413 protein-coding genes, 18 tRNA genes, 1 other RNA gene, 1 pseudogene and 2 riboswitches (2 of these 435 running past the window's edge) are annotated in these 461,373 nt (G+C 31.6%); of the genes and pseudogenes, 154 read left to right on the forward strand and 279 right to left on the reverse strand.

What is annotated here, in order from left to right; translation table 11 throughout:
* Positions 1–172 carry the 5' portion of a non-hydrolyzing UDP-N-acetylglucosamine 2-epimerase gene (gene wecB / locus MSM_RS04265; RefSeq protein ID WP_011954127.1) on the reverse strand. 1,151 nt of this gene lie to the left of the window's left edge, so the window shows 172 of its 1,323 coding nt (coding positions 1–172); the start codon lies at positions 170–172; its stop codon lies off the left edge, out of view.
* Positions 173–267: 95 nt separating this feature from the next.
* On the opposite strand from wecB, the gene MSM_RS04270 reads away from it, so the two are divergent.
* Positions 268–516, forward strand: a complete 249-nt coding sequence (locus MSM_RS04270; protein ID WP_004033074.1) for a hypothetical protein — start codon at positions 268–270, stop codon at positions 514–516.
* Positions 517–622: 106 nt separating this feature from the next.
* On the opposite strand, the gene truA is transcribed toward MSM_RS04270, so the two are convergent.
* The 3 genes from truA to MSM_RS04285 form a co-directional block, all read right to left on the reverse strand.
* A complete protein-coding gene (gene truA, locus MSM_RS04275; protein WP_011954128.1) occupies positions 623–1,495 on the reverse strand; it encodes a tRNA pseudouridine(38-40) synthase TruA in 873 nt (290 codons plus the stop codon).
* Positions 1,496–1,558: 63 nt separating this feature from the next.
* Entirely contained in the window at positions 1,559–3,826 is a 2,268-nt protein-coding gene (locus MSM_RS04280; RefSeq protein ID WP_011954129.1) for an ABC transporter permease, read from the reverse strand.
* Positions 3,827–3,830: 4 nt separating this feature from the next.
* Positions 3,831–4,535: an ABC transporter ATP-binding protein gene (locus MSM_RS04285; RefSeq protein ID WP_004033071.1), complete on the reverse strand. Its 705-nt coding sequence runs from the start codon at positions 4,533–4,535 to the stop codon at positions 3,831–3,833.
* Positions 4,536–4,728: 193 nt separating this feature from the next.
* On the opposite strand from MSM_RS04285, the gene hisA reads away from it, so the two are divergent.
* From hisA to MSM_RS04315, 6 genes are all read left to right on the forward strand, one after another.
* On the forward strand, positions 4,729–5,466 hold the full coding sequence (hisA, locus tag MSM_RS04290) for a 1-(5-phosphoribosyl)-5-[(5-phosphoribosylamino)methylideneamino]imidazole-4-carboxamide isomerase (RefSeq protein ID WP_011954130.1): 738 nt from the start codon (positions 4,729–4,731) through the stop codon (positions 5,464–5,466).
* 7 nt (positions 5,467–5,473) lie between these two features.
* Positions 5,474–5,935, forward strand: a complete 462-nt coding sequence (locus tag MSM_RS04295; RefSeq protein WP_004033069.1) for an adenylyltransferase/cytidyltransferase family protein — start codon at positions 5,474–5,476, stop codon at positions 5,933–5,935.
* Between the two features lie 14 nt (positions 5,936–5,949).
* The gene (gene argC / locus MSM_RS04300) at positions 5,950–6,969 is read left to right on the forward strand and encodes an N-acetyl-gamma-glutamyl-phosphate reductase (RefSeq protein ID WP_011954131.1); all 1,020 of its coding nucleotides are present in this window, start codon (positions 5,950–5,952) and stop codon (positions 6,967–6,969) included.
* Positions 6,970–7,020: 51 nt separating this feature from the next.
* The gene (locus tag MSM_RS04305) at positions 7,021–7,515 is read left to right on the forward strand and encodes a flavodoxin family protein (RefSeq protein WP_004033067.1); all 495 of its coding nucleotides are present in this window, start codon (positions 7,021–7,023) and stop codon (positions 7,513–7,515) included.
* Between the two features lie 3 nt (positions 7,516–7,518).
* On the forward strand, positions 7,519–7,998 hold the full coding sequence (pyrI, locus tag MSM_RS04310) for an aspartate carbamoyltransferase regulatory subunit (RefSeq protein WP_004033066.1): 480 nt from the start codon (positions 7,519–7,521) through the stop codon (positions 7,996–7,998).
* 135 nt (positions 7,999–8,133) lie between these two features.
* A complete protein-coding gene (locus tag MSM_RS04315) occupies positions 8,134–8,535 on the forward strand; it encodes a pyridoxamine 5'-phosphate oxidase family protein (RefSeq protein WP_011954132.1) in 402 nt (133 codons plus the stop codon).
* 2 nt (positions 8,536–8,537) lie between these two features.
* Here MSM_RS04315 and MSM_RS04320 read toward each other — a convergent pair whose 3' ends face one another.
* Together MSM_RS04320 and MSM_RS04325 are read right to left on the reverse strand one after the other, a co-directional pair.
* Complete coding sequence (locus MSM_RS04320; RefSeq protein ID WP_011954133.1) at positions 8,538–8,915, reverse strand: winged helix-turn-helix transcriptional regulator; 378 nt, start codon at positions 8,913–8,915, stop codon at positions 8,538–8,540.
* Between the two features lie 51 nt (positions 8,916–8,966).
* Positions 8,967–10,166, reverse strand: a complete 1,200-nt coding sequence (locus MSM_RS04325) for an FAD-dependent oxidoreductase (protein ID WP_011954134.1) — start codon at positions 10,164–10,166, stop codon at positions 8,967–8,969.
* Between the two features lie 178 nt (positions 10,167–10,344).
* Between MSM_RS04325 and MSM_RS04330 the strand changes: the two genes are divergently transcribed.
* Both MSM_RS04330 and MSM_RS04335 read left to right on the forward strand, forming a co-directional pair.
* Positions 10,345–11,715, forward strand: a complete 1,371-nt coding sequence (locus tag MSM_RS04330; RefSeq protein ID WP_011954135.1) for a TldD/PmbA family protein — start codon at positions 10,345–10,347, stop codon at positions 11,713–11,715.
* A gap of 18 nt (positions 11,716–11,733) precedes the next feature.
* Positions 11,734–12,291, forward strand: a complete 558-nt coding sequence (locus tag MSM_RS04335; protein ID WP_004033063.1) for a TIGR00296 family protein — start codon at positions 11,734–11,736, stop codon at positions 12,289–12,291.
* A 565-nt stretch (positions 12,292–12,856) separates the two neighbouring features.
* Here the strand turns inward: MSM_RS04335 and MSM_RS04340 are convergent.
* Positions 12,857–13,240, reverse strand: coding sequence for a hypothetical protein (locus tag MSM_RS04340; RefSeq protein ID WP_011954136.1), 384 nt, complete (start codon positions 13,238–13,240; stop codon positions 12,857–12,859).
* 250 nt (positions 13,241–13,490) lie between these two features.
* Between MSM_RS04340 and MSM_RS04345 the strand changes: the two genes are divergently transcribed.
* Both MSM_RS04345 and MSM_RS04350 read left to right on the forward strand, forming a co-directional pair.
* Positions 13,491–14,501, forward strand: a complete 1,011-nt coding sequence (locus tag MSM_RS04345; RefSeq protein ID WP_011954137.1) for an NOG1 family protein — start codon at positions 13,491–13,493, stop codon at positions 14,499–14,501.
* A gap of 68 nt (positions 14,502–14,569) precedes the next feature.
* Positions 14,570–15,160: an Hsp20/alpha crystallin family protein gene (locus MSM_RS04350; protein ID WP_004035621.1), complete on the forward strand. Its 591-nt coding sequence runs from the start codon at positions 14,570–14,572 to the stop codon at positions 15,158–15,160.
* Positions 15,161–15,205: 45 nt separating this feature from the next.
* Here MSM_RS04350 and MSM_RS04355 read toward each other — a convergent pair whose 3' ends face one another.
* Together MSM_RS04355 and MSM_RS04360 are read right to left on the reverse strand one after the other, a co-directional pair.
* The gene (locus tag MSM_RS04355; protein WP_011953615.1) at positions 15,206–16,411 is read right to left on the reverse strand and encodes an ISNCY-like element ISM1 family transposase; all 1,206 of its coding nucleotides are present in this window, start codon (positions 16,409–16,411) and stop codon (positions 15,206–15,208) included.
* A gap of 169 nt (positions 16,412–16,580) precedes the next feature.
* The gene (locus MSM_RS04360) at positions 16,581–17,588 is read right to left on the reverse strand and encodes an SIS domain-containing protein (protein WP_011954138.1); all 1,008 of its coding nucleotides are present in this window, start codon (positions 17,586–17,588) and stop codon (positions 16,581–16,583) included.
* 114 nt (positions 17,589–17,702) lie between these two features.
* Here MSM_RS04360 and MSM_RS04365 point away from each other — a divergent pair, with 114 nt between their 5' ends.
* Positions 17,703–18,329 carry a DUF447 domain-containing protein gene (locus MSM_RS04365; protein ID WP_011954139.1) on the forward strand — a complete coding sequence of 209 codons (627 nt, stop codon included), beginning with the start codon at positions 17,703–17,705 and terminating at the stop codon, positions 18,327–18,329.
* Here MSM_RS04365 and ade read toward each other — a convergent pair.
* From ade to MSM_RS04385, 4 genes are all read right to left on the reverse strand, one after another.
* Positions 18,326–20,041, reverse strand: a complete 1,716-nt coding sequence (gene ade / locus MSM_RS04370; protein ID WP_011954140.1) for an adenine deaminase — start codon at positions 20,039–20,041, stop codon at positions 18,326–18,328. The two genes, MSM_RS04365 and ade, sit on opposite strands and share 4 nt — an antisense overlap.
* The gene (locus tag MSM_RS04375; RefSeq protein WP_011954141.1) at positions 20,042–21,265 is read right to left on the reverse strand and encodes an ornithine cyclodeaminase, nickel-pincer nucleotide-dependent; all 1,224 of its coding nucleotides are present in this window, start codon (positions 21,263–21,265) and stop codon (positions 20,042–20,044) included.
* A gap of 171 nt (positions 21,266–21,436) precedes the next feature.
* Positions 21,437–22,312 carry an agmatinase gene (speB, locus tag MSM_RS04380; RefSeq protein ID WP_011954142.1) on the reverse strand — a complete coding sequence of 292 codons (876 nt, stop codon included), beginning with the start codon at positions 22,310–22,312 and terminating at the stop codon, positions 21,437–21,439.
* A 27-nt stretch (positions 22,313–22,339) separates the two neighbouring features.
* Positions 22,340–22,729, reverse strand: a complete 390-nt coding sequence (locus MSM_RS04385) for a translation initiation factor IF-5A (RefSeq protein WP_004033052.1) — start codon at positions 22,727–22,729, stop codon at positions 22,340–22,342.
* Positions 22,730–22,902: 173 nt separating this feature from the next.
* On the opposite strand from MSM_RS04385, the gene MSM_RS04390 reads away from it, so the two are divergent.
* The 6 genes from MSM_RS04390 (at position 22,903) to MSM_RS04415 (ending at position 29,220) form a co-directional block, all read left to right on the forward strand.
* Complete coding sequence (locus MSM_RS04390; RefSeq protein WP_011954143.1) at positions 22,903–23,364, forward strand: pyruvoyl-dependent arginine decarboxylase; 462 nt, start codon at positions 22,903–22,905, stop codon at positions 23,362–23,364.
* A 3-nt stretch (positions 23,365–23,367) separates the two neighbouring features.
* Positions 23,368–25,206, forward strand: a complete 1,839-nt coding sequence (locus MSM_RS04395) for a bifunctional NADP phosphatase/NAD kinase (RefSeq protein WP_011954144.1) — start codon at positions 23,368–23,370, stop codon at positions 25,204–25,206.
* Positions 25,206–26,621, forward strand: a complete 1,416-nt coding sequence (cfbE, locus tag MSM_RS04400) for a coenzyme F430 synthase (protein ID WP_011954145.1) — start codon at positions 25,206–25,208, stop codon at positions 26,619–26,621. Before MSM_RS04395 ends, cfbE begins: the two co-directional genes overlap by 1 nt.
* A 143-nt stretch (positions 26,622–26,764) precedes the next feature.
* A complete protein-coding gene (gene hemC, locus MSM_RS04405; protein ID WP_004033048.1) occupies positions 26,765–27,634 on the forward strand; it encodes a hydroxymethylbilane synthase in 870 nt (289 codons plus the stop codon).
* Positions 27,635–27,648: 14 nt separating this feature from the next.
* Entirely contained in the window at positions 27,649–28,605 is a 957-nt protein-coding gene (locus tag MSM_RS04410; RefSeq protein WP_004033047.1) for a Gfo/Idh/MocA family protein, read from the forward strand.
* 9 nt (positions 28,606–28,614) lie between these two features.
* Complete coding sequence (locus tag MSM_RS04415) at positions 28,615–29,220, forward strand: orotate phosphoribosyltransferase-like protein (RefSeq protein ID WP_011954146.1); 606 nt, start codon at positions 28,615–28,617, stop codon at positions 29,218–29,220.
* Positions 29,221–29,289: 69 nt separating this feature from the next.
* Here the strand turns inward: MSM_RS04415 and MSM_RS04420 are convergent, their stop codons facing one another.
* From MSM_RS04420 to gdhA, 5 genes are all read right to left on the reverse strand, one after another.
* Positions 29,290–31,539, reverse strand: coding sequence for a right-handed parallel beta-helix repeat-containing protein (locus tag MSM_RS04420; protein WP_048058614.1), 2,250 nt, complete (start codon positions 31,537–31,539; stop codon positions 29,290–29,292).
* Between the two features lie 235 nt (positions 31,540–31,774).
* Complete coding sequence (locus tag MSM_RS04425) at positions 31,775–36,967, reverse strand: Ig-like domain repeat protein (protein ID WP_011954148.1); 5,193 nt, start codon at positions 36,965–36,967, stop codon at positions 31,775–31,777.
* A 397-nt stretch (positions 36,968–37,364) separates the two neighbouring features.
* Positions 37,365–37,835, reverse strand: coding sequence for a hypothetical protein (locus MSM_RS04430; protein WP_011954149.1), 471 nt, complete (start codon positions 37,833–37,835; stop codon positions 37,365–37,367).
* A 373-nt stretch (positions 37,836–38,208) separates the two neighbouring features.
* Positions 38,209–38,628, reverse strand: coding sequence for a universal stress protein (locus MSM_RS04435; RefSeq protein ID WP_004033042.1), 420 nt, complete (start codon positions 38,626–38,628; stop codon positions 38,209–38,211).
* Positions 38,629–38,893: 265 nt separating this feature from the next.
* The gene (gdhA, locus tag MSM_RS04440) at positions 38,894–40,237 is read right to left on the reverse strand and encodes an NADP-specific glutamate dehydrogenase (RefSeq protein ID WP_011954150.1); all 1,344 of its coding nucleotides are present in this window, start codon (positions 40,235–40,237) and stop codon (positions 38,894–38,896) included.
* A gap of 476 nt (positions 40,238–40,713) precedes the next feature.
* Between gdhA and MSM_RS04445 the strand changes: the two genes are divergently transcribed.
* Positions 40,714–41,001, forward strand: coding sequence for a hypothetical protein (locus MSM_RS04445; protein WP_011954151.1), 288 nt, complete (start codon positions 40,714–40,716; stop codon positions 40,999–41,001).
* A 34-nt stretch (positions 41,002–41,035) separates the two neighbouring features.
* Entirely contained in the window at positions 41,036–41,575 is a 540-nt protein-coding gene (locus tag MSM_RS04450; RefSeq protein WP_011954152.1) for a hypothetical protein, read from the forward strand.
* Between the two features lie 147 nt (positions 41,576–41,722).
* Here MSM_RS04450 and prf1 read toward each other — a convergent pair whose 3' ends face one another.
* Positions 41,723–42,961: a peptide chain release factor aRF-1 gene (gene prf1, locus MSM_RS04455; protein WP_011954153.1), complete on the reverse strand. Its 1,239-nt coding sequence runs from the start codon at positions 42,959–42,961 to the stop codon at positions 41,723–41,725.
* A 113-nt stretch (positions 42,962–43,074) separates the two neighbouring features.
* Between prf1 and MSM_RS04460 the strand changes: the two genes are divergently transcribed.
* A complete protein-coding gene (locus MSM_RS04460; protein WP_004033038.1) occupies positions 43,075–43,602 on the forward strand; it encodes a zinc ribbon domain-containing protein in 528 nt (175 codons plus the stop codon).
* Here MSM_RS04460 and rimI read toward each other — a convergent pair.
* A complete protein-coding gene (rimI, locus tag MSM_RS04465; RefSeq protein WP_004033037.1) occupies positions 43,592–44,029 on the reverse strand; it encodes a ribosomal protein S18-alanine N-acetyltransferase in 438 nt (145 codons plus the stop codon). The two genes, MSM_RS04460 and rimI, sit on opposite strands and share 11 nt — an antisense overlap.
* A gap of 76 nt (positions 44,030–44,105) precedes the next feature.
* Between rimI and MSM_RS04470 the strand changes: the two genes are divergently transcribed.
* The 3 genes from MSM_RS04470 to cobK are packed head-to-tail and all read left to right on the forward strand — an operon-like array spanning position 44,106 to position 47,751.
* The gene (locus MSM_RS04470; protein WP_004033036.1) at positions 44,106–44,492 is read left to right on the forward strand and encodes a UPF0146 family protein; all 387 of its coding nucleotides are present in this window, start codon (positions 44,106–44,108) and stop codon (positions 44,490–44,492) included.
* Between the two features lie 11 nt (positions 44,493–44,503).
* Positions 44,504–46,960, forward strand: a complete 2,457-nt coding sequence (locus tag MSM_RS04475; protein WP_011954154.1) for a calcium-translocating P-type ATPase, PMCA-type — start codon at positions 44,504–44,506, stop codon at positions 46,958–46,960.
* Positions 46,957–47,751 carry a precorrin-6A reductase gene (cobK, locus tag MSM_RS04480; RefSeq protein WP_011954155.1) on the forward strand — a complete coding sequence of 265 codons (795 nt, stop codon included), beginning with the start codon at positions 46,957–46,959 and terminating at the stop codon, positions 47,749–47,751. The genes MSM_RS04475 and cobK overlap by 4 nt, the downstream gene beginning before the upstream one ends.
* Positions 47,752–47,762: 11 nt before the next feature.
* Here the strand turns inward: cobK and MSM_RS04485 are convergent.
* From MSM_RS04485 to MSM_RS04610, 26 genes are all read right to left on the reverse strand, one after another.
* Positions 47,763–47,845 (reverse strand) — tRNA-Ser (locus MSM_RS04485).
* A gap of 55 nt (positions 47,846–47,900) precedes the next feature.
* Positions 47,901–47,983 (reverse strand) — tRNA-Ser (locus tag MSM_RS04490).
* Between the two features lie 38 nt (positions 47,984–48,021).
* A complete protein-coding gene (gene rpsJ / locus MSM_RS04495) occupies positions 48,022–48,330 on the reverse strand; it encodes a 30S ribosomal protein S10 (RefSeq protein WP_004033033.1) in 309 nt (102 codons plus the stop codon).
* A 70-nt stretch (positions 48,331–48,400) separates the two neighbouring features.
* Positions 48,401–49,642: a translation elongation factor EF-1 subunit alpha gene (gene tuf, locus MSM_RS04500; protein ID WP_048058615.1), complete on the reverse strand. Its 1,242-nt coding sequence runs from the start codon at positions 49,640–49,642 to the stop codon at positions 48,401–48,403.
* Between the two features lie 151 nt (positions 49,643–49,793).
* Positions 49,794–51,986, reverse strand: coding sequence for an elongation factor EF-2 (locus MSM_RS04505; protein ID WP_011954157.1), 2,193 nt, complete (start codon positions 51,984–51,986; stop codon positions 49,794–49,796).
* Between the two features lie 24 nt (positions 51,987–52,010).
* Positions 52,011–52,571, reverse strand: a complete 561-nt coding sequence (locus MSM_RS04510; RefSeq protein WP_004033030.1) for a 30S ribosomal protein S7 — start codon at positions 52,569–52,571, stop codon at positions 52,011–52,013.
* A gap of 13 nt (positions 52,572–52,584) precedes the next feature.
* The gene (locus tag MSM_RS04515; protein ID WP_004033029.1) at positions 52,585–53,010 is read right to left on the reverse strand and encodes a 30S ribosomal protein S12; all 426 of its coding nucleotides are present in this window, start codon (positions 53,008–53,010) and stop codon (positions 52,585–52,587) included.
* A gap of 513 nt (positions 53,011–53,523) precedes the next feature.
* Positions 53,524–55,179, reverse strand: a complete 1,656-nt coding sequence (mcrA, locus tag MSM_RS04520; RefSeq protein WP_011954158.1) for a coenzyme-B sulfoethylthiotransferase subunit alpha — start codon at positions 55,177–55,179, stop codon at positions 53,524–53,526.
* Complete coding sequence (gene mcrG, locus MSM_RS04525) at positions 55,169–55,975, reverse strand: coenzyme-B sulfoethylthiotransferase subunit gamma (protein ID WP_011954159.1); 807 nt, start codon at positions 55,973–55,975, stop codon at positions 55,169–55,171. Before mcrG (MSM_RS04525) ends, mcrA (MSM_RS04520) begins: the two co-directional genes overlap by 11 nt.
* A gap of 14 nt (positions 55,976–55,989) precedes the next feature.
* Complete coding sequence (gene mcrD, locus MSM_RS04530) at positions 55,990–56,496, reverse strand: methyl-coenzyme M reductase operon protein D (protein ID WP_011954160.1); 507 nt, start codon at positions 56,494–56,496, stop codon at positions 55,990–55,992.
* Between the two features lie 11 nt (positions 56,497–56,507).
* The gene (mcrB, locus tag MSM_RS04535; protein WP_011954161.1) at positions 56,508–57,833 is read right to left on the reverse strand and encodes a coenzyme-B sulfoethylthiotransferase subunit beta; all 1,326 of its coding nucleotides are present in this window, start codon (positions 57,831–57,833) and stop codon (positions 56,508–56,510) included.
* A 964-nt stretch (positions 57,834–58,797) separates the two neighbouring features.
* Positions 58,798–59,229: a NusA-like transcription termination signal-binding factor gene (locus MSM_RS04540; protein ID WP_011954162.1), complete on the reverse strand. Its 432-nt coding sequence runs from the start codon at positions 59,227–59,229 to the stop codon at positions 58,798–58,800.
* A 6-nt stretch (positions 59,230–59,235) separates the two neighbouring features.
* Complete coding sequence (locus MSM_RS04545; protein ID WP_004033025.1) at positions 59,236–59,535, reverse strand: 50S ribosomal protein L30e; 300 nt, start codon at positions 59,533–59,535, stop codon at positions 59,236–59,238.
* An 8-nt stretch (positions 59,536–59,543) separates the two neighbouring features.
* Positions 59,544–60,755, reverse strand: a complete 1,212-nt coding sequence (rpoA2, locus tag MSM_RS04550; protein ID WP_011954163.1) for a DNA-directed RNA polymerase subunit A'' — start codon at positions 60,753–60,755, stop codon at positions 59,544–59,546.
* A gap of 8 nt (positions 60,756–60,763) precedes the next feature.
* Complete coding sequence (locus tag MSM_RS04555; RefSeq protein ID WP_011954164.1) at positions 60,764–63,448, reverse strand: DNA-directed RNA polymerase subunit A'; 2,685 nt, start codon at positions 63,446–63,448, stop codon at positions 60,764–60,766.
* Between the two features lie 26 nt (positions 63,449–63,474).
* The gene (rpoB, locus tag MSM_RS04560; RefSeq protein ID WP_004033022.1) at positions 63,475–65,286 is read right to left on the reverse strand and encodes a DNA-directed RNA polymerase subunit B; all 1,812 of its coding nucleotides are present in this window, start codon (positions 65,284–65,286) and stop codon (positions 63,475–63,477) included.
* 12 nt (positions 65,287–65,298) lie between these two features.
* Entirely contained in the window at positions 65,299–66,843 is a 1,545-nt protein-coding gene (locus MSM_RS04565) for a DNA-directed RNA polymerase subunit B'' (protein WP_011954165.1), read from the reverse strand.
* 238 nt (positions 66,844–67,081) lie between these two features.
* A complete protein-coding gene (locus MSM_RS04570; RefSeq protein WP_004033020.1) occupies positions 67,082–67,315 on the reverse strand; it encodes a DNA-directed RNA polymerase subunit H in 234 nt (77 codons plus the stop codon).
* A gap of 46 nt (positions 67,316–67,361) precedes the next feature.
* Positions 67,362–67,435 (reverse strand) — tRNA-Lys (locus MSM_RS04575).
* Between the two features lie 25 nt (positions 67,436–67,460).
* A tRNA-Asp gene (locus MSM_RS04580) sits at positions 67,461–67,532 on the reverse strand.
* A gap of 144 nt (positions 67,533–67,676) precedes the next feature.
* A tRNA-Tyr gene (locus tag MSM_RS04585) sits at positions 67,677–67,750 on the reverse strand.
* Positions 67,751–67,759: 9 nt separating this feature from the next.
* Positions 67,760–67,834, reverse strand: a tRNA-Pro gene (locus MSM_RS04590).
* Between the two features lie 136 nt (positions 67,835–67,970).
* A tRNA-Thr gene (locus tag MSM_RS04595) sits at positions 67,971–68,044 on the reverse strand.
* Between the two features lie 113 nt (positions 68,045–68,157).
* The gene (locus tag MSM_RS04600) at positions 68,158–68,430 is read right to left on the reverse strand and encodes a hypothetical protein (protein ID WP_011954166.1); all 273 of its coding nucleotides are present in this window, start codon (positions 68,428–68,430) and stop codon (positions 68,158–68,160) included.
* A gap of 244 nt (positions 68,431–68,674) precedes the next feature.
* The gene (locus MSM_RS04605) at positions 68,675–69,325 is read right to left on the reverse strand and encodes a tetratricopeptide repeat protein (protein ID WP_011954167.1); all 651 of its coding nucleotides are present in this window, start codon (positions 69,323–69,325) and stop codon (positions 68,675–68,677) included.
* 14 nt (positions 69,326–69,339) lie between these two features.
* Complete coding sequence (locus MSM_RS04610) at positions 69,340–69,531, reverse strand: hypothetical protein (protein WP_011954168.1); 192 nt, start codon at positions 69,529–69,531, stop codon at positions 69,340–69,342.
* A gap of 408 nt (positions 69,532–69,939) precedes the next feature.
* On the opposite strand from MSM_RS04610, the gene thiM reads away from it, so the two are divergent.
* Positions 69,940–70,803, forward strand: coding sequence for a hydroxyethylthiazole kinase (gene thiM / locus MSM_RS04615; protein ID WP_011954169.1), 864 nt, complete (start codon positions 69,940–69,942; stop codon positions 70,801–70,803).
* Complete coding sequence (thiE, locus tag MSM_RS04620) at positions 70,800–71,429, forward strand: thiamine phosphate synthase (RefSeq protein WP_011954170.1); 630 nt, start codon at positions 70,800–70,802, stop codon at positions 71,427–71,429. The genes thiM and thiE overlap by 4 nt, the downstream gene beginning before the upstream one ends.
* Here the strand turns inward: thiE and MSM_RS04625 are convergent.
* Both MSM_RS04625 and tpiA read right to left on the reverse strand, forming a co-directional pair.
* On the reverse strand, positions 71,426–72,658 hold the full coding sequence (locus tag MSM_RS04625) for a phosphoglycerate kinase (RefSeq protein WP_011954171.1): 1,233 nt from the start codon (positions 72,656–72,658) through the stop codon (positions 71,426–71,428). The two genes, thiE and MSM_RS04625, sit on opposite strands and share 4 nt — an antisense overlap.
* A 45-nt stretch (positions 72,659–72,703) precedes the next feature.
* Positions 72,704–73,372 (reverse strand): triose-phosphate isomerase, encoded by a 669-nt coding sequence (gene tpiA, locus MSM_RS04630; RefSeq protein ID WP_011954172.1) that lies wholly within the window; start codon positions 73,370–73,372, stop codon positions 72,704–72,706.
* 130 nt (positions 73,373–73,502) lie between these two features.
* On the opposite strand from tpiA, the gene MSM_RS04635 reads away from it, so the two are divergent.
* The gene (locus MSM_RS04635) at positions 73,503–73,841 is read left to right on the forward strand and encodes a hypothetical protein (protein WP_048058616.1); all 339 of its coding nucleotides are present in this window, start codon (positions 73,503–73,505) and stop codon (positions 73,839–73,841) included.
* A 21-nt stretch (positions 73,842–73,862) separates the two neighbouring features.
* Here the strand turns inward: MSM_RS04635 and MSM_RS04640 are convergent, their stop codons facing one another.
* Positions 73,863–74,471: an Ig-like domain repeat protein gene (locus tag MSM_RS04640; RefSeq protein ID WP_011954174.1), complete on the reverse strand. Its 609-nt coding sequence runs from the start codon at positions 74,469–74,471 to the stop codon at positions 73,863–73,865.
* Positions 74,472–74,622: 151 nt separating this feature from the next.
* Between MSM_RS04640 and twy1 the strand changes: the two genes are divergently transcribed.
* Positions 74,623–75,537, forward strand: coding sequence for a 4-demethylwyosine synthase TYW1 (gene twy1, locus MSM_RS04645; protein ID WP_011954175.1), 915 nt, complete (start codon positions 74,623–74,625; stop codon positions 75,535–75,537).
* Here twy1 and MSM_RS04650 read toward each other — a convergent pair.
* The 6 genes from MSM_RS04650 to MSM_RS04675 are packed head-to-tail and all read right to left on the reverse strand — an operon-like array spanning position 75,512 to position 80,076.
* Positions 75,512–76,174, reverse strand: a complete 663-nt coding sequence (locus MSM_RS04650; protein WP_011954176.1) for a flavodoxin family protein — start codon at positions 76,172–76,174, stop codon at positions 75,512–75,514. The genes twy1 and MSM_RS04650 overlap by 26 nt on opposite strands.
* Positions 76,171–77,286, reverse strand: a complete 1,116-nt coding sequence (sucC, locus tag MSM_RS04655; protein ID WP_011954177.1) for an ADP-forming succinate--CoA ligase subunit beta — start codon at positions 77,284–77,286, stop codon at positions 76,171–76,173. The genes MSM_RS04650 and sucC overlap by 4 nt, the downstream gene beginning before the upstream one ends.
* 12 nt (positions 77,287–77,298) lie before the next feature.
* Positions 77,299–77,841 carry a 2-oxoacid:ferredoxin oxidoreductase subunit gamma gene (locus MSM_RS04660; protein WP_011954178.1) on the reverse strand — a complete coding sequence of 181 codons (543 nt, stop codon included), beginning with the start codon at positions 77,839–77,841 and terminating at the stop codon, positions 77,299–77,301.
* A gap of 13 nt (positions 77,842–77,854) precedes the next feature.
* Positions 77,855–78,727, reverse strand: a complete 873-nt coding sequence (locus MSM_RS04665; RefSeq protein ID WP_011954179.1) for a 2-oxoacid:ferredoxin oxidoreductase subunit beta — start codon at positions 78,725–78,727, stop codon at positions 77,855–77,857.
* Positions 78,728–79,855 carry a 2-oxoacid:acceptor oxidoreductase subunit alpha gene (locus MSM_RS04670; RefSeq protein WP_004033007.1) on the reverse strand — a complete coding sequence of 376 codons (1,128 nt, stop codon included), beginning with the start codon at positions 79,853–79,855 and terminating at the stop codon, positions 78,728–78,730.
* Between the two features lie 11 nt (positions 79,856–79,866).
* The gene (locus MSM_RS04675) at positions 79,867–80,076 is read right to left on the reverse strand and encodes a 4Fe-4S binding protein (protein ID WP_011954180.1); all 210 of its coding nucleotides are present in this window, start codon (positions 80,074–80,076) and stop codon (positions 79,867–79,869) included.
* Between the two features lie 243 nt (positions 80,077–80,319).
* On the opposite strand from MSM_RS04675, the gene MSM_RS04680 reads away from it, so the two are divergent.
* A complete protein-coding gene (locus MSM_RS04680) occupies positions 80,320–80,811 on the forward strand; it encodes a fumarate hydratase C-terminal domain-containing protein (protein WP_011954181.1) in 492 nt (163 codons plus the stop codon).
* A gap of 8 nt (positions 80,812–80,819) precedes the next feature.
* On the opposite strand, the gene MSM_RS04685 is transcribed toward MSM_RS04680, so the two are convergent.
* Complete coding sequence (locus tag MSM_RS04685; RefSeq protein ID WP_004033004.1) at positions 80,820–81,551, reverse strand: peptidylprolyl isomerase; 732 nt, start codon at positions 81,549–81,551, stop codon at positions 80,820–80,822.
* Positions 81,552–81,715: 164 nt separating this feature from the next.
* Between MSM_RS04685 and MSM_RS04690 the strand changes: the two genes are divergently transcribed.
* Positions 81,716–82,810 carry a DUF763 domain-containing protein gene (locus MSM_RS04690; protein ID WP_011954182.1) on the forward strand — a complete coding sequence of 365 codons (1,095 nt, stop codon included), beginning with the start codon at positions 81,716–81,718 and terminating at the stop codon, positions 82,808–82,810.
* A 2-nt stretch (positions 82,811–82,812) separates the two neighbouring features.
* Here the strand turns inward: MSM_RS04690 and MSM_RS04695 are convergent, their stop codons facing one another.
* From MSM_RS04695 to MSM_RS04705, 3 genes are read right to left on the reverse strand one after another with little or no spacing between them, the layout of a single operon-like run.
* Complete coding sequence (locus tag MSM_RS04695; protein ID WP_011954183.1) at positions 82,813–83,355, reverse strand: RNA methyltransferase; 543 nt, start codon at positions 83,353–83,355, stop codon at positions 82,813–82,815.
* A gap of 6 nt (positions 83,356–83,361) precedes the next feature.
* Positions 83,362–84,135 (reverse strand): adenosylcobinamide-GDP ribazoletransferase, encoded by a 774-nt coding sequence (cobS, locus tag MSM_RS04700; protein WP_011954184.1) that lies wholly within the window; start codon positions 84,133–84,135, stop codon positions 83,362–83,364.
* Between the two features lie 7 nt (positions 84,136–84,142).
* Positions 84,143–85,243 carry a phosphatidylglycerophosphatase A gene (locus MSM_RS04705; RefSeq protein WP_011954185.1) on the reverse strand — a complete coding sequence of 367 codons (1,101 nt, stop codon included), beginning with the start codon at positions 85,241–85,243 and terminating at the stop codon, positions 84,143–84,145.
* Positions 85,244–85,344: 101 nt separating this feature from the next.
* Here MSM_RS04705 and larC point away from each other — a divergent pair, with 101 nt between their 5' ends.
* From larC to MSM_RS04720, 3 genes are read left to right on the forward strand one after another with little or no spacing between them, the layout of a single operon-like run.
* Entirely contained in the window at positions 85,345–86,526 is a 1,182-nt protein-coding gene (larC, locus tag MSM_RS04710; protein ID WP_048058617.1) for a nickel pincer cofactor biosynthesis protein LarC, read from the forward strand.
* Positions 86,516–87,199: a 7-cyano-7-deazaguanine synthase QueC gene (gene queC, locus MSM_RS04715; RefSeq protein ID WP_011954187.1), complete on the forward strand. Its 684-nt coding sequence runs from the start codon at positions 86,516–86,518 to the stop codon at positions 87,197–87,199. Before larC ends, queC begins: the two co-directional genes overlap by 11 nt.
* A complete protein-coding gene (locus MSM_RS04720) occupies positions 87,192–87,683 on the forward strand; it encodes an HD domain-containing protein (protein ID WP_011954188.1) in 492 nt (163 codons plus the stop codon). Before queC ends, MSM_RS04720 begins: the two co-directional genes overlap by 8 nt.
* Here the strand turns inward: MSM_RS04720 and MSM_RS04725 are convergent.
* The 3 genes from MSM_RS04725 to MSM_RS04735 form a co-directional block, all read right to left on the reverse strand.
* The gene (locus MSM_RS04725) at positions 87,680–88,045 is read right to left on the reverse strand and encodes a hypothetical protein (RefSeq protein WP_048058618.1); all 366 of its coding nucleotides are present in this window, start codon (positions 88,043–88,045) and stop codon (positions 87,680–87,682) included. The genes MSM_RS04720 and MSM_RS04725 overlap by 4 nt on opposite strands.
* A 90-nt stretch (positions 88,046–88,135) precedes the next feature.
* Positions 88,136–89,845, reverse strand: coding sequence for a sodium-extruding oxaloacetate decarboxylase subunit alpha (oadA, locus tag MSM_RS04730; protein WP_011954190.1), 1,710 nt, complete (start codon positions 89,843–89,845; stop codon positions 88,136–88,138).
* 128 nt (positions 89,846–89,973) lie between these two features.
* Entirely contained in the window at positions 89,974–91,068 is a 1,095-nt protein-coding gene (locus tag MSM_RS04735; RefSeq protein ID WP_011954191.1) for an inositol-3-phosphate synthase, read from the reverse strand.
* A 94-nt stretch (positions 91,069–91,162) separates the two neighbouring features.
* Between MSM_RS04735 and MSM_RS04740 the strand changes: the two genes are divergently transcribed.
* The 3 genes from MSM_RS04740 (at position 91,163) to MSM_RS04750 (ending at position 95,231) form a co-directional block, all read left to right on the forward strand.
* Complete coding sequence (locus MSM_RS04740; RefSeq protein WP_004032994.1) at positions 91,163–92,014, forward strand: UbiA family prenyltransferase; 852 nt, start codon at positions 91,163–91,165, stop codon at positions 92,012–92,014.
* A 26-nt stretch (positions 92,015–92,040) separates the two neighbouring features.
* On the forward strand, positions 92,041–93,618 hold the full coding sequence (locus MSM_RS04745) for a glycosyltransferase family 39 protein (RefSeq protein WP_011954192.1): 1,578 nt from the start codon (positions 92,041–92,043) through the stop codon (positions 93,616–93,618).
* A 92-nt stretch (positions 93,619–93,710) separates the two neighbouring features.
* The gene (locus MSM_RS04750; protein ID WP_011954193.1) at positions 93,711–95,231 is read left to right on the forward strand and encodes a nuclease-related domain-containing protein; all 1,521 of its coding nucleotides are present in this window, start codon (positions 93,711–93,713) and stop codon (positions 95,229–95,231) included.
* A 56-nt stretch (positions 95,232–95,287) separates the two neighbouring features.
* Here the strand turns inward: MSM_RS04750 and MSM_RS04755 are convergent, their stop codons facing one another.
* Positions 95,288–96,955 carry a cytidylyltransferase domain-containing protein gene (locus tag MSM_RS04755; RefSeq protein WP_004032991.1) on the reverse strand — a complete coding sequence of 556 codons (1,668 nt, stop codon included), beginning with the start codon at positions 96,953–96,955 and terminating at the stop codon, positions 95,288–95,290.
* An 83-nt stretch (positions 96,956–97,038) separates the two neighbouring features.
* Between MSM_RS04755 and hypD the strand changes: the two genes are divergently transcribed.
* The 3 genes from hypD to MSM_RS04770 are packed head-to-tail and all read left to right on the forward strand — an operon-like array spanning position 97,039 to position 100,113.
* Positions 97,039–98,085 carry a hydrogenase formation protein HypD gene (gene hypD / locus MSM_RS04760; protein WP_011954194.1) on the forward strand — a complete coding sequence of 349 codons (1,047 nt, stop codon included), beginning with the start codon at positions 97,039–97,041 and terminating at the stop codon, positions 98,083–98,085.
* A 1-nt stretch (position 98,086) separates the two neighbouring features.
* On the forward strand, positions 98,087–98,791 hold the full coding sequence (locus MSM_RS04765) for a phosphoglycolate phosphatase (protein ID WP_011954195.1): 705 nt from the start codon (positions 98,087–98,089) through the stop codon (positions 98,789–98,791).
* 11 nt (positions 98,792–98,802) lie between these two features.
* Positions 98,803–100,113, forward strand: a complete 1,311-nt coding sequence (locus tag MSM_RS04770) for a TldD/PmbA family protein (RefSeq protein WP_004035710.1) — start codon at positions 98,803–98,805, stop codon at positions 100,111–100,113.
* Here the strand turns inward: MSM_RS04770 and MSM_RS04775 are convergent.
* Genes MSM_RS04775 through MSM_RS04785 form a run of 3 tightly spaced genes read right to left on the reverse strand, consistent with a single transcriptional unit; the run spans position 100,110 to position 102,092 of the window.
* Positions 100,110–100,364, reverse strand: a complete 255-nt coding sequence (locus MSM_RS04775; RefSeq protein WP_011954196.1) for a hypothetical protein — start codon at positions 100,362–100,364, stop codon at positions 100,110–100,112. The genes MSM_RS04770 and MSM_RS04775 overlap by 4 nt on opposite strands.
* An 8-nt stretch (positions 100,365–100,372) precedes the next feature.
* Positions 100,373–100,834 (reverse strand): GyrI-like domain-containing protein, encoded by a 462-nt coding sequence (locus MSM_RS04780; protein WP_011954197.1) that lies wholly within the window; start codon positions 100,832–100,834, stop codon positions 100,373–100,375.
* 28 nt (positions 100,835–100,862) lie between these two features.
* The gene (locus tag MSM_RS04785; protein ID WP_004032985.1) at positions 100,863–102,092 is read right to left on the reverse strand and encodes a molybdenum cofactor synthesis domain-containing protein; all 1,230 of its coding nucleotides are present in this window, start codon (positions 102,090–102,092) and stop codon (positions 100,863–100,865) included.
* 74 nt (positions 102,093–102,166) lie between these two features.
* On the opposite strand from MSM_RS04785, the gene eif1A reads away from it, so the two are divergent.
* Both eif1A and MSM_RS04795 read left to right on the forward strand, forming a co-directional pair.
* Complete coding sequence (gene eif1A / locus MSM_RS04790; protein ID WP_011954198.1) at positions 102,167–102,511, forward strand: translation initiation factor eIF-1A; 345 nt, start codon at positions 102,167–102,169, stop codon at positions 102,509–102,511.
* A 38-nt stretch (positions 102,512–102,549) separates the two neighbouring features.
* Positions 102,550–103,323, forward strand: coding sequence for a serine protein kinase RIO (locus tag MSM_RS04795; protein WP_011954199.1), 774 nt, complete (start codon positions 102,550–102,552; stop codon positions 103,321–103,323).
* Here the strand turns inward: MSM_RS04795 and MSM_RS04800 are convergent.
* On the reverse strand, positions 103,313–104,212 hold the full coding sequence (locus MSM_RS04800; protein ID WP_011954200.1) for a DMT family transporter: 900 nt from the start codon (positions 104,210–104,212) through the stop codon (positions 103,313–103,315). The two genes, MSM_RS04795 and MSM_RS04800, sit on opposite strands and share 11 nt — an antisense overlap.
* Positions 104,213–104,349: 137 nt before the next feature.
* On the opposite strand from MSM_RS04800, the gene MSM_RS04805 reads away from it, so the two are divergent.
* The 10 genes from MSM_RS04805 (at position 104,350) to MSM_RS04850 (ending at position 115,452) form a co-directional block, all read left to right on the forward strand.
* A complete protein-coding gene (locus tag MSM_RS04805) occupies positions 104,350–104,970 on the forward strand; it encodes a KH domain-containing protein (protein WP_004035718.1) in 621 nt (206 codons plus the stop codon).
* A gap of 302 nt (positions 104,971–105,272) precedes the next feature.
* Complete coding sequence (gene top6B / locus MSM_RS04810; RefSeq protein WP_004032980.1) at positions 105,273–106,973, forward strand: DNA topoisomerase VI subunit B; 1,701 nt, start codon at positions 105,273–105,275, stop codon at positions 106,971–106,973.
* A 13-nt stretch (positions 106,974–106,986) separates the two neighbouring features.
* Positions 106,987–108,087 carry a DNA topoisomerase IV subunit A gene (locus MSM_RS04815; RefSeq protein ID WP_004032979.1) on the forward strand — a complete coding sequence of 367 codons (1,101 nt, stop codon included), beginning with the start codon at positions 106,987–106,989 and terminating at the stop codon, positions 108,085–108,087.
* Positions 108,088–108,525: 438 nt separating this feature from the next.
* Complete coding sequence (locus tag MSM_RS04820; RefSeq protein WP_011954202.1) at positions 108,526–110,388, forward strand: Ig-like domain-containing protein; 1,863 nt, start codon at positions 108,526–108,528, stop codon at positions 110,386–110,388.
* A gap of 38 nt (positions 110,389–110,426) precedes the next feature.
* Positions 110,427–110,861 (forward strand): 1,4-beta-cellobiosidase, encoded by a 435-nt coding sequence (locus MSM_RS04825; RefSeq protein WP_011954203.1) that lies wholly within the window; start codon positions 110,427–110,429, stop codon positions 110,859–110,861.
* 130 nt (positions 110,862–110,991) lie between these two features.
* Positions 110,992–111,264: a metal-sensing transcriptional repressor gene (locus MSM_RS04830; RefSeq protein WP_048058620.1), complete on the forward strand. Its 273-nt coding sequence runs from the start codon at positions 110,992–110,994 to the stop codon at positions 111,262–111,264.
* Between the two features lie 55 nt (positions 111,265–111,319).
* Positions 111,320–113,146 carry a heavy metal translocating P-type ATPase gene (locus MSM_RS04835; protein WP_011954205.1) on the forward strand — a complete coding sequence of 609 codons (1,827 nt, stop codon included), beginning with the start codon at positions 111,320–111,322 and terminating at the stop codon, positions 113,144–113,146.
* Between the two features lie 77 nt (positions 113,147–113,223).
* The gene (locus MSM_RS04840; protein ID WP_004032974.1) at positions 113,224–113,436 is read left to right on the forward strand and encodes a heavy-metal-associated domain-containing protein; all 213 of its coding nucleotides are present in this window, start codon (positions 113,224–113,226) and stop codon (positions 113,434–113,436) included.
* A gap of 136 nt (positions 113,437–113,572) precedes the next feature.
* Positions 113,573–114,589, forward strand: coding sequence for a phosphorylating glyceraldehyde-3-phosphate dehydrogenase (locus MSM_RS04845; RefSeq protein WP_004032973.1), 1,017 nt, complete (start codon positions 113,573–113,575; stop codon positions 114,587–114,589).
* A gap of 26 nt (positions 114,590–114,615) precedes the next feature.
* Positions 114,616–115,452 (forward strand): TIM barrel protein, encoded by an 837-nt coding sequence (locus tag MSM_RS04850; RefSeq protein WP_004035733.1) that lies wholly within the window; start codon positions 114,616–114,618, stop codon positions 115,450–115,452.
* 1 nt (position 115,453) lies between these two features.
* On the opposite strand, the gene MSM_RS04855 is transcribed toward MSM_RS04850, so the two are convergent.
* Entirely contained in the window at positions 115,454–116,524 is a 1,071-nt protein-coding gene (locus MSM_RS04855; RefSeq protein ID WP_011954206.1) for a metallophosphoesterase, read from the reverse strand.
* A gap of 142 nt (positions 116,525–116,666) precedes the next feature.
* Here MSM_RS04855 and MSM_RS04860 point away from each other — a divergent pair, with 142 nt between their 5' ends.
* Positions 116,667–117,602: a 3-hydroxyacyl-CoA dehydrogenase gene (locus tag MSM_RS04860; RefSeq protein WP_048058682.1), complete on the forward strand. Its 936-nt coding sequence runs from the start codon at positions 116,667–116,669 to the stop codon at positions 117,600–117,602.
* A 215-nt stretch (positions 117,603–117,817) separates the two neighbouring features.
* Positions 117,818–118,942 (forward strand): AAA family ATPase, encoded by a 1,125-nt coding sequence (locus MSM_RS04865; protein WP_004032969.1) that lies wholly within the window; start codon positions 117,818–117,820, stop codon positions 118,940–118,942.
* Between the two features lie 13 nt (positions 118,943–118,955).
* Here the strand turns inward: MSM_RS04865 and hemA are convergent, their stop codons facing one another.
* The 15 genes from hemA to MSM_RS04940 all read right to left on the reverse strand — a co-directional run bounded on the left by hemA (position 118,956) and on the right by MSM_RS04940 (position 131,144).
* Complete coding sequence (hemA, locus tag MSM_RS04870) at positions 118,956–120,155, reverse strand: glutamyl-tRNA reductase (protein WP_011954208.1); 1,200 nt, start codon at positions 120,153–120,155, stop codon at positions 118,956–118,958.
* A complete protein-coding gene (locus MSM_RS04875; RefSeq protein WP_011954209.1) occupies positions 120,145–120,771 on the reverse strand; it encodes a precorrin-2 dehydrogenase/sirohydrochlorin ferrochelatase family protein in 627 nt (208 codons plus the stop codon). The genes hemA and MSM_RS04875 overlap by 11 nt, the downstream gene beginning before the upstream one ends.
* Before the next feature lies 1 nt (position 120,772).
* The gene (locus MSM_RS04880) at positions 120,773–121,255 is read right to left on the reverse strand and encodes a methanogenesis marker 9 domain-containing protein (protein WP_004032966.1); all 483 of its coding nucleotides are present in this window, start codon (positions 121,253–121,255) and stop codon (positions 120,773–120,775) included.
* 99 nt (positions 121,256–121,354) lie between these two features.
* Positions 121,355–121,660: a hypothetical protein gene (locus tag MSM_RS04885; protein WP_011954210.1), complete on the reverse strand. Its 306-nt coding sequence runs from the start codon at positions 121,658–121,660 to the stop codon at positions 121,355–121,357.
* A gap of 196 nt (positions 121,661–121,856) precedes the next feature.
* Positions 121,857–123,452 carry a methyl coenzyme M reductase system, component A2 gene (gene atwA, locus MSM_RS04890; protein WP_004035746.1) on the reverse strand — a complete coding sequence of 532 codons (1,596 nt, stop codon included), beginning with the start codon at positions 123,450–123,452 and terminating at the stop codon, positions 121,857–121,859.
* A 91-nt stretch (positions 123,453–123,543) separates the two neighbouring features.
* A complete protein-coding gene (locus MSM_RS04895; RefSeq protein WP_004032963.1) occupies positions 123,544–124,254 on the reverse strand; it encodes a tRNA-dihydrouridine synthase in 711 nt (236 codons plus the stop codon).
* 30 nt (positions 124,255–124,284) lie between these two features.
* On the reverse strand, positions 124,285–125,049 hold the full coding sequence (locus MSM_RS04900; protein WP_004032962.1) for a GTP cyclohydrolase III: 765 nt from the start codon (positions 125,047–125,049) through the stop codon (positions 124,285–124,287).
* Positions 125,050–125,066: 17 nt separating this feature from the next.
* Positions 125,067–125,972, reverse strand: a complete 906-nt coding sequence (cofD, locus tag MSM_RS04905; protein ID WP_011954211.1) for a 2-phospho-L-lactate transferase — start codon at positions 125,970–125,972, stop codon at positions 125,067–125,069.
* 18 nt (positions 125,973–125,990) lie between these two features.
* Positions 125,991–126,764: a coenzyme F420-0:L-glutamate ligase gene (locus MSM_RS04910; RefSeq protein WP_004032960.1), complete on the reverse strand. Its 774-nt coding sequence runs from the start codon at positions 126,762–126,764 to the stop codon at positions 125,991–125,993.
* 23 nt (positions 126,765–126,787) lie between these two features.
* Entirely contained in the window at positions 126,788–127,414 is a 627-nt protein-coding gene (locus tag MSM_RS04915; protein WP_004032959.1) for an IMP cyclohydrolase, read from the reverse strand.
* Between the two features lie 12 nt (positions 127,415–127,426).
* Positions 127,427–127,843, reverse strand: coding sequence for an ExbD/TolR family protein (locus tag MSM_RS04920; RefSeq protein WP_004032958.1), 417 nt, complete (start codon positions 127,841–127,843; stop codon positions 127,427–127,429).
* Between the two features lie 8 nt (positions 127,844–127,851).
* Positions 127,852–128,691, reverse strand: a complete 840-nt coding sequence (locus MSM_RS04925) for a MotA/TolQ/ExbB proton channel family protein (RefSeq protein ID WP_004032957.1) — start codon at positions 128,689–128,691, stop codon at positions 127,852–127,854.
* Between the two features lie 73 nt (positions 128,692–128,764).
* Complete coding sequence (gene rnhB, locus MSM_RS04930; protein WP_004032956.1) at positions 128,765–129,388, reverse strand: ribonuclease HII; 624 nt, start codon at positions 129,386–129,388, stop codon at positions 128,765–128,767.
* A gap of 44 nt (positions 129,389–129,432) precedes the next feature.
* On the reverse strand, positions 129,433–130,506 hold the full coding sequence (locus tag MSM_RS04935) for a rod shape-determining protein (RefSeq protein ID WP_004032955.1): 1,074 nt from the start codon (positions 130,504–130,506) through the stop codon (positions 129,433–129,435).
* Positions 130,507–130,508: 2 nt separating this feature from the next.
* The gene (locus tag MSM_RS04940; RefSeq protein ID WP_004032954.1) at positions 130,509–131,144 is read right to left on the reverse strand and encodes a hypothetical protein; all 636 of its coding nucleotides are present in this window, start codon (positions 131,142–131,144) and stop codon (positions 130,509–130,511) included.
* A gap of 344 nt (positions 131,145–131,488) precedes the next feature.
* Between MSM_RS04940 and MSM_RS04945 the strand changes: the two genes are divergently transcribed.
* From MSM_RS04945 to MSM_RS04960, 4 genes are read left to right on the forward strand one after another with little or no spacing between them, the layout of a single operon-like run.
* Positions 131,489–132,187: an archaetidylserine synthase gene (locus MSM_RS04945; protein WP_022531757.1), complete on the forward strand. Its 699-nt coding sequence runs from the start codon at positions 131,489–131,491 to the stop codon at positions 132,185–132,187.
* Positions 132,188–132,231: 44 nt separating this feature from the next.
* The gene (locus MSM_RS04950; RefSeq protein ID WP_011954212.1) at positions 132,232–133,404 is read left to right on the forward strand and encodes a hypothetical protein; all 1,173 of its coding nucleotides are present in this window, start codon (positions 132,232–132,234) and stop codon (positions 133,402–133,404) included.
* A 38-nt stretch (positions 133,405–133,442) separates the two neighbouring features.
* Positions 133,443–134,165, forward strand: a complete 723-nt coding sequence (locus MSM_RS04955; RefSeq protein ID WP_011954213.1) for a class E sortase — start codon at positions 133,443–133,445, stop codon at positions 134,163–134,165.
* A gap of 3 nt (positions 134,166–134,168) precedes the next feature.
* Complete coding sequence (locus tag MSM_RS04960) at positions 134,169–134,537, forward strand: dihydroneopterin aldolase family protein (RefSeq protein ID WP_004035755.1); 369 nt, start codon at positions 134,169–134,171, stop codon at positions 134,535–134,537.
* 45 nt (positions 134,538–134,582) lie between these two features.
* Here the strand turns inward: MSM_RS04960 and bsh are convergent, their stop codons facing one another.
* The 6 genes from bsh to MSM_RS04990 all read right to left on the reverse strand — a co-directional run bounded on the left by bsh (position 134,583) and on the right by MSM_RS04990 (position 142,282).
* Entirely contained in the window at positions 134,583–135,533 is a 951-nt protein-coding gene (bsh, locus tag MSM_RS04965; RefSeq protein WP_004035757.1) for a choloylglycine hydrolase, read from the reverse strand.
* Positions 135,534–135,623: 90 nt separating this feature from the next.
* Positions 135,624–136,781 (reverse strand): tyrosine decarboxylase MfnA, encoded by a 1,158-nt coding sequence (gene mfnA / locus MSM_RS04970; protein WP_011954214.1) that lies wholly within the window; start codon positions 136,779–136,781, stop codon positions 135,624–135,626.
* 51 nt (positions 136,782–136,832) lie between these two features.
* Positions 136,833–139,115 (reverse strand): phosphoenolpyruvate synthase, encoded by a 2,283-nt coding sequence (ppsA, locus tag MSM_RS04975; protein WP_011954215.1) that lies wholly within the window; start codon positions 139,113–139,115, stop codon positions 136,833–136,835.
* A gap of 192 nt (positions 139,116–139,307) precedes the next feature.
* On the reverse strand, positions 139,308–139,790 hold the full coding sequence (gene rplJ, locus MSM_RS04980) for a 50S ribosomal protein L16 (RefSeq protein WP_004032946.1): 483 nt from the start codon (positions 139,788–139,790) through the stop codon (positions 139,308–139,310).
* 188 nt (positions 139,791–139,978) lie between these two features.
* On the reverse strand, positions 139,979–140,728 hold the full coding sequence (locus MSM_RS04985; protein ID WP_011954216.1) for an ATP-binding cassette domain-containing protein: 750 nt from the start codon (positions 140,726–140,728) through the stop codon (positions 139,979–139,981).
* Between the two features lie 9 nt (positions 140,729–140,737).
* Positions 140,738–142,282 (reverse strand): ABC transporter permease/substrate-binding protein, encoded by a 1,545-nt coding sequence (locus MSM_RS04990; RefSeq protein WP_011954217.1) that lies wholly within the window; start codon positions 142,280–142,282, stop codon positions 140,738–140,740.
* A 267-nt stretch (positions 142,283–142,549) separates the two neighbouring features.
* Between MSM_RS04990 and MSM_RS04995 the strand changes: the two genes are divergently transcribed.
* Both MSM_RS04995 and MSM_RS05000 read left to right on the forward strand, forming a co-directional pair.
* On the forward strand, positions 142,550–142,783 hold the full coding sequence (locus MSM_RS04995) for a KEOPS complex subunit Pcc1 (protein ID WP_004035768.1): 234 nt from the start codon (positions 142,550–142,552) through the stop codon (positions 142,781–142,783).
* A gap of 155 nt (positions 142,784–142,938) precedes the next feature.
* Positions 142,939–144,285 carry an LIM domain-containing protein gene (locus MSM_RS05000; RefSeq protein ID WP_011954218.1) on the forward strand — a complete coding sequence of 449 codons (1,347 nt, stop codon included), beginning with the start codon at positions 142,939–142,941 and terminating at the stop codon, positions 144,283–144,285.
* Here MSM_RS05000 and MSM_RS05005 read toward each other — a convergent pair.
* The 3 genes from MSM_RS05005 to MSM_RS05015 form a co-directional block, all read right to left on the reverse strand.
* The gene (locus MSM_RS05005; protein ID WP_011954219.1) at positions 144,274–145,356 is read right to left on the reverse strand and encodes a nucleotidyltransferase family protein; all 1,083 of its coding nucleotides are present in this window, start codon (positions 145,354–145,356) and stop codon (positions 144,274–144,276) included. The genes MSM_RS05000 and MSM_RS05005 overlap by 12 nt on opposite strands.
* Positions 145,357–145,446: 90 nt before the next feature.
* Complete coding sequence (locus MSM_RS05010) at positions 145,447–148,302, reverse strand: right-handed parallel beta-helix repeat-containing protein (RefSeq protein ID WP_011954220.1); 2,856 nt, start codon at positions 148,300–148,302, stop codon at positions 145,447–145,449.
* Positions 148,303–148,522: 220 nt separating this feature from the next.
* Positions 148,523–150,913, reverse strand: a complete 2,391-nt coding sequence (locus MSM_RS05015; RefSeq protein WP_011954221.1) for a right-handed parallel beta-helix repeat-containing protein — start codon at positions 150,911–150,913, stop codon at positions 148,523–148,525.
* Between the two features lie 169 nt (positions 150,914–151,082).
* On the opposite strand from MSM_RS05015, the gene pyrC reads away from it, so the two are divergent.
* Positions 151,083–152,327 (forward strand): dihydroorotase, encoded by a 1,245-nt coding sequence (pyrC, locus tag MSM_RS05020; RefSeq protein WP_011954222.1) that lies wholly within the window; start codon positions 151,083–151,085, stop codon positions 152,325–152,327.
* Between the two features lie 45 nt (positions 152,328–152,372).
* Here the strand turns inward: pyrC and MSM_RS05025 are convergent, their stop codons facing one another.
* From MSM_RS05025 to mcrB (MSM_RS05130), 22 genes are all read right to left on the reverse strand, one after another.
* Positions 152,373–153,614, reverse strand: a complete 1,242-nt coding sequence (locus MSM_RS05025; RefSeq protein WP_011954223.1) for a 4Fe-4S binding protein — start codon at positions 153,612–153,614, stop codon at positions 152,373–152,375.
* Positions 153,615–153,630: 16 nt separating this feature from the next.
* A complete protein-coding gene (locus tag MSM_RS05030) occupies positions 153,631–155,055 on the reverse strand; it encodes a Ni/Fe hydrogenase subunit alpha (RefSeq protein ID WP_011954224.1) in 1,425 nt (474 codons plus the stop codon).
* Position 155,056: 1 nt separating this feature from the next.
* Positions 155,057–155,983, reverse strand: coding sequence for an NADH-quinone oxidoreductase subunit B family protein (locus MSM_RS05035; RefSeq protein WP_011954225.1), 927 nt, complete (start codon positions 155,981–155,983; stop codon positions 155,057–155,059).
* A 15-nt stretch (positions 155,984–155,998) separates the two neighbouring features.
* Positions 155,999–156,424 (reverse strand): hydrogenase iron-sulfur subunit, encoded by a 426-nt coding sequence (locus tag MSM_RS05040; RefSeq protein WP_004032932.1) that lies wholly within the window; start codon positions 156,422–156,424, stop codon positions 155,999–156,001.
* Between the two features lie 318 nt (positions 156,425–156,742).
* Positions 156,743–157,987: a SufB/SufD family protein gene (locus MSM_RS05045; RefSeq protein ID WP_011954226.1), complete on the reverse strand. Its 1,245-nt coding sequence runs from the start codon at positions 157,985–157,987 to the stop codon at positions 156,743–156,745.
* Positions 157,959–158,717 carry an ABC transporter ATP-binding protein gene (locus MSM_RS05050; RefSeq protein WP_011954227.1) on the reverse strand — a complete coding sequence of 253 codons (759 nt, stop codon included), beginning with the start codon at positions 158,715–158,717 and terminating at the stop codon, positions 157,959–157,961. Before MSM_RS05050 ends, MSM_RS05045 begins: the two co-directional genes overlap by 29 nt.
* 166 nt (positions 158,718–158,883) lie before the next feature.
* Positions 158,884–159,150 (reverse strand): PRC-barrel domain-containing protein, encoded by a 267-nt coding sequence (locus tag MSM_RS05055; protein ID WP_011954228.1) that lies wholly within the window; start codon positions 159,148–159,150, stop codon positions 158,884–158,886.
* Between the two features lie 61 nt (positions 159,151–159,211).
* Positions 159,212–159,829, reverse strand: a complete 618-nt coding sequence (locus tag MSM_RS05060) for a GTP--adenosylcobinamide-phosphate guanylyltransferase (RefSeq protein WP_011954229.1) — start codon at positions 159,827–159,829, stop codon at positions 159,212–159,214.
* A 21-nt stretch (positions 159,830–159,850) separates the two neighbouring features.
* On the reverse strand, positions 159,851–161,320 hold the full coding sequence (locus tag MSM_RS05065; RefSeq protein WP_011954230.1) for a methanogenesis marker 14 protein: 1,470 nt from the start codon (positions 161,318–161,320) through the stop codon (positions 159,851–159,853).
* 160 nt (positions 161,321–161,480) lie between these two features.
* Positions 161,481–162,419 (reverse strand): tetrahydromethanopterin S-methyltransferase subunit H, encoded by a 939-nt coding sequence (gene mtrH, locus MSM_RS05070; protein WP_004032926.1) that lies wholly within the window; start codon positions 162,417–162,419, stop codon positions 161,481–161,483.
* Between the two features lie 12 nt (positions 162,420–162,431).
* Positions 162,432–162,677: a tetrahydromethanopterin S-methyltransferase subunit MtrG gene (mtrG, locus tag MSM_RS05075; RefSeq protein ID WP_004032925.1), complete on the reverse strand. Its 246-nt coding sequence runs from the start codon at positions 162,675–162,677 to the stop codon at positions 162,432–162,434.
* Between the two features lie 12 nt (positions 162,678–162,689).
* Positions 162,690–162,896 carry a tetrahydromethanopterin S-methyltransferase subunit F gene (locus MSM_RS05080; protein WP_004032924.1) on the reverse strand — a complete coding sequence of 69 codons (207 nt, stop codon included), beginning with the start codon at positions 162,894–162,896 and terminating at the stop codon, positions 162,690–162,692.
* Positions 162,897–162,908: 12 nt separating this feature from the next.
* The gene (mtrA, locus tag MSM_RS05085) at positions 162,909–163,625 is read right to left on the reverse strand and encodes a tetrahydromethanopterin S-methyltransferase subunit A (RefSeq protein WP_011954231.1); all 717 of its coding nucleotides are present in this window, start codon (positions 163,623–163,625) and stop codon (positions 162,909–162,911) included.
* Complete coding sequence (locus tag MSM_RS05090) at positions 163,626–163,955, reverse strand: tetrahydromethanopterin S-methyltransferase subunit B (RefSeq protein ID WP_011954232.1); 330 nt, start codon at positions 163,953–163,955, stop codon at positions 163,626–163,628.
* Positions 163,956–163,971: 16 nt separating this feature from the next.
* The gene (gene mtrC / locus MSM_RS05095) at positions 163,972–164,784 is read right to left on the reverse strand and encodes a tetrahydromethanopterin S-methyltransferase subunit MtrC (protein WP_011954233.1); all 813 of its coding nucleotides are present in this window, start codon (positions 164,782–164,784) and stop codon (positions 163,972–163,974) included.
* A 1-nt stretch (position 164,785) separates the two neighbouring features.
* Positions 164,786–165,487 carry a tetrahydromethanopterin S-methyltransferase subunit D gene (gene mtrD / locus MSM_RS05100; RefSeq protein WP_011954234.1) on the reverse strand — a complete coding sequence of 234 codons (702 nt, stop codon included), beginning with the start codon at positions 165,485–165,487 and terminating at the stop codon, positions 164,786–164,788.
* 13 nt (positions 165,488–165,500) lie between these two features.
* Positions 165,501–166,415, reverse strand: a complete 915-nt coding sequence (mtrE, locus tag MSM_RS05105; RefSeq protein WP_004032919.1) for a tetrahydromethanopterin S-methyltransferase subunit E — start codon at positions 166,413–166,415, stop codon at positions 165,501–165,503.
* A 216-nt stretch (positions 166,416–166,631) separates the two neighbouring features.
* Positions 166,632–168,287, reverse strand: coding sequence for a coenzyme-B sulfoethylthiotransferase subunit alpha (mcrA, locus tag MSM_RS05110; RefSeq protein ID WP_011954235.1), 1,656 nt, complete (start codon positions 168,285–168,287; stop codon positions 166,632–166,634).
* A gap of 2 nt (positions 168,288–168,289) precedes the next feature.
* The gene (gene mcrG / locus MSM_RS05115) at positions 168,290–169,051 is read right to left on the reverse strand and encodes a coenzyme-B sulfoethylthiotransferase subunit gamma (RefSeq protein WP_004035804.1); all 762 of its coding nucleotides are present in this window, start codon (positions 169,049–169,051) and stop codon (positions 168,290–168,292) included.
* A 2-nt stretch (positions 169,052–169,053) separates the two neighbouring features.
* Positions 169,054–169,665 carry a methyl-coenzyme M reductase I operon protein C gene (gene mcrC, locus MSM_RS05120; RefSeq protein ID WP_004035805.1) on the reverse strand — a complete coding sequence of 204 codons (612 nt, stop codon included), beginning with the start codon at positions 169,663–169,665 and terminating at the stop codon, positions 169,054–169,056.
* Complete coding sequence (mcrD, locus tag MSM_RS05125) at positions 169,655–170,122, reverse strand: methyl-coenzyme M reductase operon protein D (RefSeq protein WP_004032915.1); 468 nt, start codon at positions 170,120–170,122, stop codon at positions 169,655–169,657. Before mcrD (MSM_RS05125) ends, mcrC begins: the two co-directional genes overlap by 11 nt.
* A gap of 28 nt (positions 170,123–170,150) precedes the next feature.
* On the reverse strand, positions 170,151–171,482 hold the full coding sequence (gene mcrB, locus MSM_RS05130) for a coenzyme-B sulfoethylthiotransferase subunit beta (protein WP_011954237.1): 1,332 nt from the start codon (positions 171,480–171,482) through the stop codon (positions 170,151–170,153).
* Positions 171,483–172,071: 589 nt separating this feature from the next.
* Here mcrB (MSM_RS05130) and mmp10 point away from each other — a divergent pair.
* Positions 172,072–173,319 carry a methyl coenzyme M reductase-arginine methyltransferase Mmp10 gene (mmp10, locus tag MSM_RS05135; protein ID WP_004035810.1) on the forward strand — a complete coding sequence of 416 codons (1,248 nt, stop codon included), beginning with the start codon at positions 172,072–172,074 and terminating at the stop codon, positions 173,317–173,319.
* Positions 173,320–173,333: 14 nt separating this feature from the next.
* Here the strand turns inward: mmp10 and MSM_RS05140 are convergent, their stop codons facing one another.
* Positions 173,334–174,254 carry a methanogenesis marker 7 protein gene (locus MSM_RS05140; RefSeq protein ID WP_011954238.1) on the reverse strand — a complete coding sequence of 307 codons (921 nt, stop codon included), beginning with the start codon at positions 174,252–174,254 and terminating at the stop codon, positions 173,334–173,336.
* Positions 174,255–174,302: 48 nt separating this feature from the next.
* On the reverse strand, positions 174,303–174,818 hold the full coding sequence (locus MSM_RS05145) for a hypothetical protein (RefSeq protein WP_011954239.1): 516 nt from the start codon (positions 174,816–174,818) through the stop codon (positions 174,303–174,305).
* 59 nt (positions 174,819–174,877) lie between these two features.
* Here MSM_RS05145 and comB point away from each other — a divergent pair, with 59 nt between their 5' ends.
* The 5 genes from comB to MSM_RS05170 all read left to right on the forward strand — a co-directional run bounded on the left by comB (position 174,878) and on the right by MSM_RS05170 (position 179,387).
* Positions 174,878–175,570, forward strand: coding sequence for a 2-phosphosulfolactate phosphatase (gene comB, locus MSM_RS05150; RefSeq protein WP_011954240.1), 693 nt, complete (start codon positions 174,878–174,880; stop codon positions 175,568–175,570).
* A 49-nt stretch (positions 175,571–175,619) separates the two neighbouring features.
* On the forward strand, positions 175,620–176,798 hold the full coding sequence (locus MSM_RS05155) for a TraB/GumN family protein (RefSeq protein WP_011954241.1): 1,179 nt from the start codon (positions 175,620–175,622) through the stop codon (positions 176,796–176,798).
* A gap of 69 nt (positions 176,799–176,867) precedes the next feature.
* Positions 176,868–177,080 (forward strand): DUF1922 domain-containing protein, encoded by a 213-nt coding sequence (locus MSM_RS05160; RefSeq protein ID WP_022531780.1) that lies wholly within the window; start codon positions 176,868–176,870, stop codon positions 177,078–177,080.
* Between the two features lie 31 nt (positions 177,081–177,111).
* A complete protein-coding gene (locus MSM_RS05165; protein WP_011954242.1) occupies positions 177,112–178,449 on the forward strand; it encodes a hemolysin family protein in 1,338 nt (445 codons plus the stop codon).
* Positions 178,446–179,387: a calcium/sodium antiporter gene (locus tag MSM_RS05170; protein ID WP_011954243.1), complete on the forward strand. Its 942-nt coding sequence runs from the start codon at positions 178,446–178,448 to the stop codon at positions 179,385–179,387. Before MSM_RS05165 ends, MSM_RS05170 begins: the two co-directional genes overlap by 4 nt.
* Here the strand turns inward: MSM_RS05170 and MSM_RS05175 are convergent.
* Positions 179,355–180,221, reverse strand: a complete 867-nt coding sequence (locus MSM_RS05175; RefSeq protein WP_004032905.1) for a TIGR00269 family protein — start codon at positions 180,219–180,221, stop codon at positions 179,355–179,357. The two genes, MSM_RS05170 and MSM_RS05175, sit on opposite strands and share 33 nt — an antisense overlap.
* Before the next feature lie 54 nt (positions 180,222–180,275).
* Here MSM_RS05175 and MSM_RS05180 point away from each other — a divergent pair, with 54 nt between their 5' ends.
* Positions 180,276–180,581 (forward strand): MTH1187 family thiamine-binding protein, encoded by a 306-nt coding sequence (locus MSM_RS05180; protein WP_011954244.1) that lies wholly within the window; start codon positions 180,276–180,278, stop codon positions 180,579–180,581.
* Between the two features lie 13 nt (positions 180,582–180,594).
* On the opposite strand, the gene MSM_RS05185 is transcribed toward MSM_RS05180, so the two are convergent.
* Positions 180,595–181,701 carry a DegT/DnrJ/EryC1/StrS family aminotransferase gene (locus tag MSM_RS05185; protein ID WP_011954245.1) on the reverse strand — a complete coding sequence of 369 codons (1,107 nt, stop codon included), beginning with the start codon at positions 181,699–181,701 and terminating at the stop codon, positions 180,595–180,597.
* A 102-nt stretch (positions 181,702–181,803) separates the two neighbouring features.
* On the opposite strand from MSM_RS05185, the gene MSM_RS05190 reads away from it, so the two are divergent.
* From MSM_RS05190 to cofG, 5 genes are all read left to right on the forward strand, one after another.
* A complete protein-coding gene (locus MSM_RS05190) occupies positions 181,804–182,970 on the forward strand; it encodes a tRNA (guanine(10)-N(2))-dimethyltransferase (protein WP_011954246.1) in 1,167 nt (388 codons plus the stop codon).
* A gap of 446 nt (positions 182,971–183,416) precedes the next feature.
* On the forward strand, positions 183,417–183,893 hold the full coding sequence (locus tag MSM_RS05195; RefSeq protein WP_011954247.1) for an Lrp/AsnC family transcriptional regulator: 477 nt from the start codon (positions 183,417–183,419) through the stop codon (positions 183,891–183,893).
* Positions 183,894–184,067: 174 nt separating this feature from the next.
* On the forward strand, positions 184,068–185,003 hold the full coding sequence (mptA, locus tag MSM_RS05200) for a GTP cyclohydrolase MptA (protein WP_004035824.1): 936 nt from the start codon (positions 184,068–184,070) through the stop codon (positions 185,001–185,003).
* 4 nt (positions 185,004–185,007) lie between these two features.
* On the forward strand, positions 185,008–185,448 hold the full coding sequence (locus tag MSM_RS05205; RefSeq protein WP_011954248.1) for a DUF2120 family protein: 441 nt from the start codon (positions 185,008–185,010) through the stop codon (positions 185,446–185,448).
* 3 nt (positions 185,449–185,451) lie between these two features.
* A complete protein-coding gene (gene cofG / locus MSM_RS05210; protein ID WP_011954249.1) occupies positions 185,452–186,534 on the forward strand; it encodes a 7,8-didemethyl-8-hydroxy-5-deazariboflavin synthase subunit CofG in 1,083 nt (360 codons plus the stop codon).
* Here cofG and MSM_RS05215 read toward each other — a convergent pair.
* The gene (locus MSM_RS05215; protein ID WP_011954250.1) at positions 186,521–187,258 is read right to left on the reverse strand and encodes a class I SAM-dependent methyltransferase; all 738 of its coding nucleotides are present in this window, start codon (positions 187,256–187,258) and stop codon (positions 186,521–186,523) included. The two genes, cofG and MSM_RS05215, sit on opposite strands and share 14 nt — an antisense overlap.
* A 208-nt stretch (positions 187,259–187,466) precedes the next feature.
* On the opposite strand from MSM_RS05215, the gene psmB reads away from it, so the two are divergent.
* The 4 genes from psmB (at position 187,467) to comC (ending at position 192,288) form a co-directional block, all read left to right on the forward strand.
* Positions 187,467–188,081: an archaeal proteasome endopeptidase complex subunit beta gene (psmB, locus tag MSM_RS05220; protein WP_011954251.1), complete on the forward strand. Its 615-nt coding sequence runs from the start codon at positions 187,467–187,469 to the stop codon at positions 188,079–188,081.
* 129 nt (positions 188,082–188,210) lie between these two features.
* A complete protein-coding gene (locus MSM_RS05225) occupies positions 188,211–190,121 on the forward strand; it encodes a beta-CASP ribonuclease aCPSF1 (RefSeq protein WP_011954252.1) in 1,911 nt (636 codons plus the stop codon).
* 91 nt (positions 190,122–190,212) lie between these two features.
* Positions 190,213–191,232, forward strand: coding sequence for a phosphoribosylformylglycinamidine cyclo-ligase (gene purM / locus MSM_RS05230; protein ID WP_011954253.1), 1,020 nt, complete (start codon positions 190,213–190,215; stop codon positions 191,230–191,232).
* 27 nt (positions 191,233–191,259) lie between these two features.
* Positions 191,260–192,288 carry an L-sulfolactate dehydrogenase gene (comC, locus tag MSM_RS05235; protein ID WP_004032893.1) on the forward strand — a complete coding sequence of 343 codons (1,029 nt, stop codon included), beginning with the start codon at positions 191,260–191,262 and terminating at the stop codon, positions 192,286–192,288.
* Between the two features lie 13 nt (positions 192,289–192,301).
* On the opposite strand, the gene MSM_RS05240 is transcribed toward comC, so the two are convergent.
* Genes MSM_RS05240 through MSM_RS05260 form a run of 5 tightly spaced genes read right to left on the reverse strand, consistent with a single transcriptional unit; the run spans position 192,302 to position 197,493 of the window.
* Positions 192,302–194,089 (reverse strand): DNA-directed DNA polymerase, encoded by a 1,788-nt coding sequence (locus MSM_RS05240; protein ID WP_004032892.1) that lies wholly within the window; start codon positions 194,087–194,089, stop codon positions 192,302–192,304.
* A gap of 3 nt (positions 194,090–194,092) precedes the next feature.
* Positions 194,093–195,139, reverse strand: a complete 1,047-nt coding sequence (locus tag MSM_RS05245) for an AI-2E family transporter (protein WP_011954254.1) — start codon at positions 195,137–195,139, stop codon at positions 194,093–194,095.
* 15 nt (positions 195,140–195,154) lie between these two features.
* Positions 195,155–195,961, reverse strand: a complete 807-nt coding sequence (locus MSM_RS05250; RefSeq protein WP_004032890.1) for a dihydroorotate dehydrogenase electron transfer subunit — start codon at positions 195,959–195,961, stop codon at positions 195,155–195,157.
* Between the two features lie 3 nt (positions 195,962–195,964).
* Complete coding sequence (locus MSM_RS05255; RefSeq protein WP_011954255.1) at positions 195,965–196,876, reverse strand: dihydroorotate dehydrogenase; 912 nt, start codon at positions 196,874–196,876, stop codon at positions 195,965–195,967.
* 59 nt (positions 196,877–196,935) lie between these two features.
* Positions 196,936–197,493 carry a GumC domain-containing protein gene (locus tag MSM_RS05260; RefSeq protein WP_019263269.1) on the reverse strand — a complete coding sequence of 186 codons (558 nt, stop codon included), beginning with the start codon at positions 197,491–197,493 and terminating at the stop codon, positions 196,936–196,938.
* 134 nt (positions 197,494–197,627) lie between these two features.
* Between MSM_RS05260 and MSM_RS05265 the strand changes: the two genes are divergently transcribed.
* Positions 197,628–198,791, forward strand: a complete 1,164-nt coding sequence (locus tag MSM_RS05265; RefSeq protein WP_011954256.1) for an NOP5/NOP56 family protein — start codon at positions 197,628–197,630, stop codon at positions 198,789–198,791.
* 3 nt (positions 198,792–198,794) lie between these two features.
* Positions 198,795–199,436, forward strand: coding sequence for a fibrillarin-like rRNA/tRNA 2'-O-methyltransferase (locus MSM_RS05270; protein WP_011954257.1), 642 nt, complete (start codon positions 198,795–198,797; stop codon positions 199,434–199,436).
* A 332-nt stretch (positions 199,437–199,768) separates the two neighbouring features.
* On the opposite strand, the gene MSM_RS05275 is transcribed toward MSM_RS05270, so the two are convergent.
* The 10 genes from MSM_RS05275 to MSM_RS05320 form a co-directional block, all read right to left on the reverse strand.
* A complete protein-coding gene (locus tag MSM_RS05275) occupies positions 199,769–200,389 on the reverse strand; it encodes a phosphopantothenoylcysteine decarboxylase domain-containing protein (protein ID WP_255359943.1) in 621 nt (206 codons plus the stop codon).
* A 27-nt stretch (positions 200,390–200,416) separates the two neighbouring features.
* The gene (locus MSM_RS05280) at positions 200,417–200,923 is read right to left on the reverse strand and encodes a flavoprotein (RefSeq protein ID WP_011954258.1); all 507 of its coding nucleotides are present in this window, start codon (positions 200,921–200,923) and stop codon (positions 200,417–200,419) included.
* A gap of 30 nt (positions 200,924–200,953) precedes the next feature.
* Positions 200,954–201,523 (reverse strand): PsbP-related protein, encoded by a 570-nt coding sequence (locus tag MSM_RS05285; RefSeq protein ID WP_004032883.1) that lies wholly within the window; start codon positions 201,521–201,523, stop codon positions 200,954–200,956.
* A gap of 21 nt (positions 201,524–201,544) precedes the next feature.
* A complete protein-coding gene (locus tag MSM_RS05290) occupies positions 201,545–202,216 on the reverse strand; it encodes a hypothetical protein (RefSeq protein WP_048058621.1) in 672 nt (223 codons plus the stop codon).
* Between the two features lie 61 nt (positions 202,217–202,277).
* On the reverse strand, positions 202,278–203,084 hold the full coding sequence (pheA, locus tag MSM_RS05295) for a prephenate dehydratase (protein WP_004032881.1): 807 nt from the start codon (positions 203,082–203,084) through the stop codon (positions 202,278–202,280).
* A gap of 92 nt (positions 203,085–203,176) precedes the next feature.
* Positions 203,177–203,995, reverse strand: coding sequence for a CBS domain-containing protein (locus MSM_RS05300; RefSeq protein ID WP_011954260.1), 819 nt, complete (start codon positions 203,993–203,995; stop codon positions 203,177–203,179).
* A gap of 82 nt (positions 203,996–204,077) precedes the next feature.
* On the reverse strand, positions 204,078–205,016 hold the full coding sequence (locus tag MSM_RS05305; RefSeq protein ID WP_011954261.1) for a CBS domain-containing protein: 939 nt from the start codon (positions 205,014–205,016) through the stop codon (positions 204,078–204,080).
* An 82-nt stretch (positions 205,017–205,098) separates the two neighbouring features.
* A complete protein-coding gene (locus MSM_RS05310; RefSeq protein ID WP_011954262.1) occupies positions 205,099–205,797 on the reverse strand; it encodes a 7-carboxy-7-deazaguanine synthase QueE in 699 nt (232 codons plus the stop codon).
* A 2-nt stretch (positions 205,798–205,799) separates the two neighbouring features.
* Positions 205,800–206,321 (reverse strand): 6-carboxytetrahydropterin synthase QueD, encoded by a 522-nt coding sequence (locus MSM_RS05315; RefSeq protein ID WP_011954263.1) that lies wholly within the window; start codon positions 206,319–206,321, stop codon positions 205,800–205,802.
* Between the two features lie 12 nt (positions 206,322–206,333).
* On the reverse strand, positions 206,334–206,927 hold the full coding sequence (locus MSM_RS05320; protein ID WP_011954264.1) for a DUF366 family protein: 594 nt from the start codon (positions 206,925–206,927) through the stop codon (positions 206,334–206,336).
* A 151-nt stretch (positions 206,928–207,078) separates the two neighbouring features.
* On the opposite strand from MSM_RS05320, the gene MSM_RS05325 reads away from it, so the two are divergent.
* Positions 207,079–208,152 (forward strand): DNA polymerase subunit beta, encoded by a 1,074-nt coding sequence (locus MSM_RS05325; protein ID WP_011954265.1) that lies wholly within the window; start codon positions 207,079–207,081, stop codon positions 208,150–208,152.
* A 139-nt stretch (positions 208,153–208,291) separates the two neighbouring features.
* The gene (locus MSM_RS05330) at positions 208,292–209,086 is read left to right on the forward strand and encodes a CRISPR-associated protein Cas4 (protein ID WP_011954266.1); all 795 of its coding nucleotides are present in this window, start codon (positions 208,292–208,294) and stop codon (positions 209,084–209,086) included.
* Here MSM_RS05330 and MSM_RS05335 read toward each other — a convergent pair.
* Genes MSM_RS05335 through MSM_RS05415 form a run of 17 tightly spaced genes read right to left on the reverse strand, consistent with a single transcriptional unit; the run spans position 209,083 to position 218,977 of the window.
* A complete protein-coding gene (locus MSM_RS05335) occupies positions 209,083–209,742 on the reverse strand; it encodes a DUF5612 domain-containing protein (protein ID WP_004032873.1) in 660 nt (219 codons plus the stop codon). The two genes, MSM_RS05330 and MSM_RS05335, sit on opposite strands and share 4 nt — an antisense overlap.
* Position 209,743: 1 nt before the next feature.
* Positions 209,744–209,998: an energy-converting hydrogenase B subunit P gene (locus tag MSM_RS05340; RefSeq protein ID WP_019262596.1), complete on the reverse strand. Its 255-nt coding sequence runs from the start codon at positions 209,996–209,998 to the stop codon at positions 209,744–209,746.
* A 9-nt stretch (positions 209,999–210,007) separates the two neighbouring features.
* Positions 210,008–211,006: a respiratory chain complex I subunit 1 family protein gene (locus MSM_RS05345; RefSeq protein WP_011954267.1), complete on the reverse strand. Its 999-nt coding sequence runs from the start codon at positions 211,004–211,006 to the stop codon at positions 210,008–210,010.
* A gap of 4 nt (positions 211,007–211,010) precedes the next feature.
* On the reverse strand, positions 211,011–212,138 hold the full coding sequence (locus MSM_RS05350) for a hydrogenase large subunit (protein WP_004032870.1): 1,128 nt from the start codon (positions 212,136–212,138) through the stop codon (positions 211,011–211,013).
* A gap of 18 nt (positions 212,139–212,156) precedes the next feature.
* Positions 212,157–212,603: an NADH-quinone oxidoreductase subunit B family protein gene (locus tag MSM_RS05355; RefSeq protein ID WP_004032869.1), complete on the reverse strand. Its 447-nt coding sequence runs from the start codon at positions 212,601–212,603 to the stop codon at positions 212,157–212,159.
* 10 nt (positions 212,604–212,613) lie between these two features.
* On the reverse strand, positions 212,614–213,099 hold the full coding sequence (locus tag MSM_RS05360) for a 4Fe-4S binding protein (protein ID WP_004032868.1): 486 nt from the start codon (positions 213,097–213,099) through the stop codon (positions 212,614–212,616).
* On the reverse strand, positions 213,100–214,515 hold the full coding sequence (locus tag MSM_RS05365; RefSeq protein ID WP_004032867.1) for a 4Fe-4S binding protein: 1,416 nt from the start codon (positions 214,513–214,515) through the stop codon (positions 213,100–213,102).
* 10 nt (positions 214,516–214,525) lie between these two features.
* Complete coding sequence (locus tag MSM_RS05370; RefSeq protein ID WP_004032866.1) at positions 214,526–214,774, reverse strand: hypothetical protein; 249 nt, start codon at positions 214,772–214,774, stop codon at positions 214,526–214,528.
* A 9-nt stretch (positions 214,775–214,783) separates the two neighbouring features.
* Positions 214,784–215,257, reverse strand: a complete 474-nt coding sequence (locus MSM_RS05375) for an MnhB domain-containing protein (RefSeq protein WP_004032865.1) — start codon at positions 215,255–215,257, stop codon at positions 214,784–214,786.
* Complete coding sequence (locus MSM_RS05380) at positions 215,254–215,532, reverse strand: energy-converting hydrogenase B, subunit H, EhbH (protein ID WP_011954268.1); 279 nt, start codon at positions 215,530–215,532, stop codon at positions 215,254–215,256. Before MSM_RS05380 ends, MSM_RS05375 begins: the two co-directional genes overlap by 4 nt.
* The gene (locus MSM_RS05385; protein WP_004032863.1) at positions 215,525–215,860 is read right to left on the reverse strand and encodes a hypothetical protein; all 336 of its coding nucleotides are present in this window, start codon (positions 215,858–215,860) and stop codon (positions 215,525–215,527) included. The genes MSM_RS05380 and MSM_RS05385 overlap by 8 nt, the downstream gene beginning before the upstream one ends.
* Positions 215,857–217,314 (reverse strand): energy conserving hydrogenase EhbF, encoded by a 1,458-nt coding sequence (ehbF, locus tag MSM_RS05390; protein WP_011954269.1) that lies wholly within the window; start codon positions 217,312–217,314, stop codon positions 215,857–215,859. The genes MSM_RS05385 and ehbF overlap by 4 nt, the downstream gene beginning before the upstream one ends.
* Entirely contained in the window at positions 217,307–217,693 is a 387-nt protein-coding gene (locus MSM_RS05395) for a cation:proton antiporter subunit C (RefSeq protein WP_004032861.1), read from the reverse strand. Before MSM_RS05395 ends, ehbF begins: the two co-directional genes overlap by 8 nt.
* Entirely contained in the window at positions 217,693–217,935 is a 243-nt protein-coding gene (locus tag MSM_RS05400) for a DUF4040 domain-containing protein (protein WP_080513221.1), read from the reverse strand. The genes MSM_RS05395 and MSM_RS05400 overlap by 1 nt, the downstream gene beginning before the upstream one ends.
* A complete protein-coding gene (locus MSM_RS05405) occupies positions 217,928–218,359 on the reverse strand; it encodes a cation:proton antiporter (RefSeq protein ID WP_004032859.1) in 432 nt (143 codons plus the stop codon). The genes MSM_RS05400 and MSM_RS05405 overlap by 8 nt, the downstream gene beginning before the upstream one ends.
* Complete coding sequence (locus MSM_RS05410) at positions 218,359–218,622, reverse strand: monovalent cation/H+ antiporter complex subunit F (RefSeq protein WP_011954271.1); 264 nt, start codon at positions 218,620–218,622, stop codon at positions 218,359–218,361. Before MSM_RS05410 ends, MSM_RS05405 begins: the two co-directional genes overlap by 1 nt.
* A 40-nt stretch (positions 218,623–218,662) precedes the next feature.
* A complete protein-coding gene (locus MSM_RS05415) occupies positions 218,663–218,977 on the reverse strand; it encodes a monovalent cation/H+ antiporter subunit E (RefSeq protein ID WP_004032857.1) in 315 nt (104 codons plus the stop codon).
* A gap of 330 nt (positions 218,978–219,307) precedes the next feature.
* Between MSM_RS05415 and MSM_RS05420 the strand changes: the two are divergent.
* Positions 219,308–220,257 (forward strand): annotated as a pseudogene (locus MSM_RS05420) (arsenic resistance protein).
* Positions 220,258–220,288: 31 nt separating this feature from the next.
* Here MSM_RS05420 and MSM_RS05425 read toward each other — a convergent pair.
* Both MSM_RS05425 and MSM_RS05430 read right to left on the reverse strand, forming a co-directional pair.
* On the reverse strand, positions 220,289–221,005 hold the full coding sequence (locus MSM_RS05425; protein ID WP_048058622.1) for a metal-dependent hydrolase: 717 nt from the start codon (positions 221,003–221,005) through the stop codon (positions 220,289–220,291).
* A 126-nt stretch (positions 221,006–221,131) separates the two neighbouring features.
* Complete coding sequence (locus tag MSM_RS05430; protein WP_011954275.1) at positions 221,132–221,884, reverse strand: succinylglutamate desuccinylase/aspartoacylase domain-containing protein; 753 nt, start codon at positions 221,882–221,884, stop codon at positions 221,132–221,134.
* Positions 221,885–221,949: 65 nt separating this feature from the next.
* Here MSM_RS05430 and MSM_RS05435 point away from each other — a divergent pair, with 65 nt between their 5' ends.
* A complete protein-coding gene (locus tag MSM_RS05435; RefSeq protein WP_011954276.1) occupies positions 221,950–223,926 on the forward strand; it encodes an IGHMBP2 family helicase in 1,977 nt (658 codons plus the stop codon).
* A 204-nt stretch (positions 223,927–224,130) separates the two neighbouring features.
* On the opposite strand, the gene MSM_RS05440 is transcribed toward MSM_RS05435, so the two are convergent.
* A complete protein-coding gene (locus MSM_RS05440; protein ID WP_011954278.1) occupies positions 224,131–224,850 on the reverse strand; it encodes a DUF4012 domain-containing protein in 720 nt (239 codons plus the stop codon).
* Positions 224,851–225,162: 312 nt separating this feature from the next.
* Between MSM_RS05440 and MSM_RS05445 the strand changes: the two genes are divergently transcribed.
* Positions 225,163–226,338 (forward strand): argininosuccinate synthase, encoded by a 1,176-nt coding sequence (locus tag MSM_RS05445; RefSeq protein ID WP_004032850.1) that lies wholly within the window; start codon positions 225,163–225,165, stop codon positions 226,336–226,338.
* 69 nt (positions 226,339–226,407) lie between these two features.
* Here the strand turns inward: MSM_RS05445 and MSM_RS05450 are convergent, their stop codons facing one another.
* Together MSM_RS05450 and MSM_RS05455 are read right to left on the reverse strand one after the other, a co-directional pair.
* On the reverse strand, positions 226,408–227,178 hold the full coding sequence (locus tag MSM_RS05450) for an MIP/aquaporin family protein (RefSeq protein WP_004035869.1): 771 nt from the start codon (positions 227,176–227,178) through the stop codon (positions 226,408–226,410).
* 14 nt (positions 227,179–227,192) lie between these two features.
* The gene (locus tag MSM_RS05455; protein ID WP_011954279.1) at positions 227,193–228,692 is read right to left on the reverse strand and encodes a DUF2193 domain-containing protein; all 1,500 of its coding nucleotides are present in this window, start codon (positions 228,690–228,692) and stop codon (positions 227,193–227,195) included.
* 120 nt (positions 228,693–228,812) lie between these two features.
* On the opposite strand from MSM_RS05455, the gene MSM_RS05460 reads away from it, so the two are divergent.
* Entirely contained in the window at positions 228,813–229,535 is a 723-nt protein-coding gene (locus MSM_RS05460) for an NAD-dependent protein deacylase (RefSeq protein ID WP_011954280.1), read from the forward strand.
* A 22-nt stretch (positions 229,536–229,557) separates the two neighbouring features.
* Here MSM_RS05460 and MSM_RS05465 read toward each other — a convergent pair whose 3' ends face one another.
* The 7 genes from MSM_RS05465 to MSM_RS05495 all read right to left on the reverse strand — a co-directional run bounded on the left by MSM_RS05465 (position 229,558) and on the right by MSM_RS05495 (position 236,357).
* The gene (locus MSM_RS05465) at positions 229,558–230,034 is read right to left on the reverse strand and encodes a hypothetical protein (protein WP_011954281.1); all 477 of its coding nucleotides are present in this window, start codon (positions 230,032–230,034) and stop codon (positions 229,558–229,560) included.
* On the reverse strand, positions 230,015–230,212 hold the full coding sequence (locus tag MSM_RS05470; RefSeq protein ID WP_011954282.1) for a hypothetical protein: 198 nt from the start codon (positions 230,210–230,212) through the stop codon (positions 230,015–230,017). The genes MSM_RS05465 and MSM_RS05470 overlap by 20 nt, the downstream gene beginning before the upstream one ends.
* 65 nt (positions 230,213–230,277) lie before the next feature.
* A complete protein-coding gene (sfsA, locus tag MSM_RS05475; protein WP_011954283.1) occupies positions 230,278–230,997 on the reverse strand; it encodes a DNA/RNA nuclease SfsA in 720 nt (239 codons plus the stop codon).
* Position 230,998: 1 nt separating this feature from the next.
* On the reverse strand, positions 230,999–232,531 hold the full coding sequence (locus MSM_RS05480) for a bifunctional ADP-dependent NAD(P)H-hydrate dehydratase/NAD(P)H-hydrate epimerase (RefSeq protein ID WP_011954284.1): 1,533 nt from the start codon (positions 232,529–232,531) through the stop codon (positions 230,999–231,001).
* A 432-nt stretch (positions 232,532–232,963) separates the two neighbouring features.
* Complete coding sequence (fhcD, locus tag MSM_RS05485) at positions 232,964–233,854, reverse strand: formylmethanofuran--tetrahydromethanopterin N-formyltransferase (protein WP_004035887.1); 891 nt, start codon at positions 233,852–233,854, stop codon at positions 232,964–232,966.
* A gap of 99 nt (positions 233,855–233,953) precedes the next feature.
* Complete coding sequence (locus MSM_RS05490) at positions 233,954–235,171, reverse strand: DDE-type integrase/transposase/recombinase (RefSeq protein ID WP_011953864.1); 1,218 nt, start codon at positions 235,169–235,171, stop codon at positions 233,954–233,956.
* A 133-nt stretch (positions 235,172–235,304) separates the two neighbouring features.
* Complete coding sequence (locus tag MSM_RS05495; RefSeq protein ID WP_011954285.1) at positions 235,305–236,357, reverse strand: UPF0104 family protein; 1,053 nt, start codon at positions 236,355–236,357, stop codon at positions 235,305–235,307.
* Between the two features lie 82 nt (positions 236,358–236,439).
* On the opposite strand from MSM_RS05495, the gene MSM_RS05500 reads away from it, so the two are divergent.
* A complete protein-coding gene (locus MSM_RS05500; protein ID WP_011954286.1) occupies positions 236,440–237,876 on the forward strand; it encodes a TrkH family potassium uptake protein in 1,437 nt (478 codons plus the stop codon).
* Between the two features lie 56 nt (positions 237,877–237,932).
* The gene (locus tag MSM_RS05505) at positions 237,933–238,583 is read left to right on the forward strand and encodes a potassium channel family protein (protein ID WP_011954287.1); all 651 of its coding nucleotides are present in this window, start codon (positions 237,933–237,935) and stop codon (positions 238,581–238,583) included.
* A gap of 1 nt (position 238,584) precedes the next feature.
* Here the strand turns inward: MSM_RS05505 and MSM_RS05510 are convergent, their stop codons facing one another.
* The 8 genes from MSM_RS05510 to MSM_RS05540 form a co-directional block, all read right to left on the reverse strand.
* Positions 238,585–239,193, reverse strand: a complete 609-nt coding sequence (locus MSM_RS05510; protein ID WP_004032840.1) for an MBL fold metallo-hydrolase — start codon at positions 239,191–239,193, stop codon at positions 238,585–238,587.
* A 48-nt stretch (positions 239,194–239,241) separates the two neighbouring features.
* Positions 239,242–239,390, reverse strand: a tRNA-Trp gene (locus MSM_RS09155).
* A 63-nt stretch (positions 239,391–239,453) separates the two neighbouring features.
* Positions 239,454–239,861, reverse strand: coding sequence for a Holliday junction resolvase Hjc (gene hjc / locus MSM_RS05515; RefSeq protein WP_004032839.1), 408 nt, complete (start codon positions 239,859–239,861; stop codon positions 239,454–239,456).
* A gap of 33 nt (positions 239,862–239,894) precedes the next feature.
* A tRNA-His gene (locus MSM_RS05520) sits at positions 239,895–239,970 on the reverse strand.
* Positions 239,971–239,998: 28 nt separating this feature from the next.
* A tRNA-Leu gene (locus tag MSM_RS05525) sits at positions 239,999–240,081 on the reverse strand.
* A 56-nt stretch (positions 240,082–240,137) separates the two neighbouring features.
* Positions 240,138–240,212 (reverse strand) — tRNA-Glu (locus tag MSM_RS05530).
* A gap of 25 nt (positions 240,213–240,237) precedes the next feature.
* Positions 240,238–240,311: transfer RNA gene (locus tag MSM_RS05535), tRNA-Ile, on the reverse strand.
* 5 nt (positions 240,312–240,316) lie between these two features.
* Positions 240,317–240,389, reverse strand: a tRNA-Asn gene (locus tag MSM_RS05540).
* Between the two features lie 201 nt (positions 240,390–240,590).
* Here MSM_RS05540 and MSM_RS05545 point away from each other — a divergent pair.
* Positions 240,591–241,580: a radical SAM protein gene (locus MSM_RS05545; RefSeq protein ID WP_011954288.1), complete on the forward strand. Its 990-nt coding sequence runs from the start codon at positions 240,591–240,593 to the stop codon at positions 241,578–241,580.
* On the opposite strand, the gene MSM_RS05550 is transcribed toward MSM_RS05545, so the two are convergent.
* Positions 241,577–241,909: a hypothetical protein gene (locus MSM_RS05550; protein ID WP_004035893.1), complete on the reverse strand. Its 333-nt coding sequence runs from the start codon at positions 241,907–241,909 to the stop codon at positions 241,577–241,579. The genes MSM_RS05545 and MSM_RS05550 overlap by 4 nt on opposite strands.
* 101 nt (positions 241,910–242,010) lie before the next feature.
* Between MSM_RS05550 and gatB the strand changes: the two genes are divergently transcribed.
* From gatB to hisE, 3 genes are read left to right on the forward strand one after another with little or no spacing between them, the layout of a single operon-like run.
* Positions 242,011–243,363: an Asp-tRNA(Asn)/Glu-tRNA(Gln) amidotransferase subunit GatB gene (gene gatB, locus MSM_RS05555; protein ID WP_004032836.1), complete on the forward strand. Its 1,353-nt coding sequence runs from the start codon at positions 242,011–242,013 to the stop codon at positions 243,361–243,363.
* A gap of 15 nt (positions 243,364–243,378) precedes the next feature.
* Positions 243,379–244,179 (forward strand): CBS domain-containing ParB/RepB/Spo0J family partition protein, encoded by an 801-nt coding sequence (locus tag MSM_RS05560; protein ID WP_004032835.1) that lies wholly within the window; start codon positions 243,379–243,381, stop codon positions 244,177–244,179.
* Positions 244,180–244,470, forward strand: coding sequence for a phosphoribosyl-ATP diphosphatase (hisE, locus tag MSM_RS05565; protein ID WP_004032834.1), 291 nt, complete (start codon positions 244,180–244,182; stop codon positions 244,468–244,470).
* A gap of 2 nt (positions 244,471–244,472) precedes the next feature.
* On the opposite strand, the gene MSM_RS05570 is transcribed toward hisE, so the two are convergent.
* Positions 244,473–245,042 carry a GNAT family N-acetyltransferase gene (locus tag MSM_RS05570; RefSeq protein WP_011954289.1) on the reverse strand — a complete coding sequence of 190 codons (570 nt, stop codon included), beginning with the start codon at positions 245,040–245,042 and terminating at the stop codon, positions 244,473–244,475.
* A gap of 1 nt (position 245,043) precedes the next feature.
* Entirely contained in the window at positions 245,044–245,805 is a 762-nt protein-coding gene (gene larB, locus MSM_RS05575; protein WP_004032832.1) for a nickel pincer cofactor biosynthesis protein LarB, read from the reverse strand.
* A 49-nt stretch (positions 245,806–245,854) separates the two neighbouring features.
* On the opposite strand from larB, the gene hypF reads away from it, so the two are divergent.
* Positions 245,855–248,107, forward strand: a complete 2,253-nt coding sequence (gene hypF / locus MSM_RS05580; RefSeq protein WP_011954290.1) for a carbamoyltransferase HypF — start codon at positions 245,855–245,857, stop codon at positions 248,105–248,107.
* Between the two features lie 38 nt (positions 248,108–248,145).
* Here the strand turns inward: hypF and MSM_RS05585 are convergent, their stop codons facing one another.
* Positions 248,146–248,730, reverse strand: a complete 585-nt coding sequence (locus tag MSM_RS05585; protein WP_011954291.1) for an ArsR/SmtB family transcription factor — start codon at positions 248,728–248,730, stop codon at positions 248,146–248,148.
* Positions 248,731–248,970: 240 nt separating this feature from the next.
* Between MSM_RS05585 and grpE the strand changes: the two genes are divergently transcribed.
* From grpE to dnaJ, 3 genes are all read left to right on the forward strand, one after another.
* Positions 248,971–249,528, forward strand: a complete 558-nt coding sequence (gene grpE / locus MSM_RS05590) for a nucleotide exchange factor GrpE (protein ID WP_004032829.1) — start codon at positions 248,971–248,973, stop codon at positions 249,526–249,528.
* Positions 249,529–249,573: 45 nt separating this feature from the next.
* Entirely contained in the window at positions 249,574–251,454 is a 1,881-nt protein-coding gene (dnaK, locus tag MSM_RS05595; RefSeq protein ID WP_011954292.1) for a molecular chaperone DnaK, read from the forward strand.
* A 144-nt stretch (positions 251,455–251,598) separates the two neighbouring features.
* Positions 251,599–252,747 (forward strand): molecular chaperone DnaJ, encoded by a 1,149-nt coding sequence (gene dnaJ, locus MSM_RS05600; RefSeq protein ID WP_011954293.1) that lies wholly within the window; start codon positions 251,599–251,601, stop codon positions 252,745–252,747.
* Between the two features lie 205 nt (positions 252,748–252,952).
* Here dnaJ and MSM_RS05605 read toward each other — a convergent pair whose 3' ends face one another.
* From MSM_RS05605 to MSM_RS05620, 4 genes are all read right to left on the reverse strand, one after another.
* Positions 252,953–258,778, reverse strand: coding sequence for an Ig-like domain-containing protein (locus MSM_RS05605; RefSeq protein ID WP_011954294.1), 5,826 nt, complete (start codon positions 258,776–258,778; stop codon positions 252,953–252,955).
* Between the two features lie 156 nt (positions 258,779–258,934).
* Positions 258,935–264,664 carry a beta strand repeat-containing protein gene (locus MSM_RS05610; protein ID WP_011954295.1) on the reverse strand — a complete coding sequence of 1,910 codons (5,730 nt, stop codon included), beginning with the start codon at positions 264,662–264,664 and terminating at the stop codon, positions 258,935–258,937.
* A gap of 130 nt (positions 264,665–264,794) precedes the next feature.
* Positions 264,795–271,100 carry an Ig-like domain-containing protein gene (locus MSM_RS05615; protein WP_011954296.1) on the reverse strand — a complete coding sequence of 2,102 codons (6,306 nt, stop codon included), beginning with the start codon at positions 271,098–271,100 and terminating at the stop codon, positions 264,795–264,797.
* 152 nt (positions 271,101–271,252) lie between these two features.
* Positions 271,253–276,892 carry a hypothetical protein gene (locus MSM_RS05620; protein WP_011954297.1) on the reverse strand — a complete coding sequence of 1,880 codons (5,640 nt, stop codon included), beginning with the start codon at positions 276,890–276,892 and terminating at the stop codon, positions 271,253–271,255.
* A 333-nt stretch (positions 276,893–277,225) separates the two neighbouring features.
* Here MSM_RS05620 and MSM_RS05625 point away from each other — a divergent pair, with 333 nt between their 5' ends.
* Positions 277,226–278,443 (forward strand): DDE-type integrase/transposase/recombinase, encoded by a 1,218-nt coding sequence (locus MSM_RS05625; RefSeq protein ID WP_011954298.1) that lies wholly within the window; start codon positions 277,226–277,228, stop codon positions 278,441–278,443.
* Between the two features lie 76 nt (positions 278,444–278,519).
* On the opposite strand, the gene MSM_RS05630 is transcribed toward MSM_RS05625, so the two are convergent.
* The 6 genes from MSM_RS05630 to MSM_RS05650 form a co-directional block, all read right to left on the reverse strand.
* Complete coding sequence (locus tag MSM_RS05630; protein ID WP_011954299.1) at positions 278,520–282,995, reverse strand: right-handed parallel beta-helix repeat-containing protein; 4,476 nt, start codon at positions 282,993–282,995, stop codon at positions 278,520–278,522.
* A gap of 146 nt (positions 282,996–283,141) precedes the next feature.
* Positions 283,142–287,905 carry a cobaltochelatase subunit CobN gene (locus tag MSM_RS05635; RefSeq protein WP_048058684.1) on the reverse strand — a complete coding sequence of 1,588 codons (4,764 nt, stop codon included), beginning with the start codon at positions 287,903–287,905 and terminating at the stop codon, positions 283,142–283,144.
* Positions 287,906–288,231: 326 nt separating this feature from the next.
* Positions 288,232–288,512: RNase P RNA component (gene rnpB / locus MSM_RS09005), an RNA gene on the reverse strand.
* 15 nt (positions 288,513–288,527) lie between these two features.
* Positions 288,528–288,602, reverse strand: a tRNA-Met gene (locus tag MSM_RS05640).
* 94 nt (positions 288,603–288,696) lie between these two features.
* On the reverse strand, positions 288,697–289,221 hold the full coding sequence (locus tag MSM_RS05645) for a hypothetical protein (protein WP_004032820.1): 525 nt from the start codon (positions 289,219–289,221) through the stop codon (positions 288,697–288,699).
* A gap of 9 nt (positions 289,222–289,230) precedes the next feature.
* A complete protein-coding gene (locus tag MSM_RS05650; RefSeq protein ID WP_011954301.1) occupies positions 289,231–289,632 on the reverse strand; it encodes a membrane protein in 402 nt (133 codons plus the stop codon).
* An 88-nt stretch (positions 289,633–289,720) separates the two neighbouring features.
* Between MSM_RS05650 and map the strand changes: the two genes are divergently transcribed.
* On the forward strand, positions 289,721–290,641 hold the full coding sequence (map, locus tag MSM_RS05655) for a type II methionyl aminopeptidase (protein WP_004035905.1): 921 nt from the start codon (positions 289,721–289,723) through the stop codon (positions 290,639–290,641).
* 25 nt (positions 290,642–290,666) lie between these two features.
* Here the strand turns inward: map and frhB are convergent, their stop codons facing one another.
* The 4 genes from frhB to frhA are packed head-to-tail and all read right to left on the reverse strand — an operon-like array spanning position 290,667 to position 294,077.
* Positions 290,667–291,524: a coenzyme F420 hydrogenase subunit beta gene (frhB, locus tag MSM_RS05660; RefSeq protein ID WP_011954302.1), complete on the reverse strand. Its 858-nt coding sequence runs from the start codon at positions 291,522–291,524 to the stop codon at positions 290,667–290,669.
* 12 nt (positions 291,525–291,536) lie between these two features.
* Positions 291,537–292,367 (reverse strand): coenzyme F420 hydrogenase subunit gamma, encoded by an 831-nt coding sequence (gene frhG, locus MSM_RS05665; protein ID WP_004032816.1) that lies wholly within the window; start codon positions 292,365–292,367, stop codon positions 291,537–291,539.
* Positions 292,367–292,840, reverse strand: coding sequence for a coenzyme F420-reducing hydrogenase, FrhD protein (gene frhD / locus MSM_RS05670; protein ID WP_004032815.1), 474 nt, complete (start codon positions 292,838–292,840; stop codon positions 292,367–292,369). Before frhD ends, frhG begins: the two co-directional genes overlap by 1 nt.
* Before the next feature lie 19 nt (positions 292,841–292,859).
* Positions 292,860–294,077 carry a coenzyme F420 hydrogenase subunit alpha gene (gene frhA, locus MSM_RS05675; RefSeq protein WP_011954303.1) on the reverse strand — a complete coding sequence of 406 codons (1,218 nt, stop codon included), beginning with the start codon at positions 294,075–294,077 and terminating at the stop codon, positions 292,860–292,862.
* Between the two features lie 269 nt (positions 294,078–294,346).
* Here frhA and MSM_RS05680 point away from each other — a divergent pair, with 269 nt between their 5' ends.
* The 6 genes from MSM_RS05680 to MSM_RS05705 all read left to right on the forward strand — a co-directional run bounded on the left by MSM_RS05680 (position 294,347) and on the right by MSM_RS05705 (position 298,313).
* Positions 294,347–294,910 (forward strand): PepSY domain-containing protein, encoded by a 564-nt coding sequence (locus tag MSM_RS05680; protein WP_011954304.1) that lies wholly within the window; start codon positions 294,347–294,349, stop codon positions 294,908–294,910.
* A 110-nt stretch (positions 294,911–295,020) separates the two neighbouring features.
* Positions 295,021–295,094: transfer RNA gene (locus tag MSM_RS05685), tRNA-Arg, on the forward strand.
* A gap of 61 nt (positions 295,095–295,155) precedes the next feature.
* Positions 295,156–295,229 (forward strand) — tRNA-Arg (locus MSM_RS05690).
* Positions 295,230–295,334: 105 nt separating this feature from the next.
* Complete coding sequence (locus MSM_RS05695; protein ID WP_004032812.1) at positions 295,335–295,691, forward strand: ArsR/SmtB family transcription factor; 357 nt, start codon at positions 295,335–295,337, stop codon at positions 295,689–295,691.
* Entirely contained in the window at positions 295,675–297,720 is a 2,046-nt protein-coding gene (locus MSM_RS05700; protein ID WP_011954305.1) for a heavy metal translocating P-type ATPase, read from the forward strand. Before MSM_RS05695 ends, MSM_RS05700 begins: the two co-directional genes overlap by 17 nt.
* 158 nt (positions 297,721–297,878) lie before the next feature.
* Positions 297,879–298,313 (forward strand): hypothetical protein, encoded by a 435-nt coding sequence (locus MSM_RS05705; RefSeq protein ID WP_004032810.1) that lies wholly within the window; start codon positions 297,879–297,881, stop codon positions 298,311–298,313.
* Positions 298,314–298,320: 7 nt separating this feature from the next.
* Here the strand turns inward: MSM_RS05705 and MSM_RS05710 are convergent, their stop codons facing one another.
* The 11 genes from MSM_RS05710 to MSM_RS05760 all read right to left on the reverse strand — a co-directional run bounded on the left by MSM_RS05710 (position 298,321) and on the right by MSM_RS05760 (position 306,563).
* Positions 298,321–299,508, reverse strand: a complete 1,188-nt coding sequence (locus MSM_RS05710; protein WP_011954306.1) for a TIGR00375 family protein — start codon at positions 299,506–299,508, stop codon at positions 298,321–298,323.
* A gap of 16 nt (positions 299,509–299,524) precedes the next feature.
* Positions 299,525–300,124 (reverse strand): DUF2112 family protein, encoded by a 600-nt coding sequence (locus MSM_RS05715; RefSeq protein ID WP_011954307.1) that lies wholly within the window; start codon positions 300,122–300,124, stop codon positions 299,525–299,527.
* Between the two features lie 65 nt (positions 300,125–300,189).
* A complete protein-coding gene (locus MSM_RS05720) occupies positions 300,190–300,960 on the reverse strand; it encodes a proteasome assembly chaperone family protein (protein ID WP_004035920.1) in 771 nt (256 codons plus the stop codon).
* Complete coding sequence (locus MSM_RS05725; protein ID WP_004035922.1) at positions 300,961–301,137, reverse strand: RNA-protein complex protein Nop10; 177 nt, start codon at positions 301,135–301,137, stop codon at positions 300,961–300,963.
* Positions 301,138–301,143: 6 nt separating this feature from the next.
* The gene (locus tag MSM_RS05730; RefSeq protein ID WP_004032805.1) at positions 301,144–301,941 is read right to left on the reverse strand and encodes a translation initiation factor IF-2 subunit alpha; all 798 of its coding nucleotides are present in this window, start codon (positions 301,939–301,941) and stop codon (positions 301,144–301,146) included.
* Positions 301,942–302,019: 78 nt separating this feature from the next.
* Positions 302,020–302,199 carry a 30S ribosomal protein S27e gene (locus MSM_RS05735; protein WP_004032804.1) on the reverse strand — a complete coding sequence of 60 codons (180 nt, stop codon included), beginning with the start codon at positions 302,197–302,199 and terminating at the stop codon, positions 302,020–302,022.
* A gap of 10 nt (positions 302,200–302,209) precedes the next feature.
* A complete protein-coding gene (locus tag MSM_RS05740; RefSeq protein WP_004032803.1) occupies positions 302,210–302,488 on the reverse strand; it encodes a 50S ribosomal protein L44e in 279 nt (92 codons plus the stop codon).
* A gap of 230 nt (positions 302,489–302,718) precedes the next feature.
* Positions 302,719–303,564 carry a DNA replication complex subunit Gins51 gene (locus tag MSM_RS05745; protein WP_004032802.1) on the reverse strand — a complete coding sequence of 282 codons (846 nt, stop codon included), beginning with the start codon at positions 303,562–303,564 and terminating at the stop codon, positions 302,719–302,721.
* 59 nt (positions 303,565–303,623) lie between these two features.
* Positions 303,624–304,358, reverse strand: coding sequence for a proliferating cell nuclear antigen (pcna) (gene pcn / locus MSM_RS05750; RefSeq protein WP_004032801.1), 735 nt, complete (start codon positions 304,356–304,358; stop codon positions 303,624–303,626).
* 127 nt (positions 304,359–304,485) lie between these two features.
* A complete protein-coding gene (locus MSM_RS05755) occupies positions 304,486–305,217 on the reverse strand; it encodes a type 1 glutamine amidotransferase (RefSeq protein ID WP_011954308.1) in 732 nt (243 codons plus the stop codon).
* Positions 305,214–306,563, reverse strand: coding sequence for a MurT ligase domain-containing protein (locus MSM_RS05760; RefSeq protein ID WP_011954309.1), 1,350 nt, complete (start codon positions 306,561–306,563; stop codon positions 305,214–305,216). The genes MSM_RS05755 and MSM_RS05760 overlap by 4 nt, the downstream gene beginning before the upstream one ends.
* 768 nt (positions 306,564–307,331) lie before the next feature.
* On the opposite strand from MSM_RS05760, the gene MSM_RS05765 reads away from it, so the two are divergent.
* A complete protein-coding gene (locus MSM_RS05765; protein WP_011954310.1) occupies positions 307,332–308,102 on the forward strand; it encodes a hypothetical protein in 771 nt (256 codons plus the stop codon).
* A gap of 519 nt (positions 308,103–308,621) precedes the next feature.
* Here MSM_RS05765 and trpA read toward each other — a convergent pair.
* From trpA to MSM_RS05815, 10 genes are all read right to left on the reverse strand, one after another.
* Positions 308,622–309,395: a tryptophan synthase subunit alpha gene (trpA, locus tag MSM_RS05770; RefSeq protein ID WP_004035944.1), complete on the reverse strand. Its 774-nt coding sequence runs from the start codon at positions 309,393–309,395 to the stop codon at positions 308,622–308,624.
* Positions 309,388–311,169: a tryptophan synthase subunit beta gene (trpB, locus tag MSM_RS05775; RefSeq protein ID WP_080513222.1), complete on the reverse strand. Its 1,782-nt coding sequence runs from the start codon at positions 311,167–311,169 to the stop codon at positions 309,388–309,390. Before trpB ends, trpA begins: the two co-directional genes overlap by 8 nt.
* The gene (trpC, locus tag MSM_RS05780; RefSeq protein WP_011954312.1) at positions 311,162–311,938 is read right to left on the reverse strand and encodes an indole-3-glycerol phosphate synthase TrpC; all 777 of its coding nucleotides are present in this window, start codon (positions 311,936–311,938) and stop codon (positions 311,162–311,164) included. Before trpC ends, trpB begins: the two co-directional genes overlap by 8 nt.
* Positions 311,939–311,942: 4 nt before the next feature.
* On the reverse strand, positions 311,943–312,950 hold the full coding sequence (gene trpD / locus MSM_RS05785; protein WP_011954313.1) for an anthranilate phosphoribosyltransferase: 1,008 nt from the start codon (positions 312,948–312,950) through the stop codon (positions 311,943–311,945).
* On the reverse strand, positions 312,951–313,532 hold the full coding sequence (locus MSM_RS05790) for an anthranilate synthase component II (protein ID WP_011954314.1): 582 nt from the start codon (positions 313,530–313,532) through the stop codon (positions 312,951–312,953). It abuts the gene before it with no gap.
* Positions 313,529–315,037 carry an anthranilate synthase component I gene (gene trpE / locus MSM_RS05795; RefSeq protein WP_011954315.1) on the reverse strand — a complete coding sequence of 503 codons (1,509 nt, stop codon included), beginning with the start codon at positions 315,035–315,037 and terminating at the stop codon, positions 313,529–313,531. Before trpE ends, MSM_RS05790 begins: the two co-directional genes overlap by 4 nt.
* 86 nt (positions 315,038–315,123) lie before the next feature.
* On the reverse strand, positions 315,124–315,522 hold the full coding sequence (locus MSM_RS05800) for a hypothetical protein (protein WP_011954316.1): 399 nt from the start codon (positions 315,520–315,522) through the stop codon (positions 315,124–315,126).
* A 46-nt stretch (positions 315,523–315,568) separates the two neighbouring features.
* Positions 315,569–316,315, reverse strand: a complete 747-nt coding sequence (locus MSM_RS05805) for a CPBP family intramembrane glutamic endopeptidase (RefSeq protein ID WP_011954317.1) — start codon at positions 316,313–316,315, stop codon at positions 315,569–315,571.
* 37 nt (positions 316,316–316,352) lie between these two features.
* Positions 316,353–317,081, reverse strand: coding sequence for a DUF4013 domain-containing protein (locus MSM_RS05810; protein ID WP_011954318.1), 729 nt, complete (start codon positions 317,079–317,081; stop codon positions 316,353–316,355).
* A 3-nt stretch (positions 317,082–317,084) separates the two neighbouring features.
* Positions 317,085–317,288: a helix-turn-helix transcriptional regulator gene (locus tag MSM_RS05815; protein ID WP_004032788.1), complete on the reverse strand. Its 204-nt coding sequence runs from the start codon at positions 317,286–317,288 to the stop codon at positions 317,085–317,087.
* Positions 317,289–317,461: 173 nt separating this feature from the next.
* Here MSM_RS05815 and purB point away from each other — a divergent pair, with 173 nt between their 5' ends.
* Both purB and MSM_RS05825 read left to right on the forward strand, forming a co-directional pair.
* The gene (purB, locus tag MSM_RS05820; RefSeq protein WP_004032787.1) at positions 317,462–318,814 is read left to right on the forward strand and encodes an adenylosuccinate lyase; all 1,353 of its coding nucleotides are present in this window, start codon (positions 317,462–317,464) and stop codon (positions 318,812–318,814) included.
* 33 nt (positions 318,815–318,847) lie between these two features.
* Positions 318,848–319,699 carry a hypothetical protein gene (locus MSM_RS05825; protein WP_011954319.1) on the forward strand — a complete coding sequence of 284 codons (852 nt, stop codon included), beginning with the start codon at positions 318,848–318,850 and terminating at the stop codon, positions 319,697–319,699.
* Between the two features lie 5 nt (positions 319,700–319,704).
* On the opposite strand, the gene MSM_RS05830 is transcribed toward MSM_RS05825, so the two are convergent.
* The 9 genes from MSM_RS05830 to cfbD form a co-directional block, all read right to left on the reverse strand.
* Positions 319,705–322,152 (reverse strand): heavy metal translocating P-type ATPase, encoded by a 2,448-nt coding sequence (locus tag MSM_RS05830; RefSeq protein WP_011954320.1) that lies wholly within the window; start codon positions 322,150–322,152, stop codon positions 319,705–319,707.
* A 122-nt stretch (positions 322,153–322,274) separates the two neighbouring features.
* Positions 322,275–323,498 (reverse strand): metal-dependent hydrolase family protein, encoded by a 1,224-nt coding sequence (locus MSM_RS05835; protein ID WP_011954321.1) that lies wholly within the window; start codon positions 323,496–323,498, stop codon positions 322,275–322,277.
* Between the two features lie 14 nt (positions 323,499–323,512).
* Positions 323,513–323,902 (reverse strand): DUF126 domain-containing protein, encoded by a 390-nt coding sequence (locus MSM_RS05840; RefSeq protein ID WP_004032782.1) that lies wholly within the window; start codon positions 323,900–323,902, stop codon positions 323,513–323,515.
* 177 nt (positions 323,903–324,079) lie between these two features.
* Positions 324,080–325,342 (reverse strand): tRNA pseudouridine(13) synthase TruD, encoded by a 1,263-nt coding sequence (gene truD, locus MSM_RS05845; protein WP_011954322.1) that lies wholly within the window; start codon positions 325,340–325,342, stop codon positions 324,080–324,082.
* A 30-nt stretch (positions 325,343–325,372) separates the two neighbouring features.
* Positions 325,373–325,446 (reverse strand) — tRNA-Arg (locus MSM_RS05850).
* Between the two features lie 77 nt (positions 325,447–325,523).
* Positions 325,524–325,955 carry a hypothetical protein gene (locus MSM_RS05855; protein WP_004032780.1) on the reverse strand — a complete coding sequence of 144 codons (432 nt, stop codon included), beginning with the start codon at positions 325,953–325,955 and terminating at the stop codon, positions 325,524–325,526.
* A 51-nt stretch (positions 325,956–326,006) separates the two neighbouring features.
* Positions 326,007–327,371 (reverse strand): AIR synthase-related protein, encoded by a 1,365-nt coding sequence (locus tag MSM_RS05860; protein ID WP_004032779.1) that lies wholly within the window; start codon positions 327,369–327,371, stop codon positions 326,007–326,009.
* Between the two features lie 15 nt (positions 327,372–327,386).
* Positions 327,387–327,983: an imidazole glycerol phosphate synthase subunit HisH gene (hisH, locus tag MSM_RS05865; protein WP_004032778.1), complete on the reverse strand. Its 597-nt coding sequence runs from the start codon at positions 327,981–327,983 to the stop codon at positions 327,387–327,389.
* 4 nt (positions 327,984–327,987) lie between these two features.
* Complete coding sequence (cfbD, locus tag MSM_RS05870; protein ID WP_011954323.1) at positions 327,988–329,055, reverse strand: Ni-sirohydrochlorin a,c-diamide reductive cyclase catalytic subunit; 1,068 nt, start codon at positions 329,053–329,055, stop codon at positions 327,988–327,990.
* Positions 329,056–329,185: 130 nt separating this feature from the next.
* Between cfbD and MSM_RS05875 the strand changes: the two genes are divergently transcribed.
* From MSM_RS05875 to MSM_RS09215, 3 genes are all read left to right on the forward strand, one after another.
* Positions 329,186–330,154 carry a hypothetical protein gene (locus MSM_RS05875; RefSeq protein WP_011954324.1) on the forward strand — a complete coding sequence of 323 codons (969 nt, stop codon included), beginning with the start codon at positions 329,186–329,188 and terminating at the stop codon, positions 330,152–330,154.
* 57 nt (positions 330,155–330,211) lie between these two features.
* Positions 330,212–330,610, forward strand: a complete 399-nt coding sequence (locus MSM_RS05880; RefSeq protein ID WP_011954325.1) for a C-GCAxxG-C-C family protein — start codon at positions 330,212–330,214, stop codon at positions 330,608–330,610.
* Between the two features lie 83 nt (positions 330,611–330,693).
* Complete coding sequence (locus MSM_RS09215; RefSeq protein WP_004032774.1) at positions 330,694–330,870, forward strand: hypothetical protein; 177 nt, start codon at positions 330,694–330,696, stop codon at positions 330,868–330,870.
* Between the two features lie 8 nt (positions 330,871–330,878).
* Here the strand turns inward: MSM_RS09215 and MSM_RS05885 are convergent, their stop codons facing one another.
* The gene (locus tag MSM_RS05885) at positions 330,879–332,069 is read right to left on the reverse strand and encodes a redox-regulated ATPase YchF (RefSeq protein WP_004032773.1); all 1,191 of its coding nucleotides are present in this window, start codon (positions 332,067–332,069) and stop codon (positions 330,879–330,881) included.
* A gap of 84 nt (positions 332,070–332,153) precedes the next feature.
* Between MSM_RS05885 and MSM_RS05890 the strand changes: the two genes are divergently transcribed.
* From MSM_RS05890 to MSM_RS05910, 5 genes are all read left to right on the forward strand, one after another.
* Positions 332,154–333,041, forward strand: a complete 888-nt coding sequence (locus tag MSM_RS05890; RefSeq protein ID WP_004032772.1) for a metallophosphoesterase — start codon at positions 332,154–332,156, stop codon at positions 333,039–333,041.
* Positions 333,042–333,047: 6 nt separating this feature from the next.
* On the forward strand, positions 333,048–335,189 hold the full coding sequence (locus MSM_RS05895) for a phage holin family protein (protein ID WP_011954326.1): 2,142 nt from the start codon (positions 333,048–333,050) through the stop codon (positions 335,187–335,189).
* A 1-nt stretch (position 335,190) separates the two neighbouring features.
* Entirely contained in the window at positions 335,191–335,829 is a 639-nt protein-coding gene (locus MSM_RS05900) for a cobalt-precorrin-7 (C(5))-methyltransferase (protein ID WP_011954327.1), read from the forward strand.
* Between the two features lie 128 nt (positions 335,830–335,957).
* The gene (locus tag MSM_RS05905) at positions 335,958–339,125 is read left to right on the forward strand and encodes a collagen binding domain-containing protein (protein WP_011954328.1); all 3,168 of its coding nucleotides are present in this window, start codon (positions 335,958–335,960) and stop codon (positions 339,123–339,125) included.
* Between the two features lie 11 nt (positions 339,126–339,136).
* On the forward strand, positions 339,137–339,355 hold the full coding sequence (locus MSM_RS05910; protein ID WP_011954329.1) for a hypothetical protein: 219 nt from the start codon (positions 339,137–339,139) through the stop codon (positions 339,353–339,355).
* 45 nt (positions 339,356–339,400) lie between these two features.
* On the opposite strand, the gene MSM_RS05915 is transcribed toward MSM_RS05910, so the two are convergent.
* On the reverse strand, positions 339,401–340,423 hold the full coding sequence (locus tag MSM_RS05915; RefSeq protein ID WP_004032765.1) for an ArsA family ATPase: 1,023 nt from the start codon (positions 340,421–340,423) through the stop codon (positions 339,401–339,403).
* A 130-nt stretch (positions 340,424–340,553) separates the two neighbouring features.
* Between MSM_RS05915 and MSM_RS05920 the strand changes: the two genes are divergently transcribed.
* On the forward strand, positions 340,554–341,354 hold the full coding sequence (locus MSM_RS05920) for an NAD+ synthase (RefSeq protein ID WP_011954330.1): 801 nt from the start codon (positions 340,554–340,556) through the stop codon (positions 341,352–341,354).
* Positions 341,354–344,209: a leucine--tRNA ligase gene (gene leuS, locus MSM_RS05925; protein WP_004035982.1), complete on the forward strand. Its 2,856-nt coding sequence runs from the start codon at positions 341,354–341,356 to the stop codon at positions 344,207–344,209. Before MSM_RS05920 ends, leuS begins: the two co-directional genes overlap by 1 nt.
* A gap of 652 nt (positions 344,210–344,861) precedes the next feature.
* Here the strand turns inward: leuS and MSM_RS05930 are convergent.
* From MSM_RS05930 to MSM_RS05940, 3 genes are read right to left on the reverse strand one after another with little or no spacing between them, the layout of a single operon-like run.
* On the reverse strand, positions 344,862–345,587 hold the full coding sequence (locus MSM_RS05930) for a tRNA (adenine-N1)-methyltransferase (RefSeq protein ID WP_011954331.1): 726 nt from the start codon (positions 345,585–345,587) through the stop codon (positions 344,862–344,864).
* 15 nt (positions 345,588–345,602) lie between these two features.
* Positions 345,603–346,562 (reverse strand): zinc metalloprotease HtpX, encoded by a 960-nt coding sequence (locus tag MSM_RS05935; protein ID WP_011954332.1) that lies wholly within the window; start codon positions 346,560–346,562, stop codon positions 345,603–345,605.
* A 55-nt stretch (positions 346,563–346,617) separates the two neighbouring features.
* On the reverse strand, positions 346,618–346,995 hold the full coding sequence (locus MSM_RS05940) for a hypothetical protein (RefSeq protein ID WP_011954333.1): 378 nt from the start codon (positions 346,993–346,995) through the stop codon (positions 346,618–346,620).
* Between the two features lie 115 nt (positions 346,996–347,110).
* Between MSM_RS05940 and MSM_RS05945 the strand changes: the two genes are divergently transcribed.
* On the forward strand, positions 347,111–348,058 hold the full coding sequence (locus MSM_RS05945) for a replication factor C small subunit (protein ID WP_011954334.1): 948 nt from the start codon (positions 347,111–347,113) through the stop codon (positions 348,056–348,058).
* A 9-nt stretch (positions 348,059–348,067) separates the two neighbouring features.
* Positions 348,068–349,546 carry a replication factor C large subunit gene (locus MSM_RS05950; RefSeq protein WP_011954335.1) on the forward strand — a complete coding sequence of 493 codons (1,479 nt, stop codon included), beginning with the start codon at positions 348,068–348,070 and terminating at the stop codon, positions 349,544–349,546.
* Here MSM_RS05950 and MSM_RS05955 read toward each other — a convergent pair.
* Both MSM_RS05955 and aroE read right to left on the reverse strand, forming a co-directional pair.
* A complete protein-coding gene (locus tag MSM_RS05955; RefSeq protein ID WP_011954336.1) occupies positions 349,532–350,215 on the reverse strand; it encodes a hypothetical protein in 684 nt (227 codons plus the stop codon). The two genes, MSM_RS05950 and MSM_RS05955, sit on opposite strands and share 15 nt — an antisense overlap.
* Positions 350,216–350,224: 9 nt before the next feature.
* Entirely contained in the window at positions 350,225–351,070 is an 846-nt protein-coding gene (gene aroE, locus MSM_RS05960) for a shikimate dehydrogenase (RefSeq protein ID WP_011954337.1), read from the reverse strand.
* A 55-nt stretch (positions 351,071–351,125) separates the two neighbouring features.
* Between aroE and MSM_RS05965 the strand changes: the two genes are divergently transcribed.
* The 5 genes from MSM_RS05965 (at position 351,126) to MSM_RS05985 (ending at position 356,356) form a co-directional block, all read left to right on the forward strand.
* Complete coding sequence (locus MSM_RS05965; protein WP_011954338.1) at positions 351,126–351,932, forward strand: CPBP family intramembrane glutamic endopeptidase; 807 nt, start codon at positions 351,126–351,128, stop codon at positions 351,930–351,932.
* Positions 351,933–352,050: 118 nt separating this feature from the next.
* Positions 352,051–353,346 (forward strand): histidine--tRNA ligase, encoded by a 1,296-nt coding sequence (gene hisS, locus MSM_RS05970; RefSeq protein ID WP_004032753.1) that lies wholly within the window; start codon positions 352,051–352,053, stop codon positions 353,344–353,346.
* Between the two features lie 3 nt (positions 353,347–353,349).
* Complete coding sequence (gene hisI, locus MSM_RS05975; protein ID WP_004032752.1) at positions 353,350–353,748, forward strand: phosphoribosyl-AMP cyclohydrolase; 399 nt, start codon at positions 353,350–353,352, stop codon at positions 353,746–353,748.
* A 1-nt stretch (position 353,749) separates the two neighbouring features.
* Positions 353,750–355,600, forward strand: a complete 1,851-nt coding sequence (locus tag MSM_RS05980) for a PINc/VapC family ATPase (protein ID WP_011954339.1) — start codon at positions 353,750–353,752, stop codon at positions 355,598–355,600.
* A 9-nt stretch (positions 355,601–355,609) separates the two neighbouring features.
* Positions 355,610–356,356, forward strand: a complete 747-nt coding sequence (locus MSM_RS05985) for a sugar phosphate isomerase/epimerase family protein (protein ID WP_004032750.1) — start codon at positions 355,610–355,612, stop codon at positions 356,354–356,356.
* Here the strand turns inward: MSM_RS05985 and MSM_RS05990 are convergent.
* Positions 356,339–356,848: a methylated-DNA--[protein]-cysteine S-methyltransferase gene (locus MSM_RS05990; protein ID WP_011954340.1), complete on the reverse strand. Its 510-nt coding sequence runs from the start codon at positions 356,846–356,848 to the stop codon at positions 356,339–356,341. The two genes, MSM_RS05985 and MSM_RS05990, sit on opposite strands and share 18 nt — an antisense overlap.
* 32 nt (positions 356,849–356,880) lie before the next feature.
* Positions 356,881–356,951: riboswitch (Fluoride riboswitch) on the forward strand.
* 26 nt (positions 356,952–356,977) lie between these two features.
* Between MSM_RS05990 and MSM_RS05995 the strand changes: the two genes are divergently transcribed.
* A complete protein-coding gene (locus tag MSM_RS05995) occupies positions 356,978–358,111 on the forward strand; it encodes a cation:proton antiporter (protein WP_011954341.1) in 1,134 nt (377 codons plus the stop codon).
* A gap of 23 nt (positions 358,112–358,134) precedes the next feature.
* Here the strand turns inward: MSM_RS05995 and MSM_RS06000 are convergent, their stop codons facing one another.
* The 9 genes from MSM_RS06000 to MSM_RS06040 all read right to left on the reverse strand — a co-directional run bounded on the left by MSM_RS06000 (position 358,135) and on the right by MSM_RS06040 (position 383,120).
* A complete protein-coding gene (locus MSM_RS06000; protein WP_004032747.1) occupies positions 358,135–360,453 on the reverse strand; it encodes a DEAD/DEAH box helicase in 2,319 nt (772 codons plus the stop codon).
* Positions 360,454–360,593: 140 nt separating this feature from the next.
* Positions 360,594–374,669, reverse strand: coding sequence for an Ig-like domain-containing protein (locus tag MSM_RS06005; protein WP_011954342.1), 14,076 nt, complete (start codon positions 374,667–374,669; stop codon positions 360,594–360,596).
* 57 nt (positions 374,670–374,726) lie between these two features.
* Positions 374,727–375,932, reverse strand: a complete 1,206-nt coding sequence (locus tag MSM_RS06010) for an ISNCY-like element ISM1 family transposase (RefSeq protein ID WP_011953615.1) — start codon at positions 375,930–375,932, stop codon at positions 374,727–374,729.
* A 526-nt stretch (positions 375,933–376,458) separates the two neighbouring features.
* Positions 376,459–377,994, reverse strand: a complete 1,536-nt coding sequence (locus MSM_RS06015) for a Mur ligase family protein (RefSeq protein WP_011954343.1) — start codon at positions 377,992–377,994, stop codon at positions 376,459–376,461.
* Positions 377,987–379,369: a Mur ligase family protein gene (locus tag MSM_RS06020; protein WP_011954344.1), complete on the reverse strand. Its 1,383-nt coding sequence runs from the start codon at positions 379,367–379,369 to the stop codon at positions 377,987–377,989. The genes MSM_RS06015 and MSM_RS06020 overlap by 8 nt, the downstream gene beginning before the upstream one ends.
* Positions 379,370–379,603: 234 nt before the next feature.
* Entirely contained in the window at positions 379,604–380,791 is a 1,188-nt protein-coding gene (locus tag MSM_RS06025; RefSeq protein WP_304439934.1) for an aconitase X catalytic domain-containing protein, read from the reverse strand.
* Position 380,792: 1 nt separating this feature from the next.
* Positions 380,793–382,127, reverse strand: a complete 1,335-nt coding sequence (locus tag MSM_RS06030) for a single-stranded-DNA-specific exonuclease RecJ (protein ID WP_011954346.1) — start codon at positions 382,125–382,127, stop codon at positions 380,793–380,795.
* The gene (locus MSM_RS06035; RefSeq protein ID WP_004032740.1) at positions 382,117–382,515 is read right to left on the reverse strand and encodes a 30S ribosomal protein S15; all 399 of its coding nucleotides are present in this window, start codon (positions 382,513–382,515) and stop codon (positions 382,117–382,119) included. The genes MSM_RS06030 and MSM_RS06035 overlap by 11 nt, the downstream gene beginning before the upstream one ends.
* A 56-nt stretch (positions 382,516–382,571) precedes the next feature.
* Positions 382,572–383,120, reverse strand: coding sequence for an XTP/dITP diphosphatase (locus tag MSM_RS06040; RefSeq protein WP_004032739.1), 549 nt, complete (start codon positions 383,118–383,120; stop codon positions 382,572–382,574).
* Between the two features lie 718 nt (positions 383,121–383,838).
* Between MSM_RS06040 and MSM_RS06045 the strand changes: the two genes are divergently transcribed.
* Complete coding sequence (locus MSM_RS06045) at positions 383,839–384,999, forward strand: AAA family ATPase (RefSeq protein WP_011954347.1); 1,161 nt, start codon at positions 383,839–383,841, stop codon at positions 384,997–384,999.
* A gap of 305 nt (positions 385,000–385,304) precedes the next feature.
* A complete protein-coding gene (locus MSM_RS06050; protein WP_011954348.1) occupies positions 385,305–386,579 on the forward strand; it encodes an ATP-binding protein in 1,275 nt (424 codons plus the stop codon).
* 304 nt (positions 386,580–386,883) lie between these two features.
* On the opposite strand, the gene MSM_RS06055 is transcribed toward MSM_RS06050, so the two are convergent.
* A complete protein-coding gene (locus tag MSM_RS06055) occupies positions 386,884–388,500 on the reverse strand; it encodes a bifunctional N(6)-L-threonylcarbamoyladenine synthase/serine/threonine protein kinase (RefSeq protein ID WP_004032737.1) in 1,617 nt (538 codons plus the stop codon).
* A 144-nt stretch (positions 388,501–388,644) separates the two neighbouring features.
* On the opposite strand from MSM_RS06055, the gene MSM_RS06060 reads away from it, so the two are divergent.
* Positions 388,645–389,106 (forward strand): hypothetical protein, encoded by a 462-nt coding sequence (locus tag MSM_RS06060; protein WP_004032736.1) that lies wholly within the window; start codon positions 388,645–388,647, stop codon positions 389,104–389,106.
* Positions 389,103–390,170: a nicotinate mononucleotide-dependent phosphoribosyltransferase CobT gene (gene cobT, locus MSM_RS06065; protein ID WP_011954349.1), complete on the forward strand. Its 1,068-nt coding sequence runs from the start codon at positions 389,103–389,105 to the stop codon at positions 390,168–390,170. The genes MSM_RS06060 and cobT overlap by 4 nt, the downstream gene beginning before the upstream one ends.
* Before the next feature lie 3 nt (positions 390,171–390,173).
* Here cobT and uppP read toward each other — a convergent pair whose 3' ends face one another.
* Positions 390,174–391,007 (reverse strand): undecaprenyl-diphosphatase UppP, encoded by an 834-nt coding sequence (gene uppP / locus MSM_RS06070; protein ID WP_011954350.1) that lies wholly within the window; start codon positions 391,005–391,007, stop codon positions 390,174–390,176.
* Between the two features lie 12 nt (positions 391,008–391,019).
* Positions 391,020–391,943: a branched-chain amino acid transaminase gene (locus MSM_RS06075; RefSeq protein WP_011954351.1), complete on the reverse strand. Its 924-nt coding sequence runs from the start codon at positions 391,941–391,943 to the stop codon at positions 391,020–391,022.
* 155 nt (positions 391,944–392,098) lie between these two features.
* Between MSM_RS06075 and MSM_RS06080 the strand changes: the two genes are divergently transcribed.
* From MSM_RS06080 to MSM_RS06090, 3 genes are all read left to right on the forward strand, one after another.
* Positions 392,099–393,241: a M48 family metallopeptidase gene (locus tag MSM_RS06080; protein WP_011954352.1), complete on the forward strand. Its 1,143-nt coding sequence runs from the start codon at positions 392,099–392,101 to the stop codon at positions 393,239–393,241.
* A gap of 59 nt (positions 393,242–393,300) precedes the next feature.
* A tRNA-Val gene (locus MSM_RS06085) sits at positions 393,301–393,372 on the forward strand.
* Between the two features lie 186 nt (positions 393,373–393,558).
* Entirely contained in the window at positions 393,559–394,386 is an 828-nt protein-coding gene (locus MSM_RS06090; protein ID WP_011954353.1) for a F420-dependent methylenetetrahydromethanopterin dehydrogenase, read from the forward strand.
* A 73-nt stretch (positions 394,387–394,459) separates the two neighbouring features.
* Here MSM_RS06090 and MSM_RS06095 read toward each other — a convergent pair whose 3' ends face one another.
* The 6 genes from MSM_RS06095 to MSM_RS06115 form a co-directional block, all read right to left on the reverse strand.
* Positions 394,460–395,095: a TMEM175 family protein gene (locus MSM_RS06095; RefSeq protein WP_011954354.1), complete on the reverse strand. Its 636-nt coding sequence runs from the start codon at positions 395,093–395,095 to the stop codon at positions 394,460–394,462.
* The gene (hisB, locus tag MSM_RS06100) at positions 395,096–395,674 is read right to left on the reverse strand and encodes an imidazoleglycerol-phosphate dehydratase HisB (RefSeq protein ID WP_011954355.1); all 579 of its coding nucleotides are present in this window, start codon (positions 395,672–395,674) and stop codon (positions 395,096–395,098) included.
* Positions 395,675–395,719: 45 nt separating this feature from the next.
* Complete coding sequence (locus MSM_RS09075; protein WP_321033095.1) at positions 395,720–395,926, reverse strand: 4Fe-4S binding protein; 207 nt, start codon at positions 395,924–395,926, stop codon at positions 395,720–395,722.
* Positions 395,927–395,936: 10 nt separating this feature from the next.
* Positions 395,937–396,629, reverse strand: a complete 693-nt coding sequence (locus tag MSM_RS06105) for a TOBE domain-containing protein (protein WP_011954356.1) — start codon at positions 396,627–396,629, stop codon at positions 395,937–395,939.
* A gap of 330 nt (positions 396,630–396,959) precedes the next feature.
* Positions 396,960–398,516 carry a flippase gene (locus MSM_RS06110; RefSeq protein ID WP_011954357.1) on the reverse strand — a complete coding sequence of 519 codons (1,557 nt, stop codon included), beginning with the start codon at positions 398,514–398,516 and terminating at the stop codon, positions 396,960–396,962.
* Between the two features lie 91 nt (positions 398,517–398,607).
* A complete protein-coding gene (locus tag MSM_RS06115; protein ID WP_011954358.1) occupies positions 398,608–399,195 on the reverse strand; it encodes a flavodoxin family protein in 588 nt (195 codons plus the stop codon).
* A gap of 168 nt (positions 399,196–399,363) precedes the next feature.
* Between MSM_RS06115 and MSM_RS06120 the strand changes: the two genes are divergently transcribed.
* Both MSM_RS06120 and MSM_RS06125 read left to right on the forward strand, forming a co-directional pair.
* Positions 399,364–400,818: an MFS transporter gene (locus MSM_RS06120; protein ID WP_011954359.1), complete on the forward strand. Its 1,455-nt coding sequence runs from the start codon at positions 399,364–399,366 to the stop codon at positions 400,816–400,818.
* A 38-nt stretch (positions 400,819–400,856) separates the two neighbouring features.
* A complete protein-coding gene (locus MSM_RS06125) occupies positions 400,857–401,642 on the forward strand; it encodes a coiled-coil domain-containing protein (RefSeq protein ID WP_004036048.1) in 786 nt (261 codons plus the stop codon).
* On the opposite strand, the gene MSM_RS06130 is transcribed toward MSM_RS06125, so the two are convergent.
* The 3 genes from MSM_RS06130 to MSM_RS06140 all read right to left on the reverse strand — a co-directional run bounded on the left by MSM_RS06130 (position 401,639) and on the right by MSM_RS06140 (position 405,553).
* Positions 401,639–401,917, reverse strand: a complete 279-nt coding sequence (locus MSM_RS06130) for a zinc ribbon domain-containing protein (protein WP_011954360.1) — start codon at positions 401,915–401,917, stop codon at positions 401,639–401,641. The genes MSM_RS06125 and MSM_RS06130 overlap by 4 nt on opposite strands.
* 50 nt (positions 401,918–401,967) lie before the next feature.
* Entirely contained in the window at positions 401,968–403,194 is a 1,227-nt protein-coding gene (locus MSM_RS06135; RefSeq protein ID WP_011954361.1) for a bifunctional 5,6,7,8-tetrahydromethanopterin hydro-lyase/3-hexulose-6-phosphate synthase, read from the reverse strand.
* Positions 403,195–403,726: 532 nt separating this feature from the next.
* The gene (locus MSM_RS06140) at positions 403,727–405,553 is read right to left on the reverse strand and encodes a threonine--tRNA ligase (RefSeq protein WP_011954362.1); all 1,827 of its coding nucleotides are present in this window, start codon (positions 405,551–405,553) and stop codon (positions 403,727–403,729) included.
* 101 nt (positions 405,554–405,654) lie between these two features.
* Here MSM_RS06140 and cfbB point away from each other — a divergent pair, with 101 nt between their 5' ends.
* Both cfbB and MSM_RS06150 read left to right on the forward strand, forming a co-directional pair.
* A complete protein-coding gene (gene cfbB, locus MSM_RS06145; RefSeq protein ID WP_011954363.1) occupies positions 405,655–407,010 on the forward strand; it encodes a Ni-sirohydrochlorin a,c-diamide synthase in 1,356 nt (451 codons plus the stop codon).
* Between the two features lie 5 nt (positions 407,011–407,015).
* Entirely contained in the window at positions 407,016–408,113 is a 1,098-nt protein-coding gene (locus tag MSM_RS06150; RefSeq protein WP_011954364.1) for an oligosaccharide repeat unit polymerase family protein, read from the forward strand.
* Here MSM_RS06150 and MSM_RS06155 read toward each other — a convergent pair.
* Positions 408,094–409,002, reverse strand: a complete 909-nt coding sequence (locus MSM_RS06155; RefSeq protein WP_011954365.1) for a restriction endonuclease — start codon at positions 409,000–409,002, stop codon at positions 408,094–408,096. The two genes, MSM_RS06150 and MSM_RS06155, sit on opposite strands and share 20 nt — an antisense overlap.
* A gap of 122 nt (positions 409,003–409,124) precedes the next feature.
* Between MSM_RS06155 and surE the strand changes: the two genes are divergently transcribed.
* On the forward strand, positions 409,125–409,901 hold the full coding sequence (gene surE, locus MSM_RS06160) for a 5'/3'-nucleotidase SurE (protein ID WP_011954366.1): 777 nt from the start codon (positions 409,125–409,127) through the stop codon (positions 409,899–409,901).
* Position 409,902: 1 nt separating this feature from the next.
* On the opposite strand, the gene MSM_RS09220 is transcribed toward surE, so the two are convergent.
* Positions 409,903–410,046, reverse strand: coding sequence for a hypothetical protein (locus MSM_RS09220; protein WP_004032715.1), 144 nt, complete (start codon positions 410,044–410,046; stop codon positions 409,903–409,905).
* 110 nt (positions 410,047–410,156) lie between these two features.
* On the opposite strand from MSM_RS09220, the gene MSM_RS06165 reads away from it, so the two are divergent.
* The gene (locus MSM_RS06165) at positions 410,157–410,354 is read left to right on the forward strand and encodes an LSM domain-containing protein (RefSeq protein WP_004032712.1); all 198 of its coding nucleotides are present in this window, start codon (positions 410,157–410,159) and stop codon (positions 410,352–410,354) included.
* Here MSM_RS06165 and MSM_RS06170 read toward each other — a convergent pair whose 3' ends face one another.
* From MSM_RS06170 to purD, 7 genes are all read right to left on the reverse strand, one after another.
* A complete protein-coding gene (locus MSM_RS06170) occupies positions 410,355–411,359 on the reverse strand; it encodes a methanogenesis marker 12 protein (protein WP_011954367.1) in 1,005 nt (334 codons plus the stop codon).
* Between the two features lie 65 nt (positions 411,360–411,424).
* Positions 411,425–412,417, reverse strand: a complete 993-nt coding sequence (ilvC, locus tag MSM_RS06175) for a ketol-acid reductoisomerase (RefSeq protein ID WP_004032710.1) — start codon at positions 412,415–412,417, stop codon at positions 411,425–411,427.
* 860 nt (positions 412,418–413,277) lie between these two features.
* Positions 413,278–413,805 carry a beta-class carbonic anhydrase gene (locus MSM_RS06180; RefSeq protein ID WP_011954368.1) on the reverse strand — a complete coding sequence of 176 codons (528 nt, stop codon included), beginning with the start codon at positions 413,803–413,805 and terminating at the stop codon, positions 413,278–413,280.
* Positions 413,802–414,293, reverse strand: a complete 492-nt coding sequence (gene ilvN / locus MSM_RS06185) for an acetolactate synthase small subunit (RefSeq protein ID WP_004032708.1) — start codon at positions 414,291–414,293, stop codon at positions 413,802–413,804. The genes MSM_RS06180 and ilvN overlap by 4 nt, the downstream gene beginning before the upstream one ends.
* Before the next feature lie 9 nt (positions 414,294–414,302).
* Entirely contained in the window at positions 414,303–415,994 is a 1,692-nt protein-coding gene (locus MSM_RS06190; RefSeq protein ID WP_004036079.1) for an acetolactate synthase large subunit, read from the reverse strand.
* Between the two features lie 111 nt (positions 415,995–416,105).
* Complete coding sequence (gene argF, locus MSM_RS06195) at positions 416,106–417,011, reverse strand: ornithine carbamoyltransferase (RefSeq protein WP_004032705.1); 906 nt, start codon at positions 417,009–417,011, stop codon at positions 416,106–416,108.
* A 225-nt stretch (positions 417,012–417,236) separates the two neighbouring features.
* Complete coding sequence (gene purD, locus MSM_RS06200) at positions 417,237–418,547, reverse strand: phosphoribosylamine--glycine ligase (RefSeq protein WP_004032704.1); 1,311 nt, start codon at positions 418,545–418,547, stop codon at positions 417,237–417,239.
* 84 nt (positions 418,548–418,631) lie between these two features.
* Here purD and MSM_RS06205 point away from each other — a divergent pair, with 84 nt between their 5' ends.
* From MSM_RS06205 to MSM_RS06215, 3 genes are all read left to right on the forward strand, one after another.
* Positions 418,632–419,993, forward strand: a complete 1,362-nt coding sequence (locus MSM_RS06205) for an MATE family efflux transporter (RefSeq protein ID WP_011954369.1) — start codon at positions 418,632–418,634, stop codon at positions 419,991–419,993.
* Between the two features lie 249 nt (positions 419,994–420,242).
* Positions 420,243–421,613, forward strand: a complete 1,371-nt coding sequence (locus MSM_RS06210; RefSeq protein ID WP_048058626.1) for an MATE family efflux transporter — start codon at positions 420,243–420,245, stop codon at positions 421,611–421,613.
* On the forward strand, positions 421,603–422,049 hold the full coding sequence (locus MSM_RS06215; RefSeq protein WP_004036094.1) for a MarR family winged helix-turn-helix transcriptional regulator: 447 nt from the start codon (positions 421,603–421,605) through the stop codon (positions 422,047–422,049). Before MSM_RS06210 ends, MSM_RS06215 begins: the two co-directional genes overlap by 11 nt.
* A 15-nt stretch (positions 422,050–422,064) precedes the next feature.
* Here MSM_RS06215 and argS read toward each other — a convergent pair whose 3' ends face one another.
* From argS to aspS, 6 genes are all read right to left on the reverse strand, one after another.
* On the reverse strand, positions 422,065–423,792 hold the full coding sequence (gene argS / locus MSM_RS06220; protein WP_011954371.1) for an arginine--tRNA ligase: 1,728 nt from the start codon (positions 423,790–423,792) through the stop codon (positions 422,065–422,067).
* 15 nt (positions 423,793–423,807) lie between these two features.
* Positions 423,808–424,230 (reverse strand): signal peptidase I, encoded by a 423-nt coding sequence (locus MSM_RS06225; protein WP_011954372.1) that lies wholly within the window; start codon positions 424,228–424,230, stop codon positions 423,808–423,810.
* Between the two features lie 137 nt (positions 424,231–424,367).
* Positions 424,368–425,639, reverse strand: coding sequence for a glutamate-1-semialdehyde 2,1-aminomutase (gene hemL / locus MSM_RS06230; RefSeq protein ID WP_011954373.1), 1,272 nt, complete (start codon positions 425,637–425,639; stop codon positions 424,368–424,370).
* Between the two features lie 9 nt (positions 425,640–425,648).
* Entirely contained in the window at positions 425,649–426,278 is a 630-nt protein-coding gene (locus MSM_RS06235; RefSeq protein WP_004036101.1) for a cobalt-precorrin-8 methylmutase, read from the reverse strand.
* A 61-nt stretch (positions 426,279–426,339) separates the two neighbouring features.
* Complete coding sequence (locus tag MSM_RS06240) at positions 426,340–427,548, reverse strand: BaiN/RdsA family NAD(P)/FAD-dependent oxidoreductase (protein WP_011954374.1); 1,209 nt, start codon at positions 427,546–427,548, stop codon at positions 426,340–426,342.
* Between the two features lie 12 nt (positions 427,549–427,560).
* Complete coding sequence (aspS, locus tag MSM_RS06245; protein WP_011954375.1) at positions 427,561–428,880, reverse strand: aspartate--tRNA(Asn) ligase; 1,320 nt, start codon at positions 428,878–428,880, stop codon at positions 427,561–427,563.
* A 360-nt stretch (positions 428,881–429,240) separates the two neighbouring features.
* On the opposite strand from aspS, the gene ilvD reads away from it, so the two are divergent.
* The 3 genes from ilvD (at position 429,241) to MSM_RS06260 (ending at position 433,359) form a co-directional block, all read left to right on the forward strand.
* A complete protein-coding gene (gene ilvD / locus MSM_RS06250) occupies positions 429,241–430,890 on the forward strand; it encodes a dihydroxy-acid dehydratase (RefSeq protein WP_011954376.1) in 1,650 nt (549 codons plus the stop codon).
* A gap of 5 nt (positions 430,891–430,895) precedes the next feature.
* Positions 430,896–432,170: a histidinol dehydrogenase gene (hisD, locus tag MSM_RS06255; RefSeq protein ID WP_011954377.1), complete on the forward strand. Its 1,275-nt coding sequence runs from the start codon at positions 430,896–430,898 to the stop codon at positions 432,168–432,170.
* Positions 432,171–432,240: 70 nt separating this feature from the next.
* Entirely contained in the window at positions 432,241–433,359 is a 1,119-nt protein-coding gene (locus MSM_RS06260; RefSeq protein ID WP_011954378.1) for a radical SAM protein, read from the forward strand.
* Here the strand turns inward: MSM_RS06260 and MSM_RS06265 are convergent.
* The 3 genes from MSM_RS06265 to MSM_RS06275 form a co-directional block, all read right to left on the reverse strand.
* Positions 433,342–434,079 (reverse strand): hypothetical protein, encoded by a 738-nt coding sequence (locus MSM_RS06265; RefSeq protein WP_011954379.1) that lies wholly within the window; start codon positions 434,077–434,079, stop codon positions 433,342–433,344. The genes MSM_RS06260 and MSM_RS06265 overlap by 18 nt on opposite strands.
* The gene (locus tag MSM_RS06270) at positions 434,080–434,856 is read right to left on the reverse strand and encodes a ParA family protein (RefSeq protein WP_011954380.1); all 777 of its coding nucleotides are present in this window, start codon (positions 434,854–434,856) and stop codon (positions 434,080–434,082) included.
* Positions 434,857–435,624: 768 nt separating this feature from the next.
* Positions 435,625–436,926, reverse strand: coding sequence for a TrpB-like pyridoxal phosphate-dependent enzyme (locus MSM_RS06275; protein ID WP_004032682.1), 1,302 nt, complete (start codon positions 436,924–436,926; stop codon positions 435,625–435,627).
* A gap of 90 nt (positions 436,927–437,016) precedes the next feature.
* Between MSM_RS06275 and MSM_RS06280 the strand changes: the two genes are divergently transcribed.
* On the forward strand, positions 437,017–438,051 hold the full coding sequence (locus tag MSM_RS06280; RefSeq protein WP_011954381.1) for a DUF1786 domain-containing protein: 1,035 nt from the start codon (positions 437,017–437,019) through the stop codon (positions 438,049–438,051).
* Position 438,052: 1 nt separating this feature from the next.
* Complete coding sequence (locus tag MSM_RS06285) at positions 438,053–438,712, forward strand: PHP domain-containing protein (protein WP_011954382.1); 660 nt, start codon at positions 438,053–438,055, stop codon at positions 438,710–438,712.
* 22 nt (positions 438,713–438,734) lie between these two features.
* Here MSM_RS06285 and albA read toward each other — a convergent pair whose 3' ends face one another.
* From albA to MSM_RS06315, 6 genes are all read right to left on the reverse strand, one after another.
* Positions 438,735–439,013: a DNA-binding protein Alba gene (gene albA / locus MSM_RS06290; protein WP_004032678.1), complete on the reverse strand. Its 279-nt coding sequence runs from the start codon at positions 439,011–439,013 to the stop codon at positions 438,735–438,737.
* A 72-nt stretch (positions 439,014–439,085) separates the two neighbouring features.
* Positions 439,086–440,621, reverse strand: a complete 1,536-nt coding sequence (locus MSM_RS06295) for a 2-isopropylmalate synthase (protein WP_004032677.1) — start codon at positions 440,619–440,621, stop codon at positions 439,086–439,088.
* Between the two features lie 57 nt (positions 440,622–440,678).
* The gene (locus MSM_RS06300; protein WP_011954383.1) at positions 440,679–441,914 is read right to left on the reverse strand and encodes a beta-alanine-activating enzyme beta-propeller domain-containing protein; all 1,236 of its coding nucleotides are present in this window, start codon (positions 441,912–441,914) and stop codon (positions 440,679–440,681) included.
* 12 nt (positions 441,915–441,926) lie between these two features.
* Positions 441,927–443,144 (reverse strand): ABC transporter permease, encoded by a 1,218-nt coding sequence (locus MSM_RS06305; protein ID WP_011954384.1) that lies wholly within the window; start codon positions 443,142–443,144, stop codon positions 441,927–441,929.
* The gene (locus MSM_RS06310) at positions 443,131–444,189 is read right to left on the reverse strand and encodes an ATP-binding cassette domain-containing protein (RefSeq protein ID WP_011954385.1); all 1,059 of its coding nucleotides are present in this window, start codon (positions 444,187–444,189) and stop codon (positions 443,131–443,133) included. The genes MSM_RS06305 and MSM_RS06310 overlap by 14 nt, the downstream gene beginning before the upstream one ends.
* Positions 444,173–444,607 carry a PadR family transcriptional regulator gene (locus MSM_RS06315; RefSeq protein WP_011954386.1) on the reverse strand — a complete coding sequence of 145 codons (435 nt, stop codon included), beginning with the start codon at positions 444,605–444,607 and terminating at the stop codon, positions 444,173–444,175. Before MSM_RS06315 ends, MSM_RS06310 begins: the two co-directional genes overlap by 17 nt.
* Before the next feature lie 104 nt (positions 444,608–444,711).
* Between MSM_RS06315 and MSM_RS06320 the strand changes: the two genes are divergently transcribed.
* Positions 444,712–445,431, forward strand: a complete 720-nt coding sequence (locus MSM_RS06320) for a sugar phosphate isomerase/epimerase family protein (protein WP_011954387.1) — start codon at positions 444,712–444,714, stop codon at positions 445,429–445,431.
* On the opposite strand, the gene MSM_RS06325 is transcribed toward MSM_RS06320, so the two are convergent.
* Positions 445,412–446,206, reverse strand: coding sequence for an HAD family hydrolase (locus tag MSM_RS06325; RefSeq protein WP_011954388.1), 795 nt, complete (start codon positions 446,204–446,206; stop codon positions 445,412–445,414). The genes MSM_RS06320 and MSM_RS06325 overlap by 20 nt on opposite strands.
* Positions 446,207–446,633: 427 nt before the next feature.
* Between MSM_RS06325 and gatA the strand changes: the two genes are divergently transcribed.
* From gatA to MSM_RS06340, 3 genes are all read left to right on the forward strand, one after another.
* Positions 446,634–448,004, forward strand: a complete 1,371-nt coding sequence (gene gatA / locus MSM_RS06330) for an Asp-tRNA(Asn)/Glu-tRNA(Gln) amidotransferase subunit GatA (RefSeq protein WP_011954389.1) — start codon at positions 446,634–446,636, stop codon at positions 448,002–448,004.
* A gap of 422 nt (positions 448,005–448,426) precedes the next feature.
* Positions 448,427–449,947 carry a nucleotide-binding protein gene (locus MSM_RS06335; RefSeq protein ID WP_011954390.1) on the forward strand — a complete coding sequence of 507 codons (1,521 nt, stop codon included), beginning with the start codon at positions 448,427–448,429 and terminating at the stop codon, positions 449,945–449,947.
* Positions 449,948–450,373, forward strand: a complete 426-nt coding sequence (locus tag MSM_RS06340) for a hypothetical protein (protein ID WP_011954391.1) — start codon at positions 449,948–449,950, stop codon at positions 450,371–450,373.
* On the opposite strand, the gene ribB is transcribed toward MSM_RS06340, so the two are convergent.
* Together ribB and MSM_RS06350 are read right to left on the reverse strand one after the other, a co-directional pair.
* Positions 450,374–451,054, reverse strand: a complete 681-nt coding sequence (gene ribB / locus MSM_RS06345) for a 3,4-dihydroxy-2-butanone-4-phosphate synthase (protein ID WP_004032665.1) — start codon at positions 451,052–451,054, stop codon at positions 450,374–450,376.
* A gap of 52 nt (positions 451,055–451,106) precedes the next feature.
* A riboswitch (FMN riboswitch) is annotated at positions 451,107–451,239 on the reverse strand.
* Between the two features lie 49 nt (positions 451,240–451,288).
* Positions 451,289–451,663: a DUF120 domain-containing protein gene (locus MSM_RS06350; RefSeq protein WP_004032664.1), complete on the reverse strand. Its 375-nt coding sequence runs from the start codon at positions 451,661–451,663 to the stop codon at positions 451,289–451,291.
* A 238-nt stretch (positions 451,664–451,901) separates the two neighbouring features.
* Here MSM_RS06350 and tfrA point away from each other — a divergent pair, with 238 nt between their 5' ends.
* Positions 451,902–453,551 carry a fumarate reductase (CoM/CoB) subunit TfrA gene (gene tfrA, locus MSM_RS06355; RefSeq protein ID WP_011954392.1) on the forward strand — a complete coding sequence of 550 codons (1,650 nt, stop codon included), beginning with the start codon at positions 451,902–451,904 and terminating at the stop codon, positions 453,549–453,551.
* A 2-nt stretch (positions 453,552–453,553) separates the two neighbouring features.
* Here tfrA and MSM_RS06360 read toward each other — a convergent pair whose 3' ends face one another.
* Together MSM_RS06360 and MSM_RS06365 are read right to left on the reverse strand one after the other, a co-directional pair.
* Complete coding sequence (locus MSM_RS06360; protein ID WP_004032662.1) at positions 453,554–454,861, reverse strand: amidohydrolase family protein; 1,308 nt, start codon at positions 454,859–454,861, stop codon at positions 453,554–453,556.
* A 41-nt stretch (positions 454,862–454,902) separates the two neighbouring features.
* Positions 454,903–455,112, reverse strand: coding sequence for a histone family protein (locus MSM_RS06365; RefSeq protein WP_004032661.1), 210 nt, complete (start codon positions 455,110–455,112; stop codon positions 454,903–454,905).
* Between the two features lie 216 nt (positions 455,113–455,328).
* Between MSM_RS06365 and hisG the strand changes: the two genes are divergently transcribed.
* Genes hisG through pyrB form a run of 3 tightly spaced genes read left to right on the forward strand, consistent with a single transcriptional unit; the run spans position 455,329 to position 457,634 of the window.
* Positions 455,329–456,189, forward strand: a complete 861-nt coding sequence (gene hisG / locus MSM_RS06370) for an ATP phosphoribosyltransferase (protein WP_048058627.1) — start codon at positions 455,329–455,331, stop codon at positions 456,187–456,189.
* Positions 456,186–456,677, forward strand: coding sequence for a flavodoxin domain-containing protein (locus MSM_RS06375; RefSeq protein WP_011954394.1), 492 nt, complete (start codon positions 456,186–456,188; stop codon positions 456,675–456,677). Before hisG ends, MSM_RS06375 begins: the two co-directional genes overlap by 4 nt.
* Positions 456,678–456,683: 6 nt before the next feature.
* A complete protein-coding gene (pyrB, locus tag MSM_RS06380; protein ID WP_011954395.1) occupies positions 456,684–457,634 on the forward strand; it encodes an aspartate carbamoyltransferase in 951 nt (316 codons plus the stop codon).
* On the opposite strand, the gene MSM_RS06385 is transcribed toward pyrB, so the two are convergent.
* Positions 457,622–458,773 (reverse strand): Cdc6/Cdc18 family protein, encoded by a 1,152-nt coding sequence (locus MSM_RS06385; protein WP_004032657.1) that lies wholly within the window; start codon positions 458,771–458,773, stop codon positions 457,622–457,624. The two genes, pyrB and MSM_RS06385, sit on opposite strands and share 13 nt — an antisense overlap.
* Positions 458,774–459,712: 939 nt before the next feature.
* Positions 459,713–460,198: a DUF2299 domain-containing protein gene (locus MSM_RS06390; RefSeq protein ID WP_004032656.1), complete on the reverse strand. Its 486-nt coding sequence runs from the start codon at positions 460,196–460,198 to the stop codon at positions 459,713–459,715.
* Positions 460,199–460,260: 62 nt separating this feature from the next.
* Here MSM_RS06390 and MSM_RS06395 point away from each other — a divergent pair, with 62 nt between their 5' ends.
* Positions 460,261–461,304, forward strand: a complete 1,044-nt coding sequence (locus MSM_RS06395) for a cobalamin biosynthesis protein (RefSeq protein ID WP_011954396.1) — start codon at positions 460,261–460,263, stop codon at positions 461,302–461,304.
* Positions 461,301–461,373, forward strand: partial view of a cobalt-precorrin 5A hydrolase gene (locus tag MSM_RS06400; RefSeq protein ID WP_011954397.1) — the beginning only. Its footprint extends 947 nt past the window's final position; only the first 73 of its 1,020 coding nucleotides appear in the window; its start codon is at positions 461,301–461,303; the stop codon falls past the right edge of the window. The genes MSM_RS06395 and MSM_RS06400 overlap by 4 nt, the downstream gene beginning before the upstream one ends.

The following is a 461,373-nucleotide window of genomic DNA, read 5'->3' on the forward strand; positions in this document are numbered from 1 at the left end:
AATCTGGAGATTTGATTTCCAAGTCTTTAAAGAAATTATCCGACATTTCTTTATCATAATGTTGGCCAGTATGAATAAGACAGGAAGTTATACCTCGCTTTTCAATTTCATCAATAATTGGAGCCATTTTAATAATTTCCGGCCTAGTTCCAAGTATAATAGCTATTTTCATTTTATCGACCTATATAAAATTAGTTAATCATGAATAATAAATGTTGGTTATTTAAATAGTATAAACTTCTACTAATACACATTGGGGTGATTATTATGACCGACCTTGATAAAGAAATTGAAGAAAAAATATACGATATATTAAAAAAATATCACAAAGACGAAGACTACAATTTAAATTATCTTATTACAGATGATATTGTAACCTTCTTTTTAAGTATAAATGAAGGTAATTTAGTTACCATGGAAGATTTATACAAAATTTCAGGGATTTTGAATGCTAAAATCAAAGACATGGTTCTTGTAAATCAAGAATACAGATTTTCATTTGAAATGGAAAAATAGAATTTGGGACATCTTATTTCCCGAATTCTTCTTTTTTATCAAAACTTATTTTTAATGCAGAATTTTTTCATAATAAACTCAAGTAACAATAAAAATTACCTGTTTTTTAGTTTATCCGTTCCAGATCTTCCAAACTTTTTATCATGGATTCCCTTATAGCATATTTTCTTTGCAAATCGCCTAGTGAATCAACTAAATTTCTTTTAAAGCGTTCACAGGCATAATCATCATAAACAAATTTAACCCCATCATATTTAATATCCATTAAAATCAGATAATCCGGATCCAAAACTTTAATATTGGCTCTAGGGTCATTCTCTGCAGGATTTAATAATTCTTCAACTTTTTCCAAAGATAACTTCCCAATAGCTACATCAACAAAAACACGCATCATTTTACGAACCATGTTCCATAAGAAGCTTTCCCCATAAATATCTACAAAAACAGGTGAAAGTGTGTCATGCAAATTTGGAAATTCCTTTTTATGATAATCATTGAGATTTGCTTTGGTGATTTTAATATCATCAATTGTTCTGGTTGTTGTTTTTTGGAATCGTTTAGTAAAATTAGTAAAATTATGAGTTCCTTTAAAAATTTCAGCTACTTCATTCAGTTTATACAAATCCAAATCAGACCTGAATAAAACATAACGATACTGTCTCATTTCAGCATACCTCGGTTTAAAACCAAATCTTACCGGAGCTTTAGCCAGTATCTGAATATCATCAGGCAAACTGTTATTGATTTCATTAACTCTAACTTCTTTTTCAGACTGGAAACTGATTACATTACCTAAACTATGAACTCCTGCATCAGTTCTGCCGGCTATTCTAAATCTGGACTTTTTTAAATCATCAATATAACCTAGTTTACGTAAATGGTAAATCAGCTCTTCTTCAACAGTTCTTAAATCAGGTTGTCTTTGAAAACCATGAAAATTAGTTCCGATATAGCCAATTTTTAAAGCTGTCCTCTTCATAATAATATATTATTATAAATATTAATTAAAATAAATTTTGCAAAAATAAAAAAAAGTAAAAGGTTATTCAACACCTTTTAATGATTCAACCATATTTAATTTTCTAATTTTTCCTGAAAACATTAAGTTAACCACTATGGATAATGAAAATGTTATTATAAAACTTAACATTAAGTTTCCAGGACTTAAGGTTATAGGAAATTGGAATGAAGGTCCTGCAGAATCCGTCATTGATTTCATTAAGAGATAACCGAATGGAATTCCCAAAACAAAACCCATTGAAGTAAACCATAAATTTTGCGTCAATAATAACTTTCTCAAATTATTTGTTTCAAATCCTATAACTTTTAAGGTAGCTATTTCCCGCTCAATTTCTGTAAATGACAACAATCCCAAATTATAAAGGACAATAACAGCCAATAATGCTGCAAAGAATATTAAAATAGATACCATTGAAAGCATTGATTCAGATATCTCATTCCAATTTGAAACAGCTGTATCTAAAGTATTTACTGCTTTGATTCCATTATAATCTGAAGTTACATTCTGAGATGTAACAATACTTGTTGGAGTATAATTCAATCCCAAATCTTCAAAATAATCAGGAGTCATTATTAATCCCTGAGATATAGGGTCTGCATGAATAGAGCTTACTTTGGTAGATACCCATTTGTCATTTCCTACAATATGCCATTTGATTGTGTCTCCTTTTTCAACACCCAAATTATCAGCCATCTTCATGGAAATGGAAACACCGTCATCAGGAATTTCTGTCGGATTTCTATGTTTATCTGTTGGAGTTACCAAACTGCTTTTATTTAAAACCAGCAGCGAACCTGAATCCCTATGGTCATTAACATCAAATTCTATTCTGCCTTCCATTAATTGAGTACCTTTAACCTCATCAGTTATGCTGTTGATTTGACTAATTGATGCATCATTATCAACAATTAATTTAGAGGAATAATGATTAATGTCTTCATATTCCCAGTCACGCAAGTCATTCATTCCGTCATACATTCCAAATGCTGAAACAAGCAGTGCAGTACATCCTGCAACACCTACAATTGTCATTAGTGACCTTGTTCTATTTCTTTTTGCATCCCTATAATTCCAGCGTGCATTAAAGCTGAATTTTTTCCATATCTTTGACTTTTCCAGCAATCCTGAAACTGCAACTTTAGGAGATTTTGGCCTGATTGAATTTGCAGGATTTTCTTTAGAAATACTTCTTGTTGCCCAGTAAGAAGCTATTAATGATACACCAACCATTAATGCTGCAACTATGACAAAACTAATACTGTATCCAACACTCCATCCAGGTAATGTATAAACAGCCTGCATTGATTCTAAAAACAATTTTGGAATAGTCAATGGCCCCAATATTAATCCCAAAATACTTCCTGCCAAAACTAGCCAGAAACCGTACGAAATATAGTGGAGCATTATAGTTCTGTCTTTAAAACCTACCGCTTTTAAAACACCAATCTGAGTTCTCTGATGATTAATTATCCTTGCCATTGTAGTTAACAGAGTTAAAACAGCAATCAATATGAAAACAACCGGGAAAATATCACCCATCATTTTATGCTGATCCAGTTCCTCATTAAATTGAGAAACACTTTGATGATCTGCCTGTTTTACAAATGAACTGTAATTTCCACCAATAACTGAATCCAAATCAGCTACATAATCATTCGGATTTCCATTAAAATCAACAAGCAATACATTATACTGTATTTGTGCTGGAAATGCCTTATAAGACAGGTAAGCATAACCTGTTTTATTGAAATCTGTAATAATTGAAGTATCTGAAGGAGTATAAACATTTTCAGGAGAATAACCAAGACCTTTAATTTCTTTATTAATGGTTAATCCATTAACTGAAAATGAAATGTTATCCCCAACATTTAAATGTTTAGCATCGGCAAAACGTTTATCTAACCACACACCATCTTCATCATCAATATCAACATCTTTTCCTTCAACAAGATAAAATTTAGAAATATCATTATTTTCTACAAAGTGCAGCGTCACATCAGGGTCATTATCAAAATCACCTACCGAATTAATAACCAGCTGTCTTTCACTGGCTGTAGTTGCACTTAGATTATCAACTTTATCTACAGTAGAATTATCCAGATGACTGCTATAAATCCATCCATCCGCTAAATTTGTAGCATCATAATAATCATTTACACTTTGCTCAAAACCAGTGTATTCCCCACCGATTCCTGCAAATACAAATACTCCTAAAAAAGCCATTAAAAAGATTGAAAGAAATTGAGATTTATGATTTTTAATATCCCTAATCATCTTTTTAGACAACATAAAATCACCATTCCAAATCAGTTACTTTTTTAGGGTTTTCATTAATTGTTATGCTTTCAATTTTACCATTTTTAATTCTTATAACCTTGTCTGCAGCTTCAGCAAGAATTGCATTATGTGTAACAATAACTACAGTGGAATTGTTGTTAACACTCATATTCTGAAGTAAATTCAAAATTGAAACACCTGTTTTAGAATCCAGTGCTCCAGTAGGTTCATCACATAAAAGCATAGACGGTTTTTTAGCAACAGCCCTAGCTATTGAAACTCTTTGTTGTTCTCCACCTGACAACTGTGAAGGAAACTGATTAGCATGCCTGTCCAATCCAACAGATGCCAGAACTTTCATTCCATCAATATCAACATCTACAATATCCTTCATAAGTTCAACATTTTCAAGAGCAGTCAAATTGGGAATTAAGTTATAAAATTGAAATATGAAACCAACGTTTTTAGCTCGGTACTTAGTCAGCTGATTGTCATTGAAGCTTTCAATATTGTTTCCATCTACAATAATTTTACCACTGGTGACAGTGTCTAAACCTCCTAAAAGGTTTAAAAGAGTTGATTTTCCAGCTCCCGAAGGACCTAAAATAACAACAAATTCACCTTCTTCAATAGTAAAATCGATATGATCAATAGCTGTTAAAATATGCTCTCCGGATTTATACTCCTTGACCACATTTTCAAATTTTACAATATCACTCATATTAAATCACTTAATAAGATATTAATTAAAATATTATATAAAAATATTATATAAATATTTAGTCATACCTAAATTTATTATTGGCAATATCATATATATTTTTTCCAAAAAAGATTTGCATTTAACAGTAACTATTAAACCATATTAATTATAAAAATATTATAAACCAAAAAATTTAGTAATGGAGTTATAAATGTCATTTAAAAAAGATGAAATGTTAATAATGCCTGCAGTTGATATTAAAAATGGCAAATGTGTACAGCTAGTCCAGGGACAACCCGGAAGTGAAATGATAGCTATTGAAAACCCTGAAAATGTTGCAAAACACTGGGAAGATTTGGGAGCTGAAAATTTACATATTATTGATTTGGACGGCACGATTGACGGAAAAACCAGCCTCGATGTAATTAAAAAAATATTAAAGGAAGTTAGTGTACCTATACAATTAGGCGGAGGCATAAGAAGCATTGATTATGCCAAAAGACTTCTCGATTTAGACATAGAAAGATTAATTATCGGAACTATGGGCATTGAACATCCTGAAACCATAACCAAACTGTCTGATGAATACGGATCAGAACGAATAATGATTTCACTTGACAGTAAAGACAACCGGGTTGTAATTAAAGGATGGCAGGAAAAGATTGATAAAAGTCCGGCAGAACTTTCAAATGAATTTAAAGAACATGGAGCTGGAAGTATTCTTTTTACCAATGTTGATGTTGAAGGTTTATTAGGAGGATTTTATACTGAGCCGGTTATTGAGCTTAAAAACTCTGTTGACTTGCCGATTGTTTATTCAGGAGGAATAACCAGTATTTCCGATGTTAAACAATTAAATGAAAGTGGTGTTGAAGGTATCGTAATTGGTTCTGCACTTTACAAAGATAAAATCGATTTAAAAGAAGCTTTAAAATACCAAAACAGGTAGTGAAATTATGAAAAAAGTAATGGCAACAGGTACATTCGATTTATTGCATCCGGGACATGGAATTTACCTTAACGAAGCTAAAAAACTTGGAGGCGAAGACGCTAAACTTTATGTAGTAATTGCTCGTGATTCAACTGTTGAAAAAAGAAAAAGATACCCCATAGTTGGAGAACAACAACGTTTAGAGTTAATAAAGATGATAAAAGGAGTGGATGAAGCTTATCTTGGTAATGAAAATGGAGACTTCCTTAAAATTGTAGAAGAAATTAATCCTGACATAATAGCTATTGGTGCTGATCAAAGACATGACATTACTAAATTACAAAAAGCTATTAACAAAAGAGGATTAAAAGCTAAAGTGGAACGTGTGAAAGCATACCACAATGCAGAATTAGACAGCAGCTGTAAAATTATTAAAAAAATAAAAAAAATGGATTTCAAAGGAAAAATAAACGATAATTGTGATTAGTGAGGTAAATAAATATGTATAATGTAGCAATAGTAGGAGCAAGCGGATATACTGGTGGAGAACTTCTCAGAATGTTATTAAATCATAGCGAAGTAGAAGTAAATAACATTACTTCAAGAAAATATGACGGAACACCTGCACATAAAATACACCCGCACATAAGAGATTCCGGATTAGTTTTCAAAAATAAACAGCCAAGTGAATTGGATGCAGATATAATATTTACAGCCACCCCTCACGGAGCATCAATGAAAATAGTTCCGGACTTGCTTGAAACCGGAACTAAAGTTATTGACTTAAGCGGAGATTACAGATACCGTGACACCAAAGTTTATGAAAAATGGTACGGATTGGAACATACCAGTGACATTAAAGGTGTTTATGGTCTTCCGGAAATTTACAGAGATGAAATTAAAAAAGCTGATTTGGTAGGAAATCCTGGATGTTTCCCAACAGGAGCAATATTATCCTCTTACCCTTTAGTAGATAATGATTTGGTTGACAGAATAGTCATTGATTCAAAAACAGGAGTTAGCGGAGCAGGAGTAAATCCTTCAAGTACCACACATTACCCAAATATTGCAGATAATGTCAATCCCTACAAAATTTCTTCACACAGACATGTTTCTGAAATTCAGCAGGAATTACATGGGTTTGAAGATGTTAAAGTTTCATTTACCCCACATTTAGTTCCAGTTATTCGAGGAATCCAAACAACAAGCCATAGCTTCTTAAGAGAAGAGCATTCAGACATTACTCCTGATGAATTAAGAAAATTCTATGAAAAAACATACGGTAAAGAATACTTCATTAAATTAATGGATGATGGAGAAATTCCTCATTTAAGTTCTGTTAGAGGATCCAATTTTGTTCATATTGGAGGATTTGAAATTGATGATACCGGAAGAATTGTAATGCTGTCCTGTATCGATAATCTTGTTAGAGGTGCATCAGGTCAAGCTATACAAAATATGAACATAATGCTTGGATTAGATGAAACAACAGGATTAAACCATTTTGGACTTAATCCATAAAATATATAACACCCTAAAACAAACAAATAAAATCAAAGAGAGGGAGATAATATGAAAACTTTAATAATTTATTATTCCCAACACGGAAGTACAGAAGTTGTAGCTAGAACACTTGCAAAAGAGTTAAAAACTGATATACTCGAGGTTACTGATTTAAAAAATAGAAGTGGATTTAAAAATAAACTAACTTCCTGTATTGACTCAATTAAAGAAACAAAAACTGAAATAGCTCCTTCTGAAGTGGATTTAACAGAATATAATTCAATCTACATAGGAACTCCAACTTGGGCAGGAAAACCAACACCTGCAATTATAACATTAATTGACAGATGCAATTTAAGAGGAAAAGACCTATACCTCTTTGCAACAATGACCGGCAGAGGGGGGCAGGCTACAGTAGACAGAATGGCTGAAAAAGTAAAAGCACGCGGAGCCAGAGTTATTGAAACATTTACATTAAACACAAAGGATAAAGATATTGAAACTTTAATCAATGATACTGAAGTAATTATTGACATATTAGACTTAAAAATGTACAGTGGGTAAATTATGAGTGTTGATAAAAAATCTGAATTAAAAATTAGAGCTATTGAAAATGGTACAGTAATTGACCATATTACTGCAAACAAGTCATTACATATCCTTAAAATACTAGGGCTTCCAGACAGTGAAACTAAAAATGTTACAGTAGCTATGAATGTTTCATCAAAAGAAATTGGTAGAAAGGACATAGTTAAAATTGAAAACAGAGAATTAAACCACGAAGAACTTGACCAAATTGCATTAATTGCACCTAAAGCCAGTGTTAACATTATCAGAGACTACAAACCAGTGAAAAAAGATAAAATTATACTGCCTAATACAATTACTGGAATTATCAAATGTACCAACTCAAAATGCATAACCAATTATGCAAATGAACCTATAGCTCCTAAATTTAATGTTATAAACAACCATCCGCCAGTTGTCAGATGCCATTACTGTGAAAAATTAATTAAAACAGAAGATATCGAAAAACAATTCGAATAATCTTCAAATTCTTTTTTTATAAGTAACCATTTGGTTACTAAGTTACCCAATAGTTACAAAAAGCTTTTAAAATACTTCAATCATAATATTAATTACATTTATTGCAATAAATAACCAAAAAAGGAAGTATATATTATGAATGATGTAATAAAATTTTTAAATGAAAATCCATTAATTTATTTAGCAACTGAAGGTTTAGACGGAAATGCAAAAGTAAGACCAATATTATATTACTTTGAAGAAAACAACAAACCTTATTTTTGTACAAGCAATAAAAAACCAATGTACAAAGAATTAGAAAAAAATCCTAACTGTGAAATTACAACAGCAACTGCTGAATTTGCATGGATCAGAATAAGTGGAAAAGTAGAGTTTACTTCAAATTTAGAACTTAAACAAAAAGTTATCGAATCAAACGAACTAGTAAAAACATTATACCAAAGTGGAGATAATCCTGAATTCGAAGTATTCACCATCTCCGGTGATGCTACAATAGCTGACTTTTCAGGAAACCCTCCAAAAAATTATAAAATTTAATTTTAAATATTAAGAGCTTGTTTAAAATTGTTTTTAATCTGATTTTTAACTTCTTCATCTTTATACTCAACAAAATCAGATTCATCTAAAATAAATACAGCAAGCTCATATATTACCCTATTTAATTTTTTTCCATACTCTGTTAAATGATATTCGCTAGAAATAGGTGTCGTATTTAAAACCTTTTTTTCAACAAGCCCGTTATTTTCTAATTCCTTAAGTCTTTGTGACAAAACTTTATTACTTAAATCAGGTTTATCTTCTTGAAACTCTTTAAATTGTTTTTTACCAAAAAACATATCCCTAATTAATTGGATAGTCCATTTTTTATTAAACAATACAACTGCTTTATCAATAGGGCATGCGCATTCAGATTTCATAATTAAAGATATTTATGTAAAATCATATAAATTTTTAGTTTATAAAAAAAATCAGCCAATTAAATAATCAGCCAATCTTTTAGATAATGCCATGATAGTTAAAATCGGAGGTTTTCCTGGAGAAATTGGTAACACACTTGCATCATCAACAAACAAACCTTTAATTTCAGTTTCCAGGTTGCTGTCTACAAATTTTCCAATAGCTGCACTGCCGCCGGGATGTGCTCCTCTGTAAACTGTAGAAGCTATTGTAGCCGGATTAACACCTGCTTTTTCCAGAATAAAACCTGCAGCAGCTGCACCTTCAGCCAAATACCTGATATCATTAATAGTGTTTATTTTAACAACATCCCCGTCATCAGTTATGTATCCTTTGCATTCATCAGATGTTTTAACCATGATACTCAATATATCTTTAGGTTCAGCATCCCCCCCTATTTTAGACGGAATGAATGATGAGTAATGAGGTGACAGAACAAAGTTTTTGCCAACAACAAGACCCGCCATCTGAACTTCAGTGTTGAAGTTAATGTCTTTTATAACTCCTCCTACTGAAACAAAGGGATCAAAGAACAGTTCTCTTCCGGCATCAATCCCTATTTTTCTTAAAATTAAAGCAGAACCAATAGCTCCGGCAGACAATACCACTGTATCAGAGTGCAATATTTCCTCTTTTCCATTTTTAATAAATTTGACTCCTTTTATCCGATTATCTTCAGTTATCAAGCCAGTGATTTCAGCTTCATCAATGAATTCTACACCATTTTCAATAGCTATGTCAACAAAGTGTTTTCCTGTCCATTTTGCATCAACAGGACATCCAAATGCACACTGACCGCACTGAATACATTTTTCTTCATAAATAGCTTTCGGCATTTTAATCGGATTTAAACCCAGCTCTTCAGCTGCATCCAAAAATAATTGTGTTCCTTTGCCTATATGAGTGTCATCCAAACCATGAACCTTAATCAGATTTTCAACATAATCATATTCTTCTGAAAGATCAATTCCATAATCATATAACTCCTCATCTAATGCCCTAACCATGTTAGCCATTGAAACCATTGTTGAACCTCCAACACATGTAGCTGTAAGCAAATCAACACTGCCATTGTATTTATCATAATAATTAAAAGCATCTTTAGAGTCAATATATTTTCCTTTTTCGATTATGGTTACTGGCACATTAGATTTAGCCAATTCCATTGCTAATATTGCTCCTCCTGCTCCAGAACCTACAATTATTACCATTTAATCACCTTATAACTTTTAAAAAAAATCTATAACATGAGTTATATTTTTTATTGTATTTAAACACAAAGGATATATTTGGAAAAAGAAATAAAAAAAGAATTCCCTTTATTACAACACATATATTAAACTTAAACTCTAAAAATAGATAATAATATATTATCATGGATATGAAACAATGAATGAAAATCTTGATTTATTTGAAAAAGTCATTAACAAAACCATTCCCAAAGTAGATTATGTGGATATCAGAGGCGGAAACGGAAATAACACCTCCATAATCATGAAAGATGGAGAAGTACAGGAAATCAACACAGGAAACTCTTTAGGTATAAGAATAAGAGTTTTAAATAATGGTGCATGGGGATTTGCTTATACAAATGATTTATCAAAATTAGATGAAATAGCACAAACTTCTATAAAGATATCAAACTCCCTTAAAGGAGATGAATCATTGTCTAAAGCAGATATAATTCAGGATAAAGTATCTACTGATGTTAAAATACCTTTCAGTGATGTTTCAATAGAAGAAAAAAAAGAAATAATGTCTGAAGCCAGCAAAGCTGCCAGTTTAAAAGAAGTAACCAGCACTACTGTTTCCTATTCCGATTCACAAAGCCAGGAAGTTATCTTAAGCAGTGAAGGTACAAGCATTGAAATGAACACAAATAGGGTTGCAATGTTTTTAAATGCTGCTGCAAGTGATGGAACCATGATGCAAATCGGACACAACAGTATTGGTGGAGTAAAAGGCTTTGAAGCTATAAATGACGAAGACATTGAAGCTTTTGGAAGAAAAATAGGTGAAAAGGCTGTAAGATTATTGAAAGCTGAAAGTGCACCTTCAGGAAGATTCCCAATTATTGCTGACCCTAATTTAACCGGAGTATTTGTTCATGAAGCATTAGGTCATGCAGTAGAAGGAGATCTGATTTTGCAAAATGATTCAATTCTTAAAGATAAATTAGGAAGCAAAATAGGTTCAGAAATAGTCAATATCTACGATGATGCAAGTTTAAAAGACGGATTCGGATATTATCCTTATGATGTGGAAGGAGTTAAAACCAAACCTAATCATCTAGTAAAAGACGGTAAATTAATATCTCTTTTAAATTCAAGAGAAACCGCATCAAAATTAAATATGAAATCTTCAGGAAATGCAAGATCAATAATAGCTGACAAACCAATTGTAAGAATGAGTAACACTTACTTAAAACCTGGAGAGATGTCTTTTGAAGAGCTGATAGAAGATATTCCTGACGGAATTTATCTTAAAGGCTCAAGAGGCGGACAAGTTGATACCGGAAAAGGAATATTCCAGTTCAATGCTGCAGAAGGATTTAAAATAGAAAACGGAGAAATAACCACTCCGTTAAGAGATGTTTCATTATCCGGAAATATATTAGAAACCCTAAAAAATGTTGACGCTATCGGCAATGACTTTGAACTAAGTGTTGGATTCTGTGGAAAAGACGGTCAGACTGCACCAGTAGGTGACGGCGGACCACATACAAGAATTTTAAATGCTTTAGTTGGCGGAAGTAGCTAATAAAGAGGTGTAATAAAAATGATAAGCCAAGAACATGGAGAATATTTGTTAAATATAGCTAAAAAAGCGGTAAAAACTTATCTTGAAACCGGCGAACAAATTCTTGTTCCTGAAGACTGTCCTGAAGAACTTAAAGAAAAATTAGGTGTTTTTGTAACTTTAAACAAAAATAATCAGTTAAGAGGATGTATCGGATATCCCGAACCTATTGAAAGTGCAATTCAGGCAACAATCAGTGTAGCAATTGCAGCGGCATCTGAAGACCCAAGATTTCCGCAGGTAATTCCTGAAGAATACGATAATCTGGAATTTGAGGTTACAGTTTTAACAAAACCCCAATTAATGGAAATTGCGCATCCAAGTGAATATCTAAACAATATCAAAATCGGCAAAGACGGATTAATGATTAAAAAAGGATATTCAAAAGGATTGCTGCTTCCTCAAGTAGCAACTGAAAATAACTTTGATGTAGAAACTTTTTTAGAACATACCTGTATGAAAGCAGGAATTAGTGCAGACAGCTATTTAGACGAAAGCTGTGATGTATACACATTCCAGGGACAAATATTTAAATAGTGATAACTTCTGGCAAGAAGTATTAAAAGCATGCAACGAAAATAAAGACAAATAATAATCTAAAGTGTTATGTGGAAATACCATTTATCCACATCAACTCTTTTAGGCTGTTTTTCATTAGCTATTTTTTCATAGCCTCCAGTGAATGCCACTACGCAGTCATCGTGAATAGCTTCATTTGGATATGCTGTTATTTTTTCTAAATCATTGATATTTCATAAATATCCGAATATTAATGAATTGCCGTTAGAAAATGTCGATTTCCATACACATTTCGAAGAATAGTTTATCTTTAGCATCTCAATGTCAAAAGCATTTTTTGTTATCTTGTCAAGATTGTCAAGTCCTGTTTTAATGTCTGTAACCTGTTGCTGAAGAATTGTATCAATAGCTATATTTATACTTCTTGATGAACATTAATGTCAGTTATTTGTCTTTGTTTATAGAGTGTATTATATTATTTATACAATATAGTCATTGTATTTTTTTTCTTCAAAATTTCATCATGAAAAATCAACATATCTTGTTAAAAATCTAATTAAAATTATTTAGAAATATGTTCAAATTATCCCGTATGTTCTAATAATAGTATATTTTCCCTAGAAAGATTTATTTTAAAATCTTCAATAAAATTAGAAATAACATACTTACTGCCATTAGTTTTATACCAAAAAATTAATTTATTTATGAATTTACTTTCAATTTCAGGTGTTGCATACACCCATAAACATTTAAAAACATTTAATGTTTTTTCTAATGAATATGATCCATAATAAACTTCAATTATTGGAATAAATTTTAATAAAAAATCTTGGACAACATTTTCATCAATCTCGCCAATGTCGATTACTTCTTTTCTAAAATACTCTGCGATAAAATAATAAAAAGGAGCCCTACACTCATAACCCTCTGTTGAAATTGGATTTAAAAATTGACAGCCATGTTTCAAGAATTTGTTTAAATTAAACTTATTTTTTAAATATGTAGGATATAAAAAATAAATATTCTTTATATACTCTATATGGAAATTATAATTTCGATATACACCTAAGCAACTGTTTATAATAATGTTTAACCAACTTTTAATTTCATGAATCTAAGACATTATCCACAAGTTTAATTAAGCATCCTAGCTAAAGAATATTATATAAATATTGAAAGAGAAGCAGTATAAGTAACTGATATTTAAAGTGATAACAATGATGATACCTACAATACCCACTCCTGATGAATTACTTGATAAAGGATTTAGCAGAGGGAAAAAGCAAGCAGATTTAATGAGAACACAGAAAATACCAAAACATCTGAAAGGAAAAAGAATTGAAGAAAGAAGAGTTATAACTTCTTGTCAGGTAATCAAAGACAAATTAAAATCCATTTTAGATAGTGTTCCGGATATAGAAGACCTTCCCCCATTTTATCAGGATTACATTGATATTACTGTTGGTGTGGATGATATGAAACAGGCTCTTGGAGGACTTAACTGGGCTTATGGTATTTTAACACAACTTGAAAAAGAATACGGAAGTAAAATCAGGAAAAATCCGTCAGAAAAGGCAACTACCCTTCAAAAACAGGCATACGGTAGAATTGCATCTGTTGTAAACAAAATCAAAAAGGATTTGGATTTTCTGGATTTTGCAAAAGCTAACTTAAGAAACATGCCTACAATTGACTTTGATGCAACAACAATTGTAATTGCTGGATTTCCAAATGTGGGAAAATCCACACTTCTTAACCAGATATCTGGAGCAGACCCCCAAATAGCCAACTATCCTTTTACAACTAAAGGTATTCAAATAGGGCATGTGGAAAGACATTGGAAAAGTATTCAAATTATTGACACTCCCGGACTTTTAGACAGACCGGTTTTAGAAATGAATGATATTGAATTAAATGCAATAGTGGCTTTGGAACATTTGGCGGATGCTATTTTATTTATTTTCGATGCATCTGAAACCTGCGGATTTGGTCTGGAAAGTCAGTACAATTTATTAAAACAGATTGAAAAAATATTTGACAACATTCCTGTAATCTACCTATTTAATAAAATGGATCTTATTGAAGACACCAGCTATGTGGAACAGTATGTTGATGAATTAGATAACTCCATTTTCATATCAGCTATTGAAGGAGAAGGTATTGATAAAATAAATAAAGTTTTAGACTCTGTTAAAAAAATAGAAAGAAATGAAGAAGAGGAATATTAAAGATACCTTTATATATTAAAAGTCCATAATAACAATTAAATTTAATTAAACATAATGGAGTCACAAATATGGTAGAGAAAGATATAATCGAAACCAAAATTAGCGAAGGCAAAGAAAAAGCTGAAGAAAAAATTGACGAACACAAAGAAAAGGCTGAAGAAAAAATCAATTACCGCAAGGAAAAATTAAACGAAAAAAGGGAACAGACAAAAAATATGGCTGGAAAAATGACAGAAGATTTATCCAGAGGCTTTGATGATCTTCAAGAAGGTATTAAATCAATCCAAAAAATAATTGATCAGAAAATTGATGATTATAAAAAAGCAACCATCCACAGCTTAGACGTTGATTTAATAGAAACTGAAGAAAAATACTACTTGAAAGTAGATGTTCCAGGTATTGAAAAAGAAGAAATTGATATTGAAGCTGGAGACAAAGACATCTCAATTGTAGCTACTTTCAAACCGTATACTGAAGAAATTGAAGAAGAAGATAAAACTGTTTTAATTTCAGATATAAAACAAGGAAAATGCAGCAAAAGCATCAGATTCAGCAACAATATTGAAATTGATAAAATCAGTGCAAAATTCAACAACGGAACAGTTTTAATAACTATTCCTAAATTAAAAACACCAAAAAATAAAATTAATGTAGAATAAATTTTCTACATATTTCTTTTTTTGAGTCTGTAAAATTTTATAGGCTTATTTGATTTTAATGTGTTTTTCAGTCCAATTTTGCATTTGATAGTCTAAAAATGTCAGGATTCCATTTTTGGTTTTGTATATTTTCTTTATTTTTTCAGGATTGGTTTGTCTGTAGTAATTTTCGACTTTATTTGATGTTTTTTCTATATTTTCATCATCAAGATATTCTACGTATCTGTGGAAGTGATTTATGATATGTTTTCTTATGAAATCTTTTAAAACAACTGGTATGGCCGTATATTTTTGTAAATATTGTTTAAATTGTTCTATTGCTTCTTTTTTTGAGTTTTGTCTGAAACAGTTTTTTAATTCTTGTGCATTTTCGTAAATATGGTCTCTTTGTTTTCCATTAATCTTGTTTCTTCTACAATATACTTTTAATTTATGGTTTATTGTTTGAAACAGATGAAATATGCACAATTGATGTTTTACTTCTATTTCATCTGCTACATTACGATACATTGGGAATAAATCGGTTGTTAGGCAAATGAATGGTTTATTTTCTGTTGATTCTAAGATAAATTTTTTCGTGTTTTTTGGTATTCTGCGACGTACTATTCGTTCTGTGACTGGAATATTGAGTATTGCATCAAATAAAGTTAATCTGTAGTGTCTAGTTCCATTAAGTCTTAAAAATTGCTCATCATATAAATAATAGCCAGAATATTCAAATTTTTCATTGCTGATGCTTTCTTCGTGATTTTTGTCAGACCAGTTCTTGATTGTTTGATGAGATATTCTGATTCCAAGGAATATTTCAAAGTATTTACTTATTTTACGAAGTGATTGGTACCCTATTTTCATTATTCCTGGAATTTTATCCATTATTTCTTGTAAAAATTGTTTATTTTCACCAATTAATGGATTATTGTATATTCCGAATTTTTTTCCACATTTTTTGCATTGATATTGCTGTTCTTTGAATTCTGTTGTTTTTCCATTAGTATTTTGTTTGTTTTTCTTTATTGTGCCTTTTTTGATTATTTTGTGGCTTCCACAAACTGGACAAATGGGATTATCATATTTAAAAGTATTATTTTCATCTAAAAATAGTTTATGATTAGTATTTTCAAAATTAGGTGTTTTATTCAATCTTTTTGAAATAATTTTTTCTTGATCAATTTTTTCATCAAAAAAATCATAAAGTTTAAGTTGTATGAAGTCTATATTACTATTGAGGGCAGATTTGTTTTGTTTGGTCATAAAATATTATTTGTCCTCACTTATTAAAGTATTTTACTATTTTTAAATCATTTATATTAAAATTAAAGAAAAATTAGAATGAAATTTCATCAAAATGAAAGTTCAACTGTAAAAAATTAAAAAACAAATAAGCCTATAAAATTTTACAGACTCCTTTTTTTAAAAAAAATTAATATCTGACTTTTCCGATATGTCTTGTAGCACCAGGATCTTCACCATTAAAATGTGCCAAATAATAAACAAACCATTCTAAAGGAACTACAAATATTAATGGAGATAATAACAGATTGATATCTGCATAATCTTCCAAATTATAAACAATAGACTTCAATTCTAAATTTTTAGAAAATTCAATAGCTTTGTCAGTTATTTCATCTGATTCAAAACCTGAACGCAGGAAAATAATTGGAACATCTTTTTCTGCACGTTCTATTAAACCGTGCCTAAATTCCGCAGAGTAAACAGGACATGCATGTTTAATTGCTCCTTCCATAAGCATAGTCATAGCTAATTTAAATGAAAGGCCGAAGTTAGGTCCGCTGCCTAAACAGTAGAAGATATCTTCATCCTTAAACTCTTCAGCTAATTTTTTATTGTCTTCTTCTGTTGTTTTTAATAATTCTTCAATAATATCAGGAATATGTTTCAAATCATCTAACAGTTCATCTGCCTTGCCATAGTTGGATCCTTTAAATAAAATCTGATAAAGACAGGCTAACTGAGTTACATATGTTTTAGTTCCAAGAATTGCTGTTTCCCTTTCACATTGTGTTATAATTGGAGTTTTAGCTTCTTTTATCATTGAACTATCAGGTTCATTAGAAATTGAAACAGTGTGAATTCCATATTCATTAGCTCTTTTAAGAGATGCTAAAGTATCTGCAGTTTCACCGGATTGTGATGTGAAAATAGCTATTGAATTTTCTCCGTCAGTTAATTTTTTATTATAATAAAATTCATAGCCTGTAAATACTTCTACACTCATATCACAGGACATTCTCAATGCATCCCTAACACTATAACATGTAGAAATAGAACTGCCACAACCAATTAAATAAATTTTATCTGCTTTTGATACAGCTTCTGAAACACTATCCATTTTAGACATTTCGCTTGCAAATGTCCTTCTAAGTGAATCAGGTTGCTCCATCATTTCATCATACATTTTATAGTTCATTGCTTAAACTCCTTAAAATTAATATATAATACTTATACTATTGTTTATTAACATATAAAAATGTTTTTTAAAAATCGATACTTTAATTAAGTAAATATTATCAAACTTATAATTATGGAAATAAATTTATCTTCAGTTGGAATGGAAAAAGGAAGACAATATGAAACAGTAATAACTACACTAAGCCCTGAGGGCAAAAGAAATGCAGCGCCAATTGGAGTTATATGTACCGGAAAAGACAGTATAATATGCCGTATATTCAAAGGAAGCACCACTTTAGAAAACATTATTTCTCAAAAAGAATTTACTGTAAATATTACTGAAAATCCACAACTTTTTACACTTTCCACAATTGATAACCTTCCAGAAACTTATTTTGATGAAAACAATTCCATTAAAAATATTGAAAGCTATTTCAAATGTGAAGTTACTGACTTGATAGAAGCTGTTAAAAGAAGCGACCCAATTAAAAGTGACTCAAAAGCCATTGTCATAAAAGCTAAAGTTACCTCACATGTAATCAATAAAAATATAAAAGCTATTAACCGTGCTATGGGGCTGCTTATAGAAACCTTAGTTAATTTTACAAGAATAGACATGGTTGATGAGAAACAGCAAGAATATTATCTCGGAAGATTTAGGGAAGCAAAAAGAGTAATAAATAAAGTCGGATCAAAAGAAGAGCAAAAAGCAATTCATGAAATAAAAAAAGAATTAATAAAAAAAGGGTATTCACCCTAATTTTTAATTACATCAATAAATTCAAAGTTTATACAGTCAAATAAACCTTTATCAGATATTTTGATAGCTGGAATTACCAAAAGAGCCATAAATGACATGGTCATAAACGGAGAATCCAGTTTGCATCCGAAATCAGCAGCTGTTTTATGCAATTTCTCTAATTTTTCAGCTACTTCATGACTGTCTTCATTAGTCATCAATCCTGCAATAGGCAATGCCAAAGAATCTTCAAAATCACCGTCAACAATAGCAAAACCGCCTTCATTATCAATTAAACAGTTGACTGCATTTGCCATGTCCTCACTATTTGTTCCTACAACTACAATATTATGGGAATCATGAGCTACAGAAGAGGCTATTGCCCCTTTTTTAAGATTGAATCCTGTTATAAATCCGTTGGCTATTGAATTTCCACCATAACGCTCAACAACAGCTATTTTTAAAATATCCTCTTCCAAATCAGGCTGTACAAATCCTTTTTTAGTTTCCAATGTTGCACTTTCAGCTTCAGTTATTAATTCCCCGTTGAAACATCGAATTACATTAACATCTGCTGAAGGTTCATCACATGAAATTTCAAAATCTTCAGATTCTTTTTTGGAAACATCAAATGTATTTTTGAATTCCGTTTCTTCCACATCAAATAAAACATTTTCACCATCAAAAACACATTTGCCTGCAACATATGTCTTTAAAATATTCAAATCATTCAGATTATCTACAACAACATAATCTGCCTGCATTCCTTTTACAATAGCACCAGTATTTAAATTATAATGTGTTGACGGATTAACTGTAACCATTTCAATAGCACTTATCGGACTGACTTCCAAATCAATGGCTTTTTTAATGGATTCATTTAAATGACCTTTAATTAAGTCAGTGGTGTGTTTGTCATCACTTACTATAAAATCAAAAATAGGAAGATGTATTCTTTTTTCCAGAACTTCATTGGGCATTTTTCCGAAACTTTCGTGATTTTTCCAGTAGTCTAACCTGTCGCTAAAATCAAAAAGAGCTTCCATATTTTTAGCAGAAGACCCCTCACGAACCATTATTTTCATACCTTTTTCTTTTTTTTCAATAGCTTCTGCAAAATTACTGCATTCATGATCAGTAGATATATGTTCAGCCATATATTTATCCAAATCTTTTCCTGAAAGCAGAGGCGCATGACCGTCTATAGGTTTTCCAAGTTCTTTTGCTTTTTCCAGTTTGGCCAAAACTTCCCCATCCCCATTTATCACACCTGGAAAATTCATCATTTCACCAAGTGCAACAGCTTCATCTTTTTTAAGAAGTTCTCCGATAGTTTCGCTGTCCAAAATAGCTCCTGATGTTTCAAAACAGGTTGCAGGAACACATGATGGAATTGAAAAATAAAAATTAAAAGGAACAGATTTTGAATTTTCAATCATGAAATCTATCCCGTCAGTACCTGCAACATTAGCTATTTCATGAGGATCACAAACAACTGAAGTAGTACCGAACCTTACAGCCAGTTTTGCAAACTGTGCAGGAGTAAGCATGGTACTTTCAATATGAATATGAGAATCAATAAATCCCGGAAGAATAATCCCTGAAATATCCAATTCACTGTCGTCATTAATGACAATTGGAACTATCTCTTTAAAAAATCCGCCTTCAACTGAAATACGTGCAGGATAAATTGAATCAGTTATAACGTCTAACATATATGCACTGAATTGCATCTAATCACTTTCATGTAGGGATTCATATAAAAGAGGTAAAAATGTACCAATATCTGTTACAATACTAACTACCTGAGCACTTCCCCTGTCAGATAATTTGGTAACAGTAGCAGGATTAATATCCACACAGATACTTTTAACTTTTGAAGGAAGTAAATTACCCATAGCTATTGAATGCAACATGGTAGCTATCATAATTACCATATCAACTTCCTGAGCCTGTTTACGCATTAATTTTTGTGACTCTGCAGTGTCAGTTATTACATCAGGCAGAGGACCGTCATCACGAATAGAACCTGCTAAAACATACGGAATGTCCTTTTTAATACATTCATACATGATTCCGCCAGTTAAGGTGCCATCTTCAACAGCCTGTTTAATTGATCCTGAACGGTTGATTTTATTAATGGCCCTCATATGATGAGTATGTCCATGAGCTATAATTTCTCCTGTTTCCACTTCAATACCTAAGGAAGTTCCAAAAATATTGCTTTCAATATCGTGAGTAGCCAGTGCATTACCTGCAAGAAGAGAATCAATATATCCTTCCCTGATTAAAGCAGCCAGATATTTGCCTGATCCTGTGTGTACAATAGCAGGACCTCCAACAATAGCTATTTTACCTCCTTTACTTTTGATTTCTTTAATTTCTTTTGCAATTCCCCTAATTAAATTCATCAAAGGTTTTTCAGAAGAAACATCACTGTTCATAAATTCAAAGGTTCCACTTTTTTCTCTGGACCTTTGAGGTGGTGTAACTTTTATTCCGTCACGACCAACAACAATCATATCTCCTGCCTTAATTTCCGCTATCGGTTTAACTGATGCACGAGAATTTTTTTCATCAACACAGATTAAACAATCCATCTCAATGTTTTCAACAACAATCCAATTACCTTTATAGAGAATGTGAGTTGTATGATTTGAAGTAGAATAAAAACCTTCCGGAGCAACTTTATCTTTTGAAGATGCAACTAATTCAACCTCTTTTAATTCAGATATTGATGCACCTAATACTGACAACTCATCTAAAATAGAATTTAAAAGGTCGATAGACTCTGCATAAACTGCCATCTTAACCTTACTAGTATCAGTTTTTCTTTTACCTACATCAAATTCTAAGAAATCAAAATCTCCACCTTTATCCATGATAATATCCAGAGCTTTTGGTAAAGTTAATGAATCAATAACATGACCAGAAAGTTCAATTGTTCTACTATTCATAATTTTTGCTCCTAATTATTAATTATTAATATTGTAATTTTACTTTAAGCTAATATTTAAATAATTCCATATTAATTTTTTATAAGAAAAGTAATAATTAACTAAAAATTTTAAAAAATAATGAACAAAAAATAATAAAAGTTAAATTAAATTAAAAGTAAAAACAATTTATCACAATAATGATAAAAAATCATAAATTATTTTTGAAGCGGAAACTGCAGTAATATCTCCCAATCTGTCACCAGCTGTTTCAACAACATCCATCCCGACAACATTTTTTAAAGATAAAGTTTGAAGCATAGCTTCTATATGGCCATACGCTATTCCGTTGGGAGTTGGGTTGCCTACAGTCGGAGCAATAGACGGATCAAAAACATCCATATCAATAGACAAATAAATTGGAGTGTCAATAATACTCAAATAATATTCTATATTATCCAGATGATGAAATACATCATTATTTTTAAATGTTGTGATATTTGACTGGTTTTTAACAAAATCTTCCTCTTCCTTTGAAGCTGACCTGATGCCAATCTGAACCAATTCCTTAACACCCATTTCATGAACCCTTTTCATGACACTGGCATGGGAATACAGCTCTCCAATAAAAGTATCTGCCAGATCCCTATGAGCATCCAAATGGACAACAGTCAGATCATCATATTTTTTAGTTAATGAATTAAGAACACCAATAGTCAAACTATGTTCTCCACCAATAGTCAGAGGTTTGATTTTTAAATCAGACAGTTCGTTAACAGTATCTTCAATTATGTCACATGTTTTTTTACAGTTTCCAAAAACAACATTTACGTCTCCGAAATCGTAAAAAATATTGTCCAATTGTGTATTAAAAATAGTATTATATTTTTCAAACCCATAGGAAGCTTCTCTAACTACTATGGGTCCAAAACGTGAACCAGGATGATAAGATGTTGTACTGTCAAACGGAACACCAATTATTCCCCAAGCACCCTCTTTAAGGTTGTTAAAATCAGTTTCTTCCTGGGAAAAAGCAAATTTCCATGGTTCATATGTGTTTAAAAGCATAATAAATCAAAAAAGAACTAAATAAAATTATTTAGTTCTCATAATTTTCATATTTCCTAAAGCTACGATGTAATCTACTTCAATACCTTCAGTGATTTGGTCTTTTAATTCTTCAGGCATAGGTAAATCTAAAGTGTCGTAGTTTTCCATATCCATTAACTGAACATTGTTACCTTGGATAGATAATACCTGACCAACCCTTTTATCGATAATTGGAATATCTACTTTGGTATCTACAGGTTTAACAATACTTCTTTTTTGGTTATCGAAAATACCTACAGCTTCTAATCTAGCTTTAGCAGCACCATGTTTACCTGGGGATGAAGTAGTTAAACTTGTGATTTTAGATGCTTCCCCACCTAATACGATATATTTACCAACTTTTAATGTTTTAATCTCTACAACTTTTGTTGACATTAATTTTCCTCCATAAATTAAAAAATAGATTTAAATAAGTAATCTATAATAAGAATTATTTTAGATTAATAATAATTCTATCCAACATTTTATATAAATTATTCGTTTTAACAAGTAGGACTTCAATAATAAATATTAAATAGAAATTACAAATTTAAAACAAAGTGATAAAAATGAAAATAGCTATTGTATCAGGAAAAGATGAGGGTCCAACAAGGTTAAATGCATTTGACAATGCACTAACTGCTGCTGGAATAGGAGACGTCAATTTAATTAAAGTATCAAGTATGCTTGGAAAAAACACTCAAGTTAAAGACCTGCCAAAACTCAAACCTGGAGCTATGGTTAATTGTGTACTTTCTTCAGTTACCTCAAGCAAGCCTGGAGATACAATAACTGCAGTTGTTGCAGTAGCTATTGGGGAAAAATTAGGCTGTGTAGTTGAAACAACTGGAACAAACAAGGACCCGCAGGATTTGATTGGTGAAGCTAACTTCATGGTAAACTACATGATGGAAAAACGTGAAGTGGAAATTAAAGATATTATAATTGAGTCCGCCAGTACAACTGTTGAAAATATAGCTTCAGTTGTAGCTTCAGTTGTTTATTTGAATGATGAAATAATTGAGGGATAAAATATGGATGCGAAAGATAAAAAAATAGCTACAGACCTTTGTTACGATATTATAAAAGAGGTAGGAAGAGCTATCAGACCATATGTCGGAAAACCTGAATCAGGAGAAAAAGTTAAAATGGGGGCTGACGGCACTCCAACATCATATATTGATGTTATAGCTGAAGATCAAGTAATTAACATTTTAAAAAATGCTCCTATACGCTCATACATCATTAGTGAAGAAATTGGAGAACTGAAAGTTGGATACGGAAAAAAAGAAAGTGTTGTTTTAACTCAGGAACTTAGAAGAACTGATTTAACTCCGGAACAAAAACCCAAATTCATATTCTTAATAGACCCTATTGACGGTACAAGCAATGCAATTAAGGAAATACCTGCATATGGAATTTCAATAGCTGTTGCAAATGTTCCTGATGGCAGATTAGCTACTTTAAATGATGTTGAATTAGGTTTTATCAGCAACTTCGGAAACGGCAATTTCTTTGAAGCTGAAAAAGGAAAAGGATGCTGGTTGAATAATGAAGAGGTGCACCCCTCAGATATTGTAAACATCAGTGATATGTCTCTTGGAGGATTTACTAAAAGCGGAACCAAAGCAGCTTCCAAATTAGTTGACAATGCAAGGCGCATGCGTGTTTTAGGTTCTGTTGTTTTGGAACTTTCATATGTAGCCAGCGGAAGATATGATGCATTTCTTGATTTGAGAGGCAGCAGAATAATAGATATTGCAGCTTCCAAATTGATTGTTGAAGAAGCCGGAGGAATCATCACCAACAAATACGGTGAAAAACTGGACAATAAATTAAGTATCTATGAAAGAACAATTGTTGTTGCAGCAAATAACAATATACTCCACAAACAGATAATCGATATCTTAAATGACAATGAAAGTGATGTTATCGGAGAAGTTGGGGTAGTAAGCCGTGTAGATGAATACCATGCAATATTATTCTCTGTAAAAATCATAGATTATCTTTTGAATAACGGTATTGATGTAGTCATTGAAAGGACACTGGCCAGAAAGCTTGAAAAACTTAAAAAAGACCCTAATTTGAAAAATATAATTAACACAACCATAAAAGAGCATCCTGAATTAAAGGACCAGTTGAAAAATTTAAACTTTAACATTGAATTTAAATTGCTCTCACAAAGTATACAAGACTTTAAAAGCGATATGGCAATTATTCTTGGTGGAGACGGAACCCTTTTAAGAACACAGACTAAAATGACTGAAGAAATACCAATATTTGGAATTAATATGGGTACAGTAGGATTTTTAACTGAAATTGAAGTTAATGAAACATTTGATTCACTTAAAAAAATATTAAAAGGAGAATATTACCTTGAAAAAAGAACAAAATTAGTTGTTTCCCATGAAAACCACCATTATTCTGCACTGAATGAAGTTGTTGTAATGACTGACGAACCTTCAAAAATGCTTCATTTCCAGGTTCAGGTAGACGGAGAAATCATTGAAGAATTCAGAGCTGACGGTCTTATCATATCAACTCCAAGCGGTTCTACAGCATATTCCATGTCTGCAGGAGGTCCGATTGTTGATCCGAATGTAGGAGGATTTATCATCATCCCAATTTGTCCGTATAAATTAGGTGTAAGGCCATTTATCGTGTCTGATGAAAGTGAAATTATTGTCAAATTACTTAAAAAAGGTAAAACCGCAGTATTTGTAATGGACGGCCAAATAAATGAGGAAGCAGAATATCAGGAAGAAATCAGATTCAAAAAATCAGACAAACACGTTTACTTCATAAGAAACTCAAATAAATGTTTCTATAAAAAAGTTAAAGACAAGTTAAATGAGGGAGGCATCAACAACTAATGAACAGCCTCGTAATTGACATGACTCACGGAGGAGTGAAAATAGCCGTCAGTCTTGCAAAAAAAGATGAAACAGTCTATGCCTATGACATTTACAACACTTTGAAAAGTGTTGATAAAAAAATGTTAGCGGTTTATAATGTTAAAATTATAGATTTGGACTATTTAAAAAACTTAAACGGAAATTTAAGAGTTATCTATCCTGTTCATTTACCTTTAACTAAAAGAGATATTGAAAAGTATAATCCCTCTTTAAATTATACTTTTTTAACCCATCACGAAATAATTAAAGAACTTCTGAAAAACTGGGGCAATGACATTCCCAAAATTGAAGTTACAGGAGTTAAAGGAAAAACCAGCTGCGTTTTTATGCTTAAAGAAATCTTAATTGATAAAAACCCACTAATTTTATCCAGCTTAGGTGCATTATTATATGAAAATGGAGTGAAAAAAACATTAAAACAAAATATATCAATTACTCCTGCAAATATTAAAGAAACAATTGACCTTGCATATAAAATAGCTAACCCTGTATGCGAAATAGCTGCAGGGAAATGCGATAGCCAAAATCTTAAAAAATATGGGTGTGCAATTTTTGAAAGTTCACTTGGAGCCAGCGGAATTGGAGATGTAGGGCTTTTGACAAACATAGTTGAAAATTATCCAATAGCTAAAAATAAAAGAACAGCCAGTGAAGCTAAAAGTCAGATATTCAATTGCAGCATCGTAGCTATCCAAAAAGAAACATTAGATGAATTCTACAAAAACATCGAACATAAAAAGATAAATACTTTTTCCCTAAATAACAATGCTGACGTAACTGTTAAAAATATAGAATATGATTTGGATAAAACACTGTTTGATATAAGTTATAACAATATAATAACTGCCAACGGTGAGGTAATCTCCGGAGAATTTAAGGTTGAAACATTTGCTCCAGGAAAACATCATGTAAAAAATGTTTTGGGAGTTATTGCAACTTGTTTATCATTAAACATTCCAAAAGAAAAAATAATCAAAGGACTGGCCAATTATAAAGGAATTAAAGGAAGAACCAATAAAAAAATCATTGAAAATTCAACAATAATAGAAGAAATCAATCCCGGAATCAATACAAAAGCTATTGAAGAGTCCATAAACATGATAAGAAATTTGGATGATTATTACATAGCCATTGGTGGAGATTACGGAATAACATGTGAAGAAATTGATGAATCTAAAGTCAGCACTTATCTGGACACTCTTGATTACAATATCATTTTAACCGGAGAAGTAGGTGAAGGAATTTTAAAAAAAATGAATAAACCGGTAAAATATTCAAAAAACTTCCAGGATGTTTATAAACAAGCTATACACAACAATAAAAACCTGCTTTTGATTTATCGCTCAGATTACAGAAAACTTAATAAAAGATAATCAAAAATGTAACATTAGTTTTACATAAAATTGAAACATTTAATAAATATTAGCTAAATATTATAATTTGTAATTTAATGATAGTTATATGTTAAAATTTATTATTAAATTAGAAATAATACTTTTAAATTGGAGATTATATTTTGAATGTTGGAACAAGAGGAAGTCAATTAGCACTTGCACAAACTAATCAAGTTTGTAAAGATTTAGCATCAATTACTAATGAAAATATTGATGTTAACATAATTAAAACAAAAGGCGACAAAATAACTAATTCTCAATTATATAACATGGATGCAAAAGGTCTTTTTACTAAAGAACTTGATAAAGCATTGCTTGAAGAAGAAATAGATTTTGCAGTACATAGTTTTAAAGATTTACCAACTGAATTAGATGAAGAACTTGAAATAGCAGCAGTTCCAAAACGTGTAGCTCCAAATGAAGTACTGATCTCTAATAAAAACTGGGATGAACTAGGCCCTAATTCCAAACTTGGAACTAGCAGCCTCAGAAGAGAAGCTTTTTGTAATTACCACAATAAATGCTTTGAACTCAAACCAATTAGAGGCAATATTGAAACCAGAATCAGCAAAGTTAACGGTAGCGATTTAGATGCAACACTTATGGCTCAGGCAGGACTAATAAGATTAAATCTTACACAACACATAAAAACAGTGTTTCCCCTAGATTATATCACACCTGCAGCAGGTCAGGGTGCATTAGCCATCATAACCCGAAAAGATTCTGATAAAAAAGAAATTATTTCTAAATTAAATGACTATCAATCCCGGCAAGAAGTATTTGCTGAAAAACAAGTGCTTGAAGAACTAGGTGTAGGTTGTCAATGGCCAATTGGTGCTATAGCCCAAATGAAGGACAAACAATTTTGTATATACTCAATCCTATTAACCAAAGAAGGAGAAGTTCTAAAAGAACATACTGAAAAAGGATCAATAAGAGATGCTGTCCAATTTGGTAAAAAAATAGGAAAAGTTTTTAAGGATTATGTTTAATTGGAGGAATAAAATTGAGAACAGTAAATGTAGGAGTTATTGGAGTAGGTGCAATGGGATACAACCATGCACGTGTATATTATAAATTAGAAGAAGCTAATTTAGTTGCTGTTAGTGATGTAAGTGAAAGAACTTTAAATAAAGTAGCTAAAAAATATGATGCAAAAGGTTTCACTGATTATGAAGATTTACTCAAAGATCCTGAAATAGAAGTAGTTAGCGTATGTGTTCCAACTACCTTCCACCATGATGTTGTAATGGAAGCTATTAAACATGGAAAACATGTATTAGTTGAAAAACCAATAGCTTTTACCCTAAAAGAAGCAGAAGATATGATTGCTGCTGCAAAAGAAGCTGGAGTTATTTTAGCAACAGGACATGTGGAAAGATTCAATCCGGCTGTTCAAAAAGCTAAAGAACTCATTGATAATGATGTTATTGGAGATATCGTATCTGCATCTGCAAAAAGAGTAGGACCATTCCCTCCAAGAATAAAAGATGTTGGAGTAACTATTGATTTAGCTATTCATGATTTGGATGTAATGAACTACTTATTTGATGAGGATGTTATTCAGGTTTACGGAACCATGAACAGTATCCTGGAAAAATGTGAATTTGAAGACCATGCTGAAATCATGATTAACTTCAAAAATGAATCTACAGGAATTCTGGAAGTAAACTGGTTAACTCCATACAAAAGGAGACAAATTGAAATTACAGGAACTGACGGAATCATTTCAGTAGACTATATCGAACAAAGCATTGACGTATACGGTAAATTCGCTCAGGATATTGATATTAAACATGAAGAACCATTAAAAGAAGAATTAAGGTCCTTTTTAAATGCAGTTGTTAATGGAACTGAACCTGAAATTACCGGTGAAGACGGTCTTAAAGCACTTAAAATGGTAATAGCTGCTACAAAATCCTCCAGAGAACATAAACCTATTAGCTTTGATGAAATTGAATAGGTGATTTTAATGAAACAAAAATTAATTAAAAAAGCTCAAGAGCTTAGACAACATGGTTTTACAACTGGTGAAATAGCTGATGAACTTAATGTAAGTATGGATACTGCCAGATGGTTAACTCTCCAAAAACCTGCTGAAGAAAAACCAGAAGCTCCTGTTGACTTTTTTATAAATTGGAAAAGTTTAGGTGGAAATTCAACCCGTTTAAGATATGTTTCCGGAGCTTTAAGTGATATGGCATTATCACATGGAGAAGCTGAAGTAATTCTTGGAATAGCTGTCAGCGGAATACCATTTGCAACTATGATGGCTGACTTTCTAGAAGACATGAGTGGAGTTGAAACTTCCCTTGCAGTATACCACCCTCACAAACACAGAAAAGAAAAAGACGACGGCGAAGGAGCTATAAGTACCAATTTCGGATCTGTTGAAGGTAAAAAAGTTGTAATTGTTGATGATGTTATAACCAGCGGTAAAACTGTAAAAGAAGTTATTCATGCAGTAAAAGACCATGGTGGAGAACCTATAGCTGTTACTGTATTAATCGACAAATCAGGACTTTCTGAAATTGAAGAAGTTCCTATCGAATCTTTAATTAAAGTAGGTAGATTATAAACCTACATTTTTACTATTTTTTATAAAAAAAGAAAAAGAATAGTCATAAAGACTAATCATAATTTTAAATTATTCTTCGTTTAATTTTCTGCGTTTGTATCCAACAAATATTAACAAAGCAACGATTATAATTAATATAATAGAAGCAATAATTGTATTCGGATTACTTTTCATTATATTTTTATCAATTTCATATGCTTTTACAGATTTGGAGTCATCACCTGCAGAACTTCCAGCACTTTTTGCATTTGATCCTGAAGAGGATTTTGTGCTACTTGCTGGAGATGGATTTCCGTCAAGGCTTGGACTGTCACTAGATGAAGTACTGCTATTTGTACGAACAGTTCCACCATATGAATTGGATCTTGAGTCTCCAGTGTCTGTATTTGAATTCAAGAAATTAATCAAAGCATCAAGTAAACTTACACCTAATTTGTTAGAATTTTTATCTGTACTACTAGTGCCGTTAGACGGATTTTTTGATCCTCCATCATCACCAGATAAATCAGGGACATCCACATAACCTGCATCACCGTCAGGTCTATCTGGAACATTTGGATTTTTATCATCACCATCGTCAGGAGTTACAATAACACTACTTCCGTCACCAGGTTTAGGAAGTAAAGGATTTCTATTAGGGAAATCAGGGAACCATGGTTTTATTTTTGAACCATCAACCTTATTTGTCAAATTGTTCACATTGGTAGGAGTCGTATAATTAAATTCAGAACCTCCGTCAACATGATTGTAAATTTCCGCATAATAATCAAATGCATTGACTACACGATTATTATAATATGAAGTATTATAAAATTTTCCTTTCGTATTGAATGCATCATAACTGGCTTTCGCATCTTTCCTAGTAGATATTAATAAATTATCAACAATAACCGAATTCTCAGCACTTATTAGAGAAATCGCATATTTTGCATCACTAGTAACTGTATTATTTTTAATTACAAATGTATGGTTACCTTTAGTTGATTGAGAATAACTTATACCGTACATATTGTCATTGTCCTTAACTTCCGCAACACTATGAACTTCAATTGTATTATTAATAATAGTATCGTTAGAATCCTGAACTTCTATACCTGCAACAAGTGCCCAGCTATCATTACCTGCCAATCCTGTCACGTTAATCTTATTATGAGCAATATACAATTGTGTATCACCATAATAATTTTGTGAATAGATTCCTATGTTTGGCCCGTTAGATATTGAATACAAATCATTATTAGTTATATTTATCTTCTTAGAAGGTCCGGTAATTTGTATAGGGTATGCAGTACCGGCAGATAACATTCCGCCAGTAGTTAAAATAGCTATATTATTAGAATCTAATGTCAAACTATTTACACGCCATACATCAATACCATAAAGATAATTATTAAGACCTGGGAAAGTTAAGAAATCTTCCATATACAAAGTATTGTTTTTAACAAGACAATCATTTGAATCGGCAATAATTATACCGTCCAATGTAGGGAAAGGACTTCCTGGCCTTTTATTAACAATACTTGCAACAATATTTCCGATAAATGTTAAATTATTACTGTACTCAATACCTACACTTGCCACATAATTAGAATTTAAATCAGCTCCAACTGCTCCGAAATTAACATCCCTCAACGGAAGCTGAGTATAAATACTGTTATTTGCAATTAATGCATTAGGACAGTTACTTACTTTTAAAGCATAATTATAGGTATTTGCCTTATAATTATGGCCTTCAAAGTTGATTATACAGTTAATAACTTCCAAACCACTAATTGGAGCAATTCTTCTTCCAACTGCAGAAATGCCGTAACCTTCACTATCACGAGGAACATTATAATTTATAACACAATCACGTATATGCGTATTATTGGCCAATGTAAGAATTGCCGCACCATCAGCATCTTTGAAATCAAAATCATTAACTAATGTGAAATTAGCTAAGGTAACATCTTTACCATTAATCAAAAATGCAACATTTTGCAAAGTAAAATTATTACCTAAAATAGTTACATTATTTGCTTCAATTTTTAAAAGACCTAAATTATCAAAGTTTTGAGTTAATACAAATTTGGTATTAGAATGCTCAACCCCCAAAGTACCGTCAACAAAATATTCATCGATGTTAAATATGGTCAAATTAACTGTATCAGAATCATTTTGATCATCAATGTCCGGATTATCAGGATCAACTGGAAAATCCGGAATATCTGGAATGTCAGGCACATCTGGAACTTCTGGTGCATCACCAACAATTATAATATTAGGCACAGTAGTATTTTCACCTAATGTTGATAAATCATTTGCAGAAACGCATCCCATAATCACGAAAAATAACATTAACAAAGATGTAATTATTATTTTTCGACTTAATTTAATCTTTTTCACCTCTTTTTAGTTTTAATAAAATCTTTTAAAACTAAAATAAGTCATTTTATAAGATTAAAAAAAACTTATTTAAAGTTCAAACTAAAAGACAATTAAGTATATGTAAAAAATAGTTTATATATTTATCCTTAAAATAAAATCAAAAGAGATTAATTGAATAATCTCTTTTTTAAAATATTCGTATTGTGTTTCCTGTTTGGAAATTGTTCCAGCAGGAAGTTATGATGTATTCTCCATGCATCAATCTAATGTTTAATTTGGCCATACCGTTATTGTCTGTGACTTTATAGTAAAATACTCCGTTTACATTAAATGATACGTTTTGGTTAGCCAGTGGTTTTCCCTGACCGTCTAATGTCTGTGCAGTAAAGCTGCTTCCGTCCAGGTATTTCATGTTCAAGTTTTTAGTAACCAATGTAGGCAATACACTGACTTTGTTTCCAATAACCAATCCGTCAAACATAGTTGTAATGATATATTCTCCAGGCCTTAGAGATATTCCCAGACTTGCAACACCATTACTGTCAGTTGTCCTGTGATAAAACACACCATTGATGTTAAAAGTCACTTCCTTATTTACAGCCAAGCTCCCATCCTTGTTATAAATGGTTGCTTCAAATCTTGAAGCATTTAAATAGTACTTGGTTAAATCCTTTTGAACAATCAATGAGTTTACAGTAATAATATTGCTTGATTGCTCACCTGTAACAAGATTTATCACAGTTATAACATACTTGCCAGGATTTAAGTTAATGCCCATCATAGCTATTCCCTTATCGTTGGTGGTTTTGGTGTAAAAGACACCATTGATATTGAACTGAACGTTTTTGTTTTTAAGGAAATTACCATGAGAATCAGTAAATATTGCATAATATTGTGTGCTGTTTCTAAACATTTTAACAACATCCAATCCTTTAACAGTTGGTTCAATAGTGACATTTGCATGCTTGGTTATTGGAGTATAGTTTAATAATCCTTTAAATTTAACAACAACAGAATATATTCCACTGTCCAGATTCAAACCCAAACTCACACTACCTTTCTCATCAGTTATCTTATCATAACTTCTTCCATTGATAATTATTTCAATTGCAGCACCACCAATAGGATTTCCCTGTTTGTCTGTTAGGGTTGCTACAAATCTGGTGCCGTCATGATAAATCATTTTAACATCAGGAGCATTTAAAATAACATTGTAATCAACAGGCAGGACTTCAAAAACACCAGTATCTACAGCTCGAGAAATTTTATCAGTTCCTTTATAAGTTGCAGAATATGTGTATTTACCAACTGAAGGTTTTTCAATGCTTCTTACACCAATTCCGTCAACTACAACGATTTTATAAAATTTAGTGTTAATTTCCAAAGTTACATTGCCTGTAATCAGCTGACCGTCCAGAGTTTTAAGAATTGCAGTAACTACCATGTCATCTTCATATACTTCAACATTTACCTTCAAAACACTTACAGTTTGATTTACTGAAATAACCATAGTTGTATTTGAGCTTAAATAGTTATTATCACCATTATATGTAGCCACAACAACATATGAACCACTATTTAAAGGTGAAATAAGCCATGACGCATTGCCTCCAACAATAGTCTTATTTCTTGGTGAATATAATCCCAAAATCCTGAAAGTAACATTTCCAGTTGCATCATCATTTACAACAGCCCAAATCCTAACATTTTTATTAAATTCTATTTCACCAGTGATAATTTCAATATTTGAATTAGCTTTGGCTACATCAAATGATTTTTCATCAGATGATTTGGAATAAACAGAATTTCCCAAATAATCTGCCCTAACACTATAAGTTCCTGCATTTAACTTATTAAAAGTAGCTATTGCTTTGCCGTTTATAATTTCTACTGTTTTAGTTAAATTTCCAAGGATAAAAGTAACATTACCCGTTGCTCCAGAGGTTACACTGGCCAGTACAGTTATATTTTCACCATAAACAGTATTGTTTACATCAATGACAGTTTCTGAAAGTGAATTTTTAATATTGAATGTCATGTCGGCAGTACTGCTGTTGTAATTAGCATCTCCAGAATACATTACTTTTAAACTATGATTTCCTAAAGTCAAATCAGGAATTGCAATTGCAGCTATTCCATTATTAAGTGTTTTTGTATATGTTGTTCCATCTACAATAAATGTAATTTCTCCTGTTGCATCATTTGGAAGAGTTACTGTAATTACTTCATCCTGTCCTGCGAGAACATCCTTAATGTCCACATCTAATTTTGGAGTGCCTTTGGATACTGTGAATGTAGCTGTTTTTGATAGTTTGGAATTATAAACAGCTTCTACAGTATAAGTACCCAGTTTTAATCCGCTCAAACTATATCTGGCATTTCCTGAGATTACATCAACAGTTTTGTTTAAATGATTTTTAATTATAAATGTAACAGTTCCGTTAATTAAAGCATTGAAATTAGCATTGATAATTGCATTTTCACCATATCCTATATCAGCTACTGTTAAATTAAAATCAAGAGGTTTGACTGTAATGGTGTTGTATACTGTTGTATAATCATATGTAGCAGATATTGTGTAATTTCCGGAAGTCAGATTGAGAGGAAGTGAAGCCTTACCTGCATTATTTGTAGTTACCTTATATGTTGTGCCGTTAACTTCAATTAAAACAATCACATAAGTAAAGGGATTTCCGTCCAGATCAGTTACTTTAACTGTGTATTTGGATCCGTCTTCTTCAACCATTATAATGTCCTCACCGGTTAAGATACATTTTGCAGATATATTTACCGTTGTATTCCATGACGCATCATCATAATAGCTATCTCCAGGATAGTATACATAAACATAATTAGTTCCTTTTGTAAAGTTAACAGAAACATTAGCTATTCCATTAACCAGCTTTGCCTGATAAAGTACATTATTTACATAAACTCCAATAAGACCAGTACAATTACCCGGGTTTGTTTTTATATTGACAATACCTGTAAGGTCATCATTTTGAATAACATCAACAGTCAAATTGCAGCTTTCTTTTAAAACCACAAATGACGTTGATGCCGTTGAACCGGCATATTTATTGTCACCAGGATAAATGACAGTTACATCATATTTTCCGCCGGTTAAATTATGGAGTGTAATCTCAGTTATTTCATCTTTTAAAAATATTTTGCTTTCAACACCATTTATAATAAGTGTTGCTTCCCCTTTAACATCTTTAGGGTTTATTTTAATAGTTATTGTTGCATTTTCACCTGCTTTAACATCACTGGCATTAACACTCAGATTTGTATCATATTTATTTACTTTCAATAATCCGCTGACTGAAGCCATTTCATAAAGCTGTTCATCAAGTTCACTGCCCCATGTTTCAATTGTAATGTTGTACACGCCAGCTCCACCATAATTTCTAATTGTAACCTGAATATCCTCCTTATTTATAACAATCATCTGTACACGTTTACCGTTAATACTTAAATATGCATAAATTTGAACTCCTTTAGGAGATGTATGTATATTGACCTTTGCAATTTCCCCAACATTAATTTCAGGAATTGAAATGTTTAAATTAATAGGGCATTTATTTACTGTGACAGTTTTATGAACAAATGATCTGAAATATTCGTCATTTCCCATATAAACAAGATTTAATGTATGATTTCCGGCAAGCAAATCAGGTATGTTAAAAGTTGCCTTACCATTGACTAAGTTTTCAGTGTATGTTTTTCCACCAATTATAAGTGAAACATTTCCTTCAGGCAAAATTGAATCTATGCCATTTACGGCTACATCAACAACAAGAGTTTCAGTATAATTGATGTCATTGACACTTACAGTCATATTTGATACAAGTTTACCTACATCAACCAATACTTTTTGAGTAAAATTCCTTAAACTGATTGAAACTTCATAACTTCCTTTCTTTTGAGTCCAGTTATAGCTTATAACAGCGCTTCCATTATCCAGTTTTTTGGTTATTGTCTGTGCAGTTCCATTAACCCATGTATTAAATGAAACATCAAAAATAGGGAATAAACTAATATCAACAGGCTTTCCACTGCTTGATTTCCAAATAGCTGAAATATCAGTTGACTCGTTTATATTAAGAGCACTGTATTCCGGAGACCCTACCAACATCAGCCAGGAATTTACTTTATCAACATTGGATTTGTTCACCGGCTTTTTATTGGATCCCCACCAATTATTGTCCAGACAAATGTTTTCACCACCGTCTGCAAAGAAATCAGCATAACTTTCAGCCAGCGGCTTGTTATTTAAAAATGCAGAATAGCTTATGTCTATTTCCCCTACAGTGTAAATATTGACAGTACCTTTATAAACAGGAATAGCACTATCTTTTATACCTCCATTATTTGCAAAAATACATCCAACAGCTTTTAAACTACCTTCATTATAAATAACACCATAAAGAGTATTGAATAAAGCTCTAGTTACAAAAGAATCCTTAATAGTAGAATTTATCATAGTACAATTTCCGGAATTAAAAAGAACTGCTCCCTTAACCTGCTGAGCAGTACTACTACCAGACATTACAACTCTGGTTAATGTTAAATTACCATTATTAGAAATTGATCCTCCGAATGCAAAGTCTCCAACATATGAACCCTTAAATGTGGAATCAAAGATTTTTAAAGTACCATTATTGTAAACATCACTTCCATGCGCAGAATTACGTGCTTCAGAAGTCATTGAATTACTGTTGAATCTGGAATTAATAATTGTCATATTACCAGAATTACTAATGGCTGCTCCGTAATTGTCCTTACTTATAGATGAAGTATGTTCAATACGGTTATTGTTAAATGCACAATTGCTAATAAAGACTGTTGCTTTTTTAACATCCAACACTGCACCATATACGCTTTTCTGGTCATAATAAAGATCCGCTTTTTTAAATGCATTAATAAAAGTTATATTGCTAATACTGACAGTTACACCATCGGAAATTGTAAAAAAATAGTTTTTGTTTAATCCGTCAAATACAGTGTTAACAGAACCTACAATATTTACAGACTTGGCTATATTAATTTTTGAATTTGCAGAACCGCTGTATGTTCCATTATCTATGTAAATCGTAGTATTGTCTTTAGCTAAATATATTGCCCAATCCAATGAGTTAGTGGCACTGCCCCATGAAGTAGCATTAGCATAGCTATTACCATTTACACTAACATAAAGACAATCGCCGTTATTTTCCTCGCCAACTGCATGGTTATTATTAATTTCACCAATTACAGGATCACCCTGAAAATCATCAAGTGTATCATTAGTTAAATCGGCAGCACTGACACTAGCCAAACCCAGCAAACTGCATAAAATCAATATTAATACAGCAGTTAACAACCTACCATGTTTCAATTTTTCAAACCTCCTTTAAAATACAATTTATTTTATATTTTATAAAATATATTTGACTAATGATAATTAAAGTTATCAAAAAATGAACAGGCATCTAAAAAAAATTATCATTAATTAAACATCATCTTTATTATATCAAATATATTAAAGAATACAATTAAAAGTTTTAGTATAAAAATATATAAAATTAACGATAAATTGAAATTATTATTTTCCAATACAGATTAATGTTTTTTTATTTTTAGATAATAATTTTGAAGATGCATTTTGTTTATATTGTTTTTTAAAAATTAGTTATTTATATTTTCAAATAACAATAAAAATTGCTTAAACTTGTTTTATGAAAAGATTATCATTTTATTTAAAAAAAGAAAAATAAGTAATGAAATTATACAGTTTAAACATTACTTGTATCAATAGATTTAATTATAATATTTACAGGATTGTCACTATTGGAAACATCCCAATCGGATGGATCATTTGCGGCACAAACAATATAACTGGAACCATCTACTTCACAAACATACCCATATATTGGCATACCGTCTTTATCATAAGCTTGCTCAAATACTTTTATATCACCGAATCCGGAAACATCTTTTTGACTTTTGAAAGTGTAACCTTTTGATTCAAGAGTTTTTTTTGCATCATCAGGACTTTTAGCATCACTAGCTAAAACAATAATTGCAAGATCATCTTTAACTAAAGCAGTATTCCCGTCACCATCATCTTGAACTGTAAAACCGTCAGGAACTGTAAAAGTTGCCCCGTCAGGTAAAGTAAGATCTTCAGCAGCCACCATACCTACAGTAATTGCAGCTACAACACACAAAAGCAATGCAACCACTATTTTTGAATTTAACTTCATTTAAATCATTATCTCCAAATTATTAAAAATAATTTACTTTTATTCTAATAAAAATGTATAAAATTCAAAAATTAAAAACATCTTTTTAAATTCATTGCATTTCCATTTTTATTGAATATCTATGTTTTAATATATTTCAAGTAAAAAACACGATTATTTCATCAATTCAGCTAAAAAAAACAGAATTTTTCAATAAATCCTTATGAAAAAGGATTATTATATAAAATTTACTGCCATTAAAAATATTAATAGTTTGGCAAAAATCAGATGGTGTTAAATATTGATTTAATCACCCTAACACCAATTATAAACATTTTCTTTAAAAAAAAGTAAAAATTTGTAAAAAATAAAAGCAGCTATGAAAAATAGCTGCTTAATGTACTAATAAAACATCTTTTTTAAAGGAGTGAATAACTTTTTCAGCTACACTTCCAATAAAGAATTTTGTAACTCTACCTTTACCAGATGATGAAATAGCTATTAATCCAACATCCTCTTCTTCTGCAACTTTAACAATAGTTTCTGCAGGAAAACCAACAAGAACTTTAGTTGTAACATTAAGATTTGGATCAAATTTAGCTTTCATTTTATCCACATTAAATTGAGCTTCATCTAAGAAAGATTGATTTAATTTATCAATATCTTCTTTACTTTGGAATTGGTGTGGAGTCAATTCAGATGCAACTGACAATATGATGATTTCACCATCTTCAGCAAGTAAATCTCCAACTTTTTCAACTTCTTTTTCTGCAGCTTCTGATCCATCAGTAGGAACTAAAATTTTTTTATACATAATTTTTCACCTCATGAAAAATGTTTAGTTCATGCATTTTTTATTTTAATTTAAACTATTTAATAAATATTATGAAAATAATTTTTAGCTATAGAAGTAATTTATTATAATAATTAAGAAAACCCGGAATTTGTACAATATCACAAATTAAAAGCTGAAAAATAAAATTTAGCCAGTCAAATAGACAAAAAACAATGTTTTTATGAAATTTTTCTTAAAAAAAAGTTAAAAGCTATAGAATTAACTATAGCCAAGTTAAATAAATCTAAACGATTCCTTGAGCATTCATTGCATCTACTACTTTTTCAAAACCAGCTATGTTTGCACCGACTACGTAATTTTTCTCAAATCCATAGGTTTTAGCTGCTTCATCAACATTAGCAAAGATGTTTTCCATAATGACTTTAAGTCTTTTATCAACTTTATCAAAGTCCCATGAGAATCTTTGAGAGTTTTGAGCCATTTCTAATGCAGAAGTAGCTACACCACCAGCATTGGAAGCTTTTCCTGGTCCAAATAATACATCATTGTCTTGTAAGTATTCAGTAGCTTCAATAGAAGTAGGCATGTTTGCACCTTCAGCAACTGCAACAACACCATTAGCTACTAACTGTTTAGCATCATCTAAAAGTAATTCGTTTTGAGTTGCACATGGAAGAGCAATATCACATTTAACAGACCATACACCTTTACCTTCGTGATATTCTGCACTTGGTCTTGCTTCAGCATATTCAGTTAGTCTTGCACGTTTTACTTCTTTTACTTCTTTTACTTCTTTTAATAATTCTACATCAATTCCTTCAGGATCATAAATCCAACCGGTAGAATCAGAACAGGTTACAGGATTACCGCCTAATTGTTGTGCTTTTTCAATAGCATAAATAGCTACATTACCTGCACCGGATACTGCAATAGTTTTTCCTTTAATATCAATGTCATTTGCTTTTAACATTGCATCAGTAAAGTATAATAATCCGTATCCTGTAGCTTCAGTTCTTGCTAATGAACCACCATAAGATAATGCTTTACCAGTTAATACTCCTTCAGATAATCCCCTAATCCTTTTGTATTGACCATATAAGAAACCAATTTCTCTACCACCAACACCAATATCTCCTGCTGGAACATCAGTGTCTGCACCAATGTATTTGAATAATTCAGTCATGAAACTTTGACAGAATGCCATGATTTCCCTGTCAGATTTTCCTTTAGGATCAAAGTCGGAACCTCCTTTACCTCCACCAATTGCAAGGCCTGTTAAGGAGTTTTTGAAAATTTGTTCAAAACCTAAGAATTTAATAATACCCACATTTACTGAAGGGTGGAAACGTAATCCACCTTTGTAAGGCCCAATTGCACTGTTGAATTGTACACGGTATCCAGTATTTACTTGTACTTGTCCATTGTCATCTACCCATGGAACACGGAATTTTAATTGTCTTTCCGGGTTAACTAACCTTTCAAGAAGTGCATTCTTTTTATATTCTTCTTCATTTGCTTCAATAACAACCCTTAAAGATTCCAATACTTCTTTTACAGCCTGATGGAATTCTGGTTCAGAAGGGTTCTGTTTTACAGTTAATTCTATTACATCATCTACGTAAGACATAATATTTCTCCTCCGTTAATTAAAATATATAATTACGGAATTTTCTAGAAATTGATTAAAAAATTCAAAAATCTATTTGAATAAATAATAATATTTTCTAAAAATTTCCAACACTTGTTCAGTGTATATCATTAAATAACATTCAGATTTTGACCTGGAATAACCAAGAATATTTAACAATATGATAATTACTATATATTTTCTATTATTAAAAACTTTCACTTTTCTAAATAAAAATAAAAAAATATTCAATACAATTAATAAATGAATTGGACAAAATTATATGTTTACAAAAAAACAGTAGGTATTTATATAGTACTTTTTACATAATAATCTACGAAAACAGGTAAAAATCATTTTTCAGTAGACAAAAAATAAAAACGATGAATGATTTTTAAAATTTTCTAAATAAATATTATAATAACTAAACAAACATACAAAATTAAATAAAAAAAATTAAAAAAGAGAGAGTTAAAATGGCTGTATACAAACCAACTGATGAAATAAAAATACCCCAATCCAAATATGATAAATTAAAAGAGGATTATTTAAAAAATCCGAAAACTGCTTATTCACTTTATGCCAAATTCAATAAGGAATATCCTATGGATAAAAAAGTATTTATTGAAATCATAGATAAAATCAGGATAGATGAAGGTGCAACTGCTTTTAACCCGATTAAAAAAACAAAAAGAGCAAATAATCCATTTAGCTATTATGATAAGCATCCTGACAGCTATATTTGTATGGAATATTCAAAATAAAACCACATAGTACCTATAATTAAATAGTGATTTTATGGTATTCATTAGATTAGGTGGTGAAAAAGTTGAAGGATTTTATTTCCATAATAACTGGAAAGTTCAAGTTGATTATGGTATGAATATGACAGAAATACCATTTTCAGATTATAATGAAATTGATGAATCATCATTACCTTCTAAAGATGTACTTTATTGTAGAGGAGGTAGATCTAGTGATTATTTTAGAATATTGAAATTATTCAAAGACGGAAAATTAATAAGTGAAGTTATAGAAAAGAATCCTAATTATGTTCCAAGAGATACTCAATTGAAAATGTTGGAAGATCATGTGATTATTGGGGAAGATGTGGAAAGAGTATTTAATTTTCCTAATGGTTATTCCGCTAAAATTGAGTATTGGATTTCACCAACAGAACGTGATTATAAACATGGATTTTACACAGCTAAATATAGAAAATTAATTTTATCGGATGATAAAGATAATATTATTTCTGATATTTTTGAAGATAATCCTAATTACCGTAGTTTTGATAAGATTTGTTGGGATTATTCTGATACTTCAGGTAGATTCTAATACCATTATTTTTTGAACATTTCCCCCACATAAACCACCATATCTAATTCATAACCATAAACTGAAGGTTCACCATGACTGATGAAGAAGACAGCTATGTTTGTATGGAATATTCAAAATAAAAACCATGATTGGAATTAAAAATATTTATCCAACATGGTATCTTAAAATCGCTGCAACTCCACCAAATGCTCTTAAGAGTTGCATACCTTCTTCAGTTTCTGTAGAAATAAGCTCAACTTCAGAATTCATTTCTTCAGCTTTTTCAACAAAATCTTCAATTAAAGTTTGTGAAGATTCTTCTTTTAAAATTTCACCACAATTGGAACATGGTTTTTCAAGTTTATCTGCTTCACTTTGAGATTTGACAGTAATTTCCTCTTCATTGCCGCAGCTAGGACATTTGAAAACTTTACGCATTGCAGTTAAATCTTCAGATAATAATAATGTGTCAACTGCACCCATAATTAAGTTAGTCCTGACTTCCCTTTCACCATAAGAAGCAAGCCCTTTATCTTTAACTAACTCATGGAGGAATTTTTGAACTACTTTTTTCTCCTGCATAACATCCAAATCATTTAAAATATCTGCAGATTTGTCTATTACTTCCCTAATACCAAATTCCCCAGTATATGAAGTATCTACAGTAGCTATGATTTTATCTTTAATTTCGTAGTTAAGATAATCACCTTTTACAAATTCTTCTTTTGTAAAACCTGGACCTCCAATAATAACTCCTTCAAGTTCTTCCAAAGCTAAGAAATCTTCATTCATGTGTTCTCCGATACGTTTTTTAAACTCATGAGCAGCCAAATCAATTACACGATCAAACCTTCTTTGTGATTGACCTCCTGCTTTGTGTTTTCCCGGAACACCACTTGTCAAATGGTTTAAAATGTTTACTTTTTTACCTCTTAAAGTAGCTATTGTAGCTTCTTTTCTGTCAATAACTGCCAAACCATAAGTTTCCCTTTCTTCAATCATATACTCAAGAGGTTCTAAGAAAAACTCATTGTTACACTGGTACCAGTAAGTTGTAATAGGTTCCGGAGGTTCAAAAACATAAGTTTCCATTTTTTCAGTTCCTGGACCTCCTCTTGGAATCATACCTACAAAAAGAACCAGTCCATTTTCAGGAGCTGCTTTAAATAATCTTATCCTTTGCATAATTACTTCAATAGCTGACTGTACATTCTTTCTTGTTTGCTTACTCTTGATGTTAGCACTTTGTCCGAGTTCATCCCTCATTTGTTTACCAACATCACTAATTTGTTTATCATGAGGAATATAAACGGAAACAAGCTCTGTACCTCTACCTTTTTTCTCTGATAACTCTTTTAAAGTTTTTTTAAATTTATATAATTCTTTTGATGATACTTCTGCCATGTTAATCCCTTAAATTAATATAATAATATATTTATGTAATTTCACCTTATAAATAATTAATGAAAGAACTTTAAATACTATAAATACTAACTATTAATAACGAAGATGATAATATGGTTTTAAGAAGATGTCCAAACTGTCGCTCAACATGTGATGACCAATACGGATTTTGTATCAAATGCGGATATGAGTTCCCGAAAATAACAGAAAGTGAAAATGCTTGTCCTTACTGTGGATTTGCAAATCCTGATGAAGCTACATTTTGTGTTAAATGTGGTACACCACTAATTTTCAAAAACCAATTAAACGGAGTTAACACAACACTAAACCCAATAGTTATCAAAAAAGAAATCAGCAAAAATTCCATGAAACAAGAGGAATATAAACCTACCAGCAAAATAATAATCATTTTAGGTTATATCTTTTCTTTACTTGGAGGACTAATTGGAGTAATACTGGCAATTTACCTTGCAACAAGAAAAGATCCTGTAGCTAAAAAACACGGATATATCCAACTAACAATTTTAGTATTATATGGAATTTTAATATTAACACTATACTTAACTGGAAATCTTGATTTGACTGCAATTGATAATGCTACCCAAATGTTAAGCAATAATTTAACCAGCATTAAACCTTAACCGGCAGATACATAACGATAGCACCATCACCGTTATTGTAATAATGTGGAACTTTTCTATCCACTTCAAAATTAAATTTTTTATAAAATTCAATAGCTCCTTCATTATTTTCATTTACTTCCAAAAGTATTTTGTTTATTTTAAATAATGACAGGACATTTATAGCTTTCAGCAGCAATTTTGTTCCTGCTTGTTTTCTTTGATAATCTTTATCAACTGCCAGAGATATGATGTGGCCTTCATTTTCATATTTTATCCAAAACAAGACATAACCTACAACATAACCATCATCTTCAGCTACTAAAAAACCTGCACCAATATCATACAACTGCTTAAACATGTTTAGCTCATAAGACTCATCAAAAGACATCTTTTCTATTTCACAAACACGTTTCAAATCATTTGGGACAAATTCTCTAATTATCATCTATAAACCTATAATTTAAATTAATCTTGAAAGATATATATCATTAGATAAATATATAATTTTTGAGGTTAGAAAAATGTGGGATGATTTCGCAGAGTTCATTTTAACACAGGCAACTGAAAATCCGACAAGAATAGTGGAAATAGCCGTCGGGAAATTTGACGGAGTATACCAATACCTAAAGAGAAACGAAAATATAGAAATTATCAAAACCGATATTTTGCCAAATGATGATGAAGTAATAAAAGATGACATTACAAATCCTAACTTGGAATTATATGAAAATGCCGATATTATATATTCCATTCGCCCACCAAGTGAATTGCAACCCCATATAGAAAGACTGTCACGAAAAGTTGACGGAACTTTTATCATAAAACCTTTGTGTAATGAAGATTTAAATATAAGTTCACACAAAGTGAAATTGAAAAATTATAAAAAAGCAAGTTTTTACATATTATAGGTGTGTCTTTAATGGAAGAATTTTTAAAAAAATACAATACTTCAGAAGAAGGGCTGAGTTCTAATGAAGTAACAAAACGCCAAAATCAAAATGGGCTGAATGAATTAAAAGAAAAAAAGAAAAAAAGTGCGGTTATGCTCTTTTTAGAACAGTTCATTGATGTTTTAATAGCTCTCCTTATTGTTGCAGCCATTGCAGCATATTTTGTTGGAGACGTTATCGACTCATGTGTAATTTTAATAGCTGTACTTTTAAATACAGTAATCGGATTCATACAGGAATACCGTTCAGAAAAAGCAATTGAAATGCTTAAAAGCGTTACAACATCATATGCAGTTGTTAAAAGAGATGGGCAGGTGCAAAAAATTGATGCAAAAGAATTAACCATCGGAGATATTGTAATTCTTGAAGAGGGAGACAAGATTCCTGCAGATTTAGTACTTATTGAAACCAACAGACTGAAAGTTGATGAATCAAATTTGACCGGAGAATCTGTACCTGTTGAAAAATCTCCAAAAGAAGAAGCATATATGGATTCAAATGTAACTTTAGGAAACGGAGTGGGAATTGTAACTGCCATAGGTATGGACACATCAATAGGAAAAATAGCTGAAGTGATTCAGGAAGAAAAGGGAGAAACTCCTCTTCAAAAGAAAATGGACAAACTTGGAAAAACACTTTCCGTAATAGCTATTATTGTTTGTGTATTTATATTCATTTTTGAATTATTCAGAGGAATTCCTATTGTTGGAACATTTTTAACAGCAGTTTCACTTGCAGTAGCTGCTATACCTGAAGGTTTGCCTGCAGTTTTAACATTGACATTAGCTTTGGGAATGCAACAACTGACCAAATCCAATGCAATTGTCCGCAGACTGCTTTCAGTAGAAACTTTAGGTTCATGTACTGTTATCTGCAGTGACAAAACAGGAACATTAACTGAAAATAAAATGACTGTCAGAGATGCATTTTTCTATAATGAAAACAAATCTTTAGAAATCAATGCACTTTGTAACAATTCCACAATCAGAGACGGCAAAACTATCGGAGATCCGACAGACGGTGCTGTTTTAAAATACAGTCAGGACAATAACTATTTTAAAGAGGATTTGCAGGAAAAATTCCCTAGAGTTGATGAAATCCCATTAGACAGCAGCCGTAAAATGATGACCACTATACATGAAAATGGTGAAAAGTATTTGGTTCTCACTAAAGGTGCTCCAGAAATCATTATCGGCAAATGTAAACACATAGATAACAATGGAAGTGTTGAAATTCTTGATGATTCTGTAAAGGAAACACTAACTGAAAAAATAAATGAAATGAGTGATAATGCATTAAGAGTTTTGGGAATTGCATATAAAAATACCGAAAATATTGGAGACAATGTAGAAAATGATTTGATATTTACAGGACTTGTCGGAATAATTGATCCTCCAAAGGAAAATGTTGACAAATCAATAGCTGCATGTAAAAAAGCTGGAATTAAAGTAAGAATGATAACAGGAGACCATCTAAAAACAGCAGCATCTATTGCCCGCGAAATTGGAATCCTGACAGACGGGAAAGTAATTGACGGTGAAACTCTGGATAAATTAAGTGATGAAGAGTACTTTGAGATGGTAGACGACATACAAGTTTATGCAAGAGTAAAACCAGAGCAGAAAATGAGAATTGTTGAAACCCTAAAGCAAAAAGGCGAAATTGTTTCAATGACAGGGGATGGAGTAAACGATGCTCCTGCACTTAAAAATGCATCTATAGGAGTGGCTATGGGATCAGGTACTGATGTTGCAAAAGAATCAGGAGATATGATTATTCAGGACGACAACTTTGAAACAATAGTAACTGCCATTCGTGAAGGGCGTAAAATATACGACAACATTAAAAGATTTGTCAAATTCCAGGTATCAACAAATGTCGGAGCTATTTTAACAATTGTCGGAACAAGTATTTTCATGCTTCCGGTGCCATTTAACCCTGTACAACTGCTTTGGATTAACATTGTAATGGACGGACCTCCTGCCCAAACTTTAGGAATGGAAGGTAGCGAAAGAAATATTATGACAAGACAGCCTGAAACAGGAGATATTCTGAATAAAAAGGTATTGATAAAAATATTTATTGCAGGTCTTGTAATGGCAATAGGTTCAATAGCGCTGTTCAGCTACAAATTGGCAATTGGCGCAAGTCAAAAGCAGGCAATGACTGTAGCATTTACCTTATTTGTAATGTACCAGTTATTCAATGCATACAATTCAAAATCAAATTCCGCCAAAAAAAGCACTTACCTTTATTTGGCCATTATAGCATGTTTCATATTGCAGGTATTGATTGTATATATACCTGAGCTGCAAATAATATTCAGAACAACCAGCATCGGACTTACAGACTGGATATTAATATTCATAATTGCAGCTACAATATTAGTGTCAAACAGAATAGCAAACAAAATTGTGGTAGAATGAAAAAACTAAACATCCTCCTTATTGGCGGAACAAAGGACGCAAGCAACATAACAAAACACATAAAGGAAAAATATGATTCATATATCCTGACTACAACAACTACAGAATACGGATCAAAATTAGCTATTGAGTCTGGAAGTGATGACACAATAGCTAAACCACTTTTAAAAGATGAATTCATAACACTTATTGAAAATAATGAATTCAATCTTTTAATTGATGCAACTCATCCTTATGCATCACACATCACCCAAACTACTGTTAGCCTATCCAAATTATTCAGCATAGCTTATATTCGCTTTGAAAGACCACCATCAAACCTTGATAATGTTGACACATCAAGAGTTCGTGAAGTAACTTCCCTTGATGAAGCAGGACAATTAATAGCTAACGAGTTTACTTCAGGAAACGTGTTGCATCTTGCAGGAGCCAATACCATGGAACCTATTTTAAAATATGTTCCTGTAAACAGGTTTTATGCAAGAATTTTAAAAGTTCCGAAATCTGTGGAAAAATGCAAAATGCTAAATCTTCCTGAGGAACATATCATACCAATGAAAGGTACATCCAGCTTAGAGGAAAACCTAAAAATAATTGAAGAAACACAAGCAAGTGTTATGATAACAAAAGAAAGTGGTGATATCGGAGGAGTAACTAATAAAATTAATGCTGCTAATTTAAAAGATATAGGTGTCATCATGTTAAAACGTCCAAAAATCAGAGATTTAAATAAAAATGACATTGTTTCTAATTTAGACGAATTAGATGAAAAAATAAATAACTGTTTTTAAATTAAAAAGAACGCCGAGACTGGGATTTGAACCCAGGCGGAGAAACTCCACAGGATTTCAAGTCCTGCGCCTTACCAGACTAGACTATCTCGGCAAAAAATACACTGTTAAAAAAATTAGAAAAAATATATAAAAAGTAAAAAAGATAACGCCGAGACTGGGATTTGAACCCAGGCGGAGAAACTCCACAGGATTTCAAGTCCTGCGCCTTACCAGACTAGACTATCTCGGCATGATAACAGAAAAAATATTTAGAAAAAATCTAAATATTTATCCTTTAAGTTCTATTTCAATACTTACATTATCCGGAACATTAACTTTCATGACTTGTCTCATAGCACGTTCGTCAGCACCAATTCCAACTAAACGTTTATGAATTCTAAGTTCCCATTTTTCCCAGGAAGCTTTTCCTTCTCCATCCGGAGATTTTCTTGTAGGTACTACTAATTTTTTAGTAGGTAATGGAATAGGACCAGACAAATCAACACCAGTTCTTTCAGCGATTTTTTTAAGTTGATCACAGACATAAGCTAATTTTTCTGGATCAGTTCCTGTAAGCTTAATTCTTGCTTGATGCATTATTATCCTCCAAAAATAAAAATAAAAAAGAAAGGAACAACCCCTTTCTTTTAATTAACTACTTACAAATCTATTTAGCTGGGGTAACGTCAATACATAATCCAGCAGCAACAGTTTGACCCATATCCCTAATAGCAAATCTACCCATTTGAGGGATTTTTTTAGCGTTTTCGATTACCATAGGTTTGGTTGGTTTAACTTTTACGAATGCTGCGTTACCAGTTTTTAAGAAGTCAGGGTTTTCTTCAGCTACTTGACCAGTTGCAGGGTCTAATTTTGCAGTTAATTCTAAGAAAGTACATGCAACTTGAGAAGTGTGACAGTGGAATACAGGAGTGTATCCAACAGTGATTACACCAGGGTGTTGTAAAACAACAATTTGTGCATCAAATTCTTTAGCTACAGCAGGAGCATCGTCTACATGACCAGCTACGTCTCCTCTCCTGATATCGTTTTTACCTACACCTCTTACATTGAATCCGATGTTGTCACCAGGTTCAGCAGTTTCAAAGGTTTCGTGGTGCATTTCGATAGATTTTACTTCTCCAGAAGCTCCAGCAGGTTCGAAGATTACGTTTTCTCCTTTTTTCATAACACCGGTTTCTACTCTTCCTACAGGTACAGTACCTACACCAGTAATGGAGTAAACATCTTGAATAGGGATCCTTAATGGTAAGGATACAGGTTTTTCAGGAGCAGCTAAATTATCTAAAGCTTGCATTAAAGTGTCACCTTTGTACCAGGAGGTGTTAGGACTTGCATCTTTAATGTTGTCTCCTTCAAATGCAGAAACAGGGATGAAAGGAACATCAGCAGGGTTGAATCCAACAGTTTTAATTAAAGCAGATACTTCGTCTTTTAATTCGTTGAATTTTGCTTCATCATAATCTACTAAATCGATTTTGTTGATTGCAACGATTAATTGGTTAATACCTAAAGTTTTGGATAAGAAAACGTGTTCTTTGGTTTGTGGCATTACACCGTCGTCTGCAGCTACTACTAATACACCAGCATCTGCTTGGGAAGCACCAGTAATCATATTTTTAACGAAGTCTCTGTGTCCAGGACAGTCTACAACAGTGTAGTCGTATTTTTTGGTGGAGAATTTTTGGTGAGCAAGGTCGATAGTTACTCCTCTTTCCCTTTCTTCTCCTAATTTATCCATAACAAATCTGAATTTGTTTTCTCCATCATCTAATTGTTGTTCAGCGATTGCACCTGCTTTTAATAACAAGTGTCCAACTAATGTGGATTTTCCGTGGTCAACGTGTCCGATAAATGCTAAATTAATATGTTCTTTAGTTTTTGCCATAATAATACCTCTTTTCGTATAAATCGAAATAACATTCATTAAGCTTATAATTTTAGCTTAATTTAAATTTTAATTATTCACATATAAATATGTAATGTTTTTTTCGTAATTTTAAATAAAAAATATAAAAAAATTAAAAATTAAATTTTAATTATCCTACATAATGTTCAGGACCATAAGGTTCTGGAGATAAGCCTTTTCTTTGCCTAATCTCTTTAACGATTTGATTTTGCATTTCACGTGGTAATCTTTCAAATCCAGACATTTCAGTAGACCATAAACATCTACCTTCAGCAGCGGATCTGATATCACCAGCAAAACCAAACATTTCAGCTACAGGAACTTTAGATTCAATAGTAGCCATGTCTCCTTCTTGACCCATGTCAACTATTTGACCTCTCCTGTTTTGGATTTCCCTGGTACATGGACCCATGTAATCTTGTGGAGTGTTAATGAACACTTTTTGCATAGGTTCAAGTAAAGTAGGACCAGCAGACATCATAGATGCATAAATTGCATTTCTAATAGCTGGCAATACTTGTGCAGGTCCTCTGTGAACTGCATCTTCGTGAAGTTTTGCATCGTGGAGTTTGAATTTTAATCCCATAGCAATTTCTTTAGCTAAAGGTCCGTCATTAAGTGCGGATTCAAATCCTTCAATTAAAAGCTCTTTTACTTCATCTAAGTATTGGATACCACGGGTAGCATTGATGAATACGCTTCTGTTGTAAACATCCCATACTTTTCTCGCTTCTTCTTTATCTAAACCGTATTCCATGAAGTCATTAGCAGATTCTTTACCTTTAACTTTACCTTCTTTAAGTTTTCCTTCTTGTAATGCTTTGAAAAGTTCATCTTCTAAAGGTTCAACAGTAATGTAGAATCTGTTATGTTTGTTTGGAGATTTACCTTCAACTTGTGGAGATAATTGAGATACGGTTTCCCTGTATACAACAATAGGTTCTGAAGTTTGGATTTCAACACCTTTATCTTTAATTCTGTAACTGATAACTTCTAAATGAAGTTCTCCCATACCTGAAACTAAATGTTCACCGGTTTCTTCGTTAATTTCAACTTTAATGGTTGGGTCTTCTTTAGCTACTTGTCTTAATACTTCAATTAATTTTGGTAAATCTTTAGTATTTTTAGCTTCTACAGCAACAGTAACTACAGGTTCAGAAATGTGGTCTAATCCTTCAAACTCTTTGATTTTGTCTTCAGGAGAACAGATAGTTTCCCCAGCGATTGCACCTTTTGCACCAGCAACATATACAATGTTACCTGCAGGTACAGCATCAGTGTTAACTCTTTCAGGTCCGAAGTATACACCTACTTGCTGAACTCTGGATTTGGAATGAGATCCAACTAAGTATACTTCTGTACCTTTTTCAATTGATCCTCCGTAAACCCTACCGGTAGCAATTTCACCAGCGTGTTTGTCTACAGATACGTTAGTAACCATTACAGCTAAAGGTCCGTCAGGACTTGTAGTAATCATACCTTGACCTGCAGGAGATTCAATGTCACCTTCCCAGATGTTAGGTACCCTGTATTCTTGAGATACTTTAGGAGAAGGCAAGTGTTCTACTACCATACCGAGTAATACTTCAGACAATGGTACTTTTTGAGCTAATTCTTTTTGTTTATCATCATTACAATAATCAATGATGTCTTTGAAGTTAACTCCAGTTTCTTGCATCATTGGAACGTTAATAGCCCAATTGTGATAAGCTGAACCGAAAGCTACACTACCATCAGTGAAATCAACAGCCCATTCTTCTTTTTTATCTTCAGGAGCCATGTTTTTGATTAATTTGTTAGCTTCCATGTAAATGTTAATGAACCTTTTTTGTAATTCTTCAGGTTCTAATTTTAACTCGTTGATTAATCTGTCAACTTTGTTAATGAACAAAACAGGTTTAACATTTTCTTTTAAAGCTTGTCTAAGTACAGTTTCAGTTTGAGGCATGATACCTTCAACAGCACAAACAACAACAACTGCACCATCTACAGCTCTCATAGCACGAGTTACGTCCCCACCAAAGTCAACGTGACCTGGAGTATCAATTAAGTTGATTAAGTATTCTTCATCTTTGTAATTGTGAACCATTGATACGTTTGCTGCATCAATAGTAATACCACGTGCTTGTTCTTGTTCATCAAAATCTAAAAACCTTTGATCACCAGCAAGTTCTTCGGAAATCATTCCTGCACCTGCTAAAAGGTTATCGGATAATGTAGTTTTACCGTGGTCAATGTGAGCACAGATACCAATATTCCTGATGGAATCTGGTTTATACATTAAATCCTTAATTTTTGCAATCATTTTCTCTCTTCTACTCAAAGAAATCACCTTATATAAATATGATTAGTGTGCTGCTTTTGCAACTCTTTCTTTTTCTTCTTTTTTCTGTAAAGCAAAACTTCTGGAATCTTCTTCAGAAGCAAGAATTAATTCATCAGCTAAACATTCAGCAACAGATTTTCTGTTTTTAAATGCTGATTGTAAAGTTCCTCTAGTTAAGAATCCTAATGAAAGATCTACTCTTCTTTGTGGAGAAATGTCCACTGCTACTTGGTATCCGATACCACCGTATTTAATACGAGTAGTTTCTTCACGAGGGGAAGTATTTTCAACTGCAGTAACTAAAACTTGAACAGGGTTCTTTTTAGTTCTTTTGTTGATAATATCCAATGCATCTTTTACAATATTGTAAGCTTTGTTTTTCTTACCTGAGTTGATGTGAGTCCTCATGATTTTATTCATTAATCTTTCAATGATAGATACTTTAGATTTTGCAAACTGTCTTTTTACATGTCTACCTGAAGTGTGAGGAACAAGAGTTTCATCTAAGCAGATGTATTTTACTAAACCTAAATCTTCGATTTTGACTTCATCGAGTTCCCATTTATCAAATAATTTACTCATAAAAATACCATCCTTATCTTACAGGTTTTTCTATTTTTCCACTTACCATCTCGGATAAAGCTACGTTGTTAACTTTAGATACTTTCCAACGAACTCCAGGAATATCTCCCATAGATCTTCCAGATGGTCCACCAATTCCTTCAATCATGACTTCATCGTGCTCATCGATAAATCCAATAGCTCCGTCACCTGGTGCGAAAGCAGTTAATTGTTTACCGTTTTTGATTAATTGAACACGAACACATTTACGTATAGCAGAGTTAGGTTGTTTTGCTTCTATCCCTACTTTTTCGATTACAATTCCTCTAGCTTGAGGAGCTCCTTCAAGAGGGTCTGCTTTAACATCTAATCTTAAAGCTTTCCTTTTGTAATCTACATCTTTCCACTTAAAATTTTGTCTATTTTTTTTAAGTTTTTTTGCAGCAAAAAGTCCTGGCATAATATTTCCTCTAAACTTTTATTAAACATATCTAAGAATCCACCGCTGCGATTTATACAGCTAAAAATAGCTAATACAATCTAAATTCAAAGATATAACTAGTTAATAATATAATAATTAATTAGACAATTAAATTATCTAAAAATGAAGATATCATGATTTTTTATTGGAAGCATAGTAAAAAGCACACACAACTATGTTCCATTAATTGTCGATATCTTATGATGATTTATCTTTTTTAACATTAATAAAGGTATCTATTTTGACTTGTTGAAAGTCAGTTTTGATTAAATAAAAAATATTTCAAAGATTTATTTGAATATTATTTGCTTTGTTTTTATTGCTTATATTAGTTTTCCTCTACATACAAAATAAACTCTATATCCTGTTTTTTAGAGCCGGTATTTTTGTTGTAACAAAAACATGAAAACCTGATTTTTCAATAGAGAATTTCAAAATTAAGATAAAGAAAAAACAATAAATTTAAAGTAAAAAAAAGAAAAAAGAAGAGAATTATTTTGCAGGAATTATAATATCCCTTTCACCGTCCGGCTCAAATTCTCTTAATGCTCCTCTTGCAATCTCTTTTCTAGGATGTTTAAAATCAAAAGATAATGCATCATCTGCAAATGCAATTTTTATTAAAGGATTAACAGAAAATGCATCTTTTCTTGCAGCATGAGGTGCCTGTGCAATACCTGCATATTCTGGCTGGTGACCTACATTCATAGCATAGTTCGGATAGTTTGGTCCTCTTAATTCATGAATTAAACCTTCATCACTTCTAATAGATAATGAATTAGCAGAACCGCACTGGTCTTGCAAGTCATATCCATAGAATCCTAATCTTGAATGTCCTTCCTTATGTAAAAGCATACTTAAATACCAGCCATTTACACCAGCATTGGAATTTGCTGTTGCAAAAGCTGTGGAACATCCTGCAGCTGCAGATATAACTGATGCCCTTTGTGAACCTCCGAAATGAGTTTCAAGAAGAGTAGGTATTTCATATTGTTCTAAACCATAAAGTGTTACTTCTGTTGAAATATCCCTTACAACATCCATAGTTTTTTCAGCCTGACATAAACCGTAGTTATCCTCAACATAATCCAAACCATAATAAACAAAGTCATCTAAAATATCATCAGTATAAGTTGCACTTGCATACTGAGTGAAACCTACACCTCCTGACATGTAAGAACCTAACCAAACCTGATCATATAGCGCAGCAGCACCTGCAATAACCTCCAATGTTACTTCAGCAGGATCATCAGAAATTCTTGAAGTTTGAATCATATCTGAAAAAGCACCAAATGAAACGCCTCCAGGCTCATTTGGTCCTCTCGCACGCCTAGCAGGTAAAAATGAAGCCATACCAATAACATCTGCATGTTTAGCAGCATAAGAAAAATCTGCAATAGCTGCTTCACCAGCACATAATTTATATGCATTAATAAAACTCATACCAATCTGCATAGCAGACCATCTGGATACAGTACCTCCGTCACATGCCCTTACAACTAATGTAGGCACTCTACTAACCTGATATGTTTTGTTTCCGAGATAATCTTTAAGCATTTGTGCCTGATCTTCCGGGAACTCTTTATTAATATCAATTAATACTCTTTTATCTATTTCATCAGCCAACTCATCATTACCTGTGAAAATTTTTGCATAACAGTCACTAACTAAACCAGGATGCACTTCAACCATATGTTCCTGAACTACTGCTCCACCAGGAAGTGCATGATTGATATTCTCCATATATTCATTGATTGTTTCAGGAGTTACTTCCACACCTAATCTTTCCTGCAAAACAGAGTGTGCAGTATCCATACCTACAATAATTGTTCTTTTAATATCGTCAACCAATTGTTGAATAGCTGCATTGTTACAAAAATGCAAATCATCGCCTTCAACATAATCATCAGTTCCGGAAATTTTATAAGTCATTAAACTTCTCTGACCTAAAGGAACACCAATATCCGGATTATAAAAAGGCATATTCCTATCTTTAGCTAATTTTTCTGCAGCATCATTAAACTCTCTTTTTCTTGGAGACTGCTTCCACCCATCAAAACAATAGAAACTGGTGTGGTTACTTTCATTATCTTCACCTTTAAATTTTTGATTTAAAGCTTTGAAGAATACTTTTTCCTCATTCTCCATCATATTCACCTAATCTCATTTTTAAATCTTTACTGAAAACTCCTAAACCATAACCGCCTTTTGTACGAGATGAATGAATAGTTTCAACAATATCAACAGCTTCATCATCTGACCTCAAACCTACATTATCTTCCCGATATATTGTTGTAATATCTTTTAAATAATCTTCTTCTAACGGAACACCAACATCTACTGCTTCATCAAGAGGTCTGCCGACTTGATCTTTAACATACATGATATGTCCGCTTTCCTCATCAAAAACATATCTTTGAAGGGCATCGAACATCAAACCATTTTCATCAAGCCTTAATGAATGGCCATGTACTGTTGCTCCCCTCATACCGGATTTTGCAGGATCAAAAATATCTGTTTCAACAAGCTCTTTAGAAATTTTTTCCAAATCCTGTTCCCTTATTTCAATTACTTGTCTTCCAGATAATGTTCCAGTATCTACACCCCTATATCTCCACATATAAGTTCTTGCTCTATCATATGGCTGTGCAGGAGCATTATACATGGAATCTGCAAATTGAATATATCTAACTCTAATACCTTGTTTTGCACCAGGAGTAGGTTCTACCATTTCTCTAATTATGTCTCCACCCATATCCATTTCATCTAACGGAGGATGAACAGTTTTATAATTTTCTCCAGGATTACGGTGTCCCAATATTCTTACTAAACCCTCATCAGACACTTCCCTTATCTTTTTAAATTTATGAGTAGGATCCATATGTTTTCTTCTATTTTCAGCTATTTTTGTTTCACCAGGAGTGAATTGTGCTTTATATGACATAATATACACCAACATTATTTAATTATACTTATTGATTCAGAACTTCTTGCACGAGAATCTATTAAACCTATATATCTTTTATCAATAAGATTTTCAAATCCAATACCATATTTGAGATAGTCAGAAATTGTTGATGTTGTTCTTGTAAAAATTCCCACTAACAAAGAATACTCGACAGACAAAGTTTCTGTTAAAATATCTTCCAACTGATTCATGAAATCATTGAATTTATCCAATTCCACAGTAATTATAATTTCTCCAACCATCACTTTTAAATCAATGCCATTTCCATTGACTAAAATACTCTTCCTATCACCGTGATTTACATCATGCCCTTTACCAGGACCATAAAAAACTTTTTTAGGCAAAGATGGTCCATGAATTAAAAATCTAACATAACCTTCTAATCCACATATTTTATTTAATAATAATTCAGTAGTTTTTGGCTTTAAAAATCTATTCGGATAAATTTTAATGTCAATGACATTAATTTCATCATGAAGTTTATCAGATTCACACATGCTTAATCACCTTATATTTTAAGTTCACCTGCGGATTTGGCTACATTAATAATAGGATTTCTAAGATTATCTATAGTACCATAAACAGTTCCAATCAATGAAGAAGTTCTTTGAACTGAAAACATTTGAGTTCCAGCATCCAAACACATAGCAGCAGATGCACATGGAATTGCACAACCTTTACTGTGTCTAGTAACAACATGGTTACCGTGGAATGTACCTGGTCCTCCACCCCCATAAATGGAATGAGAGAAGAAACTGAAACCTACACCAACACCCATAGTTCTACCAAAATCAACACTAGGAAGTCCCGTTTCATATTCCAATATATCATTATAATAAAGAACCGTGGATGCAACTGCTTGAGCAGCTCTTGCAGCACCCACATTAACAATAACCGCAGCTAATAATCCTGCAGCAGCATAAGCATTCCATAATGCCCAATCAACAGGTTCATAATTAATAAACCCAGAGTTCATTTTTCTAGATGCTTTAATGACATTATCTTCAATAGCTCGCCCAACTAGACTTTGAATAACTGTTCCTACAGTCCCTTTGACATTTTCTTTTACCAAATCAAAAACAAGATTATCTGCATTTAAACCCTGATAAGCTAAAGTCAATAAGTGCATTCTTTCAAAAGCACCTGAAGCATCACCAGTTTCAAACATTGCAGTTTGTTCCATTATAGAAGATAACGCTGCGGCATTTAAAGTATTTTTATTAGTAATTGCTACAACATGATTTGCCATGACATTTCTAAGACCATAACCTAAACCTTCCAAAAGAACCGGAGGCCCCAATAATGCACTAATATTAGCTCCCGCCAAATCAACAGTTTGAGGATATGCTCCCATGACCGCAGTTTTAATTGTAGACGCATCAAACATATTGATATCAAATGTATCAATTATTGACTGAATTGTAGCAGAACCTGAAAGCAAAGATGCAATACTGTAATCAGCAGCTACCCTTAACCTTTCATTAGGCAATTGTATTAATAATTGCTGACCGTTATTAATCAAACTAACATTAGTCGCATCATCCTCATTTACCTGGACAATTCTTTTTATTTTATCTGCAATTAATTCCGCATTTTCAACAATTGGCAAATCCAATTCCCTACCAGGAATGAAAACAGATTTACCACCCATAGCCCCTGTCCTTAATCCTTTCTCAATACTTGCTAAATTAACAGCACATGATCTTTTAATATCAAAAATCATTTTAGCAATAGCTGGATTTTTAAGTGGGCTAATTGCATCCAATGAAACTTCACTTTTTAGAAGTTTTCCATCTTGACCATACAAATCAATTTTATCATTGTAAATTTGCATTAGTAATCTCCATTTTAAATAAATTAAAATATTAAAAAAATAACAAATATGAGCTAATAAAAATTCAAAGTTTGATGATATAGAATTGTAATGTTTTTAAATGAATATATTTGTTAATTTTTTTTAATATTGCAAAATTGTAACTTGATTTTTTTAAATAAATAAAAACTTAACATGATTAAATACCAAACATGTGTTTTAAAAAAAACATAATTTATTTTATTCAAATATTATTAAATCGCGTTACATGATTATTAAGTTCTAACAATCAATTCAATATTAATAGTAATACTTATTTAAATGTTACTTTATTTTAAAAGCTCAAATTAACGTTTAAATAATTAAATAAAAGTTATTAATCATTTAAAAAAATAAAAAACAAATGACAAGTTTAAAAAATTAAAACAAAATGCATTTAATACTTATTAACAATAAAGTAATAAAAAACTAATCTGAAAAACACTATTAAAAATACATAAAATCCGAATACAACCATTAATAAAAGCCAATATAATAATTAAATACCAATTATTAAAAAAATATAAAAAATATGCAATTTAAAGCCTAGCTATACTCTTTATAGAACATATATAAAAAAATAAAAAACGTAATAATTATTAATAACAATGTAATATTTAATTGATAAAAATAAAAAATTAAACTTTATAAAAAGCCCGTTTCCAATAGTAAAATTAAAGATTATTAAAAAATATAAGTGGAAAAACAATAAAATTTAAAGAAAAATAATTTCTATGAAAAAAATATGAAATAACAAACAGTCCATTAATTAAAAATTATGGTAAGTTTTACAAAAAACAGATAAAATATTTGAAATAATGAAAATCAGACACATTTACCACAAAGTATATTCAAAAAGTGTGTGCGGGTTTAATAAAATAATGAAAAATCGAACTGGTTTTCATTTGATTATCAAAAAAGTAAAAATAAATAGCTAAATTAATAGCTATTTTAAAATAATGTTGTTTATATTGTGTTGTCTTTTTGCAATTAACTTAGCTCTTTCGATATTAACGCCGTTTTTACCAATAGCAATACGTTTGTTGGTATTATCTGCTGTAACAGTAGCTATTTTTTCACCTGATTCCTTCTGAAGTACTTTAACACCTTGTACTTCTGCAGGGGATAAAAGATTTTTAATAAATTGAATCGAATCGTCGGACAATTCAACGATTTCAATTCCTTTATCTACTGCTCTTTGAACTTTGGAAACAGTGCTTCCGCCTTTTCCAATAGCTAATCCCATATCACCGTTTTTCACGACAAATGTGACTTTACCATGTTCATCATCGATAATACAATCTTTAACCATTGCTCCAGTCATGTTTTCAAAAAGAGCTATGTATCTAATTTCATTTGCAGTGAATTTAATAGACATATGAATCTACCTCAAATCATCTAATATAGTAGAATCTCCTGGATCGTTAACGATTAATGTAGCAACTGTAAATGGTTTACCACAGACAGAACCCAATTCTACACTTGAACCTTCGTAAGTGTATGATGGGATATCTGAAAGATTTGTATAATATTCAACATCTTCAACAATATCTTTAGGAGTGTTTGCAGCAACAATTACAAGCTGACCTTTTCCTAATTTTAAAGATTGAATTGATTTTTCAGAGCCTAATGTCACATCACCAGTATCGACAGCTACCCTGATACTTCTATCTACGTCCATCATCTAGCCTCCTATTCATTTTTATTTGCCATTTTGACACCGATTGAACCGGTACCAAGAGGTATTGGTTGTCCAATAATAATATTTTCGATGATACCAGTTAAATCATCAACTTCACCACGAATACTTGCACGAAGTAAATGTTTACCAGTTTCTTCAAAAGCTGCACGAGCTAAAACGCTTGATTTTTCACCACTAATACCATGTCTACCAATGGATTTTACTTCTCCTTCAGAAGTCATAATATCTGCAACTAACATAATGTGTCTAACATCAACACTAAGACCTTGGTTTTCAAGAGTATTTCTTGCTTCGTTAATAATTGATTGACGAGCTGCTTCAATACCCAATACAGTTTCTATCTCATGAATATCATTTGTAGTAGTTCTGTATGTGTCAATACCTTCCATAGAGAGAATATCTTTAAGATTAGAACCTTCAGTGTGCATAATCCATTCTCTTTCATCTTTACGGATAATGACTTTTCCAATGTCTTTAATACCACTTATCTGTAAATCACGGAATTTGTCTGCTAAAAGACGGAGTTCCCTAATTTCACGTTTTGGCGGTTCGACAATAATCTTGAGATTATCCTTAATATCAGCTTTTTTAAAGTTTTTCTGAATTTTAGCAAGAATTTCATCAAGATCAAGTCTTTTATCTTCAATTTTTCTTTCGTCTAAAACTGCTTCAACTTTCATATCAGCATAATTTAAACTGAAATCACTGAGAACATCGTTTACAGTACTTTTACCAATTTTATTAGCTAAAGTTTTAACGAATTCTTCATTATGACGTTTTTCTTCAGTAAAATAAATATCCATTGTTGGAGTAGCTATTTTTTTTCTTGCGTCAACGATTTCAATAAGTCTTGGAAGACCTAATGTTACGTTTAATTCCATTACCCCTGCATAGTGAAAAGTACGCATAGTCATCTGAGTACCCGGTTCACCTACAGATTGTGCAGCTACTGTTCCAACAGCCTCACCAGCTTCAACATGAGCTCGTTCATAGGCAGTTTTAAGCTCTCCAATAAGCATATCTAATTCATCATCAGATAAATGCCTGTTAACATAAGCAGATGCTAAATCATCCACATATTTTTCAGGGAACTTTACACGACTTGATGGGTCAATAATTCCATTTTCAACAATTCTTGCATCAAAGTTTATTTCAGCTTTAAGTAAAGCATCTTCCACTTTTTTAATTATTGCATCATCCATAGTTACACCTATTTACCCTCTTGTTCAACACTTGAATCATAGTTTGGATTAGCATCTCCTAACCTATTTTCATCAATGATTTTATTTAAGTCAGCTGCTTTACCAAAGTCACTTTTAGCTGGATCTACTCCATCTTCACCAAACATAAGTTGGATAACCATTCCCTGATTATCAGTAACAAGTCCTGACGGTTTAACCTGTAAATCCTGAAGCGCATTTACCAGTCTTCTTTGCATATAACCGGATTGTGCTGTACGAATCGCTGTATCTACAAGACCTTCTCTTCCTCCCATAGCGTGGAAGAAGAATTCAATTGGATCCAAACCTTTTTTATAACTTGAATGTACAAATCCTTTTGCCTTTGCACCTAACTCATTTTTACGGAAATGAGGTAAAGTCCTGTCAATATAACCCCTGTGGATACGACCACCACGAACAGATTGCTGTCCTACACAGGAAGTAATCTGAGTAAGGTTCAACATAGATGCCCTAGCACCAGTACGTGCCATAACTACAGAATGGTTGTGTTCCATAGTAAGGTAGTTTTCTGCAATTTGACCAGATACGTCCCTAGCTTCCCCAAGCACTTGCATAATCTTCATTTCTAAAGTTTCTTCAAGGCTTCTACCGGGTAAAGCTTCAAGATAATCGTTTTCATATGCTTCAACTAATTTATCTACCTTATTTTCAGATTCTCTTAAATGCTCATTAATTCTTTCCTGAGCTTCTTCAGGAATTTCTTCATCATTTGTACTTGTGGTGATTCCTGTTTTCATAATTCCGCAGATAGCTAAATCAGTAGACCTGTCTAAGAATTCTCTGGCTCTAGCAGGGCCATACTCTTTAACGATTTTATCTAAAATACGTCCTGAGAAAGAACCGTAAGCTTTTTCATCAATGACACCATGTTTAAGTTCACCGTCTTCAATTACAACATAAGCATCAATGTCACAAGCTTCTTCTTTACAGACATCACATTTCTGACAAATCTCAGCTTTATAAACAAGATTCAAATCATCAGGCAGTAATAAAGAGAATAACTCTTTACCAGTCCAGTTTTTATGTTTACGTTTTAAGTGTTTAGGATCAACATTTTCATTATTGAACAAATGTGATTTTCTGATTATCTGCAGTGCCTGTTCTTCGCTAAATTCAGATCCTGGTTTTGTTAAAAGATATGCTCCGGAAATGTGGTCGTGAATAGCACCAATAATAGGTCCACCAAACCTTGGAGATAAAATATGTTCCTGTACACGCATTAAAGACTTAGCCTCAGCACGGGACTCATCAGTTTGGAAAACGTGCATGTTCATTTCGTCCCCATCGAAATCTGCATTGTAAGGAGGACATACACATAAATTAAGACGGAAAGTCTTATAAGGTAAAACTCTTACCTCATGAGCCATCATAGACATTCTGTGAAGAGAAGGCTGACGGTTGAATAAAACCATATCACCATCTTTCAGGTGTCTTTCAATAATATAACCAGGTTCTAACTTCTCTAAAATCATGTCTTTAGTTTCATCATAAACCCTGATTTTCCTTCCGTCAGTTCTTATAACATAGTTGGCTCCAGGATGAACATTAGGACCGTTTTCAATATATGTTCTCATTTCATCCATGTTCCAGTCATTTACATAAGCAGGTACAGTAACCTCTTTTGCAATCATTTCAGGAACACCAACTTCATTAATACTAATGTTTGGATCTGGTGAAATTACAGTACGGGCAGAGAAATTAACCCTTTTACCAGACAAATTACTTCTGAATCTACCTTCTTTACCTTTTAACCTTTGAGCTAAAGTTTTTAAAGGTCTTCCAGACCGGTGTCTTGCAGGAGGAACACCACTAGCTTCATTATCGAAGTAAGTAGTTACATGGTATTGCAATAACTCCCATAAATCTTCAACAATAAGTTGAGGAGCACCTGCTTCCATGTTTTCAATTAGTCTTTGATTAATACGTAAAATATCAACAAGTTTGTGAGTTAAATCATCTTCAGACCTTTCACCAGTATCTAAAGTAATAGAAGGCCTTACAGTAACTGGAGGAACAGGTAAAACAGTTAACACTAACCATTCTGGCCTAGCTACTTCAGGATTAACACCTAAAACAAAAGCATCTTCATCAGAAATCCTTTCAAGCCTTTCACGAACTTCACTAGCAGTTAATTTATAATCTTCACCTTCCATTTTTTGAACAATGGAAACCGGCTTATCAATAGTAATATCATCCTGAGCTGCTTCACAGTGAGGACAAACATCACGACGAGCTTCATTATAAATCTCTTTTAAAATCTTAGTTAAATTTTCATGATGATTTTGAGCATCTTTAATCTTTTCAGTGTATTTGAAGATTTCATCATCAGTTAATAAAACACGACCACATTCATTACATGTTGAACGTAAAATTTTGTGAATTATATCACCAAAACCAACATGAATAACAGGTCTGGCCAACTCAATACTACCGAAGTGTCCTTGACACTCTCCACCTCTGTAACCACAAGACCTACATTTTAAACTTGGATCAATAACCCCTAAATGAGGATCCATTAAACCATTTTCAATAGGATAACCATCCTCATCGTAAGTATCAGGAGTTTCAATTTTAACTACTGACATTTCACGAATATCCTCAGGAGACATAAGCCCAAAGTTAATTTGTTTGATTTTTTTTATAAATCCTTTCAAAATATTGACTCCTTCATATTATATAATTATGTTTTGTCTCCTAAAACTAATTTAGGGAAAATACATAAACTCTTAAGTTCATCTAATAATAATTTAAATGCGTATGAAATTTCTATCGGATAAGTTTCAACATCTCCACAAATTGGACAGTACTTTTTATTTTTATTCTTATCATATACTGCTAACATACCACAATTTTCACAGACAATAGCTTCATATTTGTCAGACTCATCTAAAAGTCTTTCTTTTAAGGTAAGAGCTGCACCGTGTGCAATAAGACAATCTCTTTCCATTTCTCCAAACCTTAAACCACCTTCACGAGCTCTTCCTTCAGTAGGCTGACGGGTAAGAACTTGTACAGGACCTCTTGAACGAGCATAAACTTTATCAGTAGTCATGTGGTGTAATTTTTGGTAATATGCCACACCAACAAATATTTCAGCTTCGATTCTTTCTCCGGTTACACCATTATATAATGATTCGCAACCTGCAGATTCAAATCCGTGATTTTTAAGCTGTTGTTTGATTTCTTTTTCAAGTTCTGTATTGAATGGAGTTCCGTCAACACGTTCACCTTCAAGACAGCCTGCTTTACCTGCTACCATTTCAAGCACTTGTCCTACAGACATCCTGGAAGGAATAGCGTGAGGGTTAACAATTAAATCAGGAACAACACCAGATTCTGTGAAAGGAACATCTTCAGGAGATAATATTAAACCAAGAACCCCTTTCTGACCGTGCCTTGATGCAAATTTATCCCCAAATTCAGGTTGCCTGGTATCTCTTACTCTAATTTTAGCCAATCTGCTTCCTTCAACAGTTTCAGTTAAAAGAACAGCATCAACGATACCTTTTTCACCGTGTCTTACTGTTACAGAAGTTTCCCTTCTTTTTTCAGCTACAGTTCCGAATTCGTCGATTTCTTCCAAGAATCTTGGTGGTGAAGTTTTACCGATTAATACATCACCAGATTCAACATATGATTCCGGGTTAACAACACCGTCATCATCTAAGTGCCTATAAGCATCTTCGGAACGGTAACCTTTAATGTTTTTATCAGGAACCTCAAATTTATCCTCTTGTCCACCAGGATACCTTTTTTCAGCAGTATCATAAGCTCTGAAAAATGAAGACCTAGCCAATCCTCTTTCAAGAGAACCTTTGTTAATAACCATTGCATCTTCCATGTTATATCCTTCGTAAGACATAAGAGCTACAACAAAGTTCTGACCTGATGGTCTTTTGTCATAATTAGTTGAATCAATAATACGTGTTTTTACAATAGGAGTTTGCGGGTGGTGTAATAAGTGAGCCCTTGTATCTGTACGTAATGCATAGTTAGAAACATATAATCCTAATGCTTGTTTTGTCATACCTGCTTCCATAGTATTCCTTGGTGAAGAATTGTGATCGGAAAACGGAATAATACCTGCACAAATTCCAAGCATAGTAGCCGGGTCAATTTCCAAATGAGTATGTTCCTCATTTAAATCAGCAATACTCATAGCAATATAGGAGTTTTCTTCCTCTTCAGCATCCAAGTATTCAATAAAACCATTGTCTATTAAATCATCCCATTTTAATTCGCCTTTAGCTACTTTTTCTAAATGTTTATCACTAAGAACTGGTTTACCATCTTTAACAATGATTAATGGTCTTCTTGCCCTACCTGGGTCATTGAATATATAAATCTCATTATTTTTATCATAATAAGTAATATTCATTTCATGAGAAACCTCACCATTTCTCCTTTTTTCTCTCATTTCATTGGTGAAACTTTCAGGGTCTTTACAATATCCTAAAAGTTCTCCATTAATATAAATTTTAGCACTATCCATATTATCGTTCCTTTAATCCTCTAAAACATTCATCTTTTTAATAACATCAATGATTTCTTGTTCATCAGAACCTTCAGAAATATTACACATTAAAGCTAAATTCTTTACCAGACCACAGTTAGGACCCTCTGGGGTTTCATTCGGACAAATCTTACCAAATTGTGTTGGGTGCAAATCCCTTGCTTCAAAGTGAGGTTGACTTCTTGTTAAAGGAGATACAACACGTCTTAAATGAGAAAGAGTTCCCATATAACTAGTCCTATCTAATAATTGACTTACACCTGCTCTTCCACCAACCCAGTTACCAGTTGCAATAGCATGTTTAATATTTTCAGTTAAAACATCACTACGAACTGCCTGTTTGATTGAAAGCTCTTTACCACGGGAAATACTTCTTTCAAGTTGATAACTCATATCTCTGGTTAAACTTGTAAAAGCAACTCTGAATAAATCTTCCATTAAATCTCCAGATACTCTGAGTCTTTTATTTGTGTAATGGTCCTTATCGTGAGGTTCTCTTTGTTCATCAATAACCTGAAGCAACATTTCAGTCATTTCAGCTAAATAAGTAGCTTTAGCTTCACGTCTTTCTGATTCAATACCCATGTGAGGTAATAAGTAACGGTTAATTACATCTTCAGCACGTTTAATACGGTATTCTTCAGTCATACCTTTAGCTACACGATTACCTATGTATTTAATAGCAGCCAATTGTAAATATTGTCTTCTTTCTTCTTTATCCATGCCGTCCATTTCTTTTTGATCTAATTTCAATTGAGAAAGGGATACCTGAATATCATCTGCAATAATCATTTGGAAATTTGGATCATTGGAAATTGCAGTAATAATTTCCTGACCTGTAGCCAAACCAAGAGCTCTTAATAAAATAACAAGTGGAATTTCCCCTGGAACATAAGGGAAAGAAATTCTTAAAAATACTCCGCTTTTACGTGGTTTTTTATATTCAAGAGAAATTCTTGCTCTGAAACCACTTTTAATAGAAGTTACAATAGCCTTAGCTCTTCTGTCTTCAACATCACCAATACGCTCAAGAATAATTTTATTTGGTGCAATTTCTTCCATTGTTACAACAGCTCTTTCAGAACCGTTTACAATGAAGTAACCACCTAAATCTTGAGGGTCTTCACCCTGTTCAATTAATTCTTCATCACTAAGACCATGAAGATGACAAATATCTGATTTAAGCATTACTGGCAATTCACCAATATATACTTTTTCTAAAGGATTGTCTTCTCCTTCTTCATTTAATGCCATCTCAAGATACATGTGTGCAGAATAATTTAAATTCCTAAGTCTTGCTTCAGCAGGATAAATCATACTTTTGGAACCGTCTGCTTCTTTAGTGAATGGCTTTTCAATAAAGAGTTTACCGGTTTTTAAAGTATATTTACCGTTTTCTAAAGTAATAGGTTCAGTAATATCTATGATATTTTGAATCCCACTATTTATAAAATCGTTGTATGATTTAATATGATGGTCAACTAAATCATATTTATCAAAAAATGCATCAACTAATTTCCAGTTATTCTCTGTCATGGACTTCCTCCAGCATTCTATAAAACACCTTAAAAATAATTAACTAAATAAAAATAAGATTAGGAAACCTAATTAAAATTCTTCATTTGATTATTATTCTTAATTTACTCCTAACTATCTCCATTAAGATAATTCCTCTCAAACTAAGTTCAAATTTATTATAATGAATTTCCAAAAAACAATAAAAAAATACAGAAATAAACTTATTATACTAAATTTTACTATTCTAACATTATAACTAACTTTTTACAATACGATAAGTAACAAAAGTACCTGCAGTATCACTTTCACGAGTAATTCTTAAAATATCATTTTCTTTAGCATCAATATCTTTTACAACAGGATCATCAACTTTAATTCTAGGAAGATTTTCAATATCATAGTCAGCACTATTTTTTAAATCTTCAATTTCAGAATCAGTCATTATTTCATGCTTAGGTACAAGCATATGTTCTTGAATATTAATTGTCAATATATAATTCCTCCAGCTAGAAAAGTTAAAATATAAAATTAGAAAACGGGCCCGACGGGAATTGAACCCGCGGCCGCTTGGTTAAAAGCCAAGCGCTCTGCCAGACTGAGCTACGGGCCCTCACATACAACATTTAAATATTAAGCGCCTTGGCCGGGATTTGAACCCGAGTCGCGGGCTCGACAGGCCCACATGATAGCCCCTACACCACCAAGGCAGGAAATACTTAAAATACAGTATAGCTAATCAAACAGTATTAACCATACACCATTAATTACTATATTTAACATCATATATAAAGGTTTCGGAAAAATTAATTTTCCATAACCACAAATATAATCAATTTAATAAAGTAATCAAATCCCGCCTGCCGGACTTGAACCAGCAACATTTGGATCTACAGTCCAACGCTCTGCCAAATTGAGCTAAGGCGGGACATAAAAATGGGACCGCCCGGATTTGAACCGGAGTCTCAGGCTCCCAAAGCCCAAAGGATCGACCAAGCTACCCTACGGTCCCACTAATACAGACATGATGCATAACAATACATCATACATTACCTATTTTATACCTCATAGTATATAAATGTTATGGATTACATGATTTTAAAAAAAAATGCAACCATAATATGTGTACTAAAAAACACAAAATAGAAAGCCCCGAACGGGAATTGAACCCGCGACCACGAGATTACAAGTCTCGCGCTCCACCAGACTGAGCTATCGAGGCAGGATGAAATTAAGATAACAAATAAACTTTTGTATAAACTTATTTAAATACTTTTCTAATACTTAATTAAGACTCTTTCAAAATAACATACAAAAATTATAGATAATGAAAATTCATATAGGGAAAAAAATATTTTTCAAAATACTAAAAAATACAAATACCCACGGAAGTAACCCCATATAATTATTTGTATATCCTTTTACAAATAAAAAATAAATCCAACATACCACTAAAACAACAATAAGAACCATAGCAAAAACACAACAATTAAAACCCAATTCATACCATCCGAAATAATGACAACGATTAATAACGTATTCAATACAAATTTCCAATAAAACACCAACATAACACAACATAGTTACAATTAACTCTTTAGACTCCATTAAAATCCACTCCCCCACAATTTAATTCACAAATCTTAAAAAAATATCCATTTATAATAACAGAAAATTGCTAAGAACCATATAACATATATGCAACACATTAACTCAAATTTTAACCTAAATAACAACCAAATATAAACCCATTAAACTGCACCAACAATATATACTGATTATAAACTAAACAAATTACTAAAATAATTTAAATCTCCATCTATTTAAGTATTCCAATAAAAAAATATTAACATCATTCACATCCACGATTCCATTTAATAAATTTTCTAAAATAAACCATGCGCTCATTATATGCAAGCTCTTTCAATTTATAATGTGCCCTATAACCTCCAACATTAAAAGGTCGTGAAACTTTAACATGGCCATCATGTATTAAATAGAAAGGATATCCCTTAAAACGCATCATCATAGCTACTTTGCCATGCATAACCCATTTAGGTGTAGGATTTTTTAAAATATCTTCATTTAAAGACATGCGTGCAGAATAATACCTGCCCAAATTATAAAATGCCTCAAACCTTTTTAAATAAAGCCAATCATTATTATCTCCCCCATCAATTGCTTTATCAAAATATACAATGGCTTTTTCATAATCTTTTAAATCAAAATATATCAATCCCAAATTAACCAAAAATCCAGAAAAACTAGGATAAACCTGAAAACCTTTATTAAAATAATTTATTGCTTTTTTATAATTTTTATTATTTTTAGCTTTAATCCCTATTGAAAAGAAATAACGGCCAAATATTAATTTATAAAATGAAAGAAAAAAATTACTAACCATACCTACCAATGCAATCACATAATAATCTGAAACAAAACAATATACAGTTACAATAACACAAAATCCATTCACCAACAAAATAATTACATCTTTATCCATCCAAACACCATAAATTAAATTACATGAGAATATTCTAAATTTAAATACTGAAGAATTAAATATAAATATAATTCTAAATGTACAAAAAACAATTTATTTATAAAAATTAAAGGTAAAGGAAGACCAACAACCACTTGCAGTCTTATTTCACTAACAGTAGTATCTTTAATTGGAGTAGATAATATTTCTTTCAAACTTTTAGACATTTCAATACTCCCCATTATTAATTATATTGTTAAACTAATATTAAATACATTATTTTTCAGTAATAACAATTTATTTACAATAAAAATTTTATATTTATATTAATTTAAAAGTTAAATAACTACAATTACAAATTTCCTACACCATATAAAACATTTTAATAATATTAAATACAAAATAAATCTCAAATTATGCTGGAAATAAAATAAAAACTTTAAAAAAATAGTTGCTGTAGAAAATTAGCTGTAAAAAAATTAGAAAAAATCAAAAAATCATGAAATTAAACAAAGAAGGTTTAAAAATAATATCAACTGTTCAATTAAAAATAAAAAATCACTAGCTAAATTAAAATTAATTCAAAAAATATTTACATCAAATATTAAATACTAAAAGATTTATAATTATAAATCATGACAAATAAAGAAAAATTACTTCAAAAAATACCAGAATTATTAAATGAAGTAAAAAGTAAAAACCCTTTAACTCACTGTATAACTAATTTTGTAACTGTAAATGATTGTGCAAATGCAGTATTGGCTATTGGTGCTTCCCCAATTATGTCTGAAGATATTGAAGAAGTAGCAGAAGTTGTTTCAATAGCTGATGCTTTAGTAATAAACATTGGAAAATTAAGTCATGAGCAAGTTGAAGCTATGAAAATCAGTTCTGCTCAAGCAAATAAAATAAACACTCCAGTTATTCTTGATCCTGTCGGAGTAGGAATAAGCCAATTAAGAAATAAAGTAACTTTAGAAATTATTGAAAATTATAAATTAGCTGCAATCCGAGGAAACATAACTGAAATAAAAACAATAGCTAAATTAACCGGAATAATTTCCGAATCAAATACTGCAAAAGGTGTAGACGTATCTGAAAGTGACATCATAACCCAAGACAATTTAAATGAAAATGCAGATGTTATTTCAAAACTTGCAGCTAAATTAGATACTGTAATATTAGCCAGCGGACCAATAGACATATTATCCGACGGTGAAACTACAATAGCTATTGACAATGGTGATGAAATGATGCCCTACATTACAGGCAGCGGATGTATGTTGTCATCAATTGTAGGAAGCTGTATTGGAGCAACCAACCCTCTTGAAGGAACAATGGTTGCAGCATTATTAATGACAATAGCCGGTGAAAAGGCAAGATCTAAAGTAGATTCTGAAAATGCAGGAACCGGAAGCTTCAGAGCATATTTAATTGACTATTTGTATAAATTAGATGGTCAAACTTTAATTAACAAAAGCAACATTGAGATATTATGAATAACTTAGACTTGTCACTTTATCTTGTAACCAACAACAGCGAAGATGAAGAAAAATTTTTAAACATTATAGAAGAGTCCCTAAAAGGTGGAGTTAGTGTAGTTCAGCTTAGAGAAAAAAAAGCTGAAACATTAGACTTCTATAATCTGGCCTTGAAAGTTAAGGAAATTACACAAAAATATAATGTGCCTCTAATAATCAACGACAGAATTGATATTGCACTAGCTATTGATGCTGACGGCGTGCATGTTGGGCAAAGCGACATGCCTGCAAAAACAGCAAGGTCAATGATTGGTGAAGATAAAATTTTAGGAGTATCTGCTGCAAATATCAAAGAAGCAAAAAAAGCTCAGAGGGAGAGTGCAGATTACATTGGTGTTGGTGCAGTTTATCCGACAAATACAAAAGACGATGCAACATCAGTACCTAAAAAAGAGTTAAAAGAAATAGTAAAATCTGTTGATATTCCAGTTGTAGCTATTGGAGGAATCACTCAGGAAAATGCACATGAATTAAATGATTGCGGAATTGATGGATTATCTGTTGTTAGTGCAATCATGGAAGCTAAAAACCCAAAAATAGCTAGTGAAAATTTATTAAAAGAATTTAAAGCGAAAAATAGTTAATTTTTACTATTTTTTGCTGAATCCCTTAATGCCTGAACGGCAGCCAGTTTTTTACCTGCAAGCATACTGATGCAAGCTCCGCCACCACTACTTAAATGACTCATTTGATCTTCATAACCTAAAGCTGAAGTAGCCGCAGCAATATGGCCTCCGCCAATCAGTGTAAATGCATTTGATTTAGCCATAGCATTAATCAAATCTTCAGTGCCCATTGCAAATTTAGGGTCTTCAAATACACCTGCAGGACCGTTTGCAAATACTGTTTTTGAATCACGAATTATTTTTGCATAATAACTGATTGTTTTTACACCAATGTCAAAAATAGATTCATTAGGAATTTCTCCACAGTCAACATCCTTTCTTTCACCATCTTTTTCAATAGCTACATCAATAGGGTATTTTACTTTATTTCCGAATTTTTCAATAAGTTCCTCAGCTTTAGAAACCATTGATTCATATCCTTTGCTTATTATGAAATTCTTGTTTACCTCACCGATATCCACACCTGCAGCCCAAAGAACAATGTTTCCTACAATACCTGTTGTTAAGATAGAATCTGCAGTACCGTTACTTAATACATTTTCCATAACATCTATTGAATCATCAGGTTTCATTCCTCCAAGCAGGAATACACAGGGATGTTCCACATTATCCAGTGCATTTTGAATTACAGTCAGTTCTTTTTCCATTACCCTGCCTGCAGCTGAAGGAGTGTTGAGAGTAAAACCTACTAAAGATGCCTGAGATCTATGAGCTGCTGCAAATGCATCATTAACAAAATAATCAATCACAGGAGACAGTTGCCTAACAAGTAATGTTTCTGCCTGAGCTTCAGCAGGTCTGGATAAAGATTCTTCAGAAAAGAACCTTACATTTTCAAGTAAAAGAATTTCATGAGGTTTTAACTGTTTAATAGCTTCTTTTGCAGCTTTTGAAAAAATAGAGTCTATGTACTTTACTCTTAAATTCAAAAGGTCAGATAATGCATTAGCATGCTGGGACAAATCTGTGAAATCTTTTTTACCCGGACGGCTTTGATGAGCAAGCAATACAACTTTAGCTCCTTTATTAGACAATTCTTTAATTGTTTTAGCATGTAATTTTAATCTTGTATCATCCAATATGATTCCAGAACTAGGATCAACCGGAGAATTAATATCAATTCTAACCAGCACAGTTTTATTTTCAACATCAAAGTCATCAATTGTATTAAATTTATCAGCCATCATTTCACTCAAAATATTAAATATAGATATTTATAAAAATACAAGTTTTTATAATTTACTAACCAAATCAAGTAAAGCTTCTTTAGGATTTTTAGCCTTAACAATACCTGAAGCTAATAAAACTCCATCTGCACCTAAATCCATTGCGGCTTTCATATCATCACCAGTTGATATTCCTGCACCGCATAAGACTTTGATTTTTTTGTTGATTGATTTAACTCCTTTAACAGAGTCTTCAACAACTTCAGGCTGTGCCTGAGATACTGGAATACCTGTACCAATAAGTTCCGGAGGTTCTACAGCTACTGCATCGGGACTGAAAGTAGCTATTGCTTTACTAGTTGCAATATTGTTTGTACAAACACAGGATTCAATATCATTTTGCTTACACAATTGTATAACTTCATCAATATCAGCCAGTTTCATTCTATTTTCAGAGTGGTTAATTAAACTACCGCTTATACCTGCTTCAATTAAAGTTTCAATTAAATTAGAACCTGTATGTCCTCCAGGAGTAATTGGATCAATGTGCTGTGCAAAAATAGGTAAAGAAATTTGATCCTGAATCCTATAAATATCTGCCGCTTGTGGAGCTGCAACCATAGTTATACCAGATTCTTCAGAAGCACTTTTTAATGCACGAGCTAACTCCAATGCATTTTCCCCGCTAGATTCCAAATAAGTTTTATAATTTAATATTACAATTGGCGTATTCATAAATAATTCCCCAAATCATTGATTTAATTAATATTTTTGATTTGAAATAATTTAAATTTAACCAAAATACTTTTGGATAATATCCAAATATACACAAAATATATATGTTTTCCAAGATAAAATGAAACACATGAACAAAGCAGCCAAACTTTGTATAGTTTTAGCTGCAATTATATGCTTATTCAGCATTACAGCTTACGAATCAAACACCCCAACTAAAGAGGAGACTTTAAATTCAAGTGATGAATATCTCCCACCTACAACCAACATCAGCGACAGCTATCTAAACAGCAGTGCTGATAAAAAAGAAAATAACCACCATACCCCAAGTCCAATACACCACACTACAACCAGCTATTCTTATGACTACGACAACTCATATGATGATGCCATAGGTGATGATTACTACTACGATGATGCATACTATGATGACAGGTACGGAGACAGCTGGGAATATTATGACGAATAGCAGCTCAAATTATTGAGACTGCTAAATAGGATGTCCACTATATGTTCTTCCATCACCCCTATCTTCCCATACATGTTTTCCATTATACATTATTCCATTATCCCCTCTTTCACCGAATCTCTCAAATAATTCGCCGTCAGACATTTCAGGATATTTGGCTTTTAATTGTTCACAGGACAAATGATCATCTTCATAATAAGAAGATGATTTTTGATTAGATGTATCTTTAAATCCATTATTTCCATCTTGAACTACATTACTAATAACACTTACATTTTGAGTTACATTAGTACTTTTATAGTTCCCATCCCCATCAAAAACACAATTAATAGAATAATTACCAACACCACTTATATTAAAACTAATTAACCCTTCATTATCAGTAATATATTTAAAATTAGATTTTAATCCTTTTTCATCAGTTAAAGTTACATTAACTGTTTTATTAGATATTCCAAGACCATTTTCATCAGTTAGCTTAACCGTACAATTATCTCCATCATATAAAGTTGCATTACTTGTAATTGTTAATGATGATTCTTCCTGCGGATTTATAAAAACAAAAGCAGAAACAATAACTGCTAAAATTAGTATAACTGCACAAACAAGAACTAAAATTTTATTATCCATAATAAATAATATGGTTAAATAATTATTAAAACATAACTTTTTTCAAACAATACTTTTTGATATACATGAATTAAAAAGTTAGTCAACAAACAAAATATTAAATTAGTATAATACCCTAAATAAATTCATAGCATTAAGGATTTTTAAAAATATGTCATTAAATAAAAAACAAGTAGAAAAATTAGAGTCAAGCGGATACAGATTTGTTGGCAGCCACAATCATGCAGCTGCTAAAATATGTCACTGGACCAAACAAAGTATCTTAGATAAGGGAGTTTGTTATAAAGAGAAATTTTATGGTATTGAAAGTCACAGATGTCTTCAAATGGCTCCTGCAGTACCTAACTGTCAGCAAAAATGTGAGTTTTGCTGGAGAGATTTGTCATATACCCAAACCCAATGGGAAGGAGAATACGATGATCCGAAAACCATAATTGATGAAGCTGTTAAAGCTCAAAATAATTTACTTTGCGGTTTTTTTGGAAATGATAAAGCAAATAAAGAAAAATTAGAAGAATCCAAAACTCCTACAAATGCAGCTATTTCACTGGCTGGAGAACCGATGTTATATCCTGAAATTGATGAATTAATAGCTGAATTTAATCGCCGTAATTTCACAACATTTGTTGTCAGCAATGGTCAGTGCGTAGACAAATTAAAAAACTTAGAAAATGAACCTTACCAGCTGTATCTTTCCTTAGATGCTCCTACAAAGAAAATATATAATGATGTTTGCCGACCTCAAATTAGTGAAGGCTGGGATAATTTAAACCAATCACTTGATACACTAGCTAGTTTTAACTCCCGTACATGCATAAGAACAACATGCGTTAAGGGAAGAAATATGACTAATCCTGAAAAGTATGCTGAACTGATTAAAAAAGCCAGCCCAGATTTTGTAGAAATAAAAGCATACATGTGTGTGGGATCATCAAGACACAGATTAACCCCTGACAATATGCCAACATTTGATGAAGTCAAAAGTTTTGCCCAAAAAATAGGAGAAAATTGCGGTAAAAAAATAGTTAACGAATCTGAAGTCAGCCGCGTTGTTTTGCTTCAATAGCTATTTTTTCTCCTAATTTAAATGCATTTTCCAAATCAATCGGAAACTGCATTTTACGTGTTTTTAATTTTTCATCTTCAGTAAAAAGATCCATTTTATACTTTGAATAATCAAACTGATAGGTGTCGTAGGAATAAAGATGAAACGGTTTTGTAAACATCTTTTCCAAAACAAATTCATTTTTATCGAATAAATCATGGTAGCCAAATTGTCTTGCAGTTTCCTCATCAAGATTCATAGTGTAAATACATCCAATAGCCATCTTTTTTGGAGCTAAGCTAGTCATATCCTCATCATAAACAAAGAATGGAAAGATAAAACGCTCTAAAAAGCACCTCATTACCCCACTTACATCACCAAAGTAAACTGGAGATCCCAGTATTACACCGTCTGCCTGAACAATTTCTTCCAAAATTGGTTTAAAGTCATCTTTATAAACACATTTTCCATAATGACGACCATTAATCTTTTTACATGCAAAACAGCTTTTGCAGCCATTAAAAGGAACATCATATAAATTAACTGATTCAATTTCAGCATCACTGCAAACTGATTTTATTCCTTCCAAAGCTTTTTCTAAAAGCTGAGCAGTATTTCCATCTTTTCTGTGACTACCATTTATGGCAAAAAATTTCATTCTTCAGCCTTAATTTTATTACAAAGCTCAACAGCTTTTTTAGCTGCTTTTTCCATTGAAATTTCATATGGAATTCCTGCTTCTTCAAGTATTCTTTGACCTTCTTCCTCATTAGTACCGGTTAACCTAATTACAATTGATACTAAGCTTTTGGATTCCTTAATAGCATCAACAACACCATGAGCAACATCATCTGCTTTAGTAATTCCTCCTAAAACATTTAAAAATACTACTTTAACTGGTTCATAATTTAGTACTATGTTAAGGGATTTTTTAATACTTTCTTCTGAAGCTCCCCCACCGATATCTAAGAAAGTAGCAGGTTCTCCACCGTGGAATTTAATCATGTCCATACCTGTCAATGTTAAACCTGCACCATTACCGATAACTGCAATATCCCCATCTAATTTAACGAAATCTACTGCTTTTTTCTTATAACGTGCAAGTTTTACCAAATCAGGATGTCTGTATAATGAGTCATTTTCCACAACGAATTTTGCATCAGCAGCTATTAATCCTTCGTCAGTCAATACCAATGGATTGATTTCAGCGGTTTCTGCATCATATTTCTCAAATAATTTATATAATTTGTATATTACATCACCCATCGGAGATATTAACTCTGATGGAACACCCATTTTACGAGCTATTTCACGGGATTCATATGGTAAAAATTCAATTAAAGGATTTGGATGATATTTAATTATCTTTTCAGGATTTGTTTTAGCTAAATTTTCAATTTCAACCCCACCTTCATTACTTACCATAATAACCGGTTTTTTATTGGCTCTGTCAATGGATATACTTAAGAAAAATTCTTTAATAATGTTTGCTTTTTTCTCAATTAAAAGCTGATGTACTCTTTCACCATTAATTGTATTACCAATCAATGAATCAGCAACTTTGTATGCTTCACCAGAGTTATCTGCAAATTTAATACCTCCGGCTTTACCTCTACCACCAACTAATACTTGAGATTTTATTGCAACAGGTACACCCATATCTGATGCAATAGATGTTGCTTCTTCAGCAGAATTGGCAACATGCCCTTCTAAAATTGGAATTCCTTCCTCGTTAAAAATTCTTTTTGCCATATATTCGAAAAATTTCATTATAACACCTAATTAGAAATTATATCCTGCTTCAAAAGCAGCTATGTTTTTATCTTCAGTTCCTGCAGGAACACTAGCTTTAATTGATTCAATAGCCGCATCTTTAGATATAACTCCTGTAATTTTTGTAATAGCTCCAACCATAACAATATTAGCTACAATTTTAAGACCAATATCATCCATTGCGGTTTTGGTTGCCGGAGCATTATAAACTTTAATATTATGTTCATCAATAAAATCCTGAACATCTTCGATAGTTGTTGTTCCAGGATCAACAATTAAAATTCCATTATCCTTTAAATCAACAATATATTTAAGTAATGCTTCATGAGACATTGCTACTAAAATATCAGGACTTTGAACTTTAGGATAATCAATTTTTTCATCACTAATAACAACTTCACATTTGGAAGCTCCCCCACGAGCTTCAGGACCATAAGACTGGGTTTGAACTGCTTCATTTTTATCAAAAAGACAAGCAGCTTTTCCTAAAATAATTCCTGCAAGAATTACTCCTTGTCCTCCAAACCCGCCGATTCTTAATTCTTTTCTCATATTATCCTCCAGTTTATAAATCTGATTCATATGCAGAATTAACAAGAGTTCTGCTACCTGATTTGTCTTCGCTTAATTTTTCAATATTTTCACTAAATTCCGGTCTTGATTTATTGGCAAATTCACCAGTGACAATTTTTCCGATTAATTCATCATCACTCATACCTTCAGCATCTTCTTTTGACAATGTATTTATTTTCATAGTTACTGCCATAGCTGTTGGGGTTTTGAGATTGTTTTTACGACCATAATAAGTTGGACATTGGGAAACAACTTCAATAAATGAAAATCCTGGATTTTTTAGAGCTGTTTTAATAGAATCTACCAGTTCATCAACCTGAACAGTTGTCCATCTTGCTGCATAAGTTGCACCAGCAGCTGCAACAAGTTCTGCTAATTTAAATGGATAATCACCATTTCCATAAGGTGCAGTTGTTCCAAAACTGCCTTTTGGAGAAGTTGGACTAATCTGACCACCAGTCATTCCATAAATATTGTTGTTAATACAAATAACAGTTAAATTAATGTTTCTTCTAGCTGCATGGATTAAATGATTACCTCCAATGGAAGCGGCATCACCGTCTCCGGTAAATACAACAATATCCAAATCAGAGTTGGACACTTTTAAACCAGTTGCAAAACTAAGTGCTCTTCCGTGAGTTGTGTGTAATGAATCACATTTAACATAACCCGGAACTCTTGAAGAACATCCAATACCTGAAACCATAGCTATATTATCAAAATCCATTTCAGCTTCTTCCATTCCTTTGAAAAAAGCATTCATAATACTACCATTTCCACAACCCGGACAAAAGATATGAGGAAGCCTGTCTTCTCTCATATAAGGAATAAATTTGTTTCCATTAGGATCTTTTTCGACTGACATTTAGTTTCCTCCAATCTCTTCAATTTTTGATAAAATTTCTTCAGGAGTTGGCAATAATCCTCCAATAACACCTAAAAGATGAGTATTAGCTGTAGCGTTAACTGCCCTATCTACTTCATAATACATTTGACCTAAATTCATTTCAACAACTAAAACATCATTTGCATTTTTAGTTAATTGTTTTATTTGTTCATCTGGGAACGGCCATGGAGTATCAATTTTAATATAACCTACTTTTTTGCCATTAGCTCTGGCTTCTTTAGTAGCAGTTATAACAGACCTAACCGGAGCACCATAAGATACTATAACAATATCTGCATCTTCACAATTTTCAGTCTGGATAGAACAAATTTTATCTTTATTTTTTAACACTTTATTGCATAAACGTTTAACAAGAGTTTGATGAGTTTCCGGAGAGTTAGTATCCGGATAACCTCTTTCATCATGAGTTAAACCTGTTACATGTATATTGAAACCTGCTCCAAAAGAAGGCATCGGATTAACACTTTCTGAATTTTTAAATGGCAGGAAGTCATCTTTATCTTCAGGCATTTCTCTGGAAATAACTTCAATATCATCTTCAACAACGATTTTTTCCCTCATGTGTCCAATAACTTCATCAGCTAAAACAAATACTGGAGTTCTGTACTGTTCAGCTAAGTTAAAAGCTTTTATAGTGAAATCAAAAAATTCCTGAACACTGGATGGAGATAAAGCTATCGGTTCATAGTCTCCGTGAGATCCCCAACGGGCCTGCATCATATCAGCCTGAGCAGCCATTGTTGGCTGACCAGTAGATGGAGAACCTCTTTGAACATTAACAATAACAATTGGAGTCTCTGAAATAAATGCATAACCTATATTTTCCTGCATTAAAGAAATACCCGGTCCTGAAGTTGCAGTCATAGATTTGGATCCTCCCCATGAACCACCAATAATAGCGCCTGCTGATGCAATTTCATCTTCCATTTGAACAAAAGCTCCCCCGACTTTTGGAAGTTCACGAGCTAAAGTTTCAGCTACTTCAGTAGATGGAGTAATAGGATAACCTGCAAAAAATCTGCAACCTGCCTTCAATGCACCTTTTGCACATGCTTCATTTCCTTGAATAAAAAATTCTTCTGACATGATAAATCCTCCTATTCACCCTCTAAATCATTTACTGTGATAGCCTGATCAGGACAAGCTATTTCACATTTACCACATTTGTCACACCTATCTCCAAAATTAACATACGGCAATTGTACGCTTTTTTTATTAGGTTCAGAAGATATTGCGTAAACATTCTGCGGACACATATATAAACAAAGGTGACACCCTTTGCATAAATTTTCGTCAATAATAATCATTCACAATCTCCTAAAAAATTATAATAAATTAAAATAGATTATGTATTATATATGTTTTAATACATTTAAAAAGTTTATTATAAATCATGATAATTTATAGGAAAATAAAAAATAAAAGTATACAGTAAAAACAGATTAATAATTAAACAAACAAGTGTTAATTAAGAAATTTTAAAGTAAAATTTGAACAAAAACAAAATTTAAAAGCATTAACTTGTTTAAAATTATAAAATTGTGAGAAATATGAAAAAAATAAAAACACCGATAAGCGATGAAGAAATAAGTGAACTTCAAATTGGAGACAAAATTTTACTCTCCGGAGTAATGTATACCGGAAGGGATGCTGCACTGCCGCAACTTGTAGAACTGATAAAAAAAGGAAAAACTCCCATCAATACAAATGGAATAGCTATAATGCATACTGCAGTTAGTGATGCCGGAATAGCTCCAACAACAAGCAATAAAGAAGAAATAGAATCCACAATTCCTTTTTTAAGTGAAAATGGTGTTAAAATCCATATCGGCAAAGGAATGTTAAATGACGAAACAAAAAAAGCTTTAAATAAAAACAATTCCATTTTCGTAATAACTCCACCTGTAGCCGCACTGCTTACAAACAATGTTTTAGAAAAAGAGTGTGTTGCTTTTGAAAATGAAGGCATTGAAGCTTTATATAAATTAAAAGTAGAAAATATCCCTGGAATAGTAGCTATTGCCCATGGAAAAAGTATTTAGAAGAAGAATTATTCTTCTGCTTCTTCTTCATCTTCTTCTTGTTTTTTCTCGAAGGAATCAACAAAGTTGACTTTTTCAAAGTCCATGTTTTCCCAGATGTCTTTAGCTATTCTGAATCTAGCAAAGGTTACATCCATGTAAGATTTTTGATCGAATTTAGCAACATCATCTAAAGTTATGTTTACAACATCCCCGTCAATATCAATTACGGTTTTGTTAATATCCATATTAGGAGCTGCGTAATGTAACTCAATCATACTTTTAATTTTGTCTTCGTCATTGTCAATGATTTCAGTAACATCAACATCAAAAATTAAATCTTTACCTGCTAATTCATGGTTGAAGTCCACTTTTACTCTTCCACCGTTAACAGTTAAGATTTTACCAGTGCTTCCTTCAGAAGTAATTTTCATACCCGGTACAGGAGTCATACCTTGTCTTTTGAATTCTTTCATTGGGATTAATTGAATTAATTGTTTGTTTCTAGGTCCGAAAGCATTTTCACTATCAATTTCGATAGTTTTGGAATCGCCTGCTTCTAATCCAACAATAGCTTCTTCAATAGCAGGTAATAAATGATTTCCACCTACAATAATTGGAATAGGTTTGTATTCTTTGTTTTCATCAAATAAACCTGCTTCTTTAGCTACATCTTCAAAAGTAGTATCAAATATTTCATCGTTTTCTTTAATTTTTCCAGTAAAATTTAATCTTACAAAATCTCCGTTATTAATAGCCATAATAAACGCTCCTAAATAAATTTTAATGTGTAAACTATGTTAACATTATAACATTTATTAATTTTATAAATAATAGTTTATTAATGTTTTCATGAATCATTAACATTACTTAACAACTGCTCTTATAAAACTTATTAATACACTTAAAATTAAAAATATAAATTATGCAAAAAAAGGGATCTGTCAATTTACCACTTCACGGAGGCCATCCGCCAAAATGGCTGTTTTCAAGAATGGTGAAACTGTCCTGTGCAATTACAGAAGTTATTCTTGATGAATACGGACCTCACGAGTTTTTAAATAGAATATCAAATCCATACTGGTTTCAGTCATTTTCCTGCGTATTAGGCTTTGACTGGCACTCCTCAGGAACAACTACAACAACTCTCGGAGCTCTAAAACAATCTATTAAACCCGAAGAACATGGATTATATCTTAGCGGAGGCAAAGGAGAAAAATCCCGTAAAACTCCAGAAGGAATACAACGAGCCGGAGAAATATTCAATTTAAAAACAAAAACTGTCGAAGAAATGGTAAAAGGAAGCAAATTATCTGCCAAAGTAGATAACTCCTGCATTCAAGACGGATACACCCTATACCAGCATAATTTTTTCATTACAGAAAAAGGAGACTGGGCTGTTGTTCAACAAGGATTAAACACCGAAAACAAATATGCCAGACGTTATCACTGGATGAGCGATACTGCAATCGATTTTTTGGAAGATCCCCATAGTGCAATTTCATGTGACGTTAAAAATCCTGAATCACTAAACATGACTGACAAGAAAAGTAAGGAAGCTCAAAATATCAGTGTTGACTTAATTAATGATAATCCTGAGCATTTGCGTAGCTATTTTAAAAGAAAAGATAATCAGATGCTATTAACAGATTTTACAATGCCCTCCCACCATCCGGTTTTAGATATGGATATTTCAGATAAGGAATTTGAAGTTCTTAAAAATGCCTGGGAAATACAGCCAGAAAACTATGAGGAATTAATTTTACTTAAAGGAATTGGTCCCAAAAAAATAAGAGCACTGGCTTTAATATCTGATTTGGTTTTTGGAGAAAGCGCAAGCTGGGAAGATCCTGTAAAATATAGCTTTACCCACGGTGGAAAAGACGGATTTCCATACCCCGTTGATAAAAAAGTTTATGACAATTCAATAAACACAATGAGAGATGCTATTGACCAAGCCAAATTAAAAAAAGATGAAAAAATTAAAGCCATCAAAAGGTTAGATGACTTTATTAGCTAATATTATCTGTTTTCATCATGAATATTAACATTTTTACCATGCGCTGTTGGAATAACTTCAAATACAGGATTTTCAAACTCCAAATCAAATTCCTTACCGTCCATAAGCAAATGCTGGAAAACAGCAAGAGAAGAAACTTCAGAGTGAGGTTGTGTAGTTACTGAAACATTCCAATCGGCACTTTTATATACTTTTCCAGGAACTTTAGCCCCACCAACAACAATCAAAATGTCAGCACTGGATTTCTGAACTTCACTAACAATTTCATGAGCCTGAGAGCCATACATTGTTAAGTGAACTACTTTTCCACCATTGTCTTTCCATTTGTTAATAACACCCATATAATTTTTAGCATATTCAATTTCAAAATTTCCTCCCCACCTATCAGCAGTGTCTCTAACATTTTCCATAAGTTTATGGTCTTCTTCACCACTTAAATAGATTTTACTAGCTCCAAAAGCTCTAGAAGTCAAACATACATGAGTGGTTATACGTGTATCTCTTCCAATTCTATGGTCCAATCTTAAAACATTTACATTCATCATATCACTTCATAAAAAGAACAAAGCCACTGACATAAATAACAATGCCATCAGCCTTCCAACTTCATTAGACATTCCCAAAACATCACCATTAGCTATAACAAAATTGCGTTTAGCAATAAATGCTATTAAAGCTCCTGCAACAATAGCTCCAGCCAAACCTATAACTCCAACAACATCACCAACCAAATAAGCAATAACTGCTACAATAACTGTAGAAAGTATATAATTCAATATATTGGTTGAATAAATAAAGTAACATCCAATACCCTGATCCGAAGGAGTTGAAAGCAAAGCTGTTGTTAAAATTGAAGATTTAGATACCATTTCACAAATGATTATTGCAGCTATACATTCATAATCCAAAACATTGTAAAGTCCTGCGATTGTTAAAATAGCTACTAAAAATAAAGTTGCAACTCCACCAGCACCTACTGATGAATCTTTCATTACACTTATTTTTCTTTGGGGGTCACCATGAACCATGACTCCATCTGCCATGTCCATTACACCATCCAAATGATTATATCCTGTTATTAACATTAAAAATGCATAAATAAGTGCTGCTGTGAAAAATGGATTTAAATGCAACACATCTGCACAAACTATTCCAAACACAGCTGCTAAAATACCTACAACTAAATGAATGAAAGGCCAGCACCAAACCAACCTTGTCATATATTCTATTGAAGTATACTGTTTAACTGGAATAATAGTTGAAAAAGACAAAAGTCCTAACAGAGATTTGATTGGTGAAAATCTTTCATGTTCATTATTTTCCATATTTTATCTACTCCTCAAAAATTTTTGACATACATCCCGCAATTAAACCGGCAAATATGTCATCTACCATAGGTCCTAAACCACCAATAATTCCAGGTTTTGCTTCATCATAGCGTTTAAAGTTAAATGTTGCTTTAGTTCCCGCAATCTGATTAGAAATAGCTAATCCCAACACTTCATCAGTGTAGAGATATGCCGGATCATCACTTACATCAACTTCCCTTATTCTTCCACCGGTAAAATCAGCTTCCGTCCTGATAGCTGCCATCAACAAAGCAATAACATTAATATCACATAATGATTTTAAGATTTGTGCCTCAAGTTTTTCTGAAATTTCTTCAGTAACTTCCACACCTGCAACAAGTGCCAATCCTGCTTCCACCAAATCCCCTAACAAAATACCTTCAGATACAAAGTAATCCAATATTCCAAAAGACAATTCAAGCTTTTCTATTGCGTCTTCACAGCTGATTATAACTGCTTCCTCAATTGAAGTAGCCAACTCTTCAAAAATCAGCTGGTCATCTTCATATTGATTATTTATAATATCCACACTGTTTTCATCAATTAAGCTAGTTTGAGCCACATTACAAAGCACTGCCAGAAAATCATTTTTATTTAAAATATTTTCTATATGTAACGGTAGGCAAAGACCACGTAAAAACTCTGCTTTAGCTTTAACAACAGTTTTATAAATTTTTAACAACATTCCAGGAGATAAAGTTTTATTAATATATAAAACATGATTTATATCAATTCTGGCATCTGCGAAACCTTTAGGAGAATTGGCTACTTTAAGATTTTCAGTGAAATCTTCAATAACCACATCATTAGCCATAAAAGTAAATAATGTTAAATCCCCATAAGTATTTGAAAAATAATCAATTGAATTAACTGCCTGTGCAATATATGATCCTTCAGAATGGTTGAAAGCTTCTGCTTTTTTAGCAGTTTTCTCAAAATCATCTTTACTTTTTAAAATATTGACATTTTCAACAATGTCAATACCATCACTAACAGTAAAGTCGCTAAATGCTAGAAAATAATCAGAATTATTAATACATATCCCATAATCTTTAGTGATAATATTCAAATTAGTATTTTCCATGATTTAACCTGTTATTATTTATATGTAGTATATGGTATATAGTAATTCTTAATATAAATTTTTTAATAATGAAAATAAATAAGAAATATAGGGGAAAAATCATGACACTTATTATCGACCCACAAACCGGAGGAATAGCTGGAAATATGATTATAGGTGCTTTAGTTGATTTGGGAGCCAATCCTAAAGAACTTAAAGAAATTATGGAATCAGTTACCTCCCAATTTGGAAAAGTGAAAGTGAGCTTTAATAAAGTAAACAAATGCGGAATTGATTCAACTTACTGTAATGTAGAATTACTAAGTGAAAATAAACACATCCACTATAAAGATTTAATATCCAAAATTGACAATTTGGAACTGGATGAAAAAGTAAAGGAAACTTCTAAAAATATTTTTAAAAGAATAGCTATTGCAGAATCAAAAGTTCATGGTGAAAGCTTAGATGAAATTCATTTTCATGAAGTTGGATCAAGTGATGCAGTAGCAGATGTTATCGGATCAGTTTATGGATTCTACAGTTTAAATTTAGACAAAGAAGAAGTAATCGGACTGCCTGTAGCTTTAGGCGGTGGCCGAATTAAAACAACACACGGAATATTGCCTGTTCCAGCACCTGCAGTGCTGGAAATTCTAAAAGATATAAACTGTATCGGAGGACCTGTTGAGAGTGAACTGGCTACACCTACAGGCTGTGCAATTTATGCTGAACTATGCAGTGAATTTAAAAAATTTATTCCACAATGTAAAACCTCAAAAATAGCTTATGGTGCAGGAAAAAAAGATTTTGATTTCCCTAATGTATTAAGAATAATTAAAACTAAAGAAATAACTGAAAGCGATAGGATAGATGTTATTGAAACAAATATTGACCATTTAACCGGTGAAGAAATAGGTTATTTATTTGACAAATTACTTGACGAAGGAGCCTCTGACGTGTCAGTTACTCCAATTATAATGAAGAAAAACAGACAGGGAAGCCTTTTAAAAGTAATAGCTAACCGCAGCAAAAGAAATCATTTAATTGATGTGATGTTTAAAGAAATAGGTACATTAGGTATTAGAATATCTCCAAATTTACATAGAGGAATAGCTAAAAGAGAATTCATTAAAAAATCCGTTGAAATTAACGGAAACATCTTTGATGTAACCTTTAAGGTTGCATATGTAAACGGAGAAATTATTTCCGGCAGACCGGAGTATGAAGATTTGTTAAAAATAGCCAATAAAACAGATATACCTTTAATAGAAGTAAAAAAAATAGTAGGGAATTATGATGACTAAAAAAGCAATAACAGTTTTATCTGGAGGACTGGACTCCTGTGTAGCAACATGTGTTTATGCCGAAGACTATGAAATTCATGGAATAACTTTCAATTACGGTCAGAAAAGTTTTAAACAGGAATTGAAAGCATCCGAAGAAATCTGTAAAAAAATGGGTTTTACCCACGAAGTTATTGACTTGCCTTGGCTTAATAAAATAAGCAATTCATCACTTACAAGTGATAATGAAATTCCAACTTTAACCCATGAAGAATTGGATGATTTAGACATATGTGAAGACACAGCAAGCAGCGTTTGGGTTCCGGGAAGAAATATTGTATTTACATCCATAGCCACATCATATGCTGAAAGTATAGGTGCTGAAATAATAATTGTTGGATGGGACAAAGAAGAAGCTGCAACATTTCCAGACAACTCCAAAGAATTTTTAGAAAGTTTCAACAATATGCTAAATGTGGGATCACCGCAAAATATTGAAATTAAAGCACCTGCCATTGACTTGAACAAAGATGAAATTGTAAAACTAGGAGATGAAATTAAAGCTCCTATGGAATTAAGTTATTCCTGCTATACAGGACATGAAAAACATTGCGGTGTTTGTGAAAGCTGCATGAGAAGAAAAAGAGCTTTTAAGTTAGCCGACGTTAAAGATCCAAGTGAGTACAATGAATAGAATAGCACCATTAATTCAAAAAATGATTGCATATAATCATGGAGATGCAAAAAGAATAAGCCATGCACTTAAAGTCCACAATTATGCAAAAACAATAGCTATTTTGGAAAAAGTTAATGAATATGATTTATTTAATTTGGAAAGTGCTGCTATTTTACATGATATTGGAATTAAAGTTTGTGAGAAAAAATATAATTCAACTGAAGGAAAATTACAGGAAAAAGAAGGGCATGCAGTTGCAAGAGAAATATTGGAAAACCTGGATTATAAAAACATCAATAGGATACTGTTTTTAATAGGACACCACCACACATACATTAATGTTTCAGGGCTAGATTACCAAATACTAATTGAAGCTGACTTATTAGTTAATTTTGAAGAAGAAAACACTTCCAAGGAAGATATAAAAAAGGTTTATGAAAATATTTTTAAAACAAAAACAGGAAAAGAATTTTGCAGAGAGATATTTGATATTTCTCCCTAAATTGTATGGATGTCGAAAGTAAATCCGTCTGGCTTTTGAGGAAGTTTTGTAGTGGTATTCACACTAAAATCTTTAAAACTGTCACCAGTTACTACTGTATCATTAGTTCCAATTAATTTACCGTCCTTATAGAATGCCAATGTAACTTTTAAAACATCATAGCTTCCGCCATCATTGGAAGCAAAATTCTGAAACACACTGCATTCCTGTGTTGTATCATTCCAATCTATTTGAGAATCTCCAACAAGGTTAAAATTACCATTAATTATTATTTTATCATTATCATAATTTATAATTGCAAATACTGCAACAATTAAAATTACGGCAGCTATTGCAATTCCCACAATTAACCTCTTATCCAAAACACATCATCAAATAAGATTATTTCTCATTAAGTATATAAATATTCTTATTTAGTGAACTTATAAAAGAAAAAAAATTAAATGGTTATCCTATTCAATAACCATTAGAATATCACCGGAATTAACTGCATCTCCAGCTTCTACAAAGATTTCTTTTACAACACCGTCTTCTTCAGCCTGAATATCATTTTCCATTTTCATAGCTTCAATGACCGCCACAGTTGATCCTTTAGTTACTTTATCCCCAACATTTACGGTAAGTTTAATAACCATACCCTGCATAGTTGAAATTAATCCACCTTCAACAGGAGTGAATGGTCCTTTTTCAGTTTCTTCAACTTCCATAAATCCGGTAGGCATGATTTTAACTTCATATACGTCTCCGTCAACTTCAACATTATATTGAGTTGGAATTCCAATTTCATTATCGCTTGGAAGAGCAACACTTTTAAGTTCTTCTTCAACTGCTTCTCCTTTAAGGAATTTTGGAGCGATTGATGGATATAAGGCATAAGTAAGTGCATCTTCATCAGATTTGACAAAACCTTTTTGTTCCCCTTCTGTTTTATATTTGTCAAATTCATCTTCAAGTAAATCTGCAGGCCTGCAGGTAATAACTTCTTCATCACCAATAATTTTATTAGCTATTTTAGCATTAACTGGTGCAGGAGGTTTACCATAGAAACCTTTCATATATTCTTTTACTTCATTGGAAACTGTTTTGTACCTTTCTCCACCTAATACATTCATTACAGCCTGGATACCTACAATTTGACTAGTTGGAGTTACAAGAGGTGGGTAACCCATGTCTTTTCTTACACGAGGCATTTCATCAAGTACATCATTATATCTATCTAAAGCATTTTGTTCTTTAAGCTGTGAAATTAAGTTTGAAAGCATTCCTCCAGGGATTTGATACATTAAAACATCAGTATCAATACTTTCAGCAATAGGATCAATTAAAGCCAAATATTTTTCTTTAATTTGATCAAAGTATTTCTTAATAGCGGTTAATGATTTTAAATCCAATTCAGTATCATAAGGAGTTCCCTGTAATGCAGCAACCATACTTTCAGTAGGCGGCTGGCTTGTTCCTCCGGAAAGTGGGGAAATAGCTGTGTCTAAAACATCTACACCTGCCTGACAAGCTGCATAATAACTGATTTGAGTCATTCCACTAGTACAGTGACAATGCAAATCAACCAATAAATCAGTTTCTTCTTTTAATCTGCTTACTAATTCATAAGCTGCTGAAGGAGTTATTAAACCAGCCATATCTTTAATAGATACTGAATCACAGTCAAGAGCTTCAAGTTCTTTAGCTAAATCCACAAAATCATCTAAAGTATGAACAGGACTTAAAGTATAACTTATAGTCCCTTGTACATGAGCTCCTTGATCTTTAGCAACTTTAATTGTTTGTTTCATGTTACGAACATCATTTAAAGCATCAAAAACTCTAAATATGTCAACACCATTTTCATAGGATTTTTCTACAAATTTTGTAACAATGTCATCAGGATAATGTTTATATCCTACTAAATTTTGTCCCCTAATTAACATCTGAATTGGAGTTTTAGTAAATTCAGATTTTAAGCTTCTTAACCTTTCCCATGGGTCTTCGTTTAAATATCTTATACATGTATCAAAAGTAGCTCCACCCCATGCTTCAACAGAGAAAAAACCTATTTTATCCATTTCTTCAGCAATAGGAATCATATCCCTGGTTCTCATCCTAGTTGCAAGTAAGGATTGGTGAGCATCACGAAGTGCAGTTTCGGTAAATCTTACTTTAGTCATAGATTAACACCTCTCATTAATTGTTTTTTATAAATCGATAAGTAGAATAAATTATACCAAATATTATATATTATTTTAACTAGTATTAATATGTTTGTTTAAAAATATAAAAAAAAGAAAATGAAAAATTATCTTTCCAAATCGCCAGAAATAAATTTTTCAACATTTTCATAAGCTTCATCATCAGTAACTTGGACTGGAGGATGTTTCATTACATAAGAAGAAATTGAAGTTAACTGACCGCCAATACCCCTTTCTAAACCAAGCTTACAGCATCTAACAGCATCAATAACACATCCTGCAGAGTTTGGAGAGTCTTCAACACTTAATCTAAGTTCAATATTCATTGGAACATCACCAAAAGTACGACCTTCCATCCTAAGGAAACATAACTTGTTATCATCCTGCCATGGAACATAATCACTAGGCCCAATATGAATATCCCTGTCATCCATTCTTTCAGCTACAACAGCCTGGACAGCTTCAGTTTTAGATTCTTTTTTAGAGTCTAATCTGTCCCTGTTAAGCATGTTTAAAAAGTCAGTGTTTCCGCCTGTGTTAATCTGATAAGTCCTGTCCAGCTTAACTCCTCTATCTTTAAATAAATTAGCTAATGTTCTGTGAGTTATTGTAGCTCCAATTTGTGCCTTAATATCATCCCCAACAATAGGAATTCCTTTTTGTCTGAATTTAGCATCCCACTCACTATCACTTACAATAAAAACAGGCATACAATTCACATAAGCAATTCCCGCATCAAGAGCACATTGTGCATAGAACCTTGCTGCCTTTTCAGATCCAACTGGCAAATAATTCACTAAAATTTCAGCACCGCTTTTCTTTAAAACTTCAACAACATCAACTGGTTCTTCATCACTAACAACAAAAGTGTAATCATCGTCATAATTAGACATATGTGGTGCAACACCATCCAAAACATGCCCCATACTTACGCAAACATCATATTTTGGGATTTCTTCTTGAAAAATAGTTGTACAATTTGGTTTTGCAAAAATAGCTTCATCAATGCTCTTACCTACTTTTCTAGCATCAATATCAAAAGCTGCAACAACATCAATATCTGAAGGTGAATATCCTCCGATATCCCAATGCATCAATCCTATTGCATCATCAGGATTTTTTCCATCATAATAATGTATTCCTTGAATAAGGGAACTTGCACAATTCCCCATTCCCACAATTGCTATTTTAATTTTATTCACAATAACACCAGCCTATTTTAATTAACCATAAATATTAATATAGTTATTTTACCTTAATATAGTTTATAAAAGTATTTATTAAAGAGGAAAAATTATGAATCCATATGTTGAAATAATCCGCCCAGGAAATGTAATAATGGCAATAATAGCAGTTATTTTAGTAGCTATTCTTGCAAAAAGTGTTGATATTCCCATAATATTAGCCATGTTAGCTGTATTTTTTGCTATGAGTGCTGGAAATGTAATTAACGATTATTTTGACTATAAAATAGATTTAATCAACAAACCTCAAAGACCCATCCCTTCAGGAAGAATTTCACTTGACAATGCAAAAAACTATGCATATCTTTTATTTATTCTTGCGGCAATTGTTGGGTTTTTAATATCCTGTTTGGTAGACACATGGATTCCCTGCACAATAGTAATCTTTTCAGACATTATACTTTACCTCTATGCATATAAATTAAAATCCACACCACTAATAGGTAATTTAACTGTCGGATTCATGACAGGATTATGCTTTATATTTGCAGGATACACCTTTAATGAAGGATTGATAATTTATGAATCATATTTGCTTGCATTTTTCGCACTGATAATGACTACTGCCCGTGAAATAACAAAAGATATTGAAGATATGGAAGGGGACATGGCAGAAGGAGCCAAAACATTTCCAATATTATACGGTCCAAAAATATCTGCAATTATTGCAATTAGCCTAATAATCATCGATTGTGCATTATGTCCTCTGCTCTATATTTATCATATTTTTAACATCAATTATCTGATTGTTGTAAGTATAGCTGTGTTAATATTCCTTTATGGAGCTGTATTACTTAGAAATCAGGATTCAAAAACAGCAAATAAAGTTTCAAAATACTTAAAAACCGGAATGCTAATTGCATTTATTGCATTTGCTATTGGAACATTTACAATAACTTTTTAAAAAATAAATTATAAAAAAATTATTTAATGATTTTTAATGATTTAAATTTAAAAAGTAATGATGCTAAGTTTATATTAGTCGTCCTTATAATCAGTTCATTATTAGTTGCTTATTACATCCAGTTTACAGAATCAATCGGAATATACTGTTCTGATGTTTTTGTTTACTTGTTAAATGCACTGTATTACTCCGGAGCCAATATAAACTCAACATCAACGATTTATTTATATCCTTTAATCTCATTTATAACTTCATTATTATTTGATTTGGGATTTAAAAGCGAACTTTCTATTTATTTAGTTACTGGTGTATTCGCAATACTTGGAAATATCGGATTTTATATTTTGCTTAGAACCAGATTTGATGAAGTATTGAGTTTAACTGGAACTATAATGTATGCTACTTTTGCACTTAATTTAGCATGGTTAGCTAATGGAACTTTGGATATACCTGCGGTGGCTGTAACCATATGGTGTGTTCTTATCTCATATATGGCTATTAAATTAAATCCAAAATATTATGCAATAGCTATGCCTCTTTTTGTAATCTGTTTATTTACAAGATACACAGCAGGACTAATTCTACCGGTTTTAATATTATACTATGTTTATGAAAAAGGATTTAAAATAACTCCTGAAGACAAACCATACATCATTAAAGGAATCCTGTACTCTATAGGTATTTTTGCCATTGTTTTAATCATATTAACTGTAATGAGTAATTTTGAATTACCGTTAATTCATGAAACTGCAATAAGAGTAGAAGGAAAACGCGGAATGACTGTAAATCAAGCATACAATCCAGATATGAAATATTACTTTACCAATTTCCCAGAATTCATTTCTGCTTCAAAAACAACCTTTGTAAATGCTACCCCACTACTTGAAAATTCAACAGTACTTTCATGGATAAGTCTTGGACTATTAGCTGTTGGAACTGTTCTTGGAGCAATGAAAATAAGAATCAAACGCAATAAAGAAAGTATTGGAGCAGCAATTGCATTTTTAATATCTGTTGCAATATTTACCCAGGTCAGTTCCATTGTTACAATAATAATTACATTTATCGGCCTTTATTTAATTGGTAAAGACTCCCAACATAAAGAATACCTTGCAATGTTAGGCTGGATACTGTCATTTTACATATTTTTTACTTATTTCAATATCCGAGTTAACAGATATATTATTCCAGCAATTCCTCCAATCATATACTTCATTATGCTAAGTATCGAATTGATTCATGAAAAAATTAAAATCAACAAAAATATAATTCCACTGATTTTAATTATAATGTTTGTAATTCAAGGATTCACATTTACATCAACTTACGAAGACATTCCAAATTTCAAAGCTCCCGAAGAAATATCTAATTACATAATCCAAAATAACCCTGATTATGAAAATCAATCAATTGGAGTTTATAATTTAAGACCTTACAGCTGGTATTTACAAACAGACGTTGAAGGAATTCCAACAGGCAATACTACATACATAGATCAATCCAATGTAACGTATTACATTTCCAACAAAGAACTAAGCAATTTAACTAATTATACTCAAATAAAAAACATAGATAACCTATATTTATATGAAAAAAATAAGTAATATCCACTACAAAATGTGAAATATTAGAAACATATATAATAAAACAGTTATAAAAATTAACACATAAAATAAGGCAAACTAAAGAGGGTAATATGAAAGTTGTATGCTGTAAGAACTGTGGTGCTAAATACCAACTCGATGATGATGATGACATAAGTGCATTCGAGTGTTCTTCATGCTCAGGAGATTTAGAAGTTGTTGAAAATTATTCTGATGACGACAATTCCTCAAAATCTACAATTATAACTTCACAAAAGTATGATGATTCATATATCGTCCAATGTAGCGAATGTGGATTAAAATATAAACTAAATAAAAATGATAACATACTTGATTATGAATGTGATAGTTGTGGCGGACCTTTAAGATATTTAGACGAAAATATGAACCAAGAAGTAGACCGATATCTTGAAGAGAGAAAAAATGAAGCTCCTGAAACAGTTTATGAAGAAACCGACAGCGCTGATGAATATACATCTACTGAAAAGAATACAATAACACCTATACATTCTGTTACACATAGAATAGAAAATTTTTTCTCAGAAGATCATATGCAAAAAATTGCAGATGAAGAACTGGAAAAACAATTGGAACATCAACCTGCTCCAAGAACTGCAAGAACTACAATTCCACAAGCAGTACTGTCCAAGTTTGGAAAAGAATTTTCCATACCTAAATCAAATGATTATAATGTTTTGAAAAAATATCTAAAAGATGAATTTTTCAAAGGAATGGAATCATATTATGCAGACATTCCGGAAACTGAAAAATCACATAAGTTTTTAGAAAAAATAGGTGACAAATTAGCAATAAAGGAACCAAGCACTAACATCACATCTGTAAATGATGAAAACACTCAAATAAACGAAATTAAGAATTATAGTAACACAAACAACATCATTATTGCAATTGGAGCTATAATCTTCGTTTTAAGTATTGTAGAAATATTAACTATTGATAGCGGATTTGGTATATTTACCTTGTTAATTGGTGTATTAGTATTATGTTACGGAATATATAAAACTAGAGACACCAAAGAAACAGAAACAAGAACTAGAATTATCAGAGAACATTTATTAACTCTTCCAGAGGAGTATTATGTTTTCTACAATGTAAAAATACCTGCATCATCTACAGGTATAAACCATGTAGTTATAGGACCTTCAGGAATTTATGCACTTATTTCACAAAAATACAAAGCAAAAAATAAATTAGAATCAGAAAATGAAAATTTAAATTTAATTGATTCTATTGAAAATGATGACAAAATAGAAGAAATTAACTCCCATTACGGCAGACGTTTTAAGTATACAACTAAACAGGCAAAATTCTCACAGGACAATAAAATAAAACAAAAATCATTAATATTAGGTGAAAACCTGATTAATTTCCTTAATGAAAACAATATAAGGCATTGTTTTGTTGAGCCTTTAGTTGGTTTCATAAATCATGAAGTTGTTGTAATAAACACTCCATTAACTGATGAAGATTTATTTATGGAAGAACTGCTGTATAAAATTGAATACGGCCCTACCAAATTAAATTCTGAAACAATAGACAAATGTGCAGTTTTACTTAACAAATATTCTGCAGACTGTTCTTCAGAATTTTAACTTTTTTTATTTTTTAAATTAAATACTGTTTTTTAAAAAAAAGAATTGTAAAGAATTTATTTAGCATTATCCAAATTAAATTCCCTATACTTAGACTTAACAACACTCCAACATTCTTCAAAACCATGTTTTAAATCAATTTCCAACATTTTGTTATTCATTGCCTGTCTAAGTTCAAAATCATTAGCCACAATATTAAACTGTTCTATAATGTCTTCCTGAGTCAAATAAGATCCAAGACCCATATTTACAAATCCGTGTTCAGGACTTCCAAATAGATTTTTCTCTTCTCTTTCATCCTTACATATAACAATACATGGAACACCTAAAGAACAGACCTGATACATGATTCTTCCCCCAGAAGTGAAAATAACATCTGCAGAAATCATGAAGTCACTGATAGAATTTACTGTTGTATAAAACTGAACATTTTGCATAAGCTCATATTTAGCTGACAATTCTTCAAAATTTTCATGTCCTGAACCTAAAATAACATTGATTCTGCCAGAAAACCCACTAGCTAAAAGAGCATCCAAAACTTTTTGAGACAAGTTAAGTGTATCATTTGGAGCAAAATCAATCAAAACAGTTTTAACATCATTTGTAATTATTTTTGGCTGATGCAAATAAAATTCATCTTTTAAAATGTAATATTCATGCCCCACAAAGAATTTTTCATCACCTTCATGTTCATATAATGAATCAAATACCAGATCCGCAAGATCTGAACCGCTTCCAAAATCTTCAAAATTAATTATATAATAACCCTTATTTGTCAAATCGACCATATACTCATAAGAAGTATTACCCACATCATTAATAATAATCTTCGGATCAAACTGTTCAAATAAACCAAGCAACTCAGATTTACCTCCATATGTTTGATATTTGTAATTATACCCTTCAATAATGTCAATTCCCAACTGATGGGTTCTATTAATAAAGAATACTACGTCATGGAATACAAGTTTTGATGCCATTGACAAACAGCGGTACATATGACCTGTTCCAATCTGGTCATAAGCATCAACAACAAAAGCTATTTTTATTTTATTAAGATAATTATTTGCAATCCACCAGTCTTCATAAGTATTTATTTCAACACTTTCTTCACGAGAAATCTCAATCAGGTCTATATTCAAACCTAAACGAGATGTTTCAGTTACAAAATTACGGCGAGTAGCTAATATACCTCCGGTTTCTTTAAAAGTTTTAGGAAGCAAATCCCTATATAATCTTTCAGAATAAAATGGAAAATACCTTCCATTTTCATCATCGAATCCCCACCTCAGATTCTTATCATCAACAACAGAAATTACACTATCAATATTAAAATCAGCGAATTTTTCAATAGCTTTATCTAATGTTTCAGTTTTTAGTAACGGAGAAGAAGGTTGAATTGTAATTACAATATCATATTCGTCAAAAGCCTGTTTTTCTTTTTGTAACATTGCATCATAAATAACAGTATCCAATAATGTTTCATCAGTAGCTAATTCTACAGGACGCTTCACAACACTAGTACCATACTTTTCAACAATCGATGCAATTTCAGAATCCTCAGTAGACACCACTACATCATCAACATATTTTGACGATTTAGCTATATCTATTGAGTAATAAATAAGAGGTTTTTCACCAAGTAAACGTAAATTTTTACGAGGAATGTTTTTTGAATAACCTCTAGCAGGAATCACCACCAATATCTTATTATTTTCAAACATATAAATCCCTAAATTACAAAATTTATTTAAACGTTACTAAATAATATAATAATACTAATATTAAATCTTTTAGGTGTTAATGAATGAAAAATATGACAAAAGAGTTGTTAGACAAAATAAATGAAATAGCTACTCCAGTAAAAATAATGCATGTTTGTGGTTCACATGAACACGCAATTATGGAAAATGGAATAAGGTCTTTACTTCCACCAGAAGTAGAAATCATTGCAGGACCCGGCTGTCCGGTATGTGTTGTACCTTCCCGTGAAATTGACGAATGTCTAGAATTAGTCGACAGGGGAGTGACAGTGACTACTTTTGGAGATATGTTGAGAGTTCCTGGTTCTGAACGTTCACTTGCAGAAGCAAAAGCAGAAGGTGGAGATGTAAGAGTAGTGTATGGAATTAATAAAGCTATTGAAATAGCTGAAAAAGAGGATAATGACGTTGTATTTATGGCTGCAGGATTTGAAACCACAGCACCAACAACTGCTGCAGAAATTTTGGCAGAACCTCCTGAAAATTTCTCAGTCTTATCCTGTCATAGATTAATCCCCCCAGCTATCGATTATTTAATAAATTCTGGGGAAACCAATCTTAATGCATTAATTGAACCTGGACATGTCTGTACAATCATAGGAACCAAGCCTTTTGAATATCTTTCAACAGACTATGGTATACCTCAGGCAGTTGCCGGATTTAATCCTTTAGACATTTTAATGTCTGTTTATATGATTTTAAGACAAATACGTGATGATACACCTAAAATAGATAACGAATACAACAGAGCAGTTAGAGACGAAGGAAATATAATAGCTCAAAAAGTTATCGATCAAGTATTTGATGTAGGTAGCAGAGAATGGAGAGGATTTCCGAAAATACCTAATTCCATTCTAGAAATTAAAGATGAATTCAGCCAGTACAATGCAAGAGCCAAATATGACATTGAAGTAAAAGATGTTAAAGAAGCTCCTAAAGGCTGTATTTGCGGACCTATTTTAAGAGGATTGGCCAGACCTGAAGACTGCAAATTATTTAGAAAATCCTGTAACCCCCTACATCCAATCGGAGCATGTATGGTCAGTAAAGAAGGAACCTGTAATATAGCCCACAGATATTCAAGGGATTAAAATGAATATAGATGCAATAGCTGTAGATATTGATGGAACAATAACTGATAATAAAAGAAGACTTTGTTACTCAGCTATGGAAGCTATACGAAAAGCAGAAGATGCAGGAGTCCCTACAATTATTGTAACTGGAAATATTGTAACTTATGCCTATGCAACATTAGTACTCCTCGGAGCTAGCGGAGGAGTAGTGGGAGAAAACGGAGGAGTAATATTTAAAGAAAATTACAATAACAACCAGATAAAAACAGTAGTTGACAGAACTTATGTAAATGCTGCTGATAAACACTTAAAAGAAAGATTAGGTTCAAAGTTTGATAAAAACATTTCAAATGACAACATGTACAGGTTGACTGAAAGTGTATTTTACAAAACCATAACTAAAAAAGAGCTGGAAGAGGGATTGAAAGGCTTTGAATACCTAGATAAAATAGAATTATACGATAGTGGATTTGCCCTACATGTCACAGACAAAAGAGTAAATAAAGGAAGTTCATTAAAGTATCTTTGTAATGAAAACGGCATCGACATGGAAAATGTAATGGCTATGGGAGACAGCGAAAATGATGAAGCATTCCTGAAAGAAGCCGGAATGAAGGTGGCTGTTGGAAATGCTGAAGATTTTCTGAAAAAAAATAGTGACTATGTTTGCAAAAATAACTATGGTGACGGCGTAAAGGAAGCTATTGAAAAATTTGTATTATAAGAGCTGATAAAATGATATATGAAATGGCTGAAAAATGTGAAAAGGAAGTTAAAAAAATCTGTGATGATTACGAGGTATACATCAGTTCTGGAAAAACAATAGAACTTGATTCTAAAAACGATGAATTGAATTTTGCAAAAGAAGAAATTACCCAAGGAATTGGAATTAGGGTACTGAAAGATAATAAAATGGGATTTGCATTTACTTCAGATATGGATAAAATTAATCAAACTGCACTTCAGGCCCTGGAAAATACTAAATTAAATAATCCTGATGAAAATTATGCATTTTCACAAAAAGAAAAAGTAAATGACATTGACAAACTCTATGATAAAAAATTTGAAAACTTGGATTTGGATGAATCCATTGATTTTTTAAATAACATCATAACAAAAGCTAATGAAACCCAATGTGATGTAACTTCAGCAGGATTTTCAGCAAGCCGCGGTGAATCACTTATCTTAAATTCAAATGGAGTTTCAATTGCCAATAAAAGTACTGGATTTGGTGCTGGATTATCTGTAAATATTGAAGCAAAAGAAAATGTAGCTACAGCATATGATTCCATTTCTTCAAGATTTTATGATTTGGATGGTGATAAATTAGCCGAAGATGTTTGTAAATTAGCTATGGATTCTGTTGATACAAAGGCTATTGAAACTAAAGATTACGATGTAGTTCTTGATTATTATGCTGCTACCGGTCTTTTATCCACTTTTTTAGAAGCATTTAACGGAGAAAATGTTCAAAGACAAAGATCAATTCTTCATGACAAAATGAACAGCGAAATTGTAAGTCCAAACCTATCAATAACAAATGATGCCACTTTAGAAAAAGGAATGTATTCTACAAAGTGTGACGGTGAAGGAACTGTATCTAAGAAAACCAAGCTTGTAGAAAATGGTGTGTTAAAATCATTCATGTATGATATTTACACTGCAAATAAAGGAAATACAACAAGTACTGGAAACGGTTACAGAAACTCATACTTATCTACACCGTCAGTCAGTCCGTCAAATATAATTCTTGATTTTGATGAAAAAATCGGGACAGATGAAATATCTGAAGGAGTTTTAACTACCAGCGTTTTAGGAGCACATACTGCAAATCCTATTTCAGGTGATTTTTCAGTAGAAGCAAGTAATGCTTTTAAAATAGAAAATGGTGAGATTAGCTATCCTATAAATAAAGCAATGATTTCAGGAAATATATTTGAAATAATGAAAAAATGTGAAGGAGTCAAATCCGAAATTAAACAATACGGACCGTTTATCCTTCCAAAAATCTTAGTCCACAACTTAAGAGTTGTTGGACAACATTAAATTTTTTTTAATTTTCGTCTGTAATTATCAATAGTGGATGAAGAAAAATCTGTTGATAAATATTTGCCCACTAACTCTTTACTTTTGTCAAAGTCTTTAATTTGAGTTTGAGAAGCTTTTTCAATTTCTTTTTCTAAATTTTTAATCCTATTATCAAATGTTCTTTCAGATTTAAGGAAATCAACATTAGTTTTACGGGAAATTCTTTTAATCTCTTCATCAATGTCTATTTCTTCATTCTTTTTAGCCATGCTATGACCTACATTTTAATGATTGGCAATCTTATTTCAGTAATATATTCTTCTTCGCTGTCTGCATTGTGAATATTTTTTACTAAAACTTCAGTAGGTGAACCAATAATATCATAATTGTTTTCTTGAGCTACTTTAACCATTGTATCATAGCTATCTAAAATATTATCAATAGAACCTTCATGAATTCCACTTAAAACGCCATGTTCAAATAAATCCGCAGTTTTAATAATATCTTTTGCTTGTGCATTACCTTCAATAGCTATACCTACATCAAATACTGCATCCCCTTGATTTACACTATGTCTTGGAGAGTAATATATTATAAAAGGTTCCCCAATTGTTTTAATTTCTTCTGTTTCAACCCAATCCATTAATTTGGAAAGCAATACTTCCAAATCAGAAATTGGACCTTTATAATTAATAACAGCTATTTTTTGATCAGGAATAATTTTATCTTGAATTTGCATTTGATTCACCTTTTTTTATTTAATATTTTTAATTTATGTTAAATAAATATACCTCAACTTCTTCTCCTTCATCAAGAAGTTCAACAGATTTTGGAACTTTAACATAACCGTCAGCAGTAGATAAAGAAAATATAGCTCCAGAGTCTTTAAATATCGGTTGGATATCTTCACCGTCAACTTTTACTAACTGATACTGCATCCTACCCACTGGAGAATGTATTCTTCTGGTTAGTTTACCTTTAACTACACTTTTTTCGAAATTTTTGTCAATACCTGCCAATTTTGTTAAAGGAGGAGCTACAAATGCATTAAATATCATTAAAGCAGATACCGGATTTCCAGGCAATCCAATAACAATTTTACCATCTACAATACCCACAATAGTAGGTTTTCCAGGCTGGACAGAAATTCCATGAATATAAACCTGACCCAGTTCATCCAAAACATGTTTCATTACATCTCCCAGACCTGCAGAAGTTCCTCCAGATCCGATTAAAATATCCACATCATCTAAAGATTCCTGAATTTTAGCTTTAAGTTGATCATAATTATCCTTAACAGTTCCTAAAAACTTAGCATCAGCTCCACAGGATATTGCATCATTTTTAATCATGTTTCCATTGACATCATAAATTTTACCGTACGGCAATTCATTGCCCTGAAGAGTAATTTCATTTCCGGTTGATATGACCCCAACAGTAGGTTTTTTATAAACTTCAATTGTTTCAAATCCCTGAGAAAGTAAAACACCAATTTTACCAGGAGTTAAAACATCACCTTTCTTTAAAATTAATTTGGATTCTTCAGTATCAGAACCTTTTTTAGCTACATCCTGAGTAGGAGTAACAGTAGTCAAGATATTAACTGCAGAATCCATTTTTTCACAGTATTCAACCATTACAACTGCATCTGCCCCTTCAGGCATAGCTGCACCAGTACTTATTTCAACACATTTGCCTTCTTCAACAATCTTATCCGTTGTTGAACCTGCCTCTAAAAAATCAATAACTTCCAAAGTCTTTGGAGACTCTTCACTAGCTCCAAAACTGTCCTGTGAAAGAATTGCAAAACCATCTTTTAAAGCTTTATCAAATGGAGGAAAATCCATCCTACTGTACACATCACCAGAAAGTACTCTGCCGTATGCATCTTCAACAGCAATCTCTTCACTTTGAAGAGTGTAATATTTATCAAATAAGTTTTGAATAATTTCTAAAGCATCTTCGGATTCTTTAATTTTTAAAAATTCAGTTCCCATATTATCCCCTTTAATGAATACATTAATATATTAATAAAAGTAATATATAAATAGTTTAATTTATCATCAACCAAATGGAAAATATAAACTATATTGATGGAGGAGAGTACTTGTCAAAACCAAATAATAACAATGACCAGCAAGAATTTAGAAGAGTAAGAACACCTAAAAAAGGGGAAATTCCAGGAGCCGTGGAACAAATCATGGGTCATGGTAAATTAAAAGTTAGATGTGCTGATGGAAATATTAGAATGACCAGAATCCCTGGAAAAATGAAAAAACGTATTTGGATTCGTGAAGGAGACATCATTCTTGTAAAACCATGGGATTTCCAATCAGATGAAAAAGCGGATGTAATCTGGAGATATACCAAAACTGAATCTAACTGGCTTGAAAGAAAAGGCTATTTAAAAATGTAAATACCCTTTTTACCCTCTTATTATTTTAACTGATTTTAATGGATTCAAAAATCAATAAAGCCGATGCAAAAGTCCAAAAAATACGAGAACGTAAAAGGCGAAAAGGTAGTGAAGATAGAAAAGTCGGAAGCGAAGTCTTCGACAAAATAACTTTAGAAACCCTATATAAATTAGCTAAACAGGATTATATTGATATTTTAAATGGTGCTATAAGTACCGGAAAAGAAGCTAATGTTTTAAAGGGAATAACTAAAGATGAAACTTATGTAGCTGTTAAAATTTACAGAATAGCTACTTCTGATTTTAAAAAAATGGATTATTATGTCCATGGCGACCCAAGATTTAATGTTAAAACTAAAAATAAAAGACAACTGATTTATGCCTGGGTAAGTAAAGAATTTAAAAACCTTAAAAGATTGTATAATGCAGGAGTTAATGTTCCTGAGCCTTACATCAGTGCAAATAATGTTTTGATAATTGAATTTATTGGAGATGAAAAAGGAAATCCTGCACAGCCCGTTAGAAATCAGCCTCCAAAAAATCCTGAAGAATTTTTCAATAAGCTTTTAGTGCAACTGAAAAAGTTCGTGCATGAAGGAAAATTGGTTCATGGAGATTTATCCAATTATAACATTCTTAATCAAAATGAAGAACCAGTTATTATTGATGTTTCACAGTCTGTCGTTTTAGACAATCCTATATCTCACGAATTGCTCCAAAGGGATATTAAAACATTAGTGAATGAATATAAAAAATTAGGTGTAAAAACAAGTTATGATGAAGTATACGAATATGTAGACTTCAAACTTTAACTTCTTCTTTTTTAGACGGTTTGCATAAAATCACCAATGCAACAATAACAATCACCAAACCGCAAAGCATTAAAACTGTTGGAATTTCAAAGTAACAAATAATACCAAATATTAATGCTGCAATAGGTTCACATCCAGACAATAATATTGATGCCACCCCTGATTCCACATAATTTAAAGCTGTTGTTAAACAAATATATGGCAAAGCAAATGAAATAAATGAATGCAATATTAAAAACAACACATTTGAAAGCTGATTAACATTAACATAATGATTTATCTGTCCAAAATTTGTAAAAGGGAGCAATAAAATTACAATCAATATTAAAGAATAAAATAAAATACAGTAAGTATGACATCCCTTATTGATTACTTTTGTTGAATCTAATGTATAAACCGCACAAAATATTGCAGCTCCAACACCGCCTAAAACACCGATTAATGAAATTGAACCTATACTGCTTTCTAAAAATCCACTAGCCAAAATACATCCTACAATTGCCAAAAACATCGACCCTATTTTTTTAACAGTTATTTTTTCACCTAATGTAAAATAAGCGCCGATTATAACAAATATCGGAGAGGTACCCAGCAATACTGCTGCAAGAGACAAATGAATTGAATTCATAGCCTCATTATAACAAAGATTTAATCCTACAATACTAATGGCTGCAATGATAAAATAAGGCAAATACTCTTTTTTGATTTTAAATAATGATTTGTCAGTCAGCAACACGCAAACAAACATTACCACAGCAGCTATTGAAAATCTTAAAAACAGCAATGTTGTTGGATCAATCCCATTTTCAGTTAAAGTTCTGACAAAAATCCCACTTGATCCAAACATTATTCCTGCTAAAGCAGGCAATAAAAAATAAATATTTTTCATAATACTTTTCCTTAATTTTTCGTACACCGATAATTTTTATCAAAACTTCTATTAAAAAGTATGTTCCATAAAAAATTTTAGAAATTATTAAATAAAACAATACAAATAATTTATATTACTTATAAAAGGTGATAAGTATGCCAGAAACAGATTATTTAAAAATACCTCAAAATAGAATTGGGGCACTAATTGGAAACAAAGGAGATGTAAAAAAATCAATTGAAAAGGCTACTGAAACAATCTTAGATATTGATAGTGAAGACGGAACTGTTTACATCACCCCACAAGAAAACATGAGCGACCCACTTGGCGTATGGAATGCAAATCACATTGTAAAAGCAGTAGCTCGTGGATTTAATCCTGAAGTTGCTCTTAAATTAGTTGATGATGATATTTATTTAGAAGTCATAAAATTGCCATTATATATTGGAAAATCTAAAAATGCACTTTCTAGATACAAAGGGAGAATAATTGGGCAAAATGGAAAAACACGTGAAATAATTATGGATATGGCTGAAGTACAAATGGCCATATACGGAAAAACTGTTTCATTAATCGGTGAAATGGATAATATCATGATAGCTAAAGAAGCTATTGAAATGATTCTAAAAGGATCAAGACACAAATCAGTTTATTCTTTTTTAGAACGTAAAAAAGATGAATTAAAACTTAAAGAATTTAAAGATCTTGTTGGAATCAAGGACGATGAAATCGAATTTAAAGACGGAATCGAATTTGATGAAGAAATGATGAAATAGTAACATTTGAAAAAAAATGTTACTTAAACTTTTTTTACAATATTTTTTAAAGCAGCGCAATATTTTGCTTTGAAGTCAAAAATTCCAAAATAAATAGCAAAATATTATATACTTTACTTAGCATATATAGATAGTGTAATGAAAATATCATGTTTTCTACAATAAATTTATTACTTTTTTATCTATAACTTAGTCAAAACAGATAGAGTACTCTAAAAATATTACTTTTAAAATGCTCTCTGACTTGATTTAAATAAAAAATAGATTCATAAATAAATTATAAAATTTTGAGGAGGAAAAATTTGTCTCAACAAGCAAATGAACTCTTTGACAATTTCCAACAATTGACACCATCAGAGTTCTTTAGAAAAAACAAGCAAATGTTAGGATTCACTGGTAAAATCCGCTCATTAACAATTGTTTTTCACGAATTGATTACAAACAGTTTTGATGCAGCTGAAGAAGCAGGTATCCTTCCAGAAATCAATATTGAATTAAAAAGAATTGACAAAGAACATTACATTCTCAGACATTCAGATAACGGTCCGGGAATTCCTGAAGACTTTGTAATGCAGGTATACTGTAGTATGTTTGCAGGGTCCAAGTTCAGAAACATCCAATCAAGAGGGCAACAAGGTTTAGGTTGTAGTGGTTGTGTGCTTTTATCACAAATGACTACTGGTGAACCTGCCCGTGTAATCTCCTGTTATCAAGAGGGAGATGACCTCAAAGGAGTTAAAATGAAATTTAAAATGGATGTTAAGAAAAATAAAGGTATGTTAATGGAAAGAGAAGATTTCCCTGCAGAACATACTGGAGTTTGTATAGAATTACAATTCAAAGATGTTTCTTACTCTATGGCAGAACAGGGTGCTTTTGAATACATCAGAAGAACCATGATTGGAAACCCTCATGCAAAAATTACATTTAGAGACCCGACAGGACACAAATACATATTCAAAAGAGCTGCAAATATTGTTCCGATACTTCCAAAAGAAGTTTTACCACATCCAAAAGGAGTTAGTGCAGATGATATCCTCTTTATGGCCAAACATACTGATAAAAGAAGATACAAAAGTATGTTAACCAGTTCACTTTCCAGAATGTCCAATAAGAGAGTAAACGAAATTGAGGAACTAACCGGTATTGATATGAATAAACGTCCAAAAGATATGACCTGGGCGGAAGCAGAAGCTATCGTAAACTGCTTCAAAAAAATGAAATTCATGGCGCCTCCAAGTAACGGACTCATACCTATCGGATCAGAACAAATTGAAAAAGGTATGAAACAAATTCTCAAACCTGAATTCATAGCCACACTTACAAGAAAACCTGTAACTTACGGAGGAGGTGTTTCTTTCATTATTGAAGCAGGAATCGCTTATGGTGGAGATTCAGGAAGAGTTGTAAATGAACAAAGAAAATCAGAGATTATGAGGTTTGCAAATAGAGTTCCATTAACCTTTGACCAAGGAAGCTGTGCAATTACAGAAGCACTGAAAAGTATTGATTGGAAACGTTATGGAATTAAAGACTTCGACAATTCCCCAGTTACTTTATTTGTAAATATTATTTCAACACAGGTCCCTTACCTTTCTACAGGAAAACAAAGTGTATCTCCAGAACCTGAAATTGTTCATGAAATAAGGCAAGCTACTATGACTTTAGCCCGTAAACTTCAAAAACACTTAAGAGCTAAAAAAGCTGCAAAAGAAAAAGCAATGCGTTCAAAAGTATTTGAAGACTACCTTCCAGTTATTATTGAAGAAGCTGCAAAATTAGGAGAAACTGCAGTACCTGAATATAATCAGGTTTTAGCTAAAGTAACTAAAAGAGCTCTTGCTGAATTACTTGGTGAAAAAGTTGAAGAAGAGGAAGAAGAAGTAGAAGAAGAAGCATTGATTATGGAAGAACTTGATGAATTTGGATATGCTGTTGATGACGACCACAGTAATCTTAAAAACATTGAAGAAGACATTCCAGAATATGAAAAAGAAGAATAAACAGGTGATTTAAATGTCTGATGAAATAAAACAAAACCCAGAAGGTAAATCACATAAAGAACTAAGAAAAGAATATACCTTCAACAAGTTAAAAGGATTAGGTCAGGAAATTATTGAAGAAATCGAAAAACAAAAAGTTCCTTCTGTAAAAGTTCCTTCACGTGGTACTTCAAATATTGTTTATGATGAAGCAAAAAGATATTATGTTTTAGGAGACAGATACGGTAGAAGATCTCTTGGTAATGTAAAACAAATCAGAAAATTAGGACAAATGGTTTATGTAGCTAATTTCTGTAAAGATTTGGTTCAAAGGGAAAAAACAGCAACAATCAGGGAAATGTATTATGTTTCCGAAGGTTGGGGAATCAGTTTTAAAACACAACAGGAATCAAACATTGTTGGAGAAGATTTAGAAGTAACCTTAGGAACAACAAGGGAAGATTTAGGATTAATGCCAGAGGAAGATGGTGCCTCAGTATATGGTGATTTAACCTTAAAAGATGGTGATGTTGAAATTAATGCTTTAAAAGCTGGAAAATCAGGGTATACTATTTCACCAACAATTGACCAAGTAGATTTCCTAGACTGTAATGTAGACAGAGTTATTGCTGTAGAAACCATGGGGATGTTCCACAGGATGGTTCAGGAAAAAGCATATGACAGATTTAATACTTTAATTGTAGGACTTAAAGGACAGGCAGCTCGTGCTACAAGAAGATTTATTAAAAGAGTAAATGAAGAGTTACATTTACCAGTTTATATCTGTAACGACGGAGACCCTTGGGGATTCCATATTGCACAGGTAATTATTTCTGGCAGTGCAAAACTAGCTCACGTTAATCATGATTTAGCTACCCCTGATGCAAAATTTATGGGAGTAACAGCTAGTGATATTATCAATTATGATTTGCCAACAGATAATCTTAAAGACGTCGACGTCATGAGATTAAAAGAGTTAGCTAAAGACCCAAGGTATAAAAGTGATTTCTGGCAAACCGAAATTAAAAAAATGCTTAAGATTGGTAAAAAAGCAGAACAGCAATCCTTCTCAAAATATGGTCTTGAATATGTAGTAGATACATATTTCCCGGAAAAATTAGAGGCTATGGAATAAATTTATTCCTTAAAATTCAAGCAAATTTTTTAATTTGCTTTTTTCTTATTTTTTTATTTTAATAATTTCATAACATAACCACTATTTTTAAAAATTATTATTCATTTAATAGATTTCATTAAATATTACTCCATTTCAATTTTTGGAAAGCCAATAACCTCAGTAACTTTATAAAACATTTATTTAACTATCATTTTAAAGTTTCATCGAAAGTTTATCATTTCACATCCTTTTTGTTTTATCTACCGTTATTTTTTATTTTTTTATTGAAAAAACAATAATATGTTTTAGATGAAACCAGAGAATATTAACCCTTAAAATAAAATATAAAAAAGTGATGAATTTCAGAAGCACATTACATCAAAAATAAACTGAAATAGTGTTATTTTTCCTAAAAAGTTTATATAATGAAGTACAAAATGATTATCGTGTTGTCATATGAAAAATTTAATATTTAAAAAACAGTTGATAATCCTAATATCAGTTTTTATATTGGTAGCAGGAATTTCTGCTGTAAGTGCAAATGAAAATACTACTGATTTACATCAAAGTATGGAAGCATATGATAATAACGTTATTAACACTGATTTAGAAGTTGATGATAATAATATTATCCAACCAAATAACACTGATGTTAAATCCAATGTTAGTATTGATATAAACAACTTTGAAATGTATTATAAAAATGGTACTAAATTAACCGGAAAATTATTAGATAACAATAGCAACCCAATAATTAACCAAACTGTTAGTATTACCATTAATGGCGTAAGCTATAATAAAATTACTGATGGCAATGGTACATTTGGAATGAATATCAATTTAGATCCGAATGTTTATAATTTCACAGTAGCATATAACGGTTCAGACATTTATAATTCCGCATTTAAAAATGCTAAAGTTACAGTTTTATCTGTTATTAAATCAAATGATTTAGTCAAGTATTATAAAAATGAATCTCAGTTTTATGCTACTTTATTAGACGAAAAAGGAAATCCAATAGCTAACAACACAGCAGTCCAATTCAATGTAAACGGTGTATTCTACACCAGATATACCAATGAAAACGGTACTGCCAAGTTAAACATCAAACTTTATCCAGAACATTATATCATTACAATTATACACCCTAAAGGTGAAAAAAAAGGATATAATATTACTGTTTTACCTACAATTATTTCAAAGGATTTGGTTAAGTATTATAAAAATGAATCTCAATTTTATGCTACTTTCTTAAATGGACAAGGAAAACCAATAGCTAACAATACTGAAGTTCACTTTAATGTAAACGGTGTTTTCTACACCAGCTATACCAATGAAAACGGAACTGCTAAGTTAAATATTAACCTTTATCCTGGAAATTATATTATAACTTCCATGCACCCTGACGGATTCCAAATGGGAGTTAATATTTTTGTAAATAAAACTTTAATCACATATGATATTAGTCAGCCATGTAATAAAACAGGTACTGCAACTTTTAATGCAGAAGTTTTAGACGGACAAGGCAGACCTCTCAGTAATGCTTCTGTAACATTCCTTATTGCAGGTAAAGTTTTAACCAAAATTACTGATGAAAAAGGTATTGCTTCTATTAATATTAAAGCATATCCAGGAGTTTATACCATTACAACAACTTACAATGGTTACTCTGTAGGAAAAACTTTAGAGATTTATAACAATGAAACAGGATTTAAAAGATATAATTTAGGTTCAAATGAAAATGGTACTGTCCATTTATACAAATCAATTGGTAATACCAGTTCAAATGTAAGAATAGCTTATATTATTGGTGTTCATATAACCGAAAATGCTGTTCACAAAGCATTATTTGATGAATTAACCAATAAATCCAGCGAATTAAATTACTGTTATGATATTTATAAAATAAATGTAGTTCCAATCGGCAAACCTATTGATGACATTAACAGGATGAGAGGGCAGCTTTTAGGACGTGATTATGTAGTTCCTGAAGCTATAAAAAACAATTATTCTCTTGTAGTTGATGTACACTCCAATCAGGGAGGAGCATATGTCATTACTAACTTTGTTTTTGCTCCTGCACAGGATAATGTATCCAAAGCTATAGCTACCAAAATAATCAATGATAATCCAGGTTTACAGGAATACTTCCCGGCTTCACAAACAAGCCCGGCATATGTAACTCTTCCTATACAAAGGTCAGGTACACCTACCATACTTTATGAAACATATAAATACGAAGATTATAATAATGTAACTGTACCGTATGTTGATTTATTGATTGAATCAGTCGATACCATATTTGATTATATATCATAAATGGGAATTTGATAATAAACTAAAAATGGAGAGATAATTTGCAGAAAAATAATATTATAATTGCAATTATTATTGTCTGTATTATTCTCGTAGGTTTAGTATTTTATGCAACAAACATGAATACTGACTCAGATAATGCAACAAAAGATGGAAATAATTCTTCAATTAATTTGACAAATAATAGTACTTTATCCAATCCAAGTTCAGATTCAGGTTCCAGTTCCGGAGGAAGCTCATCAGCTTCTGATTCAGGTTCCAGTTCATCTGGTTCCAGTTCCGGAGGAAGCTCTTCAAGTGGAAGTTCCAGCCATTCAGGCGGATCAAGTCATACTGGAGGATCAAGCCATAGCGGAGGGTCTTCAAGTGGAGGTTCCGACCATAGTGGCGGATCATCCGGAGGAAGCTCATCCGGCGGAGATTCCGGATCAGGCAGTGGATCCGGTGATGGATCAGGTATTATAGATGTAAGCTAAATGTTTACATCATTTTTTCTTTTTTTATAATTAATTTACAAACTTAAATTTCTTTTTGCAGTTTCATCAACTCAAAATATTTATATACTACAAATAATCATATACCCTACTAGGTATAGGTTGTGTTATTTTGAAAAAATGTATGGATTCTGAAAACCTCCACAGAAGATTAAAAAAAATAATAGGTCAGCTAAATGCAATTGACCGCATGATCGACGAAGATGTTCCTTGTGAAAATATTTTAATGCAAATAAATGCATCAAAATCAGCACTGCACAAAGTAGGGCATATAATTGTCGAGGGACATCTTGAACATTGTATTAAAGAAAGTATGGAAAAAGGAGACACTGATGAAGCATTGGCTGATGTATCTACAATTTTAGAATATTATTCTAGAATTTAATTTTTTTTAAAATAATTTTATACCTATAGGGGTATACCTATATCAAGGTGATTTAATGAATATTAAAAATTGGTTAAGAAAAGAGGAATTAATAGAAATAACACTAATGTTTATTTCAGCTATCACACTGATAATCAGATTTATAAAACCAAACTTATTATTCTTTGATTTATCAGGGATAGCAATCATATTGTGCGGACTGCCAATAATTAAAGAAGCAATAGAAGCACTGATACACGAAAAAGACATAAAAGCAGATTTGCTTGTTTCAATAGCCATTATATCCTCAACAATAATTGGAGAATTATTTGCTGCAGGAGTTATTGCTTTAATAATGACTATTGGCGGGTTTTTAGAAGAATATACAGTAAGCAAAACTCAAAATGAAATTAAAAATCTAATCAACATTACTCCAACAACTGCAACATTAATAAAAGACAATAATACTGAAAAAAAGATAAATGCCAAAGACATTAAAACAAATGACATTATAAAAGTTTTGCCGGGAGAAATAATTCCCGGAGACGGAATAATCATTGACGGCAATTCATCTATTAACCCGGCAGCTTTAACTGGAGAATCTCTGCCTGTTGATAAAAGTACAGGTGATGAAGTATTCAGTGGTACAATAAATTTATACGGTTCAATAATCATTAAAGCAACTAAAAATGGAGAAAACAGTTCTGTAAACCAATTAATAAAATTAATTGAATCATCAAAACCTGAAAATGCAAAAATCGTAAAAGCAGCCGACAAATGGGCAACATGGATTGTAGCAGTTGCATTTGTTTGTTCTATCGGAACATGGATTGTAACTCATGAAATTTTAAGATCAGTTACAGTACTTGTAGTATTCTGCCCATGTGCATTAGTCCTAGCTACACCCACTGCAATTATGGCAGCTATCGGAAATCTAAGCAAAAAAGGAATTCTTGTTAAGGATGGGGAGTCTCTTGAAGAACTGGCTAAAGTGAATGACTTAATTTTAGATAAAACCGGAACTTTAACATGTGGAGAACCTGAAGTAAGTGAAATAATTTCATGTAATGATAAATACTCCAAAAAAGAAATAATACACATTCTTGCATCTCTTGAAAATAAATCAGAACATCCCTTAGCTAAATCAATTGTAAAATATTATAAAAATCATGAAAATAAAACATTGAAAGAGGTAAATGACTTTGAAATTATTCCCGGAACCGGAGTTAAAGGAAAAATCAGAAATGATGAGCTAATCGCAGGAAATAGGAAAATTCTAAATAAAACATATGAAACTGAATTAGATGATGAAACAACTGCAGTATATCTTTGTAAAAATAACCAATTAATTGGAGCAGTACTGCTGTCTGATTTTTTAAGAAAAAATGCAGTTGATGTTATTCTTAATTTAAAAGCCATGAATGTTACTCCAATACTTATGAGTGGAGACAATAAAAATACCACCAGAAATATTGCTGCAAAAGCTGGAATTGACAATTATAAATATGATTGTTTACCTGAAGATAAAAGTAATTACATTAAAGAATTACAATTAAATGACAAGAAAGTAGCTATGATTGGAGATGGATTAAATGATGCACCTTCACTTAAAAAGGCCAATGTAGGAATTTCAATGGGCAGTATTGGCAGCGATATTTCAATTGAAGCATCAAATATTACTTTAATTCATGACAACATCCGCGATTTGCCCCATTTATTTAAATTATCAAGAAAGACTTTAAAGACTATCAATGTCGGCATTGCATTTGCATTGATTTTAAATCTAATCGCAACAATTTTAGCCATATTCGGCCTGTTAAATCCAATTGAAGGAGCATTTGTCCACAATATAGGTTCAGTTATTGTAATTATTTATGCATCCTCTTTATTAAAATACAAATAGATATTTTGGTATAACTAAAGTTTATATAGGATTTCTAGCCAAATAAATAATCATAAACAATAAAGGAGAATAAAATTATGGCAACTGAAGAAAAAACCATTAACGTTGTTGGAATGCATTGTCCATCTTGTGTGGCTGCTGTTGAACTTTCTATAAAAGATTTAGACGGGGTAGAAGATGCTAAAGCTGATTTGGAAAGCAACACTGCAAAAGTTACATTTGATTCAGACAAAGTATCTGATTCTGATTTAGCTGAAGCAGTCAAAGAAGCTGGATTTAAGGTAGAATAAATTATCTGCCTTTGAATCTTTTTTATTATTCTTTTTTACTAATTTTAAAATATCAAATTTTATATAATTTAACTTACAAATTTTAATCCATATAACAAATTTTTTTAAAAATTTAATATTAAAATTAGGGATTAAAATGAAATCTGTAGCTATAAACGGATATGGAACCATAGGAAAAAGAGTAGCAGATGCAGTAGCTGCTCAAGATGATATGAAAGTAATTGGTGTAAGTAAAACTAGACCTAATTACGAATCAAGAACTGCAGTTGAAGAAAAAGGTTATGATTTATACATTGGAATTCCAGAAAGAGCAGACCAGTTTAAAGAAGCAGGAATTGAAATAGCTGGAACTGTAGAAGACATGATTCAGGAAGCGGATGTTGTTGTAGACTGTACTCCAGGAACTATCGGTCCGCAAAACTTGGAAATGTATAAAAAAGCCGGAGTTAAAGCAATTTATCAAGGTGGAGAAGACCACGAATTAACTGGCCTTTCATTTAATGCTATTTCAAACTATGATGACTCATATGGTAAAGATTACACAAGAGTTGTTTCATGTAACACTACCGGACTTACACGTACATTAAGTACTATTGACCCAATTGCAGATATTAAAAAGGTTAGAGCAGTAATGGTTAGAAGAGGATCAGATCCTTCAGAAGTTAAAAAAGGACCTATCAACTCTATTGTACCAAACCCTCCAAAAGTACCTTCTCACCACGGACCTGATGTAAAAACTGTTATGGAAGGTATTGACGTGACAACAATGGCATTGCTTGTTCCTACAACTCTTATGCACCAACACAACATAATGGTTGAAATTAATAACGAAGTGGAAACCCAAGAAATTATTGATGCATTAGAAAAACGTTCCAGAGTTCTTGTTGTGGATGCTAGTGAAGGTTTAGGTTCAACTGCAGAGCTTATGGAATATGCTAAAGAACTTGGAAGAAACAGAAATGATTTATACGAAATTCCAGTTTGGAGAGAATCAATAAATGTTGTAGGTAACGAATTATACTACATGCAGGCTGTTCACCAGGAATCAGATGTTGTTCCAGAAAACATTGATGCAATTCGTGCATTACTTGAAATGGAATCAGACAATGAAAAATCAATAGCTAAAACCAACAAAGCAATGGGAATCTTATAATTTCCCACCAACACTTTTTTGATAAAATGAAACATAAAGTAATGTTTGGACCTGCAGGAAGTCCTGTCAATTATAAAGGAGCAGCCTACAAGGCACCGAAATATATTAAAGAAGAAGGTCTTGATTCTTATGAATATCAGTCACCTTACGGAGTAAGGATTGGTGAAAAATCAGCTAAAATTTTAAAAGAAGAATCTGAAAAACATGACATTCTAATTTCAATGCACGGTCCATATTACATAAATTTATGTTCTAAAGAAGAGGAAAAAATTAAAAAAAGCCTCAACCATTTAATTGCAACAGCACGTGCAGGAGAATGGATGGGTGCATACAGATTAGTGTTCCATCCAGGTTTTTATTCAAATAGAAAACCGGGAAAAGCTATGGAAATTTCCAAAAACACTATTAACCAATTATTTGAAGAGCTGGAAGCTGAAGGTATTGAAGAATTTACCTTTGCGCCAGAAACTACAGGTAAACGTTCACAGCAGGGAAATGTTTCAGAAATTATCGAATTATGTGCAAGTTTTGATCATTTTGAACCAACAGTTGATTTCGCCCATGTTCATGCACGAGGCAGAGGGTTTTTAAATAAAAAAGAAGACTATAACTGTATTTTTTCACAGCTGGAAGATAACCTAGATATTGATATCCTTCATTGCCATTTTACAACAATTGAATACGGTAACGGCGGTGAAGTAAAACACCATACACTTGCTGAAAGTAATGAATATGGACCTGACATTAAGGATTTGCTTGCAAATCTCATAGACAATGGCTGGAGAGCAAATATTATTTGTGAAACTCCCCTAAGAGATGAAGATGCTCTAAAGATGAAAGAGCTTTATGAATCTATGATTTAAACTATTTTTTTCTTAATTTTAATATAACTAATTCAGAATCAGTCCTCCACCTCATTGGAGTATCCATTGAACCTACTCCAGTAGTAACTGACAGATAACTGCCATTTTTTTCAAAAATTCCCATATTATATTTGAACATCAATTTGCAAAACCACCTCATCGGATAAAATTGCCCTCCGTGAGTATGGCCCGATAGCTGAAGATTATAACCTAAGCGAGTAAACAAATCCCAGCCATAAGGAACATGATAATTTATAATATTTACTGCATCTTCATCAGTAGCCTGTTTTAACTGTTCATTAGAGACATCTTCCTTATCTCCAAAAGTAAAAGATAATCCGAAGATATTCAATCCATTGAATTCCATTTTTTCATCATCCAAAATAATCATTCCCGCTTTTTTAGCGGCCCTGCAAACGTTTTCAATTCCAGGATAGAAATCATGATTTCCAGGTGTAAATACAATCGGCATATTTACCTTTTTAAATGCCTGAAAATCATCTTCTTTAACTACACAAGACCCGTCAGCCAAATCTCCTGAAACAATAGCTATATCACACCTATCAGACAATTCATTTAACTTATCAGCTACATGATTAATTATTTTTTTATGTCTTACAGCACCAAAATGTATATCTGACAAATGGACAATGTTAACTTCCTCTTTTAAATTATCAAATTTCAAAGTATGCTCTTTAACTACTAATTTATGAGCATGAAAATAACTGTAAACTCCCAAAATTGGCACAACAGCAAGTAAAATACATACTGCAAAAAGTGAAATGCCAATAAACTGTTTTATTGCATAAATAACAATTAAATCTATTAAAATCATCAACATTGCCCACTGCCAAATCCCGAATATTTCAGTGCAAAATCTTCCAGCAGCTGTTGATTTTTTCTCTTCAAATATCATTGGAATGCATTGCAGGCCACCTAACAATAAAGTAGCTATGAACAAATAAACATCCTTAACTCCTCCAAAAAGTAAAAAGAAATATTTCAACAGGAAAAATTCAAAAAGCATGTAAAATGGGGTTGCTATAAAAACTCTTTTTGTTCTAAAACTCATTTTTTCATCTCTAAACAGCTAATTAGTTGATTTATTTTAAAATTATTTAAATCTTTAGCCAGATTATAACGAAATTAATAAAAATAATGACTTTCTTAATTATGAAACATAGGATATTACTATGTATCCCAGAGGTGTAAAAATGAATATGAAGAAAATTGTAGTAGCAGGTGGTGGAGTATTAGGCAGTCAAATTGCTCTTCAATCTGCTTTTTGTGGCTTTGATGTAACTATATGGTTAAGAAGCGAAGGATCAATCGAAAGAGCACAACCTAAACTTTTAAGATTGAAAGAAATTTATTTAAACACTCTTGAAGCAATGAAAACAAATCCTGCAGCATACTGCAGAGGATTCAGCTGTGAAAACGAACTGTCAGCAGACAAAATCAACGAGCTTAAGCAAAAAGTTGAAGATGCATATGACAGCATAACTTTAACAACAAGCTATGAAGAAGCAGGAAATGATGCTGATTTAATTATTGAAGCTATTGCTGAAGATCCTAAACAGAAAATAGCATTTTATCAGGAATTAGCTAAACACATTCCTGAAAAAACAATTATTGCAACAAATTCCTCTACAATGCTCCCAAGTGCATTTGCCCAATACACAGGACGTCCTGAAAAGTACCTTGCACTCCATTTTGCAAATGAAATCTGGAGAAACAATACTGCAGAAATTATGGGCCATCCTGATACTGGTCAAGAATATTACGATGCAGTATGCGAATTTGCTGAAAACATTAATATGATTCCGTTAAAACTTAAAAAAGAACAACCAGGATACATTCTTAATTCCATGCTTGTTCCGTTTTTAAGTGCTGCAGAAGCATTATATGCAGATGGAGTAGCTGACTTTGAAACTATTGACAAAACATGGATGTTGGCTACAGGTGCACCATTAGGTCCATTTAGAATACTTGATGTTGTAGGTCTAACTACTGCATATAACATTGGTATGATGAATCCGAAAGCCAGCGATCCGGACACCATTGAAGGAAAAGTTGCAGCTATGCTTAAAGAAAAAATAGATGCTGGAAAAACCGGTATAAACTCCGGTGAAGGATTCTACAAATATTAAACTAAGAATTTAACCATTATTATTTTTTATGAACAGTTAAAAATCACCTTACCATCACCATAACATTTAACAACAAATGCAACAGCTATCTTAACACACAAACAACTACTTTTAAATCAGCTACCTTATTGAGGGCAAATTTATTATATTTTTATATAGTAAAACAAATAAAATACATAGGTAATAAAAAACAACTGTTGCAAGTTGGTGACTAAATGAAAACAAACAACAAAACCCAAGAGACAAAACCATCTAACCCAAAATCAAAAACCGCACAAAAAGAAAACACTCCTTTTGCTGAAAGTGTAGTTTTAAAACCTGTAGGTTATCCTTTTGATTTTGCAATGATGGAAAATAATCTTGAAATTATCGATAAAACACTCTTTGAAGAGTATGCTCGTGAACAATGGTTAGGGTTAGTTGTAAAAGAAAATTCATATCTTTTCGATCAAAAAATAATTCCTGATTACGGTTTTCAAATAGTATCTGTTAGCCCCAACAACTCAATAATCGCTGAAAACACTGAAATTAAACTTTTAGATATTGAAGAAAGAAATTTGGATACTGTCAAGCGTATTAAAACAAATGTCAAAATTTCAGATATTGTTGGTCAGGAAAATGCTAAAAATAAAACCAAAGTTCTAATCAAATATCTTGAAGAGCCTGACAAATTCGGTGAATGGGCTCCGAAAAACATTTTATTTTATGGGTTTCCAGGTACCGGTAAAACCATGCTTGTAAAGGCACTAGCCAATGAACTTGACGTTCCGCTGTATTTAATAAAAGCAACTTCATTAATTGGAGAACATGTTGGAGACAGTGCATCTAAAATACAGGAATTATTTGAAAAAGCTCAAAAAACAGCACCATCCATAATATTTATTGATGAAATTGATGCAATTGCACTTCACAGAAGCTTTCAATCACTTAGAGGAGATGTTGCCGAAATTGTAAATTCCCTTTTAACTGAAATGGATGGAATTAATGACAATAAAGCAGTAGTGACAATAGGAGCTACAAATAACCCAAATTCAATTGATTATGCTGTAAGAAGCAGATTTGAAGAAGAAATTGAATTTGTCTTACCTGATGATAACGAAAGAAAATCTATCTTTGAAAACAATCTTAAAACATTTCCACTCAAATATGATTTGAATATTGAAAAGCTAGTTAAAATCAGCAAAAATATGTCCGGAAGAGACATTAAAGAAAAGATTTTGAAAACAGCTCTTCACCATGCGATTTCACATGACAAAGAAACTGTAGATAACAAAGATGTGGAATATGCTCTAAAAGCAAGTAAAATTAAAAATAGTGAAGTAAAAGGAATGTTTGAATAAAAACCTTCTTTAATTATTTTTCTTCAAACATAAATTCAATAGCTCTGATCAATTCTTCATCATTTTCATGAGCTGCCTGTTTAATTTTTTTAGAAATATCAAAAAATATTTTGTTGACAATAGAATTTGTTAAATTATCTATTATTTTAGCATTTGCATCTACATCAGAAAGTTTGGCAATCGCCTTTTCAGTTTCTCTTTCTCGTATATTTTCCATAGATACTCTTAAATTAGCAATAATATCTTCAACACCAATTAACTTAAAGGATTCTTTAAGTAAACTGAACTCTTCATCGATGATATTTTCAGCTTCTGCAAATTCTTTTTTTCTGAGTTTAGTATTTTCATCTGCAATCTCACGCAAATCATCAATGTTAAATAATTTAACTCCCAATTCGCAGACATCTTCGCAAATATCTCTTGGATTAGCTATATCAATCATTAACAAGTCTTTAAAATCTCCATCAGTCTTTTCCAAACGTTCTTTATTTAAAATATAATGAGGAGCACCTGTTGCACTTATTATCAGGTCTGCTGTTTGGACATATTTGCCTAATTCGTTAAAAAGAACAGCATGACCGTTTAAATCATTAGCCAGTTCAACTGCAACATAATAAGTTCTGTTTGCAACAAATATTGCATTTAAATTTTTCTCAGCCAAAGCCTTAGCCACCAGCTTACCCATCTTCCCTGCACCAATAACCAAAACAGACTTGTTTTCAAGATTCCCCAAATGCTTTTCAGCCAAATCAACAGCTGCAGAACCTATGGAAATTGATCCTTTGTTAATATTGGTTTTATTTCTCACTACACGACCGACATGAATAGCTTTAGTAAAAATAGAATCCAAAATCTTTCCGCAATGACGTTCTTTAAATGCCTTTTGCTTAGCATCACTAACCTGGCCTAAAATCTGGTCTTCACCTACAATCATAGACTCCAGACCTGAAGTCATACGGAAAAGATGCTTAATAACACTGTCTCCATAATCAATAATAATGCTTTTATTTTCATGAGATAAAAGAGAATCAGAAGCATCTATATTGTCATTATGAATGTAATATTCCTTACGATTACATGTAGATATTTCCACATATTCTACAATTGAATACTTTTCCTGCAATTCCAAAAATAACTGATCCATTTCCTTTGCAATATTTTCCATAGCATCAATATTTGCAATTTTATGGTCAACTCTTAAATTAAGTATCATCAAATCCCCTTATCAAATCATCGATATACTCTTTAGCTTCATCTATTTTATGGTTATCAAGTAATCCTTTAATATTTTCATCATTGAAAATTTCATAAAGATACTGTCTTCTTTTTTTCTGGTCGGATATCCTGGATTTAAGCAATTTACGGCTGTAATCCTGAAGTTCAATTTCTAAAATATCCTCTTCAGTAATAATAGATTGAATCTTTTTTCTTAATTGGCGAGCCATTAATGGACTTTTTCCATTTGTAAAAATAGATATCTCAACATCACCAATATTAAAACTTGTAGGGACAATAATATTTCCATTATCCGGAAAATCCGCCCTATTTAATAGTTTATCCTCAGCTATTTTACTGACATAATCAGACAATTCCCTATCACCGCTGGCTATTACAACTACATCAGACCATTGAACTAAGTTAACCACATCATCAACTGAAGCCAAAACAGCTCCTTTATCGATTAATTCCTTATCTAAAACATCCCCTGCTAATTTAACATTAGCTCCATGGTCAAGAAATTTATTTGCCCTTCTTGTAGCCACTTCACCAGTACCTAATATAAATACATTTAAATTGGCTGTTTTAAGATATAGGGAAGTCCAATCCATTTTAATCAGCATTTCCTAAGGATTTAACACGTAATAATTTTACAGCCATTCTCAAATCATTATTACAATCATTTAAAACACTCATAGCTTCCATTTCACCAATATTGAAAGTTTCAGCTAATACTTTTACACTTTCATCAGGAGTAGGCTTATCAACACCAACCAATTTATCAGACAATTCTTTTTTCAAGTCCAAATATTCATCATGAGTCATACCGATATTTTTTAAAGTAATATCACGTAACGGGCATGGTTTAGACGGTTTACAACACCATACTAATGATCCAAAACAAGTCCCTGTCCCTTCACCTAATTTAGTTTCTTTTGCGAATTCAGTTTTAATATCAATATATTCTTGAGGAGTTAAGTTAACTTCGTCCAAAGCATTTAATATTGGACAAGGTTTAACTGGAGGGCAACAGAAAGCCAAACCCCTTTTATCTCCACCTCTGCAAATATGAGATGGTGCATCTTCCCAAGTCATAATAAACCTCCAAATTAATAATCATTTCCATGAAATAATTTATACATACATAATTTATTTTAGTTTATATATAATCTTTTTTATGAAAAAATAGGTTAATCAATACTCAATCGTATGACTGATACACTTAAATTCATTGCCGAAATCATCCAAATAACTTTCACCTTTAAGTAAATTGAAGTATTTTAATGTTGAAGGAGACAATTTATGAAAAACCTGATATTTAGTAAAATTATTTTCAAAATCTTCAATAATCACATCATATACTTCGGCTTTAGGAACAAAGCAGATACTGTATTTAATATTATTTGAAACAAGTAAAGTTTCTTCAAATAAAACTGAATCAGAATCATAAAGTTGTTTAATCTTTCTTTTTGAATCCTTTGTCTTTTCAATAACCGGCAATCTGTTCACCTAAAAATCCCTGTCATCAAAATTAAAAAAATAATAATATTAAACTATAAATCCCAATAAGTTTAAATTTAATGTTGCTTAAAATGCTTAGTTATATCATTAATGGAAACATATTAAACAAATCCGGCCAGTTTTAGCTGTAAAAAAAATATTTAATTTTAAGTAAAATGAAAATAAAAAAAAGGAATTAATTTTTAAACATTCCTTCTTTTTCATCTGCAGTTAACTGTTTAACTATTTCATCAGGAGTTCCTACATCAAGGATTTTTCCTCCCCTCATTAAAGCAGATCTATCACAAACATCCAATACAAAGTCCATATCGTGAGAAATAATAATAAATGTTTGTTCTAATTCTTTTCTAGCTTTTAAAATAGAATCAGTTACAATTACACGAGTAATTGGATCCATTGTACCTGTCGGTTCATCTAAAATAATTATTTTAGGCTCTTTAATAAGAACCTGTGCAAGAGCTACCCTGTGTTTTTCCCCAACACTTAATTCGTCAGGATATTTGTTAAGTAAACCTTCAGCTATATTTTCATCAAAACCAACTGTTGTCAATACATGAATAGCCTTGATTTTTGCAAATTCAGCAGGCAATTCCAAACTAATAGCATCAGTTAAGTTTCCTAAAATAGTCCTGTGAGGATATAAAGAATATTCCTGATGTAATAGTCCCATATATGGAATTACACGACCCCTGTTAAGAGGACCGCTTTTACTCATGTCAACCCATTCTTCACCAAGTTTTACTTCAATTTTACCACTACTTGGTTCAGTCAACCCAATTAACATTTTAGTAAGAGTTGTTTTTCCAGCACCACTTAAACCTACAATACCAAAGATTTCCTCTTTGTTTATGGTTAAATCAATTCCATCAACAGCTTTGACTACTCCCCTTTCAATTGAATAGTAATGTTTTTTAACATCATCCATTTGAACTTCAGGAGCACCAATTTCAGGATTTTCCACTTTTTCAGGTACCGGTACAGTTTCAAGGAAATGATTTACAACACCTTCAGGTTCTCCTTCTTCTTTGATTTCCCCATTTTCTAACCATATAACATGATCAGCCAAATCATTCATGATTTCAGGCCAGTGAGAGGTGATTAACATAGTGATTCCTTTATCTTTTACACCTTCAATTAAAGTATTATGAAGTTTTTCAGCAGTCTGAGGGTCAAGAGTACCTGTTGGTTCATCAGCTAAAAACATCATAGGTTGTTTTGCTAATTGTCTTGCAAGAACTACTCTTTGTTTTTCTCCACCACTTAAATCACGTGCAACATGAGTAATCCTGTGGTTCATCTGAACCATTTCCAGTAAGTCTAGAGCATCATAGAGATTATCTTCATAATCATTCTCATCACTCATTGCCCTCATAACATTTTCAATTACAGTTTCTTCATCATATAATGCGAAGTTACGCTGTAACATAATAGCGATTCTTCTTTTAATACTTGCGAACTCTTTTCTTTCAGCATTGAAGAAATCAATTTCTTTTGCTTCATAAGTTCCGCCACATGAACATTTTTCACCTGCATGGGACGGGGATTCAACAGCCAAACAATCTGGACAAATAGCCAAATTAAAGATAACCTGACCTGCATCAGGTTTGTAATCCAATGTACCCCTGAGCATGTTAATTAATACAGATTTTCCACTGCCACTACGTCCTAAAATACCTAAAGTTTCTCCTTCTTTGATTTTCAAATTAATATTTTTAAGAACATCGACACCATTGAATGTCTTTGTAATATTCTTAAGAGTAATAAAATCCATGAAATCACCTTTATATAATCAGTATTTATTTATCTTTTAAACCATTTATAATATTTTCTAATAATTATTGTTATATAATGGTGTTATATATTTAAAAATCAGATATATTAAAGTTTAATTTACCGGAAATAACCGCCCTAGCTATTGAAAAGCCAAAAACTCCTGTTTTAAGCATTTTTTCAATTTTTTGTTCGCTATCTATAGAATTATTTCCAATAACTTTAATATTGGTGTTAGAACAGATTTTCGCCAACAAATCATAGTCGGCATCAAAAATTCCAACTTTCATTGCATCAATATGCAGATAGTCAGCCCCTGTGTTTTCAATTAATTTAGCTATTTTTAAAGTGTCAATACCATCAACATTAGCTCGAATTTTAACTGAAACTTCACAAGAAGCATTGTCAACAACATCCCCAATATACTCAGCCAAATCATCTCTTTTCAACATATTTTGACCACAGCCAATAGCCAAAATTTCATCCTGACGACAATGACAATTAATTTCAACAATATCCAAATTGTCTATGTTACTTACTTCAATAATAGGCCTAGGAGTAGTTGATCTAACATTAGCTGAAACTTTAACATTCGGATGTTGTTTTTTAATCAGATTAACTTCTTTTTCAATATGGTTAACAATTTCATCTTGAGGAAAATGAAATTCATTTCTTCCCCTTTTAATTATTTTTTCACTAGCTTCTATTGTTTTAGCATCTAAACTGTAACCACCTAATGTAGCTGTGTCAAATCCAAATGGAATAACCTTATTTAAAAATTCAGCATCAGTTATTCCAGCCATTGGAGCTATGACTTTAATTTAGAAGCCCCCTTAATATTCTTTTTCAATAACCCATGTCCACATTCCATTATCATGATCACGGATTTCTTCAAGTCCCAAATCAGCCATATATGCAGCATCTTCCATATTGCGGCCAACACCAATACCTGCTTTAAGACCAATTCCAATTTCATCATTGATTTCAACTAAAATATCTTCAATTTCCTTTTCAGACAATCCATTACATGGAGCCATGAAGTTATCTCCACCAATGAAGAACAGTAATGCTCCTTTTTTAATTAATTTAGTCATTAAATAATGCTGTGCTTTATTAACCATGAAATTAGTGTCAAATGCAGATTCAATATCAGTCAATGTTTCTGTAACACTATTAATATCAATATGTGCTGCCTGAACCAAATTATTTTCATCTGCTGGAGCTAAACTATCAATAGCTAAAATTTCTTTTCTTTTTGAAGATTGAGCTCCACCTTCTTTTTGTAAAGCAATAGTAGCTAATTTTTGAGCTTCATGAGGAGTTTCAGCCGCCCCAACACCCATACTAATAGTAATTGGATATCTATTTCTAATAGATCTTTGAATCCTCAAGTGGTCTTCCTCATCAATACCGTTTGTAACAGCAAGTAAATTATCAAATCTAGTAAAGAAAACTAATCCTTTCTTATTTGCAAATTGCCTTTCTAAATCTGCATATAATTCTGCCTGTAAAATTTGTAAATCTGATTCATTACGTGGTCTTGGAGTTACAGTCCATGGACCATAATTATCAATTTGTATTAAAGTCATTTGTATCATTTAAGCCACCATTTTCCCTAAGAAATATCATTTAAGATTATTTTAGCTAATTTTTTCTTATCATCTAAATTTTTCATAATTGTATTTGTAACAATTACTTCACTAACAATTTTTTCTAAATCATCCTTTAAATTATTATCTTTTTTGTCAATAACAATCGTATCTAAAAAACTTTCATATAAAGAAGCAACACCTAATGATGAAACTTCAATTCCAAGTGCATCCATAAATTTACTGGCCGGACCACTTACTGAATCAGTACCAATAATTGGAGAAACTGCTATTACATGAGTATTTTCCAAAGCTTCTTTAACTCCATCTAAAGACAATATTGGAGATATTGAAGTTATCGGATTAGATGGTCCAATAATAACTGCATCAGAATTATTAATAGCATCAATAATCCCTTCCGCAGGAGTCACTTTGGAAAATTTGACATCCAAAACTTCAGGATTGCACTGATGTTTTATTAAAAAGTCATGAAATTCCAATTCACCGATGTCTGTAATGATTTTAATATCTGAATTTTCATTACTCATAGGTAAAATTTTGGAAGGGATATGCATATTATTTGCCTGAATATCAACAGCTTCAGCAAGTGAATGATTTTCCATCAATAGAGTCTTTTGTATTTTAGTAGCTCTATCAATATCTCCTATCCTAAGCAACTCCGGAGTGCCTAATTCTTCAAGCCTTTCATGAGTGATAAATGTATCATCTTTAACACCATACCAAAATTCTTCATTAATCATATCAGCCATAGTGTACAATACCGTGTCAATGTCTGCTGACACATAAACACCTGAAAAATATTCATTTTCTAAAGTATTGACAACAATAGTAATATCTTTAGGATCAATAACTTCTTTTAAACCTTGTAATAATTTTGGAGTTCCAGTTCCCCCAGACAGTACAGTAATCATATTAATTTAATCTCCAGACTAATTTCTAAATACGTCAAATTCTTTTGGTCTAAGTAATGGATTAATTCCGGTTTTCGTATCTCTTAATTTATCAAAATTATCAAATCCTCGGATAATAACCACAGGAAGACCTTCATCAGCCTGACCCATAACAAGAGAAGCTGCGGCTGCCAATTCATCACCTGTAGCTACTTCACTAGTTTGAAGCTCACGACCATACAAATCTTTTTCGCCGGCCCTTTTCCATAACGGATTGATTCCAGAACATCCAATAGCTACACCAACAGCACCATTTCTAAAAGCTCTGCCCTGAGTATCAGTAATTAAAACTGCCACTTCCTCATCAAATTCATTTTCTAAAAATTCCCTTATTTGTTTTGCAGACCTGTCAGCATCTTCAGGCATAGGAGTAGCCAATCCTTCATCAACATTGGATTCGTCAATACCTGAATTTGCACAAACAAAACCCTGTTTAGTTTCAGTAATGATAAAATCAGGACCGACAGCAACTACTTCTCTAGATTCATTTATAATAGCTTCAACCAATTTAGAATCTTTTTTGGACTGTTTAGCAATGATAATGGATTCTTCAGATGGAATTATGTCCCCCAATTTGATAACATTACCTTCTGCTTTTGAAATTAATGTTTCAGCTATTAAAATAATATCCCCATGTTTTAATAAACAACCTTGTTTTTCAATTGCATCTTTAATTATTTGACAAACATCGTCATTAGGTTCAACTAATGGAATATTGTCTAAACCAATTAATTCTATTGACATATTAATCATCTTTTAAAAAAAAATAAAAAAAATTAAGGATTGAAATTACCTATATTCCATTCCCCATCAAAAACAGCCGCACCAGCAGTTACTGCTTTTTTGTAATTGGCAAAAATACCTCCATCAAAAATAAATTTTGCAGCATCATCAGCTGTTTTTGCATCAAAATCTACAGGGTCGTAGAATTGACTTCCATATGTGGAAATAAATACGGCTTCGCCGTATGGGATTTTGTCAACCAATAATTTTTCATCATTAGCTATCCCCACATAGCAAACATAATCATCCTTTTTATTTGTAGATGTAACAACTCCTGCAATACGTGGAGTATGATAATCATCTTTTTCATAATCCAAAGTAAGCAATGAATAAGCTATTGCATCTTTAATATTCATCCCCAAAGCTATTTTATCAGCTATTACATCTGTATGTGAACCATTAGACACAATAGCCATATCTTTTACAATACGTATACAATTATATGTAATGTAAGTATTTTCAAAAATATCTTTTTCGAAACCTTCTTTCGGCACAATAGATGCCCTATTATCAAATTTTAAGCATTGCCTATTAGGAAATGATCTGCTAGACACCCTATATGCCACAAAAGGTTTACCTTCACAATTCATACCAATTGATAAAATTCTTCCCGTATACATTTTTCAACCTCTTTAAGTAGTATTTGGACTTCTGACAGCTTCTTCAGGAGACACACCTGCAGGAGTAGTTATAATAATCTCTCCAGGTTTTATTTGTATTTGCCCCTCATCGATAACATTAGCTTTAACAGCAATAGCATTATTCGATATTAAATTAGACATGTCTTTACCATCAACAACTACTTTATGCAAATTAGCTACAGGCATAATATAATACTCCGCATCACCAGAAACATCAGTCACATTCGGTTTACCAGTTCCAGAGTCAGTAGAAGATGCATCATCAGCAGACATATCTGTTGCTGAGAAATTACTAGTCACAACCAAAAAAATCATAATCGTAAATAAAATATCTATAAGTGGGACTAAGTTAATAGCAGGTTTCCTATTAAGAACCTTCTCTTTATATGATTTAACATCAATTGTCATAAAATCACTTATTGTCTTAATTTACTTTCAATTATTTCAGCATTAACATTACACTTTTCCAATATAATATTTGAAATACTTTTATCTAACATACTAGGTTTAAATGAAACCTTGATATTCGCATAAGGATCAGAAATTAGTCTAGTGTTAACAACACCTTCAGCTTCTTGAAGAGCTTCCAGGGCACATTCAACATTAGCTTCAACTCTTACTTTAACTACTGCATAACCCCAGTTGGTCATTTTAGTAGCCAATTCAATTTTATCCATTTCATTTTCAACTAAACCTTGAATATAGGTATGAAGAGGTAATAATACAATAGCTACAAATAAACCTGCAATAGTTGTTGTTAATGCCACATAAATACCCTCAGCCATAGCAGAAGGATTAGGAGTAACACCTAATGCTTTAAAGGTCATCCAGATACCAATTACAGTACCAATCAAACCTAAAAATGGAGCTAATTCAATAATAGTTTTAATTGAATTTAATCCTTTAGTCATTTTACTTACTTCAACAATGAAAATTTGTTCCATACTTTCTTCAACTTCGGTTTTATTTTTATAACCAATTTTTAAAGTTTCAGAAATGATTTTAGAAATAGGATTTTTAAAAGAATTAATTTGTTTTAATGCTTCAACTGCCCCTCCCCTTTCCATAGAAGAAGAAACAATACCTAAAATTTCAGTTGTATCCACCTTACTAATTTTCTTAAGATACACAATTTTTCTTAATGAAACAAGAAGACCATAAATACCAATGAAAAGAATTATATATGTAATAATTCCTCCCTGTGTAAATATCTCCATGAGATTTTCGAAAAATTGAGTCAGATATTCAACTATCATTTTTATCCTCAATATAATATTTTATAAAAATAATTTATTTAACCATATACTTAATAGTTTTTAAAAAAAATAGCTATTGAGAATTTTTCATTTTCTCAACAGTTGCCCATGATTTCCTTACAAAATCAGGCATTTCATCATATGTAAAATTAGTTAAAAATTTTTTAGTGATTGGGTCGGAAGGATAACCTGAACCAATTCCACCCATTTTAATATAATCTTTGTTAATTTCAGCTATATGTGCATCCCTTTCCTGTTTGGCTATAATAGATGCTGCACTAACTTCAATATAATTATCATCTGCTTTATGTTCAGCTACAACATTTACTCCAGTGTCATTTGCAAGTTTGTTTTGAAAACGTTCTGCCTTAATATCAACTGCATCAACAATAGCCTTTTCAGGATTTAAATTAGAAAGAATTTTCTCCATTCCAATTCTTTCAATTTCATTAAGGTTGATTCCGTCTGCTCTCATATTATCAATATCCTGAGCAGAAATTACTACCAAATCATATTCAAACATTTTTTTTAATTTACGGGACAGAATTGTTCTTCTATTAGGAGTCAAACGCTTAGAGTCTTTTACACCCATTCTTTCTAAAACAATATCCATTTTCTCAGGAACAATAACCCCTGCAATAACCAATGGTCCTAAAACAGATCCCCGACCTGCTTCATCAATTCCCAATACATCCATAAAAATCAGCGCAAAAAAAGTTAAAAAAGAAATAATTGAAAAAATTATTTCATAGCTCTAAGACGAACTTCAGGTTCTAATGCAAGAGGTTCTGCAGCTACAATAGCAGTACCTTTTGCTACAACAGTCATAGGATCATCAGAAACTTCAATAGGAATAGATATTTCATCGAAAACCCTTTCTTTTAATCCACGGAGTCTTGAACTTCCTCCAACTGCCACTGCATTATTATAAACACCCATCATCAATTCAGGAGATAATCTTTCTAAAATAACATTTAAACCATCTACAATTTCTTGCATAAATGGTTCTACAGCATCAGCAACTAACATTGAGTCGATGACAACTTTTTTAGGCCTGTTGGTTTCTAATGATTTACCAATAACTTCAACACTTAAGTTTTCAAGTTGTTCGCTACAGTGAATCATACCAACTTCTATTTTTGCAGATTCTGCATCATGAATACCAATAGCTACATTATATTTTTCTGCAACCAATTCAACTATTCTGTTATCAATGTCATCTCCACCGCATCTAACTGTTTCAATATCGTTAATACCACCAAGGGAAATGATAACAATATCTGTTGATCCTGCACCAATATCAATAACCATAGTTCCGTTTGGTTCAGCAATAGGTAAACCTGCACCAATAGCTGCTGCCAATCCTTCACTAATTACAAGAATGTTTTCTGCTCCAGCTTTCCTACCAATCTCTTCAGCTGCATTTTTTTCTACTTCAGAGGAATCTCCAGGAATACCAATAACGATTCTTCCAACACTTTCCCCCTCTTCTATACCAATTTGCATAGCTTTAATAAGTAAAGCTTGTGCTTGAGCTACGTTTTCAATGACTCCTTTTTTCAAAGGTCTTACAGCAAGAATATCTTCAGGAGTTCTACCAAGCATTTTTTTAGCTTCTTCCCCAACTGCTAAAACTTCAGACGGATCATCTTTTTTAACAGCAACAACTGATGGAATTTGATATAAATCAAATTTATCTCCAGATGGTTTTGCAATTACAGTGTTTAAAGTTCCTAAATCTATTCCCAAGCTGTTACTAATGATTCTAGTATCATTAACTTGTGATTCCTCTTCTTCATTTCCAAAAATATTCATGACTAATCCTCCGTTACAATATCTTTAAAATCAATGACAAATATCCTATTAGATGTAGCTATACTCTGGACTTTTTCAATATCCTCATCTTTTTCAACTGAAATCAGAATTGTTGATAATACAACATCGCTTATATTATATAATGGCTTTAAAGCAGATTTAATAAAATTTGGTAGTTTAACATTAGAATTTATATCAACATCAATAAAACCTGTAGTTTGAGATTCCTGTAAAATTGCAAATGAAACTTTAGATTTCTCAAGAACATAAACAAGATTTTTAATCATGTCCTCCGGAGCAACTAAAACCATTAAATTAGGTTCTTCAGTTAAATAATGGCGAGTTATTTGTATAAAAGCCCCACCTCTCTGATTACAAAGTCTTTTAAATTGATTAATTTTCCTTGAATTACCATATAACATGATAAAATCAAATTTTTTATTCAATCGTTTATCCTTTAATATAACATGCTCCCTAAATAGAATTTTTACAGAATGCTTAGAAGCAATTGCTTTATAGGCTATGTCATCTATTAAATTAACATTTCCTGCAGCTATACACCAAACTTTTTCATCTTGGTTTTCATTATCCGGTGTTAACCGTGCAGCTTGTCTAAGTGCTTGTATATCCTCTATCATTTAACTACTCGCATTATATTAATATTTTACTTCAACTTAAAATAAATTACAACAAAGTAATTGAATTTATTAAAGTTTAACAATTAATAATTACCCATTATTATTATATATATTTTATCTTTAAAAATATAACTTTAACCATAACAATTAGCATAAAGCATAACAATAATTAAAATCAAAAATTAATTCAAGAAATAAATAAATTTTCAAAACTCATATAAATTAGTTTATTTTACTAAAAATACCATTATTCAATCATTAAATAAGGACACAAGAAAAAATAATGAGTAAAACAAGAAAAAATTAATAACAAATGAGTTAAAAAGTATTTAATGGAGTTTTACATGAAATTAGAAAGTACAAAGATTCAAAGTTTTTTTGCAATATCTGATGGAATATCACTGATGAACATGCTATGTGGATTTATCTCAATTCTTCTTGCGATAAATCATAATTTTGAATTATCAGCAATTCTGATGATAATAGCTATCATGTTTGACTCTGTAGATGGATGGGTAGCTAGGAAAATTAATAGAAATGATAAATTAAAATTTGGGCAAAATATAGACTCCCTTTCAGACGCCATATCCTTCGGTGCGGCACCTGCAGTATTCCTCTATACTATCAGTAGTACAATACCTCATAATCTTTCAATACTTCCGGCAATCATTAGTTTATTAATTGTAGCTTGTGGTGTCTTAAGATTAACCAGATACAATGCAATAGCAGATTACATCCAAACACATGACTTTATAGGATTTCCAATTCCAGGAATAGCTATTATATTAGCTACATTCTATTTAAGCGGATTGTTCAATATTTATATTGCTTTAATATTAATGACAATAGTGTCTTTATTGATGATTAGCAATGTTACATACCCAAAATTTGACAATTTAATTATAATCGGAATTTCTGTAGTGCTAATAGTGTTAATTATACTTCCAATAAGTCTAACACTCTTCGGCATAAACATACCTGCATTGATACTATTGATATTTTCCTTATATTACCTGTTAATTAATTTAATTAAAATCAATTAAATTACCCATCTACTTTTTTAAACTAAAAGTAGGGGTATAAATCAATGATTGACCAAAAACCAAGAGATCCATTATATCCTCAAGGATTTGAGGATATAGATAACCTTAAAAACCGTCAAATACCACGACCAAAACCTAAAGAAAACGAAGATAATGATTTAAAAATATTAAAATCATTCAATCAGAAATTAGGAAAATATATTGGTCCGAAACCAAAAAATATAATTGAAAATGAAGAAAAGAAAAAAATAGGTATGATAATTACAACTTTAATTATCCTAACTTTAGTAATATCCACATATTATTTCTTAATTTATGAACCGTCACAGGAAGAGCTAAATTTAGCAAAAACAACCAAACTTAATGAACTCCACAGTCTTTATACAGGTGCACTAACAAGCTCCAGCGAAGCTATGATATTAGAAAATGAAATCAACAATGCCAGAAGCAAAAATGAAGTGGAATCAATAAATATACTGTCACCCGCAACTAAAGCCTGGAAATCATTTCATAAAAAGTCCATAAATGCAAATTTAGACCCGTACAACAGAACCATGGCAACATATACTGACAACAATACCAAAAATGCAATAATGCCTGCAAGTGAAGCTTTAACAATTGTTGATGAAAACAATGCAGAAGTTCTCTCCAAAATTAAATTTGAAAAACCGAATACAGTGTCAGTGCCTATTTTAGTTTCAAGACTGCAGGCAGGAGCCGGACTTGTAAATGTAGGAAGTGTTGTTGATATCTACACCAGCTCAAATTATACGGAAAATGGAACACCAAACAATCAAACAAATCCAGATATAAAGGGATGTACTGTAGTTTCCATAATGAGATGTGAAGAAAACGGAGAAATTGACAGTGAATACTCAAAAGCAAATACAGTTGTTCATGGAAACAACACAAATCCAAATGAAAATACACAAACCTTCAAATCCAATGTTTTAGAACTTTTAAAAGGTTCAATAATAAACGGATACAATGAAAAACAGACAGCCGAATTATTGCAGAATTACGGTATAAAATTATCCAATTATGAAAGGCAAATTAATCTTGGAGATTTAGATGCACAGTATATGTTACTTGTTGAAACCCCTCAGGATAAGGTTAATTTCTTATTGGACAATATGGATCAAATCATATTAACAATTCCAACAACAAATGCACCTTCATGGATGGTTAATGAAATAAATTCAACTTACAACAAATAGGTAAAATATTTTAAACTAAAAAATAAAAAGTTGATAACATGGACAAACCAAAAATTACAACCATAGTTGTTATAATTTGTATAATCATATTAGGATTATATGCAGCAGGAGAAGTTAATTATTACTCATCAAAAATAGCTATTGAGAAAAATATTGATTCTCCTGTTGTAAATATACCAACCATTGGAATTGAAGAGAAGATAAATAATGTATCTCTTTCACAAGGTGTTATGCATGATGCAAAATCATTTACACCGACAAATGGAGATGTTATACTGTCAGGACACAGAACTCTTCAGGGATCACCATTTTTAAGACTTAATGAGTTGAATAATGGAGATGTAATTACTTTAGAATGGCCGGGAATCGGGGAAGTAAACTATACTGTCATAAACAAGACTATAGTCGAACCAACTGCCCGCATCAATACTCAAAGTAATGGAACACACATATATCTAATTACCTGTGACCCAATCGGATCTACAGCACATAGATTAATTATTGAAGGGGAGTTAAGTGATGTTGGTCCAATAAATGATAAAATAATTCAAAATAACCCACATGAATCATATGCATTAATAATAACTACTGCATTTTTAGTTATAGGGTTAATATTCAGTTATTTCTATCCTAAGGACAATAGAATTTACATATTAGCTATAGTGCTGATTATATCAGCAATATTATTCTATTTCTACCTTTTCCCAATAGATTCTAATATAATTTATGAAAAGATATTATGGTTAAACGGAGGAATGTAAAGTATGGATGTAGATGAAAAATACTTTTCAAATATAACCTCAAGAGAAAGAGCAATATTTGAAGGTGCAATAAGTATGGGAGCACTATTTCACCAATTTGTTGGAACTCCCGTAAATAAAAGTTCTAAAAAAAGCTTAGAAACAAGTATGGAAGAATCATTAAAATTACAGCCAGCTATTGAAGATGTTGATGTTAAAATCAGATTTGATAAACTAGAAGAATCAATGAGCGACTTTGATTACACTTCTTTAACTGGAGATATGCTTGATGTTAAAATATATACAAAAGTAAAGGATGTTCAGGCTACAATAAGAATAGAATTTATTGAAGAGTTAAATTATCCTTTAATGTATGTAGAAGACATCAATTAAATTATTGCAGGTGTTGTTATACAAACAACACCCATAAACTATTTTTTAATCAACCAACTCAAAATTAATTAACTGATTGGTTTCCAAATCCTCATCATGTATATTAACAGATGTTTGAGGACCATCATATGTTTTATAATACAATATTCCCTTATCTGTATTGTAACAGTCTGAATAAATAGTATACTCAAATTTATCAGGTTCTTCCACTAACGTACATCCTTTTTGCTGTTCAACAGATGCCAGAATATGGAAAAACTGAGACACACTTTCTTTTTCAGAATCTCCGGAAACGGAATTTTCTTTAACAAAAGCTGCTTTTACAAAACGGGACTGTGAAGAAACATCCCCCGGAAGACCAATTGAACCCATTCCCCGACTATAAGTTGCCAAATCCAAATTGCCTCCAAAGGTATTTTCAGGCGTTCTGTTTGATAATGCCATATAATTATTTAAATTAAATAGCTGTTTATCAAAAGGAGGGTTGTTTGTTAAAACTCCTACAGGATTATCATAAATATCCAGTCCTTCCTCTACAACCTCTACAACAATTGAAGCATTCCTATCTGAAATAATCCAATGAAGTGGAGATGGAGGCAACTGGGCGGAAAATTTCTCATCTGAAATATTTAAGTTTTCCAATAACCTTTCGGCATCACTGATGGTTTTTGCTTGAGATAATATATATGGAATAATCTCAAAAGAAGCTATGTTAACTTTAGATTTATCTAGTGGTTTGTAGTCACAGTAATCCGGAAAGTTTAATCCCCCCATAGCTAATCCTTTCTCATTACATGCATCATAATACAAAGGATATTCATCAATACCTGCAGCTATGCCAATAATCCCATAATGATTTTCAATGTCCTCAGTATCCCTGAATATTAAAGGATAGTTTCTAGGAGTTATCGTTACTCTTTCATTATATGAAATTTCATAGTCAAAATTACGGCCAAAATAATGGCATTTTGTTAAATAATTTGCAGCAGTACACATAATTACCAAACCTCCGTTGATAATTAATTATGTATAATCCATATTTATACTTAATTATATATTCTAAAAAAAAGAGCAGAAACAAAAAAATTAATAAATTTCTGTTAAATCATCCAATAAATCAGTCAAATGCTGTTTAGTGATATGATTCATTAAAACTACACGAATAGCTATAGGACATTTAGCTACTGAAACTCTCCATCCCAAATCTTCCAGTTTATCAGCCAAATCATGAGCTTCCATATCCGGATGATTAAATGCTACAATGTTCAATTCAGGTTCTACAACAACATCATAACCTATTTTTTCCAGACCTTCTTTAAAATAATGAGTATTATCCATCAAGTTTCCTGCAAGCTTTTCATAGCCTTCGTTTCCAAGATATTTCATGATTGCATAAGTAGCTGCAGAAGCTGCTCCTGAACGAGTTCCAACAATTGTAGATTGTGTTTTAACAGTCAGATATGGAGAATCAACAGCCATCACTTCCAGATACTCTTTTTTTCTAAACAGAATTCCTCCGGCAGGAATTGGTGCCAAACCCATTTTATGAGGATCAACAGTAATTGAACATACCCCCGGTAATGAAAAATCAAAAGGCGGAAATTCATAACCAATTTTTCTTAAAAATGGTATTGAAAAACCTCCAAATGCCGCGTCAACATGGAAGTAAATATTATTTTCATAAGCTATTTCAGACAATTCTTCAATAGGATCAACCAAACCCAATTCAGTAGTTCCTGCAATAGCTACAATAGCCACAGTATTATCGGAAATATTTTCTTTAACTGAATCAACATCGATTTTGTAATTTTCATCCAGTTTAGCTTCAATAATTTTTAAATTCATCATATCTGCAGCTTTTTTAAATGAGAAATGAGCAGAATCCGGAATTATGATTTCTCCTTCTTTAATTCCCTTATATTTTCGGGCATGATTTCTTGCTGCCCTCATCGCCATGATATTAGCTTCAGTACCACCAGTTACAATATTTCCATAAGGTTCACTAATCGATAATAATTCACCAATAGATTTTATAACTTCATTTTCAATATATTTTGTTCCTTTAAAAAGACCAGGATCTCCCAAATTAGAATCTAAAAATTTACAATAAACTTCTTTAGCAAATGGATGTGCTTCTGTACACATAGAACCTAATATTCTACCATCACTATATTTATGGTCTTTTGATTGGATTTCATTTAATTCTTTAAGTATGTCTTTTTTAGATATTGGTTTATCTTCCATAGTACAACCTTATAAGGTGATATTTAAAAAAAATAAAAAAGAAAATAAAATTTATTCTTGAGATTTGCGAGCAGCATCAAGAATAATTTTTTTCTCAGCTCTAGCTACAGTTTTTCTAACTTCAGCTACAGCATCAGCATTTGAGGATACACTGGTAATTCCAAATCCTACAAGTTTTTCAACAATGTGAGGTACACTACCTGCTTGACCACAAATACTGCAAGTAACTCCAGCTTCAACACATTTTTTAATTGTTCTTTCAATTAATTTCATTACAGCAGGGTGTTCTTCAGTATAATGTTTTGCAACAAATTCGTTGTTTCTGTCTACTGCAAGAGTATATTGTGTTAAATCATTAGTTCCTAAACTTACGAAATCAACACCAATTTCAAGATAATCTTCAATAGTTAAAGCAGCTGCAGGTATTTCTACCATCATACCAAAGTCAATGTCTTTATGAGGGATTAAACCTACACTAGCACAAAGTTCTTTTGCTTGTTTAAGTTCAGCAGGACTTTGTGATAATGGAATCATGATTCCTAAGTTGGTGTAACCTTTATCATAAAGTTTTTTAATAGCTTTGAATTCACATTTAAGAATTTCAGGTTGGTCAAGTTCCCTTCTGATTCCTCTCCAACCTAACATTGGATTGTGTTCTTCAGGTTCGTTTTCTCCACCTTCCAAAGTGATGAATTCGTCAGTTGGCGCATCTAAAGTTCTGTACCATACAGGTTTTGGATAAAATGCGTCTGCCACAATCATTACATTTTCTGCAATGGTGTCGATTAATTCATCTTCCCTTCCATCAGCAATGAATTTTCCAGGGTGAATACCTGCAGTCAACATCAAATGTTCAGTTCTGAGCAATCCAACTCCATCTGCACCAGTAGCTGCTGCTCTTTGGGCTGCTTCAGGCATACTTACATTAGCTTTTACTTCAGTAACAGTTATGATTGGAGCTGCTTCAACATTAGATGTAGCTGTTTGAACTGCTTCCTCTTTGTTTTCATGAATTCCTTCATAAACCAAACCTTTTTTACCATCTAAAGTAACTCCAACATTCTCTTTTAATGTAGTTGTAGCTGAACCAGTTCCTACAACACAAGGAATTCCAAGTTCACGGGAAATGATAGATGCATGACAAGTTACTCCCCCTTCATCAGTAATGATTCCGCTAGCTCTTCTCATAGCTGGAACCATATCAGGAGTAGTCATAGTTGTAACCATAATGTCTCCATCTTTAATTTTATCCAATTCATCAATGTCTAAAATGATTTTGACTTTACCTGAAGCAGTACCTGGACTTGCTCCAAGACCTTTAACAATGACATTTTTATCACTGATAGAAGAGTCTTCACCAGCTACGCCATTGTCATCACCTAATGTAGTAATTGGCCTTGCCTGTAATAAGAATAAATTGCCTCTTTCAAAAGCCCATTCAGTATCCATTGGTTCGCCATAATGAGCTTGAATCCTTTTACCCATTTCAGTTAACTCAACAAGCTCTTCATCAGATAAAACTCTTTCGTTTCTTTTATCTTCAGGAACATCTACTCTTACACTGGTTCCGTCTTCGTCTTTTACATACATTAATTTTTTATCACTTATAGTGACACTTACAACTTCATCATTGCTTTTGTCTACAACATAATTATCAGGAGTCACGTCACCTGACACAACAGCTTCACCAAGACCCCATGATCCTTCAATTAAAGCTATTTCTTCACCGGTAGATGGGTTTACAGTAAACATTACACCTGCCTTATCTGCAATAGCCATTTTTTGAACAACAACAGCAATGTATACTTTTGAGTGATCAAAACCGTTTTCTTCCCTGTAAAAAATAGCTCTTGCTTCAAATAAAGATGCCCAACATTTTCTTATGTAATCAATTACATCTTCACTACCTGAAACATGTAAAAAAGTGTCTTGCTGACCTGCAAATGAAGCATCAGGTAAATCTTCTGCAGTAGCTGAAGAACGAATAGCTACATCAGTATCATCTTCATCAACTCTTTGGCAAAGTTGATTATAAGCTTCAATAATTAAAGTGGACATGTCTTCTGGAACTGGAGTTCCAATAATGATGGATTTAATTTCTTCAGCAGCAGCTTGAAGTTCTTTAGTATTGTTGATATCTGTTTTAGCAAGAATATCCAATACCTTACCATTAATTCCAGCATCTTCCATGAATTTTCCGTAAGTTTCGGCAGTTACTACAAAACCAGGCGGAACAGGAATGCCTGCTTGAGTCAATTCTCCTAAGTTAGCTCCTTTTCCCCCTGCAATTCCAATATCAGATTTGCCTAAATCCTCAAATTTTACAACATACATGAATTATAACCTCTTTGGTTTAAAATGAATTAATATTAATACTTGACAGCATGTTCTCAATAAATAAAAAACATCGCCAATATTATATTTAATGTATAAATTTTAACACTTAAATATTTAATCAAAAGAAGCTGTAAAAAAAGTGATTGAAAAAAATTTAAAAAAAAAATAGTAAGTAAAAATTAGTTAAATTTATAAAACTAATTCTTCGCCTTTGTCAACAACAATTCTACAGGAAACTGGTAATTTCATCCCTGCTCTTTTTAATGCTAATTTAGCATCTTCAAAGTTTTTCTTGTTGGTGTCAATGGTAATAATCCTTTGACCTGCTTTAACAATAGCTTCAACACTGATTGGTTTACCAAATGCGTTTCTCATACCACTTTGAACCCTATCTGCTCCTGCACCGGTAGCCATAGGATTTTCCCTTACAATTTGGTGAGGGTAAGTTCTTAATTTTAAGTGGTAACCTAATCTTCCAGCTTTTCTTTGCATAAGCCTGTTAGATGCAATCCTTGCTGCTTCTAAAGAGTTATGTCTAATTTGAGCAGGTTTTTTTACAGCTAAACTTACTGAAACTGGAAACTCGTCAGTTAAATTACCCATATCATATTGAACAATTCTTGAATTTGGGGTTTTTCTAATATAATCTCTTCTTGTATAAGCACGAACCATTATAATTCCTCCGAAAATAATCCAAACATCTAATTATATATGTTTGATTAAAAAATAGCTATCTATAATAAAATTATAGTGTATCTCTAAATAGCTATGTAAAAATTATATATAATCAATATATAGAATACTTAACTATTTAAACTTAGTTATTAATAAATGTTGTCCTATTTGAAAAATTAAAAAAATTATTTATTTAAAATAAATTTTGTTCTTTCCAATAATTTTTCAACAAAAGGAGTTGCCGGATGATTTAACACCTCATTTGGAGTATCAAACTGATGAACAATCCCATTTTGCATAACCAATACTTTATCAGCAAGATACAATGCTTCCCTAATATCATGAGTAACAAACATTACAGTAATTTTTGTTTTTTCATGGATTTCTTTCATTTCTTTTTGCAGCTGAGTTCTTGTTATCTCATCAACGGCACTGAAAGGCTCATCCATCAATAAAATCGCAGGTGACGCAGCAAGTGCTCTTGCAATACCTACTCTTTGCTGTTGACCTCCGGAAAGTTCATGAGGATACCTGTTTAAAATAGAAGAATCCAACCCAACAATATCCAGCCACTTATCAATAGCCTCATCAGTTTTTTCACTGTCATTTTCATGGATCAAATTAGGAACATAAGCTATATTTTCCCGAACATTCAAATGAGGAAACAACATTGTTCCCTGAATTGCATATCCGATTCTTCGCCTTAATTCAACAATATCAGATTCAGAAACATCCTTCCCATTTACAATGACACTACCTCTATCAGGAGTGATTAATCCATTAATCATTTTTAAAATAGTGGTTTTTCCACATCCTGAACCGCCAATCATCGTGACAAAATCCCCTTTTTCAACACTTAAATTGAAATTATCTATTGAAAAATCACTATCAGAATAATGTTTACTTATATCTTTAAATTCAATGATTGAACTCATATAATCACCTCATATTAAATGTTTACTTACTAAAAAGTCATGTGCTACATCTGAAGGGTCTTTTCCTTCAATATCAACTTCATAATTCATATGTTTCATATCTTCAGTTGAAATATTTCCAGTCAAATAATCAAGTGCATCAGCTACTTCAGGATGATCTATTAAAGTTTGCTGATTTATTACTGTTCCTGCATAATAAGAAGGATAGAAATCCTTATCGTCTTCCAGAACTACAATATTGGAGTTTTCCAAGCGCCCATCTGTTGTATAAACATCAATCACGTCAACCTGACCCTGTTTAACTGCATCATATTTAATGCTTACATCCAAATCCATTGTATCTTTAAAGTTCATCCCATAATCATCACAGATTGCATCATAACCGTCTTCACGTGCAAAAAAATCAGATTCTGCTCCAAATGACAATTGGTTAGAAACTTTAGCCAAATCAGAGTAAGTCTTTAAATTATATTTATCTGCAACTTCTTTTGTAACTCCGATTCCATAAGTATCTTCAAAACCGTACTTATTATACCAGGTCATATTGTAGTTATCTTCATAATATGAATTTAAATCATCAAACTGTGTTTCATCATAAGTGCTGTTTTTATGCAAAATACTTAACCAGGCTACTCCAGTATATTCAGGATACAAATCAAAATCCCCAGATTCCATACCCCTGTGAATTGTACCTGATCCACCAGCTACTCCAGAAGTAAGTTCCACATTTAAATCTGTGTGTGCTTCAATAACCTGTTTTAAAAGTTCTCCTGTAATGTATTCTTCAGTATATGATTTGCTTGCAATATGAATTGTATTTGCAGGGTTTTGCTCATATGCAACATATCCCCCAATAAGAATACAAACAATAATTATGCAAGCCCATACTTTCTTATTTTTAAAATATTTTAAGAATTTTGGCCTTTTTGCACCTGGAGCAGATATTTTTTCAAAGTATCCCAATATCAAATCAATACATATTGCTAAAACAGAAATCAGTACACTTCCTGCAACAATCAAAGGCATATTATTTGTAGTAATACCCCTGTAAATAGCTACCCCCAAACCTCCGGCACCAATAAATGATGCAATACCTGCTAAAGCAATTGTCATAACTGCCATATTACGAATTGCAGACATAATATGAGGTAAAGCCAATGGCAATTTAATTTTTAATAAAATTTGCAAATCAGTACTGCCCATTCCCTTTGCAGCTTCAATAATCCTGTCATCAATAGTTCGAATTCCAGTGTAAGTATTCCTAACCATAGGCAGCAAACCATAAATGGTTAAAGCTATAACTGCACTGGTATTGCCCACTCCGGAAACTGGAATTAAAAACCCGAATAATGCTATTGATGGAATTGTATAAATAAGATTAACAATTGCCAAAACCCATTTATTTTTCGGATACTCACTTATAAAAATACCCAAACCCAATCCAATAATTATTGCAAAAACAACAGAAATTAAAGAAATTTCCAAATGCTGAATCATTAAATCCGTAAAAAAATCACTTTGATTAACAATTAATGACCATGTTTCAGATAACATTTATTTCACCCATAATTTTCCACAATATAATCACAATTGAATAAATAGTTATTTATTTCATTATATAATTTCAAGGATTATAAAAGAAATATTGAAAATTAAATAATATTCAACAAAATTATATTATAATAATACAATGACTATAAAAATTAACAAATTAAATATGATTATTCATGTTACAATTATGACAAGGAAGTAAATAAATGTTACGATTAGCTGAAACTTACTTAAAAATATTAAATAGTTTAAAAAACATAATTTTTAAAGATGAAAATAAAAGGAAATCTGCAACTTAAATACAAAAATTCAAAGACTGCTAAAACTGTTTATGAATCTTTAGAAGTTGACAATATTGGATTTTTAGAATCAAAGTTGAAAAATAACACAATTGAATATGAATTAGACAATGATTCACTTGAAACTTTTTTATCAACAGCTGACGATTTAATAGCATCTGAAATTGTTGTAGAAAAAATTCTTGAAACAACAAAAAAAGAATGAAAAAACCATTCACCTATTTAAAAACTCAATTTATATTAGCCTATTAAACATTTTAACTATATAATAGGAACTTTTATATAAATAAAAAATATAAATATATTTTATAAATAATTTCTTGATTTATTAAATAAATACAAATTAGAGAGTGTATATTTATGGAATGTTACTATCATCCAAACAAAGAAGGTGTTAATACCTGTGCCATCTGCGGAAAATCTGTATGTGAAGAATGCAGTTTGGAAATTGCTGGCAAAATGTATTGTAAAGAATGTTTGGAAAAAATTGTAGGAATCGGATTAAATAATAAAACTGATGAAAAAAAAGAAACACAGAATACAGCTAGCGAAGAAATTACAGAAAGACCTGAACCTGTAAGGCTTGGTAAAAAAGAAGAACCAAACATATACCAAGAACCTCAAGATATTTATGAGGAATCTATTTACCAATCTCCAAAAGAAGAAAAAGCTATTTTTGCCAGTGATTTAAGTAGCAATTTAGACCAGAACAATGAAAGTATTTATGCAAGTGATTTGCAAAAAGAATCACAAGTTTATAACAATTCACCACAACAGGATTATTATCCTGAAGAAGAGGTTAGCAAAGCTATTGCAGAGGATTCCCCATACAATATAAAAGGAATGGATTATTCTAAAGAAATTAATGAAACACCAAAATCATACTTTAAAAAAGAAAGCGCACCTTATTTAGAACCGTCCAATAATATAAATCAAGATCAAAGTATAGGTCAAAATATTGTTGAAAATCAACAGCAAACATTGAGACAGCAACCACAAAGTGCTCAAAATGAATTTGACTACTATTCACAGGAACAGATAGCACCGCAGCAACAAGGACCTCAGGATTACATTTATCCAGATCATACTTACGAACCTGAAGAAACAAGTGCAAGAAAAGCTTTAGAAGAAAAATACGAAAGATATTTGGATGATTTATACTTTGATGAAACAGAAGTTCCTTTAGAAGAACAATTAGCTAAAGATGAAGCAGAATACGGTTCATTAACTAAAAAACCATATGTTCCTCCAACATCCCAACCAATAGAAGAATATACACCGCAAACAATGGAAGAACCTGCTTATGCTCCTCAGCAAATTGGAGAACAAACACACATCCCACAGGCTAATGAAGAAATGTATGGACAACAACAAAGTTACTACCAACAAGAACCCCAAATAAGGCAACCACGTAGAAGTTATGAAGAAGAACAGGAATTAGACAGACAAATACGTGAACAATTAAATATCCGTAGAGAACAGCCAAAAAAATCCAAAAAACCTATTCATAACATCAGATACGAAGATGAAAAAGAGTCTTTTGGAATTGTGGATATTATATTAACTATTATACTGATAATAGCTATAATAATCGTATTATTCTACATTGTATACCTGTTATTCTTAACTAGCAGCTACCCTACATTTTTAGATGCTATATTTGGTCTTCAAGACCCTGGAGAATTAATAGGTAATTTAATGAAATAATTCAATTTCATTATTTACTTTTTTTCTAAATTTTTCTAAAACTTCACTGTTTTTATAATCCAACACTCTAATTTTTGCAGGATAATTTTCAATATATTCTGAAATTACCTTTTTAGAAATAGGAACTTCTAAAATGCTTAGTATTCTTTCACTGAAATGTGTTGAAAAACCTCTTCCAATGACTTTTTGAACTTCATCAACATTATCAAAAGGAGCATTATTGAAAATAGTGTTGGCCAATCTTTCATTAAACATGTTTAAACTAGCTAAAGTGTCAAAATCAAAAGTATTTGCAGTATTTAAAATAGCTTCCTCATCTCTGACATTATAAATTAGATTATCATTAGCTATTTCATGTTTCAAAACTTCAATTGTTTTGTCAGGCATCATATCCTTAACTTTATCAAAGTTATTTTCAACAATAGACTGCCTAATCAGAGTTCCGCTTACACCTTCAATCCGTTTTACAAAAATGAACTTGTTTTCATAATCAAAGTTGATTTTACTTAAAGAATTTGAAAAAGAAGCTATAACATAATTATCCTCTTCAAGTTTGTCTCTCAGAAGAACTTCATTAACTGTTTTATCAATTATTTTATAAGGTTTTGGAGCTACCCAATGGCCTTTAGATATTCTATCCATTATTAAATCAAAATTTGGAACTTCTTTATAACCTCTCGGAATATAATCCGTGTTTAAAGCTTTAAACATCTTGGCCAATGACAGAGAATACTGGCCGGAGCCCATAATTCCCATAGGCGGACCTTCAACAACAATATCTGCACCTACTGAAATGGCTATTTTTGCCCTAATTTCACGTGGAAGTATATATGGAATACCTCTCCCACTTCGCTCAAAGAGCCCAGGCACAATAGCTACAAATAATGCATCAGGAACTTGTGACTTTGCAACTTTCATGCAATGAAAATGACCATTATGTAAAGGATTATACTCAGTAAAGTCAGCAACCAATTTCGTTTCAGAATTGTTGTCCAAAGTTTCGGAAGTTATATTCAAATCATTGAAAAATAATTCCTCATCACGCCTAAGAATATCTTCAGTTAATGACATGATTTATAATATGAAAGTTAAATTAAAAAAATTTTATGATTTATAATTTTAAAAAAAAAGAAAGAAAAATGAGATTTAATTAAATCCCCTTTAAGCTATTTTTATAGTGTTTCCCACTTGGAAACTGTTCCAATATGAAGTAATAATATATTGTCCAGCCATTAACCTTATATTCAATGATGCAATACCATCTTTATCAGTTACTTTGTGATAGAATACACCATTTACATTAAATGATACATTCTGATTAGCTAATGGATTGCCTTGACCGTCTAATGCTTGAGCAGTAAAACTGCTGCCGTCAAGGTATTTCATAGAGAGATCACTTGTTACTAAAGTCGGCAATACATTTACATTATTACCCATAGCCAAATCATCAACAATAGTAGTAATAATGTAATTTCCAGGTCTTAAAGCAATACCTAAACTAGCTACACCATTTTCATCAGTAGTTTTGTGATAGAATACACCGTTAATATTGAAAGTTACATTTTTATTGATAGCTAAAGTTCCATCTTTATTGTAGATAGTTGCTTCAAATCTTGATGCATTCATATAATATTTAGTTAAATCATTAGCTGCAATTAAAGATTTGACAGTTACATCAAATCCTTTTTCTTCACCAGTTATATCATTATAAGCAGTTAAAATATAAGCTCCAGGCCTCAACCTAATACCTAATTTAGCAATACCCTCAGCATCAGTAGTTTTAGTGTAGAACACCCCATTGATGTTGAATTTAACTGAAGTATTAGCTAATGCTTTTCCGGTTTTATCCAAGAATTTTGCAACAAACTCAGTGCCGTCCTTATACATTAAAACAGTATCATTAGCTAAAATAGTTGGATTGACAGTTACAGTAATGTTTTTAGAGAGCTTATCATAAATATCTGAACCATTATAAGAAACAGTTGCATTATATATTTTTGATACTAAATTAATGCCTAAAGAAGCAGTTCCATTAGCATCAGTAGTTTTCTTATATGTTTGACCGTTAATTGTAAAGTATAATGTTGCATTAGCTATAGGATTGCCTTTAATATCAGTTAAAATAGCTGCCATTCTTGTTCCATCACGATAGAACATTACAACATCAGAAATATTTAAATTAACTTTCATTGGATTAACAGCTAAATTAAATACATTATTTGAAACTTCATAAGTTTTATCTCCTGAATATGTAACATTTACTTTATAATCACCAGCAATTAAAGAGTTGATTTTTACACTAGCTACTCCATCAGTTACATTTGCTTTGTATGAATCTTTTCCAACAGTAACATTGACAACACCAGTTGCATCTTCAGGTAAAATTATAACAAGAGTTGAATTTTCACCGGCGACAACATCAGTAGTGTTTAAAGTTACATTATAATCAGAAATTTTGCCAATTGAAAAAGTTTTAGTAATGTTGGTTGCATTATATTTAGCATTGCCATTATAAATTACAGTAACCTCATAATCTCCAACACCTAAAACTCCCAAATCATAAACAATAGTTTGTGAAGCGTTGAAATTAATAGTTTCAGATTTTCCATTAAACTTAATAGTTACATTACCATTAGCATCAAATGGTAAAACATCAATTTTGATTGTAGCATTTTTATTTATGATAGCAGATATATCTGCATTGATTGAAGCACCAGCAGGAGTGTTGTTTTCTATTATTGTATCGTTGCTTTTTGAAGTAACCGCACCATTTCCATAATAGTCTTTAGAAATAATATAATTGTTAGTTATGGATGTATTGGTACCTGTAGTACCTGCAACAGATACTGCATAATTTTTACCGGAAATAATCACATTATTGTCTACAGTAATATTTTTTGCATTTGCAGCAAGTTGAATTCCATCTCCAACAGCATCAATTGTGTTATTTTCAATTATACCATATCCTTTTTTAAGTGAAATACCAATATTAGATACATTTATAGAGTTGCCTTTAACAACTATACCCCCACCAACAACATTAGTGGACACATCAATTCCTGTTTTAATATTAACAAAAGTGTTATTAATTATAACTACTTCCCCAACATCTGCCACAGCATTAACACCTACAAATGCATTAGATATGACATTACCTATAAAAGTATTCTGACCAACGAGTTTATTCTGCTTGGAATTGCCCTGCAACTTAATTGCATAACACCCCGCAGAACTTATACCAGTAGTTCCATTTATGATGTTGTTTTTAAATATGTTGAATTCACTAATACCAGCTACACTATAAGTATTGAAACCCATTCCTATAAAAATAACATTTGAAGCTTTAGAATATATTTTATTATCAGTCATATTATTATAACTTGATGAAACAATCTGTATTGGAGTTTTACCTGAAGATTGAGAAATGGTATTGTTCCTGATATTACAATAAGAAGCATTCATCATATAAATCGCCCCGTTAATTGCTGGAACAGAAGCTGCTGATGAATGAATATAAGAATTAATAACGGTTATATCTTTAGCATGCTGAATTAAAATAGGTACTAATTGTATAGCATCATTATTACTCCATTTGCCAACATTATTGTCAATAGTTAACCCATTTACAACAGAACCTTCACTTCCAGGAACAAAATTAAACCCTACATTTTTCAAGGTAATATTATCTCCCGCAGGCATGATAGTTAAATTTTTATTTATTACAAAATATTTATCAGACACATTATCAATTTTTAAAATATCTCCATTATTAAAAGGAGCCTCTTCTAATGCATCACCAGTTTCATTATCAAAATAATTTCCATAATTGTCATTTGTTATTGTGTATTCCTTTGCATTATTTGTATAAATAGGATTATCAATAATAACTGAATCAACAGGCACATCATTTACATCAATATTTGCATTGAAAGTGCTGTTAACATCATCTGCAGCACTTACTGCACCCATTGAAACAATAAACATCAAACATAAAAATATTAAATACTTAAAATTCATTAATATGTTTCCTCCATTTTATAATCTAATCAAAAATATTTGTAAATAATTAAAATATTTTTGATATATAATATATGGAAAATTAAAATATTTAAATGTTATATTTTTTAAAAAAAAAACAGGATAATTAAACAAAAATACAATATTCAAACTAGATTATATTTAAATAGCCCCATAAAAAAACAAAAAATTAAAAATAAGAGGTGAAAAACCTCAAAAATTATCTTTTATTATATCCGATAGCCAATAATGCAAATATAACTACAATAACCAAAACAATCCAAATCAGATAATTATCATCAGCAATATCTTTAGAAACATTGGATTTTTCAAGTTCATGAACTTCAGGTGAAGAAGAATCACTACTCAAACCGGATGAACTATCACCCACATTTGATTCAGATTCACTAAGGCTATTCTTAGCAGAATAATGTGATTTATCTAAACTATCACCAACATCGGAATCTCCACTGGAATCTGTAGAATTACTTTTAATATCATCTCTTGAATCATCAGTATTATCAGCAACATCAGAACCTGAACTGGTTGTGTTTTTATTAGTATCTACATTATTTGGATCTTTAACAGAATTTTTACCTTTGACATACTCATCCCATAAATTCTTAACAAAATCAAATATTTTATCTAAAAATGAGGTGCTGTCCCCAGTATATTCTTCATTAGCTGAACCATCAAAATTTTTAGAATTATAGAAGTAGCTATAATCCATTATATCGCCAGTAAAATCTTTAATCTGATTTTTAGTAAAATTCATATATTGGGTTTTGTAGTATGTTTCATTAGCTAAAATTATTAAACCATCATTATTTTCAATGATATTATGTTCAATATTAATTTTTGAAGCTCTTGACTCAAATATTGCACCGTCATTAAGGGAATTGTTTGCAAAATAATTATGATTAACTTCAACATTACCTAAAGGACCATCAACATCAGTTATACCATCAATATAATAAAATCCTCCAAACAATGAAGAAATAATTCCATTACCATGAGCAACAGTATTTTCAATGAATGCATTACCTGCAATTGTAATATTATCTCTTACCTTAATATAAATAACAGGGCCAAAACTGTCTTCAGTACCTATTTTTCTAAAAACATTTCCGGAAATATCTGTGAAATGAGAGTTTATATCAATATACCCCTTACGGGAGCTGTTATCTGAACCTCCACCATAGAAATAATTATTTTTAATATTAATATGTCTTCCAGTGTAAGTACTAATAGCATAATTTGAATTTATAAATACATTTGAAGTTATATCCACATTATTTATATGTTCTACAAAAACAGACTTCTTGGAATTGTTAAACACATTATTGCTAATAGTTAAATTGGCAGTTTTATCCTCACCAAATGAATTGAGATAATGAATTCCATTGGAATTTTCAAAATAATTATAAGAAATTGTATTATTTACACCTCCATCAATTAAAATTTCATATACTTCCCAGTAATCAGGATTTTCAAAATAACCTTTATCAGTAGCATTTTCATCCCTATAAAAAGTATTGCCTGCAATAAAAGTATTATTTCCATCCATCTTTATGGACTGTGCAAGAGATCTTGCATTATTATTAATAAAAGTATTGTTTAATATAATGCATCTTTCACCATTGTCAATATTTATAGGCGGGCAGGCTGCAGAATTATTTGAAAAGGTGTTGTTAATTATAATTACTTTATTATATGCTGCAATAGCACTGGCTATACCTTTATTGCTTAAGTATACTTTTTTAGTAACATATGAAGACAACATGGAATATATTTCATTAGAATCAAATTCATTATTTAAAAAAGCTGAAATATCTGCATTTGAGTAAACAGCCCCACCATATTTATCAGATAAATCCACATGTTTATTCATGCTGTCAGTATATCCATAAATATAATTTCCATTAAATTTAGAATTTTTAACTATTAAATTGTTTCCGGAATTATAAATAGCTCCACCATACATTTTTCCGTTTTTATACCAGTTAGTATTAAACAGATGATTTTTAACAAAAGAACAGTTGTCAACAGTTAAATTATTAGCATAATTAGCTATTGCTCCTCCCTGTAAAATACCATTTTTAATTTTTGCATAATTTCCAATGAAAGTTGAATCATGAATAGTTAAATCATCCTGAAGATTATATATAGCTCCACCACTAACTGAAGCAATATTAAATTCAAAAGTACAATTATTTAAAATCATTGTTCCATTATTATAAATAGCTCCCCCAAAAGTTGCTTTATTATTCACAAAAGTACAATTATTTAATACCAAAACACCGTTATTGTAAATAGCTCCACCTTTTACTCCATTGGCATTAGTCAGATTCAGATTAGATAAAGTTAACTTTGCATTTGAAGAAACATTGAAAATAACATTATTATTTTCCGCTGAAATAGTGGAATGATCCTTAGCAGCAATTGAAACATCATGATCAATCAAAATAGTTTCACCAACAACATAATCAGACCCATCCAATAAAACATCATCATTTAAAGTCATATTATTCAAAGAATCGGCAGCAGAAACTGAATTGACACATAAAACCAGTAACAATCCTAAAAACAAAATCTTTAATTTAAAATTCAATTCTTTTCACCTCCATTTAAATTCAATATAGTCAATAAAAATTAAAGAAAAATTGACTATTAATTAAAGTATTACAATATACAATATTTAAAACTTTTTAATAAAATATAAACAACTAAAAAGATATTAACTTAAAAAACCAAAACTAAAGTTAACAGAGGGATAAAAAATGGACACCATAATAGAAAACTGTAAGCTAATCAATAAAACAGGAAATTTCAATGTTGGAATTAAAAATGGAAAAATAGCCAAAATATCAAAAATACCATTTGAAGGCGGTAAAAAAATTGACATTAAAGGAAATTTACTTCTCCCAGGTTTTATTGACCCCCATGTTCATTTTAGAGACCCCGGACTAACACAAAAAGAAGATTTCAAAACCGGCAGTGAAAGTGCGGCTAATGGAGGATTTACAACAGTTATAGACATGCCAAATACCATCCCTAAAACAAACACCTACGATGCACTAAAAGAAAAAATAGCTATAGCTGATGAAAAAAGCATTGTAAATTACGAGCTTCAGGCAGGATGGAACACTTTAGAAGAAATGGAAAAAATAATCAGCTTAAACCCAATAGCTTTTAAAGTGTTTATGGATCTGGAAGATAATGAAACTTTAGAGCAAATATTTAAAGATTTGGGAACTTTAAAAGAAAGCACCCCATATAACGGTCTTGTAGCAGTACATTGTGAAAATAAAGCCATCATAAATGAAGAAACCAATAAATTAAAACAAAAAGAAGAAAATATCCCTCTTGACTACAGCTATGCCAGACCTGCAAAAGCAGAAGATGAATCTGTAAAACAGGCTATTGAATTAGCCCGTAAAAATAATTTAAACTTGCATATTTGTCATTTAAGCTCTAAAAAATCTCTAAATTTAGCCAGAAAAAATAATGTAAGCTATGAATTTACACCACATCATTTACTGTTAGACAACAGTGCATACAATACTTACGGCACTATGATAAAAACGAATCCTCCATTAAGAGAAGCTAAATATAAAATAAACATAAGCGATATTGATGAAAACACAATTATCGGAACTGATCATGCACCACATACATTAGAAGATAAAAATCAGGGAGTATGGAGTTCTTCACCGGGAATTCCTGCATTGGAAACTGTAGTTCCACTCTTATTGACACAGGTAAACCGAGGAAATCTTGACTTGAAACTGATTCCAAAAATATTATCCAAAAATGCTGCTAAACTTTACAATTTAAAAAATAAAGGATCAATAGCTATCGGAAAAGATGCTGATTTTACAGTTATTGATTTGAAAAAAGAAGGTAAAATCAATATTGAAAATTTCAAAACAAAAGCACAGTATTCACCATTTGACGGTCAGGAATATGCTGGAGAAGCAGTAATGACTATAATAAATGGTAAAATAGTAGCAAATAAATTATAACTAATTTTTAAAAAAAAAGAAAAATGATGAAAAGGTGTAATACACCTATACATCATATAAAGCGTGTTTAGGACATGCATCAATACATTGACCACATAAGGTACAGAATCCCATAATTGGGAATTTTTCATTACCTGTTGCATGGAGCATATTATATGGACATGCTTCGATACAGTCACCACATTCGTTACATTTGTATGGGTTAAATTCTATTCTGTCTCTGGTTACAGTTTCGCCATCAATAACTTTTTCTATTGAACCAACAGATAAAGCATCATTTGAACAAACTGCAGCACATGCTCCACATCTAATACAGCTTGCAAAAGATGGTTCAGCATCTGTTTCTTCTAATGCAGGACATAACATACCAGTTTTGGTTACTACACGAATTGCTTCAGTAGGACATTTATTAGCACATGCACCAACAAAGTCACATTTTTCAGCATCATAGCCTAATCCTTCAGTATCTGCAGGAACTCCTTCAGCCCATTCAACATCCATACTTAATGCATCAGTAGGACAGAGTTTTACACATAATTGACATGCAGCACATGCATCTGGAATTAAAACTGACAAGTTTGCAGAATTAGCTTTGATAAAGTCTCCAGGACATGCTTCAACACAAGTATTACATCCGATACATTTAGATAATTCTAAATCGAAAGCATTAATGGTTTTAGCACGTTTTGCAGGTTTTTTCTCAGCAATGAATACTGCATTCCAAGGACAAGTTTGTGAACATAAACCACATTTAATACAAACATCATCAGCTATTGAAATGGTTCCTCCAATTTCATCAAGAGTAATTGCACTAACAGGACATGGATCTACACAGGTTCCACAACCTACACAATCATTAATGTAAATAGATCCTTTACCGTCAAGGTCAATAACTTCACCTTTAGGTTCTACAATACCTGGAATACCAATTACATCAACAGGACAGATGTCTACACATTTTTGACACATTACACAGAAACCTTCAACTTCCATTAAATCGTTTCCAGTGAGTTTAATAGTGTCTTGTGGACAAGCTTCTTCACATTTACCACAGGAATTACATAAAGTAGAATTGAATACTAACCTTATTTGCTCTTCAGCACCTTCTGCAATAGAATATGTTTCTACTTTTAATGCGCCTTCAGGACAAACATCAGCACATTTTGGTTCTCCTCCACAAGTATCACAGTGAATAATGGAAGTAGGTGTTACATCAATAGCTGAGGTTGGGCAGGTACCTTCACAAGCACCGCACCTAATACAGCCATCTTCATTAAATACTATCATTATTAAAACCCCTCAATTAGAATTTTTTAATGATGTTTCCTTCACTGTCTACAATATCTACTTCAGCTAATCTCATTTGGCTATCCATAGTGTGAGTTGCACAGGATAAACATGGGTCATATGCTCTGATAACCATTTCCATTAAGTTGAATATTTTATCGTCTACTTCTACACCAGGTTTGATGTAATCTTTAGCTACTTGTTGAATACCCATTTCCATAGCTGGGTTGTTTTGGATAGTAGCTACAACAATGTTAGCTTCAGTTACTAAACCATTGTCATCACATGCGTAGTTGTGTATTAAAGTACCACGAGCAGCTTCTACAATACCTGCACCTTCACCAGCAGTTCTTTCTAATTCTTCTGGGAATTTTGGACCAGATAAATCTTGGTCTAATGCATCAGCAGCACATTCAGCAGATGCTAATAATTCAATAAGTCTTGCCCAGTGGAATAATAATGGTGCTTGTGCATATCCAAATTTGTCATGGAATTCTTCAAATGCCGCTTGTGCAAGAGGTGCTGCATCTGGCATTTTATCAGCAACGTTAATCCTGGATAATGGTGCTACTCTGTAAATACCTTCTGGGTATCCTAATTCTTTAATGTAAGGGAATTTTAACCAAGAGTAAGGTTTTACATGTTCAGCAACAACATCTTTGTATTCTAAGTTTTTGTATTCAGTGTAGATACTACCATCAACATCTTTTATTCTTACGTCACCGTTGTAAACATCCCATACACCGTCATTTACAAGACCACAGTGTCTGGTGTCACCAAAGTAACCTAAAGAATTGACTAAGTCTATTTTTTCTTCGAAAATAGGTTTAGCTAAGTCGAGAGTAGCTTGTGCTAATTCTACGTTTCTTTGAGCTCTTTGTAATAAATCTTTTTGAGTTTCATCATCTAATTCAGTTGAAATACCTCCAGGAGTAGAGGAAATTGGGTGAATTGGACGACCACCGATTTTTCTTACAATTTCTAAACCATTTCTTCTGAGTTCAATTGCTTGAAGTGCAATTTCAGGTTGATCTTTAATAATTTGGAAAACATTTCTGGTTTTTCTGGTTCCGTCAGGGATGATTAAATCAGGAGCAGCTAAGAAGTAGAAATGAAGTGCGTGGGAGTGCATGAATGAACCCCAGTTCATAATTTCTCTCATTTTATATGCTGTTGGTAAGATTTTTTCATCTTCGAAACCGAAAATTTGGTCAACTGCTTTTGCAGCTGCTAAGTGGTGTTGAACATCACAAATACCACAAATTCTTGGTACAATCCTAGCTAATTCTTCAACTGGACGACCTTGTAAGAATTTTTCGAAACCTCTGAATTCCATAACATGTAATCTTGTATCGACTACATTTCCATCATCATCGAGCTGTACAGTAATTTTAGCGTGACCTTCAATACGTGTTACAGGCTCCATAGTAAGTTTTACCATATTATTCTCCTCCTTTCTGCATTTTCATAGGGACTAAAGCAGCAGGTAATGTGTAAGTATAGAAAGTACCTACAATATCATCTAATTGATCTGCTACAGTTTCAGGATCAACAGTTTTATCTTCATCTACACCATAATCAGATGCGATAGCACTAATCATTTTTGCTCCTTGATCTAATACTTTAGAAGTAGGACCGTAACATCCTCTACATGGAATTGCAATAGAAGGACATTCTGCTCCACATAAGGAAACAGTTGCAGGACCCATACAGATTAAACCTTGGGAAATTAAACATAAATCTTTTTCAGGAGCTCCAACTTCAAATTGTCTTTTAATGAAGTCCATAGCTAAACCAGCAGGTGGTTTTTCTCTAGGACATACTTCACAAAGGTTAGTTGAAGGTAATTCGATAGTTTCTCCACGTAATAATGTTAAAACAGCTTCAGCTACAACATCAGAACGAGGTGGGCAACCTGGAATAATTAAATCAATGTCCATTGCTGAACTTAATGGTCTTACCCTGCTTTCAAGAGCTGGTACATCTTCATTAGGAATAATTCCTTCTGGGTTAACAGTAGAGCATGAATTAATGTAAGCTTCTTGTTCTAATTCATCTACAGTCCATAAGTTACCGAGTCCAGGAATTCCTCCGTAACATGAACAAGTTCCGTAAGCAATAACTAATTTAGCTTTTTCATTTAACATTTCAGCTAATTCCCTGTTTTCTTCGTTCCTAATTCCACCTTCTACGATGAGAACATCTAATTCTGGTACTTCATCGTATTTGGTATCCATAAGTACAGGGGAGAATTCAAAATCAGCTAATTCCAAAACATCTAATAAAGATTCGTGGAAATCAGCAATTGATAAGTGGCAACCGGAACATCCGCCTAACCACATAGTTCCTATTTTTACTTTATCAGCCATAATAACTCCTCCAATCTAGTTTTCAGCATCTAATTGTTCTTTCAATGGTGCAGGACCTAATTCTTTGATTCTGTTAACCATCATTTTAACAGCTTCAGAGAATTTTTCACCTTCGGATGCAGAAATCCAATCGTGGTGAACTCTTTCTTTTCCAATTCCCATATCTTCAACAAGTTTGTAGATTAATCTCATTCTACGATCTAACTTATAATTTCCAGCATCATAGTGGCAGTCACCCATGTGACATCCAGCTACAAATACACCATCAGCCCCTTCTTTAAATGCTTTTAACACAAATTGTGGGTCAATTCTTCCAGAACACATTACACGAATAACTCTAATATTCGGTGGGTATTGCATCCTTGCAGTACCTGCTGTGTCTGCTCCTCCATAGGAACACCAGTTGCAACAAAACATTACAATTTTTACATCATCAGCCATAGAGTTTATCCTCCTCTATAATATTTTTACTAATTTGAAATTATTTTCAAACCAGTGAATTCAAATTTAAAAAATTTTTTAAATTCTTCTTTAAGACAAAAAATTTAGTCATACCTTAATTTTTTACCTTAATTCACAATTTTATGTACTTAATGAGCTAGCTCAGCATAACATTAACGTACTGATTAATATATTACTATAATAATTAATATAAAGGTTACTTAGAACTTAAAGCCAAAAAGTTTATATACTATAAAACAAGATTTTTAGAAATTAATAAAAAAAGTTAAAATTTAAAAAAAAGAAAAGAAAAAGGGATTACATCCCATTTACGCTCATATCAATCATTTTTTGAGTTTCAGCAGCTAATTCATCAGGAAGTCCAGTAATATCCATACTTAAGAAACCTCTTACAATCATGGATGCTGCTTCTTCTTCAGTTATTCCTCTTGAAGTTAAATAATTGATTTCGTCTTCATCGATTTTTCCAACTGCTGCTTCGTGAGACATTTCAAGATTTGCAGAACTTGCCTCAAGTTCAGGAACAGCATAAATCATACTATCATCAGACAATACTAATCCATGACATTCCAGATGACCTTTAACTTCAGGAACAGTTCCGGCCAAATGTCCTCTAGCAAATATTTGAGATTCATCCTGAGATACTGCACGGGAAATAATTTCTCCTCTTGAACCAGGAGCATTAAGGTAAGCTCTTGATCCTACATCAATAATAGAATCTTTTTTACCTCCTTGAATACTTTGGAAAATAGCTCTTGAATTTGCACCGTCACAATAAGCAGTAGGATAGGACTGTAGAGTATTAACAGGACTGGTTAAAATATAATTATTTAAATAGGTACCGTTTTCTTCAACTTTAATTCCTGTTCTTGGACGTACTTCAACCTGCTCTGCCCAGTTATGAACCATAGTGAAAGTTATTTTAGCACCTGGTTTTACATACAATTCAGATACTCCGACATGCATTGCAGATGAAACATCTTCACCAGTTGCACAGCCTGTAATCAAATGTAATTCAGAGTTTTCTTCAGCAATGATAACATTATGTGCAGTTTGCATAATATCCTCATCACTGATAAACATACATGCTTGTACAGGGAAAACTTCCTTAGTTCCAGGTAAGGACCTTACAAAATATCCACTTTTAATTCCATCTTTTTCTTCACGTAAAGCGGTTTTAGCAGTATATTTATCTGCATCAGGTTTTACAACATTCCACATGTAATCTTTAACCCAGTGATATTTATCCAGAGCAACACCAATATTCATAACTTCAACTGAATTGGACATTGAATTATTTGTAAATATATTGGACTGATCAACTTGTAAAAATGAACCTGACCTTCCTTTTTCTTCAGTATCCACACCAACTTTCAAAAGAGTGTTTTTAGTTTTTTTAGATACATCATCTAAATCATCTAAAAGATCAATTCCATCTATAATTTCATCTGAAAAATTTTCAATTGTAACATCTACACCAATTGGAGCTTTTTTATCTTTAGCTCTTTCGGCATCATTTAATACATTGCGCACATTCAACACATCCGTTAAATCCTTCTTTCCTAATATCCTCAATAATCTCAGCAGGATTACCTGAACAAGCTATTTTACCATCCATTAAAACATGAGCTTTATCCGCACTTACAAAGTTCAAAATATAACCTAAATGAGTAATCAAAAGACCGCTTCTTTTTCTGGAATCATGCTTTATATCCTTATCAAGTAAAGTACCAATTTCACCAGCTATTAATTCCACATTTTCAATATCCACACCAGAATCCGGTTCATCAAACATGGTGAAATCAGGCATTTGAGCGAGTAATTGTAAAATTTCAGAACGTTTAATTTCTCCTCCGGAAAATCCGAAATTAACATCCCTGTCTAAAAATTCATCATTGAATTTAAGTTTTTGAGCCAATTCCAACATTCTGGCATTTAACGGTTCATTAATTTCTTGATGGGATTCTATTTTAAGTAAATCACGAACTGATACTCCACGAATAGACGGTGGAGATTGGAAGCTTACTCCAATTCCTAATTGGACACGTTCAGCTGTAGTTAAATTAGTAATATCTTCACCTTTAAATTTAATTGATCCATTAACTACATTATATTGTGGAAAACCAAGAATTGTTAAAAACAATGTACTTTTACCGGCACCATTCGGACCTAAAAGAACATGAGTCTCCCCCTCATCAATTGAAAGATTAATATCTTTCAGAACTCTTTTACCGGCCACTTCCACAGCCAAATTTTCAATTTCAAGTAACATTTTATCACCTTATTTAAAAAGACATAAATTATATAACATTATTACATTTAAATTAAGATATATAAATATGTTATAATTATAAATCCCACATCTAAATGTTTAAAAGAAGTTAATATTCAATCAATGAATAAATCAAATAAAAAAAATAGTCAAGTAACTGAAAATATTATTCAGTTACAATAATGAATTCACCGACTTTTTCTACTTTAGCAAAAGGAACTAATAATATATCTCCATTTCTTTTAGCACCTTTAACATGAATATTACGACCGCTTTCCACCCTAATAGCAATATCAACAATTTTTCCAGTTTTTTCGTTGATAATTAATTCATCCAAGACACCAAGAATACGAGCATTGTTGGTAGCTACCTGATAATTCTTAATTTCGCTCCATAACTTTTCTTCTCTTTTAGGAATTTGTTTGTTTTCCATCACATCACCTGATAAATTTTCATTAATTATATAAAATATTTTAATTTCATCATATTTAAATTTAAATAGTTTTATTAATGAAAGCCTGATAAAATTTTTCAGCAACGATACTGTCTTTAAGAGTATTAATATTTAATGCCAATTCAATTTTGGGCAAAATAAGCTGATCTTCATCCTGAATTTCATTAATACTTCTTAAAACATTCACACCAGAAGGTACCGCACCATTAAATTCATAAGAATACTTCAAATCTAATTTTTTAAAAATTTCAACCGGAACCTGTGCAGACAGTGAATCTTTACTGGATTCCAAATAGTTAGTCAGTATAAAATCAATAGTTTCACCACTGACAAACGGCAAATCAGCATTAATAAACAATAATGTGTCCTTTTTTGATTTGGACTCAAAAAGAGTTAAAATATAAGATAAATCATTTAAATAGTCAATTCCAGAAGTATTTAAAATTTGAAAATTGCCATTTAATGATTTTAAATATTTGGTTGTTTCCTGAGTATGGGGGCTTACGGCAATAACAACATCTTCAACTAATTTAGATGAAGAAATATTATCAAGAACATATTTAATTAAAGGTTTGCCATGTAATTTAAATAGAGGTTTTTCAACATCAACTTTTAGACGAGTTCCCCTACCTCCAGCCATAACAATAGCATAAATCATGACAAAAACCTTTAGAATCAATTATGCATATTTGCTGCCCTGCAATTTCATCCTCTTACCGAGAATACATTTCTGACCTTGGCAGCCTCCAATAGGTGATTTTTGAGTTCCCATAGAATTCATACAGCGAGCCATAATAGCTGAACCTAAAGCCAAACCGTCTTCAACAAATACGACCTTATCAAACTTATCCTGAACCGCTTCTAAAATAAGCTGTGGTTTACGTCCAGTAATACCTGCTCTTCCAGTAATACCTAATGCAGAACCTGGAGTAACAACATTTTCCTTAAATGCAACATCTAAAACACGTGTAACAATTTTAGTACTTACATAATCCATAGTAGACAATAATGTTGGAAGACCATCTCTGTCATAGAATTTAGCTCCAAGATCCATTAAATCTTCTAATTTATCACCATTAACACCTACATCACAACCAATTAAAGTTGTACCTGCATTTTCAGAAGCGACAGGATCTAATGGGACAGTACCAAATCTATCTACATCCATAGGAACTTTACGAATATCAATTAATTTATGAGCTTCCTCAGCATTAGCCTGAGCTTTTTTAGTATTGGCTTTTTTAATCAACTTATCAGAATACAAATCTAAAGCAGCACCATTATTTTTATCGATTTCACCAGAACCTCTAGCTAGAGAATCGCTAACTACACCAGCCAAACCTAAAAAATTACCTACAGTATTTGCATAAGGCTGATTATCATTGACAATACGGCCAGCTAATGTTGATCCGAAATCAAGAGAAATACATGGGTTTCTATAATCAACATCTGTCCATTTAGCACCTAACTTAATACCTGCAGTAACAAGTTCCCCTTCCATTTCATTTGCAACAGTTTCCTTACCTTTAGGAGGAACAACACTAACTACAGCACCGTCAAACATTACATTATTTAAAAGAGAATGTTTTTGCAATCTTTCAGGAAGTTGGGAAACACTCATAGCCGGAGACATTTTTCTTGGTGGGATGCCTGCATCCAAACAGCCGTCAGCTAATGCAATAACTAATTGGCCTGCTTCTTCAGCAGTAGCAAAACCTGCTGTTACACCAGTAGATCTAACTACAAAATCCAAATCATTATCTTTATCAACATGAGCTTTTTTTAAAGATTCCAAAACAGTATCTTTAATTAAATCAGCAACAGCTTCTTTTGAAAGTTCAATACCCCAAACAGTTTTACCAAAAACTTCTTCATTAGGTTTAGGCGGACGAATATCTCTAGTCATTTTCACTGTTTTATTGAGCAGATAACATTCACTAGTATTTAAATTAGTAGCCATAACAATACATTTGGTTGTAGTGTTACCTAACTCTACAGAAGCAGTTACATAAAAAACATCTGGCTTTTTAACAGCACCAGGACTTTGCGGTCCAGCCCTATTAGCCCTTAAAGAATCTAAATTTCCTTCATGAGACTTAGCTATTATAGGTTTAGGACCTTTATTAAAAATTTTACCTAAAAAAGACATTATTCAAACCTCAATAAACTGTATTAAAAGTTAGTTAATAATATCTTTTTATAATAATATAAATCTTATTAAATGAATTTGAAAAAAAGTGAGTAATATCTTTTTAAACTTATTAAATGAATATAAAAAAAAGTTGGAGAATAGATTAGAATAAACTAATCTATACTAATTTGTTGATTGGGTGATCTTCAACAGCTTCAGTACCGAAGTCAGCAGCTGCTTCTGCAATGAACATATCGGTTTGTGCTACAGCAGGGAATGCTATTTTAGCGTTATCGATAGGTCCAAAGAGAACGAAGTCTCCACCAGTCATAACTTGAACAATGTTTGCACCAATATCACAAACAGTGTAAGCAGTTTTGTTTCCAGCTTTTTTGTAGTCTCTTAACCAATCCCAAGCGGAAGGTACATTGTGAATACCGGAACCTACTGGGTATCCCCATTTAGCTTTTTCTGCAAAAGTGGTTTTTGCAGCAATACCTGCACCTTGTCCTAATGGAGTAACTGCAGTATCCATCATGAACTTGTCGATACCACAATCAGCAGCTACTTCAAGTAAACCTTTTTCGTAAGCTCCATCGTCTCCGTTTTCCCACATAGCCATTTTACCGTCAACGGTAGCATTCATTGGGTTGAAACCTAAGATGATAGAAGCGGAAATATCAGTTTCTGCAAGAGCATCTAATTCAGATTTATCTGCAGCCATGTTAATGGAGTTGTAAATAGCCCTTTCAGTTAAGCCAACTTCATCAGCATATTGTGCACCAGCAACTCTAGCATCACCGGAAGTAGAATCTATAAGGAATGGTTTATCACAGATGTCACCAATGTACTCGATGTATTTTACAATAGCTTCTTCAGTTTGACCGAAAACTTGTACAATACATGGGTTACCAGTTACATCAGACATTTCAACCATGTCATTAACTAAAGTTTCTGCTCTACTTTTATCAAAATCACCTGTCAATTCATCACTAATAATATTGTGTCCACCGTAGAAAATAGTACCTGCTAATACAGTAGGATATTCCCCTGGTTGACCTCCCATTTTTACACCAGCAAAGTCAAATACGACTTGCTCTTTATCAAATCTAAACATTACGCAATCCTCCTAAAACATAGTAGTTATCATAGCAAATACATTATATTTCATAGCTACTACTAAAATCATTAAACCTATTATCATACCATATAAAATACCAACATCCCTACCTGTTTGTTGGCCTAAACGTTGATAATATTCCCCCACAGTAAAATCAACTTTTTCTTCAGCATCGTTTAATTTTTCAACAATGTCTTTGAAATCATCGGGTGAAACCATTACTTGAGGTATTGAATTATTTTCTTTTTCACTCATAAATAAACACCTCTAACATCCACATAATTTTGCAATAGCTGGAATGACAACAAGTAAAAGAACTGCTAAAACAATACCAATAGCAAATCCTTTGAATCTAGTTGTGATTAAACCTGCAAAAAGTTTACCTTCCCTTGCAAGAAGTTTTGAGCTGTATTCAGCATCTTCTGAAACATCTTTAATACCACTAATATTAGGTTTATTAGAAATTTGTACCATATTCATGCCTCCTTAAAATAGTAAGAATAAAGCTCCAATTACTAAAGAGAATGCTAAACCAATCATGATTCCTTGCACTTTACCAGCATAATTACCTGCAAGGTTTCTTTGAATTGATCCTACCATATCTATTTTAGTATTGATATTTCTCATTCTTGCTTCAATTAAAGCAGTTTCTGCAGAAACAACTTTCATTTCTTCGCCGTCATCTTCTTCTCCGTCGTCACCTTCAACGGAAATTACCATAGCTTCTTCTTCAAAAGCACCAGGGTCTTTTTCAACACATTCGTTAATTTTAGCTTGAATTGCACCGACATCCTCAGTGTCAATTAAATCAATTATTTCTAATTGTTGTTGGAATCTTTCAACCCCGTCTAAAGGAACATTTTCAACAAAAGGAATTGCTCCAGTTGCTCCAATAATTTTCTTTTTATCAGGGTCAGCACCGTTTTCGTGTAATGCTTTGAAAGATTGACCTGTAATATGTCCTTGTACTTCAGCACCAGCTAAAATTAAGAAACGGATATTAGGATTAGATATAATGTTTGCAACAACTTTTTCTACACCTAAATTTTCTGTTTTACATGGACCTGCGATTGCTGCTCCAGAAAGTTCTGCTTCAATATGTGAAGCTAATGTTGTTACTGCAACAGGACTTTCAGGATCCCCTACAATGTAGTCTCCACTAATAACCGGCCAGCCAGCTGCTGGTTCTTTTTTATCAGCCATCTATAAAACCCCCAATTTAATTAAAATAGGTAAAGCTGCGAATATGATAATTATAGCCAAGACAAATCCATAAACTATGTTTGTTAACATACCAGCAGTAACATATGAACCTTCCCTTCCAGGATAAGCTCCTGCAGGACTAGTATAAGGATCTAAAGAACTGACTAATTCATCTGCAGCACCTTGAAGTTTAGTTACTTCATTGTTTATTTCATCCATAGAGAGGAGAATAACACCTTCACCTAAAGATGCACCAATAACTCCGGAAACAGGGTCAAGAGCCAAATTCATATTAGGTACAATTTGAATCATAGGTAACATTTGAGCCATACATAAAACCTTCCATTTATTCCTCTAATTTAGGCCATAATCCAGCCCATTTAACTGAAGCTGCAGCATCGCATGAAGCTTGAACAAATAATCTGAATGAAATGACCCATCCAATTAATCCAACGATAAGAACAGCAAACCATCCGAATCCGCCAGTAATACTGGATAAAAGACCAGTAATAATCATAGATAAGAATCCAGTAGATGCAGCACATTTAAGAGTCCTTACTTGATCTTCATTTGGACCTAAACATGCGTTGAATGGATGTTGAATTGCCATAGTACACATTATAAAGAATACTGCGATAAATCCTGGAGCTACAACATATTCACAAATGGAATTTGCATCAAAAGCACCAGTTACAGCAGCAGATAAACATAAAACAGATAAAGCACCTGCTCCAGCAATTTCAACAGTACATCTTACCATAATTGGGATTTTCATACCAATAATTTTAGTAGCGATTAATGCAACAACAGCACCGATAATCATTGAAAATATTAAACCAAATACAGGTCCTAGCATGTTAAATTGTGGGTATATAAGACCTACAGCAAGACCTGCTAAAGAACCGATAATACCAATAGATAATGTCATGTAACCAATAGAAGGTACACCAGTACCTAAACCGTAACTAGCTACACTACGTATAGCATTAGCTCCCCATACAGTAGCACATACTGAACCGAGACCTGCAATAACTGGACCAATAACATCATTGATACTACATAAATAAATTCCTACTAATCCACCAATAATTCCTAAAATCAATAAATGATTATTGTTTATTGAACTGACAGCACCATCAGCACTTCCACCAGCAGACATTTTAAATACCTCCAGTTAATAATACACAAAATACTCCAACTACTATAGATGCAATAGCACAAGATAATGCTCCTCTACCAATCCTTTTAAATTTAGGATCGTGCATACCTTCAATAGTACCACCAATGTTATAAGAAGCAATAACCGAATTAATAAAGAACACACCTACACCTAATATAGCAGCTAAACCTATACTAATAGCAGGGTCAGTGAAGTAAGTAGATTTTTGAACAGCAGCATCAATAGCATAGTATACTAATCCACCACCAAATCCTCCAAAGAGACCACCTATAAGACCACTAATAAAACAAGTAGTAGGTACACCGTGTCCTTCAGTACCCGGAGTTTTATACTTTTCTTGATTACGTTTGGTAATTATATCAACAGGCACTTTAGATGCTGCAGGAACAATACCTACACCATATACATATATGAAATTAGCAATGAGCATAGTAATACCCATCATAATCATAGCACCTATTGCACCACCAATACCTACTACAAACCATGGCTCACCAGTCATAGTTGCAGCAGTAATAAGACCTGTTAAACCTGCACCAGCAGCTAACATAGCGGTACCAGTACCTACACCAGTAGCGGTTGCCATAGCTGCAGGAGCTCCCCCTACAGGAATAAAGTGCACACCTGCACCAATCATAACTCCGCCTATAGCGACGAATAAAATTACAAAAATTGGATCCATAATCGAAACCTCCTTAATCTTCCTCATATGGTCCGTAACGGTTTCTTGCAAATACTTCTAATCTGTCATTCATAATAATTAATAAAATGACAATGATGAAACCAACGACTAAACCACCATAAATTCCGAATACAACAGTATTCCAAAAACTAAAGAATACTACAAGACCAAAACAGAAACCGGTTAAAGGTCCACCAAATTTAGCACAGAAGTTTACTACATCCATAGAGTTTTTTGCACCCATAGGAGCATTAGTAACAATATCTCCTTGAATAGCTACAGGAGTTCCTCCACCAAATTCGAACTTTTGATATTCACTTTCAGCACCGTAATGAACATCCCCAGTTGAAGAACCGATAGCTCCAAGAGCAATACCCCAAAGTACTGCTAAGAGTGGTAATGGGAATACATGTAATGTAGTACCGTTTAATGGGATAATCATTAAATATGAAATTCCAACAATACAAAAGCTAGTTATAAATCCGTGACCAACAATAGGTCCTAAAGATTGAGTTAACACATCCATAAATAATGGCTGTTCAAATTGAGATTGACCAACAATCCTACCCATATGGGATGTGACAGTATAAATAGCGTGAACAAAAGCAGCGACACAAGATCCCATTGCAATTGAAATAATAGGTACGAAACCTAACATAATTAATACATATGCAATAGATCCAGCAACACCACACCAAACACCATAAGCGACCGGTTCACCAGAAGCCGCTTTGTTTATCATACGGTGTAAATGTCCCATTTGCGGAGCAAGTTGAACTTGAGAGTTTGGGTTACTTTGAGAACCGATATCAGATTCTAAATCCTCAGCAGCTCCACCAATAGTTGCAACTGCACCCATTAATGCGACAACACCTAATGTTACAGGGTCCATAATTTTTTCCTCCATATTTTTTATTAAATTGATCATTTAATAAACGTGAGATATATTCAATAGAATATATGCGATAAATTGCGATTTTTATTCCATATAAAAATCAATTAAATGATACCAATAGAATTTTCTATTGATACTTAACTTTTTTTCAATATTAATATAAATGTTTTACTAAAAAATTTTAAGGTATACTTAAATTTAAGGAATAAATAGATGAAAAATCACCTATTTAACCTATTTGTTTCAAATTTATTTTGCTGGGGTGATGACAGTTCTTTCACCGGATGGTTCGAACTCTCTTAATGCACCTTTAGCAAATTCTTCACGAGGTTTACTGAAGTCGAATACTAAGTTTTTATCAGCAAATGCGATTTTAACTAATGGGTTGAAAGACCAAGCATCTCCACGAGCTGCGTGAGGAGCTTGAGCGATACCAGCGTATTCACCTTGGTGACCTACGTTCATTGCGTAGTTAGGGTAGTTTGGTCCTCTCATTTCGAGTGGTAAACCTTCATCATTTCTGATGGAGAATACGTTAGCTGCACCACATTGATCTTGTAAATCGTATCCGTAGAAACCTAATCTGGAATGTTGTTCTTTGTGTAAGTACATACCTAAGTACCATGCACTTAAACCAGTTTGAGCATTACCAGTAGCGAATGCAGTGGAACAACCAGCTGCCGCTGAAATAACAGAAGCCCTTTGAGATCCACCGAAGTGAGTTTCAAGTAAAGCTGGGTATTCTTCGTATTGTTCTAATGCGTAGAATGAAACTTCAGAACCTACATCAAGAACAGTGTCCATGTTATTAGGTGCTTCAGTTAATCCACCATATTTGTCTTCTACGTAATCTTTACCATAGTAAGTGAAGTCATCTAATACATCATCAGTATATGCTGCAGTAGCATATTGAGTGAATCCTACACCACCAGACATGTAAGAACCTAACCAAATTTGGTCGTATAATGCAGCACCTAAAGCTACTACATCTAAGGTTGAACGTACTGGGTCGTCAGCATTTACTCTGGAAGATTGACAGATATCTGCCATGAAACCAAATGGAACTCCACCTAACTCGTTTTCTGCTCTTGCTCTTCTTACAGGTAAGTAAGTACCCATGTGAATAACTTCTGCGTGTTTGGATGCGTATGCGAAGTCACCAGTAGCTCCTTCACCAGCACATTGGTTGTATGCAGAAATCATTGACATACCAATTTGCATTGCAGACCATCTTGAGGTAGTACCTCCGTCACAAACTCTTCCTACGATAGCAGGAATTCTTACAGCTTGCCATACACTTCCACCAACTTCTTCTTTTAAAGCTGCTGCTTGTTCTTCATTGAACTCTTTGTTGATGTCTAAAACGAATGCTGAATCAATTTCATCAGCTAATTCATCGTCACCAGTAAATACTTTAACATAACTGTCTTGTACTACTAATGGGTCAGTTTCTACCATGTGTTCTTGAACTACTGCTGCACCAGGCATTGCGTGGTTTACAGTTTCTAAGTATTCAGTGATTGTTTCAGGAGTTACTTCAATACCTAACCTTTTTTCAAGAACGTTGTGAGCAGTATTTAAACCTACAATTACAGTTCTTCTAATATCGTCCCAAGCTTGTTGGATAGCTGCGTTGTTAATGAAGTGTAAATCGTCACCTTCTACATAAGTATCAGTAGTAGATAATTGGTAAGACATTAAAGCCCTTTGACCTAAAGGAGTACCAATGTCTGGGTTGTACATTGGAATTCCTCTTTTTTCAGCGATTTCTTTACCTTCTTTTACGAATGCGCTTTTTCTTTCAGATTGTTTCCAACCGCCCATGTTATAGAAAGTGGTTCTTTTATCAGTTGGACCTTCACTGAATTTGTTTTTCATTGCATCTAAGAATTTTTTATCTGCCATACTTAATCCCATCCTTTAACTGGATTGAATGCACCAAATGATCTGGATACGTGAATGTTTTTTAACACTTCAACAGCTTCAGTATCATCTTTGTATGCTTCACCATCAATTCTGTAAATTGTGGTTTTTGATTTTAAGGTTTCTTCATCTAATGGTTCACCTAATACTACTGGTTCGTCTAAGTCTACACCGATTTGGTCTCTTACCATTTCAACGTTACCAGTTTCTTTGTTGAATACTTGTCTTCTAAGCATATCAAACATTAAACCATTTTCGTCTAACCTTAAAGAGTGACCGTGTACACCTGCACCTCTAATACCAGTTCTTGCAGTATCAAAGTATTCGGTTTCTAAGAGGTATTTGGAAATACGTTCAATATCTCTTTCCCTAGCTTCGATAACTTGTCTTCCGGATAAAGTACCAGTATCAATTCCTCTGAATCTGTTTAAATAAGACCTTGCTCTTAAGTAAGGTTGAGCTGGTGCGAAGTACATTGAGTCTACAAATTGGATGTATCTAATCCTGTCCCCTGCTTTTGCACCTGCAATAGGGGTAACTAATTCTCTTACAATGTCATCAGGCTCATCCATTTCATCTAATGGTGGGTGAACACTTTTGTATTCTTCACCTGGAGCTCTGTGACCTAATATTTTTACTACGTCTTCATCAGAGATTTCTCTTAACTTTTCTAACTCGTAATCTGGATTACAAAAGTTTCTTCTGTTTTGAGCAACCTGAGAAGTACCTGGATAAATTTGTGCCATAATTATGCATCTCCTAATGCTAATTTAACTTTTCTAATAATTTCATCTAATTTTTCCTGTGAGATTGTTTCTCCGCGAATAACTCCACTAACAATATCAACAATGTGTCCTTCTGTTTTAACATCCTCTTCAGATGGCATGACTTTAGAAGTTTTTACACCAATTTTGGCAAAATCTTCACAGTCAACTGGAGATTCACAAATGATAATACAAGGCTTGTTTACATTCCTTAAAATCAATCTAGCTTTGTAGATTAAATGATTTTTAACTCCTCCTAAATGAATAACAAGTAATTTAAAATTACTCATTTGTTCCACTTCCTTATCAGTGAGACCAAATAATGTACCACCAGAAGCTGGAGCATCATGAGGAACACCTGCACCTGCATTTAATACCATTGTACTAGTCAAAACATTGGATTCACGTAATCCAAAAGTGATTTCACAAACAGGTTTAGTAATATGTCTACGTCCTGGAGACATAGCAACAGCTAAAACTTCAGCCCCACATTCAGCAAATGTGCCTCTTTGTGCAAGACCTCCACCTTTGCCCATACCACCTGTTGCTCTGCAATCAACTACGTGAGTACATCTTCCAATCATTTTAAAAGTCATCCTTTCTAACAATATTTACATGATCTTCAAAACTTGAATATTGATCAGTCATTCCAATTAATTCATCAGGTAAATCTGCATCACCATATTTAATTCTATCAGAAACTGTTCTTTCCTTTCTGATGTAATTTGTTTTGTCTTGATTAATATCAAAACCAAAAGGAATATGTTTCTTGCAGATTTCTTCAATTTTTTTAACTGTAGACTCCATTGTCAATTCAACAAAAATTCTACCAGTTTTAACTTTAAGAACAACATCTTCGCCATTAATGTTAATCACTCTACGTTCTCTATATTGTGGCGGTAAAGTTTCTTCAGTTTTTGGAAATCTCGGACCATGAATTACAGTCCTTTTAACATCTTCAAGTGATTCGATGTCATTTAACAACTTTTCTGTTGTGTCACTTCCAAGCACTCGGTATGGGAATATTTCAATATCCATTTTTTTGCCGTCCATGAAAAATTAGATTTAAATATTAAATTAATTAGATGTCACCTTTAATATCATCAGCTGCTAAAGCAACATATTTGAGAGGTTCTCTAAATTCATCAACTTGACTGTATACTTCTTTAATTAAACCAGAAGTTGCTTCTGGTGAAAAGAGTTGTGTTCCTGCATCTAAGGACATAGCAGCAGCTACACAAGGGATACAGAATCCTTTACTGTGTCTGGTTACAACGTGGTTACCGTTAAAGAGACCAGGGCCTCCTCCACCGTAGATAGAGTGACTGAAGAAAGAGAATCCTACAGCTACACCTTCTGCTCTACCGTAGTCAATACTTGGTAAACCAGTAGCAAATTCAATGTTATCATTGAAGTATAATAAAGTGGATGGAATACCTTGAGCAGCACGAGCAGCACCAATGTTTACCATAACAGCAGCAGCAGCACCAGCAGCAGCATATGCGTTCCATAAAGCTGCGTCATCAGTGTTATAAATTGAGAAATCGGTTAAGTCTTTTTGAGGAGCAATAACTCCGTCAGCTTCAGCTCTAGCGATAGTTCCATTTACAACACTACCAACAGTACCTTCTTTTGCATTATCTTTTACTAAATCTAAAACCATATTGTCAGCATTCATACCTTGGTAAGCTAAACCTAATAAGTGTAATCTTTCGTATGCACCAATAGCATCACCCATTTCAAACATAGCAGTTTGTTCGAAAATAGATGCTAAAGCAGTAGCTTGGAAAGTGTTTTTTAAGGTAGCAGCAGCAAAATCATTTGCTTTAACACCTCTTAATGCATAACCTGCACCTTCGAGTTTTTGTGGAATGTCTAACATAGTAGCAATGTTGGATCCTTTGTAATCTACAGATTGTGGGCATCTACCTAATACTGCAGCTTTTACGAAGTTTGCATCATAGATACTTACGTCACATACATCAATAATAGCTTGTACTAATGAAGTTGCGGTAGATAATGGAGCAACAGAGTATTCTGCAGCAACATCAATTCTTTTAGATGGAACTTGTACTAATAATCTTTTACCTCCGGAAATAGGTTCAACTTTAGTATCATCATCTTCAGAAATTTGTATCATTTCTTTCATTTTTTCTGCAATTGCACCCGCATTTGCTACAATATCAATATCTAATTCCCTTCCTAATATTTTGGATTTGTCTCCACCGACTGAACCAGTTTTGACAGATTTTTCAAGACCTTCTAAGTTTACTGCAACAGTTCTTTTTACACCTTTAACGATGTTTTGAATAGCAGTGTTCCTGAGTGGACTTAAAGCTTCGATTGGAACATCAGATACAACTAATGAGCCTCTATCGTCGTATAAATCGACTTTATCATCAAACTTTGCCATTTTTTCCCTCCTAATTAAATAGAGTATTTAATATACCACCTATATTTGAGTGAAATTTTCACACAAAATTGGATAAAGCTATACACAATAATTTTGTAGAATAGCTAACCATATGGTATACAGTTCTTATTTTAATTAAGATATAATATAAACATTACCAATGGAATAATTTAGAAAACTTTATAAACTATAAGAGTTCCTAAAAACTTAAGAACAATAATTACAAAAGTAATACTTTAAACATAAGATATCTGAATATTTATTTCAATAATAAAGCAATTAAAAACCATATTTAAAAAAATAAACTTGATATTATTATCAAAAATTATTAGACAACTATTATTATACAATAATTACTTTAAATTCCGTGTTAAATCAAAATTTAAAAAAATATATCAAATAAAAGCTCCAATAATATAAAAATTAATAAATTTAATACAAGAAATGACAAATTTTTTAAACAAACAAACATATTTTATCAAAAATACTGTAAAATAATCAACAATTCAGAAAAATAAAATTATTATAAAAAATGGTAAAAATAATACTGAATTAGTTTATATAATACTAAAAACATAATAAAAATATTATGCAAGTTGTAGCAGATGTTGGAGGAATTCCTGGAAAAGATTGTAACGGTTTTTGTAAGTACTGTTACTTCAGAAAGGTAAAAGAAGTTAAAGCATTTGGCTGTGCTCACTGCTTACCTAATAAAATTGGCTGTGACAGATGTAGTAAGGGAATAACCGACTCACAAAGTGAATTTAGATCTCCATTTGAAGTAATTACTGAAGTTCAAAATGCTTTGATGATGCAACCTAATTTTAGAGAAAACGACATTAAAGTAAATATTAGCGGAGGAGGAGATGTTAGCTGCTATCCCTATCTTGAAAATTTAACAGCTAATTTAAATCAGTTTTCACTTAAATCCCATTTAGGTTATACCTGTGGAAAAGGCATTACTGAAAGTGAAATAGCTTCCAGATTAATTAATAATGGTGTCGATGAAGTTACATTTACTGTTTTTTCAACAGACCCTAAACTTAGGAGAGAATGGGTAAAAGACAAAAAACCTGAAGAAGCTCTAAAAGCTTGTCAAATCTTTTGTGAAAATGCTGATTTAACAGGAGCAGGAGTAATAATTCCTGGAGTTAATGACGGTGATGTACTTAGACAAACCTGCAATACCTTGGAAGAATGGGGTGCTAAAGGATTTATCTTGATGAGATTTGCAAACACCTTCAATGAGGGATTAATTTTAGGAAATGAACCTATTCTTAAAGGAATTGAATCACAGCCTGTTGAAGAATTTGGTCAGTTAGTTGAAGAAATTAATAAAGAATATAATTTCAGAGTAACAGGCACTCCATTATGTGATCCTGAAACTGGCGGCCCATTTGCAATAGCTAAAGATGAAAATGAAATATTTTTACAATTTATTAAAAAAGTGACCGGAGAAGCTACCATAATTACATCTAAAATAGCTGCACCATTTATAAGTAAAATATTTGATAAAATAGATGCAGATAATGTAAATGTAATCGGAGTTCCAAAAGAAATAGCTTGTTTAATTACAAAAGAAGACCTGGAACAAATTGATTTAAGTGAAGTGAAACAGGCAGTTATTATTCCAGGACGTGCCTTTGTTCATCAATTAGATGCTGAGAGAATTCTAAGTGCTGACGGTGTAGAACGTATTGTTGGCCGCGGCCCGGATACTTTAACAATAGATGGTGAACTCAGCTTTGATAAAACAGACGAAAATGTTATTGAAGAAGAATTAACACAATTTAATGATTTGGTTGATGCCATTAACTTCTTTGGAATGAGAATATAAAAAAAGTAGATGATTTAAGAATCATCAATAAGGGAACTTTCAGTGTGGATTTTTACTAAGATATAATCATACATGAAAGACTTTTTAATTTCAGCCAAGTCGGATAATTTTTTACCTTCTATAACTACATTTTCAATTAGTTCATGATATTTATCATAATTTAATTTTACCCTGACTCCATCAAGCTGCACTGTAATAGGTGCTGGAGATATGATATCTTCAATAGCTGGAACCTGATTTTCAATAGCATTTTTAACTACAATAGATGGTACAAGTGGCGGATCCAATGCCATTTCTCTTTTTTTATTATTTAAAATTGTTTCAATTGTATCCACTAAATTATTAAGAGCTCTTATATCTGGACCTCTTTTAAGTCTTCTTGGAATCCTGCCAAGCCCACCAACATATGCATCAGCACCTGGAAGTTCTTCAATTGGAATTTCTGGAGCTCCAGTTACAATAACAGGAACATTAATGTCATCATATAAAAAGGATTTTTCTTGAATACAATTTTTAAAACTGCCTAATGCAAAAACAGCCACATCATGTTCTTCAATTAAGCTTTTTTCTTCTTCAGTGATTCCTGAAGTTCCTTTCCCATCTCCTCTGGCCAATCCAATCATATTGTCTTTAGCACCAAATTCACGCAAATACTCAGAAATATCACATGCTGCATGAGGCAGGTGATGTCTTGCAAGTGTTGGAGATACAATAGCTATTTCAGAACCTGCCATTGGAGCTACTGTTACCTTAGCAAGCAATTCTTTAGCCTTATTTTTAATAACATCAACATCTTCTAAAGGAATAGGTAAATTTAAAACCAATTCCATTTGTAAAATGTTTTCCTGAAGGATGAAACCTCCTAAATCTTCAATAAGTTCCTTGACTTCTTCACTTTTGTGAACTCCACCAGTATATGTTAATGTTTCATACATCTAAAAAATCCCTTATATAATTTATTAAGTAAGTTTTTTACATTATTTCTATATTAACTTTTCCAAAATTTCGTATCTTTTTTCAAGTCTTACAAATGGATTTTTAGATACAAAATTGTGTGACGAAATCTCAATTAATGTTTGTGTTTCATTTTGAACTTCATCAGCCAAATAATCCGGATATACTACATAATCATAGTTTTCATCATCAATAGTAAACCCCATACTTTCAGCAGTGTCTTTTAAAAAGTTAGAATAAACTTTAATGTGAATACTGTTTTTGACATTATTATTAAGATATTTTTTAGCTAATGGATAATCATCAAAAAATGAAAGTATTTCTTCATCAGTTAAATTATTGTTAAAATCTATTTTTTTAATGCTTTCAAAAATCTGGACTGATGAATTAACTTTAAGTGGAATAGAGTCTATTTCAACCTTACTTTCAGATAATAAAATAGCCAAATCCCCATCATTCTTATTGGGGTGTTTATTAACCTTATAATTTTTTATTCCAACTAACTTTACAAGATCTTCACACATAGGTGTTGTGACAATTTTCATACTAATAATTATTATAAAAAGTAAAATTTAAAATTAATTAATTTTTATAAATATGAATCATGAAAATTACATTAAGCTTTGAAAAAACACAAACCAAAGATACATCCATAATGGTCGATGCACTTAGGGCAAGTACCACAATTACACTTGCTTTGAATAATTTTAATGAAATCATCCCATGCTTTACACCAGAAGAAGCATTTGAGTTAAAAAAAGAAATCAATGGAATAATAGCCGGAGAAAGAAGCGGAAAACGTGTTGAAGGCTTTGATGTTGGAAACTCGCCAAAAGATGTTGAAAATTATGACACTGATATTGAAACACTTATACTGACCACAAGTAATGGAACAAGAATTCTTAAAGATATGGATTCAACTGTTCTTGTAGGATCCATGGTAAATGCAAAAGCAGTTGGGTATAAAAGTGTAGAGATAGCTGAAAATGAAATTGATGTTGTAATGGCAGGATACAAAGGAAATTTTGCCCTAGAAGATTTTTTGGCAGCCGGTGAAATTCTTTACTGGATTTGCGACAGGTTAAATAATGAGTGCGAAATAAGCGATTATGCAAAAGCAGCCATCATGGCCAGCAGAGATTATGATGCTCTAAAAGAAGGATTTTATAATTGCAACTCCGGAAGAAAACTGTCCCGACTTAAATCCAAAAAAGACATCGACTGTTGCGTGTTAAAAAATATAAGTGAAAATGTGGCTATCTATGAAAATAATATATTGAAATTAATTAAAGATTAGATTTATATACAAATTGTAAAATATATATTATAACATTAAATTAACCGATGTGTTTTTTTTGAAAAGAGAATGTTTAACCATAATAGGAACTGCTCATGTATCTGCAAACAGTGTGGAAGAAGTTAAAAATACAATTTATGAGCAACATCCAGAAATAGTAGCTATTGAATTAGATAGGGGAAGGTATACTCGATTGAAAAATGAAATGATGGGTATTGAAGAAGATGACACTATTTCTGTTTCAAAAATCATCAAAGAAGAAAAAGTAGGACTATTTCTAGCTACAACAATCCTTTCATATTTCCAATCAAAAATTGGAGAGGATGTTGATGTAAAACCCGGATCAGAAATGATTGGAGCTATTGAAGCTGCTGAAGATTTGGAAATTCCAATAGCATTGATTGACAGAGAAATAAACACAACCCTGCAAAGGGCTCTTAATAAAATGGGATTTGTAGAAAAACTTAAATTTGCATTTAGTTTACTTACTTCAATTTTTTCAAGTGATGAAGAAGATGAAATTGATATTGAGGAGTTGAAAAATCCGGATAACCTTGATGAATTAATGGAATTTTTTAAAGATGAATCTCCAAAAGTATATGAAGTTTTAGTACAGGAAAGAGATGCTTATCTTGCAGGAAATATTTTAAGAATTCCTCAAGACCATGTAATAGCTGTTGTAGGTGCAGGACACAAACCTGGAATCAACAGATACTTAGACAATCCTGAAACTATTCCTCCTTTAAGCCAATTGGAAATTACTAAAGAAAAAAAAGGAATACCATGGTTTAAAATTATTTTAGCTTTAATTCCAATATTGTTTGTTGTGATATTTTTTCTGGCCTACATTAGCGGGATTAATATAACCTGGAACCTCTATGACTTTATAATTATAAGCATGATAATGGGATTTATCGGTTCTGTACTTTCCGGATCAAAAATCCAATCTGCTGTTGTTGGAGGATTAGTAGCTCCTTTGACTATTATTCACCCATTACTTGCAGCAGGATGGTTTTCAGGACTGGTTGAAGCTAAATACAGAAAAGTTAGAAAAAGAGATATGGTCAATCTTACTAAAATTGAAAGCTTAAAGGATTTGTGGCACAACAACATAGTAAGAATTTTACTTGTTGTAGTTGGGACTAATTTAGGAGTTAGCTTAGCTACACTTGTTATATTGCCTTCACAAGTCTTTATACCATTATTTATGAAAATATTTGGCGGATGAAAAATAATAATTTTTATAAAGTATACTTACATAATTATTAAATGAAAAATTTTAATGGAATTAATTACTATGTATTTCATATTTCGATGTGACTGTGGAAGAGTATTATATGCAAAAGAAGGAGTGGCTACCCGCAAGTGTGTTTGTGGAAAAACAATCAAAGTAAAACAACGCAGAATATTTAAAAAAGTAGAAACTCGTGAAGAAGCTTCCCTGGCAGTTCAAGAGATGCAGGATGAAATATATGGAAATACTGACTTTAAGAGAGCCAGTGAATTATAAACTATAAGTTTAACAAAAGGTCTGTTTAAAAATGGCTAACGTAATATTTGAAATAGTATTAATAATAATTTTAATTGTCCTTACCGGGATTTTATCGATGGCTGAATTGGCCGTTGTTTCGACAAAGAAAGCAAAATTAGAAAAACTGTTAAATGAAGGACACAAAAGTGCTCAGATAATCATTGACTTTGCAGAAGATCCAAATCAATTTTTATCTACTGTGCAAATAGGAATTACACTTATCGGTATCTTAACTGGTGCTTACGGTGGAGCTACTTTAGCTGAACCATTATCAGAAGTAATTGGTCCATATGTACCATATAGCGGAACAATAAGTATTTTAGTAGTTGTTATCATTACAACTTACTTAACTTTAGTAATTGGAGAAATTGTACCAAAAGTTATTGCTCTAAATAACCCTGAAAAAGTTTCTTTAAAATTAGCTAAAAGCATGTCTGTACTTTCAAAAGTTTGCAAACCAATTAGTGCAGTTCTTGCCAAATCAACTGATTTCGTCTTATGGACCATAGGTATGAAAAGCAAATCCGAATCAATAGTAACAGAAGAAGAAATTGAGTTATTAATTGAAGAAGGAAGAGAAGACGGAACTATTGAAAAAGAAGAAGAAGATATTATTAAAAGAGTCTTTAAACTTGATGATAAAAAAGTCGAATCTATAATGACTCCTAGAAATGAAATTATCTGGGTTGATTTAGAAGATGATAAAAGAGCTAATGAAATCAAGATTATGGAAAGTAAAAGATCCATTTTCCCGATAGCCAAAGGAGAATTAGATGATTTTATCGGAGTTGTTCAAGCAAAAGATATTTTAGCACTTTTATTTAGTGAAGAAAAATTTGACATTAATTCAATTATTAAAAAACCTTTAGTTGTTTCTGAAAATCTTGAAACATTGGAATTATTAAAAGAATTTAAAGAAAACAAAGAATATGTCCATATGGCTCTTGCTGTTGATGAATTTGGTAGTGTTGAAGGATTAATAACCTTAAACGATTTACTTGAAGGAATAGTTGGAGATATTCCGGGCATTGATGAAACTGATGACCCAATGGCTACTCAGAGATTAGACGGTACATGGTTAATTGATGGAAGATTCCAAATTGATAAATTTAAAGAACTTTTCGATTACGAAAAAGAGTTCCCTTATGAAAAAGAAGACCAATACACTACAATAGCTGGATTTATCCTAAGTTTAAGTGGTAAAATTCCTGATGAAAAAGAAATATATGACTGGGACAGATTCCACTTCGAAATTTTAGATATTGACGGGCATCAAATCGACAAAATTCTTGTAACTGATTTAGGTCCGCAAGAAGAAGAAAAAGAAACAGAAGAGGTAGAAGAATGATTGAATTATTAATACAAATTGTATTGCTTATTGTAGGATTTGCAATTTTAATAAAAGGATCAGATATTTTTGTAAGCGGATCAAGCAATATAGCTACTATTTTAAAAATCCCAACACTTATTGTGGGATTAACTATTGTAGCATTTGGTACAAGTGCTCCTGAAGCTGCAGTATCCATATCCTCATCTATTCAAGGAAGCAATGCCCTGGCTGTAAGTAATGTTATTGGAAGTAATATCTTCAATATTTTAGGAATTATTGGTATTTGTGCTCTACTTAAAGAATTAAAACTTGGAGAAAATGTACTTAACAAAGATATGCCGTTTCTTTTAATTGTTAGTCTGCTTGTTGTTGGATTTATATTACTCAGCTGGGATTTAACAAGAATTGAAGGAATTGTATTATTGATTCTTATAATCGGATATACTGCCCATTTAGTTTATACTTCTAAAAAATCAAAAGGGGCAGATTTTGTTGAAAAGCCTAAATTCGGTATTGGAAGAAGTATTGTTTATGTTGTTGTAGGGCTTGCTGCAATTATTCTTGGTGCTCAGCTTGTTGTAAACTCATCATCATATATTGCAATGGCATGTGGAATGAGTGAAACATTAGTTGGTTTAACAATTGTAGCTATCGGTACATCACTGCCTGAACTTGTAACTTCACTAACTGCTCTAAAAAGAGATGAAAATCAGTTAGTTATTGGAAATGTAATCGGATCAAACATATTCAATATCTTATTTGTACTTGGTTTAAGCAGTACCATAACTCCAATTCCTGTAAACTCAAATATGATTGTAGATTTAGGTTTAATGATAATTGTTACAATTTTATGCCTTATATTTGGTAAAACACAAAGTAAATTTGATAGAAAAGAAGGAATAATCCTATTAGGACTATTCATATTATATATGGCTTTCGTGATTTTCAGAAATTAATTTTTTTAGCTCACAGGCTTTGCAGATATCTGAAGATGTAGGTTCTCCACATAACCTGCACTCATTCAAATTAGATGGAATATCACTTTCAAAGGTTAAAATCTTTTGGAAGGATTCCATAATATTATTTTTTATTCCAGGATATATATCCTCATTATTATTTAAAAATTCCTTAATTTTAGCCCTCAGAGATAAATGAGAATAAGGACATTCATCTAAATGAATATTAATATCATTTAAAATTGCCCAGGTTCCAACTTCCTTTTCCGGAGTGTTCCACAATGGTTTAATACGTGGAATCAACTTAGGATGAATAACATCAAGTTCAGGCCCGAATTTTGAGAATTTAATTAAATCACCACGGGCAAAACTCATTAAAAAAGACTGAATTTCATCATCAAGATTATGTCCGGTAGCTATTTTATCTGCTCCAAGATCATATGCTGTTTTATTTAAAATATTTCTTCTAAAAACTCCGCAAGGAATGCATGCACTTTTAAATCCGCTATAAATGTCATCTAGTGCAAATCCCTCTTCTATTTTAAATGATTTTTGAACTAATTTGACATCTAATTTTTCTGCATTGTCAATAGCTGCATCAATACCATGCTGACGGTAACCCTCAATACCTTCATCAACACTAACAGCAACCAAATCAAAATCCAAATAATTTTGATAATTTTTTAAAGCATGCAATGTCAAAACACTGTCTTTACCTCCAGACAATGCAACAGCTATCAATTCATGTTCATTTATTAAATTATAATCATGAATTAAATTATTAATCCTTGTAAATATCTTATCATTAAATTCTTTTTTGTTTAACTGAACCATTACTAAATAAATTTATAATAAGATAAATAAATAATTTTACTAGGTGAATTAAAAATGATAACTGCAGATTTCGCAATATTACCTGTTGGAACTGAAGATACTGAATGTAAAGAATATGTAACTGCTGCTGTTCAAGCAATTAAAGATTCTGGACTTAACTATCAATTAACAGGTATGGGAACTCAAATAGAAGCTGAAAATCTTAAAGAATTATACGAAGCTATAGCTAATGCACAAGAAGCTGTATTTAAAACTGGAATCGATAGAGTTTACACTGTTATTAAAGTCGATGACAGACGTGATTTAGAAAACAGAACTTTAGATGCTAAAATTGACACAGTAAATAAAATGTTAAAATAAAAAAAGAAAAAGATTAGTTAAAGCTGTCACTAGCTTGTTTTACAGCATCAATAACTAAATCCAAATCTTCTTGTGTTAATGAAGGATGTACCGGTAAAGAAATTACATGATTTGCAGCAAGCTCTGCATCTGGTGCACTGCCTTCGATACCTAATTTTTTATAAATTGGCTGATTATATAATGGAATAGGATAATGAACCCCTGTTCCAATACCTTTTTGAGTTAAGAAATCAACCCAATCATCTCTTTTTCCTTTTTCAACAAGAATAGTATATTGATGGTAAACATGTTTAAAATCATCAGCAGAATAAGGAGTTACTACCCCATCAACATCTTTTAAACCTTCATTTAAATATTCTGCATTAGCTATTCTTTTGTCATTGAATCCGTCAATTACATTTAATTGTGCAAGACCGATAGCTGCAGAAATATCCGTCATTCTAAAATTATAACCTATTTCATCATGAGTGTATTTTATACTGGAACCATGAGCTCTAAAAATACGTGCTCTTTTAGCTAATTCCTCATCATCAGTAGTTATAATTCCGCCTTCACTGGTAGTCATGTTTTTAGTAGGATAAAAACTGAAACAACCCGCATCTCCAAGTGCACCCACATTTTTACCTTTGTACATTGCACCATGAGCCTGTGCCGCATCTTCAATAACTTTTAAACCATGTTTATCAGCGATTTCATTAATTCTATCCATGTCTGCAGATTGCCCATATAATTGAACTGGTAAAATAGCTTTTGTCTTATCAGTAATCAATGCCTCAATACTGTCTGGATCTATAGTGTATGTTTTTAAGTCAATGTCTGCAAAAACAGGAGTTGCTCCCGTATAAATAATTGAATTTCCAGTAGCTATAAATGTAAATGGAGTAGTTATCACTTCATCCCCTTTACCTATTCCTGCTGCAAGTAAAGCTACATGTAGAGCAGATGTTCCAGAATTAGTTGCAATTGCATATTTTGTTCCAATCCAAGCAGCAAATTTTTCTTCAAATTCAGTTACTTTAGGACCTTGAGCAATCATACCTGATTTTAAAACTTCTACAACATTTTTAATTTCTTCTTCTCCAATTATTGGTTTTGCAATTGGAACTTTAATATCCGCCATTTTATCACCAAATCCTAAAAATAGATTAATTTAAACTTACAATAATATTTAAATCTAATAATATTTAAAATATTACTTGATTATTTAAAAAAGTGATAAACTATGGACGAATATAAAATTAAAACAGTTGAAGAGGGATTAACAAAAATTCAATTTCCTGAATTTGATAAAATTTCATCTGATGCTCCTGTTTTTTACAATCCACATATGGAACTAAATAGAGACATTTCCATTTTAGCTCTTCAAACTTTTCAAAAACAAGAAGACAGAAATATAAACATATGTGATTTGTTCGGAGGCAGTGGAATACGCGGTGTTCGTTATAAAAATGAAATTGATGGAGTGGGACATGTTTTTATAAATGACATTAGTGAAACTGCAAATGAATATGAAAGACACAATGTTGAGTTAAACAATTTGAAAGACATTGAAATATTTCAGCATGATGCAAGTATGTTCTTAAGAATGCACAGAGGAGAATTTGATGTTATAGACATTGATCCCTTTGGAACACCTTCCCCATTTTTAGACTCTGCAGGATACTGTTCCCGCAGAAACTCATTATTATGCGTTACAGCTACTGACACATCTGCACTGTGCGGAACCTACAAAGAACCGTGTATCCGCAAATACAATGCAAAACCTTACAAAAGTGAATACTGTCATGAAACAGGTATTCGTATATTGGCAGGATTTGTAGCTCTTACACTGGCCAAATACAGCAAATCCATAGAAGTTAAATTATCCCACAGTACTGAACATTATATGAGATTATATATAGAAGTCAAAAAAGGTTCCAAAAAAAGTGATGAATGTTTAAAAAATATCGGATACCTCAGTCACTGCAAACATTGTCTGTATAGGGAAGAAAATAAAGGATTAGCTACATCTACACCAGATATTTGTCCAGAATGTGGTGAAAAATTAATTCAGGCAGGGCCATTATGGCTTGGAGAAATTCAAAACGAAGAATTTATCTCAAAGATGATTGTAGAATCTGAAAATAAAAAATTAAATACTAAAGAAGATGTTTTGAAACTATTGGAAAGCTGCCGTATAGAAGCAAAAAGTCCCGCCACATTTTATGATGTGCATAAAATCTGCAAAATCTTAAAAATCAGTGCACCAAAATTAGATTTGGTATTTGGCAACCTTGAAAAAGAAGGATTTGAAGCTGTCAAAACACATTTCAACCCTCTTGGAATAAAAACAAACGCTCCCCTAAAAAAAATTAAGGAAATCATAAAAACTTTGTCATCTTCAAATTAAACAAATATCCAAAATACACAAATAGTGAAAAAACTAGATATAGCCTATGAATTATTTAGGAACACTAAATAAATCCCTGCTTTATCTTCACTACTTTTTTTAATAAAATTGAAAAAAATTACATATCAAAATAAATATCTCTTTTTTTACCATACAATCATTCAAAAAATATTTGAAAAAATAAATAAACTACAGTATAATGCTAATGGTATATTAATTTAATAAAAACAAAAAAATAGGGATTATATTTTAATTATATTCAAAAATACATACCAAATGATTTACAATATAACTATTAATTTTTCGAATCATATTTAAAATAGTACTAAAAAAATTAAAAAATGTACGAATAGTTTATATAATATAAACATAAAAAATGTATATGCCTATATTAATTTGTTTACTTATAATCAATTAATATAATCATTTTTAGAGAGGTTATAAATATGGCTAATGAAAATAAAGACTTTATCAAATTAGATGATATTGATGTTAGCATTTTAAAAATCATTAATGAAGATGTCAGAACATCTTATAGACAAATATCCCGTAGTTTAGATGTATCTGTTGGAACTGTTCACAACCGTATCGACAAAATGGTTAAAAGCGGAGTAATCAAAAAGTTTTCACCAGTAATTGACCATGAAATATTAGGATATGTCCTTACAACTATAATTGGAGTGAGGGTTAAAGGTGGAAAACTCAAAAACTGGGAAGAAAAAACTTACTCTAATAAAAATGTAGTTGGAATATATGATGTAACCGGAGAATATGATGCTTTCTTAATAGCTAAATTCAAAGATACAAATGAATTAAATACATTTATTAAAGATTTAGTTAAAGACCCTAATATAGAAAGAACATATACTCAAACTGTATTGGATGTTATAAAAGAAGATATGGGTTCTTCAAATATATTATAATCCAAATTTTTAATTTATTAAACCAAACCATCACAACATTCATTTAACATTAATCAAGCCATATTCAATCAAATAACTTATTTTTACTTGTAAAAAATTGCCAAAAATAAGCTTAAAATATATAAGTTTCAAAAAACATAATATAAAAAATAATTATATGATAGAGGTTATTAAATGGCAGTTTGTTTACCTGACACCCAAGATGATACTCCCAGCATACCTATCAAATTAACAAGAGTAGGTGTAACCGGAGTTAAAAAATTATTGCAACTCGAAAGAAATAACAAAAGACCTATAATTTTAGTACCTACATTTGATGCATTTGTAGATTTACCAAACGATCAAAAGGGAGTGCATATGTCTAGAAACCCTGAAGCAATCAGTGAAGTATTAGACGAAGTAGCTAATGACAGTTCAGTGGAAGTAGAAACATTATGTGCTAAAATCGTAAGTAAAATGATGTCCAAACACGAATATGCAAAACGTGTTGAAATATCAATGACTACTGATTATATGTTTATGAAAGAATCACCTGTAACCAAAAATAAAACACAGGAAATGGCTAAACTTAAAGCTAAAGCTGTAGGTTACAGAGAAGACGGTGAAATTAAAATTAGAAAAAGTATTGGTGCTGAAGTTATCGGAATGACTGTTTGCCCATGTGCACAGGAATCTGTGAAAGAATCTGACAAAAACAAATTGTTGGAATTTTTAGACGAAGAAACTACACAAAAAGTATTAGATACTGTAACTTTTGCTTCCCATAATCAGAGAGGAGTTGGAACTTTATTAATCGAAGTTCCGGAAGACAGGGAAGTTAAAGGTGAAGACATCATAGAAATAATTGAAGAATCCATGAGCTCTCCTGTATGTGAATTATTAAAAAGACCTGATGAAAATGCTACAGTTTTAAATGCTCATAAAAAACCTGTTTTTGTTGAAGACTGTGTAAGAAACATGATGGAAAAAATAGCTAAAAAATATGCTGATTTTCCTGAAGACACCATAATCACTTCACGTCAAGAGAATCATGAAAGTATCCACAGACACAATGCTTTTGCAGAAAAAGTAACAACAATGGGCGAATTAAAAGAAGAGTTAAGGATATGATTAAATGCAAAAGTTTTATGAAGTAGCAGGAGAAGTGATGGGGTTTTTTGATGCATTCAAAGGATCAAGACCTGCAATTAACAATGAAAAAATCTTAATCGTCAGAGGAAGATCAAGAAAAACATTAGATATTAATGACTTTAACTCAAAGCTTGATGAAATTGGAAGCATAATAAACGGTAAAGAAATCGAATCCAATTCTGCAAAAATCGCCAAACTTTTAGAAATTGGTGATAAAAGTATACAGGAAAGCGAAGGCCAAACAGGAAATATAGACAAACATGGCTTAGAAAGAATGCAAGAAGAGCTTGAAGCCATTGGTCTTGTAGTTGAATACAAAGCTTTCGAATTACCTTGCTGTTATGCTGTAATTGCAATATGGCAGGACAAACATGGATATCCTCCATTATATGTTGAAGTAACAGTTTCAGAAAAAGAAGAATAGGTCATGCAAAGAAAAGAAAAAATTCTCCAGATATTAGAATCAACTGACAACCAAATCATTGATTTCATGAATAAAGCATCAAAATACAGGGAGAATAATCTTATTACATATTCCAAAAATATTTTCATTCCATTAACTGAAATCTGTAAAAACGATTGCGGTTACTGTAATTTTAAAAAAACTCCAGATGATCCAAGTGCAATTATTCTAAAAACAAAAGAAGAAGTATTGGCTAGTTTGAAAGAAGCTGAAAGATATGGGTGCAGTGAAGCTTTATTTACATTTGGAGAAGATGCTGATGAAGAAGAATCAGTACAGCAAAAATTAGCTGAATTCGGATATGAAAATATTGTAGATTATGTTTTTGATATCTGTAAAATGACTTTGGAAGAAACTAGCTTATTGCCTCACACAAATGGAGGTAATTTTAGCTATGAAAGTCTAAAAAAGCTAAAGGAAGTTAACGCTTCTATGGGTATGATGCTTGAAAGCACATCTGTCAGATTAATGAACACAGTAGCACACAATAAAAGCCCAGGTAAAAATCCTGAAATCAGATTAAAAACAATATCAAATGCCGGAAAACTTAAAATACCATATACAACAGGAATTTTAATTGGAATTGGTGAGACCAAAGAAGAAATAGCCGACTCATTATTAGCTATCAGGGATTTATATGATAAATACGGCCATATTCAGGAAGTAATTATTCAAAACTTCACCACCAGCCCCGGAATTGAAATGGAAAACTGGGAAGAACCTACTTTTTTAGATATGGTAAGAACAGTAATAGCAGGGAAGCTGTTATTTAGGGATACTGATGTTAGCATTCAAGTTCCGCCTAATTTAAACCATGACACTGCCCAGATATTTTTACTTTGCGGTGCAGATGATTGGGGAGGAGTTTCTCCAGTAAGTCCTGATTATGTAAATCCAACATCCCCATGGCCAACTCTAGATGAATTAAACAGACTAACACAGGATGCAGGATTTGAATTAATCGAAAGAATGTGTGTTTATGAAAAATATGTTAATGATAAATGGCTAAATGAAACACTGCTTGAAAAAATAGCTAATTTATCCTAGCATCACACACCACATGAAATACTCCCGGAGAGTATTTCTTAACCTTATTTAATTTTAAAAATTCCACCGACCTATCTCCAGCCACTTCTTTAATCCTGTTTATCGGACGGGTATCCATTAATTTTTCGGGAACTGTTTCATGATAATGAATAACTCCACCTTTGTTCAGGCTGTCAATAGCTGTCTTTAAATAATGATGCGTTGTTTTTACATAACCCATTATAATTCTATCTGCACTATACTCTGGAGTTATGTCCATGCAATCCCCAAGTAAAGGTATAATATTGTTTATTTTATTTAATTTAATATTTTCTTTCAAATAATGAAATGAATTGGGATTAATTTCAATTGAATAAACTTGTTTTGCATTGCTGTGAACTCCTATCGGAATTGAAAAATAACCTATTCCTGCAAACATATCAATAACAGTTTCATTATCTTCAACAAGTTTAGCTATTCTTATTCGCTCGTTGTTATTTCCTTTTGACCACATTACTTTTTTTAAATCCAATTTAAAAAGACATCCATTTTCCTTATTGATTGTTTCAGTATCCTCACCATACAATAATTTTATAACAGGTTCCCTTTTAGTCCCATGAATATGGTCAACTTTCATGACAGTTTTTACTTTATGTTTATCTGAAAGTTCTTTTAACTGTTTATCTGATTGTACAATGAATTTATTATCCAATATTAAAATATTGCCTATTTTTTTCCATTTCATTAACAAAGCTCCATTAAAGTATCTTAAAAAGAAAACTTTATATATGTAAATACATAATGTATTATTAGTTAGTTTATACTAATTAATTGATTCTGATTTTATAAATATTAATAATTAAAATAATTACGTGTTTATATAAGATTTATGTATAACCTACAATATAGTTGAAAAATACAAATATTTTAAATACTTACATGAGGTGTTTAACATGGATGATAAAATATTAGAAGGTACAACAACTGTAGGAATAACCTGTAAAGATGGTGTTGTATTTGCTAGCGAAAGAAGAGCTAGTATGGGAAACCTTGTAGCTCATAAAGTCGCAGAAAAAATATTTAAAATAAATGATCATATCGTAACAACCATTGCTGGTAGTGTCGGAGATGCTCAAAATTTAATGAAAATAATTGAAGCAGAAGTTTCTCTTTATCAAATGAGAAACAATGACAAAATAAGTGTAAAAGCTGCCGCATCAGTAACAGCAAACATTTTACGTTCCGGACCAATGTATGTGCAAACATTACTTGGAGGAATGGACGGAGATAAACCTTCACTATACTCCCTTGACCCTGCCGGAGGTATGATTGAAGATACATACATATCCACAGGATCAGGTTCTATTGTAGCATATGGTGTTCTCGAAGACAGATACCATGAAGAAATTACAACTGATGAAGGATTAGAAATAGCTGTAAGAGCTATCAAAGCTGCTAGCGAACGTGACACATTTTCAGGAAATGGATATTTAGTAGCTAAAGTAACTAAAGACGGCTTTGAAATGTTAGATAAGGAAAAGGTTAATGATATTGTAGCGAAAATATAAAGACTATTTTTCATAACTAACTACTTTTTATATAAATAGTGTGAATAGTTTATGAAGTTTTAACTAATTATAGCAAACAAGCTTTTTCATGAACTATATTTACACAATACTTTTTTTTGAAGGGATTATATGACTTCAGAGATTTTAGAAGATATCAAAAAAGAAATAATGGACAAGTTACCAAAAAATGCTCAGGTTTCAAAAGTTGAATTTGAAGGTCCTGAAGTGGTACTTTACACCAAAAACCCAGAAATTATAACTGACAACGGCGATCTTATACGATCATTAGCTAAAGAACTTAGAAAAAGAATCATTATCAGATCTGATAAAAGTGCATTATTAGGTCCTGAAGAAACCATTAAAAAAGTTCATGAAATAGTTCCGGAAGGAGCAGAAATTACAGACATTTACTTTGATACAGTTACCTGCGAAGTAGTTATAACTGCAAAAAAACCAGGGCTTGTTATTGGAAAATATGGTGTGACCTCCAGAACAATCGTTAAAAATACCGGATGGGCACCTAAAATTTTGAGAACACCCCCAATAAGCTCTGATGTTATTGGAAAAATCAGAACTACACTAAAAAACAGCAGCAAAGACAGGAAAAAAATGTTGCAGCGTCTCGGTAGACAGATACATCAGGGCACTAAACATCCTAATGATTGGGCCAGAGTAACCTCAATGGGCGGTTTTAAAGAAGTCGGACGTTCTTCCATGCTTTTACAAACTCCAAACAGTAGAGTATTATTGGATTGTGGTGTTAATGTAGCTGCATCTGACAACAAAAATGCATTTCCATACTTGAATGTTCCTGAATTTTCAATTGAGGAATTGGATGCAGTCATTATTTCACACGCTCACCTGGATCACTGTGGATTTGTGCCATACCTTTATCATTATGGATATGAAGGTCCTATTTACTGTACAACTCCAACAAGAGATTTGACAACACTTTTACAACTTGATCACTTGGATATTGCTCACAGAGAAGGAAATCCTTTACCATTTAATGTAAAACATGTGCAAAAAGCTATTAAACATACAATAACCTTAGATTACGGTGAAGTAACTGATATCTCACCAGATATTAGATTAACACTCCATAATGCAGGCCACATCTTAGGTTCAGCTATTTCACATATGCATATTGGTGACGGAGCTCACAATTTAGTTTATACTGGAGATTTCAAGTATGAAAGAAGCAGATTACTTGAACCTGCAACATTCAGATTCCCACGTGCTGAAACTGTAATTATGGAAAGTACCTATGGTGGCCGTGAAGACATACAGCCTTCAAGAAACTCTGCAGAAAAAGAAATGATGAAAACCATCTATAAAACTTTAAAACGTGGCGGAAAAGTTTTAGTTCCAGTATTTGCTGTAGGAAGGGCGCAGGAACTTATGGTAGTACTTGAGGAATACATGAGACATGGAATGATTGATGAAGTTCCTATTTACATTGACGGTATGATCTGGGAAGCTACAGCTATCCATACTGCAAGACCAGAATATTTAAGTAAAGACTTGAGAGATCAAATATTCCACATGGGCAGAAATCCGTTTATCTCAGATATGTTTAACAAAGTTCAAAATCTTGACCAAAGAAAAGATATTGTTGAAAGCAACAGTCCGGCAATTATTTTATCCACATCAGGTATGTTAACTAGAGGTAATTCTGTTGAATACTTCAAATGGTTATGTGAAGATGACAGAAACACATTAATATTTGTAGGATACCAATCTGAAGGTTCATTAGGTAGAAGAATCCAAAAAGGATGGAAAGAAGTGCCTCTTGAAGAAGACAATAAAACAAAAGTATTCAATGTTAAAATGGAAATTAAAACTATCAACGGATTTAGTGGACACTCCAACAGACGCCAATTAATGGATTATGTAAAAAGACTTAATCCAAGACCGGATAAAGTTATTACTTGTCATGGAGACCCTTATAAAACAACAGACTTAGCTTCATCAATACACAGAAGTTATAAAATTGAAACTAAAAGTCCTGTGAATTTAGATAGTGTAAGAATACACTAATAAATAAATACTAATTGAAATAAATATAGTAATATAATTTAAATTTTTATTGATTTTAAAAAAAATAAAAATACCACTAGGTGTTAAAAAAATGGTTACTTATTCAGAATCCGGTGTTGATATTGATCTTGAAGCAGTTACTGTTTCAAAACTTGCATCAAAACTTAAATCAACACTGGAATATAGAGATATAATAACTGATAGCGGACATTATGCTGCTTTAGTTAGATTAGGTGATAAAGCTATTGCAATGAGTACTGATGGAGTAGGTAGTAAAATTTTAATTGCTGAAATGATGAATAAATATGATACTGTTGGTATAGATTGTATAGCTATGGTTGTAAATGATATTCTTTGTGTTGGTGCTGAACCAATAGCTTTAGTAGATTATCTTGCAGTGGAACAGCCTGATCCTGAAAGAGCTGAAGAAATAGCTGAAGGTCTTGTAACAGGAGCAAAAGAATCCAGAATTTCAATAATTGGTGGGGAAACTGCCTCACTTCCAGGAATAATAAAAGACTTTGATTTAGCCGGAACAGGAATAGGTTTTGTAGATGTTGATAAAATTATTACTGGAGAAGATATTGAAGCTGGAGATGTTTTAATAGGTATTGAAAGTAATGGTATTCATTCAAACGGATACAGTTTAGCTAGAAAAGCATTGTTTGATGATGCAGGATTTTCAATTGATGACAAAATGCCTAACTGTGACACTACTATTGGAGAGGAATTAATAAGGCCAACTGAATTATATGTTAAACCAATAGTTGCTTTATTTAAAGAAGAATATGATATTCATGGATTAGCACATATAACTGGTGGAGGATTTACTAACCTTAGACGCTTGAAAAAAGGTGTCGGATATGATATTTATGACCTCCCAGAGGCTCCTGAAATATTCAAACTTATATATCAACAAAATGTTCCTCTTGAAGAAATGTATAAAGTTTTCAATATGGGAATAGGTTTTGTTGTAATTACCAATGAAAATGAAGCTGAAAAAATAATGGAAACTTTGAAAGACTACTGTAATTGCCAAATTATCGGTAAAGTAACTGATGATGAAAAAATTACCGTTAAAACTTTTGAAGGCAGTGAAGTTACATACTGATTCAATAACTATAAGGAGAGTGAAAAAATGAAAATAATGAAAGATAATGAAATAGCTCTTGTAAAAGAAATATTAAAAAAATTAGGAGCTAGTGAAGAAGACAGCGAATTGGTAGCAGAAGCTACAATTGATGCAGATTTAAAAGGATTTACTTCACATGGACTTGGTAGATTCCCACAATACTTAATTAGTATTGAATCAGGAACCATAAACTTAAAAGACAACATAACTATTGAAAAAGAAACTCCTGCTATTGCTTTAATAAACGGTAACAGCGGATTCGGACAGGCTGTTGCATACAAAGCTATGAAATTAGCTGTAAAAAAAGCTAAAGAAGTAGGTATCGGATGTGTGGGAGTACACAATTCAAACCACTTTGGAGTAACCGGATTTTACTCAGATATTGCAGTTAAAGAAGGTGTTATCGGAACTGTAATCGCAAATACTGACCCTGCAATTGCTCCATTTGGTGCAAGTGAAGCACTTATTGGAACAAACCCAATTGCTATTGGTATTCCAAGTGATTCCTACATTGCAGTAGATATGGCTACATCAGTTACTGCACGTGGAAAAATATTAGAATCAAAAAGAAAAGGATTGGAATTACCTGAAGGTTGGGCACTTGACAAAGACGGAAACCCAACAACTGATCCTGAAGCTGCTCTTGAAGGTTCAATTTTAGCATTCGGTGGATTTAAAGGATATGCATTAGCATTTATGATTGAAATTTTAACCGGACCTTTAGTAAATGCAGAATACGGAAAAGGAGTAACAGGTACAGCTTCACCAACTAAAAACTGTACAAAAGGAGATTTATACATAGCTATTGATCCAAGCAAATTCGGTTCACTAGAAGATTTCAAAGCAAAAACTACAGATTTCTGTAATCAAGCCAGAGCTGCAGGAGAAAATGTTTCAATTCCAGGAGACTTAGAAGTTAAAAAAATAGCTAATGCTGAAGCTAATGGAATGGAAATAGATGAAAAATTATACGAACAATTGAAAGAAATCTGCGACGATTTAGATATTGACTTTGATTCATATTTAGAAGAATAATATTTATTCTTCCTTATTTTTTATATTTAGCATAAAAACCATCAGTGTCTGCATATATTGCATAAAAACCATAATCTTCCGCTTTTTTCATTGCTCTTTTAATATATTGCCTACCCCATGAAGTAATAGCTTTTGCACATTCATAAGAGTACCATCTGAAGCGAGGAAAACCATAAATACCATACATAGTATTAGCTAAACGTTTTATAGCCTGCTGTTGCACATCTAAAGTCTTTTTTTCAGTTGGATCAACAGATGCTTTCATGGCTTTTTTAATTTTAAATCTTTCATTAAGAATTTTAGCTATAACTGACGGAATAAAACCTTTTGGCTCTTTTTTAAATTTTAAATCATGTTCCGGAGAAATATTGTAATCCTGTCTATTTTCAACATCTCCAATAACCAGCACGTCAGGAGAAATGTTTTTTGAAATAATTATGCTGGGATACAGACTTCTGAAATCGAACTGGACTAAATTTTCATGCAATCCAATTTCGGGTTCCTTAACATATCCTCCTTCATTGTCTTCCTCAGCAGCTCTAAGTGCAAAGTTTGAACCTCCAGGTTTATTTGGTACAATCTCATTGTCAAAATATGCTTCCTTAACTAAAAACCATTCAGCCTGTTGACCCGTAGCCATACGGCTTAAGTCAAAAAGAGGCTGACCAACAATACGAGTAAGTTCCAGGTTAAGCGGAAGTGTTTGCTGAGCGATTTTTAATGTAGATACAACATCATCTAAAGAATAATCAAACAAATCATCTAATTCAGTTGAATCACTGTCCCAGTACTCCCAGATGTGTTCTCCAGGAACATCGATTTTTTCCTCACCAAATAATTCATAGTATACTCTCTCTAAAGTATATCTCTCCAAAGTCATGTATCTTCTCATAACAAGATATAAATCAACATGAATCAGTCCTTTAAAAGAAGCTGCATTTGCAAAACCCCTTCGAATAAATTTAATATTAGAATCATCCATTCCCAAATCCAACTCCAAACCATAAAGTTTAGCTCTGTCTTTAAGATATGGAAGGTCAAAATTATCAGAATTATATCCTACAATAATATCAACATTGCTTTTTTTAACTATATCAATAAATGTTTCAATCATTTCCTTTTCAGATTCTACCTGATTAACAAAATCATCCCTATCTTCAGAATTTGTTTTGGTTGAAATAACCTGATTTATTCCAAAATTACTGGCTACTCCAATCATGATTATCTCATCAACTTCAGAATTTGGCATCCCATGAGGATTTCTAACTTCCAAATCAAAACTTAAAATTCTAAAGTCCTGCAAATCATCATTCACTCTTTCAAGAGGTTTGGTAAGTTTAATAATTTCCAAATCGTGTTTTTTAGAATCCAAATTTAAAAATGAATCAATTTTTTCCCCGCAGGCTTTAACCTCAGTCATTGGAATAACATCACGATCAATTAAATATCTTCTGTAAAATGGAATATCATGTTCCCTTATATGATCCACAGAGTCCAAATCACGTAAAGCATCCCTGTTTTTAGCTAATTCCTGAGGATTTAAAAAAGTCACTTTTAAAAATGTTTTTTCCACCTGAAAATCCTTTTTAATAACTTCTTCAATATGCACATCATCTAAAGTATCAAGAATCTGTTTTTGACACTCTTTATCATCATCTTTAGGAGCAACATACAAATAAGGCTCAAAGGTGTCATCTAACAAAACAATGTTTTTATCCTTATCTTTTGAAAATAAACGGATTACAGGCTTGTTTTCATAAGTAACATAGTCAATATCTAAAATAACAACGTTTTTTTCCATTGTTTATTCCCCTTTGCTTTTATTAAGTTCTATTCTAAAGTTATCTAAAACAGCATAAGTTATACCCAGTATTAATGGACCTAAAATAAACCCTACAATTCCGTAAACTAATGGACCTGCCAAAAACCCTATAAGTAAAATTAAAGGATGGATATCTGCATAATGACTGGATAATGCTGGCCTAATATACATATCACTTAAACTAAGGAAAAATCCAAATAAAATTACAATTACAACCCTTACATAATTTCCTGAAATCAAATCAACAATAGCCAAGGTCCAATAAATTGGCCAAGGTCCAAATATTGGAATTAACTGAAAAATACCGGTAAGCACTCCTAAAAATACTCCCTGAGAATATCCAAGTAAAGAATATCCAACAGTCGCAATAATACCAATAATTAAAGAAGTTAAAAAATGTCCATAAAATATACTTTTTAAAACCTCTTTAACGGAATTTACAGTTCTTTCAAAGAAATCTTTACTTTCCTGAGGTATGAATGATTCAACGAAATCATAACAGTTATCTCCATCACGAATAAAGTAATATATTGATGCGAATAAAATAAATAAATCTACAGAAATTGAAAGAAGTTTGCTGGCCAAGCTTACAATATAATCCAGCACCACATTTCCAATATCCTTTATAAAACCGGATAAAGATGATTTAATTGATGCAGTATCAATACCAGAGCTTATATCTGCCGGCAGGCTATTAACCATCTGATTAATTACAGTATCCAAATTTAAGTTAAAACCACTTGGATTAACTACCAACACATCAGATAAAACACCAGATATTACTGAAATAATATATGCAATTAAAATAACCAATGGAATCATAACCAAAATTACAGCCAGAAAAATAGAAACTGATCTGATTTTTATTTTAGAAGTTATTTTTCTAGCTAATGGGCGGATAGCATAAGCTAATATTGCCCCCAATATAACCATATTCAAAACCGGAGATACAATCATTAGTGATATTCCAAGCAAGAACAGTACCAGCAATACTGGAGGAGTTATATATTCTTTTAAGTCTTTTTCCATTAGAATCACATTTAATTACTGCTTTATTCCTGCAGCATTCCTTCTGTATTTACCGAACTCTGAAATTTCTTCTATTTTCTCATTTTTAAAAACAGGCCCTTCTACACAGATTCTCCATCCAGTATTATCAACACAACACTGACCACATATACCTAGAGCACATTTCATGTATCTCTCTAGAGAATATTCTGCACTTATTCCAGCATCTTCAAGTATTTCATAGATTCCTTTCATCATTATCTCAGGACCACAAACAAATGCAAAATCATAAGAGTTATCTTCAAGTAAACTTACAGTACAATCTGTTGCAAATCCTTCAAATCCAAAACTTCCATCATCAGTACACGGATGAATCTTTGCACCTGATTTTTCCAATGACTCCATAAACAGCAATTCTTCTTTTGTAACGGCTGCCGGAACTACATCAACAGCATTGCCTTTTTTAAGCAAATCACTAACTATTGCATTAATAGGAGCCATTCCAACTCCACCACCAATAGCTAAAACTTTTTTATCAGTTAAATCATTTGAAAATCCATTTCCATAGCTTCCTCGAATACCTATTTTATCTCCAACTTTTAAATCATGAAGCTGTGATGAAAATTCACCAACATTTTTAACACTAATGGCCATTCTGGAATTTTCTTTGTCAATTAAAGAAATGGACATTGGTTTTTCATTATGGAAATTCCAAACCATCACAAATTCCCCCGGAGAAGGAACACCGAACTTATCCATATCCCAATCAAAGACAAAAGTTTTAATTGTTGGAGTCTCTTCAATTATTTCATTAATTTCAACAATTTGTGGAACATCATTCATAAATTACAACTCCTCATGTGCAAGGCCAATCATTTCATCAATAGATTCATAACCTTTTTTATTCATAAATTCTTCTAAATCTTTGTTGATTTTGCCAAATACTTCTACACCCTCATCCATAATAGAAGTACCAATTTGAACTGCCCTAGCTCCAGCAAATAAAAATTCAACAACATCTTCAAAGTTTGAAATACCTCCAACACCAATAATTGGAATATCTACATTATCATAAACAGTATAAACATTACGAAGAGCTATTGGTTTTATAGCCTTACCGCTCATTCCGCCAAACTTATTTGATAAAACAGGTCTTGCAACATCAATATTGATTTTCATTCCAGGACCTAATGAATTAATTAAAGTCAATGCATCTGCTCCTGCATCCTGAGCTGCCACAGCTATTTCAACAATATCAGTAACATTTGGAGTTAGTTTAGCTATTACTGGTTTATTTGCACTATCTTTAGCAGCACTAACAATTTTATGAGTTAAATTAGCATCCTGACCTATGGATGCACCATAACCTTCCATAGCATGAGGACATGAAATATTCAACTCAATCATATCAACATAATCTTCAATTTCCAAAACTAACTTGCTAAATTCTTCAGGAGTTGCCCCGTAAATTGAAGCTATTGAAACATTTCCTTTCCTGTCAATTCTTTTAAGTTCCTCTTTAAAGTTTTCTGCACCGGGATTTGAAAGACCGATAGCATTGATAATGCCGCATTCAACACCTACAGTTGTAGGATTTGCATATCCCGGATTCGGTTCTAAAGAAAAAGATTTAGAAACAACACCTGCTGCACCGGATTTTAAAATCCAATTCATGGAAGAAGCATTACTTCCCATAACTCCTGCAGCCAACATTAAAGGATTTCTAAATTCAACTCCACAAACATTTGTCCTCAACATGATTACACCAAAAATTTTTATATGATATTAATTATGTATTATAAAACATTTATACATTTTTAATCAAGTTTTTCTTCATATTTCTTAATCAATTCACGATATTTATCATTCTGTAATTTTAAACTTATTACATTGGTTTTATTGGATTTAATAATTTCTTCTTTATCTTTTAATAAAGATTTAATGTTTTCATCCTGTTTTTCAATTATTAAATCTTTTTGAGCTAAAAGCCCCTCATAAGTTTTTGAAATTTTTCTTAATTGAACTTCCAAATTCTCAGTATTATTATGAACCTGCAACTTATAATCATCGATTAAAGTTCTTAAATATTTTATCTGGTCCTGTTTATCATCAATTATCTCCTGCTTTTCATTAAGTTTTTGTTGAAGATCATCTAACTCCTTAAACTTGGCTTTTTCATTATTAATCTCGCTGTCCACTTTAAGTTCCAGTGTTTTGATTTCATACTTTTGTTTAGTGATGTAATTTTTAAATTTGTTAATTTCCTTATCCTTAGTGGCCAACTGCATATTAAGCTCATCAATTTCTGCATTTTTTAGCTCAATTGTTTCTTTAAGGTCCTGAAATTTCTTTTTATTATAGTTTGGTTTAGTCATGATTCCCAATTCCATAAAATATTCAATTAAACTATATTTTTTAAATCAATTAAATGTTTGTAATTCTCTATATTAATATATCAGTTACAATAAATTTAGTATTAAATTAACAAATGCATTTTGAGTGAATAAATATGGAATGTTATATAACCTATTGCATTAAAGGATTTTTAGCTTTTAGTGAGGATTTTGAATTAATAACTCAAAAATTATTTCCAAAAGAGAGTATTGTAACTGCACTAATGGAAATTAAGAATAAAAAAATAGTTTCACAGGAAAAGGAAATTATTGAAGAAGTCTCAAAAGATTATGATAAAATCATTATTGAATCAAATAAACGAATCTCCGATTATTCTGGCTTAAAATCCTTTGACAAACTAGAAATTAAAACACCAAATGCCGGTGGAGAGTATTTAAGAAGTAATTTGGAAAAATTTGTTGGTGATGACTATCTTGAAGTTTATCAGCAGTTAGCTATTGCTAAAATGAAAGAAGCATCAAAATCAGAAGACAAACATCTTATCCAAGCTATAAATTCTATTGATGAAATCGATGAATCAATCAGCAAATTAATTGAACGCATTAGGGAATGGTACGCTTTGTATTTCCCGGAAATGGATGTAATTAAAAATAATGAAACATATGTTCGTTTAATAGCTGAAAATAAAACCAAAGAAAAAATCATTGAAGCAAAGCCAGACGTATTTTTAATAGATTCCGATTATGATGAAGAAATCAACCAAAGTGATTTGGACATCATGAACAATTATGCAAATTCCATTTATGAATTGCAGAAAAGCAGAAAATCTATTGAAAACTACATTGAAGATAAAATGGAATCATTAGCACCGAATTTGAAATTATTGGTTGGAGCTTCACTTGGTGCTAAACTAATATCACATGCAGGAGGGCTTAAAAGACTAGCAACATATCCTTCAAGTACTGTTCAGATAATGGGTGCTGAAAAAGCATTGTTTAGACATTTGAAAAGTGGAGACAGACCTCCAAAATATGGTTTAATCTATCAACACCCACAAATTAGAGGAGCCAAGTGGTGGAATCGTGGAAAAATCGCCAGAATGCTTGCATCCAAAATATCATTAGCATGCAGAAAAGATATTTTCACCAAAGATTTTGATCCGAATATTTATGATGAATTTATCGAAAAGGCAGAACAGATAGAAAAAGAAAATCCGTTCCCAACAAAAACTACCAAAAAACGAAAAGAAGAACACTCAAAATCTAAAAATAAACACCCAAAATCTAAAAAAAGAAGAAAAAATAAAAGGAGGAAATAAGCTATGAAAGTTTATTTGAAAGATGGACAAATAGCTACCAAAAATTTAACCCCCGGAATTTCAGTTTATGGTGAAGAGCTAATTCAGGAAAAAGAAGAATACAGAATATGGAATCCTAGACGGTCAAAATTAGCAGCAGCCTTATTAAATGGATTAGAAAATCTGGACATTTCTGAAGATGCGAAAGTCCTATACTTAGGTGCATCAACTGGAACAACAGTTTCACACATTTCAGACATAGTAACTGATGGAAGAATATATGCTGTTGAATTTTCACCAACAACAGCTAAAAAATTAGTCAGACTAGCCAGACAAAGGACTAATATTGCTCCGATTTTGGGAGATGCAACCAAACCTAAAAATTATTTGAATATAACCGAAAAAACAGACATTGTATACTGTGATGTAGCTCAACCAACACAAAGCCAACTGTTTATGAAAAACATGAACTTAATAGGGAAAGATGATGTTATAGGAGCATTAATGATTAAAGCCAGAAGTATTGATGTTGTACAAAAGCCTAAAAAGATTTTTAAAGAAGAAGAAAGAAAATTGAGAGAAAAGGGTTTTAAAATTATTGAAAAAGTAAAACTGGAACCTTACGAAAAAGACCATATTGCATTTGTAGTAGAGAAAAATTTTTAATAAAAAATATCCCCACTACACTTGTAAAACCTTAAAAAAAGGACAGACATAAAATTAAAAAAATAAGCCAAAACACCCAAAAAAGTATTACTTCGATAGCTATTTATAACATAAAATGAAATATACAATATGCTAATGCAAATAAAAAAAAGTTCATTTTAAATGCCTTTAGGGAAAAAATCACTCTATTAATCACTCAAATTGGTAATTCCTAAAGGAATGAACTTATTTTTAAAAAATACTTATTTTTACCAAATTTTCAATAAATGTTTAAAAAAAGTTATTTTAACTAAAAAATATTACTTTTTAAGGCCTAAAAATTGCACATATCCCTAAATCTTTTCCAAAATAACATCAAAAATGATATTGGCTATTTCTTTTTTTGAAGACAGCGGAACACTTACAATATCATCGTCTACAATCCAAACCTTATTATTATCTGAACCAAAATGACAATTCTCATCACTAACATCATTAGCTATTACCAAATCTGTTCCTGCATCTTTAATCTGTTGTTTTGCACTGGCTATTATGTCTTCTTTAGAAATATTAACTTCCGCCTTAAATCCAACTAAAAAAATATCCGGATTCAATTCTTTAATCTGGCGGATGATTTTAATGGTTGGTTTTAAATTTATAGACAGTGCCTTTGAAGAATCAATTTTATGAGTGTCCTTATCTTCAAATTTAAAATCAGAAACTGCAGCTGTTGAAATAAAAATATCCTGACTCGGAATTAATTTCTTAATTGCTTTATTCATTTCTCCAGCTGTTTCAACTTTAATAACATTAAATACTGAAGGGATTCTTACACTAACATTAGCTACAATTAGTGTAACATCAAATCCACGAATATAAGCCTGTTTAGCTAATTCCAAACCCATTTTTCCAGAGGATTTGTTGGTTATTCCCCTTATCGGATCAATAGGTTCATAAGTTCCACCCATACTTATTAAAACTTTTTCGTGGATAAAACCACCTCATTTATTTAAATTAATTGTTCTTAATGCTTCTAAAACTATATCTTCTTTATCTGGGAATTTTGCTTTGCCTTCATCCATTTTAGGTTTGATAAATGAAGCAGAACCCTCTTCTTTAATTTTATCAATATTGTCTTTAATAGCCTTAAACATTGAATCATGCATTGACGGAACGAACAAAATTGGAGTGTCATGTCCATATGCTGTAATCAAAAGTGTAGAGATTGGGTCATCAGCTAGCTTATATGCAAATTTGCTTATGGTATTCGCAGTAGCTGGAGCAACTAATATCAAATCCTCTTGTGAATATTTAACATGCTCAATCTTACCAGTCAACCTGGTTACCACTTCATTACCTGTTGCAAATTCCATAGCATTTGGAGTGATAATATCGCAAGCAGCTTCGCTCATAAAACATTTAACTTCCATATCATTTCTTTTAAGTTCCCTAGCTAATTTAATAGATTCAGTAGCGGCAATACTGCCAGTAACACATAATATAATCATGAAAATACCTCTAAAAAAAAATAAAAAGAATTATGCACCAATTTGCATATTTTCTAAAATATAATTAAATGAATTTAGATTTTCATTAAATTTATCAATTGGAGCACTATACAATACAACATAAGCCTGATCTCCTTTATCAAACCAAATAGCCTTATGTTCTTTAACTACTCCATCTACATCAGATGTATAAACATATTCAGTAGCATTTTTATCGTTGATTAAAACCTGACCTGATGAAGTCAAATTAAAAGATGAATCATGCTGCATTGCAGTATAAGTCTTATTTATAAATGAATCAAAACTTCCCTCAATAGGCTGTTTTTCAACATTGATGGTAACTTGCCCTACTTTAGATGAATCAATAGAGTCAGATTTTGCAAGAGCAATTACTGAAGAATTTGAAGTTGATTCAGAAAGCACCCATTCAGAAGGATATTGAACCATGACTCCCCCTTTAGAAGAACTTAACATTTTAGTAGCATTATCACCACTACTTCCTGTAAGGTCAGCTGTAGATACATTATTCATAATCAAGTATCCGAACACACAAACAATTGCTACAATTATTATAACTCCACATATAATATTTTTTTTCATAAATTCACCATTAATTAACTTCTATCCTGTCACAGTTCCTTCAACAGTTCCAGAATCTCCGGATCCAGAACTACTTCCAGAACCAGACTCTTCACCACCAGTTCCAGAATCATAACTTCCTGAACCTTGACCAGAAGATGAATCCCCACTATCGTATGAGTTATCTGAAGTATAAGTATCTCCAACTTGAACAGAATCATTATCCGTATCATTTACTTTGACTTCTTCAACCTCTGGAAATGCCGTATCCTCAACAATAGCCTGCGCATCAGTTACTGAAATGTTTCCAAAGTCAAAAGTTAAAACTCCATAACCAATACCTGCAGTAAATCCGATTACTAAAACTAAAACCGCAATTAATTTAAAAGTACCATTATCCATAGGAGGTTTTTTCTCTTTGTTAAAATCTTTATCTCCTTTTTTTGGATTGATAATATATTTTTGAACTAAATCTTGCTCCTCTTTTTTCTTCTTATTAAGTTTAGGAGGTTTAGGGTTAGTTTTTCTTTTACCAGATGGTTTACCCTGCATAGACCTAATTCTATTAGTAGCATCACGAGCATCTAATGTATTGAGCTTATCTTCATATTTAGAGCGAAAATATCTGTATTTTTCTTCAGAAATTTTGCCATGAGCATAGTCTGCATCTAAACAACGCATAACTCTTAGAAGTTTCTCCTTATCATTTGGCATGTATACCATCCCTGAATCTTATCATAATATTAGTTTATTAAACCAATAATTTAAAGTTTTTCTAAAACTCCGGGTAAGAACCTAAAACCTTTAAAAAGTAAGTAAGCCCATCCAGTTCATTTAGAATATTCTGAACAGTTTTATCTTTTCTATGACCATAAAAATCAACAAAAAACAAATATTTGCCCAAACCTTTTTTAGAAGGTCTTGATTCAATTTTTGTTAAGTTAATACTTTCTTTTTCAAAAACACCTAATATTTTATAAAGCATACCAGGTTTATCTTCATAAATAGAGAATATTATTGAAGTCTTATCCCTGCCAGTAGGCTCATGATCATTTTTCGATAAAACTACAAAACGTGTTTCGTTATTATCCAAATCCTGAATATTAGGTTTGAGGATTTCCAAGCCATAAATCTCAGCAGCTTTAGAATTTCCAATAGCTGCCTTTGTTTTATCGCCTAAAATACTTTTAGCTGCACTGGCAGTACTTACAGCATAATGGGGCTGTATTTCATTATCCCTAATAAACTCCTGACATTGAGCTATTGCCTGAGAATGAGAATATACATCAGTTATGTCATTCATAACTGTTTTAGGATTGACAATTAAATTCTGATTAATTGGAATTACCATTTCCTTAAATATTTTTAAATCAAATTTATGAGCTAAAGAATCTAGAGTAAGTCCTACCGGACCTTCAATAGAGTTTTCAATTGGCACTACTCCAAATTGACACTCCCCATTTGAAACACTTTCCATCACTGCAGGAATCGTGCAATATGGAATTAAATTTCCCTCAAGTATATAAGCTGCTTCATGAGTAAAAGTTCCTTTCGGACCTAAAAATGAAATATTATTACACATAATACTTTGTGTTATATTGCTTGACAGTTAAAAAGTTTATTGTAAAAAATAAAAAAGAAGAAATAGCTAAAATATTAGCTATTAAAATTTAATTAAGACTCTAATTTAGCTATAAGTCTTAAAATATCTGTTTGGGTTATAATACCAATTACATTATTGTCTTCAACAACAGGCAAACCATTATAACCAGTATCCATCATTGTGTTGGCCACTTCGGAAATAGATGCATTCTTTGAAATAGATAACGGATTATCAGACATGACTTCCTCAACTAAAATTTCTTTAATTTGAGTTTTTTGATATTTTTCAGGAACATTTTTTCTGAAATTGATAAATGCTTTCATAACATCTTTTGAAGTCATCATACCTACAAGTTCATCTCCATCAATAACAGGCAACCTTCCTACATGAGAATCAATCATGATTCTTCTTGCATGAACCAGTCTTTCCTGTGAAGATACTGCTTTGATATCATCAGACATTACTTCTTTAACAGTTATTTTATCAAATGCTCTACCAACTGCAAGAGTTACAAAGTCAGCTTTTGAAACTATTCCAACCATCATATCATCGTCAGATACAATAGGTACTGAACCGATACCGTTTTCCAACATTAAATTTGCAACATCTGCCAAATCCATTGTTTCAACAACAGAGATTACATCTTTAACCATAACAGATGAAATATGAAGTCTTGATGCGGGCATATTTTCATATTTTGAAGAACCTAATTTATCAGCTACATCTCTTTCTGAAATAATTCCCACTAATTCCCTTTGATGATCTTTATTAGTATTGATTACCGGCAAACGTGAAACATCATTTTTAGCCAATAATTTTAAACCATCAGAAAGTTTTTGATCCTTATCAACAGTGATTAAATCTTCAGACATCAAGTTTTTTATTTGCATATTATCATCTCCATTTAGTTACGAATAAACTATGTCATCTAAAAAAATAGGAATAAAAAGAAATACTCCTATTTTTTAAAGTTTATAATGTTTTAATTGCGTTCAATATATCTTTTTCAGTAATGATACCAATAATCTCGCTGTCTTTAGTTACAGGCACACCACCAATATTTTTCTCGGCAAATAATGCACAAATATCTCCAATTCTTTCTGTTTGAGATACAGTAATTGGATCTTCTGCCATAATATTAGAAACTATGTTCTTCAATACTTCTGAAGCAGCATTAGAATTTAAGTTATCAAATAATTCTTTTGCATTGAAATACCTAATAATATCAGTAGAAGTTACTATACCTAACAGTTTTTTACTTGCTTTAGATATGTCAGCTTCACCCCCAACAATAGGTATCCTTCTTAAACCGTTTCTAACCATTATTTTACAAGCACTTTCAATTGGAGTTCCAGGAGTGGTTGTAAATACTTTAGTAGACATGTAATCCTGTGCAACTTCTTCAGTCAATACGCCAGCTAATGATAATACAATATCCCTTTCAGTTACAATACCTGCAAGCTTATCATTAGCATCTACAAGAGGAATAGCACCAATTTGATTAGATAACATTGTTTCAATAGTATCCTTAATAGAAGATTTATCAGAAAGGCAAATTACATCACGAGTCATAATTTCTCTAATAGGTTCATTAATAGCTGCTAAAAAGTTATCTTCGTATTTTTTCTCAATAATGTTAAATTTCTTTCCTCCACCAAAGAAATCCAAAATATCCATTACTGTAACAATACCTAAAACCTTACCAGAACCCGGATCAGCTATTGGTAACCTCCTGAACTCATGTTCCATCATTACTTTAGCAGTATCTTTGATACTTTTAGTTGGAGGTATAGAAATCACGTCTTTGCTTGCAATAGCCATGATTTCTCCTTCTTTATTAGAAACTTTTGTTTCATGCTCGACTGAGCCCATCTTTATAGATTTTCTTAAAATGGATGATTTATCTTTCATTTTATCACACCTCTAGTAGTTCTAAGTGTACGCCTAACAAAAAATAATTCAATAAAATTCAAAACAAAAAAGATTTCCACATTCACTCAATATTCAATATCTTGTGTACCTGTGGAATGGTGGATACTTCAAAATATTGCCCAACAATTTCTGAAAATTCAAATAATTTAGAATTAGAATTACCCCAATCCTCTAAAGGACTAGATGGCTGGATAATTATTTGAAGTTTGTTTTTGCTTGAAATATTATTAGATAATTTTTCCATTACCTCTTGAATTAAATTTGTTTTTGTTGAAGGCAATACAACTACTTTACAATATAACATTATAGACTTCGCCATTAATAAATTTACTGATTTGATTTCATTGATAAAAATATCTTCATTAAAATCATTGTTAAAATGTTCAGGTAATTTAATATCCAATGATACAATGTCTAATTTTTCAATGAAATCAATTTTTTCAGGCAAAGTGCCGTTTGTTTCTAAAAGAATTTTCAAATCAGTCTGACGAGCAACTTCATTAATAAATTCAGGATATAAACTAGGTTCCCCACCAGTAAAAGAGATTACATGACAATCAGGAGTTCTAACATTTTCAATAGCTGCCAAAACATCATCAACTGTCATTAATTTACCTGATTTTTCAGATTTGCTATCATTAGTATCGCAATAGCTGCAGTTTAAGTTACATCCTGCAAATCTAACAAAGATTTGTCTTTGACCAATGAAAAGGCCTTCCCCCTGAAAACTTGAAAAAATTTCGATTATTGGAGCTTTCATAACTAATCATCAAGCACTTTTTTATAAATTGCTCCCTGTCCGATTCCCTCATTAACTCCAACTGCAACATATTCCAGATTATCATATTTTTCAGCTAATTTTTTAGTTAATGTTTCAGCAAAAAATTTGGACAACTCTTCAGCAGAAGAATAAGGGAGAGGTAAGAAAACACAATCTTCACCAGGAATAGAATATCCTTTTCCAGCTATTTTAAAATGAACTGTTTTTTCTTCTTTTAAATCGAAAATAGAGTCTGATTTTTTATTAAAATCTTTAATATCTATTAAATCATTGTAAACAGGAATTAATAACCTGTGGTCCAATTCATTACAAATTGCTTTAGTGTATGCTTTGACATCTTTAAAGTCCACTACAAATTCAAAATCCCCTGCACGTTCTCCTTCGATTTCCACATCTACAAAATAGGAATGTCCATGAATATAACCGCATGATTCATGTCCCGGAATAACATGAGCTGAAGAGAATCTTAAATTTGATTGTATACCGTTAATCATAATTTTCATAAAATCACCATTCTATAATAAGTTAGTTTTGCTAATATCTTTTTCAATTGTTTCTAATTCATCAATATATCTGCCAGCAACATCATTAACCAATTCAGTTAAGTTATCCTTGTTGAATATTTGATTGCCATTTTTATCTTTAATATCAAAAAGACCGATAGTTTCAACATCATCTGGAGTTCCCTTATCCTCAAGATTTAGAGCAAAATGTATTTTCATAGAACTTAAGGATGCACTAGCTATTGAAATACTTAATTTTCTATTTTCCACAAATATATCATCACCTTCTCTTTTAGAAACAATTCCCTTTTCAAAAAGAACTTCTCTAAAAATCATGACAATCAATCTTTGACGAAGGTAAGCTATTCTCATATTTGCAGGCTGGCAGTCAAAAAATTCACAAATAAAATTAATCATATAATTAGATTTGATTTCAAGTCCAACATCTGCAAAATCCTTTAAATTACCAGGAGTAATATTTACAGGACCTACCCAAGTAATAATAGATGATCCATAAATTCCAAATTCATTAAAAGCCCAGGAAGGATTAATTTGACTTCCATCATACTCGAAAATATCATCAATATGTTTATGAATAATAGTCATGATTTAATGTTAGATGCTATTTTTATATAAAAATATTGTGAAGTGCTGAAAAATAATTTCACTTTAAAAAGAAATTTAACACAACTAAAAATTAAATAGAAAATCAAGTTTAATATTAATTTCATAATAATAAAGTAAGGAAGTTATTTTTATGAAACAAGTTAGAACAAGAGATTTTATTTATACAACAGATGGATTATTCTTTGCTTCTACCAATTATGTTCATCCTGATGATAGATTTATCTCATTTTTAAGATATATTCCAGATTCAAATGGAGACAGGGAAAAAGACGGTAAAAAATACAGGAAAGTTACATCTGATGAAGCTTACAGTTATTTAAGAGAAAATCATCCGGATTATCTATATTTCTGTGACGTGACAAATGTTGAAATGATGGGTGTTCCCAAAGATAAAGTAGCTGAAATTATTAAACCTGAAGAAAGACTGGCTGAACTTAGAGATGCTTTCAATAAAGGTGAAAAGCTAAAAAATCCGGAAATAATGGCTAAACTAATGGATGTCAGTGACTTTTTCCATTATGTTGCCGGTGTGCCTTATGAAAACTTGGGAATTTCCGGATCTATCCTCCCCGGACTTCACAAAGAGGATGTGTCTGATATTGACTTTGTAATCTTCGGACTGGAAAATCATAGAAAAGCCATGAAAGCATTTAGAGAAAATAAAGGTAAAAATGTCCATATTGATGAAGTTGACAAAGATATTACAGTAAATGGAATTGTAGATGAATTTTGGGAAAAAGTCTACAACAAACGTATGAAAGATTCCAGTTTAACCATGGACGAATTCAAATGGTACGAAAACAGAAAAGGAAACAGAGGAACAATAAACGGAACTTTATTTGATATTTTATGCACTAAAAATTATGATGAAATTAGCGGCGAATGGGGAGATACTGTTTATGAACCATTAGGAATCGCTCAAATAGAATGTGATATTGTAAGTGCACTTGGCGCATTTGATAATCCTTCATTATACACCATTGAAAACTTAAAAATACTTGATGGAGTTGAAGCACCAATATCTGAAGTTGTTTCATTTACCCACACATATGCAGGAGAAGTTATTGACGGCGAACATGTCGTAGCTAAAGGAAAAGTCGAAAAAGTCATTAGTGAAGGTAAAAAAGATTCCTACAGACTTGTTATTGGAACTACCAGAGAATCCATGGACGAATATGTTAAACTCAAAGAAAGTCCTGCATGATAAAATTGTTTTAATAGCTAAATATTATTAGCTATTCTCTTTTTTTACTTATTTTTAAATAATTTAAGACATTTATAACCTCTTATTATTTATATTATCTAATTCTAATCAATAATATCGATTTTAAAGAGGTTAAAAAATGATAAATATATCATCTATAAAAATGTATATGTACTGCCCAATGAAATTATATCTAAAAACACATGTTGATATTTCTCAAAATGACGAATATCAATTATATAATGAAATTAAAAATCTCAAAATAGATATTCAGGATTTATTGCAGAAAAATATGCGCAAACTAAATAAAACTATGAATTTAAATGAAATAGAAACTGCTTTAGGTCAAAATATAGCTGCATACACCGAAAATAATATCGACACCATAAAGAATTTGAAATTAGGAATTACACAAGAGCAGACAGACGAAATAGTAGATGAAACTTATTTTAACATAAAAATATTGGCTCTCAAAGCCAAAAAGGCCATGAATATTCTGGACAAGGACGGAATGGAAATTGTCGAAATGTTTTTTCCAAATTGTATGTATTCATACCTAATGAAAGACAAACACCTTGATTTAGTAGGAATATGTGACAAAATAGAAATTATTGATGGAAAATATTATCCGATAAGTTTTAAAAGTTCAAAACCACCACTTAAAGGAACATGGGACGGTGATGCAATAGAACTAGCTGCAAATGCCATCTTAATTGAAGAAGAATTTGACACCGAAGTTTTTGTAGGATTTGTAAAATATTCAAAAATAGACGATAAACGACCGGTAATTATGGATATGAATCTTAGAAAAGGACTGTTTAGTGTATTGAATGAAGTTAAAGAAATCATAATTAATAAAAAAATTCCAAAAGTAAAAATAAATGAAAAAAAGTGTAGAAACTGCGAATATTATGCAATTTGTACAAAAGATTAATATTTAATATTCCCATGAAGCTTTTTAATGTCAAAGACTGCAGTATCAGCTATTGCCATTACAGCAAGCACTCCCGCCTGTACAGGATCAGTTATAATTAAATCTGCATGCTCCGTAACACTTCCAGGCATATTTAAGGAAATTACAATTACTCCTTTTTCCTTTTTTATTTTTTTAACAGCTTCAGATATTTCTCCACCCATTAAAGAACCTGCCAATACCAAAACATGCGCTCTTGGAAGTCTTGATACTGCATCAGTAGCTTCAGCTATATTCTCTTCACCAACAATAGGAAGCGTATCCACACTAATACGTTCTCCACGAATATTATGCCTGTCAGCTTCAGTGATTGCACCTAAAGCTACTTGAGATACCTGTGCTCCACCACCAACAATAATAATACGTTTTCCATAAATATTTGATTGTGAAGAATGAATTTCTACAGATTTAACTTCTTTAAGAGATTCCAAATCAGCTATTAATGAATCAATATCTTCCACATGTTCAAGTTCCAAATCTATTGTACCCACATTATTTTTTTCAATAAAAAGGTGAGTATAGCTAATATTAACTTCATGTGCAACTATAATTGAAGTAATATCATCCAATACTCCTTTTTTTTCGTCAGATTTAATGGTTAAACTATAATTTTCCATTTTAATTCCTTATTTTATCTAATTCAGCATGTGCTCTTTTCCACATTTTTAAATAATTATCCTCTTTTGATACAGGAATTACTTCCAGGCCTAACTCCCTATGCTCTTCAATCCAGCTTTCATCAAAAACCGGAATTTCAATTTTAATAGGTTCAGAGGTTTTATTTATAACTATAAGATTCCTATAAGGAAACTGTGTTTCTACAATATATCCCCCAAGACTTACCATATGTTTTGGCTGCATTACAAATTTCAAATAATCACCTCATAATACTCCAATTACAATAGCTAATACTCCAAGCAAAGATGTTCCAACAATAGTTGGCAATAATTGTCTGTTTGTAAATACCGGAGTGAATGCTGAAAAAATACCCATCATAAATACAAATATTAAAGCTACAACAATATTAACCAAAATTCCCCATGAAAATATATTTGGAGGTATTCCAATAAATAATACTGAAAACAGAGCACCAAGTACAAACATCAGAAATCCTCTAGTAACAAATACAACAGACCTATATTTGGCAGCATATTCCATATACGGACCTTCAATTACATCAGATTTTGCTTTAATAATTGAAAATGGATATTCATTTAACAGAATCATGTATCCCATGAAAAACACAATTGCTGCAATAGCACCTGATACAGTAAATAAAAACGGCCCGTTAGCCTGCTGATATTGAATTATATCCTGAAGGAAAATACTTCCACAGTATGTTATAGGTGCAAATACTGCCAAATACAATGGGAATGAACCATAAGTAATCATCCTTAAAGATCTTCTTGCACTTATATCTTCCATAAAAGACCTTGTAGTATTTGTATGTGCTGCTCCTTTAGCCAAATCAGGAAACGGCATCCTGACAGACATTACGGACTTGGATAATGCCCCCATCAGTACATAACATATTTCTTCAACTTTTAATAAACCTACAACAGCTATTAAACTAGCTAATGCAGGAACATAAAATGCCTGAGGAGTTAAAGCAACCAATATACACAATACTGCCATAAAACATATAATCGGCAATGCCTTATACAATTTTGGAAGAGGTGAAACCACATCAACATTTTTCTTAAATGCAAATTTAATTGGAGCCATGATTCCAGGAGAAGTTACTGGCGGTCCGATCCTTTGTTGAATTCTAGCATGAACATATTTTCGCTCAATACCTGGCAAAAATGTACTTACAATAAAACAAACAATTACTGTAGCAATTACTGCCAAAATAGAAAACATAATAGTATTTTGCATCATAATTTTATCTCCTAATTATCTCGATTGCTCTGTCAGTACAGGTAAAACACGGATCACACTGTACAATACACAACTGCGCATCAGTTATTTGATCACCGATACATGCATATTGCATTGCACCTATATTTGCCATAGAAGGTGTCCTGATAATAGAATGTCTGACTCTTCCGCTTTCTAAAGCATATGAATGATATAATGTTCCCCTTGGAACTTCAATACGGCTTTCAATAATATCTGTGTCTTTCATTTCCCAATCATGAGTTACAACCGGACCTTCAGGCAAGTTTTTAACAGCCTGACGAATGATTTTTATTGATTCAAATGATTCTAATGCCCTCATCATCAAATTAGATTTAACATCTCCATCTTCCTGAGTTATAATATTAAAATCAAACGGATCATATTCACTCATTGTTGTTCTTAAATCATATACCACACCAGTAGCTCTTAAAGACGGGCCGGAAACATCTAATTTAATAGCCTGTTTTTGAGGAAGTACACCTATTCCGGTAATCCTTGACATCAATATTGAATCAGAAGTAAATCTGTTTACAAAGTCAGTTAAGCCTTCTTCCAGTGCATCCATATCATTAGCTAATCTTTCAAGTCTTTTAGAATCCAGCTCACATCTTGGCCTAACACCACCAATAACAGAACAACCATACTGAACCCTGTTACCTCCAATCATGTTTAGAAGTTCCATTACTATTTCCCTAAGATAGAAAACTCTCATTGAAAAGGTTTCATGAGCTAAAACTTCACAACCATGAGCCAAATATAGGAAATGACTATGTAATCTTTCTAATTCCCCAACAATTATCCTAATATAACTTGCCCTTTCCGGAATTTCAATATCCAAACCCAATTCCGCAGTCCTTACAGAATTCCAAACATGAGCATTAGAACAGATTCCACATATTTTTTCAGTTAACGCATTGGCTTTTTCAACAGGGAGTCCTTCCATGATTCTTTCTACACCCCTATGGTTAACACCAATAGTTATTTCAGCTTCTTGTACAATTTCATCTTCTACAAAAAGCCTTACTCTGTATGGCTCCAATGCAGCAGGGTGAACTGTACCCATAGGAATTTCTGTTTCTATAATTTTACTATTCGGTATTTTTTCATCCATTTTTTTAAACTCCCCTTTTTAATCTGCATCCAGTAATTTTGGTAAAATTGATACAACACCAGATAAAACATCCTGAGGCCTTACAGCACAGCCAGGAACTTTTGCATCTACTGGTATAATGTTTTCAACAGGCCCTTCAATTTCTTCAGAAGGAATATCTCCATGAATATTCTTATAAACTCCACCCATTAAAGCACAGCTTCCAGCAGCTACTACCAATTTAGGTTCAGGGATAGCCTTATAAATTTCTTCCAACGGTTTTCTGTTTAATTTGGTTACAGGACCTGTAACTACTAAAACATCAGCTTCACGAGGATTCCATGTTAAGAAAACCTTATACTGTTCAGCATCGAATCTAGGTGATAATACAGAGTTAACAATCTCAATATCGCACCCATTACATCCACCAGTATAAACCAACATCAGATGTATTGCTCTTGCTCTTGAAAATGATTTAATTCCCATATAATCCCCCTTAATCCTCTCTATTTTTTAATATTGTTTTATCTGAAAGATACTGTGAAATAACTTTTAATTTATCATCAGATATTTTAACTGGCTGATTAATAAGTTCTGAAACATCCACTTCCTGATTTCCAACAGTATTTGGATGGATAGTTCCTTTTTCACCATATAATAAAAATACAGGGCAGAAATCATGACAATAATAACATACCACACATTTTAGCGAATTTAATTCAGGAACTTCTGTTTTTGTCCAGCTGTCAGTCAATTTTACCGGAGATGCTAATTTCTTCATTTCAATAGCATTGGTTGGACAAACATTGGCACAGCCTCCACAACCAATACAGGCATCTTCATCTACTTTTTTTGCCGGTTTAACAGAAAGTGTACTTATCTGTTTTCGCATTTCCATGTCAGTAACTCTATCTGCTGCGAAAAATATTCTTTTAAAGTTAGTGAATGCTCCTTCCAGTGCTATTTTAAGCATGTTTCTCATTTAGATCTCCTCTATAGAATCTTTAAAATTTCTCTCAAACATAAATGCATTTGCAGGACAGGCGTTTTTACATGCTCCACAATATTTACATTTGTCTTCATCTACTTCAAATTTGCCATTATTTTTATTAATTGCATCATATGGACAAATATCATAACACAAACCACAGTGCATACATAATTGCTGTTCAATGAAACAGAATCCATCAACAATCTCTTTTTTATGCATAGTAGTTCTTGGAATTGCATTAACTGGACAGTACACACCACAGTTTTCACATAAAATACATTTATCTAAATCAACAGAGATTGTTCCTCTATGTAGAGTAATAGCTTCCTTAGGACATACTTCACAACATATTCCACATGAAATACATTCATCAGTTATTGATCCATCCCAAGTAGCTACTTTAAACAACCTTGCATCATTTTCACAGACTTTAACACAGTTTCCACAGGATACGCAAAATCCGGCAAGTGTGTTTTGTTCTTCGCCAGTTATTTCATTAACAAGAAGCATTTCATCATCTTCTTTTAATGTAGCTACCGGACAAGAATCAATAGCTATTTTATGTGCTTTTGGTATATTTTCTCCAATATCTTCTGTTGGATCATATCTTAATTTTGAATCTTCATATCTCAAAGAATCATTTTCAGACAAACTAGCGCATAATCCGCAATTAATACAAGAGATAATTGAACCTTCCGGTTTTTGATTAATATGATTTACATTTATTTTAAACTTCCCAATAGATATTGCATTATGAGGACATGCTTTCAAACAATTTAAACAAAGTGTACATGTGCTTTTATTAACAATGTGGTTTTTATTCATTGCACCATTAGGACAGACATCACTACAAAGTCCACAATCACTGCAAATACCTTCATCCCTATCTAAAGTTACCTGGATTGTACCTGTCGGACAGTACTTTTCACATCTTCCACAATAAATACACCTGTCATAATCTGTTGTGAAATAGCTTCTGGTTACCTCTGTTGTTTCACTAGGCTTATGAGGTACTCCTTTATATGTTGGTAATGCATTGCTTAAAGATTTTATAAACTCCAACTGTTTTTCTTCAGTTAATCTAAAGCTGTCAATCCTGGAATTTGATGGGCAAGCTTCTTCACAAACTCCGCAACGTGAACAAATACCATAAACAATCCCATCTTCAATTTTAATATTATCTATAGGGCAGTTATACATACACATCCCACAGCCGCTGCATTTGGCTCTGTCTACAACATAACCCCCATAGCTATTAATGAATATTGCATTACTTGGACAATTTTTATAACATAAACCACAAGTAAGGCAACTTAAAGCTTTTCCATTAATTAAACGAATAGCTTTTGTAGGACACTGTTTAATACATTCCCCTTTTCCATCACATGTATTAGTTGATACAAACATTATAAACCCCTCAATCTCCTCTTCCGAATAATAATTTACCTACAAAAATACCAATTAATGCAAAGAAAAATCCTGAAGCTATTGGCATATCTGTGTAAAATGGAAACGGACCTAATTGCCATGCAGAAACTAAACCTACAATGAAAATTATTACAAATGATGCTAAAGTGAACTGTGTATCCATAGATTTAGTTTTAATTTGAGAACCTATAAGAACTCCAAATAAAAATCCAAATATTATCGCTCCTAAATTTAACATATGTTCACCTCAGTTTTCCTCTTCAAATTTTTTAAATCCCATGAAAGCTATAACAATTGCACTTAAACCAACAAACACTTTTAATCCAACAACTATATTTAAATACGGGACTATTCCTGCATTTGTTACATCAGGATAATGGAAAATTGTTCTTACAAATCCTGGAACTACTCCTGAAAGATCTGTTCCTACATTATACAAGAAAGCACCTGCAAAGAATAAACCTACAAGACCAAGACCAATATAAACCAAAATTCCGAAACTTTCTACAATATCTACAAAATTATGAGAAAAATTTATTGGGGATTTATCTAATCCATACACCAAAATACATAGAATAACACCTGCAGTAATCATAGCTCCACCTTGGAAACCACCTCCAGGAGTTATATGTCCTCCCAAAATAGTCATTATTCCCATACATGATACAAAAATTGCAATAGGTAAAGCTATCAACTTTAAAATCACACTATTCTGACTCATTCTTCTTTACCCCCTAATCTTCCTCTACCAAATACAAGTAAAACAACTAAACCTGCAGTCAGTAATATAATAGACTCACCTAAGGTATCATAACCTCTAAAATCAAAAATTACAACAGTAATTAAGTTTGGAGATATGCTGGTACCTAAAGCATTGTAAATATTACTTACACCAGGAACAATGACTTTATTTAAGTTAAATAATGCATCAAATAAAGATATAGAAAATAATACAGCCACTACTGATGCAACTAAAGTTTTAATACTGTTAGACAAGGTTACCACCCCAGTAAACAAATACCACAACTATTCCCAGCACCATTACTGCATAAAATATCATTTTATCCAATGAATCATCCTGCTCTATTTTAAATTTAGGAATTAATGGCATATTCTTTATTAAAACAACAAGAACAATCAAAGTAACAAGCCCTGAAAGCAATATATGAACATGTCTCAATAATAAACATGTCAACACTAATGAAACAATCAATAATATTTCAGATGTAATACTTCCAGAAACATCTGCATTAGTTACAGGACCTGGAGAAAAGAATTTTCTAAAATCCTTTACAACATTGAAAATTTGATCATAAAGTTTCATAAAATACCTCCTACAAACTCATAAATTCCATTTGTAACAAGACCTGGGCAAAGACCCAATATAATAATTAAAGCCAATAAAACAACCATTGCAAATACTGCTGATTTAGGAACCTCCTTGTCAGGGACTTCCAAACCTTTTGGTTTTGGTCTTAAAAACATTCCATAGAATGTTTTAACAAATACAACAAATGTAGCTATACTTACTATAACCGCAAGAATGGATAATTCCGGATATCCGCAACTTAATGAAGCTTGAACAAGCATTAATTTACTTTGGAATCCGCTGAATGGAGGAACACCAGCCATTGCCAAACCACCAAATAAAAGCATTAAACCAACTTTCGGATGATAAGCAAGCAATCCTCCCAATTTACGGGTGTCTTCCTCTTTAGTTACATAAGCAATAAGTCCGAATCCTATAAATAATAATGCAGTAGTAATTATTTCATTAAGTGCCTGGAAAAGACCTGCAGTAATTGCAAATTGAGTTCCAAGACCAATACCTAAACCGATAAAACCAAGCTCACCAACTGCCAAATAACCAATCATTCTTCTGAAGTCTGTTTGAGTTAAAGCCAGTGAAACACCTAGAATCATAGCCAATACTGAAAACAAAACCAATAACAGTTCAAATATTGGCAATTCATGGAATATTCTAAACATTATCAATACAATTGAAATCATTGAAATAACCGTAAATGTTTGAAGCAAAGCTGCACCATGAGGTTCTGCTTTACTGTACATTCCGGATTTTATAATATGGAACGGAGGCAAACCTGAAGCATATAACCATCCGAAGAATATTAAAGCAAATGACATTAAAAATACTGGGGAGGTATAACTTAAAGTTCCATTGTGAAGAGCCACAATTATATCAGAAATGTTAATATTACCAGTACTTGCAAGTAAGAATCCGATTCCTAAAAGCATTATCGGACTTCCAATAGATCCTAAAATCATATATTTAAGAGCCATTTCATAACTGTAATCCATAGGAGACGCAATTACAATACCTACTTGAACCAATGCAAGTATCTCAAAGAATACAAACATGTTAAATATATCATCAGTAAGCATTAATGCAGTTACAGATGCTGTACCCATGAACAATAAGAACAAATACTGTCCGGATGCTTTTTTATATTTTGACAAGTAAATAAAAGCTACTAAAAATGTTATTAAACCTACTGCAGCTATGAATATCTGTTGCAGCATGTCAAAAGCATAAGTAATAGCCGGATGATAAATTACACCAGTTGCATTATCCAACATCGGAGTATATCCTCCAAAGAAGTGCAATCCATAATTGGAAAGCAATGGAATAATCGGTAAACAGATAGCAACTACAAATGTTAATACTTTAATAGATTTATTAAATTTAGCAAAAGCATTTACAAGTATTGCACAAAGCATAGGAACTACTACCATAAGAGGAATCAAATAGTTACTCATCGTATTCCTCCTGTTTAGATGTATCAGCCAACAGTACTTTTGTACTTAAAGTTCCGTATTTCTTGTAAATAACCATTACAATAGCCAACATTACAGCCAATGTACTTGCACCGATTACAATACTGGTAAGTACCAATCCAAAAGGCAATGGATAAGCAGAGTTTACAGCAAACCATGACGGAGACATTCCAGGCATCAAAATTGGAACTACTCCTCCAGGTTTGTATCCAATAGCTATAATAAATAAATTTGCACCTTCTTCAATGAAACTAATACCAATTATTTTCTTTACAATATTATCAATGAAAATAGCTGCAAAAAGACCAACAACTACCAATGCTCCTGCAGTAAATAATGCTGCTAATTGCATATATGCCATCAGGAACCATCCCTTTGTGTTTTCTTAACAGCCAATACTAAAAATACAGGAACAATAGCTGCACCAACAATAGCTTGTGTTAAAGCAACATCCGGAGCAAGTAAAAGTTGGAAAAGCACTGCAAGAGCACCACCAGAAAATCCTGTTAAAATTGCTGCTTTTAACAAATCTTTTTGAATAAGAGCAAGAATCGCACTTAAAACTGTAATAATCATTAATATAATACTTAACATCTTATTCATCCTCACTAATCTCTAATGTAGAAATAGAAAATTTAATACTATCCTCATTACTCTCATCTGATTTATTTTCCATTTCTTTAACTTTATTTATATTATGAACAAACGGATTTTCATCGTCTGAACTTTCAACTTCCACTTCTTTATTTTTTAAATTATTTACTTTATCTTCTGAGTTATAAAAAGCATTAGCTATTGCATGTGCTGTAAATGGTGCTATAACTAAATAAATACCTGCTAAAAGATATTGTTGCAACCCAATCATTGCTATAATAAATGCAACATCAAAAACACCAACAATATGAATTCTTGCATAAATCAAATTATTCATATTTTTATCCAGGGTTAAAAATCCAATTGCAGATATTATCATTAAAATAGCTGAAATAATAAGAAGAATAGACTGAATCAACTCAACTGCAAACATTAGTCATCTCCCCCTTGTGTAACAGCAAAAGCAACAGTCCCTATAAATCCAAAAAGCACTAAAGCTAATGAAATATCTTTAAAGAATGATATGTCATACATATCCCCAACAACAAGTAAAGATAATGCAAAAGCTACAACTACAACAGAACTGCTTAAAAGCCCCATTGTTGTAGATTTATAAGCACTTGCCCTTAACGCAGCAAGCATCATTATCATTGATGCAATAACCACAAAATATTTTGAAATAAATAATATGTCCATTACTATCCCACTCAACAATTATTTAAACATATAAAGAAAACTACTCTAACATCTTCTTTATATATGGTTCAAAAGGAATAATATCTTCCTTACTTCTTGGAGAAATAGCAGCTACTTTAATAATGTTATTTTCAGAATCCAAATCAACTGACAAAGTTCCCGGAGTTAAAGAAATACTGTTAGCCAAAATTGTTTGAGAAACAGGTCTCTCTAAAACTGTCTCGATTTCTACAACTACAGGATCAATATTTTGTCTCATAATTCCATTAAACGCAACATCAAAGGTTGCTTTAAGTATTTCATAAATAAGGTCTAAGAAATAAATAATCCCATAACCTAGTCTAGTTAAAAACATTAAATAAGCTCCATTTCGTAGATTAAAAAGTCAAAATAATAAAATATAAAATTGACTACATAAACAATTATTAATTATCATGATTATTTATTATAAATGTATGCATTTAAATTTGAAGCAATAAAAAATTATTCAAATTTAAGAAAGTAATTGATAAACAAAAATTAACTATAAATTTTTCCCAAATTATTTAAAAATAATTACAATTAATCTAAAAAATTTACATCACATGCATAATCACTTAAACAAATCATAAAGCTCATTTTTAAAATAGAAAGATTTAATAACAACAAATACAAAAATTTAGATACACCTAAAAAAGTGATGTAAATGGAAATTTTAGAAAAAGCTGAACCGGCAATAATCTTTTTAGCCATTCTGTTAGGGCTTGGATTAAGTAACCTCCCTCTTTTAACATCCAATAGTGGATCTTTAATAACTTTATTTTTTTATGTTTAATGTTATATGGGCTGTTTCTGGAAGTTCCGCTTAAAGATTTAAAAAATAGCTTTAAAAATGTTAAATTCACATCCGCAAGCCTAATAATTAACTTTATCTGGACACCGCTTCTAGGATATTTTCTGGGAGTTCTATTTTTAAAAGGAAATATAGATATCTTAATCGGGTTTTTTATGCTTATACTAACCCCATGTACTGATTGGTACTTAGTATTTACAAAAATGGCAAAAGGAAATTTAAATTTGAGTTTTTCAATACTTCCAATAAATTTAATACTTCAGATTGTATTACTGCCAATATATCTAATAATCTTCTTTTCAACCAGCAATTCCATGAATTATTATGAATTAGCTTACTCAATTTTAATTGTTATTGTAATCCCCTTTATTTTAGCGCAGCTGACAAAATACATCTTAAAAAACAAAACAAAAATAAATGAAAAAATAACCCAACTTTTTTCAAAGTATCAGACAATATTTCTAGCTATTGCAGTATTTGGAATATTCAATAGCGAAGGAAGAATTGTTTTTAATAATTTAAACTCAATTTTACTAATATTCATTCCATTAATCTTGTTTTTTATCATAAATTTTATCTTAGATTTTATAGTAGCTAAAAATATGAAATTTAATTATGAAAACTATACAAGTCTGACAATGACCACTTTAGCTCGAAATTCCCCATTAGCCCTAGCTATTGCAGTAAATTCATTTCCTGAAAGTCAATTAATATTAATTGGACTGGTAATTGGACCTTTAATAGAATTACCAGTTTTATATGGAATATCAAAGCTATTATTAGCAATTAAAAAAAGATATTAAAAGAAACTAATTTAATCAAATAAATCCCACATTATGAAAAATAAATATTTGGAAAAAAGTATTGCATCAACATGATTATTTCAAACCTTCTTAAATAAATAGCTAATATGAGCAAAAGTACTATAGATAAAGTTCCAAATTGTTTATGGGACTTTTTAGAAGATAATGGGGCGAATAACTTTATTCCGGAAGGACTGAATGAATCCAGAACAATATGACTTAATAATCCTAAAAACAATCCTACAGCTATTTCAACATAATTTACAGATAGTGTTCCAAATAAAAATAAACTAATAAAAAATAATGGCAAGAATATTAAGAGCAGTTTCTTATTCAGAAATAAAAAGCTTAAAAGAGCTATCAGAATAGCCATAAACAAATAAGATGTAGGAATTATTGTTATATCCATAAGAATTTCATAGGCCCAAATAAGTATTAAAGAAACTGTCGCAGTTAATGTAAGTACACCAAAAATAGAGTGAGTGAAACTTCTGTGCTGGGAAAAATAAAAGACAGTTCCTAAAAATACTATTATTAAACCTAAATAATAAGGCAATTTTAAGATATAAAGAGATATAAACACTATCAATCCCAAAATAATCATCTTATAGACATTATCTTTTTTAAATTTATGATCAAAATCAGGAATATTAGCACCAATTACACTTAAGGCAATAATTAGAGGATTATTAAAAAACATTAAAGCCAAAATCAATGCAAATATTGTGTGTCCTTTATATGAAGACAAAAAATCACCTTAACTTTAAATTATAAGTTAATATTACAAATTAATAGCGATAGCATTTGAAAAGTATTTAAAAAAATAGTTTATTTGAAAATGAAAATAACAATCTAAATTAAAGGCACTGAATCATTATTTTTTAAAAAAAATTCCAAAATAAGATAAAAAACTTTTCATTTGCATTAAAGATTTTTCATCACTGCCTTTTCCAACTAAAGCAAATGGAGATAAAACCTCACCAGTAACTGCAGGAACTCCTTTTAAATTGCAAACATCTTCAACTGCTCCTTTGTAAATTTTTCCTGCAAATTCAAAGCTGATTACTTTACTCCCCATTTGTGCTGAAATATAATTGGCTATTAAACAGCTTTCTGGAGAAGGATTTCTGCTTGAAAATACTGATTCAAATCCAGGATTACTATTTTTAGCTGTTGAATGAAAATCACCAACAAAATTAACATCCAACTCATCAATAGCCTGCATGATTAAATTACTTAATGAATTTTTAATATGTGCTGACCTGTTTAAATCTCTTGAATTTAAAGTTCTTTCATTATTCATAGTAGCTTTTGGAGCTGCAAATGGAATAATATAAACAGTATTCTCTAATTTAGTATTGATTAATTCATTTAATAACCTTAAACTGGCCAATTGTGAAGGAAGCTCATTGCCATGAATTCCAGAAATCATTAAAATATTTACTCCACCACTTCCCAATTTAAATATAGGTGTTCCAAAAACAGCTTGTTCTAAAATAAATTGATTTAAATGAGTCAATTCTATTTTTTCAAAAAGATATTTATTTTTAGAGATGTAGCCCCCAGAATTGTTTGAAATAAAACTCATTTTCAAACCGTTAAAATCATCAAGTACTTCAAAATTCATTACTTAATATTTACTTTAAAACTTTTATTTATATTATGACACAAAGTATAATTTAAGGGATAAAATTGAAAAAATATATCAAACAGTTAATTAAGCTTATAAATTATGAAAGAGATGCCGAAATTGAATTAATGACTAATGAAATAAAAAATTTGTCTCCAAAGAAAAGAGAATCATTAGGAAGAGCCATCAATAAAGTAAAAGGAAAATATTTAGGAAAACAGTTGGGTTCTCAAATTGTACAGTTCGGAAGGTCTGAAAAAATCGAAACAGAAATCAGTGTTGGAGACATGGTTCTAATTAGTACAGGTTATCCTTTAAGAAGCGATTTAACAGGAACAGTTGTTGAAAAAGGTGCCAGATTTATTAAAGTAGCTTTTGAAAAATCAATTCCAAAATGGGCTCTTAAAAAGAAAGTCAGAATTGATTTATATGCAAATGATGTTACTTTCAGACGAATGGAAGATAACCTACTGCATTTAAACACAAAAGGGAAAAATGCTCTTGAATACTCCTTGAAAAAAAGAGACCCTAAAGAAAACAAGAAAGAAAAATATATTGATTTTATAGACAAATCCCTTAATGAGTCTCAAAAAAATGCTGTTAGAAATGCAGTAAATACTGAAAATTTCTTTTTAATACACGGTCCTTTTGGAACAGGAAAAACAAGAACATTAGTTGAGTTAATCCAACAGGAAGTAAGGCAGAACAATAAAGTCTTAGTTACAGCTGAAAGCAATAGTGCAGTTGATAACATATTAGACAGACTATCCCAAAATAAAAAATTAAAAATTACAAGATTAGGCCATCCCCAAAGAGTTTCAAAAGAAAATATCACATATTCTCTGGCTTATAAAGCTGAAAATCATCAATTGACCGGTAAAATTAATAAAAATTACAAAAGGATAGAACAAATAAGCGAAACAAGAGACCGATTCACCAAACCAACTCCTCAATATCGCAGAGGATTTAGTGATTCAGATATTCTTTATAATGCATCAAAAGGCAAAGGTGGACGTGGAATAAATTCTTCCAAAATGGAATCCATGGCTAACTGGCTTTTAGAAAATGAAAAAATTAGTGAAATTCATGACAAAATTAAAAAACTTGAAAATAAAATAGTTAAAGATATTATTAACAGCAGTGACATTATTTTATCAACCAACTCCACAGCAGCTATTGAAGAAATAGCCAGAACAAAGTTTAATGTGGTAATTGTAGATGAAGCTTCCCAGGCAACAATTCCAAGCATTTTAATTCCATTATCCAAGGCCAGAAGATTTATTCTTGCAGGTGATCATAAACAATTGCCCCCAACGATAATAAGTAAAAAAGCACATTTTCTTGAAAAAACCTTATTTGAAGAGTTAATTAAAAAATATCCCAATAAAGCAAGTTTACTGAATGTTCAGTATAGAATGAATAGCTTTTTAATGAAGTTTCCAAATTCAGAATTTTACAATGGCAATTTGAAAAGCGATTCCAGTGTTGATGATATAAATCTTGACGAAATTATTGATTCGGAAGAGTTGTCCCGTCTAAAAGAAAGTGATGTTGAAAAACAGCTGCACAACAATTTGAAACCTCTATTATTCATTGACACGTCTAATTTAAAAAACAATGAAGAAAAACATTTAAAAGATTCCAAATCCATTATCAACCAGAGCGAAGCGGCCATTGCTACTTCAATAGCTAAATTTTACCTGGGAACTGGAATTAATCCAAAGGATATTGGAATTATAAGTCCCTATGCAGATCAAGTCAATTTAATCCAGGACAAAATCCCCATTGAAGTAAAAAGTGTAGACGGTTTTCAGGGCCGTGAAAAGGAAATTATAATCATTTCAACTGTAAGAAGTAATAAAAATGGAAATATTGGATTTTTAAAAGATTTAAGAAGACTTAATGTGGCAATTACCAGAGCTAAAAGAAAATTAATAGTAATTGGCAATAAAAATACTTTAAAAGGAAATTCCACATACTCGAAATTAATTAAATTTTGTGCAAAAAATGATTTGTTGATAAATTTTAGGCATACCTAAACTTTTATATACCAGAACATACCAAGTAAATAGTAGAGAGAAAAAGTACCAACATACTTTTGAATCTCTAACTCTTAATTGGGGGGATTTTTTCTTAAATGTAAAACCCATATAACTTTTCAACCTCAATTATAAGACCCCAATTAAGAGTTCTCTTCTGTCAAACTATTTTTTATTAAACTTAACAAAGAAATTATAATATTTTTATGAAATGCTTTCAAAACCTTTTGTAGTCAGTAATTTTACAAAAGAACCACTTGGAGACATTACAATATTTCCTTTAGAATATTCTTCTAGAGCTACCTTGGTCATTGTACTTTTCTTAACTGGATCTTTAGAAGCTTCAGAAAGTGCTTTAACTAACACCATTACAGCATCACCCCTGGACATATTTCCAGTTATTCCATCATCCCTTCCATGATATCCAGAGTAATTATCATTTTGTCTTACAATATCTGTTGCACCAAGATCCGTTTCAACCCCGTCAACTTTAAGTGGCCTAATTGAATCTATAATGGCATCCAATCCGTCATCATATATAATTACTACTGCATCAGCATGCATTCCAGTATTAGCTTCTACAATTTCCTTTGCATATTCCATACCCTGTTCCGGGCCATCCCACAGACAGTCATGAAGACGCATTGGCCCTTCAAGACCACCTAAAGCTTGTTTTGTAGGATGAGTCATTCCACCAGGATATACAGGAGTATAATTAGCTATAGTTCCATTTTCCAGTTTAACCATGTATGCCATATCTACACCACCACCAGGCTGTTCATCTTTGTCACTAGCCAGGACCAATATGTTTTTATCACCTGAAGCCAGACTAGGACCTCCTAAAAAGAAACTTCCTACAAATGCAAATATCCCAATAATACATACAATAAGGATAAGTATAATCAGTTTTTTTCTTCTGTTCATATTCCCACATATCAAATATTTTTTTACATTTATTTTAACTTAATATAATAAATAATTTTTCTTTTCTTAAACATACTTTTTAATTAATGAAACAATATAATAAGACACTTCCCACATTATTTAATTAAAAAAATCAAAATAATTTTCTAAAATGGAAAAAAATTAGATTTTAAAAATATAAAACAAATTTGCAACAAACAAAGAAAAAATAAATTACAAAATTAACTGATAAATTAAAAACACTGATTTTAAATTAATATTAAATACTATTAAAAATAGAAATTAATTTATAATATTTATTATGGTGATCAAATGGACAAAGTAGTTCTTGCATTCAGTGGTGGATTAGACACTTCTGTTTGTGTTAAATTATTAGAAGAAAAATATGATGTTGAAGTTATTACTGCATGTGTAGATGTAGGACAAGGCGATGAAGAAATAGCTAAAGCTGAAAAAATGGCAAAAGAAATAGGCGGCTATAAACACTACACTATTGATGCTAAAGAAGAATTTGCAAATGAATACATAGCTAGAGGAATAAAAGCAAATGCAGAATATGAAGGATACCCATTAAGTACTGCACTTGCAAGACCTTTAATTGCTCAAAAAATTATCGATATTGCCAAAAAAGAAGGAGCAACAGCTATTGCACACGGATGTACTGGAAAAGGAAACGATCAATTCAGATTTGAAGCTGTTATTTTAGCTATGTCTGATTTAGATATTATTGCACCAATCAGAGAATTAAACTTAACAAGAACTGAAGAACAAGCTTATGCTGCTGAAAAAGGCATCAAATTAAACTCTGATAAAATTTACAGTATTGATGAAAACATTTGGGGAAGATCCATTGAGGGGGATATTTTAGAAGATCCTGCAAATGAACCTCCTGAAGAAATTTATGCATGGACTGCTTCTGCTGAAGATGCACTTGACACCCCTCAAAAAGTATCTATTGAATTTGAAGAAGGTATCCCAGTAGCTATAAATGGAGAAATGATGCCCCTTATTGACATTATTAAAGAAGCTAATAAAATTGCTGGTGAAAATGGTATTGGTAGAGTAGATACTATTGAAAACAGAATGATCGGACTTAAAAGTAGGGAAACCTATGAAGTTCCAGGTGCTAAATTACTGATTGCGGCTCACCAGGCATTAGAGGAATTAGTACTTACTACTGATGAATTAAGATTTGCAGAGTACATGAGTACACTTTATGCTGATTTAGTATACAGAGCATTATGGCAAGAACCTTTAAGAGAAGATATCGATCAAGCTATTGACCATATGCAAAGAAGAGTAAGTGGTGAAGTTACAATGAAACTCTTTAAAGGTTCCATTGCACCATTAACCAGAGAATCTCCTTTCAGCTTACACAGTATTGAACAAATTACTTTTGAAGATAAAGAAACTGATCAAAGAGAAGTTGAAGGTATGATCAAATACCACGGTTTGCAGGCTGCAAACTATCAAAAACTTAACAGATAGCTTAAACAGCTATCTTAAATTACTTTTTTTAAAAAAAAATAAAAATTAGTTACTATCAACTAATAGCAACTAATTAAATGGTCCAGGTATTTCACAAACATCATTGTCTTTAGCCAGATAAGTATATACCAATGCTGCAGCAATAGCTCCTGCAATTGGACCTATTAAATAAATTGGGAAATATATCCAAAGATTTATTCCGCCAACCAAATAATCCATCAAATAAGGAGCAAATGTACGTGCAGGATTTATAGAACCTCCAGTAAATGGTCCTAAAAAGATAATAACTGCAGTTACTGTAAAACCAATAGATAAACCTGCAAAATTAGGAGTAGCTTTTTTATCAACAGCAACACCCATTATTACAAGCACTAAAAAGAAAGTTCCAATAAATTCCGCAAATATTGTTTGTAAATAACTTACACCCATGCCAGGAGCAGTTGCACCTAAACCTCCAACAACTACTGAAGGCATTCCTAAACATAAAAATACTGCTAAACTTCCGAAACAAGCTCCGATTATCTGAGCTACAATATAATACACAGAATCTGCTAAAGAAATATTTTTACTAAGCAGCAATCCAATTGTAACTGCAGGATTTAAATGAGCTCCTGAAATTCTTCCAAAAAGATAGATACAAACCATTACAGTTAAACCAAATGCCAGTGCAATAGCTATCCAATCTCCCAAACCGCCTAAAATTCCAATGCCCACATTATTTGGATTAACTGATTCTGATATCATCAATGTGATAACTGCAGAACCTGTTCCAAAAAATACTAAGAAAAATGTTCCAAGCAATTCAGCAATGAATTTTTTTCCAATACCGCATGGCGCCATATAACACACCTACTTTATACTGCATCTTTCCACTGACAGAAATCATGTCTGAAATCAATTAATGAAGCAGACGCACAATTCTTACAACCTTTAACTGGAGATCCAGCATCTTCTTTATTAAGAGCCATGATATTTGTCATCATAGTTGCAGTTATTGGTTCACTGGTAAGCAAACAAGGATAATCTGCCAATCTCATTAAAGAAGAGAACCTTACAGAAATTGCACATGCCGGATATGCATACCTTTGAGGGTTCATAATCACTTCATTTTCTTCAACAGAATTTAAATTAACTTCAAAACCAGAAACTAATGGTTTTAATATACCTGATTCAGAAGCTCTTCCTTTTCTAGCTTTGTCTAAAAATCCCCAACCTCTGTAAATCATGTCCATAAAGTCACAGTTGTGCAGCTCTGCAGCAGCACCTCTTGTTGGAAACTGCTGAACAAAATTATGGAAACGTTTAGTCAATAAATCAACAATCATAACTGCATTGAAACCGTCTAATTCAAGAATATACTCAGTTGCACATGCTGATGAACCAGTAGCAAGTGACAATACATCAAATACGCTTTTAAAATTGTCTAAATTATCTCTTAATGATGTTTCAATAACATCTGTTGTAGCCTCAATAATTCCCATCGTCATGTCATCCTTACACATATTGAATGTTGACTGAGAAATATGATGAGCAATATCACCTACACAGTATGCAGGAACAGTTAAAATATTACCATAGTGGACATCATCTTCCATTGCTGCAATAACTGTACTTCTCATTTTTTTCTTATAGGAATTCATATATTTTCTTACATCAAAAGAAGAGTGACCTGCATTATCCATAAGCTGGCCTTGGGCTTCAATTGGGTTTTTATATATGTTTTGTAACGTAGCTATTTCTTCACTAACTGCTTCGGCAGCTGTTGAACCGCCTTCCAAAGCATTAGCAAAAGCTTCCCCAACACCATAAGAAGTATTCATACCCCATGATTTAGCAGCTAAAATAGCTTGCTTATGATTTTCAGGAATATCTGTTTCTAACAGTATTTGATTAACAACATTACTTGTACTTCCAGGAATTAAAGCAAAATCAACAACACATGTAGGACCATAAAAACCTCCATAACGTCTTATAACTTCTTTTCCAATTAATGCTTCACATGAAGCTATCTTATCTATAAATTTATCTAAGCTATCTGAAAAACCAGCATCTTCTTCAGTTAATATCTCAAGAACCGGAGGAGTTTGATAATGCTCAACAAAAGGATCATCTTCAGGTATAACAGTATCTGTAAGACTGCACAATGTATCAAAATGTGTTTTAACAGAATTTACATGTAAATCAAACACACTTTGAGCCTGATTATCAATAGCCTCCATTTTTGATGCTACTCTAACATAAGGTTCTGCATCTTTTATTTTAAAATCAGTCCCTCGTTTTTTCTTAATTGTGTCAATGTCGGCTCTTTGAGCAGCCATTGATTCATCAATCATTTTCTCAAATAACTCTCTCATTTTAACCCACTCCACAGAAAAGTTGAATTTAAAATAATTCAACTTATTTAATATATGTAATCTTTATAAATTATAAAATTAACTGAAAACTATATATTACATAGCAAATAATGCTATACTATGAACAAAATAGAAAAACTGCAAGAGATTATAGATGCTTCAGACAATATTGTATTTTTTGGAGGTGCAGGAGTATCAACTGAAAGTGGAATTCCTGATTTCAGAAGTGAATCCGGAATTTTTAAAAGCCTGGAAAAATATGGCGATACACCTGAGAGATTAGTTTCACATAGCTATTACTTAGAACATACGGATAAGTTTTTTAGCTATTATAAAGACTGTTTAATTTTTCCAGAAGCAGAGCCTAATCCTGCACATTATACTCTGGCCAGATTAGAAAAGGAAGGGAAATTAAAGGCAATAATTACACAAAATATTGATGGCCTACACCAGAAGGCAGGAAGCAAAAACGTATTGGAGCTTCACGGAATTGTTTATCGAAATTACTGTGAAATATGTAAAAAAAAATATGATCTGAACTTTATTTTAGAAAGTGAAGGTATCCCTCACTGTACCTGCGGAGGAATTATAAAACCTGATGTTGTTTTATACGAAGAAGCACTGGATATGAATATTTTAAATAAATCAGCCCAATACATTATGTCTGCAGATACTTTAATTGTTGGTGGAACATCACTTGTCGTATATCCTGCAGCAGGACTTATAAATTATTTCAAAGGCAAAAATTTAGTTTTAATTAACAAAAGCCAGACAGACTACGATAATCTAGCTACTTTAGTAATTAATGAGGCTATCAGAGAAACATTAGCTAAAATAAAGTAGAAAGTGCAGATTTTAACTACACTCACATAATATACTGCTTAACAGGTTCTTGAGTAATATTAGCTAATAAGTCATCCAGATTTATAACTGGCTGAGTTCCATTTTGAGAGGTTGTAACTGTAAACATCATATCCCCATCAAAAAACATGAATAATACTACACTTTCATTAGAATTAGTTGAGTTTACCATAGATATTTCATAACCTGTAACATTAGAATGGGTTTTTTGAATCGCAGAAGATACATCTAAACCAGGAATATCTTCACTGAATTCTTCAGACATTAAAGAAGGAATATTAGCCCATTCTTCATCAAATTCTTCTTTAGTTACATCAATAGGAACTGCACTAATCATTATCTCCCCTGTTCCAGTAGATGTAAAATTATCAAAAAAGACATCTGTTGTATATCCCTCATCATCATAATATTCTTCATCAACATAATTTTCATCAATACTTACCATTTCCCTAATCTCATCATCAGTTAAGTTTCCATACATAAAAAGTTGAGTTCAACACAAAATCGGAAGGAATATTAAAACAAGCCCCTTCAACAATAGCAGAATTATACTCTTTTGATTCATAATCAGAAGAATTAACTAACATAATTGCAGCCAATGCAACAATTAATATTACTACAACAATTCCAAGAACTATAATTATATTTTTCTTTTCCATATATATTCACCAAATTTTTTTAAAAAAAATAATATAAAATAATATATCTATTACTGTAAAATATATTATTTTCTACTTAAATCATAATCTAAAGACTTAGGAACTAATTCAATACCTTCAAGAGTATTATTGCATTTATAGACAAGTATTTCAACACCTGCATTTTCAGCTTCAACTAAAGTTTGGGAAAACTTAGGATCATTTTCCCAGTTAGGTCTGAAATCATTGCCTGCAGGATGCTGGATTAAGAAAAATACTACAGCACGATTTCCATCATTTTTAAGCTTAATTAATTCTTTTAAGTGTTTTGCTCCCCGTTCAGTTGGTGCATCCGGAAATCTTGCCTCACCGTCAACTATTAAAGTTACTCCCTTAACCTCAATATAACAGCTGTCAACTAAAAACTCCATTCCGCAGCAGTCATCTTCCTGATTAGCTAAGTATATATCAATTCTTGAATCATCAACCTGTTTTTCCCTTTGGTGATATGAATAACCCTGAAGCTCTTTTATTTTGCCATCTAATATTGCATCATACACAATACTATTGGCTTCCTGCGAGTAAAGTGACACCAGCTCCCCTTTGTTTACAACAAAATGAAGAGTGAATCTGGTTTTTCTTTTCGGATTATCAGAAGGTTTAAGATAAACTGCAGCACCATCAACCAAAAGCTCTTTACATCTTCCGGTATTAGGCACATGAGCTATTTCAATTTTTCCGTCAACTTCAACTTCAGCTATGAATCTGTTAGGCCTGTTTTTAAAAATACCTTTAACATAATCCATATTATCCCTTAATTACCTTTCCGATATGTGCAACTACATCTGTAGCTCCAAATCCATAACCTTTTTCCAGATATGCTTCATCTCCTGCAAGACCATTAATGAAAATAGCTAAAGTAGCTGCATCAAATGCATTCAAACCTTTAGATAGTAATGAAGTAGCTATTCCCGCCAATGCATCACCTGTTCCTCCAACAGTCATTCCTGGATTTCCGGATTTATTAAGTTTAAATTTATTTTTCTGAATCACCAAATCTATTGCACCTTTAACCACAACAGCACCGTTAATCTGTCTTACGACTTGCTGAAACTCTGAAATATTTTCATCAACTTCAGCAAAATCATAGCTGTCCAAATCTAATTTAATATCTTTGCCAAAAAATGACTTGAACTCAAAAATATGAGGAGTTAAAATTACATCATCCCTATTTTTAATAATTTGAGGTTTGACCTGTTTTAGAGCATCTGCATCTAAAACTAATGGTTTTTTAATTTTACTGGCCAAAATATTTAACAGTTTTCCGGTTTCATTATTGATACCTGCTCCAGGACCTAATAAAACAGCATCAACCTTTTCAGCTATTTCCAAAATTTCTCCTGCATGTTCTGTAGTTAAGTAATCTCCTTTTAGCGAATTTACAATCAAATCAGGATGTGTTGAAATGGCCAAAGCTGCAGATTCCGGAGCTGCTACATATACCAAATCTGCTCCTGCACCAATAGCTGCAAGTCCTGCAATACTCGGAGCTCCTGAATACTCTTTACTGCCACCAACAATTAAAACTTTACCGTTATTTCCTTTGTGTGATTTTAAAGATCTTTTATTAAGTTTAATCATGTCCCCATAATTTATAAAGTATTCTGCTTCAATCGGAATTCCTATATCGCAGGTTACAATTCCCCCAACTTTTTCTTCACCAGCCTTGTGAATTCCTGTTTTTACTTTATGAAAACTTACAGTATACTGGGGTTTAACTGCTACATCATGTATCTGGCCAGTTAACGGGTCAAGACCAGACGGAACATCAACACTAATTGTCAGGCCATTGGAAGTGTTTATAACTTCAATAGCTCTTTTAATGTTTTCTCTCAATTTACCATTAATGCCAGTTCCCAAAATTCCGTCTATAATGATAAACTCTGAAAAGCTGTCACTATTTGCTACTTCACAGTTATCAATATCTTCAATTGTATTTAGATTATGAACTGTCAAATGAGAAAAGCGAGGTTTCATGTTTTCAAGTATTTCATAGTTAGTTTTAGCTTCAGCTGAATGAATTCCGTTTTTATCTTTTAACATATAAATATCAACATCATATCCTCTGTTTAAAAGATATCTTGCTGCTACAAAACCGTCTCCCCCATTTCCTCCCGATCCTGTGAAAATAATTATTTTAACAGGTTTTGAAAATGTATAAACAGCTATTTTTCCAACTTCTTCTGCGAGAGATTTTCCTGCAGATTCCATTAAACAAAGTCTTGATAAACCTAAATATTCACAATTTAAATCTGTAACAGTCATATCTATAGGATCCATAAAAATCACCAATCAGATATACATTTAAAAATTGTATTTAATAATTCTTTTTAATTTTAAAATTTAAAAATAGAAGTAGTGCCCATATAAAAATGGACACATAACCAGTTTTAAAGTGTTAAAAGGTCAGATTATGGATTTTAACCAAATACAAAAAGTATGTCCAGCTAGTTAATACCTAACTGAACTCTTTTTGTATCACAAAAAACTAACCCGAGAATTTGCATCAATATTCATACCACATATCTGCAAACACAGAGCATGCAATAACACCATTACATGCTCCAAAATATCTTATATCTCATGTTAAATATATAATTTCACTTGGATTTGAAAACAATATTTCAAAGTGAGAGCAATTTTTAAAAAACGAGTAAATATTCAAGAATAAGAAAATTAAAATAAAAAAAATAGAAAAAAGGGATAATGCCCTTAGAATAAATCTTGTAAGTTGATTTTGTAAGCTCCTAAGTTTCCACCGAAGTTACCAGCATCGATTTCTAATACTCCAGGAACATTACATGCTGCTTCAATACCTGCTTTCATTGCAGCACGTACTGATTCTTCATCAATACCATCAATAACGATTTCAAATACACCATTAGCATCTTCTCTGATGTCAGAATCAACTTTGTCTTTTAAAGTTACACACATTTTTTCGTTGGTAGATGCGTTTAAGAATTTGTAATTGTTACAACCTACTTTAGAACCTGAAGCAACCATACCTCCAGGGAAAGGAGTGATTACACCTTCAACAGCTGAAATAGCATCAACAGCAGCTTCAGCAGCCATTACACCAGCCATTTGATTTTCAGCTAAGATAAAGAAGTTTCCACCAGCTACACCAGCTTTGAAACCAAAAGTAGATTCTACTAAGAAATCACCAGACATAATTGGGATAGAATGCATTTTTCTACCGTCGATTTCTAATTCATCTTCAAATCCGTCACCGAAGAATTTTAATTTGAAACCAGTTTTGAGTTCTTCATCAGCGTCATCAAGAACATTGAATGCTGCAGTAGTTGGTGCAGTTAAAATACACATACCTATTCTTTCAAGGAGTTCGTGGTCTAATTGTTTTTTAGATCCTTGACAGAGCATAATTACATAACCTGGCCTTCCGTCAGGAGTTTCAGTTGGTGGTACGTAACAGTCAATACCTGCTTCTGCAGGACATCCAATAACAGAAGTTCCGTATCCAGTAGCTTCAGTAGCTGCAATTTTAGCTAATCTTTTAGTAGCTGCTGTAACTAAAATTCTAGTTACTTTAATTCCAAAACCTTCTGCATAATTATCTTTAATTTCTACGCCATTAATTTCCATATTTTCACCAAATATTTTACAAAAAATTAATTTTTGCTATACTAAAAAATATAGAAAGTAAATAAAATAAAGTTTTCTATTTAATTATTCCAGGCTCTTTCAAAAACTTGTGTGATTTTTTTCTTTTTCATTGTTTAAATTCCAATAATTTAGTTTTAGCATGAATCTGGCTAGAAGTCCTTGTTCTATTTTCATTGTTCTTTTTATGTGTTTTGGGAATACTTTTTGGAAGATATTTTCGATTTTATTGTTTGTTGATGGGATGTTCGTGTTTTCCAGGTGTGTCGTTAATTTTTTGAAGTAAGGAATGATGAATTTCCAAAGAATTTTGTTTGTGAACTTGTTTTTTGTATATTTTTTGTTTATTAATTCGTTTCTAAGTTCTTTAGCAGTATTTAAGTCTTTTGCATCCAATATTTTATAAATGTCCTGTTTTAAACAATTTAATATGTCTTTTTCGTCTTCAGATAATGGATTTTTGTCAAAGTAATCTTTAAATCTTTTGTTTACTGCTTGTTTCACGTGAAATTTGCAGAAATGGTGTTTTACTTTTAATTTATCGATGGCTTCACGATATTCGTGTTTTAAGTCTGTGCCTATTGATATTTTTTTCTGATTTCTTAGAGATTCGTTTAAAAATTGATAAATGGTCTTAGAATCTTCTGATTCGACCAATTTGACGGAAACGATAGTATTCAATTTAACGTCGAATAAGGCTAAAATATAGTTCCATTCACCATTAATTTTAACCCAAAGACTATCAAATAAGTAATATCCAGAATAAGTCCAATTATCATAGTTAAATTGATAATTAGAGTTCAATAAGATGTTTTCAATGCTTTGATGTGAGATTTCAATGTTATGTTGTTGTTTTAAATCAAATCGTATTTTATGGAGCCCTGCTCCATAAATTTGATATAAATTCTCAATACATTCAATAACAGGCAATGTAATATTTGAATTAGAATAAACAAGAGATAATAAATCAGTATAAAAGACTTTACCGCATTTTATGCACTTATATTTTTGAATAGTGCAAATTTGTTCTCCAATTCTTAAAAAAATAAGTTTACGTTCATAAGTACCATTTTTAACAGCATTATGTGATTTACAAGATGGACAAATTGCAACTCTATTCTCAAAATGTATTTTACCTCTTTTTTCCAATCTGATAAGATTATTCTCAATATTTTCGCAACCAAATCGAGAAAGATCATCAAATTGACGGAATTCAGAAAACTCAGGAACAAAATCGAAAAGTTTAAATTGTTTTGACTCCATAAATTCATATGGAGCTTTTATTTTGATACTAGACATATTAATATATTAGCTCCACTTAATATATTAATTTTACTGCTTTTAAATTAAAAATAAAGAAAAAATAGAACGAAAAAAATTCGTGACTCAAAAACTAGTGAAAATTCAAATCACACAAGTTTTTGAAAGTGACTTATTCCAGCAGTTCATCATCAGATTCATCATCGGATTTTGAACTTAATGAAATTTTATCAAGAACTGAAGAGCCATAATGAGGTAAAATCAGCATACCAATTACAGTAGCTAACCAGAATGAAATTAACCTTTCAATAACAGTGGCAGCTGCACTTAATGAAGCAGATATTCCTGCTGTTGAGTAAAATAAAATCATTACTCCATCTACAGCTCCAAGTCCACCAGGTAACAGTGGAATCATACCTATTAATGATGCCATAATAAATACTTCACCAATAATAATCGGACTTACATGAGCTCCAAATGCTAAAAACACAACATAAACCCTTAAAATCTCAAATATCCATATGATAAATGACAAAGGCAGAGCATAATGCAAAATCCTTTTATCAGAAATTACAAGTTTCATTGTATCCTGGAACCCGCCAATTACAGTGTGTACCTTTTGTTCCAATTCATCTGAATTTTTCTTATAAAATCTTCTAATTAATCCAATAATCCAATTATCAACCTTTTTACCGAATTTTGGATTTACAGACATATATATAAGTAAAATTAAACAAGCCACAATAGCTATTACTGCAACAATCATCAATATTAAAATCCATAAATCCAGCTTAAAGTAGAAAGTGATTCCAATAATTGTCAAAATAGCCAAGAAAACAAATGGAAAAGTGTCTAAAGCTTTATCAGCTACAACAGTTGCAAAGGTCTCTTCCATCGGATATCCTTTATCTCTGGACAGGATATATGCCCTTACAGGTTCTCCACCACCTCTTCCAGCAGGAGTAATATTATTTGTAGCTAAACCAACCATAACAATAGGAAATAATTCCTTAATAGATATTTCAATACCATCCATCTTGTTAATGATTTGCCAACGCAAAGTGTATAAATAATAAGTAAAAACCTGAATTAAAACAGCTAATGCAATGAACCACAAATTAGCTATTTTTAAAGCTCCTAATATATCACCTATCCCTACAAACCAGAGCATGACTCCCAAAATAAGAAAACTGATAAATAGAAATATTAATGATTTATGTTTCATGATTTCACACAACTAATATAGAATATACTTATTTTAGATTTGCTAGTTAATATTTATATAGCTATTTATTCAAAAACATAAAATGATGAAATATATAACTAAAACAGATCTTTGCATAGTTACAAGATATTCCGGAGTAGTGATGATTTGTGTGGGATTAATGTGCTTATCCCCATTACTTATCGATTTAATCTATTTCGAATTTAACTATAGCTGTTTTATTATTCCTGGAGTTTTTTCAGTTATTTTAGGATACATATGTATGAAAACTCTTGACAAATACTCCCGCAGCAAGATGAAACTGAAACACGGAATGATGATTTCATCAATTGCCTGGATGTGGGCATGTATTGTTGGAGGAGTCGTAATCTCACTTGCAACAGGAACTGATTTTTTAAACGGTATTTTTGAAAGTACCTCAGCATTAACAGGTACCGGAATAACAATGTTTGATAATGTTGAAATATTGCCCCACAGCATATTATTTTTTAGAGCATTTGAACAATGGGTTGGAGGATTAGGAGTGGTAGTTATGGTAATCGGTGTTTTAACAAGACCAGGTACAGCAACTGCCAAATTATACCAATCTGAAGCCCGTGAAGAACGCCTGAAACCAAGTGTTAAAACCACACTTAAAAAAACCATTGAAATTTACCTGATTTATACCATAGTTGGAATTATACTATATCATTTAGCCGGAATGCCGACTTTTGATTCTATTTGTAATACCTTTTGTATGATTGCAACCGGCGGAATGAGTGTTAAAAATGCAAATATCGGATATTATCACAATGACCTGATTTATCTTATTTCAATTGTATTGATGATTTTAGGAGCTACAAGCTTTTTAGCACATTATAAAATTATCAAAACAAAAGGAAAATCATTAATTCAGGATTTACAATTTAAAACATTAATCTGTATAATCACTTTTGTTACAATAATTCTTTATCTAGCATCTCATATTGTGCCGATTGACCTTTTATTTACAGTTACCTCATCAATTACCACAACAGGAGCTAATGTCCAACTGGCTTCCACCATGGCAGGATGGCCATCATTTATATTAGTTATCCTGATGATTTTGATGTTAATGGGTGGTTCTAGCGGATCTACCGTAGGTGCAATTAAACTTTACAGAGTAATAACTTATGTTAAAGCTATTTACAGACACATAAAAGAAATCCTTTCACCAGACGGCAGAGTAATCCCTATTAAAATATCTGGAAGAAGAGTGTCCGAAAAAGAAATAGGAAAAACCGGGAACTTTATAACATTATACCTTGTCATCATTGCAATAACCTGGATTATATTTTGTTTTTATGGATATCCACCATTCGACAGTTTATTTAGTATAATATCCCTCCAAGGAAACAACGGATTGGATATTGGAGTATTGAACAATACTCTTAATCCTGTTTTAAAAATAGTATCTGTTTTAAACATGTGGGTAGGAAGACTGGAAATTTATCCTGTGCTGGTCCTATTCAGAGCTATTTTTGAAATATTTAAAAAATGAAAATATTTATAATATTCAAAAATAAATTTAATGTATTACAAAGAGGGAGAATTGAAATGTATATTATAATAATGGGTGGAGGTCGTGTAGGCCTTAACCTTGCAAATTTATTAATAGAAGATGGACACGACATCACTTTAATTGAAAGTGACGAATCATTATGCTCAGAAGTAGCTGCAGAACTTGATGCACTTGTAATATGTGGAAATGGAACTAGTTCAAAATTATTAGAAGAAACCAATATTGAAGATGCAGACTTTTTCATAGCTACAACTGGAAATGATGAAGCAAACCTATTATCCTGTATTTTAGTTAAAAAATATAATGTTCCAACAATTATTGCCAGAGTAAGTAATCCTGACCACGAAGAAGCGTTTATGGAAGTCGGAATAGACAATGTAATCAGTCCGGAAGTTACAGCTGCAGGACTTTTAGAAAAACTTGTAACAAGACCTAATGTTGCAGACCTAATTACACTTGGCGAAGGAGATGCTGAAATCTTCGATATGACCATAACCAATGACAAGGTTGTTGGAAAGAAAATGGGGGAAATATCACCAACAAAAGATTACATTATAATTGCCACATATCAAAAAGGCAAACTGGTAATACCACAAACAGATAGCGTTATAAGGCGAGGCGAAAAAGTTACTGTTCTTGTAAAAAGAGGAGCATTTAAAAAAGTAGCTAAAAAATTAGAAAAATAATTTAAAAAAGAGAATAAGACATTTCAATACTCTTTTTCCCATTATTGTCAATCATCCCATGACCAGGATAGATTGTTTTAACATCTAATTTTTTCAGTTTTTCTACAGATTTTTTCAAATCAGAAAAACTGCCTCCAATGTCAGTTCTGCCAACACCACCATGACCAAATACTGTATCTCCACTAATTAGATTTTCACCATCCCACAAACAGATAGCTCCTTTAGAATGACCTGGAGTATGAATAACTTCAAAATCCTTTATTTTATCCCCTTCTTCCAATTCAATATCCACTTTATGGCATTTAATTTCATGGCCAAAATGACTGGCTACAGTATCAGGATTATCATCTTCCATTAAAGCGATTGCATCAATTTTATGAATAGCTATTTTAGCATTAGGGAAAAAACAATTACCATTAACATGATCAAAATGACAGTGTGTGTTAACAATTAATTTAATATCTTCAGGATTGACATCATGTTCTTTAAGTTTAGAAAAAAGGTATTCTTTATTATCTCCGGCTCCAGTATCAACTAACATATCATCAATCAGATAACAGTTAGAATCTAAATTATAACCTGGAATCCATATAATATCTTTAGAATTCATAAAAATAGTATTGAAATTATAATATTTAAAAATAGTTTTTTATAAAAATGGGGTCACAGGGATTTGAACCCCGATCCTGGGATGTCTCTTGCCTCAGTACTCCAATTGATCATCACAACGGATACTGCTCAGTTACGCGTATATTTTCTTCAAAGACAACTGGAGTCCCAGATGATGCCAGGTTACACTATAACCCCAACAGATATGTCATAATAACATACTATTATTAATATGATTTAATTACTATATAAATGTTATTATCAAAATTTCATTTGCCTATCAATGCCGGTAATTTCATCAATTTCCAAAGCTTTTTCTAGGGCAAAATCTTTTTCAATTTTATAATTATCGCTTTTGGTACGTGGAGTTTTTTCAGGTTCTAAAAATAACCATTTTGTGTACTTAAATTTAACTCCAATATATGGTTTAGCACCGAATTTTTCAGAAAACTCACATAATGCATCAATTTGAGGAAAATCTATGTAAATTTTATCTTTAGTTGTAGTTTTAACTTCAATAGCTAAATATAATTTACCGTTTCCTGCTACAACATCAGGTAAAGGTTTTTTAGTTGCACCTCCAGAAGCTGGAGCTCTCATAGCTGCAAAATCTCTTTCCCAAAGTTTATGCACTAAATCTCTTTCTTCAGCAGACCCTTTTTTAGCCATAGAAATAATCTCATAAAAAATAGTTTTTAATAATGGGGCCGGGGCCGAGATTTGAACCCGAGTCACAGGATCCACAGTCCCGTAGGATGACCGCCTACCCTACCCCGGCATAAGAAATAAATAAAAAATTGTTAGAATGCGGGAGCAGGGATTTGAACCCTGGTAGACCTGCGTCAACAGGTCCTAAGCCTGTCCCCTTTGGCCTCTCGGGCACCCCCGCTTATACAAAAAGAAAGGATACATAGAAACCATTAAAAATCTTAACAAGTTTTTAAATGCTCCGGCCGGGATTCGAACCCGAGTCTTCGGCTCGAAAGGCCGAAATGATTGGCCGGACTACACCACCGGAGCAACAAATGACATAATTTAATTGAAATGGGCCCAATGGGGTTCGAACCCATGGCCTTCCGGTTATGAGCCGGACGCTCTACCTGGCTAAGCTATGGGCCCAAAAGCGCCATCGACAGGGCTCGAACCTGTGACCAATCGGTTAACAGCCGAACGCTCTACCTACTGAGCTACGATGGCATGTGAGTACCCACCAGTCTTAACCAAATAAACCCATTCAAATCAAAAGACTTCAAACAGTATTAATTAGTTTGATTTTCATACTATATAAATGTTTTGATTAAATTACATCTAAATAAAATTAGAAGCAAACTATAATATAGTTTGGATAAACTAATATATAACTTTAACTATTAATATTAAAACAAACAATAAAGAATAATGATTAAAATGGATTCTGACATATTTGATTTAATAAAAAAGGCAAATGAAACCACACTAAAAAAACATGGTAATGAAATTAGTCTTGAAAGAGCAATATTCCTTTCCTGGTGGTGCGATAAAGGAGACTGTGCTTTTTGTTACATGTCTACTCAAAAAGATAAAATTAAAGACCCCACTAAAGCTAGACGTAATGTACACAATATATATGCTGAAGCAGAAATGTGTAAACGCCTAAATTGGAATATTGAATTCCTTTCAGGCGGTTACAAGTCATTTACAACTGCAGAAATTAAAGAAATAGCAACCACCATCAAAAACATCACTGGAGACAGTGTTTGGTTAAATACAGGAATTACAGACGAGTTAGAAGAATATGGTTCAGAAATAAAAGGAATTACCGGAGCTGTTGAAGTAGCTAATCCTGAATTACATCAAAAAGTATGTCCAAGTAAATCATTAGATAAAATAAGCAATATGTTAGATGTAGCTGGAGATTTGGGATTCCAAAAAGCTATTACGGTGATTTTAGGCCTTGGAGAAACATTAGATGATGTTGATTATTTAATTGATTATATTAAAGATCACAAAATTGACAGAGTAATATTCTACTCATTAAACTCACATAAAGAAACCGCATATGCAAACAGCTCACAGCCAGCTTCACTTTATTATGCCCAGGTAGTGTCTAAAATCAGATTAACATTTCCGGACATTACAATAATATGCGGAACATGGATTGATAATCTGGCCAACATAGGTATTCTTATTTTAAGCGGAGCCAATGGAATAACCAAATTCCCATTATTTAAAATGTTTGGAACAAAATATGGAAAAAGAGTGGAAGAAGAAGTTAAATGGTCCGGACGTCAACTTAAAGGAACATTCACTGACAAAAAACAACTTGGAAATCCGGAAAGCAATGTTGATCCAGAACTAAATAAATTTATTAAAAGATATATAAAGGAATCTTTAAAAAACAAATATTAAATTTCCAATGTATTAGATTTTGTTTTAAATGAAACTCCATTAGCCCTATAAGTTAAAGAAGCACCACCAAATGTAATTTTATCCGGAATTACTGCATCATCACCAAAATCCATTTTTAAACTTTCATCAGACGGAAGTTCTACATCAAAAATAATTGATTTGACCTCACCATCTTCAAAGTTTCCAAAATCATGAGTATAACACTGGGATAGTGCCAATGCATTTTCTATTAATCCCCTAGTATTGTTTTCAACCATCCACTCAATAGTTACTTTATTGTCATTATCTTTTGACACTAATTTTTGTGTAAATAAAACTTCATCAGACATAAAAATCACAAATATTTATTAATCTATTATTATAAATACTTATATAATATAAATCTATTTTGATTTTCCAAAAAATTGGAGGAATTATTATTAGTGTCAATATGATGTGTGGACTTGAAATCCACGTACAATTAGAAACTGAATCAAAATTATTTTGTGATTGTCCAACAAATTATAAGGAAGCACCAGCAAACTCAAACATCTGTCCAGTTTGTTTAAATCAACCAGGTGCTAAACCATATCCAACAAATGAAAAAGCAATTGAAAATGCATTAATGATTTCTTTAATGCTTAACTGTAAAATCGATAAAGGTTTCACCTACTTCATGAGAAAACATTACGATTATCCTGATTTGCCTTCAGGATACCAAAGAACTTCAGTACCTATCGGTTACGAAGGAGAACTAAATGGAGTCAGAATCAGAGAAATCCATATGGAAGAAGACCCTGGCCAATACAAACCTGACAGAGGTACTGTTGATTTTAACCGTTCCGGAATTCCTTTAATTGAGATTGTTACAGAACCGGATATAAAATCTCCTGAAGAAGCAAGAACCTTCTTAAAAGAGCTCATCCGTGTATTGCAATATAGTGGAGGAGCTCGTGGAGAAGGTACTATGAGAGCTGATGTAAACATCTCTATTGAAGGTGGAAACAGAGTAGAAATGAAAAACATCAACTCCATTAAAGGAGCTTACAAAGCATTGAAATTTGAACTTGTTAGACAGAAAAACCTTATGAAAAGAGGAGTTGAAATCAAACAAGAAACACGTGCATACCTTGAATCTCAGATGATTACTGTAGGTATGAGGTTAAAAGAAGATGCTGATGATTACAGATTCATTCCAGATCCTGATTTGCCACCAATGGAAATCTCCGATGCTCAAATTGAAAATGTTTTAGAAATAATGCCTGAAGCACCGCACAATAAAGTAAGAAGATTTACTGAAGAATATGGAATTGATGCAGAATCTGCTAAAGTGTTAACTTCAGAACTTGACCTGGCTATAGCTTATGAAGCAGTAGCTAAACAAGTGGATCCTAAATTTGCTTCAATGTGGATGAGAGATGAACTTAAAAGAGTATTATCCTATAACAAACTTGATTTTGCAGATAGCGGAATATTAGTTGAAGATATTGTAGAACTTTTAGAAATGCTTCAAAATAAAGAAATAACCACCAAAGCAGGTCAAAGAATCATTGAACATATGCCAAACAATAAACAAACTCCAAAAGCAATAGCTGAAGAATTAGGTTTGCTTGGTGTTGTAAAAGATGATGAAGTGATAGCTGCAGTAAAACAGGCTATCGAAGAAAATCCAAAAGCTGTAAATGATTACTTGGAAGGACAAAAATCTTCACTTAATTTCCTTGTCGGCCAAGTTATGAGATTAACAAGAGGAAAAGCAGACCCTGGAGAAACTGTTAAAATCTTAAAAGAAAACATAGAATAAAATCGGAGGGAAACTATGGCTAAAAGTAAATCGTTGGTCAAAGATTATATGACTAAAAATGTTGTTACAGTATCACCACAAACAACAACAGAAGAAGTTATTAAATTAATGAAAGAAAGCGATCACAATAGCTATCCAGTAGTAGAAAATAACAAACTAGTGGGAATGGTAACCTCTTTTGATATTGTAGTAAAAGACTGGGCAGACCATGTCTCAGAAATAATGAGTACAAAATTAGTAGTAGCTAATGAAAACTTAAGTATAAATGATGCTTCCAGAGTTATGTTCAGAAGAGGCATCTCACGAATGCCAGTCATAAACGAAAACGGCGAAATTGTAGGAATTATTACAAACACAGATATGGTTCGTTCACATATTGAACGTTCCACCCCAAATAAAGTAGATTACTTTAAAAGTACTATGGACCAATTATATGGCATTAAAAGTACTTTAAAACATATGCAAGTTGACACTGATAAAATAAGGCCTACTCAAGACAGAGTTTATGCTGACGAACTTGAAGGAAGAACATATGAGCTTAAAATGGGATTAGCTGAACCTGCAATTGTTGTTAAAACTGGAGACAGGTGGATATTGGTAGATGGACATCACAGAACAGTAGCTGCAAAACAATTAGGCTGCAAAACAATCGATGCATATGTTATTGATTTAGGCAAAGATATCCGCTTAGGATTGGAAAAAACAGCAGATAAAGCAGGAATAAAAACATTCAATGATATTGAAATTATTGATGATGATAAACATCCATTAATAGCTATTACAGAAAGTATACAAGACAACGAGAAAAGTGATTAAATGGCATCAGAGGAAATTATTAGAGAAGTTTATAAAGTTTTAGAAGAAAGAAGGGACAATCCTATTGATTCCTACACCTCTAAAATAATGCAGGACAGTGACAAAAAAGCAGAAGATAAAATACTTGAAAAAGTAGCAGAAGAATGTGGTGAAGTATTGCTTGCTGCTAAAAATGATGAGAATTTAGTTTATGAATCTGTTGATTTAATATTCCACACTTTACTTATCCTTGTTTACAAAGGAATAGAAATAGATGAAATTTTTGAAGAATTTGCACGTAGAAGACATTGAACTTATAATTTAAGTTCCATATTATGCATTCCGCGTTCAAAACTTCCTATTTTAACTCTTTTTTTATTGAATTCTTTAAATCCTATTCTTTCATATAATGATTTGGCTCCTGTGTTTCTGAAATCGGCATCAAGAGTTACTCTTTTTAGATTATTCCATTTAGCATATCCAATTACATCATCCAAAACTTTACTGCCCAAACCTTTTCCCCTTTGGGATTCATCAATAGCTAATTCTGCAACATGAAAATCTCCTTTCTCCACATCGCATAATACAAAATAGTCTAAAATATCAACAATAAGCAATTTTAAACTGACCGTCTTTAAACTATGATAAAATGCAGGTTTTTTAGAAATCCAGAATATCAGCAAACCAATAATATTATTATCATCATCTAAAATAACTTTGGTATCCTCAAGAGATTCCTCTTTTTTTAATTGCTTTTCAATTGTTGAAATAGCTTTATCAGAATTCTTAAACAGCAAGTCAAATGTTCTAAAATCAACGTCATAGATTAATTTAGCCACTTTTCTAGTGTCATGTTTGGATGCATCAAATGTTTCATAAATCAATTTATCGACCTTTAATTATAGTTAGAGCAAATACTCCTGCACCGAACCCGTTATCAATGTTTACAACAGCTATCCCCGGAGCGCATGACTGAAGCATTGCGTTTAAAGCAACAACTCCCCCTTCACCTACACCATAACCTACAGATGTTGGAACGCCAATAACAGGAATATCAACTAAACCAGCTACAACAGAAGGCAGGGCCCCTTCCATTCCTGCACAAACAATTAATACTTCCACTCCCTCTTTAATCATGTGAGCTATTTGAGGGAACAGTCTATGAATTCCAGCTACGCCAATATCATAAGAAGTTATTGCTTCACAGCCCCCTTCTTCAACTATTACACGTGCTTCTTCTGCAATATTTATATCTGATGTTCCCGCAGTTATGATACCCACCTTACCTAAGGTTTTAGGAACTTCCCTGTTTCTGATTACCAATATCTGAGCTCTTTTATTATAGTCCAATTCAAATCCTTCCAAATCCAAATCATCTGCTAATTTTTCATATCTTTCTGAAGATAACTTGGTTACAATTAGATTTTCGGGATTTTCACTGGTGAAATAATTATTGATTATCAATAAAAGATCCCCGTAATCTTTACTTGGAGAAAAAACCGCTTCTGGAAAACCTGTTCTTGAAGAGCGTGATTTGTCAAATTTAGCAACTTCATCAAATTCTAAAATAGTATCTGCCTTTAAAAGCCTCTCGCATTCCTCAATACTAATTTCTTCATTGATTAACTTTTCAAGAATTTCTCTCATATTATCATAACTATTTTATACAATAATTATATTTAAATATATATTGACTATGATGGCAAAAAAGATTTTAACTCAGGGAATTGTTCAGGGTGTAGGATTCAGACCTTATATTTACAGACTTGCAAAAGATTTGAATTTAAACGGATATGTAAGAAATTTAGGAAATGTAGTTGAAATAATCCTTGAGGGAGACAATATTGACTTATTTATTGACAGACTGCCTAAAGAATTGCCCCCGATAGCTAAAATAGATTCTATGAAAACCGAAGACATAGCCAGAGAGGGTTTTGACGATTTTACAATAATTGAAAGTTCCGATGAGTTTTCAGGAGTATCTGTAATACCTCCGGACATAGCTATCTGCGACAGCTGTCTTGAAGAAATTAGAAATCCAAAAGACAGACGTTATAAGTATCCCTTTAATGCATGTACTGACTGCGGCCCAAGATTTACTGTTATTGACAGTGTTCCTTATGACAGAGTCAGAACTTCAATGGATGAATTTCCATTGTGCGACAGCTGTCTTGAAGAATATGGAGAACCTCTAAACAGACGTTACCATGGTGAAGCCATATGCTGCAGTGATTGCGGACCTCAAATGAAAATATACAAAGGTCCGGAAGAAATAAATAGCAACAATCCTATTAAAGTAGCTGCAGATAAACTAAAGGAAGGTAAAATCATAGCCATTAAAGGAATAGGCGGAACACACTTAGTAGTTGATGCATATAATGACAAAGCCGTCAAAGAGTTAAGAAAACGATTAAACCGTCCAAATCAGGCTTTTGCAGTTATGAGTAAAGATCTAGACAGTGTTAAAGGTTATGCCAAATTAAGTAAAAAAGAAATTGCAACCATAACCTCCAACAAAAGACCCATTGTTGTTTTAAAGAAAAATGACAATTACAATTTCCCAGAGTCATTAGCTCCAGGTTTGCACAATATCGGAGTCATGCTGCCTTACTCTCCAATGCATTACCTGCTTTTTGATGAAGGAGACATCGACACATATGTTATGACTTCAGCCAATACTCCTGGCGAACCTATGATGATTACAAATAAAGAAATTCTAAATTTAAATGGAATTTCTGATTATTCCCTAATCCATAACCGTAAAATTTTAAACAGATGCGATGATTCAGTTATCCGATTTAGAAACGATACACTTTCATTTATTCGCAGATCAAGAGGCTACACTCCAGAACCATATAAAATCAATTATGATGTAAATGATTTGAATGTACTTGCCTTAGGACCTGAACTTGATGTTACCTTTGCAATGGCTAAAGACCATATGATTTATACTTCACAGCATATTGGAAATACCAACAAATTAAAAACTTTAAAATTCATGAAAGAAGCTATTGAAAATATGAAAAGAATCACTAAAATAAACTATTTTGATGCAATTGCATGTGATTTGCACCCTCATTTCTTTACAACAAAACTAGCTCATGAATTTAGTGATGAATTTGAATGTGATGTAATAGGTGTGCAGCACCATCATGCCCATAGTATTGCACTGGCTAATGATTATGGTATCGATGAAATGATTGTAATAGCATGTGACGGAGTAGGCTATGGAAGTGATGCTACAAGCTGGGGAGGAGAAATCCTATACACCAACATTACTGACTTTGAAAGATTAGGTCATCTGCAGGCCCATAAAATGCCCGGAGGAGATATGGCCACCAAACATCCTATAAGAATGCTTTTAAGTATTATAGATGATGAAGATCTAATTAGCAAATATGTTGATTATTTCAAATACGGTGACACTGAAATTAAAAATATTTACAGACAATTGGAAGCCGGAATTAATGTTGGCCTTACAACAAGTACCGGAAGAGTATTGGACTCTGTTTCAGCAGCTCTGGAAATATGCAACACCAGAACATATGAAGGAGAATGTTCAATGAAATTGGAATCTGTTGCATATTACTCCAAAAATGACATTGAAATTCCATTTGAAATTAAAGACAACATATTAAACACCCGTGAAATCCTTCGTGAAGTTGTCAGACTATATCAAAAAGGAGAAAATAAATCAGATATTGCAAATGCCGCTCAAAAGACAATAGCAAAAGGACTGTCCCAGATAGCTATTGAAAATGCAGATAAAAAAGGAGTCAATGTTATTGGAGCTACAGGAGGAGTATTCTACAACGAAGCAATAACCGATACCTGTAAAAAGTACATTGAAGAAAACGGATACAATTTCATCCAGCATAAAAATACCTGTGCCGGAGACGGTTCTGTTTCACTAGGCCAGGCCATTGTAGCTAAAACAAAACTTAATTAAAAAAATAAAAAAAAGAATAGATACAAACAACAGCTAATTTATTTATTTTTAAGAGTTCGTTCCAAAATATATTCCGCTCTGTTTTTAAGATTTTCATATAATCTTATTTGATTCATAAGTTCTGAAATAGCTTCTGTTTGACCATTATCAATTCTTTTTTCAATATCCAATAATTTAGACCACTCATCACCAGAAGGCAATTGTGGTGTATTCAGCATATCCTCATTGAAGTTTACATTGAATGTATTCTTATTAATAGTAATATGAATATTAACTTCATGATCTAAATCATAATATTTACGCGGTCTACCTCTAAGAATCTTTTTATATGAAGAACTTAATATTCCAATGTTTTCCATAGCCCTCAGGTGTTCTATAATTGCTTTTTGACCAATATTGAGTTCATTGGAAATTTCACTTACAAACATTGGTTCTTCCCTTAAGAGATTTATGATATCCCTTCTTGTTTTACAGCCCATTACATCAAGTATATCCTCTTTGTCAATCCCATAATCTGAATCTTCATAATTACCATTTATTTCAATGATTGATACAGTATTTGGATGTGGATTGACATTTTTAGATTTGTCCTTATTTTTTTCAAATTCGTTTGTATCTTTCATAAATATAAATTATACCGAAACCTTTATATAACTTTTTGTTACTATAATAACATACGAGAAAGATAACTTTTTGTTACTTTAATATTTGGTACAAAAAACTCTTATTAATAACCCTTGTTTTTTGAACCATTTTCCTATATGTCCATAAATTCCAAAATATGCCAATATTAAGTATCAAAAATAAAAATTCTCTACACAAGGGTTATTTAAAGAGTTTTAAAAATTTGAAAAGGTGACTGAATGGCTAATGACAAAAATGAAGACCAAAAAGAAGAAGAAACTAAAACTCTTCAGGAAAAATATGATGAACTTCTTGAAGAATTAGATTCTAAAAATAAAGAATTAGCTAAAATAAATGAAGACCTTGAAAAACAAAAAGAAGAAACTCAAGAGTATATTTCACTATCTCAAAGACTTCAGGCTGATTTCGAAAACTTCAAAAAAATCAACGAGAAAAAAAGTAAAGATATCATCAAATTTGCCAATGAACCACTTATCAAAAATATCTTAGACAGTTATGAAGATTTAGAAAGAGCACTTGAAAATTCTAAAACTGAAAAAGAATTAAGAGACGGTGTTGAATTAATATATTCTAAAATTAAAGATGTTTTAACTAAAGAAGGTTTAGAAGAAATCCCTGCAAAAGGGGAAAAATTCGATCCATTTAAACATGAAGCACTTATGGTTGCAAATGATGAAAATGTGGAAAATGGATATATTATTGATGAACTGATGAAAGGATATACCTTAAAAGGTAAAGTTATCAAATACTCTAAAGTTAGAGTCTGTAAAAAATAATGTTTATTAAATTATTATACAATCAAAAAATAAAGGTGATTAATTATGTCTGATACTAAAAAAGAAAAAATTATAGGTATTGATTTAGGAACAAGTAACTCTGCAGCATCTGTACTTGTTGGAGGTAAACCAACTGTAGTACCATCTGCAGAAGGTGCAAGCCAATACGGTAAAGCATTCCCAAGTTATGTTGCATTTACTGATGACGGTCAAATGTTAGTAGGAGAACCTGCTAGAAGACAAGCTGTAACCAACCCGGAAAACACTATCAGTGCAATCAAAAGAAGTATGGGAACTGATTACAAAGTTACAATCCACGGCAAACAATATTCACCACAAGAAATCTCTGCATTCATCTTGCAAAAAATTAAAAAAGATGCAGAATCTTTCTTAGATGAAAAAGTTGAAAAAGCTGTTATTACCGTACCTGCTTACTTTGACGACAACCAAAGGACTGCAACAAAAGATGCTGGAACTATTGCAGGATTAGATGTTGTAAGACTTGTAAACGAACCTACCGCTGCAAGTTTAGCTTATGGTATCGATAAACAGGAAGATGATGATGTAAATATCATGGTATACGATTTAGGTGGAGGTACCTTAGATGTAACCATCATGGAATTCGGTGGAGGAATATTTGAAGTAAAATCCACTAGTGGGGACACCCAGTTAGGTGGTACCGATATGGATAATGTTCTTTTAAAATACTTATCTGATGAATTCGAAAAAGAAAACGGAATTAACCTTATGGATGATGATCAAGCTGTACAAAGGTTAAGAGAAGCTGCTGAAAAAGCAAAAATCGAATTATCCACTACCTTAACTACTGAAGTAAACTTACCATTCATTACAATGGGTAAAGACGGATCTCCTAAAAACTTAATCGTAAGTCTTACAAGAGCTAAATTAGAAGAATTAGTAGATGACATTGTTAAAAAATCCGGAAAACCAATGCAACAAGCATTAGATGATGCTAAAATGAGCAAATCCGACATTGATAAAATCATTCTTGTTGGTGGACCTACCAGAATGCCAATTGTACAAAAATATGTAGAAAAATTCATCGGCAAAACAATCGAACGTGGTATTGACCCTATGGAATGTGTATCAATGGGAGCAGCTATCCAAGGTGGAGTATTAGCTGGAGAAATTAAAGATTTAGTTCTTTTAGACGTAACTCCATTATCATTAGGTATTGAAACCTTAGGTGGAGTATCAACCACTTTAATTGAAAGGAACACAACAATCCCTACCAAAAAAAGCCAAATCTTCTCTACAGCTGCAGACAACCAACCATCTGTAGATATTAATGTTCTTCAAGGAGAAAGGAAAATGGCTGCAGACAACACCTCACTTGGAAGATTCCAACTTGTAGGTATCCCACCTGCACCAAGAGGAGTTCCTCAAATTGAAGTTACCTTTGATATTGATGCAAACGGTATAATCAATGTATCTGCAAAAGACAAAGGTACAGGTAAAGAACAAGCTATTACAATTACTTCTTCAACCAAATTATCTGACGAAGAAATCGAACAAAAAATTAAAGAAGCTGAAATGAATGCTGAAGCAGATAAACAAAAACAAGAAGAAATTGAAGTTAGAAACAATGCAGATTCCTTAATTTACACATCCGAAAAAGCTTTAGAAGAATTAAAAGACAAAGTAAGTGACGATGAAAAAGAAAAAGTTGAAAAACTTGTTGGTGAATTAAGAGATCTTGTAGCTGGCGATGACATTGCTGCTATTAAAGAAAAATCTGATGAATTATCTGAAGTAGTTCAAGGAATTAGTGCTAAAATCTATCAAGAAGCACAAGCTCAAGCTCAAGCACAACAACAAGCTGACCCAAATGCAGGTGCTCAATCTAATTCCTCAGATGATGATGACGGCACAATCGATGCAGATTACGAAGTAAAAGATGATTAGATTAAATAATAATTGTTTTATTATTTCCAAGTAGGTTAGATAAAAATCAGAATCAATAAAAAAACTAGCTATCAGGAAAAACATAAAACAAATTATTTATTCTATTTTCTTATTTTTTTTAAATAATACTTATAAGGTGACTAAATGGCAGAAAAGCGAGATTATTATGAAGTTCTTGGAGTTGACAAAAACGCTTCAGAAAAGGACATCAAAAAAGCTTATCGTAAACTAGCTATGAAATACCATCCAGACGTAAGTGAGGAAGAGGGAGCTGAAGAAAAATTTAAAGAAGTAAGTGAAGCTTATGCCGTCTTATCTGATGATGAAAAACGTCAAAGATATGATCAATTTGGTCATGCTGGTATGGATGGATTTAGTGCAGAAGATTTCTATCAAAATGTAAACTTCGAGGACATATTCCAGGGCTTCGACATAGGAAACATATTTGATATGTTCGGATTTGGAGGAGGTTCAAACAGAAGGGGCAGACAAGCAGGACCTCAAAGAGGATCAGACATATACACCGAAGTCAAAATAACCTTAGAAGAAGCTTTTAATGGTGTAGAAAAAGAAGTTAAAATACGAAGAAGTAAAATCTGTCCAACATGTAACGGAAATAAATCAAAACCTGGTGTTGAACCAAAAACCTGTCCAACATGTAACGGAACAGGACAAGTAAAACAGGTAAGTAACACAATACTTGGTCAAATGATGAATGTAAGACCTTGTAGGGACTGTGGCGGTACAGGTAAAATCATTACTGACCCATGTGAAGAATGTCATGGAAAAGGTAATGTTAGGGAAAGTAAAACTATTAAAATTGAAATTCCTGCAGGTGTTGATGAAGGTGACCGTTTAAGAGTATCTGGCGAAGGTAACTGTGGAGACCAACCTGGATACGAAGGAGATCTTATAGCTAGTGTTCACATTAGCAGAAATAAAGAATTCCAACGTGAAGGAGACCACCTTTACTACGAACAGCAAATAAGTTTCCCACAGGCAGCACTGGGAGATGTAATTCAAATCCCAACTATTGAAGGGAAAACTGTTGAATTTAAAGTAACTCCCGGAACTCAAAGTGGAACTGTATTTAAACTTAAAGATCAAGGAATGACTTCAGTAAGACATAAAGGTAGAGGAAATCTCTATGTTACTGTAAAAGTTGTTGTTCCTAAAAAATTAAACCACAAACAGAAAAAATTATTAAAAGAATTTGACGAAATAAGTGGAAATGAAATCCACCACGTTGAAAAAGGACTTTTTGACAAAGTCAAAGAAGTTATCAATAGTTAGTTAATTAATTTTAACTAATTATCACCTCTCTTTTTTCCTACAAAATTATTGAATTTGTAATCAATTAAATAATAATTTAAACTACTTTTTTAAAAATTTATAATGATGATTTGATTATAATACTAGCTATTATAAAAAACTAGATATTTAAATTAAATAATGTATATGTAAAAAAAGAAAAAAGTAAGAGAATTATGAATTCTCTTTAAGGACTGATTTTTATTGTGTTTCCAGTTTGGAAATCGTTCCAGTAGGAAGTTATAATGTATTCCCCGCTCATTAATCTGATTCCTAAGCTTGCAATACCGTCTTTATTAGTAACTTTGTGATAGAAGACACCGTTTACGTTAAATGATACGTTTTGGTTAGCTAATGGTTTACCTTGACCGTCTAAAGTTAAAGCAGTAAAGTTACTGCCGTCTAAATGTTTCATATTTAAATCCTTAGTTACTAAAGTTGGCAAGACACTGACTCTGTTTCCAATATCCAATCCGTCATACATTGTTGTAATAGTGTAATTTCCTGGTCTTAAAGCAATTCCTAAGCTTGCAACACCATTTTTATCAGTAGTTTTAGTATAGAATACTCCGTTGATGTTAAAGGTTACATTCTTGTTTACTGCTAAAGATCCGTCTTTGTTGTAGACAGTTGCTTCAAATCTGGAAGCATTTAAGTAGTATTTGGTTAAATCGTTTTGCATGATTAATGATTTTACAGTTATGTTAAATCCTTTTTCTTCACCGGTTAACGGGTTGTAAGCTGTTAAAATGTAATTTCCAGGTCTTAACATAATACCTAAATCAGCTACCCCGTCTTTATCAGTCTTTTTGGTGTAGAAAACACCATGAATGTTAAATTTAACTTCAATGTTAGCCAGTGCTTTTCCTGTACTGTCAGTAAACTTAGCATAGAATCTGGTAGCATTCTGATACATTTTAACTAAATCTTTACTTATAATAGTCGGATTAATAGTTACAGTAATATTCTTACTTATTTTATTATACATATCTGAGCCATTATATGAAACAGTAGCCTGATAAACATTAGATACTAAGTTAAGTCCCATTGAAGCAGTACCATTAGCATCAGTTGTTTTAGCATAAGTTTGACCATTAATAGTAAAGTACACAGTAGCATTAGCTATAGGATTGCCTAAATAATCAGTTAAAACAGCAACCATTCTGGTACCGTCTTTGTAAATCATCACAATGTCAGAAATGTTTAAATTAACTTTTTTATTAATATCTACAGTGAAATTAGTCCTGATTACCTGTTTATCATAATTACTGTCTCCAGGATAAGTAACAGTCACATTATAGTTTCCTGCAGTTAAATCTTTAATGGTTAATTTTGCAGATCCATTAACAAGAACTATATTATAAACATTTTTATCCACAGTTACAGTAATGTTTTCTTTAAGATCTTTAGGACCATTAACAGTAATTACAACATCTTCACCAGCTACACCCGCATCAATATCTACTTTTAAAGAGTCTTTAGCTTTATTAACAGTTAAAGTAGATGAATTTGTAGTTGGAACAATAACTTTTGAGTCATCGACAGAGTAAACTAAAGTGTATTTTCCAGCATTTAATTGTCCAATGACAAAACTAGCTACACCATTTTCATCAGTAACCATGTAATAAGTTTTACCATTAACTTTCAAGGTTACATTTATATTAGATAATAAATTGCCTTTAGTATCCCTTAAAGTAGCATTAGCTATTATAACTTCACCATAATCAAGAGAAATATCTTTAACATCAATAATTCCTTTTCCTAAAGAAGCACCACCATTATAAGTTACACTCTGACCGTCAACAGTAGCAGAAATAGTATAATTACCTTCTTTTGCTTCAAAACCATTAACAACATTATTAGCTATTGTACCCTTAGTCATGCTTAAAGTAGCATTTGCTGCAGACATGTTGAAGTTACGTACTGGTAAAGAACCATTATAATCAGTAAAATTGGTTCCATTAAATACTTTGAAAGCTAAAACAGCATCCTGCAATAAACCTGTTTTGTTGGTAACATCTAAAGTTAAAACCAAATAATTATCTGGAGTAGCAATCTCTTTACTTAATTCAGTTATTACACTATTATATCCAGATGAAAGACGTATAACTGCATTGTAATAAGTTGCATTATTGCTTCCCCACCAATTATTATCTAAATTAAGAGTTATATTAACACCATTAACTTTACCAACTTTTACATCACCATAAATAACAGAATTTTTAATTATAATAGCATCATTTATAGTTGAGGAAGTAACCTCCACTAAATATTCAACATTATCAAAAATACATCCGTCAAATATTCTTGTAGAGTTAATTTTTTCATAAAATATATTTACAGATAGCAAATTGGAAAATGTTGAATTATATACATAAATATCTTTAGGAGTTTGACTTCTACCTCCCCCAACAGTATTCCAACTGTTAAATCCGCCAAATACATAAGATCCCATAGTAGATGATCCATTTCCGTCAACAGTTACATTATTAAAGACTATTTTTTCAGAACTTCCAAAACCAAGACAGGTTACAGATCTATCTCCCTGATAGATATTACTTGAATTAACAAGTTCCAAAGGAGTTTTTCCAGTTACTGAAATTTTAGTGTTTTCAAGAGTTATATTACCAATTTGACCTACATTAAAAGAAGCAATAACCCTATAATCTATGTTCAAAGAAGAAGCAGATATACTGTCAATAATCTGAGAATTATTCATGTATAAATTACCCTGATTTGCAATTGTTGAAGCTCTAGTTGCATGATTTGCTACAAAAGTTGTATTATCAATTGTTAAATAACCATCATTGTAAATTGCTCCACCAGCATATGCATTTTGACGTTTTACTGGGTCTGCATGACCATTATTAAAGAAATATGAATTTTTAATAGTTAGAATACCTGCAGAGTTAATAGCTCCACCATAATTACCTTTTCCATTAATAAATTCCACTGTATCAATCAGTACATGAACATTTTTCTCAACATATAATGCAGATTGTGTATCTTTTCCAACTCTATTAATAGTCATATTAGCTATTTTAAGAGAACCTTTACCTTGTAAAGCTGTGATAAAGTATTTGGCATCAGGATTAAAAATTATTGTTTTGTTTTCTCCATCACCAACAATTGAAATATCCGTATTTACCTGAATATCCAAATCAGCATTAAGATTTCCAGTATAAGTACCTTCCAATACATGAACAGTAACTGTCCTAGATTTAGATTGAGCATATTCTAATGCATTTTTAATGGTTTTAAACGGTTTAGCTAAAGATCCATCTGCAGTACTGTCATTACCTTTAGCATCAGACACATAAACTGTGATATTATCTAAAATAGTATTAATTTTAACAGTTATAGTTCCATTTTTATATATGTAATTTTTACCATTTGCATCATAAGTTCCGCTTAAACTATATTTACCGTCTTCAAATCCGACATAATTATAAGTAGCTATGCCATTAACTACATCAGCAATTCCTGCATAATTTCCATCAATTAAAAATGTAACAGTGTTTCCACTAATAACTGCTCCACTAGGATGTGTTACTTGTGCAGTTAATTTACCTGCTAATTCTGCAACATTTAAATCATTGAAAGTAATTGTAAGTCCAGTTACATTTGCAACACCATTATTAGCAACAGGTGTGGAAATATAAATATCCTTACCTTCAGGAGCATTATTATTTTCAAATAAAGAATCATTAGAAATAGTTAAATCTGGAATATTGCTGGTTTTACCATTTGTTACAGAAAATAAATAAATAGCTCCACCCATAGTGTTAGCAGTGTTATCTTTAAAAGTAACATTGTTAAAGGTAGCTCCTGAAACAGTAGCTGCTCCACCATTAGCTCCGGAGTTATTTATAAATTTGACATTTTCAAAAGTTGCAACAGGAACAAAACTGCTACTACTTATGTAAGCATATACAGCACCACCATCACCAGCAGCACGGTTGTTTATAAAAGTATCATTTATAAATATTGTTTTTGCACCACCAGATACATAAACAGCTCCACCATTAGTTCCAGCATAATTTGAATCATAAATATTATTTATACTTATAATATTTTGGGCATAAACAGCTCCACCTTCAGCATTGCTATTTTTAGGATTAGTATTATTTATGAATTTAGAATTAGTAACAGTTAAATTGTTAGTTCCTCTTATAACTCCACCAAGAGTAGCACCTACATTATCTGCAAAATAGGAATTGTTTATTGTTGCATAACCTAACCACATATTTCCTTTATTGTTAATATAAGTTAAATTATTAAATACTAATTTTGAGTTTTGAGTATCTATATCATATAATAAATTACTATTAGATGTGGAATTTTTAATAATACAATCATTCATAGTTAATGAAGATCCGTAAATTATTCCCCAATTCCAATTAACATTAGTTGCTTTTCCATTAGTAAATGTTAAATTAGTAAGAGATACATCTAATCCTTTATCAAAATAGAAGAAATAATCTTTATCCTGACCATCAATAATTGTTTTACCATAATTTTCACCAATTAAATTTAAAACAGCTATTCTATTATATTTTAAATTAACATTGCCAGTACCTAAATAAGTACCATCCATAATATGAATAGTAATGTTGATTGATTTATCTAATCCTGCAGTTATTGCATGATTAATTGTGTTGAACGGATTATTTTTACTTCCGTCACCAGTTGTATCATTACCCTTTGTAGAAACCCAGAATTCCGCAGGGGTTCTGTCAATATTGACAGTTAATGTAGCTGGATTGAAAGTATTATTTTCTCCATTATAATTACCGTTTATTTCATGTTTACCATTGTCAAATAATTTGGAAACAGAAACTGATGCAAAACCATTATCTGAACCACTTTCACCTACTTTCATACCATCTATATTAAATTCAATATTTCTAAGAGAAGCAATAGTATTTCCTGCATCATCAGTTATAGTTGCACTTAAAGTAAAAGTAGTTTTATCAGTGAATACATTATTAAATGTAATAACAGCATTCATAAAACCATTATTATAAATTAATCCCATTTTAGAAGAAGAATTTACAAATTTATTTTGTTTTAATATATTATTCCCTTCTATATATATTACTCCATATTGAGCCCAATAACCAGTCTCTGTATTGGAATTAGTACAATTAATAAATACATTATTCATTATTTGACCATTACCGCTGGAAATTTGAAGAGCCGCATCATTGTAATTACCAACAATATCTTTAAAAGTATTTCCAGTTATTTTAGCATTTTTAGAATTGGATATGTATACAGATGCTCCGCAGGAATATCCTGTATTAGTAGCATTGTAAAAAGAAGAATTATCTATATAAACATTACCTTTATTGTTATTAAAACAAATGTCAGGACCCTGATTTGAAGCCTTGTTGTTTTTAAATACAGAATTAGTTACTTTTAAATCCATACCTTTAGAAACAATAGCTCCTTGGGAACCAGTTGCATAATTATTTTCAAATACACAATTATCAACAGTTAAGTTACCTCCACAATTAATCATACTTCCAGTACTAGCTTTTCCATTAATGAAAGAAATGTTTATCAAAGTTAAAGCAGTATCTCCACTAACAGATTTAAGAAATGAACTTACACTTTCACCATCAATAAATGTTTTATCATTCCCCTGACCAATAATAGTTAAAGAACCGCCATATTTTTCATGAGCTAAACTAATACTTAAATCAGTATTATTATCTCCAGTGAATGTTCCTTTACTTAAATAAATAACAGCATTATCAGAAGCATTAACACTTGAAATACCTTTATTTATTGTAGCATAAGGACTATTTTGACTACCAGTATTTGAATCATCCCCAGTAGTATTCACATAAATCGTTTTATCATAACTTATCCCATCATCTAAAACATGGGATGAAGCACTATCAACTGCTAACACATCAGCAGATGAATCTTCTTGTGCACTAACTGCACCAAGAGTTAAAATAGCTAGTAATAACATACTAACCAACATCATTTTATTTAATTTCATAAAATTTCACCAAAAAAATTTAAAATTATACTTAAAAAATATCAAGCATAATTAAAATATAAGTATATTTAAAATAATATTTAAAATTTATTAAAATAAATTGCTTTTGAAATATGTTAAAAAAAGAAAAAAAAGTAAGAGAATTATGAATTCTCTTTAAGGACTTATTTTTATTGTGTTTCCTGTTTGGAAGTCATTCCAGTAGGAAGTTATGATGTATTCGCCACTCATTAATCTGATTCCTAAGCTTGCAATACCGTCTTTATTAGTAACTTTGTGATAGAAAACACCATTTACGTTAAATGATACATTTTGGTTAGCTAATGGCTTACCTTGACCATCTAAAGTTAAAGCAGTAAAATTGCTGCCGTCTAAGTGTTTCATGGAGAGATCTTTTGTTACTAAAGTTGGCATGACAGTGACTTTGTTTCCAATGTCTAATCCATCATACATTGTTGTAATGATATAGTTTCCTGGTCTTAAAGCTATTCCTAAGCTTGCAACACCGTTTTTATCAGTGGTTTTAGTGTAGAATACACCGTTGATGTTAAAGGTTACATTCTTGTTTACTGCTAAAGATCCGTCTTTATTGTAGACAGTTGCTTCAAATCTGGAAGCATTTAAGTAATATTTGGTTAAGTCATTTTGCATGATTAATGATTTTACGGTTATGTTAAATCCTTTTTCTTCACCGGTTAACGGGTTGTAAGCAGTTAAAATATAAGATCCCGGTCTTAACATAATACCCAAATCAGCTACACCGTCTTTATCAGTCTTTTTGGTGTAGAAAACACCATGAATGTTAAATTTAACTTCAGTGTTAGCTAATGCTTTTCCTGTGCTGTCAGTGAATTTAGCATAGAATCTGGTAGCATTCTGATACATTTTAACCAAATCTTTACTTATAATAGTCGGATTAATAGTTACAGTAATATTCTTACTTATTTTATTATACATATCTGAACCATTATATGAAACAGTAGCCTGATAAACATTAGATACTAAGTTAAGTCCCATTGAAGCAGTACCGTTAGCATCAGTTGTTTTAGCATAAGTTTGACCATTAATAGTAAAGTACACAGTTGCATTAGCTATAGGATTACCTAAATAATCAGTTAAAACAGCAACCATTCTGGTACCGTCTTTGTAAATCATCACAATGTCAGAAATGTTTAAATTAACTTTTTTATTAATATCTACAGTGAAATTAGTCCTGATTACTTGTTTTTCATAGTTTTTATCACCAGAATAAGTAACAGTCACATTATAGTTTCCTGCAACTAAATCTTTAATGGTTAATTTTGCAGATCCATTAACAAGAACTACATTATAAGATTTGCCATTTACCAATACAGTTACATTGCCTGTTGCATCTTTAGGACCAACAACATTAATTACACTATCCTCACCAGCAACACTAGCATTAACATCTACTTTCAAGGAATCTTTAGCTTTATTAACAGTTAAAGTTGAAGAATTAGTTACATCAGAAATAACTTTACTGCCACTTACAGAGTAAACTAAAGTGTATTTTCCGGCATTTAACTGTCCAATTACAAAACTGACAGTACCATTTTCATCAGTAACTAAAGTATAAGTTTTACCGTTGACTTTCAAGGTCACATTAACATTAGCTAATGGATTATCTTTAGCATCCATTAAAGTAGCATTAGCAATTACAACATCACCATAATCAGCAACAACATCATTAACTTCAATAATACCTTTACCAATACTTGCAACACCATTATAAGTTACACTCTGACCGTCAACAGTAGCAGAAATAGTATAATTACCTTCTTTAGCTTCAAAACCATTAACAACATTATTAGCTATTGTACCATTAGCAATACTCAAAGTACCATTAACCATAGACATATTGAAATTACGTAATGGTAAAGAACCATTATAATCAGTTAAATTAGTTCCATTAAAGACTTTAAATGCTAAAACAGCACCCTGCAACAAACCGGTGTTATTAGTAACATCTAAAGTTAAAACCAACCATGTATCAGGAGTCATATTAACAAGGGTTCTGTTTGCATCAACAACAGTAAATACTGGTTGAGTATTGTTACCCCACCAATTGTTATTTAAATCAATGATTCCAGTAGTTGGACTGCCTAAATTAGTCCATGAAACAGCATTTGGATTTACAATATAACAATTAGTAATGTTAAGTATGCCAAATGCATTAGTTGTTAAAACTTTACCTTTAATATCAATAATACAATTATTTAAAGATACATTACCAGATCTGTTTAAATTAGGTCTAAAACCAACATTGTTAATGTTATTGATGTTTATAAAAGTACAATTATCAAATTTAATAATATTTTGCCAGTTATACTCTGCAGAAGAACCATAATATGATCCAAATATATCTCCAGCAGCTATTGATTCATTGTATCTGAAAATACATCCATATGATTCAACTCTATTTAAACCAGCTAAATATATGTAACCTTTTTTATTTTGAATATCTGTTCTTCCAGCATCAGTTGAAGTTCTTCCAAGGTCTTGAATTGTAGTATTAATTAAAGTTATACCAGCATCAATTCCTACAATGTTTCCATAGTGAGATCCACTCCACCAGTAAGCTTCTTCAACTAATGAATTCTGTAAAGTCATGTCTTTAATTACAAAAATATTTGATCCCCTGTATGCATAATTTGCAAAGAAGTAAGAATTATTAACTATTAAAGTACCATTGTTAGTTAATCCTCCACCATATGATGAAAAACCATTTCTTACAAATGAACAGTTGTTAATAATCATATTTCCAGAGTTTAATACTGCTCCCCCAAGAGTTCCTTTATTATTTTCAAAGTAAATATTATTTAAATGAACATTTGAACCTGGCAAAGCAATAATAGGAGAATGAATATTTTTTACATTTTGATATGGATATACTGCACTAGCATCTGCTTTAGAACCATTAACCATACTCATATTTTCAATAGTAATTATATTACTGCCTTTAGCTATTGTAAAGAAATCATTAGTTTGATTACCGCATAAAATAGTTTTATTAACTCCAGCACCAGTAATTGTTACGCTTACAGTAGATGAAAGCTCAATATTTGTATTACCTTCACCTGAATAAATACCTTCCAAAACATGAATAAATAACACATAACTTTGAGAATATCCGTAGTTTAATGCTTTTTTAATTGTTTTAAATGGTTTAGCTAAGCTGCCATCACCATTTACATCATCACCTAATTTATCAGAAACATAAACAGTTACATTATTTTTTAATGGTTTTAAAGCTACTTTAACAGTTCCATTAATGATTTTATCACTTGCATCTGCAAATACATAATCACCAGACAAAGTATAAGTTCCATTTTTAAATCCAAGATAATCTAGTGATGCAATACCATTAACAACCTCAGAAGTTCCCATATAAGTACCATTCAAATAGAACTTAACAGAACCTCCACCAATTACAGCACCAGAAATATGAGATACAGACATAGACACAGTATCTGCTAAAAATTGAGTAGTTAAATTATTGAAAGTTATAGTAAGATTAGTTAACTTAGCATCAACATATTGCTTATTGTCAGAATGTTCTATGTAAATATCCTTACCATTAATTACAGCTGTGTTATCTTTGAAAATACAGCCAGTTAATGTAATATTAGAATCTACAGAATAATAATCAGAAGTATGATGAGGAGCTAAGTAAATTGCACCACCATAATTTGCAGAATTGTTTATAAAAGTACAATCAACAATAGAACCCATAACAGTTTGAATTGCTCCACCTTTATCACCAAAACAATCAATAAAAGTAGAATTAATCACATCACAAAGCATTTTATAATTATTATAAGTATTTGAAAATCCTATAAATGCAGTTCCATTATTTTTCTTGAAATAATCATTTTTAGATAAAATAAAAGAAAGTAATGAACCAGTGTTATTTATAAACTTATTATTAATAGAAATACCTTGCTGAGTAGCCCTAACTAAACCAAAATTATTTTCAAATACAGAATTAGTTATATTAATATAACCTCCTTCAAGGAAATAAAGATTATATGCATTATTTATTTTATTATTAGCTAAATAAGATTTATCAATAGATGAAACACCAGTAATCATACCTGTATTATTGCAAAATGTCAAATTATCAATAGTAGAACTTCCATCTATAATCTTACCACCATAAGTGTTAACATTGTCAGAAATTATACAATCTTCAATAACAGAAGGTGCATTAGTAGTTATTAATGAATATAATCCACTAATATATTTTGTTATTGAACCGTTTTTATAAGTTAAATTTTTTAATACGACATTTGTGTAACTACCAGTTTTTAAAAACCAATTTCTATTTTGACCATCAATTAATACTTTATTATATCCTTCACCTACCAAAGTTAAGTTACCAAGGTTAGAAAAAGTTAAATTAGTATTATTAACTCCACTATAAGTTCCACTATTTATATGGATAGTTGGATATAAAGATTTTCCAAAACCGTAGTTTATAGCATAACCAATGGTTTTAAACGGATTAAGTTTAGAACCGTCACCAGTTAAATCATCACCATTTACACCATCAACCCATAAATCAATAGGAGTTTGATCAATATTAACAGATAAAATACCCGGAGTCATAGAAACATTATTACTGCCCCAAGTACCATTAATAACTAAATCACCATTAGGAACTAACTTAGTTAGAGATAAAACAGCTAAACCATTAGTAACTGCTGCTTGACCTACCTGTTCACCATTAATATAAAAAGTAACACCATTATATGCCTGAGTTTGACCTGAAACATTGTTTCCATCTACATCAGTTACTCTACATGAAACTTTAAAAGTAGGAGAAGTTGTAGAATTATTTAAAAAAGTAATAATTACATTCATACTTCCACCATTAAATATTTGACCTTTACTTGCAGAAGTAGAATTAACAAAAGCATTACCTTTAACAAAATTCTTACCATTAATATTAATTACAGCACTACTTTGCCCTTTATTGTTACAGTTGATAAAAGTATTGTTTACAATAATACCATTTCCATTATATCCGGAATTAGCATATAATGCAGCATCATATGCATTACCTGAAGTGGATATATTAACAAACCTATTATTCTTAATTATAGTACTATTATATACATTAATATATGCACCTGCACCAGTACAATAAGTGCTTCTAGCAATAGAATTTTCAAATACACAATTCATAAGTTGTGCATTTTGCATACTACTTGCAAAAATTGATCCTCCATAACTATTAACACTATTATTCCTAAAAATAGAATTAGTTACTTTAAAATCATTAGATTGTTGATAAATTGCACCACCATTATAACCTGTTGCATAATTATCCTCAAACAAACAATTATCAATAGTTAAAACAGCATTACTTGTAATAGCACCACCAGTATTGGATTTACCATTAATAAATGCAATATTTTTAAAAACAATTATAGAATCCCCACTCATTGACTTAAAAATAGGAGCCATCTGTTCCCCATCAATAAATGTCTTATCATATCCTCGACCAATAAAAGTCAAAGATCCATTATAATTTTTATGAGCCAAATTAATACTTAAATCAGTATTATTATCCCCAGTGAATGTTCCTTCACTTAAATAAATAACTGCATTATCAGAAGCATTGACACTTGAAATACCCTTATTTATTGTAGCATAAGGACTAGTTTGACTACCAGAATTTGAATCATCACCAGTAGTATTCACATAAATCGTCTTATCATAACTTATCCCATCACCAACATGAGATGAAGCACTATCAACTGCCAAAACATCAGCAGAAGAACCCTCCTGAGCACTAACAGCACCAAGAGTCAAAATAGCCAGTAATAAAATACCAACTAACATCACTTTATTTAATCTCATTAAAATTTCACCAAAAAAATTTAAAATTATACTTAAAAAACATCAAGTATAATTAAAAAATAACTATATTTAATCTCATATTTAATAGTTATCTTGAAAATTAAAAAAATAATAAAATGTGAATAAATTATTATAATTTGTTCACTAAAATAGTATTAGAAGTAGCATAACTACCATAGACAGATGTAATAATGTATTTACCAGCCATCAAATTAATATTTAAGCTGGCAACACCATTAACATCAGTAATCTTGTTATAAAATACTCCATTAATGTTGAAAGTCACAGTCTCATTAGCTAATGCACGACCAGTACCGTCAACTAAACGAGCCTTAAACTGACTGCCATCCCTATAATTCATAGTCAGATCACTACCTTCCAAAGTAGGTAAAACAGTTACTTTTTTACCAACTTGAAGACCGTCAGGATGAATAGCTGTTAAAATATATTCCCCAGGATTTAAATTAATATTTAACTTAGCTACACCATCCCCACCAGTTTCACGAGTATATAAAACACCATTAATGTTAAACTTAACTTTAGCATTAGCTAATGGATTACCCTGACCGTCTAAAAATTTAGCATAGAACTGAGAGTCATTGCGATAATATTTGACCAAATCGTTAGCTTCTACTGTTGGCAGAACTGTAACATTAAATGACATTAATAAACCATCATAAGGATTATGTACTGTTAAAACATACTTTCCAGCCCATAATTTAATACCTAATGTAGCTATACCATCATCATTAGTTTTGCGAACATAGAATACACCATTAATATTCATTGACACGTTAGTATTAGCTATTGGATTACCTGCACCATCAATTACTTTAACATGGAACTGAGACTCATTAAGATAATATTTAACCAGATTGTCCCCCAATATTGTCGGTAAAACTTTCACAATAGCTTTTGCAAATGCATTGTCTGATTCAGTAGGACCATAATATGCACATAACACTTCATATTCGCCAGGTCTAAGGTTAATATTCATAGTTGCCCAACCATTTTCATCAGTTGTGCGATTATAAGTTTTTCCATTAATAGTTATAGCTATTGTACGATTTACCAATGGATTTGAATAGGAATCCAATAATTGTACATAAAATTGTGTTCCATTACGATAATTTTTAGTGCAGTTTAAGGCAAACAGATATGTTGAATTTCCTGAAACAACCAAAGTAGTTTTTACAGATGATTTTTTATAGGTATCGTCACCGCCAAAAGTTGCCTTAATATCATAGAATCCGGGAGATAAAACAGTATCCAAAAATGCCTTACCTTCAGAATCTGTAATAGCATAATAACTTTGATTACCAACTGCAAATTTAATTTCCTTGCCTTTGATATATGTTCCGTTTTCATCAATTAAAACAACATAGTAATTACTGCTACCACTTAATTCAGAATCTCCAGCAATTAAAACTGTTTTAGTAGTATTGCCTACAGACTCCACATTCACATAGTTAACTCCATAACTTCCAAGATAGGAATTACTGCCTAAATAATAAGTGGAAATAATATATCTGCCATAATCTAAATCAAAGCTAAATATTACCTTACCATCTTTTGCAGTTACTCCTTTGTAAGATCCGACAAAATCACCATCAATTGTAGAAATATTAGCTAAAATAGTAGCATAATTAATAGGATTACCTAAAACATCACTTAAAACAACAGTGAAATTCATAGACTCATTATCATAACCATTAACATCACCAGATTCAATGTTAGTAGAAGTCCTGTTAGAATCAACCACCAATATATAAGATGAACCGGATGATGGAATATAATTTGGATTATCTATATGATAACTAATCAGATACTTACCAACACCAAGACTTAAGAGTAAACGAGCTACACCATCATTATTTGTAGTGGCTGTGTAGTTTGTTCCATTTATATCAATCATGATTTGCATATTTTTAACAGCTGCATTCCTGCTATCAAGTAGTTTTATCACATAATACTTAGCTTCACCAACATTCATAATAACGTCAGATGCAAGAATTGTAGTCGGCATACGATAAACAGACACGGTACTTGAATTTTTAGCAAACAAACCATAATATGGGTTAGTGTATTGGTAAGTAATATTATAAATACCAGGATTTAAAGTAATCTGCAAACGGCCATACCCATAAATGTCAGTAACAACATTGTAAGTTTGCTGCCAATCACCGGAAGAAATTGTAACAGCAATATTCTTACCATACAAACTATATGCATTAGTATCATTGAAAGAAATTACAAAATACCTATTTTCACCATAATACTGAACAAAATCACTTGCATTAATAGAAACCTGACCAGGTGCAGTTTGACTATCAACAACAATAGTAGCAGCACCAGTTGAATCAATATACCATATATCACCATCAAAATCAAAAGTAGCTAAATAAGTACCTTCACCTTGAGCAATACGGAAAGTTACTTCTCCATTACCATCAGTTACACCAGTATAAGTTTTTAATAAAACTCCTTTGTACAGATTTAACTTTATAGTTGCATTAGTTACTCTGTGACCAAACATATCAGTTAAAACAACAGTATAAACACCATTTAATGGAATTTTACTATAGTGGAAACCTGAAATAACTGTTAAAACCTTATTAACAGTAATAGTTCCACTGCCTTTTGCAGAACCGTAAACATCATCACCTGCATAGCTGGCAGTTATCTGATAAGTACCCGGAAGATAATTAATAGTTAATCTGGCTACTCCATCATCACCAGTTTGCAAAGTAAAAGTATCAGACAAATTGCCCTGAGTTATAACAACCTTAATATACTCTCCTCTAATTAATGTACCGTGTTCATCCCTTAAAGTGATATTATACTCATTTCCAACACCATAGAAAACAACATCAGGCACTTCAATTGTTGAATTAACAGGACGGATTTCAACATAAGATACAGAAGAGCTTGGCAGATACCAGCCGTCACCTTTATACTCACATTTAATAGTATATTTTCCAACATCCAAACTTAATAGTGCATCAGCACGCCCAGTAGAATCAGTAGTAATAACAGCAGCCCTTGTTCCTCCTTTAGAATCAATAATAGTGATTGTTATACTTTGATTAACAATTCCTACCTGTCCATTTGTTAAAACTGCATAAAAATTAACATTTTTACCATAAAAAGTGTAATTATAACTAATCAAATAAGTAACAGATGGACTAATAGTAATCTGAGCAGATTTATTACACCCTTCAAAATAACCATTACCATCATAATAAACAGATATGTTATATACCCCTACAGGATAAGTCAACTCAAACTTGGCATAGCCTTTTTCATCAGTTACTAAAGTGAAGTACTCTTTTTCACCATTTGGAGTTGTAATAACAACAGTTAAAGCCTGATTGAAAATTCTATGACCGTTTACATTAATTAAAGTAATTTCATAATTATTATTGTTTCCATAAACTACTACATCATCCATTATTAACTGAGTGTTATTATTTCTAAGTGTTAAGTCTAAAAGTTGATTATCAATCCTTGCATAAACATTAAAGTCAGCAGTAGTTTCATTTTGAACAACATATGCATCAGCTTTATTATTTACAAGAGAAGTGTTAAGTGGAGATATTATTCCATAATCTGATGAGAAATAAACATCTCTAGTTGGAAGAACCTTATCCAAACTACTAATATTTCCATTATTATCAATTAATTTATTTAAAGCAGCAATAATATGAGTGTTTGTAACAGCATCTAAAGACATGATTACCCAATTATCAAGAGTTAAAGATCCGATATGTACAAAAATCCTATTACCATCAGGTTTTTGATTAGAACCCCACCAGTTACTTGAATAATCAACTTCACCGTCATAAACAAAAATATCATTACCTCCGTAAGTAGCAGAATTATTCAAAAATACAGAATAATGAACAATCTTAGTACCTGCAAGAGCACCACCATAAGCAGCTTTATTTTCAATAAAAACAGAATAATAAACTTCATTAGCAGTAGCTATTCCCCTATATGAATAGGTAGAATCCAGATTACCTATACCGGAATTGTCATTTTTATAGAAATAAGAATTATTGATTAAATCAGCACTTACATAACAAACAGTATTGGAATCAAAGAAAGAATTATTTACAACAGCCCCTTCAATTAACCTACCATTATTTTTAATAAAAGAACAATTGTTTACTTCTCCATGACAGGTTCCATAAACACTGCGTCCTAATCCAAGTCCTATGCGATTACTTGCATAATAATCACCAGGTATGAAATTATTCTCTACAAAAGAACAATTAGTAATGTATGCAAATACAGTACTTTTAGATAAATCCCCAACTATATTTTTACCTAATGAAGATGAAGAAGAATAAATAGTAGGATTTAAATTAACAATACCTACAGTATTGCTTCTAAATACTGAATTGGAAATAGAAATATAATTCCAGACAGGGAAACAAACATTGTATGCTTCCATACCCCTATAAGTGTAAATATTGCTGCATTTTTCAGCAGATATATTATTAATAGTAATATTGGCTCCGCCTCTAATTAATGGACCTACAATGTTTTTAAAAGTGATGTTGTCCACATATACATTACCGTTATTTTGAACACCATTACTTGTTGAAACAATACCAACAGAACGGATATCATAGAAATTGGAATTTAAAACTGTTAAATTTCCTCCTTTAACAATAATCAATTCATTAGAATACTGTTTTAAATTAACTGTAAAATTTAAATTTTTAAGAGTCAAACTACCCCATTCTTTAACTATGAATATATTACGGTCATTTTCCCTACTTAAAATTACATTACCAACACCAACAACAGATAAATTTTTAACAATTTCCAAATTTGAATTCCAATTATTTGTATAAGTGCCGTTTAACAAATAAATAGTATTTCCATTTAATGCTTTAGCTATTGTATGATCCAAAGTTTTATAGGGATTATCATGACTTCCATCACCAAACCCGTTGTGTCCTGTTGGTGAAACATACCAATCATAATCAGTTAATCCTGTACCGACAATAAGTCTTAATCTTTGAGAATTAATTACAGCATAAACAATTGAACTTTCATTATTGTTTCTTAAATAATTAGAAAATGTACCATTAACTAAAGTTCCACTACTATAATCAAATTTACCATTTTGAGACTCGAATTTAACACTCATTTGAGGAAGTAAAGAAGGATTATCCAAATATTTCATGGAATCCCCATCAGTATATTTATTTAAAGTTGCCCTAAACTCCGCATTAGTACCTACTTTAATCGGAGACTCATCACATTCAAAAGTCATTACAACCCAATATTTAGTGTCTGATTTAACATACTTAAGAGAAGGTCCTTTATTTACCCCCCACCAATTATAATTTGCTGAAACATTATTTGCATAAGCACCATTACCATAAATTTCGCCTAATACCACAGAATAAGTTATATTAAGATTAGAATTAGCAATATTAATACTGCTATCAAAATATGATGATTTAATAGTTGCATCAGAATTAAATAGAGAAGACAAACCTGAATAACCGGAAGTTCTAAAGTACACATCACTTATATTAACTACAGAGTTTTCTGCTCTAAAACCCGCATCAGCAGTTGTATTTTTAACTACCAATGTACCATTATTACATGCTAATTGCCCTACTTTTGAGTTAATAACAGTCATGGTAATGCTTTTAAAAATATCAACATCAAAATTAGGGTTTGAAGAAATTCCAAAAGTTTGAGAATTATTCACAAATAAATTATGAAAATTATAAATTGCAGGATTCTTATTTGAATAGCTTATAATCAATTTACTATTAACAACACTACAGTCTCCCAAATTAAAAATCATATCCGCATAATTAGAACCAACACAATTAGAAAATTTAGAATCATAAACTTTTAAGTCGCCTTCATTGTAAATAACTCCCATAAAAGAATTAATATTCTTAAATTCCACATTTGACAATGTTAAAAATCCTTTATTGTAAATAACACCATAATAACTAGAATATTCAGTTGTTTTTCCATTGACAAAGTTAATATTTTCCAAAATTAATGATTTGGACTCGAAAATATTAAAAAATGTACTTTGTCCATTACCATTAACTGTTACATTGCCCGTTAATGATTTAATTACCAAATTTTTATTTATTTCAATGTTTAAATCACCTGGACTGCTATAAATTCCATCCATAAGAATAACAGTAGAATTATCACTAGCCATATTAACTGCTTCACCAATTGAAGAATATGGTTTATCCTGACTACCATCAGGTACTATAGATAAATTTGCAGAAGGATTTACATAAACATTGTTATCCCCATTATCTCCAATAATAGAGTCTGTATCATAGTTATTTTCAACAATTACATTATCATCAACATTAGTACTGTTAAAATCATCACTAGCACTAGCTAAACTTATTGAAGACAATATAATCAAAAATAACATGAATATAAATGCATTCTTTTTAACAAAAATAATTAACACCTCTTAATTAAATTATACTTGGTTATAAATCAACCATAATATTATTATTTTTAATAAAAAGAAGTATAAAAAACTTTCTAAAATATTAGAAAAAAGAAAAAAAGAAGGTTTAATTATTCATTTTCCCTATCTTTTCTGCGTTTATAACCTATAAACAGACAGATTATAAGAATAATGATTAAACCAATAAATGTAAATATTGTGTTTGGATTGTCTAATTGCTTAGTTACATCCTCTTCATCAATCTCATATGCTTTAACATCATCACTGCTGGAACTGGATGAACTAGACTCTCCAGCATCAGATGAACTAGATCCGCCAGCACTAGCTGAAGAAGCTGCATTTGCAGTCAAACCTACAGTAAGTAAGTTTTCATTAGCATTACCACCATCTATTTGGCTTAAACTATTAGCATTAGAACTGCCATTAACTCCCTGATTTGAAGTAGGATTTCCACCTTGAGCAGGTCCACCATTAGGACCATATTGGCCACCACCGCCAGGACCTAAATTACTTCCAGGACCAGGAATTCCACCACCAGGACCGGAAGGACCAGGACCGGTATTTCCACCAGGTTTACCTTGGCCTCCAATTTGAGGACCAGTATGCCAAATAGGATTTGTCTTAGTAATCACTGTAGGGCCGGAAGCAGGCTTATCATTACCTCCCGGAGTAACAGTTCCATTTCCATTTGGCTTGTCTGGTACTACAGTAGGAGCCCAATTAATAATTGACCTGACTAATGGCTTAAATACAATTTTATCACCTAAATTAAAAGGAGAATCATCTGGGACTCCTTTTTTACCATTAGATTCCCAGTAATTATACCTTGCATCAACATATAAATGTGAACTGTCATATACACTGAAACTTTCAGCTTTAGGTGCTTTGTTATTTACAATATTAGAATTATGTATAACCATATTAGCAGATCCTAAATAAAATGCCCCACCTGATTCCAAACCAAGATTATTAGAGATAGTTGAATTAAAGATATTCAAATTATTCTGAGTGTGGCCATAGTAAACATATGAACCGTAACTGATAGCTCCACCATAACTTGCAGAATTATTGCTTATAATTGTATTAGTAATTAGGAAGTTATTAGATATGTCTAAAGCACCGCCTTTACTTCCTGCACGATTATCAGTAATTATACAACCATCAATACGTCCATCATTTGCCTGAACAGATAATGCTCCACCATTAACTACTGCCTTATTATAACGGACAATAGAATCTTTAAGAGTGAATTTATCAAATGTTCCATAAATTGCTCCACCATCACCATAATTCCTATAAACATAAGAATTCAAGTTAGAATTATTACCTTCAATAGTGGAATTAGCCACATTATTTGTAAAAGAACAATTAGTTAAGTTCAATGAAGCTTTTGGTTTATATGTTGAATATTCACCATAATTTGAAATAGTTCCAATAGCTCCTCCTTTATAAGCATTATTATGATCAAATATTGAATTAGCAACTTCTAAAACAGTATTTTTGTTAAATATTGCTCCACCAGTACCTAAAGGAACTTCACATACTGATCTGTGTTCATAACGAACACCTTCATCAATAGACCATCCGGTAGAATACCTTTCAAGCATACAATGATCCAAATTAAGAACTGCAACATTCATGTAAAATACAGTATTATTAATTGTAAAAGATTTAGATGAATCTGTGTAAATAGCCCCACCATGAACACCTTTATTATCACGAATTACTGATGAAAGAATAGTAGTTTTACCAAAGTCCGCTATAGCTCCACCTCTATGAGCATAATTTCCAGATAATTCAGTTAAATTAATAACTAAATTACCGTAATTTAATATAGCTCCACCTAATCCAGTATTTTTACAGTCAACAGTATACCAGTACTCCTTGCCTCTGTCATCTACAGTTTTATTTATGAAATCAGGATTACTATTATCAAAATAAGCAGAAGAGTTGCAAATTATTGAATTATTAATGTATAAAGTACCATTATTAACAAATAATGAACCTCCATTAACATTATGTCCATTAGATACAATTAATCCATTTATTGTTAAAGTACCATTAGTTAAAATAGTAAATAACTGACTATTATTTGCATCAATAAATACTTTACCCGGATTAATAGCTAAAATAGTAATATTTTTATCAATAACAAGATTAGAATCATTAAATGTTCCATCAAGCAAGTAAATTACACAATGATTTAAAGATTTACCTAAAGCAAAAGCCAGAGAAGCATAAGGACGCTCTTTACTACCATCACCTGCAGTATCACTACCGCCAATTGCAACATAAAGTGCAAATGGAGTATTATCTATAACCAAATCATGCAATGCATAAACAGCTGCATTTGCACGTTTAGATCCATTACCACTAATAAGATAATTGTTTATAACTTTATTAAACAAATTCTCATTAGTTATAATCATAACTGCATAATCATCTCCTTTCAATGAATAAGAAAATATGTTATTATGAGCTACAGTATTACTTACTGATTTGCCAGTAAAGAAGACAGCTGATTGATTAGTAACGCTTGAATTTCCAGTAATGATTATATCATTGTATTTTATTGAATCATATGCAGAATTATAAGCATAATATCCAAATATGGAAAAGCCACTAATAGTTAAATTATTATGATTAAAGTTAGTATATCCAGAATCAACAGAATAAACAACCTTATCAGCTATTCCTGACATATTATTATAAGCAATTTCATTATCTTTAGAATTTTTAATAATTACAACATTTTCAAGATTGCTGAAAGTCATATTATTAGAAATTATATGATTTGAAGAAGTATCAAGTAATTTAATCATTACATTACTTTTTCCACCAGATAAACTATTATTAATTACATAATTACCCATACCGCCAACAACAATTACACTAGAGTTTGTTAAATTATTATTTTTAATATAAACTTTAGAAACATTGTTTAATGTTAATGTAGAGTTAATTAAAGTTAAATTAGTAATATTAACTGATGAAGCACCACTATTAAGAATCAGGTTAACAATTGAACTTACATTTTCTTTATAATATGTGATATTAACTGGAATATCAATACTTAAAGTTTGACCTTTAGTTAAATTATTAAGTAGCAACACATCATTGTTTTTAATAATTTTAGAGTTTATAGTATCATTAAAGTATATTCCGCAATTATTATCATCAATAACATAATAAGTAACACCTAACTCAACAATAGAAGTATTATTCTCAACAAATATTGGATTTGTTACATTAGCATAAATTAAATTACCAGTAATATTTGTATTATTTGTAAATTTAATTAATCCAATAGCCCCTTGTCCAATACCTAATATATCATGAATTTCAGTAATTTTAGATAAATTACCACCAAAGATATTGAAAGTGTTGTTTATAATAGAAATGTTGTCTGACATATATGTGCCAATACCATAAACACCGTTAGAATTACCATAAAGATAATTATTCACAAAAGTGACATTATAATTTTTATGCAACTCGATGAGATATGCCATATCCTTAGAATGAATAACAATATTATTATTAGAAATATTCAAATCATGGGGACTGCCAATAACATTACAGCTTGCTATACCGTAAGCTGCACCATCAGAAATAATGTTAATATTATTTCCCATAATTTCACTTTCAGTTAAAACATCAGCATAAATAGCTTCAGTTACACCAGTACCAATCATGATAATAGTATTTCCGGAAATTCTAAATCCTGAAGACATTACTTTATTATAAGTTAATCTTATAGGATTATAAGCAGGCATACTAATACCATAAGCATAAGCAGCTTTTGAATTAATATAAATATTATTATTTTTTAGAATTATGCCATTGCATACATCAACAACTGAAATAGCTGAATTAGCAGGACTTTTATCCTTCAACATTAATGTAATATTATTGTTAGATAACGAAACATCATCTACACCATTTAAGACTATAGCTTCTTTATTCATATTATAGAAATTAAAATCACGAATTAATGATCCGCTAGCATCTCCACTTAATGAAATAGTAACATTAAATAAAAGATTGCTTTGTTTATTACTAATAATATTGATTTTTTCTGTTATGAATACATCCTTGTTAGATAAGAATGTAAAGAAGATTACTTTAGTCTTATTTGCTTCAAAAGTATAATTCAAATAACCTCTTTCATCAAAGTATTTGTAGAAATTGTCATCATTAATAACTAAAGCTGTTGCATCATAAATAACCCCATTAATCATGTTGTCAGAGTTATTGTCTGCAAGTTCATCAGTAATCTCTTTGTAGATACCAACACTAGCATTAGTTTCAATTACATTACCTGATATGGTAGTTTTATAGATTAAACCTTTAATAGAAATACCATAACTTTCACTGCGAATAACATTGTTTAAAATATTATTATAATAATATCTCATGACATTTGATGTGGAAGTTACAGATATACCTACAGCATGAGTATCAACCATATTATTTGAAATAGTATTGTTACATCCAATAAATGTAATAGCATTATCATGATTAACTTTAATTTTATTATCATGAACATAAGAACAATTATCAGTGATACTAATACCTACACCATAATTCTTAATATTAACAGTATTGTTAAAAGCTTCAGTATAATTACTTAAACCGATAGCACAATAAATATCTGTAAATGTTACATTATTATGTGCAACAATAGCAGAATATCCTTTTTCACCATTAACTAAAATACCATTACCCTGACTAGTTCCAGTTACGTTATTATAGGTAACAGATATATTCTTACCCATTGCAGAAACTGAAATACTGCTTTCTATAATAGTATTATTATATACTGTAGCATTATCTGAATATAAGCTAATACCATAACTGCCACGAATAATAGTATTATTAGCAATAGTTGTGTTGATATGGTTTTCATAAACCAACTGTAACACAATAGACATTGCTCCATTACAAAATGCTTTAAGGTAATTATCTGAAATAACGTTACCTAAACATAACGGTGATCCACCATAATCTGCATGTCCAAAGGGATTAAAGTAAATCAGATTACTAACTATCAAATCATTATAATCCAGAGTTTCCAATTTATTTTTAGAAATTATATTATAATGACATTGACCCATAACCATTACACAGGTAATGTAAGTACTCATATCATTACCAATAATTCTATTATAGCTAGACCATCCCATAGGCATTGCATAAACACCTGCAGCATTAGCTATTCTAATTGTATTGTTAACAATTGTATTATTGTTAGATTTAGTTATCCAAATACCATGTAACTGACCTACATATATTCCATTAATAGATAATGCACCTTTAGTATTGTTAATTGTAAGTCCTGAAACTGTAGATCCATCACTACCTTTAACTAAATGAATAAATCCATTTGAAATTTTAGAAGTATTATCTAAAGGCATTAAAGTTAACTGACGATCAATAACAAAACCTCTATCAGATATATTGCCTATTTTTAAAGTATCTCCAGCTACAATTCCTGATTCATTTTTGATTTGACCATTGAATTTGTAGAAATAATTATCATAATTATTTTGAGTAATTTCAATAGTTTTGCCGCCAATAATTGGGCTTAAAACAATATCCTGATTACCAATATCCAAATTATTAGATTCATGGTTAATAATTACGTTGTCATTCTGTTCCAAAACAATTGTAGAATTATCAGTATCATCTATTGCACTAACTGCACTTAATGATAAAATAAAACAACAAATCATTACCAAAATCAACATACCCTGTTTTTTAATATTTTCACCTCCCTTTAAATTAATTAAATAAAATTATAGTCCAACAAAATAGAATAAAAATATTATTAAATTGACTATGTTATAAATATCTGACATGATATATATTTAAATTTTTATACAATTTTTAAAAAGCATATCTGAATAAAAACAAATAATATAAAAATTTGATGAAAAGTTAATTAAACGTCACTTTCAAAAACTTGTGTGATTTGAATTTTCACTAGTTTTTGAGTCACGAATTTTTTTCGTTCTATTTTTTCTTTATTTTTAATTTAAAAGCAGTAAAATTAATATATTAAGTGGAGCTAATATATTAATATGTCTAGTATCAAAATAAAAGCTCCATATGAATTTATGGAGTCAAAACAATTTAAACTTTTCGATTTTGTTCCTGAGTTTTCTGAATTCCGTCAATTTGATGATCTTTATCGATTTGGTTGCGAAAATATTGAGAATAATCTTATCAGATTGGAAAAAAGAGGTAAAATACATTTTGAGAATAGAGTTGCAATTTGTCCATCTTGTAAATCACATAATGCTGTTAAAAATGGTACTTATGAACGTAAACTTATTTTTTTAAGAATTGGAGAACAAATTTGCACTATTCAAAAATATAAGTGCATAAAATGCGGTAAAGTCTTTTATACTGATTTATTATCTCTTGTTTATTCTAATTCAAATATTACATTGCCTGTTATTGAATGTATTGAGAATTTATATCAAATTTATGGAGCAGGGCTCCATAAAATACGATTTGATTTAAAACAACAACATAACATTGAAATCTCACATCAAAGCATTGAAAACATCTTATTGAACTCTAATTATCAATTTAACTATGATAATTGGACTTATTCTAGATATTACTTATTTGATAGTCTTTGGGTTAAAATTAATGGTGAATGGAACTATATTTTAGCCTTATTCGACGTTAAATTGAATACTCTCGTTTCCGTTAAATTGGTCGAATCAGAAGATTCTAAGACCATTTATCAATTTTTAAACGAATCTCTAAGAAATCAGAAAAAAATATCAATAGGCACAGACTTAAAACACGAATATCGTGAAGCCATCGATAAATTAAAAGTAAAACACCATTTCTGCAAATTTCACGTGAAACAAGCAGTAAACAAAAGATTTAAAGATTACTTTGACAAAAATCCATTATCTGAAGACGAAAAAGACATATTAAATTGTTTAAAACAGGACATTTATAAAATATTGGATGCAAAAGACTTAAATACTGCTAAAGAACTTAGAAACGAATTAATAAACAAAAAATATACAAAAAACAAGTTCACAAACAAAATTCTTTGGAAATTCATCATTCCTTACTTCAAAAAATTAACGACACACCTGGAAAACACGAACATCCCATCAACAAACAATAAAATCGAAAATATCTTCCAAAAAGTATTCCCAAAACACATAAAAAGAACAATGAAAATAGAACAAGGACTTCTAGCCAGATTCATGCTAAAACTAAATTATTGGAATTTAAACAATGAAAAAGAAAAAAATCACACAAGTTTTTGAAAGAGCCAATTAAACAATTAAAAAATATTAATAATATTCAAAAAAAGAAAAAAGTAAGTAAATAAAAGTTATTTACTTATTGTCTAATAGTAATAGTGTTTCCAATTTGTAAATTCTCCCAGATAGAAGTAATAATATATTTACCGGACAATAATCTGATACCTAAAGAAGCAATACCATTACTGTCAGTTACTTTATTATAGAATACACCATTAACATTAAATGTTATATTTTGATTTGCATAAGGTTTACCTTGACCGTCAATTAATGTAGCTGTGAATTTGCTGCCGTCATTATATTTCATGTCTAAATTATCAGTAAACATTACATTTTTAACTGTAATTTTATTGGAAACCATACAGTCTTTGTATATTGCAGTAACAATATAGTCTCCCGGAAGTAAACCAATTCCTAAAGTAGCTACACCATTTGCATCAGTTGTTTTAGTGTAGAATACACCGTTGATATTAAATGTTACTTTTTCACCAGCTCCTGCAACACTACCATCCTGTTTAATTACTTTAACTGAATATGCAGATGCATTTTTAAAGTATTTTACAAGATCATGGTTCTCAGTAAGTAAAGATAAAACTGTAACTGTGTTACCTTTCTGTTCTCCATTAGGACCAACAGCTGTAATAATGTATTTGCCAGGATATAACTGAATATTTAAACCAGCAGTACCGACTGCATTGGTTTTTTTAGTATACCATACACCATTAATATTAAATTTAACTTCAGTATTTTTTAATAAATTACCATGCCCATCATAGAATACAGCATAATATTGAGTGTCGTTTCTAAACATTTTAGTAACATCCCTACTTGAAATAGTAGATTTTATTAAAACATTTACTTCAGCATCACTGCCCCACTGTTTAGCATTGGAATCAAATTTGATGTAAACTGAATATTCACCAGCTACTAAATTAAGACCCATTGAGAATTTACCATCTTTATCAGTGGTTTTAGTGTAAGTTACACCATTAATAGTTATTTTTACATCAGCTCCAGCAATTGCATTACCGTTTAAATCTTTAAGAGTTCCTTCTAAACGGGTTCCGTTTTTATAATACATTACAACATCTTTAGCTGAAATTACAGTATAAACCATATCTCCGATAGTTAATTTTGAAGTAGCAGAACTGCCTAAGTAGTAATTATTTTCACTAGCATTGGCAGATATTGGATGTGATCCTGTGAAAGATTTAGGTATTTCATAAACAAATTTAGCTATTCCGTTTTCATCACTTACAGCTTTTCCAGCATATCTTCCATCAGTGAAGAATTCAACAGTAATTCCACTTACGCCATTGCCTAAAACATTTTTAACAGTAGCTGTGAAATAAACTTTATTACCTGCTTTTCCAATTACTTCATCTACTTTAATGTTTAATTTTCCTTTAGTTACAATTAAATTAGCAGTTGCATTAACTGATTTATAATTAACTTTAGATAAAACAGCAGTAATTGAGTAATATCCAGGAACATAGGACTCATTTAATTGATATTTTAAAGTAGCGACACCATCATTGAAAACAGCACTTCCAATTTTTACACCGTTTATGTAGAATGCTGCTTGAGCTGCAAGACCACCGGTGTATGGAAGTTTAGCAGTTATTTTAATGGTTGCATTGTCTAAATAAGATACAGTTACATCTGCAAATACAACATTTTCAAAGATATATTTGTAATTATTGTTGACAATATTGTTTTTACTATTATTTACACCGTCATTTCCACTGCCTTCTTTTCCAACCAAGTAATTGTTAGTAATAGTATTGTTAACAGATTTAGTATCTAAATCTACAGGATAACCTACATTAGATACAATTTCATTATTATCTATTATATTACCAGTTGAAATAGCTACAAAACGAATTCCTGCATTTCCTTCTTTAATTGAATCATAATTTTTAAATGAAATTGCTTTACCATTACCATTGGAAGTTATTTTATTATTGGAAATAACATTATTACTTGATGCATAACCTGCAAATCCATAAACCATATTTCCAGTTCCAGAAATAATATTTCCGGAAATTTTATTGTTGTTGGAAGAATAAGCTTCCATTCCATAAATAACTTCTGCAGCTGCATTAACTTTATTGTTTACAATAGTGGAAGATTGAGATAATTCTAAAGTAATACCATAATTTACATTATCTGCTGAAATTTTTACATCATTATCTTTAATTAAATTATTTTTTGAATTATAACCTGCTATAATACCTGTTGCAAAATAATTTCCGATAACTTCCACATTATTGTCAACGAATTTATTATTTGAAGAATATTTAGAAGATCCTGAACCGGTTTCAGATCCAATTACGCCCATACCATATAAATAATTGTCTTTTCCTTCAACATGAATATTGTTTCCAGAAATAATATTGTTACTTGAATCAAAGTAGAAATCAATACCTACTAATGAATTAGTGGAAAAATTACCATTAACAGTAGCTCTAGGTTGATTTACTAAAGATTTAACAGTTACATTATTGTTTAATACTTCATTGTCAGAAGAATAAATCATTAAAATACCATAGGTTCTGAAAATTTCTTTAACATCATTTTTACCGTCAATACATTTTGAAGCTTCATATAAATGTAATTCACCAGTTCCTAAAGTATTAATTACGTTTCCAGAAATAGCACAATTTTCTGCACCATATCCGAGAACTGTGTAAGTTAAATAATTACCGTGAGAGTAAAGAGTGTTATTTACCACTTCAACATTACCTGATCTGTAAATATAAATAGCATATGCTGCATTCGGATCAACAACACTAATATTATTGTTTAATATCATTACCTGATTAGTATCAACTACATTAACTCCCCATCTATTTAAAGAAGAAGAGTTTTTATTAATGATAGTTACATTTTCAATCCATACATGATTTGTAGTTACTTTAAACATTGAATCAGTAAAAACAGCATTTTTACCAAGGATTTTAATACCTTCAGTAATAAGCATTATTTTATTGTTAAAGTTTCCAACAAAGTTTAAAGTATCTCTCATTTTAATAGCTGAATTTAAATTACCGTTTTCATCAAAGAAACTAGAATAATTACTTTCCGTAACTGTGTAAATTGTACCATTAAAAACATACACCGGTTTTGATGGATCTACAGCTCCTTCAGGAGTTAATATTAAAGAACCATGACATTTGTTGTTTGAAATTGTGTAAGTATCTTTATCTGCTTCAGCAGCATCAATTGCATATTTATTAGTGGTAGTTATGTCATTACCTGTAATAACAATATTTGCAGGGAATTTAGTGCTGGACACTTTTTTAAGTAAAACACCAACACCAGTATTGGAAACTATATTATTATTTGTAACAGTTAAATAATCATATTTACCCATTTGAAAAATACCTGCAGAAGTATTGGTAGTTACATTATTATTTTTAATTGAAATATAATTACCTTCTGCCTGAATTCCATAACCGTTACCATGAATGTCAACAACATTATCAGTTACATTGGAATAATCTCCTGCAAGAATTCCAGCACCCATAAGTAATGCATTTTGAATTATATTATTGGAAACTAAAGAGGAATTACCTACAGCAATTGCATAGTCCCCACCTACAGTTTCATTAGTGTTGAAATCTTTACCTGTAGCATTGATAATTTTATTATCAGTTACAATAGTACCTACACCAGTAGAAGAAATGGATCTGTAATTACCGATGATAGTATTGGAACTTGCATTGTTATAATTTCCCATAAGCTGGATAGCATAATTCCAGGAAGTTGGAAGAACAGTTGCTTTTATAGTATTGTTGAAAATAACATTATAATTAGATATAGCTCCAACAAAAGCTCCCCCACCATAACTGGACAAATAAATTCCATTTGCATCATCAGTGTATAAATAATTATCAGCTATGTAATTGTAATGAGCACCACCAAGTACAATTAAAGAAGTAGACCTGGAACCATGCCCATAAGTTGCTCCATAAGTAGCTAATACATTGTTTGTAATATTATTATAACTAGAACCCGGATTTAAAGCAATAGGGAAAGAACTTGGACCGGAATTGTTTATTTTATTATTGAAAATATTACATTTGGTAGCCTCATTAAGGAATATTCCCTGAATATCAGTACCTTTATTTGCAATATTTAAGTTAGATACGCTACTTCCAGAGGATTCTTTTAAAAGAACCACAGTACAATCCTGCATTTTATTAGTTGATGTACCTACAACATTTAAAGGTTTATTTAAAATAAATTTTTTATCACTGAAAGTTCCATCCAAACTCATAGTATCTCCAGAATTAACAGAAGATGATTTGAGAGTACCATTCTCGTCAAAATAAGTACCATAATTAGATGAACTTACTGTATGAGACGCAGGTGCAGCTATAACACCACTATCAGAATAGTAATTATAACTAACTGGCTCATAAGATACCATACTATCTGAAATTATATTATCATCAACTGTTGCATTAACATCTTCAGCAGCACTAACTGCTCCGAGAGATACAAAAATCAATAATAATAAAATTAAAGAAAATTTAATATTTTTTACCATTTTATATCACATCATTAATTATATTAAATATAATTTAAGCAAAGTTCAATAAAGTATACCTTGCAAAAAATACATTATAATTAAAGTTATGGTAAGGGAAAATATTTAAAAATTACTATAAAAAAAGAAATTAAATGAAGAATGATTTAATAATCATCTTCATCGTTTTCGTGTTTGTTTCTAGCATACCCGACGACAAATATTGCAATCAAACAGATTACTGCAATAATAAGTACAACAGGAGTACTTGATTGACCAGCTGCAGATTTAGATGCAGAACTTTTAGAAATTTCATGAGCAGTAGCTCCAGATTGACCTTTAGATGAATCTGATTGTGAAGAAGCATCTTTAGATTGAGGTGATGCAATTTTTGCATCAGCCGGATCAACAGAAGTATCTAATCCCGCCGCAGTTGCCCCACCAGCTTCACCACTGCCACTTTGATCATTATTAGTAGTTCCATTTACCAAGACTTGGTCATTATTATTATCATCAGTATCTGAAGTATCTCCATTTGAATCATCAGGATTAGAACTATCAGAGCTACTGTCATCTTTGTAAAGAGGATCAGTTAATGTAGCTTGAGCCAATATTTGAGAATACTTAGCTTTATCAGCAGAAGATAATGAACTAGACTGTATAAGTTTCATGTTGAAATCCAAATTCTTACATGTGTGGTGACAACAAGCAACACCATACTGAATAGCCATTTGAATCATATTATCTGCTAATTTAGTCACCATGTCTGGACTAGCATCCCATTTACCTTGATAATTTAAATACATCATCCATGCAGCCATAGATTGCCAAGCAGCTGCTTGAGCAACATTACCTACACCACTTGCAAGACCCAAATAAGTATTAGCTATTTCATTACCTAATTGAGTGTTTAAATTCTTATTAGCTACAATCAAACCACCATATAAATTTTGCATTTGAGCAGCATAGGATAATGAACCTGCACGTGTACTGAATAATGCATTATAATATAATGGATTTAATATTTTACTACGAATTTCAAATTCAAGCTCTTCATCGTAAGTTCTACTAATATAGTCATTTTTATTCCTTATATCTACAAATGCAGTGTCAGGTTTAGCACCTAACTGTTTAGCTGCATTGTATAAACCACCAAACCAATCATAGTAATCATCAGAATCGAAGAATCTCCAAGTACTATCAAAGTTTTGAGTAATCAAATCAACTTTACCAAGCAAGTATTCATAGTTTTTCCTTTCGTTGTTAATTACGATATTACCATGTTCATCAAGAGTCCAGGAATAAGATACTCTGCTAAGATAAATATCCGCTAAATCCGAATTAATTGTAGTGATATTCCAGTTTGCAGTATTTGGTATAAGAGAATTCATACCAGTACCTTCCAAAACAGCACCAGGAAGACCAAATAACCTATCAGTCATCGGATTTTCAGCATAATGCTTTTTCAGGAAGTTGTTTGAAACATCATCATCAGTGGAATTTAAAGCTAAACTAACAGCTGTTAACATTAATTTAATCCAATTAGTATTACTTGTAACCATACTTGCAAATACATCAACTCTAGGTCTGTTTACCACTGAACCATTACTTAATTTTACAGTTAAATTATTAATTGGAATTAACTCAACACCAGTAATGTCTCCAGATCTGGACCATGTCGGTTTACAGCCGAGGAAATACATAAATTCTGCAACACCAATACCTTCAGTCCTTAATATTTCAGTACCCCACAATATTAAAGCAGTAAGTTCAGGCCAGCTTCCATGTTCTTCATAATAATTTGCAAGAAGCAAATCTACAACATTTACTGCAGACTCATAAGCTGCTTTAGAAGGCATTTTTGAAGCATCAGAACTGTGACCAATATGTCCGGTAGGTATTGAATCACTATAAGCAGGATCTGCAAACAAACCTGCAGTAGTATAACTACCAGATAATGCTGCTAACAATGCATTCCATTCATTATTGTTTTGTATTTGAGAAATTACTTTTGAAGCAAATACTAATGATTCATATAAGCCAGAAGATTTGTTATAAACTTTAAACTCATCCATTTCAGCTAATTTATCAACACTAGCTGTACCATTTACAAGATTTTCAACAAATGACCTGAACCAGTTAATTACAACTAATTTTTGACCTTCATACTGACGGTCACCTTTAATATCATCATAGTAATCCTTATTTTTTAATTCTGGATAAATATGATGCAATATTTGAGTATATACATCAGTTCTTGAAGTTGTTATTGTAATAACTTCTTCAACAAGTTCAGTTCCATTTAAAACTTTACCAAGAGTATGTAAACCGAAAGTATTGAAATCTTCTGCCATACTATCCAAGTAATTATGTAATCCTTCAAGCCAATCATCAAATTTTTGACCATCAGCAGGTTTGTCAAAACCTAAAGTAGGAGCTAATTCTAAAATTAACTTTTTATAAGCCTCTGCATTAGCTGAAACATTATTTTTTACTTGTTCATTATAGTGGTCGATGTAATTGGATAATGTAGTATAATTACCATATAACTCTGAAATTACCATTGCAGGAGTCATATGAGTGATCATCATAGAACCTATCCTATCTCTAGCTACCATAGCTTCCCCAGGGTTTGATACAATATATGGATATATAGTAGGAGTTAATGTTAACTCAAATGTCCAGTCACCTTCATGAACACCAATATTTCTACCAGGTAACCACTCTACAGTACCGTGAGTACCTAAATTAATAATTGCATCACAACCAATAGTCTTATCTAACCATTTATAAAAGGTAACATATTGCTGATGAGGCGGCAATGTCAAATCGTGATAATTTTGAATCTCCTCCCAACCTCTACTTGGTTGGAAAGTGATGAATACCTTACCAAACCACATTCCTGGAATTACAATATATGTCTTATTATATACCATTATTTCTCCAAGACCTGCACCCCAACGGTCAACCATTTGCTTATACAATGTTTGATTCATATCTTTAGTCAAGTTATAAAACTCATCTAATGTAATCAACTGATGATGTTCCATTAACTGATTCCAATATTTTTCAACATACTGATTTAACAAACCTTGAGCCCAGGTACCTTTGTTACCCATTTCAATTATTAAATCAGACAAATCATCAACAGACGGAATGTCGGACTTATCCATTCCAATATCATATCCCGCATCAGCTAAATGCTCAAGTATATCATGAGCACTTTGGAAAACATCTAAATAAGATGCACCAATTTCTGCTTTACCCGGCGGATAATTGTACAAAACAACTGACACAACTTTGGAAGAATTATCCATATCTTTTAAATCTGCCCATCCAGTAGTCATTTTGACCATTTTTTCTATACCTGACTGCACAACATGTACTTTACCCATATTATCTTTATATGATAAAATAACAGGACCAAAGACTCCTTCAAAGCTAGGAATAGAAACTGAAAATGTCCACTCCATTTGAGCACCAAGCTCACTGTCAAAACTGGTTTGAGAAATATCCACCAAACCTTTAACAACAGTTAAATTAATTTTAACCAAATCATCTTCAGCAGATCCTTTACCATAATCTAGAGACCAGCTGTATAATGAAGCTATAGCTGATATACCAATTTGAGAAGTTTGAGTAAGAGTTAATAAAATTGAAGACATTGATGGAGTAATACCTGTTTTAAATATATTAAAAGCAGATCTACCATTTGCTTCATAAGTTCTAATCAAAGCATCCACAACACTTCCACCACAGTAGTAAGAAGCAATAGCTATGAATTTGGTTTCAGGATTTTTCATATTCATATATTTGTTTTCAAATTGTCTGAACAATTCTGCAGGATTCAATTCAGTTTTCATCCACTGCTCATATTCTCCAGTCATCCAATTTAAACTTCCCTTTTTATCATCATTATATCCAGGATGTGATAGAATCCACTGATTAATTTCACTGGCTTTTGGAACTACAGAAAACATTCCAAAATCCGGATGGTAAATACCGCATTCAGGACTTAATTGGGGAGCCCCACCTTCCTGAAGTGTAGGATTTGTGTATTTTTGAGGATTAATTAAATAATAAACATATTTCAAGTAATTTTCCATGTTTGATTTTAAAACATCAGAATTATTAATATCCTGAGCCTGGAAATAAGAACCTATATATGTATTTTCAACAGTATTGTAAGAATTATCTGCTGCACTTGCTCCTACAAAATGAATACCTATATTCTTAATTATTTCATCATTATAAACACCAAAAGTATAAGCAACATTATATTTTGCATTAGCTGGTGAAGAGCTTAACAAATTCTTTAACACCTGAGAAGTAAAAAGACTATATGAACCTTCAGCAAACATATCAACATGCACGAAGTTAGCATACTCTAATAACCATTCTCTAGTCTTGTCATAGTCAGTTGTACTTATATATGCAACCCTTTTAGATAAACTCATTAAATAGTCTACTTTTTCTGAGTGTGATTCATAAGATACTAAAAGCATAATATCTGGAACAAACATGTAATTAACTAAAACAGAAGAATGACTTCCAAGATTTACATTTTCTGTGTGAGTCTCATAAGTAGAATAGCTAAGTTGAACTTTATAATTGCCAGCAGCTAAATTACCAATTGAATAAGCACCCCCAGCACCAGTTTTACCAGCAAATACTAGATTATTTGATGAATCCAAAACTGTAATATTAACACCTGCCAAATCCACTCCGTCTTCAACCCAGGTTTTTGTAGTTGGATTATAAGAATCCTTAGTATGAATATCAATACTACTGTCTCCAGCATTAGCAGAAATTACATCAGTATAATAAATATTGCTAACTTCATCTACACTAACACCTATAACATCCCCTAGAACATCATTACTAACTATTGTTTCGTTGTTAGAAACATCCTGCGCAGATACTATGCCCATTGTCATAATAAACATTAATAATAGACAAAAAATAATAAATGCACTTTTATTTAACCTTTTAATCTTTTCACCCCCTGTTCCAATTAATTATTTTAAAAGTATAGCAATATTATTATAAATTACTATAATTGTAAATAATACTTTACAATATATAAAACTTGCTAAAGTTTTGAATAACTAAAAAACAATAAAATGAAAATTAATTTATAAATTATCTTAAAGATTATTAAAAAATGTTAATAATTCATACATAAAATAAAAAATAGCTAAAAAAAGATTAAATCAAATTTCATCCAAATAAAAAAAACTAAAAATAAATATTAATGGCATGTTAAGAGTAACCCACCTTCTGTTTAACAGCATTCATCTTAGCGAACTACTTTTGCCTCTTACAGTAGTCATCAGCATTTTTTGTTCTTGCATCCTATGGAATGGCCGTTTCACCGATTCTTTCAATGTCCTCAATTAAATATCATAGTCAACCATTAAAAGACGTGTCGTTTCTGCTCCAGAGTCATACCTCTCAGTATACGTTTTTCAACGCCATAGTCTGTAACGATGGGCGGAGTTTCCTTAGTTAAAAAACCAACAGCTGTCTTTAACTTGCCATATTTATAAAAAGTAGCAGGGCCTAGATTTGAACTAGGGATCTCGGGGTTATGAGCCCCGCGGGATCACCAGACTACCCCACCCTGCTATACGAATAAAAAGATAGTAATTTAAAACTACAATATATAATATATGAAACACACTATATAAATGTTTCTATAAAAATAAAATGAAGATAATTATTAATTATCCTCTAAACTTTTAATTCTTTTATCAATTTCTTCTAATTTTTCCTCAGTCTCTTTTTGGAAAGCTTTAGAAGATTTTTTGAATTTTTTAAAGCTTTTTTCTAAATCATCAACAGATTGAGTGGTTTTATCAAATCTGTCTTCAAGGTCTTTTAAATCATTAGTAGTAGCTAAAGACCAGCTTTGAATTAATTCTTCGCTTTTTTCATCTAAAAAAGCATCGATTTTATTAGAAAAAGCATCAGTATTTAATCCAGACATATCAATATCACTTAATTTAATTTTAATTCTTTTACTCATTGATTCTTCTTTAGACTCTTCAACTGTGTCTTTTTCTCTAGACAAATCATCATAGTCAGAATCATTTTGCAATATTTCACCCATATGCGGATCTGCAGTAGCTGGAACATAATTACGTAATTTCTGAACAGATGCGGGATTATTTTGTAAATAGTAATAAACTAAAACTAAAATAGCTACTATTAAAATTACAATTGCAACAACATCAATAGGACCCATAATATCACCTTATTGTTTTTTGAGTTTAGCTTCTTTAGCTTCGATTTCTTTAAGCATTTTTTCTAATTTTTTCTGTTCAGTCTGTGCTTCTAGGCGAGCTAAACGTTCATTAATTTCACTGTGCAAGTAACCAACTTCACTTCTTACTTGTGTTGTTGATTGTCTTATAGCTGAAAGGCTGTCTTGTTGCTCTTGAGGTAATGGAATTGGATTATCCATTAAACGTTTAGATTCAATATCTTTTTCAATCATTGACATCTTCTTAAGTTCTATTTCTTTTTCAAGAAGTACTATAGAAGTTTTAGATTTAGCAACACTCTTCCATTGAACAGCAACAATAATCACAACAAAAGCTATTATAACCAATATAATCAAAATAAAAAGTTGGTCAGGTATTGTTGGAATATCCATAATTGCCTCCATATTAATTTAGTATATTAATAATTAATATAAAATAAAGTATATAAATATTATTATAATTAAAAAAAGGTTTGTTAAGATGATTGATTCTTATTTAAAAGCAGGTAAAATTCTTTCCCAAATAAGAAAAGAAGCCTCAAAAATGATTAAAGAAGGAACATTAGTACTCGATTTAGTTGAATTTGTAGAAAATGAAACCATTAAACAGGGAGCAGGAATTTCATTTCCATGCAATGTATCAATAAATGAAGTAGCTGCACATTATACTTCTCCATTAAACGATGAAACAATGATTTATGCTGGAGATTTAGTTAAATTAGACTTAGGTACAGAAATTGACGGTTATATTGCAGATTCAGCTATTACAGTAATGGCACCTGGGAAAAATTTAGATGAACGTTTTACCCAGGACGAAATAAATTTAAGGCAGGATATTATTGAAGCATCTGCAGCAGGACTGGATGCAGCCATAAGTACTGTTAGAGCAGGAGTAACTGTAGGAGAAATTGGTGCTGCTGTTGAAGAAGCCATAAACGAATATAAATTAAATCCAATAGCTAATCTTACAGGACACAGCCTAGAACAATACAATCTGCATGCAGGGATTTCAGTTCCGAATATAGACAACCATGATGAAACTGTCCTTGAAGAGGGTCAGGCAGTAGCTATTGAACCATTTGCAACTGACGGAATTGGATTCGTAAATGATGCTCCTGGAACATACATTTATTCTTTTTTAGCTAACAAACCATTTAGATTAAAACACACTAAAAACGTATTAACTAATATTAAACATAACTACCCTTATTTACCATTTTCCGGAAGATGGTTAACAAAAGAATTTAAAGAAAACAGACTGAACGTGTCTTTAAAACAATTATCAGAAGCAATGGCAATTTATCCATACCATCCACTTAAAGAAAAAACAGGATGTCTTGTAAGTCAAAAAGAACACACAGTAATTGTTGAAAAAGAAGGCTGTACAGTTACAACCTTATAAAAAAAATAAAAAATAAAAAGAAGATTTAGTAATAAGTAGGAGTCATAACTCCCATTTTTGCTCTTCTTTCTATTTCTTTTTTACCTTTGTCTTTTTTACCTTTAGCTAATTTTTCAAGTAAACCAAGACCAGGTTTTACATCATCCATAGGTTTTGTTTCAATTAAACCAGCATCCACTGCAGCTGAGAAAATATCTGCTCCAGCATCAGTTCTGGTTAATACAGTAGACCATCCGTCAGGAGCACCAACAGATCCGGTTGAAATATCTGCAAATTCACAGACATAATCATTACAGATATTACATCCTGCTTGTTCATATCCGTGAGTAGCTTTAATCGGAATACCTTGAGGTTCATCACTGCCTTCAGTGTATATCCAGAATTTTCCTTTTCCAATATCCATTTTTGTTACTTTATCCAAATCAACATCCATTAAACCTTTAGTAAAAGTATCTAATGAAGCCATTGGGAAGTTTTCCATACAAAAGATACCGACTAATAATTTAATTTTATCAGCGATGAATCTTGTAGAGAATGGATATGCCTGCATTTTTCTAATACCTTGCATTTGACAAGGAGTAACAACAGTTCCGATTGATTCAATACCATGTTGACGTGCTGCTTCTTTTATTCCCCATACATTAGGAGACATTGAATATTTAGTTCCAGCAGCTGAAAGAATTTCATCAGCGGTAGTAGCTATTTCTGGAATAGGAACCCAGTCATCACCTGGGTCTCCAGCTACAACAGCACCTTCAATAATATTATTTTCTAATGCATAAATAAGTAATGCAGAAGCAATACCACCGTCTTGAGCTACTTCCTGAATTCTTTTATCAGTGGATCTAGCTGCTACAGCTTCTTTGTAAGTACCTAATACCATAATCAACTCCTCCTAAAGTCCTGTATCCTTTTTAATTTGTGTTAAAGGTAACCATGATCTTGGACACATTGTGTAACAAGAACCACATTTAATACATCTGTCAGTATTAATAGTTGGTCTGCCTTCAACCATATCTATAGCTCTAGTTTGACATGCAAGAGCACAACTTCCACAACCACTACATAATCCTTGACGGATAATGTTGTTTAATAAATCACAACCGCATGCATTAGAACAAGCTGCTAAATCAAGTGCAGGTTGTAAGTATTCCATATCTCCATTACATAATGCTACAACAGTTTTTGCAATCATTTCAGGAGCTACTGGACAACCTGGAAGTGCTACATCCACTTTTACTAATGAGCTGATTGGTAAGAAAGATTCATGTTTAGGTTGAGCTTGTTGTCCACCACGAGCATAAGTTGTGAAACAACCGTTTAAAGCACAAGAACCAAATGCACAAATTAATGCAGATTTTTCTCTAGCTTCTAAAAGTTCGTGTACACTGTGTTCATCTTGTAAACATACAGAACCTTCAATTAAACATAAGTCCATTTCTGGCATTTCCCATAAGTCAACTAAAGTTTGACCATATACAATATCTACCATCTCTGTAAGTACAACATCTAAAATGTCATAGTTTTCAGTTAAGGACATACCATCTCCAGTACAACCACTTAAGTGAATGTAACCTATACGTGGTTTGTTGGTTGCTGTTTCTTGTTTGGTTTCTGCTACAGGAGCTGCTGTTTCTTCAACTTCAGGAGCAGATTCTATTTTTTGTTTGGTTTCTGCTTTAGGTTTTTCAGAACCACCAAAAGCTTTTCTAATTTTATCAAACATTATTTTACCCCGATTTCTTTTAAAATAATATCCATAGCTTCAGGAATTGCCTTTTCAACAGGTTCAGTTAAACCCATTTCAACATCAGGAGAGGAAATCTCTTGAGGTTTGCATCCAACAATAATCACCTCACAATCTTTAGCAAGCTCGTGAAGAGGCTCTTCAACAGGCCAGGAATGAACATTTTCATATTTTCCTCTAGGCATGTCATAAGGGCTAAATATTTTAACAGTCCCTGGTTCTGCATCAAACTCAACAACATCAATTACAATAACTTTTTTCCAATATTCATCAGGAAGAGAAAAAATAAAGTGTGTTGCTCCGGTTCCAGCATCAATAAACATAACTTCGTCAGGCATCTCTTTGTCTTCGAAATATTCTTCTAATTTATGAATAACAAATGGTCCAAAACCATCATCTTTAAATAAAATATTTCCGCATCCCACTACGATTGTCTCTGCATGATAAGGCATATAATTTCCTCCTAGCTCCTTATATTCTCACCATATCGTTTTTAAGTATACTTTTATCCTCATCATCAACTACCATTACGTGAGTTGCACATGATAAACATGGGTCGTAAGCTCTGATAACATCTGCACCATATTTATGATGGAAACCTTCAGTAGCTGGTCCCATTGTTGGAATATTCCAAGTAGTTGGTACAATAGCTGAATAGAATTGGATTTTACTATCTTTAACATTAGCCATGTGTACATTAGTACCCCTAGGTCCTTCAATTACACCAATACCTAATTTACCAGTTCCTCTGTCATCATAATCTGCTCTAGCTGGAGCGGAAGTATCAATTTGTTCAAGAAGATCAATAGTTAAATTATAATTATTTAACATTTCTTCAGCTCTAGCTACATGTTGAGCAACTACACCTTTATCTTTAAATCCGTTGAATTTATCCATTCTTGCCCTAGGACCTGTTTCAACGTTTTTACCATTGATTAAAGGAATGGTGGTACATGCTTTTTTACCTATTTCCGGATCATCATACCAAGCTTCAGGTAAAACTTCTGAGAAATTATCATAATCAAATTCATCGAGATTACCGTATGATGCACTAGATGCTAAAAGTGGTGCATCTACAACTCCTAAACCTTCAGGAAGTTCTCTTGCAGCAATGAAAGATTTCATTAATTCCACATGTTTTTCCATATCCGGTTTAAAAGCTTTTAACCTATCAATCAATTTATCTTTTGTAGCTGAAGTAATGTTTCTAGCCATACCACCTACTCTAATATCAGATGGGTGAATACCTTCACCAGCAAGCATATCAACTACATACTGTACATTTTTCCTAACAGCAGATACACTTTTAACTGCAGTAGTGAAATCTTCTTCAGGTACAAAGTCAGGTGCAATTAAAAAATGGTGAATTGCAGCACTGTTAACACCATGTGCAGCTAAAGTAGCCTGTCTTAATAATTTTCCTGCTTTAGGAACTTCGATATCTAATGAATGGTCGATAGCTTCTACAGAAGCTAAAGTATGTGGTATTGGGCAGACACCACAAATCCTTTGACATAAAACAGGAGCTGTTTCAGGATTTTTACCTGCAACCATTTTTTCTAAACCCCTAACTGGAGTGATACTTAAATATCTACCTTTTGTAACAATCCCTTCATCATCGACTTCCATGACAAGTTCGGCATGGCCCTCTTGACGAGATGTTGGGGATATAACTATTCTGTCTTTCAAATGTGTCACCTCTCTTTTCAAAAAAAATTAGAAACTAACATTTAATATTTATAACCAATATTCTATATATAATATAGTTTAAATTACAAATAGAAAACTATAAATAATATAATATTAATTTTATTAACTAATCTACGATAATTAATACATGGATTAAATTTATAAGTTAAATTAACCTAATATAATATTATTGTAAAAAAATAGTACATACAATGTACTATTAATCAAAATTTAATTACAATTTTATTAATTAAAATGGAGGTAATACCTTGGATAAATCAAATATAATAATTTCTATCATAATTGTTATATGTATTGCTGCTGGAGTTGCCGCTTATGGAATAACCAATAGTGAAAATCCAATTTTCAGTAATTTAAATAGTTTAGACTCTGGTAGTGGTGATTCTGGCAACGGTATTGGAAACAACACAACACACCATGATTCCCCAAGTACCAGCAGTCATGGAAGTGGAGGAACTGGAGCAGGAAGTGGAAGTGGAGTTAGTTCAGGTTCCGGCTCAGGCTCAGGTTCTGGATCAGGTTCCGGCTCAGGTTCTGGATCAGGTTCCGGCTCAGGTTCTGGATCAGGTTCCGGCTCAGGCTCAGGTTCTGGATCCGGAGGTGGTAACCCTCATACCCCAACTACAAAAATAACTCAAAGTGAAGCAAGAGACATAGCTAATCAGCATATTGAGCAATCTGGATGGTATGCAGGAACCCCAGTATTATCTGCAGACAGAACTCTTTGGTATGTTCCGATTTATGATCAAAACGGTAACACTGTAGATAGTATGGCAGTGAATGCCAATACTGCTGAGGTTACTAAAAATTAAATTATTCTTTTTATTTTATTTTTTAAAAATTTTCAAATTTAAAATAATAATTTCCAATATAGTTAACTATAAATACTAAAACATACAAAATTTAGTATTGTTGTATATAAGGGCCCGTAGCCTAGCTGGATAGGGCGTCGGACTTCTAATCCGAAGACCCCGGGTTCAAATCCCGGCGGGTCCGTATTTCTTATAAAATCTTTTTTTAAAAATACAAAATTTATTAACAAATATTATTTTAACATGGGCTTGTAGCCTAGTCTGGAAGGGCGTAAGACTCCTAATCTTAAGATCGAGGGTTCAAATCCCTCCAAGTCCGTATTTTTTTACTAATTTTACTAAACCTTAGCGATAGCTTTCTTTAAAAAAAATAACTTTGAGACAAAGAAAAACTTTATATATGTTCATATGAATATATGTTCATATGAGTTCAAATGATGTATGTGAAATCAAAAGTATCAGAACAGATATTGTTGATGATATTGCTCACAAGATGAAAGATGATGACATTATTCAGAAAACATGTAATCTCTTTAAAATATTAGGAGATGCAAACAGAGTAAAAATTATTTTAGCTCTCCAATATGGGGAATTATGTGTTTGTGAACTATCATTACTTCTTGATATGAGCCAATCCAGTATATCACATCAATTAAGACATTTAAGAAATAGTAACATTGTTAAATTTAGAAAAGAAAACAAACAAATATTCTATTCTTTAATTGATGAAGAGATACTCAATATCCTTGAAGAAGGCGAAGAATATGCAAACCAATCATAGTGCACATAAGCATGACAATTTAGAAGAACATCATCATCACCATGATGAAGATGATTGCTGCGGACACAACCACCACGAGGAACACCACCATGAACATCACCATCACGATGATGATGACTGCTGTGGACATGATCATGGTTCTGGATGTGCTTGTGAAGCAGATTTATTAGAAAATATTGATAAAGAAGTAGATGTAGAACAGTCTAAAAAGCCATTGGGAATATTCGCAGTAGGAATAATCCTTTTAGCATTTGGATATGGTCTAGAAATATTTAATGTTGTTAATCCTGTTGTAAGTCAAGTAATCTTCTTAATAGCTGTAATCTACGTAGGAAGACATATAATAACAGACGGAATTGTACATTTATTTGAAGGTAAAGTTAAAATTGAATTATTAATTACAATAGCTACTTTTGGAGCATTCCTTCTCCAGTCTGGAGAAGAAGGTGCAATGTTAATGATTCTTTTCTATTTAGGAGAATATTTGGAACATTACTCATTAAACAAATCTAAAAGCTCATTAATAGAACTTGTTAAATTAACACCCGATACAGCCATGGTAAAACATGGTGACCACGAACACGAAAAAGCAGTATCTGATATTATAATCGGAGACATTGTTGTTGTAAGACCTGGAGATAAAATACCTGTTGATGGAATTATTGTTGAAGGGACAACCTCTGTTAATCAGGCTTCAATTACCGGTGAGAGTTTGGCTGTAAGTAAAAGTATTGGGGATGAAGTATATGCATCTACAATAAATGAAGAAGGATATATCGAAATTGAAGTAAACAAGGACAACAACGATACAATATTTGCTAAAATTATTGAATTGATTAAAAATTCCGAACAAAACAAGGCACATATCGATGTATTTATTGACAGATTTGCTGAATACTACACTCCAATTGTTGTAGTACTGGCTATTTTAGTAGCTATATTGCCTCCAATATTATATGGAGCTTCAATAACTGACTGGACTTACAGAGCATTGACACTTTTAGTTATCTCCTGTCCATGTGCTTTAGTAATATCCACCCCAGTATCCATAGTATCAGCTATTACCAAAGGTACTAAAAACGGTATTATTATTAAAGGTGGAGAATATATTGAAGAATTAGCCAGAATTAAAGAAGTTTTATTTGATAAAACAGGTACTTTAACTGAAGGTAAACTTGAAATAAATGAAGTTCAGGCATGCGACGGATATGATAAAGCAGAAATACTTAAAATAGCCTGCTCCATCGAATCCAAATCCAAACATCCTATTGCACATACATTTGTCCAATATAAAAAAGACCACAGCCTAGAATTGGAAGAAGTGGAAAACTTTGAATCAATAGCTGGAAAAGGTTTAAAAGGAGACATCAACGGACAAACTTACTTTATAGGTAACAAAACTTTATTCAGTCAGGATATAAATCTTGAAAACAATAAAATGAGCACCACAGCAATCATCGGAACTGAAAATGAAATTTATGGTTTGATTACCCTAAAAGATAAAATCAGAGACGAAACTCCATCTACAATAGCCAGTCTCAATGCTAAAGGAATCAAAACAACCATGATTACAGGAGACAATGAGGCAACTGCCAAATTAGTGGCCGATGAAATCGGATTAAGTAATTACTATGCAGATTTACTTCCTCAGGATAAAGTCAATATAGTATCCAATGCCGTTTCCAAACATCATGATGTAGCTATGGTCGGTGATGGAGTAAATGATACTCCTTCTCTTGCCCGTGCAAATGTAGGAATAGCTATGGGTCTTGAAGGTGCAGATGTAGCTATTGAAACAGCAGACATTGTGTTGCTTGAAGACAAGTTATCCAAAATTAATTTACTTGTTGATTTAGCCAAAAAAACAATGGGTAAAATCAAATTCAATGTTGCTTTCTGTTTAAGTGTAAAAGTAATATTAATGATACTCGGTATCGCAGGATACATCAGCTTATGGGAAGCAGTTCTTATTGGAGATATGGGAATTACTTTACTTGTAGTAGGTAATTCATTGTTACTTGCAAAATAGATTGGTCAAATTATCTATTTTTTCTTATTTTTTTATTGATTTCATTTTAAAATATTGTTTTAAGAATTAAAAATTGTTTTTATAAAAAACTATCTATTTTAAATAATTTACAAAGTAAACTAAACTTGCAAATTAATTATTTAAAAAGTGATAAATTTATGAAAATAGAAATCCTAATGCTGCTGGAATCTGAAATGAAAGGCAATAATCCAACAATCTTAAATGAAAATGAATATGAAATCGAAGAAATTGAATTATTTGATGAAGATGATGATTTTTCATCTGAATCATCTGCTAATAAATTCAAAATTGTTGAAATGGATGATTGCTACATTATGTGCAAAACACCAAATTCTCCATTAACATATAATGAAAAAAGAGAATTTATGGCCGGATTGATTCTTTACGACAACACTAAAGAGAAAAAATCCAAAACAACACATTTTTGCGTTCTGACAGAAGCTGAAAAATCAAAATTAGTTACATACAAAGCTAATGAAAATGCAGTATATTATGTTGAAATTGTTGGACTAAAAGGCCTGAAGTGTAAAAAAGAGTTAAAAAGTATTAAAAAATACTTAAATGAACTTTAGCTATTTTTTAAAAGTTATCTAAAGTAGTTAAAGTTTCAGCTTCTCTTTTTTCTAATTTTTTATCAAAAGAAATTTCACCGTATTTTCCTCCGCCTCCTGGAGTAATGTGTATGGTTTTATTCCTAAAAGCCTCAATAGCCGGAGAAATTGACGGATCTGTTTTAGCTATCTCTTCTATAGATGCATTAACCAATATATCAATTTCAGTTCCAAAGTTATCTATCAGATTTTGCCATTTTCTCTGAACTGTTTTTGTTGTAACTCCCTTGTCATAAACTGTTGATATTAATTCAGCCAGAGGCATTAAATGAACATATTTAGGTCTGAAATCAGGATGTTTCGGTTCATCATAATCAGCTATTTCACTTATTCTGAAATCAACCCCTTTTTTAATTGTTCCCCCACAGCTGCATTTCATCTTATTTTCCTTAGCTATTAACGGATCAACTAATTTGTAGCATTTGGTACATGCAGTCATATGATATTTACCAAGATTTGGCACCAACCCATAATTTGCTTTAATATCTTTGTTTTTTATTGCTTTTTTTATTGATGAGTATGACATATCTTCAAGCTCAATTTGATTAAACTCCCTACCTAATCTGTGTGGCCACGGAGAGTGTGCATCAGAATTTGTAAGAAACGGGAAATCCTTAAGTTCAGCTACAGTATCTGCCATAAATGTATCTGCAGACAATCCAAGCTCTACAAAATCAGGAGCCTTGCCATAGCAATCATAAATACTGTCAAAAGATTTATACATTCCTGTCCATGGAGTAAAAGCATGAGCCGGTCCAATTAAACAATCATACTCTTTAACCATTTCTAAAAGTTCTGCTCCAGAATACTTTGTCCTAGGTCTCCCGTCACTTTCCTTATTTTTAGAAACCAGTTTTTCAGACAGTTCCCTTGCAGTACCAATATCCGGAATTATTATCAAATGATGAATCCTGTTTTTTCCTTCAACTTCTGTTGTTAGAACAAAATCCATATCATCTGCAGTGTAAATTCCATCTCCCTTACAAGTTGTACTTTCCTCAATAATGTTTAACCAGCCCGGATGAAATGCATCTCCAGTTCCCAAAAGTTGCAATCCCTTAAGTTTTGATTTAGGAGCCATATTTTTTATTAGCATGTCTTTAGATGAAGCCATTGAAAAACAGCTGTGAACATGAAAATCAGCATTAACTAACATGGATAATAATTAGCTATTAATAATATATTAAATCATCTAATATTTTCTTAAACTCTTTGTAATCCAGACTTCCTTCATGTTTTTTTAAATCAGCATCCAGATTATCTTCATTAACTATTCCATTAATTGAAGTTAAATTTTTTAAAAAATCATTAGCTCTATCAATTACATTAATCAAATCATTTCTGGTTGTTGGATAAGCCAATTCCAAAATAGGTACTTTTTTATCTTTAATCAAAGCCATTACCAATTTACGTTCATTAGAACATCCAGAACCTCCAAATAAAATCAATTCATTTAATACATCATACATTTTTTTATAATGATCAGGTCTTTTTCCAATGACAATAAACGCATCTGCCAATTCCAAAACCCTGGAAAATAATGTTAAACGACCTTTGATTCCTGAAGGCAATTCATTTGAAAAATAAGAACTGCCCAGTAAAATATTATCCCTATTTAAAGTATATGGAGCCTGAGTATCATCACATTTTCCACCGGAAACATCCATATTATTATACTTTGAGAAATTTGTTGGTGATATATATTCATGACCGTTCTTTTCAATTAATGGAACTACAATCATAGCAGCATCTGGAATAACAGCTACTTTCATGATTAATACCCCCTCATTTTATTAAAACAGCCAAATCTTAAAAAAAAGTAAAAAAAATGATATATTTATCCAATATATCTTAAATCATCACTACTGCTAGCATTAGCTTTGTTAATGATGTCTTGTTCCATTTGTTGAGCTTTAGCCAACATTTCTTTAGTTTCTTCAGCTCTTTCTTCCAATTTATCAGTATCAATTTCAAAATTAAGTAAAACAGCCAATTTATTTAAAATAGCTTCAGCTGACTGCGCATCAATGAAATATCCTGGAGTCTGACCCATTAAGCAGATACCATTCATTTCCTGACGAAGACCTAAACCTAAAAACAAACCGGAAGCTCCAACAATTCCACCGTCATTAGATCTTATTTCAACTTCCGCTTCTTTTAAAAGTTCTATGTTTTCTTCATCAGTAGCTGCTCCAAAAATCTTAGATTCTTCAACAGGTTGACCAGTAGCCATTCCACCTAATGTAAATATTTTACTAGCTCCTTTACCCTTAACAAAGTTTAATATATCCTGACATACACCATATTGACCTTCAGGAGATAAAGCTTGAGTGTTTCCAACAAGAATAATGATATCCAAATTGTCTTCTCCAACATTTTTAACATAATATAATTCATTAATCATGTTTTCAATTAATCCTTCTTCCCCAACAAAAACTTGAGGAGGAAAACTTGGAGAATAAATTTCTGCAAATTTAGTAGCATTAAATTCATCAATCATGTGATCTGCAGCTAATTTACCTACATGACCAATACCTGGCAATGCTTCTATAAAAACAGGATTGTTTAATTCAACATCCTCTAAAACAGTAATTTGTGTGATTTCCATCTAATCATCCTTTTTATTCATAGCTTCTTTTTTTAATATTCGGCGATATTTTCCGTATTTATCCTCAATAGAAAATTTGGGAGGATAAATAACTTTAAGCTCACCGCCACATTGAGGGCAAGCATCCTCCATTGTATAAATTTTACAATCAGGACATTTGTTCATTTTCATATTCATAAAAATCTAGCTATCCAACTCTCTTAAGAAAGAACCATTTCCTTCAGAAGCTTCAACTATTTCAATACATCTGTCAGCTGCTGCTTTAAGAGCTTTTTCAGCCAAAATGTAATCAGTGGATTTTACAGTTATCCTATATCTTGGTGCACCAACACATTGAACCTTGATTTCTTCCTCTTCGTCACCATTATCTTCAGCTGCTTTAAGAGCTTCAATAATGACATCAACACCATCCGGGACGAAAGTTTCAATATCAACATACCCGCTGATATGAACTTCAGGAGGAGTAATATTTTTATTAGCTATTTCAGTTATAGCATCAGCCCACTCTTGAGATATACCTTCATCAGTAAGAGATTTTGCACCATCATCAGCTGCTGTTTCAAAAGCACCGTAAACATCACCGAAAATATCCATTAGCTCATAACCTACTTCATCGTAAGCATCATTTAAAGATTTGCCTAATGATTTAGCAGATAATTCCAGGAATTTTTCAGCTTTTTGTTCAATTTTCCAATGCTGGATTTTTTTAGTTCTTTGATCTTCCCTAATTCTTTTTAAAGAAGCATCTACATGTCCTTTTTTAGGATTTACTCTAAGAACACGGCAAACTATTTTTTGATTTTCTCTTACATGGTCTCTGATATTTTTTACCCAACCAGAAGATACCTCAGAAATGTGAATAAAAGCTTCTTTACCATGGTATTCTTCTAATTTTGCGAAAGCCCCATAGTTAAGAACTTTATAAACAGTACCAATAATAAGTTCTCCTTCGTCAGGCCATTCTTGATTTTTCCTTACCATATAATCACCAAAAATAAAATAAAAATTTAAAAAAAAATAGAAAAAATAATAAGCTAGATTAAAAAATTTCGATTGAATCTAGTTTAAAACTTTATCAATATGTGCCATAATTTTAGCTTTAGCACCACGAGATTTGACAAGTGTTTTACCACAAATGATACATTTTACATCTGATGCAGCACGATCAAAGATGATTTGTTCATTGTCACAATCTAAACATTTTACTTTTAAAAAGTTTCCTCTACCTTTACTAACCATGTTAACCACCTTATTTAGCTACAAATTCTGCTTTACCAGTTCTGAATGATTTTTTAATTTGAGATTTTCCACATTCTTTACATTTAAGTCTTAAATCTAATTTTTTAACTGGTTTGTTTCCGGCAGGTAAAGGCCTTGGGTAACCTCTATATCCAGCAGTTACACGTCTGAATTGTCTTTGTCCCCATTTTAACTCACTAGCTTTTCTTTTTTTCGCAGTATGTACTTCATGCATTGTGTGTTTTTTACAATGTGGACAGTAAGTTCTTTTTTCTTTTGGTATTTTCATATTTCCACCATTAAATTTTACACTAAAAAGTGTCCGATTAATTAAATTATTATAAATCTATATGAGAATTTTATCCAGTCTGAAAAATATCAAAGATCTAGAGGATTAAAACTTTATTGTAACATACTCCGTTTACACAAAGCAGAAATCCAAATTATATAAAAAATATAATTTCTTATTATCACAAATAGATACGGTTTGTATTTATATTCTTTACAATATTTAAAGGTTTAGATTTTAACAAAACGGGCTTTATGATTTTTAACAAAAATTTTAGCATTGATTTTAGGTAAAACTACCAGATCTTGTGGTCTGAAGGGACCATAAACTCTTTCATCAACTCCAACAATAGAATCAACATCATCAAATACAAGCATTGTAACTAGTTCTGAATCTTTAGCTATTTTTATAGATTCCAAGTCAACAAATTCATCATTATCTCTTGCTAACTCAGATATATCATCTTCAACTTTAGCAGGTTTAATATTTGACTTTTGAATTTGTTTTTCAATCGGCTCTGCCTTTTCATCAGTAATTACTTTCGCTTTGGAAATTTCATCGATTCTATTTAAAACCGCATCATCCTGAGAACTTTCAACTCCATTATCTAAAGTAGTGCTTTGAGGTTTAGGAGTTTCTTTAATAGGAGCTTTGGTTTCATTTGGAATATCTTCTTCAGAAGATAGTTTTTCAAGTGAAATGCTTTTTCTATGATTTGTTAAAGTATCAATTAAAGAAAAGTAAAATTTTTCTTCCTCGGGAGTTAAATTAAGAGGTGTTGTGTCAATTAAATCAAATTGCGGTTTGCCTGCAAATAAATGGTAAGACCTGTGAATATTAACAACCGCTGCATCAGTAATTTTGTGTTCACGTCTTTCACAAATTTCAGTAGCTATTCTTTGAGTATCTTTTAGCAGATACTGTTCTGCAGCAAATGGATCATTGCCTATATGGGTTCTTAACTCATCCAAATATTTATGAATATCCTTATAAAAAGAGTCTTCTACACGGGCCAATGTACCGTTACTACGCTCTTTTTTTTGAATTTTACGTAATTGTTGAAAGAATTGATCCACTTAATACCATCTCTGAGGAGTTTAATATAAAAATAAAAAAAAGTTTATAGATGAAATAATTATTCATCTGATTCTAATCTTGGAGCAAGTAAGAAACTAAGTTTACCATCACCAGTAACCATATTGAGAGTTAATTTTAATGGCATGTCAGTACCTAAACCGATTTCAGCTTCTTCAGAGAATTTGTCTGCTTTAAGCATTTCCCTAATTTTGTCCAGTGAGAATAAAGATTTTTCCTGAGTGTTGATATTTTCACCATGAAGGTATTTGACACTTGCATCACCAAATTCACCATCAGCAGATGCTCTAAAGTAATCTTCATCAACTTGAAGAGCTATTTTATCTGAGAAAATATCAATATCGTTAATTGCATCCTTTAAAATTCCAAAGTGAACTTTGAAAGATGCAGGATGTTCAAGTTCTGGAGGAGTAGGATTATCATATTCAATATCAATCAATCTTATTTTGAAAGTTCTTGTAGCATCCCCTTCAAAAGTAATTATGAAATTACCTTCATCTAAAGACATGATAACTCTATCTTGAGATTTTGCACGTTTAAGAACACTCATGAATTCCCCAGTATCGATATTAATCTTTTCAGGAACATCACAAACATACTCATCAAATAAACTTGCTTTTAATTCTAAATGTACGAATGTTATATGACTACGGTCTAAGGCATCTAACCTCATACCTTCACTATCAGTTTGGATTTGTACTTCATCAACAATAGATGAAATAGCATCAAAACTGGTTTTTAATATACTAGAATCACTTAATTCCGCTTTGAACATATATAATCCTCTAATAAGAATTTATTAATTATTAATTAGATAATTATATTTTTATCTTTATTACTTATAAAACATTAGGTCAGTATTTAAAAAACCACAGCAATTCTAAAAAAGAGGATTAAACAGATTATTTCAATCTGTTAACCATAACATCATGTGCTTTAAATTCAATTTCATCATCTAACTCTTCAATTGAATCTACATTATACTTATTCTTCATAGCATTCAATATTAAATAGTCCGCAATGTGAGGGTTTTTTGGTAGAAAAGGACCGTGCAAATATGTTCCAATAAAGTTTTTATAAATCATTCCTTCCTCACCGTCTTCATCATTATTGCCATGCCCTGCTATAACATTACCTAAGGTTTTATAATTATGAAATGTCCTTCCACCATGATTTTCAAATCCCACAACTTCTTTTGGGGCCAAACCTAAATTATTTTCTATTAAAATATTGCCGATTAACCTATTTTCCTGACTTACCGTTTTAATATCAAATATTTCAAGACAAGAGACATTATCCCCATTAACATCATAATATTCATGCCCAAACATCTGATAGCTGCCACAGACAGTTAATATGACTCCGTCATTTTCCACATAATTTTCCAGGTCATTTCTTTGTTTTAAAAGGTCATTGGAAACAATACTTTGAGTTCTGTCAGAACCTCCTCCAATTAAAATTAAGTCAATATCCTCATAATCAAAATCCATATCATGATTTAGAGAGTAACTTTTTTGATTAACCTTGATTCCTCTCCATTCACATCTTTTTTTAATGCATTTTAAATTACCAATGTCCCCATAGATATTTAAAATATCGGAATACATATCAACAATGTTCAATTCAAAACTCATGCTTTTTCCCCTTTAAGTTTCATAAGTACTTTTCTAGCTTCAGGCATTGCCGTGAATGTTCCAATAATATATGCCTTATCATTTTCAGCTACAATTTCTTCTACACACCCAACAACATCGCTTTGATCTTTTGAATGGCAAATTTCGATTTTTGATGTTGGAAAATCTGCATATTTTAATCTTAAAGCTACTTCTTCAGCTCTTGTTCCAACACAGTAAAATTTATCAATGTTTGGAGTGGCAGCTATTTCCTTAAAGTATGCATCCCAAATCCATGAAATATCTTTACCGTCAGGAGCATAATCATTTAAAATAAACATGAATGATTTCTTATCTTCATCAAATTTTATAGTTGAGAAAACTTCACTTAAACCAACAGGATTCTTAGATAAAACCAAAACAACATCACAGCCGTTTACAGATATCCTTTCCATTCTTCCAAGTTTATATTCAAAATTTTCAATTTGCTGTTTTATTAAATCATAACTGAAACCGTTTTCCCTTGCAAGAGCAATAGCTGCAAGAGCATTGGAAACATTGTAGATTCCAAGTAAATTTAAGTTGATTTTAGCTGATTCCTTTTTATCTTTAACTGTAAACTCATATCCTCCGTTTTTGAAGGTAACCTCATCAATCACATAATCTGCTTCATGGTTTTTAGCCCCGCATTTGGAACATGAAAATTTACCATGATTTCCATAATTTATATATTCATAATCTAATTTATGTCCACATACCTGGCAGAAGACTGATTCTTCAACATTTGCACTATCTTTACTGAAAGGATTTTTCTTTAAGCTATAGTACACTTTTGGTTGGTCAGAGTCTTGAAAATAAAGAGAAATCGGACTGTCTGCATCTAAAATAAGTGTGGAATTATGTCTTTTGCTTGATTTTTGAACTAAATTAATTGTGTTTTCCACTTCACCGTATCTGTCTAACTGATCTCTAAAAAAATTAGTTATAATTATGTAATCACTTGGCAAATATCTGGTAACATTAGGCATGGAGCCTTCATCTACTTCAAATATTCCCCAGTTATAATGATCTCGATGGTTTTGAATAAAAGAGCTAGTAACTCCTGTAATCATATTAGAACCATTTAAATTAGATACAATATCATAATCTTTACCTTTAAAAATGTGATTTGCTAAATTGTTTGTAGTTGTTTTTCCGTTTGTTCCTGTAATAAGCGCTATTTTATCACATTTTTTTGCAAAATCATTTAAAATATCTGGTTTAACAGCAAGGGCTATTTTTCCAGTTAAAGATGTTCCTTTTCTGCCTGCCATTTGAACAACTTTATTTCCAATCATACCCGCCAATATTGCTATTTTTGACCTCATTTCTAATCACAACATATAGGTAAGTTGTTATTTAATATGCCTCATATAAGAGTATTAAATTATTCTCTAAATTTATACATTAAATAGGCATCATATTTATATTTTTGCTAAAAAAACACAGCAAATATGCATAAATAGTGATGAATATATAACTATTTTAAAAAATATTTGTTTAAATATTATTTTTATAGTGCCCTTTTACAATAATTAATCAATTCAAAATAACTGTTTTTTAATTAATTATACTTTGGTTTAGATAATTTCATCAACTAATTTTTAATTTTTTGAGCTGTATTAACTATTATCAACATTTATTTAATAAAATTTTATAAATTAGATTTTCATTATAAATCAATGATTTATTATTTACAAAACTGTGTAAAATTTTAATTTTATTAAACAATTAAACTATAAAATTAGCACCAGTTTTACTTTTCAAAGATTCAATGTTCACTTTCAAACAATTTACTCAATTAACATTCCATTTTATAATTTATTCAGAAATAATTATCATTGTTATTAAGTTAAACTGATTTTTTTATATTTTTAAATAAAAATAATATATTTCAAAGAGTTAAATGCAAATTAAAATGATTATATACTAAATTAAACATAATTACAAAATGAAAAAATATAATAGAGGAGCAAATTTTTCATGAAATTTAAAAATAGTTATATGGAAAATTTTCTAAAATTCTTCATTTGCATATTAGTATTTACTAAAAACTGCATCTAACAAAGTAGCAGATAATATTGGAGAGAAGAATAATGGTTAGATTTATAAAAACTTTCATATATCATCATTCTATTGATTTGTTAACTGATAAAGAAAGGAAAATAAATGTTATATTTCAAATTATTATTGTAACATTTTTTTACATTTTCCTTTCAACTATTATGACTTTTAAACAGAATTATGAATTTTTTATTCCCATATTTGTAATTGGAATCAGTTTTTGTATACCTGAATTTATATTTAAAATATTTCTAAAAAAAATAGACAAATATTACAATGTATACGATAAAATCAGACCCGACAAATTTTCATTTGATGGATATGCATTAGAAAACCTAATAAGAGGAATTAGTGTTTCTTCATCATTTTTAATCTTTTTTATAGCAATAAAAGCAACATTACCTGGATTTTGTGTAGCTTTTTCCATGATTTACACAGTAACATTCATATTCCTCCGAAGAAAAAAATACTGGGAGATGTTTGAACCCAGATTTGAAGAAGATCCAGACCCAGTGAAATTACGAAAATTTATCAATATATTGTCAGGTGAAGGAGGAGTAATCTGTGGATGTGCTTCAGTTGGAGCATGTTTTTATCTAATTGCTAATAGTTTTAATGGAACTGATCCCATACCAGTAACTACTTTGATAATTGTAACAATAATTGCATTTATTTTATTTTCAATGTCATTATGTATTGATTTATGGAATAAAATACTTCCCTGGGACTTAACAGAATTTGAAATTACTGTACTGTTGCAAATGGTATTTGTATTGGAGTTACATTACTATTGGAATGGTTAGTGACTGGTGTTTGGTTAGTTTAATGAATAATTGTTTTTATTGTATTAGTCATTATTAAGAAATAATTTATTAATAAGTTGAGTTTTCTTAATTAACTGTTATTTAGATTGATAAATGAATTATGAAATTATAGGATTTAAATTTAAAAAATATTGTTTAAGAAGTATTTTAGGGAGTTCTTTGATTATGAAATGAATCCAAATATAATATTTGGTTTTATAACTATCTTTTTTTCTTTATTTTTTGCTCTTTAAAAAATTGGTGTGATTTTATAAATAATGGAGTCTGTAAAATTTTATAGGCTTATTTGAGTTTAATGTGTTTTCAGTCAAAATATAAAATATTATTGTATACAACTATGAATTTAAACAGCACATATAATTGTAAAATTGATTCATATGTTTCCTACCTACAAAAAATTAATGATAATGAAAAAGATGTGATGGTGGTGTGTAACACCTGCTGTTGATACAATAAAATGTATACGATATTATTTTTGTAATTTCAGGTTTATCCTTTTTATTCATTGCAGGCTGTTTTCATAGCTGACACATATTCTTTTAATGGTTCTGCTGCATTTTCACCATGCTCCTCAATGATTTTTACAATAGCACTTCCCACAATAACTCCATCAGCTATTTTCCCAATGTTAGAAGCCTGTTCAGGTGTGTTAATACCAAATCCAACAGCTAATGGCAAGTCACTGACTGCACGAATATCATCTAAAATAGATTTCAGGTCCGTTTTTATTTCACTGCGCATTCCAGTAACTCCCAAAGAAGAAACAACATAAATAAAACCTGTTGCATCACTGGCTATTTTTTGAATCCTTTCCTTTGAAGTTGGAGCAATCAGAGAAATGACATCAACATCATTAGATAATGCAATGTCTTTGATTTCACCTTTTTCTTCATAAGGCAGGTCAGGTGATATAATTCCATCGATTCCAAGTTCACCGCATTTTTTAAAGAATTTTTCATAACCATAAAAGAAAACAGGGTTAATGTAAGTTAAAAATACTAATGGAACATCTGTTTTTTGGCGAACTTTCCTGACTATTTCAAATACATCGTCAGTTGTTGTATTATGGCCTAATGCCCTTATATTTGCATCCTGAATTACAACTCCTTCAGCCATAGGATCTGAAAACGGAATTCCAATTTCTATTAAATCGCAACCTGCTTCTTCCATTGCCAAAATATATTCTACTGTTTTTTCAATTGTCGGATCTCCTGCAGTTAAAAATCCGATAAATGCCTTACCGTCCTTAAATGCATTTGCTATTTTACTCATTTAACTCAACTCCCCTATATTTTGCAATTGATGCTACATCTTTGTCTCCCCTTCCAGAAAGACAAACCATGATAATTTCGTCTTTATCCATTTTTGGAGCTATTTTCATTGCATGTGCTACTGCATGAGCACTTTCAATAGCCGGAATGATTCCTTCCATTTTTGACAAGTATTCAAAAGCATTGACTGCTTCTTCATCTGTAACAGGAACATACTCTGCTCTTTTAATATCTCTTAAATATGCATGTTCAGGTCCTACTCCAGGATAATCCAGACCTGCTGAGACAGAATAGACTTCAGATATCTGCCCATATTCTCCCTGATTAAATATTGATTTCATTCCGTGAAATATTCCGATTTGCCCATTAGTTAAAGCTGCTGCATTATAAGGAGTATCTACTCCTTTTCCTCCTGCTTCACATCCAATTAATTTAACATCCGCATCATCTATGAAATTGTAAAATGCTCCCATTGCATTACTTCCACCACCAACACATGCTAAAACTGCATCCGGAAGTTTTCCTTCTTTTTCCAAAAATTGTTCACGAGCTTCAGCACTTATTACTGCTTGGAAGTCTCTAACCATCATTGGAAAAGGATGCGGCCCCATTGTTGAACCTATTACATAATTTGTATCATGAACTCTCCCAATCCAATCTCTAAATGCATCATTAACTGCATCCTTTAGTGTTTTTGTTCCTGATTTTACCGGATGAACTTTTGCTCCAAGCAATTCCATCCTATAAACATTTAAAGCCTGACGTTTGGTATCTAACTCACCCATGTACACTTCACATTCCATATCCAGAAGTGCTGCTGCTGTTGCTGTAGCTACCCCATGTTGGCCTGCTCCAGTTTCAGCTATTACTCTTGTTTTTCCCATTTTTTTAGCCAGTAAAACCTGACCAAGCACATTGTTGATTTTATGAGCTCCAGTGTGATTTAAATCTTCACGCTTTAAATAAATCTTAGCTCCTCCCAAATCTTCAGTCATTCTTTTTGCATAGTATAATAAAGAAGGTCTGCCAGCATATTCTTTTAAAAGTGTATTTAATTCTTCTACAAATTCAGAATCATTCATATAGTGATAATACTGTTCTTCCAAGTAAATCAATTCATTCATTAAAGTTTCAGAGATATATTGTCCTCCATATTCCCCGTATCTTCCATTATTCATGTTTTTAGCCTCCATGACTTTTTTTATTTTATTTTCATCTTTAAATCCGTCACTTTCAACACCGCTGCTTAAATCAATTGCATATGGCTTAAATTCTCCAATAGCCTGAGTGATGTTTTTGCTATTTAATCCTCCTGCCAAAAAGAATTCTTTTTTCAAGTCTTTTCTAATCAAATGCCAGTCAAAGGTTTTCCCCGATCCTTTTCCACTGTCAAGCAACAAATAATCAGCTAATGAATCATCATATTTAGACAAATCCGTATTTTCAGATACTTCAATAGCTTTAATAATCTTTAACTTATAATCTGTTTTTTCTTTCAAAGTTTTAATATAATCTTCGCTTTCCATTCCATGAAGCTGTGCCACATCAATTATACCATCATTGTATAATTTTAGGATTTCATCAGTGCCTGCATCTACAAAAACACCAACACTTTGAATATCTTCGCAGAGTTTTTCCTTCATTTGTTTTGCAAGATCATAATTTACTTTTCTTTTGCTCTCAGCAAATACAAAACCTGCATAATCTATTTTATACCTGTTTGCAAGTTCAATATCCTCCAGTCTTTTAAGTCCGCAGATTTTAATTTTAACCATTCTTCAACTCCCGAATCATCACCTTTTTGTCTGGTGATTTCATTAAAGTTTCACCTATTAAAACTGCATCAACATTATTTTCTTTTAATCTGGCAATATCTTCTTTTGTTTTAATACCACTTTCAGAAATAAATATAATATCTTCATCTACACATCTACGTAGACGAATACTATTTTCAATATCTACACTGAAATCTTTTAAATTTCTATTGTTTACACCGACAATATCTGCACCTGCATCAATTGCCCTTTTAATTTCATTTTCATCATGAGCTTCAACAATAGCAGACATTCCCAAAACACGAGTTATAGTCAAATACTGTTCCAATTGTTCATCAGACAAAATAGCTGCAATCAGCAATACTGCAGATGCTCCAAGTAATTTAGCTTCATAAATCATGTACTCATCAACAACAAAATCCTTTCTGAGTACTGGAATTTTAACATTTTTAGCTATTTTCTTTAAATAATCATCAGAACCCTGAAAAAAGTAAGGTTCTGTTAAAACTGAAATAGCTGATGCGCCTGCAGCTTCATACTCTTTTGCAATGTTTACATAATCAAAATTTTCAGCTATTAAACCTTTAGAAGGTGATGCCTTTTTAACCTCTGCAATAATTGCAATATCATCACTGCTTAAAGCTTTTTTAAAAGGATAATTGAATTTGACATCAATATTGAGTATTTTATATTTGAGTCTGTCTAATGAATTAACCTTTTTATTTTCAGATACTCTTTCTTTTGTTTTTTCAACTATTTTATCTAACATGAAATCAACTGTTTGTATATTCGATGAATTTTTCAAGCTGTTTTTTAGCCCTGCCAGAATCAATAATTTCACTGGCTAATCTAACACCATCTTCTATAGAATCTGCTTTTCCTGCAACATATAAAGCAGCTGCAGAGTTTAAAACTACGGCATTTCTTTTAGGTCCTTTTTGGCCATTTAAAATAGATAATGTAATTTCTGCATTTTCCCTAGGATTTCCACCTACAAGGTCTTCTTTAGAACATCTCTCCATTCCAAAATCTTCAGGAGCTATTTCATAACATTTTAACCTGCCGTCCCTAAGTTCACAAACAGATGTTTTGTCACTAACTGAAATTTCATCCAATCCGTCCTGACCGTATACTGATAATGCAGACTTAACTCCTACGTTTTTAAGCACTTCACAAAGAGGTTTCACAAGTGATTCATCATAAACCCCCAAAACCTGCATTGTAGCACCTGCAGGATTTGTCAGAGGCCCCAGAATATTGAAAATTGTTCTTATAGATAATTCTTTTCTGACTCCAGCTACAAATTTCATGGCCAAATGATAATTTTGAGCAAATAAAAAGCACAGATTAATCTCTTTTAATATTTTCAAGCTTTTTTCCGGTTCAATATAAATATTTACACCTAAAGCTTCCAAAACATCTGCCGCCCCACATTTGCTTGATGCTGATCTGTTTCCATGTTTGGCTACCGGAACTCCTGCTGCAGAAATTACAATTGAAGATGTTGTTGATATGTTGAAAGTGTTGGATCCGTCTCCACCAGTTCCAACTATTTCCAAGACTTCTTCATCATTTAGTAATTTAACACAATGAGCCCTCATGGCTTTTGTAGAAGCTGTGATTTCTTCAATTGTTTCACCTTTCATTGACAGTGCAGTTAAATAAGCACTCATCTGAACCTCACTAGATTCTCCGGACATTATTTCATCCATTGCCCCATAAGCTTCCTTCGCATTTAAGTCATTTCCATTTACAACTTTTAAAATAGCTTCCTTAATCATTTAATTATCCTCCTTAATTTTGTTTATGAAATTTTCAATTATTGTAATTCCGTCAGGTGTTAATATTGATTCCGGATGAAATTGAAGACCGTAAACATTATATTTTTTATGTTTAATCGCCATTATTTCTCCGTTGTCTGCTGTTTTTGAAATTATTTTTAAATCTTTAGGCAAAGTATTTTCAACCAAACTTAAAGAATGATATCTTCCAACAGCAATCTCATCATTTAAACCTTTAAAAATAGGGTCTTTATTTAATTTAGCTGTTGATGATTTTCCATGCATTAATTTGCTGGCATAAGATATTTTACCTCCAAATGCATCACATATTGCCTGATGTCCAAGACAAACTCCCAAAATTGGTATTTTATCATAAAATTTCCTAACAACATCAACACAGATTCCCGCATCTTCAGGCCTTCCAGGACCTGGAGATAAAATAATAGCTTCAGGATTTAAATCTTTAATTTCATCAGCAGTGATTTTATCATTTCTATAAACTTCAATATCCCTATTTACCTGTCCGATTAATTGATATAAATTATATGAAAAGCTATCATAGTTATCTATTAATAAAATCATAAAATTCCCCCGTCAGCTATTTTTAAAGCATCAATAACTGCTGCTGCTTTATTTAAACACTCGTCAAATTCATTATCCGGAACACTGTCAGCTACAATTCCTGCACCTGACCTTATGAAAACTTTATTATTACGTGCAAAAGCAATCCTGATTGATATGCAGGTGTCTACATTGCCACTTAAATCAATATATCCAATAGCTCCACCATAAATCCCTCTTTTATTATTTTCAAGTTCATTAATAATTTCACATGCTCTTATTTTTGGAGCTCCGGACAGTGTTCCTGCAGGAAGTATGGAATCAATAGCCGCAAGTGAATCCAGATCTTTTCTTAAAGTTCCAGTTACTGTTGAACCAATATGCATTACATGAGAAAACCTCTCAATTGACAGGTATTTATCAACATTGACAGATCCTATTTCAGATATTTTTCCAATATCATTACGTCCCAGGTCTACAAGCATATTATGTTCAGCCAATTCTTTTTCATCACTTAAAAGCTCTTTTTCAAGGGCCAAATCTTCACTTTCCGTTTTTCCTCTAGGTCTTGTTCCCGCTAGTGGAAAAGTGTATAATTTTCTATTGTTTAATTTAACCAGGGTTTCAGGTGAAGCACCGGCTATTTCAATGTCATTACTTGAAAAATAAAACATATAGGGTGAAGGATTTGTAGTTCTCAAGACCCTGTATGTATCAAACAAGCTTCCTGAAATATCTGCTTCAATCCTGTTTGACAGTACAACCTGAAAAATATCCCCCTCTTTAATGTAATCTTTAGCCTTATTAACCATTTGACAATATTTTTCACGTGAAAATACTGGTTTGAAATCAGATTTTAATGTCAGAGGTTCTATTTTTGCTTTTTTTCCTGTTTTAATTAATCTGGCTATTTTTTCCAAATCATCACAGGCTTTCTTATAGTTTTCATCCAAATTGTCTGTTTTCATATTTGCAATCAAAACAATTTTTTGTCTGAAATTATCAAATGCAACAACCTTATCAAACAACATCAAATCAATGTCTTTAAATTGATCCTGATTTTCAGCATCGAGGTTTAGGGAAGGTTCTGCATATTTAATATAATCATAAGCAAAATATCCCACAAATCCTCCAGTAAATGGAGGCAAATTAGTTAATTTTGGAGATTTGTTTTGTCTGACCAAATCTTTAATAACTTCACCAGGATTGTTTGTTTCAATAATTACCTTATCATCATCTGTTAATTTGGAACTGTCTTCAAATTTGCTGTCTCCCTTAATTTGAACACATCCATTTTGACAGGTAAACTCTAAAAGCGGATCAAATCCTAAAAAGGTGTATCTTCCCCATTTTTGTGAATCTTCAACACTTTCCAGCATATAACAATGTTTACTGATTTCTTTTAAAATCCTTAATACTTCTATTGGAGTAGCCATATCTGAGTATAACTCATAAGCTACTGGAATTCTTTTATATTCTTTATTTTTTGCAATTTCTTTTACTTCTTCCAAACTTGGGGAAAACATTTTAATCACTATAATATAATTAGAATAATGTACTATTTAAATCCTTGTTGTACTTTTTTGTACATTTTAAAATATTTGAAAAAAAATTATAATTTGTCCTGTTCTTTACTGAAATCAATGACAATTTTTTTAATTTGCCTGCTTTCCAAATAAGGAAGATTTTCAGTAAGTTCCTTTTCCAAATTACGATTTATTTCCATCCTTTTTTGAATATATTCTTCACCGTCATACTGGCTAGAATACTGTTTATTTAAATTAGAATATTTGGTTATTAAAGGCTGAATAACCCTTTCAATGTCCTCATTTAACTTATCATTAATGAATTTTTGCTTTTTAACATCCGCCAAATATCCTATTAATGTTATAAGAAATCCTAAAATAACAACAGTCAGTGCAGAAACCAGATATTTGTAAGAATCAATAAACATTACACACAAAGATAATCCCACAACGATTATTGCAATTCCTATCTTTTTAGTATCCATATCAAAAACACCTAATTTATAATTAATTTTCAGCATATATAAAATATTATTTTTTATCTAAAAATTTCCACTCAATCTTTAAAGAGTTCAATATCAAATATAAAGATATAATAGCTAAAACTGTAATTGTAATCATTATTAAATCATTGTTAAAAAGTATTGCATCCTTGTCCAAATAAAATAAAGCTTCTGCAAAGAAATTGTTCATAATATGTGCAGCAACAGGAACCAGAATGTTGTCTGTTTTGATATACAAAATACACATACATAATCCGAAGACAAATGCTGAAACAATACTTCCATATCCGTGAAGAACACCGAAACACAATGAAGATATTAAAATAGCCACATTAACAGGGACAACCAATTTCAATCTGTTTAAAATAATTCCCCTGAAAATTATTTCTTCAGAAATTGGAGAAATTAAAACAGTTCCAATTAGGCCACCAATAAAAGCCAGATTTTTTAAACTTGGAATTAAGTTAAAACTTAAAAAACTTTCAATATTTATGCTGTTGGCCAAATACAACATTCCATATGAAAAAAAGACATTTACAATAACAATTAAAAACACATATCGAAATTCAATTTTAGAAAAGATATTCTGATTAGTTTCAGCCGAATATTTCCTTGATTTAATCAGAATATAAGCAATAATAACTGCATACATCCATTCCATATCTACATTAAATCCATAAAAACTAGCTACCATATATACTGAATAAAAACACAAAATTATAATTAACAGTTCAATTAAAGTAGTGCATTTAATTGCCTTATTAAATGATGGCATAATAACGAAATCCTAAAATAAAAAAAGAGGTGAAAAATCACCTAATATTATAAAGTAAACCTTGACAACGGCTTTGGAATATCTGCAAGTAAGGCATTACAATAAATGTTATTACAAAATTAATAATTAAAGTTGATACAACACCGGTTGCAGTAGCTACACCCATTATAGGAACTGCAGAAACAGTAGCAAATCCTAAAATCATTAAAACTGCTAAAACTATACTTACAACAACACAAATAATTACACTAACAAGTATTATCATTCCAATATATGTTGTAAAACATCTTGACCAACCGATAGACTTAGCAATATTTGTTATCTCTTTTACATCAAATGCAGCTTTCATTGATCCGTCATTTGTAGCCATATGAGAAATAGCTAAAAATGAATACAATGCAAATACCAATAAAATAACAATCCCTACTATAAATCCAACAATAGTTAAAGAAATATTATTGGCTTGGCCACAGCCCCATAGAATACCTAAAAATACAATAATTGGAATAATTAAATAACCCACATACACAACAAAACATTTAATTCCTTCAACCAGCATCAAAGTCCAGTCTTCAAACTCAGGAAGTTCATCATTACCATTAATCATTCCTTCAGTAGCTATTTTAATAATTCTATAATTATAACCTAAAATGAAGAACATAGGAATGATTAAAAAACCAAATAAGTAAAACACTCCTAAAATCAAGAGATTTTTTACATTTTTAGATGCATATTCAAAGGAATCTTTATAAATATCTAATATCATCTCTCACTCACCATCATCAATGATGAAAACATCCTCAATGTTTTCTTTATCTAAAATCTTAGTTATTCTAAAGGCTAAAAGTAAAGAAGGATTATACCTAGCATTTTCCAATGCATTGATTGTTTGTCTTGTGACACCAGTCAAATCTGCCAATTTTTGTTGGCTTAATCCCTTTTCATTACGAAATTCTTTAATTTTAGTTTCCAAAAAATCACCTAAGTTTTTTTATACTTAGTAAAAAATAATTTACTAATATATATTAGTATTCTATATTATAAATTTAACCACCAACCGGCATCAGAAAATGGTTAATTAAGAATAATATAAAATACTAAAAAAATCAATATATAATATTATTAAATAAACTGAGATGATATAAAATGGCTATACATCCAATCGAATACAGATATGGTACTCCCGAAATGAAATCCATTTGGGAAACTGAAAACAAATTACAAAGAAAACTAGATGTGGAATCTGCTCTAGCTCAGGCAGAAGGAAAACTTGGTATAATTCCTCAGGAAGTGGCAGATGAAATAGCAGCTAAAGCTAATACCAAATATGTTAAATTAGAAAGAGTAGATGAAATTGAAGCTCAAACCAAACATGACATTGCTGCATTAGTTAAAGCTATTGGAGAAGTTTGTGATAATGACGCCGGAGAATATGTCCACTTCGGAGCTACTTCCAATGATGTTGTAGACAGTTCAAATTCTTTACTTTTAAATGATTCAATTGAAGTTTTAAAAGAAAAAGTAGAAAGATTAACTAAAATAATGCTTGATTTAACTAAAGAAAATATCGATAAAGTTTGTATTGGTCGTACTCATGGTCAACATGCACTTCCTACTACATACGGTATGAAATTTGGTATTTGGGCTGATGAACTTCACAGACAATATGAAAGATTAGAAAATGCTCAAAAAAATGTTTGTGTAGCTATGATGGACGGTGCAGTTGGTACCACAGCAGCTCTTGGTGAAGACGGATGGAAAATCCACAAAGAAGTAGCTAATATATTGGGATTGCCTGCAGCTACAATTACTAACCAGGTTGTTCAAAGAGACAACCATGTGGAATTTATTTCAACATTAGCTAATATTGCAAGTACTTTAGATAAAATTGCTCTGGAAATCAGAAGCTTACAAAGAACTGAACTTATGGAACTTGGGGAATACTTTGATCCTGAAAAACAGGTGGGCAGCAGCACAATGCCTCATAAAATGAACCCAATTACAGCAGAACGTATTTGTGGTGTTGCAAGAATTGTAAAATCTTTTGTAAATGCTGCACTTGACAACAATCCGCTCTGGCATGAAAGAGACTTAACCAATTCCTCCTGTGAAAGAATAATGTTTCCGGAAAGCTGTATTTTAACTGATTACATCCTCAGTTTAACTATTAAATTAATGAGCAATTTAGTATTCTATGATGAAAATATTGAAAGAAATTTAAACTTAACTAATGGATTAATCATGGCTGAAAGATTAATGGCTGAACTTACAAGAAGCGGAATGGGAAAACAAACCGCATACGGAATTGTAAGGAGAAATGCTATTAAAGCTAATAAAGAAGGCGGTCTTTTAGGAGAACTTATCCTAGAAGAGGAAGATGTTCAAAAATACTTAACTCCTGAAGATGTTGAAAAAATTATGAATCCTCATACTTACATAGGTTCATCTAAAACCATTATTAATGAATTACTTGAACAATCTAAAGAATGGTTTAAATAGAACATATACATAATAAGTAATGAGGTGAAAAATATGAGTGATGTAAAAATCTTAAAATCTATTGATATAACATCCTACACCATTATGGGAACTGGAATTGGAGTATTATTCTCAGTTTTATTCTCCATAATTCTACTGATAGCTATAGGCATATTAAACGCTCAAAGTATTGGAGTAGTAGCTTATATTATCCCAACAATAATCGTTGGAACCATAATGTGTTCTATATATAATAGATTTGCAGAAGGATATCTTTACAATTGGTTAACAAAAAGAATGAATCCAATTACTTTTGAATTAAACGATGAAAAAGAGATTACTAAAATTTCAACTGTGCCAACCGCACTTATTGCATCAATTATAACAACAATTCTTGTTATTTTACTTTGTGCAATAACTATATTCATTGCTCCAATTATCATATCAGCAATAGTTCAAACTTTAATGTTTAGTGGACAAACTGTAATGGCATTTGCACTTTACCAAGTTGCAGCAATGATAATGCAGCCATCATTTATTGCAATGTCCATAATCGGATCATTCATCATAACTTTTGTATTTACCTTAATTGCTACATACATCTATAATTTACTTGGAAGTAAAGGCAAAGGAATTATCCTTGATTTATCCAAAGACGGTGCCATGACCTCTTTAAATTCTATTGACCCAGTAAGTTTAATTATTGTATTAACAGTAATCAGCCTAATATTCAACATTATTTTAGCTATCATTACTTTAATTAGTGGTGGAAATGCTTACCAAGCATTAGGTAATATTGTTGGTGGATTAATAAATGGAGTTATAGGTGGAGGTCTTTTAGCTATATTCTATAATTTTTTAGCTACAAAACTTGGAAAATTAAAAATAGAGTTAATTGACAATTAAATCAATTAACTTTTTGTTTCTTTTTTTATTGCAGGAACATATCCTTTAAGAGCAAGTGACAGGGATATGACTGTTACTGAACTTAATGCCATTGCAAGAGCAGACCATTCAGGCATGAACATTATTCCAAAACCGGCATAAAGCGCTCCTGCTGCAAGTGGAATCAGTATAACATTATATGCAAATGCCCAGAATAAATTTTCTTTAATTCTAGTCATTACCTTTTTAGAAAACTGCACAGCAGCAACTACATTTTCCAAATCACCTTCCATTACAACAATATCACCACTTTCCATAGCAATATCTGTTCCGTTACCCATAGCTACACCAATATTAGCCTGTGTAAGTGCAGGTGCATCATTAATACCGTCTCCAACAAATAAAACTGTCTTGTCTTCTTTTTGAAGATTTTTAACAATATCCAATTTGTTTTCAGGTAAAACTCCGGCACATACATTATCAATACCTACTGCACTGGCTACAGTTGATGCTGTTTTTTTGTTATCTCCTGTAAGCATATATGTTTCAATGCCCATTTTATGCAATTCTTCAATAGTTCTTTTAGAATTAGCTTTGATTTTATCAGATAAACTTAAAATACCTTTAATTTCCCTATCAACACCTATTAAAATTATAGTTTTACTAAGGTCCTCCAGTCTTCCATACTCTTCCAAAACACTTTGAGGAATTTCAATATCCTGAGATTCTAAAAGCTTTTTATTTCCTGCTAAAATATCTTTATCATTAACCTGAGCTTTTAAACCTTTACCCGTTATATTTTCAAATGATGAAGTTCGAATAAGTTCCAGATTCATATCACTGGCTTTTCTGACAATTGCCTTAGCTATTGGATGATTGGAATTTTTCTCTACACTGGCTGCAAGTTCAACCAATTCATTTTCACTAATTCCATAACATATAACATCATCCACTTCAGGCTGACCTTCAGTTATAGTTCCAGTTTTATCAAATGCTGCAACATCAATTTTACCTGCATTTTCTAAAGTATCTCCATTTTTAATAAGAATACCAAATTCTGCAGCCCTACCAACACCTACAGTTACTGCTGTCGGAGTAGCCAGACCTAATGCACATGGACAGGCCACAACTAAAATTGAAATTAAAGTTGTAAGTGCAAACAACAAAGTAGAGTCAAATACAAAGTACCACAGCAGGAATACAACAACAGCTATTGTTAAAATTGTGGGTATGAAATAGCTAACTGCAGTGTTAGCTAATTTTTGAACCGGAGGTCTGGAACTTTGAGCTTTTTCAACTAAACGGATAATATTTGACAATACAGTTTTGCTGCCAATTTTTTTAGCTTTAATGTGTAAAACACCATCCTGATTAATAGTGCCTGCAAATACTTCTTCACCATCTCTTTTAGCTTTGGGAATTGGTTCACCATTAATCATTGATTCGTCAACATAAGAATGTCCGCCGATTACTTCACCATCTACAGGTATTTTATCTCCCGGACGAACAAGTAAAATATCGCCAATTTGGATTTCTTTAATATTCACCTCTTTTTGAGACACTATATTCCCATTACTGTCAAGTTCTATTAAAGTAGCTGCTGTTGGCTGAAGACCAATAAGTTCTCGAATTGAATCAGAAGTTTTCTTTTTAGCTTTTGCTTCCAAATATCTGCCAATAAGTAAAAATGATGGAAGCATAATAGCTGTTTCATAAAACATAAATGAATGATCAAGAACTATGTTAAATGTTCCCAAAATACTTGATATGTATGCAACAGTTATACCCATCGAATACATCACATCCATGTTTAAATTCTTATGAACAAGACCGTTGAATCCTGCTTTAAGTGTAGGTAAAGATACATAAAGAAATGGAAGAATACTTATGATTAACGAAGTTATTCCCATAGACAATCCAAACGGATGCCAGTGAATATACATTAAAGCCATTAAAACAGCTGATGCTGCAAAACCAACTATAATCCTATTTCTTTTATCTTTTAAATCATTTTTATAAATTTCATCTTCATTTATTTCAAGTTGCCCATCAATTCCAAGTACTTCAAATCCCAAAGAATTAATAACTTCTTCCATGTCTTTGACAGTTACTTTTGTTTTATCATAATTGATACGTGCTGTTTGTGAAGTTAAATCTGCCTTAACATCAAAAATGCCGTCTAAACGTATTAAAAAGTTTTCAACATTCATGACACAGGAAGCACAATGCATTCCGTTAAGTTTAAGAGTAACCTCATCTGTGTGAAGTTCAAATCCCAAATTTTTAACTAATGTTTCAATTTCATCAAATGGGAGCTTTTTTGGATTGACAGTTAAATGTAATTTATTTGAAGCCAAATCTGCATCTACTGATTCCACTCCTTCAACCTTTTCAAAAGTTTTATTTAAACTTAAAACACAGGAAGCACAATGCATACCTTCAATAGGCAAATCCATTTCTTTAAGTTTTGCCATTATATCACAACCAAATTTTAATAGATTATTTTCAGATTAAAATTAATAATCACACATATATAAATTGTATACTTCTTAAATAAAAATTTATGTATACCTAAAAAAAGTTTAAAAAAAGAAAATTAAATGTTTTTAACAAGACATCCATTCTGAATAACCTTTAATATATTGTCATTGTCAGCTAAAATACTTACATCATCTAAAGGATTGCCATTGACTAAAATTAAATCAGCTATTTTATTTTCACTAACTGAACCTAATGAATCTTTTTTACCTATAAATTCAGCAGCATTTATTGTCCCGCTAGCTATAGCTTCATCATTACTCATTCCAGTATCTGTTAAATGAATCAACTCTTCCAGATTATGACCATGGGCAATTACTCCACTATCAGTTCCCATTAACAAATCCACCCCTTCTTCATAAGCAACAGATATGTTTTCCTTGTGAACTTTAACTATTTCTTTTAATTTGGCTGTTTTTTCAGCTGCATAATTATCCCATGCAGGAAATCCGCTATGATATAAAAAATCATGAACAAGCATTGTCGGAACTAATTTTACATTATTTTCAGCCATTTTATGAGATGTTTTTTTATCAATGAATGTTCCGTGTTCTATTGAATCAAAACCTGCATCAACACAGTTATTGATTCCTTTCAGACTGTGACAGTGAGCTGAAACCTTTAAATCATTAACATGAGCTTCCTCAACTATTGTTTTAAGTTCTTCAACATTGAACTGAGGATAATCTGGAGATGTGTTTGTTGTTAAGACTCCCCCACTAGCCATTACTTTAATAAAGTCTGCTCCTGCTCTTTTTATTTCACGGGTCTTTTTTAAAACTTCAAGAGGCCCGTCACACCTTCCTTTAGGAAATCCCGGATAAACTATTTCCATATCAAAACCAGAAGGTAAAAATAAATCAAAATGTCCTCCTGTTGATACTAAAGGAGTAACTGAAATTTCCATTTTAGGAGCTATAAATAAACCTTTTTTTTGAGCTATTTTAACTCCGATATCTGCAGGGCCACAGTCTTTAATTGTTGTAACACCTGCATCAACTGTCTGTTTTCCATGTTTAATTGCATTGTAAAAATGTAGTGCTAAAGGATTTGCCATGTTTTCTTCTTTGTGAAAGCCATTAGCCATAATATGTGCATGACAATCTATAAACCCAGGCATTAGATAATTATCCTGCCCATCAATGATTTTAACATTGTTTTTAGTAGAAACTTTCTTTCTAGATATTTGTTTAATGTGTTTATCTTCAATTAAAACATTGCATGAAGTTTGAATTTCTTCATTCGGATTTAAAATGTTTACATTTTTAATTAAAGTTTCCATAATAACCACATTATTTATAAAATAGCTATTTTACCATTATCCCCATCAACTTCAACTAAAACACCATTTTTCAGTTCATCAGTATCTTCCGGAGAGTCGACCATAGGTATATCAGACATTATAGCACCAGTAGCAATAATCGGTTCTGCATTTAAACATATAATAGCTTTAGGTGCAGTATTATTCTTTTTCATTTGAAATATAACATAAGAACCAACAGTTGAACCTTTTCCACCAGGAATGAATAAAACTTTGTCCTTAATGGATTGACCTTTAAGTTCATGATTTGGATCAATTACAATGCCTGTTTTAGGATCCACACCTCCCAAAAAACTAATTGGCTCACTGCTTACTATTAATTCTCCACTATCTTTTCCCTTAGCAATATTTCTACAATCAATCATAAAAATCAACTTAAATAATAATTCTTTGATATAATTTTATAAAAACTATTACTTAAAATTAAAGAGCATATTAAAATAAAATGAATTATATGAAAATTTCAAAACCAAAAAAAATCATGCATAAATGATTTTAATGAATTTATTAAAAATTTAAAAAATGAAAAAAGAGCCATAAATCTAAACAACATCTTTTTTCATGACTTCCCTTAAAACAGCTGTAGCATAAGAACCTTTATTTATTGAAAATTCAGTTAAAACACCTTCATCTGTTGGAATAGCTGAAGCATCCCAAACTTGAATTCTCATAGACCTTCTTAAACCATGACTTCCTAAACGAGGCATTTTAGGAACTTCAAAGTCTTCTTTAGTTAAATTATAGCTATTTAAAACTGATTTTTCCATTTCACCAACTTCACCACCGGCAAAAGGTACTTTAGTTCCATATAATGGAGAAGTAGGATTAGCTTCAAAATTATCAATTAAGTTTTGGAACTCTTCAGGAGTTTTATCACGAACTATTCTCTCTTCATTGTCAATGATAATGTCTCCTTCAACATATCTGTTAATTCCCATAGCTACCCTTCTGCTAACTGCATCATTAAATAAATAAGATTGATATGCATGGACAAACATCCTTTGGAGAGGTTTTGGAAGTGCATGCAAGGCATTTTTATAAGCTTTATCATCTAATGGTCCTTTTTTAGCATATTTAATCAGTTCACGAACCATCATTTTCTCATAACGCATTCCTTTACTCATCAATTCCAAAGATTCTTCCAAATTTCCATCATCATAAGCTTGTCTTGCTTTTTGGTTTTCTTCATGTTCTTCACTTGTAGGATTTCCAATGTATCTTCTAACAGCTTCTTTTAAATCATTTTGAACTAAAGCTTCACCTACCAAGTGAGTGTTTGTTCTTGGCTTACCAAATCTTTGCCAGCCAAAGTAATTAGGAACACCAGTAACTTCCAATTCCTTTAAAATGTTATTAGCTATTTCAGCACTTTTTTCAATATCATCAATATCCCGAATAAGAATTTGGAATTTATTTCCCTTTAGCTGTCCCATCCTAAGTTTTTTACGTCCACGAACAACCTTTAAAAAATCAGTTTTATAAATGGTTCCTTCCAAATCCTTAACTTGCCTGAACTGTTCTTCAGATTCCATATTAGATATGCAAATCCACTGACGGGTACGGGCTTTTTTATCTTTCATTCCTGCAAAGCCCATTCTTTTTCTACTAATATGTAAATCTCTTGCAATATCCAAAACAACATCTAAAGTAGTCCTACCTACTTTCTCAATCCAAATCCAAATATTAGGCCCTTCACCAGTTGGAGTCATTTCAGGGATTTCTTCAACATAAAAATCTTCATACTGATTTCTAATAGTTCCGCCAATCCCTTTCTCATTAGTTACATAAGTATTAGCATTTAACATTGTATCACGGAATTTAAAAAAATTATATAATGCCCCGACCGGGATTTGAACCCGGGGAATAGGATCCGCAGTCCTATGTGTTATCCAAACTACACCATCGGGGCGACATTAAAAATAGTTATCAGTTAATATTATGATTTTAATAGTATTTAAATAAAACTATTATATTCTATAAAAAATACTACCAGATATATAAAGTATAGGAATAATCTCCATAATTTCGGCTAGCTACACTAACATCCTCACCTAATGCTCCGGAACTGGCCAGTACTTTTCCGCCTAAAACATTGTTTTCCTTAAACTGATAATTCTTAAGACCTAATTTCTTGAACTTCTCACGACACAGCTTAGAAACTTTCCTTACAGAATATTTTGAATTATGATTTTCATCTAAAATACTGGAAATATCTTCTATGAAAACCCTGTCTGTAGAATTAATCCCTGAACTTAATAACTCCATTGTATCCTGAGCTGATTTGAAATTATGTGAATCACTGGAATAATTCGGATTAGACATAGAAACAATTGAATTAACCATTAAAATAACTATAAGTAAAATCAGAACTGCTAAAAATGCATCAATAATGTAGAAATATCCTTTTTCATCTTTCATAAATAAGGATTATAATAAAAAATAGATAAAATTTAAAGAAGTGTGAAAAAGTTAATTTTCACGGATGTGTTTTACCACTTTTTCTTTTTTAAGTATGGATTCGTCACATGCCTTTTGGACTTTTTCTTTCATAATTTCAAAGTCTTCAGGTGTTGTGTCTCCAACGAACTTTTTAACTTTAGTATAAGCAGCTTCCCTAAATAATGGAACCAGCTTTTCAACATTTCCGTCTTCTTTAATTAAATTCGGTTCACCAGAATTATCAACTTTACCTATTTCACGAATAGGGACATCATATTTTGCTACTGCCTTTTTAATATCTCCAACAATTTCAGGAGGTGCAATCAGCATTAATGAATCTGTTGAAACTCCTAACGGATCTATATTTAATGTTTCAAGCATGTTTAATACTTTTGGAGCAACACAGTCACGAATTTCTTTTTCATAGAACTCCAAACCTACTCCTGTTGTATTGGATATTTCATGGGCATCTCCACGCAATCCCCCATTTGTCACATCAGTCATTGCATGAATATCTTTAATTAAATCAGCTTCAAAAAGTGCATGTGATGCCTGAACAAAGTTTACATTTAATGTATCCCATATTACATCAAAAAATCCGTTATATAATGCAGTTGTTGTAATGGTTCCTCCACCAGAACCCTCTGTAAGTAAAATTACATCACCTTCAGTTGCTCCTTTCCTTGCAGTTGGCGGATAATCGGATACACCAACACTTCCTACAGCAGAAACAAATCTATCACCTAAAACCATGTCTCCACCTACACGCAATGTACTTCCAGCCACTATTGGAACATCAACAAGTTCAGACACTGCAGCTACACCTGCAGTAAAGTCAAATATCTTACCAACATCCCCATCATCTGCCAAGTGAACATCACTTAAAATAGCTACAGGATCTGCCCCCATTACACAAACATCCCTTAAAGTAGCCCTTGTAACATGAAATCCTCCTAAAAACGGATAGTCACTTAAACGTGAGTGTATTCCATCTACTGCAGTTGTTACATAAACATCATCGTTTTTAACTGGTGCTTTAACTACTCCTCCATCGTCCTGTTCAGAAGGATTTACTAATGAAGCAGTATTTGTACTTGAAACAATTTCTGCAATTTTTCTGTGAACGAAGAAATCACCTGCTCCCCTGGAACCTACTCCCATTTTTCCCATAGCCACATCTGCTTTCGGAATATCTACAATTTCTTTTAAAAAATCATCATCAAGAGAATTCAATTCCAAAGTAGTTTTTACTTCATCAATAACAGCTTCAGCCATTTTACAGGAGTTTTCTTCAGACAAATCTTTGTATTCTCTAATTCTACTTGCCAAAAGAGCAGTCAAATCTTCATATGTGTAATCATCAATTCTTTTTCTTACAAAACCTTCAATATCCATAAATATAATCTCCAATTATAACTCTAAATTAACAAAATTCTTTAATATCTTTAAACCTGCAACTCCACTTTTTTCCGGGTGAAATTGTGTTGAAAATAAATTATTCCTACTTAATGCTGCAACAACATCAATTCCATAATCACAGGTCCCTGCAATTATTTCATCATTATCCGGAACAACATGATAAGAATGAACAAAATAAAAGTACTCTTTATCAACACCTTCCAAAATTGGACATTTTTTAACAACATCTAATTTATTCCACCCCATATGAGGTATTTTAAGTCCTTCTGGAAGATAGCATGCATGACCTTCAAATAATTTTAAACCGTCAACATCAGGACTTTCTTCACTTGAGTCCATAAGAACCTGCTGACCTAAACAAACTCCCAAAAATGGTTTATCATCATCTACATGTTCATGAATTACTTTTTTAAATTCTTCAAGATTTTCCATTGCACTGCCAAAAGCTCCAACTCCCGGAAGAACCAAATAATCACTATCAGCTATTTTTTCAATGCTGCTTGTAATTTCAACATCACAGCCGATTTTTTTAAATCCATTGGAAATGCTTTTTAAATTTCCGCTTTTATAATCAATAATTGTTATCATAATTCTACTTCCAGTCAATAGCTGACCTAATCATTCCTCCAAAGTCAGAAAAAACAATTTTATCAGTTCCTAAAGTTTTTGAGTGAGCATCAAGTTCTGCAACTACATTATCATATCCCAAATCTCTTAATGGTTCAACTAAACGAGGACCATCAGTTACAGCTATTGATTCCCCTTCAATTTCTTCAACAGGAAATGCATGAGGAACACCGCATACAACATACAAATCAACAGGGTTTTCCTTTAAGTAGTCTGCAGCAACTTTTCCGGTTACAGGATATTCGTCCAATCCTCCAGTAATATAATCAATATCCGTTTTCAGTCCCTGTTTAATATTAACTGCATGATTCCTAATTCTTGAAAGACCAATATTTTCATCTAAATTAGCTACAATTATTGGTTTATTTTCAGGATTGATTTCACGATAATCAAAGTTTAAAATATCTGCAAATAAATAAGAAGTTTCTTTTTTAGCATTCAATACAAAAGCAACTTTTTTATTGTCTCTTAGTGCCTTTATGATTTTTTTAGCCACTTCTTCCTTATTATCACCAAAATTAGGTTGAATATATTTTCCCTGAGCCATTCCCCTGGTTTTTTCTATTTCAGTAGCTTTTTTAAGCATTTCAATTTGACGGTCTGCCTCTTCACGAGGAATTATACCATATTCAACAGCAGAATCTAAAACCATTATTGCTCCTTCAGTATTATCTCCTTCACCAAATCCCCCGTGAGATTCAACAGGAATAACTGTACAATCTAAATTAGCATTAGCTATTGCTTCTTTTAAGTCTTCACCAATAATCATACTAGCACAAGTACCTACAACACCTATAAACTCCGGTTTAAACATATCATAAGCTTCTTTTAATGTATTTTCTAGTTTTTCACTAGCTCCTAAAATAAAATCATTTTCAGCCATTGCCGTAGTTAAAACACGTACACCGTCACTTTCTAAAAGCCTGCCAGTTCTAAAACAACAACCATGAGGTCCATGCATTATAATAACATCAACATTCATGTCTCTTAAAGTATAAAGAGATGCAGCTATGGGACTTGGTCTTGGATGCATTTTTTCACCTATTCACTAAATTTTTTATATATAATATTAAATTTTCTTAATTTATAAAATTAAGTTTTAATAGTATAAATAACATATATCTAATGTATACAAATTATGTCAAATAAAAAAAGGAGATAAAATGAATAAAAATGTAGCGATTATTCTTTCAATAGCCGCCATATTCATTACAGCAACCTGTGTTGGAGCAACTGTGATTAATAGTGACGTAGATATGAAACAAAATACATTTGACGGAATAAAGATAAATGTTCCCCATGATACCGAATTTATACAAATACCCGACGGATTTAAAGAAAATACATACGGAATAACAATTCACACATTTAAAGACAATCAGTCAATGGTTAATTTCTTAAATAGTTTGCAAGATGCAAAAATTGTATCTTTAGCAGATCAACCACCACAATCTGTTGCATTTACCCAAGGCGATACTACAAACATATTAGTAACTAATGGAAAAGAAGGAATATGTGTTGGTGCTAGTGACCAAAATTTAGTGCTTAAAATGGCAAACAGTGTAATTTTCAGCAACGGACATCCATCTGAAAGAAATCACGGAGTTATGGGAGTAGGTCAAAAACATCTTGATAAAGATAAAGATTTCAACCTTATGGTTGGGCTTATGATTATAGTAGACAATTCTGAATTTAACATTAATTTATATAATACAGCAATAGCTGCTACAGTAACTGAAACTAATACTATTATAGACAATAATAATTTCAACTTTGAGGAAAACATAACTTCAGATCCGTCATCTGAAAATATGACTGCTCCGGAAGAGAATAACCTTACACAGGAAGAATGTGAAGAAATGGTAAATGATTACTTGGAAGACACAAACTGTTCCATAAGCAGTGTAGATGAAAATGATGGAGTATACACATTCCATATAGAAACACAGGACGGTCAAAGTGCCGGAGTAATAACTGTTGATTCACAAACAGGAGAAATGAATACAGAAGAATTTGAAATTCCTGAAGAATCAGATGAAGACATGTATTCAGATTTAAATGCATATGATATGGAAAGCTTTGATTATGATATGGAAAGCTTTGATTATGATATGGAAAGCTTTGATTTCTAGACATATGTGAAATGCGGGAAGTAACTTTCCCCAATTATTTTTTTTATAGATGATAGTATGGACTTGAATTCAAAATCAGTAGAAGAAAAAATCAGACAATACCGTGTTTTTAAAAGCTGTTCCCAATCAACCCTTATAGGACTTTGTGAAGTAGCCAACCATCCAATGAGTCAGGCAAGATTATGTGCATTAGCTAGCGGGTTTTCAGGAGGAATCGGCGGCACATTTGATGAAGGAACCTGCGGTGCACTCACAGGAGCATTAATAGCATTGGGATTTTTGGAAGATGATGAAATTAAAATAAAAATGGATGCTAAAAAACTCTATGATGCTTTTAAAAAAGAATATGGTTCAGTTCAGTGCAGCATAATTTCAAAAAATGGAGAAGACAAATCTCCATGTGTTGACTGCTGTGTTTATGCAGCTAATGAAGCAATAAAATTATTAAAAGAATAACTTCTTATTTTTACTTTTTTCATAAATACTTTTCAAACACTCTTAGAAAAAGAAAATACTATTTATTAAACTAAAATAAAATTATGAAAAGCACAGACATTAATGAAAAAGTTCTTGATGTTTATGGGCAATTGCCTCTTGATTGGCTTACACCAGAAGACATATGGTGGAATACTTTAAGAAAAATTTTAAATGAATTAGATGAACCTGAAAGTGTTAAAAAAGAGATTTATGCACAAATTCAAAAAGATATTACATAAAGAGGCAGTTAACCTCTTGTAACAATACTTATAACATCCTTATCCTGCAATTCATAATCTGCAGCAATTCTCATATTTTTACGAGCATCTACTGCATGCATAAAGTTATCACCAATATCCGAATGAACAAGATAAGCCAATTCTTTAGGAACCGCACCTTTAGGCACTAAAATTCCATCAGGTAAAACATTTCCCTTTTGGTCTGTGTATTTGTGTTCATCCTGAACCGGATAAACTACAATCATATTAAGCAAACCAAATATAGCTTCATTTAATGCTGTTTGAATACCTGTTCCCCCGTATTTTTCTAAAATATTAACTTTAATATACTCTAAAGCTTTAAGCTGATTATCTGACAATTTATCTTTTTCTAAAATTTCAAAGTCAGAATCTCCAGGAGTATAACTAATCAGTCCTGCTTCAGCTGCTTTGACTAAAGCTATTTCAGATTCTGCAGATGCAGGTATAACATAAGGATATTTTTCCTGCATTCTTTTAATGTTTTCCTCAGCAGTTGGCAAATCAGCCTTATTAGCCACAATAAGCATTGGTTTAGCTATATGCAATATATTACGAATAAGTTCCATGAAATCTTCTTTTTCCCATTTGGTATAATCCGGATTAACTTTCCTTTTAGCTTCAATAATATCTTCCAGAGTTATTCCAGTACCAGACAACTGGTCAAAAATCACTTTAGCTATGTCTAATTTTTCAGCTTCAATTTTACGTACAAGTCTGACCCAGTTTCTGTTAAGAATTCCATACATCCACATTACGATTTCATCTTCTAAAAATTCAATATCATCTAAAGGGTCATGAGATCCGGCTTCTACACTTTGTCCTTCAGCATCGGTGGATCCAGAAGCATCAATAACATGTATTAAAACTTTAGCCTGCATCAAATCATCTAAAAATTGATTACCCAATCCCTTACCTTCATGAGCTCCAGGAACAAGTCCTGCAACATCTATTAATTCAACAGGCAACAATCTTTTTCCATCAATACATATGGAATTTCTAGGATTACAAGTAACATTCAATTCTTTACAAGGACATTCACTAATAACATGAGCAACTGCTTTATTAGCATCAATAGTAGTAAATGGATAATTAGCCATTTCCACGCTTGAAGAAGTTGCAGAGTTAAAGAATGAAGATTTTCCAACATTTGGTTTTCCAGTAACTGCAATTTGAAGCATAATATCACAATAAAAATAAATAATTAATTATATATTTAAGATTTAAATTATATAAATCTAATACAAAAATATAAGTGAAATAACATGGATGGCAATAAACCCTCTGCTCTAAAAGTTCGTCAAGGATTACAGGAATTCATGACCCAGTCAAGAGAAATGAGCTTTGGAACAGAATTTAGCAAAGAATTCTTTGATGTTGTTAATGTTGATGTTGAATTAGACAACTTAGGCCTTGCATTTAACAATTATAAAATAATCAATTTAACAGACATACACATTGGCCAATGGTTAAATCCCGAGTATTTGGACGGAGTTGTTGAGTATGTAAACACCTTAAAACCAGATATGATAACACTGACCGGAGATTATGTTTCATATATTTTAGAAGGCTATGAAACAGATTTAAAAAAATCTTTTAAAAAATTAAAGGCTAAAGATGGAAAATTGGCTGTCTTAGGTAATCATGACCATTGGCTTGGAGCTAGTGAAATGAGAGACATCCTAAAAAAAGCTGATGTTAAAGATTTAAGCAATGATGTCTACACGCTTAAAAAAACTGGAAAAAACGACAACCATGAAAAACTGCTCAATATTGCAGGAGTAGACAGCTATACTGTTGGTGCTGATGATTTGAATAGTGTTTTAAACAAATTACCTGATCAAGGAGCTGCCATTTTACTTGCTCATGAACCGGATTTTGCTAAAATATCCTGTGAAAGTGGAAGATTCGGACTTCAGATATCAGGACACTCCCATGGCGGACAATTTATTATTCCCGGAACCAATATAGCACCATTCAGAGGTCCAAAATCAACAAGGTACCCTGTTGGAAAGTATAAAGTTAAAAATATGATTCAATATACAAGCAGAGGCCTTGGAACAAATATGTTTTGGATGAGAATAAACTGCAAACCTGAAATAACATTATTCCACTTAAAAAGCAATGAAAAACAAAAAATAGAAATTAATTAGATTAATATGGAAAATACCAACTATTCAAATGTTAATAAAGCTAAAATAATCCTAACTTCAATCATAACCGGAATAATTAACATATTAATAGTCATAGCTATGCCAATGCTTAGTGCTGATTTTGTTTTAGGTCCCTGGACAAATGCAATAATCATAATTGTTTTATTAACCGTTGCAAACACGATTTTATGGCCCATTTTTACCAAAATCCTGATGAGGTTTTTTATCATAACCTTTGGAATAGGAGCTCTTCTTTTAAACGGACTTATGTTTTATGGAGTTGCATATTACCTTCCGGAAGTTAAAATAGGAATAGGAGGAGCTTTAATTGCAACATTATTCATAAACATAGCTACAACACTTATATTCAATATAGCAAATATTGACTTCTACAATAGCTACATCATCAAAAAGCTTTCTAAAAAAGTTAAAAATAAAAAAAGAGCTGCCAACAAACATCCTGGATTAATAATGCTTGAAATTGACGGATTAGCTAAGGAAATCCTAGATGAAGCCATTAAGAAAGGATATATGCCTACACTTAAAAGGTGGATTGAAAATAAAACACATACCCTAAAAGAATGGGAAACCGACCTGTCAAGTCAAACAGGCGCAAGCCAGGCAGGAATTTTACATGGAAATAACAAAGACATTATAGCTTACAGATGGGTTGAAAAAGAAAACAACAATAAGATTATAGTTTCATCTAATTTTTCCCATGCCCCACTAATTGAACAGAAAATATCTGATGGTAACGGACTTTTAAGTGATAAAGGAGCCAGCAGAGCAAACATGTTTAGTGGAGACAGTGATGATTTCATATTTACATCATCTAAAATCATAGAACTTAATAAATTATATAACAAAACATGGTACTCAGTATTTACCACATCCAATAGCTTTCAGAGAATATTTGTATTATTCTTATGGGACATTCTTAAGGAATTAAAATCCCAGATAGTCCACAAAATTAAGAATATACAGCCCAGAATGAAAAGGGGAATTGTATATGCAACTTTAAGAGCTGGAGGAAATGTGTTTTTAAGAGAAGTTGTAACAGAAACCTTGGCCGGAGATATTCTTAATGGAGAAATAAATTCAGCCTATGCAACTTATGTAGGCTATGATGAAGTGGCTCATCACTCCGGAATACGGGATAATGATGTTTGGAGTGTTTTAAAAGAAATTGATTTGGAAATTAATCGCCTGGAAAATGCCGAAAGTATTTCCAAAAGACCTTATGAATTTGTAATTCTTTCAGACCATGGACAGGGAAACGGAGCTACATTTAAACAAAGATATGGAATAACTTTAGGAAACTTTGTAAGAAGATTTTTACCTGAAGATATGAAATCATTAAGGACAGATGAAGAATCAGACCACTTCAGAAATTCATATATTCCTAAAAATGAATCTATTGAAAATATAAGGGAAAAAATGGACAATATAAAAAATCATGACATTTTTGAGGAGTATGAATCCCTACAAAACATAAAAGAAAAAAGTATTGATTTTTTAAAAATCGACGAATTATACAAAAGTGAACAAATCCAGACACTCAGAAAAAAATATAGTGATAGTCTAGATTACATTAGAGGATACGAAGCTTCACAACATACTACTAAAAAAGCATCTGACTCTGAATTGATTGTTTTAGGATCTGGAAACTTAGGTTTAATTTACTTAACACAATGGAAACATAGATTAACCTACGAAGAAATAATATCATTATTCCCTGATTTAATTCCCGGACTTGTAAAACATCCTGGAATTGGATTTATACTAGTTAATTCACTAGCTAATGGAGGAATGGTTATTGGAAAAAATGGTATTTACTATTTGGAAAGTGATGAAATAATCGGAGAAAATCCATTAGCTGATTTTGGAAAAAATGCTTCCAAACATCTTAAAAGACACAATACTTTTAAAAATATGCCAGATATTCTTGTAAATAGTTTCTATGACCCTGAAAGTGGAGATATCTGTGCATTTGAAGAACTGATAGGCAGCCACGGAGGACTTGGTGGAACTCAAACTAAACCGTTTATATTATATCCTTCTGATTGGGATTGTCCTGACGAGCTTGTTGGAGCTAAATCAATATATGACTTATTAAAAAATGGAATGAAAAAACTAAAAGAGGAATAAAATGGAAAATAAAATTTATATAATAGGAATCGGCCCAGGATCAAGTGAATATTTAACTAAAAAAGCTGTAGATACAGTAAAAACCAGCGATTATACTGTTGGAAGTATAAGAGCAATAGATTTATTTGATGATGTTAACAATAAAATTGCATTTAATGTAAAGGATTTATTAGATAAACTTGAAAAAGGAGTGGATTTAGCTATTGAAGGCAATACCGTGTCAATATTATCTACTGGAGATCCCGGATTTTCAGGTGTTTTAAATACTGTTTTAAGAATAGCTAATGAAAAAAATTTTCCTGAAGAAAAAATAGAAGTTATTCCTGGAATCAGCTCTCTTCAGCTAGCTGCTGCCCGTAACCACATTCAGTGGGACAATGCAAATGTTATGACTTTTCACGGTAGAGAAAACATAGAAGACATTTTAAAAGTCATAAATAACGGCAAAACAACAATAGCCCTCCCGTCTAAAAAAGTCAGAGACATGGCTCAGTTTTTATTGGATAACGGTGTGGACGAACACCGTGAAGTAGTTGTCTGTGAACGTTTAAGTTATGATGATGAAAAAATTGTCCGGTCTACATTAAAAGACATTGCAAACAGTGAATTTACTTACATGTGTATTATGGTAATATATTAGAAATATTTACCCTTTAAATTCATTTTAAAAACCATTTACCATTTAATTTTAAAATTAAAACTTTTATAATTAGTTAATCATAGTTTATGTGTTAATTTTTTAAAAAAAGTTAACAGTTGGTAGATACTATGATTAGAAAAATAAACTTAATAAGTTTCATTTTCCTATTTATTTTTTTGATAGGCACTGTTTCTGCCACAACAATTGAAAATGAAACTCAAACAATAAACAATGATTTAGAAATCAGTGACGACGAGAACATTCAAGCAATAGATAATATAGAAACATCAAATGAAATACTTTCGACACCAAAAGCTAAAACACTAACCATAATTAATTCACCACCCGTTGAAATGTATTATAAAGACGGCAGCAAACTTATAGCAACATTGACCGACAATAATAACTATATGCACCATCCAATAAGTAATGCCAAAGTTATAATTAATATTAATGGAGTTAACTACACCAAAATTACAGATTCAAGGGGTCAGGTTATGTTATCCCTAAATTTGGAATCTGGAGAGTATATGGCAAAAATAATATTTGAAGGCTGTGATTTTTATCATCCCTCAAGTTCAAATTCCAAAGTAACAATCAAACCTACAATAAATGGTAATGACATTGTCAAATACCATAAAAATGATACACAGTACTATGTTGAATTTAGCGACAAAAAAGGAAACCCCATAATCAATTGCGAAATAACACTTAACATAAACGGAGTATTTTACAAAAAAATTACAAATATGGCAGGAATAGCTAAACTAAATATAAATTTGGATCCCGGAAACTACATAATAACTTCGTACAATCCAAAAACTAACGAACAGCGTTCCAATAACATAACTGTATTGGCGACAATTAGCTGCAACTATGACCTGGTCAAATACTACAAAAATAAAAAAACATATTCAGTTTACCTACACAATTTAGACGGCAGCTATGCCAAATATTCAAAAGTAACCTTCAACATAAATGGAGTATTCTATACCAAAACTTCAGACAATACAGGTTATGCATTCTTAAATATTAATTTAAACCCAGGCCATTATATAATAACAGCAATGTACAACAGCTGTTTTGTTTCAAATAAAATACTTGTTAAACCTACAATTCAGACAAATGATTTAGAAATGAATTTTAAAGACGGGAGCGCTTTTAAAACATTTGTAACAACTAATGAAGGAAAACCTGTAGGAGCTGGAGAAAATGTTACATTTAATATAAATGGAGTATTTTACACCAAAACTACAAATTCAAACAGTATTGCATCTCTAAACATTAATTTAAACCCTGGAGAATACATAATAACCAGCCATTACAAGAATATTCAAATTGGAAATAAAATAATTATTCACCCTGCAAATTCAACAGTCATATCTGAAAACTTAAACAGAGACTTTACCTATGAAATAGCTATTCCGAATTATGTAAATGTAACTCTTCCTAAAGTAGAAGCCAAAAATAATTATACAGTTAAACTTGGAGAAAAGGGAATTGTAAAACTGCCAAAAAAACAGATATTTGAAATCAATAACGGATTGAAAAATTATATTCTTTCAAATTATGAAACAAACGATAAAACAAGTATATTGATTAATGACAAATATGTTTTCATACCTCTTGGTGAAAATAAAATCAAAACTGGCAAAACCGCAAGAATCCAAAAAGGCAACGGCATTTTAATTTATTCCAGCGAAAATTACACCTATATTCAATATTATAATAGTGCTGAGAGAGACATCAGTCAATTCGGAGTCACTATAGATAAAGAAGGCAAAATGGGTGAAAGAATCAATTACATTGAAAATGGTGAAATAAGAGCAAGTGTCCTATTTAACACTATTGGATTTGATGAATATGGAATCAGATATAATTTAGCACTAGCTAATGGCTTAGATCCTGAAACTGAATTAAATTCCAATTATATAATACTTACAAATAATAAAATAAGCCCAATAAAGTTCACATCAACTAATAAAACAATAACATTAAATACAGCTAGAGAAAAAATCATCGGATACATAACCAATGAAAAAATCAACACTATATTTAAAACAAACAACAATTTAGTTGAAAAAACAGAAACCATAACTTACGGAACCCATCCTAAGTATAATGCAAACAATAACTTTGAAATAGTTCAGTCCTATGCCATTATCAACTCCAAAATTACCCCAACAGACATAGAAAACTTAGCTTTTGGACTTGATTATTTAACTAGCTATAAATTAAAATATGTGCAGGGAATGTTTTTATCCGGACTAAATACTGCTTATTTAAGTGATTTGAATGCTGACAAATATGCTGAAAAGTTATCCCTTAACTGGCAGCGGACAAAAACAGCAGTTGTTTTAGGCGGAATTGATAATGACAAACTTTATATCCACATAGCCAATCCAAATATGGGGATGTCTGTAATTGGAAAAAATGCAACTAAAATAACTGAATTCAACTTCATAACATCTCTACTTCTATCAAAAATAGAACAGCAGGTAATGAACCCTATTGGAATTATTTACAGCAATGACATGACCAGTTCATTTGATGAAATGATGGATGCCCTTCTAAAATCAGAAGTTAACCTCGTCAATCATGGAGATTCAATATATGTATTTTGCAAAAATGGAAACAAATCAGTACTTATCCTAAACACAACAACAGGAATCTGCAAAACTGTTCTGGTTGATGATGATTTTGCATATAAAGGAGCTACTCAAAAAACAGACAAAGGTGAATGTACAGTCTGCATAATTCCCAAATTGTTTGAAGAAAGCTTAACTAATCAACTAAAAAACATCAGAAAATTTGTAGACAACGGAATAATCCAAATAAATAAAAATATTGATAATTTTATGAAAAATATCCACCCATCAACTATAATAGGATACAATATTGGTGTTTTATCTCTAAAAATTCTTGGAGGAGCTGTTTCAGGAATTTCAACAATTGTATTTTTCCCAGCTACCTTTGCAATAGCATTTCAATCAGTGGCCAACAAATACAGAGTGACATTTGTTGATGAAGACGACACCCATTATTGGTACAGTCATTTTACACCAAGCAGACCAGGTTATTTTCAGGATACCAAGTTGTTTTTAATTCCTAAAGGAAACCAGGAAGTGGACTATGTCGAAGTACATATCAATTCGGACAATTCTTTAAACCGTAGCCAAGCGAAATATATAAGCAGTGGTAATGTAAGAAACTTAACCAAAGAAGAAACATACCAGTATTTTGATGAAGAATATTGGGATCCACTTAACACTCCTAGAAAATTAGGAAAATATTAAATGGTGGTGCTATGGGAGATAATTGGAAAAAAATAAAAGAAAATTTTCAAAATAAACCTGCAATATCAAAAGTGCTTTATTTTTTAACACTTGTTGTATTGGTTTTGATTATTCTTGTAGAACTTTGCGGATTACAGTTCCCAATAGATATTGGAACCCTAAACATGGTCTTTTGGGTGTTAATAGCTATATTTATCCTGGTAGAAATAGTGTATAAATTAAAAAAATAAAAAATTTAAGTTAAAATGTTATATTTTAACTTTTTATTTCTTTTTTTAAAGCTGAATAGCTTCTTGTTTAACTTCAGTATTATCTTGGTCTTCGTATAATATTTTAGCTAAGTTCAATAATTTTTCCTGACCTTTAATTTCATCTTTAAATAAAGGAACTTGAGCTATAATTTGTTCTGGGAATTTTTGATCAATTAAAGCTAAACGTTTTTGTTGTAGTCTGTGTCTTGAATGGCAGAAATCACAATCTGTAATATCCGGCATTACCTGATTTACAATTACACTATCTACAGTAATGTTATAGTTTTCTAAGGCGCCTAATGCTCTTTCAGATTCATAGATAGACATTTCTTCAGGAATTACAACCATTTTAAATGTGGTTCTGTCCGGATCAGATAAAACTTTTTTAGCTTCATCAATTTGCTCTTTAGTTCTTTTTAGCTCTTCACTAGTTTGTGGATTATCGGCAGCATCCATAAACGGAATAAGATTTTTTAAAGAATTAGCTGCAGAACCTAATTTGGCTTTAATCATCATCATTTTACCTACCCAAGAGTCCATTACATCAGGGAATGATAATAATCTTAAGGTATGTCCTGTCGGTGCGGTATCAAATACTACAACATCATATTCATTTGAAGTCATGACAGATAAAAATACTTCAAATGCAGCTGCTTCGTCAGCACCAGGAGAAGATGATGCAATATCCATTTGGTCAGACAAGAAGTCTAATCCCATTAAACTTTCTGAAGTGGAATTAGCTTTTTGAGCATCAAGAACTGCTTGTTTTTGAGCCATAGCTTCATCAGGATCTATTTCAACTGCAAATAAGTTTGTTTTAATTTCCCTAGGATAATGGCCAATAGGCACTTCCAAAGAGTCAGACAATGAATGTGCCGGATCAGTTGATACAATTAATGTTTTTTTACCTTGTTCTGCTAACCATAATGCTGTTGCTGAAGAAATTGAAGTTTTTCCAACCCCACCTTTTCCCCCAATAAACATAAAAGTTGTTTTATCTTTGTTAAATTTAAAATAATCTTTAAATGCCAAGAAAATTACCTCCATATTAAAAAATTAATTTTAGTAACTAAAAGTAATTTTATAATTTTTTCCTATATAAACGTTTACTATCTAATATATAAGTTAAAAAAATCATAATAATTATCATTAAAAATTTTCCAAGGAGTGTAAAAGCATGAACGAGCTTCCGAAATTAGATACTAAAACAACAAAAGAAAGCATAATTAAATTCATTCAAGACAAAGTATCTGAAGCTAATGCAAAAGGACTTGTTGTTGGATTAAGTGGCGGAATAGATTCAACATTAACTGCATATTTAGCTACAGAAGCTGTTGGTAAAGAAAACGTATTTGGAATTGTTATGCCATCTACAACCACCCCAACAGAAGATAAAATTCATGGAACAGACATTGCTAAAATATTAGATATTGATTATAAAGAAATGGCTATTGACAGTGTTTTAAACGAATTTCTATATATTACACAATATAAAACAGAAAACGAACAATTAGCTATTGGAAACCTTAAAGCTAGAATTAGAATGTCCATCATATATTATTACGCAAATTCAAAAGGTTACCTTGTAAGTGGAACCGGCAATAAAAGTGAAATACTAATCGGATACTTTACAAAACACGGAGACGGAGCCTGTGATATTGAACCGATTGGAGATTTATACAAAACTGACGTGTTTGAATTAGCCAAATATATGGGAGTTCCTGAAGAAATAATCAATAAACCGCCTCGTGCTGGTTTATGGAATAATCAAACTGATGAAGATGAAATAGGAATGACCTATGAAAACTTAGATAAAATTCTCTACCAGTATAACGATAAAGAAACTTCAAAAGATGAAATAGCTAAAAACTTAGATATTTCAATTGATGAAATTGATATGATTATAAATAAAGTAAAAAGGAATGCTCATAAAAGCAAAGTTCCTGAAAGCCCTGAAAAGACTGTAATGGTGATTTAGTGACAGAAAATATAGAAAAAAAATGGCAGAAAAAATGGGAAAATGATAAACTTTTTGAATCTGACCCTAATGATAAAGAAAAATTATTCCTTACTGTAGCATTTCCATACCCTAGTGGAGCTATGCACATTGGACACGGACGTACATATACTGTTCCAGATGTTTATGCAAGATTTAAAAGAATGGAAGGTTATAATGTATTGTTCCCAATGGCATGGCATGTAACCGGAGCTCCGGTTATTGGAATAGCTGAAAGAGTTAGAAGAAAAGACCCATGGACCTTGGATTTATACGAAAATGTTCATAAAGTTCCTAAAGAAGAACTTCCTAATTTAGCAGACCCTGAATACATTGTAAGGTACTTCAGTAGTGAATATAATGAAGTAATGCATGATATGGGATATTCCATTGACTGGAGAAGGGAATTTAGAACAATTGATCCAACTTACAAAAAATTTGTAGAATGGCAAATTAGCAAATTAAAAGATAAAGGACTGATTATAAAAGGAGAACATCCGGTAAAATACTGTCCAAGAGATAAAAATCCTGTTGGAGATCATGATTTACTTGAAGGTGAAGGAGTAGGAGTTAATGAATTAACCTTACTTAAATTCAAAATGGATGATAAAATTCTTGTTACAGCTACATTAAGACCGGAAACCATTATCGGAGCTACCAACATTTGGTTAAATCCTGATATTGAATATATTGAAGTAGATGCTGAAGGCGAACACTGGATTATTACAAAAGAAGCTCACCACAATTTAAAACATCAAATTAAAGATTTAAACATTATCCGGGAAGTGGACCCTAATGATTTAATTGGAGGATTTGTTGAAAATCCATTTACAGGTGACAAATTACCAATATTCCCGGCTAGCTTTGTAAGCGGTTCATATGGTAGTGGAGTAGTATTTTCAGAACCTGCAGATGCACCTGCAGACTACATTGCTCTTCAAGACTTAAAAAACAATAAAGAATTAATAGCCAAATATCATTTGGAAGACATTATTGATGATGTAAATCCGATTAATGTATGTAGTGTAAAAGGATATGGGGAAATTCCGGCTGCAGAAATAATTGAAAAATTAGGCATCAAAGACCAAAATGACCCTAAACTTCATGATGCAACTAACGAATTATACAAAGTAGAGCACAGAAAAGGTATTATCAGCGAACATATTCCTGAATATGGTGGTAAAAAAGTAGCAATAGCTAGAGAAGAATTTAAAGCTGATATGATTGATAAAAACATGGCTACCACTATGTATGACTTTGCTGAAAGACCTGTTATTTGCAGATGTGGTGAAGACTGTGTTGTTAAAATAATGGACAACCAATGGTTCCTTAAATATTCAGATGAAGAATGGACTGCAAAAACACATGAAGTTCTTAATGGTGAAACAATCATTCCTAAAGAAGTTAAAAACAACTTTGAATATTATATTGACTGGTTAGATGATTGGGCCTGTTCCAGGAATGTCGGACTTGGAACCAGACTTCCTTGGGATAACCAATGGTTAATCGAACCTCTTACAGATTCAACTATCTACATGTCCTATTATACAATAGCCAAATATTTAAGAAACATGAATGCTGATGATTTAAACCCTGCATTCTTTGACAAAGTTCTTTTAGATATTGACAGCGATGATGTAAAAGTCGACGACGAAACTGTAAAAGAAATTCAGGACGAATTCAATTACTGGTACCCTCTTGACTGGAGATTATCTGCAAAAGATTTGGTTGGAAACCACTTAAGCTTTTTAATGTTCCACCACAGTGCGATTTATCCTAAAGAAAAATGGCCTAGAGGAACTGTAGTCTTTGGTATGGGTCTTTTAGAAGGAAATAAAATGTCCTCATCAAAAGGAAATGTTATTTTATTAAAAGATGCTATTGAACAGTACAGTGCAGATGTTGTAAGACTTTTCCTAATGGCATCAGCTGAACCATGGCAAGACTTTGACTGGAGAGAAAAAGAAGTTCTTGGAACCAAAAGAAGATTGGAATGGTTTAGGGAATTTGCCGCCAAAGTAGAAGAAGTTAAAAACTCCCCATTGGATTTAACCAATATCGAAAAAGTTGAATTAAACCGTACAATCGATATTTGGATGTTAAGCCAATTAAATCAACATATTAAAGAAGCTACTGAAGCTTTAGATGGATTCCAAACAAGAAAAGCACTTCAGGAATCTTTATTCTTGCTTAAAAAAGATGTTGACCATTACTTATACAGGGTAAAACACTTGCTTGACTCTCAAGACCCTGCTATAATCTATGTACTTTCAACAGTTCTTGAAGCATGGATCAGACTGCTTGCACCATTTACTCCGCATACCTGTGAAGAATTATGGGAAACTTATGGTGGAGAAGGTTATGTAAGCCAGGCTAGCTGGCCGGAAGCTGACGAAAGCCTAGTAAGTCCAAAAATTGAAAAATCAGAAGAATTAGTTCAAAACATTATTAAAGACATTAACCAGATTAAGAAAATGGTTAAAGGAAATGTGGAAAAAATCCATGTTTACCTTGCTCCTGATTGGAAATGGGATTTATATGAAATAGCTGAAGAAATTGGAAAACCGGATATTGGTCAAATAATGGGAAGAGCTATTGGAGCAAATATTTATGATGATAAAAAAGAAATAGCTGCAGTAGCTAAAAAAATAGGTCGTGAAATGACTAAAACCAAATATGTAGGTAAAATTGATGAAAATCAAATCATTAGCGATGCGATAGACTACATTATGGAAGAAACTGGCGATAAAGTCATTGTACATACTGACGATAGCTATGACCCTGAAAACAAAGCTAGAAATGCAATGCCTTACAAACCAGCTATTTTTATGGAATAGGGTTAAAAACCTTATTTCATTTACTTATTTTTTAAATCCGCTAAACAAAATTATATATATACTTATATAATAATAATTATGAACTTCCAAAACTGCAATAAAATTGTTATTTTATTAATTGTTTTAAGTATCATCACAATGATTTTACATATAGACTGGATGACATTTCCTATTTCACACTTTATAGAGATAATTTTAATGTTTTTAGTAGCTATTTATCTTATTTTGTGCATTAAACACCATGAAAACTCAGGAATAATCCTTAGCATAATATGTTTAGTACTACTTTGTGTGCTGCTTTATGAAAACGGACCGTATATGATTCTTCACATAGAACCTTTCAATATACCTTTAACATTTCCTCTTTAATTAAATAACTTTTTGATAAATTTAAATACAACCATCACCATAACTCCTATTAAAAAATAGTTATTATTTTAAAATTTTTAATAGGAGAGATGAAAATTGAATAAAAAATATAAACTAGCTATATCAGTTTACTAATTTTTCTTTTTGCTCTAACAATCAATTCAGATAGTGCAAAGAAATCATATTATTAATCATTCAAACTGTTATTAACCTAAAATAAATGATACCATATGACGGTTTTAGAAAAAGATTAATTAAAGAGTTCAATTACCCTTTAATATTTTTATAATTTACGGGCAAAGACTAAATACCCAGTATGACCAACCATACGGGTTTTTGGTCTGACTCCCTGAGGTCTAACTTCCAGACCTCTTTCCAATGTTTCCAATATTTCGATATTGTAAAAATTAAGTTTTTTAGCTACCCTATAAGCTATTTCTGCCTGATCAATATATGGTGCATAAACTGCTAACCATCCGCCTACTTTTAAAGACTCATAAACATCTTCAAAAATTTCAAAAGGCTTTGGCAAATCTAAAAAGACCAGATCAATGTTTTGTTCATCGATTCCTTCCTTAATATCTTTGTTTTTAACTTCAATATTATTGATTCCAAAAGTTTCAATGTTTTTTTGAGCTACTTTAGCAAAATCTTCCCTTATTTCATAGGTATAAACCTTACCGGTGCCGCCCACCACATTTCCGAAATTCAGTGCAATAGCTCCAGCACCAGTTCCAGAATCAACAACTCTGTCTCCTGAACCTAAACCCGTGTAAGCCAGCACAGTTCCAATATCTTTTTTAACTAATATTGAACAACGTCTATCCATTAAATCAATGAAATCATTAACAGTAGGTTTAACAATTTTAAATGTGTGGTCCAAGTGACTTTTAAGCTCATCACCTATTTCACAATTAGCTATCTGTTCTTTAGTAACAATACCTAAATCACTTTGAAATTCACAGTCTTCTTTAAGAAGATACTTCTTACCACGTTCATCTAAAATCATTTTCAAATTAATCACCTAATTTTCTAATTCAGAAAGTCTTTTTACTCTTTTTAATGAATCCGGATGTGTTGAGAACAATTCCATAATTTTATTAGATGTAGAAACATCAACATTTCTTTGACTAAGTTCCCTTAACTCTTCTTCGGAAATGGATCCGTCACCATCGAAATCTATTTGTCTGAAGTCATTTAAATCTCTTGTAGCATTATCTACATCATTAACAAAAAATGCACGAACAGTATTTACATCCTTAATTGTTTCATCGTCACATCTTGCAGCTCCGTAAGATAATTTATAAAGAGCTGAAACTAAATCTGCTGGACGATTTCCATATTCCACACTAGCTTCATCTGCATAATATTCTCTTGTTCTTGATATAAATAATACAAGCAATTGTCCTATAAGATAGAATACATAACCCAATATTCCGATAATAATACCTGCATTGTTTTCGTTGTTGCGTGAAAACATAAATGATAATGCAATATAATAACAAATCATTGGAACTAAGCTTACAATAGCTGTAACAATCATGTCATTATGTTTAATATGACCCATTTCATGACCTAAAACTGCTTTTAACTCATTTCTATCAAGCAAACCTAAAATTGGACGAGTAATAGCTATATGTCCACTTCTTTTAGACCTGCCATATGCAAATGCATTCGGAACATTTATTTCAGAAAGTTCGATCTGTGGTTTTGGAACACCTGCTTCACATGCAAGTTCTTCAACCATCTGATGAATATTTGGAGCTTCACTTTCAGACAACGGCCTTACATTCATAGAATGTTTAACTAATGTAGGGCCAAACCAGTACTGTGCAGCTACAATACAAAGACTTATAATTAAGTAAAATGATGGTCCACCAATTCCCAAATAGCTACCAGCCAATATAACAAGGAAATACACAATAGTGAACAATATAATCATAGTAAGTGCCATTCTTACTTTAAGTTTCCATGTACCTTTCATTTAATACGCCTCATAATTTTATAAATTTTTTATATATTTTATAACTACCTATTTATTAACCTATTCTTTCTTCAGAAATTGGTCCGCTTGAAGACCAATATGATTCATATATTCCAGGATTATACTGGCCTCCTGAAGTTGAAAATACACTTCTATAAATTGGATTTCCGTGTTCATCATACTCACCAGTTTCATAATCTTCCTGCCAGTCATCATATTCTTTTTGTGAGCCGTAAGATTTGTCAGAATTATCTGAAGAAGTTGAAATCTGATTATCTTCCTGAGAAACATTAGTAACATTATTAGTTATATTTGTTTCATTTACATGATTATTATCACCTGCAGTAGGCATTGAAACAAAATAAAGACAACCAACAGCAATCACAACTAACACAACAGCCAGAATTATAATTATCACATTTTTATTATCCATATTAACACATCTTAAAATAAATATATAAACTTTATAATTATTAAATTATACAGTACCACAATCTTAATTTAATAAAAAATACATAAATTATTAGCATATAACTTACGGTGATTGAATGAGCGGACCTTGGGTAGAAAAATATAGACCACAAAATTTAGATGACATTATCGGGCAAAAACAGATTGTAAACAGACTCCAAAAATATGTAGGTGAAGAAAGCATGCCTAATTTAATGTTTACAGGACCTGCAGGTGTTGGAAAAACAACTACTGCAATAGCTCTTGTAAAAGCTATTCTTGGGGAGTATTGGAGACAAAACTTTTTAGAATTAAATGCATCAGATGCAAGAGGAATCGATACTGTAAGAAATGACATTAAAAATTTCTGCAGATTAAAACCTGTCGGAGCCCCATTTAGAATAATATTCTTAGATGAAGTAGATAACATGACTAAAGATGCTCAGCATGCTCTTCGTCGTGAAATGGAAATGTATACTAAAACTGCTTCATTTATACTTTCTTGTAATTACTCCTCTAAAATTATTGACCCTATTCAATCAAGATGTGCAATATTCAGATTTGGACCTATTAAAGGAGAAGAAATTGCAAACAGATTAAAATACATTTGCACATCAGAAAGATTTGAATACACTGATGGAGGAATTGAAGCTATTGAATACTTTGCAGAAGGAGACATGCGTAAAGCAGTGAATGTACTTCAGGCAGCTGCTTCTGAAGGAAAACAAGTTGATGAAGATGCAGTTTACGAAGTTGTTTCAAAAGCAAAACCTCAGGATGTTCATAATCTCATAACAAAAGCATTGTCTGGAGATTTTATGGGTGCACGTAATCTTTTAAGAGAAACCATGGTTTTGCAAGGAACAAGCGGAGAAGACATGGTTAGTCAAATCTACCAGGATGTTTCCAAAAGAGTATTTGAAGGAAAAATGGAAGCAGACATTTATATTGATTTAATTGAAGCAATAGCAGATTGTGATTTTAGAATAAGAGAAGGAGCAAATCCAAGAATCCAACTAGAAGCTCTTTTAACCCAATTCTTATAAGGTATAGAAATGTTATGGACAGACAAATACCGACCAAAAACACTGGATGAAGTGGTTGGCAATAACAAAGAAAAAGCATTAATCCAAAAATGGGTGGATAACTGGAAAGCAGGAAATCCGCAAAAGCCATTACTCCTAGTTGGACCTCCAGGAATTGGAAAAACAACACTTGCTCAAGCAATAGCCCGAGAATTCTCAGAATACATAGAACTAAATGCAAGTGATAAACGTTCTCAGGATGTTATTAAAAGCACTATTGGAGAATCCTCTTCCAGCAAATCATTATTTGGAGATGACTACAAACTACTTATTCTTGATGAAGTAGACGGAATTCACGGAACTAATGACCGAGGAGGAGTAAGAGCTATTGGAGACATTATTAAAAAAGCAAAACATCCAATGATTCTAATAGCTAATGACTTTTATTCAAAACGTATTGCATCACTTAAAACAAAATGTGATGTTTTAAAAATGAGTAAAGTCAGAAGCCCGAGTATTAACAAATTACTTAAACAAATAGCCATTAATGAAGGAATTAAAGCAAATCCTGCAGCACTTAAAGAACTGGCTAAAAAATCTAATGGAGATATGCGTTCAGCAATAAACACATTCCAAGCACTGGCTAATCAAAATGAAGTTCTTGAACTAAGTGATATTGAAAACATAACTACAAAAGATGACAGGTCAACAATAATCAATGGAGTTACTGCTGTTTTAAAAAGTAAAAATCCTAACCATGTTAAAAAAGCATTGATGGTTGAAGAAGACCCGACACTTGTAATGGAATACATTGCAGAAAATATTCCCCGTGAATACACAAAGAAAAAGGAAATCAAAAAGGCATATGAAAATATTGCCAAAGCGGATTTGTACTTTGGAAGAGCTAGAAGCAGCAGATACTACGGCTATTGGAAATATGCAACTGATTTCATGGGAGTTGGAGTCAGTGATGCAAAAGACGAAACTTACAAAAAGTTTACAAGAATCACTTCCCCTACAGTATTTACATTAATGGGACGAAACAGAGGAAAAAGAAACCTCAGAGACAGAATAGCTGAAAAAATGTCTCAAAAACTACATATTTCACACAGCGTAGCTATTTCAATGTTCCCCTATCTTGAAATCATGTTTGAAAACAATGAACTTGCCTGGGAAATATCTGACTTTTTAGGTTTTGAAGAAGACGAAATAAAACGTTTCAGAACCAGAAAAATACCTAAAAAAGTTATTGAAAAAATGGAAAAACAGAAAGCTCAAAAAAGAGTTGAACAAAGAGATGCAAGAGCTCAGGAAATCCAGGACGGATTAATGGCTACAATCCCACCTCAAAAAGAAGTTAAAGAGGAACCTACTGAGGAAATACAAGAAGAAGTTGTTGATGAAATAAAAGAAGAAACTGTTGAGGAAATACAAGAAGAATCTCAAAAAGAAGTTGAAGAAAAACCTAAAAAGAAAACTGACAAACAAGTTTCCTTATTCAACTTCTAATTCTTTTTCAATATACTCATAAGCTTTTAAAACATTTTCACGATACTGAGGAGCTACATCTTCTAAAAATTCCATAAAAGATGTAGACAAATCATCATAATCCTTGGTTTCAATTATTTTTTTACCGTCCATTTCCAAAAATGAATTGATCCAATTAAGAGGTACATTAATCAGCGGATAAATCTCATTGGTTTTATTGCTAAATGTCAATCCATTTCCCTTGAAAATATCCGAAAATATGGAGTTTACTTTACTGTCCAAAATAATCGGATTGACAATCAAATCATAACTTCCACCATAAACCAATTTTACACCATATTTGCGAGTATATGGTTCCAATATAATTTCAATCAAATCATTATTTTCAGGAATTAAAATTGTGCTGTTCGGTTTTATTTCATCAGCCAGCACTTTAGAAGATTTGGAACATATTTTTTGAAATAGGGAGTTTCTAACTACTTCAATACCCGGATATTCTTTATTAAATGTAGATTGTCTTTTTCTTGAGAATTTGGAAAATCTTAGGTTATTAATATAAATTTTTTCAGCAGTATAGCTGACAAAACGTGTATCAACACCAATTATTTTTAAAAATTTCAATACATCCTTTTTAGATGTTGTAAATTCATCTTCATCCCTTTCAATGGCAAAATTAAATATAGAATCCATTTTATCTACTCATAAATCAAGTGTTTTTCTAAGTGTTTTTTCCATAACATCAACAGGTGCCTTCTCTCCTGTCCAGATTTCAAAGCTCTCTGCACCCTGATACAATAACATTTTAATTCCATAAACAGGAGTTGCACCTGCCTTAATAGCTTCACTAAGAAGTACTGTTTCATTAGGATTATAAACAATATCATTAACAACCAAATCAGAATGCATATCCTCTGCTTTAACAATAGCTTCGTCATTTACATGAGGACTCATTCCTACAGGAGTAGTATCTATTAAAATATCCGCATCACTTACATAACCAACTATTTTATCAATTGAATCAAAATCAACATTATCTGTTAATTTAGAGTTTTTAAGATCCTCTGCTAATGATTTTGCTTTATTTATATCCCTATTTAAAATATGTATACTTTGAGGATTTTCACGAGCCAGATAAAAAGAAATAGCTCTTGAAGCCCCACCAGCACCAGCCACTACAATATTTTTATCTTTAATCGAAGTTACTTCCCCAATAGCTTTAATACATCCTATCCCATCAGTGTTATATCCTTTCATTTCTTTAAAATCAATTGTATTTACTGCACCAATTAATTTAGCTATCGGATCCAGTTTGTCCAAATACTTCATTACATTGATTTTATGAGGAATAGTTACATTAAAACCTTTTATATTAAGAGATTTTGCTCCCAAAATAGCTGATTTCAAGTTTTCAGGACAAACATTAAATGGAACATAAGCATAGTCCAGCCCCAATTCTTCAAAAGCCGCATTGTGCATAGGTGGAGAAAAACTATGTTCTACAGGATGGCCTATCAAACCTACAATTTTTGTACTTCCATTAATCATATACTAGTGATATTTATTTAATTGTATAAATATTTCTTTTTACAGATAATTAATTATGGATTTTAATATCACTAATTTCAACGAAAGATTAAAATCAATAAAACTTAGAGAGTTGATAGTTGCAGGAATAGCAGCCATAATCCTTGGAGTAATTTTAAGTGAAATATTTCCAGCTATTTATGATTCTGATGATTTATACTTTGTTGTAATTACAATTTTAATATTAGTATTCTTCATTTATGCTCTGAAAGGCACATATGGATTAAAAACGAATATTCATTCTGTTTTTGAAACTGGAAATCAAAAAGAAATCATTTATGTATTTTTAATAAACATATTTTTTGCAATGGTTTTTCTTGCATTATTTTCCAGTTTAGACATTATGATTGGATTTCTAGACCCCAGCTGGGAAACAGGATTTGAATTTGACTATGTAAGCCTCACACCAATTGCATTTTTTATAGATGCACTTGGAACAATTATTCTTGCACCAATTGTTGAAGAGCTAGTTTTTAGAGGAGTGCTGCTTAATCGATTAAAACTGAGAATCGGAATTATTCCTGCTATTTTAGTTTCTTCATTCTTATTTGGAATTGGACATGAATTTGGAGGAATGATAAGTGCATTCCTATTTGGAATTTGTATGTGTATCCTCTATTTAAAAACAGACAACATTTTAATTCCGATAACAGTTCATTTCATTAATAATTTAGTTGTAACTCTCTTAGAATCAACACATATTGACACAATAATGTTAGAATTTCCTTGGATAATTCCAACATTAATTATATGTTTAATATCAAGTGTTTTGCTAATTTTATACATTTATAAAGGATTTAAGAAGGTAAAAACCCTTACTTAAATTCATACTTTATTTATTCAGTCCTCTTTTCTTAACCTGTTAACTGCCACTTATAAATATATTAAATAATAAAATCTATAATATTATGAAATTATTGATAAATTAATGGAGGGCAATCATGGAATTTACAAGACCTAGAGGAACTAGAGATTTTCTTTTTGATGAAATGAGAGAAAGAAAAAAAGCAGAATCCATATTACGCAATGTATTTGAAAATTATGCTTATCAGGAAATTAAAACACCTTTATTTGAAGAATTGAAATTATTTACAACAAAATCTGGAGAAGAAATTGTAGACCAATTATACAATTTCAAAGACAAATCTGATAGAGAATTAACTTTAAGACCAGAAATTACTGCTCCAGTAGCTAGATTATACTTAAATGAGCTTCAAAAAACTGCATCCAAACCTATCAAACTTTATTATTACGGAAGCTGTTTTAGATATGAAAGACCACAAAAAGGAAGATTTAGACAATTCTGGCAATTTGGCTGTGAATTAATTGGAGCTAAATCACCGCAAGGAGAAGCTGAAGTTATTGCAATGTGTTCAGAATCCATTGAAAAACTTGGAATCCCTGGTGCAGACGTTAATATAAATCATTTAGGAATCATTCGCGGATTATTCAAACATTTCAACATAGATACAGCCACCCAAAGAGAAGTTATGGTTGTTATTGATAAAGGAGATAAAGACCTTCTAAAAGAATCTTTAACCGGTGAAAACCCTATTATTGACAATGAAGAATTAAACCATGTTTTATTTAAATTAATTGATATGGTTGGAGACAAATCCATTATCAAAGACATTGAAGAACTAGTTGCACCATATCCTGAATCTCACGATGCTTTAAATGAGCTTGAAGAGCTTATTGATACACTAGCTAGTTTTAAAATGGAAAATTACACTTTAAACTTAGGTGTGGCAAGAGGACTTGACTATTATACAGGAATTGTATTTGAAGTTTATATCCCATCTCTTGGAGCTCAAAAGCAGGTTTGTGGAGGAGGAACTTACAGTTTAATTAAAATCTTTGGTGGCGAAGAAGTAGTTTCCACCGGTTTTGCATTTGGTTTTGACAGATTAATGAATGCAATTGAAGAATTGGCAACTCCAGAAGAACTTCCATGCCCTATTGACATCTATGTAGCTCCAATTTCTGATGATGTAAGACTTAAAGCTTATGAAATAACCCAAACTTTAAGATCTGCAGGAATAGCCTGTGATGTTGACTTAAACGGTAAAAAATTCAAGAAAATAATGAATCATGCAAATAAAATCAAAGTAAAACAAGTAGCCATCATTGGAGCTAAAGATTTAGAAAACAACCAGATTACCATTAAAAATATGGAAAGCGGAAACCAGGAATTAGTAGACCTTGATAATGTAGTGGAATATATTAAAGGTGTATAAACAATGGAAATTAATTTTAGACATGAAATAAATGGTCAAAAAGTCATTACTGCTATTGCCCAAGATTGGAAAACCGGGCAAATACTTATGGTAGCTAATATGAACAAAGATGCCCTTCAAAAAACAATTGAAACTGGAAAAGCTCATTATTGGAGCACTTCCCGTAATTCCCAATGGCTAAAAGGTGAAAGTTCAGGCCACACCCAGGAAGTTAAAGAAATACTTGTTGACTGTGATATGGATGCAGTTGTTTTAAAAGTCAAACAAAACGGAGCTGCATGTCATGAAGGCTACTTTTCATGTTTCTTTAGAAAACTAAACACTAAAAACATTGAAAACTTTAATGAAGAGGATCTTGAAACAATTTTAGAAAAAGTTTTCAATCCTGATGATGTGTATTAAAATGAAAACAATAATACCAGATACAAGTGCCGTAATAGAAGGAGCTATAAGTAAAATAATAGCTGAAGAAGATTTGGATTATCCTGAGATTATTGTTCCTGAAGCTGTTGTTTGTGAACTTGAACATCAAGCAAATGCCAACAGAAATGAAGGAATAAATGGTTTAAAAGAGCTTCAGAAATTACAGGAAGCCCAGGACAATGGTGAATTGGCCATTACATTTAAAGGAAAACGTCCAACCAATTACGACATCAAATATGCAAAAAGCGGAGAAATTGACAGTTTAATTAGAGATTTGGCCAGAAGCGAATTTGGAACATTAGTTACAAATGATAAAGTTCAGGCCGAAACTGCAAAAGCACAGGGAATATCTGTTTACTACTTTAAACAGGAATATAAACACAAAGAATTATCTATTGAAAAATTATTTGACGACGACACAATGTCAGTTCATTTAAAAGAAAATGTTGTTCCAATGGCTAAAAAAGGAAAACCTGGACATGTGGAATTTGTAAAAATTGGAGATAAACCTTACACATATTCAGATATTTTAGATATCTATAATGAAATCCTGGAAAAAAGCAGAAGCGACCCTAAAAGCTATCTGGAATCAGACAAAGACGGATCAACTGTTATTCAATCCAGAGAATACAGAATTTCAATGGCCAAACCACCATTTTCAGAAGCTTTTGAAATAACTGCCGTCAGACCAGTAGCTAATGTCAGTCTAGATGAATATAATATTTCCGAAAAGCTAATGGAAAGAATAAGCAAAAGTGCTGAAGGAATACTTATTTCAGGTTCTCCAGGAGCTGGAAAAAGTACATTTGTTCAGGCATTAGCTAAATATTATGCTGAAGATTTAAATAAAATTGTAAAAACAATGGAATCCCCAAGAGATTTGCAACTTCCAGCAGAAATTACGCAGTATGCTCCTTTAGAAGGAAGTATGGAAAATACTGCTGATGTTTTATTACTTGTCAGACCAGACTACACAATTTATGATGAACTTAGAAAAAACAGCGATTTTAACATATTTGCAGATATGAGAATGGCGGGAGTCGGAATGATTGGAGTAGTTCATGCTACAAGACCAATTGATGCCATACAAAGAATTTCATCAAGAGTGGAACTTGGAATAATTACTTCAGTAGTAGACACCAGCATTTACATTGAAGATGGAGATATTAAAGAAGTATTTGAAACAAAAATGACTGTTAAAGTTCCATCAGGTATGAAGGAAGCAGATTTAGCCAGACCAGTTATTGAAATTCGTGATTTTGAAACTGGAGAACTTAAAAATGAAATCTACACATACGGTGAGCAAACAATTGTAATGGACCTTGATTTAGTTAACAATTCTTCAAGCAATCCAACTACTGCCAAATCTGCCGTAGACAGGCTAGCCGAACAGCAAATCCTTAGAAAAATTAAAAGATTAATTCCTAAATCAAAAGTAGGGGTAGAAGTAATTTCTCCTGAAAGAGCCAATATTTACATCAATGAAAAATATATTCCAAAAATCATCGGTAAAAATGGAAAAAGAATAGCTGAGATTGAAAAGGATATTGGAATAAGCCTAGGTGTTGAAATTCTTGAAAACACTCCAGGACATCTGGCCCGCGGTGAAAAATTTGAAGTGGACATTATCCACACAAAAAAACAGCTAATTTTAGATTTGGGAAAAGTTAACGGTACACAAAACTTTGATATTTTTGTTGGAGGAGAATATTTACTTACAGCTACAACAAGCAGAAAAGGAGAAATTAAAATAAAAAGAGGCATCGAATTATCTGACATATTGCTCGATGCCATAGAAATGGGTTTAGATATAACTGCAGTTAAAAAATAGGTGAAATAAATGAAAATAGGTGCATCAACATTATCAGGATTTAAAGATGATATAGGAACAAATTTAGAATATTTTGAAGAATTAGGATTGGATTATGCAGAAATATTGCATCAATATCCAAATCAGGATTTAGATACCAGTATTTTTGAGAATTACAGTTTAAAATACAGTGTTCATTCCCCTATTATCAATTTAAATATTGCATCATTGACTGAAAACATCAGACAAGCTTCAATAGCTGAAATTAAAAAATCTATTGACCTTGCAAATGAAATTGATGCAGAAATTGTTGTTGTTCATCCAGGATCAATTCCTTTTTTAGGCAGAGACTTTAAAGATAAAATTTTTGAATTAAATAAACAGTCCATTGAAGAAATTGGAGAATATGGAAAAGAATTAGGTGTAAATGCAGCTATTGAAAATATGCCTACTTTTGAGGGATATATGTACTCAAATCCCTATGAACTAAACGAATTAGTTACTTCTCTAGATATGTCTATGACACTGGATATCGGTCATGCCAACCATGCAGGATATGGGCCGGAGGACATGTACTTTGATTCCATTAAACACATACATGCCCACGATAATAATGGTGATGATGACTCACACTATGCATTAGGTGATGGCTCTATTGATTTAAAAAGCATCATCTCTACTTTTGAAGATAAAAAGTATGATGGCACATATATCATAGAAGTAAATGAGAAGGATTGGGTTAAAAAAAGTTATAATTATTTAAAAAATAACTTTTAAATCCCTTATTTTTACACCTTCCAATTCTAATAATTTAACCTTATTTTCCAAACCTCCCGCATAACCAGTTAATTTACCATCAAAACCAACAACCCTATGGCAAGGAACGATAATTGAAATAGGATTATGGCCTACAGCACCACCAACTGCCTGAGAAGACATATCATAACTTATCTTTTTTGCAATATCTCCGTAGGTAACCACTTCACCATAGGCAATCCCTTCAAGTATTTTCCAAACTTTTAATCTAAAATCCGTTCCCTGAAGATTTAAATCTAAATTTTCAATTGAAGGGTTTTCTCCGTTAAAATAGCTATCTAACCATTTTTCAGTTTTTCTAAAAATAGCCAAATCATCATTTTTCTTTGTTTTATCTTTAAAATTTCCAAAAAAGTGTTTTTGACCTTCAATCCACAAACCAATCAGTTTATTGTTTTTACCAGCCAGTGTTAACTTTCCCAAAGGAGAATCATAGCAAGTCGTATAAATCATAATAAAAGTTTTAAATAATAAAATATTTAAAATAATAACTTGGTGATGGGGTTCACCAGAAACTTATTTTCAAACCGCAATTGCTGATAACTCCTATGTTATATAAAAAATACTTAGGAGGATAATTTAATGGCTGATGTATTTCCATTAATTTTAGGGATAATAATACTTCTAGCTAGTGTAATTTCTATTAAAACTGGAATTAGTGTAACAGTAGTTGAAATTGCAATAGGAGTAATAATAGGAAATCTAGGATTCTTCCACAGCGAATCTTGGATGATTTATATAGCTAGTTTTGGAGGAATATTGCTTACATTTCTAGCTGGAGTCGAAATTGATGTTGACTTAATGAAAGATAATTTTAAAGAAAGTTTTACAATAGGATTTTTATCATTTCTAATTCCTTTCGTAATCGTGTTTTTAGTAACTTATTACATTATAGGATGGGAATTAAATCCTGCACTATTAACAAGTACGGCATTATCTGAAACAAGTATTGCAGTTGTTTATTCCGTTTTAACTCAAAAAGGACTATTTAAATACAAAATCGGAAAATTAATAATGGTTGCAACATTTATAACAGACATATGTACTGCAATAGCTTTAAGTGTTTTATTTACAAAATTTGACATTTATACATTATTATTTTATGTAGTGTCTTTAGCAGTTCTTGTAATGGCTTATTATAAATCTGATTTATTTTTCGAAAATCCATTATTTAAAAATAAAATAGGAGAACTGGAAATAAAATATGTTTTTGTCTTACTTTTAGGATTTATATTCTTTGGAAGTCTTGGAGGCGGGCAAGCCATATTACCTGCATTTATACTAGGAGTAATACTTTCCGATCACTTTAAAAACACACAAAAAGGAGAAGTTAAAGCCAGATTCAAAACCGTTGCATTTGCTATTATAACTCCAATATTTTTCATAATTGGAGGAATGAAAGTTTCCATACCTTTAATATATAGCTGTTTTGGAATCTTTTTAACATTATTTGTATTACGTCAACTAAGCAAATACATTGGAGTTTATTATCCAAGTAAAATCTTTTTAAAACAAAACTATAACTATGTTACAATGATGATGAGTACCGGTTTAACATTTGGGCTTGTCGCTGCAGTATTCGGACTAAATAATGCATTAATCAATCAGACAGAATATAGTGTAATAACTGGAATACTTGTATTAAGTGCTATTTTACCTACATTTGTAGCTGAAAAATATTATACTCCAGTACATAGTGAAGATTTGGGAGATTGAAGGTTAAATTACCTTCAAGTTTCCTACAATAATTTTTTTTCTTTAATTTCATTTTGGAAATATAAATACTTGGAATCAACTACCTTACGAATATTGGCTGCTGTTTTTTTACCAATACCTTCAACTTCCTGAAGCTGACTCTCAGACGCGTTAATAATATTAGCTACTGTTCCAAAATGCTCCAATAAGTTTTTAGCATTAACAGGACCTATATTTGGAAGGGATTCTATTATAAACAGCTGCTGCTCCCACAAGTTAACAGGTTTTTTGTCTGTTCTTATTTGAATTGGTGTTTTTTCACCACTTTGCTCCCTAATAGCTATTCTTTTAATCATTGCTGCAGTGTCCTGAGCATTTCTTGTTGGTATAATACTAATTCCAAAGTCCAGAGCTATTGAAGCTATCGAACCTCTAATTGCATTCGGATTAATCATACCATTATACAAGTCATCTCCTTCAAGAATAATTAACGGACGTTTAAATTCCTCCATTAAAGATCTTGCCTGTTTAAATAGTCTTTTGTCAACAATTGAATCAACAAAGTCCTTAGCTGTTTTACGTTCTATAACAACTTCATCACTTACCTGATAATCACCAACAGCCATTGCCTGAACTTTAACATCAATTTCCATTTCAGATAAATGACGTATAACCTTTGAATTACCTTCACGAGTATCTGCAAAAACAACCGGAAGTTCTTCTTTTTTAGGAGTAGGATCTAAAACCTTTACCCTTTTTTCATTTTCCATTCTTTCAATAGCATTGGAATTTAACTCTTCCAATACATCAGGATCAATTAACTGATGTTTCATCCTGCGTTCCTTATTAACTGAAGCCCAATAATAACCTTCATCTCTGGTTCCATTTGTAATAAGAACTTTCACACGACCTGAACGTTTACGGCCAGTCCTTCCCCTTCTTTGGATCATTCTAACTTCAGACGGAACAGGTTCATAAAGAATAACCAAATCAACAGCAGGAATATCAATTCCTTCTTCAGCTACACTTGTTGAGAGAAGTACATCATATTCACCAATTTTAAAGGCTTTAATGATTTCTTTTTGTTCCTTTTGAGTTAATCCTTTTTCACCATCTCTTGAAGCCTGACCAAAGAACTTGGCGGATTTAATTCCTTCTTTTTCAAGTTTCTGATGAATCATTTCAAGTGAATCCCTATACTGAGTAAAAACCATTATTTTTGAGGATTTTTGGTCAGCATCTTTAACATATCTGTCAGACTGCAATTTAGTTTGACCGTTTTGTCCCAATTCTTTTTTAATAATGTCAGTTACCTTTTTAAGTTTAGGATGTTCCAAACCATGTTTTTCAGCCTCCCTTGCAAGATAAATAGCCTTACCAAAATTAGGATCCTGAATTAATGATTTGGCAGCTTTTGTTTTCTTCTTACGCAATCTTGCCACATATTTGTTAAATGTAACTACTCCTTGTGTTTCAATAAGTTCCTGAGAATGCTGTATATTAATAACCGCACTTAAAATAGAAATAGCTTGGAAACATTCCTTTTTAGGATTTACAGACCTTGCAATTGCACTTTGAACTCTTCCTCTTGCTTTTAATATATCCAATTTGTTAACGGAAACTGTTCTAATAACTCCCATATTTTTAAGGCCTTTAAGACGAATCTTAAGAGCTTTATCAACATGTGTTTTAATTTTTTCCAACTCAGAACTCATTTTAACCCTAACCCAATCTATTGCAACCGGATTAAAATAAGGTCTTACATCATTATCCTCTTCAGTTTTAACTACAATACTTTGAATATATAAATTATCACAAACTTCTTTTATTTTTTCCTTATCAGAACCTGGAGAAGCTGTCAGTCCTAAAATTAAGTTAAATTTGGATTCTTTAACATATCTTGAAGCCAAATATACGTAAGAATAAGAGCCAACACCGTGATGACATTCATCAAAAACAACTAAAGACACATCTTTTAGAGAATATCTTCCTTTTAATAAGTCAGATTCAACAGTTTGCGGAGTTGCACAGATTATTTGAGATTCTTCCCACCTTTTAACCCTTTCATCAGTTTTAACAGCACCAGTAATTGATGAACAAGGAACAGTCAAAAATTCTTTAAAAGTAGATTCATGCTGTATAGCTAATGGTTTACTTGGAGCCAATACCAATATTTTAGAGTTTTTAACTTTTTCCAATCTATCTGCCGCTACTAAAGTAGCTACTATAGTTTTACCTAATGCTGTAGGTGCAACAATCATTGTATTTCCTTTTTTTAAAACATCAGCAGCTAAAACCTGTTGATATAACCTGGCCTCGATAGCATTAGATTTTATTAAAGGGTGGTCAATATAATGTGCCATGATAGAACATAGTAATTAAATGTTTATAAATGTTTAATAAGAGCACATGAAAACTAATTATAAAAACAGCACGATTTAATTTTAAAGTAAAAAAACTTGTTAAAAAAAGAAAAAGAAGAGATTAATTAAAATCTCTTAAATTAAGATATTATTATGTTGTTTCCTGTTTGGAAATCGTTCCAAGAAGATGTAATGATGTATTTTCCACTCATTAACCTGATAGTTAATGAAGCAAAACCATTATCATCAGTTACTTTGTGATAGAATACGCCGTTTACATTAAATGATACGTTTTGATTAGCTAATGGATTACCTTGACCATCTAATGTCTGTGCAGTAAAGTTACTGCCATCTCCATAAGTCATATTAAGGTCACTAGTAACTAAAGTAGGTAAAACAGTTACAGTATTACCTAAGTCTAATCCTTCGTACATTGTTGTAATGACATATTCTCCAGGTCTTAAACTGATTCCTAAACTTATTACACCATTTTCATCAGTAGTTCTGGTGTAAAATACTCCATTGATGTTGAAGGTTACATTTTTATTTACTGCTAAACTTCCGTTTTTATCATAGATAGTTGCTTGGAACTTAGATGCATTCATGTAATACTTAGTTAAGTCATTTTGTACTATTAATGATTTTACAGTTATGTTAAATCCTTGTTGTTCACCAGTTACAGGGTTGTAAGCTGTTAAAATATATGTTCCAGGTCTTAACATAATACCTAAATCCGCTACACCATCATTGTTAGTAGTTTTAGTGTAGAAAACACCATTAATGTTAAATTTAACCTGAGTATTAGCTAATACTTTTCCATCACTGCCCATGAATTTAGCATAGAATCTTGTAGCATTTTGATACATTTTAACTAAATCATCAGCTATAATACTTGAATTAATAGTAACAGTAATATTTTTAGAGATTTTACTATAGAAAGCAGATCCGTTATAAGTTACGGTTACTGGATATACATTGGAATCTAAATTAAGACCCATGGAAGCAGTACCATTAGCATCAGTTGTTTTAGCATATATTACACCATTAATACTGAAGTATATAGTAGCATTGACTATTGGTTTACCTTGGAAATCTGTTAATTTGGCAATTAAACGAGTTCCATCATGGTAAAACATTTCAACATCACTAACATCCAAGTTTACATTTATATTTGGAATTACAGTTACGTTTCCTTTTTTAGTCATGGAATCATATTTAGCATCACCAGAGTAAACAGTAGTGATATTATAATCTCCAGCACTTAAACCAGAAACAATTACATTTGCAGTTCCGTCAATTACATTTGCAGTGTATTTTTTACCGTCAATTTCAACAGTAACTGTTCCGGTTGCATCTTTAGGTAAATCTACACCAATAGTGGAATTTACTCCCTCTTTAATTTCAGGAACAGAAATATCCATATTGTAATCAGATATTTTGGATACACTAAATTCAGCATCAGCAGTTGCTTCATTATAATTGTTATCTCCAGCGTATTTAACAGTTACAGTATAATCATCTGCTTTAAGGCCAGATATTGTTTTAACTGCTTTACCATTTTCAATAGCTGCAGTGTAATCTTCACCATTAACAGTAATAACTACTTCACCAGTAGCATCACTAGCTAATTTAACACTAATAACAGCATCTTCGCCAACTTTAATATTATTAACATTAACCACAACAGATGAATCTATTTTATTAACTTTGAAATCACCGTTTTCAGTAACAATATTGTAATTATCATCTCCTGCCCAAACAGCAGCAAATGCATAAGTACCAGCAGCTAATTTATCACCAGTAGCAATACCTTTACCGTCAGTAACTTTAACAGTGTATTCTTTACCATTAACAGTAACAATCACATTACCAGATAAAGGAGCACTGTTAACACCAGTTAAGGTAGCTTCAATAACAAATCCGTTACCATAATCCACATCAGCAATAACAACACCTAAAACAGGTTGTGCTTTAGCAACATTAACACCTTTAGCAATTTCAACAGCAGTGTATTTATCGTCACCAGCATATTTAACAACAACCACATGACTGCCAGCAGTTAAATCTTTAACAACTTGTGTTGCTTTACCATCATTAATACCTGCAGTGTAAGAAGTTCCATCAACAGTAATAATTACTTCACCAGTAGCATCATCAGGTAAAACCGCATCAACAGTTAAATCTCCACCAAATACAATGTCATTAACAGTTACATCCATAGTAGAATCAACTTTAGACACAGTAAAGCTGGAAGTAGCAACTGCAGCATTATAATTGTTATCACCAGAATATTTGGCAACTACATCATAATTGCCTGCTTTAAGATCAGATACAGATACAGTAGCCCTACCGTTAACAACATTCGCAGTATAATCTTTACCATTTACAGTAACAGTCAATTCACCAGTAGCATCACTAAATAATTTAACAGTAATAACAGCATCTTCACCAACATTGATATCTTTAACAGTTATACCAATAGCAGAATCTACTTTATAAACATTAAATTTACCGGAATCACTAACTTCATTATAATTATTGCTTCCTGCGAATCTAGCATTGAAGTTATAAGATCCAGCAGCTAATTTATCAGCATGGAAAGTACCTTTACCATTAACAATAGCTACAATGTAGTTTTTACCATTAACTGTTACAATTATATTAGTATCTAAAGGAGCATTGTTAACACCAGTTAAAACAGCATTAATAGTAAATACATTACCATAATCCACACTGTCGATAATAACATTTAAAGCTGGATTTGCTTTAGCAACATTAACACCTTTAGTAACTTCAGCAGCATTATAATTATCATCACCAGCATATTTAACCGCTACAGTGTAATCACCAGCTTCAAGACCGGATACAGTTACAGTAGCTTCACCATTTTCAATAGCTACATGGTAATCTACACCATTAACAGTAATAACTACTTCACCAGTAGCATCAACAGGTAAAACCGCATTAACAATTAAATCTTCACCAAATACAATATCCTCAACAGTTACATCCATTTCAGGAGTTATTTTAAGTACACTAAATTCAGCACTGCCAGTTGCTTCATTATAATTATTATCTCCAGTATATTTAACCGCTACAGTGTAATCACCAGCTTTAAGATCAGATACAGTTACACTAGCTACACCATTTTCAATAGCTGCAGTGTAATCTTCACCATTAACAGTAATAACTACTTCACCAGTAGCATCACTAGCTAATTTAACACTAATAACAGCATCTTCACCAACTTTAATATCACTAACAGCAACATCAATAGCAGAATCTATTTTATTAACTTTGAAATCACCGTTTTCAGTAACAATATTGTAATTATCATCTCCTGCCCAAACAGCAGCAAATGCATAAGTACCAGCAGCTAATTTATCACCAGTAGCAATACCTTTACCATCAGTAACTTTAACAGTGTATTCTTTACCAGCAACAGTAACAATCACATTACCAGATAAAGGAGCACCATTAACACCAGTTAAGGTAGCTTCAATAACAAATCCGTTACCATAATCCACATCAGCAATAACAACACCTAAAACAGGTTGTGCTTTAGCAACATTAACATTTTCAGCAACTTCAACACCAGTGTATTTATCATCACCGACATATTTAATAGCTACAATGTAATCACCAGCAGCTAAACCACTAATAGTTCCAGTAGCTTTACCATTTTCAATAGCTACATGATAATCTACACCATTAACAGTAATAACTACTTCACCAGTAGCATCACCAGGTAAAACCACATCAACAGTTAAATCTCCACCAAATACAATGTCATTAACAGTTACATCCATAGTAGAGTCAACTTTAGATACAGTAAAGCTGGAAGTAGCAACTGCAGCATTATAATTGTTATCACCAGAATATTTAACAGCTACATCATAAGTACCTGCTTTAAGATCAGCCACTTTTACATTAGCTACACCATTAACAACAGTTTCAGTATAATCTTTACCATTTACAGTAACAGTTACGCTACCAGTAGCATCACTAAGCAATTTAACACTAATAACAGCATCTTCACCAACATTGATATCTTTAACAGCAACATCAATAATTGAATCTACTTTAGCAACACTAAATTTACCAGAATCACCAACAGCATTGTAATTATCATTTCCTGCCCAAGCAGCAGTAAAGTCATAAGTACCAGCAGCTAATTTAACACCAACAGCAGTACCTTTACCATTAACGATATTTACAGAGTAATCTTTATTATTAACAGTAACAATCACATTACCATTTAAACCAATAGCATCAACACCAGTTAAAGCAACATTAATGTTAAATACTCCATCATAACCAACATCTGAAATAAGCACATTTAATGCAGGGTCTGCTTTAGATACAGTTAATAAAGCATTGCTTACACCAGGCAAGTATTTATCATTACCTGCAAATGCTGCAGATATAGTATAATCACCTGCATCCAATTCACGTAATGGAAGTTTTCCAAATCCGTTTTCAATATCTACAGGATAAACTTTACCATTTACATTAACAGTAACTATTGAACCGTCAATATCAGAAGGTAAAGTGATTATGACAAGTCCGTTTTCACCAAAAGTAATATCTTCAACATGTATATTTAAGTTAGCTAAAACTTTATCTACTTTAAAGACTGTTGAGTTTTCAGCAGCAACATAATGATTATCACCAGAATAACTTGCAGATACATCATAAGTACCATAAGCTAAATCTTGGAAGTAGAATTTAGCTTCACCATTGTAAATCGGCAATATATAATCAATACCATTTAAAGTTAAAGTTATAAGACCAGTTGCATCTTTAGGTCCGGTTACAGTAATTATTTCAAGATCTCCAACAGTAATATTCAATGCACCAACAGTTAAATCAGGAGTTGCTTTTGATACATTTAAGATACCTGTGTTAATATGAACTTCAGGTCCATCATAAACAATACTAACTGTTTTATTAATAACATCATTTATTTTGTAAGTTGCAACATAAGAACCATTTAACAAGCTATTTGCTTTACAAACAACAACATCCTCACCATTATAAACTGAAAATGATAAGTCCTGATTAGCTACAAGAACACCATCAACTGTAATAATAGCATGTAAAGTTACAACATCACCGTAACAAACATTTACAGTTTTATTATCTAAAACAGTTATAATTACTCCACCATCACTTGAAATAGTTTCTATACCAGCCAAATTAATAATTGGAGCTTTATTTTCAGTGTAATTACTATAATTATTACCATTAATACTCAATAAGCCATTTATATTGCTGTAAATAATATCAGCTTTTTGTGCTTTATTATTATCAAAGTCTGAATCACTAATTCTTAAATCACCATTACTATAAATAGCACCACCATCAACACCAGCAGTGTTGTTTATAAAGTTAGTAGCATAAACAGTAGCAGTTATTTTAGTATATGCAGGTTCAAATCCAATAGCTCCCGCTTTAACAGTAGCTGTGTTGTTTATAAAGTTAGAATTGCTAATATCAACGGTTCCTTCATTAATCCAAGCTGCTCCACCATATTGAGCTTTGTTATTAGTAAAGTTGGAATTTATAATGGTACCTGAAATAGGTATATTACCCTGAGTTACTACAAGAGCTCCACCATTGTTATTATTAGGAGTCATATTACCTTTACCAAATGCTAAATTATTATCAAATACAGAGTTGGAAATAGAGTAATTAGATCCCCATACAAACATTGCTCCACCATATAAAGCAGAGTTATTAACAAATTTAGTTCCATCTATGTCGATGAAATTTGTAGCACTACTAGATTCTCCACCCATTACAGATAAAGCTCCACCCCAACGGCCAGAGTTATTAACAAAATAGGAATCAGAAATAGTAGCATCACCAATAGTAGCTACAGCACCAACTAATAAATTACCGTTTTTATAATTTTTAATGTTGTTTGTAAAGTTAGATTTTGAAATATCCAATTTACCATTTTTCCAGTTGTAAATAGCTGCTCCACCATGATCAACATTATCCATAGCACGGATGTTACGAACAAGGATATCGTTTCCATCAAATGCAGAGTTAGTAACTTGTAAATCATCCCAGTTAAAGATAGCTCCACCATAATAATTAGCAGCATTATCTTCAAATGCAGAATTATCAACTACTAATTTACCATTATTAATTATAGCTCCACCTATTGAAGTTGCAGTATTATTAACAAAAGTAGAATTACCTACAACAGAGTTATCACCCTCATTATAAACTGCACCAGCATCTTCTGCAGTGTTATTAGCAAAAGTAGAATTACCTACAACAAAACCAATACCATAATTATAAATGGCACCACCTTTACTTGTAGCAGTGTTATTAGCAAAAGTAGAATTACCTACAACAAAACCACGGCCACCATTCAGGATTGCACCAGCACCGTCTGCAGCACTATTATTCACAAAAGTAGAATTACCTACAACAAAACCAATACCATAATTAAAGATTACTCCACCATTACTTGTAGCAGTGTTATTAGCAAAAGTAGAATTACCTACAACAAAGCAATCAGCAGAGTTATAAATTGCACCACCAATCTTAGCAGTGTTATTAGTAAAAGTAGAATCATCTAAAACTAAACCATAAGCATCGTTCATGATTGCTCCACCATATTTTGCAGTATTATTAACAAAATTAACATGCACTAAATCTAAATTACCAAAGTTATAAATAGCTCCACCATTATCAGCTTTACCATTAGTTAAAGTAACATTAGTTAAAGTAACAGCAAATCCTCCATCAATCTCGAAAATTCTTCCTAAATTCTTAGCATCAATAGTATGACCTTTACCATCAATTCTAATATTTTTATTAATAATTACACCATTTACAAAATTAGCAGCTTCATCATCAGTCATTACAACATTTTGATTAAGAGTTAAAGTACCAGTAACAAGACCAATAGCATTTTGTAAATCAGTAAAATTCTCAATACCTAAATCAAGGTTGCCTCCAAATCCAACATAATTAAATATGGCATCAGGAGTATTGTTAACAAATTCAGTATTTCTAACAGTTAAATCTTTCACATTAACTATAGCACCACCATAGGATGCACTATTGTTAATGAATTTAGAACCGGAAATTGAAACTTCAGGATTACCCTTAACAGTACTAATATCAATAGCTCCACCTTCAACATCAGCAGAGTTATTAACAAATTCTGAATCTGTAATTTTAATGTTACCTTCACAAATATCAATAGCTCCACCATATTGAGCTTTATTATTAGTAAAGTTAGAACCAGTAATAATTCCAGCAATAGCTTTATTAGTATCAGTTACTACAATAGCTGCTCCATTGTTATTATTTGGAGTCATATTACCTTTACCAAATGCAGTATTCTTATCAAATACACAATCAGACACAGTAAAGTCAGATCCCCATACAAAAATACCTGCACCATATAATCCACCATTCTCTTTAAAAGTAGAACCAGATACAGTTAAAGTATTTACATCATCACCAGCAATCAAAGCACCAGAAGTAGTAATAGCTCCACCCCAACGGCCAGCATTATTAACAAAGTAAGAATCGGAAATTGTAGCATCACCAATAGTAGCTACAGCACCTACTAAACGGTCACCATTCTTATAATTCTTAATATTATTAGTGAAATTAGAACCAGATACAGTTAAAATACCGTCATACCAGTTATAAATCGCTGCACCACCATAATCAACACTAGCAGAACCACGATTAACAATATCATTAGAATCAAATACAGAATCAGAAACAACCAATTCACCATTGTTAAATACAGCACCACCATAACCATCAGCAGCATTATCACTTAATTTAACATCACTTAAAGTTAAAGAACCATCATTATAAATAGCTCCACCCTTATCAGCTTTACCATTAATCAAAGTAGCATTAGTTAAAGTAACAGCAAATCCTTCACCAATACTGAAAATCCTACCTAAATTCTTAGCATCAATAGTATGGCCTTTACCATCAATAACAATATCCTTATTAATAGCAACACCACCTACAAATCCAGCAGCTTCATCATCAGTCATTGCAATATCAGAATCAAGAGTTAAAATACCATCAACAAGATCAATAGCATTTTGCAAATCAGTGAATGTTTCAATACCTAAATGTAATTCTTTAGAGTTATGAATAGCTTGTGGAGTATTATTAACAAATTTAGAATCTTTAACAGTAACTACAGGATTATTTATTGCAGAATCAATATCAATAGCTCCACCTTCAACATCAGCAGAGTTATTTTCAAATAATGAATCAGAAATTGCAATATTACCCTCACAAATATAGATAGCTCCACCATATTGAGCTTTATTATTAGTAAAGTTAGAACCAGTTATAGCTCCAGTAATATCTTTACCAGTATCAGTTACTACAATAGCTGCTCCATTGTTATTATTTGGAGTCATATTACCTTTACCAAATGCAGTATTCTTATCAAATACACAATCAGACACAGTAAAGTCAGAGCCAGCTACAAAAATACCTGCACCATATAATCCACCATTTTCTTTAAAAGTAGAACCAGATACAGTTAAAGTATTTACATCATCACCAGCAATCAAATAACCTGAAGCTGAGATAGCTCCACCCCAACGGCCAGAGTTATTAACAAAGTAAGAATCAGAAATTGTAGCATCACCAATAGTAGCTACAGCACCAACTAAACGGTCACCATTCTTATAATTCTTAATATTATTAGTGAAATTAGAACCAGATACAGTTAAAATACCGTCATACCAGTTATAAATCGCTGCACCACCATAATCAACACTAGCAGAACCACGATTAACAATATCATTAGAATCAAATACAGAATTACCGACAACTAAATGACCATTGTTGAATACAGCACCACCATAACTATCAGCAGCATTATCACTTAATTTAACATCACTTAAAGTTAAAGAACCATCATTATAAATAGCCCCACCCTTATCAGCTTTACCATTAATCAAAGTAGCATTAGTTAAAGTAACAGCAAATCCTTCACCAATACTGAAAATCCTACCTAAATTCTTAGCATCAATAGTATGGCCTTTACCATCAATAACAATATCCTTATTAATAGCAACACCACCTACAAATCCAGCAGCTTCATCATCAGTCATTGCAATATCAGAATCAAGAGTTAAAATACCATCAACAAGATCAATAGCATTTTGCAAATCAGTGAATGTTTCAATACCTAAATGTAATTCTTTAGAGTTATGAATAGCTTGTGGAGTATTATTAACAAATTTAGAATTTTCAACAGTTAAATCATTTACATTACATATAGCTCCACCTATTTTAGCAGCAGAGTTATTAATGAAGTTTGAATTTGTAATCTTTGAATCAACATTTGTAAAAATAGCTCCAGCAACAGGTGCTTTATTACCTACAAATGAAGAATTATTTATGGATACAACTAAATCTTTAACACTTGCATGAGAAAAGCCAACAGCTCCACCTTCAGCAGTAGCTATGTTATTTTCAAATACAGAATCAGTAATAGTTACAAATCCTTTATTGAAGTAAGCAGCACCACCATATTGAGCTTTATTATTAGTAAATTTAGAACCGGAAATAGTACCAGTGATTGGTTCATTGAATCTACTTACTTGAGATACAACAAGAGCACCACCATTATTATTATTTGGAGTCATATTACCTTTACCAAATGCAGTATTGTTATCAAATACACAATCAGCTATATTGTAATTAGATCCCCATATGTAAACAGCACCCGCATATAAAGCAGAATTATCTTTAAATATAGTATTAGATACTGTTAAAGTACTTGAATTTTTCCTTAATTCAGCACCAGTAGCTGAAATAGCTCCACCCCAACGGCCAGAGTTATTAACAAAGTTAGAACCACTAACAGTAGCATTACCAATAGTAGTAATAGCACCAACTAAATTATCCCCATTCTTATAATTCTTAATATTATTAGTAAAATTAGAATTAGTTACTTTTAATGTGCCCTCTTTCCAATTATAAATCGCTGCACCACCATAATCAACACTAGCAGAACCACGATTAACAATATCATTAGAATCAAATACAGAATCAGAAACAACCAATTCACCATTATTGAATACAGCACCACCATAACTATCAGCAGCATTATCACTTAATTTAACATCACTTAAAGTTAAAGAACCATCATTATAAATAGCCCCACCCTTATCAGCTTTACCATTAATCAAAGTAGCATTAGTTAAAGTAACAGCAAATCCTTCACCAATACTGAAAATCCTACCTAAATTCTTAGCATCAATAGTATGGCCTTTACCATCAATAACAATATCCTTATTAATAGCAACACCACCTACAAATCCAGCAGCTTCATCATCAGTCATTGCAATATCAGAATCAAGAGTTAAAATACCATCAACAAGATCAATAGCATTTTGCAAATCAGTGAATGTTTCAATACCTAAATGTAATTCTTTAGAGTTATGAATAGCTTGTGGAGTATTATTAACAAATTTAGAATTTTCAACAGTTAAATCATTTACATTACATATAGCTCCACCTATTTTAGCAGCAGAGTTATTAATGAAGTTTGAATTTGTAATCTTTGAATCAACATTTGTAAAAATAGCTCCAGCAACAGGTGCTTTATTACCTACAAATGAAGAATTATTTATGGATACAACTAAATCTTTAACACTTGCATGAGAAAAGCCAACAGCTCCACCTTCAGCAGTAGCTATGTTATTTTCAAATACAGAATCAGTAATAGTTACAAATCCTTTATTGAAGTAAGCAGCACCACCATATTGAGCTTTATTATTAGTAAATTTAGAACCGGAAATAGTACCAGTGATTGGTTCATTGAATCTACTTACTTGAGATACAACAAGAGCACCACCATTATTATTATTTGGAGTCATATTACCTTTACCAAATGCAGTATTGTTATCAAATACACAATCAGCTATATTGTAATTAGATCCCCATATGTAAACAGCACCCGCATATAAAGCAGAATTATCTTTAAATATAGTATTAGATACTGTTAAAGTACTTGAATTTTTCCTTAATTCAGCACCAGTAGCTGAAATAGCTCCACCCCAACGGCCAGAGTTATTAACAAAGTTAGAACCACTAACAGTAGCATTACCAATAGTAGTAATAGCACCAACTAAATTATCCCCATTCTTATAATTCTTAATATTATTAGTAAAATTAGAATTAGTTACTTTTAATGTGCCCTCTTTCCAATTATAAATCGCTGCACCACCATAATCAACACTAGCAGAACCACGATTAACAATATCATTAGAATCAAATACAGAATCAGAAACAACCAATTCACCATTGTTGAATACAGCACCACCATAACTATCAGCAGCATTATCACTTAATTTAACATCACTTAAAGTTAAAGAACCATCATTATAAATAGCCCCACCCTTATCAGCTTTACCATTAATCAAAGTAGCATTAGTTAAAGTAACAGCAAATCCTTCACCAATACTGAAAATCCTACCTAAATTCTTAGCATCAATAGTATGGCCTTTACCATCAATAACAATATCCTTATTAATAGCAACACCACCTACAAATCCAGCAGCTTCATCATCAGTCATTGCAATATCAGAATCAAGAGTTAAAATACCATCAACAAGATCAATAGCATTTTGCAAATCAGTGAATGTTTCAATACCTAAATGTAATTCTTTAGAGTTATGAATAGCTTGTGGAGTATTATTAACAAATTTAGAATTTTCAACAGTTAAATCATTTACATTACATATAGCTCCACCTATTTTAGCAGCAGAGTTATTAATGAAGTTTGAATTTGTAATCTTTGAATCAACATTTGTAAAAATAGCTCCAGCAACAGGTGCTTTATTACCTACAAATGAAGAATTATTTATGGATACAACTAAATCTTTAACACTTGCATGAGAAAAGCCAACAGCTCCACCTTCAGCAGTAGCTATGTTATTTTCAAATACAGAATCAGTAATAGTTACAAATCCTTTATTGAAGTAAGCAGCACCACCATATTGAGCTTTATTATTAGTAAATTTAGAACCGGAAATAGTACCAGTGATTGGTTCATTGAATCTACTTACTTGAGATACAACAAGAGCACCACCATTATTATTATTTGGAGTCATATTACCTTTACCAAATGCAGTATTGTTATCAAATACACAATCAGCTATATTGTAATTAGATCCCCATATGTAAACAGCACCCGCATATAAAGCAGAATTATCTTTAAATATAGTATTAGATACTGTTAAAGTACTTGAATTTTTCCTTAATTCAGCACCAGTAGCTGAAATAGCTCCACCCCAACGGCCAGAGTTATTAACAAAGTTAGAACCACTAACAGTAGCATTACCAATAGTAGTAATAGCACCAACTAAATTATCCCCATTCTTATAATTCTTAATATTATTAGTAAAATTAGAATTAGTTACTTTTAATGTGCCCTCTTTCCAATTATAAATCGCTGCACCACCATAATCAACACTAGCAGAACCACGATTAACAATATCATTAGAATCAAATACAGAATCAGAAACAACCAATTCACCATTATTGAATACAGCACCACCCATAGTAGCAGCAGTATTGTTTATAAAATTAGTGTTATATGCATATACAGAACCAGTGTTATATATTGCACCACCTATATCTGCATTACCATTAATTAAATTAGCATTATATATATTTAATTTATCAGCTGTTGAGGTAACATTAAATATTCTACCTAAATTATTAGCATTAATAGTAAAACCATCACATTTAAGATTAACAAGATGGTCTACAACAATACCATTTACAAACTTATCAGCTTCACTAGCCAACATAGTTACATTAGAACTTAAATAGATATCACCTTCAACCATGTTTATAGCTTTTTGCAAATCAGTAAAGGTTTTAATTTCACCCATATTTAAAGTACCCCTATAATAGCTGTAAATCCTATTATTAGTAAATGTTGAATCAGCATCAATAGTTAATGTATATTCATTATAAATAGCACTGCCTTCTTTTGCAGAGTTATTGGTAAATATGGAATTTTTAATATCCAAAATAGCATTACCTGTTGTTCCACCTTCATATACAGCACCACCCTGATTGGATGCAGTATTGTTTATAAAAGTACAGCTGTCAACACTGGCACTGGAAACACCATTATTATCATCTCCTAATTCATAAGCAGCACCATTATCTGCAGTATTGTTTATAAAATTACAATCAGATATTGTACCTTCACAGCCATACCATGTAAGAAGAGCACCGACATTAGGATTTCCACTTCCATAACCAACACCTTTATTGTTGGTGAAATTGGTTCCGGATATTTTGAAAGTAGAACCTATGACATTTACAGCTGCCCCTTGGAATGCTCTATTTGAATCAAATACTGAATTTTCAATGATAATCTGATTTTTACCAGCATTAGTGTAACCTAAAGAAGTTACAGCTCCACCATAACATCCACTGTTATTTCTAAAGTAAGATTTTGAAATTTTAGTATATCCTGTTACGACTACTACACCAGCTACAAGATCTCCAACATTATTGTCACGAATAACCATATTTTTATGGTTATTGATTATTTGTGAATTAGAAATTAATAATGAAGCACCATTATCTGCATAGATAGCTGCACCACCATTGCCAATATTTTGACTTCTGAATTGCACATCATTTCCATCAAAAACAGAACTGTCTACAATACAAGTTCCAGTAGTGTAAATTGCACCACCATATTTATAGACAGTATTGTTTTTGAAATTCACATTATTTACTATTAAAGTAGAACCATCAAAGTAAACAGCCCCACCATTACTTACAATTCCTGAACTATCAGAAACAGGATTTGCATTAATCAAAGTCAAATCATTTAATGTTAATGTAACAGAAGAATCTTTTACTACAAAAATACTTCCATGACCATTAGCATCAATTGTATGACCATTTCCGTTAATTATAGTATTCTTTGTAATAGAAATACCATAATTATCTATTTCATCATCTCCATGTTTGACATCATAAGTAAGCTCAAATACATTTTGAGAATTATCAATGTCTGTTTGTAAAGATGTGAAATCTTTTTGAATTTCATTTGGCGTTTGGTAAGTATCATCAGCATTAATAGATACGTCTTCAGCAGAAACTGCAGACATACTTAAAAGTACTAATAAAAGAACTAACACACCAATATTCTTTTTTAGACTCATGATATTATTCTCCTTTTTTAAAATTATAATTTAAAGAGTCTGTAAAATTTTATAGGCTTATTTGATTTTAATGTGTTTTTCAGTCCAATTTTGCATTTGATAGTCTAAAAATGTCAGGATTCCATTTTTGGTTTTGTATATTTTCTTTATTTTTTCAGGATTGGTTTGTCTGTAGTAATTTTCGACTTTATTTGATGTTTTTTCTATATTTTCATCATCAAGATATTCTACGTATCTGTGGAAGTGATTTATGATATGTTTTCTTATGAAATCTTTTAAAACAACTGGTATGGCCGTATATTTTTGTAAATATTGTTTAAATTGTTCTATTGCTTCTTTTTTTGAGTTTTGTCTGAAACAGTTTTTTAATTCTTGTGCATTTTCGTAAATATGGTCTCTTTGTTTTCCATTAATCTTGTTTCTTCTACAATATACTTTTAATTTATGGTTTATTGTTTGAAACAGATGAAATATGCACAATTGATGTTTTACTTCTATTTCATCTGCTACATTACGATACATTGGGAATAAATCGGTTGTTAGGCAAATGAATGGTTTATTTTCTGTTGATTCTAAGATAAATTTTTTCGTGTTTTTTGGTATTCTGCGACGTACTATTCGTTCTGTGACTGGAATATTGAGTATTGCATCAAATAAAGTTAATCTGTAGTGTCTAGTTCCATTAAGTCTTAAAAATTGCTCATCATATAAATAATAGCCAGAATATTCAAATTTTTCATTGCTGATGCTTTCTTCGTGATTTTTGTCAGACCAGTTCTTGATTGTTTGATGAGATATTCTGATTCCAAGGAATATTTCAAAGTATTTACTTATTTTACGAAGTGATTGGTACCCTATTTTCATTATTCCTGGAATTTTATCCATTATTTCTTGTAAAAATTGTTTATTTTCACCAATTAATGGATTATTGTATATTCCGAATTTTTTTCCACATTTTTTGCATTGATATTGCTGTTCTTTGAATTCTGTTGTTTTTCCATTAGTATTTTGTTTGTTTTTCTTTATTGTGCCTTTTTTGATTATTTTGTGGCTTCCACAAACTGGACAAATGGGATTATCATATTTAAAAGTATTATTTTCATCTAAAAATAGTTTATGATTAGTATTTTCAAAATTAGGTGTTTTATTCAATCTTTTTGAAATAATTTTTTCTTGATCAATTTTTTCATCAAAAAAATCATAAAGTTTAAGTTGTATGAAGTCTATATTACTATTGAGGGCAGATTTGTTTTGTTTGGTCATAAAATATTATTTGTCCTCACTTATTAAAGTATTTTACTATTTTTAAATCATTTATATTAAAATTAAAGAAAAATTAGAATGAAATTTCATCAAAATGAAAGTTCAACTGTAAAAAATTAAAAAACAAATAAGCCTATAAAATTTTACAGACTCAATTTAAATAAATAATTATAATTTTAAGTGAACTAACAATTAGTTAGACAGTATGTATATTTTTAACACATCTTATATAAACTTACCTATCCCATATTGAATAAAATAAAATATAATACTACAAAATAAAAATACAGTCCATCTAATTAAATTATCAATTAAACAAAAAAGATATATTAAAAAATAAAACTGAACAAAATTAAAATAAATCAAAAGATAAAAATAAGCAAAAAAAAGTATTCAAATCAATAAATAAAAAGGAAATTGTGTATAAAAAATAATAAAAATAATAATAATACATAAACAAAATAAATATTTAGAGTATTAAATATAGTTAAAATTTAGAAAGAATAATTAAACATAAATATTTAATTTACAAATTATTGACACATTTTTTAAATTTTGTAGCCGCTTCGCCAATAGCTACTATCTTATTACAATCTAAATTTAATGCCTGATTAATTCCTTCTTGAACTTCATCAAAGGTTGCGCCAAGTGTGCCTTTTTTGACAAAGTTATCAACACCATGATTCAATATAATTTTTTCCTTAAGTTCAGGACATTCACTTATTTTATCACTAGCTATTTTTTGAGAAGCACTGGATGCCGGAACAATGTATTTAGAAAACTCTAAAACTTTATTAAATATTTCCAAATCTCCTTCAGCACCGGATTCAGAGGAAATTGTAATAACTGTAGTGATATCACCATATAATTTTTTAAATTCACGTAAAACCGTTTCAACACCTGCCGGATTATGTGCAAAATCTACAACAACATCTTTTTCGCCAATTGTGGCTACTTTCTCCATCCTTCCAGAAACCCCACCAAAAGTAGCTATTGACTCCAATATTTTATCATAAGGTAATTTTAGAAATTCATGAGCTGCAACAATTACTCCAACAACATTATAGACATTATGAATTCCATCAAGAAGCATTTTAACTTCTAATTTTTCTTCCGGAGTATGTAATTCAAAAGTTCTGTTTTTTAAATTAATGTTGGTTGCAATATAATCTAGCTGAGGAGTTGTCAGACCACATTCACATAAATAATAGCCGGAACCTGAAATAATCTCTTTAACATCAATGGTTTTACCGCAAACACATTCTTTAGAAGCTACACCTACAGGCATTTCATCTACCCCAAAAGTAATTATTTCACCTGCAAAGTTCAATTCCCTTAAAAGCCCCATGATTGTTGGATCCTGACCGTTTACAATAAGTTGTTTTCCAGCCAATCCTTTTATAAATTCTGCTTTAACATGCGCATACTCCATAAATCCTCCCAAATCATTTAAATGATCAGGAGTTATGTTTGTTATTAATCCGGAAGTTAATTCAGAATTTCCAACTATTCTTTCAATAGTGCCCGGAACTCCAAATGTGCCCACTTCCAATATTCCAACATCCCCATTTAAACGAGACTGTAAAATTGGAATATATTCAGCATTCCCCTGCATTTTTTCTAAATTATGTTCAACAGGTGCAATATTATTATCATAAGCTATTTTTTTCAGAAGGGTTGTGGTAGTTGTCTTACCATTAGTTCCGGTTATTCCAAATACCGGTTTATTTACTTTAAAAATATCAATAATATCACTAACTTCCAGAACTGGAATGTTTTTTTCCTGAATAATATCAAATACTTCAGCTGTTTTAGGTAAACTTATTGGAGGAATTATATAATCTGCTTTTTCAAAAAACTCTTCAGGATGAGATTCATAAAATACTTCAATGTCATATCCTTCCAAAGATTTTTTAAACCTGCAATCATCACCAGAGGACATATCTGTTCCAATAACATCAAATCCACGGTCTTTAAGAATTCTAGCTACCAGATTACAATTAGCTCCACAAATTCCAATTACTCCAAATGTTGTATCTTCCGGAAAATCAGACTCATTCATATTTTTTACTTCCCTCTTCAAGTCCTTTCATGATTTTTTCAACAGTGGTAATTCTATCATAAGCTATAAGTGGCCCCATATGCAGAATAATGTCTCCAGGTTTGGAATATTTGAATGTAAGTGCGGCTGCTTCAGTAATATCCCTAGTAGCTACTTTAATTGCACTTGGATTTTCAATAGCATCTAAAACTTCATATGCAGCATCCATCTCAACTGTTTGGTTAACCTCATTAAATCCACTAGCTATTATAACATCCACATACTGTCCAACAAGCTGACCGACTTCTGTCTTATCCCTTTTAGATAATGTATCAAAATGATCTAGAAACAGTACAACATTGTCGTCTTTAAAGTACTCAAGAGTGATTTTCATTCCATCATATAAAAATGCAGAATCCAAAATAACTTTTCTTCCATTATACTCACCAACATCTTCCATATGTGCAGGAAGTCCTTTAAATTCAGATAATGCATCAGTAATATCTTCCGGAGAAACACCATAAGTTAAAGCAACACTGCTGGCCCCTACAGAGTTTTCAAAGAAATAGCTGACCATGTGGAACGGTGTTGTAAATTCCCCTTTAGAATATTTGAGGGTTAATTTTTCATCACCGGCAGTTCCAATAAAATCACAATCATCATCTAAAGCATAATAAAGAGCATTGCCCCTTACCGGAGCTATAATATCCCTGCAGGAATTATTTGCAATAAATGTTTCACTCATTTTTTCCAAAATCAATTTACGTTGCTGATATTTCTCAAGAGAACCTCCAAATTCAGACAGATGGTCTTCAGCAATATTGGTTAAAAGACCAATTTTAATATCCAATTCATTTAGAAGCCCTATAGTTCCATGAGGAAGTTCAAAAATAGCTATATCACAATTTTGAGCTTTACCTTTAACTATACCATCAATAATAGCTTCACTAACTAAATTATTAACTAAAGAAGAGCAGGACCATACTTTATAACCTGCCTGTTTAAAAATGCTTGTTGTAATAAATGTAGTAGTTGTTTTACCCATAGTTCCCGTGATTCCAATAATATCAACAGGAATTAAATCATTTACCATTTTTGAGAAATCTTCATTAGTAATAACCTCTAAATTAGCTTCAGCAACTTTTTTTGCAATAGGTGCACTGTCAGGCAAACTTGGAGCCTTATAAACTTTATCAATACCATCAATAGAAGGATTATCATTACCTAAATCTAAAATAACTCCCTCTTTTTCCATTTGTTTTAAAATACTTTGCACATCTTGTTTAAAATCAGATAACTGTTTTGGATCAGTTATAATAACCTTATGATTTTGATTATTAAGTAACCTTGCAACAGGCCTACCAGCATTTCCTGCACCAATAACTAAATAATTCATAAATTTATTCACCTATAATTATTATATGATTTTATTAAATTTAAAGTTGAAGACAACACCCTAAAAAGTTGATTACATTTCGACTAAGTATTAAAAACAACCTAATGAGTGTCTTATAGAATACCCTATCAAATTATTTACATAAATAGTTTCTTATAAAATACACTTTTAAGAAAAATAGCTAAAAACATTCTATAGAAATACTGAAATTTAAAAAAAAAGTAGTAGAAAAAATTATTCAAATTGAATCAAGTTTTCTACATCATTATAAACAACATCAAGTCCACACATAGACGGAACATAATTAGCTGCTTTTGCTGAATTTACACCAATTACTTCAAAGCCCCTATCTTCAATAGGTGCTACGACCATACAGGTATCACAGACCACATTACCACCTGCATCTTCAATAACTTTTGTATACCCCATTCTATCAGCTGTTGCTTTTACACTAACTGATGTGCAAATCCATAATTTGTTTTTAATTGATTTTCCTTTGACAATATTTGCAACTTCTTTTATTTCTTCCAAGGAAGCATGAGGACAGCCCAAACAGATTAAATCCGGTTCATCAGTTGTAGTAGATAGTTTGTTACGGGTGTCTAAAATGTCGTCTTCAGAGATTGCAATATGATCATCAGCTTCACTTTTAGCAGCCACATCATATTCCGGAGTAACATTCTCCATATGATAAAGAGCTACTGAACCTGATGACGCAAGTGCTGCTCCTAATGTTTTTAAATTATTATTATCAGGAATATTTTTAAGAGTAAAGTAAGGCACTCCACCACCGACAATTTTCCCAACAACATATCCGAGAGCTCCGAAATCAGCACCTGCGAGTTCGGTTTCAACATCCACTACTAAATTAGCCGTCCTATTTTCATCTAAATGGAATCCATAAAGAGGAGTTTTACCAACAATAGCTGCTGCTAATGCTGCAGGACCGCCTTCACGATTAGTTTTAGCACCAATTACAGAATTAACATATGCTACTGCTGAAGATTCAGACCATGATACATGGTCTCTAAATCTAGGAACATTTCCAACAAGATAAGGAGTACAAGTACATGTTTTTGAGATTCCAAGTTTACCGTAAGCTTCTACAATTTGATTTTGTTTAATTGAAAATTCCTTTGGAAATCCTAGAGCTTCCCAATTATCCAAATCAGTTCCAGGAGGATTTAGGGAAGAATTAACACTAGCTACCCCTTTATCATCACTGGCCAAATCTTGAAGATAATCCAAACCTGCATCACCAATAGTTTTATAAGAAACTCCGGAAACCTGTGCTGAAGTGATATCCACTAATTTAGAAGCACCATAAATATCTCCTAAAGCCACTAATATATCCATGCTTTTTCTAATAGTTTCTCCAAACTCCCCATCACACATTTGTTCTTCTTTTTTTGTTAAAAACATATTAATCATTATTTATTTGATATTCAACCATATCATTAACTAAGTTTAAAAAGTTATCCTTACTATCAAATGGAATCATAGCCCCTGCAGCAATATCATGACCTCCACCCTGACCACCGAAATTGTTGGAGCTATCCTGTAAGGCTTTTCCCAAATTAACTCCTTTTTCAACTTGTTGTCTGGTTGTTCTTCCAGAAACTTTAATATCCTTATGAAGTCTAGATAATCCTAAAACAGGTTTTGAATCATCCAACAAGTTAATAGACAAACCTATACTAGCTATTGTACCCATTACAGATTTCAACACTTTATCCTCACTGTATAAATATTGAATATTAGAAAGATTAACTGAACCTTCCCTTTTAATCCATTCCAATCCTTTAACAAGTTGATCACGGTATTTGCGTTGCAAATCAGTAGCTGTTTTTAAGGCTTTTTCACGTTCTCCAAGAGCTATGCTTAAACCTAATCCAAACTTCTTATTTTTACCGCATGCATCAAGAATATATGAATACTCTTCCAAATCACGAAGCAAAGGTATTTCTTTTGGAACTGTGTAACAATCCCCGAAGATATCCGGATTGATTTTAATAAGTTCATCTTTAAGAATATCTTTTTCCTCTTCACCTAAATCAGTGAATTTAATTCCATAAGACAAATTCATCTTTTCTAAAAACTCAGTTGAACCTTCCAAATCCCCAGTTATTCCTGGAAGCGGAGGAGAAAAAGTGTAAGCTAAAGATTTAAAAAGTGGTTCAGATGATTTAGAAACTATTTTCAAACCATCATGAATTTCCAAATTACCACTTTGTTTAGCATCATCAACAATAAGTTTATTAACTCCAGTAAATCCATCTTGACCTTGCATATCACCAAAAGCACCAATTAAAGCAAAATAAGCTAAATGTTTTTTATCAAGATCCCTAACTGCCAAATAGCTGGAACCAGCCCCACTTAAATCCCTGCTTCCATCAATGTCAAATAAATGAGGATTTATGTGAACCACATTGCTTTCTGCTTCAACATCACTAACCTGATGATGATCAGCTATAATAACATCACATTTAAAAGAATTGAGTTCCCCTACAAAAGAACTTCCCATATCTGAAAAAATGACCAAATCATGTTTTTCATGCCTTAACTGATTTATTAAATCTTCCTTAAGACGAGGAACAATCGTAGTATGAAACTGAACATTTTCTTCTTTTAAAGCATTAGCTAATACAGCTGCCGCTGAAATTCCATCAGCATCATTATGAGAAATAATTCTTATAACGTTATTGTTTTCTATATGCTTCTTAAGCACATTACTAGCTTCACTAGCTCTATTTAACAAGGAGTGCTGCTTCTTTTGGATTGTATCTCCATCCTTCAGGTAATGCACCTTCATTTACATAATATGAAGCTAATCTCCTGATTCTAGATTCAATGATAGTTAAACCTCTTTTAGAGTGTAAATCTTTAGGATTTTCAGCTAAGTGATCTCTTATATTTACTGCTCTTTTGATTAAGTTCATTAAATCTTCAGGGTATTTTCCAGCTTGATCATTTCTTTTTAAGATTTGAGTGATTCTTTCACCGGTTACTTCTTTAACACTAGGAATACCGTATTGGTCTCTTAAAATAATACCGATTTCACTGGTACTTTTTCCTTCTTTGTTAAATTTTAAAATCATTTCTTCAATTTCTTCATCACTGTAAGTTACCCATTCTGGTCTTGCCATAATAATTACCTCTTAATATTAGTTATAAAGTAAGCCCATAATAATAAATTAGAAAATTATTGAATAGAATACCATTTAATAAATTTTTCTAAAGAATTTTTTCTATGTGAAAACTGGTTTTTTTCTTCAGTTGTAAGTTCTCCAAAAGTTTTACCTTCAGCTGGAACATAGAAAATAGGATCAAAAGCAAAACCTAAATCTCCTTTTTCTTCAACTGCGATTTCACCTATGACCTTACCTAAAAAGATCTTGGGCTCAGAATTGGGGGCGCAGTACCCAATAACTGACCTGAATTCGGCATAACGGTCATTGACACCATCTAAAAGCTTTAATATTCCCTGATTTCCAAGAGTTTCTTGAACATAAGAAGAATATGTTCCAGGAAAACCTTTTAAAGCTTTTATGAATAAACCAGCATCTTCAACAATCACAGGTTTATTAAGTTTACGACTGGCATATTTTGCACCTGATATAGCTACTTCCTCAAGAGTTCCCTGAGGTTCACAGTAACCTAAATCAATATGCTCTAAGTTAATGTCATAATCTTTAAATATATTCTCTGCTTCTATAACTTTATGTTTGTTACCAGTTATAAATGTTATCATAAAATTAATTATGAATTAAATTTTTTATAAAATTAACTCATAATCAGTTAAAAGATTTAAATGAACAATTCATTGTTTAGGAAAGCTCAGCTGGTCTAAAGTAATTATATATTATCATCAATCTTCAATAATGGTTTCCAATAGTTTTATCATTTCCCAATATGTAAAAAAAACTTGAACATTATTCTTTTATTTGCTTTTCTTACAAACTTAATCCTTTAGCGAATACTCTTATGAAAATTGATACTTTTTATTTTATGACTTAAAAAATTATTAGAATAGCAGTTATTATATGTAAATTTCAAAATTCTTGAGAAACATAAGAAACATAAGAAACATAAATTTTTTTTATGTTTTTTATGTTTTTTAATAAAACACATATCATCAACCTTAATCATCAACCAACATGAATTTTTTTATTTTTAATTAAAATAGCTTAAATCATAAAATAAGTAATTTAAAGAATTTTAAAAAATTAATCGTCAACTACTGAATATTCTTTAATCAAATAATAGATAATTTAAGATTCTAATTTTTAAATTTTTTCGGGATTGATTTGTCAGCAGCAGTTATCTAATTTGTTAGATGTTTTTTATGGAATTTATGTTTTCTAATGAGAATTTTTAAATATTCTGAAAAACATAAGAAACATAAGAAACATAAATTTTTTTTATGTTTTTTATGTTTTTTATGAAATGTATTATCAGAGGTTATAAACATGAAAAATAATCCTTTTAGAAAACGAACTGGAATTTTGCCTTCGTATTTCACTGGCCGTGAAAATGAATTAAATGAACTTAAAAAAATATATAACTCAACTAAAATAGGAATTCCCGGCCATTTAATATTATATGGACCAAAAGGTATTGGAAAAACATCTTTATTATTAAAATTTCAAGAGGAAATAACTAATCTTGATGATGTATATTCAGTTAGAATTCCATTAATGGAAGGAAATTTTGAAGACATTTACTCATTAATAATAGAAAAATGTTCTGACACGTTAAATATTAATATTGGCCATTTTTGGGAGAAAATAAGTTCATTAGGTATTAATATACCATTTATCGGAGGCATATCTGTATCACGTGAAATTCCCCAAACCAGCCCTGCAGTTGCATTTGAAAAAATTTTAAATGTGATTTATGATGAGCTAGGCTCTGACAATCCTGTTTTAATCCTATTGTTTGATGATCTTCAAAGGATTATGGGCAATGATGAAACAATGAAGATATTGAGTATCTTGCAGAATGCTCTTGTAGAATTAAATCTAAAAGGAAAAAACATAATGTTTGTAGCTACTGGTTCAGAAGACATTTTCAACAAAATACAAGATAAACTTGACTCAGCAGTACGGATATTCGAACCTTACTTAATTGGACCATTATCCTACGGCGAAGTATATGATGCAATCAATATTCCTACTAAAGAACAAAATGTGGCCTTTGAAGAGAATGTCATAAAAGAAATATATGAATTATCAAACGGAATTCCATATTACATGCAAATCCTAGCTTACAGCTGTTTTGAAGAAACAAATGAAGATGATAAAGTGACTATGGATGAGTTTAAAAAGGCATCTGTGTATTCCTTAAACATTTTGGCCCAACGTGAATTTAAATCATTATTCTCTAAATCCACTACGGAAGAGCGAAAAATACTATGCTTAATGGCTGAAAGCAACGAAACAATTTTATCATATTCCTATATCAAAGATAATGCTCACCTAAACTCAGAACCCTCAGCATTGCTAAAAAGTTTAATTAACAAAAACATGATAATCAAACCAGCAAGAGGCAAATACAAATTAAAAAGTAATCTTTTTAAATTATACCTGCAAAATTTACGTATAAATCAGGATACTGGATTAATTAGATAGTGATAAACTTACCTAAGTTACACTATCCAATATTATTTAAAACAAACATATTCAAAAAACAAAAAATGAAAATGAACCAAAATGATGAAACAATCGATATGACAAGAAAACATACCTATTTTTCGAAAAAAATATTGCTTTTCAAAATGCTCTAAATAAAATAAGTAACAGATTTTTGTGTTAGAAAAATTGTAAAATAATATACTGAAAAAATGTAAAATAATATATGGAAAAATTGTAAAATAATATATGGAAAAATTGTAAAATAATATATGGAAAAATTGTAAAAATAAGGAGTAATCACTATGGTTGTTAAATATTTACCGAGAATATTGGATAAAGATTTGGAAAAATATCTTACAATGATTGGTGCGATTCTCATTGTTGGACCGAAATGGTGTGGCAAAACAACTACTGCCGAACAGCATGCTAAAAGTGTATTAAAACTACAAGACAAAGATAATTATAAAACAAATATGATGTGGGCAGACATAGAACCTTCCAGATTATTGAAAGGAGAGAAACCACGATTAATTGATGAATGGCAGGTGGCTCCTGTATTGTGGGATTCCGTCAGAACAAGCGTGGATGAAAGCGAAGGATATGGACTATATATTTTAACCGGTTCAACAGTGGTCGATGAAGACAGCATCATGCACTCAGGAACCGGAAGAATCCATAGAATGCTGATGAGGCCTATGAGTTTGTATGAAAGCGGTGAATCAAACGGGCAAATTTCAATTATGGACTTATTTGACAATCCCGACATTAACATTAATAACTGCGAATCCAGTTTAACAATAAACGATTTGATATTTGCTGCATGCCGCGGAGGCTGGCCAGATTCATTGAATCAAAAAACCAGAGAGGGCAAACTTTTCGTTGCATATAATTATTTGGAAAACATTTGTAACACAGATGTTTCTGCTGTTGATGGGGTTAAAAGAGACCCTGATAGGGTAAGAGTATTATTACGTTCGCTTGCAAGAAATAATTCCACACTGGCTAAAGACCAAACCATTATAGATGATATTAATGCTAATTTTATGGATATAAGTAGACCCACATACTATTCATATGTTGATGCCTTGAAAAAATTATTTGTAATTGAAGACAACCGAGGATGGTCCCCAAACATCAAATCCAAATCAGCAATCAGATCAGGAAATAAAAAAGTATTCATTGATCCTTCAATTGCCGTAGCAGCATTGAATGCAAATCCTAAATCAATGGCGAATGATTTGGAAACATTCGGATTTATTTTTGAAAATTTATGCATTCGTGACTTAAGTGTTTATACAAATTCCCATGGCGGAAAAGTTTCATATTACCATGACAAGTCAGATTTAGAAATTGACTGTGTTGTTCACTTGAGGGACGGAAGATATGCATTAATAGAATGCAAGCTTGGAAGTGAAAGAATAAACGAAGGTGCCCAAAATCTCCTTAAAATCAAGGAGTTAATTGAAAAGAATAAAAAATTGGATAATCCTACATTTCTTGCAGTGCTTACTGGTGGAAAATATGCATACACTCGTCCGGATGGCGTTAAAGTAATTCCAATCGGCTGTTTAAAATAGCATTTAATATTTATTTAAAATTAAAACAATTGGAGAGTTATAATAAATTTACGAAGTGAAAAGCAATATTCAAATATCAAACTACATTTATTTTTTAATTTTCAACAGTTCCAAAAAATTTAATTATAACTACAAAAGAAATTTTGTATCATAAGTTCTGGTGCTTAAAATCTATAAGCACCGGAACTTTTTTATAAGTTTTATGCAAACGGATTTAGAAATTTGTGTCAATCCCACATTCAATACACTAAAAAAAAGAGGTTCTCACATATATAAAAATAAGGTCGGCACAACCTGTACTTTTCTAATGAGTATAACGCCCTCTAGATTCTATTTCTTTTATTTTTTCAATTATTTTATCTTTATTTTTTCCATATGATTCTGCATAACCCTCCAAGACATTATCAAAGTATTTGCTAGCTGTAGTGTTGTCTATACTTTGCAATGATTTTTTCAACACAAGCAAATCAACTGCCTTATCTTCAAATAAATCAGAATGTCTCCCAAGACCAAAATCTAAAAATACTAATTTTCCGCCTCTAAGCATCATATTGGAAGTTGTAATATCCCCATGAATAATATCCAAACTATGTATTTTAGCTATCTCAACTCCAATTTTATAAGCTAAATTGTCATCAATAACTTCTTTAAGCATTTTACCTTCAATAGCTTCCATCAATATAGATTTATTTTCCAAATCAACATCATACAATACAGGAGTAATTACACCTGATTTTTTAACATCAGACAGCAATTTGGCTTCAAGTTTAGTTCTTGACTTTCTTATTTTGGAATCAATCTCAGCAATTCTGTAAGCTTTCGGAATTCTACTTTTCAATACTGCATTTTTACCTAAATATGAACTTTTAATAATATCCGATTCAGCACCTTTAGCTATTAAATTATCAGGTAATTTTAAATGAGAATCATTATTATTAACCCATGGTGCCTCCACTTCATCAGTTCTGAAACGCTGAATAATTCCAGTATCTTTAATATCCAAAGGACCAAATTGATTATGCATAATTAATCCCAACCATGCAATCATTACTCCATTATCACCGCACAGTTTCATCTCAGGCATGCAAAATTTGGCTCCGTGTTCTTCAGCCATTACCTTAAGCATTTCCCTGAGTCTGGAATTTGCAGAAACTCCCCCACATAACATGACCTCATCTTTTTGTGTATGAGACAGTGCCCTTTCTGTTACTTCAACAAGCATTGAAAAAGCGGTTTCCTGCAGTGAAAAACAAACATCTTCAATTGGAGTGCCTTTTTTAACTTCCCTTAAAGCTGCAGACAATAATCCTGAAAATGAAAAATCCATTCCCTTTACAACATATGGCAAATCAACATAAGACCCTTTTTTAGCCAATTTTTCAATTACCGGACCTCCCGGATGACCCAAACCAGTTTCACGGCCAAAATGATCAAGACAGTTTCCTGCAGCAATGTCTAATGTTTCACCAAAAATCCTATATCTTCCGCTTTCATGAGAGATTACCTGACTATTTCCACCACTTACATAAAGTGTTACCGGATTAACTGCACCAGTATCTAATTTTCCCACTTCAACATGCCCAATACAATGATTAACACCAATTATCGGTTTATTTAATGATAGTGCCAGTGTTCTTGCAGAAGTAGCTACAATTCTTAAAGCAGGCCCAAGACCAGGACCCTGTGAAAAAGAGATCAAATCCAAATCATCGTAAGAAATTCCCGCTTCATCAATAGCTTTTGGAATTAGCTTTGGAATCCAATATCCATGATGTTCGGCAGCTATTCTAGGATGAATACCTCCTTTTTCAGGAAATAATTGTTCTCCCGCCATAGCCAATATATTTCCGTCACTATCAACTATTCCTACACCTGTTTTTTCAGCAGTTCCTTCAATTCCTAAACATATCAAAACAATCAACTTAAAAAATAATTTAATTTAATATTGGTCATTTGAAATATAAATAAGATACAGTTCACGACTATTTTAAAATTTGCAAAAACACACATTTTATAATATCACACTTCCTACAAATATTTAAATTTCAAAAATAAATTACTAACCATGGGATTTTATAGCACAAAAACTTCTGAAGAAAAAAGAGTTAAACAATTAACGGGAGACATACATCTTAGTGAGGAATTTAAAGAAGAAATCAAAAATAGAGACATCCCAATTTATCAGGGATATAATATCCAAAAAAGATTAAGATTTGAAGTTGAACAGGGACAGCTTAAAGGTGATGAAGTAGATTCCAGATTAATGGAACTGTTAGAAGAAAACAGTAAAAATAATGTTTCAAATATCTACACACAGGAAATTAAAAAAGATTCCGACAGTCCGAACAGAATCCCCCCAAGACCTCAAACAAATGAATTTAAAATACCTCCAAGAGCCAGAGACGGAAAAACATTCAGCACGGATTTGACTCAAAAAGAGATGTTGGAAAAAATTATTAAGCAAAATCAAAAAATTATAAATCAAAATAAAATTATTATTGAAGAATTAAAAAAGGTGAATAAATGATTGACGGAATAACAACATACGGTTCTGAGGAATTAATAAACCAGATAAAGTATGCAGAACCTGTATTTATATGTATGATAGGTACAACTGAAACTTCCAAAATACCTGGAATATCCGGAGCTGGAGCAACCCCCGAATTAACTGAATATACACCTGCAGCAGATGCTGAAATAATGGTTCACGGAAGTGTTCATTGTATGGACGAAATCCCCCAAACAGTAGTTGGAGAAACTGCTGCACCAACACCATCAATGCTAACTAAAGCATCCCTACAACTTGCTGATATCCCATTTGTTATAGTAGATGCAGGTTCCAAAATTACTCCTGATTTAGAATGCAACAGACTTGGAAAGGAATACGGAAGAGATATCAGAACTGGAAAAGGAGTTTTAAATCCATTGGAAATTTATGAAAATGCAAAAGAACTTGGATCAAAGCTTTCAATGATGCATGACTATCTAGTAATCGGAGAAAGTATAGCTGCAGGAACAACTACTGCTCTTGGAGTCTTAAGAGCTCTTGGATATGATGCTAATGAGAAAGTCAGTGGAAGTATGCCTACAAATCCTCATGATTTAAAAACAAAAGTAGTGGATGAAGGATTGAAAAATGCAGGTCTTAATCCTGAAACTGATGAAATTGATGCAATGCAAGCTATTGGAGCGGTTGGAGATCCAACCCTTGCAGGAATGGCTGGACTTGTAATTTCTACAGACATCCCAATAATTTTAGGCGGTGGAACACAAATGGCTGCTGTTTGTGCAATTGTAAAATCCATAAACCCCAATTTTGATTTTTCAAGGATAAACTTAGCTACTACAGTTTTTGTAGCCAATGATGAAACCGCTGATTTATTTGACCTTATAAAACAGATTGATGAAGACATCACAATCAATATTGTAGACCCTAATTTTGAAGATGCAGAGTACCCTGGATTAAAAAATTACCTTGACGGTTTTGTTAAAGAAGGTGTTGGGGCCGGCGGTGCAATGTTTACAGCATTAATTAGAGGAAACTCTGTTGAAAGATTAAGAAAAAAAATAGAAAAGGTTTGCAGTGAATAGTATTTAGAATAAATGGGTTATTGAACCCATAAATACTATTATTCCTACAATCCAACAATAATATGCAAAAATATCCAAACTTCTTTTTTGAATTAATTCAAGTAACCATTTAATAGCCAAATAACCAGATATTAATGCTGCTAAAAATCCGAATAAAATAGCTAAAGCATTGAAATCTGTGATTGTTCCAATATCTTTAAGTTGAACTACAAATGCTCCCAAAATAGCTGGAATAGATAATATAAAACTGAATTTAGCAGCAAATTCTTTATCTAATCCTATTACAAGTCCTGCAGCTATTGTAGTACCTGAACGTGAAAGCCCCGGCAATATAGCACATGCCTGACCTAATCCCATAAATATTGATTCTTTAAGTGAAAGATTTGATAAATCAACCTCACCAGAATTCATTCTTTGAGATAAGTAAAGAATAGTACCTGTTACAAATAAGAAAAATGCCGGAACATATAATGCACCTGCAAACAATGACTCTACCTGACTTTCAAATAATACACCAACTAAACCTACAGGAATAGTAGCTATAATTACATACCAGACCAATCTTTTATAAGGATCAGAGTAAAATCCTTCCTTAAATCTGTGCTGAATAATATCTCCAATACTTAATAAGAATGCCTGAATCATTCTGATAATATCTGCACGGAAGAACCATAATACAGCTATTAAACTTCCTAAATGAAGAAAAACATCAAAAGCAAGAGAGGATTCTACCCCTAATGCATTTTGAGCAAAGATTAAATGAGCTGAACTACTTACAGGTAAGAACTCAGTTAATCCCTGAACAATACCAATAATAATTGCCTGAATTATATCCATTTCTCACACCATTTAAACGTAATCCAACCAGCCAAATTTATCTTCTTTTTTGCCTTCAACAATGTCAAAGAAAGTTTTTTGTAATTCTTCTGAAATTGGACCTCTTTTACCTGCACCAATGATTTTATGATCAATTGAACGGATAGGAGTAACTTCAGCAGCAGTTCCGCTGAAAAATACTTCATCAGCAAAATATAATCTTTCTCTTGAAATTCTTTCTTCAACTACTTCATAGCCTAAATCATTGGCCAATTGTTTAATAGATTCCCTTGTAATTCCTTTAAGATTGGAAGAATCCATTGAAGGAGTGTATAATACTCCATCTTCAATAATGAAAATGTTTTCCCCACTACCTTCAGAAACATGCCCTTCATAATCAAGCATGATAGCTTCCTCATAACCATGGTCAATAGCTTCCAGTTTAGCTAATTGAGAATTCATATAATTAGCACCACATTTAGCTAATGTTGGGAAAGTATCCGGAGCTGGTTTTCTCCAGGATGAAACTCCAACATCTACACCGTTAGCCATTCCTTCCTCACCTAAATAAGATCCCCATTCCCAAGCAGCAATTACAGTATTAACAGGACAGGATAACGGATTAACTCCTAACTGACCATATCCTCTAAATACAATAGGACGTATGTAACAGGAAGCTAACTCATTGATTTTAACAGTATCCCTAATTGCCTGTGCAATTTCTTCTTGAGTATAAGGAATATCAATTTTATAAACTTTTGCTGAATTAAATAAACGTTTTACATGTTCATTTAAACGAAAAATACAAGTGCCTTTTTTATTGTCATATGCTCTAATACCTTCAAAAACACTTGTACCATAATGGACTACATGTGAAAGAGCATGAATTTTTGCATCTTTCCAATCAACCATGTTTCCGTCCATCCATATTTTACTAGCAGAATCGTCCCATGCCATTTATATCACTTTCAATTAATAATTCATTAGTGTATATTATAGTGTTATTTTTATTTATAACTTACTTATCAGACAGATGCGAATTTTATACACAAAGTAAACCCATGATTTTATAAAGTATAAAAAATAAACTAATAATAGAATATGGTGGTAAAATGAGTAAAGATGACAGAAGTGGCCTTAACCCTTTTACTGGAAAATCTCATTATGACAATATAGATGATGACAAATTCTTAAATGAATGTTATAATGAGTATTACAATAAGATAGATGGCCATGAAATATTAGACCAGACACAAGAAGGCCAATTAATATTAAAGGTTACTTCAAATCTAATAACTGCTGTTGAAGATTATTTAGCTAAAATTGGAAGATCAGATTATACAGCAGATTATTATGACTGGGAAGTCCATTTAATTGCAGATGAGGACGAAAATGCAATGTGCATCCCTGGAGGAAAAATCATCGTACTTTCAGGAATTCTGCCAATAGCCAATACTGAAGAAAAAATAGCATTTATCCTAGGTCATGAAATGGCACATGCTCTTTTAGACCACAGCAGAACCCAGTCCAGTGTTCGAAATACAAAAAATACAATAACAACCCTTTCCAGAATTGGAAGCCTCGGACTTATTCTTTTAGGTGAAGAAGAATTAGGACTTGCTACAAGTGCAATTACAAATATAGCAGATATCGGATCTGAACTTTTTTTAATACAACCATTTGGAAGATCCCAAGAAATAGAAGCAGACAAACTTGGAATGATGATAATTCATTGGGCAGGTTATAACATAAGGAGAATTCCGGCATTCTGGCAATCAATGAGTGAAGAAAATGCCAATAATTTTGATTTCTTTTCTACCCACCCCTCTGATGATAAAAGAATTGCTGCAATGAATGAAATGATATTTGAAATAGAAAACAGAACAGACTTTTATAGTCAGCCAGTTTTATCCAACAGTACATCAACAAGTTCAAATATACTTGAAAAAGTACCTACATTCGAAACACCCAGTGCAGGAGTGTCTGGAATAGCTGCAACTAAAAATAGCCATTCTGCAAATACCTGCAAATATTGTGGAAATATTGTAAAAATAGATGATATATTCTGCACCAACTGCGGAAAAAAAATAAAAACGGAATTAAGATGCAATAAGTGCGGACATCCAGTAAATGATGATGATATATTCTGCACCAACTGCGGAAACAAATTAAATCATGAATTAAAATGCAGCAATTGCGGAAGTACAGTAAATAAAGATGATACTTTTTGCTTCAATTGTGGAAATAAAATCTAAATTACTTAAAAAACCAAAAGCTTTATATATGATAATATCAATAAATAATGATGTACTATGGTTCCGTGGTCTAGTGGTATGATACCTCCCTTACAAGGAGGGGATCACGAGTTCGAATCTCGTCGGAACCACTTCTTAACTATTTTTAAAAATTTAACTATTATTATATGAATATTTTATCGTTTTCTAACTACTTTTTCTAAAATTTTTGAATAGAATTATGGAAAATATTCAATTTATTAAACAGAGCTAAATCAAAAGATTAATAAATATACAATTCTATAAACAAAAGTATAGAAATTAATAGGTGAACCAAAATGGTTGTAAAAATAGGAATTATAAAAAGTGGAAATATTGGAACTTCTCCAGTATTAGACCTTCTTTTAGATGAAAGAGCAGACAGACCAAATATTGATGTAAGAGTATTCGGATCTGGAGCAAAAATGAATCCTGAACAAGTAGAAGATGTTGTACCAAAAGTTGATCAATTTGACCCAGATTTCTGTATCTTCATTAGCCCAAACCCAGGAGCACCTGGACCAGCTAAAGCAAGAGAATTGTTATCTGAAAAAGACATCCCGGCTATTATCATTGGTGATGCACCAGGTAAAGGTAAAAAAGATGAAATGGATGAACAAGGATTAGGATACATTATTGTAATGTCTGACCCTATGATTGGTGCAAAAAGAGAATGGTTAGACCCAACTGAAATGGCTATTTTCAACGCAGATATTCTCAAAGTGCTTGCAGAAACCGGAGCTTTAAGATTAGTTCAAAACACAATTGACGGTGTAATTGACGGAGCTGCAGCAGGAAATATCGAATTACCTAAACTTATAATTACTGCTGAAAAAGCTGTTGAAGCAGCTGGATTTGAAAACCCATATGCAAAAGCAAAAGCTATTGCAGCATATGAAATGGCTGGAGCTGTTGCAAACTTAGATATGAAAGGATGTTTCATGACCAAAGGTTTCGAAAACTTCATCCCATTAGTAGCAGCAGCACATGAAATGGCAGCATCTGCAGCAGCATTAGCTGATGAAGCTAGAGAAATTGAAAAAGGAAACGATTCTGTTTTAAGAACCCCTCACATGAAAGAGGGTAACACTGGTTGCAAAACCGACTTAATCAGTAAACCAGAATAAATATAAAAATTAAAAGTAGCTTTTTAGCTACTTACATTATCTTTTTTTAGACAACAAAATTTTTTAAAAAAAATTAATTCTTTATAAATCTTTTAGCTATTTTTTTTATCATTGTTGCAAAAAGCACAATAACATAAACATACATACCTGCTAAAGGATTGAACAATGCCAATACTATTGATATCAAAGCCAACACTGGTGGAATACTTAATTCAATAAGCATAATCCTTTTATGAGGTTCTATAAACTTATAAATCCTTTCTTTAACTAAATTTTCTTTAAATAAATAAATATATAAAATCAGATAAAGCAATCCAACCAACAGGATAATCAAACTAAAAATAATTACGCTTTGAGAGTAATGATAAAAAGACAATACAAAAGAAGTTGAAAACGGTATTAAAACCACCAATGCCAAAATAGCCAAATTTATTGTAAGAATAGTATTATCCACTTTTTTATACATCGGAATAGCATTAGTAGATGCCCAAAAATTTGAAAGAATAATAAAACTAATTAAATACAGGGATAACTGCGGCAACAGATTATTAACCATGTAATCATTTAATTGAGCAGAAGAATGTATTGAATTAACTGACGGAACAACAATCTCCAAAGCAAGCAAAGTCAAAGCTACAGCATAAACTCCATCAGTTATTGCACTTAAACGATCATGAGATGCCCGTTGAGAGAAATCTTCACCTGCCACTTATAAAACACCTTTTGTACTAGGAATCTCATCATGCTCTATCTTTATTGCTTCTTTTAATGATTTGGCAAAAGCTTTAAAGACCGCTTCAGCCTGATGATGATCATTTGCTCCTTTTGAAACCCCGTAAATATTTAATTTAGCCGAAGATACAAATGACTCAAAAAAGTGAACAACAATTTCAGAAGTCATGTCTCCAATTTTTTCATTAGTAAAATCAAATTCCATATTGCAATAGCTGCGCCCACTAATATCAATAGCTACTTTAGCTACTGATTCATCCATAGGTACTGTAGCATCAGCCATTCTTTTAATTCCCCTTTTATCTCCAATAGCTTGCCTGAAAGCTTCACCCAATAATATACCGACATCTTCAATAGTGTGATGGTCATCAATTTCAATGTCTCCTTTTGCATCAACAACCAAATCAATCATTGAATGTTTTGAAAATGCCTCCAGCATATGATTAAAAAAATTCACACCAGTTGAAATATTATATTTTCCCTTTCCGTCAAGATTCATTTCTATTTGTATATCTGTTTCAGATGTAGTTCTTGAAACATTTGATTTTCTATCCATAGCTATTCCTCAAACTATTGTTAAATTAAAAGAAGAGTAAATTATTCACTCTTCCGGAGCATTACGTATAATTTTAATGCAGTGTTCAGGGCATGCCATCGCACATATAGTACAAACATGACAATATCTTAAATCCAATACATGTGCAACATCATTTATTTTCCATATTTTACCTGCTTTTGGACAAATATCATAACAGGACCCACATCCCGTACATCTGCTTTCATCAACCTCAATTTTTAAAATAAAAATTCCCCCAGAATTATAACTTTAAAGTGGCAACAGACATTGCTTTAAATCCAATATATACTTCTTTACCAATTGTAAGATTTAAATCTTTTTCTGCAGATAAAGTTATGTCAGAATATAAATTAAGTCCACCAACATCTATTTTTACACGAATAACCTCTTTTTCCAGTTTCATTTCAATGATTCTTCCTTTAATAATATTACGAATACTGGAAGTCTGAGGTTCCAGCATGACAAAAATATTATCATAGCTGATTAATGCCAGTAATTTGTCTCCCACTTTATAATTTCTATTTAACGGAGTGTTAATCTCAAATTGTTTCATTTTAACAGTCATGATTCCTTTAGATTCATCAATGTCTAAAACTTCAGATTCAATTTCATTAACATCCTTATGCAATTCCATAATAGCATTAATTTTCTTACATTCTTTTAAAATAGAATAACCTTCATCAGTAAGGGTAGTTCCCCCACCTCCACCTTTTCCACCTTTAGTTGTATTAACAATTTTGACATTAAGTGCTGATTCTATTTTATCAATATAATTCAATGCTGTTCTATAAGAAACCTTAATTGATTTAGCGGATTCAGTCATTGACTCAGTATCTAGGATGCTTTCCAATAATTGATATTTTTTACCATCCAATAAGAAGGAATTCCCATCAACATTGATTTTATATTCAACACCTGCCTTCACATCGGTCATCAATATTCCTCCAAAATATAATGAAGAATATTATGATTTTTATAATTAAATAATGTTTCGATGAAAAAATATTAAAAATAACAGATTATTTAAATAAATACCTGTAAAAAGTTATTGAATAATAACATAGACTTATTCTAAAAAGCAATGCTGATTAATTATCGATATTTTTCTTAATATCTTTAAACACTACCTAAATAAATTAAAAAAATTAAAATAAAAATAAAATAATCATAATAATCAAAATAAAAGTTGTTATATTAATTTTTAGTTATTTTAAGAAATATAAATAAATAAAAAAAGGATTTGAAAAATATAATCGTGCAAATTTTATCTGAATTCGATTTTTTCAACTAAATCCAACATTTTACCCATAACTTTAGACAAAGGTCCGAATTTAGAGGATAATGCTCTTAAACCCACAATATCCTCCTGAGTGAAGAATCTTACAAGTATTAATGCAAAGAAGTACACAATCATACAGACAATAATTCCTACAAACAACCAGGATGTTGTCTTAGGCATAATATATGCAACAACACCCATTATCATTGAAGCAGCAAATATTTTAATTACTGAAACTTTAGGGGCTTTAACCTGAGTTAATTTGAATACCATATAAAGTATAGGCACCATCATTGCAAAACAGGCTATTGAAGTAGCTGCAGCACCGCCTGCAATACCTAAAGTTGGAACCATAACCCAATTTAAAACAGCTGTCAAAATAGCTCCAAATACTAATATGTACATAGGAATTCTCGGATTACCAATACCCTGAACAATACTTGTTGAAATTGAAAATATTGAGTAGAATGTCATACCAATAGACAAAATAGCTAATGCAGATGCACCTGCAACATAAGCCGGATTAGTGAAATAAAGCAATCTTAAAATAGGAGCTGCAAAACAAGCCAATCCTATACACATTGGAACAACGAACAGTAAAGAAAATTTATATGCTTCAGAAACATATTTTTCCAGTGCTACCTTATTTCCCGCCCTGAATGCCTCAGAAGAAGCCGGCAAAATTGTTGTAGCTATTGAAATAGAAATCATTAATGGCAATCTGGATATAGGATCAGCAGCTGCAAAAAATCCGACAGCTTCTAAAGCTAAAAATTTACCCATAACCATAGTACAGATATTGTAAATAAGCATTTCAGCAATAGCTGTAATAATTACAGGAATGGAGAATTTAACTAAAGTAGTAGCCAAATTCAATTCATCTCTCCAGGTAAACTTAAAATCTACACTGGCAGGAGGAATATATTTTGCCATATGATGTCTGAATATATATACTGCAGAAACCGCTGCCGCTGCAAAACCTATTACAGTACCCCACAGTGCACCAGTAACAGAAAATCCAATTAAAACAAATGCAGTTGCAAATAAAATCATTCCTAACTGCTCTACAGCACGAGTATATACAATATACTCCATTTTATATACTCCCTGGAATGCTCCTCTAAAAGCACCGACAATAACACTAAACGGAGTAATAAGACCTACAATCTGCAGGGGAACAAGTGTTTCCGGTTTTCCCAAATAATCGTAAGCAAGCCATGGAGCAACAATGAAAACCATAATTACTCCAAAGAATATTCCCAGAAATACCATGATTTTTAAAGCTACATAAATCGTTTTACGGGCCATGTCATGTTCATTTACAACTTCATATTCTGCAACATACTTAGCTATTGCCGGAGGGAGTCCACCAGCAGACAATGTTTGGAATATTCCCTGAAATGGCAAAGTAGTAGCTAAAATACCCCAACTAGTTGGGCCTAAAAGAGCAGCCATTAAAAAACGGTACAGATACCCTCCAATACGGAAGATAATATTACCTATAAAAATAATAAAGCTACCTCTAACTAACTTATTTGCCATAACATAACCTAATAAAAAAAATTTGATTAAAATAAAAAAACTATACTAATATAAATTAATTTTACTATATAAATATACTCATTGCAATAACTTAATCAATGTATTTTTTTAAAAATTTTTCAAATTCTGTTAATGTTCTGTTTAATGATTCAAAACCATAATCATCTTTTTTTATATCTTCAATAGAATCTCTAGACCAAAAAGAAGCTCCCAAATTAGATCCAAAAGGTCCACCACTTACCGGGATTATTCCATGTATCATGAAATAAGTTATATTTTTTAAATGGGCAAAATCCTGACCTCCTGTTCTGTCTCCACCAACAGCAATACTCATTCCAATTTTTCCTCTTAAAATATTATAATCAACAGCTTCCAGAGCACGTGTTCTGTCCATAATAGCTGACAAGTTACTGCTTATACCTCCGCTTTGAACAGGAGTAGCCAGTATTAGTCCGTCACATTGCTGAAGTTTTTCATATACTTCCAGCATATCATCATGACTAATGCATTTTTTGTGTTCCAAGCAATAATCACAATGCATACAAGGACCAATATCTTTTCCAAAACAACTAAATAGCTCTGTTTCAAATCCATGATTATTTAATTTATCCAATGCTTCCTTCAAAACATGGTATGTTGTATCATTTCTAGGACTCCCACAGATACCAAAAACTTTCATTTAATCAACCTCAATTAAATGTTTATAATTAAATACTTTAAATAGTTTAAACAAATTTAGAAATATTAAATTAAACTGGTGATAATTATTACAAAAGATAAAACAACATGGCTCCCACTTATATTGGTGGCATTGGCTTCATTTATAATAACTTTAGATTCGACTTTTATGAATGTAAGTATTTCACAACTAGTTTTAGACTTAAATACTTCGTTAAGCACAATACAATTAATTATTTGTTTTTATACTTTAATTACTGCCTCATTAATGCTTGTTGGATCTAAATTACAGGATATTGTCGGAAAAAAGAAAATATTTTTAATAGGTGCACTAATTTACGGAATGGGTGCACTAATTGCTTCCATAAGTCAGAATGCAACTACATTATTTATTGGATGGTCCATACTTGAAGGATTGGGCGGTGCATTGATGACCCCCGCTACAATTTCCATAATTAGTGGAACATATAAAGATAACAAACGTACCTTTGCCCTTGCAATCAGCAGTGCAATTGCAGGAATAGCTGCAGCTATCGGACCATTATTTGGAGGAGTTGTAACTACATTTTTAAGCTGGAGATTCGGATTTGTACTTGAACTGTTAATAGTTGTATTCATATTCTTATTCTCATATAAAATTAAAAACTTTAAACCTCACCTTACCATAAGTGATTTTGATATAATTGGAGCTATTTTATGTGTAAGCGGATTGATAAGTCTTGTTTTGGGAATATTATGTTTAAAACACCACCAGTTAACAACATTGATTTTAATTTCATTATCAGTTATTTTACTTGTAACTTTCGGAATATTTGAAAATAAACAAAAGAAAAAAGGAAAAACACCTTTAGTAGATATCAGCTTACTTAAAAATCATAATTTAAAAACAGGAATGGGAATACGTTTGATAACTAATTTATCACTTGCCGGAGCATTATTTGCAGTGTCTGTATTCCTGCAAAGTGTATTGCATTTAAGTGCATTTAAAACCGGATTAACTTTACTTCCATCCACAGTTGGCCTTCTAATAACTTCATTACTTGCTCCGAAATTAGCTATGAAATTTAATCATAAAATTATAATGATTATAGGATTCATATTGGCTATCGGATCAACATTTTTACTTAAATACCAATTTGGATTAAATACACACTTCATAGACATAGCCCCAGGATTAACCGTCTTTGGACTGGGATTAGGATTTGTCATTTCACTTGGTGTGGACATTTCACTTAATACCACTCCTGAAGAAAAACAAAGTACAGCATCAGGACTTATTACAACAAGCCAAACTTTAGGATCATCAATGGGAACTGCCATAATCGGATGTATTCTCATAATTGGAGCGTTTAGCGGATTGCATGATGCAGTAGATACTTATGCTCCCAATTATCTAGATGACAACAATATTACCCACCACAGTGGAAAATATCTTGAAAAATTAGGTCATGTAAACACAACAGAACTGAAACATGAAAACAGCCTAACTGAAAAAATTGTAAATACCATATTAAAAGACGCAATGAAACTTGTGATGGATGTTACGGCAATCCTGCTGACAATTGGATTATGTCTAACCTTAACACTACACGATGAGAAAATTAGAAAAAAATATAATAACTAAGCTACATAATTATAATATTAAATATAGAGGAATAAAATATGAAAACTGGAAAAGGTGTTGTAAAAAAATATTCTAGAGAATACAATAGAACTCTTAAAAATGGTGAAAAGAAAAAATACACAACAAAACAGATACAAATCACAATACCTAAACATGATGATATATACGAAGATAAAGAAGAAGTTTTAATTATTCCTCAAAGTGAAATTGAAGAGTTTAAGAACTTGGAAGATAAAGTTAGTGCACTTGAAATAGCCAATTATATCTACACCAATGAAATAGAAACCACCCCAAAAGTAAATGTCGAAGCATTTGAAAATGAGATTAATCAGCTTAAACAAGAAAAAGATCAATTATTATCTACTCTTGAAAATGAATCTTCAAAATTAGAAACTTTAAAAGACAAGCATTCTAAATTAATTGAAGAAAACGAAAACATCAAAACCAAATTCGTGAATATCAAACAGGAAACTGAAAACATCAAAACCAAATTCACAAGCATAAAAGACGAAAACAAAAACCTCAAGGACAAATGTTCATACATAAAAGATGAAAACAAAAGCATTAAAGATAGCTACGAAAGAATAAGCAATAAATACACTAGCTTAAAACAGGACACACTTAATACTAAAACCAGCTATGCAAATATTTTTGAAAGTAATCAAAACCTAGAAAAAGAACTTAAAAGTATGTATGATGAATACAACGAATTAGTTGATAAATATAATGAATTAGAAGAAGAAAATTACTTCCTCAAATCAAATAAAAGTCATGATGAATATATAGCTAATAGAATTAAAGAATTTATTTTAAAAACAGACTAAAATTCATCATCCCAGAACTCTTCTGGACACCATCTTTTTAAACCTGGTATAAATCCAACAGTAATACCTGTAGCTTGGTTTTCAGGCAATCTAGGATTTTTTTCCATCATTTCCTTTGTTTTTCTTGTAATCATTTCTTCAAGAGTTATATCAGGTTCTGTAAATTCCCCATTTTGAAAACAATCTTTACAATATTCATCATTTAAACTACCATCTGCGTTAGTACCATAATCTGCTTTTACAATTGGCCTGCCGCAAGAATTACAAAATCCCATATTATAATCTCCTTTTTTAAAAAAAAATAGAATAAATTAAATCAAAAGATTTAATTTACTTGTTCGTCTTCATCAAGTGCAAGTCTCATACTATCTGGATCTTGTGGGAAATGTGCTAAGAAGTCTTCAGCAGCTCTTCTTACATCTCTAGAACCAATAATGTATCTACCTGCAATAATAATATCTGCACCTTTTGAAGTAGCTTCCTCTACTTTATTAGGAGTAATTCCTCCAGCTACTGCAACTAAACCGTCACCAATGAGTTTTTTAATGGATTTAATATTACCCCATTCAGTCATTTCACTGGTATCTTCACCTTTTTCAGCTTTGTAAGTTTCTAAATCCACATTTCTGTGTAATAAAACTATATCCGGTTTTAAGTCATCTGGAAGAGCAGATAATTTTTCTTCAAAGTCAGCCACATTCATCATATCAAGGATTGAATAAATACCTTGTTTTTGAGTTTCATGAATAGCTTTCTTAATAGATTCGATAGTTCCAAGACCAGAAATAGCTACTGCATCTGCTGTTTCATCTGCAGCCATTTTTATTTCTACTCTACCAACATCTAAAGTTTTTAGGTCAGCTATAATGAATGCACTTGGACGTAATTCCCTAATTTTTCCAACAACACCGACACCGAATTTTTTAACAAGTGGAGTTCCCGCTTCAATAAGAACTCTTTCTTTATCAGGCAAATCGTTGATGATTCTTTCCATAGCGTCTAAGTTGTCTAAATCAAGTGCAACTTGTAAATATGGTGGGGACCAAAGTTTTTGTACTCTGAAGCCCATAATTGGGTGAGTTCCACGATCTTTTTCTGCAAGTACTTTGTCAATAGATGGGTAACCTTCCATAGCCCTTCTAATAGCTAATTTAGTTGCTCCATAGTTGTATTGATATATTTTCCTATAATTTTTTGCAGCAGGGTCAATAAATACACTTACATTAATTACGATGTCCTCAACGATGTCTTTTGGAATGTATCCTTCTTCTACTGCATCAGCTACTGCCCTACCAACAGCAGTTTGTGCAGGTCCAAATACTTTAGCAGCATCGTCTAAATCTCCAACAGTAACTTTAGGAATGATTAAAGTTGCTGGTTTAGTCATTAAATTTGGTCTAATTACAGTGGTTAATGGAGTGTGGCCCACAGATAAATTTGATAATCCGTTTGCAAAAGCTTGACCTACAGGTCCTTCTTTTTCACCGATTATTAAATCAATATGAGCTAACTCGTTTCCATCACCAATAAGAGCTTCTCCTATATTGTACATTAAATAGTTCCTCCGTATATTATATACAATATATAATTATATTTTTTTAATTAAATAAAGCTAACTACTAAAAAACAAGTTACTGATAATATTGCTCTAAAAGTGTAAATTTTGATTTAAAATACAATAATGCCCTAAAAACATGAAATTAAAGCTTAAAAAAAGATAAAAAATATATATAAGTCCTTACAAAGTATAATCTGGAATATGTAACTAAAACATATTTCAAAATTATTGAAAGGTTAGTCATGAATGTCTTATCAAACCTCCATATATTCAATAAACACATCACCTTGAATAAATAGATATGTGGATTTATCCCCCCACATATCTATAATTCTCATAAAAATATGTTTGATTTATCCAACACTTATTTTACACTAAAAGAAGTTAAATTCATGAGAGAAAAAATAGTTATAATTTTTTTATCCAATACCGAAGATTATGAAAATTAATAATCAGACACATCCATAACTAAAAAAAAGTTTATTTTTCAAAAAAAGAAAGATTGGAAACCTTCAAAAAAGAAGGTTTATTGGAAATTAATTCTTGTTGAGATATCTTTTGGTAAAGGTAATCCTCTGTAAGGCATTCCTTTGGTTTTGTCAAGAATCTCTTTAATTAATTCATCCACAGTCATGTCAACCTTTTCACCAGTTTCACGAACTGTTACGGAGAACACACCAGATTCTTTTTCATTGTCTCCAACAACAAATATGTAAGGAATCCATTCAGTAGCAGCATTCCTTATTTTTTTACCAACACTTTCATCCCTGTCATCTACATCAACACGAATATTTTCAGCATTGATTTTATCATATAATTCATTAGCAAAGTCTTTGTGATCTTCACCAACAGTTATAATCCTTACTTCAATAGGACTTAACCAGGTAGGTAACATTGGAGCTTTTTCATCTAATTCAATAGCTGTTTTTTCAAGTAAACTGCAGATAACCCTTTCTATACTTCCAGTTGGACTGCAGTGAAGAATAGTTGGATAATGTTCTTTTCCATCTTCTCCAAGATATGTAATATCAAATCTTTTACCACTTTCAACATCTATTTGAACAGTCGGATTTTCAATTGGTCTTCCTAAGTAGTCAATAGCTGCAAAGTCTATTTTACAAGACCAGTAATGTTTTCTTTCAGGTAAAATTTCAAGTAAAACTGGTTTACCTATTTTTTTACCGATGCTATACATCCAATCTTTATTTTCATCATAGAAATCTTTAGTAGCTCTGAAAATTATTTCATAATTAACATCCAAATCTACACCTGTCTGAATACACATATCAGTTTGTTTTGAGAATTCTTCTAAGGTACTGTTCATATCAGCACAGAAACTATGGAAATCCGGCATAGTAAATGCTCTTAATCTTTTAAGACCTACAACTTCTCCTTTTTTCTCAAAACGGAAACTGTAAGTGGATAATTCATAGAGTTTTGCAGGTAAATTTTTCCAGGTAATAAATGGATCAGCCATTACTCTAAATGCACCAAAACAGCATGCAAATCTAAGCATTAAGTTTTTCTTGGTGTCTGTTCTGTATTGTCTTTCTCCAAATTTAGCTGCATGAACATTAATAGCTTCGTTGTCCAAATCATAGAAAATTGGAGTTTCAATAGGCATTGCTCCTTGGTCTACAACTAAATTATAAACATAATCAGCAAGTAAATCGCGAACTAAACGTCCTTTTGGGAACCATTTGAGGTTTCCTACATCAGATGCACTTTCATAGTCACATAACTCTTTTTCCCTCATTAATTTAACATGAGGTGGTTCTCCTGCATCAGATGCGCCGGTACCAAGTTCATAGCTAACAAGTTTTTCCAACTGATCATTTTCAAATTTGAAATCATCAATATCGATAATTTTATCTCCATCCAGAATAGACCATGAAGAAGGTTTTTTCTCTACTTCCTCTTCCTCTTCCTCTTCAGCAGTAATGGTTCTTGAAAGTTCACTTAATGGGTGTCCTTTACAGGAAATTTCAAATGCCTTATACCATCCGAAAGGTACTCTTTTAACATTTAATCCTTCAGCATCTAAAGCTTCTTCAGCATCTTTTAATACTTGAACAGCTACTTTTGGAGAGCTTAAAGAAGAAGATAAGTGAGCATATGGATATAAAACTATATTTTCTGCTTTAACTTGGTCATTAGTTTTAATAACTTCTTTAACTAAATTTTTAACAATCCCTTGTGGGTTATTTTCGTCGTCTTTTTCAACAGCTGTAAATACAACTAAAGATTCGTCAAATGCTCCTTGTTTTTTAGCATCTTCGATTTCTTCAGCTACAGGTGTTTTATTTTTTACATTGTAATTTAAATAATCAGAATGAATAAGTAGTATTCTCATTTAACCACCATAAATATATTAATTTAAATTATATTGATTATATTATTTAAAACATGTTATGCGATAAATAATTATACAACAACAATCCATAAAATAATATTATGAGAATTATATTAGCAGGAACTGGTAGTGCAGTTGGAAAAACAACAATAGCTACTGGAATTATGAAAGCATTAAGCGAAGAATATAATGTCCAACCATTTAAAGTAGGGCCAGACTATATTGATCCAACTTACCACACATTAGCTACCGGAAATACCTCAAGAAATCTTGATTCATTTTTTATGAAAGAGGGACAGGTAAGAGATGCATTTTTAAAAGCCATGGAAAAAAAAGACATTGCAATTATTGAAGGCGTCCGTGGCCTTTATGAGGGTATTGACTCTATAAATGATATTGGAAGTACAGCATCAATAGCTAAATCTTTAAATGCTCCTGTTATTTTAATTATTAATTCTAGAAGTTTAGTAAAAAGTGCTGCTGCTTTAGTTTTAGGATTTAAAGCATTAGACCCTGAAATTAATATTGCTGGAGTCATACTAAATAAAGTAAAAAACAATGCCCATTACTTAAAGACTAAAAAATCCATTGAAGAAATTACTGATGTTGAAGTAATCGGAGGAATTATCCGTGATGACTCAATATCCATTGAGCAAAGACATTTGGGATTAGTTCCTGCAGTTGAAAGAGAAAATTCCCTGTCTTTTATTGAACTTTGGTCAAATATAATAAAAGAATCTATTGATTTAGACAGATTGGTTGAAATAGCTAAAGAGGCTCCAAAATTAACTTCACCAAGAGAAGATATCTGGAATAAACTGAATAAACAGAAGGTTAAAATTGGAGTGGCATATGATGAAGTATTTAATTTTTATTATAAGGAAAATATTGAATCTCTGGAAGCCAATAGCTGCAAAGTGGAATATTTCTCACCTCTAAAAGATGAATCCCTTCCAGATGTAGACGGATTATATATTGGCGGAGGATATCCTGAATTATTTTCTAAAGAATTATCCCAAAACACAGTCCTGCTAAAACAGATAAAACAATTCCATATGGAAAACAGACCTATTTTTGCTGAATGTGGAGGTTTAATGTATCTTATGAATTCTATTCATGAAGACAAACAAGTTGGAGTTTATCCATATAATTCAATTTTAACTGATAAAGTTCAGGCCTTAAAATATACAATAGCCGAAGTTAAGAAAGACAATATAATCTCTAAAAAAGGTGAAAAATTCAATGGACATGAATTCCATTACTCAAAAGTTCTAGTAGACAATTCCAATATAAAACATGATTTAGCTTTTAATATTTTAAGAGGAAAAGGTTCATATAATAATCAAGACGGATTTATGGAAAAAAACACACTTGCAAGCTATGTACATACACATGTAGCAGCTATGCCTAATTTCGGAGGGAATTTAGCTATTTCTGCAAGAGAAGTTGGAGGATAATTTTTATGAACTTTAAAAACTTTGACTTTTTTTCACCATATATTGTAGCAATTGCAATAATGGTTTTTTTATCAATGGGATATATCGGATCATTTAATTACAGATTCGAGTATCCTTTAAGTGCAGAAACAATCGGAACAGTTTTACTTGCAACACTGGTATTTTTAATTGGAGCAGGAATTATAAAATCTCAAGTTACAATATATGAAAATGAATCTTCTCCAATATATATAAAAATAAACAACTTTTTTAACCAAAAAATATTAATTACACTTGTTTTAATAGCGATTATACTTCAATCAATAAATATGATTCTTATTGGAGGAATTCCACTTTTCAACAGCGTACTGAAATCAAATGCAACTACAAACATCTGGAGAATAGCTTATCCATTATTTTTAATTATGATAAATCTTTTAATAGCCAAATATTATAAAAAAAGATATCTGATTTTGGTTTTAATTGGAGCTTTAATATTTGGATTAAATGGATATAGAACATCAGTACTTGGAATTTTAGCCAGTATATTTATTACAATGTATTATATCAATAAAATAAATAGAAAAATAGGAATTTTATTTGTGGGATTGATCATAATCGGTTTACTGGCTATCGGATATATTGCATCACAGTCCATTTCAGGCCAGCACTGGATGTTGAATCCTCTTGAGCTAATATTTTACAGAGCAGGATTTACCCTTGAAGTATTTCAAAGAATCTTAAACTTGGGAGGCACTACTCATGGCCATATTTTATCTATGATTTTTTCAAGTGGCAGCCCAAGAACTTTTATTGGACTGTATGTCCTTACAGACAATGTTTGTATAACTTCCACCATGTTTGGACCGGCATATCTTGATTTTGGATTAACTGGTGTTTTAATACAAATGTTTTTCATGGGGATATTCTTAAAAGTCCTCAATATAGTTGGAAAATATAAAAAAGAAGTTGGAATAGGAATCTATTCCATAATTTTAACACATACCTTAATCTGGATTGAAACAGGACCTACAGATATTATGATATGGTTCCTGTATTTATTGGGATTTATTGTGATTGTTTTAAATTATAAAAATATTAAATTTAAACAAAAATTAATATAATCAATATAATTAATGAAACAAAGAATATAACGGTTCCTCTAATAATGAAATACCTGTTTCTTTCTGAAAAGAAATAAGTTAATCCATAAGACATTACTAATGCAACAAGCATTTCAACTAAACCGCCAATTCCACCACCAGCTTTTAAAACATTGCCTAAAAGATAGGATAATGCATAAGAGACAATTACAACTAAAAGTATAACTGCTATAGGGTTAGCTAAAAGTCTGGATAATGTTTCACTAATATTAAAACTCATTTTTGGTTTAGAATCATAATAATAAGAATTTACAGGAGCCAAACTTGCTCTTTGTTGAGACCTATTATGACCTTCAAATTTAGACAGCAATCCATGAGAACGATGAGAGTTATCATAAGCATGCAAAGAATTTGAGCTGTTATAAATAAATTCTTTTTCATCCTGTTTTCTCATTAAATAATCCATATCATCAGAATCATATGAATAATCATAATAATCTTCATTAGCTACTTCCTCTTCTTTTCCGACATCCAAAGTTGATTGAGTTTCTGTTTTATCCTGATATTTTTTAGCCAGTTCAACTAAATCATCCCTATCAACAAGCTTGATATTTTTTCTAAGAGCATAATTAGTAGCCTGATTTGTAAAACTAGATGATGCAATAATAGCTACTTTAGAAGCTTTTAAACTTTCAGCTACACGTTCCATATCTCTTAATACATCAACGCCAACTTCAAAATTTTTATCATAGTTTTTACATGCTACAACTACTCCAAAATCCCCGATTGTTGTAGGCAAAATTGCATAAATATCTATAACCCTTTGTGAAGTTTTAAAATTCTTATAAACTTTAAAACCTGAATCCTCCATCACTTTAGCTATAAAATTAATCAATTGTGGTTTTTCCAATTTTCCACCCGTAAGTGTTTATTTCAAAAAAAATCTATTAATATAATTTATACATGAAATTGTTATTAAAGTTTATCATATCAGCATAAATTATTTTAAGTACCAAAATATTATTAAAATATATGAAAGCATTAATAAGTAACGATGACGGAGTAAATGCAACAGGAATACTAGCTGCCAAAAATGCAATTGAAGATTTATGTGAAGTTTGTGTAGTGGCCCCTGAAACCCAACAAAGTGGAATTGGACATGCAATAACTCTTTATGACCCTTTAAGAATAAATCCAACAACTTTAAGAGATAAAAGCCAAGCTTATGGAGTAACTGGAACACCAACTGATGCAGTTACCTTCGGATTATTTGAAATTATGGGAGAAAAACCGGATATAATGATTTCTGGAATAAACACCGGTTTCAATATTGGAAAAGCTGAATTAACAACTTCCGGAACAATAGGTGCTGCACTTGAAGCTGCAAGTTTTGGAATTCCTTCAATAGCTATTTCTCAGGAAGTTACAAGAGATTATATTAAATTTGAAAATGGAACCGTAGATATTGATTTTAGTTTTGCAGGTAAAATGCTTAGAAAACTTGTAAAAATAGTATTTAAAAAAGGATTGCCTGATGGCATTGACTTATTAAATGTAAATATACCTGAAAATCCAGTAGATGAAGAATTTGAAGTTGCAAAACTTGGAAACAGAATGTACACTCCAATAATTCAAAGAAGATTGGATCCACGTGGAAAACCTTATTATTGGATTGGAGGAGACCCTTACAATTCAGACTGTGAAGGTACAGATGGCCATTGCCTTAAAAAACTAAATAAAGCAACCATAACCCCACTTACAATTGATTTAACCGGAGAAATGGATTTAATAAAAGAATGGTTAAAATAGCTTAAAGTTTTAAATCTTTAAGTATTTTATCTCTTTCTTCACGAAGTTCATTTAAAATTTTCTCGTCATTACACCCTTCTTTTTGCAATCTAGCTAAAGTTTGTGTAATTGCTTCTAAATTTTGTTCTAATAAATTAATTGCCATAATCTATTTTATGTAAACATTAAGTATATGAACTTTATTAACAAACAACTGCATAAGTTATATAAAGCTAAAAAATTAATATTATAATATAAAAATCAAGGTTTGATTTAATGAACAACAATGATGAAATTAATAAATTATTTTTACAATTTAAAGGTAAAAATGTTAGTGTAGATCTTAGAGACGATAATCGCAGTGAAGGCAAAGTAATAGCTGTTGATAATTACTTAAATCTAGTCCTTGAAACTGAAAACGGATTAGAAACTATAAAAGGTGGAAATGTAGTTTTAGTTAGTTTAAAAGACTAGCTAATAATCTACTAAAATCCCCAAAATCTCCTTTTTACCATTATAAACATCTCTAGCTATTTGTGCTGCGCCAATAGCTCCGGATTCTTTAGAAATAATTTTTAAAGAATACTTGTTTTTAAAGTACTTGTTAATCTCATTTTCAAAATTAAAAGGTTTGGTTGCACTGCCTACAGAACCTGTTAAAACAATACCTTCAATTTCATTTTCACAAACAACATCCAAACCTGCAATTTCCATAGCTACAGTCATTATTAAAGTATCAATAGCCAATTTAGCTTTTTCATCCCCGGATTCATAATTATCCAATAATTGATCTTTCATATTAGCTACTTTACCGTCAATATCAGCTATTTTTATAGCACCTGCATGTGAAAAACGATTATTTGCTGAAAAATCTTCCTCATCAATTTGTCTTATCATTTCCAGATCAATTGGTCCATGGACAATACCCATAGCACCTAAACAAGCATCCATAGCTCCTTTAATTTTACCGTTTTCAATTAAAATATCCACACTATTGGAGCTAATATCTGCTACAATCATATTTTTCCAGCCAGTTTCTAAAAATGCATTATAACATATGCTAACTTTTTCAGGACTGGCCTGATGAGAGTAAGCTGCTCTGAATAATTTATCCAATGAATCAGAATCCTTATGAAGACCAGGTATCATAACAGCCGGAATATTTGAGTCCTCTATTTCACTAAAAACAAATGTTCCTCCGCCGGTGACCTTTCCGGCTCCATTAATAGATAGAATTCCCCTATTTTTTACCTGAGTAATGTTTTGAATCTTATTTATCCCATCACCCATTGCATAAGTAACTGCCATCAAATCAATAGAGTTTAAATCAACTCTTTTAGATAATTCCTCAATAGCCGATACTTTGCCCTGTTTACTTTCTTCTCTTCCAATTTTAAAAACATCTATAACTTCACCATCATCAGACATAATACAAAAAGAGATTCCAGTAGTTCCATGATCCATTCCTATAAAAACCATAATAATTGCATCCAAAAAAATAATTATAAAAAAAAGAGAAAAAAGAGAAATAATGATTAAATTATTTAATCATCTTTTTGTAATCCACAAGCTTTTCTGAGTCTTTCTCCAACAACTTCAATAGTTTCTTGGTCTTCAGCAGCCCTCATTTCTTTTAAGTTTGCTGCATCAGTTGCATTTTCATCAGCAAATTGTTTTTTGAAAGTACCATCTTGAATTTCAGATAAAACTTTTTTCATACCTTTTTTAGTTTCTTCAGTTATGACATAGTCCCTTCTGGTTAATCCACCATATTCTGCAGTATTACTTACATCTTTCCACATTCCGCCGAAACCATGTTCATAAATATCATCAACAATAAGTTTTACTTCGTGACAGGTTTCAAAGTAAGCAATTTCAGGTTGGTAACCAGCTTCTACTAAAGTTTGGAAACCAGCATTAATTAATGCAGTAAGTCCACCACATAAAACAGCTTGTTCACCAAATAAATCAGTTTCAGTTTCTTCTTTAAAAGTAGTTTCAATTACACCAGCTTTAGTGAAACCACAAGCTTTTGCCATACCTAATGCAAGTTGTAATGCATCTCCAGTAGCGTCTTGTTCAATAGCTACTAATCCAGGAATTCCAAAACCGTCTAAGTAAGTAGTTCTTACTCTAGAACCTGGTCCTTTAGGAGCAAACATTACAATATTAACATCTTCATCAGGTTTGATTAATCCAAAGTGAATGTTATATCCGTGAGAGAAGGAAATGGTATTTCCAGCTTCAACATAAGGTGCAATTTGTTCATTGTAAACTTTTTCTTGGATTTCATCAGGAAGTAAAATATGGATGATATCTGCTTCTTTAGCTGCATCAGAGAAGGTTTTTACAGTCATACCATCTTCTTTAGCTAAATTCCAAGAATTACCATTTTCTCTAAGTCCAACAATAACATTGACACCACTGTCAGCCATGTTTCTAGATTGTGCTCTACCTTGGCTTCCATAACCCATTACAGCTACGGTTTTACCTTCAAGAGCATCAGTATTTACATCTGATTCGTAATACATTTTCATTTTAACTTCTCCTATATAATTGATAAATGTGAGATATTTAAAGTACTTCAAATATCAAGTAGTATATATTATTTTTTCTACTTATAAAAGTAACTAATGTTAAGAAAAATTATTATTTTATACAAAACTTATTGATTTAACATCAATATTTCTCAATCAGGTTAATTTTAAATTATAAGAACAATATCTCAATTAAAAGTAATTTTAACTGGTTAAAATACGTTTAAATTTATATAAGTTAAAATACAACTATATTTTAAAAATATAGACTGAACTCCATCTAGATGAGGACAATTAAATATGAATAATAAAATTATATCATATACCTCCTACTAAATAAGAAGGAGGAATCCATCTTGAATTATGAGTATTTTTCTATAATTCCAATAATTATATGTTTTTTCATAATTATGATTCTTGAAAAAATATTATAATAACTATTATAGAATAAGAGAATTATTTTTGGCTTTTTATCTTTGCTGAAACCCTTATTTAGCACAGTCTAATCATTTTTTCCAAGTTAATTCTCAAAATAAATCAAATTCAAAAACATTACCATTACGATTTATAAAAAAATAATAAATTATTAAAATAAGATTAAAATTATAAAAATGTTGTTAGATTATAAGTTCATACCTATAATCCCCTTAATAACAACATTGTCTAGATAAGACTATTTTCTCATACTTGAATTATAAGAAAGTATAAGCAAACCCCTTTGGCTTTGCTTATTAATTAGTAGCCAATAATATATATAATTTCTGTTTAAACAAAAGAAAAATTGATAATACCTTAAAAAATTGCTTTAGATGTGAAATATTTAATTAAAATACCTAAAAATAGAAAAAAGTAGACGATAATTATCTATCATCTACTACAACATCTAATTTACCTGTAACAATGTCCATCATAAGACCATGAATTGGTACATCTGGAATAAGAGGATGATTTCTAATTTTTTCAACTGTGTCTATAACATTTTCCTCTTCATCTTCAAATCCGCCAATCCAAGATTTTAAATCAACTTTGTCAATTTCTTCTTGAGGGATTCCCCTCTCAATCATAGCATTTCTTAATTTATCAGGGTCAGAACCTGCCATTCCACATTCGGTGTGGCCAATAACCAAAACTTCTTCAGCACCAAGTGAGAAAATTGCAGCAGCTATTGAACGAATAGCATCTTCACCTACAATTGTATTTCCTGCATTTTTGATTATCTTAGCATCACCCCTTCCAATACCAAGCGCTGGTTCTAAAAATCCAGTTAATCTACAATCCATACAAGTTAAGATAGCTAACTTTTTTTGGGGATGGTGGGATAATTCCTCACCTACAAATTCATCTACAAATTTCTTATTATTCTCCAAAATTTCATTAAGGATCATCATGAACGAAATCCACGGGACATTGCAGTAAGACCAGTACGTGAAATCTTTTTAATACCATATCCTTTTAAAAGGGATAGGAATGCATCTATCTTTTCAATGTCACCTGTAATTTCAATAATTAAAGCTTCTTCACAAACATCTACAATTTTAGCTCTAAAGATGTTTACATACTGCATTATTTCTGCTCTAGCTTTTTCATTTGGAATATTAACTTTAACTAGACATAACTCTCTTTTAACAGCATTTTCAGTGATATCTTTTATTTTAATAACATCTACAAGCTTATTCAGTTGTTTTGTAACTTGCTCCAATAATTTTTGATCTGCTTTAACAGTGATAATCATACGGGCCAATCCTTCAACTTCAGATTCTCCAACTGTAATACTATCAATGTTAAAACCTCTTCTTGTAAATAGGCCAGCAACTTTTTGCAATACTCCCGGCTTATCTTCAACTAATGCATTTATAACATGATATTCTAAAGCCATTTAACTCACCTATACATCTTTTTCAAGTTTATATTCACCAATCATTTCATCAATAGCTGCACCTGGCGGCACCATCGGTAAAGTTTCATCTTTATCAATTATAACATCAAGCAAAATAGGTTCATTATCCTTAATAGCTGATTTTAATGCCTCTTTAGTTTCTCCAGGTTTTGTAATTCTGGTTGCATTAACTCCAAAACTTTCAGCTAATTTAACAAAATCAGGACTTGTTCCTAATTTAGTTTCAGAATATCTTCCATTATATAATAAGTTTTGCCATTGATAAACCATTCCAAGAGTTCTATTTTCTAAAACAACTGCAATAACAGGAATATCATAATCTTTAATAGTAGCTAACTCCTGACAAACCATTAAAAATCCTCCGTCACCATTAATGGATACAACAGGATCTTCAGGACATGCTACTTTAGCTCCAATAGCTGCAGGCAATCCGAATCCCATAGTTCCCAAACCCCCGGAAGATATGAATTTACGTGGCTTTTGAGTATCATAGAAATGAGCCGCCCACATTTGATTTTGACCTACATCAGTTGTTAAAATAGAATCAGGAGTTAAAACTTCACTGATTTCTCGGATAACACTTTGTGGTTTTAATGGAATATCATCATAAGTAACTCTAGGGAAACATTCTTTTTTACGTTCTATAAGAAGTTTAACCCATTTTTTTGCATCTTCGTTACTTTCATAATCTTTTAAAACATTATTTAATGAAGATAAAACATTTTTAGCATCCCCTACAATAGGCAAATCAACATCTACATTTTTACCTATTTCAGCAGGATCAATGTCTATATGGATAATTTTAGAATTAGGTGCAAAACTGTCTAATCTTCCTGTTGCCCTGTCTGAAAATCTTATACCTACAGCTATAATCAAGTCACTTTCATTTATTGAATCATTAGCTACTTTTCTTCCATGCATTCCAAGCATGCCCAATGCCATATCATCTGTTTCATCAATAGCTCCTTTACCAAGTAATGATGTCATGACCGGAGCATTAATTAAGTAAGATAATTCTTTCAACTCCTGTGAAGCATTAGCTAATATAACTCCTGCACCTGCAAGGATAATCGGTTTTTTAGATTCCCTTATTAAATCACGGGCTTTTCTAACTTGTTTAATGTTTCCTTTTAAAGTTGGATTATAACCTGGTGTTGAAATTAATGAATCATCAAAAGAATCCAATTCTCCTTCCTGAATTTCTTTTGGAACATCAATTAAAACCGGACCCGGCCTTCCACTTTCAGCTATTTCAAAGCTTGTTTTAACAATGGAAGGTATTAAATTAGGATCTTTTGGCTGGAAACTGTGTTTAGTAATAGGCATAGTAATTCCTATAATATCAGCTTCTTGAAAAGCGTCATTACCTATTAAATGTGTTGGTACTTGACCAGTAATAGCTATGATTGGAGAAGAATCCATATAAGCAGTAGCAATACCGGTTACAAGATTAGTTGCACCAGGGCCAGAAGTAGCCAAACACACACCCACTTTACCAGAAGCTCTTGCAAATCCATCTGCTGCATGAGCTGCACACTGTTCATGTCTAACCAATATATGATCCATGTCTGCATCATATAACATGTCATAAAACGGTATGGTTTGTCCTCCAGGATAACCAAAGATTGTATTTACCCCCATTCTTTTTAGGGATTCAATTATTGCTTCTCCGCCTCTCATTATAAAAACCTTAATTTTTTTTATTTAATGATTAAAGTTTATTAATGAAAATATATAAAAGTATCTTAGTTTTTTAAGAAAAAATAATGAAAATTAAAATTTGAAAAAAAGTTATTTTAAAAAGTGATAAAGAACTGCTTTTTGTGCATGAAGTCTGTTTTCAGCTTCATCAAAGACCACTGATTGAGGACCATCAATAACTTCACCACTAACTTCCTGACCACGAATAGCCGGTAAGCAATGCATAAAAATAGCCCCATCATTAGCTAAACTCATTAAATTAGAATTAACTTGATAAGGTGCAAAATCTTTTTGTCTTTGTTCTGCTTCTTTTTCATCACCCATACTTACCCAAACATCAGTATAGACTACATCCACATTATCAAGAGCGACTTTTAAATCAGAACTAATAGTAATTTCCTTGTTATGTTCTTCTGCTAATTTTTTAGCCATATTAACAATGTCTTCGTTAGGTTCATAACCTTCAGGGCATGCTACAGACATGTCCATTCCAACAAGAGGTGCCATTAAAAGCAAAGAATTACATACATTGTTTCCATCACCAACAAAACAAAGTTTTTTGCCTTCCAATTTACCCAAATGTTCCTGAATAGTTAACATATCAGCTAAAGCTTGGCAAGGGTGTTCCAAGTTAGTTAAACCACTGATAACCGGAACATCAGAATATTTAGCTAATTCCACAACATCATCATGTTCAATAGCACGTATCATTATTCCATCTACAAAACGACTTAAAACTTTTGCAGTATCCGGAATAGGTTCTCCTCTACCCATTTGTAATTCTGAAGAGGATAAAAACAATGCCTGACCACCTAACTGATACATACCTACATCAAAAGATACCCTAGTCCTTGTAGATGATTTTTGAAATATCATAGCTAATGATTTACCTGCTAAAGGTTTTTCTTCCATTTTTCCTTCTTTGAAATTTTTAGCTAATTCTAAAATATCCAGTACTTCATCTTTGATGTCACAAACAGACAATAAATTGCTCATAGTTTAACCCTTCTTTAATCTTAACAAAATAAAATATATATAATTATTATATATTAAAGTTTTCTATACCATTTAATATAACAAACAGAAATAAAAGCATATTATAAAGCTAAAATGATTTTTAAGGTTTAATCCTGAAAAATAAAGCTAAAGTTTTAAAAAAAGGATTAAAAAAGAATTTAAAAATCTTTTTTACCTATTTTTTAAAAATAATAATCCTAAAATTTAATTTAAGATTTCTTTCATGTGTTCTACTCTTTTATTAACAAGGTCAGTAGTTCCCACATCACTTCTGTGATATACATTACCTTTTATACAAGCACATGCTTTTTCAGCTATTTTTTCAGCTTCTTCAATACTGTCTCCACTAGCTACAATACCTAATGCTCTAGAACCTGAAAGGTGAATTTCGTCATCTTCAAGACCTACTGCTGCATAGAATACTTTAGCTCCTAAATCTTCAATAGTTTTTTCATCCACTTCAATAGTTTCGCCTGCATGAGAAGTTTCAGGATATCCGTCAGGAACTATATATTTACATACGCTAGCTTTGTCATTGAATTCCACTTTATCTAAATTACCGTCAACAATAGCCTGACATACATCAGCTAATGGAGTTTTAAGTAATGGTAAAACATTCATAGCTTCAGGATCTCCAAATCTTGCATTATATTCTATTAATTTAGGCCCATCTGCAGTTAACATAAATTGACCATAAAGAATACCTTTATATGGTTCTGCTTCTTTTGCAATAGCTTTCAATGTAGCTTCCATTATTTTTACTGCTTCATCATAATCATCCTGAGATAAAAATGGTAATAATCCTCCTTTATCAGAGTAAGAACCCATTCCACCAGTAATTGCACCTACATCTCCTTCAAAAGCATGAGGATGATCCTGTGCTGCAGGCATTGGTGCAAGGTGAGTTCCATCACAAAAAGCCTGAATAGTAAATTCTTCACCAATTAACCTTTCTTCAATAATAACCTGAGTAAAACCACCCATTGCATTATCAATTACTTCTTTGGAATATTCTTTAGCTTCCTGATTATCTTTTAAGTGGTCGCCTACGATTTTAACTCCTTTTCCACCAGTTAAACCTACAGGTTTTACTACAACATCCCTGTCAAAGTCATCTAAAAATGCACTAACATCATCATAATTGTCAAATACTTTGTAAACAAGAGATCCCTCAATATCATAATCTTCAAATAATTTTCTCATGAAAGATTTGTCAGTTTCTATTCTGGCTGCACTTTGAGACGGTCCGACACAGCTAATTCCATTTTTTTCAAGTTCATCAACAATTCCTTTACCTAAAGGAGCTTCAGGACCAATAAATGCTATGTCAATATTGTTATCAACAGCAAACTTGGCTACTTTTTCTATTTCCCCTTCATCACCCTGTGCAAATTCAGCTATTTTTGAAATACCAGGATTTACTTTGCTCATATAACAATATAACTCAACATCATCTTTAAGTGCATCTGCTATTGCATGTTCACGAGCACCAGTTCCAACTACTAAGACCTTCATAATAATTCACCAATTTCTTAATATATTATAGATTTATATAAATTGACATTAAAATATATTACCTATATTTTAAGGGGAAATCGAATGGAACTAAACAATAATATGAAAGATATTACTGGCGACCCTAAAAAAGCTGTTAAAAAACTGGCTTATCCCATTATAATAAGTATGCTTCTTATAATGAGCAATAATCTTATAGATAGTATTTGGGTTGCTGGATTAGGTCCCAGACCACTAGCTGCAATCGGTTTTGTAACTCCATTATTTCTTATTTTAGCAGGAATTGGAACAGGTATTGGTGCAGGTGTAAATTCATTAATTTCCCGATATGTCGGAAGCAAAAATCAGTTAAAAGCAAACGAAGCAGCTATCCAGTCAATAGTTTTAGGTATTATTGTTTCCATAATAGTTACAGTTATTTTTGTAGTAATTCTAGAACCGACACTTTATATCATGGGTGCGAAGGAAGTATTTAACTATGCAATTGATTACGGAAGACCATTATTTATATTTTCAATAGTTACAATACTTCCGGTAGCTTATGCAGGAATATTCAGAGCTGAAGGAGATATTAAAAGAGCAACCCTTCCAATGTGTATTTCAGCTATTCTAAACATGATTTTAGACCCTATTTTTATTTATACTTTAAATTTAGGAATAACTGGTGCGGCGATAGCTACATTAATTAGTATTTTTATTGAACTGCTGATAATTCTTTATTGGATGTTTATTAAAAAAGACACATACTTCAAATATACATTTAAAAACTTTAAAATCAATTGGGGGATGTATAAAGAAATTTTAAATGTAGGAATTCCCGCAGGGCTTGAAGAACTTCTAATGGCAGTTGTTGCAATTGCAGTTAATTTAATCTTTGAAATAGTTGGAGGAACATCGGCTGTAGCTACCTATACAATTGTAATGAGATTAATAAGCATTGCAATAATGCCTACTATAGGAATTGCAACTTCAACCATTACAGTTGTTGGAATAGCTTACGGAGCACGTAATTTTAAAAATATCAAAATAGCTACAAGATATTCAATTAAATTAGGACTTATATTTTCAATTGTAACTTCACTGATATTTATTGTATTTTCCAACCAAATTGCATTTCTCTTTTCATATTCGGCAAACAGCAGTTCACTTGCTCCAACAATCAGCTACATCTTAAATTTTGTATGGCTATTTATAATTCCAGTAGCTTTCGGTGCAACAGCGAGTTATGCATTCCAGGGAATGGGTAAGGGAATAACAAGTTTTCTTTTAACAATGCAAAGAGAAGCTATTTTAGTGATTATATTTACATTCATACTTGGAATCAGCTTATCATTAGGAGTTCGTGGTGTTTATTACGGATTAATTATCGGTAATGCTATCGGGTCTGCTGTAGGGCTTTTATGTATTGAAATATTTATTAAACGGCTCTTTCAAAAATTTGTATGATTTTTTTAATTTTTTAAATTAATTAATCCACCAATGCTCTTTTTATCAAGTTTATTTTTATCAAAATAGTTTTTAAATCGTTTATTTATTCTTTGTTTAACATGAAATTTACAAAAAAATGGGGTTTAACTTATAATTTTTATCATATTTTAGAATACCCAGTAAGTATTACCAGCTACCACAACATTTAAATACTAACAATTGCATATGCAAGAGTAATACTTGCACATGCAAGAATTGAGGTGGAAAATGTCAGGAAATTCAAATGTAGAAATATTAAGAGGAGACCCTAAAAAGGCAATAAACAAATTAGCTTACCCAATTATTGGAAGTCTACTTCTAGTAATGTTAAATAATATTATAGACAGTGTATGGGTCGCAGGTTTGGGTTCAGACCCTCTAGCTGCAATAGGTTATATTACCCCATTATTTATGATTTTAGTAGGGGTGGGAAACGGTATAGGGGCCGGAGCAAACTCCCTTATTTCAAGGTTTATAGGAGCTAAAGATAAAAAAGGAGCAGACAGTGCAACAGCACATTCATTAATATTAAGTATAATTATTTCAATAGGTTTTATGGTGCTTTTCATTGCAATATTAGACCCTATATTAAAAATTATGGGAGCAAGTGAAGTATTAAATTATTGTAAAGAATATGGAGTAGTACTGTTTATCTGGACTTTTTCATTAGTAATACCTGCAATCATCGGAGGAATATTTAGAGCAGAAGGAGATGTAAACAGAGCAACACTTCCCCTTGCAGTTACTGCTATTGCAAACATGATATTGGATCCAATATTTATTTACGGATTAAATCAAGGTCTAGCAGGAGCCGCTATGGCAACAGGAATAGCCGGACTTATTGGACTTTTAATGCAAATTTACTGGATTTATGTTAAAAAGAACACTTATCTTTCATACAGCCTTAAAAACTTTAAAAATAACATGAAAATGTATGCAGATATTTTAGCAGTAGGAATTCCAGCCAGTTTAGAACAGTTAATCATGGCTATACTTGCAATTATAGTTAATTTCTTATTGACAGTAGTCGCAGGAACCACAGCTGTTGCAGTATATACAGCAGGTTGGAGAATCATCTCTGTAGGAATCATTCCTGCAGTAGGAGTAGGAACCGCAGCAGTTACAGTAGCAGGAGTATCTTATGGTGCCCGTAATTACGATAAAATTAAAACAACTGTCAGATATGCAGTGAAACTAGGATTTATAGTTTCATTAATAACATGTATTTTAATCCATGTCTTTGCGGGACAAATTGCATATATATTTTCATATTCATCAAACAGTAGCCAATTAGCCCCACTAATAACAAAATTCCTACAGTTAATGTGTTTATTTGTATTGTTTGTACCATTTGGAGCAACAGCGGCAAATGTATTTCAGGGACTTGGAAAAGGAACTGTTTCACTTGGTCTAACAATTATGAGAGAGTTTATTTTAGTTTTACTCTTTGCATGTTTGTTTGCATTCCCATTAGGTCTTGGAGAAATAGGAGTATATATTGGAATGCTTGCAGGAGGCTTTATTGGTTCTATAATCGCATATATAATCATTGAAATCTATGTTAAACGTCTAATTGGAGGTCAAAAACATGGGGCTTGAAGACGAAGAAAATGTTCCAACAATCCCATTTATTTCAACAATACACAGAAAGTATGGAATTTTTTTAAATCATAATATGAAAGATTATAATTTAAGTTTTGGACAGTACCCAATTTTAATAAGATTATATGATGAGGGGCCGTCAACACAGCAAAATCTAGCTAAAATATTCCAACTTAATGAAAGTACCATAACACGAGCACTAAACAAACTAGAAGAAAAAGAATATATTGAAAAACACCCCGACTATGAAAACAAAAGAAAAAATTATGTCAAAGTTACTCCCAAAGGTGCCAAAATAGCTAAAGAAGTTATGGACTACGATGAACAGTGGGATAAAATTTGTAGTGAAAATTTAAGTGAAAAAGAGTTTGAAGAATTTAAAACCACACTTAAAAAAATATATTCAACTATAGTAAAAAGAGAAGAAAAATGAGTTTTTACAACTCATTTACATTTTTTGAGGAGCTGGAACTCCTAAAATATCTAAAGCATTTTTTAAAGTAGTTTTAGCCCTATCAACTAAAACAAGTCTTGTATCTTCTACATCTGAACCAATAACTTGTTCAGCTTTATAGAATTTATTAAATGCACCAGCCAAATCCTGACAGTATTGTGTAATATTGTGAATCCTTTTTTTGTTAGCACAGTCTTCAATAACCTGTGGGAACTTAGCTATTGTCCTAATTAAATCTTTTTCATTTTCATTAGGAACCCAGTCATCAGATACAGCTAAAGAAGATACATCCTTACCGGATTTTTTAAGTAATTTGCATGCTCTTGCATGAGCATATTGAATAGAAGCACATCCTCGCTCAAAGCTTAATGCTTCATCCCATTTAAAGGTTAAGTGTTTTTCAGGAGATAATTTAGCTATAAAGAACCTGATAGCTCCAACACCAATATCTTCAGCCATCGGTTTAATTTCTTCATCAGTTAAATCAGGGTTTCTGGATTTAATTTCATCAGCTGCTCTTTTTACAGCTTCATCAACCAATTCATCAACTGAAACAAATACTCCTTTTCTTGTAGACATGGATCCTGAAGGAAGTGTAATAAATTCATAGAATATAACTTCAGGAGGAATTTCTCTTAAAATCTCTTTAAAGATTACATTAATCTGTTGAGCTGCTAATTTATGGTCTGAACCTAAAATATCTAAAACCACATCCCCCTGAGTAGCTTTGTATCTGTGATAAGCTAAATCTCTTGTTGAGTAAAGTGAAGTGCCGTCAGACCTTCTAAGTACAAATTCTTTTTCAATTTGGAAGCAGGTTAAATCAATATAAGTTACATCACCATATGAGACAAATCCTTCATGGTCAAAGTATTTAATCATGTCATCCACTTCACCACTTCTTACAAACTGACCTTCCCATACAAAATCATCGTGGTTTATATTGATTCTATGAAGTGTTTCCTTAATTCCTAAAAGACAACTTTCAACTACTTCTTCGAATATTTTATTTAATTCAGGTTCTGCTCCACCTTCATATCTTTCAATCAAATTATCTACATGTGAAACTAAACTTTCATCTTCGTTTAATTTTTGATTAGCTTTGAAATATAATCTTCCAATCTTATGGTCGATTTTATCTCCTTCCTGATCTTCAATTTTCAAACCAAGTTCGGTAATTCCAAATACAATAATAGCTATCTGTCTTCCCATATCATTTACATAATACTGAGTTTCAACTTCCCTACCAGCTACTTTTAAAAGACGATTTAAGGAATCACCAAAAATAGAATTCCTTACATGCCCAATGTGCAATGGACCGTTAGGATTAGCTGAAGTGTGTTCCAATATTATTTTTTCATCTGCCTTTGGAAGATGACCATAATCTTTTCCGACATACTCTAAAAGCTTTTTAGAAAAATTTGAGTAATCAATAAAGAAATTGACATATGGGCCAATAGCTTCCACTTTTTCAAATATTTCAGGAATTTCAAGTTTTTCTACAATTTCAGAAGCTATAAGATTAGGAGCTTTCCTTAATTTTTTAGCAAGTGAAAATGCAATAGTACTAGCTAAATCTCCCATGTCCGGATTTGGTGGAAATTCTAATCTAAAATTCTTTTCATCTTCAACCTGAAAATTTTCTAAAGTATTATCTACTTCAAACTTGTCTAAAGCATCACTTATAGCATCAATTGCTTGTTTTTCTATCTCAAAATACATTAACTCACCTTTAAATTACAAACCTCTTAACCAAAGAGAAATATTTCCAATATATGGAATAACAATAGGATGGCCATCCCAAGTCAATACCCTTTCATTTATTTGATCTGCTGTTGCATAATATGGGTCAGGATGACTGTTATGGTCTCCTTTAATCATATAATACGTTGTTCCATTTATTTGTGTAATATTAATTACCCTATGAATTACAGGTTCATTATACCATGTTGCATCGTAAACAACAATGTCTCCTACCCGAACATCACTAGGATCAAATTCATGAATTCCTAAAAAATCAGCTTTTTCAACAGCTACAATATCTCCCCTATAGAAAACAGGTTCCATACTTCCTGAGACAACTACATTTAAGTGTTGGGCAGCTATTAAAACTACTGCAAGAATAACGATGTAAGATATGATTTCTTTATAATCTGTCACGCTAACACCTTAATAATTAAATATATATTAATAATTATAAATAATTTAGCTAAATCTTATAAAATATTTTTAAACATATGGATTGATGGTTAAATTGTTGATAAAATAAATTAAAAAATAATGTCAAATAGATGACACTATCCTTTTTTCTTAAAAGCCACTTCCAAAGCTACTTCAATAGCTTCTGCAGTTTGTGTTAAGTCCTCCATACTGTGAGCACTTGAAATAAAGTTACATTCAAATTGACTTGGAGGAATGAAAACCCCTTCTTTTAATAATGCTCTAAAGTATCTCAAGAATCTTTTTGCATCAGAATTATGGGCATCGTCATTATTATAAACTGGAGCAGGGTTGAAATATATCTGGAACATTGATCCGCAGCCCACAGGAGTAATATTATACCCCTGTTCATCAATAATTGACTGAATATTGCTTCTTAAAAAGTTTCCTTTTCTTTCCAAATCTTTGTAGAACTGATTATCCAACTGTTTTAATGTAGATATTCCTGCCTGAACAGATATTGGATTACCGCTGAAAGTACCAGCCTGATAAACTGGTCCATTAGGTGCTATTAATTCCATTATTTCTTTTTTACCTGCAAAGGCACCCATAGGCAAACCTCCACCTACAATTTTACCCATTGTAGTTAAATCAGGAGTTACACCATAATATTCCTGAGCTCCACCTCTAGCTAATCTGAAACCAGTTATAACTTCATCAAATATTAATAAAATATTATTTTCTTCAGTAATTTTTCTTACAAATTCCAAAAATCCTTTTTTAGGTTCAATACAACCAATGTTACCCATAACTACCTCCATAATAAGACAAGCTATGTTATCACCATCTTTTTGGATCAAATCACTTAAAGCTTCTTCATCATTGAAAGGTACAGAATAGGTATTTTTAGCTGTATCAAGAGGAATTCCTTTAGTATCTGGAACACAAGATTTACCAGGTTCTCCTTTAACTAATGTATAATCATGAGCACCATGATACGCACCGTCAAATTTAATAATTTTATCTTTACCTGTAAAACCACGGGCTAATCTTATAGCACTCATAGTAGCTTCTCCACCACTATTTACAAATCTTACCATTTCAGCACTAGGTATTCTGTCAACAACTTCTTTTGCTAAAATGATTTCATTTTCAGTTGGAGTACCATAAGCAGACCCGATTGTTAACTGATTGGACACTTCCCTAACTACTTTAGGATCAGCATGACCAAGTATTAAAGGACCATAAGCCAAACAGTGGTCAATATACTTATTTCCATCAACATCATATATTTTTGAACCGCTAGCTTTTTTAACAAAAAATGGATATGGTTCAAATGCACGAACTGGAGAGCTAACTCCCCCAGGAATGAATTTTTTGGATTCTTGGAATAAATCTTTGGAAAACATATTATCACATTATAAATTTTGAATTAAAGAGTTTACACAAGCCACAGCTATTGGTGTTCCACCTTTAGGGCCTTCAACAATAATATTTGGAATATTTGAATTTCTTAAAGCTTCTTTTGAATCTGCAGCACCTACAAAACCAACAGGAACTCCAACAATAGCCTTAAGGTTCATTTCACCTTTTTCATATAAATCCATAGCTTCAAAAACAGCTGTTGGAGCATTACCAGAAACAACAATTCCTTCAAAATCATTTCTTGCAGCATACCTCATAGCAGCAGCCGCTCTTGTAATTTGATTTTCTTTAGCTATTTTTTTAACTTCCTCATTTTTAATAAAACATTCAACTTCTCCCTCATATTGAGTTATACCATATTTAACCATATTAATATCAGTTAAAATTGTTTCTTTATTTCTTAAAGAAGTCATAGCTGCTTCAACAAAATCAGCACTCATATGTACAAGTTTAGCATATTCTGGATCAGCTGTAGAGTGAACAATACGTTCAACAATATCTCTCTCAGCAGGAGCCAAATCTTTAATGTCATCACCAATAAGGCCGCGAATAATTTCCCTACTTTTAGTAGCTATATCATAACCTTGTTTAGTTGATGCACCCATAAACATCTGATTTTTCATAGTACTAATATATAATGTTAATATATTTATAATTTTAAAAATCAGATTATTAAAAAAAAGTTTATTCTTTAGATGCAGACAAACCTGCCAAATATCCTGTAGAAAATGCAATTTTAAGATTATAACCGCCAGTAGGACCAACAGGTTCTAAAACCTCACCAGCAAAATATAAATCATCAGTTATTGTTGATTCCATAGTTTTAGGATTAATATTTTCAATATTTATTCCACCTAAAGTAACATGGCTTAAATCTTTATTAAAACCGGAGATTTCAAATTTGAAATTTTTTAAAGCTTCAATTAACTTATTTTTTTGTTTTTTATTAATTCTGCTTAACTGAGTTTCCCCGTCAATCTCAAGATGTTCCAAAAAGAATTTAATGAAATTATTAGTTAAAAAGTATTTTAAATAGTTTTTAATAAATGTTTTTCCCTTATCCTGAAAATCATTGGTAAATTTAACTCTTAATTCTTCCTGATTAACATCAGGACACAAATCAACAGACAACACTTCATCTAATTCAATATCCCCATTATCCAAAATATTATAATCAGTATTTCTGGAAATTTCACTACTTATATTTAAAATTCCCGGCCCTGTTAAACCTACATGACTTATTAAAACATTGCCTTTAATTTTAAAGGTTTTATATTTTATAACAACATCATATAATGTAATTCCTGCAATGTCTGACAGGTCTTTTTTAGTTATTAATGGAACTAGTCCATATTTAATATCTGTAACCGGATTATCCGTCAGATAATATCCGTCTCCAGTTGAACCTGTTTTTGGAAATGTAGCTCCACCAGTAGCTATTATGACTTTTTCAGCAATTATATCATTATTTATTATAAAATTATCTTCTTTTTTAATATCTGAAACTTCATAATTGTATTTTATAGTTATATCTTTTAAGTAATATTTTAAAATAGCCAATATATCCTGAGATTTCTCTGTTTCAGGAAATACCCTATTATTATCTTCAACTATAAAATCCAGACCTCTGTTTCTAAATAAGTCCAGTAGCATTTCATTTGTAAAAGTGTAAAAAGAGTGTTTTAAAAAGTTTTTATCATGAAAAGAATTTAATAGCTTTTTAATTGGCTTTTCATTAGTTATATTGCATCTGCCCCCTCCAGTAATAAGAAGTTTGCTGCCCAAAGATGAGTTTTTTTCAAGCAATACAACATTCAAATCTGCAGAAGCAGCAATTGCAGCCATTATTCCTGCAGGACCTCCGCCAATTATAGCTATATCAAATTCTTCCATATTAATCAAAATTTAAGGAGTTAATCTGTGTCTGTCTCTTGGGAAGAGAACTGTTTCACGAATATTTTCAACACCTGTAAGTACCATAGCTAATCTGTCAGCACCTACACCCCAACCAGCATGAGGAGGCATACCATATTCGAAAGCTTTTAAGTAGCTGCCAAATGAAGCTACATTTAATCCTTTTTCTTCAATTTGTTTTACTAAAACATCATATTGGTGTACACGAGTAGCACCAGAGGATAATTCCAAGTTATTATACATCAAATCAAATGCATGTGCTTTAGTAGGGTCTTTGGAATTAGGCATTACGTAAAATGGTTTAATTTCAGAAGGCCATTCAGTTAAGAAGTAGAATCCTCCCATTACATCACCTAATGCTTTTTCACCTGCACGGGATAAATCTTCACCCCAGCTCATTTCAACATCTCTGGAGTTTACAATATCAACTGCTTCATCATAAGTTACAACAGGGAAAGGACCGTCAGGAACAGGCATTTCATGTTCTAATATATTTAATTCTTCTTTACAGTCTTCATTAATGTCAATGATAACTTGTTCAAGCATATTATTAAGTATTTTCATTACATCAATATCGTCCATAAAAGAAGCTTCCGCATCAATAGAAACAGCTTCATTTAAGTGTCTTAAAGTATCATGTTCTTCAGCTCTGAAAATTTGACCGATTTCAAATACTTTATCCATTCCACTAGACATCATCATCTGTTTGTATAATTGTGGAGACTGACCTAAGAATGCTTCTTTTTCGAAATATGTAATTGGGAAAAGTTCAGTTCCTCCTTCAGTAGCAGAAGCTACAAGTTTTGGAGTGTTAATTTCCATAAATCCATTTTCATAGAAGAAATCCCTTATAGTATGGAACATTCTATTTTTAATTTTAAAAATAGCACTGACATTATCCCTTCTTAAATCAATGAATCTGGAGTCTAACCTGGTATCAATTTCAGCTTTAACTTTATCAGTAGGATCCATAGGAAGTGGCTGATTAGCTAAGTTTAAAAGATTAATTTCTTTAGGAATAATTTCAACACCAGTAGGTGCTTGGTTAGCTTCCTGAACTGTACCTTTAATAGCTACAACGGATTCTTTTCTAAGTTTCCTAATATCTTCAAGTATTTCTGCATCTACTTTTTTACTTGGTGCGGTAATTTGTACCTTACCTTCTCTATCTCTAATAATAACAAAGATGATTCCACCTAAATCACGGATTTCATGTACCCAACCCATGACGATGACATCTTGTCCAGTTAAATCAGGAGTGACATTTTTAGTATAATTTGTTCTTCTCCATTCATTTAATAAACCTTGCATTGGTTCACCTCTAGGTTTTTTAAAAAAATAATTATAATAAAATTAATTTTTCATTATATTAAGAAATTTAATTTTTATATTTAATAAAGTATTTGATTAACAAGCAAAAATCTATTTTTTATAAGACAATGAAAATAAAAGCTCTGAAAAGATTACTTATTAAAAGTTATCATTTAAAATTATTTAATAACTGATAAAAAAGAATATTAAAAAAATATATGCTTAATTAACCTAGTGAACTTTATTAAATCATAAGCAACTAAACAGATTAAATATTTTCTTTTTAAAATAATCAACATAGCTTTTATTTATTATTAAATATTATATATTAAAATATTAAAGACTAAATTGTGTGATTAGATGAAAAGTGACAATATTAAAAAAGGAATTCAAAGAGCACCACATAGGTCTTTACTTAGGGCATGCGGTCTTGGAGATAATGATTTTGATAAACCTTTTATTGGAATAGCTAACAGTTTCACAGAAATTGTTCCCGGACATATTCATCTTAGAGAACTTGTTGAATTTGTAAAAGAAGGAATAATAGCTGCTGGTGGTATTCCATTTGAATTTAACACTATGGCTATTTGTGATGGAATCAGTATGAATCATGAAGGAATGAAATACTCACTTCCTTCCAGAGAAATCATAGCTGCCACTGTTGAAAGTATGGCTAAAGGACATAGCTTTGACGGATTAGTGCTTATGCCCAGCTGTGATAAAGTAGTTCCAGGTATGCTTATGGGAGCTGCCAGAGTGGATGTTCCTACAATCGTAGTTACCGGAGGACCAATGGCAGCAGGACAATACAAAGGTAAAAATGCAGATTTAATTACAGTATTTGAAGCTGTCGGTCAGGAATCTGCTGGTAAAATATCTGAAGAAGAAGTCTACGAAATTGAAAAATGCGCCTGCCCCGGTGCAGGCAGCTGCTCAGGATTATTTACTGCAAATACCATGGCATGCGTAACAGAAACTCTCGGATTGTCCCTGCCGTTTTGTGCTACAACACATGCAGCAGATAAGGCAAATGAAAAAATGGCTTACAATTCAGGAAAACAAATTATAAAATTAGTAGAAGCTGACTTAAAACCTTCTGATATTTTAACACAGGAAGCATTTAACAACGCAATTACAGTAGACATGGCTCTTGGAGGATCAAGCAATACAGCACTTCATATTCCAGCAATAGCTAATGAAGTTGAAGATGTTGAAGTTACTCTTGATTTATTTGACAAAATCAGCAGAGTAGTTCCCCATATTTGTCTAATTTCACCAGCAGGTACAGACACAATGATGGATTTACATAAAGCTGGAGGAATTCCAGGAGTATTAAAAACACTTGGAGATAAAATCGACACATCTGCTATTACTGTTACAACAAAAACATTAGGGGAAAACATAAAAGATGTTGAAGTTACAAATACTGATGTCATTCATCCATTAGATAACCCTATACATAAAGATGGGGGAATAGCTATATTAAAAGGAAATATTGCGCCTAATGGATCAGTTGTTAAAAAAGGTGCAGTTTCACCAGATTTAATGCATCTCAAAGGACCTGCTAAAGTATTCAACAGTGAAGAAGAAGTTACTCAAGCTATATTTGACCACGAAGTGGAAGAAGGAGACATTTTAGTAATCAGATATGAAGGTCCTAAAGGCGGTCCTGGAATGAGGGAAATGTTAAATCCTACCTCTGCACTTGCAGGTATGCAAATCAAAAATGTAGGACTCATTACAGATGGAAGATTCTCAGGAGGAACTAGAGGCCCATGTATCGGACATGTATCACCTGAAGCAATGTCTGACGGTCCAATTGGAGCCATTGAAGATGGAGATATAATAGAAATTGATATTGAAAACAGATTCATAAATGTAGAACTATCTGATGAAGAAATATCAAATAGATTAGCTAATAGAAAAAATCCAAAAAGAGATGTTGATGGATGGTTATCAATATACAGTAAAGTTGTTCAATCAGCAGATACCGGAGCTATATTGAGGTAATTTAGATGGAACTTTTAAGATATGAGGATATTGATTTATCACAAACTGTTAAAAGATCAGAAGAAGATGTAAACAATGTTTTAGACACCGTATCTGATATTTTAAAAAATGTTAGACAAAATAAAGATCAATCCTTAAAAGATTATACACAAAAATTCGACAAAGTCATAATAGATAATTTAAAAGTTACAGATGAAGAAATAAAAGAAGCTTATGATACATTAGATGACAATTTATTGGAAGCTCTGAAAAAAGCGGCTGCAAATATTGAAAAATTTCATAAAAAAGAAATTCCTGAAGAATGGAATATTGAAGTTAGAGAAGGCATAACTGCCGGACAAATTGTAAGACCAATAAACAGTGTTGGCTGTTATATTCCAGGGGGAAGAGCAGCTTACCCCTCTACAATTCTAATGACTGTGATTCCTGCAAAAATAGCGGGAGTTAAAAAAATTATCTGCTGTTCACCTCCACAAAAAGACGGTAAAATAGGTGATGCAATTTTAGTAGCTGCTCATTTAGCCGGAGCCGATGAAATATATAAAGTAGGTGGGGCTCAGGCTATTGGAGCTATGGCTTATAGTACCGAAAGCATTCCTAAAGTTGAAAAAATTGTAGGTCCTGGAAACATTTTCGTAACCGCTGCTAAAAAATTAGTGTATGGAGAAGTGGACATCGAGTTTCCGGCAGGACCGTCTGAAGTGCTAATACTTGCAGATAAAACAGCTAATGCAGAATATATTGCTACAGACATATTATCACAAGCAGAACATGACCCTAAAGCATCCTGCTTTTTTGTAACAGATGATGAAAACTTAGCTGAAGATGTTTTAGAATTTGTAGATAAAAAAACTGAAGATGCTCCAAGAGCTGAAATCATAAAAGAAGCTCTGTCTAATAGCGGAAAAATTATCCTTACTAAAAACTTTGAAGATGCAGTATATGTTACAAATGAATATGCTCCGGAACACTTAGTTATTATGACAAAAGATGACGAAAGCACATTAAGTCAGATAAATAATGCAGGATCTATATTTTTAGGAAAATATTCTCCAGTTGCATGTGGAGATTATGGATCCGGAACTAACCATGTACTTCCAACAGGTGGAGGAGCTAAAATGTATTCCGGATTGTCTACAGAATCATTTATTAAAAAACCGACAGTTCAAAAAATCACACAGGAAGGTTTGGAAAAAATATCAACAACATGCATCCCAATAGCTGAATATGAAGGATTATTTGCACATGTTGACTCAATCAAAACCAGATTAAATAAATAGTCTGGTTTATTTTTTATTTTTCATATGCTTGCCAAAAGCATTAATTATAACTAATATATAATAATTAACCATGTCCACTTTACATAAGATGAAAGTTTTAACTGACTCTGCTCAGTACGATTTATGCGACTATGTAAATCATCAAAAATCATCACAAGTAAATCTGCCTGGAATATACCATGCTACAGGCCATAATGGATGCCAAATACCATTATTTAAAACACTGCTTACAAATAAATGCAAAAATGACTGTAAATACTGCATTAATCAATCCAAAAGAACTTTCACCAGATTAGAATTAAAACCTGAAGAACTAGCTAAAGCTTTTATGACCTACTACAATAAAGGTCTTGTAAACGGTTTGTTTTTAAGTTCAGGTATTGCAGACAATGAAGATTCTACAATGGAAAAAACAATAGAAACCTGCAGATGTCTTAGAAAAGATTACGGTTACGATGATTATATACATCTAAAAATAGTTCCGGGAGCATCAAAAGATTCCATTAAAAGAGCTATGGCGCTTGCCAACAGAGTCAGTATTAATATTGAAGCCGCTACACCAAGCGGTTTGGCTGAACTGTCATCTACAAAGGATTATAAAAAAGATATACTGAAAAGATTACATTGGATAGATTCACTTGAAAACAGTTCTACAACATATCCAAATTCTACTCACACTACACAGTTAATTATCGGTGCAAATAACGAAACAGATAAGGAAATTCTACATAGAATAGATAAAATATACAAGAATTCCAAATTGCACAGTGCATATTACAGTGGATTTACACCGATTGAAGGTACTGAATTTGAAAAAAAAGACAGCTGCAATAGCCAAAGAGTAGGCAGACTTTACAATGCCGACAGTTTATTAAATGATTATAATTATAAACTTAAAGAATTGGTATTTGAAGATGATGACAGATTATCCCTAAATATTGATCCTAAAATTTTAGCTGCAAGTAATATGAATATATTTCCTGTAGAAATTAATAATGCACCATTTATTGACCTGATAAGAGTTCCAGGTATTGGTGTAAAATCAGCTAAAAAAATAATTTCTATTAGAAAAAGATATAAGTTTACAAAAAAAGAAGAGTTAAAAAGATTGGGAATAGCTGTAAATAGGGCTGAAAAATACATTAAATTAGATGGAGAATATCAGCCTAGTTTAGATATCTTCGAATAATTCCCAAATCTCAGGATATTTTTTAGAAACCGCTTCATCAATTAAAACTGAAGCTTCTTTACTAATACTGAATTCAGGTTCTGTTTTTCTTAAATACCTGAATACTGCTGCAGATTGTGAAGACCATAAAGTTATTCTTGGATTTTTATCAACAATCTCTTTAACTTCAGCCACATTCTCTAAAATTTTTTCCTGTTCTTTTTGATCTTGTATGCTTTCTTCATCACTTTCACTGCCAGGTAAGTCTTCGGATGATGTTTCAATATTTTCAGCTTCCTCTTGGTTGATATCCTCATCAGTATCATCTTCCACAGTATCTATTTGTTGGTTTTCACTAGATTCATCTTCTTCTACAATATTTTCTTGAATATTTTCATCATCTACAATATCTTCACTAGATTCCTCTTCTTCACAAGTATCATCATCAAAAGATTTTGTATCTTCTACAATTTTATCACTGGACTCTTCATTTTCAGAAATTTTCTCCACAATTTTCTCGCTAGATTCATCATTTTCAGAAGTTTCTTCTACAATTTCTTCATTAGAATAATTATCTTCATCAACATTTTCTACAACATCCTCGTTAGATTCTTCCTGTTTTTCATCTTCACCTAACATGTCTTCTAAAGATACTGCAGAATTACTGTCAAAATCCTCATCATAAAAATCAGGAATTAAAGAATCTAATCCTTTACCTAAACCTGTTGATTTTTTAGCCATCTAATTACCTCCATCACGTTCTATAATTTCTTTAGCTAAACTTAGATAAGCTTTTGTACCTGTACTTTCAGAATCATAAATTAAACAAGGTTTACCATAACTTGGAGCTTCAGCTAACCTGATATTTCTTGGAATCACAGTATTAAATAACAGATTAGTGCTTCCAAAATGATTTTTAAGTTCCTTGTAGACATCCTTACTGAGCCTTGTTCTTTTATCATATAATGTCAGAAGAATACCTTTGATTGGAACAGGTGTTCTAAGCCTCTTTTTAACTAAGTTAATAGTATTAATCAAATCAGCCACACCTTCCAATGCATAATACTCTGCTTGGATAGGTATAAGAACACTGTCAGCTGCAACTAATGCATTAACAGTTATAACACCTAAAGAAGGAGGTAAATCAATAAAGATATAGTCAAATAAAGGAGGTAAATCCTTAAGTGTTTCCTTTAAAACAATGTGATAATTTTCCTTTTTACTTAATTCAACCCCTGCTCCACTTAATGAAATATTACTTGGGACAATGAATAAATTCTTGATAAATGTAGGGATTGTTACTTTTTTAACACTTACATCCCCAATAATTGCATCATAAATAGTATTTTCTAATTTTGTTTTATCAATACCGAAGCTAGTAGTTGCATTACCCTGAGGATCCATATCAATTACCAAAACACTTTTACCCATTACAGCTAGTGAAGTTGCTGTATTAACTACAGTTGTAGTCTTTCCACAGCCTCCTTTTTGATTCATTACAGCTATTATTTCACTCATTAATTAATTCTCCTTATAAATGATAAGTTCTAAGTTATTAGAAATAAGTTTTAAGTTATATCTTACAAGAGATAACTTCTAAGTTATAACTTAAAAGAAATAACTTTTAACTTTTAAGAAATAAGTTAAAAGAGATAACTTATAGGATATAACTTAAAAGAAATAATTTTTAACTTTTAAGAGATAACTTAAAAGAAATAACTTTTAACTTTTAAGAAATAAGTTAAAAGAGATAACTTATAGGATATAACTTAAAAGAAATAACTTTTAACTTTTAAGAGATAACTTAAAAGAAATAACTTTTAACTTTTAAGAGATAACTTAAAAGAAATAAGTTTTAACTTTTAATTAATAACTTATACCTCATAACTTAAAAGAGATAAGTTTTAAGTTAAAAGGTTTAATGTATAAGTTATATTTTATAACTTCTATCTTATAAATTCTATGTTTTAAGAAATAAGTTATAAATTATAAAGAATAAGAAATAAGTTAATAGTTATTAGTTATAACTTATCAGTTATAAGTTATAAGTTATAAATTATAAAAATATTAAAATTAATCAAATATAAATTATTAATATTGTATAAGTCAAAAGCAATTGCTTTGAATTTTTCTATAAAACTAAGTAGGTATTACTTAAATCCATTATCGAATATTATGACAAATAATAATTTTACATCTAAAAAACAGGTCATATCTAAATACAGAAGCAATTCTTAAATTAAAATATTCAAAAAAATAAAGAAAGAGTAGAGAATTAATCTCACTCTATTTACTGTTTGGCATTTCACCAGAGAAATAATTTGCATAACCTTTTAAATCCAGCATACCATGTCCTGAGAAGTTAATAACAATGGTTTTTTCTTCTCCAGTTTGTCTGCATTTAATAGCTTCATCAATACCTGCCTTAATTGCATGAGTAGTTTCCGGTGCCGGAACAATTCCTTCACATTTAGCAAATTGAATTCCTGCATTAAATACGTCTCTTTGATGAGCTGTTACAGGATTGATATATCCTTCATGTGCAAGTAATGAGATTTGTGGACACATTCCATGGTATCTTAAACCTCCTGCATGTACAGATGGTGCTACAAAGTCATGGCCTAAGGTATACATTTTAAGAAGTGGAGTAAATCCATTTGAATCTCCAAAGTCGTATTCATATTTACCTTCAGTTAATGTTGGACATGCACTCGGTTCTACTGCAATAAATTTAGTATCACTGTTTCCATCAAGTTTATCTTTAATAAATGGATATAAAGCACCTGCAAAGTTACTTCCACCACCAACACATGCAATCATAGTGTCTGGTTCTTCATTAGCTATTTCCAATTGTGTTTTAAGTTCCTGACCGATGACAGTTTGATGTAACATTACATGGTTTAACACACTGCCTAAAGTGTATTTTACATTGTCATTGTTTAGAGCTTCTTCCATTGCTTCTGAAATAGCTATTCCAAGTGATCCTACATGGTCAGGGTTTTCAGCCAATACTTTACGTCCAAATTCTGTATTTTCACTTGGGGAGGCAAAGACTTCTCCGCCATAAATATTCATGATGTTTTTCCTGTCTGGCTTTTGATTAAATGATACTTTAACCATATATACAGTACAGTCCAAATCAAGTAATGAACAAGCAAGTGACAAAGCAGTTCCCCATTGTCCTGCACCAGTTTCGGTTGTTAATCTTTCAACACCTTCTTTTTTAGCAAAGTATGCCTGTGGAATTGCACTGTTTAATTTATGTGATCCCGTAGGAGAAGTATCTTCCCTTTTGTAATAAATTTTAGCTGGAGTGTTGAGCTTTTCTTCAAGACGTTTAGCTCTAAATAACGGAGTTGGCCTTCCCATCTGCATGTATAACTCCCTTACTTTTTGTGGAATCTTAATGTATCTTTCAGTTGCAAACTCCTGGTCCAGTGCCGCTTTTGTAAATGCTTTTTGCAAATCTTCAATTTGATTTCTTCCTTCACTATTTTTTGGCATTGGAAGTTCACAAGGTAAATCAGCGTTAATATTGTACCATTTTTTTGGCACTTCTTCAGAGGATAATTCTATTTTATAATTCATATTAATAGATTGTATAATGTACTATTTAAAACTTTACTGTACACTTTTGTACAATTAATATTTTAATAGAATAAAAACCTATTTAGAAATATGAAAATTTTAGCTATTGATGTTGGAACAGGAACTCAGGACATACTAATTTATAATGACGAAAAAGAGCTGGAAAACTCAATTAAATTAGTTCTGCCTTCTCCACACTTATACATTTCCCAACAAATTAAAGAAATTGAAAATGACATCTATTTTGACGGTGAAATAATGGGTGGGGGAAAATTAAAAAAAAGTATTCTTGAACATATGGAAAAAGGTTACGATGTAGTGATGGAAGCAAATTGTGCTAAAACAATAAGAGATGACCTTGAACAGGTTAAATCATATGGAATTAAAATAGCTGATGAAAATAAAAGCTATGAAGGATACACTAAAATCCATTTAGGAGATATAAACATTAGAAAGTTATCTGAATTTGTATTAGGATATGATTTAGACTTTGATATTGATAAAATAGCTATTGCAGTTCAAGACCACGGATACAATGAGAATATGGGAGACAGGGACTTCAGATTTGAAAAAATCAGAGAAAAATTAAATGAACCTGTCGAACCTGAAAGCTTTGGATTCCGTGAAAATGTTCCAGAGTACTACTCCAGAATGAAAGCAGTAGAAAAAACCCTTAAAAAAGAAGGTATTGAAGAAACACCTCTTTTAATGGATACAAAATTTGCTTCAATAGCTGGAATGTGCTATGATGAAGAAGCTTCCAAATTAAACAGTTTTATAGCTATTGATATTGGAAACGGACATACTACTGCAGCATCAATAGAAAATGGTAAAATTCAGGGATTATTTGAGCACCATACTTCTAATTTAACTGCTGAATCACTTGAAAATTACATTAACAGACTAGCTAGTGGAGAAATTACAAATGAAGAGATTTACAATGACCATGGTCATGGAGCACATGTTCTAAATCCAATATCTAAACTAGAAAAAGTCATTGTCAGTGGCCCTAAAAGAGAATTGATTGAAAAAACCAACCTTGACTGGCACCATGCATGTCCCGGAGGAGATGTTATGATGACCGGAACTATTGGACTAATCAAAACTATTGAATGGAACGAATAAAATGTATAGGCTAGATTCTCATATACACTGCCAGTATTCTCCAGACTCTTCTACAAAAATAGATGATATCATAAAAAAATCTATTGAAGATAAAATTGATATCATAGCTATCAGCGATCATAATACAGTAGAAGGTTCTAAAGTTGCAGTCGAAAAAACAAAAGATACTGAGAATCTGCTTGTAATTCCTTCAATTGAGATTTCATCTTCTAAAGGACATATTCTTGGATTTGGCTGTGAAGAAGTAGTTCCAAGAGATTTGGAACCTGAAGAAACAATTGACATGATTCATGACCAGGGAGGATTGGCTATTATTCCACATCCTTTTTGTTTTTACAGACACGGACTATTATGTAAAAGCAACCCTGATGAATTAAATTTTGATGCTATAGAAACAAGAAATGCCCGTTTTATCGTTGGATGGTGTAACTTTAAAGCTAAAAAATTAGCTGATAAAAAAAACATACCACCATTAGGAGCAAGCGACTCCCATTATATTGACTTTTTAGGTGACTGTTACAGTCTAATTGACTGTGAATTAGATATTGATAGTGTTTTAAAATCTATTAAAAAAGGTCAGGTAGAGGCTCACGGAAAGGGAACTTCAAATATAAAATTATCAAAATATCTATTTGACAAGCATGTCCGTAAATTATATTAAAAAAAATAAGGGATAATAAGAGTTATTCACTCTTTTTTACAATTTTTATCTCAATAGTTGAAACATTTGTTTTTTCACCATTGTAAGTGTCTATTTGTTCTGTAGCAATACTAATATCCTCAACATCAGCGTTTGGGATAAACCCATTTCTAACAATTTCTGCAGTGTCTACGGCACGACTAATAGCTTTACCTCTTGCTTTAAGAGATACATGGTCTGCACCACCGTTAAATTGTGTCACTACTGCTAGAACATAGTTCATTACTGGTTTACTACCAATAAAGATAACATTTTCTTCCATAGTATCATGACTCCATATAGACTGTTATACAGTTAAGTGTATAATTTTTTTAACATATAAATATTGCTTTAGCTAATTTTTTTCCATTAATAAAATCTTATTAATAGAATCTAAAACAGCCAATATACTAGCCATTATTACATCATCGTTAGTTGCTCTACCAGTTGATTTATTACCTTCACCATCAGAAGAAATAACAAATACTTCAGCTAATGCATCAGTACCTCCAGTAATAGCTTCTAAATTGTATTCTTCAAGTTCAATGTCCATTGTATCCTGAATCAATTCCCTTATAGCATTAATAGCTGCATCAACTGGACCTACACCAGTACAGGAGGTTTCTTTTAATTTTCCATTAATGTTCAGTTTAACGGTAGCTGTTGGAGATACAACAGCTCCAGATAATATTCCTAAACCTTCAAGTTTAATCGGAGTTTCTTTAGCACTGCTTATTTCAGTTATAGCAATAGCTCTTAAATCATCATCAGTAACTGTTTTACCTTTATCTCCAAGAGCTTTAATTTGATTAAATACTGTTTGGAATTGTTTTTCTGTTAAGTCAATGTTATAATGTTCTAATTTAGCTTTTACTGCATTAGCTCCAGTGTGTTTTCCTAAAACTATTCTTCTTGAATGTCCTACAAGTTCCGGAGAAATCGGTTCATAAGTTAAAGCATTGTTTAACACTCCGTGAACATGTATACCTGATTCATGTGCAAATGCATTAGCTCCAACAATAGGTTTGTTAACAGGCATTTTAATACCTGTAATGCGACCTACAAATTCAGACAAGCTATATAACTGTGTTGTATCAATATCCAAGTCAATGTTGTAAGCGGCATGCAGTGCAACAATAAGTTCTTCAAGAGAAGCATTACCTGTTCTTTCTCCCATACCGTTAATTGTTACATGAGCCTGATTTGCTCCGCATTCGATAGCAGTTAATGTATTTGCAGTAGCTAAACCAAAATCATTATGAAAATGAACACTAATTGGAGTAGTGTAGCGTTCTTTAAGATTAGTGATTAATTCTCTAGTTATGACAGGAATCAATACTCCAACAGTGTCTGGAACATTTAAAAAGTCAGCGCCTGCATCTACAACAGCATCATAAACATCAAATAAATAATCATGTTCTGTTCTTGTTGCATCTTCTGCAGAAAATTCAACAGTCAATCCATGATCTTTTGCATATTCAACAGATTCAACAGCTGTTTCAATGACTTTTTCTTTAGACATTTTAAGTTTATAGTCTCTGTGCAATGGAGAAGTACCGATAAAAGTATGTATGTAGTCCAATCCGGAATCAAGAACAGCATCGATGTCTTTTTGCACACTACGAGCTAAACCTAAAACTGTAGCATTCAAACCTAATGAATTAAGTTCTTTTGCAGCTTTTCTTTCACCATTTGAGGATACAGGAAAACCTGCTTCTATTTTATCTACACCAAGTTTATCAAGCTTTTGAGCAATTTGAATTTTTTCATCAACAGTTAGAGCAACTCCAGGAGCTTGTTCACCGTCCCTGAGAGTTGTATCAAAAATATAAATCTTATCAGCAAGATTCATATTTTCCTTTTTTAGTGTCTCGATATTTTTACCATACATAATTAAAACTTCCCATTTTAATGTAATAGTAATTACTTCTTTTTAGATATTTAAAGTTTATCTTCTATTATGTTTTTTTATAGTTTTAACTACAACAACAACCACAACTAAGATTACAACCAAAACAGCTAATGTATAATATAAATATTCACAAGCAGGTACTTCACTTTTATCAATGTTTAATGAATATACATGTCCGCTATGATCTGCAAAGAATAAACTATTTCCATTAATTACAGGAGAAGAAGTTATTTCTGAATTAAATAATATGGTTCCTGGATTGTAAGTAAATTCCTCTTCACCAGTGTATTTATTTAAAACATAACCTGTTCCATCATTAGAACCAAATGCAATTAACTCTTCTTTTATTGCTGGAGTTGATTGAACCGGAGCTCCAGTAGCATGACTCCATTTAAAAGTTCCGTCTCTTAAATCAAGACAGGTTAAATTACCTTCATCAGAACCTATGTATACATTGTTATTATACTCATCAATACATGGAGAAGATTTAACTTTATTGTTTAAATCATAATCCCAGCATAAATCTCCATTTGTTTCATTTAAAGCATAAAGTGAATCATCATCAGACCCAATTATGATTTTACCATCTGCATATGCTGGAGAAGAGTAAACTGCATCTCCTGTAGCATATTGCCAGGTTATATTTGTGTTATTTAAATTTATGCAATAAACATTACCGTTAGTTGAACCAACATAAAGTGATCCGTTAACAACAATTGGAGAAGACACTATTTCATCATTACCTAAATCTGCTTCAAAAGTTTTATTACCGTCAGCTATGTCAAATCCATAAATATGCCCATTATCACAACCTACATAGACAGTATCATTATCTACATAAGCTGCCCCCTGAATAGATTCATCAGAAGTATTATATTTCCATAAAATATCTTGTGATTCAATATCTATAGCTTTAAAACTTTGATTATTTCCTACAAATACTGTATTGTTACTTACTACAGGTGTTGCATTACTGTCTCCTTTTAAATTAAATGACCAGTCTTCAGTTCCGTTTTCCATGTCAATTACTTTTAAAATACCTTCCTGTGAAACAACATATAAAAAGTCCCCATAGATTGCAGGTGAGCCTATAACCGGTGATTCCATGTTAAATGACCATAAATTTGTAACAAAGTCAGAATTATCATCAACATATCCTGTATGATTTAAATTACTTTGAAATGTGTTCCAATCAATATTTGCACCAGCTATCGGGCTGATACATAATATACAGATTATAAATCCGATTAATAATTTATTATATTTAGACATCTTTTAGCCTCCTTAAATATCTCTATTAAATCTTTTGACTCCAATGATAAAGAACAGTGCAGTGAATCCTAAAAGTATAGCTAAATCTAACCATACATCGCCTAAACTTTGACCTTTAATCATTACTCCCCTCATTGCATCGTTAAGATAAGTTAATGGGAATATATAAGCTATTTTTTGTAAAATCCAAGGCATAGTTTCAATAGGATAGAATACACCAGAAACAAACATCATAGGCATTGAAAATGGCATGACTATTTGAGTATAATCTTCCTGAGTGTTGGTTCTTGCAGACAACATGATACCAAAACCAACAAAACATAGTGCTCCAAAGAAAAGAACAATGAATGTTTGTAAGATTCCTCCTTTAATACTTACATTAAACAATACAATAGCCATGAATATTAATATAAGAGCCCTAACTAACTCAACAATAAGTTTAGATGCAATTTTACCTCCAACTACAGTTGAAATTGATGTCGGAGTCATAAATAATCTAGCTAATTCACCAGTTTCACGTTCTCCAGCTATTGATGCACCCATACCCATCATACAGGACATCATTACAGTCATTCCTAAAACTGCAGGAACTAAAAAGTCAATATACTTAATATTTCCATATATTTTGTTAATATGGAGTGCAATATCATCCTTAAAATTATCAAATGTATGTCCAATTGAATTTGTAACATTTGCACTTTGAGTATTAGTAGCTAATTCAGATTGATTTAGAGGACTGGTACTATTTTCTAATTCCTGTGATGAAGGATTAGAAACTATGGCATTAGATGCTTCCATATTTGATAATTTAGCAAATATTCCCTGAGTTACACTTTCCAATGTTGAAGAAGCCATTTGATCAGATGAATCCAAATACAGTGTAACCGCCTTTTGAGACACATTACTGTCATAATTTTCCGGCAGTATAATTGCAGCTTTTACTTCTCCACTATCAACTCTCTCTTTTGCATCATCAACATCATCCATAACCTCTACTACATTATACTGATCCGTTGTTTTAATAGTATCCAATGTTACATCAGTTAAGTCACCGTGGCTTTGAGAAACAACAACTACAGGCAAATCAGTCATGTCTCCACCCATACCATAACCAAATAACAAAATCATGATAATAGGAAAAATTAAAATTGAAATTAACCTTGGAGGATGTCTTTTTAAACTTAAAAGTTCTTTCTTAATCATCCAGCTAAATTTTCTAAGCTCTATCATCTTCATTCACCTCAGCTGTTGCTTTAATAAATACATCTTCCAGAGATGGTTCCTGTGTAAATATTGATTTGACAACTCCGCCTGCTTCAATAATGTCTTTTAAAACATCATTAACAGCATCATCATCAAAATTATCAATTCTCAAGTTAAAACGTCCGTTTTTAGCCATCTCAACACCATGTACTTTCGGATTAGATTGAATAGCTGAAATAATAGAATCATTATTTTCTTTAAGTAAAAAGGACATTTTCTTTAAGTTTAATGTTTCAATATCTTCTTTAGTAGATTTATTTACTTCATTTTCATTTGAAATATCTCTTAAAGTATTTTTCATTTTAATTTCATGCTCTTCTTTTTCTTCTTTTAAAAGAGAATCCTTAAGACCTTGTGGAGTATCATAAGCTACCAAATTACCAGTATTTATAATTCCCACATTATCACAAAGCATATCTACTTCATGCATATCATGAGAACATAAAATAATTGTATTTCCCTCGTCATTTAACTCACGAATTAAATCCCATAATGTTCTTTTAGTAGTTGGATCAAGCCCGATTGTTGGTTCATCTAAAAATAATATCTCCGGCCTATGTACTAAACTAGCTACAAGAGATGCCTTTTGTTTTTGTCCACCGGACAACTGTCCAACTCTTTTATTTCTAGCATATTTAATGTCTACTAATTCCATTAAATCTTCAATACGGTCATGTTTTTCATCAACAGGAACACCGTAGTAATCAGCACACAATTCTGAATTTTCCTGAACTGTTAAATCTTTATATAAACTAACTTGCTGAGGAACCATTCCTAACAAATTTCTTACTTCATTCGGATTTTCCTGAACATCATACCCTCCAACACTAGCATGACCTGAAGTAGGTTGAATTAAACAGGTAAGCATTTTAATTGTTGTGGTTTTTCCTGCCCCATTTGGACCAAGTAATCCAAAAATACTTTTTTCAGGAACTTTTAAATTTAAAGAATTAACAGCAGTGAAATTTTTATAAACCTTTGTAAGATTCTTAGTTTCAATTGCATTTCTCATCGTTTTCCACCTTATGCATTTCATTATCTGACATATCTTCAATAAAACTTAACCAAAGAGGGCTATTAATCAGGTGCGCAAACTCACTTTTAAAACTTTTAAGTAAGATTTCACCTTCCTCTGTAAGAGAGTAATACTTAACACTTTTATTATTGCTAACTCCCCATTCTCCTTTTATAATCCCAGTTTTTTCTAATTTCCTTAGAATCGGATAAATTTTACTTGAATTTGTTTTATTATACTCAGTAGGATTACACGAACTAAAAAATTCATCTAACTTTTTCATAATCCCATAACCATGGATTTTTTCTTTACTAATAATCCATAATATAATAATATGAGTTAAACCATTAGAACAATGCCTCATAATTTTTTTTGAAAGTTGATCAACATTTTTTTTACGTCTGAACATGGCCAACTCAAACCTCCTAATTGTTATTTAAAAAAATTATATATGTTAAATTTTGATATATAACAAAATAACATATATATAATTATAATATATAAAGTTAATCTTAAATCATGAAATTAGGTTTTACAACATTAGCAATGTTTACCAGACCAAATAATGACATAATAGAAACTGCTAAAAAATATGAATTTGAAATGATAGAAATACTTGGAGAAGGCCCTTTTTTTAAAAATGACAATCTCGAATTTGCAAATACTGACTTGGAAATTTACATGCATGCTCCAACAGTTGATTTGAATATATCTAGTTTAAACACCGGAATCAGAAAAGAAAGTGTTAAACAGATGAAAGATGCTCTGGATTATGGAAAAAAAATAAATGCAACTGCTTTAACCATCCATCCTGGGCAAATCGGAAGAAATGAAGACAGAATAAGGAAATATGCACTGGAACTGGCTATTGAAAGTATTGGAGAACTTGTTGACTATTCAGACATTGTTGTTTCAGTTGAAAATATGCCTGAACGCTTCTCATTTTTAGGAAATAAAGTTGAAGAGCTTGAAAGAATACAAAATGAAACTGGCTGTGGCTTAACAATTGATGTAGGTCATGGAAACACTTGCGGAAATTGTGAAGAATTTCTGGATTTAAAAAACATTAGCTACTGTCACTTAAATGACAATAATGGTGTTAAAGATCAGCATATTACATTAGGTGAAGGAACTCTTGATTTGAATCTTCTTAAAAAAGTAGATAAAGGAATTATTGAGTTAAATAACTTTGATAATGTTTTAAAAAGTAAAGAAGTTATTAAAAATCTATTGAAATAACTTCTGAAATTTTTTGAATAACATAATCTGTTTTATTAATCAGTTTTGGAGAAACTTCTTCTTCCTGTTCAACAGTTAGAACAGATACATCAGCATTATTAAAAGCTAAAACATCATTGAGACCATCTCCAACCATCATTACTTTATATCCTCTGTCTTTTAAACATCTTACAACCTTACATTTGCCTTTTGGAGAAACTGTTCCAAAGGCATGTTTTTTATTGACATTTAAAATTTCAGCTAATTTGTTAATGGCTCCCTTTCTGTCTCCAGATGCAATATAAATTTCAATGCCTCTGGATTGTAAAATCTTAATTGTGTCTATGACTTCAGAAAAGAGTTTGCCTGCAGAAGTAATAGTATAAACTATTTTATTTTTATTAATATCGATAATTACTGCAGGTCCGTTACAAAGTTCCATTTTAGGGATTTTTTCTTTTAAAATAGTAAACCCATCAGTAATATCACTAATAGTTGCCTGATTTTCATTTTCTAAAATATCAGTAACTTCTTCTTTAGTAGTTTCACAGCTTGTAAAGCTAACATCAAAGTCAATATTATGCTGTTTAATCACATCTGAAATTAAAGTGTTACTATCCAAATTCAAAAGACAATTTGTATTGAACTGAAGAACTACAAGTGCTAAGGAATCCATAGAATCAATTAAGTGCAATGAATTAACATCAGTGAATAATTCTCCAGTTGAAACATCTTTAATAACCCTGTAGCGTTCAAGTAAAGTTCCAGAATTATCAAACACAATAGCTTTTTTCATTTTGACCCCTCTTTAATTTTATTTAATTACTTGTACACTATTTATAATTTTGTAAAAAAATATTCATTTAGGCAAATATTATTTTAATTTCTATGGTATGTTTAGGTATTATGAGAATTTCATAAACTGAAAACTCTGTAAACCCAGCACACAGTTTAGCTCCTGCATTAGTTATGAGCGAACAAGCTTTAAGCCAAGTTTTGATATTTATTATAGAACAACAATCAGTACAATCATCACTGGATTAATCTATAACTTCTTATACTCCATCAAAGAAGCTTCACTTAACTAAAATTTGTCTTTAAATGACTCATAAATTAAATATGAACTCCGTTTACTTTTTTTAAAAAAAATATCAATAACTTATATAAACCTTAAAAAATAAAATATCACTTATTATATATTATTATGATTATTAGGTGTTTTAATGAATGTTATTGAAAAATTAAATTCCATTCAAAATAAAGAAATGACTGCTAAGGAGAATGTAGAAAACTTCATTAAAGTTATTGATGAAAAAAATGAAGAATTAAATATTTTCCTAGAAGTTAACAAAGAATCTGCTCTAAAACAAGCAGAAGCTATTGATGAAAAAATAGCTAACGGAGAAAAAGTTGGATTTTTATCTGGTTTAGTTTTTGGTATTAAGGCAAATATCAATGTTGAGGATTATATTATCTCTGCAGCTTCAAAAACCTTGGATAATTACTTCGGAAGTTATAATGCAACTGTAATTGATAAAATATTAGCTCAAGACGGAATTATTCTCGGTATTACTAATATGGACGAGTTTGCAGCTGGAAGTTCAACTGAAACTTCCTGTTTTGGACCTACTCAAAACCCAGCAGCTCCTGGAAGAATCCCTGGAGGATCCAGTGGAGGAAGTGCTGCTGCAGTAGCTGCAGAAATGTGTGATATTGCTCTTGGTTCAGATACTGGAGGTTCAATCAGGAACCCTGCATCCCATTGTGGAGTTGTCGGATTTAAACCAACTTACGGTGCAGTATCAAGACAAGGTTTACTTGATTTGTCAATGAGTTTAGATCAAATCGGACCTTTATCTAATGATACCAGCGGAATTGCACTTGCCCTAAATGCAATATCCGATTATGATGAAACAGAATGTACCACCCTACACGGGAAAAGACCTGACTTTACCAGTGCACTTGAAGAAAAATCTCTTGAAGGTATGAAAATAGCTGTTTGTAAAGAGTTTATTGATGTTACAGACGCTGAAATTAATGTTGCTGTAAACAAAGCTATTCACAAATTAGTTGAAGCTGGTGCAGAACTTGTAGAAGTAAGTTTTGACAATATTGACTTATGTCTTCCAACTTATTACTTAATCAACTATGTAGAATTCTTCTCAGCTACCAGAAAATATGACGGAAGGGATTACGGTTATAGAATAGAAGATGTTTGTGGAGAAGAAGTATTAAGAAGAATTGAAATCGGTTCCTACATTTCACAAAAAGAATACAGCGGAAAATTCTATAAAAAAGCTCTTCAAGCAAGATCCCTTATTAGAGATGAAATCAATGCTATGTTAGAAAATGTTGATTTAATTGTAGGTCCTACTGTTCCTAAACTTCCTCACAAAATTGGTGATGAATTAACTCCTATGGAAATGTATGCTTACGATGTGTTAACTGTAATAGCTAATCTTGCAGGAATTCCGGCTGGAAGTATTAAAGCTGGTGAAGTAGACGGCATTCCTGTTGGTTTACAAATTCAGGCTAAACCATTAGATGATTTAAAAATCATTAAGGCAATGAGTGTATTTGAAAATGAAAATTAATCCTAATAAATTATCATTTTATTAGAATTATTTTTTCTTTTTTACAAAACCTTTATTTTACTTATTTTTAGATATTTCACCGGCAAATATAATAAATACTGATTTTTAGGAAAAATCGACTTCATTAATGAGATTTTTATTTTTAGTGCAACTTTTAAATTTTACACTTGAAATATATGTCCCCATTATGGTTACAGCAATATTAAAAATTGAATATAATGCATATTCATATATCAAATTTTAAAAAATTATCAATGAATAACATTCATTATAATAAAATAACTGAATTAATTTCATCTAAAATTTTAATAATACTTATCTGTACAACTTCAGCCATTGGAGAATCTTCAATAATCCATCATTAATACAAATTGTGAAAGTATTATAAATCTTAAAATAAAATAGTTACACGAGGTTTACTTATGAAAAAAATAGGACTCGTCTATATAAAAGGAGCAGTTCCTGGATTTGAAAACTTTGGAGAACTACCTACCCATCTTGTTAAATCAAATGGATTAGTTGATGGTAAAAAAGCCAGCAATGAACTTGATGCATTAATTATACCTGGAGGTACACTTCTTGAATCAGGTGATATCAGCGATGACTTATCTAAAGAAATAAAACAAATAGCTAAAGATGGAAAACCAATTATTGGTGTTTGTGCAGGTTTACAATTATTAGCAAATCAGACAGACATCGGACGAAAGTCAGAAGTTCCAATAATAAAAGAAGGTCTTGGATTAATAGATGTTAATCTTTCACCACTCATAAGCAGCGACCGTGTTAATGCTAAAGTTTATGACAATTCATTTATTACAAAAGGCCAGAATGAAGATGTTACCGGATTCCATACACACACCTACGGTAAAATTGAAGGTGATGCCAAACCGTTATTCTACTCTAAAATTCAAAGAATGAATTATGGAGATGTAAATAAAAAATCCGAATACAACATTTTTTCAGGAGCATGTAATGATGACGGAAATGTTATAGGAACAATGATTCATAATATTTTAGATGAAAATCCTATTATTAGAAACAACCTATTAAACTACATTGATGCTTCCAGTGAGGATATCGAATATATATTCGCTAAAAATAAAGAAGTCAAATCCAAAATAAACATGGAAGTTGGAATCGACTCAGGACATAAAATAGAAAAATTATCTGGAGAATTCTTAAAATATAAAAATAATGGAAAAGGCCCTAAATTCCTTATGATTGGAAGTAACGGATCTGATTCCGGAAAAACATTTATTTTAACAGGACTGGCTGGAGCATTAAGAAAAAGAGGTCTAAAAGTGGCTCTTATGAAAGTAGGTCCCGATGCAAGAGATATTGTTCCTGGTCTATACCTGACAAACGGGAAAATGGAAGATTACGGATCTATAAAAATCGGACATTTAGGCTGGATGGATATTAAACTGGCTATTGATAAATTAAACAAATCAGATTATGATATTGTATTGATTGAAGGTGTTATGAGTGTGTTTACCGGATTACTGAATGAAAAAGTTCCATACTCTGCAAGTGAAATAGCTATGTCATCAGATATTCCAATGCTGCTTATGTCTGGTGTCAATAAGGGAGGTATTGAATCAGCGGCAGTTGATTTGGTAGCACATGCAAACATGCTAAAAAAACTTGGAGTTACAGTTGAAGCAATCCTCCTAAACAAGGTTTACAATCAGAATATATTTGAAAATGTGGTTCCGTACATCAAAAATAACACCCAGGTCAAAAATGTCTTAAATGTATCAAAACTGAAAATAGACGGACGCGGATTTACTCCTGAAGTTGAAATCAGATATGATCTGTTTTCAAAATATGCACTTGAATGTGTTGAAGAAAATATTGATATAAATACAATAGCTAGTATGGCGAAAAATGTAAATTTCAATAGAATAGTTCCTTTTGAAGAAATAAAAAACAAGGTGATATAAATGGCACTTAATTTAAGTCCGGAACAGGGAGTTAAGCTAACAAAAAAAGACAGAGTTCATGTTGCAAAAAAAATTAAACAGGGCTGGAAGGCAACATGTCTGATTCCCGATTATGGCTTTGATAAAAATGGAGATATTCAAGTAATGTCTGACAGAAACCGCAGAGCTGTTAAAATCGTGAAAATCAAAGATGACGGAATATATATTGAAAAAGCATTGAAATCTAAAAACCTTAGAATTCCATGGGGTAAAATAAGTTTAGTTAGTCCAACTAAAGAAATTAAAGACGGACTGAAAATAGATATGTATGATGGTAAATATGTTGTATTTAGTATTTATAACTCATATAAAATCCAACAAATTACCCAATACATCTTTAATTATATAAATGATAAAAGAACGAATAATGAAGCTATGTATAGCTGATTATTCTTTCAAATATTCTTTTATAATGTCTTCCCCTTTAAGTAAGACCAAACCATTTTCTTCAGCATATTTTTTAGCATCAGCTACTGATGTTGCCTGACCGGTTTTGCTGTCCATCATTTCACAAACAACACAGACCGGAGTTACGCCAGCCATTTCACACATAGCCAATCCAATTTCAGTATGGCCTCTTCTGTTTTTAACTAAACCGTCAGCCCCTCTTAAAAGACATACATGACCTGGAGACCTGAATGTTTTTCCAAAATCACCATATCTTTCTTCTTTTAACATGATAGCCATTTCACTAATAGTCATGGCTCTATCATGGTCTGTAACTCCAGTAAATGAATCCCTATGATTTACCCATATTGAAAATGAAGATCTTTCATCATATGGAATGTCATTTGGAGCAAGTTCAGCTAAATCTGGATATTTTGAGCTAGCAGCTTCCATAATATCTGTCATAAATGGTAAATTAATAGCATCACAGTACTGTGGAGCTAAACAATTGCAGATTAATCCACCTGCATTATCTCTCATAGTAGCAACTGATTTTGGTGTAACAAATTCAGAAGCGATAATCATGTCTACCTCTCCTTCTCTGTCATCATCATCATAAACTAAAATAAATTCACCATTTCTTAATGCCTCAAAACCCATTTCTAAATCGTTTTTACTCATAGTAACATCTCCTTAATAGTGTAGAAACAGGGCTAAAAATAAAAAATAACTTTCTTATTCTCTTCCATCCGGACTATCACCGTCGGTTTTGGATTTTAACCAAATCAGCACATTTTTGTGCTCGTGGACTTATCTATTTCAGAAACACCACCGGTGGAGAATTTCACTCCGCCCTGAGAATTGTACAATGAAATAATATATAAATTATATTATAAAAAGTTTCTTAAAACATTTTTAAAATTCAACACTTACCGTATCTCCGTCTTCAAGATTTAGCTTATCCCTAAGTTTATCTTTAGCTATAAACTCCAAATAATTTTCTTCATGTGTAGTTTTAGCCGGAAATACAATAGCCCCAGTAACTTCATCATTTAATCTTGCTTTTATATATTTAACAGCACCAAAACCTTCATCAGGTTTTATAATATTTTTACATTCATTTTTCACTTTGTTGATTTGAGGAAGGTACTCTTCTGGAACTATAACATTTAAAGTTCCTGGATACGGGCGAAATCCACAATTTTTTTTAAAATTATTAACATAAAAATCCTGTGATAAAAAATAAGCGGCTTTGCCTAAACCAGTTGTAACTGTTCCATCAATTTTCATTAAAAAACCTCCAAATATATACAATGAATTATAATTTGATTAAAAATTATTGACTATATAATTAATTTAATTAAAAGTAGCTATTTCAGAATAAATTTTAAATTACACTAGCTACATCAAATACTAATTTATTTTTATTTACTAATATTTATTACGATATATTCCACCTTTAAAAACAAATTTATTTTAACAATCAAATATAAATTTAAAAATAATATAAATTTTACAGGTAATGACTATGGAAACTAAAACAATTTCAACCGATGTTTTAATTATTGGTTCAGGAGGAGCTGGTTCAAGAGCAGCTATTGAAGTAGATAAAGCTGGTCTTAAAGGACTTATTGTTTCAAAAGGACTAACTTTTAGATCTGGATGTACTGGAATGGCTGAAGGAGGATATAATGCTGTTTTTAAAGCTGTCGATGCTGATGATTCAATAGAAGCACATATTGAAGATACCTTAAAGGGAGGCAGCTATCTCAATGATAAAAAACTTGTAGATGTACTTGTTCACGAATCCCCTGACAGACTAATTGATTTAGAAAATTATGGGGCAATCTTTGACCGTCAAGAATCTGGTAAAATAAATCAAAGACCATTTGGTGGACAGCAATACAGAAGAACCTGTTTTCAGGGAGACAGGACAGGTCATGAGCTAATGACTGCTCTTAAAGAAGAAATAATTAAAAGAGATATTCAAACTATTGAAGAGGTAATGGTTACATCTCTTGTTTTGGATGAAAGTTTAAGACAGGTTATAGGAGCTGTTGGACTAGATTTGGCAAACTCCCAAATAATCTATTTTAAAGCAAAAGCAGTTATACTGGCTAGTGGAGGAGCAGGCAATTTATATCCTATTACATCCAACACCATTCAGAAAAATGGTGACGGATTCATGCTTGCCTGGAATGCAGGAGCTAATCTGATAGATATGGAACAGATTCAATTCCACCCAACAGGAATGGTAACTCCAGATTCCAAAAAAGGAGTTCTTGTAACTGAAGCTGTAAGAGCTGAAGGTGGAAAATTATTAAATAAAGACGGCCAACGCTTCATGAAAAAATATGCTCCTGAAAAAATGGAACTGGCTACCCGTGATGTTGTTGCAAGGTCTATTTATCAGGAAATCATTGAAGGAAGAGGCAGTGAACATGGCGGAGTTTATTTAGACATAACACATCTTCCTGATGAGTTAATTGATGAAAAATTAGAAACTATGGTTCTGCAGTTTAAAAATGTAGGCATTGACATTAAAAATGAAAAAATTGAAGTGGCTCCAACTGCACATCACTTTATGGGTGGTGTAAAAATTAATTCAGACTGCTCTACAAACGTACATAATCTGTTTGCTGCTGGAGAGGTGTCAGGAGGAGTTCATGGAGCTAACCGTTTAGGTGGAAATGCACTGGCTGATACTCAAGTATTTGGAAAAAGAGCTGGTGAAAGTGCAGCAAAAGTTGCAAGCAAAACTGATTTTAAAGAAAATCCTGAAATGGTCCATGAAGAAAAAACAAGAATTGAAAGCCTAATTAAAGACGGTTCCATTAATCCTATAGAGTTTAAAAATAACCTTAAAAAATTAATGTGGGAAAAAGTCGGAATCGTTAGAGATGAAAAAAATTTAAATGAAGCTTTAAGACAGCTGCAAGAGATGGAAAAAGAGTTAAATGATTTAAAAGTTGAAAATAAAGCCCAATATAATACAGAACTTGTAACTGCTCTTGAAGTAATAAATATGGTTGAAATAGCTATTTTAGTTGTAAAATCAGCAATATTACGTAGAGAAAGTAGAGGAGCTCACTTCAGGTCTGATTTCCCTGAAAGCAATGATGCCTGGAAAAGAAGTATTGTTCTAAACAAAAATAAAATAAAATTTGAAGCTAGATAAAATTATTTACTAGCTTCTTTAAGCTCTTCAATAGCTTTTCTGGCTTTTTTATAAATTTCTTCTTCATCTAATGTAGTTAATTTTCTATTTTCCATTAAAATTTTACCGTCACAAATAGTAGTATCTACATTATAACCATTTGCGGAGTAAATGATATTGGAACTTGTAGCTGAACTATCCGGCACCATATTAGCATTATTGGTATCAATTAAAATTAAATCTGCTTTTTTACCAACTTCAATTGATCCTATTTCCTGTTCAAGTCCTAAAACTTCTGCACCTTTGATAGTTCCCATAGCTAATGCTTCATTAGAAGTTAAAGCTTTAGGATTTAATAAATTAACTTTTTGAAGTAAGGAAGCTGTTCTTAACTCCTCAATCAAATCCAAATTATTATTTGATGATGCTCCATCTGTTCCAATTCCAACACAAATATCATTAGTGATTAAATCCTGAATTGGAGCTATACCTGAAGCTAATTTCATATTACTGCATGGATTATGTGAAATTTTAACATTGTTCCTTTTAATAATTTCAATTTCATTATGAGATAACCATACACTATGTGCAGCTACAACATCAGGACCTAAAAATCCTATTGAATCCAAATATTCAAAGGGTCTTAAATCATGTGCTTCAAGTGAATCATTTATCTCTTTTTGAGTTTCACTAACATGAATATGAATTCCAGTATTATACTCATTAGCTAACCATCTTACATCTTCCAATAAATCCTTTGAAGCTGTATACGGGGAATGAGGTCCAAAAAATACTTTAATTCTTCCATCAGCCATCCCATTACATTTTTCAAATAAGGCTATGTTTTCTTTAATTTCATGTTCTCTTTTTTCATCATCACCAAAATCAATCATACCATAAGATAAAACTGCCCTAATTCCTGATTCTTCAACAGCTTTTGCAACATCTTCCATGTAAAAGTACATGTCACTAAAAGTGGTTGTTCCGGATTTAATTAATTCAATGGCTCCTAAAAGAGCACCAATATAACAGTATTCAGATGTAAGATTTGCTTCCATCGGCCAAATATTATCATTTAACCATGAATCTAAGCTCAAATCATCAGCCAATCCTCTAAACAAAGTCATTGACAAATGTGTATGAGTATTTACAAATCCAGGAAGTAATATTTTACCTTTAGCATCAATAACCTTATCTACATTACTTTCATCAATATCAGTACCTATTTCTGCGATTTTATCATTTTTTATTAAAAGAGAACCTTTTATTTCTTTAAAATCTAAAGGGTTTAAAATTAATGCATCTTTAATTAAAATAGTATTATCAGTCATAATAACACCTAAAAAAAATAAAAAAAAGTCAATTAAAATAACTATTCTAAATTTTTAATAGCTAATTTAATATCTTCTGGTTTGATAGTTTTACGTTTAGCGATTTTAGCAACATTGTTTGCTTCAATTGCAACGTCACGAGCTACTTCTTCAAGATATTCAGCTAATTCAGCTTTAGCATCTTCACTAACTCTTTCAGCACCAGTATCTTTAATAATCCTTGCGATAGGAGCTTTTGGTATTTCAGACATGTATTTCACCTCAAACAGTTGATTTATAACTTATGATAATTTTAAATTAATCTTAAGCTTAATATCAATATAATTTCTATTATATTTAAAGATTTTGTATTATTTGATAGTAAAAGCTGAAAATATTAAAAAATATCCAGAATTTCAACACTTTAAAAAAGTATTAATAAAAAAAATGATATATCATATCACATAAATAAAATGAGAAGATTTAAAATGAAATTAAAAATTGCTGTACCTTCTAAAGGAAGAATTAGTGACCCTTCAATATCCATCTTAGAAAAAGCAGGGTTAGGATTAAAAGATAATGCTAATAGAAAATTAATTTCCGCTACTTTTAATAAAGATATTGATGTAATGTTTGCTCGTGCATCAGACATTCCAAAATTTGTTGAAGATGAAATTGTAGATATGGGAATAACTGGTGTAGACTTGATTAATGAAAGTGAAGCTAATGTTAAGGAATTAGTTGATTTGTCTTTCGGACAGACAAAATTAGTTTTAGCATCACCGGAAGATTCCACTATAAATTCCATTGATGATTTAACATCAGATATGGTAGTAGCTACTGAATTTCCAACATTAACAAAAAAATACTTAGAAGAACATGGTTTAACATCAAAAATAATAACATTAAGTGGTTCTACAGAAATTGCACCATTAATTGGAATAGCTGATTTAATTACTGATTTAACCAGTACAGGAACCACATTAAAAATGAATCATTTGAAAATTGTTGATGTAATTTTAGAAAGTACTATTAAACTTATCACTAATGACAACAGCTTTGAAAATAAAAAAGAATTAGTTGAAGCAGTAAGTACAAGTATAAAAGGAGTAATTGAAGCTGAAAGGAAAAAGCTTGTAATGATGAATGTTAAAAAAGAAAATTTAGATAAAGTTAAAAAAGTCATGCCTGCAATGACTGGCCCAACAATTTCAGAAGTATTATCTAAAGAAGAAACTGTAGCTGTACAAGCAGTTATAGATGAAGACGTGGTTTTCGAACTTGTTAACGATTTAAGAAATGCAGGTGCAAAAGATATTCTTGTCGTACCAATTGAAAGGATTATATGAAAATAGCAATAATTTACTCAACATCCAGCGGAATAACAAAAAAAGCTGCAAAAATTTTATCAAACAAAATAAAAGCTAAAATTCAATTAATTCCAATTGAAAAAGCTAAAACAGCCTGTTTGTTAAAATATGATTTTATTATATTGGCCGGATCATTATATCATGGAAAAGTCCAGGGAACCTTAAAAAGATACATATCCAGAAATATGGGAACATTAATGGAAAAACCGGTTGCTCTGTTTATGAACTGTGATGAAAAATCAAATACTAAAAGTCATCTGAACAAAACATTTTCAGAACAACTTGTTAAATCATCATTTATTTCTTCAAATTTTGGTTATGAAATAAATCCTGATGAAGGAAACTTTATAGATAAAATAAAAGCTAAAAAAACACTTTCCAGTGAAAATATTCCTGTATTGGATATGGATGAAATTGATAAATTTGCTAGTTATATTAACAATTTAATTGATAAAAGAATTGAATAAAATGGGTTGATTAAAATTTTTGAATTAAAAAGTATAATTTCAATAAAAGATTTTGAAAGAAAGGATATTGATTATATTCTAGATGAAGCATCAAAACTAGAAGATATAGCTAAATCAAAAGAATGCTGTGATGAATTAAAAGGTAAAATCCTTGGATTGATGTTTTTTGAACCGTCAACAAGAACAAGATTATCTTTTGAAACATCTATGAAACGTTTAGGTGGAAACTGCATAGGTATTGAAAATACAAGATCATGTTCTGTTTCCAAAGGGGAAAGCATAGCTGACACTGCAAAAATGTTTGAGGGTTACAGTGATGCTTTAGTTATTAGACATGAATTAGAAGGCGTATCCAAATTCATATCAGATATTGTTGATGTTCCTGTGATAAATGCTGGAGACGGTGCTGGTCAGCATCCTACCCAGACATTACTTGATTTATACACTATCAAAAAAGAATTAGGGCAAATTGATAACTTAAAAATAGCTTTAGTCGGTGATTTAAAATTTGGTCGTACAGTACATTCCCTGTCCAATGCATTGGGATTATATGATAATGTGGAACTTTATTTTGTAGCTCCTAAAGAATTAAGAATGCCTCAAGAGGTTTTACACGATTTAAACAAAAAAAATATTCCATATACTGAAGTTGATAGTATAGAAGAAATTATTGATAAAGTAGATGTTTTATATGTAACCAGAATCCAAAAAGAACGTTTTGGAGATTTAGATGAATACTTAAAAATAAAAGGAGCTTATATTGTTAATAAAAAAATGTTAGAAGGTAAGGATGTTATTGTTATGCACCCATTACCAAGAATTGATGAAATAGCTACTGATTTAGATAACACCAAACATAACAAATATTTCAATCAAGCATTTAATGCTGTTCCAGTTAGAATGGCCATTTTAAAAACTTTAATAAAAAACAATCCTAAATGGAATCATATTGAATAAAGTGTTTTTTCAAGTAAATCAGTATCGCATTGAAGTGTTATAATATTAGTTCTTCCTTTTCCACGTCCACGTGATATAGTATTGGTTGAAATAATACCTAACATTTCAAGTTCATTTATAAAATCAAAAATTCTTCTGTATGTTACAGAATCTCCTTTTGATACTTCTTTGTAGGTATCGTATAATTTACCTGATGTTATTTCTTCATTATTCTGAGTAAGTCTTAAAATAGCGTCTAAAACTCTTTGCTGTTGAGTTGGTAGAGTTAAAATAACATCAGTAATTTTATTATGCTCAATTCTATCTTTTGCCCTTCTTACATAATCGCCAATGATTTTATCAGATTCTTCTTCATCAGCTATTTCCCCAGCAGTTCTAAGTAAATCCAGAGCATATCTTGCATCTCCTTCTTCTTTAGCTGCCATAGCTGAACATAATGGTATAACATCACTTTCAATTGTATCTTCTTTAAATGACAAACTAGCCCTTTCACTTAAAATATCAGCCAATTGATCAGCACCATAAGGCGGAAAAACAATTTCCTTATCCCTTAAACTACTCATTACTCTAGGTGTGATAAACTGTTTAAATTCAACATAATTACTAATGGACAATATGGATACATTATCAGTTCTTGTTAATGTATATAAAATTCCATCACCATCTTTGCTGAGCAATATGTCGATTTCATCTAAAATAACAATTAAAATTAGTTTTTTTCCATAAGCATTTCTTCTGAAAATGTCCCTGAAAGTATTAATAACTTCTCCTTTTGTCCATCCTCTGTGAGGAACATTTCTTCCAAGCTTTTGACACAGTTGTGCAATAACCTGATATTCTGTTGTGTAGTCAGTACATCGAATATATTCAACTTTTATGAAAACATTTTTATTAGATGCTGCTTCATTTAACTGTTCACGAGCAAATTTTGCTGCTGCTGTTTTTCCAGTTCCTGTTTTTCCGTAAATAGTAATATCAGATGGAGTAACATTATTTAATGCTTCAATCCAATATTTAGCTATTTGTGTTATCTGTTCTTTCCTGTGAGGTAAATTTTCAGGTAAAAACCTATGATCTAAAGGTTGTTTATCTTTAAAAACTGATTTTCCTACCTCCAAGTCATCAAAAATATTTGCCATATGTTCACCATTTTAAAAAGTAATAAAAAAATAATCTTAAAAACATGAAAAAATCATAAGTATTATTTCCAGTGATAATATATGAAAACAGTGTTAAATAAAGGTTTGTATTACAAAATTGTATTGAAATAATAAATTTTATTATAAAATAAAAAATAAAAACATTTAAATAAATTAAAATTAACTAAAAAATGTTTAAAATAATTTAATCTATAAAAAACAAATAATTAATAGATTAAATAAAAATTAAAGTGAATATGATTAGTTAAAATTAAAACATGAAAAATAACTATTTCAAATATAAAGACATATATTTCAAGTGAAAAAAGAGTAATAAAAATAGAATTAATATAATCATAAAATAAATTTACAATTTTTAAATTATAAAATAAAAACAGCAAATTAAATATTTTTAAAAAATAAGAAGTTTAAAACAATTTTTTATAAAATAAATTATTTTAAAAATTTTTTAAAAAAATAAAAACAATAAAAATAAAGCTAAAACAATTTTTATTTCAAAATTAAAGAAGATAAATTTCAATTGTAATAATTTCAGTTAAATATAATATTTATCTGAGCATTTGAAAAATAAAACATATATTTCAAGTGAAAAAAAATCTGAAAAAGGATTTAATAAAAAAATTTATAATGATTTATCATAAAAAGTGAGAGATAAATTTCAAGTGTAATGCAATTTTTAGCGGGAAGCAAAAATCAAGACATTGATTTCAAGTGAAAAAAAATTTTAAAATGAATTAAAAAAGTTATTTCAGTAAAAAAAGAATGGAAAATGTTTTATTTTAAATTTAAACCAAGAAAAATTAAGATAAATTTCAAGTGTTTTTACAGATGAAATACATGTCTTCATTCCTACAGAACCTTCGCAGAGCTTTCACTTGAAATTCATGTCTGTCTGTCTGTCTAAAATTTATAAAAAAATTATACAAACATACTGTTTTCATTGTGTGGTTTTGAATTATTATTGTTTAAATTGCCAAAATCGTAATTTAATAACATTATACAATGTAATTTAGCTTTAAACACACGTTTAATAGTTTTAAATAATGCATCTTTAGTTAAACCATCTTCATAAATATTATCAGTAACAACATATTGCTGTAAAATATCTTGATCTACTTTTAATTCATAGTCAACTAAAAATAAGTTTAAATTAGTACTTACATCAAATAAAAATTTATTTTTTTCCTGAGGAGATGCATTTTGCATTAGACTAATATGTTCTGGTGCTACTTGTGTTGCACAACCAATAACAATTACATCTTTTTCTTTTGGTTTTACAACATCCATTACATTATCTTTAGGAAATTCAATAACAAAATGGAAATCTGCATTTTCATCAGCAGCTTTTTCTCTAAAGACACCTTCGTCAGCTAACCAGTTTTTAACATCTTGTTCAATTGTCATCTTTTCACCTTGTTTAAAATTATAATAAAATATTTATTTATTTTAAAATTATATATTAAATAATGTTTTATAATTTTGATTTAATAAATAATTTCAATATATTATTATCTATTAATAGTATTAATTCTACATATAATATATTAATATTTATATTATTATCATTATTTTCAGCTATTTTTCTTGATATAATTTATGGAGAGCTTCCCACTAAAATTCATCCTGTTGTATTTATAGGATCAATAATATCATTTTTTAAAAACATATTTATTAAAATAAAAAACAGATGGTCTGGTTTATTTTTAACATTGTCTACATGTATTGTTTCAAGTGTATTATTAATTATATTATTTTATTTATTTTCATTTAATATAATTATTTTTTATATATTATTTACTTTAATATTATCTTCTACTTTTTCTATTAGAATGTTATTAGACACTGCTAGTGATGTTGAAACAGATTTAAAAGAAGATATTGATAAAGCAAGACAGGCAGTTTCCTATTTAGTAAGCAGAAATACTGATGAGTTAACCAAAGAACATATTGTTTCAGCTACTATTGAAAGCTTAACTGAAAATATCACTGATTCATATATTTCACCTGTATTTTATTTTATGATAATCAGCATTATTGGAATTTTTACTGATTCATATGCTGTTTTTGTTATTTTAATTTTAATTCCATTTAATTACAGGATATTCAACACACTTGATGCAATGGTCGGTTATGAAACTGATGAATTGATTGATATTGGTTTTGTTCCTGCTAAAATAGATGATATTTTAAATTATATTCCGTCAAGAATAGCTGGTTTGTTTGTTGTTTTATCTGCATTCTGTCTGAATTTTGATTATAAAAACAGCTATAAAATATTAAAAAGAGATGCCAGAAACTGTCCAAGTCCAAATTCAGGTTTTACAATGGCTTCAGCTGCAGGAGCTTTAAATATACAATTGATTAAATTGGATACATACATTTTAGGAGATAATAACAAAAATATTGAAACAAGCGACATAGGCCGTGCTGTTAAATTATCAAAATTAGCAATATTTTTATTTACTGTTACAATAATTTTATTTATAATTATATTATATGTGATATTATGAAAATAGCTATTATATCTGTTTCAAAAAAAGGTTATGAACTATCTTTATTATTAAAGGAACATCTGGATA

This window comes from Methanobrevibacter smithii ATCC 35061, assembly GCF_000016525.1.
Taxonomy (GTDB): Archaea; Methanobacteriota; Methanobacteria; order Methanobacteriales; family Methanobacteriaceae; genus Methanocatella; species Methanocatella smithii.

Coding starts and splice junctions, on each gene's coding strand:
- MSM_RS04270 (WP_004033074.1), top strand. CDS start 268: ATGACCGACCTTGATAAAGAAATTGAAGAAAAAATATACGATATATTA.
- truA (WP_011954128.1), bottom strand. CDS start 1,495: ATGAAGAGGACAGCTTTAAAAATTGGCTATATCGGAACTAATTTTCAT.
- MSM_RS04280 (WP_011954129.1), bottom strand. CDS start 3,826: ATGTTGTCTAAAAAGATGATTAGGGATATTAAAAATCATAAATCTCAA.
- MSM_RS04285 (WP_004033071.1), bottom strand. CDS start 4,535: ATGAGTGATATTGTAAAATTTGAAAATGTGGTCAAGGAGTATAAATCC.
- hisA (WP_011954130.1), top strand. CDS start 4,729: ATGTCATTTAAAAAAGATGAAATGTTAATAATGCCTGCAGTTGATATT.
- MSM_RS04295 (WP_004033069.1), top strand. CDS start 5,474: ATGAAAAAAGTAATGGCAACAGGTACATTCGATTTATTGCATCCGGGA.
- argC (WP_011954131.1), top strand. CDS start 5,950: ATGTATAATGTAGCAATAGTAGGAGCAAGCGGATATACTGGTGGAGAA.
- MSM_RS04305 (WP_004033067.1), top strand. CDS start 7,021: ATGAAAACTTTAATAATTTATTATTCCCAACACGGAAGTACAGAAGTT.
- pyrI (WP_004033066.1), top strand. CDS start 7,519: ATGAGTGTTGATAAAAAATCTGAATTAAAAATTAGAGCTATTGAAAAT.
- MSM_RS04315 (WP_011954132.1), top strand. CDS start 8,134: ATGAATGATGTAATAAAATTTTTAAATGAAAATCCATTAATTTATTTA.
- MSM_RS04320 (WP_011954133.1), bottom strand. CDS start 8,915: ATGAAATCTGAATGCGCATGCCCTATTGATAAAGCAGTTGTATTGTTT.
- MSM_RS04325 (WP_011954134.1), bottom strand. CDS start 10,166: ATGGTAATAATTGTAGGTTCTGGAGCAGGAGGAGCAATATTAGCAATG.
- MSM_RS04330 (WP_011954135.1), top strand. CDS start 10,345: ATGAATGAAAATCTTGATTTATTTGAAAAAGTCATTAACAAAACCATT.
- MSM_RS04335 (WP_004033063.1), top strand. CDS start 11,734: ATGATAAGCCAAGAACATGGAGAATATTTGTTAAATATAGCTAAAAAA.
- MSM_RS04345 (WP_011954137.1), top strand. CDS start 13,491: ATGATGATACCTACAATACCCACTCCTGATGAATTACTTGATAAAGGA.
- MSM_RS04350 (WP_004035621.1), top strand. CDS start 14,570: ATGGTAGAGAAAGATATAATCGAAACCAAAATTAGCGAAGGCAAAGAA.
- MSM_RS04355 (WP_011953615.1), bottom strand. CDS start 16,411: ATGACCAAACAAAACAAATCTGCCCTCAATAGTAATATAGACTTCATA.
- MSM_RS04360 (WP_011954138.1), bottom strand. CDS start 17,588: ATGAACTATAAAATGTATGATGAAATGATGGAGCAACCTGATTCACTT.
- MSM_RS04365 (WP_011954139.1), top strand. CDS start 17,703: ATGGAAATAAATTTATCTTCAGTTGGAATGGAAAAAGGAAGACAATAT.
- ade (WP_011954140.1), bottom strand. CDS start 20,041: ATGCAATTCAGTGCATATATGTTAGACGTTATAACTGATTCAATTTAT.
- MSM_RS04375 (WP_011954141.1), bottom strand. CDS start 21,265: ATGAATAGTAGAACAATTGAACTTTCTGGTCATGTTATTGATTCATTA.
- speB (WP_011954142.1), bottom strand. CDS start 22,312: ATGCTTTTAAACACATATGAACCATGGAAATTTGCTTTTTCCCAGGAA.
- MSM_RS04385 (WP_004033052.1), bottom strand. CDS start 22,729: ATGTCAACAAAAGTTGTAGAGATTAAAACATTAAAAGTTGGTAAATAT.
- MSM_RS04390 (WP_011954143.1), top strand. CDS start 22,903: ATGAAAATAGCTATTGTATCAGGAAAAGATGAGGGTCCAACAAGGTTA.
- MSM_RS04395 (WP_011954144.1), top strand. CDS start 23,368: ATGGATGCGAAAGATAAAAAAATAGCTACAGACCTTTGTTACGATATT.
- cfbE (WP_011954145.1), top strand. CDS start 25,206: ATGAACAGCCTCGTAATTGACATGACTCACGGAGGAGTGAAAATAGCC.
- MSM_RS04415 (WP_011954146.1), top strand. CDS start 28,615: ATGAAACAAAAATTAATTAAAAAAGCTCAAGAGCTTAGACAACATGGT.
- MSM_RS04420 (WP_048058614.1), bottom strand. CDS start 31,539: ATGGGATGCGTTTCTGCAAATGATTTATCAACATTAGGTGAAAATACT.
- MSM_RS04430 (WP_011954149.1), bottom strand. CDS start 37,835: ATGAAGTTAAATTCAAAAATAGTGGTTGCATTGCTTTTGTGTGTTGTA.
- MSM_RS04435 (WP_004033042.1), bottom strand. CDS start 38,628: ATGTATAAAAAAATTTTAGTTCCTACTGATGGATCAGAAGCTGCAGAA.
- gdhA (WP_011954150.1), bottom strand. CDS start 40,237: ATGTCTTACGTAGATGATGTAATAGAATTAACTGTAAAACAGAACCCT.
- MSM_RS04445 (WP_011954151.1), top strand. CDS start 40,714: ATGGCTGTATACAAACCAACTGATGAAATAAAAATACCCCAATCCAAA.
- MSM_RS04450 (WP_011954152.1), top strand. CDS start 41,036: ATGGTATTCATTAGATTAGGTGGTGAAAAAGTTGAAGGATTTTATTTC.
- prf1 (WP_011954153.1), bottom strand. CDS start 42,961: ATGGCAGAAGTATCATCAAAAGAATTATATAAATTTAAAAAAACTTTA.
- MSM_RS04460 (WP_004033038.1), top strand. CDS start 43,075: ATGGTTTTAAGAAGATGTCCAAACTGTCGCTCAACATGTGATGACCAA.
- rimI (WP_004033037.1), bottom strand. CDS start 44,029: ATGATAATTAGAGAATTTGTCCCAAATGATTTGAAACGTGTTTGTGAA.
- MSM_RS04470 (WP_004033036.1), top strand. CDS start 44,106: ATGTGGGATGATTTCGCAGAGTTCATTTTAACACAGGCAACTGAAAAT.
- MSM_RS04475 (WP_011954154.1), top strand. CDS start 44,504: ATGGAAGAATTTTTAAAAAAATACAATACTTCAGAAGAAGGGCTGAGT.
- cobK (WP_011954155.1), top strand. CDS start 46,957: ATGAAAAAACTAAACATCCTCCTTATTGGCGGAACAAAGGACGCAAGC.
- rpsJ (WP_004033033.1), bottom strand. CDS start 48,330: ATGCATCAAGCAAGAATTAAGCTTACAGGAACTGATCCAGAAAAATTA.
- tuf (WP_048058615.1), bottom strand. CDS start 49,642: ATGGCAAAAACTAAAGAACATATTAATTTAGCATTTATCGGACACGTT.
- MSM_RS04510 (WP_004033030.1), bottom strand. CDS start 52,571: ATGAGTAAATTATTTGATAAATGGGAACTCGATGAAGTCAAAATCGAA.
- MSM_RS04515 (WP_004033029.1), bottom strand. CDS start 53,010: ATGCCAGGACTTTTTGCTGCAAAAAAACTTAAAAAAAATAGACAAAAT.
- mcrA (WP_011954158.1), bottom strand. CDS start 55,179: ATGGAGAATGAGGAAAAAGTATTCTTCAAAGCTTTAAATCAAAAATTT.
- mcrG (WP_011954159.1), bottom strand. CDS start 55,975: ATGTCATATAAAGCACAATTCACTCCTGGTGAAACAAAAATAGCTGAA.
- mcrD (WP_011954160.1), bottom strand. CDS start 56,496: ATGTGTGAATCTGATAAACTTCATGATGAAATTAATGTCATTGACATT.
- mcrB (WP_011954161.1), bottom strand. CDS start 57,833: ATGCAAATTTACAATGATAAAATTGATTTGTATGGTCAAGATGGAAAA.
- MSM_RS04540 (WP_011954162.1), bottom strand. CDS start 59,229: ATGTCTATTAAATTCACTGCAAATGAAATTAGATACATAGCTCTTTTT.
- MSM_RS04545 (WP_004033025.1), bottom strand. CDS start 59,535: ATGATGGACGTAGATAGAAGTATCAGGGTAGCTGTCGATACTGGTGAT.
- rpoA2 (WP_011954163.1), bottom strand. CDS start 60,755: ATGGATGATGCAATAATTAAAAAAGTGGAAGATGCTTTACTTAAAGCT.
- rpoB (WP_004033022.1), bottom strand. CDS start 65,286: ATGGATAGTGCTAAAATTTATATTAATGGAGAACTTTTAGGATATTGT.
- MSM_RS04565 (WP_011954165.1), bottom strand. CDS start 66,843: ATGACAGAGAATAACTGGAAATTAGTTGATGCATTTTTTGATAAATAT.
- MSM_RS04600 (WP_011954166.1), bottom strand. CDS start 68,430: ATGGAGTCTAAAGAGTTAATTGTAACTATGTTGTGTTATGTTGGTGTT.
- MSM_RS04605 (WP_011954167.1), bottom strand. CDS start 69,325: ATGGATAAAGATGTAATTATTTTGTTGGTGAATGGATTTTGTGTTATT.
- MSM_RS04610 (WP_011954168.1), bottom strand. CDS start 69,531: ATGTCTAAAAGTTTGAAAGAAATATTATCTACTCCAATTAAAGATACT.
- thiM (WP_011954169.1), top strand. CDS start 69,940: ATGACAAATAAAGAAAAATTACTTCAAAAAATACCAGAATTATTAAAT.
- thiE (WP_011954170.1), top strand. CDS start 70,800: ATGAATAACTTAGACTTGTCACTTTATCTTGTAACCAACAACAGCGAA.
- MSM_RS04625 (WP_011954171.1), bottom strand. CDS start 72,658: ATGATGGCTGATAAATTTAATACAATTGATGACTTTGATGTTGAAAAT.
- tpiA (WP_011954172.1), bottom strand. CDS start 73,372: ATGAATACGCCAATTGTAATATTAAATTATAAAACTTATTTGGAATCT.
- MSM_RS04635 (WP_048058616.1), top strand. CDS start 73,503: ATGAACAAAGCAGCCAAACTTTGTATAGTTTTAGCTGCAATTATATGC.
- MSM_RS04640 (WP_011954174.1), bottom strand. CDS start 74,471: ATGGATAATAAAATTTTAGTTCTTGTTTGTGCAGTTATACTAATTTTA.
- twy1 (WP_011954175.1), top strand. CDS start 74,623: ATGTCATTAAATAAAAAACAAGTAGAAAAATTAGAGTCAAGCGGATAC.
- MSM_RS04650 (WP_011954176.1), bottom strand. CDS start 76,174: ATGAAATTTTTTGCCATAAATGGTAGTCACAGAAAAGATGGAAATACT.
- sucC (WP_011954177.1), bottom strand. CDS start 77,286: ATGAAATTTTTCGAATATATGGCAAAAAGAATTTTTAACGAGGAAGGA.
- MSM_RS04660 (WP_011954178.1), bottom strand. CDS start 77,841: ATGAGAAAAGAATTAAGAATCGGCGGGTTTGGAGGACAAGGAGTAATT.
- MSM_RS04665 (WP_011954179.1), bottom strand. CDS start 78,727: ATGTCAGTCGAAAAAGATCCTAATGGAAACAAATTTATTCCTTATATG.
- MSM_RS04670 (WP_004033007.1), bottom strand. CDS start 79,855: ATGTCAGAAGAATTTTTTATTCAAGGAAATGAAGCATGTGCAAAAGGT.
- MSM_RS04675 (WP_011954180.1), bottom strand. CDS start 80,076: ATGATTATTATTGACGAAAATTTATGCAAAGGGTGTCACCTTTGTTTA.
- MSM_RS04680 (WP_011954181.1), top strand. CDS start 80,320: ATGAAAAAAATAAAAACACCGATAAGCGATGAAGAAATAAGTGAACTT.
- MSM_RS04685 (WP_004033004.1), bottom strand. CDS start 81,551: ATGGCTATTAATAACGGAGATTTTGTAAGATTAAATTTTACTGGAAAA.
- MSM_RS04690 (WP_011954182.1), top strand. CDS start 81,716: ATGCAAAAAAAGGGATCTGTCAATTTACCACTTCACGGAGGCCATCCG.
- MSM_RS04695 (WP_011954183.1), bottom strand. CDS start 83,355: ATGATGAATGTAAATGTTTTAAGATTGGACCATAGAATTGGAAGAGAT.
- cobS (WP_011954184.1), bottom strand. CDS start 84,135: ATGGAAAATAATGAACATGAAAGATTTTCACCAATCAAATCTCTGTTA.
- MSM_RS04705 (WP_011954185.1), bottom strand. CDS start 85,243: ATGGAAAATACTAATTTGAATATTATCACTAAAGATTATGGGATATGT.
- larC (WP_048058617.1), top strand. CDS start 85,345: ATGACACTTATTATCGACCCACAAACCGGAGGAATAGCTGGAAATATG.
- queC (WP_011954187.1), top strand. CDS start 86,516: ATGATGACTAAAAAAGCAATAACAGTTTTATCTGGAGGACTGGACTCC.
- MSM_RS04720 (WP_011954188.1), top strand. CDS start 87,192: ATGAATAGAATAGCACCATTAATTCAAAAAATGATTGCATATAATCAT.
- oadA (WP_011954190.1), bottom strand. CDS start 89,845: ATGACTAAAGTAAGATTTACCGAAACTGCACTTCGTGATGCTCACCAA.
- MSM_RS04740 (WP_004032994.1), top strand. CDS start 91,163: ATGAATCCATATGTTGAAATAATCCGCCCAGGAAATGTAATAATGGCA.
- MSM_RS04745 (WP_011954192.1), top strand. CDS start 92,041: ATGATTTTTAATGATTTAAATTTAAAAAGTAATGATGCTAAGTTTATA.
- MSM_RS04750 (WP_011954193.1), top strand. CDS start 93,711: ATGAAAGTTGTATGCTGTAAGAACTGTGGTGCTAAATACCAACTCGAT.
- MSM_RS04755 (WP_004032991.1), bottom strand. CDS start 96,955: ATGTTTGAAAATAATAAGATATTGGTGGTGATTCCTGCTAGAGGTTAT.
- hypD (WP_011954194.1), top strand. CDS start 97,039: ATGAAAAATATGACAAAAGAGTTGTTAGACAAAATAAATGAAATAGCT.
- MSM_RS04765 (WP_011954195.1), top strand. CDS start 98,087: ATGAATATAGATGCAATAGCTGTAGATATTGATGGAACAATAACTGAT.
- MSM_RS04770 (WP_004035710.1), top strand. CDS start 98,803: ATGATATATGAAATGGCTGAAAAATGTGAAAAGGAAGTTAAAAAAATC.
- MSM_RS04775 (WP_011954196.1), bottom strand. CDS start 100,364: ATGGCTAAAAAGAATGAAGAAATAGACATTGATGAAGAGATTAAAAGA.
- MSM_RS04780 (WP_011954197.1), bottom strand. CDS start 100,834: ATGCAAATTCAAGATAAAATTATTCCTGATCAAAAAATAGCTGTTATT.
- MSM_RS04785 (WP_004032985.1), bottom strand. CDS start 102,092: ATGGGAACTGAATTTTTAAAAATTAAAGAATCCGAAGATGCTTTAGAA.
- eif1A (WP_011954198.1), top strand. CDS start 102,167: ATGGAAAATATAAACTATATTGATGGAGGAGAGTACTTGTCAAAACCA.
- MSM_RS04795 (WP_011954199.1), top strand. CDS start 102,550: ATGGATTCAAAAATCAATAAAGCCGATGCAAAAGTCCAAAAAATACGA.
- MSM_RS04800 (WP_011954200.1), bottom strand. CDS start 104,212: ATGAAAAATATTTATTTTTTATTGCCTGCTTTAGCAGGAATAATGTTT.
- MSM_RS04805 (WP_004035718.1), top strand. CDS start 104,350: ATGCCAGAAACAGATTATTTAAAAATACCTCAAAATAGAATTGGGGCA.
- MSM_RS04815 (WP_004032979.1), top strand. CDS start 106,987: ATGTCTGATGAAATAAAACAAAACCCAGAAGGTAAATCACATAAAGAA.
- MSM_RS04820 (WP_011954202.1), top strand. CDS start 108,526: ATGAAAAATTTAATATTTAAAAAACAGTTGATAATCCTAATATCAGTT.
- MSM_RS04835 (WP_011954205.1), top strand. CDS start 111,320: ATGAATATTAAAAATTGGTTAAGAAAAGAGGAATTAATAGAAATAACA.
- MSM_RS04840 (WP_004032974.1), top strand. CDS start 113,224: ATGGCAACTGAAGAAAAAACCATTAACGTTGTTGGAATGCATTGTCCA.
- MSM_RS04845 (WP_004032973.1), top strand. CDS start 113,573: ATGAAATCTGTAGCTATAAACGGATATGGAACCATAGGAAAAAGAGTA.
- MSM_RS04850 (WP_004035733.1), top strand. CDS start 114,616: ATGAAACATAAAGTAATGTTTGGACCTGCAGGAAGTCCTGTCAATTAT.
- MSM_RS04855 (WP_011954206.1), bottom strand. CDS start 116,524: ATGAGTTTTAGAACAAAAAGAGTTTTTATAGCAACCCCATTTTACATG.
- MSM_RS04860 (WP_048058682.1), top strand. CDS start 116,667: ATGAATATGAAGAAAATTGTAGTAGCAGGTGGTGGAGTATTAGGCAGT.
- MSM_RS04865 (WP_004032969.1), top strand. CDS start 117,818: ATGAAAACAAACAACAAAACCCAAGAGACAAAACCATCTAACCCAAAA.
- hemA (WP_011954208.1), bottom strand. CDS start 120,155: ATGATACTTAATTTAAGAGTTGACCATAAAATTGCAAATATTGATGCT.
- MSM_RS04875 (WP_011954209.1), bottom strand. CDS start 120,771: ATGGATTGGACTTCCCTATATCTTAAAACAGCCAATTTAAATGTATTT.
- MSM_RS04880 (WP_004032966.1), bottom strand. CDS start 121,255: ATGACTTGGGAAGATGCACCATCTCATATTTGCAGAGGTGGAGATAAA.
- atwA (WP_004035746.1), bottom strand. CDS start 123,452: ATGGATTTTATTACTCTTAAGAATATTACAAAGACATTCAATGGTGTC.
- MSM_RS04895 (WP_004032963.1), bottom strand. CDS start 124,254: ATGGCTGGAATAACTGATGCTGAATTTTTAAATAAGGTTATTCCATTT.
- MSM_RS04900 (WP_004032962.1), bottom strand. CDS start 125,049: ATGATACAAATGACTTTAATACAAATTGATAATTATGGTCCATGGACT.
- cofD (WP_011954211.1), bottom strand. CDS start 125,972: ATGATTACTGTACTGTCTGGGGGAACTGGAACTCCAAAATTATTACAA.
- MSM_RS04910 (WP_004032960.1), bottom strand. CDS start 126,764: ATGATTAATATGTCAATAGAATTAATTGGTTTAGACAATATTCCATTA.
- MSM_RS04915 (WP_004032959.1), bottom strand. CDS start 127,414: ATGTATACGGGAAGAATTTTATCAATTGGTATGAATTGTGAAGGTAAA.
- MSM_RS04920 (WP_004032958.1), bottom strand. CDS start 127,843: ATGACAATTGATGTTAAATCATATAAAGAGAAGGTTCTTAATAGGAAA.
- MSM_RS04925 (WP_004032957.1), bottom strand. CDS start 128,691: ATGATAGTTGAATATCTGACTCAATTTTTCGAAAATCTCATGGAGATA.
- rnhB (WP_004032956.1), bottom strand. CDS start 129,388: ATGGATGTATTGGGAATTGATGAAGCAGGTCGGGGATCTGTTTTAGGA.
- MSM_RS04935 (WP_004032955.1), bottom strand. CDS start 130,506: ATGAATATTTTTGGAAATGAAGAAGAGGAATCACAAGTTAATGATACT.
- MSM_RS04940 (WP_004032954.1), bottom strand. CDS start 131,144: ATGATAGAGGATATACAAGCACTTAGACAAGCTGCACGGTTAACACCG.
- MSM_RS04945 (WP_022531757.1), top strand. CDS start 131,489: ATGAAATTAGAAAGTACAAAGATTCAAAGTTTTTTTGCAATATCTGAT.
- MSM_RS04950 (WP_011954212.1), top strand. CDS start 132,232: ATGATTGACCAAAAACCAAGAGATCCATTATATCCTCAAGGATTTGAG.
- MSM_RS04955 (WP_011954213.1), top strand. CDS start 133,443: ATGGACAAACCAAAAATTACAACCATAGTTGTTATAATTTGTATAATC.
- MSM_RS04960 (WP_004035755.1), top strand. CDS start 134,169: ATGGATGTAGATGAAAAATACTTTTCAAATATAACCTCAAGAGAAAGA.
- bsh (WP_004035757.1), bottom strand. CDS start 135,533: ATGTGTACTGCTGCAAATTATTTAACAAAATGCCATTATTTTGGCCGT.
- mfnA (WP_011954214.1), bottom strand. CDS start 136,781: ATGGAAGATAAACCAATATCTAAAAAAGACATACTTAAAGAATTAAAT.
- ppsA (WP_011954215.1), bottom strand. CDS start 139,115: ATGTATGTTGTAAAATTTGAGGATTTAGGCAAATCTGATATTGGAATT.
- rplJ (WP_004032946.1), bottom strand. CDS start 139,790: ATGGTTCGTGCTTATACAAGAAGAGATTATATTAGAAAAACCCCAAAT.
- MSM_RS04985 (WP_011954216.1), bottom strand. CDS start 140,728: ATGAGTTCAATCATTGAATTTAAAGATATAAGTAAACATTATTCTGAT.
- MSM_RS04990 (WP_011954217.1), bottom strand. CDS start 142,282: ATGTTATCTGAAACATGGTCATTAATTGTTAATCAAAGTGATTTTTTT.
- MSM_RS04995 (WP_004035768.1), top strand. CDS start 142,550: ATGAAAATAAAAGGAAATCTGCAACTTAAATACAAAAATTCAAAGACT.
- MSM_RS05000 (WP_011954218.1), top strand. CDS start 142,939: ATGGAATGTTACTATCATCCAAACAAAGAAGGTGTTAATACCTGTGCC.
- MSM_RS05005 (WP_011954219.1), bottom strand. CDS start 145,356: ATGTCATTAACTGAAGATATTCTTAGGCGTGATGAGGAATTATTTTTC.
- MSM_RS05010 (WP_011954220.1), bottom strand. CDS start 148,302: ATGAATTTTAAGTATTTAATATTTTTATGTTTGATGTTTATTGTTTCA.
- pyrC (WP_011954222.1), top strand. CDS start 151,083: ATGGACACCATAATAGAAAACTGTAAGCTAATCAATAAAACAGGAAAT.
- MSM_RS05025 (WP_011954223.1), bottom strand. CDS start 153,614: ATGATAGTATTTAATGAAGATGGCTGTATTAGGTGCGGTGCTTGTGAA.
- MSM_RS05030 (WP_011954224.1), bottom strand. CDS start 155,055: ATGGTAAAACTTACTATGGAGCCTGTAACACGTATTGAAGGTCACGCT.
- MSM_RS05035 (WP_011954225.1), bottom strand. CDS start 155,983: ATGGCTGATAAAGTAAAAATAGGAACTATGTGGTTAGGCGGATGTTCC.
- MSM_RS05040 (WP_004032932.1), bottom strand. CDS start 156,424: ATGGCTGATGATGTAAAAATTGTAATGTTTTGTTGCAACTGGTGTTCC.
- MSM_RS05050 (WP_011954227.1), bottom strand. CDS start 158,717: ATGTTACTTGAAATTGAAAATTTGGCTGTGGAAGTGGCCGGTAAAAGA.
- MSM_RS05055 (WP_011954228.1), bottom strand. CDS start 159,150: ATGGAAAACAAACAAATTCCTAAAAGAGAAGAAAAGTTATGGAGCGAA.
- MSM_RS05060 (WP_011954229.1), bottom strand. CDS start 159,829: ATGATTTATGCTATTGTTATGGCTGGAGGTAGGGGAACTCGTCTAAAA.
- MSM_RS05065 (WP_011954230.1), bottom strand. CDS start 161,320: ATGTCTTTTTTAGGTAAAATTTTTAATAAAGGTCCTAAACCTATAATA.
- mtrH (WP_004032926.1), bottom strand. CDS start 162,419: ATGTTTAGATTTGATAAAGAGCAAGTCGTATTTGACTTTGCTGGTGTA.
- mtrG (WP_004032925.1), bottom strand. CDS start 162,677: ATGAGTGAAAAAGAAAATAATTCAATACCTCAAGTAATGGTTTCACCC.
- MSM_RS05080 (WP_004032924.1), bottom strand. CDS start 162,896: ATGGTACAAATTTCTAATAAACCTAATATTAGTGGTATTAAAGATGTT.
- mtrA (WP_011954231.1), bottom strand. CDS start 163,625: ATGGCTGATAAAAAAGAACCAGCAGCTGGCTGGCCGGTTATTAGTGGA.
- MSM_RS05090 (WP_011954232.1), bottom strand. CDS start 163,955: ATGGCTCAAATGTTACCTATGATTCAAATTGTACCTAATATGAATTTG.
- mtrC (WP_011954233.1), bottom strand. CDS start 164,784: ATGTCTGCTGGTGGAAGTGCTGATGGTGCTGTCAGTTCAATAAACAAT.
- mtrD (WP_011954234.1), bottom strand. CDS start 165,487: ATGGATCCAATTTTTGTAATTTTATTCGTCGCTATAGGCGGAGTTATG.
- mtrE (WP_004032919.1), bottom strand. CDS start 166,415: ATGATCAATTTAATAAAAAATATGGAGGAAAAAATTATGGACCCTGTA.
- mcrA (WP_011954235.1), bottom strand. CDS start 168,287: ATGGCAGATAAAAAATTCTTAGATGCAATGAAAAACAAATTCAGTGAA.
- mcrG (WP_004035804.1), bottom strand. CDS start 169,051: ATGGCACAAATTTATCCAGGTACTTCTCAGGTTGCTCAAAACAGAAGA.
- mcrC (WP_004035805.1), bottom strand. CDS start 169,665: ATGACTTTTAAAATGATTGGAAGATGTACTCACGTAGTTGATTGCAGA.
- mcrD (WP_004032915.1), bottom strand. CDS start 170,122: ATGGACGGCAAAAAAATGGATATTGAAATATTCCCATACCGAGTGCTT.
- mcrB (WP_011954237.1), bottom strand. CDS start 171,482: ATGGCAAAGTTTGATGATAAAGTCGATTTATACGACGATAGAGGCTCA.
- mmp10 (WP_004035810.1), top strand. CDS start 172,072: ATGCAAGTTGTAGCAGATGTTGGAGGAATTCCTGGAAAAGATTGTAAC.
- MSM_RS05140 (WP_011954238.1), bottom strand. CDS start 174,254: ATGTATGAAACATTAACATATACTGGTGGAGTTCACAAAAGTGAAGAA.
- MSM_RS05145 (WP_011954239.1), bottom strand. CDS start 174,818: ATGAAAATTGTCACAACACCTATGTGTGAAGATCTTGTAAAGTTAGTT.
- comB (WP_011954240.1), top strand. CDS start 174,878: ATGAAAATTACATTAAGCTTTGAAAAAACACAAACCAAAGATACATCC.
- MSM_RS05160 (WP_022531780.1), top strand. CDS start 176,868: ATGTATTTCATATTTCGATGTGACTGTGGAAGAGTATTATATGCAAAA.
- MSM_RS05165 (WP_011954242.1), top strand. CDS start 177,112: ATGGCTAACGTAATATTTGAAATAGTATTAATAATAATTTTAATTGTC.
- MSM_RS05170 (WP_011954243.1), top strand. CDS start 178,446: ATGATTGAATTATTAATACAAATTGTATTGCTTATTGTAGGATTTGCA.
- MSM_RS05175 (WP_004032905.1), bottom strand. CDS start 180,221: ATGGTTCAGTTAAACAAAAAAGAATTTAATGATAAGATATTTACAAGG.
- MSM_RS05180 (WP_011954244.1), top strand. CDS start 180,276: ATGATAACTGCAGATTTCGCAATATTACCTGTTGGAACTGAAGATACT.
- MSM_RS05185 (WP_011954245.1), bottom strand. CDS start 181,701: ATGGCGGATATTAAAGTTCCAATTGCAAAACCAATAATTGGAGAAGAA.
- MSM_RS05190 (WP_011954246.1), top strand. CDS start 181,804: ATGGACGAATATAAAATTAAAACAGTTGAAGAGGGATTAACAAAAATT.
- MSM_RS05195 (WP_011954247.1), top strand. CDS start 183,417: ATGGCTAATGAAAATAAAGACTTTATCAAATTAGATGATATTGATGTT.
- mptA (WP_004035824.1), top strand. CDS start 184,068: ATGGCAGTTTGTTTACCTGACACCCAAGATGATACTCCCAGCATACCT.
- MSM_RS05205 (WP_011954248.1), top strand. CDS start 185,008: ATGCAAAAGTTTTATGAAGTAGCAGGAGAAGTGATGGGGTTTTTTGAT.
- cofG (WP_011954249.1), top strand. CDS start 185,452: ATGCAAAGAAAAGAAAAAATTCTCCAGATATTAGAATCAACTGACAAC.
- MSM_RS05215 (WP_011954250.1), bottom strand. CDS start 187,258: ATGAAATGGAAAAAAATAGGCAATATTTTAATATTGGATAATAAATTC.
- psmB (WP_011954251.1), top strand. CDS start 187,467: ATGGATGATAAAATATTAGAAGGTACAACAACTGTAGGAATAACCTGT.
- MSM_RS05225 (WP_011954252.1), top strand. CDS start 188,211: ATGACTTCAGAGATTTTAGAAGATATCAAAAAAGAAATAATGGACAAG.
- purM (WP_011954253.1), top strand. CDS start 190,213: ATGGTTACTTATTCAGAATCCGGTGTTGATATTGATCTTGAAGCAGTT.
- comC (WP_004032893.1), top strand. CDS start 191,260: ATGAAAATAATGAAAGATAATGAAATAGCTCTTGTAAAAGAAATATTA.
- MSM_RS05240 (WP_004032892.1), bottom strand. CDS start 194,089: ATGGAAAAAAACGTTGTTATTTTAGATATTGACTATGTTACTTATGAA.
- MSM_RS05245 (WP_011954254.1), bottom strand. CDS start 195,139: ATGGAAAAAGACTTAAAAGAATATATAACTCCTCCAGTATTGCTGGTA.
- MSM_RS05250 (WP_004032890.1), bottom strand. CDS start 195,961: ATGAATGATGTTCCACAAATTGTTGAAATTAATGAAATAATTGAAGAG.
- MSM_RS05255 (WP_011954255.1), bottom strand. CDS start 196,876: ATGTTGAGGACAAATGTTTGTGGAGTTGAATTTAGAAATCCTTTAATG.
- MSM_RS05260 (WP_019263269.1), bottom strand. CDS start 197,493: ATGACTAAACCAAACTATAATAAAAAGAAATTTCAGGACCTTAAAGAA.
- MSM_RS05265 (WP_011954256.1), top strand. CDS start 197,628: ATGGAATGTTATATAACCTATTGCATTAAAGGATTTTTAGCTTTTAGT.
- MSM_RS05270 (WP_011954257.1), top strand. CDS start 198,795: ATGAAAGTTTATTTGAAAGATGGACAAATAGCTACCAAAAATTTAACC.
- MSM_RS05280 (WP_011954258.1), bottom strand. CDS start 200,923: ATGATTATATTATGTGTTACTGGCAGTATTGCCGCTACTGAATCTATT.
- MSM_RS05285 (WP_004032883.1), bottom strand. CDS start 201,523: ATGAAAAAAAATATTATATGTGGAGTTATAATAATTGTAGCAATTGTT.
- MSM_RS05290 (WP_048058621.1), bottom strand. CDS start 202,216: ATGCCAAATGATAAGGAGAAACTTCTAAGAGTTATGCGTTGTTTAGAT.
- pheA (WP_004032881.1), bottom strand. CDS start 203,084: ATGTGTAATAATATTTCATTTTTAGGTCCGAAAGGAACTTTTACTCAT.
- MSM_RS05300 (WP_011954260.1), bottom strand. CDS start 203,995: ATGCAAATAAAAAACTTGATGTCTGAAGATTTAATCACTGTTGATAAG.
- MSM_RS05305 (WP_011954261.1), bottom strand. CDS start 205,016: ATGAAAGATAAATCATCCATTTTAAGAAAATCTATAAAGATGGGCTCA.
- MSM_RS05310 (WP_011954262.1), bottom strand. CDS start 205,797: ATGAAAGCTCCAATAATCGAAATTTTTTCAAGTTTTCAGGGGGAAGGC.
- MSM_RS05315 (WP_011954263.1), bottom strand. CDS start 206,321: ATGAAAATTATGATTAACGGTATACAATCAAATTTAAGATTCTCTTCA.
- MSM_RS05320 (WP_011954264.1), bottom strand. CDS start 206,927: ATGACTATTATTCATAAACATATTGATGATATTTTCGAGTATGATGGA.
- MSM_RS05325 (WP_011954265.1), top strand. CDS start 207,079: ATGAAACAAGTTAGAACAAGAGATTTTATTTATACAACAGATGGATTA.
- MSM_RS05330 (WP_011954266.1), top strand. CDS start 208,292: ATGATAAATATATCATCTATAAAAATGTATATGTACTGCCCAATGAAA.
- MSM_RS05335 (WP_004032873.1), bottom strand. CDS start 209,742: ATGGAAAATTATAGTTTAACCATTAAATCTGACGAAAAAAAAGGAGTA.
- MSM_RS05345 (WP_011954267.1), bottom strand. CDS start 211,006: ATGATGCAAAATACTATTATGTTTTCTATTTTGGCAGTAATTGCTACA.
- MSM_RS05350 (WP_004032870.1), bottom strand. CDS start 212,138: ATGGATGAAAAAATACCGAATAGTAAAATTATAGAAACAGAAATTCCT.
- MSM_RS05355 (WP_004032869.1), bottom strand. CDS start 212,603: ATGGGAATTAAATCATTTTCAAGAGCAAGAGCAATACATCTGATGTTG.
- MSM_RS05360 (WP_004032868.1), bottom strand. CDS start 213,099: ATGAGAAACATGCTTAAAATAGCACTGGAAGGAGCATTCACTAACTTT.
- MSM_RS05365 (WP_004032867.1), bottom strand. CDS start 214,515: ATGTTTGTATCAACTAATACATGTGATGGAAAAGGGGAATGTATTAAA.
- MSM_RS05370 (WP_004032866.1), bottom strand. CDS start 214,774: ATGTTAAATTTAGGAGCGATAATATTTGGATTTTTATTTGGAGTTCTT.
- MSM_RS05375 (WP_004032865.1), bottom strand. CDS start 215,257: ATGAGTCAGAATAGTGTGATTTTAAAGTTGATAGCTTTACCTATTGCA.
- MSM_RS05385 (WP_004032863.1), bottom strand. CDS start 215,860: ATGAAACTTTATGATCAAATTTTCAATGTTGTAAAGGATTTTAGAAAA.
- ehbF (WP_011954269.1), bottom strand. CDS start 217,314: ATGAGTAACTATTTGATTCCTCTTATGGTAGTAGTTCCTATGCTTTGT.
- MSM_RS05395 (WP_004032861.1), bottom strand. CDS start 217,693: ATGGCATATATGCAATTAGCAGCATTATTTACTGCAGGAGCATTGGTA.
- MSM_RS05400 (WP_080513221.1), bottom strand. CDS start 217,935: ATGAATAAGATGTTAAGTATTATATTAATGATTATTACAGTTTTAAGT.
- MSM_RS05405 (WP_004032859.1), bottom strand. CDS start 218,359: ATGTTTGCAGTTGAGTTGATTCAGTCTATTCTTCTTATTATTTCAGCT.
- MSM_RS05410 (WP_011954271.1), bottom strand. CDS start 218,622: ATGGACATATTATTTATTTCAAAATATTTTGTGGTTATTGCATCAATG.
- MSM_RS05415 (WP_004032857.1), bottom strand. CDS start 218,977: ATGTTTTTAACTAGACTAGGTTATGGGATTATTTATTTCTTAGACCTT.
- MSM_RS05430 (WP_011954275.1), bottom strand. CDS start 221,884: ATGAATTTTGAAGTACTTGATGATTTTAACGGTTTGAAAATGAGTTTT.
- MSM_RS05440 (WP_011954278.1), bottom strand. CDS start 224,850: ATGAACAGAAGAAAAAAACTGATTATACTTATCCTTATTGTATGTATT.
- MSM_RS05445 (WP_004032850.1), top strand. CDS start 225,163: ATGGACAAAGTAGTTCTTGCATTCAGTGGTGGATTAGACACTTCTGTT.
- MSM_RS05450 (WP_004035869.1), bottom strand. CDS start 227,178: ATGGCGCCATGCGGTATTGGAAAAAAATTCATTGCTGAATTGCTTGGA.
- MSM_RS05455 (WP_011954279.1), bottom strand. CDS start 228,692: ATGAGAGAGTTATTTGAGAAAATGATTGATGAATCAATGGCTGCTCAA.
- MSM_RS05460 (WP_011954280.1), top strand. CDS start 228,813: ATGAACAAAATAGAAAAACTGCAAGAGATTATAGATGCTTCAGACAAT.
- MSM_RS05465 (WP_011954281.1), bottom strand. CDS start 230,034: ATGTATGGAAACTTAACTGATGATGAGATTAGGGAAATGGTAAGTATT.
- MSM_RS05470 (WP_011954282.1), bottom strand. CDS start 230,212: ATGGAAAAGAAAAATATAATTATAGTTCTTGGAATTGTTGTAGTAATA.
- sfsA (WP_011954283.1), bottom strand. CDS start 230,997: ATGGATTATGTTAAAGGTATTTTTAAAAACAGGCCTAACAGATTCATA.
- MSM_RS05480 (WP_011954284.1), bottom strand. CDS start 232,531: ATGGATCCTATAGATATGACTGTTACAGATTTAAATTGTGAATATTTA.
- fhcD (WP_004035887.1), bottom strand. CDS start 233,854: ATGGAAATTAATGGCGTAGAAATTAAAGATAATTATGCAGAAGGTTTT.
- MSM_RS05490 (WP_011953864.1), bottom strand. CDS start 235,171: ATGTCTAGTATCAAAATAAAAGCTCCATATGAATTTATGGAGTCAAAA.
- MSM_RS05495 (WP_011954285.1), bottom strand. CDS start 236,357: ATGAAACATAAATCATTAATATTTCTATTTATCAGTTTTCTTATTTTG.
- MSM_RS05500 (WP_011954286.1), top strand. CDS start 236,440: ATGATGAAATATATAACTAAAACAGATCTTTGCATAGTTACAAGATAT.
- MSM_RS05505 (WP_011954287.1), top strand. CDS start 237,933: ATGTATATTATAATAATGGGTGGAGGTCGTGTAGGCCTTAACCTTGCA.
- MSM_RS05510 (WP_004032840.1), bottom strand. CDS start 239,193: ATGAATTCTAAAGATATTATATGGATTCCAGGTTATAATTTAGATTCT.
- hjc (WP_004032839.1), bottom strand. CDS start 239,861: ATGGCTAAAAAAGGGTCTGCTGAAGAAAGAGATTTAGTGCATAAACTT.
- MSM_RS05545 (WP_011954288.1), top strand. CDS start 240,591: ATGATTAAAATGGATTCTGACATATTTGATTTAATAAAAAAGGCAAAT.
- MSM_RS05550 (WP_004035893.1), bottom strand. CDS start 241,909: ATGTCTGATGAAGTTTTATTTACACAAAAATTAGTGTCAAAAGATAAT.
- gatB (WP_004032836.1), top strand. CDS start 242,011: ATGATGTGTGGACTTGAAATCCACGTACAATTAGAAACTGAATCAAAA.
- MSM_RS05560 (WP_004032835.1), top strand. CDS start 243,379: ATGGCTAAAAGTAAATCGTTGGTCAAAGATTATATGACTAAAAATGTT.
- hisE (WP_004032834.1), top strand. CDS start 244,180: ATGGCATCAGAGGAAATTATTAGAGAAGTTTATAAAGTTTTAGAAGAA.
- larB (WP_004032832.1), bottom strand. CDS start 245,805: ATGAGAGAAATTCTTGAAAAGTTAATCAATGAAGAAATTAGTATTGAG.
- hypF (WP_011954290.1), top strand. CDS start 245,855: ATGATGGCAAAAAAGATTTTAACTCAGGGAATTGTTCAGGGTGTAGGA.
- MSM_RS05585 (WP_011954291.1), bottom strand. CDS start 248,730: ATGAAAGATACAAACGAATTTGAAAAAAATAAGGACAAATCTAAAAAT.
- grpE (WP_004032829.1), top strand. CDS start 248,971: ATGGCTAATGACAAAAATGAAGACCAAAAAGAAGAAGAAACTAAAACT.
- dnaK (WP_011954292.1), top strand. CDS start 249,574: ATGTCTGATACTAAAAAAGAAAAAATTATAGGTATTGATTTAGGAACA.
- dnaJ (WP_011954293.1), top strand. CDS start 251,599: ATGGCAGAAAAGCGAGATTATTATGAAGTTCTTGGAGTTGACAAAAAC.
- MSM_RS05605 (WP_011954294.1), bottom strand. CDS start 258,778: ATGAAATTAAATAAAATGATGTTGGTTAGTATGTTATTACTAGCTATT.
- MSM_RS05610 (WP_011954295.1), bottom strand. CDS start 264,664: ATGAGATTAAATAAAGTGATGTTAGTTGGTATTTTATTACTGGCTATT.
- MSM_RS05615 (WP_011954296.1), bottom strand. CDS start 271,100: ATGTTATTTTTGATTATATTGTCTTCAATAAGTTTAGCTAGTGCTAGT.
- MSM_RS05620 (WP_011954297.1), bottom strand. CDS start 276,892: ATGTTGATTTTGGTAATGATTTGTTGTTTTATTTTATCATTAAGTGCA.
- MSM_RS05625 (WP_011954298.1), top strand. CDS start 277,226: ATGTCTAGTATCAAAATAAAAGCTCCATATGAATTTATGGAGTCAAAA.
- MSM_RS05630 (WP_011954299.1), bottom strand. CDS start 282,995: ATGGTAAAAAATATTAAATTTTCTTTAATTTTATTATTATTGATTTTT.
- MSM_RS05635 (WP_048058684.1), bottom strand. CDS start 287,905: ATGGGCATAGTATCTGCGCAGGATGTTTCTAACAACGAAACAATAGTT.
- MSM_RS05645 (WP_004032820.1), bottom strand. CDS start 289,221: ATGGGTCCTATTGATGTTGTTGCAATTGTAATTTTAATAGTAGCTATT.
- MSM_RS05650 (WP_011954301.1), bottom strand. CDS start 289,632: ATGGATATTCCAACAATACCTGACCAACTTTTTATTTTGATTATATTG.
- map (WP_004035905.1), top strand. CDS start 289,721: ATGATTGATTCTTATTTAAAAGCAGGTAAAATTCTTTCCCAAATAAGA.
- frhB (WP_011954302.1), bottom strand. CDS start 291,524: ATGGTATTAGGTACTTACAAAGAAGCTGTAGCAGCTAGATCCACTGAT.
- frhG (WP_004032816.1), bottom strand. CDS start 292,367: ATGTTTGATAAAATTAGAAAAGCTTTTGGTGGTTCTGAAAAACCTAAA.
- frhD (WP_004032815.1), bottom strand. CDS start 292,840: ATGCCTTATCATGCAGAGACAATCGTAGTGGGATGCGGAAATATTTTA.
- MSM_RS05695 (WP_004032812.1), top strand. CDS start 295,335: ATGAGTTCAAATGATGTATGTGAAATCAAAAGTATCAGAACAGATATT.
- MSM_RS05700 (WP_011954305.1), top strand. CDS start 295,675: ATGCAAACCAATCATAGTGCACATAAGCATGACAATTTAGAAGAACAT.
- MSM_RS05705 (WP_004032810.1), top strand. CDS start 297,879: ATGAAAATAGAAATCCTAATGCTGCTGGAATCTGAAATGAAAGGCAAT.
- MSM_RS05710 (WP_011954306.1), bottom strand. CDS start 299,508: ATGTTAGTTAATGCTGATTTTCATGTTCACAGCTGTTTTTCAATGGCT.
- MSM_RS05715 (WP_011954307.1), bottom strand. CDS start 300,124: ATGAAAGTAGCTGTTATTCCAGATGCTGCTATGATTGTAGTTCCATTA.
- MSM_RS05720 (WP_004035920.1), bottom strand. CDS start 300,960: ATGGAAATCACACAAATTACTGTTTTAGAGGATGTTGAATTAAACAAT.
- MSM_RS05725 (WP_004035922.1), bottom strand. CDS start 301,137: ATGAATATGAAAATGAACAAATGTCCTGATTGTAAAATTTATACAATG.
- MSM_RS05730 (WP_004032805.1), bottom strand. CDS start 301,941: ATGGTAAGGAAAAATCAAGAATGGCCTGACGAAGGAGAACTTATTATT.
- MSM_RS05735 (WP_004032804.1), bottom strand. CDS start 302,199: ATGGTTAGTAAAGGTAGAGGAAACTTTTTAAAAGTAAAATGTTTAGAT.
- MSM_RS05740 (WP_004032803.1), bottom strand. CDS start 302,488: ATGAAAATACCAAAAGAAAAAAGAACTTACTGTCCACATTGTAAAAAA.
- pcn (WP_004032801.1), bottom strand. CDS start 304,358: ATGTTCAAAGCGGAATTAAGTGATTCTAGTATATTAAAAACCAGTTTT.
- MSM_RS05755 (WP_011954308.1), bottom strand. CDS start 305,217: ATGAGTTTTGAATTGAACATTGTTGATATGTATTCCGATATTTTAAAT.
- MSM_RS05760 (WP_011954309.1), bottom strand. CDS start 306,563: ATGAGGTCAAAAATAGCAATATTGGCGGGTATGATTGGAAATAAAGTT.
- MSM_RS05765 (WP_011954310.1), top strand. CDS start 307,332: ATGGTTAGATTTATAAAAACTTTCATATATCATCATTCTATTGATTTG.
- trpA (WP_004035944.1), bottom strand. CDS start 309,395: ATGAGTAAAATAGCAAATGCATTTAAGGACGGTAAGGCATTTATCGGA.
- trpB (WP_080513222.1), bottom strand. CDS start 311,169: ATGGTTAAAATTAAAATCTGCGGACTTAAAAGACTGGAGGATATTGAA.
- trpC (WP_011954312.1), bottom strand. CDS start 311,938: ATGTTAGATAAAATAGTTGAAAAAACAAAAGAAAGAGTATCTGAAAAT.
- trpD (WP_011954313.1), bottom strand. CDS start 312,950: ATGATTAAGGAAGCTATTTTAAAAGTTGTAAATGGAAATGACTTAAAT.
- MSM_RS05790 (WP_011954314.1), bottom strand. CDS start 313,532: ATGATTTTATTAATAGATAACTATGATAGCTTTTCATATAATTTATAT.
- trpE (WP_011954315.1), bottom strand. CDS start 315,037: ATGTTTTCCCCAAGTTTGGAAGAAGTAAAAGAAATTGCAAAAAATAAA.
- MSM_RS05800 (WP_011954316.1), bottom strand. CDS start 315,522: ATGGATACTAAAAAGATAGGAATTGCAATAATCGTTGTGGGATTATCT.
- MSM_RS05805 (WP_011954317.1), bottom strand. CDS start 316,315: ATGCCATCATTTAATAAGGCAATTAAATGCACTACTTTAATTGAACTG.
- MSM_RS05810 (WP_011954318.1), bottom strand. CDS start 317,081: ATGATATTAGATATTTATAAAGATTCCTTTGAATATGCATCTAAAAAT.
- purB (WP_004032787.1), top strand. CDS start 317,462: ATGGCTATACATCCAATCGAATACAGATATGGTACTCCCGAAATGAAA.
- MSM_RS05825 (WP_011954319.1), top strand. CDS start 318,848: ATGAGTGATGTAAAAATCTTAAAATCTATTGATATAACATCCTACACC.
- MSM_RS05830 (WP_011954320.1), bottom strand. CDS start 322,152: ATGGCAAAACTTAAAGAAATGGATTTGCCTATTGAAGGTATGCATTGT.
- MSM_RS05835 (WP_011954321.1), bottom strand. CDS start 323,498: ATGGAAACTTTAATTAAAAATGTAAACATTTTAAATCCGAATGAAGAA.
- MSM_RS05840 (WP_004032782.1), bottom strand. CDS start 323,902: ATGATTGATTGTAGAAATATTGCTAAGGGAAAAGATAGTGGAGAATTA.
- truD (WP_011954322.1), bottom strand. CDS start 325,342: ATGTTAAATGCTAATACTTATGTAACTAATGAGAAAGGGATTGGCGGA.
- MSM_RS05855 (WP_004032780.1), bottom strand. CDS start 325,955: ATGAAAGATGAAAAAGGATATTTCTACATTATTGATGCATTTTTAGCA.
- MSM_RS05860 (WP_004032779.1), bottom strand. CDS start 327,371: ATGGATATTGAAGGTTTTGTAAGAAAAAGAATTGATGATTACACATAT.
- hisH (WP_004032778.1), bottom strand. CDS start 327,983: ATGATAACAATTATTGATTATAAAAGCGGAAATTTAAAAAGCATTTCC.
- cfbD (WP_011954323.1), bottom strand. CDS start 329,055: ATGCATCCAAGACCAAGTCCCATAGCTGCATCTCTTTATACTTTAAGA.
- MSM_RS05875 (WP_011954324.1), top strand. CDS start 329,186: ATGAATAAAAATGTAGCGATTATTCTTTCAATAGCCGCCATATTCATT.
- MSM_RS05880 (WP_011954325.1), top strand. CDS start 330,212: ATGGACTTGAATTCAAAATCAGTAGAAGAAAAAATCAGACAATACCGT.
- MSM_RS09215 (WP_004032774.1), top strand. CDS start 330,694: ATGAAAAGCACAGACATTAATGAAAAAGTTCTTGATGTTTATGGGCAA.
- MSM_RS05885 (WP_004032773.1), bottom strand. CDS start 332,069: ATGCTTCAAATTGCAGTTACTGGAAAACCAAATGTTGGAAAATCTTCA.
- MSM_RS05890 (WP_004032772.1), top strand. CDS start 332,154: ATGGATGGCAATAAACCCTCTGCTCTAAAAGTTCGTCAAGGATTACAG.
- MSM_RS05895 (WP_011954326.1), top strand. CDS start 333,048: ATGGAAAATACCAACTATTCAAATGTTAATAAAGCTAAAATAATCCTA.
- MSM_RS05900 (WP_011954327.1), top strand. CDS start 335,191: ATGGAAAATAAAATTTATATAATAGGAATCGGCCCAGGATCAAGTGAA.
- MSM_RS05905 (WP_011954328.1), top strand. CDS start 335,958: ATGATTAGAAAAATAAACTTAATAAGTTTCATTTTCCTATTTATTTTT.
- MSM_RS05910 (WP_011954329.1), top strand. CDS start 339,137: ATGGGAGATAATTGGAAAAAAATAAAAGAAAATTTTCAAAATAAACCT.
- MSM_RS05915 (WP_004032765.1), bottom strand. CDS start 340,423: ATGGAGGTAATTTTCTTGGCATTTAAAGATTATTTTAAATTTAACAAA.
- MSM_RS05920 (WP_011954330.1), top strand. CDS start 340,554: ATGAACGAGCTTCCGAAATTAGATACTAAAACAACAAAAGAAAGCATA.
- MSM_RS05930 (WP_011954331.1), bottom strand. CDS start 345,587: ATGATTTTAGATGAACGTGGTAAGAAGTATCTTCTTAAAGAAGACTGT.
- MSM_RS05935 (WP_011954332.1), bottom strand. CDS start 346,562: ATGAAAGGTACATGGAAACTTAAAGTAAGAATGGCACTTACTATGATT.
- MSM_RS05940 (WP_011954333.1), bottom strand. CDS start 346,995: ATGGATAATAAAAATGTGATAATTATAATTCTGGCTGTTGTGTTAGTT.
- MSM_RS05945 (WP_011954334.1), top strand. CDS start 347,111: ATGAGCGGACCTTGGGTAGAAAAATATAGACCACAAAATTTAGATGAC.
- MSM_RS05950 (WP_011954335.1), top strand. CDS start 348,068: ATGTTATGGACAGACAAATACCGACCAAAAACACTGGATGAAGTGGTT.
- MSM_RS05955 (WP_011954336.1), bottom strand. CDS start 350,215: ATGGATTCTATATTTAATTTTGCCATTGAAAGGGATGAAGATGAATTT.
- aroE (WP_011954337.1), bottom strand. CDS start 351,070: ATGATTAATGGAAGTACAAAAATTGTAGGTTTGATAGGCCATCCTGTA.
- MSM_RS05965 (WP_011954338.1), top strand. CDS start 351,126: ATGGATTTTAATATCACTAATTTCAACGAAAGATTAAAATCAATAAAA.
- hisS (WP_004032753.1), top strand. CDS start 352,051: ATGGAATTTACAAGACCTAGAGGAACTAGAGATTTTCTTTTTGATGAA.
- hisI (WP_004032752.1), top strand. CDS start 353,350: ATGGAAATTAATTTTAGACATGAAATAAATGGTCAAAAAGTCATTACT.
- MSM_RS05980 (WP_011954339.1), top strand. CDS start 353,750: ATGAAAACAATAATACCAGATACAAGTGCCGTAATAGAAGGAGCTATA.
- MSM_RS05985 (WP_004032750.1), top strand. CDS start 355,610: ATGAAAATAGGTGCATCAACATTATCAGGATTTAAAGATGATATAGGA.
- MSM_RS05990 (WP_011954340.1), bottom strand. CDS start 356,848: ATGATTTATACGACTTGCTATGATTCTCCTTTGGGAAAGTTAACACTG.
- MSM_RS05995 (WP_011954341.1), top strand. CDS start 356,978: ATGGCTGATGTATTTCCATTAATTTTAGGGATAATAATACTTCTAGCT.
- MSM_RS06000 (WP_004032747.1), bottom strand. CDS start 360,453: ATGGCACATTATATTGACCACCCTTTAATAAAATCTAATGCTATCGAG.
- MSM_RS06005 (WP_011954342.1), bottom strand. CDS start 374,669: ATGAGTCTAAAAAAGAATATTGGTGTGTTAGTTCTTTTATTAGTACTT.
- MSM_RS06010 (WP_011953615.1), bottom strand. CDS start 375,932: ATGACCAAACAAAACAAATCTGCCCTCAATAGTAATATAGACTTCATA.
- MSM_RS06015 (WP_011954343.1), bottom strand. CDS start 377,994: ATGAATGAGTCTGATTTTCCGGAAGATACAACATTTGGAGTAATTGGA.
- MSM_RS06020 (WP_011954344.1), bottom strand. CDS start 379,369: ATGAATTATTTAGTTATTGGTGCAGGAAATGCTGGTAGGCCTGTTGCA.
- MSM_RS06025 (WP_304439934.1), bottom strand. CDS start 380,791: ATGTTTTTAACAAAAAAAGAAGAACAAATGTGTGATGGGGAGTTTGGA.
- MSM_RS06035 (WP_004032740.1), bottom strand. CDS start 382,515: ATGGCAAGACCAGAATGGGTAACTTACAGTGATGAAGAAATTGAAGAA.
- MSM_RS06040 (WP_004032739.1), bottom strand. CDS start 383,120: ATGATAACATTTATAACTGGTAACAAACATAAAGTTATAGAAGCAGAG.
- MSM_RS06045 (WP_011954347.1), top strand. CDS start 383,839: ATGAAAAATAATCCTTTTAGAAAACGAACTGGAATTTTGCCTTCGTAT.
- MSM_RS06050 (WP_011954348.1), top strand. CDS start 385,305: ATGGTTGTTAAATATTTACCGAGAATATTGGATAAAGATTTGGAAAAA.
- MSM_RS06060 (WP_004032736.1), top strand. CDS start 388,645: ATGGGATTTTATAGCACAAAAACTTCTGAAGAAAAAAGAGTTAAACAA.
- cobT (WP_011954349.1), top strand. CDS start 389,103: ATGATTGACGGAATAACAACATACGGTTCTGAGGAATTAATAAACCAG.
- uppP (WP_011954350.1), bottom strand. CDS start 391,007: ATGGATATAATTCAGGCAATTATTATTGGTATTGTTCAGGGATTAACT.
- MSM_RS06075 (WP_011954351.1), bottom strand. CDS start 391,943: ATGGCATGGGACGATTCTGCTAGTAAAATATGGATGGACGGAAACATG.
- MSM_RS06080 (WP_011954352.1), top strand. CDS start 392,099: ATGAGTAAAGATGACAGAAGTGGCCTTAACCCTTTTACTGGAAAATCT.
- MSM_RS06090 (WP_011954353.1), top strand. CDS start 393,559: ATGGTTGTAAAAATAGGAATTATAAAAAGTGGAAATATTGGAACTTCT.
- hisB (WP_011954355.1), bottom strand. CDS start 395,674: ATGGATAGAAAATCAAATGTTTCAAGAACTACATCTGAAACAGATATA.
- MSM_RS06105 (WP_011954356.1), bottom strand. CDS start 396,629: ATGACCGATGTGAAGGCAGGTGTTGAATATAAAATCAATGTTGATGGG.
- MSM_RS06110 (WP_011954357.1), bottom strand. CDS start 398,516: ATGGCAAATAAGTTAGTTAGAGGTAGCTTTATTATTTTTATAGGTAAT.
- MSM_RS06115 (WP_011954358.1), bottom strand. CDS start 399,195: ATGAAAGTTTTTGGTATCTGTGGGAGTCCTAGAAATGATACAACATAC.
- MSM_RS06120 (WP_011954359.1), top strand. CDS start 399,364: ATGAATGTAAGTATTTCACAACTAGTTTTAGACTTAAATACTTCGTTA.
- MSM_RS06125 (WP_004036048.1), top strand. CDS start 400,857: ATGAAAACTGGAAAAGGTGTTGTAAAAAAATATTCTAGAGAATACAAT.
- MSM_RS06130 (WP_011954360.1), bottom strand. CDS start 401,917: ATGGGATTTTGTAATTCTTGCGGCAGGCCAATTGTAAAAGCAGATTAT.
- MSM_RS06135 (WP_011954361.1), bottom strand. CDS start 403,194: ATGTACAATATAGGAGAAGCTCTTATTGGTGATGGAAACGAGTTAGCT.
- MSM_RS06140 (WP_011954362.1), bottom strand. CDS start 405,553: ATGAGAATACTACTTATTCATTCTGATTATTTAAATTACAATGTAAAA.
- cfbB (WP_011954363.1), top strand. CDS start 405,655: ATGAGAATTATATTAGCAGGAACTGGTAGTGCAGTTGGAAAAACAACA.
- MSM_RS06150 (WP_011954364.1), top strand. CDS start 407,016: ATGAACTTTAAAAACTTTGACTTTTTTTCACCATATATTGTAGCAATT.
- surE (WP_011954366.1), top strand. CDS start 409,125: ATGAAAGCATTAATAAGTAACGATGACGGAGTAAATGCAACAGGAATA.
- MSM_RS09220 (WP_004032715.1), bottom strand. CDS start 410,046: ATGGCAATTAATTTATTAGAACAAAATTTAGAAGCAATTACACAAACT.
- MSM_RS06165 (WP_004032712.1), top strand. CDS start 410,157: ATGAACAACAATGATGAAATTAATAAATTATTTTTACAATTTAAAGGT.
- MSM_RS06170 (WP_011954367.1), bottom strand. CDS start 411,359: ATGGTTTTTATAGGAATGGATCATGGAACTACTGGAATCTCTTTTTGT.
- ilvC (WP_004032710.1), bottom strand. CDS start 412,417: ATGAAAATGTATTACGAATCAGATGTAAATACTGATGCTCTTGAAGGT.
- MSM_RS06180 (WP_011954368.1), bottom strand. CDS start 413,805: ATGATGATCCTTAATGAAATTTTGGAGAATAATAAGAAATTTGTAGAT.
- ilvN (WP_004032708.1), bottom strand. CDS start 414,293: ATGGCTTTAGAATATCATGTTATAAATGCATTAGTTGAAGATAAGCCG.
- MSM_RS06190 (WP_004036079.1), bottom strand. CDS start 415,994: ATGAGAGGCGGAGAAGCAATAATTGAATCCCTAAAAAGAATGGGGGTA.
- argF (WP_004032705.1), bottom strand. CDS start 417,011: ATGAGCAATTTATTGTCTGTTTGTGACATCAAAGATGAAGTACTGGAT.
- purD (WP_004032704.1), bottom strand. CDS start 418,547: ATGAAGGTCTTAGTAGTTGGAACTGGTGCTCGTGAACATGCAATAGCA.
- MSM_RS06205 (WP_011954369.1), top strand. CDS start 418,632: ATGGAACTAAACAATAATATGAAAGATATTACTGGCGACCCTAAAAAA.
- MSM_RS06210 (WP_048058626.1), top strand. CDS start 420,243: ATGTCAGGAAATTCAAATGTAGAAATATTAAGAGGAGACCCTAAAAAG.
- MSM_RS06215 (WP_004036094.1), top strand. CDS start 421,603: ATGGGGCTTGAAGACGAAGAAAATGTTCCAACAATCCCATTTATTTCA.
- argS (WP_011954371.1), bottom strand. CDS start 423,792: ATGTATTTTGAGATAGAAAAACAAGCAATTGATGCTATAAGTGATGCT.
- hemL (WP_011954373.1), bottom strand. CDS start 425,639: ATGTTTTCCAAAGATTTATTCCAAGAATCCAAAAAATTCATTCCTGGG.
- MSM_RS06235 (WP_004036101.1), bottom strand. CDS start 426,278: ATGAAAAATCAGATGTTTATGGGTGCATCAACTAAACAAGGTTATGAT.
- MSM_RS06240 (WP_011954374.1), bottom strand. CDS start 427,548: ATGGAAGAATTTGATATAGCTATAATTGGCGGAGGTCCTGCAGGAATA.
- aspS (WP_011954375.1), bottom strand. CDS start 428,880: ATGCAAGGTTTATTAAATGAATGGAGAAGAACAAATTATACTAAAAAT.
- ilvD (WP_011954376.1), top strand. CDS start 429,241: ATGAAAAGTGACAATATTAAAAAAGGAATTCAAAGAGCACCACATAGG.
- hisD (WP_011954377.1), top strand. CDS start 430,896: ATGGAACTTTTAAGATATGAGGATATTGATTTATCACAAACTGTTAAA.
- MSM_RS06260 (WP_011954378.1), top strand. CDS start 432,241: ATGTCCACTTTACATAAGATGAAAGTTTTAACTGACTCTGCTCAGTAC.
- MSM_RS06265 (WP_011954379.1), bottom strand. CDS start 434,079: ATGGCTAAAAAATCAACAGGTTTAGGTAAAGGATTAGATTCTTTAATT.
- MSM_RS06270 (WP_011954380.1), bottom strand. CDS start 434,856: ATGAGTGAAATAATAGCTGTAATGAATCAAAAAGGAGGCTGTGGAAAG.
- MSM_RS06275 (WP_004032682.1), bottom strand. CDS start 436,926: ATGAATTATAAAATAGAATTATCCTCTGAAGAAGTGCCAAAAAAATGG.
- MSM_RS06280 (WP_011954381.1), top strand. CDS start 437,017: ATGAAAATTTTAGCTATTGATGTTGGAACAGGAACTCAGGACATACTA.
- MSM_RS06285 (WP_011954382.1), top strand. CDS start 438,053: ATGTATAGGCTAGATTCTCATATACACTGCCAGTATTCTCCAGACTCT.
- albA (WP_004032678.1), bottom strand. CDS start 439,013: ATGGAAGAAAATGTTATCTTTATTGGTAGTAAACCAGTAATGAACTAT.
- MSM_RS06295 (WP_004032677.1), bottom strand. CDS start 440,621: ATGTATGGTAAAAATATCGAGACACTAAAAAAGGAAAATATGAATCTT.
- MSM_RS06300 (WP_011954383.1), bottom strand. CDS start 441,914: ATGTCTAAATATAATAAATTATTAATCGGATTTATAATCTGTATATTA.
- MSM_RS06305 (WP_011954384.1), bottom strand. CDS start 443,144: ATGATAGAGCTTAGAAAATTTAGCTGGATGATTAAGAAAGAACTTTTA.
- MSM_RS06310 (WP_011954385.1), bottom strand. CDS start 444,189: ATGAGAAATGCAATTGAAACTAAGAATCTTACAAAGGTTTATAAAAAT.
- MSM_RS06320 (WP_011954387.1), top strand. CDS start 444,712: ATGAAATTAGGTTTTACAACATTAGCAATGTTTACCAGACCAAATAAT.
- MSM_RS06325 (WP_011954388.1), bottom strand. CDS start 446,206: ATGAAAAAAGCTATTGTGTTTGATAATTCTGGAACTTTACTTGAACGC.
- gatA (WP_011954389.1), top strand. CDS start 446,634: ATGAATGTTATTGAAAAATTAAATTCCATTCAAAATAAAGAAATGACT.
- MSM_RS06335 (WP_011954390.1), top strand. CDS start 448,427: ATGAAAAAAATAGGACTCGTCTATATAAAAGGAGCAGTTCCTGGATTT.
- MSM_RS06340 (WP_011954391.1), top strand. CDS start 449,948: ATGGCACTTAATTTAAGTCCGGAACAGGGAGTTAAGCTAACAAAAAAA.
- ribB (WP_004032665.1), bottom strand. CDS start 451,054: ATGAGTAAAAACGATTTAGAAATGGGTTTTGAGGCATTAAGAAATGGT.
- MSM_RS06350 (WP_004032664.1), bottom strand. CDS start 451,663: ATGAAAATTGATGGAACAGTTACAACTGGTTTAGGCAAAGCCGCTTAT.
- tfrA (WP_011954392.1), top strand. CDS start 451,902: ATGGAAACTAAAACAATTTCAACCGATGTTTTAATTATTGGTTCAGGA.
- MSM_RS06360 (WP_004032662.1), bottom strand. CDS start 454,861: ATGACTGATAATACTATTTTAATTAAAGATGCATTAATTTTAAACCCT.
- MSM_RS06365 (WP_004032661.1), bottom strand. CDS start 455,112: ATGTCTGAAATACCAAAAGCTCCTATCGCAAGGATTATTAAAGATACT.
- hisG (WP_048058627.1), top strand. CDS start 455,329: ATGAAATTAAAAATTGCTGTACCTTCTAAAGGAAGAATTAGTGACCCT.
- MSM_RS06375 (WP_011954394.1), top strand. CDS start 456,186: ATGAAAATAGCAATAATTTACTCAACATCCAGCGGAATAACAAAAAAA.
- MSM_RS06385 (WP_004032657.1), bottom strand. CDS start 458,773: ATGGCAAATATTTTTGATGACTTGGAGGTAGGAAAATCAGTTTTTAAA.
- MSM_RS06390 (WP_004032656.1), bottom strand. CDS start 460,198: ATGACAATTGAACAAGATGTTAAAAACTGGTTAGCTGACGAAGGTGTC.
- MSM_RS06395 (WP_011954396.1), top strand. CDS start 460,261: ATGTTTTATAATTTTGATTTAATAAATAATTTCAATATATTATTATCT.